Source organism: Delftia sp. BGA-UO-ETr-SB1 (genome assembly GCF_059567865.1).
This window is the reverse complement of sequence record NZ_JCAQOW010000004.1, coordinates 903,100-1,351,168: the sequence shown is the minus strand read 5'-3', so window position 1 is coordinate 1,351,168 and position 448,069 is coordinate 903,100. Positions and strand designations below refer to the sequence as shown.

At 64.0% G+C, this 448,069-nt stretch carries 435 protein-coding genes, 2 pseudogenes and 3 riboswitches (1 of these 440 cut by a window edge); of the genes and pseudogenes, 215 read left to right on the top strand and 222 right to left on the bottom strand.

Features of this window, described 5'->3' with window-relative positions:
• From AC57B5_RS06710 to AC57B5_RS06615, 20 genes are all read left to right on the top strand, one after another.
• Window positions 1-220 carry the 3' portion of a hypothetical protein gene (locus AC57B5_RS06710; protein ID WP_496399084.1) on the top strand. Its footprint begins 209 nt before the window's first position, so only the last 220 of its 429 coding nucleotides appear in the window; its start codon lies beyond the left edge, outside the window; the stop codon is at window positions 218-220.
• A gap of 14 nt (window positions 221-234) precedes the next feature.
• A complete protein-coding gene (locus tag AC57B5_RS06705; protein WP_496399083.1) occupies window positions 235-2,154 on the top strand; it encodes a hypothetical protein in 1,920 nt (639 codons plus the stop codon).
• A 291-nt stretch (window positions 2,155-2,445) separates the two neighbouring features.
• Window positions 2,446-2,811, top strand: a complete 366-nt coding sequence (locus AC57B5_RS06700) for a hypothetical protein (RefSeq protein ID WP_496399082.1) — start codon at window positions 2,446-2,448, stop codon at window positions 2,809-2,811.
• Between the two features lie 157 nt (window positions 2,812-2,968).
• A complete protein-coding gene (locus AC57B5_RS06695; protein WP_496399081.1) occupies window positions 2,969-4,117 on the top strand; it encodes a PFL_4669 family integrating conjugative element protein in 1,149 nt (382 codons plus the stop codon).
• Window positions 4,118-4,139: 22 nt separating this feature from the next.
• The gene (locus AC57B5_RS06690; RefSeq protein WP_160853048.1) at window positions 4,140-4,670 is read left to right on the top strand and encodes a hypothetical protein; all 531 of its coding nucleotides are present in this window, start codon (window positions 4,140-4,142) and stop codon (window positions 4,668-4,670) included.
• A 61-nt stretch (window positions 4,671-4,731) separates the two neighbouring features.
• On the top strand, window positions 4,732-5,154 hold the full coding sequence (locus AC57B5_RS06685; protein ID WP_496399080.1) for a single-stranded DNA-binding protein: 423 nt from the start codon (window positions 4,732-4,734) through the stop codon (window positions 5,152-5,154).
• Between the two features lie 41 nt (window positions 5,155-5,195).
• A complete protein-coding gene (locus AC57B5_RS06680) occupies window positions 5,196-5,525 on the top strand; it encodes a hypothetical protein (RefSeq protein WP_496399079.1) in 330 nt (109 codons plus the stop codon).
• 63 nt (window positions 5,526-5,588) lie between these two features.
• Entirely contained in the window at window positions 5,589-5,930 is a 342-nt protein-coding gene (locus tag AC57B5_RS06675; protein ID WP_496399078.1) for a hypothetical protein, read from the top strand.
• On the top strand, window positions 5,930-7,954 hold the full coding sequence (locus AC57B5_RS06670; protein ID WP_496399077.1) for a DEAD/DEAH box helicase: 2,025 nt from the start codon (window positions 5,930-5,932) through the stop codon (window positions 7,952-7,954). Before AC57B5_RS06675 ends, AC57B5_RS06670 begins: the two co-directional genes overlap by 1 nt.
• Window positions 7,955-8,305: 351 nt before the next feature.
• Entirely contained in the window at window positions 8,306-8,965 is a 660-nt protein-coding gene (locus AC57B5_RS06665; RefSeq protein WP_496399076.1) for a tyrosine-type recombinase/integrase, read from the top strand.
• Window positions 8,962-9,393, top strand: coding sequence for a hypothetical protein (locus tag AC57B5_RS06660; RefSeq protein WP_496399075.1), 432 nt, complete (start codon window positions 8,962-8,964; stop codon window positions 9,391-9,393). Before AC57B5_RS06665 ends, AC57B5_RS06660 begins: the two co-directional genes overlap by 4 nt.
• 8 nt (window positions 9,394-9,401) lie before the next feature.
• Entirely contained in the window at window positions 9,402-9,860 is a 459-nt protein-coding gene (locus AC57B5_RS06655; protein ID WP_496399074.1) for a hypothetical protein, read from the top strand.
• Between the two features lie 8 nt (window positions 9,861-9,868).
• Window positions 9,869-10,183, top strand: a complete 315-nt coding sequence (locus AC57B5_RS06650) for a hypothetical protein (protein WP_496399073.1) — start codon at window positions 9,869-9,871, stop codon at window positions 10,181-10,183.
• Between the two features lie 7 nt (window positions 10,184-10,190).
• On the top strand, window positions 10,191-10,406 hold the full coding sequence (locus tag AC57B5_RS06645; protein ID WP_496399072.1) for a hypothetical protein: 216 nt from the start codon (window positions 10,191-10,193) through the stop codon (window positions 10,404-10,406).
• A gap of 11 nt (window positions 10,407-10,417) precedes the next feature.
• Complete coding sequence (locus AC57B5_RS06640) at window positions 10,418-10,756, top strand: hypothetical protein (RefSeq protein WP_496399071.1); 339 nt, start codon at window positions 10,418-10,420, stop codon at window positions 10,754-10,756.
• Between the two features lie 9 nt (window positions 10,757-10,765).
• A complete protein-coding gene (locus tag AC57B5_RS06635) occupies window positions 10,766-10,987 on the top strand; it encodes a hypothetical protein (RefSeq protein WP_496399070.1) in 222 nt (73 codons plus the stop codon).
• 291 nt (window positions 10,988-11,278) lie between these two features.
• On the top strand, window positions 11,279-11,638 hold the full coding sequence (locus tag AC57B5_RS06630; RefSeq protein WP_496399069.1) for a hypothetical protein: 360 nt from the start codon (window positions 11,279-11,281) through the stop codon (window positions 11,636-11,638).
• Window positions 11,639-11,704: 66 nt separating this feature from the next.
• Window positions 11,705-12,802 carry an AAA family ATPase gene (locus AC57B5_RS06625; protein WP_496399068.1) on the top strand — a complete coding sequence of 366 codons (1,098 nt, stop codon included), beginning with the start codon at window positions 11,705-11,707 and terminating at the stop codon, window positions 12,800-12,802.
• Window positions 12,799-13,617, top strand: a complete 819-nt coding sequence (locus AC57B5_RS06620) for a hypothetical protein (RefSeq protein WP_496399067.1) — start codon at window positions 12,799-12,801, stop codon at window positions 13,615-13,617. Before AC57B5_RS06625 ends, AC57B5_RS06620 begins: the two co-directional genes overlap by 4 nt.
• A gap of 73 nt (window positions 13,618-13,690) precedes the next feature.
• Window positions 13,691-13,888 (top strand): hypothetical protein, encoded by a 198-nt coding sequence (locus AC57B5_RS06615; protein WP_496399066.1) that lies wholly within the window; start codon window positions 13,691-13,693, stop codon window positions 13,886-13,888.
• A gap of 160 nt (window positions 13,889-14,048) precedes the next feature.
• Here the strand turns inward: AC57B5_RS06615 and AC57B5_RS06610 are convergent, their stop codons facing one another.
• Complete coding sequence (locus AC57B5_RS06610; RefSeq protein WP_496399065.1) at window positions 14,049-14,333, bottom strand: H-NS histone family protein; 285 nt, start codon at window positions 14,331-14,333, stop codon at window positions 14,049-14,051.
• 291 nt (window positions 14,334-14,624) lie between these two features.
• Between AC57B5_RS06610 and AC57B5_RS06605 the strand changes: the two genes are divergently transcribed.
• The 19 genes from AC57B5_RS06605 (at window position 14,625) to AC57B5_RS06515 (ending at window position 28,136) form a co-directional block, all read left to right on the top strand.
• On the top strand, window positions 14,625-15,083 hold the full coding sequence (locus AC57B5_RS06605; RefSeq protein WP_496399064.1) for a hypothetical protein: 459 nt from the start codon (window positions 14,625-14,627) through the stop codon (window positions 15,081-15,083).
• Between the two features lie 92 nt (window positions 15,084-15,175).
• The gene (locus AC57B5_RS06600) at window positions 15,176-15,397 is read left to right on the top strand and encodes a hypothetical protein (protein WP_496399063.1); all 222 of its coding nucleotides are present in this window, start codon (window positions 15,176-15,178) and stop codon (window positions 15,395-15,397) included.
• Window positions 15,398-15,443: 46 nt separating this feature from the next.
• Window positions 15,444-15,776 carry a hypothetical protein gene (locus AC57B5_RS06595; protein ID WP_496399062.1) on the top strand — a complete coding sequence of 111 codons (333 nt, stop codon included), beginning with the start codon at window positions 15,444-15,446 and terminating at the stop codon, window positions 15,774-15,776.
• Between the two features lie 210 nt (window positions 15,777-15,986).
• Window positions 15,987-16,742, top strand: a complete 756-nt coding sequence (locus AC57B5_RS06590) for a DUF3577 domain-containing protein (protein WP_496399061.1) — start codon at window positions 15,987-15,989, stop codon at window positions 16,740-16,742.
• A gap of 369 nt (window positions 16,743-17,111) precedes the next feature.
• A complete protein-coding gene (locus AC57B5_RS06585) occupies window positions 17,112-17,801 on the top strand; it encodes a DUF3275 family protein (protein WP_496399060.1) in 690 nt (229 codons plus the stop codon).
• Window positions 17,802-18,255: 454 nt separating this feature from the next.
• Complete coding sequence (locus tag AC57B5_RS06580) at window positions 18,256-18,573, top strand: hypothetical protein (protein ID WP_319073961.1); 318 nt, start codon at window positions 18,256-18,258, stop codon at window positions 18,571-18,573.
• 72 nt (window positions 18,574-18,645) lie between these two features.
• Complete coding sequence (locus tag AC57B5_RS06575) at window positions 18,646-18,930, top strand: hypothetical protein (protein WP_319073963.1); 285 nt, start codon at window positions 18,646-18,648, stop codon at window positions 18,928-18,930.
• A 197-nt stretch (window positions 18,931-19,127) separates the two neighbouring features.
• Complete coding sequence (locus AC57B5_RS06570) at window positions 19,128-19,370, top strand: hypothetical protein (RefSeq protein WP_496399059.1); 243 nt, start codon at window positions 19,128-19,130, stop codon at window positions 19,368-19,370.
• 121 nt (window positions 19,371-19,491) lie between these two features.
• On the top strand, window positions 19,492-19,722 hold the full coding sequence (locus AC57B5_RS06565; RefSeq protein ID WP_160853027.1) for a hypothetical protein: 231 nt from the start codon (window positions 19,492-19,494) through the stop codon (window positions 19,720-19,722).
• Between the two features lie 91 nt (window positions 19,723-19,813).
• Complete coding sequence (locus tag AC57B5_RS06560; protein WP_496399058.1) at window positions 19,814-20,941, top strand: DUF6094 domain-containing protein; 1,128 nt, start codon at window positions 19,814-19,816, stop codon at window positions 20,939-20,941.
• A gap of 64 nt (window positions 20,942-21,005) precedes the next feature.
• Window positions 21,006-21,263 carry a hypothetical protein gene (locus AC57B5_RS06555; RefSeq protein ID WP_496399057.1) on the top strand — a complete coding sequence of 86 codons (258 nt, stop codon included), beginning with the start codon at window positions 21,006-21,008 and terminating at the stop codon, window positions 21,261-21,263.
• Window positions 21,264-21,392: 129 nt separating this feature from the next.
• On the top strand, window positions 21,393-21,710 hold the full coding sequence (locus AC57B5_RS06550) for a type I restriction endonuclease subunit M (protein WP_496399056.1): 318 nt from the start codon (window positions 21,393-21,395) through the stop codon (window positions 21,708-21,710).
• A gap of 2 nt (window positions 21,711-21,712) precedes the next feature.
• The gene (locus tag AC57B5_RS06545) at window positions 21,713-22,000 is read left to right on the top strand and encodes a hypothetical protein (protein ID WP_496399055.1); all 288 of its coding nucleotides are present in this window, start codon (window positions 21,713-21,715) and stop codon (window positions 21,998-22,000) included.
• A 69-nt stretch (window positions 22,001-22,069) separates the two neighbouring features.
• Window positions 22,070-23,014, top strand: coding sequence for a hypothetical protein (locus AC57B5_RS06540; protein WP_496399054.1), 945 nt, complete (start codon window positions 22,070-22,072; stop codon window positions 23,012-23,014).
• Window positions 23,015-23,100: 86 nt separating this feature from the next.
• A complete protein-coding gene (locus tag AC57B5_RS06535) occupies window positions 23,101-23,592 on the top strand; it encodes a hypothetical protein (protein WP_496399053.1) in 492 nt (163 codons plus the stop codon).
• Complete coding sequence (locus AC57B5_RS06530) at window positions 23,585-23,839, top strand: hypothetical protein (RefSeq protein WP_496399052.1); 255 nt, start codon at window positions 23,585-23,587, stop codon at window positions 23,837-23,839. Before AC57B5_RS06535 ends, AC57B5_RS06530 begins: the two co-directional genes overlap by 8 nt.
• 65 nt (window positions 23,840-23,904) lie before the next feature.
• Complete coding sequence (locus AC57B5_RS06525) at window positions 23,905-24,507, top strand: hypothetical protein (protein WP_496399051.1); 603 nt, start codon at window positions 23,905-23,907, stop codon at window positions 24,505-24,507.
• 116 nt (window positions 24,508-24,623) lie between these two features.
• Entirely contained in the window at window positions 24,624-27,011 is a 2,388-nt protein-coding gene (locus AC57B5_RS06520; RefSeq protein ID WP_496399050.1) for a DEAD/DEAH box helicase family protein, read from the top strand.
• Between the two features lie 228 nt (window positions 27,012-27,239).
• Window positions 27,240-28,136 (top strand): hypothetical protein, encoded by an 897-nt coding sequence (locus AC57B5_RS06515; protein WP_496399049.1) that lies wholly within the window; start codon window positions 27,240-27,242, stop codon window positions 28,134-28,136.
• 102 nt (window positions 28,137-28,238) lie between these two features.
• Here AC57B5_RS06515 and AC57B5_RS06510 read toward each other — a convergent pair whose 3' ends face one another.
• The 16 genes from AC57B5_RS06510 to AC57B5_RS06435 form a co-directional block, all read right to left on the bottom strand.
• On the bottom strand, window positions 28,239-29,480 hold the full coding sequence (locus AC57B5_RS06510; protein WP_496399048.1) for a type IV pilus twitching motility protein PilT: 1,242 nt from the start codon (window positions 29,478-29,480) through the stop codon (window positions 28,239-28,241).
• 8 nt (window positions 29,481-29,488) lie between these two features.
• A complete protein-coding gene (locus tag AC57B5_RS06505; RefSeq protein WP_082254774.1) occupies window positions 29,489-30,196 on the bottom strand; it encodes a hypothetical protein in 708 nt (235 codons plus the stop codon).
• Window positions 30,197-30,206: 10 nt separating this feature from the next.
• Window positions 30,207-30,644 (bottom strand): hypothetical protein, encoded by a 438-nt coding sequence (locus AC57B5_RS06500; protein WP_043792099.1) that lies wholly within the window; start codon window positions 30,642-30,644, stop codon window positions 30,207-30,209.
• Window positions 30,645-30,657: 13 nt separating this feature from the next.
• Window positions 30,658-31,668 (bottom strand): ATPase, T2SS/T4P/T4SS family, encoded by a 1,011-nt coding sequence (locus AC57B5_RS06495; RefSeq protein ID WP_496399047.1) that lies wholly within the window; start codon window positions 31,666-31,668, stop codon window positions 30,658-30,660.
• A gap of 1 nt (window position 31,669) precedes the next feature.
• Entirely contained in the window at window positions 31,670-32,800 is a 1,131-nt protein-coding gene (locus tag AC57B5_RS06490) for a hypothetical protein (RefSeq protein WP_496399046.1), read from the bottom strand.
• Between the two features lie 115 nt (window positions 32,801-32,915).
• Window positions 32,916-33,503 (bottom strand): type IV pilus modification PilV family protein, encoded by a 588-nt coding sequence (locus AC57B5_RS06485; RefSeq protein WP_496399045.1) that lies wholly within the window; start codon window positions 33,501-33,503, stop codon window positions 32,916-32,918.
• An 18-nt stretch (window positions 33,504-33,521) separates the two neighbouring features.
• Complete coding sequence (locus AC57B5_RS06480; protein ID WP_496399044.1) at window positions 33,522-34,607, bottom strand: type II secretion system F family protein; 1,086 nt, start codon at window positions 34,605-34,607, stop codon at window positions 33,522-33,524.
• Window positions 34,607-36,415, bottom strand: coding sequence for a GspE/PulE family protein (locus tag AC57B5_RS06475; protein ID WP_496399043.1), 1,809 nt, complete (start codon window positions 36,413-36,415; stop codon window positions 34,607-34,609). The genes AC57B5_RS06480 and AC57B5_RS06475 overlap by 1 nt, the downstream gene beginning before the upstream one ends.
• A gap of 8 nt (window positions 36,416-36,423) precedes the next feature.
• A complete protein-coding gene (locus tag AC57B5_RS06470; protein WP_496399042.1) occupies window positions 36,424-37,893 on the bottom strand; it encodes a hypothetical protein in 1,470 nt (489 codons plus the stop codon).
• A complete protein-coding gene (locus AC57B5_RS06465) occupies window positions 37,829-38,461 on the bottom strand; it encodes a hypothetical protein (protein ID WP_496399041.1) in 633 nt (210 codons plus the stop codon). The genes AC57B5_RS06470 and AC57B5_RS06465 overlap by 65 nt, the downstream gene beginning before the upstream one ends.
• Window positions 38,454-40,187, bottom strand: coding sequence for a secretin GspD/PilQ domain-containing protein (locus tag AC57B5_RS06460; RefSeq protein WP_496399040.1), 1,734 nt, complete (start codon window positions 40,185-40,187; stop codon window positions 38,454-38,456). The genes AC57B5_RS06465 and AC57B5_RS06460 overlap by 8 nt, the downstream gene beginning before the upstream one ends.
• The gene (locus tag AC57B5_RS06455; RefSeq protein WP_496399039.1) at window positions 40,177-40,992 is read right to left on the bottom strand and encodes a TcpQ domain-containing protein; all 816 of its coding nucleotides are present in this window, start codon (window positions 40,990-40,992) and stop codon (window positions 40,177-40,179) included. Before AC57B5_RS06455 ends, AC57B5_RS06460 begins: the two co-directional genes overlap by 11 nt.
• A gap of 11 nt (window positions 40,993-41,003) precedes the next feature.
• Complete coding sequence (locus AC57B5_RS06450) at window positions 41,004-41,219, bottom strand: hypothetical protein (RefSeq protein ID WP_338500762.1); 216 nt, start codon at window positions 41,217-41,219, stop codon at window positions 41,004-41,006.
• Between the two features lie 14 nt (window positions 41,220-41,233).
• The gene (locus AC57B5_RS06445; protein ID WP_496399038.1) at window positions 41,234-41,770 is read right to left on the bottom strand and encodes a lytic transglycosylase domain-containing protein; all 537 of its coding nucleotides are present in this window, start codon (window positions 41,768-41,770) and stop codon (window positions 41,234-41,236) included.
• 11 nt (window positions 41,771-41,781) lie between these two features.
• Complete coding sequence (locus AC57B5_RS06440; protein ID WP_496399037.1) at window positions 41,782-42,660, bottom strand: hypothetical protein; 879 nt, start codon at window positions 42,658-42,660, stop codon at window positions 41,782-41,784.
• The gene (locus tag AC57B5_RS06435; protein WP_496399036.1) at window positions 42,657-43,445 is read right to left on the bottom strand and encodes a DsbC family protein; all 789 of its coding nucleotides are present in this window, start codon (window positions 43,443-43,445) and stop codon (window positions 42,657-42,659) included. The genes AC57B5_RS06440 and AC57B5_RS06435 overlap by 4 nt, the downstream gene beginning before the upstream one ends.
• A 181-nt stretch (window positions 43,446-43,626) precedes the next feature.
• On the opposite strand from AC57B5_RS06435, the gene AC57B5_RS06430 reads away from it, so the two are divergent.
• Window positions 43,627-44,625 carry a tyrosine-type recombinase/integrase gene (locus AC57B5_RS06430; protein ID WP_237426823.1) on the top strand — a complete coding sequence of 333 codons (999 nt, stop codon included), beginning with the start codon at window positions 43,627-43,629 and terminating at the stop codon, window positions 44,623-44,625.
• Here the strand turns inward: AC57B5_RS06430 and AC57B5_RS06425 are convergent.
• Complete coding sequence (locus tag AC57B5_RS06425; protein ID WP_496399035.1) at window positions 44,622-45,452, bottom strand: SprT-like domain-containing protein; 831 nt, start codon at window positions 45,450-45,452, stop codon at window positions 44,622-44,624. The two genes, AC57B5_RS06430 and AC57B5_RS06425, sit on opposite strands and share 4 nt — an antisense overlap.
• A gap of 125 nt (window positions 45,453-45,577) precedes the next feature.
• On the opposite strand from AC57B5_RS06425, the gene AC57B5_RS06420 reads away from it, so the two are divergent.
• Window positions 45,578-46,024 carry a LexA family protein gene (locus AC57B5_RS06420; RefSeq protein WP_160853748.1) on the top strand — a complete coding sequence of 149 codons (447 nt, stop codon included), beginning with the start codon at window positions 45,578-45,580 and terminating at the stop codon, window positions 46,022-46,024.
• A gap of 15 nt (window positions 46,025-46,039) precedes the next feature.
• Window positions 46,040-46,168, top strand: a pseudogene (locus AC57B5_RS06415) (Y-family DNA polymerase); the annotation flags it as partial.
• 432 nt (window positions 46,169-46,600) lie between these two features.
• Here the strand turns inward: AC57B5_RS06415 and AC57B5_RS06410 are convergent.
• Genes AC57B5_RS06410 through AC57B5_RS06365 form a run of 10 tightly spaced genes read right to left on the bottom strand, consistent with a single transcriptional unit; the run spans window position 46,601 to window position 54,225 of the window.
• On the bottom strand, window positions 46,601-47,644 hold the full coding sequence (locus AC57B5_RS06410) for a flavin-containing monooxygenase (RefSeq protein WP_496399034.1): 1,044 nt from the start codon (window positions 47,642-47,644) through the stop codon (window positions 46,601-46,603).
• Window positions 47,645-47,679: 35 nt separating this feature from the next.
• Window positions 47,680-48,030, bottom strand: coding sequence for an ArsR/SmtB family transcription factor (locus AC57B5_RS06405; RefSeq protein ID WP_046986829.1), 351 nt, complete (start codon window positions 48,028-48,030; stop codon window positions 47,680-47,682).
• A 56-nt stretch (window positions 48,031-48,086) separates the two neighbouring features.
• Window positions 48,087-49,151, bottom strand: a complete 1,065-nt coding sequence (locus AC57B5_RS06400) for an ArsO family NAD(P)H-dependent flavin-containing monooxygenase (protein WP_496399441.1) — start codon at window positions 49,149-49,151, stop codon at window positions 48,087-48,089.
• A gap of 20 nt (window positions 49,152-49,171) precedes the next feature.
• A complete protein-coding gene (locus AC57B5_RS06395) occupies window positions 49,172-50,368 on the bottom strand; it encodes an MFS transporter (RefSeq protein ID WP_496399033.1) in 1,197 nt (398 codons plus the stop codon).
• A 12-nt stretch (window positions 50,369-50,380) separates the two neighbouring features.
• Complete coding sequence (gene arsH / locus AC57B5_RS06390; RefSeq protein ID WP_279214307.1) at window positions 50,381-51,097, bottom strand: arsenical resistance protein ArsH; 717 nt, start codon at window positions 51,095-51,097, stop codon at window positions 50,381-50,383.
• Window positions 51,084-51,515: an arsenate reductase (glutaredoxin) gene (gene arsC / locus AC57B5_RS06385; protein ID WP_496399032.1), complete on the bottom strand. Its 432-nt coding sequence runs from the start codon at window positions 51,513-51,515 to the stop codon at window positions 51,084-51,086. Before arsC ends, arsH begins: the two co-directional genes overlap by 14 nt.
• A 26-nt stretch (window positions 51,516-51,541) precedes the next feature.
• Window positions 51,542-52,831 (bottom strand): arsenic transporter, encoded by a 1,290-nt coding sequence (locus AC57B5_RS06380; protein ID WP_496399031.1) that lies wholly within the window; start codon window positions 52,829-52,831, stop codon window positions 51,542-51,544.
• Between the two features lie 51 nt (window positions 52,832-52,882).
• Window positions 52,883-53,389, bottom strand: coding sequence for an arsenate reductase ArsC (locus AC57B5_RS06375; protein WP_088167094.1), 507 nt, complete (start codon window positions 53,387-53,389; stop codon window positions 52,883-52,885).
• Between the two features lie 6 nt (window positions 53,390-53,395).
• Entirely contained in the window at window positions 53,396-53,890 is a 495-nt protein-coding gene (locus AC57B5_RS06370; protein ID WP_088167095.1) for an ArsI/CadI family heavy metal resistance metalloenzyme, read from the bottom strand.
• 11 nt (window positions 53,891-53,901) lie between these two features.
• Complete coding sequence (locus tag AC57B5_RS06365; RefSeq protein ID WP_496399440.1) at window positions 53,902-54,225, bottom strand: ArsR/SmtB family transcription factor; 324 nt, start codon at window positions 54,223-54,225, stop codon at window positions 53,902-53,904.
• A gap of 213 nt (window positions 54,226-54,438) precedes the next feature.
• On the opposite strand from AC57B5_RS06365, the gene AC57B5_RS06360 reads away from it, so the two are divergent.
• The 5 genes from AC57B5_RS06360 to AC57B5_RS06340 all read left to right on the top strand — a co-directional run bounded on the left by AC57B5_RS06360 (window position 54,439) and on the right by AC57B5_RS06340 (window position 57,658).
• Complete coding sequence (locus AC57B5_RS06360; protein ID WP_496399030.1) at window positions 54,439-54,987, top strand: tyrosine-type recombinase/integrase; 549 nt, start codon at window positions 54,439-54,441, stop codon at window positions 54,985-54,987.
• Window positions 54,988-55,079: 92 nt separating this feature from the next.
• On the top strand, window positions 55,080-56,123 hold the full coding sequence (locus AC57B5_RS06355) for an NAD(P)/FAD-dependent oxidoreductase (RefSeq protein WP_496399029.1): 1,044 nt from the start codon (window positions 55,080-55,082) through the stop codon (window positions 56,121-56,123).
• A gap of 80 nt (window positions 56,124-56,203) precedes the next feature.
• Window positions 56,204-56,677 carry a GNAT family N-acetyltransferase gene (locus AC57B5_RS06350; RefSeq protein ID WP_496399028.1) on the top strand — a complete coding sequence of 158 codons (474 nt, stop codon included), beginning with the start codon at window positions 56,204-56,206 and terminating at the stop codon, window positions 56,675-56,677.
• Between the two features lie 84 nt (window positions 56,678-56,761).
• On the top strand, window positions 56,762-57,142 hold the full coding sequence (locus tag AC57B5_RS06345; RefSeq protein WP_496399027.1) for a GFA family protein: 381 nt from the start codon (window positions 56,762-56,764) through the stop codon (window positions 57,140-57,142).
• A gap of 159 nt (window positions 57,143-57,301) precedes the next feature.
• The gene (locus tag AC57B5_RS06340; RefSeq protein WP_496399026.1) at window positions 57,302-57,658 is read left to right on the top strand and encodes a GNAT family N-acetyltransferase; all 357 of its coding nucleotides are present in this window, start codon (window positions 57,302-57,304) and stop codon (window positions 57,656-57,658) included.
• A 315-nt stretch (window positions 57,659-57,973) separates the two neighbouring features.
• Here AC57B5_RS06340 and AC57B5_RS06335 read toward each other — a convergent pair whose 3' ends face one another.
• Both AC57B5_RS06335 and AC57B5_RS06330 read right to left on the bottom strand, forming a co-directional pair.
• Window positions 57,974-60,241 carry a tyrosine-type recombinase/integrase gene (locus AC57B5_RS06335; RefSeq protein ID WP_496399025.1) on the bottom strand — a complete coding sequence of 756 codons (2,268 nt, stop codon included), beginning with the start codon at window positions 60,239-60,241 and terminating at the stop codon, window positions 57,974-57,976.
• Window positions 60,238-61,278 carry a tyrosine-type recombinase/integrase gene (locus AC57B5_RS06330; protein WP_034393654.1) on the bottom strand — a complete coding sequence of 347 codons (1,041 nt, stop codon included), beginning with the start codon at window positions 61,276-61,278 and terminating at the stop codon, window positions 60,238-60,240. The genes AC57B5_RS06335 and AC57B5_RS06330 overlap by 4 nt, the downstream gene beginning before the upstream one ends.
• Window positions 61,279-61,365: 87 nt before the next feature.
• Here AC57B5_RS06330 and AC57B5_RS06325 point away from each other — a divergent pair, with 87 nt between their 5' ends.
• Window positions 61,366-62,523 carry a Y-family DNA polymerase gene (locus AC57B5_RS06325; protein WP_496399439.1) on the top strand — a complete coding sequence of 386 codons (1,158 nt, stop codon included), beginning with the start codon at window positions 61,366-61,368 and terminating at the stop codon, window positions 62,521-62,523.
• Between the two features lie 4 nt (window positions 62,524-62,527).
• Here the strand turns inward: AC57B5_RS06325 and AC57B5_RS06320 are convergent, their stop codons facing one another.
• A complete protein-coding gene (locus AC57B5_RS06320) occupies window positions 62,528-63,091 on the bottom strand; it encodes a hypothetical protein (protein ID WP_496399024.1) in 564 nt (187 codons plus the stop codon).
• Between the two features lie 217 nt (window positions 63,092-63,308).
• Here AC57B5_RS06320 and AC57B5_RS06315 point away from each other — a divergent pair, with 217 nt between their 5' ends.
• Window positions 63,309-63,578, top strand: coding sequence for a hypothetical protein (locus AC57B5_RS06315; protein WP_496399023.1), 270 nt, complete (start codon window positions 63,309-63,311; stop codon window positions 63,576-63,578).
• 4 nt (window positions 63,579-63,582) lie between these two features.
• Here the strand turns inward: AC57B5_RS06315 and AC57B5_RS06310 are convergent, their stop codons facing one another.
• The 20 genes from AC57B5_RS06310 to pilL2 all read right to left on the bottom strand — a co-directional run bounded on the left by AC57B5_RS06310 (window position 63,583) and on the right by pilL2 (window position 82,804).
• Window positions 63,583-65,226 (bottom strand): conjugal transfer protein TraG N-terminal domain-containing protein, encoded by a 1,644-nt coding sequence (locus AC57B5_RS06310; protein ID WP_496399022.1) that lies wholly within the window; start codon window positions 65,224-65,226, stop codon window positions 63,583-63,585.
• Between the two features lie 14 nt (window positions 65,227-65,240).
• Window positions 65,241-65,669, bottom strand: a complete 429-nt coding sequence (locus AC57B5_RS06305; RefSeq protein WP_496399021.1) for a hypothetical protein — start codon at window positions 65,667-65,669, stop codon at window positions 65,241-65,243.
• Window positions 65,666-67,048, bottom strand: coding sequence for an integrating conjugative element protein (locus AC57B5_RS06300; RefSeq protein WP_496399020.1), 1,383 nt, complete (start codon window positions 67,046-67,048; stop codon window positions 65,666-65,668). The genes AC57B5_RS06305 and AC57B5_RS06300 overlap by 4 nt, the downstream gene beginning before the upstream one ends.
• A gap of 10 nt (window positions 67,049-67,058) precedes the next feature.
• Window positions 67,059-68,288, bottom strand: a complete 1,230-nt coding sequence (locus AC57B5_RS06295; protein ID WP_034393646.1) for a TraU family protein — start codon at window positions 68,286-68,288, stop codon at window positions 67,059-67,061.
• Between the two features lie 71 nt (window positions 68,289-68,359).
• The gene (locus tag AC57B5_RS06290) at window positions 68,360-68,788 is read right to left on the bottom strand and encodes a TIGR03757 family integrating conjugative element protein (protein ID WP_160853740.1); all 429 of its coding nucleotides are present in this window, start codon (window positions 68,786-68,788) and stop codon (window positions 68,360-68,362) included.
• Window positions 68,785-71,730: a conjugative transfer ATPase gene (locus tag AC57B5_RS06285; protein ID WP_496399019.1), complete on the bottom strand. Its 2,946-nt coding sequence runs from the start codon at window positions 71,728-71,730 to the stop codon at window positions 68,785-68,787. The genes AC57B5_RS06290 and AC57B5_RS06285 overlap by 4 nt, the downstream gene beginning before the upstream one ends.
• Window positions 71,730-72,257 (bottom strand): TIGR03751 family conjugal transfer lipoprotein, encoded by a 528-nt coding sequence (locus AC57B5_RS06280; RefSeq protein WP_496399018.1) that lies wholly within the window; start codon window positions 72,255-72,257, stop codon window positions 71,730-71,732. The genes AC57B5_RS06285 and AC57B5_RS06280 overlap by 1 nt, the downstream gene beginning before the upstream one ends.
• Entirely contained in the window at window positions 72,244-73,689 is a 1,446-nt protein-coding gene (locus AC57B5_RS06275; RefSeq protein ID WP_496399017.1) for a TIGR03752 family integrating conjugative element protein, read from the bottom strand. Before AC57B5_RS06275 ends, AC57B5_RS06280 begins: the two co-directional genes overlap by 14 nt.
• Before the next feature lie 9 nt (window positions 73,690-73,698).
• Window positions 73,699-74,766: a TIGR03749 family integrating conjugative element protein gene (locus tag AC57B5_RS06270; protein ID WP_496399016.1), complete on the bottom strand. Its 1,068-nt coding sequence runs from the start codon at window positions 74,764-74,766 to the stop codon at window positions 73,699-73,701.
• Window positions 74,767-74,768: 2 nt separating this feature from the next.
• Window positions 74,769-75,509 carry a PFL_4703 family integrating conjugative element protein gene (locus AC57B5_RS06265; RefSeq protein WP_016446100.1) on the bottom strand — a complete coding sequence of 247 codons (741 nt, stop codon included), beginning with the start codon at window positions 75,507-75,509 and terminating at the stop codon, window positions 74,769-74,771.
• Window positions 75,506-75,919, bottom strand: coding sequence for a TIGR03750 family conjugal transfer protein (locus tag AC57B5_RS06260; RefSeq protein WP_231890476.1), 414 nt, complete (start codon window positions 75,917-75,919; stop codon window positions 75,506-75,508). Before AC57B5_RS06260 ends, AC57B5_RS06265 begins: the two co-directional genes overlap by 4 nt.
• 7 nt (window positions 75,920-75,926) lie before the next feature.
• Window positions 75,927-76,298, bottom strand: a complete 372-nt coding sequence (locus AC57B5_RS06255) for a TIGR03745 family integrating conjugative element membrane protein (protein ID WP_063326125.1) — start codon at window positions 76,296-76,298, stop codon at window positions 75,927-75,929.
• Between the two features lie 33 nt (window positions 76,299-76,331).
• On the bottom strand, window positions 76,332-76,568 hold the full coding sequence (locus tag AC57B5_RS06250; protein WP_496399015.1) for a DUF3262 family protein: 237 nt from the start codon (window positions 76,566-76,568) through the stop codon (window positions 76,332-76,334).
• Between the two features lie 15 nt (window positions 76,569-76,583).
• A complete protein-coding gene (locus tag AC57B5_RS06245; protein WP_063326127.1) occupies window positions 76,584-76,895 on the bottom strand; it encodes an integrative conjugative element protein, RAQPRD family in 312 nt (103 codons plus the stop codon).
• Between the two features lie 20 nt (window positions 76,896-76,915).
• Window positions 76,916-77,668, bottom strand: a complete 753-nt coding sequence (locus AC57B5_RS06240; RefSeq protein ID WP_016446094.1) for a TIGR03747 family integrating conjugative element membrane protein — start codon at window positions 77,666-77,668, stop codon at window positions 76,916-76,918.
• The gene (gene traD, locus AC57B5_RS06235; protein ID WP_496399438.1) at window positions 77,668-79,929 is read right to left on the bottom strand and encodes a type IV conjugative transfer system coupling protein TraD; all 2,262 of its coding nucleotides are present in this window, start codon (window positions 79,927-79,929) and stop codon (window positions 77,668-77,670) included. The genes AC57B5_RS06240 and traD overlap by 1 nt, the downstream gene beginning before the upstream one ends.
• A 73-nt stretch (window positions 79,930-80,002) precedes the next feature.
• Window positions 80,003-80,482, bottom strand: coding sequence for a PFL_4695 family integrating conjugative element protein (locus AC57B5_RS06230; protein ID WP_227468533.1), 480 nt, complete (start codon window positions 80,480-80,482; stop codon window positions 80,003-80,005).
• A 92-nt stretch (window positions 80,483-80,574) separates the two neighbouring features.
• Window positions 80,575-81,132 carry an integrating conjugative element protein gene (locus tag AC57B5_RS06225; protein ID WP_496399014.1) on the bottom strand — a complete coding sequence of 186 codons (558 nt, stop codon included), beginning with the start codon at window positions 81,130-81,132 and terminating at the stop codon, window positions 80,575-80,577.
• A 2-nt stretch (window positions 81,133-81,134) separates the two neighbouring features.
• Window positions 81,135-82,256 (bottom strand): hypothetical protein, encoded by a 1,122-nt coding sequence (locus AC57B5_RS06220; RefSeq protein WP_496399013.1) that lies wholly within the window; start codon window positions 82,254-82,256, stop codon window positions 81,135-81,137.
• Window positions 82,257-82,300: 44 nt separating this feature from the next.
• Window positions 82,301-82,804: a PFGI-1 class ICE element type IV pilus protein PilL2 gene (gene pilL2, locus AC57B5_RS06215; RefSeq protein WP_496399012.1), complete on the bottom strand. Its 504-nt coding sequence runs from the start codon at window positions 82,802-82,804 to the stop codon at window positions 82,301-82,303.
• 580 nt (window positions 82,805-83,384) lie between these two features.
• On the opposite strand from pilL2, the gene AC57B5_RS06210 reads away from it, so the two are divergent.
• Window positions 83,385-83,888, top strand: coding sequence for a hypothetical protein (locus AC57B5_RS06210; protein ID WP_496399011.1), 504 nt, complete (start codon window positions 83,385-83,387; stop codon window positions 83,886-83,888).
• A gap of 51 nt (window positions 83,889-83,939) precedes the next feature.
• Here the strand turns inward: AC57B5_RS06210 and AC57B5_RS06205 are convergent, their stop codons facing one another.
• Both AC57B5_RS06205 and AC57B5_RS06200 read right to left on the bottom strand, forming a co-directional pair.
• Window positions 83,940-84,926 carry a hypothetical protein gene (locus AC57B5_RS06205; RefSeq protein WP_496399010.1) on the bottom strand — a complete coding sequence of 329 codons (987 nt, stop codon included), beginning with the start codon at window positions 84,924-84,926 and terminating at the stop codon, window positions 83,940-83,942.
• 287 nt (window positions 84,927-85,213) lie between these two features.
• Window positions 85,214-86,251 carry a DUF2806 domain-containing protein gene (locus AC57B5_RS06200; RefSeq protein ID WP_496399009.1) on the bottom strand — a complete coding sequence of 346 codons (1,038 nt, stop codon included), beginning with the start codon at window positions 86,249-86,251 and terminating at the stop codon, window positions 85,214-85,216.
• Window positions 86,252-86,608: 357 nt separating this feature from the next.
• Here AC57B5_RS06200 and mobH point away from each other — a divergent pair, with 357 nt between their 5' ends.
• A complete protein-coding gene (gene mobH / locus AC57B5_RS06195; protein WP_496399008.1) occupies window positions 86,609-89,239 on the top strand; it encodes a MobH family relaxase in 2,631 nt (876 codons plus the stop codon).
• Window positions 89,145-90,671 (top strand): hypothetical protein, encoded by a 1,527-nt coding sequence (locus AC57B5_RS06190; RefSeq protein ID WP_496399007.1) that lies wholly within the window; start codon window positions 89,145-89,147, stop codon window positions 90,669-90,671. The genes mobH and AC57B5_RS06190 overlap by 95 nt, the downstream gene beginning before the upstream one ends.
• A 700-nt stretch (window positions 90,672-91,371) precedes the next feature.
• Here the strand turns inward: AC57B5_RS06190 and AC57B5_RS06185 are convergent.
• The 3 genes from AC57B5_RS06185 to AC57B5_RS06175 form a co-directional block, all read right to left on the bottom strand.
• Window positions 91,372-93,570, bottom strand: coding sequence for an AAA family ATPase (locus AC57B5_RS06185; protein WP_496399006.1), 2,199 nt, complete (start codon window positions 93,568-93,570; stop codon window positions 91,372-91,374).
• Entirely contained in the window at window positions 93,567-94,817 is a 1,251-nt protein-coding gene (locus AC57B5_RS06180; RefSeq protein WP_043822406.1) for a hypothetical protein, read from the bottom strand. The genes AC57B5_RS06185 and AC57B5_RS06180 overlap by 4 nt, the downstream gene beginning before the upstream one ends.
• A gap of 147 nt (window positions 94,818-94,964) precedes the next feature.
• Window positions 94,965-95,786, bottom strand: coding sequence for a hypothetical protein (locus tag AC57B5_RS06175; RefSeq protein ID WP_088164739.1), 822 nt, complete (start codon window positions 95,784-95,786; stop codon window positions 94,965-94,967).
• 223 nt (window positions 95,787-96,009) lie between these two features.
• Here AC57B5_RS06175 and AC57B5_RS06170 point away from each other — a divergent pair, with 223 nt between their 5' ends.
• The 8 genes from AC57B5_RS06170 to AC57B5_RS06135 all read left to right on the top strand — a co-directional run bounded on the left by AC57B5_RS06170 (window position 96,010) and on the right by AC57B5_RS06135 (window position 104,389).
• Window positions 96,010-96,741 (top strand): 2OG-Fe(II) oxygenase, encoded by a 732-nt coding sequence (locus AC57B5_RS06170; protein WP_496399005.1) that lies wholly within the window; start codon window positions 96,010-96,012, stop codon window positions 96,739-96,741.
• 12 nt (window positions 96,742-96,753) lie between these two features.
• The gene (gene alkB / locus AC57B5_RS06165; protein WP_496399004.1) at window positions 96,754-97,404 is read left to right on the top strand and encodes a DNA oxidative demethylase AlkB; all 651 of its coding nucleotides are present in this window, start codon (window positions 96,754-96,756) and stop codon (window positions 97,402-97,404) included.
• A gap of 18 nt (window positions 97,405-97,422) precedes the next feature.
• Window positions 97,423-98,106: a 2OG-Fe(II) oxygenase gene (locus AC57B5_RS06160; protein WP_496399003.1), complete on the top strand. Its 684-nt coding sequence runs from the start codon at window positions 97,423-97,425 to the stop codon at window positions 98,104-98,106.
• A gap of 18 nt (window positions 98,107-98,124) precedes the next feature.
• A riboswitch (cobalamin riboswitch) is annotated at window positions 98,125-98,442 on the top strand.
• A 121-nt stretch (window positions 98,443-98,563) separates the two neighbouring features.
• Entirely contained in the window at window positions 98,564-100,720 is a 2,157-nt protein-coding gene (locus AC57B5_RS06155; protein WP_496399002.1) for a TonB-dependent receptor, read from the top strand.
• On the top strand, window positions 100,720-101,763 hold the full coding sequence (locus AC57B5_RS06150) for an ABC transporter substrate-binding protein (protein ID WP_047218674.1): 1,044 nt from the start codon (window positions 100,720-100,722) through the stop codon (window positions 101,761-101,763). The genes AC57B5_RS06155 and AC57B5_RS06150 overlap by 1 nt, the downstream gene beginning before the upstream one ends.
• Window positions 101,750-102,835, top strand: a complete 1,086-nt coding sequence (locus AC57B5_RS06145) for a FecCD family ABC transporter permease (protein ID WP_013802411.1) — start codon at window positions 101,750-101,752, stop codon at window positions 102,833-102,835. The genes AC57B5_RS06150 and AC57B5_RS06145 overlap by 14 nt, the downstream gene beginning before the upstream one ends.
• The gene (locus AC57B5_RS06140; RefSeq protein ID WP_486641922.1) at window positions 102,832-103,620 is read left to right on the top strand and encodes an ABC transporter ATP-binding protein; all 789 of its coding nucleotides are present in this window, start codon (window positions 102,832-102,834) and stop codon (window positions 103,618-103,620) included. The genes AC57B5_RS06145 and AC57B5_RS06140 overlap by 4 nt, the downstream gene beginning before the upstream one ends.
• Complete coding sequence (locus AC57B5_RS06135) at window positions 103,607-104,389, top strand: CbiX/SirB N-terminal domain-containing protein (protein WP_496399001.1); 783 nt, start codon at window positions 103,607-103,609, stop codon at window positions 104,387-104,389. The genes AC57B5_RS06140 and AC57B5_RS06135 overlap by 14 nt, the downstream gene beginning before the upstream one ends.
• Before the next feature lie 4 nt (window positions 104,390-104,393).
• On the opposite strand, the gene AC57B5_RS06130 is transcribed toward AC57B5_RS06135, so the two are convergent.
• Window positions 104,394-105,320, bottom strand: coding sequence for a LysR family transcriptional regulator (locus AC57B5_RS06130; RefSeq protein ID WP_496399000.1), 927 nt, complete (start codon window positions 105,318-105,320; stop codon window positions 104,394-104,396).
• Between the two features lie 166 nt (window positions 105,321-105,486).
• Here AC57B5_RS06130 and AC57B5_RS06125 point away from each other — a divergent pair, with 166 nt between their 5' ends.
• Window positions 105,487-106,812 (top strand): serine hydrolase domain-containing protein, encoded by a 1,326-nt coding sequence (locus AC57B5_RS06125; RefSeq protein WP_016453419.1) that lies wholly within the window; start codon window positions 105,487-105,489, stop codon window positions 106,810-106,812.
• Window positions 106,813-106,930: 118 nt separating this feature from the next.
• Window positions 106,931-108,763 carry a methyl-accepting chemotaxis protein gene (locus tag AC57B5_RS06120; protein ID WP_013802416.1) on the top strand — a complete coding sequence of 611 codons (1,833 nt, stop codon included), beginning with the start codon at window positions 106,931-106,933 and terminating at the stop codon, window positions 108,761-108,763.
• A 68-nt stretch (window positions 108,764-108,831) separates the two neighbouring features.
• Here the strand turns inward: AC57B5_RS06120 and AC57B5_RS06115 are convergent, their stop codons facing one another.
• The gene (locus AC57B5_RS06115; protein ID WP_043783529.1) at window positions 108,832-109,824 is read right to left on the bottom strand and encodes a Bug family tripartite tricarboxylate transporter substrate binding protein; all 993 of its coding nucleotides are present in this window, start codon (window positions 109,822-109,824) and stop codon (window positions 108,832-108,834) included.
• A gap of 268 nt (window positions 109,825-110,092) precedes the next feature.
• Here AC57B5_RS06115 and AC57B5_RS06110 point away from each other — a divergent pair, with 268 nt between their 5' ends.
• A complete protein-coding gene (locus AC57B5_RS06110; RefSeq protein ID WP_012205610.1) occupies window positions 110,093-110,761 on the top strand; it encodes a GntR family transcriptional regulator in 669 nt (222 codons plus the stop codon).
• 72 nt (window positions 110,762-110,833) lie between these two features.
• Here the strand turns inward: AC57B5_RS06110 and AC57B5_RS06105 are convergent, their stop codons facing one another.
• Complete coding sequence (locus AC57B5_RS06105; RefSeq protein ID WP_496398999.1) at window positions 110,834-112,435, bottom strand: gamma-glutamyltransferase family protein; 1,602 nt, start codon at window positions 112,433-112,435, stop codon at window positions 110,834-110,836.
• A 282-nt stretch (window positions 112,436-112,717) separates the two neighbouring features.
• On the opposite strand from AC57B5_RS06105, the gene AC57B5_RS06100 reads away from it, so the two are divergent.
• The gene (locus AC57B5_RS06100) at window positions 112,718-113,419 is read left to right on the top strand and encodes a GntR family transcriptional regulator (protein WP_099733628.1); all 702 of its coding nucleotides are present in this window, start codon (window positions 112,718-112,720) and stop codon (window positions 113,417-113,419) included.
• A gap of 21 nt (window positions 113,420-113,440) precedes the next feature.
• Here AC57B5_RS06100 and AC57B5_RS06095 read toward each other — a convergent pair whose 3' ends face one another.
• Entirely contained in the window at window positions 113,441-114,424 is a 984-nt protein-coding gene (locus AC57B5_RS06095; protein WP_013802420.1) for a DNA-binding protein, read from the bottom strand.
• Window positions 114,425-114,696: 272 nt separating this feature from the next.
• Between AC57B5_RS06095 and AC57B5_RS06090 the strand changes: the two genes are divergently transcribed.
• On the top strand, window positions 114,697-115,848 hold the full coding sequence (locus tag AC57B5_RS06090) for a site-specific integrase (protein ID WP_496399437.1): 1,152 nt from the start codon (window positions 114,697-114,699) through the stop codon (window positions 115,846-115,848).
• Between the two features lie 26 nt (window positions 115,849-115,874).
• Here the strand turns inward: AC57B5_RS06090 and bioB are convergent, their stop codons facing one another.
• Complete coding sequence (gene bioB, locus AC57B5_RS06085) at window positions 115,875-116,936, bottom strand: biotin synthase BioB (RefSeq protein WP_392407188.1); 1,062 nt, start codon at window positions 116,934-116,936, stop codon at window positions 115,875-115,877.
• 403 nt (window positions 116,937-117,339) lie between these two features.
• Here bioB and AC57B5_RS06080 point away from each other — a divergent pair, with 403 nt between their 5' ends.
• Window positions 117,340-119,319 (top strand): UvrD-helicase domain-containing protein, encoded by a 1,980-nt coding sequence (locus AC57B5_RS06080; RefSeq protein ID WP_496398998.1) that lies wholly within the window; start codon window positions 117,340-117,342, stop codon window positions 119,317-119,319.
• 7 nt (window positions 119,320-119,326) lie between these two features.
• Here the strand turns inward: AC57B5_RS06080 and AC57B5_RS06075 are convergent, their stop codons facing one another.
• From AC57B5_RS06075 to AC57B5_RS06000, 16 genes are all read right to left on the bottom strand, one after another.
• Entirely contained in the window at window positions 119,327-119,797 is a 471-nt protein-coding gene (locus AC57B5_RS06075; RefSeq protein ID WP_034393560.1) for a VOC family protein, read from the bottom strand.
• A gap of 76 nt (window positions 119,798-119,873) precedes the next feature.
• On the bottom strand, window positions 119,874-120,716 hold the full coding sequence (locus AC57B5_RS06070; protein WP_496399436.1) for a YdcF family protein: 843 nt from the start codon (window positions 120,714-120,716) through the stop codon (window positions 119,874-119,876).
• A gap of 9 nt (window positions 120,717-120,725) precedes the next feature.
• Entirely contained in the window at window positions 120,726-121,553 is an 828-nt protein-coding gene (locus AC57B5_RS06065) for a lectin (protein WP_239971351.1), read from the bottom strand.
• A gap of 156 nt (window positions 121,554-121,709) precedes the next feature.
• A complete protein-coding gene (locus AC57B5_RS06060) occupies window positions 121,710-122,474 on the bottom strand; it encodes an enoyl-CoA hydratase (RefSeq protein WP_496398997.1) in 765 nt (254 codons plus the stop codon).
• The gene (locus AC57B5_RS06055) at window positions 122,471-123,658 is read right to left on the bottom strand and encodes a CaiB/BaiF CoA transferase family protein (protein ID WP_496398996.1); all 1,188 of its coding nucleotides are present in this window, start codon (window positions 123,656-123,658) and stop codon (window positions 122,471-122,473) included. Before AC57B5_RS06055 ends, AC57B5_RS06060 begins: the two co-directional genes overlap by 4 nt.
• A 9-nt stretch (window positions 123,659-123,667) precedes the next feature.
• Window positions 123,668-124,651: a Bug family tripartite tricarboxylate transporter substrate binding protein gene (locus AC57B5_RS06050; RefSeq protein ID WP_496398995.1), complete on the bottom strand. Its 984-nt coding sequence runs from the start codon at window positions 124,649-124,651 to the stop codon at window positions 123,668-123,670.
• A gap of 108 nt (window positions 124,652-124,759) precedes the next feature.
• Window positions 124,760-125,659, bottom strand: a complete 900-nt coding sequence (locus AC57B5_RS06045) for a LysR family transcriptional regulator (protein ID WP_496398994.1) — start codon at window positions 125,657-125,659, stop codon at window positions 124,760-124,762.
• A 70-nt stretch (window positions 125,660-125,729) separates the two neighbouring features.
• Window positions 125,730-126,737, bottom strand: coding sequence for a putative bifunctional diguanylate cyclase/phosphodiesterase (locus AC57B5_RS06040; protein WP_496398993.1), 1,008 nt, complete (start codon window positions 126,735-126,737; stop codon window positions 125,730-125,732).
• On the bottom strand, window positions 126,706-128,028 hold the full coding sequence (locus AC57B5_RS06035; protein WP_496398992.1) for a sensor domain-containing diguanylate cyclase: 1,323 nt from the start codon (window positions 128,026-128,028) through the stop codon (window positions 126,706-126,708). Before AC57B5_RS06035 ends, AC57B5_RS06040 begins: the two co-directional genes overlap by 32 nt.
• Window positions 128,029-128,137: 109 nt before the next feature.
• Window positions 128,138-129,772: a methyl-accepting chemotaxis protein gene (locus tag AC57B5_RS06030; protein ID WP_496398991.1), complete on the bottom strand. Its 1,635-nt coding sequence runs from the start codon at window positions 129,770-129,772 to the stop codon at window positions 128,138-128,140.
• 671 nt (window positions 129,773-130,443) lie between these two features.
• Complete coding sequence (eda, locus tag AC57B5_RS06025) at window positions 130,444-131,082, bottom strand: bifunctional 4-hydroxy-2-oxoglutarate aldolase/2-dehydro-3-deoxy-phosphogluconate aldolase (RefSeq protein WP_034393529.1); 639 nt, start codon at window positions 131,080-131,082, stop codon at window positions 130,444-130,446.
• The gene (gene edd / locus AC57B5_RS06020; RefSeq protein ID WP_088164756.1) at window positions 131,067-132,893 is read right to left on the bottom strand and encodes a phosphogluconate dehydratase; all 1,827 of its coding nucleotides are present in this window, start codon (window positions 132,891-132,893) and stop codon (window positions 131,067-131,069) included. Before edd ends, eda begins: the two co-directional genes overlap by 16 nt.
• Window positions 132,894-133,003: 110 nt before the next feature.
• Window positions 133,004-134,023, bottom strand: coding sequence for a TRAP transporter substrate-binding protein (locus AC57B5_RS06015; protein WP_012205590.1), 1,020 nt, complete (start codon window positions 134,021-134,023; stop codon window positions 133,004-133,006).
• Between the two features lie 28 nt (window positions 134,024-134,051).
• Entirely contained in the window at window positions 134,052-135,332 is a 1,281-nt protein-coding gene (locus AC57B5_RS06010) for a TRAP transporter large permease (RefSeq protein WP_013802434.1), read from the bottom strand.
• A gap of 12 nt (window positions 135,333-135,344) precedes the next feature.
• Window positions 135,345-135,851 (bottom strand): TRAP transporter small permease, encoded by a 507-nt coding sequence (locus tag AC57B5_RS06005; protein WP_496398990.1) that lies wholly within the window; start codon window positions 135,849-135,851, stop codon window positions 135,345-135,347.
• 18 nt (window positions 135,852-135,869) lie between these two features.
• On the bottom strand, window positions 135,870-136,388 hold the full coding sequence (locus AC57B5_RS06000; RefSeq protein ID WP_065345834.1) for a gluconokinase: 519 nt from the start codon (window positions 136,386-136,388) through the stop codon (window positions 135,870-135,872).
• A 225-nt stretch (window positions 136,389-136,613) separates the two neighbouring features.
• On the opposite strand from AC57B5_RS06000, the gene gntR reads away from it, so the two are divergent.
• The gene (gene gntR, locus AC57B5_RS05995) at window positions 136,614-137,708 is read left to right on the top strand and encodes an HTH-type transcriptional regulator GntR (protein ID WP_012205586.1); all 1,095 of its coding nucleotides are present in this window, start codon (window positions 136,614-136,616) and stop codon (window positions 137,706-137,708) included.
• Between the two features lie 36 nt (window positions 137,709-137,744).
• Here the strand turns inward: gntR and AC57B5_RS05990 are convergent, their stop codons facing one another.
• Window positions 137,745-138,716 (bottom strand): chemotaxis protein, encoded by a 972-nt coding sequence (locus AC57B5_RS05990; protein WP_012205585.1) that lies wholly within the window; start codon window positions 138,714-138,716, stop codon window positions 137,745-137,747.
• 240 nt (window positions 138,717-138,956) lie between these two features.
• Between AC57B5_RS05990 and AC57B5_RS05985 the strand changes: the two genes are divergently transcribed.
• Together AC57B5_RS05985 and AC57B5_RS05980 are read left to right on the top strand one after the other, a co-directional pair.
• Window positions 138,957-139,223: an antitoxin gene (locus AC57B5_RS05985; protein WP_496398989.1), complete on the top strand. Its 267-nt coding sequence runs from the start codon at window positions 138,957-138,959 to the stop codon at window positions 139,221-139,223.
• Window positions 139,220-139,531, top strand: a pseudogene (locus AC57B5_RS05980) (PIN domain-containing protein); the annotation flags it as partial. The gene AC57B5_RS05985 and the pseudogene AC57B5_RS05980, both read left to right, overlap by 4 nt.
• 131 nt (window positions 139,532-139,662) lie before the next feature.
• Here the strand turns inward: AC57B5_RS05980 and accC are convergent.
• From accC to scpA, 4 genes are read right to left on the bottom strand one after another with little or no spacing between them, the layout of a single operon-like run.
• Complete coding sequence (gene accC / locus AC57B5_RS05975) at window positions 139,663-141,711, bottom strand: acetyl-CoA carboxylase biotin carboxylase subunit (protein ID WP_099750875.1); 2,049 nt, start codon at window positions 141,709-141,711, stop codon at window positions 139,663-139,665.
• 48 nt (window positions 141,712-141,759) lie between these two features.
• Window positions 141,760-143,292, bottom strand: coding sequence for an acyl-CoA carboxylase subunit beta (locus tag AC57B5_RS05970; RefSeq protein ID WP_496398988.1), 1,533 nt, complete (start codon window positions 143,290-143,292; stop codon window positions 141,760-141,762).
• Between the two features lie 56 nt (window positions 143,293-143,348).
• On the bottom strand, window positions 143,349-144,371 hold the full coding sequence (meaB, locus tag AC57B5_RS05965) for a methylmalonyl Co-A mutase-associated GTPase MeaB (RefSeq protein WP_496398987.1): 1,023 nt from the start codon (window positions 144,369-144,371) through the stop codon (window positions 143,349-143,351).
• A gap of 25 nt (window positions 144,372-144,396) precedes the next feature.
• Entirely contained in the window at window positions 144,397-146,574 is a 2,178-nt protein-coding gene (gene scpA / locus AC57B5_RS05960) for a methylmalonyl-CoA mutase (RefSeq protein ID WP_013802440.1), read from the bottom strand.
• 114 nt (window positions 146,575-146,688) lie between these two features.
• Here scpA and AC57B5_RS05955 point away from each other — a divergent pair, with 114 nt between their 5' ends.
• A complete protein-coding gene (locus tag AC57B5_RS05955) occupies window positions 146,689-147,324 on the top strand; it encodes a GntR family transcriptional regulator (RefSeq protein WP_012205578.1) in 636 nt (211 codons plus the stop codon).
• A 276-nt stretch (window positions 147,325-147,600) separates the two neighbouring features.
• Window positions 147,601-149,544, top strand: coding sequence for an AMP-dependent synthetase/ligase (locus AC57B5_RS05950; RefSeq protein ID WP_496398986.1), 1,944 nt, complete (start codon window positions 147,601-147,603; stop codon window positions 149,542-149,544).
• Between the two features lie 138 nt (window positions 149,545-149,682).
• Here the strand turns inward: AC57B5_RS05950 and AC57B5_RS05945 are convergent, their stop codons facing one another.
• The 4 genes from AC57B5_RS05945 to AC57B5_RS05930 all read right to left on the bottom strand — a co-directional run bounded on the left by AC57B5_RS05945 (window position 149,683) and on the right by AC57B5_RS05930 (window position 153,011).
• Entirely contained in the window at window positions 149,683-151,284 is a 1,602-nt protein-coding gene (locus AC57B5_RS05945; RefSeq protein ID WP_496398985.1) for a methyl-accepting chemotaxis protein, read from the bottom strand.
• Window positions 151,285-151,565: 281 nt separating this feature from the next.
• Window positions 151,566-151,910, bottom strand: coding sequence for a FlxA-like family protein (locus AC57B5_RS05940; protein WP_071955876.1), 345 nt, complete (start codon window positions 151,908-151,910; stop codon window positions 151,566-151,568).
• 63 nt (window positions 151,911-151,973) lie between these two features.
• Complete coding sequence (locus AC57B5_RS05935) at window positions 151,974-152,270, bottom strand: AzlD family protein (protein WP_012205574.1); 297 nt, start codon at window positions 152,268-152,270, stop codon at window positions 151,974-151,976.
• Between the two features lie 3 nt (window positions 152,271-152,273).
• The gene (locus AC57B5_RS05930; protein ID WP_013802443.1) at window positions 152,274-153,011 is read right to left on the bottom strand and encodes an AzlC family ABC transporter permease; all 738 of its coding nucleotides are present in this window, start codon (window positions 153,009-153,011) and stop codon (window positions 152,274-152,276) included.
• Between the two features lie 320 nt (window positions 153,012-153,331).
• Between AC57B5_RS05930 and AC57B5_RS05925 the strand changes: the two genes are divergently transcribed.
• The 9 genes from AC57B5_RS05925 (at window position 153,332) to AC57B5_RS05885 (ending at window position 164,861) form a co-directional block, all read left to right on the top strand.
• Entirely contained in the window at window positions 153,332-153,646 is a 315-nt protein-coding gene (locus AC57B5_RS05925; protein ID WP_197943400.1) for a DUF4148 domain-containing protein, read from the top strand.
• A gap of 164 nt (window positions 153,647-153,810) precedes the next feature.
• Window positions 153,811-154,338, top strand: coding sequence for a MarR family winged helix-turn-helix transcriptional regulator (locus AC57B5_RS05920; RefSeq protein ID WP_496398984.1), 528 nt, complete (start codon window positions 153,811-153,813; stop codon window positions 154,336-154,338).
• 70 nt (window positions 154,339-154,408) lie between these two features.
• Window positions 154,409-155,884 (top strand): efflux transporter outer membrane subunit, encoded by a 1,476-nt coding sequence (locus tag AC57B5_RS05915; RefSeq protein ID WP_496398983.1) that lies wholly within the window; start codon window positions 154,409-154,411, stop codon window positions 155,882-155,884.
• 132 nt (window positions 155,885-156,016) lie between these two features.
• Entirely contained in the window at window positions 156,017-157,378 is a 1,362-nt protein-coding gene (locus tag AC57B5_RS05910; protein ID WP_013802447.1) for an HlyD family secretion protein, read from the top strand.
• A 45-nt stretch (window positions 157,379-157,423) separates the two neighbouring features.
• A complete protein-coding gene (locus AC57B5_RS05905; protein ID WP_013802448.1) occupies window positions 157,424-159,058 on the top strand; it encodes a DHA2 family efflux MFS transporter permease subunit in 1,635 nt (544 codons plus the stop codon).
• A 168-nt stretch (window positions 159,059-159,226) separates the two neighbouring features.
• On the top strand, window positions 159,227-160,318 hold the full coding sequence (locus AC57B5_RS05900) for an MBL fold metallo-hydrolase (protein WP_496398982.1): 1,092 nt from the start codon (window positions 159,227-159,229) through the stop codon (window positions 160,316-160,318).
• Window positions 160,319-160,400: 82 nt separating this feature from the next.
• Window positions 160,401-160,811 carry a polyhydroxyalkanoate granule-associated phasin gene (locus AC57B5_RS05895; protein ID WP_013802450.1) on the top strand — a complete coding sequence of 137 codons (411 nt, stop codon included), beginning with the start codon at window positions 160,401-160,403 and terminating at the stop codon, window positions 160,809-160,811.
• Between the two features lie 258 nt (window positions 160,812-161,069).
• Window positions 161,070-162,518, top strand: coding sequence for a D-serine/D-alanine/glycine transporter (gene cycA, locus AC57B5_RS05890; RefSeq protein WP_496398981.1), 1,449 nt, complete (start codon window positions 161,070-161,072; stop codon window positions 162,516-162,518).
• A gap of 345 nt (window positions 162,519-162,863) precedes the next feature.
• Complete coding sequence (locus tag AC57B5_RS05885; RefSeq protein WP_034393479.1) at window positions 162,864-164,861, top strand: TonB-dependent receptor domain-containing protein; 1,998 nt, start codon at window positions 162,864-162,866, stop codon at window positions 164,859-164,861.
• A gap of 81 nt (window positions 164,862-164,942) precedes the next feature.
• Here AC57B5_RS05885 and AC57B5_RS05880 read toward each other — a convergent pair whose 3' ends face one another.
• Together AC57B5_RS05880 and AC57B5_RS05875 are read right to left on the bottom strand one after the other, a co-directional pair.
• Window positions 164,943-165,428, bottom strand: coding sequence for a rod shape-determining protein (locus AC57B5_RS05880; protein ID WP_445608010.1), 486 nt, complete (start codon window positions 165,426-165,428; stop codon window positions 164,943-164,945).
• A 9-nt stretch (window positions 165,429-165,437) separates the two neighbouring features.
• On the bottom strand, window positions 165,438-165,887 hold the full coding sequence (locus AC57B5_RS05875) for a winged helix-turn-helix transcriptional regulator (protein ID WP_088164775.1): 450 nt from the start codon (window positions 165,885-165,887) through the stop codon (window positions 165,438-165,440).
• A gap of 76 nt (window positions 165,888-165,963) precedes the next feature.
• On the opposite strand from AC57B5_RS05875, the gene AC57B5_RS05870 reads away from it, so the two are divergent.
• Window positions 165,964-167,175, top strand: a complete 1,212-nt coding sequence (locus AC57B5_RS05870) for an MFS transporter (protein ID WP_496398980.1) — start codon at window positions 165,964-165,966, stop codon at window positions 167,173-167,175.
• Here AC57B5_RS05870 and AC57B5_RS05865 read toward each other — a convergent pair.
• Window positions 167,172-167,939: an AraC family transcriptional regulator gene (locus AC57B5_RS05865; RefSeq protein ID WP_013802455.1), complete on the bottom strand. Its 768-nt coding sequence runs from the start codon at window positions 167,937-167,939 to the stop codon at window positions 167,172-167,174. The genes AC57B5_RS05870 and AC57B5_RS05865 overlap by 4 nt on opposite strands.
• Window positions 167,940-168,067: 128 nt before the next feature.
• Here AC57B5_RS05865 and AC57B5_RS05860 point away from each other — a divergent pair, with 128 nt between their 5' ends.
• Entirely contained in the window at window positions 168,068-168,874 is an 807-nt protein-coding gene (locus tag AC57B5_RS05860; protein WP_496398979.1) for a sulfite exporter TauE/SafE family protein, read from the top strand.
• 9 nt (window positions 168,875-168,883) lie between these two features.
• On the opposite strand, the gene AC57B5_RS05855 is transcribed toward AC57B5_RS05860, so the two are convergent.
• Together AC57B5_RS05855 and AC57B5_RS05850 are read right to left on the bottom strand one after the other, a co-directional pair.
• Window positions 168,884-169,075 (bottom strand): helix-turn-helix transcriptional regulator, encoded by a 192-nt coding sequence (locus tag AC57B5_RS05855; protein WP_012205558.1) that lies wholly within the window; start codon window positions 169,073-169,075, stop codon window positions 168,884-168,886.
• Window positions 169,076-169,100: 25 nt separating this feature from the next.
• The gene (locus AC57B5_RS05850; protein WP_012205557.1) at window positions 169,101-169,490 is read right to left on the bottom strand and encodes a hypothetical protein; all 390 of its coding nucleotides are present in this window, start codon (window positions 169,488-169,490) and stop codon (window positions 169,101-169,103) included.
• A 96-nt stretch (window positions 169,491-169,586) separates the two neighbouring features.
• A riboswitch (cobalamin riboswitch) is annotated at window positions 169,587-169,812 on the top strand.
• A 70-nt stretch (window positions 169,813-169,882) separates the two neighbouring features.
• On the opposite strand from AC57B5_RS05850, the gene AC57B5_RS05845 reads away from it, so the two are divergent.
• A complete protein-coding gene (locus AC57B5_RS05845; protein WP_238003515.1) occupies window positions 169,883-171,796 on the top strand; it encodes a TonB-dependent receptor domain-containing protein in 1,914 nt (637 codons plus the stop codon).
• Between the two features lie 5 nt (window positions 171,797-171,801).
• Window positions 171,802-172,746: an ABC transporter substrate-binding protein gene (locus AC57B5_RS05840; RefSeq protein ID WP_238003514.1), complete on the top strand. Its 945-nt coding sequence runs from the start codon at window positions 171,802-171,804 to the stop codon at window positions 172,744-172,746.
• Between the two features lie 42 nt (window positions 172,747-172,788).
• On the opposite strand, the gene AC57B5_RS05835 is transcribed toward AC57B5_RS05840, so the two are convergent.
• The gene (locus AC57B5_RS05835; RefSeq protein ID WP_012205554.1) at window positions 172,789-173,109 is read right to left on the bottom strand and encodes a heavy metal-binding domain-containing protein; all 321 of its coding nucleotides are present in this window, start codon (window positions 173,107-173,109) and stop codon (window positions 172,789-172,791) included.
• A gap of 329 nt (window positions 173,110-173,438) precedes the next feature.
• Between AC57B5_RS05835 and AC57B5_RS05830 the strand changes: the two genes are divergently transcribed.
• Window positions 173,439-173,909, top strand: a complete 471-nt coding sequence (locus AC57B5_RS05830) for a hypothetical protein (RefSeq protein ID WP_496398978.1) — start codon at window positions 173,439-173,441, stop codon at window positions 173,907-173,909.
• Between the two features lie 241 nt (window positions 173,910-174,150).
• The gene (locus AC57B5_RS05825; protein WP_013802462.1) at window positions 174,151-174,492 is read left to right on the top strand and encodes an H-NS histone family protein; all 342 of its coding nucleotides are present in this window, start codon (window positions 174,151-174,153) and stop codon (window positions 174,490-174,492) included.
• Window positions 174,493-174,736: 244 nt separating this feature from the next.
• On the opposite strand, the gene AC57B5_RS05820 is transcribed toward AC57B5_RS05825, so the two are convergent.
• From AC57B5_RS05820 to AC57B5_RS05800, 5 genes are all read right to left on the bottom strand, one after another.
• Window positions 174,737-175,435, bottom strand: coding sequence for a hypothetical protein (locus AC57B5_RS05820; protein ID WP_192367580.1), 699 nt, complete (start codon window positions 175,433-175,435; stop codon window positions 174,737-174,739).
• A 366-nt stretch (window positions 175,436-175,801) separates the two neighbouring features.
• Window positions 175,802-176,170: an antibiotic biosynthesis monooxygenase family protein gene (locus AC57B5_RS05815; RefSeq protein ID WP_012205544.1), complete on the bottom strand. Its 369-nt coding sequence runs from the start codon at window positions 176,168-176,170 to the stop codon at window positions 175,802-175,804.
• A 94-nt stretch (window positions 176,171-176,264) separates the two neighbouring features.
• The gene (locus tag AC57B5_RS05810; RefSeq protein ID WP_496398977.1) at window positions 176,265-176,969 is read right to left on the bottom strand and encodes a glutamine amidotransferase; all 705 of its coding nucleotides are present in this window, start codon (window positions 176,967-176,969) and stop codon (window positions 176,265-176,267) included.
• Between the two features lie 51 nt (window positions 176,970-177,020).
• Window positions 177,021-178,100 carry a 2Fe-2S iron-sulfur cluster-binding protein gene (locus AC57B5_RS05805; RefSeq protein ID WP_496398976.1) on the bottom strand — a complete coding sequence of 360 codons (1,080 nt, stop codon included), beginning with the start codon at window positions 178,098-178,100 and terminating at the stop codon, window positions 177,021-177,023.
• Complete coding sequence (locus AC57B5_RS05800) at window positions 178,097-179,059, bottom strand: AurF N-oxygenase family protein (protein ID WP_012205541.1); 963 nt, start codon at window positions 179,057-179,059, stop codon at window positions 178,097-178,099. Before AC57B5_RS05800 ends, AC57B5_RS05805 begins: the two co-directional genes overlap by 4 nt.
• 495 nt (window positions 179,060-179,554) lie before the next feature.
• Here AC57B5_RS05800 and AC57B5_RS05795 point away from each other — a divergent pair, with 495 nt between their 5' ends.
• A complete protein-coding gene (locus AC57B5_RS05795; protein ID WP_170962038.1) occupies window positions 179,555-180,835 on the top strand; it encodes a serine hydroxymethyltransferase in 1,281 nt (426 codons plus the stop codon).
• A 30-nt stretch (window positions 180,836-180,865) separates the two neighbouring features.
• Here AC57B5_RS05795 and pdxR read toward each other — a convergent pair whose 3' ends face one another.
• On the bottom strand, window positions 180,866-182,380 hold the full coding sequence (gene pdxR / locus AC57B5_RS05790; RefSeq protein WP_013802466.1) for a MocR-like pyridoxine biosynthesis transcription factor PdxR: 1,515 nt from the start codon (window positions 182,378-182,380) through the stop codon (window positions 180,866-180,868).
• 191 nt (window positions 182,381-182,571) lie between these two features.
• On the opposite strand from pdxR, the gene AC57B5_RS05785 reads away from it, so the two are divergent.
• From AC57B5_RS05785 to glyA, 4 genes are read left to right on the top strand one after another with little or no spacing between them, the layout of a single operon-like run.
• Window positions 182,572-183,828, top strand: a complete 1,257-nt coding sequence (locus AC57B5_RS05785; protein ID WP_496398975.1) for a benzoate/H(+) symporter BenE family transporter — start codon at window positions 182,572-182,574, stop codon at window positions 183,826-183,828.
• A gap of 4 nt (window positions 183,829-183,832) precedes the next feature.
• A complete protein-coding gene (locus tag AC57B5_RS05780) occupies window positions 183,833-184,684 on the top strand; it encodes a YggS family pyridoxal phosphate-dependent enzyme (protein WP_065345855.1) in 852 nt (283 codons plus the stop codon).
• A 57-nt stretch (window positions 184,685-184,741) separates the two neighbouring features.
• Window positions 184,742-185,980, top strand: a complete 1,239-nt coding sequence (locus AC57B5_RS05775) for an aspartate aminotransferase family protein (RefSeq protein ID WP_496398974.1) — start codon at window positions 184,742-184,744, stop codon at window positions 185,978-185,980.
• A gap of 46 nt (window positions 185,981-186,026) precedes the next feature.
• Entirely contained in the window at window positions 186,027-187,301 is a 1,275-nt protein-coding gene (gene glyA, locus AC57B5_RS05770; protein ID WP_496398973.1) for a serine hydroxymethyltransferase, read from the top strand.
• A gap of 21 nt (window positions 187,302-187,322) precedes the next feature.
• On the opposite strand, the gene AC57B5_RS05765 is transcribed toward glyA, so the two are convergent.
• The 5 genes from AC57B5_RS05765 to AC57B5_RS05745 form a co-directional block, all read right to left on the bottom strand.
• Entirely contained in the window at window positions 187,323-188,381 is a 1,059-nt protein-coding gene (locus tag AC57B5_RS05765) for a patatin-like phospholipase family protein (protein WP_099751755.1), read from the bottom strand.
• 115 nt (window positions 188,382-188,496) lie between these two features.
• Entirely contained in the window at window positions 188,497-188,799 is a 303-nt protein-coding gene (locus AC57B5_RS05760; RefSeq protein ID WP_043791964.1) for a HigA family addiction module antitoxin, read from the bottom strand.
• Between the two features lie 12 nt (window positions 188,800-188,811).
• The gene (locus AC57B5_RS05755; RefSeq protein WP_013802475.1) at window positions 188,812-189,090 is read right to left on the bottom strand and encodes a type II toxin-antitoxin system RelE/ParE family toxin; all 279 of its coding nucleotides are present in this window, start codon (window positions 189,088-189,090) and stop codon (window positions 188,812-188,814) included.
• 65 nt (window positions 189,091-189,155) lie between these two features.
• Window positions 189,156-190,058: a LysR family transcriptional regulator gene (locus AC57B5_RS05750; RefSeq protein WP_013802476.1), complete on the bottom strand. Its 903-nt coding sequence runs from the start codon at window positions 190,056-190,058 to the stop codon at window positions 189,156-189,158.
• A 14-nt stretch (window positions 190,059-190,072) separates the two neighbouring features.
• Complete coding sequence (locus AC57B5_RS05745; RefSeq protein WP_012205532.1) at window positions 190,073-190,609, bottom strand: MarR family winged helix-turn-helix transcriptional regulator; 537 nt, start codon at window positions 190,607-190,609, stop codon at window positions 190,073-190,075.
• Between the two features lie 204 nt (window positions 190,610-190,813).
• Here AC57B5_RS05745 and AC57B5_RS05740 point away from each other — a divergent pair, with 204 nt between their 5' ends.
• The 5 genes from AC57B5_RS05740 to AC57B5_RS05720 all read left to right on the top strand — a co-directional run bounded on the left by AC57B5_RS05740 (window position 190,814) and on the right by AC57B5_RS05720 (window position 195,637).
• On the top strand, window positions 190,814-192,022 hold the full coding sequence (locus tag AC57B5_RS05740; RefSeq protein ID WP_496398972.1) for a 3-hydroxybenzoate 6-monooxygenase: 1,209 nt from the start codon (window positions 190,814-190,816) through the stop codon (window positions 192,020-192,022).
• A 16-nt stretch (window positions 192,023-192,038) separates the two neighbouring features.
• Window positions 192,039-193,076, top strand: coding sequence for a cupin domain-containing protein (locus tag AC57B5_RS05735; protein ID WP_099751748.1), 1,038 nt, complete (start codon window positions 192,039-192,041; stop codon window positions 193,074-193,076).
• A gap of 38 nt (window positions 193,077-193,114) precedes the next feature.
• Window positions 193,115-193,822, top strand: coding sequence for a fumarylacetoacetate hydrolase family protein (locus AC57B5_RS05730; RefSeq protein WP_034393430.1), 708 nt, complete (start codon window positions 193,115-193,117; stop codon window positions 193,820-193,822).
• Between the two features lie 19 nt (window positions 193,823-193,841).
• On the top strand, window positions 193,842-194,483 hold the full coding sequence (gene maiA / locus AC57B5_RS05725) for a maleylacetoacetate isomerase (RefSeq protein ID WP_239971311.1): 642 nt from the start codon (window positions 193,842-193,844) through the stop codon (window positions 194,481-194,483).
• A 116-nt stretch (window positions 194,484-194,599) separates the two neighbouring features.
• Window positions 194,600-195,637 (top strand): Bug family tripartite tricarboxylate transporter substrate binding protein, encoded by a 1,038-nt coding sequence (locus AC57B5_RS05720; protein ID WP_496398971.1) that lies wholly within the window; start codon window positions 194,600-194,602, stop codon window positions 195,635-195,637.
• Window positions 195,638-195,651: 14 nt separating this feature from the next.
• Here AC57B5_RS05720 and AC57B5_RS05715 read toward each other — a convergent pair whose 3' ends face one another.
• Entirely contained in the window at window positions 195,652-196,890 is a 1,239-nt protein-coding gene (locus AC57B5_RS05715) for a flavin-dependent oxidoreductase (RefSeq protein ID WP_065345864.1), read from the bottom strand.
• 50 nt (window positions 196,891-196,940) lie between these two features.
• Entirely contained in the window at window positions 196,941-197,921 is a 981-nt protein-coding gene (locus tag AC57B5_RS05710) for a tripartite tricarboxylate transporter substrate binding protein (RefSeq protein WP_496398970.1), read from the bottom strand.
• A 122-nt stretch (window positions 197,922-198,043) separates the two neighbouring features.
• On the opposite strand from AC57B5_RS05710, the gene AC57B5_RS05705 reads away from it, so the two are divergent.
• From AC57B5_RS05705 to AC57B5_RS05665, 9 genes are all read left to right on the top strand, one after another.
• Window positions 198,044-198,583 (top strand): MarR family winged helix-turn-helix transcriptional regulator, encoded by a 540-nt coding sequence (locus AC57B5_RS05705; RefSeq protein WP_225614156.1) that lies wholly within the window; start codon window positions 198,044-198,046, stop codon window positions 198,581-198,583.
• A gap of 190 nt (window positions 198,584-198,773) precedes the next feature.
• A complete protein-coding gene (locus AC57B5_RS05700; protein WP_012205523.1) occupies window positions 198,774-200,297 on the top strand; it encodes a CoA-acylating methylmalonate-semialdehyde dehydrogenase in 1,524 nt (507 codons plus the stop codon).
• A 61-nt stretch (window positions 200,298-200,358) separates the two neighbouring features.
• On the top strand, window positions 200,359-200,760 hold the full coding sequence (locus tag AC57B5_RS05695; RefSeq protein WP_052151730.1) for a lysozyme inhibitor LprI family protein: 402 nt from the start codon (window positions 200,359-200,361) through the stop codon (window positions 200,758-200,760).
• A gap of 82 nt (window positions 200,761-200,842) precedes the next feature.
• On the top strand, window positions 200,843-202,009 hold the full coding sequence (locus AC57B5_RS05690; RefSeq protein ID WP_016446004.1) for an acyl-CoA dehydrogenase family protein: 1,167 nt from the start codon (window positions 200,843-200,845) through the stop codon (window positions 202,007-202,009).
• Between the two features lie 23 nt (window positions 202,010-202,032).
• On the top strand, window positions 202,033-202,497 hold the full coding sequence (locus tag AC57B5_RS05685; protein WP_012205520.1) for a TfoX/Sxy family protein: 465 nt from the start codon (window positions 202,033-202,035) through the stop codon (window positions 202,495-202,497).
• 22 nt (window positions 202,498-202,519) lie between these two features.
• Window positions 202,520-203,014, top strand: a complete 495-nt coding sequence (locus AC57B5_RS05680; protein ID WP_496398969.1) for a DUF488 domain-containing protein — start codon at window positions 202,520-202,522, stop codon at window positions 203,012-203,014.
• Window positions 203,015-203,051: 37 nt separating this feature from the next.
• Window positions 203,052-203,948, top strand: a complete 897-nt coding sequence (gene mmsB, locus AC57B5_RS05675; RefSeq protein ID WP_392444225.1) for a 3-hydroxyisobutyrate dehydrogenase — start codon at window positions 203,052-203,054, stop codon at window positions 203,946-203,948.
• Window positions 203,949-204,398: 450 nt separating this feature from the next.
• Entirely contained in the window at window positions 204,399-205,610 is a 1,212-nt protein-coding gene (gene trpB, locus AC57B5_RS05670) for a tryptophan synthase subunit beta (RefSeq protein ID WP_047219003.1), read from the top strand.
• A 142-nt stretch (window positions 205,611-205,752) separates the two neighbouring features.
• Window positions 205,753-206,298 carry a PepSY domain-containing protein gene (locus tag AC57B5_RS05665; RefSeq protein WP_016445999.1) on the top strand — a complete coding sequence of 182 codons (546 nt, stop codon included), beginning with the start codon at window positions 205,753-205,755 and terminating at the stop codon, window positions 206,296-206,298.
• Between the two features lie 109 nt (window positions 206,299-206,407).
• Here the strand turns inward: AC57B5_RS05665 and AC57B5_RS05660 are convergent, their stop codons facing one another.
• Window positions 206,408-206,785, bottom strand: coding sequence for a hypothetical protein (locus AC57B5_RS05660; RefSeq protein ID WP_496398968.1), 378 nt, complete (start codon window positions 206,783-206,785; stop codon window positions 206,408-206,410).
• Between the two features lie 680 nt (window positions 206,786-207,465).
• Between AC57B5_RS05660 and AC57B5_RS05655 the strand changes: the two genes are divergently transcribed.
• Entirely contained in the window at window positions 207,466-211,077 is a 3,612-nt protein-coding gene (locus AC57B5_RS05655; RefSeq protein WP_496398967.1) for a YobI family P-loop NTPase, read from the top strand.
• Window positions 211,078-211,335: 258 nt separating this feature from the next.
• On the opposite strand, the gene AC57B5_RS05650 is transcribed toward AC57B5_RS05655, so the two are convergent.
• Both AC57B5_RS05650 and AC57B5_RS05645 read right to left on the bottom strand, forming a co-directional pair.
• Window positions 211,336-211,521, bottom strand: coding sequence for a hypothetical protein (locus AC57B5_RS05650; RefSeq protein ID WP_496398966.1), 186 nt, complete (start codon window positions 211,519-211,521; stop codon window positions 211,336-211,338).
• Window positions 211,522-211,543: 22 nt separating this feature from the next.
• The gene (locus AC57B5_RS05645; RefSeq protein ID WP_496398965.1) at window positions 211,544-211,888 is read right to left on the bottom strand and encodes a hypothetical protein; all 345 of its coding nucleotides are present in this window, start codon (window positions 211,886-211,888) and stop codon (window positions 211,544-211,546) included.
• Between the two features lie 426 nt (window positions 211,889-212,314).
• Here AC57B5_RS05645 and AC57B5_RS05640 point away from each other — a divergent pair, with 426 nt between their 5' ends.
• Window positions 212,315-212,749, top strand: a complete 435-nt coding sequence (locus tag AC57B5_RS05640; protein WP_496398964.1) for a sel1 repeat family protein — start codon at window positions 212,315-212,317, stop codon at window positions 212,747-212,749.
• A 116-nt stretch (window positions 212,750-212,865) separates the two neighbouring features.
• Here AC57B5_RS05640 and AC57B5_RS05635 read toward each other — a convergent pair whose 3' ends face one another.
• The 3 genes from AC57B5_RS05635 to AC57B5_RS05625 form a co-directional block, all read right to left on the bottom strand.
• Entirely contained in the window at window positions 212,866-214,629 is a 1,764-nt protein-coding gene (locus AC57B5_RS05635) for a DEAD/DEAH box helicase (protein ID WP_496399435.1), read from the bottom strand.
• 523 nt (window positions 214,630-215,152) lie between these two features.
• Window positions 215,153-216,733: an esterase-like activity of phytase family protein gene (locus AC57B5_RS05630; RefSeq protein WP_496398963.1), complete on the bottom strand. Its 1,581-nt coding sequence runs from the start codon at window positions 216,731-216,733 to the stop codon at window positions 215,153-215,155.
• Window positions 216,734-216,871: 138 nt separating this feature from the next.
• The gene (locus AC57B5_RS05625; RefSeq protein WP_496399434.1) at window positions 216,872-217,972 is read right to left on the bottom strand and encodes a porin; all 1,101 of its coding nucleotides are present in this window, start codon (window positions 217,970-217,972) and stop codon (window positions 216,872-216,874) included.
• A gap of 598 nt (window positions 217,973-218,570) precedes the next feature.
• On the opposite strand from AC57B5_RS05625, the gene AC57B5_RS05620 reads away from it, so the two are divergent.
• The 3 genes from AC57B5_RS05620 to AC57B5_RS05610 all read left to right on the top strand — a co-directional run bounded on the left by AC57B5_RS05620 (window position 218,571) and on the right by AC57B5_RS05610 (window position 222,732).
• Window positions 218,571-221,063, top strand: a complete 2,493-nt coding sequence (locus tag AC57B5_RS05620; RefSeq protein ID WP_496398962.1) for a hybrid sensor histidine kinase/response regulator — start codon at window positions 218,571-218,573, stop codon at window positions 221,061-221,063.
• A gap of 420 nt (window positions 221,064-221,483) precedes the next feature.
• The gene (locus AC57B5_RS05615) at window positions 221,484-222,215 is read left to right on the top strand and encodes a hypothetical protein (RefSeq protein WP_496398961.1); all 732 of its coding nucleotides are present in this window, start codon (window positions 221,484-221,486) and stop codon (window positions 222,213-222,215) included.
• A 196-nt stretch (window positions 222,216-222,411) separates the two neighbouring features.
• Window positions 222,412-222,732, top strand: a complete 321-nt coding sequence (locus AC57B5_RS05610) for a hypothetical protein (protein ID WP_496398960.1) — start codon at window positions 222,412-222,414, stop codon at window positions 222,730-222,732.
• On the opposite strand, the gene AC57B5_RS05605 is transcribed toward AC57B5_RS05610, so the two are convergent.
• The 5 genes from AC57B5_RS05605 to AC57B5_RS05585 all read right to left on the bottom strand — a co-directional run bounded on the left by AC57B5_RS05605 (window position 222,713) and on the right by AC57B5_RS05585 (window position 227,731).
• Window positions 222,713-223,666: a LysR family transcriptional regulator gene (locus AC57B5_RS05605; RefSeq protein WP_416819860.1), complete on the bottom strand. Its 954-nt coding sequence runs from the start codon at window positions 223,664-223,666 to the stop codon at window positions 222,713-222,715. The two genes, AC57B5_RS05610 and AC57B5_RS05605, sit on opposite strands and share 20 nt — an antisense overlap.
• 167 nt (window positions 223,667-223,833) lie before the next feature.
• Window positions 223,834-224,997: an acyl-CoA dehydrogenase family protein gene (locus AC57B5_RS05600; protein ID WP_012205503.1), complete on the bottom strand. Its 1,164-nt coding sequence runs from the start codon at window positions 224,995-224,997 to the stop codon at window positions 223,834-223,836.
• Window positions 224,998-225,054: 57 nt separating this feature from the next.
• The gene (locus tag AC57B5_RS05595; RefSeq protein ID WP_012205502.1) at window positions 225,055-225,450 is read right to left on the bottom strand and encodes a cupin domain-containing protein; all 396 of its coding nucleotides are present in this window, start codon (window positions 225,448-225,450) and stop codon (window positions 225,055-225,057) included.
• Entirely contained in the window at window positions 225,435-226,736 is a 1,302-nt protein-coding gene (locus tag AC57B5_RS05590; RefSeq protein WP_496398959.1) for a CaiB/BaiF CoA transferase family protein, read from the bottom strand. Before AC57B5_RS05590 ends, AC57B5_RS05595 begins: the two co-directional genes overlap by 16 nt.
• A gap of 11 nt (window positions 226,737-226,747) precedes the next feature.
• Window positions 226,748-227,731: a Bug family tripartite tricarboxylate transporter substrate binding protein gene (locus AC57B5_RS05585; protein WP_088164821.1), complete on the bottom strand. Its 984-nt coding sequence runs from the start codon at window positions 227,729-227,731 to the stop codon at window positions 226,748-226,750.
• Window positions 227,732-227,964: 233 nt separating this feature from the next.
• On the opposite strand from AC57B5_RS05585, the gene AC57B5_RS05580 reads away from it, so the two are divergent.
• The 5 genes from AC57B5_RS05580 to AC57B5_RS05560 all read left to right on the top strand — a co-directional run bounded on the left by AC57B5_RS05580 (window position 227,965) and on the right by AC57B5_RS05560 (window position 233,194).
• Window positions 227,965-228,417, top strand: coding sequence for an SRPBCC family protein (locus AC57B5_RS05580; RefSeq protein WP_012205499.1), 453 nt, complete (start codon window positions 227,965-227,967; stop codon window positions 228,415-228,417).
• A gap of 100 nt (window positions 228,418-228,517) precedes the next feature.
• Window positions 228,518-228,847, top strand: coding sequence for a cupin domain-containing protein (locus AC57B5_RS05575; protein ID WP_013802496.1), 330 nt, complete (start codon window positions 228,518-228,520; stop codon window positions 228,845-228,847).
• A 200-nt stretch (window positions 228,848-229,047) separates the two neighbouring features.
• On the top strand, window positions 229,048-229,578 hold the full coding sequence (locus AC57B5_RS05570; RefSeq protein WP_496398958.1) for a sigma-70 family RNA polymerase sigma factor: 531 nt from the start codon (window positions 229,048-229,050) through the stop codon (window positions 229,576-229,578).
• A complete protein-coding gene (locus AC57B5_RS05565; protein ID WP_496398957.1) occupies window positions 229,575-230,567 on the top strand; it encodes a FecR domain-containing protein in 993 nt (330 codons plus the stop codon). The genes AC57B5_RS05570 and AC57B5_RS05565 overlap by 4 nt, the downstream gene beginning before the upstream one ends.
• Before the next feature lie 191 nt (window positions 230,568-230,758).
• On the top strand, window positions 230,759-233,194 hold the full coding sequence (locus AC57B5_RS05560) for a TonB-dependent siderophore receptor (protein ID WP_496398956.1): 2,436 nt from the start codon (window positions 230,759-230,761) through the stop codon (window positions 233,192-233,194).
• A gap of 9 nt (window positions 233,195-233,203) precedes the next feature.
• Here AC57B5_RS05560 and AC57B5_RS05555 read toward each other — a convergent pair whose 3' ends face one another.
• Together AC57B5_RS05555 and AC57B5_RS05550 are read right to left on the bottom strand one after the other, a co-directional pair.
• Window positions 233,204-234,001, bottom strand: a complete 798-nt coding sequence (locus tag AC57B5_RS05555) for a hypothetical protein (protein ID WP_496398955.1) — start codon at window positions 233,999-234,001, stop codon at window positions 233,204-233,206.
• A 112-nt stretch (window positions 234,002-234,113) separates the two neighbouring features.
• On the bottom strand, window positions 234,114-235,643 hold the full coding sequence (locus AC57B5_RS05550; protein ID WP_496398954.1) for an aminotransferase-like domain-containing protein: 1,530 nt from the start codon (window positions 235,641-235,643) through the stop codon (window positions 234,114-234,116).
• A 126-nt stretch (window positions 235,644-235,769) separates the two neighbouring features.
• Between AC57B5_RS05550 and AC57B5_RS05545 the strand changes: the two genes are divergently transcribed.
• A complete protein-coding gene (locus AC57B5_RS05545) occupies window positions 235,770-236,405 on the top strand; it encodes a LysE family translocator (protein WP_013802502.1) in 636 nt (211 codons plus the stop codon).
• 27 nt (window positions 236,406-236,432) lie between these two features.
• On the opposite strand, the gene mnmH is transcribed toward AC57B5_RS05545, so the two are convergent.
• The 3 genes from mnmH to AC57B5_RS05530 form a co-directional block, all read right to left on the bottom strand.
• Window positions 236,433-237,497 (bottom strand): tRNA 2-selenouridine(34) synthase MnmH, encoded by a 1,065-nt coding sequence (mnmH, locus tag AC57B5_RS05540; RefSeq protein WP_313234219.1) that lies wholly within the window; start codon window positions 237,495-237,497, stop codon window positions 236,433-236,435.
• Between the two features lie 226 nt (window positions 237,498-237,723).
• Entirely contained in the window at window positions 237,724-238,854 is a 1,131-nt protein-coding gene (locus tag AC57B5_RS05535; protein WP_496398953.1) for a serine hydrolase domain-containing protein, read from the bottom strand.
• Window positions 238,855-238,891: 37 nt separating this feature from the next.
• On the bottom strand, window positions 238,892-239,479 hold the full coding sequence (locus AC57B5_RS05530; RefSeq protein ID WP_496398952.1) for a retropepsin-like aspartic protease family protein: 588 nt from the start codon (window positions 239,477-239,479) through the stop codon (window positions 238,892-238,894).
• Window positions 239,480-239,616: 137 nt separating this feature from the next.
• Between AC57B5_RS05530 and AC57B5_RS05525 the strand changes: the two genes are divergently transcribed.
• On the top strand, window positions 239,617-240,384 hold the full coding sequence (locus tag AC57B5_RS05525; RefSeq protein ID WP_123693178.1) for a DsbA family protein: 768 nt from the start codon (window positions 239,617-239,619) through the stop codon (window positions 240,382-240,384).
• A 66-nt stretch (window positions 240,385-240,450) separates the two neighbouring features.
• Here the strand turns inward: AC57B5_RS05525 and icd are convergent, their stop codons facing one another.
• Complete coding sequence (icd, locus tag AC57B5_RS05520; protein WP_013802507.1) at window positions 240,451-241,713, bottom strand: NADP-dependent isocitrate dehydrogenase; 1,263 nt, start codon at window positions 241,711-241,713, stop codon at window positions 240,451-240,453.
• 209 nt (window positions 241,714-241,922) lie between these two features.
• Between icd and AC57B5_RS05515 the strand changes: the two genes are divergently transcribed.
• From AC57B5_RS05515 to AC57B5_RS05485, 7 genes are all read left to right on the top strand, one after another.
• On the top strand, window positions 241,923-242,144 hold the full coding sequence (locus AC57B5_RS05515; protein ID WP_012205488.1) for a hypothetical protein: 222 nt from the start codon (window positions 241,923-241,925) through the stop codon (window positions 242,142-242,144).
• 214 nt (window positions 242,145-242,358) lie between these two features.
• Entirely contained in the window at window positions 242,359-242,811 is a 453-nt protein-coding gene (locus tag AC57B5_RS05510) for a DUF192 domain-containing protein (protein ID WP_043796166.1), read from the top strand.
• Window positions 242,812-242,820: 9 nt separating this feature from the next.
• Window positions 242,821-243,192 (top strand): DUF2946 family protein, encoded by a 372-nt coding sequence (locus tag AC57B5_RS05505; protein WP_496398951.1) that lies wholly within the window; start codon window positions 242,821-242,823, stop codon window positions 243,190-243,192.
• Between the two features lie 122 nt (window positions 243,193-243,314).
• On the top strand, window positions 243,315-245,522 hold the full coding sequence (locus AC57B5_RS05500; protein WP_496399433.1) for a TonB-dependent receptor: 2,208 nt from the start codon (window positions 243,315-243,317) through the stop codon (window positions 245,520-245,522).
• 14 nt (window positions 245,523-245,536) lie between these two features.
• A complete protein-coding gene (locus tag AC57B5_RS05495; RefSeq protein WP_496398950.1) occupies window positions 245,537-247,069 on the top strand; it encodes a PepSY domain-containing protein in 1,533 nt (510 codons plus the stop codon).
• Window positions 247,070-247,092: 23 nt separating this feature from the next.
• Window positions 247,093-247,584 (top strand): MarR family winged helix-turn-helix transcriptional regulator, encoded by a 492-nt coding sequence (locus tag AC57B5_RS05490; RefSeq protein WP_012205483.1) that lies wholly within the window; start codon window positions 247,093-247,095, stop codon window positions 247,582-247,584.
• Window positions 247,581-248,366: a DNA alkylation repair protein gene (locus tag AC57B5_RS05485; protein WP_123693169.1), complete on the top strand. Its 786-nt coding sequence runs from the start codon at window positions 247,581-247,583 to the stop codon at window positions 248,364-248,366. Before AC57B5_RS05490 ends, AC57B5_RS05485 begins: the two co-directional genes overlap by 4 nt.
• Here AC57B5_RS05485 and fur read toward each other — a convergent pair.
• From fur to AC57B5_RS05455, 6 genes are all read right to left on the bottom strand, one after another.
• Window positions 248,353-248,802 carry a ferric iron uptake transcriptional regulator gene (fur, locus tag AC57B5_RS05480; RefSeq protein WP_013802513.1) on the bottom strand — a complete coding sequence of 150 codons (450 nt, stop codon included), beginning with the start codon at window positions 248,800-248,802 and terminating at the stop codon, window positions 248,353-248,355. The genes AC57B5_RS05485 and fur overlap by 14 nt on opposite strands.
• A 17-nt stretch (window positions 248,803-248,819) precedes the next feature.
• Window positions 248,820-249,380, bottom strand: a complete 561-nt coding sequence (locus AC57B5_RS05475) for a gamma carbonic anhydrase family protein (RefSeq protein ID WP_013802514.1) — start codon at window positions 249,378-249,380, stop codon at window positions 248,820-248,822.
• Window positions 249,377-249,526: a type B 50S ribosomal protein L36 gene (gene ykgO / locus AC57B5_RS05470; protein ID WP_013802515.1), complete on the bottom strand. Its 150-nt coding sequence runs from the start codon at window positions 249,524-249,526 to the stop codon at window positions 249,377-249,379. Before ykgO ends, AC57B5_RS05475 begins: the two co-directional genes overlap by 4 nt.
• Window positions 249,527-249,570: 44 nt before the next feature.
• Entirely contained in the window at window positions 249,571-250,461 is an 891-nt protein-coding gene (gene folE2, locus AC57B5_RS05465) for a GTP cyclohydrolase FolE2 (RefSeq protein ID WP_013802516.1), read from the bottom strand.
• A 46-nt stretch (window positions 250,462-250,507) separates the two neighbouring features.
• Window positions 250,508-251,728, bottom strand: coding sequence for a zinc metallochaperone GTPase ZigA (zigA, locus tag AC57B5_RS05460; RefSeq protein WP_034393333.1), 1,221 nt, complete (start codon window positions 251,726-251,728; stop codon window positions 250,508-250,510).
• Window positions 251,729-251,794: 66 nt separating this feature from the next.
• Complete coding sequence (locus tag AC57B5_RS05455) at window positions 251,795-252,193, bottom strand: Fur family transcriptional regulator (RefSeq protein WP_013802518.1); 399 nt, start codon at window positions 252,191-252,193, stop codon at window positions 251,795-251,797.
• Between the two features lie 353 nt (window positions 252,194-252,546).
• On the opposite strand from AC57B5_RS05455, the gene AC57B5_RS05450 reads away from it, so the two are divergent.
• Entirely contained in the window at window positions 252,547-252,756 is a 210-nt protein-coding gene (locus tag AC57B5_RS05450) for a hypothetical protein (RefSeq protein WP_012205475.1), read from the top strand.
• A gap of 109 nt (window positions 252,757-252,865) precedes the next feature.
• Window positions 252,866-253,213 (top strand): RNA-binding regulator, encoded by a 348-nt coding sequence (gene rbp / locus AC57B5_RS05445; protein WP_012205474.1) that lies wholly within the window; start codon window positions 252,866-252,868, stop codon window positions 253,211-253,213.
• Between the two features lie 154 nt (window positions 253,214-253,367).
• Here the strand turns inward: rbp and AC57B5_RS05440 are convergent, their stop codons facing one another.
• Window positions 253,368-255,602 (bottom strand): NADP-dependent isocitrate dehydrogenase, encoded by a 2,235-nt coding sequence (locus AC57B5_RS05440; protein ID WP_496398949.1) that lies wholly within the window; start codon window positions 255,600-255,602, stop codon window positions 253,368-253,370.
• Window positions 255,603-255,940: 338 nt separating this feature from the next.
• Window positions 255,941-256,885, bottom strand: a complete 945-nt coding sequence (locus AC57B5_RS05435) for a helix-turn-helix domain-containing protein (RefSeq protein WP_496398948.1) — start codon at window positions 256,883-256,885, stop codon at window positions 255,941-255,943.
• 102 nt (window positions 256,886-256,987) lie between these two features.
• On the opposite strand from AC57B5_RS05435, the gene AC57B5_RS05430 reads away from it, so the two are divergent.
• The 7 genes from AC57B5_RS05430 to AC57B5_RS05400 all read left to right on the top strand — a co-directional run bounded on the left by AC57B5_RS05430 (window position 256,988) and on the right by AC57B5_RS05400 (window position 265,946).
• Window positions 256,988-258,478 (top strand): cytochrome P450, encoded by a 1,491-nt coding sequence (locus tag AC57B5_RS05430; protein ID WP_496398947.1) that lies wholly within the window; start codon window positions 256,988-256,990, stop codon window positions 258,476-258,478.
• 112 nt (window positions 258,479-258,590) lie between these two features.
• Window positions 258,591-260,000, top strand: coding sequence for a GntP family permease (locus AC57B5_RS05425; protein WP_034393326.1), 1,410 nt, complete (start codon window positions 258,591-258,593; stop codon window positions 259,998-260,000).
• 305 nt (window positions 260,001-260,305) lie between these two features.
• A complete protein-coding gene (locus AC57B5_RS05420; protein ID WP_012205469.1) occupies window positions 260,306-261,343 on the top strand; it encodes an aliphatic amidase in 1,038 nt (345 codons plus the stop codon).
• A 72-nt stretch (window positions 261,344-261,415) separates the two neighbouring features.
• Window positions 261,416-262,273, top strand: coding sequence for a CbbQ/NirQ/NorQ/GpvN family protein (locus AC57B5_RS05415; RefSeq protein ID WP_496398946.1), 858 nt, complete (start codon window positions 261,416-261,418; stop codon window positions 262,271-262,273).
• 12 nt (window positions 262,274-262,285) lie between these two features.
• Window positions 262,286-264,022: a nitric oxide reductase activation protein NorD gene (locus tag AC57B5_RS05410; RefSeq protein WP_496398945.1), complete on the top strand. Its 1,737-nt coding sequence runs from the start codon at window positions 262,286-262,288 to the stop codon at window positions 264,020-264,022.
• 83 nt (window positions 264,023-264,105) lie between these two features.
• Window positions 264,106-265,254: a transporter substrate-binding domain-containing protein gene (locus tag AC57B5_RS05405; RefSeq protein ID WP_428144469.1), complete on the top strand. Its 1,149-nt coding sequence runs from the start codon at window positions 264,106-264,108 to the stop codon at window positions 265,252-265,254.
• A gap of 2 nt (window positions 265,255-265,256) precedes the next feature.
• Window positions 265,257-265,946, top strand: a complete 690-nt coding sequence (locus AC57B5_RS05400) for an ANTAR domain-containing response regulator (RefSeq protein ID WP_496398944.1) — start codon at window positions 265,257-265,259, stop codon at window positions 265,944-265,946.
• A 625-nt stretch (window positions 265,947-266,571) separates the two neighbouring features.
• On the opposite strand, the gene AC57B5_RS05395 is transcribed toward AC57B5_RS05400, so the two are convergent.
• A complete protein-coding gene (locus tag AC57B5_RS05395; protein WP_496398943.1) occupies window positions 266,572-267,879 on the bottom strand; it encodes a response regulator in 1,308 nt (435 codons plus the stop codon).
• 196 nt (window positions 267,880-268,075) lie between these two features.
• On the opposite strand from AC57B5_RS05395, the gene AC57B5_RS05390 reads away from it, so the two are divergent.
• Window positions 268,076-268,360, top strand: coding sequence for an H-NS histone family protein (locus AC57B5_RS05390; RefSeq protein ID WP_496398942.1), 285 nt, complete (start codon window positions 268,076-268,078; stop codon window positions 268,358-268,360).
• Window positions 268,361-269,144: 784 nt separating this feature from the next.
• On the opposite strand, the gene AC57B5_RS05385 is transcribed toward AC57B5_RS05390, so the two are convergent.
• From AC57B5_RS05385 to AC57B5_RS05350, 8 genes are all read right to left on the bottom strand, one after another.
• Window positions 269,145-270,071, bottom strand: a complete 927-nt coding sequence (locus AC57B5_RS05385; protein WP_269447112.1) for a BclA C-terminal domain-containing protein — start codon at window positions 270,069-270,071, stop codon at window positions 269,145-269,147.
• Window positions 270,072-270,098: 27 nt separating this feature from the next.
• On the bottom strand, window positions 270,099-270,788 hold the full coding sequence (locus tag AC57B5_RS05380; RefSeq protein ID WP_043821787.1) for an IPTL-CTERM sorting domain-containing protein: 690 nt from the start codon (window positions 270,786-270,788) through the stop codon (window positions 270,099-270,101).
• A gap of 134 nt (window positions 270,789-270,922) precedes the next feature.
• Entirely contained in the window at window positions 270,923-271,387 is a 465-nt protein-coding gene (locus tag AC57B5_RS05375; protein WP_043821785.1) for a phage terminase large subunit, read from the bottom strand.
• Window positions 271,384-272,052, bottom strand: a complete 669-nt coding sequence (locus tag AC57B5_RS05370; protein ID WP_496398941.1) for a hypothetical protein — start codon at window positions 272,050-272,052, stop codon at window positions 271,384-271,386. Before AC57B5_RS05370 ends, AC57B5_RS05375 begins: the two co-directional genes overlap by 4 nt.
• A 1,447-nt stretch (window positions 272,053-273,499) precedes the next feature.
• Window positions 273,500-274,228: an IPTL-CTERM sorting domain-containing protein gene (locus tag AC57B5_RS05365; protein WP_235264194.1), complete on the bottom strand. Its 729-nt coding sequence runs from the start codon at window positions 274,226-274,228 to the stop codon at window positions 273,500-273,502.
• A gap of 212 nt (window positions 274,229-274,440) precedes the next feature.
• Window positions 274,441-274,746 carry a hypothetical protein gene (locus AC57B5_RS05360; RefSeq protein WP_496398940.1) on the bottom strand — a complete coding sequence of 102 codons (306 nt, stop codon included), beginning with the start codon at window positions 274,744-274,746 and terminating at the stop codon, window positions 274,441-274,443.
• An 82-nt stretch (window positions 274,747-274,828) separates the two neighbouring features.
• Window positions 274,829-274,960: a hypothetical protein gene (locus AC57B5_RS05355; RefSeq protein WP_269196565.1), complete on the bottom strand. Its 132-nt coding sequence runs from the start codon at window positions 274,958-274,960 to the stop codon at window positions 274,829-274,831.
• A gap of 382 nt (window positions 274,961-275,342) precedes the next feature.
• Window positions 275,343-275,663 (bottom strand): hypothetical protein, encoded by a 321-nt coding sequence (locus AC57B5_RS05350; RefSeq protein WP_496398939.1) that lies wholly within the window; start codon window positions 275,661-275,663, stop codon window positions 275,343-275,345.
• Between the two features lie 148 nt (window positions 275,664-275,811).
• Here AC57B5_RS05350 and dusA point away from each other — a divergent pair, with 148 nt between their 5' ends.
• The 3 genes from dusA to rsxB all read left to right on the top strand — a co-directional run bounded on the left by dusA (window position 275,812) and on the right by rsxB (window position 279,104).
• Window positions 275,812-276,822, top strand: coding sequence for a tRNA dihydrouridine(20/20a) synthase DusA (dusA, locus tag AC57B5_RS05345; protein ID WP_315531659.1), 1,011 nt, complete (start codon window positions 275,812-275,814; stop codon window positions 276,820-276,822).
• A gap of 168 nt (window positions 276,823-276,990) precedes the next feature.
• The gene (locus tag AC57B5_RS05340) at window positions 276,991-278,364 is read left to right on the top strand and encodes a polyhydroxyalkanoate depolymerase (protein ID WP_034393218.1); all 1,374 of its coding nucleotides are present in this window, start codon (window positions 276,991-276,993) and stop codon (window positions 278,362-278,364) included.
• A gap of 23 nt (window positions 278,365-278,387) precedes the next feature.
• A complete protein-coding gene (gene rsxB / locus AC57B5_RS05335; RefSeq protein WP_496398938.1) occupies window positions 278,388-279,104 on the top strand; it encodes an electron transport complex subunit RsxB in 717 nt (238 codons plus the stop codon).
• Between the two features lie 110 nt (window positions 279,105-279,214).
• Here the strand turns inward: rsxB and AC57B5_RS05330 are convergent, their stop codons facing one another.
• On the bottom strand, window positions 279,215-280,753 hold the full coding sequence (locus tag AC57B5_RS05330; protein ID WP_349613475.1) for a methyl-accepting chemotaxis protein: 1,539 nt from the start codon (window positions 280,751-280,753) through the stop codon (window positions 279,215-279,217).
• A 188-nt stretch (window positions 280,754-280,941) separates the two neighbouring features.
• Here AC57B5_RS05330 and dapC point away from each other — a divergent pair, with 188 nt between their 5' ends.
• The 15 genes from dapC (at window position 280,942) to AC57B5_RS05255 (ending at window position 299,198) form a co-directional block, all read left to right on the top strand.
• Window positions 280,942-282,147, top strand: a complete 1,206-nt coding sequence (dapC, locus tag AC57B5_RS05325) for a succinyldiaminopimelate transaminase (RefSeq protein WP_013802542.1) — start codon at window positions 280,942-280,944, stop codon at window positions 282,145-282,147.
• A gap of 51 nt (window positions 282,148-282,198) precedes the next feature.
• Window positions 282,199-283,023 (top strand): 2,3,4,5-tetrahydropyridine-2,6-dicarboxylate N-succinyltransferase, encoded by an 825-nt coding sequence (gene dapD, locus AC57B5_RS05320; protein WP_012205450.1) that lies wholly within the window; start codon window positions 282,199-282,201, stop codon window positions 283,021-283,023.
• A gap of 180 nt (window positions 283,024-283,203) precedes the next feature.
• Window positions 283,204-284,373, top strand: a complete 1,170-nt coding sequence (locus AC57B5_RS05315; protein ID WP_012205449.1) for a PilT/PilU family type 4a pilus ATPase — start codon at window positions 283,204-283,206, stop codon at window positions 284,371-284,373.
• A gap of 86 nt (window positions 284,374-284,459) precedes the next feature.
• Complete coding sequence (gene dapE / locus AC57B5_RS05310; protein ID WP_496398937.1) at window positions 284,460-285,620, top strand: succinyl-diaminopimelate desuccinylase; 1,161 nt, start codon at window positions 284,460-284,462, stop codon at window positions 285,618-285,620.
• A 20-nt stretch (window positions 285,621-285,640) separates the two neighbouring features.
• On the top strand, window positions 285,641-286,618 hold the full coding sequence (prmB, locus tag AC57B5_RS05305) for a 50S ribosomal protein L3 N(5)-glutamine methyltransferase (protein ID WP_496398936.1): 978 nt from the start codon (window positions 285,641-285,643) through the stop codon (window positions 286,616-286,618).
• Window position 286,619: 1 nt separating this feature from the next.
• The gene (locus AC57B5_RS05300; RefSeq protein ID WP_012205446.1) at window positions 286,620-287,618 is read left to right on the top strand and encodes a LysR family transcriptional regulator; all 999 of its coding nucleotides are present in this window, start codon (window positions 286,620-286,622) and stop codon (window positions 287,616-287,618) included.
• A 176-nt stretch (window positions 287,619-287,794) separates the two neighbouring features.
• A complete protein-coding gene (locus AC57B5_RS05295; protein ID WP_496398935.1) occupies window positions 287,795-289,393 on the top strand; it encodes an AMP-binding protein in 1,599 nt (532 codons plus the stop codon).
• 1 nt (window position 289,394) lies between these two features.
• Entirely contained in the window at window positions 289,395-290,618 is a 1,224-nt protein-coding gene (locus AC57B5_RS05290; protein ID WP_496398934.1) for an acyl-CoA dehydrogenase family protein, read from the top strand.
• A 41-nt stretch (window positions 290,619-290,659) separates the two neighbouring features.
• Window positions 290,660-291,679 (top strand): tripartite tricarboxylate transporter substrate binding protein, encoded by a 1,020-nt coding sequence (locus tag AC57B5_RS05285; RefSeq protein WP_012205443.1) that lies wholly within the window; start codon window positions 290,660-290,662, stop codon window positions 291,677-291,679.
• 94 nt (window positions 291,680-291,773) lie between these two features.
• Window positions 291,774-293,837, top strand: coding sequence for an ABC-F family ATP-binding cassette domain-containing protein (locus AC57B5_RS05280; protein WP_496398933.1), 2,064 nt, complete (start codon window positions 291,774-291,776; stop codon window positions 293,835-293,837).
• Between the two features lie 247 nt (window positions 293,838-294,084).
• Entirely contained in the window at window positions 294,085-295,023 is a 939-nt protein-coding gene (locus AC57B5_RS05275) for a MurR/RpiR family transcriptional regulator (RefSeq protein ID WP_486302108.1), read from the top strand.
• On the top strand, window positions 295,020-296,057 hold the full coding sequence (locus AC57B5_RS05270; protein WP_496398932.1) for an amino acid ABC transporter substrate-binding protein: 1,038 nt from the start codon (window positions 295,020-295,022) through the stop codon (window positions 296,055-296,057). Before AC57B5_RS05275 ends, AC57B5_RS05270 begins: the two co-directional genes overlap by 4 nt.
• A gap of 20 nt (window positions 296,058-296,077) precedes the next feature.
• Window positions 296,078-297,127 (top strand): amino acid ABC transporter permease, encoded by a 1,050-nt coding sequence (locus AC57B5_RS05265; RefSeq protein WP_496398931.1) that lies wholly within the window; start codon window positions 296,078-296,080, stop codon window positions 297,125-297,127.
• Window positions 297,128-297,144: 17 nt separating this feature from the next.
• The gene (locus AC57B5_RS05260; RefSeq protein ID WP_063326242.1) at window positions 297,145-298,227 is read left to right on the top strand and encodes an amino acid ABC transporter permease; all 1,083 of its coding nucleotides are present in this window, start codon (window positions 297,145-297,147) and stop codon (window positions 298,225-298,227) included.
• Window positions 298,224-299,198, top strand: coding sequence for an isoaspartyl peptidase/L-asparaginase family protein (locus AC57B5_RS05255; protein ID WP_333906721.1), 975 nt, complete (start codon window positions 298,224-298,226; stop codon window positions 299,196-299,198). The genes AC57B5_RS05260 and AC57B5_RS05255 overlap by 4 nt, the downstream gene beginning before the upstream one ends.
• A 718-nt stretch (window positions 299,199-299,916) precedes the next feature.
• On the opposite strand, the gene phbB is transcribed toward AC57B5_RS05255, so the two are convergent.
• The 3 genes from phbB to AC57B5_RS05240 all read right to left on the bottom strand — a co-directional run bounded on the left by phbB (window position 299,917) and on the right by AC57B5_RS05240 (window position 304,064).
• Window positions 299,917-300,654 carry an acetoacetyl-CoA reductase gene (phbB, locus tag AC57B5_RS05250; RefSeq protein ID WP_012205436.1) on the bottom strand — a complete coding sequence of 246 codons (738 nt, stop codon included), beginning with the start codon at window positions 300,652-300,654 and terminating at the stop codon, window positions 299,917-299,919.
• Between the two features lie 212 nt (window positions 300,655-300,866).
• Entirely contained in the window at window positions 300,867-302,048 is a 1,182-nt protein-coding gene (locus tag AC57B5_RS05245; RefSeq protein WP_013802555.1) for an acetyl-CoA C-acetyltransferase, read from the bottom strand.
• 123 nt (window positions 302,049-302,171) lie between these two features.
• Window positions 302,172-304,064: a PHA/PHB synthase family protein gene (locus AC57B5_RS05240; RefSeq protein WP_486639828.1), complete on the bottom strand. Its 1,893-nt coding sequence runs from the start codon at window positions 304,062-304,064 to the stop codon at window positions 302,172-302,174.
• A 141-nt stretch (window positions 304,065-304,205) separates the two neighbouring features.
• Between AC57B5_RS05240 and AC57B5_RS05235 the strand changes: the two genes are divergently transcribed.
• Complete coding sequence (locus AC57B5_RS05235; protein ID WP_013802557.1) at window positions 304,206-304,541, top strand: hypothetical protein; 336 nt, start codon at window positions 304,206-304,208, stop codon at window positions 304,539-304,541.
• Here the strand turns inward: AC57B5_RS05235 and pgeF are convergent.
• Together pgeF and maiA (AC57B5_RS05225) are read right to left on the bottom strand one after the other, a co-directional pair.
• Entirely contained in the window at window positions 304,461-305,318 is an 858-nt protein-coding gene (gene pgeF / locus AC57B5_RS05230) for a peptidoglycan editing factor PgeF (protein WP_496398930.1), read from the bottom strand. The genes AC57B5_RS05235 and pgeF overlap by 81 nt on opposite strands.
• Window positions 305,315-305,980 carry a maleylacetoacetate isomerase gene (maiA, locus tag AC57B5_RS05225; protein WP_013802559.1) on the bottom strand — a complete coding sequence of 222 codons (666 nt, stop codon included), beginning with the start codon at window positions 305,978-305,980 and terminating at the stop codon, window positions 305,315-305,317. Before maiA (AC57B5_RS05225) ends, pgeF begins: the two co-directional genes overlap by 4 nt.
• Before the next feature lie 133 nt (window positions 305,981-306,113).
• Here maiA (AC57B5_RS05225) and AC57B5_RS05220 point away from each other — a divergent pair, with 133 nt between their 5' ends.
• The 3 genes from AC57B5_RS05220 to AC57B5_RS05210 all read left to right on the top strand — a co-directional run bounded on the left by AC57B5_RS05220 (window position 306,114) and on the right by AC57B5_RS05210 (window position 310,634).
• The gene (locus AC57B5_RS05220) at window positions 306,114-306,809 is read left to right on the top strand and encodes a fumarylacetoacetate hydrolase family protein (protein WP_034393172.1); all 696 of its coding nucleotides are present in this window, start codon (window positions 306,114-306,116) and stop codon (window positions 306,807-306,809) included.
• Window positions 306,810-306,956: 147 nt separating this feature from the next.
• A complete protein-coding gene (locus tag AC57B5_RS05215; RefSeq protein ID WP_496398929.1) occupies window positions 306,957-307,520 on the top strand; it encodes an NUDIX hydrolase in 564 nt (187 codons plus the stop codon).
• Window positions 307,521-307,772: 252 nt separating this feature from the next.
• On the top strand, window positions 307,773-310,634 hold the full coding sequence (locus AC57B5_RS05210) for a chemotaxis protein CheW (RefSeq protein WP_496398928.1): 2,862 nt from the start codon (window positions 307,773-307,775) through the stop codon (window positions 310,632-310,634).
• A gap of 70 nt (window positions 310,635-310,704) precedes the next feature.
• Here the strand turns inward: AC57B5_RS05210 and AC57B5_RS05205 are convergent, their stop codons facing one another.
• The 5 genes from AC57B5_RS05205 to AC57B5_RS05185 form a co-directional block, all read right to left on the bottom strand.
• The gene (locus AC57B5_RS05205; protein WP_012205427.1) at window positions 310,705-311,712 is read right to left on the bottom strand and encodes a patatin-like phospholipase family protein; all 1,008 of its coding nucleotides are present in this window, start codon (window positions 311,710-311,712) and stop codon (window positions 310,705-310,707) included.
• Complete coding sequence (ligA, locus tag AC57B5_RS05200) at window positions 311,712-313,823, bottom strand: NAD-dependent DNA ligase LigA (protein WP_496398927.1); 2,112 nt, start codon at window positions 313,821-313,823, stop codon at window positions 311,712-311,714. The genes AC57B5_RS05205 and ligA overlap by 1 nt, the downstream gene beginning before the upstream one ends.
• 47 nt (window positions 313,824-313,870) lie before the next feature.
• Entirely contained in the window at window positions 313,871-315,217 is a 1,347-nt protein-coding gene (locus AC57B5_RS05195) for a cell division protein ZipA C-terminal FtsZ-binding domain-containing protein (protein ID WP_097202467.1), read from the bottom strand.
• A gap of 57 nt (window positions 315,218-315,274) precedes the next feature.
• Window positions 315,275-318,802: a chromosome segregation protein SMC gene (gene smc / locus AC57B5_RS05190; protein ID WP_486703221.1), complete on the bottom strand. Its 3,528-nt coding sequence runs from the start codon at window positions 318,800-318,802 to the stop codon at window positions 315,275-315,277.
• 133 nt (window positions 318,803-318,935) lie between these two features.
• Complete coding sequence (locus AC57B5_RS05185) at window positions 318,936-322,214, bottom strand: bifunctional diguanylate cyclase/phosphodiesterase (protein ID WP_496398926.1); 3,279 nt, start codon at window positions 322,212-322,214, stop codon at window positions 318,936-318,938.
• A gap of 540 nt (window positions 322,215-322,754) precedes the next feature.
• Here AC57B5_RS05185 and AC57B5_RS05180 point away from each other — a divergent pair.
• From AC57B5_RS05180 to prpF, 3 genes are all read left to right on the top strand, one after another.
• Window positions 322,755-323,735 (top strand): tripartite tricarboxylate transporter substrate binding protein, encoded by a 981-nt coding sequence (locus AC57B5_RS05180; RefSeq protein ID WP_013802568.1) that lies wholly within the window; start codon window positions 322,755-322,757, stop codon window positions 323,733-323,735.
• A gap of 63 nt (window positions 323,736-323,798) precedes the next feature.
• Window positions 323,799-326,426, top strand: coding sequence for a Fe/S-dependent 2-methylisocitrate dehydratase AcnD (gene acnD, locus AC57B5_RS05175; RefSeq protein WP_496398925.1), 2,628 nt, complete (start codon window positions 323,799-323,801; stop codon window positions 326,424-326,426).
• Window positions 326,426-327,622 (top strand): 2-methylaconitate cis-trans isomerase PrpF, encoded by a 1,197-nt coding sequence (gene prpF / locus AC57B5_RS05170; protein ID WP_496398924.1) that lies wholly within the window; start codon window positions 326,426-326,428, stop codon window positions 327,620-327,622. The genes acnD and prpF overlap by 1 nt, the downstream gene beginning before the upstream one ends.
• Before the next feature lie 34 nt (window positions 327,623-327,656).
• Here the strand turns inward: prpF and AC57B5_RS05165 are convergent, their stop codons facing one another.
• The gene (locus AC57B5_RS05165) at window positions 327,657-328,589 is read right to left on the bottom strand and encodes a pyridoxal-phosphate dependent enzyme (RefSeq protein WP_202758449.1); all 933 of its coding nucleotides are present in this window, start codon (window positions 328,587-328,589) and stop codon (window positions 327,657-327,659) included.
• A 67-nt stretch (window positions 328,590-328,656) separates the two neighbouring features.
• Between AC57B5_RS05165 and AC57B5_RS05160 the strand changes: the two genes are divergently transcribed.
• On the top strand, window positions 328,657-329,625 hold the full coding sequence (locus tag AC57B5_RS05160) for a LysR family transcriptional regulator (RefSeq protein ID WP_486301539.1): 969 nt from the start codon (window positions 328,657-328,659) through the stop codon (window positions 329,623-329,625).
• An 87-nt stretch (window positions 329,626-329,712) separates the two neighbouring features.
• The gene (locus tag AC57B5_RS05155) at window positions 329,713-330,216 is read left to right on the top strand and encodes a GNAT family N-acetyltransferase (protein ID WP_486301538.1); all 504 of its coding nucleotides are present in this window, start codon (window positions 329,713-329,715) and stop codon (window positions 330,214-330,216) included.
• A gap of 34 nt (window positions 330,217-330,250) precedes the next feature.
• On the opposite strand, the gene AC57B5_RS05150 is transcribed toward AC57B5_RS05155, so the two are convergent.
• Window positions 330,251-331,279 (bottom strand): hypothetical protein, encoded by a 1,029-nt coding sequence (locus AC57B5_RS05150; RefSeq protein WP_496398923.1) that lies wholly within the window; start codon window positions 331,277-331,279, stop codon window positions 330,251-330,253.
• A 331-nt stretch (window positions 331,280-331,610) separates the two neighbouring features.
• On the opposite strand from AC57B5_RS05150, the gene AC57B5_RS05145 reads away from it, so the two are divergent.
• On the top strand, window positions 331,611-332,465 hold the full coding sequence (locus AC57B5_RS05145) for a hypothetical protein (RefSeq protein WP_496398922.1): 855 nt from the start codon (window positions 331,611-331,613) through the stop codon (window positions 332,463-332,465).
• A 21-nt stretch (window positions 332,466-332,486) separates the two neighbouring features.
• On the opposite strand, the gene prpR is transcribed toward AC57B5_RS05145, so the two are convergent.
• Entirely contained in the window at window positions 332,487-334,529 is a 2,043-nt protein-coding gene (gene prpR, locus AC57B5_RS05140; protein WP_496398921.1) for a propionate catabolism operon regulatory protein PrpR, read from the bottom strand.
• Between the two features lie 176 nt (window positions 334,530-334,705).
• On the opposite strand from prpR, the gene AC57B5_RS05135 reads away from it, so the two are divergent.
• From AC57B5_RS05135 to AC57B5_RS05125, 3 genes are read left to right on the top strand one after another with little or no spacing between them, the layout of a single operon-like run.
• On the top strand, window positions 334,706-335,701 hold the full coding sequence (locus AC57B5_RS05135; protein WP_012205415.1) for a Bug family tripartite tricarboxylate transporter substrate binding protein: 996 nt from the start codon (window positions 334,706-334,708) through the stop codon (window positions 335,699-335,701).
• Between the two features lie 44 nt (window positions 335,702-335,745).
• Window positions 335,746-336,756: a Bug family tripartite tricarboxylate transporter substrate binding protein gene (locus tag AC57B5_RS05130; protein WP_496398920.1), complete on the top strand. Its 1,011-nt coding sequence runs from the start codon at window positions 335,746-335,748 to the stop codon at window positions 336,754-336,756.
• 44 nt (window positions 336,757-336,800) lie between these two features.
• Complete coding sequence (locus AC57B5_RS05125) at window positions 336,801-337,661, top strand: isocitrate lyase/PEP mutase family protein (RefSeq protein ID WP_496398919.1); 861 nt, start codon at window positions 336,801-336,803, stop codon at window positions 337,659-337,661.
• 52 nt (window positions 337,662-337,713) lie between these two features.
• Here AC57B5_RS05125 and AC57B5_RS05120 read toward each other — a convergent pair whose 3' ends face one another.
• Window positions 337,714-338,310: a TetR/AcrR family transcriptional regulator gene (locus AC57B5_RS05120; RefSeq protein ID WP_012205412.1), complete on the bottom strand. Its 597-nt coding sequence runs from the start codon at window positions 338,308-338,310 to the stop codon at window positions 337,714-337,716.
• 122 nt (window positions 338,311-338,432) lie between these two features.
• On the opposite strand from AC57B5_RS05120, the gene AC57B5_RS05115 reads away from it, so the two are divergent.
• Window positions 338,433-339,653 carry an MFS transporter gene (locus tag AC57B5_RS05115; protein WP_496398918.1) on the top strand — a complete coding sequence of 407 codons (1,221 nt, stop codon included), beginning with the start codon at window positions 338,433-338,435 and terminating at the stop codon, window positions 339,651-339,653.
• A gap of 34 nt (window positions 339,654-339,687) precedes the next feature.
• Here AC57B5_RS05115 and AC57B5_RS05110 read toward each other — a convergent pair whose 3' ends face one another.
• Window positions 339,688-340,569, bottom strand: a complete 882-nt coding sequence (locus AC57B5_RS05110; RefSeq protein WP_496398917.1) for a LysR family transcriptional regulator — start codon at window positions 340,567-340,569, stop codon at window positions 339,688-339,690.
• Between the two features lie 114 nt (window positions 340,570-340,683).
• Between AC57B5_RS05110 and AC57B5_RS05105 the strand changes: the two genes are divergently transcribed.
• Window positions 340,684-342,222 carry an MFS transporter gene (locus AC57B5_RS05105; RefSeq protein ID WP_097202479.1) on the top strand — a complete coding sequence of 513 codons (1,539 nt, stop codon included), beginning with the start codon at window positions 340,684-340,686 and terminating at the stop codon, window positions 342,220-342,222.
• Window positions 342,223-342,325: 103 nt separating this feature from the next.
• Here AC57B5_RS05105 and AC57B5_RS05100 read toward each other — a convergent pair whose 3' ends face one another.
• From AC57B5_RS05100 to AC57B5_RS05090, 3 genes are all read right to left on the bottom strand, one after another.
• The gene (locus tag AC57B5_RS05100; protein ID WP_012205408.1) at window positions 342,326-342,907 is read right to left on the bottom strand and encodes a Fe-Mn family superoxide dismutase; all 582 of its coding nucleotides are present in this window, start codon (window positions 342,905-342,907) and stop codon (window positions 342,326-342,328) included.
• Window positions 342,908-343,225: 318 nt separating this feature from the next.
• Window positions 343,226-344,563, bottom strand: coding sequence for an exodeoxyribonuclease VII large subunit (gene xseA / locus AC57B5_RS05095; protein ID WP_496398916.1), 1,338 nt, complete (start codon window positions 344,561-344,563; stop codon window positions 343,226-343,228).
• On the bottom strand, window positions 344,560-344,811 hold the full coding sequence (locus AC57B5_RS05090; protein ID WP_157158280.1) for a hypothetical protein: 252 nt from the start codon (window positions 344,809-344,811) through the stop codon (window positions 344,560-344,562). The genes xseA and AC57B5_RS05090 overlap by 4 nt, the downstream gene beginning before the upstream one ends.
• A 147-nt stretch (window positions 344,812-344,958) precedes the next feature.
• Here AC57B5_RS05090 and AC57B5_RS05085 point away from each other — a divergent pair, with 147 nt between their 5' ends.
• The 6 genes from AC57B5_RS05085 (at window position 344,959) to adk (ending at window position 349,105) form a co-directional block, all read left to right on the top strand.
• Window positions 344,959-345,591 (top strand): MotA/TolQ/ExbB proton channel family protein, encoded by a 633-nt coding sequence (locus AC57B5_RS05085; protein ID WP_012205406.1) that lies wholly within the window; start codon window positions 344,959-344,961, stop codon window positions 345,589-345,591.
• Window positions 345,592-345,622: 31 nt separating this feature from the next.
• A complete protein-coding gene (locus AC57B5_RS05080; protein ID WP_099752433.1) occupies window positions 345,623-346,048 on the top strand; it encodes an ExbD/TolR family protein in 426 nt (141 codons plus the stop codon).
• Window positions 346,049-346,061: 13 nt separating this feature from the next.
• Window positions 346,062-347,078, top strand: coding sequence for a tetraacyldisaccharide 4'-kinase (gene lpxK / locus AC57B5_RS05075; RefSeq protein WP_496398915.1), 1,017 nt, complete (start codon window positions 346,062-346,064; stop codon window positions 347,076-347,078).
• A gap of 64 nt (window positions 347,079-347,142) precedes the next feature.
• Window positions 347,143-347,325: a Trm112 family protein gene (locus AC57B5_RS05070; protein ID WP_012205403.1), complete on the top strand. Its 183-nt coding sequence runs from the start codon at window positions 347,143-347,145 to the stop codon at window positions 347,323-347,325.
• A gap of 67 nt (window positions 347,326-347,392) precedes the next feature.
• On the top strand, window positions 347,393-348,184 hold the full coding sequence (kdsB, locus tag AC57B5_RS05065) for a 3-deoxy-manno-octulosonate cytidylyltransferase (RefSeq protein ID WP_496398914.1): 792 nt from the start codon (window positions 347,393-347,395) through the stop codon (window positions 348,182-348,184).
• 264 nt (window positions 348,185-348,448) lie between these two features.
• Window positions 348,449-349,105, top strand: a complete 657-nt coding sequence (adk, locus tag AC57B5_RS05060) for an adenylate kinase (protein ID WP_496398913.1) — start codon at window positions 348,449-348,451, stop codon at window positions 349,103-349,105.
• A gap of 92 nt (window positions 349,106-349,197) precedes the next feature.
• Here the strand turns inward: adk and AC57B5_RS05055 are convergent, their stop codons facing one another.
• Window positions 349,198-350,169 carry an asparaginase gene (locus AC57B5_RS05055; RefSeq protein WP_496398912.1) on the bottom strand — a complete coding sequence of 324 codons (972 nt, stop codon included), beginning with the start codon at window positions 350,167-350,169 and terminating at the stop codon, window positions 349,198-349,200.
• Window positions 350,170-350,267: 98 nt separating this feature from the next.
• Here AC57B5_RS05055 and lexA point away from each other — a divergent pair, with 98 nt between their 5' ends.
• From lexA to AC57B5_RS05035, 4 genes are all read left to right on the top strand, one after another.
• Entirely contained in the window at window positions 350,268-350,942 is a 675-nt protein-coding gene (lexA, locus tag AC57B5_RS05050; protein ID WP_012205399.1) for a transcriptional repressor LexA, read from the top strand.
• A 162-nt stretch (window positions 350,943-351,104) separates the two neighbouring features.
• The gene (locus AC57B5_RS05045; protein WP_013802588.1) at window positions 351,105-351,527 is read left to right on the top strand and encodes a hypothetical protein; all 423 of its coding nucleotides are present in this window, start codon (window positions 351,105-351,107) and stop codon (window positions 351,525-351,527) included.
• A gap of 256 nt (window positions 351,528-351,783) precedes the next feature.
• A complete protein-coding gene (locus AC57B5_RS05040; protein WP_043781909.1) occupies window positions 351,784-352,260 on the top strand; it encodes a sigma-70 family RNA polymerase sigma factor in 477 nt (158 codons plus the stop codon).
• 4 nt (window positions 352,261-352,264) lie between these two features.
• A complete protein-coding gene (locus AC57B5_RS05035) occupies window positions 352,265-353,236 on the top strand; it encodes a FecR domain-containing protein (RefSeq protein ID WP_496398911.1) in 972 nt (323 codons plus the stop codon).
• Window positions 353,237-353,283: 47 nt separating this feature from the next.
• On the opposite strand, the gene AC57B5_RS05030 is transcribed toward AC57B5_RS05035, so the two are convergent.
• Window positions 353,284-353,841: a P-loop nucleotide/nucleoside kinase family protein gene (locus AC57B5_RS05030; protein WP_496399432.1), complete on the bottom strand. Its 558-nt coding sequence runs from the start codon at window positions 353,839-353,841 to the stop codon at window positions 353,284-353,286.
• 178 nt (window positions 353,842-354,019) lie between these two features.
• Entirely contained in the window at window positions 354,020-354,406 is a 387-nt protein-coding gene (gene crcB / locus AC57B5_RS05025; RefSeq protein WP_034393102.1) for a fluoride efflux transporter CrcB, read from the bottom strand.
• An 81-nt stretch (window positions 354,407-354,487) separates the two neighbouring features.
• A riboswitch (Fluoride riboswitch) is annotated at window positions 354,488-354,551 on the bottom strand.
• Between the two features lie 113 nt (window positions 354,552-354,664).
• Here crcB and AC57B5_RS05020 point away from each other — a divergent pair.
• The 4 genes from AC57B5_RS05020 to AC57B5_RS05005 all read left to right on the top strand — a co-directional run bounded on the left by AC57B5_RS05020 (window position 354,665) and on the right by AC57B5_RS05005 (window position 356,571).
• Window positions 354,665-354,868, top strand: coding sequence for a hypothetical protein (locus AC57B5_RS05020; RefSeq protein ID WP_496398910.1), 204 nt, complete (start codon window positions 354,665-354,667; stop codon window positions 354,866-354,868).
• Between the two features lie 107 nt (window positions 354,869-354,975).
• Entirely contained in the window at window positions 354,976-355,506 is a 531-nt protein-coding gene (locus AC57B5_RS05015; RefSeq protein WP_496398909.1) for a DUF4124 domain-containing protein, read from the top strand.
• 442 nt (window positions 355,507-355,948) lie between these two features.
• Window positions 355,949-356,179 carry a hypothetical protein gene (locus tag AC57B5_RS05010; RefSeq protein WP_496398908.1) on the top strand — a complete coding sequence of 77 codons (231 nt, stop codon included), beginning with the start codon at window positions 355,949-355,951 and terminating at the stop codon, window positions 356,177-356,179.
• A 185-nt stretch (window positions 356,180-356,364) separates the two neighbouring features.
• Window positions 356,365-356,571 (top strand): hypothetical protein, encoded by a 207-nt coding sequence (locus AC57B5_RS05005; RefSeq protein WP_239971220.1) that lies wholly within the window; start codon window positions 356,365-356,367, stop codon window positions 356,569-356,571.
• Window positions 356,572-356,580: 9 nt separating this feature from the next.
• Here the strand turns inward: AC57B5_RS05005 and AC57B5_RS05000 are convergent, their stop codons facing one another.
• From AC57B5_RS05000 to AC57B5_RS04920, 17 genes are all read right to left on the bottom strand, one after another.
• Window positions 356,581-357,042, bottom strand: coding sequence for a DUF421 domain-containing protein (locus tag AC57B5_RS05000; RefSeq protein ID WP_239971219.1), 462 nt, complete (start codon window positions 357,040-357,042; stop codon window positions 356,581-356,583).
• A 12-nt stretch (window positions 357,043-357,054) separates the two neighbouring features.
• Entirely contained in the window at window positions 357,055-357,648 is a 594-nt protein-coding gene (locus tag AC57B5_RS04995) for a cysteine hydrolase family protein (RefSeq protein ID WP_496398907.1), read from the bottom strand.
• The gene (locus AC57B5_RS04990; protein ID WP_239971217.1) at window positions 357,648-358,256 is read right to left on the bottom strand and encodes a hypothetical protein; all 609 of its coding nucleotides are present in this window, start codon (window positions 358,254-358,256) and stop codon (window positions 357,648-357,650) included. The genes AC57B5_RS04995 and AC57B5_RS04990 overlap by 1 nt, the downstream gene beginning before the upstream one ends.
• 998 nt (window positions 358,257-359,254) lie before the next feature.
• On the bottom strand, window positions 359,255-359,515 hold the full coding sequence (locus AC57B5_RS04985; protein ID WP_416046446.1) for a hypothetical protein: 261 nt from the start codon (window positions 359,513-359,515) through the stop codon (window positions 359,255-359,257).
• 32 nt (window positions 359,516-359,547) lie between these two features.
• Window positions 359,548-359,937, bottom strand: a complete 390-nt coding sequence (locus AC57B5_RS04980; RefSeq protein WP_496398906.1) for a hypothetical protein — start codon at window positions 359,935-359,937, stop codon at window positions 359,548-359,550.
• A 46-nt stretch (window positions 359,938-359,983) separates the two neighbouring features.
• On the bottom strand, window positions 359,984-360,568 hold the full coding sequence (locus AC57B5_RS04975) for a glycoside hydrolase family protein (protein WP_496398905.1): 585 nt from the start codon (window positions 360,566-360,568) through the stop codon (window positions 359,984-359,986).
• On the bottom strand, window positions 360,565-360,876 hold the full coding sequence (locus AC57B5_RS04970; RefSeq protein ID WP_043821068.1) for a phage holin family protein: 312 nt from the start codon (window positions 360,874-360,876) through the stop codon (window positions 360,565-360,567). The genes AC57B5_RS04975 and AC57B5_RS04970 overlap by 4 nt, the downstream gene beginning before the upstream one ends.
• A gap of 39 nt (window positions 360,877-360,915) precedes the next feature.
• Window positions 360,916-361,461 carry an HI_1402-related protein gene (locus AC57B5_RS04965; protein ID WP_496398904.1) on the bottom strand — a complete coding sequence of 182 codons (546 nt, stop codon included), beginning with the start codon at window positions 361,459-361,461 and terminating at the stop codon, window positions 360,916-360,918.
• Window positions 361,458-362,288 (bottom strand): hypothetical protein, encoded by an 831-nt coding sequence (locus AC57B5_RS04960; protein ID WP_496398903.1) that lies wholly within the window; start codon window positions 362,286-362,288, stop codon window positions 361,458-361,460. Before AC57B5_RS04960 ends, AC57B5_RS04965 begins: the two co-directional genes overlap by 4 nt.
• Before the next feature lies 1 nt (window position 362,289).
• Window positions 362,290-362,799 carry a hypothetical protein gene (locus AC57B5_RS04955; protein WP_496398902.1) on the bottom strand — a complete coding sequence of 170 codons (510 nt, stop codon included), beginning with the start codon at window positions 362,797-362,799 and terminating at the stop codon, window positions 362,290-362,292.
• Between the two features lie 9 nt (window positions 362,800-362,808).
• On the bottom strand, window positions 362,809-363,339 hold the full coding sequence (locus AC57B5_RS04950; protein WP_496398901.1) for a hypothetical protein: 531 nt from the start codon (window positions 363,337-363,339) through the stop codon (window positions 362,809-362,811).
• Window positions 363,336-363,773 (bottom strand): hypothetical protein, encoded by a 438-nt coding sequence (locus AC57B5_RS04945; RefSeq protein WP_496398900.1) that lies wholly within the window; start codon window positions 363,771-363,773, stop codon window positions 363,336-363,338. Before AC57B5_RS04945 ends, AC57B5_RS04950 begins: the two co-directional genes overlap by 4 nt.
• A gap of 53 nt (window positions 363,774-363,826) precedes the next feature.
• A complete protein-coding gene (locus AC57B5_RS04940; protein ID WP_496398899.1) occupies window positions 363,827-365,725 on the bottom strand; it encodes a hypothetical protein in 1,899 nt (632 codons plus the stop codon).
• Between the two features lie 2 nt (window positions 365,726-365,727).
• Complete coding sequence (locus tag AC57B5_RS04935; protein WP_496398898.1) at window positions 365,728-367,392, bottom strand: hypothetical protein; 1,665 nt, start codon at window positions 367,390-367,392, stop codon at window positions 365,728-365,730.
• An 8-nt stretch (window positions 367,393-367,400) separates the two neighbouring features.
• The gene (locus AC57B5_RS04930) at window positions 367,401-369,329 is read right to left on the bottom strand and encodes a hypothetical protein (RefSeq protein ID WP_496398897.1); all 1,929 of its coding nucleotides are present in this window, start codon (window positions 369,327-369,329) and stop codon (window positions 367,401-367,403) included.
• A gap of 19 nt (window positions 369,330-369,348) precedes the next feature.
• On the bottom strand, window positions 369,349-369,810 hold the full coding sequence (locus AC57B5_RS04925) for a hypothetical protein (protein WP_428145876.1): 462 nt from the start codon (window positions 369,808-369,810) through the stop codon (window positions 369,349-369,351).
• Entirely contained in the window at window positions 369,807-370,985 is a 1,179-nt protein-coding gene (locus AC57B5_RS04920; RefSeq protein ID WP_496398896.1) for a hypothetical protein, read from the bottom strand. The genes AC57B5_RS04925 and AC57B5_RS04920 overlap by 4 nt, the downstream gene beginning before the upstream one ends.
• Before the next feature lie 233 nt (window positions 370,986-371,218).
• Here AC57B5_RS04920 and AC57B5_RS04915 point away from each other — a divergent pair, with 233 nt between their 5' ends.
• Window positions 371,219-371,947, top strand: coding sequence for a discoidin domain-containing protein (locus AC57B5_RS04915; protein WP_496398895.1), 729 nt, complete (start codon window positions 371,219-371,221; stop codon window positions 371,945-371,947).
• A gap of 158 nt (window positions 371,948-372,105) precedes the next feature.
• Here AC57B5_RS04915 and AC57B5_RS04910 read toward each other — a convergent pair whose 3' ends face one another.
• Window positions 372,106-380,148 carry a PLxRFG domain-containing protein gene (locus AC57B5_RS04910; RefSeq protein WP_496398894.1) on the bottom strand — a complete coding sequence of 2,681 codons (8,043 nt, stop codon included), beginning with the start codon at window positions 380,146-380,148 and terminating at the stop codon, window positions 372,106-372,108.
• 109 nt (window positions 380,149-380,257) lie between these two features.
• Here AC57B5_RS04910 and AC57B5_RS04905 point away from each other — a divergent pair, with 109 nt between their 5' ends.
• Complete coding sequence (locus AC57B5_RS04905) at window positions 380,258-380,683, top strand: hypothetical protein (RefSeq protein WP_496398893.1); 426 nt, start codon at window positions 380,258-380,260, stop codon at window positions 380,681-380,683.
• Between the two features lie 184 nt (window positions 380,684-380,867).
• Here AC57B5_RS04905 and AC57B5_RS04900 read toward each other — a convergent pair whose 3' ends face one another.
• A complete protein-coding gene (locus AC57B5_RS04900; protein ID WP_496398892.1) occupies window positions 380,868-381,068 on the bottom strand; it encodes a hypothetical protein in 201 nt (66 codons plus the stop codon).
• 940 nt (window positions 381,069-382,008) lie between these two features.
• Window positions 382,009-382,224 carry a hypothetical protein gene (locus AC57B5_RS04895; RefSeq protein ID WP_496398891.1) on the bottom strand — a complete coding sequence of 72 codons (216 nt, stop codon included), beginning with the start codon at window positions 382,222-382,224 and terminating at the stop codon, window positions 382,009-382,011.
• Between the two features lie 218 nt (window positions 382,225-382,442).
• Here AC57B5_RS04895 and AC57B5_RS04890 point away from each other — a divergent pair, with 218 nt between their 5' ends.
• On the top strand, window positions 382,443-382,685 hold the full coding sequence (locus AC57B5_RS04890; protein WP_496398890.1) for a KTSC domain-containing protein: 243 nt from the start codon (window positions 382,443-382,445) through the stop codon (window positions 382,683-382,685).
• Window positions 382,686-383,370: 685 nt separating this feature from the next.
• The gene (locus AC57B5_RS04885) at window positions 383,371-383,508 is read left to right on the top strand and encodes a hypothetical protein (protein ID WP_496398889.1); all 138 of its coding nucleotides are present in this window, start codon (window positions 383,371-383,373) and stop codon (window positions 383,506-383,508) included.
• A gap of 47 nt (window positions 383,509-383,555) precedes the next feature.
• Here the strand turns inward: AC57B5_RS04885 and AC57B5_RS04880 are convergent, their stop codons facing one another.
• Together AC57B5_RS04880 and AC57B5_RS04875 are read right to left on the bottom strand one after the other, a co-directional pair.
• Window positions 383,556-383,783 carry a hypothetical protein gene (locus AC57B5_RS04880; protein ID WP_496398888.1) on the bottom strand — a complete coding sequence of 76 codons (228 nt, stop codon included), beginning with the start codon at window positions 383,781-383,783 and terminating at the stop codon, window positions 383,556-383,558.
• The gene (locus tag AC57B5_RS04875) at window positions 383,780-385,084 is read right to left on the bottom strand and encodes a hypothetical protein (RefSeq protein ID WP_496398887.1); all 1,305 of its coding nucleotides are present in this window, start codon (window positions 385,082-385,084) and stop codon (window positions 383,780-383,782) included. The genes AC57B5_RS04880 and AC57B5_RS04875 overlap by 4 nt, the downstream gene beginning before the upstream one ends.
• Window positions 385,085-385,232: 148 nt before the next feature.
• Between AC57B5_RS04875 and AC57B5_RS04870 the strand changes: the two genes are divergently transcribed.
• The gene (locus AC57B5_RS04870; protein WP_496398886.1) at window positions 385,233-385,856 is read left to right on the top strand and encodes a hypothetical protein; all 624 of its coding nucleotides are present in this window, start codon (window positions 385,233-385,235) and stop codon (window positions 385,854-385,856) included.
• On the opposite strand, the gene AC57B5_RS04865 is transcribed toward AC57B5_RS04870, so the two are convergent.
• The 9 genes from AC57B5_RS04865 to AC57B5_RS04825 all read right to left on the bottom strand — a co-directional run bounded on the left by AC57B5_RS04865 (window position 385,853) and on the right by AC57B5_RS04825 (window position 396,410).
• Window positions 385,853-387,481, bottom strand: coding sequence for a hypothetical protein (locus AC57B5_RS04865; protein WP_496398885.1), 1,629 nt, complete (start codon window positions 387,479-387,481; stop codon window positions 385,853-385,855). The two genes, AC57B5_RS04870 and AC57B5_RS04865, sit on opposite strands and share 4 nt — an antisense overlap.
• A gap of 18 nt (window positions 387,482-387,499) precedes the next feature.
• Window positions 387,500-388,171, bottom strand: coding sequence for a phage adaptor protein (locus AC57B5_RS04860; RefSeq protein WP_496398884.1), 672 nt, complete (start codon window positions 388,169-388,171; stop codon window positions 387,500-387,502).
• The gene (locus AC57B5_RS04855) at window positions 388,168-388,620 is read right to left on the bottom strand and encodes a hypothetical protein (protein WP_496398883.1); all 453 of its coding nucleotides are present in this window, start codon (window positions 388,618-388,620) and stop codon (window positions 388,168-388,170) included. The genes AC57B5_RS04860 and AC57B5_RS04855 overlap by 4 nt, the downstream gene beginning before the upstream one ends.
• A 64-nt stretch (window positions 388,621-388,684) precedes the next feature.
• Window positions 388,685-389,164, bottom strand: coding sequence for a hypothetical protein (locus tag AC57B5_RS04850; RefSeq protein WP_496398882.1), 480 nt, complete (start codon window positions 389,162-389,164; stop codon window positions 388,685-388,687).
• Between the two features lie 60 nt (window positions 389,165-389,224).
• A complete protein-coding gene (locus AC57B5_RS04845) occupies window positions 389,225-390,511 on the bottom strand; it encodes a phage capsid family protein (protein WP_496398881.1) in 1,287 nt (428 codons plus the stop codon).
• Window positions 390,512-390,528: 17 nt separating this feature from the next.
• Window positions 390,529-391,593: a hypothetical protein gene (locus AC57B5_RS04840; RefSeq protein WP_496398880.1), complete on the bottom strand. Its 1,065-nt coding sequence runs from the start codon at window positions 391,591-391,593 to the stop codon at window positions 390,529-390,531.
• Between the two features lie 232 nt (window positions 391,594-391,825).
• Window positions 391,826-394,159, bottom strand: a complete 2,334-nt coding sequence (locus AC57B5_RS04835; protein WP_496398879.1) for a portal protein — start codon at window positions 394,157-394,159, stop codon at window positions 391,826-391,828.
• Window positions 394,156-395,703: a terminase gene (locus AC57B5_RS04830; RefSeq protein WP_496398878.1), complete on the bottom strand. Its 1,548-nt coding sequence runs from the start codon at window positions 395,701-395,703 to the stop codon at window positions 394,156-394,158. The genes AC57B5_RS04835 and AC57B5_RS04830 overlap by 4 nt, the downstream gene beginning before the upstream one ends.
• Window positions 395,700-396,410 carry a hypothetical protein gene (locus tag AC57B5_RS04825; protein WP_496398877.1) on the bottom strand — a complete coding sequence of 237 codons (711 nt, stop codon included), beginning with the start codon at window positions 396,408-396,410 and terminating at the stop codon, window positions 395,700-395,702. The genes AC57B5_RS04830 and AC57B5_RS04825 overlap by 4 nt, the downstream gene beginning before the upstream one ends.
• 279 nt (window positions 396,411-396,689) lie before the next feature.
• Between AC57B5_RS04825 and AC57B5_RS04820 the strand changes: the two genes are divergently transcribed.
• Complete coding sequence (locus AC57B5_RS04820; protein WP_496398876.1) at window positions 396,690-398,030, top strand: hypothetical protein; 1,341 nt, start codon at window positions 396,690-396,692, stop codon at window positions 398,028-398,030.
• 24 nt (window positions 398,031-398,054) lie between these two features.
• On the opposite strand, the gene AC57B5_RS04815 is transcribed toward AC57B5_RS04820, so the two are convergent.
• The 11 genes from AC57B5_RS04815 to AC57B5_RS04765 are packed head-to-tail and all read right to left on the bottom strand — an operon-like array spanning window position 398,055 to window position 403,738.
• Window positions 398,055-398,597: a hypothetical protein gene (locus tag AC57B5_RS04815; RefSeq protein WP_496398875.1), complete on the bottom strand. Its 543-nt coding sequence runs from the start codon at window positions 398,595-398,597 to the stop codon at window positions 398,055-398,057.
• Window positions 398,594-399,121, bottom strand: coding sequence for a hypothetical protein (locus AC57B5_RS04810; RefSeq protein ID WP_496398874.1), 528 nt, complete (start codon window positions 399,119-399,121; stop codon window positions 398,594-398,596). Before AC57B5_RS04810 ends, AC57B5_RS04815 begins: the two co-directional genes overlap by 4 nt.
• Window positions 399,118-399,375, bottom strand: coding sequence for a hypothetical protein (locus AC57B5_RS04805; protein ID WP_496398873.1), 258 nt, complete (start codon window positions 399,373-399,375; stop codon window positions 399,118-399,120). Before AC57B5_RS04805 ends, AC57B5_RS04810 begins: the two co-directional genes overlap by 4 nt.
• Complete coding sequence (locus tag AC57B5_RS04800; protein WP_496398872.1) at window positions 399,368-399,688, bottom strand: DUF4406 domain-containing protein; 321 nt, start codon at window positions 399,686-399,688, stop codon at window positions 399,368-399,370. Before AC57B5_RS04800 ends, AC57B5_RS04805 begins: the two co-directional genes overlap by 8 nt.
• The gene (locus AC57B5_RS04795; RefSeq protein ID WP_496398871.1) at window positions 399,685-400,107 is read right to left on the bottom strand and encodes a hypothetical protein; all 423 of its coding nucleotides are present in this window, start codon (window positions 400,105-400,107) and stop codon (window positions 399,685-399,687) included. Before AC57B5_RS04795 ends, AC57B5_RS04800 begins: the two co-directional genes overlap by 4 nt.
• A gap of 41 nt (window positions 400,108-400,148) precedes the next feature.
• Window positions 400,149-400,313: a hypothetical protein gene (locus AC57B5_RS04790; protein WP_180319365.1), complete on the bottom strand. Its 165-nt coding sequence runs from the start codon at window positions 400,311-400,313 to the stop codon at window positions 400,149-400,151.
• 43 nt (window positions 400,314-400,356) lie between these two features.
• Entirely contained in the window at window positions 400,357-400,863 is a 507-nt protein-coding gene (locus AC57B5_RS04785) for a hypothetical protein (RefSeq protein ID WP_496398870.1), read from the bottom strand.
• Window positions 400,860-401,642, bottom strand: coding sequence for a hypothetical protein (locus tag AC57B5_RS04780; protein WP_496398869.1), 783 nt, complete (start codon window positions 401,640-401,642; stop codon window positions 400,860-400,862). Before AC57B5_RS04780 ends, AC57B5_RS04785 begins: the two co-directional genes overlap by 4 nt.
• Window positions 401,635-402,591 carry a helix-turn-helix domain-containing protein gene (locus AC57B5_RS04775; RefSeq protein WP_496398868.1) on the bottom strand — a complete coding sequence of 319 codons (957 nt, stop codon included), beginning with the start codon at window positions 402,589-402,591 and terminating at the stop codon, window positions 401,635-401,637. The genes AC57B5_RS04780 and AC57B5_RS04775 overlap by 8 nt, the downstream gene beginning before the upstream one ends.
• Entirely contained in the window at window positions 402,588-403,313 is a 726-nt protein-coding gene (locus AC57B5_RS04770) for a phage antirepressor KilAC domain-containing protein (RefSeq protein WP_496398867.1), read from the bottom strand. The genes AC57B5_RS04775 and AC57B5_RS04770 overlap by 4 nt, the downstream gene beginning before the upstream one ends.
• Window positions 403,310-403,738 carry a hypothetical protein gene (locus tag AC57B5_RS04765; RefSeq protein ID WP_496398866.1) on the bottom strand — a complete coding sequence of 143 codons (429 nt, stop codon included), beginning with the start codon at window positions 403,736-403,738 and terminating at the stop codon, window positions 403,310-403,312. The genes AC57B5_RS04770 and AC57B5_RS04765 overlap by 4 nt, the downstream gene beginning before the upstream one ends.
• Window positions 403,739-403,826: 88 nt before the next feature.
• Between AC57B5_RS04765 and AC57B5_RS04760 the strand changes: the two genes are divergently transcribed.
• Window positions 403,827-404,021, top strand: a complete 195-nt coding sequence (locus AC57B5_RS04760; protein WP_496398865.1) for a hypothetical protein — start codon at window positions 403,827-403,829, stop codon at window positions 404,019-404,021.
• Window positions 404,022-404,204: 183 nt separating this feature from the next.
• On the top strand, window positions 404,205-404,417 hold the full coding sequence (locus AC57B5_RS04755; RefSeq protein WP_063325497.1) for a hypothetical protein: 213 nt from the start codon (window positions 404,205-404,207) through the stop codon (window positions 404,415-404,417).
• 130 nt (window positions 404,418-404,547) lie between these two features.
• Here AC57B5_RS04755 and AC57B5_RS04750 read toward each other — a convergent pair whose 3' ends face one another.
• Window positions 404,548-404,763 (bottom strand): hypothetical protein, encoded by a 216-nt coding sequence (locus AC57B5_RS04750; RefSeq protein WP_081816154.1) that lies wholly within the window; start codon window positions 404,761-404,763, stop codon window positions 404,548-404,550.
• A 14-nt stretch (window positions 404,764-404,777) separates the two neighbouring features.
• Between AC57B5_RS04750 and AC57B5_RS04745 the strand changes: the two genes are divergently transcribed.
• The 14 genes from AC57B5_RS04745 (at window position 404,778) to AC57B5_RS04680 (ending at window position 412,332) form a co-directional block, all read left to right on the top strand.
• A complete protein-coding gene (locus tag AC57B5_RS04745) occupies window positions 404,778-405,236 on the top strand; it encodes a hypothetical protein (RefSeq protein ID WP_319077130.1) in 459 nt (152 codons plus the stop codon).
• Between the two features lie 1,120 nt (window positions 405,237-406,356).
• A complete protein-coding gene (locus AC57B5_RS04740; RefSeq protein WP_496398864.1) occupies window positions 406,357-406,845 on the top strand; it encodes a hypothetical protein in 489 nt (162 codons plus the stop codon).
• Between the two features lie 55 nt (window positions 406,846-406,900).
• On the top strand, window positions 406,901-407,446 hold the full coding sequence (locus AC57B5_RS04735) for a hypothetical protein (protein WP_496398863.1): 546 nt from the start codon (window positions 406,901-406,903) through the stop codon (window positions 407,444-407,446).
• 291 nt (window positions 407,447-407,737) lie between these two features.
• Complete coding sequence (locus AC57B5_RS04730) at window positions 407,738-408,034, top strand: excalibur calcium-binding domain-containing protein (protein ID WP_239971157.1); 297 nt, start codon at window positions 407,738-407,740, stop codon at window positions 408,032-408,034.
• A gap of 258 nt (window positions 408,035-408,292) precedes the next feature.
• Window positions 408,293-408,490: a hypothetical protein gene (locus AC57B5_RS04725; RefSeq protein WP_496398862.1), complete on the top strand. Its 198-nt coding sequence runs from the start codon at window positions 408,293-408,295 to the stop codon at window positions 408,488-408,490.
• Complete coding sequence (locus tag AC57B5_RS04720; protein ID WP_496398861.1) at window positions 408,478-408,783, top strand: hypothetical protein; 306 nt, start codon at window positions 408,478-408,480, stop codon at window positions 408,781-408,783. Before AC57B5_RS04725 ends, AC57B5_RS04720 begins: the two co-directional genes overlap by 13 nt.
• Before the next feature lie 105 nt (window positions 408,784-408,888).
• The gene (locus tag AC57B5_RS04715; RefSeq protein ID WP_496398860.1) at window positions 408,889-409,185 is read left to right on the top strand and encodes a hypothetical protein; all 297 of its coding nucleotides are present in this window, start codon (window positions 408,889-408,891) and stop codon (window positions 409,183-409,185) included.
• A 5-nt stretch (window positions 409,186-409,190) separates the two neighbouring features.
• On the top strand, window positions 409,191-409,478 hold the full coding sequence (locus AC57B5_RS04710) for a hypothetical protein (RefSeq protein ID WP_496398859.1): 288 nt from the start codon (window positions 409,191-409,193) through the stop codon (window positions 409,476-409,478).
• A 76-nt stretch (window positions 409,479-409,554) separates the two neighbouring features.
• Complete coding sequence (locus AC57B5_RS04705) at window positions 409,555-409,971, top strand: YfdP family phage-associated protein (protein WP_496398858.1); 417 nt, start codon at window positions 409,555-409,557, stop codon at window positions 409,969-409,971.
• 38 nt (window positions 409,972-410,009) lie between these two features.
• On the top strand, window positions 410,010-410,861 hold the full coding sequence (locus AC57B5_RS04700) for a YfdQ family protein (protein ID WP_496398857.1): 852 nt from the start codon (window positions 410,010-410,012) through the stop codon (window positions 410,859-410,861).
• A 45-nt stretch (window positions 410,862-410,906) separates the two neighbouring features.
• The gene (locus AC57B5_RS04695; protein ID WP_496398856.1) at window positions 410,907-411,140 is read left to right on the top strand and encodes a hypothetical protein; all 234 of its coding nucleotides are present in this window, start codon (window positions 410,907-410,909) and stop codon (window positions 411,138-411,140) included.
• Window positions 411,137-411,319 carry a hypothetical protein gene (locus AC57B5_RS04690; protein WP_310636845.1) on the top strand — a complete coding sequence of 61 codons (183 nt, stop codon included), beginning with the start codon at window positions 411,137-411,139 and terminating at the stop codon, window positions 411,317-411,319. The genes AC57B5_RS04695 and AC57B5_RS04690 overlap by 4 nt, the downstream gene beginning before the upstream one ends.
• Window positions 411,320-411,653: 334 nt before the next feature.
• Complete coding sequence (locus AC57B5_RS04685; RefSeq protein WP_496398855.1) at window positions 411,654-411,950, top strand: H-NS histone family protein; 297 nt, start codon at window positions 411,654-411,656, stop codon at window positions 411,948-411,950.
• Between the two features lie 169 nt (window positions 411,951-412,119).
• Window positions 412,120-412,332 carry a hypothetical protein gene (locus AC57B5_RS04680; protein WP_239971149.1) on the top strand — a complete coding sequence of 71 codons (213 nt, stop codon included), beginning with the start codon at window positions 412,120-412,122 and terminating at the stop codon, window positions 412,330-412,332.
• Between the two features lie 452 nt (window positions 412,333-412,784).
• Here the strand turns inward: AC57B5_RS04680 and AC57B5_RS04675 are convergent, their stop codons facing one another.
• On the bottom strand, window positions 412,785-413,636 hold the full coding sequence (locus tag AC57B5_RS04675) for a hypothetical protein (RefSeq protein ID WP_496398854.1): 852 nt from the start codon (window positions 413,634-413,636) through the stop codon (window positions 412,785-412,787).
• Between the two features lie 209 nt (window positions 413,637-413,845).
• On the opposite strand from AC57B5_RS04675, the gene AC57B5_RS04670 reads away from it, so the two are divergent.
• Together AC57B5_RS04670 and AC57B5_RS04665 are read left to right on the top strand one after the other, a co-directional pair.
• Window positions 413,846-415,684 (top strand): DNA cytosine methyltransferase, encoded by a 1,839-nt coding sequence (locus AC57B5_RS04670; protein WP_496398853.1) that lies wholly within the window; start codon window positions 413,846-413,848, stop codon window positions 415,682-415,684.
• A 194-nt stretch (window positions 415,685-415,878) separates the two neighbouring features.
• Window positions 415,879-416,124 (top strand): helix-turn-helix transcriptional regulator, encoded by a 246-nt coding sequence (locus AC57B5_RS04665; protein ID WP_012205378.1) that lies wholly within the window; start codon window positions 415,879-415,881, stop codon window positions 416,122-416,124.
• On the opposite strand, the gene AC57B5_RS04660 is transcribed toward AC57B5_RS04665, so the two are convergent.
• Complete coding sequence (locus AC57B5_RS04660; protein ID WP_496398852.1) at window positions 416,111-417,385, bottom strand: tyrosine-type recombinase/integrase; 1,275 nt, start codon at window positions 417,383-417,385, stop codon at window positions 416,111-416,113. The genes AC57B5_RS04665 and AC57B5_RS04660 overlap by 14 nt on opposite strands.
• A 188-nt stretch (window positions 417,386-417,573) precedes the next feature.
• Here AC57B5_RS04660 and AC57B5_RS04655 point away from each other — a divergent pair, with 188 nt between their 5' ends.
• Window positions 417,574-418,590 carry a D-2-hydroxyacid dehydrogenase family protein gene (locus AC57B5_RS04655; protein ID WP_013802619.1) on the top strand — a complete coding sequence of 339 codons (1,017 nt, stop codon included), beginning with the start codon at window positions 417,574-417,576 and terminating at the stop codon, window positions 418,588-418,590.
• Window positions 418,591-418,636: 46 nt separating this feature from the next.
• Here the strand turns inward: AC57B5_RS04655 and AC57B5_RS04650 are convergent, their stop codons facing one another.
• From AC57B5_RS04650 to AC57B5_RS04640, 3 genes are read right to left on the bottom strand one after another with little or no spacing between them, the layout of a single operon-like run.
• On the bottom strand, window positions 418,637-419,470 hold the full coding sequence (locus tag AC57B5_RS04650) for a hypothetical protein (RefSeq protein ID WP_496398851.1): 834 nt from the start codon (window positions 419,468-419,470) through the stop codon (window positions 418,637-418,639).
• A 3-nt stretch (window positions 419,471-419,473) separates the two neighbouring features.
• Window positions 419,474-419,905: a DNA polymerase III subunit chi gene (locus AC57B5_RS04645; RefSeq protein WP_012205376.1), complete on the bottom strand. Its 432-nt coding sequence runs from the start codon at window positions 419,903-419,905 to the stop codon at window positions 419,474-419,476.
• A gap of 45 nt (window positions 419,906-419,950) precedes the next feature.
• Window positions 419,951-421,528 (bottom strand): leucyl aminopeptidase, encoded by a 1,578-nt coding sequence (locus tag AC57B5_RS04640; RefSeq protein WP_043820987.1) that lies wholly within the window; start codon window positions 421,526-421,528, stop codon window positions 419,951-419,953.
• A gap of 23 nt (window positions 421,529-421,551) precedes the next feature.
• Here AC57B5_RS04640 and lptF point away from each other — a divergent pair, with 23 nt between their 5' ends.
• The 8 genes from lptF to fauA all read left to right on the top strand — a co-directional run bounded on the left by lptF (window position 421,552) and on the right by fauA (window position 431,613).
• Window positions 421,552-422,679 (top strand): LPS export ABC transporter permease LptF, encoded by a 1,128-nt coding sequence (gene lptF / locus AC57B5_RS04635; RefSeq protein WP_013802622.1) that lies wholly within the window; start codon window positions 421,552-421,554, stop codon window positions 422,677-422,679.
• Window positions 422,679-423,788 carry an LPS export ABC transporter permease LptG gene (lptG, locus tag AC57B5_RS04630; protein ID WP_486303002.1) on the top strand — a complete coding sequence of 370 codons (1,110 nt, stop codon included), beginning with the start codon at window positions 422,679-422,681 and terminating at the stop codon, window positions 423,786-423,788. Before lptF ends, lptG begins: the two co-directional genes overlap by 1 nt.
• 10 nt (window positions 423,789-423,798) lie before the next feature.
• Window positions 423,799-424,212 carry a sirohydrochlorin chelatase gene (locus AC57B5_RS04625; RefSeq protein WP_496398850.1) on the top strand — a complete coding sequence of 138 codons (414 nt, stop codon included), beginning with the start codon at window positions 423,799-423,801 and terminating at the stop codon, window positions 424,210-424,212.
• A 64-nt stretch (window positions 424,213-424,276) separates the two neighbouring features.
• Complete coding sequence (locus tag AC57B5_RS04620) at window positions 424,277-425,218, top strand: CysB family HTH-type transcriptional regulator (RefSeq protein ID WP_034398475.1); 942 nt, start codon at window positions 424,277-424,279, stop codon at window positions 425,216-425,218.
• 58 nt (window positions 425,219-425,276) lie between these two features.
• Entirely contained in the window at window positions 425,277-426,443 is a 1,167-nt protein-coding gene (locus tag AC57B5_RS04615) for a pyridoxal phosphate-dependent aminotransferase (RefSeq protein WP_496398849.1), read from the top strand.
• Between the two features lie 105 nt (window positions 426,444-426,548).
• Window positions 426,549-428,243, top strand: coding sequence for a tannase/feruloyl esterase family alpha/beta hydrolase (locus AC57B5_RS04610; RefSeq protein WP_492385133.1), 1,695 nt, complete (start codon window positions 426,549-426,551; stop codon window positions 428,241-428,243).
• 110 nt (window positions 428,244-428,353) lie between these two features.
• On the top strand, window positions 428,354-429,316 hold the full coding sequence (locus tag AC57B5_RS04605; protein WP_496398848.1) for a helix-turn-helix transcriptional regulator: 963 nt from the start codon (window positions 428,354-428,356) through the stop codon (window positions 429,314-429,316).
• Between the two features lie 77 nt (window positions 429,317-429,393).
• Window positions 429,394-431,613, top strand: coding sequence for a TonB-dependent alcaligin siderophore receptor FauA (gene fauA / locus AC57B5_RS04600; RefSeq protein ID WP_496398847.1), 2,220 nt, complete (start codon window positions 429,394-429,396; stop codon window positions 431,611-431,613).
• On the opposite strand, the gene AC57B5_RS04595 is transcribed toward fauA, so the two are convergent.
• The 4 genes from AC57B5_RS04595 to AC57B5_RS04580 form a co-directional block, all read right to left on the bottom strand.
• The gene (locus AC57B5_RS04595; RefSeq protein WP_496399431.1) at window positions 431,610-432,881 is read right to left on the bottom strand and encodes a RhtX/FptX family siderophore transporter; all 1,272 of its coding nucleotides are present in this window, start codon (window positions 432,879-432,881) and stop codon (window positions 431,610-431,612) included. The genes fauA and AC57B5_RS04595 overlap by 4 nt on opposite strands.
• A 35-nt stretch (window positions 432,882-432,916) precedes the next feature.
• Entirely contained in the window at window positions 432,917-433,327 is a 411-nt protein-coding gene (locus AC57B5_RS04590; protein WP_496398846.1) for a cupin domain-containing protein, read from the bottom strand.
• A 30-nt stretch (window positions 433,328-433,357) separates the two neighbouring features.
• A complete protein-coding gene (locus AC57B5_RS04585) occupies window positions 433,358-435,526 on the bottom strand; it encodes a TonB-dependent siderophore receptor (protein WP_496398845.1) in 2,169 nt (722 codons plus the stop codon).
• A gap of 172 nt (window positions 435,527-435,698) precedes the next feature.
• Window positions 435,699-436,586, bottom strand: a complete 888-nt coding sequence (locus AC57B5_RS04580; RefSeq protein WP_445608112.1) for a helix-turn-helix domain-containing protein — start codon at window positions 436,584-436,586, stop codon at window positions 435,699-435,701.
• Between the two features lie 235 nt (window positions 436,587-436,821).
• On the opposite strand from AC57B5_RS04580, the gene AC57B5_RS04575 reads away from it, so the two are divergent.
• Complete coding sequence (locus tag AC57B5_RS04575; RefSeq protein WP_065345722.1) at window positions 436,822-437,814, top strand: Bug family tripartite tricarboxylate transporter substrate binding protein; 993 nt, start codon at window positions 436,822-436,824, stop codon at window positions 437,812-437,814.
• On the opposite strand, the gene AC57B5_RS04570 is transcribed toward AC57B5_RS04575, so the two are convergent.
• The 9 genes from AC57B5_RS04570 to AC57B5_RS04530 all read right to left on the bottom strand — a co-directional run bounded on the left by AC57B5_RS04570 (window position 437,750) and on the right by AC57B5_RS04530 (window position 448,052).
• On the bottom strand, window positions 437,750-438,997 hold the full coding sequence (locus AC57B5_RS04570; protein ID WP_496398844.1) for an FAD-dependent monooxygenase: 1,248 nt from the start codon (window positions 438,995-438,997) through the stop codon (window positions 437,750-437,752). The two genes, AC57B5_RS04575 and AC57B5_RS04570, sit on opposite strands and share 65 nt — an antisense overlap.
• A gap of 9 nt (window positions 438,998-439,006) precedes the next feature.
• A complete protein-coding gene (locus AC57B5_RS04565; protein WP_496398843.1) occupies window positions 439,007-440,908 on the bottom strand; it encodes a LodA/GoxA family CTQ-dependent oxidase in 1,902 nt (633 codons plus the stop codon).
• A 220-nt stretch (window positions 440,909-441,128) separates the two neighbouring features.
• A complete protein-coding gene (gene rng, locus AC57B5_RS04560; protein WP_013802635.1) occupies window positions 441,129-442,616 on the bottom strand; it encodes a ribonuclease G in 1,488 nt (495 codons plus the stop codon).
• A gap of 161 nt (window positions 442,617-442,777) precedes the next feature.
• Window positions 442,778-443,392, bottom strand: coding sequence for a Maf family protein (locus AC57B5_RS04555; protein ID WP_043820971.1), 615 nt, complete (start codon window positions 443,390-443,392; stop codon window positions 442,778-442,780).
• 127 nt (window positions 443,393-443,519) lie between these two features.
• Window positions 443,520-443,987 carry a 23S rRNA (pseudouridine(1915)-N(3))-methyltransferase RlmH gene (rlmH, locus tag AC57B5_RS04550; protein ID WP_012205361.1) on the bottom strand — a complete coding sequence of 156 codons (468 nt, stop codon included), beginning with the start codon at window positions 443,985-443,987 and terminating at the stop codon, window positions 443,520-443,522.
• Between the two features lie 21 nt (window positions 443,988-444,008).
• Window positions 444,009-444,809, bottom strand: a complete 801-nt coding sequence (rsfS, locus tag AC57B5_RS04545) for a ribosome silencing factor (protein ID WP_428144336.1) — start codon at window positions 444,807-444,809, stop codon at window positions 444,009-444,011.
• Window positions 444,810-445,058: 249 nt separating this feature from the next.
• On the bottom strand, window positions 445,059-446,048 hold the full coding sequence (gene hemF / locus AC57B5_RS04540) for an oxygen-dependent coproporphyrinogen oxidase (RefSeq protein ID WP_496398842.1): 990 nt from the start codon (window positions 446,046-446,048) through the stop codon (window positions 445,059-445,061).
• A 4-nt stretch (window positions 446,049-446,052) separates the two neighbouring features.
• Complete coding sequence (gene purD / locus AC57B5_RS04535) at window positions 446,053-447,336, bottom strand: phosphoribosylamine--glycine ligase (protein WP_012205358.1); 1,284 nt, start codon at window positions 447,334-447,336, stop codon at window positions 446,053-446,055.
• Entirely contained in the window at window positions 447,333-448,052 is a 720-nt protein-coding gene (locus AC57B5_RS04530) for a YebC/PmpR family DNA-binding transcriptional regulator (RefSeq protein WP_012205357.1), read from the bottom strand. Before AC57B5_RS04530 ends, purD begins: the two co-directional genes overlap by 4 nt.
• Between the last annotated feature and the right edge of the window lie 17 nt (window positions 448,053-448,069).

Genomic DNA, 448,069 nt, shown 5'->3' with positions numbered 1-448,069 from the left:
CATAACGCGTGCTCAGCAGCAGACATGCCGCCGCACCCTGGCCGCAATGGGTCTGCTGACCGAAGAGGGCGGCAAGGGCCGCACGCTGATGTATCGCGTGCATCTCGATCGGCTCATGGAACAGCTGCAGAAGCAGGCACAGCCCCTTGCTGCCGCCATGGCCAAATGTGATCTGGGGATTGAGCTTGCGGCAGCCGATAGGCCTGCAAGCCCGGACTGAGCAGGAGTCACTCAGTGCGTCTTCAACCACTGCTTGCTGAGCATGCACCCGTGGCGGGTGGCAATGACTCCGGTGCAGTCGAAAGCTCCGGGCCTATTGCCCAACAGATCATCCTTCATCTTGAAGATCGCGGCTTCGTACCTTTCCACCCCGCACTGTCGGAGCGGTTTGGGCACAAGGCAGCCATCTTTGTTGGCATGGCTTTGTATTGGACACGCCATAGCCTGCGCAACCATCCACAGCGCGGTGGATGGTTTCACATGTCCATCGCCCAATGGCAAACCGCAATCGGTCTGACCAGGACTGAGCAAGCCACTGTGCGAACAGAGTTGATGGGTGCCGGGGTTCTCGAAGAACTACTGATCGGCCGCCCCAGCGTGATGAACTACCGCATCAACGTCAAGGCGCTCACCGCGGCCCTGGGTACCACAAAGCACGGACCATCAAAGCCCAGCCTGGAGGCGGTCGCATCCTGGATGCGAAGCTGCCGGGTCTACTACAAGCCCCTGGCCGACATTGCCAGCAACATCGCTGCAGGCCTCTACCTCTCATACCTTCTTCAATGCCATCGCGATCAGTTGAGGGCTGGCCAGCTGGACAACGGCTGTATCTCTGCCTCTCAACTCGACATCAGCGAATCCCTTGCACTCGGAACGAAGGTGCAGCGAAACGCCAGAGACCGCCTGAAAAAAGCCGGTCTCATCCAGGAGTGCGGCGCTGGCGGCTCGCTTGTCCGACTCAACTTTGAAGCCATCCTGCTGTGCTTGCGTGGTCAGGCCATTAAGCCGTTGAAGAAATCGGCACGTAGCACGGACTTGGGTGTTGGTGCCATCACAGCCAAGGCCAGCGAGGCCCACGTCGCCCCCACCGCGTTGCCTGAGCGTCCAGCTGCGTCTGGGCGTGGTCTGGACTTGTCTGGCCTCGGAATCGGGCTGCAGCAACTCACGCTGACTCTGGAAGGCGTCACAGCGACTCGCCCGCCTGAGCCGAAGCGTTCTCGGGATTTGCTCCTCCACTTCCTGGAGGACAGCTTTCCAGCACCTGTCGGAAATCGACAGGTTGGCAAGGCGACCTGTGGCGCCCAAAAGTCACTGGAGTCAGCCGTAAAACGCAATAGCGACAGTGACTTACGTGAATTTCCGAACCCCCTTGAACGAGCCCAAGCACCAAGACAGAAAAATGCCGTTTCCTGCATCCTTGGGTCCTCGGAATCTGCCGTTTCCTGCAACGAACCTCTCCAAACTTCTGCCGAATCCTGCAGGCTAGATTTGCCGTTTCCTGCAACCTATATACAAGACGATTTTTCAATAACTACTACTACATCAGAGGTTGCTCAAGAACTTGAAGGTAGTAGTAGTGGTCTTGAGCTTGCTCCGGAAGAAGGAGAGGTCGGTCTACAGGAGGAAAAAGCCCAGCTTGTCTACCCTATCGCTCTGTCAGCCTCTCACCGCGAAGCTGTTGAGCGGGTCATTAACGGACTGGCTTTTCATGACCAGCAAGAACTGCTGGATGAGTTGCAAGGGCAAATGGCGCGCGGCAAAGAGATTCGCAGCCCAGCCGGATGGCTTCATGGAATCGTCACGAAAAAGGCTCAAGGGCAACCCGTGGCGCTGGTCTATGCAGCCGAAGTTGCGCAAGCTCGCATCGACACCATGACACGCGAGAAATTTGACGAGCTTGGGGAGAGGTTTGGGCAGCCAGCAGAGCCGAATCAGCGGTTTGTGCAGAACATCGAGATGAACGAGGTGTTTTCAAAACTGACGCCGGGCGTGGTTTACGTCATTCGCTCTACGGGTTCGCTCGTTCAGATAGACGGCTCCACAAATGTTTTGCGTGTGAAAAGGTCAGATCAGCAAGCCTGGTTTGTGATGTTGAACGCTGGCCCTCTGGTACGAGCCTTGCGAACAAACGATCTTTTCCCAGCCGAGGAATGATTCGATGAATTCGATTTCAATTCAAGTCAAGGATTTAAAGGCTTACTCTGCAACTTTTCATTTTTCCGCGTACACCGAATCGACGTACCGCGCACGGCGTGCCGCGTACACCGAATCGATGCACCGCGCACGGCATGCCGCGTACACCGAATCGACGCACCGCGCACGGCGTGCCGCGTACACCGAATCGACGTACCGCGCGACATTCCATGCGTCTGGACGAGAAATGCTTTTTATGGCTAGGCGCAGCTAATCTTTTAGTTATGGTATTTGGTGATAAGGAAATTTGTAATGAATGCTAATTCTTTGTTTGTCCAGTTGGTCCAGCGGTTGCATGACTATCCAGAAGCTTCCGTTCTTTGGGTCTTGTTGAAAGAAGAGGCTGATGTCAAAGAATATTCTATGACTGCCGGAAAAATGGCGACCGAGCATCTCTGTGAAACTTTATCTGCTGCGACTGTTCGTCGTTCAATTGAGCGTCTGGCGGGAAAGGGATTTATAAGTGTGCGTGTTCACAAAAACACAAAAACACTAGTCACAGTTAACCGGGATGCTGTGCTGAATCTTCTCCGGAAGCGCCTGCCCTCACGGCTTCCGGCAGTTAGTAAGAAGGAATTCGATTTTTTAAATGCTTGGGCGGCAGACGAGGCAGCGTAGGTTAATGATGAATGTGGAGATATTTTTTTTGGAGCTTATGTTTAGCTGCGCTACTGCTTCTGGAGTTCCTGATCGTCAAGGGACTTATGGCTTATGTGGACTTGCTACCCTGACCGAGGGGTCAATTTTTTAGATCAACACTGACTGGGAGAAGAAGATGGCAACAAACCAAGGTAAACAAGAAACAAAGCGCGTCGGTGGCATTGATGCCATTGACCTGCAGAGCATATTGGGCCCTGCAAGAATGAATTTCGAGAAGGAAGAGGGCTCGCCTTTCTCCGATGGTTATTCCATTCGTGGTGAAGAATTTGCGTTGGCGGACTACATCGAATCCGGCGCATCTGAGAGTGATCATCGCTTTGATCGGTATGTCGAACTCCTCGACCGCCGTGAACGCTTGTCTCAAATGAAAGCCGAGCACCGCGAGCGCAGGGGAGTTGATCCGCTGGTGCCAATCTCGGATACCCAAGCGATAGATGATCTGGGGATGCTGGTCGATGACGGTGTTGATCAGATGACGATCCATACCATCGAAGCACTGCGGATGTTTTATGGCCGTGCCCGTGAACCTGGCTCGAAAGTGGCCCCCATCATCGGTGGCCGGCGGATCGCGGCTTCACTTCGGAACTTGTGGCTGCTGACTGCCAACAACAATCCATACGCTGACTGGGCACTGGTTCGGTACGAGCGTGGTCTGCAGGAGGTGCAAGAACACCTGCGCGGGGCCATCCAGCACTGCGAAGAGCGCCTCGATCAACAGCGCAAGTTGGGGCTCAACTACACGGTTGCCGCCTCTTCGAATCCCGTCAATGTGAACCTTGGCTTCAAGAGTCCATATGGCTACGACATCTCGACTCTGATCGTTCAATACGACTACTTCGTCCGCCTGCAAAAGACGCTCAACCGCAAGAGCCTGCAAAGCGATTCGCAAATGCGGGAGTCCCTGAGCATTGCCTCCCGGGCAATCCTGAAAGTGTTCTATGACACGGCGCGCTTTTCACGGTGGTTGTCTCGCAGTGAGATGGCTGATCTCAACCGCGCAGACTGGGTCGGTGCTGACGAGCAAGCACGTAAGCGCATTGAGTTTGCGATGCAAGTCTTCGGTCCTGTTCCAGCAGTGATTTACAAGGTCGAAGTTGCACCTTCGCATTCACGTCGTCGCTATTCGCTTACGGATGCTGAGCGAACGGTCCTGCAGCAGGTGGGCGCGCAGCTTGAGGCCGAGGAGCAGGCTCAGCGCCTTGCTGAGGCTGATGCGTCTATTGAAGCTCCAGCCGAGCCGACGAATAGCACAGAAACTGTGTGATTTAAATCACGGGGGTATTGGTATGAAAGGGGATGGTGTGAAAGGGCAGGTGTTGAAAGGGCAATCCCAGCATGCCGGCGATGAACGCATCGTCAATCATGTGGTTTGGGCAAGGCATACCGCAGTGAATCAAGACTGTCAAAATCAGGTTGACGTAAAGGCCCTTACGGGTAGGGGTGGGCTCGCCGCCCTGCGCCAAGGTGTTGCCAGTCTTGATGCGGTGGCTGAGAAGATGCGGCATCTCTCGGAGCAGTCCAAATCTGTCAAGGGCGTGGGTGCATATCTGGTGGTGCACCAGCGCAGTTCGCGCGGCTCCGTGTTTCTGCGCTGGCGTCAGCGGCTTGGCGCAAACCGGCATCTGAGCTGGGATGAGCTCGAAGAGATTGCCTCAATGCTGCCTGGTGATCTTCGCGCCTGGTGTCTGCGCGCATCCAGGGAGGCCCAGCTACTCAATGAAGAACACCTTCAACTGCGCTCAAAGATCAAGATTGCGCGCAGGTCGTTGGAGCTCTCCGAGCCTCACCTATACCCTCGTTCTAGCTTTTCTTCTTAATCGAGTTGCCTGGCAGTGGTGCAGCCGGGCAATTCTTTATCACGCACTATCGGAGCCATATATGCAAAACATTTTTATCGGTAAAGGTAATCTCGGTCAGTCGCCCGATCTGCGCGTCATTGCCGGAGCCAACGGCGACTTCGAAGTAGCGAGCATGCGCATCATGTTTGGCCGCTACGCCCGCAACAAAACGACAGGTGATGTCGAGCAGGTTGGAGGCTTCTGGAGGGAAGTGGAAATCTATGGTCAGAAAGCCCGGGATGCTGCCCGCCTACTGCGCAAGGGCAGCCGCGTCCTGGTGTATGGAGAGGAGCGGGACTTCATGGCCAAGGATGCGGCAACGGGCGCTGAGGTGCAGGTCATCAAGATCGTCGCTGAAGACATCGCCCTCCAGTTGTCGCGTGTGAAGAGCATCGAATTCGAGTCGGCTCGACGCCAAGCACCAGAGCCCGTAGGTGAGCAAGAAATGTCGTCCGCCGCTTGAGCAGCTGGTTTAGGCCTTAGTAGCAACTGAAGGAGAGAGCTTTGAAAAGTACGAGTCAACCAGCAAGCTACGAAGAGCTGTGCGTCCTGGACGACGGTCAGTTCTATGTAGTTGTCGTCAAGAGTGCAGGCCAGCGTGAAGAGGACGCTTCTGCATTTTTGCTGATGCGCGAGACTGGCGCCGCCAAAGATCCATGCGTTGGCAGCGCGATACAAGAGCTCGATGGCGCCTGGAATACTCGAATAACTGTCACATACGATGAGGTCTCTGAGACGGATTCCATTCATGTCGGCGATTTCGATAGCCGTGTTGAGGCCATTGTTTTGATGTGGCGCCGACGGCATGAGTCAAGCTATTTCCCGGCGCAATAATTAATTTCTCCTAGTGACGCATTTGCGACCGCCAGCCTATATAAGCTGTCACAGGAGTGGGTGGTGAATTCAAGTTGTTGCAACGAGTTAAATCGTAGACCATTGATTCAAGATGGCCGTTTGGTTGAGTCCAACTGGGACGATTTCTGCAATGCCATATTCGAGAGAAATATCATTGAGTATGGCGCATCATTTGATCAATTTATTCTGATGGCCTGCGAAGAGTTTGATGCCGCGATAGCTCTTCTCCCTGTGCCAGTCCATCCGCAAGCAATAAAAATAGCCAGGAACTGGGGTTATGAATCTCCTGAGATGCGGCGTTTGAGAATAGATGAATTGAAGGAGCGTGGGCATTACCCCATTGAGAAGCGACCTAATATAGACAAAGTGGAGTGGGTGATCTGATGGCTGATCGTCAGAGCAAACCTATGCATATCGGTCCAGTTACCATCACGCCCCCGGACCTGCTTTTGCAGGCTGCCTTTGACGGGCTCAGGGTTGGCTTGCAGCTCACGCACGTGCCAGGTCTGAAGCGGCCCTTGGCTGCCTACGATGCCTGGTGGTGTGCAGCACGGCGCATGTGGATGCTTGATGTCAATGATCCGGCGCGCGTCGAGCAGATCCTGCAGCATGCATACGCCGGTCAGTTCGTGGACTTGGAGCGCCTCGATGTGACGCTCCGGGCCGCAATGGCAGCCCCGCAGCAGGACTACTTCAAGCAACTGCTCGACGTACAGGTCTTCCCGCTTGCGAAGGGTGATCTCAGCCGTGGCCGGCATGCCGTCAGCTTCACATACGACCCGCTGTGCGTGCGCGCCATGCGTGCCCTGGGCGGCTACTTCCACAAGCATGCATCCGCCTGGCAGGTCAGGGCCACACCGCAGGAGATCCAAGAGCGCCTGAAATCGATTGCTGGGGTGGAGCCCGAGTTCGTGTTTGTGCACGAGCAGCCTGTCGTCATTGAGGAACTGGCGAGCACTGGCAACCAAGGCTCGCCCATCAGCGTACCGTCCGCGCCACCCCCCAGCGGTGGTGGGTCTGGCACAAGCGAGGAGGAGGGCAGTGGCTTCCTCTCGACGGAGCGCGGCCATGTCGCTGATTTGCCCTATGACGCTGTGGCCCTGGCCAGCATGGTCGCGTGCGGCACGCTGCGCGACTACCAGGCCGAGGGCGTGGTCCACATGTTGCGCCAGTCCGGCGCTTGCATGGGCGACGACATGGGCCTGGGCAAAAGCCGGCAGACCGTGGTTGCCTCGCGCATGGCCGCTGGCAGCGGCCGTGTGCTGATCGTGTGCCCTGCGTCGCTGCGGCTGAACTGGGAGCGCGAGATCCGAATGGTCTACCCGGACGCCCGAATCGGCATGGTGGGCGAGGATCGCATGGCCACGCTGCAGGGCTGCGATTGGGTGATCGGCAACTATGAGCGCATGGGCGGCCTGGTGCGCGAAACAGGGCTGGATTTCGCGGTGATGGCTGTTGACGAGGCCCACTACCTCAAGGAGTACCAAAGCGGGCGCACGCGCAACGTCTTCCTACTGGGCGCGCGTATCGAGCGCTGCTATGTGGTCACGGGAACGCCGCTGTTGAACCGGGAAGTCGAGATGCACACGCTGCTGCGCATCACTGGCCACGAGCTGGGACACCTGACGTTGGCGGATTTCCGCAAGCGCTTCGCCGGTGCGCCCGAGAAGCGTGCGGCCCTGGCCGAGGCGATCAAGGGCTGGATGATCCGCCGCAGCAAGTCGGTGCTCAAAGACCTGGGCAGCAAGGAGCGGCAGATGCGCTACCTGTCGCCGGCGGAAGGCTTGGATGTCTACAAAGAGATCTACGGCGACATGAGCCTGCAGGCGATGCCCAAGATCGTGCGTCTGCGCAAGGCGCTGGAGACGCTCAAGATCCCGTTCCTGCTCGAGACCGCAGAGGCGCTGGGCGAGGACGACAAGCTCATCATCTTCTGCGAGTACATGAGCACCGTGGAGGCGCTGAAACAGGCCCTGGAAGCGATGAGCATGCGCAGCGTCAGCCTGGTAGGCGCAGACAGCGCCAAGCGCCGCCAGGCTGCTGTGGATGCCTTCCAGACCGATGCTGGGATCAAGGTGTTCATCGGCACCACCATGGCAGCCGGCGTGGGCATCACGCTGACGGCCGCGAACATCGTGGCCTTCGCGTCCATGCCATGGACCCCAGCCCTAATGCGCCAGGCGGAAGATCGGGCGTACCGACTTGGGCAGAAGAGAGATGTCCTGGTGCTGGTGCCCGTGATTCCGGGAACCATCGACGAAGGAGTTCAGGCGTTGCAGGAGAACAAGCGCACGACCGAGGAGGAGGTCATCGAAGCTGCCAAGACAGCGCTTCCCACGGCACAGCGGCAGATGCTTGTGGTGGTGCCACCTGAAGTGGTTGAGGAGCAGGCGGCGCTGTTGGTGTGAGGTCATGCTGCAACGTCCACCTGGCTGTAAAGATCGGCCAGCGTGGACGCGTCCCCCCCGCCCCCTTGAGGGGTGCAACTTCCAGCAGTACAGATGGCTTGACCAGAGTGAGGCAAATTAACGGAGAAGCGGCGATGACGGCTTCAGCGCCTGCAGCTGCGGAGAACACCAGGGCGATGCAGTGGGTCAAGAGGCATGCGCAGACAAAAGAGTCTGCCATTGGCATAGCACCGGTTTTTATCCATGCCGCCACTTTCCTTGATGTGGTGCCAGGTCTCGCTCAGCAGGTAGCCAGGATACCGCTGGACGGCTAAACTCAATGTAATTCGTTCATAACAAACAATTGCAAGAGTGGCAAAACCCCCAGTAATCGAGGATAAGCAGATCGAGCATCTGCTCAAAGCGACGGCGGCATACAGCCGCGTTCCGCTGCGCGACACCGCATTGCTCCTTACGCTCTACGGCACGGCCATGTCGGTCACGGAACTGGCCACCATCACTGTTGGCGACTACCTGGATGCCAAAGGCAACGTGCGCGTCACAAGCGCAGTGCGCGTCGAGGTGGCCCACAACGGCGAAGAGCGCCCGCTTTTCTGGTCGAACAAGCGTGTGGTGTCAGCACTTGATGCCTATCTCACCTGGCGCGTAGAACGCAATCACGGCGTCACGGTGAAGAAGGGTGCCTACCGGGGGCTCGATTCAGAAAGCGCGTTGTTCCTGACCGAAGACGGTGGAGCCTATGCGCTCACCAAACGAAAACTCCCTTCTGGCGTCTGGAGCTATTCCTGCAACACCTTGGGGGCCTACATCTCGCGCCTGCATGCGAATGCTGGGATCGAGGGCGGGAGCGCCCAGTCCGCTCGCCGCACCTTCGCCGTGAAGCAGCATCGCCAGGGCCGCGACCTTGTGCATATTGCTGCCATTCTTGGGCACAAGAGCGTCAGCACCACGAAACGGCTGGTGGAGGGTGACCCGGTGCGATTGGCGGACATTGTTGCGAGGGCCGTATGACCACCCAGCAGCAATACCTGCGTGACGCGGCGTCCCTACTTGGGTTGACCCAAAAGGGCCTTGCTGAGCGCATGGGAGTTCCATGGTCAACCTTCGAGAAATGGCTTGCTCCCGAAGCATCTAAGAGCTTCCGGGAGATGCCTCAAATGGCGTGGCGACTAGTTCGAACCGTCATTGAGAAGGATGTCCTTGCCAAGCGTCTTGAGTCGTTGACAAGCCCCCCAATGGGGGGTAGTATCCGTCCTATCCCATCAGACGAGGACTACGACATGGACGATGATGAGTTTGCAACTTCAAAGCGCGACATTTTGATTTCTGAGTACCTGCAAGCTCGGGGTATTTACGGCATCGAAGACGCCCCCGACGACATGTTGGAAGCGGCCCATGCAGAGGCCGATCAAGTGCTCGGCAAAGGCCTGGACAACTAGGAAAGAGGATGACCCAAATGACCGGGCTGAAGAGATCAATCACCCGAATGGAATTTGAGCGCGAGCTGGGCCCGGAGACGCTTTCCGTTATGGACGCGATCGCTTTGCTTATCTTCGCAAGCCAAACCCTCCTGAGCACCGTTCCGACGTTTAAGGGAAGCGGCAACCCAGATCTGGACTTTCGGGCGGCGAAGCGTCGGGCCGATCCGATACTGAAGGCGTGCCGGGAGACTGCAGGTGCCCTTCAGACGACGCTCTTCCTTAAGGTGAAGGTTCGAGGTCCAAGGCTCGCGGCTGCACGCGAAAAATTCCTCCCAGAACTTGAGAAGGTGCTGCTCGATGCACGATGGCTAGAGGAGCAGGCGCGTGAGCACTCGTCTAACGACGTGATCGAGAAAACGGTGGTGCCAGCGCTGGAAAGCGTCATTGCGGCCTGGAAGGGCGGCGAGCTTACGCATGTAGCCTAGGAAAGCAGATGAATCTCAAGCAGCTGCACGAATGGGTCGGAAAGCTTCTCGACGCTGGAGTTGATCCGCAACTCGCCGTGACGTGCCTGGTGGACGGATGGCCCTGTGAAGTGTCGGATGCGGCCTTGGCAACTGGAGAGTTCAAGGGAGATCCGTCGCCGCAGATGGTAGCCTTCAGCCAGTCATCAGGGCACACGCTGTTACTGGTGCCCATCGGTCAAGACCAGGCCGAGCTATTCAACCAGGGCGAAGCGGGGCTCCCCCCGAGCCATCTCGAATGCGAACTCCCGGTCGAGTTCCCGACCTATGACAGCACCAACTGAGCACGTCTTGCGCAGCATCGCCCGAGTTGCAGCCAGGAACGCTTTTCGACAGGCGCAAACCGCTGATGCGCAGCTGCTGGATGAAGCCAGGATGACGGACCGTTTCAGCTGCACTGATGCCGAAATGCTTGTGCTGCTGCGTGCCGAGCTGGCCCGCATTCAAGGCCAAAGTCGCGGTGGTCATGTGACTGCAGTACGTCGCAGATTCACCAAGAGCTTATGAAGGAAAGCATCATGGCGCAAACAGCAGGCCTTTGGCCCTTCACCCAGCTAATTTTGGAGCAAATAGAGCTTCTTGGGGGCAAGGTGCTCAAGATCGAAGCTCATGACGAAGACGACCAAGAGGGATCAGATCTTCTTTGGGGTTCATTGACTCCCGAGCTCCAGTTGTCGGAAGGCGAATATCTACAAGTCTCGATGGAGTTTGAGCGGGGCTATTCAGCGTTTGGCATGCGAGGCTGCAGTGGCGGTGACTCAACTTGGAGTGATCGAAATCACATGTTCTTAACTGCAGAGAATGCGGCACTTGTTGCAGGCGACTACATGCATCAATTTTCGCGCAACATCATCTAGGAAAGCAACATGAGCAGGACTCTCGACGCGATTCGGAAGCTGGCCTGGGTGTCGGCAGTAGATGACGAGCGCGATGACGGCAGCTCAATCATCGTGACCCTGCGCATGGACTACGAGTTCTGCAGCGAAGATCCTGGCTGCGGCGTCAAGGGTTTCAACACGGTTGCAGAGTGCCGTGCCGGTACTGCTCGCCGTGATGTTCAACTCAGCTCGCCTGTAGGCGTGAAGTGATCGGAAAGCAGAAAGTCAATCTTATGAGAACAAAGCTCAAGCGAGATCCAGAAACTCAAACTGTGGTGATTACTCCAGTTTTCACCTGCAGCATCTCCCCAGGCCACCACACAGCGCAAGGTGGAGTTGGCGAACATATCTATCAGATTCTGGGACGTTGGACTGCCACTAATTTTCCTGACCGCTCAGTGTTGAGGGTTCAACAAACTTCAATGACGACTTGGATGGCTGTACTGGACGGCAACAGCACAGTTGAATTCACCATCATCATCTAGGTCGAGGAAAGCCGACATGAAGATCATCTCTCTCCATCACGACCACATTACATCGGCTGAAAGCGACGATGGGCTTGTGACAGCTCTCGCTACTGCGACGACGCGTTTGTATGGCAATGACACACTGCGCTGCAACACATCCGGGAAGTTGATGTGGCGGGGTGAGTATCTCGATGCCAGCGGCAAAGTGGACGGCACGAAAGTGCCTGCACATATCTGGGCATCTGCTGTGGACCTGATGCACGAGATTGATGCACATAACGGTGCAGCAGAGGACGCTGCGGCAAAGCGGGCGCACCAAATCCAAGAGTCCCGCGTCACAGCCACCAGCGAGCGCATCGCGGCAGACATGAATCGTGCGGATAGCGATCTGTAAGAGGAAGAGCTGGGCATGCATAAAGTGCTTTGCGACGAAGGTTGGAAAGGCTAAGCGTTTTGGTTGTTGCGATTGATCAAGGCAGCAATCAAGTTGAAAGGTTTCAGGATGAAAATTAGAGCTTTGTATTTTGAAGATGTCGGTCCGTTGGGCTCGCAGAGCATCGATTTTCTCAATGATTGGGATGACCGAATTGAATCGCGCACGTTGTTGTCCGGTCCCAACGGCTGCGGAAAATCTACGGTGCTGCGTACCGTAGCAATGCTGTGGGAAGCGTTGGGCTATTGGCTGGACCACCGCAAGGCGCTACCCAAAAGCAGCATCCCGCGTGAGTGGCTGCAGCGTTGGGGCGGATGTGCTGTGGTGCTGACGGATGTGCCCGCTCCCGGCGAAGTGGTGGGCCTAATATTTGGTGATTCAACCTGGTGCGAAAGTATGCGCGCCAAGCATGCTGATGTTGCGTGGTTGGGTGAGAGTGTTGCTCGAACTGGTAAACCAGGTAACCCCAAGCGCGAAGTTTTCATGCCTTCAGAAGACTGGGTCATGGCATGGTCTGAAGCGCGCAAAAGAATGATTCTGTCGTTTGACAAAGTCGAAATACCCAATGTCGTATTTTTGGATGCAGAAGAGCGGCGGTGGGTCGCTGCGCGCCGTAATGTGGGCGAGCATTCTGCGGAGTTGCCTGGCCGTAGGTGGTTGCCCAAATACCAAGCTAGTGAGGACTGGAAAGACCAGCTAGAAGCTTCTCTCATTACGCTCAAAACGACACAACTGCGTAAATACCATGAAGTCATTCGGCTGTTGAACACCTTCTTGTCGGGCAAGGAGATCGACCCGAACATTCAGCTAGGTGACAGTCGCTTGCGGGTGAAGCTAAGTGGAAGACGTGGGCAATCACACGGTCTTGATGATCTGAGTGCCGGTGAGCATCAGGTGCTCATATTGCTGTACTTGTTGGCCCGGTGGGCGGAGCCTGGGGCTGTGATATTGATAGATGAGCCGGATCTGTATTTGCATCCGTCTTTGGTAAATGGCTTGTTGTCCAGCCTGGAGAAGTTGGTGACGGACATTGGTGGGCAGCTCATTATTACATCCCATCAACCCGACATCTGGCAGCGTTATGAGGCCTCAGGCATGCGCATTGAGCTGGGGAAAGCCCTATGAGCACTGTGCAAGAGCGTATCGACGAGATCAAAACCCAGTTCATTGGGGTTACAGGGCGGCGCGTGCTGCTGGTGGAGGGCGCAGATGATGTTGATGCCTTCCGGATCTTCTTGAGCCGCAAGTTTCCTACGTGGGATATTAAATGGCATCTCGCCTCAGCAGGGAGCAAGGCGGATGTTGTCAAGATGCTCAAGAAGGAGGCTGGATGGCTAGGCTTGGTCGACCGTGATGAGTGGACCAATCATGAAATTCAGGAGAAGCAGGCGGAATGTAATAATCTGACTGTGTTGCCACGCTTTTGCCTAGAGAGTTATCTCATTGATCCTGCCGAGCTTTGGGCTGCTTTCCCAGAAAAGCAGAAGGTGAAAATAACGGGTGGAGAGAATGAATTTCGTACCAACATACTTGAGACTCTGAACGACTGGGTTCGACATGCAGCGCTGTGGCATGGGGTGCGTCCGCTATGGCGTCAGCTTCGCCAACACGGCTTTCCTGATTCGGTTTTGGCCAATCCGCCGATGCCGGATGATGCCGCTTTGCGGGCAAAATTCGCCCAGTGGCATGCCACGTTGGATGCAGATACAGTTTTAACTGGTGTGCATGACTTGGAGACCAGTCTTAAAGCTGAAGAACTCAGTACCCTTTTCGCCCAATGGATACACGCAAAGATGTTCTATACGGAGGTTGTGCATAAAACATTGAATGATCTACTGGGCCAAAAGGATGCCAAAGATCGGCGTGTTGCGATTCTTCGCACCCGCGCGGTTCCAGCTGATCTAGATGTGCTTTGGCGGGCAATGGGTTTGCTGCCATGAGTCAACAACGTTGAGAACGTCACCGAGAATAGTATTTGTAGATGTACGCTCGCTCAATTAAAGGTTAAAAGAGATGAAAAATGCGATTCCGAAGGATAGCCGCGAAGTGGTCGAGATGGCTGATGTTCTCAAGCAGCGCGTGATCAAAGGCCAGCCATTGGTGGTGACGGGCAAGGTGGATGAATCCGTGGCCAAGTTGCATGCAGAGACGGTCGATGGTTTGCTGACTAGCACTGGGCGATCAGTCACCGTCGTGCACATCTCCAACTGAGAGGAGGCCAATGCTACTAGCCCTTTTGAAAAGCTCGGTAGTCGTCACCTTGCGATGAACATCACAGTTTGTATCGTGGTGCTGATTATTTATCACTGGCTTGCTGCACTTTTGAACTATCAGAACATTTAATAAAAAAGGCTACCGAAGTAGCCTTTATTTATGCGATAGCAAACTGCGTGCGATCCTTGTCCTTGATCCAGTCCGGAGGTTTTCCGCGTCCTGTCCAGGTCTTGCCGGTGGCGGGATCTCGAAACTTTGGCTCGCCGGTAGAAGTCTTGTATGTGCGCTTTGCAGTGAAGATATCTTCTGCAGTGAGGCCGTAGTCCGCCACAAGGCTCCGAACCTTCGCAACTACATCACTGACTTCCTGTTTGCGAGCGGCTTGAATCTGGGCTTCCAGTGCTTCCCGCTGGGCGAGAAGTTCTTTGTATGTGGTGCTCACGGTGTTCGCCTTCAAAGTTAATGAAGCCTAAATGATAACTAAATTTCAGATGGGTTGTTGATATTAAGTTTGTTGTGGTTATTACGTATTGGTGGCTCCTATATCTTAAGCTTTCGCTAGTAGTTCAGAGTTGCTACAATTAGTCCGTGACCGCTCGTCGAGCACCACGCAGCGTCTGAGCCCTTGTGAGACGCGCGCCTGCAGCTGCAGGCAGGGCACACCTCTTCATCTTCCCACCGGGACCAACGAGTCCCAGCTGGGGGTCGTTGTCCTTCACTCGAAAGCAACGACATGTCCTCATCCCCCCGCAAACCCCAACAAGCCGCATCCGCCTTTGTCAGCGCCTCCCAGTGGGACGCCAAACATCTGGCAGATATGGTTTCACGGGTTCAAGATCCCCTGGTCGCTGATATTTTGATCGGGTTGCTCGAAGAGCATCCCGATCTGAAGATGCAGTACCTGGGTGTCTACACCAAGGCCTGGGAAACTCTGCGACGAGCAGAGCAGATCCGGGAACGAGCTTACGAAGCAGGTCAGAAGTACGTAGAGCGGCGCCACAAGGTCGCCAAGTGCGTGACCTGGTCAGTGGGACTCTTGCGTGATTTCTATCGCCTTGTGCGACAAGAAATCCAAAAAGCTCGTGCTGAAACAACTGTGAAACAAGCTGAAAAACCTGCACCACTTAAGCCGCAAGGCGATAACGTGATCTGCCTTCCAATGGCTCAACGGCCAACTGGAACGGACTGCTAAGCCTTTTGGCTTCAAACGAATCCCATCATCGAGCATACGCTCGTTGGTGGGATTTTTACTGTGTAGTTTCCTTTGTATATTGGAGATTGAAAATGATTAAAGCTGAAGAATTGGCCAAGGGATTGATATCAAAGAATAGTAACGCCAGGAAGACTCAAGCAACTACCATCATGCGTTTGATCGGTGGGCTGCGAAATTTTAAGAATGGCGAGCTTGAGTTGGATGCCAAAGAGTCCCTTGCTATCGTGGAGGCAATCTCTATACTGGAAAAAGGCGCTCAAATCCTGAAAAAAAACAGCAAAACTCAGGCTTGAAGATGAACAGCGTAGAGCGAAGCGACGTGCAGAAGTAGAGAAAGCTGTGAATGCTAGCCTCTTTGCTAAGCTGAATACAGTTGGCGAGCATGTGGCACTTTTAAGTATTATGGACTTCCATAAAATCGCCTGGTTCAATGACGACAGGTTAGGCGTTTTGTATTTATATCGTGATTGCCATAAAGACTGTCTGAAATCTATGGTTGATAGCATTGCTTATAGGACTGAGCCAGTTGCCGAACAGTTGGATAGAGCCTGGAGCAATTTTCAAGAAAAACTTCCCACTCTTAAGCAGAAGCATTCAGCTTTGATCTTGCGGATCACGGACTTGCTGGAGCAGGACAAGGCTGGGCTGCAGGAAACTGTCAACCGCATTTGACTTGTTGAAAACGGTCTGTTAGCCTTCTTTTCGTGAACCGCCGCAAGGCACACAGTGACTGAGCTCTTTCTAGTCACAGCATGGTCTCCCAAGGACCATGTAGAGCATTTTTTGTAACCCGGATGGGGACCAGCTGCCCCATCCAGACCTCGCGGTCCGGTGCGTGCATCTGCGCTCCCTTTCCACATTCTGGAAACTTTGGAGATCACCATGCAAGCATCGAACGCACAACGCGAGTATTTCAACCTGCACACCAACGGCGTCGGCTATTTGAGCCGTGTCCGCTGGGTTACGCCGCAAGGCCGTGGCCGCAAGTCTGAGCCTTTCCTCGCATGCGCCATCAGTGCGTTGCGTGGGAGCTCTGATTCTTCCGACACGACCTACTTCGACCTCCGCGTGAGCGGTGCCGAAGCGATCGGCTTGATCGAGAGCATGAAGCAAAGTGTGGACGAACGTCGCAAGGTCACTGTGACCTTCCGCATCGCCGACACCTACCCTCATGTCTACGAGCGCGATGTGCGCGACCAGGAAACCGGACGCCCCACGGGGCATAAGGAAATGGCCGCGCTCATCAAGGGCCGCCTGATTCTCATCTATTCGATTTCGGTCGATGGGGAGTCGGTGTACAAGCGCAGCGCAGATGGTGCTGAGCCTGCAGGTGAAGATGCTCCTCGTGAGCATGAACCGCAGGGTGAAGGCTTCTACCAGGACGAGTCCTGGCTTGAAGACCAGCAACAGCAGCAGCCGCGCCAAGCTCCACAGCATGCGCCGCAGCATGAGGCCCCCCGGGGCGCTCAGCAGCAGCGTCCTGAAAATGTCCAACGGGCGGGCAGCGCCTCCCAGGGCTATGCTCAGCCGCGTCAAGCAGCCGCTCCGGCCGCTCGTGGCCATGGCCCCTCGGCATATGCTCGTCGTCCAGCACCGCATAGCGGAGCTGGCTACCGAGAGCCTGCCGGTCAGCGATAAGCTGAACTAGCGCCAACCAGCCCCTGTCCTGCATCGCAGGGCAGGGGTTGTTTTTTGGCCCAGATTTACAAGTTTTGCGCTATGCTCAAGGCTTCCAAGCGTTTGCAGGTATCGCTCAAACCTGTGGCCACTCTGTGGCAAGGCATGTGAGCTCCTGAGACATGCACGCCCTCGGGTTGGAGCACTTTGATTTTGCGCACCATCTCGTTGACGCACACACTTCGCCGGTGTGCGAGATCACACAGCCGGCTGACTGGAAATCTCCCGGAACATCCAACCAGCACTCCATGCGTTCGCGTGTGGAGTGTTTTTTTTCACCCATGGGGCCTTGCCCATGGGCTCAGGCTCCGTCTTTTGGAGCAAGAGCACATGATCAAGCTCTCCGGCGTCACGCTGAGAGTCAAAAAAATCCGCGGTGGTCGCAACGGCGACTTTTGCGTGGGAGAGTTGTTCACCGACATCGGTGAATTCCGCGTCTTCGACCAACTGCTCGACCAGTTCGATGACGGCGTCTACAAAGGCACGGCTTGGGTTGAGCGCATCTTTTTGAAGCAGTACATCCACTTCAACAAGTCCATCACTGAGATCCGCGCCGTGCTGCACGATCTTCAGATCGATGACATGGAAGAGAGGCCTGCAGAACCCCATCTTGTCGAGGCTGACCCAGCGGATGAAGAGCCGCGAGCCGTTCCGCAACCGCCACCTCGGGCGGTACCAGTCAGCACCGCATCGACGCCTCCACCTGGTTCGAGCCCGGCCCAGTCCAGAGCGAATGTGGAAGAGCTGAAAAAGCGCATCCAAAAGCGGCTGGCGAGAGGGGACCAGGCTTCGACAGCAGTGTCGGCTTCTGACCCCGTACCTGCTGAAGATCCGCAGTCCGCGCAAGAGGCGCAGCTGCAGGAGCTTTTCGGGGAGCTTTGGCCGCAAGTGCACAGCCGGGACGCTGTGAAGCTCGATCCGACCGTGGATCGTCTTCGCCTGCGTCAGCAAGTGGCAGCCCTCAAGGACTTGGGCTACAGGATGGCAGACATTCAGAGCCAGACCTGGCATCCGATCTGACCTGACACATCAGCCCGCGTCGCGGGTTGTCTCTTGCGCATCTGGCGGTGCTCAATAGACAGCCTGCAGGACCCGACAGGGTAGGGGGCTCTCCAATTGGGGTGGCTGCGACCTGATGCGCAGCGGCTTTGCGATAGTGCAGCCACGGTGAAAGCCAAGCCGTGCCTGTGACCGCGCCTTTCATTGGTCGCCTGAGCTCCACCTGGTGACCGGCCTGCCTCTGGCGGCCAGGAGCATTGTGAAATCTGTGGAATCCGATGGGTTCCCTCAGCAGCTGCAGCTGCGGCTGCTGAGGGAAACCATCCAACCAATCAGTATGGTTTCGAGCACATTGAGCCCCGCAAATGTGCAAAGCAGTTCGCTGCTTGGGCATTGCCATCATCACCACCCTTTCGCGGGCACAAGAGCCCGTCAGGGAAGGCGTGCCCGCTCTTTTTTCGGGAGGAGTAGACTCATGGGCATGCCCATCAAACTGAGCGTCTTTGAAGCACTGACCGAGGCTGGCGTCACGCCAGACAAGGCCCGTGCTGTGGAGCGTGAGCTTGAAAATGCCATTCAGTCCGGCCAGGATGCTGTGCGTGCAGAGATGCGCGACCAGATCATGACCAAATCTGATGGAGCCGAGCTGAAATCTCAGATCGCCAACGTGCGAACTGAAATCTCGGCATCTGAGACTCGTCTCAATGCCCGTCTCAATGACCAGCTGCGCTGGATCATCACCACTCAGATTACGGTTGTCGGGCTCGCCATCGCGGCGGTCAAACTTCTGTAGTTCACCTTCTCATCCACCCTCGGGGACCATCGTCCCCCAGGGCCGGTTGTCCTCATTTCTTTAGAGACAACCATGACCAACCCTCAAGTTCTTCCTGTCTGGACGGCCGAGCAGCGCGCGCGCACGCATCAAGCGTTCAATCGCTGGCTGCTGGCCTGTACGGAGCAGGAGTATCAGAAGCTGATGGATCTGCGCGAGCAGGTCGCGCCAGGTGAAGTGTGTTCGATCGTCAAGCTGGTCCAGTCGTGCTACGCACGTCCGGAGTTGCTTGCTGGTCTGCCTGCCAGCCTGGTTCAACTGATGCGAGAACGGAATTTGCCGCAGCCTTTTGCTGTCGCATCCGCTGCCGCAGGATAGGAAGCGCATCACGCGCATCGAGCTCCTCGAAGAGGTGGACCAGGTCCAAATCTTCGACGGGGCTTCCTTCAATCACTCTCAATGTGTGGCGCGTTTCGGTCATCCGAAAAGTGTCGCACGAATTCAACCTTCCCCCTCCCGGATGGGCCGTGTCCCGTCCGGGCGCGCTCGTCCATTTCTACATCAGGAGAAATGTCATGACGCAAGTCGAAATCCCAAGCGCAGCCAAGGCGGACAGAACTGTTCAATTTGGTGCTCTTGCCCGCGCTAGCGGGAGGGAGTATCCGATTGAAATTCTGCGGAGTGCTGCGGGCTTCTACCTCGGAACCTGTTCCGACAGTGGTCCCTTCACCCGCGAATCTATGCAGTATTGGCCGACCCGTGAGAAGGCCAAGAAGGCATGGGATGAAGGGCGCTGGACACAGCGCACCTATCTCTGACCACCCACCCAGTTCACAGGTCCTCCTGTGGCTGGGACTTTCTATACCTCAACTCAACTTCAACCCGGATGGGCCGTCCCGTCCGGGGGCGCTCGTCCATTTCCCCTCAAGGAGAAATGACATGTCGCAAGTTCAATTCGCAACGTCCGCAATTTCTGCAATCGCGCCCTTCGGCCTGCTCGCAGCCCAACGCGGAGAGTTCCTGCAGCTGCAGGTGCTGTCCAGCGATGGAGACTTCTACCTCGGTACGAGGTCTGAGCATGGTCCGTTCACGCGGGAGTCTGATGAGTCCTGGAAGAGCGAGCGTCAGGCCATCTCGGCCTGGAACTCCGGAATGTGGACCCAGCTGTGATCTACCTGGCAAAGCTTGCTTTGCCATCTACCAACCAGCCAGCACCAGGGAACTTCCCTGGGCTGGCTTTCTTCTTTGAGGAGAGCAGGCCATGGCCCTGATCTTCGCGCGCCTGGCGCGCAACTACATCAAGGCCGGGTACTACCCGACCGATGAAGAATCGATTGCCCGCATCTCAAATCTGCTGCGCATGCCCGATCAGGGGAACGTGCGCATGTTGGACCCCTGCTGCGGCGAGGGCACGGCGCTGGCCGATGTGCGCCAACTGCTGACCGTCGCTCGCGGTGGGGCCGCCGGCGCCGAGGCCTTCGGCATCGAGCTGGACCGCGACCGTGCGCGGCACGCCAAGCAGATCCTCGATCGCGTGTTGCAAGCCGATGTGCACGATGTCATCGTGAAGCCACGCAGCATGGGTCTTCTGTTTCTCAACCCGCCATACGGCTACGGTGTCTCTGACCAAGCCGCGCAGCGATCCCTGATCGACGGCCCGGACAAGGCCGAGCGCTTGGAGCGAACGTTCCTGCGCAAGACCGTGCCCTATCTTGCTTACGGCGGTGTGATGGTCTACATCATTCCGCACTACGCCCTTGACGACGAGATCCGCGGCTACCTGGTGCGCAACTTTCAGAACCTGCGCGTCTTCATGGCACCCGAGCAACGCTTTCGGCAGTGCATCGTGGTCGGCACCCGCTGCCGGCCGACGCATGCCACCAAGGCCGCATTGCAGCCGCTGGTGGACGCGCAGGCCTCGGAGGAGGGCGTGCCCTTGTTACCGGACTCGTGGGAGCTGGAGCCCTATGTGATCCCTGCGCTGCAGGGGGATCTGGAGCTCGACTTCCATGCCGTGCAGATCGATGAGGAGCAACTGGCCGATGAGCTGGCTAAGTTCTCTCACAGCCTACTGTGGGAGGGCCTGCAGGGGCACTTCGCCCAAGCAACCGGCGCATGCCGACCGCCCCTTCGTGACCTGACACCTTGGCACCTGGCCTTGGCCTTGGCCGCTGGCCAGGTCACGGGAAAGATCACAGCCGGCAACGGCCGCACCTTTCTGATCAAGGGCGACACCTACAAGCGCAAGGAGCGCAAGGTCAGCATCGACGTGGACGAGAAGGGCAATGCCTCGCAGTCCACCGTGCTGCTGGACCGTTTCGTACCCGTCATCAACGCCATCGAGCTCACGCCCGATGAGCGCCTTGGGCAGATCGTCAAGATCGCCTAATTTTTTAACCCCCTGGGGCACCGAGCCCCACGGGCCGGCCGCCTCGACAACCAAGGAGGTGGCCATGCCACGTCAGCAACAAACCAATGTGGAGTTCCTCACCGAGCTCATGGAGTTCTCGAAGTTCGGGCCAATGGTTCAGGGCTTCGTGATTCAGGCCTTGCACGAGAAGGCGGACGAGATCGCAAACGATCCCCATCCGGAGCGCTATGACTGCGGGCTTTTTGACGGCACGTACTGGCAAGCGATTGCCCAGGATGTGGCCCGGCAAATGGCCGAGAAATATGGCGACTACAACCGCAACCAGCCTGCGATTGACTGACCTACAAATTTGCTGAGGCCCCCGCCTGGCCTGGCGTTGAGCAAGGCAAGTCAGGGCAGAACTTCTTTTCTTTTCACCCAATGGGGACAGCCCCATTGGGGGGCCGTCCCTGCACCACAGGAGATGACCATGGAAATTGATGACCTGGTGCGGCCGGCCGCCACCATTCCACAGACCACACCCTTTTTTCACGCGGGCCGCTGGGCGACAACGCTCGGCGTGGACGATCTCATCTGCAAAGGTGAAGTCGATCTGCACGAGCTGCTGCGCCGGCACCAAAGCGGGGATTGGGGGGAGATCCACACGCTCGATCGCGCGCTCAACCAGCACTCGCTGGTCGATCGCGCCATGGTGATGTCCGTCTACAAGGTGGGCGATCACACGATCTGGGTCATCACCGATGCGGGGTGGCAGACAACCACGTTGTTGCTGCCCTACGAGTATTGATGATGTCCGCGATCAAGACCCTCAAGCAGATTGCAGCGTTGGATCGCCATGGCCTTACGGCCCTGGATGAATCGATGCTGGATCTGCTTGCAACGCTGCCGGCACTGGTGCCGGACATCCTGAAAACCTTGGACCTGGCCAGCGATGCGCAAGCATCGTTGGAGAACGTCCTCTGCCATCTTGGCAACCGCATGACCGCCGCCGATCTTCGTGCGCGCGACCTTGTGGCCACCGAGCTCCTGCAGTCCCTGCAGGTCCTCTCGGGGCAGCCTGGCAGCAGGCTGCACTGACACCTTTCATCCACCCACCCGGGGCAGCAGCCCTCGGGGGAGGCTGTCCCATTTTCTATGGAGATAGCCATGAACCAAACTACACATCTGCCTGCTCCCGGAGCGGTTTTGTCGTTCCAGCAATGGGAAACATCCGTGATCGAGCTTCTTGTGAAGCAGCCCAAAGGCTGTGCCCTGAAGTTGGATCAGTACGGTGCGATCTTGCTGGTACTGGGGGAGCTTATTTACCTTGAGACAGGAGACGATGTAAGGGATGGCGGCAGCTGCGATTCATCGGCCTGGGACGAAGAAAACGCTGTGTCTTGCACGCAGGCTCTGTATGCCCGAGAGCTCTTTCAGCGTTGCACTCCCGACCAGGTGGAGTCGCATGAGCTGGAGATCCTCAACTTCTTCCTGCAGCGGCAGCCACATCGAGATCCAACCTACACAGACTTCGCCCGTCTCGTTCGTGCGGTGCTCATCCGGCATCCCGCCGGCACTGCCTTGCAAGTGCCTGGGCACCTCGACTACATCCTGGTCGGCGGTCTGGTCAGCTGCATCGAGAGCCAGTCCAGCATCGACGGCATTTGCTTGCGAGATGCCAGCGACTGGTCCTCGATGGAGGCTGATCTGAAGGCACTCATTGCGCCAAAGTTCATTCAGCGGTTCAGCGCCGAAGAGTTGGAGGCATACCTGCAGGAAGAGCCATCGACGTGCAGCAAGTTCGCACTTTCGGCGTCAGTGGATACCACTCGCATGAGTGCACTGGAGTACGAATGCGCGGTGATGGAGCTGCTGGTCGGACATCCAAAAGGCACGGGCCTCAAGGATGCGCGTGGAGCGATCTTCATCATCGATGGCGAGCTCATGCACGTCGCGGAGGGCAAGGAGCTCGATGATGCAACCGACTGCGATCCCGAGGCCTGGGGCGACACAGATCCAACACCGGATCTCGAAGCCCTGGCGCGCGCTGAGCTCGTGCAGGTCTTCTCTACTGCGGACGTGATCGCCTTCGAGCGCACACGGTCGTCTTGACCACCTTTCAGCGCTGCTGAATTCAACCAAAACCGGCTACAGCCGGTTTTCCAGAGCTTGCCAAGGGGTGCGCTGCGGAAAACCGTTTGAACCACTCAAAAACGGTTATAGGCGCGCTGAGCCTTGAAAGCGCGCCGGTCGCAAGACCAGGCATTTTTCCAACCACCCCTGCGGGCATCGTCCCGCAAGGGCGGCGCTCGCTCTCTCAATCCAATTTGAAGGAGCATCTCATGCGTACTCACCACAACCACTCCACACGCGATGGCCACAGATTTGTCACGATCGTTGACCTGGGCGGCGCCCGGGAGCTCGACATCTGCACCCTCAAGGGACTCGGCGGCGCTTTGGAGTCCCGTGCCTCGGTCCACCTTTGCTCCGGAAACTCTCGCCGCCACGTGATTGGTTTCAACGGCGATGGCGACTTCAATCGCCTCTTCCTTTCGACCAGCCCCAAGCGTGTCACCGAGAAGGTGGCCCGGGAACAGCACACGCTGATCCTGGCCCAACTCGAATCCATCAAGCTGGCCGTGGAAATGCACTATGCGGCGCAGGAACGAAAGGAGACCGCACATGCATGACATGGAAGTTGCTGCGCGCGGCGTCGTTGACACCTGGGAGCAGGGCAACTTGGCCCAGGCCGTCTGCGCCCTGGACAGATCCCTGCAGGACCAGAACCAATGGCGATTGGACTGCGCAGTGGCCATCGCTCGGGCGCGTGAGATCTATTGTTCTGAGACCTGCCTGATTGACACGCTTCCGCTTGTGGCGCCCTCGCAAGAGGGCACCTTTGTCGCGGCGTGGCTGTGGGTGCCAAACGCTCACTGATCCAACCTTCAACCCATGTGGGGCACGCCCCGCATGGGGCTGCTCCGTCTTCTTTGGAGCATCTTTTGACACCTCATCGCAGCCTCTACCGTATCGAAGGCTACGCGGATCTCTGGGTTGACGCGTGCCTGCGCAACGACGAAGGCGAGCTCATGTTCCTGTCTTTCTACGGCCGCGATGCCTCTGCCATGCAGTTCATCGCGGCCGCCGAGCTCGGCAGCCAGGCTGAAGCCGGCATCAGCCGCTTCAGCCTGGTCGGCGCCGGCGGCAAGCGTCAGCTGGTGGACCTCGGGCCTACCGACCGCCTGGCCAAGTTCAGCGGCCGGTTGCCACGCCAGAACCTGTTCGGGCCGCTGAGCCACCTGTGGCTCTACGACAAACGCCTGCGTGCGCTGGACAAGGCAAATCGCATCGGCTGGGTGCTGGCCACCACTGGTGACATCGAGGCGCGTGTGTGGAGCCTTGTCAAGGAACTGGCGCCCATCGCCTTGCTCGACGCCTGGCAGCAGCCGCTGCTGGCATGGTGTCAAGACAAAGGCGCTGTGCACGAGCTCGGCCAAGGTCTCTATCCCCGCATTGGTGAACTGCGAGCGCTGCGCGTGAGCATCACCGACCACTTCATCCGGCACGTCAGTGCCGGCGTCCGCGAGCGTCTGCTCGTCGCCTGAACCATCCTTGTGAGCCCTACCTGGCATCGCGCCAGGCCTCGGGCCCGCCTTCTCAACCACCTACCAGGGCGCACCGCTGTTCTTCAGCGGCGCGCCCTTATTTTTTGGAGCAAATCATGGAAGTTTCCACACCCCCCACACCCGTCCTGGAGCAGGACACAACTACCGTTGCACCTGTTGCAGCATCGGATGCTACGGGCGAATTCGGCCAGATCGAGGGCGAGGACTTCCTGGCCGAAGTGATCAGCGAGACCATCCCGCTGGGCGATTTCATCCGCGAGTTTGGCCAGGGCCTGCTTGACCAAGTGCGGGCCCAGCACCCGCCTGTCTACATGCCTGAGCGAGACAGCCAAACAAGCGTCTGGCAGGAACGCCAGCAGATCCTGCAGGGGCTCAAACGCAAGCCGTTCGCCGCGCAGTCGGAGGCCGTGCAGGCCATCGTCAAGCTGTTGGCCGACCGGGGTGAGCCCGCGGCCGTGCTGAACGCAGAGATGGGCACGGGCAAGACCATGATGGCCATCTGCACCGCCGTGCTGCTGCAGCGCCTGCAGCAGCGCAATCCTCGGACACTGATCATCTCGCCGCCCCACCTGGTCTACAAGTGGCGGCGTGAGATCCTGGAGACCGTGCCTGGTGCGCGCGTGTGGGTGCTCAACGGCCCGGACACGCTGCGCAAGCTGCTGGCCCTGCGTTCGCGCCTGGGCCTGGAATCCAGCCAGCCGGAGTTCTTCGTCCTGGGTCGCGTGCGCATGCGCATGGGTTTTCATTGGCGGCCGGCGTTCGTCGAACGCAAGCTGCTGATTGAGGGCCAGGTGTTCTCTGCGGCGTGCTGTCCCAACTGCATGCGGCCGCTCGAATCCAAAGGCGAGGAGGGCGAGACGCTGCCGCTGTCGGCCCCCCTGGCCAAGCAGCTGCTGAGCGAGCGCCGGCGAAAGTGCGACAGCTGCAGCTCCACGCTGTGGACGCTCATCCGTAGCGGGAAGCCCATCCAGTCCATGTACGACCTGGTGCTCGACGCGCTGCAGCAGCTGCCGACCATCGGGCCGGTAGCGGCCAAGCGTCTGCTCAAGACCTTCGGCGAGAAGACTTTGGCGGCCATGCTTGAGGACAACGTCTACGAGTTCGTGAACTTGATGGACGAGAACGGCGACCTGGTGTTTTCCGACCGACAGGCAAAGCGCATGGAGCGCCGGCTTGCCAACTTCGAGTTCTCGATAGGGCAGGGGGGCTATCAGCCCACCGAGTTCATCAAGCGCTATCTGCCCAAGGACTACTTTGGGCTGCTGGTGGTAGATGAGGGCCATGAGTACAAGAACGAGGGCTCGGCCCAGGGGCAGGCCATGGGTGTGCTGGCCAGCCAGTGCTCGAAAGTGCTTCTGCTGACAGGAACGCTCATGGGCGGCTATGCAGACGACCTCTTCCATCTCCTGTGGCGGATCAACCCCGCCGCGCTGATCGAGGACGGATTCAAACCGTCCAAGAATGGCTCCATGGCTGCGGCGACGATGGGTTTCATGCGAACGCACGGCGTGCTCAAGGACGTGTACAAGGAGTCGGCATCGACCTCCCACCGCACGGCCAAGGGCAAGCAACTCACGGTGCGCACATCCAAGGCCCCGGGCTTCGGCCCGGTGGGCATCATGCGATATGTGCTGCCCATCACGGTCTTCCTGAAGCTGCGCGACATCGGCCAGAAGGTGCTCCCGGGCTATGCCGAGTCCTTCATCGACGTGCAGATGCAGGAGGACCAGGCCGAGGCCTACCAGGCTATGGCGCTCAACCTCGTGCAGATGCTCAAACAGGCCCTGGCCATGAAAGACAGCACGCTGCTGGGCGTGGTCATGAACGTGCTGCTGGCATGGCCAGAATGCTGCTTCAGGACCGAGACCGTCAGGCATCCCAGGACCAAGGCACTGCTTCACCTGCAGGCGCCGGTCTTCTCGGAAACCGAGTGCACACCCAAAGAGCAAAAGCTGATCGAGCTGTGTTTGGAAGAGAAAGCACAGGGCCGCAAGGTGCTGGTCTATTCCATCTACACGGGCACACGCGACACTACCGCCAGGCTGCGCATGCACCTGGAAGCCCGAGGCTTCAAGGTCGCTGTGCTGCGCGCCAGCGTGGACGCATCGAAGCGAGAGGACTGGGTGGCTGACCAGGTCGATCGCGGCGTCGATGTGGTCATCACCAACCCTGAGCTCGTGAAGACTGGCCTGGATCTCCTGGAATTTCCGACCATCGTTTTCATGCAGTCCGGCTTCAATGTCTACACGATGATGCAGGCGGCCAGGCGCTCATGGCGCATCGGCCAAAAGCTCGACGTGCGCGTGATCTTCCTGGGCTATGCCGGCACGAGCCAGATGGATTGCCTGCGGCTCATGGCCAAGAAGATCACAGTGTCTCAGTCCACCTCGGGCGACATGCCCGAGTGTGGCTTGGACGTGCTCAATGACAATGAGGGCGAGAGCATCGAAGTGGCCCTAGCCAGAGAGTTGCTCTCAACCTAGCAATAGCCAAAGCCCCATCAGGTTGGATCTGATGGGGCTTTGTATCATTGTATTAGTATAATATTGTTGCCAATTGCTTTATTTTATATGTCAACATTAATTCGAATTATCACACCCTCGCTCAATTTGAAGCCGTCTACGGCACGGTTAATTTCGAGATCATTAGCAATCCTTTTGTTTCTTGCATTTGTCCTGGAAATAGCGCCGTTTATTACTAGAGATGACACGGTGCATCAAGCCCTCTCATCAGCGAATTATAAATCTGCTAAAGAAAGGGCTATGAATATAGTTTCATATACTAAAGATTCTAAAAAAGACATTTATGAGTACCAAGCTAGTAAGTTTGTTAGTGTCTTGGTGCCTATGGAAATAGGCTACAATAACATAACGGACGAGCCGTGGATAGATGAATCCAAGCCAATCTTAAGAATTAAATACGATATAGTTATACTGTGGCTAGGTTTGGTCTTGGCTGCATATGCGGGAATTAGAACTCTTTTTCTTGAGGGTAATAATAATGTATCCGATATAACTGCAGAAAATTCAAAAAATCAGCCCGAGAGAGATTTGGGGAATCTTTCGCCTGTTGTACAGTTTGAAAAAGAAGTACAAGCTGCGCGGAAAAGTGCAGACGAAATATTTTCCAGAGCAACATTCCTAGTTTTTGTTGGTGTCATACTTGCTTTTGTTGGCGTGGCTATTTTCTATATAACTCTGCCAGAGACGAAAAGCGATGAAAATCTAAACGTTTATTTGGCAAAAGTTTTGCGCCCCACGGGTGTGCTGATATTTGTGGAAGCAATTGCATGGTTTCTGTTGAGACAATATAGGTCTCTTGTGGAAGATTATAAATGGTTTTATAGTCTTTATTTGAAGCGCTCTAATTTTCTTGCGGCAATTCGAATCCTAGACAAAGAAGCAGTCAGAGCAGAAGATATTTTTATAGCAGCATCACTGGTTCAAGAAGATTTTTCTGGCAAACTAAAAACAGGCGAGACAACGGAGTCGCTTGAGAAGCTAAAAATCTCTGAAGATAGTCCTGTTACAGAATTAATCAAGGTGTTTTCAGCACTACAGATGAATCAAGGTAAAGGTGTCGTCGGAAACACAAATCAAGATAAATAATGCACATTAAATTTATATGATGTGGTTGTTTAATGAATTACTTGAATGTTAAAGGTGCTTTGCAATTTATATTTACACTGACTATAATATGGATATAATGACTCATTCAGAATGGTTGTGAATATCTCTCAACTCCTTTATGCTTGCCGCATCATGAACTAGGGAAAGTGCACTGGATATATCAATCTTTTTGTGCTTCATAAGATATTTCAAACTCTGCGCAAACGGAGAGCTGCCAACACCTATTCTTCTTTGCTGACTAAGAAAATCTTTTTCAAAGCTTTGAAGTTCTGTGCCATCACTTTGAGGCGACAGCATTTTCTCAACTGTTTCCGCCAGCAAAGTGACACCATTCTGTTTTGCTGTGAAATCCATGATTTCAAAAGCCAACGATTTCGCGTGCGAGTTTGTCGTTGGCAGTAAAGCTTGTGCCAGAACTCCCACTACATTGGTCGCAAAAGACAGCTTTTCGCCCTGCGTATCGAGAAAGCCCAGCGCTTTTCGGATTGCGCCCATGGCATTGGCGGCGTGGATAGTGCCGAACACCAGGTGACCCGATTCACCGGCGCGCACGGCAGCCTTCATAGTCTCTGCGTCGCGGATCTCACCGATGCTCAGAACGTCCGGAACATACCGTAGCGCTTGTTCAACTGCGTTGGCATAACTGTCTACATCGTTTCCTACCTCTCGGTAGGTAAACCGCGACATCCGAGCCTTGTAGATAAATTCAATGGGCTCTTCAATGATGACGATGTTGGATGAGCGTTGCTTGTTAATCTGGTTGAGCATTGCTGCAATGCTCGTGCTCTTTCCTGCACCAGTGCGGCCAGTTACCAGAACCAGGCCACTGCGTGCATTGCATATACTGGAGAGTGTCTCCGGAAGACCCAGTTCGCTCAACGTCTCCGCTACCGGACGCAGACACCGCAGCATCAAACCGATTCCCCCCATATCTTGCTGTTGCAGCGTGCACCTAACGCGAAATGGTATTACCTCGCCTTCGGTTTTTCCTGGAGCATCCAGGGTAATCATCGGATGAAGACATCCGTTGTTCTTCTCAAGCAGATCATTCCATTTCCCCCCTGATTGCGGAGTCTGTTCCCTTTTGGAGAAGAGATTGGTGATCAGTTTGTTGAGATCGCCGGCGGTGTAGACGAGCTTTCGAGGTGCTGCACCATCGCTGCTTATTTCAAAGTCAGCCCATTGATTGCTGGTAATTCTCAATCTGACAGGCTGTTCGGGCTGAATATACACATCAGTGTACAGGGCCGAGTCATTGGTATTGAAAATCTTGTTTATCAGATCCGTGAAGTTATCAAGCTCAACAAATGAATTTTCTTGCATATTTCCGCCTATTTGCTCAACCGATTTGCAAATGCCTGGACCTCAGCTGATGTAAGGAAGTCAGGCAAATTGATTTTCCAACCCGCGCCACAAGATTCATATCGATTCTGTGCACGCGATGCGATACAGGTTGACCGATCTGCATCTGGGACGACTCCACCATTTCCTTGCGTGTATCCTGATGCTGTCAAGGCGCTGTCATACAGCTTGGGATCAGCCAGGACGATAGGGGCAGATCCATCGACTGTCGCAGAGACGATAAAGCTTTCCACCCCACCTGTGGGTTTAGGAGGATCGTCACGGTCATATACGAGTTTGAATATAGCAACCCACCGCTCTCTGTACGGATTGAGATCACTTGCCGTCGCTGGCAAGGCAGCATGGTATTTAAGCATGCTGCTATCCACAGCGCATCTGTGCAAAGTCGGGTCATATGTGATGGTTCCACCTTCTCCGGTCACACTGTTCACATTGACCTTGCATAGCTTGTCCGCATCTGTTCCGTCCGTCATGGCTGCTATGTAAGCCGTTCTGTTGGAGTTGAAATGTGCATCAGCAGCTATTGCGAATTGCGTCCAGTCGCTCGATATGGACTTTGCCTTAGTTACTTCGTTGCCCTTTGATAATAAGCTAAAACTTGCCAGCAGAATGATTGAAAGCAGCGTCAATCCAACAGCTATCTCGATCAGCGCTACACCTCTGTGTTGGTTTTTCATTTTGTCTTTCCTACATACTGCACAGTAAAGTGGCGGACTCTGCGATTTCTTGATCTCCGACGGCATAGTAATTCTCTCTTTTCTGAATCTTCGGTCCTGATTCTGCGTCGGGAAACAGTTGAGCAATGTTTGCCAGGGCTTCCTCGCTGATGTCAGTACAAGCAGACCACGCACCGTCTTCGCCTTTGATTACATACCAGGAAGAGCGCATATCAGCTGTGTTCATGCCAGAAGGGGCGCTCACCTTGATGTCTCGCCAGTAAAGTCTCTTCAGAGCGATTCTGTCACTATCAGAAAAATAATGATCAGCAGCGGTCATGAATGCTTTGTACTGCTTTATTTCTTCACTCGCGCTTATCTTTATTTCTGTGGCGCCGGAATCACCCTGCGAGGACGCATAGCTGAATATTGCAGCCAAAAAGAATGCAATGTATACGAAGATCCACATTCATCACTCGCAGTCAAGGTAAACGAAAACCGCCGATGGAGCCAGTGACTGTTCTACCGCCTGAAACTGCTGCAATCGTTGGAGGTGTAGACGCATACAGTCGCGCATTCGCCTGTCGTTGCGCCTCTTCATTAATTCCTGAGTAGTTGCCCTGAGAAATACGCTGCTGTACGACCAATGTTTTCTCTAAGAGCTGAACTTGGAGAAGTTTGTTTTCCAGGCGCTGAAACAGCAAGCCGCGTAGCAACTGAGAGAACATCTCTATTTGTCCCTTCTCAATTCTGTCGCTAAAGCTTTGGACGGCTGTGGCTACATCAGAGGCAAAGCTGGTCGTTATGACGAGAAAACCGTTTCCTGCTGCGCGCAAGGCCTCTCTTGCTGCTCCGTCTTCACGAATCTCGCCAATAAATAGCATGGATGGAGTGCCAACGGCTTGCGATCGCAAAACACCCTGAAGTGCCTTTTCCCAGCAGCCGCTTCCGTTCTCTTTAACTTGGGTTTGAGTGCAATATCCTAGTCCATGCCAACCATTGAGCGGGTGTTCTACTGGCTCTTCAACTGTGTGAGCATATCCACTGAATTCAATCAGTCTGGATACGACAGTGGCGGCAGCGGTAGTGCTTTTACCGCTGCCTGTCGGCCCACAGATGAGTATGAGCCCCCCTGATGAATGTCGTTGATCAAGAAGGAATCGCTGTGACGCTTCAGAGAGCTTGGTGGGCAAGCTCTCCAGTGTGGGCGCACTTGATTGCATTTTTCTGAAGCGAATCCAAGTTCCGTCCACAACACTTGAGTCCAAGTGACCACGCCAATTATTGCCCTGGAACGAAACAGTGCCGTCTTCAAGGTTCAGCTCCTTGAAACACTTTGCGAGACTGATAGCGTAGTCTCGAAGCAATGGATCGAGTTGCAGGGGGCCCGGAAATTGAATGCTTTTCTCAGGTGCAGTGAGGCATACGCCAAGGTCGGAAATGCCTCCTATGAGGCTGCTCAGGTCTGGTGCGGTGACGGCGTCAATGTTCATTTTATTTCAGGAGACTGCACTCTACGGCGCTATACATAAAAACGACTTGTCCGGGCAAATTGGATTTTTCTTCGTAGTCACTCCCGTACTCATACGATCTGAGAGTCGGCTTTCGAGTCAGTTGAAATTCTGTTGGGTCACCATAATTTCCCACATGCGAGAGTTGGTAGTAGTTCGTTACGAAAGAGCAGTTGTAGCCGCCACATTTTGGTACTGTCAGCTGGTCGTTGGATGCTTGTACCGCTATGCTATTTAGCCTTTCTTCATAGCCCCAGCTGCCGCCCCAAGTGGTGCGTGGGGCAGGAGATCCAGCACGTCCCCAAGCACCTCCAAAGCCAGGAACCATGCTGTCATTGGCCTCAGCATTCATATCCAAAGGAAATGACAATCCATTGGAGCCCGAGCGTGTAGGTGTTGCTGGAATCCGTGCATCCAGATACATCCACCACTTTGCAGGGCGCATTGATTCCGGCGTGCTTTCTGCCCATTGATGAATAGGCCGTTGCCAAAATGCCGGGCTGCGCGTCGTATCTCCAATAGGTGCGCTGTTTCCATCAGGATATGTGCTGACCCCGCCGTTGTGGCCGCTGCCGGAAGTGCCAGGATTTGCGCCGCCTCCGCCTGCACCTGGCATCGCGCTGCCGCCTTGGCCAGGGGCATAGCTGGAGCCCGCTCCACCGCCGCGCCAGCCAGCACCACCACCGCCACCTGAAACTCCCGGCCATCCCGAGCCGCCACCGCCCCCAGTGACGATGCGCACGCTGTCACCGGGCGCCACCTGGAAGTCTCCCTTCGTCACCGGAGCTTCCTGGCCACCGTTGCCCCCTGGGGCGATGACCGCCGTGCTGCCATTCAGAATGATGGCGGTGGAACCGCCACCGCCTCCGTTCGTCCCTGTGCCGCCATTGCCGCCAGCCGCTTTGTAGTAGAGCCGGATGTGCTCCAGCCCGTAGAACTCCGGGGCCTGCAGCGTGAAGCTCACATCCGGCGATTTGATGGCCACGTAGCACTTCTGCAGTGTCTCCACGCGGCCGCTGGCATTGCCGGAGCCGCTTCCACCGCCTGCCTTAACTGGTGGATAGTAGGTGTAGCCCGACAGAGAGCCCGGTGTCACAAAGACAGCATCTGCCAAGGCATAGCTGGTACTGAGGCCCAGGGTCGCGGTAGCGCAGGCCTGGGCGACCAGGTGGAGCAGGGCTCTGGGGGGTGTCGTCCTCATTTGCATCGTGCTTCTCTGTCGTAGGTGCTCAGCGGGCCTGGATGGCGATCTTGGTTCCTGCCTCGGCGCAACCCGTCGTCAGGCCCGTTTGATCCAAGGTGGCTCCGTTCTTGTAGAGGTTGCCCCCCGAGATGACGCCGGCGTTTGCCGCTGCAGAAGCGCCCACGCGGATGGACATGGCCACCGGCTCCAAGCGGGCCACCAGGTTCGCGCAGTCGTCCTTGTCCATGGGCGCTGCGGTACCACCCAACGTCATTGCGAACGTGATGCGCGAACCGTTGAGGGCCATCTGATTGCCGTAGCCGTCGTACAGCTGACCAGCGTCGAACTTGATGGGGTTTTTGACAATGCCGAGCTTGTCCACTTCTGCGGCCGTGACACTGGAGTAGTCGTTCGCCCGATGCCAGTGCTTTTGAATATCCATTGCCAGATAGAGCGCCTTCTCGCCCATGTTGCCGGCATTGATGCCCCCCTTGAGCACGCCCAGTGAATTGAGCACGATGGCGGCCACGATACCCGCCAAAAGTGTCCATGCTGCCATTTCGATCATGGACATGCCGCGTTGGTGCTTTGCTTGAAAGGCGCGCGGTTTGAAAGTGGTGCTGTGAATGGTCATATATGTTGCCTGTGAAATTTATTTGAGAGTGCCGACGATGCCGTACATGGTCACGGCGATCCACAAGATTGATCCTGCAATAGCAAGTGTTCCCAAGATGTCCGCCACCATGGCGGTTGTTTTGGCTTTTTCGATCGAGATTTCAGAGAACTCGTTGGCGATGTGATCCAGGGATTGCCCGAAATCGCTAGTTCTTCCATAAAGACTAATAATCCATGCGTTCTCCTCTGGAAATAAGTTGCATGAGGTCAATGAAACGTGAGGCGGCTTTCCTTGCTGCGTGAGTCGCTTGATATGATCCAGCTTGCTCACCATGTATCTGTCTGCGCCCTCGGAGATCGAATTCACGGCTGTTCTAAACGGAACACCCGTTCTGAGAAATCCGCTCAGGCTTCCCAATGTCGCAGATGAATTCAGCAAACGAACTGTGGTAAATGGCCAGATGTTTCTATCCAAGAAATTGCGCACGGGGCCGGTCAAATTTTTCTTGAGATAGTTGAACGCCCAATAAATGAAAGCAATAAATAAAAAGAAGCCAATAATGAAAGCAATGATGTGATCTGCCACAAATCCAAAACTCTGTGCGGCCTGTGTCCATCGATGCCTTGGAGCGGCCTGCTCCATTTGCGGGATAATCTCAAGAGAGAAATAGTAATAAATGACGGACATCATGAGCGCATACCACAGCACGCGCGACACTCCAGACCGAATGATTTTGATGATCTCGGACTGACTGCGCGCATACTTTGCAGCTTGAAGCAAACCCAAGGAGATATTTCCCTGTTCTTCGCCACTGCGAATAATCATGGCCTCATTATTCGGGACCAATCCCAATAACACGTCTCCGAGCTTCAGGGTTTGAGTCTCTCTCCCTTCAAGAGAGACTCTTTTGCTTCCGCCGCCCTTCATCCTTCGCATCACTTCCTGAAGCAACGGATGGAGAAAATGTTTTTGCTTGCGGTACTCTGCTTCCATCTCTGAGAGCGCTGCGCCGAGGGGTATTCCACCGGCAGGCCCTGTCATGGAAGCGAGCGCGCCGTATAGCTTGGCCCTGATATCCGTGGTGAGGCGGATTTGGAACAGAATTCTTTTGATATTCTTCATCAGAATCCGTCCCTTCTGAGCATCCCAATACTGTGCTCAACATCGCGCGGATCTACGAGGCCCTGCCGCATTTTTTGAATCGCGTGAGAAAGTGCAGAAACTCCGAGGCCATATTCCACTTTTTCACCCAGCGTGGTGAGCCAGTAATCACGCGCTCCTGCTTCATCCTTTTTCTTGATGAAGCCTAAGAGCTTCTCATCGGGAATTATTATTTCTGCAATGGGTGTTCTTCCGAGGATACCTGTGCCATTGCATGTTTCACATTTGCATCCTGTATCTAACTTGTTCTCTGCGTTGATAAAATATCTGCCTTCGTTGATGAAGCGAATATTGTGTTTATCGTCACTTACTGAGGTCAAGCGATTAAAAAGACCTTCATTGATCATGCCGGTCGCACGAGCAAGATCAAGTGGCAATGAACATTCGGGGCAAACAATGGGCAATAGCCTTTGATATACGAAACCGGAAACGAATCCAGGCATAGTCATCAGGTCAATATCCACACCCAGCTGCTCAAGACGAGAGAATGCAGCCATCGCCGAGTAACCGTGGATGGAAGACAGAATCTTGTGGCCTGCCAGCACCAGATTCTTGACGGTCTTTGCAGCCTGACTCTCCCGGATTTCTCCGACCATGACCACGTCGGGGTCCTGCCGTAATGTGGCTTCCAAAAGTTCGTTGAACGTATCCTTCGTTGCGGGCATCTGGCATGCGTTAGGAATCTCGTACTCCACCGGAGATTCAATCGTGCATACCTTGATATTTGGTCCACGGTTCTCGTAGAGCTGCTGGATGCAGCTCTGCAGTGAGGATGACTTCCCCGAGTTAGTCGGTCCGACAAATACGACCAGGCCCGAGCCACCGATCAGCATTCTTTCGACCTGCTCGCGCTGAGCGTCGGAGTACCCAACTTCGCTTAGCCTCTTGAAGCCGCCCTCCACGTTGGCAGGTCTGAGCAGACGCAAAACCAACTGGAATTTATCTGGATGGATGGCAGTTGAGTGGAACCGCACTGTCAATAGGCGCTTGTTTTTCTTTGTAGGGTCATCCCACACGTCAAAATTGGTGTCCTTGATTTCTCGCTTGGTCCAAGATCCTTTTCGGGCGATGTCTGTAGATTCAAAATTGAAGAGCACCGAACCATAGTCTTCAGCAGTAGCCAAAGAGATGTCTCCCATTTTGTAGCGACGACCATCAATACGGAGCAAGACTTCGGCCTTGTTCTCGCGTGCTTCGATATGAATATCTGATGCGCCTGATTTTGCAGCGTCTAATAGCATTTGCCGCACGCGCGTCTGTGTTGACGTTTGTTCGGAATCCGAGCTGCTGATTTCGCGTGCGTTGTTGTGGTGTACCGCCCGTATGATTTCCCAAGTGGAGATCAATGGATAGATATTTAGATAGTTGTCTGCCTTCAGACGCTGGGCAACGTCCAACATGCCCCTGCTTTGCAGATACATGTCAGGAGTCATCAGCAAATAGGTACGATGGCTTTTAGCGCTCTTGGAGTCTGCGAGTGGCTGATTGAGGGCGAAGCCGACAATTTTCTGCTCGAAAAGCATGTCGCTCTGGATGGCCGCGAAGTGCTCCAGATGCTGTTCACCCAGGGGGTGAGTGAGTTTATGAAGATTGATATACTCACCATCAGGAACTGCCGCTACGTCAGAAACAGCGTATCTCTCAAGCACTGCACGCTTTTCGTTGTGGTCCTTCAATTTCTGCTGGAGCGCTTCCTTGGCTTTCGCATGCTGATCTTGATGTTTCTCGCCCCGTCGCCCGGGCATTCTCAATGTGATACCGAGTTCCATTTTTTGACCTATTCCAGGATATAGAGCGTTGTGAAGGCGCTAACCTGCGCGCCCACCGCTGTGGGATTGCTCCAAATCACTCGTTCGAAATTAATGGGATATTTATTCAGGATTTCCACGGCCCAATGCATGCTCAAGAGATCGCTGCTACTGGCAGTGTTCAGCTGCAGCTGGATTTTTCTTCCTAACCTGTATTCGCTAACGCCGGCCAGGCCTTTGATTTCAGAAGGCGGGCGCAAGGTGACTTCTTCTTCCTGCGAGAATTTGAGATTCTTGAGATTATGGGATGCCCAATCCAGAATCTCCATCTTCACGACTCTTGGATCTACTTTCTGGGCCGGATTCCCGTGTACTGCACTTCTGCCAATCGGAAAATCCGAGACGATAGGGCCTTCAGTGTTCAGTGGATCAAGGATTCCTGGGAGCTTTGTGCGGTCCGCAATGCGTGTATGGGAATTTGCGGGGGACCATTCAATGGTTGCTTTCTTCGCTTGGAAATCGCATTTCAGAATCGCCGGCTTGTAGCCCATCGAAGTGTATGGCAGCGACTTTCGTACTTGCTCGCACTCATGCCATTGCGACAGTGCGACTTCTTGCAGACCGAAGTTTCGTTGCTCTGATGCAATTTTTTCTTGGTATTGTTGAATCAGATTGGCTATTCGTTGCTCCTGGGCTCGCTTTTCTTGTTGACTTTGGAGCAACGCTTTCAGAGCGGCCATTCGACGCTCTTCATTGCGCAGGTTCTCTCGCTGGGTCGCTATGAAATACGAGCCTGCGGCAGCGACTGTCAGAAGGATGGTCGCTGCAAAAATCTTTCTTATATCCAGACCATTTTTCCGCAGTCGACATTGCTGCAATTCCTCAGATTTGAGGTCTTTTGCGGCCTCTATGATCTTTTGGATGGTATATCTGGCGTTGATTGTATCTCCGACAATCACTCCATCGTGTGGAATGTATTCGGCTGCAGTCGAGTACGCCTGCTTTGCCTCTTCGGCGTCATAGACGATACGATCGAACGTAGGCTGAGGTACACCGTCCTTGATCAGGCATATCCAGAATGTCTCTTCTGCAATTTTCTGAAAGACAAGGGCATTGTCCAAAAGCTTGGCCACAAGCGCTGCTCCCGCATAGCAGCCTGCCATCTGCGAAGTGCCTTTGGCCACGTTCAGCTGACCACTGACACTCAAAGTCAAATAGGCATTGTTTTTTCCAACAAAGCGTTTTGCCGTTTTCAGACTATCTGCCTCGGTCCAAGTTAAACCGAGAGCCAACCTGTAGCCATCGATTTTCCATATCTGAGTTGAGCTCTGATCAAAGCCAGAAGGCGAGCCGGAATCCTGTGCAATATCACTTGCGGAAAGAGTTGGCTCAGTCCTGGCTTTTTTGAACGCGCGCTTTAGCATCTGTGGCGCCTCACTGATTGCTTTGTGCAGGCGCCTGGCCGGCGTGTGCAGGCATTTGATTGGGCGTTGGGCCATTCCAGATGGCCGATCCTGGTGAGGGCAGGGCGGGCTGCGCCTGGACCAGTCCTGCAGGCATGGCCAGCGGCGCCGCCGGCATGCCGGCCGCTGCTCCTTGGCCTGGCCATGACATTCCTGGCGCAGCCGCGCCGCCCGGCGAACTGGCGGCCTTGAACGCCAGCGTCATGGGCACTGGCTTCTTGCTCTTGGCGTTGGGCAGGGGCTCAATCCGGACCTGGACCTTGCGCGGTGCGACGCTGGCCAGCGTCATGCGCTCCGCTATCTCGTCCCCCTCGGTGAACGTCAGCACTGCGCCGTTGGCCAGGGCCAGGCGGGCAGTCCTCTTTCCATCGAGAATGATCACCGACACGACCGTCGGGAGGCTGCCCACGATCGGGTCCGTGCCCAGCATGTCGCGGATCTGCCGCTGCTGCTGAAGCAGCTGCAGCTGCACTTCGTTCTCGGCCGCCATGTCGGCCGGCGTTTTCTCCTGGGCCAGGCCGGCGCCTGCGAGGACGACCAGTGCAGTGGCCAGAAGGCCTGCGACGATGAACTTGCCCTTGGGGGCATTGCGTTGCTTAGCCATTTTTCTGACCTCCATACACCTGCATCACGATCACCGACATCGTTCGATCGCCGCGGCCGCGCTTGCTCGCGCCCGCGATCGACAGTTGGTCGTTGACTTCCTCGCTGCCGCTGTCGAACCCGAACAGCACCAGGGCGTCGCCGTCCTTGACGAAGGCCTGCTGCTGCATGCTCTGCCGTGCCACATCCGGTGAATACGTGGTCACGCCGTTAACCACTTCAGGGTTCATGTTTGTGACTGACGAAAGCTCGAATTGGTACTGCAGCAGGATGCGGTTGTCACCCAGGATCAGCGGCACCACGTTGGCCGTCAGGCCCGTGGTGATACGGCTTTTTTGCTCGGTGGTCTGGGCGCCAACGTTTGCAGTTAGAGAGGTCTGGCGCGTGGCGGTAAAGATCCTGTCTTGAACGACCTGGAAGGGAGACGGCTGGCCGTTGATGGCCAGGAATTGGCCCTTCTTGAACAGCGCCACGCTGCCGACCGTATTGAGTGCCTCGGCAATGATCTTGGTCCCGTTGAGCCGGGAATTGGCGTCGGCGAAGCTGACCGTGAATCGCCCGGGCTGCCCGGTGGACGGCTGGATCGGGCTCGTCCCGCCGAGGCTCACGCCATTGCCATTGAGCTGCTTGTAGACCATGTCCATCGACAGGCCTGCGGCCTGCTCCTTGGCCAGCGTGACGTTGTAGACGGTGAGGTCGATCATCACGTTGCGTGCGTAGCGCGCGTTGATCGAATTCAGTAGGGTGCTGATGCGCTGCAAGCTGTGCGGCCTCGCTGTGACCGTCACGATCCCGAGCTCCGGTGTAGCTGCGGCAAAACCGTCCTGGCCAGCCACGGCCAGCCTGGAGTTCGATGATCCGGCACTGGACCCTGCTGAACCGCCAATTCCGCCAGCTGAGCCGCTGGCTGCCGAAGCACCTGCACTGCTATTCGCGCCGCGCGACTGAGATGCAGTTCCTGGCTGGATTCCCAGGATGGCCTGAACCGAGCTCATGATCGATGTCCAAGGGTCAATCAGCTGGTTCTGTGTGACCGACACCGTGCCGCTGTTGCCTCCGGCACTGCCCGAGCTACCACCGGTGCCACTGTCTCCACCGCTTGAACTCGAGCCGGTGGCAGACAGGCTGATCGATGCCGCCAGCGCCTTGGCGCCGCCAGGGATGTTCATGTCATACGTGCGGGTCTCGAAGCGGAAAAACTCGATCACGTTGCGCGAGCTCGCGTAGCGCCACGATGCTTGGTTGCGCTGGGCCAGGTCGTTGAGCAAGGCCTTCACCGATCCGTTGTGCTCGACCTGCGTGAAGCCATTGATGCCCCGGGTGCCGGCAGACTGGGCCTGCCCCTGCTGGCCCAGGTCTGCACCCGGCGCGCCTACGATTTCAGTTGCTGCGATCGGGATGCCGATGCGCGTGCCGAGCTCTTCCAGAACCTCGCTGAGCTTTTGCGAGCCATGTGTGGCGTAGGCGATTTCGCTCTCGAAAACTGCCGGCAACGACTGGCTCTTGTGCAGCCGGATTTCCTTGCCTGCGATGCGCGGTACTGCTAGGCGCGTGACGCCTGCAGGAGCGGCGATCTGGGTGCGTTCTGTCAACAGTCGGCGGGCCTGGTCGTTGGCCGCTTTCGTGTTCTTCTCGGCTTCCTGGATCGTCGTGCAGCCGTGCAGAAGCAGCACGCTGATCGCCGTGGCGAGACATGTCAGGCGCTGGGGGAGGTGCTTATTCTTCATTGCCGTCTTTGCTTTCTGCAGTGATGTCCGTGGACGTGACTTCCATGACCTGGTTGGCGGCCGCCACCGTCAGCAGGACCTGCTTGCCCTCGGCCCGAAGGATCGTGACCACGGCCTCTACAGCTGCAGCGACATCGAGGTCGTCGCTGAAGGCCGAGCTCGAAATGACTTGCCACGACACGCGCGGATACCAGATGAGCTTCCAGCCTGCGGCCTGGGCCCAGCCCTGCAGCTGCTCGTGCACTGGCTGACCTTCGCGCAGCACGTAGCGCTGCGTGGCCACCTGTGCGCCAGCTGCAGAGGAAGTGATCTGGACCGAGGCGGCAGCACGGCTCTGGCGCGCGGCCAGTTCCTGGGCACCGGCCTGATCGCAACCGGCGGTGCTTGACGGCGCAGCTGCGCCGGCGCCGGCCCATGGCGACGAGGTCGGGCTCAGAGGGCTCGTCCTGGCGAGCTCAAGCCGCAGGCCTGCCGCGGTGCTGGCCAGCTCCAGTACCTGGCCAGGCTGCAGCTGCAGGTTCACCGTGCGCAGGGCATCGCTGATGCTCGCTGTGTCGCCCTGTTCGACATGCACCAATTGCTGCGGATCGGTGGGACAGATTTCGAGATATGGCACGCCCATGCGCTGTGCGATCAGCTGGCCGAACTCGGACACCCGGGCGCGCCATGAAATAGCCACCTGGGCTTGCAGCAGCGCTTCGCGCGAGTCGTTGCCGCCAGCTGGGCCGTTGGCCAGCACAGGCCAAGAAACGGACATGGCCACGGCCGTGGCGCATGCACCGAGCATGTGTTTTTTCATCTTCATTCCTGGTTGCCTCAGCGCTGCGCAAGCACACGGGCCTGGGCCAAGTGCCACATGGCCACGGCGTGGAAGGTTGTGCCGCGCATGCTGTTGCCGTTGAAAAAGCCACCGCTTTTGAGCAGCCGCTTTGCTGCTCGACGGTGCTGTCGCTTGCGCTGACGCGCGTCATCGGCGAAGCCCATTCGCTGGACTTCGCTCTTGGTGAGGGGGCGTGTGCTGCCTTTGAACATCTTTTTTCCAACGTTCAGCGGATTGCTGCTTCTGCAAGGGCGAACTCGCGGTACAGCGCGAGCACCTTTGGCACGTACTGCTGTGTTTCCCGATAGGGCGGGATGCCCTTGTGCTTGCGCACGGCGCCAGGGCCGGCGTTGTATGCAGCCAGGGCCAGGGGCCAGTCCCTAAACTCGAACCACATCTTTCGTAGGTACGCGGCCCCGGCGGCAAGGCCCAGCACGGGGCTGTAGAGGTTGCTCTCGGCGTCCTGCAGCCCAACACCTCGCGCGGTGTCAGGCAGGACCTGCGCCAGGCCTCGGGCATTGGCTGGGGAGCGTGCCTGGGCGTTGTATTTGCTCTCGACGGCGACGAGTGCCTTGAGCAACGCGGGCTCCAGACCGTAGTGGATCGCTACGGCGGTGATAGCGCGTTCGTGCTGCCAGTAGTTCTCGAGCATCCGCCGGCAATCGGCGTTGGTCTTGTTGCCTCGCAGGCAGTCGAGCGTGCTTGCATGCGCCGCTGAGCCGACCAGGGTGGCGACCCCGATTGCTGCTGCCAGCTTGATCATTCGGAGCCGGCTCATGCGACGGTCATCGCAATCGCGATGAATGCAAGGAGGAGCCCGGCTTGCAAAGCATGGCGTGAAAACTGGTCGACGGCCAAGCCACCCTTCGCGTAGCGGCGCCATATTCCCAGCAAGGCCGAGCCCACAATCAGCGCAGTTGCACCGATGCCGATTGTGAGGATGGTCTTGCGGACGTTGCCCATGCTCTGGCCCGAGGCCTGGCGAAACCCTTCTTCCATGCTCGGGGCGACCGGCACTTCAGTGATGGGCTTCCAACCACCACCGCTTCCACCAGTTCCAGGTTTGATACCGCCCCCGCTACCACCAGGCGATGGCCCTGTACCGCCGGCCATCCGGTCAGCCATGCCACAGATCGTGGTCCCGTTGCTGTCTGCGAATCCAGAGCAACGGCCTGACGTGATCATCCTTCGGCAGTTGCCAATACCAAGCTGTACGCAGGCCAGCACCAGGTTTCCATCCACGGGTCGGCCATCGAACGTACCCAGAGCCAGTAGATCTCTAACGACACTGGACTTCATGGCTTCTGTTGTCAGAGCCGACCACGCATCAATCTGTTGCTGAAGGCTTTGTTGCCGGTATTTTTCAGGAGGCACACGCGCATATTTGGCAATGTTTTCCTGATTCATCTGCAGGACGCCATAGCAGCAACTGCCGTTGTATGCGTTGGTATCTCCGCGGCTTTCGACGTTGATCGCGAGATTGGCGACCGCCTGGGCGTTCTGCTTCAGCCATGGGCTCGCATTCGGCGAGTTCTGAATCGCTGTGACGATGTCAGCCGCACTGACGATGGCCGCAAGCGCTACTACCGGGGCTAGGGCGAGCGTGAGCGGAGACCGTTTGCGCCAGTCCGCGACAAATCTCAACAGCTTCATTTGCGCCCCCCAACACGTCCGCCTTTTTCGAGCTCTTCCAGGAATTGCTCGGGAGGGGTGGCGCCAACAAGCCGCTTGCCGCTGGCAAGGACCACGGTGGGGGTGTTGTTGATCTGGTAGCGCTCCCCAGTTCGGAGGATTTCGACCAGGCCATCGACATTGCATGCCTCGGGCAATTTGGGCCTGGCGCCGTCCATCATCGCCTTCCAAACCCCGGCACGGTCAGGAGAGCACCAGGCCATGCGCGCGAGACTCTGACTTTGCGGGCTGATGACCGGGAGCATGAACCTGTAGACCGTCACGTCATCGATCTGGTCTACGAACTTCGTGAACACCCTGCAGATTGGGCAGTTTGGATCTTCAAAAACTGCCATCGACCGGCTGCCATTGCCATGTACTTCCTTGATCGCATGTTTGAACGGCAGCTGATCGAACGGTATGGCCATCCGCTTGTCCTGGACCCGTGCGGTGAGGTCCACGCGCTGCTTCAAATCCATCAGTGATCCTCCTATGAAACTGTAACGACCTGTTTCATCGGCGTAAAATACTTCCCCCTCCGAAAGCACCTCGTAGATGCCTTTAATTGGCGTGGGGCTGATCTCGTCAACTCGGACCGAGTTGCCGGTATTGGCAGAAATCGCTGCCCTCAACTGTCCTGCTACTTTTTCTGAGACACCCTCAGCGAAAGACGTTGTGCAGACTGTGAGGAAGGCCGCTGCAACAGCAGCGGGCAGGGCCGTGCGTACCAGACTTGCGCACGAAAAACGAGGGGGGTGGGTAGGCATGGGCGCACTGTATGCAGCCCTCCTCGGACACTCCAGCGTAAAACGTTCGATACATACCGCACGTTTTACGCTTGACTTTTTATGTTTTATTTGATCTAGAATTTGGCGCGTCGAGGTGTGCGTCTCGCCAGCGGGGACGGCTCTCTACGCCATCCGTGCTGGCCCGCCACTTGAGGACAGCATGGATAGAAAAGATCCCTGGATGCACCAGGGCGAGCCCTCTCGTTTTCACGAGGGCTGGGATTCCCGTTTCGAAGATTTTCTGACTGATCTCTTCTTGGTTGAAGGCATGGCTGATTCCACGAGAAGAACACTTCAGGTTGAGATCTGCGCGTTCAACAAGTGGTCAATCCAAGAGACAGGGCGCACATGGGAGGCCCTTTCGGGCTCGGTCCTGCAGTCCTATTTACAGGGAGCTAAAGCCGCCGTATCAGCCGCCACTTTTCGCAAAAAGCAATGGTGCCTGCGCAGGTTGTACGAGTGGGGCTTGTCCGAGTCGATCGTGGACATGGATATCAATCCATACCTACTGCCAGTACGCGTGTTCTCGCGGCCGCAGCATGAAGTGCCCAGCGCTTCGCAGATCCAGAGTGTTCTTGAGCAACCGGACGTGAAGACGCCAGAGGGCGTACGCGACCGTGCAGTCCTTGAGCTTCTCTACGGCGCGGGCCTTCGCGCTGCAGAGCTACTAGAGTTGCCACAAGACATGTATCTCCAGGGCCGCTGCCTGCCGATCATGGGGAAAGGGAGGAGGGAGCGTCTTGTTGTGCTGGGAGAGCCTGCGCTGTATTGGATTGCACAATACAAAAGGGTCCGCAACGATATCCTGCGTGCCGGTGGACATGTTGCTCGATCGACAAGACGATTCTTTGTGTCCAGCGGACACTATCCCGACTACCGATATCTCCAGTTATGGCGCATGGTGCGCCGGTACTCCGGCATGTGTGGTCTGGATCTATCCCCACACAGCTTCCGGCATGCATTTGCCACACACCTCTATCAAGGTAGGGCCCCGCTCGACACCATCAAGCTGCTGCTGGGCCACGCGCAACTGGAGACCACGGCGATCTACGTGTCCAGGCACGGTCTGGATGACAGAGAGCTGCTCTGTCGGCATCACCCTCGTGGCGAAACATACAAGCCATTCCTCCGCTGGGACAGCGCAAACCAACACGGCTAGTGATCTACAAATGCAGCTTGGCATTCGCCGCAGATGAGCTTGAGCCCTGGCTTGCCCCAAACGCTGATCTGGTCAGTACAGCCTGTGCAGCTGTACTTGATGCGGTTCGATTTGTTCAACGGCTGTACCGAGTCTGGTCCGCCGGCGGCTGTGGGCACCGTGTGGGCCACTGGCCGCACTGCCTGCGCCAAAGCGGGTACGGACGCCATTGGGGGCGTGGTGCCGGCCATGCCCTGCAGCTGCGTGGCCATGCTCCACTGGCCGCTGAGCACGTGCTCGATCGCAGGAAAACGGTCGTACCAACTGATCTGGAAGCTGTCCGTCAGCAACTGCTCGCATGCCCCGAGGAAGGGCCCTCCTGCGATGGCGTAGTCGGCCATCATGTCGCCCGTACGCTTCCCTCCGGGCCGGCCGGTAGATGACGGCATCAAGCCTATCGCTTCCATCTTTCCGGCCCACTCCTCGTTGTGGTAGCGCCCCCGCCCCGGCTTGCCGAAGTGGTGCTGCCATAGATGGGCCATCTCGTGCACCAGCGTCTGCAGCGTCTCGATGATCGGCACGGCCGCGAAATAGGCGGGGTTCAGGGCGATCTCGTCCGTGGTGCTGCCGTCCAGCGACGCAAAGCGCGCGGCCGAGAAGTACCCGCAGGTACGTTTTTCTCGCTGTAGCGTGATCAGGCAATGGGGCAGAGCATCGTCGAACAGGCGCTGGTTGAAATGCTCGTACGCCTGCTGCAACTCGGAGTAGGCCGCACGAGTGGGCGTGGCGCGCAGGGGCAGTGCAGATGCTGGCAGAACGATGTGTGTGGCGGGATTGGCGACAAGCATGTTTTGTATTGTGCAATACAAACGGGGCTTGACCCAGCCGTCCAGGAACTGCTGCCATGGGGAAGTTCGTCTAAATCCTGGCATAGCGCCGTATACTGTATATAACCACAGTATCGATAAAACCCATGACCAACGCTCACCTGCTCCCCCCAGAGCCGCCCGTCCAGCTCAGTGAGGCTGCTTGCTACGTTATCGCCGGCGATGCTTGCATCCGAGCGGGGTTTCCGTCGCCGGCGGCCGACTTCGGTGGCAAGCGAATTGACCTCACAAGCACGCTCATCACGCATCCCCAGGCGACCTTTCTGCTGCGGGTTGCCGGGAGCTCCATGTGCGAGGACGGCATCGATGACGGAGATCTGATCCTTGTAGACCGAGCGATCAAACCTCAGCATCGCCACATCGTTGTTGGGGTGGTGGACAATGATTTCACGGTCAAAAGGCTCCACTGCGCGGGGGGCAACATCCGCCTGCAGGCGGCGAACGCGACCTACCCTGACATCGTGCCTAGGGAGGGTCAAACCTTGGTGATTTGGGGCGTGGTCACCGCATGCATCAAGCGCTTCCGGGCATAACCTGAAGGCTGTCCAATGTTCGCGCTCATCGATGGCAACAATTTTTACGTCTCGTGCGAGAGGGTGTTCCGGCCCTCGCTGGCGGGCCTGCCAGTGGCAGTGCTCTCGAACAATGATGGATGCGCGATCGCCAGGTCAAATGATTATGTGGAATGCCGTCAGCCGTCAACAGCATAGCCTTTCACCATCATCGCTATCAGCAAGGCATGCTGCCGAAGTTGGCTTGAAGTCCATCAATACGTCCTGACCTGCTGCCGGGTTCGAAGACATTTGGTGAGTTGGCAGATCAAAACGGTAGCAGTCCGTTGGGCCAAGTAGACGTGGCGGTCGTTTCCGGCCAGAAGCTGCCGTCCGGGCCGTAGCCGTAAACGGCAGGTCTAGGCTGATCTGAGCCATTCACGGTGCAGTGCACGAGTGACCGCAACGATCAACACCGGTCGTTGAGCGGTTCCGGTCATGGACGACCGCTCCAACCTTGGAAGCTGCCAGCCGATTGCTCGATTCGTCCTGCATCGGTTTGAAGGATCGACTTCGCGCAGCGCGGTTGAATCCACCACCCAAAGCAGTCATTCTGAATCAGCGCAATTGAGCTATCAGTCTTTTAGCTATGTACTGAGCATCTGGCCCCACACCTCGCAATGTGGCCGATGCAAAGCTGCGCTGCTTGGGCAACCCTACGAAGTACAGGCCCGGCACCGTAGTCGAGACACCGCTTTTATGAGCTACCCGATCTTGTTGATCGAACACTGGCAGCTGACCGAGTGCTCCCAGGTTCGGGCGAAATCCTGTGGCAAAGATGATGCTTTCAACCGGCTCATATGTCCCGTCTTGCCAGACCACACCATCACGCGTCACTTGATGGAACATGTCTTTGTGCCGAATCAGCCCAGAGTGCAGCGCACGTCGATAGGTCCCACGATCGAGCACAGGGGTGCTTTGGTCGTTGAGCCATCTGGTCTTCTCTAAACCAGTCCATTTCAGCCAAGCGTGGAAGTCGATGCCAAAAGGCCGCTGGGGAAAGAAGCGCACAGGTTCTCGGGTCGCTAACGTCACATTCGCCAGTTGGGCCAGCTCATGCGCTATCTGTACCGCAGAGTTTGCAGCGCCCACCACGATGACACGCTCTCCAGAGTACTCTTGGGCTCTTCCAAAACTTGCGCTGTGGAGCACGCGGCCCTCAAAGTCCTGCAGGCCTGCTATTTCGGGGATGTAGGGGTGGCTGAATGCCCCCGTGGCCACCACGACGGCCTTGGAAAAAAAGATCTGTTCATCTGCTGTTGCGACGCGAAAGCCTGTCCCCTCTCGCTCCACCAGGACAACCTGCGCTTTTTGTTTGATGGGCAACTGGAAGAGCTCACTGTATTGCTCCAAGTACCCAACCACCTCATCGCGCAGGGGGTAGCGACCTGGATCTCCCGGAAATGCCATGCCAGGCAACCCCGAGTACCGTGCCGGCGAAAACAGCGTGAGGCTGTCGTAGTAGTTGCGCCAATTTCCCCCAGGCCTGTCTAGCGCATCCAGGATTACAAAGTCACGCCCTTGGCGTTGTAGGTGCCACCCGCACGCCATGCCAGCCTGGCCGCCACCGATCACGATCACTTCGAAGTTATTTATGTTCATTTGTGCGCACATATACACATATAGGATGAAAAAAACTACCGCTGATTGCCAGGGCAGCAGTGAGCTGCAATGCCTTTGGTGTGTGAAAGCATGTCCTCCAGCCGCTGGATGATTGAGGGACCGTCCACCTCATAGAACATCTGTCGGCCTGACTTCTGCGCGCGCACGATGCCAGCCTCAGACAGTATCTGCAGATGGCGAGAAACCACAGAGCGCTCCTGGGGCAACTCGGCAGCGATCTCCGTTACATCAGCGCTCCCAAGTTGCATCACGCGCTTGAGCACTGCAATCCGGGCAGGCTCGCAAAGCGCCTTGAAAAAGCTGCTTTCCAAGGACCCGATGGCGGCGTCAATAGCATGCGTACGGTTGAGAGGCGAGGTAGTCATGTGCCGAATAATACGTGCATTTACATGCACATGTAAACCGACGCACCAAGCGGTGCCTACGCTGGCACTTGGGCAGCAAGGTACTGGTCAATCTCGGTTGCAGTGGAGCGCGCGGTGCGCATGACACCTATGAGAGTGGCCGATGCGGGCCCGGTCCACTCGCCGTAGCCGACCAGCCAGAGGCCTGTCACATCGCGCGCACGTGTTCCGTCTACGGTGACTTTGCTATCGGCCACCACGCCAAGAGACTCCAGATGCTGGAGTGCGGGCTTAAACCCGGTGCACCACAAGATGGCATCAAACGTGCGGCTGGTGCCGTCCGCCCACTGGGCGCCTTCAGCTGTCAGCCTCTCAAATGCTCCTACGGCATGAAGCACGCCACGTGCGCGGGCATCCACGACAGGGGGCACCATGACGACATCACCAAATCCCCCTGGCAAGTCTGTCGGGTCACGGCCTTCTTGGATTGCCAGCCACCGTGCAGTTGCGCGTTCAAAGAGCACTCTTCCATCCACATCGTCTGCCAGAAAGGCAGGCGGGCTCAAAGTGGCCCAGGTAGTGGACGCAGCAACCTGCGTAACCTCGGCCAAGATCTGCGCACCCGAGTTGCCACCGCCGACCACCATGACGCGCAGTCCTTGAAATGCGCTGGGCGATACGTAATGTGCGGAGTGAACCTGGAGACCGCCAAACGCGGACCGACCTTCGAGTTCCGGAATAAACGGGTTGCGCCAAGTCCCTGTGGCACTCACTACCACGCGCGCATCCCACGACCGGTCACCTGCCGTTACGGCAAAACCGTGGTCTCTACGCTCCACCGCCGTCACCAGCACGGGCCGCTGTACCGAGAGGTTGTAGCGGGCTTCGTACTGCCGCAGGTAGCTAACAACCTGGTCGCGGCTTGGGTACTGCTCCCCGGAGCTAGGCATGGGCCAGCCAGCAATGGAGCTCCAATTTGCAGGAGAGAACAGGCGCAGAGAGTCCCAGCCATGCTGCCAGGCTCCTCCACCTGCATCCTCGGCGTCCAAGATCAGCACTGAGCGGTTTGTGCGCCTCAGGAAGTAGGCAACGGACAGTGCTGCCTGGCCTCCTCCAACAATGATCACGTCATACAGTGTCACGCTCACATCGACCTCCAAATTTATTGCGCACTTGCAGCGCGGGGCTGAATGCGCATGGCCCACAGCGCAAAGAACGCGGTGATGCCGAGCATTGAGGAAAGCCACAATGCTCCCAGCGCCCAATGGGATACAGCCATTCCGAAGAGAAACGGGGACCCCGCTTGCACGATGCGCGCGGGCACCATCAACCAGCCTTGCCGCTGTCCATAGCCCTGTGCACCAAACACTTTGAGCGGCAACGTGCCCACGGCAATCGTCAAAATTCCGTTCCCAAGCCCGTGCAAGACTGCAAACAGACTCACTGCAGGCGCTCCAATCAGATACAGACACAGTGCTGCAGCGGGATGCGCCAAGATGGCCAGCTTGGCAGACAGCAGAGGGTGGGCGTTTTTCAGGAACCCGTATTCCACCAACCGCCCCGCCACCTGCGAGGGCCCCACCAGCGCAGCGGCTCCGATGGCAACGCCAATTGCTGCTCCAGTCGTCTGCAGAAGCTGCGGCAGGTGCGCCGCCATCGCCGTGCTGATGAACCACGAAACCGCAAACACATAGGCCATCAGATAGGCTGTGGATCTGTGCGGCTTGCCAGCTGCGCTTGAATGCTCGTGGGGGCTGGCCGCAGGTTGTTTTTCACCTGGTTCCGGTTCAGCTACTGCAGCAGCTGCGCGCGGCAGCAGCAGGTTGAGCGGAAGTCCCAAAAGAAGGTGCAGCAGTGCCCACGCCAGACATGCCTCACGCCAGCCAAACTCATGCGCGAGATAGCTGGAAAGCGGCCAGCCTACGGTACTGGCGAAGCCGGCAAACAACGTGATGCCAGTGATGGCACGCCTAGCGTCCTGGCCATACAGGCGAACGACAGTGGCAAAGGCGGCTTCGTACAGGCCGCTGCCCATGGCTATGCCCATGACGGCCCAGGCCAGGAACACATGGCTGGCCTGCGTGGCTAGACTAAGGATCACCAGTCCAGCAGCGAACACCAGGTTGCTGGCGACCAATACTGGACGGCCACCGAAGCGGTCAATGAACCGTCCTGCAATGGGTCCCATGGCAGCGGAAACCAAAAGCGCCACCGAGAAGGCCGCGAATACCGTGGAGTACGCCATGCCGACCGCGCTGCTGATCGGCTCTGCTAAAACAGCAGGAAGGTAGTACGACGAAGCCCACGACAGCGTTTGGGCCACGCCCAGCATGGCAGTGATCCGGGTGCGGCGTTGCATCGTCTCGGCGCTTTAGATGCTTCGCTGATTAACGCGTTGCGAGAGTGCTTGTGCAGACTCACGTCGCTCGCTGTAGCGGTCCACAAGGTAATCTGCACTGTCGCGGGTCAGCAGCGTGAACTTGACCAGCTCCTCCATCACATCGACCACCCGCTCATAGTAGGCAGAGTGCTTCATGCGACCGACTTCATCGAACTCCAAGAATGCCTTGGCCACCGACGACTGGTTGGGGATGGTGATCAGACGCATCCAGCGTCCCAGCACGCGCATCTGGTTGAGTGCGTTGAATGACTGCGAACCCCCACTGACCTGCATCACCGCCAGGGTCTTGCCTTGGGTCGGCCGCACAGCGCCCACGGCGAGCGGAATCCAGTCAATCTGGGCTTTGAGGATGCTGGTCATTGCGCCATGGCGCTCGGGTGAAGTCCACACCATGCCTTCGGACCACTGCACCAGATCGCGCAGTTCCTGGACCTTGGGATGGCTCTCCGGCGCATCGTCTGGCAGCGGCAGCCCACGTGGATCGAAGATCCGAGGCTCTGCCCCTAGTTTGCGAAGCAGCCGAGCAGCTTCCTCCGTCAGCAGTCGGCTGTAGGAGCGCTCACGGGCCGATCCATAAAGCAGCAAGATGCGAGGTGCATGCGTTGCGCGCTGGGCAGGCAGCAACCGAGTCAGGTCCGCAGTCTCGAAGGAGTGTTCGTCGAGGTTGGGTAAATCAGTGCTGTGCAACACGTTGTCCTTTCGCGTCGATGACGGCCTCTCCGTCTTCTTTGGTGAATGCGCCCAACTGAGGGCGGGGCAAAATGTCCAGCACGGCCTCAGACGGCCGGCACAGACGAGTACCCAGCGGCGTCACCACGATGGGTCGATTGATCAGAATTGGATGCTCAAGCATGAAGTCGATCAGCTGCTGGTCGGTCCACTTGGGATCGCTCAGACCGAGTTCATCGAACGGCGTGCCTTTTTGCCGCAGGACCTCGCGCACCGGCACGCCCATTTCGGCCAGCAAGCGCTCCAAGATGGGCCGATCAGGAGGCGTCTTGAGGTATTCGATGACCGTGGGCTCTTCGCCGCTGTTGCGGATCAAGGCCAGTACGTTGCGGGAGGTGCCGCAGGCGGGGTTGTGATAGATGGTGATAGTGCTCATACCGGCTCCAGGACAGAGGGGTGTGTTCAGGCAAAGATGCTCAGGCGCAATGCCAGGGCAGCCAAAGTGGCAAGCAGTACGGGTACGGTCAGCACCGAGCCAACCTTGAAGTAGTAGCCCCAGCTGATCGTGGTGCCCTTCTTTGCCAGCACATGCAGCCACAGCAGCGTGGCCAAGCTACCGATGGGGGTGATCTTGGGACCCAGGTCACAACCGATTACGTTGGCATAGACCATCGCCTCTTTAACGATGCCGCTGACACTGGAGGCGTCGATGGACAAAGCGCCCACCAGCACTGTCGGCATGTTGTTCATTACGGATGACAGCAAGGCAGACAGCAGTCCCGTGCCAATGGCTGCGCCCCATACACCGCCATGTGCAAAACGCTCCAGCATCGCAGCCAGATAGTCCGTCAGGCCTGCATTGCGCAGCCCGTAGACCACCAGATACATGCCCAGCGAGAAGATCACGATCTGCCAGGGGGCACCATGCAGCACCTTCTTGGTACTGATGACCGACCCACGGCCTGCCACGGCCAGCAAGATGACCGCGCCCGCTGCCGCTACGGCGCTCACAGGCACTCCCAATGGCTCCAGGCCAAAGAAGCCAATCAGCAGCAACGCAAGTACTACCCAGCCAGCGCGGAATGTAGCTGGGTCTTTGATGGCATCGGCTGGGCGCTTGAGCTGGCCAAGGTCGTAGGAGGCTGGAATATCCCGGCGAAAGAACAGCATCAGCATGGCCAAGCTGGCGAGCACCGAGACCATATTGACTGGCACCATGACAGAGGCGTACTCGTTGAAGCCGATCTTGAAGAAGTCGGCAGAGACGATGTTGACCAAGTTGGAGACGATCAGCGGCAGGCTGGCCGTGTCCGCAATGAAGCCTGCCGCCATCACAAAAGCCAAGGTCGTTGCCGGCGAAAAGCCCAGCGCCACGAGCATGGCCATGACGATGGGAGTGAGGATCAGCGCGGCCCCATCGTTGGCGAACAGTGCCGACACGGCGGCGCCCAGCAGCACGATAAAGGCAAACAGCTTGGAGCCTTTGCCGCCGCCCCAACGCGCGAAGTGCAGCGCTGCCCACTCGAAGAACCCGGCCTCATCCAGCAGCAAGCTGATGATGATCACCGCGACAAAGGTTGCGGTGGCGTTCCAGACGATGTGCCATACCACGGGAATGTCGGCCAGATGCACCACCCCCAGCAGCAAAGCGATACCGGCCCCCAAAGAGGCACTCCATCCAATACCCAGGCCTCGTGGTTGCCAGATGACCAAAACCAGGGTGAAAAAAAAGATCAGTACAGCCGAAAGCATCGTGATGGAGACCGTGGGTAAGTGATGGGTGTGCGTTGGCGAGGCAGTGGATCAGTGCGCGATCAGTTCGCGGGCTGAGCCCTGCAGTCGTGCCTTCTCCAGCTTGTCTGCGGGCAGATTCACCAGCAGCTCCAGACGGCGGCGAATCATGTGCATGGTCTGGCGGAAAGCTTCGAGCTTGGCGTCGTCATCAGCATCGCTTTCAGAAGGATCGGGGTAGCCCCAGTGCGCAGTAGCGGGGTGTCCGGGCCAGATGGGGCAGACTTCGCCTGCGGCGTTGTCGCAGACGGTGATGATCAGATCCATCTTCGGCGCATCGGCCACGGCAAACTCGTCCCAGCTCTTGCTGCGCAGGCCCTCTACGGACACGCCTGCGCGTTGCAGCACTTGCAAGCCCAGCGGGTTGGGCTGCTGGTTGGCTCGTGGGCTGCTTCCAGCCGAATAGGCCTTAAAGCGCCCCTGGCCCATATCGTTGAGCAAGGCTTCCGCCAGGATGCTGCGCGCCGAGTTGTGGGTGCACAGAAACAGAACATTCAAGGGTGTTGTAGTGTTGGTCATAAAGCCTCAGCAGCAAGACTTGGAGTGGGAAGTTTGGGGGTGGGGTGCACAGCATGAAGACGCAGTGGTTGTCGCCGCTGCGGCAGGACTGCAGCAGGCGCTGGCCTTGGGCGCCGACTGCGCCGCTTCATTGAACACAGGGATGTTTTCAAGGGAATGAAAGTGCTCCCAGGCGATGCCTTGGGGGTCGGTGATCCAGTGCTTGTCGCTGCGGGCGTAGCAGCAGGTGGTAGTGCCCTCATCCAGCAGTGCCATGTCCGCAGACTCGGCGCGCGCCTTGAGCTCTGCCAGCTCCACTGCTTCATCCACCTGGAAGCCAAGATGGTCCAGCCCAGGCTTGTTGCCCCGGGTCGAGATGGCGAAGTTCACCCGAGGTTCATCGAGCATCCACTTGGCGTAATCGGTTTCCACCCGGACAGGTTCTGCGCCAAAGAGCTGGGAGTAGAAGGTGATGTTCTTGGCCAGATCATCGACATGCATGTGGACGTGGAAGCGTTTCATCGTGTGCTCCGTTAGCAGTTGCAGGAAGAGGCATCTGCCGAAGTGCACACAGCGCCCTGGCAGCAGTTTTCGGTGAGGTAGGCCAAGAGGTCGTTCATCGCAGGGAACGCAGCCCGGTACAGCACGTTGCGTCCCTGACGTTCCTGGCTGACCAGCTCAGCATGGGACAACTCTTTGAGGTGGAAGGACAGTGCATTGGGAGCGATGCCCAACTGCTCGGCCAAGACACTGGGTGTCAGCCCTTCGGGGCCTGCGACCACCAGGGCGCGAAAAACGCGCAGGCGGGCTTCATGGGCCAGGGCGGAGAGAGAGCGGATGACTTGGGCTTCTTGCATCTGACAATAATACATCAAATGTTGAATAGTTGAATGAAGTTGAGAGAGTGACATCCGTGAAGGACTTCATTGCCGAGACTGACATTTCATAAGCACGCAAGTCAGCCGACGTCGATAATTCCCGCGTAGCCGGCGTGGAGCACCGGCAACGCGGCGACTTCGGTCAGTTGAGAAGTGCATTCTGTAGTCCCCTTTACTCGATGGGAGACCATCATGGGAACCACAGGCAACTTCATACATCGCGAGCCATGGAACAAGGGCAAGCTCGTCGGCCAAAAGGTGCCCTTCAAACTCAAGGAAATTTGGGCGCTGCGCGTTCGGCTCCAGATGGACGGCAGGGTTCGTGAACTCGCCCTGTTCAACCTCGGTATCGACAGCAAGCTGCGCGGCTGTGACCTCGTCGCACTCAAGGTTCGGGACGTGTGCCATGGCGATCAGGTGGCGACGCGCGCCATCGTCATGCAGCAGAAGACACGGCGACCGGTCCAGTTCGAGATCACCCAGGTAACGCGAGACGTATTACAGGTCTGGATCAAGCAGGCCCGCCTGAAGTCCGAGGACTTCCTGTTCCCCAGCCGGCTGCACGAGTCGCCTCATTTGGGCACCCGACAGTACGCTCGGATCCTCGGGCACTGGGTAGAGGAGCTCGGCCTGGACGGGGCAGAGTACGGCACGCACTCTGTGCGCAGAACAAAGGCAACGCTGATTTACCGGCGCACCAAAAATCTCAGGGCGGTTCAACTGCAAGGCCGACCCCGGTAACCCCCAATGAACGCCCGCCACCCAAAGCAAGGAGATGCGAGCGACCCGCAAGGGTCTGGGTACATTAGGGCGGTTATGGGAAGAGGTGGGAGATGTCTGTGAGAACGCTACGGGTCGTTGTGGTGGGTGGGGGCGTCATTGGGGCTGCGGTGGCGTGGTACTTGGTACGCGCCGGTGCACGGGTCACATTGTTCGAGCGGGGAGCAGTGCCCGCATGTGGAGCAACCCGCTGGTCCTATGGATGGGTGGGCACTGGCAGCACCTTACCTTCGGAGAATCCTGCGCGCTTCGCTCTGGTGCAAGCGGCCTTGCCCGAATTTTCGACGTTGCAAAAAGCACTGGGACCGTTGCCAGTGGCGGCGCGTGGCGCGCTGGTATGGCTGGAGTCGGAGACCGAAACGACTGCATTTGTCGCGGAGCAGCGGGCCGCGGGCGTCCGTATTGAGGAGATCGGGCGCGCTGCGGTGGAGGCCATGGAGCCTGGCCTGGCAAAGCCACCTGCGCTTGCGGCCTGGATGCCGGACGACTTCGCCGTGGAGCCCATCGAGCTGACGGCACAACTGCTTTCGGCAGCCCAGGCGCTGGGCGCCTGCGTACGGTATGGATGCCAGGTCGAGTCGGTGGAAACGCGGAACGGCCGCTGCACAGGGGTTCACACGCCGGCAGGCGCGGTGCCCGCCGACGTGGTCGTACTGGCCAACGCAGCGTCTGCGGGACAGTTGGCGGCGACAGCGGGAGTCAGACTGCAGATTGTGGAGAAGCCTGCCGTATTGCTGCAGTTCGCGAGCTCGCCATGCCCGATCAAACATATGCTCTATGGTCAGGGATTGGAACTTCGTCCATCACGCTCGGGAGGGTTGGTGTCTGCAGCAGAACTGCCGGATACCGGCAAAAACGGCCTCCCCGAGCTTGAGGCCCGGACAGCTTCGGCTATTGCTGAACTGATCAAGCCCCCACTGCAGCTGGCAACCGTCTCCGTGCGGTCAGCGATGAGGGCCATGACGCTCGATGGCGCGCCGCTGAGAGGGTTCGTGGACAGTGTTCCGAGTCTGTATGCGGTGGTTGCGCATCCTGGCGTGATCCTTGCGCCCCAGCTCGGGAGGCTTGCGGCGGGAGATATTCTCGCTAGCAGCTAGGAACGGCCAGGTGCGGACGTTCGCGTCTCGGGCTAGATGTGACAGACTCGTGGTTAGTTTTATGGCGTATTGAGGACTTCATGGAGATTCGTCGGTTCAGGCATGGTGATGAAGCTGCGTTGTTCCGTGTGTACTTCACGGCCATTCATGAGGTCGCCTCTCGCAACTACTCACCTGAGCAAGTAAAGGCATGGGCGCCGGCGGACCTCGACATGGACCTATGGGCGAACAAAGTTCAAGGAATCCGACCCTTCGTGGTCGAGCTCGACGGTGAAATCGTCGGCTATGCGGACGTTCAGCCGGACGGCTACGTCGACCACTTCTTCGTGTCAGGCACCCATCCGCGACAGGGAATTGGCACACTTCTGATGGCTCGTATCCATGAAGAGGCCAAGTCGCTTGGTCTGAGCGAGCTGACGTCGGACGTGAGCACGACTGCCGAGCCGTTCTTTGCTCTCCACGGGTTCAAGGTCGTCGAGCGACGACTACCAGTGCTTCGGGGTGTGACCGTCCAGAATTCCTTGATGCGCAAGGAGCTTCAGCGTGGCGGATGAGCGTCGGCTCGAGCAGTCCTGTGACCGGCAGAACGCTGGCCCGGAGCGGTCCTTCAGACACGGCTCTAGGAGAGAATTCGGTCCATGAAAACCTACGAAGGCTCATGTCACTGCGGCGCGTGTCGCTTCGAGGTTGAGCTTGATCTCGACCACGTGCGAAGTTGCAATTGTTCTGTGTGCACACGCCGAGGTGCACTGATTCACCGGGTTCCCAAAAAAGCGCTACGAATGCTGAGCTGCTTGGATAGTCTGAGCGTGTATGAATGGGGTACAAGGACGGGCAAGGACTACTTCTGTCCAAGTTGCGGAATCATGCCTTTTCGTGTCCCAAGCAACCCAACGGAAGACGAACTGGCTGAGGGCAAGCTTCCATTCGAGGGATGGGCCGTGAATGTACGTTGTCTACAGGCCGTAGATCTCACCGAGATACCGGTGGTTCTCATAGATGGTGCGAACCTCAATTGAAAAAGCGCCTCACGGGTTTCAATGCGCTCGCTTTCGGCCGCAACAGACGGTCGCCGCTACCATTTCCTCATGAAAACTTGTCCTTCAAGAATTCGACCTGCGTCTGTCACAGACGTGAGTGCAATGTTCAAAGTCAGAGCATCGGTTGGAGAAAACACGATGACTGTCGACGAGCTTTCAGCGATAGGCATCACGCCGGAAGCCATCGCCCTGGCCATCGAAAGCGGACCTTGCGCTTGGGTTTCGACCATCGAGGAGGAGGTTGTTGGCTTTGCGATGGTCGGCTTGGACGACGCGTGCCTGTTCGCACTGTTTGTGTTGCCTGAACATGAGGGGCGCGGTATAGGTACACGCCTGACCCAGACATGTGAAGCCGCATTGTTTGAGCGGCACCATGCCGCATGGCTCGAAACCGCCGCCTGCAGCCGCGCTGCGCGACTCTATCGTCACCTAGGATGGGGTAGTGAGGTAGATATTGGTGGCGGAGACATCCGACTGGAGAAACGACGACCATGACCGCTTTGGGTCGCAAGCTCCTGTTCGCCCGACGTAACAGCGGACATCTAACGCCCAATCCGCATGAACTCGAGGATAGCTGTCCGATGCACAACTGAAACCCGGCATTGGGTAGCCACCTGCGTCGATGCGCGGATGGCCGGTATGGGACGGTGACCGTGAGGAAGCGTTGCGGCTACGGGCGTTGGCAAGCGCAACGAAGCCGACACCGGCAGGTCCAGGAGGAACGACCGCGACGGGTCGCCAGCCGACTGCTTGCCGATAGAGGCCATCGTAGCGTGCGGCAGTTATGAGTTCAAATGCAACGCTCATAAATCACCGCAATGCATTCGTTGCCGCCCCGACAGAAGCGAGTTCCCCAGGTGTTCGCCCGTCAGGTGTGGGGGTATTGCGCAGGCTGTTCGCCAGCTTGGTCATGGCCTCAATGCCATCCTCCACTGCTGCCCGCTCGCCGTCCTGCAACGGGATCTCTTGAAGCATGCGGGATAGGTTGGCACTCGCCTCCAGCGCTTGAGCTTTGAACGATTCTTTGGGCAAGTAAAACGAGCACTTGGCGCAGGCCATGCGGTGCGGGCATTGGTCGAAGAAATCGTAGGTGCACAGCCCATGCCCAAGGTCGTAGTAGCGCCAGGGCTCTCCGCGTGCAGCACTCCCGTTGCACACCGCGTCCTTGTCGACGAGCACGGCAATGGTCCGCATATTGCGTGCGAAGTAGCCAGCCCGCTCGATCGCACCGGCCAGCTTCGTCGGCGTCACGGTGACGTAGTGACGGGTCGATTCAACTGATCGGTGCCCAAGCCATGCCTGAAGCTCGAAGAGGCTCAGTGGCTCCCTGGCGTTGTACAACTGGCTGGCGATCGTCGCACGGGCGCGATGACTGGTGATACGACCACGTGAGTCCTGGAGCGGCACGCCGGCTTTCCTGCACAGGAGCGGAATGACGGTCTGATTAAGATAGGCCAGCCCTACACGTCGGCCGCGGTGAACAAACAGGTAATCAACCAGGCCTCCAGTCTTGGTATCGGGCATACCTGGGTGCGGCAGACGTTGCTGTTCCCAAGCTTCGACCGCCAGTCCGACCACAGCGTCAACAGGTTTGGTGAAAGCGGTCGATGTCTTGTTGACCGGCACATCGAGCATACAGGTCGGTGCTGCGACAACGTCGCCCGTATGCTGTCGCCACCGGATGCAGCCCACCGGCAACCGCAAGAGTTCGTCGCGACGCAACCCAGCGAACAGCCAAAGCATTGCGACGGCCCGGACCATCGCAAGGGGGTAACGTGGCGGTTGCTTGGTACAGCCCTCATGACCAAGCGCAGGTTGCAGATCCTCGTCAGCCAGGTTGAGGCCGGCCCAAACCAGCTTCGCCCAAGCGTCGTCGGCAACCACCCGGGCGTTAGGACCAATGCTCGCGCCAATAGTGCGAGGCAATCCAAATGCCCGCACTGGATCGAAGCGCAGCGGAATCCACTCCCACTCCTGCACGTCACGGAAGAAGCTGCGAATGCTGCGCAAGTGTGCCGCCTTGGCGGCAGGCTTGAGAGAACAGCCCTGTTTGCCCAGGTACATACCTCCGGGATGCGACCACTGGCCAATCGTCATGCGGGCAACGGTCGCAACGTATTCGAGCGCCGTCGCACGGCTCCAGTCCGCGGGACTCTCGATTTCGGGATGCATCATCGCCAGCCATCGGCCGCACTTCAGGAGCGCGTAGTAGCTTGTGGCGATCGATGATGGGGCGCCCACCGAGGTCGCTCTCCAGCGCTCGCACCAGTCCAGCCAATGCGCAGAAACGTCACCGATCGCCCGATACTCACCCGCAGGGCGGCGACGGCCGTGACGGCGGTGATCGAGAGCATGATCGAGCAAGCCCATCCGCACCAGCGCGCCTGACAAGGTCGCTGCCCCGCCGCGAACGTATGCCGTTCCATTGACGGCAACGTGCTGCAGCGTGTTCAGGGTCAGATCTTCGAGACGCGCGCTGCGCTGCATTAGCAGCGCCATGCAGAGCGCATTCGAGACATCGGATCGATCGGTGAGACTGAAACCGACCTTTGTCATGTCGTCGAAAACGACGCTGAGTGCATGGTACACGGCCTCACGGCCGAACACCTTGATGGCCAACCGGTACTGAAAGTAGCGACCGATCTCCGCGAGTCGATCAAAGCCGCACAAGACATAAGCCACCGCAATGACGTACTGCCGGCAGTTGCCGCTGCCGCCATACCGCTCCTTGAAAGCGCCCTCGCTGCCGCACAGTACTTCGAGCCACTGATCGCTCGACCATCCCCAGTAGGCAAGGCTGAGACGGTCCATCTCGGCAACGACGATGTGAACGACCGCGTTGCGGGGTACATGGGCCGCATGCATCCAGTCGAGCATGGTGCAGAGAGGCGTTATCAAACGGTTCAGCGCCACACGGGATCCGGCTGGCCACTGGCGCTGATGAGTGGAAAAGCGCGTGCCCAGGATTTGGAGCGTTGCATACTCGATTGCGGAAAGGTCAGGCGTGCGATCCCACTCCGGAAAAGGTTCAAGCGGTATGGCATTCGCCGGTGCGGCGGTATGGGCCACCATGCTCATGACGCACTTCCTCGAAGCTGATGCAATCGTTCTTCGTGGACAGCCGCCATGCTGCGAGCGAACTTGTCCGCGAGATCCTGGGCACTCAAATGGATGTAGAGCAGCGTCGACTGAATGCTGCGATGACCGGCGAAGCTCGCGATCTCTTCGATGTCCCACCCGGTGCGGGCCAGATCGGTGAGGCACAGATGGCGAAAGCTGTGCGTCGTCAGCGTGGGTACCCCTGCGCACAACGCCAGCCTTCGGACGACCTTCGACCAGGTCCACTTGCTCATCGGTGCTGCGCGATTGCGAGTGGACTCCGACAGGAAAAGGGGCCCGCGCGAACTGCCCAAACGACGGCGCTCAGCGAGGTAGGCGAAGTAGAGATCGGCGCTCACTACCGAGTAGGGTACGACACGCTCCCGTTTGGTCTTGGTCGTCTCTGCGCGCACTCGAAGCAGGCGTCGTGCTGGATCGATGTCGCCGGTGGCCAGCGAACACAGTTCTTCCCGGCGCAACGCACAGTCGTATGCAAAAGCAAGCATCAAACGGTTGCGCACGGACTCGCTGGAGGCTGCGCTCAACAATGCGCGCCACTGCGTATCGTCCGGAATCCAGGGCAGCCTGCGTTGCACGGGGATCAGCCCTCGCTCTCCGACACCTCGACCGCCAACAACCGCACCGCGACGGCCACGGGCCACCGGATTCGTCGTCCTAACACCCTCTTCGATCAGATAGTCGTAGAACAACCGGACGATGGTGAGTCGATGACGTATTGAGGCGTTTGACAGACCTGTGACTAAGCCGGTGGTGCCTGCAGCGCTGGATTGTGGCTGAACCAACGCACGTGTGTAACTGGCAATCTGCGCCCGATCGGCGCTCGTCGCAGCGATGCCACTGCGACAGCAAAAACCGAGATAGTGGTCGAGGCCTCGGGCGTAGGCATTGACGGTGTTCGGAGCAAGCAACAGGTCGGCCTGCAATGACACCCATGCACGCGCGTGGGGGTCATTGCGGATGTTGCTCAGCGCGTGCCACGGTGGTACTGAAAGCATCGTGCGTTTCCTGTCCGAGATACACACGCTACTCCGATCAAACGCTGCCGTTAGCGGTGCATTCCACATAACTGATAAGCCCGTGCCATCGGGGTAAGCATGGGCCAGCCATGGTTCGAGTTCCGACATCTCCAGCACACCCATGGGCTCGTTGCGCTCTCCGCGAACTTCGCGCTTTATGGAGACATGAGCGACCGGATGATGAGCATCGCTGCAGGCTTAGGTCCCACGCAGGAGATCTACTCGATCGACGAGTCCTTCATCGGTGGGCTGGAGGGGATACGCGACTTGAGCCTTCGGGCCGCAGCCGTGCGGGAGCGCATCCTGCAGTGGGTGGGCATCCCATGCTGTGTGGGCATCGGCCCTACAAAAACGCTGGCGAAACTGGCAAACCAAATCGCCAAGGCTGCGGAGCGCAAGCCAGGCAGCTATCCCGGCGACCTGGCCAGGATCTGCAACCTTGCAGAACAGTCTCCGGAACGCCGGCAGCAGTTGTTGCGTGCGACCGCTGCAGCCGACGTGTGGGGGGTGGGCAGACGCATTGCTGCTGACCTGGCCGATGTCGGCGTGCTCTCGGCCTGGGATCTTGCGCAGCTTGACTTGGCCATGATCCGTCGACGCTGGAGCGTTACGTTGGAACGCACTGTGCGCGAGTTGCGAGGTCAAGCCTGCATTGAACTGGACCTAGCGCCGGCGCCCAAACAGACGATCGCTTGCACACGATCTTTCGGCCGGCCGGTGAGCGAGTTGCAGCCTTTGCTTGAGGCTGTGAGTGAGTATGCAACCCGCGCAGCTGAGAAGTTGCGAATGCAGGATGGTCTGGCCAGCCAGCTTCAGGTTTTCGCGCACACTTCGCCGCACCGGCCTGGGCCGCGCTTTAACCGTTCCATGGTAGTCCCGCTGCGACCCACAGCCGACACTCGACAACTCGTCTCGGCGGCCGTATGTGGTGCGCGCGCTATATTTGAGCCAGGCTATGACTTGGTTAAAGCCGGCGTAATTCTTCTTGACATCACTGGACCCGACGCAGTGCAACACGAACTACCGATTGAGGAAGCACCTTGTCGAGATCAAAGCAAATTGATGGGTGCAATTGATGCAATCAATAGCCGCTTTGGTAAGGGGACCGTGCATGTCGCAAGCACGGGCCAACAGCAACCAAATAAATCTTGGGATATGCGTCAAGAACGCCGCACTCCAAGATATACAACTGAAATTTCTGAAATCCCGTTGGTGCGTGCTTGATTATTCAACCAAGTTTTAAGGTTTTATTGCATTCTTCCACAATTTTTCCGTACTGAATGGTGCGAAAGTGAATGGCTTGATGCGAGGCATCGTAAAGATATTCTATTCTATTTTTTGCTTTATCTGCACTAGATATTTTACAATATCCGTTGAGTACTGCAGCAGTCCCAGAAGGAGTTGGCCAAGGTAAAACCTTCATCTTGCATCGAACATAGATATCATGCGCACTCGCGCCGTTTTCAGCATCTGTACATAGATCACTTCCTGCCGTATCGAACATGGAAAAGACGATTCTTTTACTTCCATTTCTTACATCACCAACTAACACAAAGGCAGGAAAGACTCCGCTTGCATCTCGTCTTACGGCGGCAAGTTCTTTGCTCCAAATTTTTGATAGTATTTCACGGTCTTCCTGGGTGGCTGTGGACTGAAACTCAACACTGTTGAAAACCGCCAATCGCATAGGCGCCCACTCAGCACTGCCAGCTGCAGCGCGCGCCGAAGGGGTGGAGCACATGGCAGAGACGGCTATAAGGGTTGCGAGTCTAAGAAACTTGTTGCTGGACATGAAATTTTTGGACGTTGTGACAAGAGTAGACCAAATTCGAGACTTTACAAGACCAAGCTCTAACGTTACGATGTGTCAACCGTTGGCATCAACAACGGACTTGGAGGCTAAGGTTCTCCTTAGCAGTGGAGCTATAGCTTCATGAAGTATACGTTCTGGGCTTTGTGCCGCACGGTTGCTTCCATATGATCACACTACGTTCTAGCTTGAGGAACCGATGCTTACGTACACCTACCGATTTTTTGCAGCCACACTTAAATTCTCTTGGAAAATTTTCATCATTATTGGTGGTTTGGTTTTTTCTTCCATAGGTAACGCGTTTACTGCTTTTATCTCGGATTCGCACGATGGTTTTGGTGACGAGACAGAGCCGGAACATCAAAAGCCGACTATCGTTGATAGAAACAGCGCAATGCAAGCATTTGGTTCCGGTGAATGTGGCGCAGCCGAAGTGGCTCAATACTGGAATTTTGAAGATAAACGCTGAAAGATCATCGACCAATCTTTCTGGCAATTTTTCCTCCACCGGCTTTTGAGCTTTGTGCCGCGCTGTTGGCCATGTGGCTACCACCTTTTATATCGTCTATGCCTGCGGTGATATTATAACCAATCCAGGTCATCATACTCGTCCAAATCACTGGGAGACCTATAAAGAGAAGTAGCAAGAGTATATTTAATATCATCCGCTTATATAGTTGTGGTTGCCCGGAACTAAATACTTGGGTGATTTCTTGCATGATGGCAGAACCTGAAAATCCAGGGTACATGGCCTCTATAAGCCGCGCATCAATCCATCGCGCAATAAACCACATCACAGCCCAGAATTTCACGGTAAAAATTGCCATCGCTCCGATGAGCATCATTTTTAGGTCGTAGCCGCTGAGAAAAACGATCAACGGCAGAAACGTATAAAGCGCCATTAATACCAAGGCCTGCACCATGGGCAGCGCGTTGAGCAGAGGAATCATGGCTAGAGAGGCATCCAGCGCTTTATTTGCCACGCCGAATGTGCTCGCCGCCCCGACGATGGACCTGCCGATATTGGTTGCAGTACCGTAGTCGTCTCCCATGATCCGATCTGGTGATACGAATGTGGGATTGGCCTTCTCAAACCCCAGCCGCGCAACGCTGTCCTTTGCTTCGTCCGCATTGGCGAAGGTCAGCGTGTTCTGAACCTTTTGGGTCAGGTTTTTCCAGGTGCTGGTGTTGTTGATCAGGCGATCGCGCAGGCCGGTCGACGCGGACTCCCACCATTGCGTGCATGTTGGTCGCCCCCAATCTGGGTTGACGTAGCCATGCTCTGGCGTGCCTTCAGGTGCCGGCGTCTGGATGTACTCCACGTCACGCGAGAAATCGATCGCCCAGCCTGGCACCGGGTTGTAGGAGCGCATGTTCGGATAGAAGCCTGCCTCGGTGCGGAAGAACTGGCTGCCGACCCAGTCCACGTCGGTCGGCCCGTAGCCGCTGCCCTCAGCCAGCAGGGCTTTGCCGGTCGGAGAAATCTTGCTCTTGTCCATGGCCAGGTACTGGCTGCGTGCGGGGATGAAGCACTCCGAGTAGAAGCGCTGCAGGTCATAGAGCAGGCCTGGATCTTCGATCGTCGCCATCCTGGCCATATCCTCGATCATGCGGAGGTCGCGGCCCGCGTTGCTCAAGCCAGCCCGGAAAGCGCCGTTGACCCCGGCGCTGATGGCCATGGTGGAGTACCACCACAGCGGCACATACGACAGGTTGCCGGCCTTGCTGAATGAGCCGTTGACGGCATCCGCCATGGCCGTGTCGTAACCCGACCTGGTGCCGCCCTTGAGCGAAACTGGCTGTGGTTCCGACCCATCGAAGCTACGAGCGGGCACATAGGTCATGTTGACGTTGTGCAGCGACGTGATGGGTGTGGTGGCAAAGCACATGGACATCACGAACAGGGCCGTGATGATCCGGGTCTGGACGGACTCCAGCAGAGACCTCACGCCTTCAAAGCCTTGGCCGCGGTCCTTGGCTTCATGCCATGTCCTAAAGACGATCAGCGCGAAGGGCAGGGCCACCAGGCCGGTGCCGACGATGATCTCGCCGATCAGGTTGGCGAACGCCCAACCGTACATGGTCGTAAAAAGCTCCAGATAGCTATCGAGCTGCATGATTCGCTCCGGGATCAGTTGAACCAGCCGAGCACTGCCCGGCCAAGGTTGCCAGGCCCGATGGGCAGGGCGATGAGATAGAGGGCCAGGAAGCCGGCCGCGCGCCAGCGCATCAGGAGGATCTCGCGGTGCTCTGCCTTGCTGACGAAGCCACGGCGCCGGCCGTAGGCCACCAGGCGACGCCAGTGAGCGATGATCCACACGCACAGGAGGACCTGCGCAAGGGCGCCCAGGCGGGACGCGTTGCGAAACCAGGCCATGAGCTCCAGCACCTGGGCGGGAGCCAGGCGGATCAGCACGCTGGCCACCAGCGTTGCGATGGCCAGCAAGCCTATCGCGCACAGGAGCCAGGGAATCCAGCCGCGCAGCCACCAAGGCGAATGGTGAGCGCTCGGGGCGGGCGGTTCATGCACGTCGATGTCGCTGCGAAATTCCTCGTTCATCGCTGAGCTCCCACATGGCCATCGACCAGTGGTGCGCGGTCTGCACGCCCGCCGCCGGCGGCGCCTGCTGCAGCCGAGCCAGCTGCCAGCTGGTTTTGCATGATCGCCAGCGCTGTGTCGCCGGTCATTTCCTTGCGAATCCTGAACTCAAACATCATGTCGTCGATGTACTGCGTCAGCCGGTCGATGCGCTGCTGCACTTCGTTGTTCACCTGCTTTGCGGCCGTGGCCTGGGGCAGACTCATGCCCGAGATCAGCGCGTTGCGCGCGATCAGCGCCTTGTCGATGACCTTGTGCATGGCGATCTCCTGGGACAGGCGATTCACGGCAACCGAGCGCATGTCCGTGGGCAGCTTGCGCACGGCATCCATGAGTTGGGGGCTCACCGCCATGCCCGGCGCGCTGACCTTGGCCAGGTCAGCCTGGCTGGCAGTCTCTGCCAAGGAGAGCGTCCGCATAGTAGGCAGCACGCCTTCGAGCTCCTGCTCGTACTTCGGCGCCAGGCCTGTGGCGGTGACGGTCGCTGTGGGGTTCGGGCAGCTGGCGTCCTGGGTGCAGAGATAGATCTTCTGGTCGCCCAGCACCTCGGTGCTCCACTTGGCCAGATCCTCGGGAGCCTTGAAGGCCTGGACCAGGCGCGTTGAGGACAGCGAGGAACTGCCGTAGTTGGCCGTGGCGATGGTGCTGGCCGACTTGTTGATCGTCACGTTGTAGCCGGCCACGGCCAGGTCACGGATGGGCTGGATCGGTGCTGTGCCGATGCCACCAGCCCTGGAGCCAAACACCCAGTCCAGGCCCCGCTTCTGCGCTTCCTCGTTCTTGTTGATGTCCACCTTGGCCTGCACCACGTCGCCGGACAGCGAGGCTTTGATCTTCCACGCGTCGCCCTTCGCCAGGGCGATGTAGTCCTCGTAGGGGTCCTTGCCGGACTTGATCATCGACTCCATCTCTTCGCAGCTTTTGAGTGAGGAGGCGACCAGCAGATCCGCCTTCTGGCTGAAGTTCTGAAAGAGCTGATACAGGCCCGGTTGGGCGCGCTGCAGGAAGTACAGAGGCAGGGCGGCGATGCCGGCCTGCACAGCCCCGGCGACCGTGGCACCGAGGTTCTGGATGCTGTTCATCAGCGTGGACCAGGACATGCCGATGTCGAACTTGCCGCAGGAATAGTTGGCCCGCACGCCAGCGCTGAGCTGGGTGGACAGGGAGCCCCGGTTGGGCGCCATGCCGCTGGGCGAGCCGCCGCCCATGCGGTAGTACAGGCTGGAGGACGAAACGGGCTGTGCTTGCGCGGGCACGCTGAGGGCGGTCAGCGCGCAGGCCAAGGCGACACACGAGATGGCCTGCAGCGCCTTGGGCTGCCGGCGAGATGAAGCAGTCATCGGTGATCCTTCAGGGAACGGAGAAGAGAAAAATGCCGCGGCGCTGGCAGCAGATGTAGTGCTGCCAGAGATTCCAGGCGTAGCCATCGGCTGGATCTGTCTGGCCATCACCGAAGGTTGTCAGCGACAGGGAGTCGTTACCGCCAAACGTCAGGCAGGAGGAGGCCGGCCTGGGATGCAACATCTGCCACTGGTGGCCACGTCCGCCAAAGTAGACATGGCTGCCGCTGGGTGGCTCCACCTTTGTGTAGATGTGGGGCTGGGCCGACTTGTAGATGATCGAAGCGATCCGCTCAGCCAGCACCGCCGAGGCCTTCACGGGGTGCGACTGGATGATCTCGCCGGTACGCGGGTAGGTCGGCCCCCAGGTCTGGGTGTAGCCGCTTCCGACTTCTCCGAGGCCAGGCACCCACGACTGCGGATACAGCATTTCCAGCGGAAGCACGCCGCGCCAGAAAGGGGCATCGATCTCCGTCTGGATGTGCAGTCCGAAAAGCGTGGCGCCGCCAGGGCAAAAAAGCATGGACCCGCCCGTTGCGCCGGACACCATGCTGCCCAGCTGCTGGAAGCCTTCCAGCCCGCCCTGGATCTGCTGCACGGTTTCGGCGATCTTGATGACCTGGCCAATGCCCTGGATGGACTTCATGATGGTCTGCAGGCTCTCCAGCATCTGGGCGGGTGCCTCCAGCATCTTCTTGGCGTCCGAGGCGACGGTGTTCGCGATGTCCTTGGGCACTGATGCCCACTGCCGGCCGATATTGGGCAACTCCTGCGTGGGGAATTTGGCCAGCTCGGTGACGGACGGAATGGTGAGCGTGGTGGGCATGGAAACGCTGCCGCCGGCGACCATGGCAGCCAGCGCACCGGCTGGGTTGCCGATGGCATCGGCGCTCTTGTAATTGGTCATGGCGGAAGGCGTGTCCAGGCCTCCAGCGGACGAATCAAGGGTCCGGCCGATGATGGAAGAGCCTGCGGCCGTCAGCGTGGTGGCCACCAGCGTCCCGAGATCGGCCCAGGGGTGCATCAACGGGTCGTTGTAGGTGCTGACAACCACGTCTGGCACGTAGTGGCTGATCTTGATACTGGTCTCGATCCAGCAGAAGGTGAGCTTGCAGCGCAGGAAGAAGCAAACGCCTTCCACCATGTACGACACGCACGAGGGCGCGGCCGCAGCGGTGTAGCCGACGACGCCGGGCGTCGTTATGGCTTTGGCGGGAGCAGGGGCCAGCGCCAGGGTCATCGATGTCACCGCTGCAGCGATCGACGTGAGGAGGGTGCGACGACCACGCTGACTTGTGGGACGTGTGGTGCTCATCGACGGCCTTTCGACTGCAGGTACAGGCCCACGGCGTGGTCCACGTCTGCCACGCCATAGATCACCGAGTTGCGGTTGATGACGATCGCAGGCAGGCGGTCCAGGCGATAGTGGATGGCCAGGGACATGCCGTTGGCAGCATTGACGATCTGGTCCTTGTAGCGGGCACGGATGTTGGCCTCCTGCTGCAGCATGTAGGCCTTGGCCTGGGCCTCATCCATAGGCAGGCGGATGCTCATCTGCTGGCTGATCTGGGCCATAGCATCGAGCCGGAAAACGCGCAGCGCGTAGGGCGAGTTCTGCTGGGCCCGGACATGGGTAGCGGAGTTCGCGAACACCTCGACGGACGTGACGGTGGCAGCACTTTGGGCAGCGGCGCCGACGGCGGCCATGCTGAGCAGGGCTGTGGCAAGGATCTGCTTCATGCCCGTGCCTCCGCCAGCTGCTCGGCCACCTTGTATGCGGCCTCGACCATGGTGCAGCCATGCTCTTCCATGATCCGGCGCCGCTGGGCTTTTTCATGGCCTTCGGTCATGGCCAGGGCGATAGGCAGAGCCGGTGGCACATTGCGGAACAGCCATTGGCCCAACGCGCTTATCAGCACGCCCTCGGTGTACTTGGGCGGCTCCTTCTTGGCGGACTCCATCATGGCCCGCTGCTCCGGGGTGAGGTTTCGGAAGCGCGCCACTTCCTGGATCTCCGACTTGTCCATCGTCAGCAGCATCCAGAACTCGCACATGGAGAGCACGCGTTCCATGGAGTCAGGGAAGTCGCGCAGGTTCTGGGTGGCGAGCCAGAACCAGATGGAGAGCTTGCGCCACATCTTCGTGGCCTTGGCCAGCTTGGGGCCGAGCAACTCATTCGTGGTGATCAAGTGGCCCTCGTCGGTCAGCTTGACCAGGGGCCGGCCCTCGGCCTGGTACTTCTCGCCGCGCGACTGCACCGAGTCGATCAGGCTGGAATACGCCAGGGCCAGGGCATCGCCGTAGCCATCCTTGGTGAGCGTGCCCATTTCCACGAGCGTCACATCGGCATCAGGCCAGTCGCCGCCATAGGAGTTGAAAAGCGTGCCGCGCAGGCCCATGGTGAAGGACATCATGGCCTGGCCCATGTCCTCGGCGCGGCTCTGCCGTTGCGAGGACAACGAGGGGTCGCGTTGCATGCCCATGAGCTCCAGGGCCACATCCTGAGTCAAGGGGTGCTTGCGTTGCTCCTCCTTGGCCCGGACAGCGGCCCGAATGATGGCGCGCGATACCAGGTAGCGGTCAGCACGCGACATTCGATCGACTTCTGCTTTCTCGCCACCCGTGATCATGAGGATGGCCGAGATCAGCATCTCGCCCATGAAGTCGCGCTTTTCGTCTTCCTCATCCTCCTCGGTCTCTGCGGCTGCCGCAGACGCCGGATGGGCAGGCGCCAGGGCAGGGGTGCTCAGCGCATTCTCGACGGAGGCCATCAAGGGAGTCCCATCTGCAGCCTCATCGACCTGGACGCCGGCCGAGGCACGGGCGCGCTCCTCGGCGGCATGGTAGGAACCCATGATGTCCTGGTCTTCCAGCAGCTTGAAGCCATGCACGAATGGCGGCAGAGACTCCTGGCAGTCAGGCGAGAGAGTCACGCGGTGCACGCTCAGGCCCTTGGCCGCCATGTCGGCCACCAGCAGGTCGAAGGATTCGCCGGCATCGACGATCACCATTCGTGGGCGGTGGATGGCCATGGTCATCATGGCCAAGTAGTTCAGCGTGGCGGACTTGCCCGCGCCGGTCGGCCCGAGCGTGAGCATGTGGGCGTTCTTCTTGCGGTCGCGCTTGTTCAGGGGATCGATCCACAGCGGCTCGCCGCCACGGTTCCAGAACCAGAAGCCCGGGTGGGGCGTGCCGCGTGAGCGGCCGTAGACCGGCATCAGCGCTGCGATGTGGCTGGCGAATGTCAGGCGAGAACGGCTCAGGTACTTCTTGTCGAAGTCCACATCGAAATTGAAGGGCAGAGCCCGCATGAACGTGTCCAGCGGCACCAGGTCCTGGCGGGGATCGATGAAGCGCAGGCCCGAGGGCCCGAGCAGGGCGTTGGCTTCGGTGACAGCCTTGTCCAGCTCGCCTTTGTCGCGGCCAGTGAGGTACAGCGTCATCATCATCGGGAAAAGCTTGTCCCGATTGCCGATCATGTGATGCAGCACACGCTCGCACTCGGCGTGTGTCTCCATGGCCTGGGGCGTGTGGGCGCGCGACTTGTCGCGGATGCGCGTGATCTGCTGCTCGACCTGGTCCTGCCGGGAGATCACCACGGTCATCGACAACATGGAGCCGGCCGGCAGGCGGTCGAACCTGGCGAAGGACTCCTTGCCCGTCTGTGTTTCTGCCGAGAAATGCCCGATGGAGGGCTCGCTGCGCATGTTCTGGAGCGTCAGCGCCTTCACAGGCACGCCGTCGAACTCGAAGTAGCCGCCGGCATGGTCCGTGCGTGGCTGGGACAGGGACAGGGATTCGGCCAGGTCCCAGTCGAACATCGTGGCGGGCTTGGGACCGGGGTATGGGTAGGTCTTGATCAGTTCGCCCGGGGTCGGGGCCCACGGCACATCACGGTTGAAGAAGGGCAGCAGCCATTCGTAGAAGTCCTTGCCGTCGCAGCGCCTGGCGGCGATGCCCGCCTCGTTGAAGGTGGCCATGAGGGTCGTGGCCACGGATTCCATCTGCTGCTGGGGTGTGCCTGGCTCGGATGCTGCGCTGGTGAACTTGCGGTAGATACAGCAGCGCACGCGCCGCTGCTGGCCCCGCCAGACCTGTCCCGTGACCTGCGTATCCGTGAACAGGCCCTGGGGCCGGGAGGCCTGCTCCAGGTGCTTGCGGAACTCCTGCAGCACCGACTGGGTGTATTCGGAATTGATCACATCCTGGCCCCGCGCCGGGTTGTCCTTGTGCTGGCTCAGCACGTAGTCATGAAGGTGCTGTTGCAGCTGCTCGATGTTGCGGTCGTCATTGACAAACCACTGCACGATCCAGGGCGTGGTGTCGGATTCGGGCAGGGCCGTGATCGCCTCGCGCACCTTGTCGCAGCGCTCTTGCAGGTAGCTCAGCGGCTGGGCCTCGGTAGCCACCGGATCGAGCTCGAACATGGCGCCCCAGGTCGCGCCGTCGCGCATCACGAAAACTTGCTCGCCAGGCGAGTAGGTCACATAGGGGAGCATCTCGGTGAAGGAGGGCGGGCGCTGCGCCATGCGCTGGCGGTCCCCCACGGTCATCGGTCGCTCAGCTGCAGGGGCGGACACATCACGTGCAGCTTGGCCAGCCGAGGGCGCCGAGGTGGACGGATTCGACGGAGTGGACGAAGTCTTGGCCTTGCCACCCAAAATCAGATCGAGGATGTTCATCAGCGGGCCTCCCCGCCGCCGGCGCGGCCACTGAAGGCGGCGCGGCCGCGCTGCAGATCCTCGGTGGACTCGCCGGGCATGGCGTACTCGGTGGACTCGTACATGGGGAAGACCGTCACGTAGCCCGGCACCGGGTATTTGCCCCGGGCCAGGTGCGGGTAGACGACCATGACCAGGTCAGGATTGGCGACACGCGCGAAGCGCTGCTGCATGGGCTCCAATGCCGACCAATAGCGGGCCGTGCCGCCGTCGCCGTGGGCGATGGGGCGGGCCTGGGAATCGCGTTCCAGCCGGTCGCGCGCGGTCTCCTTGGCCGAGGCCTGCCTGGACCCCTGCTCGGCCCCCTGGGCGAGTGCCTGGCCGGGCAAGCTCTTGCCACGGTAGATGTCCAGCAGTGTCGGGCTGTCCTTGGTGACATCCTTGAGCGGCGATTCGCGCGGGCCGGTGACAGAACAACCGACGAGGTTGCCCGCCGCCAGGGCACATGCCAGGAGTCGGGTGATGGGAAAAAGCTTATTCGAGGCCATAGCGGGCTCCTGACAGGGCATTGGTGGCTTGCGTGCGGTGCACGACCTTGCGTGGATTGACGGGCTTGTCGATCTGGATCTCGCGGTCCAGGTGGACGACCAGCTGGGCGCCGGAAGGCGTCACGACCGCGTCGAAGCTGCTCTTGAGGCGCTCGGTGAGCCAGCGGGTCAGTTCTTCGGTGGCGGCAGATCCCATGCGGCCCAGGGCGAAGCTGCCGGCGTTGCCGGTGACCGATGCCGAGGTCGAGTCGCCGCGGTTGAGCGTGGTGGTCTGGGCCTGTGCCAGTGCCTCAGCAGCCACACCCAGGCCCTTGGCGCCGATGATGTCGGTGAGGTAGGTGGGCGCATTGGTCACGAACTTGCCCTGGATGCAGGGGTTGCCGTGCAAATCGCTGATGAAGCCGAGATCGGCATTCGATGCCGAGGACAGCCCCCCGCTGGTCGATGAGCCGCTGCGGCGTGCCGACACCGTGCGAATGGCGCCGTCGTTGAATACGAAAGTCATGCTGCGCACCTTGCCCTCGGTGCAGGACAGGGCCATATCCCCGATGGCCACGCCGGTGATGATCATTCCGGCCAGGTCCTCGGGCAGCTCCCAGCCGTTGGCCGCCAGGTTGTCGCGGCCCACCATGGCTTTGAACTGCATGGGATCGGTCACGCGCCCGTTCACAGGCACACGGCCGATGAGGCTGGTCATGGCAGTCACGCCAGCCAGCGTCGAGTTCTCGGGAAGGGTGTAGTAGGGCTCGGGTTCGGGCTTGATGGCAGCTGCAGCCTGCGCTGCGCGCGTTGCAGAGCCACCCTGGCCCGAAGGGCCGGGAGCCACTTCAGCTGCTCCCGGTGCACGCACGTAGCGCGTGGTGGACTTGCCATTGGCCGTACTGGTCTGCTTGGTGTAGCCCATGGGCGCGAGCACCTCGTAGCCCGACCCGGAGCCCATGTCGAACGCGGACCCGGCGCCCGTGCCATACGAGCCTTGAAGGGGCGGCTGCGAGGCACCTGCAGGGCGTGGACCGCCGATGTTGCCGAAGGCATCGGAGGCGTTGCCCCACGCATTGGCGATCACATCGACGGGGCCAGCCCCAGGCTGGCCGAAACCTGTGGATGTGGCAGGCGAAGGCGAGGAACTTGCTGCTGCAGGAGCTCCATTCATCGTCATGCGCTGCTGCATTTCACGGTTCTCCCGGGCAAGCTGCTCGTTGGCCTGGATCACCTTCTGGATATCCGTGCGGAGCTCTCGATTGCTTGCTGCCACCGTGGCCAGGGTCTCGGCTGCCGTGTCTTCGTCCGCGCCGGCCGTGGCCGGCAAGGGCACAGCAGCCATCGGTGCTGCGGCTGGTGGCGCGCTGCGACCCATGAAGAAAATGCTGACCACGCCCGCCAGCGTGAGCGCCCCGAGAAGGGGGATGAGTTTGTTTCTTGGAACAGCCATGTGTCTCCCCTACAGGCAGGACTCGAAAGAACGCTCGCAGACCAGGTAGATGGCCGTGGTGTCGGTGTCGCTGCCGGCGGGGCCGAGCCGGCCGTGCTGGGCAGTCGCCGCGATCCAGCGGCCGCGCACGCTTTCCAGCGGCACTTCCAGGGCAAAGCGAGATTTGTTGGTGACGCGCACGGCCGTGACATACAGCGCGCCGCCCTTCCACTGGCCCACCGGCGCTGCATCGACATTGGCGCCACGCAGCAGGGCCGGCAGGGGGTCCGAGCTCACCGCCACTTGCATGACACCAGGTGCAGCGTTGGCGAGCCGGCGCGGGGCATAGAGCTGGCGTGCTGCGTGGCGCGTCAGCTGCACCATGTCGATGCCCGCGCCTGCAGCTGCAGACGTGACCTCATCGGCAGAGCGCGCTGAGGGGTTGGGCACGCTGCCGGGCTCGATGACGGACACCTGCAGCTCGCCTTTGGAGGAAGTCGCGCGTGCTGGCTTGTCCACGACTGCCACCAGATCCATGGGGATCTGCTGGCCGCTGTCCACGAGCTCGGCCACGATGCGGATGGGCACAAAGGGCACCAGCGCGGTGACGTAGATCGTGCCGCCGATCGACTCGATGCGCGCCACGGCCGAAATGTCGCTGGGCACATGCAGCAAGGCGTCCGAGGGCAACGTGACCAGGCGCTCCTGGCCCACGGTCAGGTTCACGCGCACGGGCTCCCGGGCGAACACTGTGCGCTCGGCAGGGCCAGACGCAGTGCCGCTGAGCGGGGCAGGGCCTACGCGGCGCAGCGTGGCCTGGGCCGCTGCGCTACGCGCGATCGAGCCGCGCGCTGCAGCTGCCAAGGGCGCCGGCACGCTCATGCCGGCGACGGTGCTGCCTGCGCTAGAGGAGGCAGCCTGGCCCAGATCGATGTTCTCGGCAGTTTGGCCAGCCTGGACATTTGGCTTGTCGTTGGTGAATTCAGGAGGCGGACCTGAAACACTCAGGGGTTCGACTTGCTGGGCGAAAGCGCCCTGCAGGGGCTGGAACAGCAGCAGGCCAGCCAGGCCGCATGCAAGGATTTTGCGGTGTTGCATGGTCAATCGACAGAGGTGTCGCGGGGCAAACTGGACGGAGAAATCACGCTTGGCAGGCGCGGCGCCGCAAGGGTGGCCTGCACCGGGTTGCCGGCCTTGAGCTCAGCAGGATTCAGGCGCGCGGGCCGGTTGGCGCCAAAGCAGTCCAGTGCCAGGCGCCAGGGGTTGCGTTCCCGGTCCACGTCGAAGCGCACCACGCGCAGCGGATAGCGGATGAACACGTCCTTCACACCCTGGCCACCGAAGGTTTCTGTGACCTGCATGTCCAGCAGCACGGTCCAGGCGTCGGGGCCTTCGCTCAGCACACGGTTCTCGGAATAGGGGAAGCCTGGGATTTCAGTGATCTGGCGCGTGCGTTTGCGCAGCTCGCCCTTGCCCTGGCGGGTTTCCATATCTGCTTGCAATTGCGCCTGGCAGCGAGGCGTCAGGTAATACTGCATATTGAAAATTTGCTGGCCGTAATCCTTGACACCATCGGTTTGCCAGCGATTGATCTGCTGCCAGATGTAGTAGGCAAATCCGTACACATTGGGCTTGGGCACAGGGGAATGCCCCCCCGTGACATGCACCGTGTCGCCGGCACGCACATCAGGTGCGAGATGCACGTCAACGCTTTTGGGCTGCCGCCAGGCAAACCAGACGGCGAATATGGCCAATACGAGCAGCGCAAACTGGCTGGCCATTTGCCTACGGCTGTGCCTCCGCTCCATTTCCAGAGCGTTCATATATTTTTCACTGCTCATACTTGATCTTTGCTTTTTTGGCTGAATGGATCGGAATTGATTCTCCGGCCCAGTTCCATATAGCCATCGTGAGTGATGTACCGGCTTTTGACGATGCCTTTGCGGGCAAGGTAGATGCGAAATGCCTGGACATACCAGCGTTCAGGCTTTGAGCGTTTGATGCTCTGCAGGTAAAAGGACGAATACCAGATGGTCACCATCGGCAGAGCGATGCCCAGCACGAAGATGAAATGCCAGTAACCTGTCAAAGAAAACAGGACGAGCCCGAGCACGACGCTGACCGCGAAGGACGCTGCGCCGATGTACGTTGCCTCCGTTGCCGACATACCATTGATGATCGCAGGCTCCGCATTGACGCGATCGGTCAACGGTGCGCCTCGCCGATCCTGGGGGTGCTGTTCGTCCGCCATGCTTTTTTCAGGCGAGCACCGAGAGCGCGTAGTTGGCCATCATCACGATAAACACAATCAAAATGACGCCCACAATGAAGAATTCCTTGAGATCCGCGAATTCGGCCTGGCCGCGCGAGTATTCATTCCATTTTCGCAAGCCACCACCCATCACTTTGATGAATGACAGGCCAGCAAGAACCAGGGCAAGAATGCTGATGCCTGCCTTGAAATAGGCTCCCATCTGGCCCATCCAGTCACCATCCTGGACCTGGGCACCACCGATGCCGCCGCCTTGAGGCGTCGGGATGTTGGGAAGTGCAGCGAACACGCTTTCATGCACCATCACGGACAGCAGAAGGGCGACCTGAGAGAACTTGGAAAATGCCGAATTTTTCATAAAACTAATCCTTAAAGCGGTAAATCAGAATACCTAAAGCCAAGCAACGAATGCAAATATCAAGCTGACAATCACAATCACAGTAATGATCGAATCAATCGCATCAGACTGTTCAATCTCACCGTCTGAATAAGCCTCCATAATCATTTTTCCGAACCACGCGGCAATAACCAGAATCACGCCAAAAACCAGCGTGACGACAACGACCTTCATTCGCGCTGGATCAACGCCCGAGGCGTCCATGAATCCCGCTTTCATATCGCCGAACATGGTTACGCTCCTGGGTTACTGGCGGTAGTCGCCGCGCAGCGGTGTCACGGGGCGAGGTTGGCGGGGAGCATCGATGTGGGTGGTGATGCCCTGGCGCAGCATTTCCAGATCACGCTGCAGCCAGTCGTACCGGAACTTCACGCGCTGGCCCGTGGGAGAGCTTTGCTCGGCCTGGCCAACCATGACCTGGACCTGCTCAATCTCGGCCGCGATGCGCGCCAGGCGCTCACGCTCCAGATCGTCGTCGGACACCGTGGCCCAGGCCGATGCCGTGGTGGCCAGGATGCCGATCACGAGGATGGCGAAAAGCGGGCGGGGGGATTTCATCAATTTCTCCTTCGGAAAAGTCATGCGTATTTCTTGAATGCGCCCACGGTGGTGGACAGCGATGCGGCCACCAGGACAGTGAAGATCAGCACCATGTAGGCGGGGTTGAAACCGGGGAAGGGCCATGCGAGATACAGGCTGAATCCGCCCGTGAGGGCCCAGTGCGTGTATCTCTTGGAGTGGTGGTAGACAAACGAGGATTCGCGCCCGCCGATCCAGCGGCGACGGTCACGGCGCACCAGACCGTCAATCACGCCCATCAGGCACGCAAGCACGAACGCGGGCATGGCATAGGCCGCGATGCTCAGGCGCAGCACCACGTCCTGGGCCACGAGCATGCTGATCACGGCCCATTCAGCAGCGATCTTGGAGACAACGCGCGTTGTTGCGCCCACGGCCTGCAGTGGGGCAGACAGCTTGGCCATGGCCTGCATGGGCTCGTCGGTGAGCGATCGCTGATACCAGCGCAGAATGCCGAGCCTCTCGTAGGGCCAGCGCACATATCCGAGCAGCTGCAGAGAAAAGCCCACGGTGTCTGGCACCAGCACGCTGCGCGGCGCCGCCGCAATGTATTGCAGGTCTTGCTGGAGGACCGACTGGGCGTGCGGGATGCCCTGGCCCTTCCAGAAGAACATGCTGCCGCCGATCTCGATGACCATGCCGACGAGCCAGCTGGTCAGTGTGATGCTGACCAGACCGAAGGCGATCTTGGCCACCAAGTCCACAGGGCCGACTGTGGGGGCCTTGGAGGGTGCGCGCTGTGCTGTAGCCATCAGTGGTGCCCTCCCACAATGGAGTCAATCACACCGGTACTGCGCAGGGCACTGCCATGGGCGCCAGACACGGCCGTGTACTCGGAGTCGCTCTTGGCTGCGCTGTGCGCCAAGTCGATTCCGATGAGCTCGTGGCCACCGGAGCCCAGATGGTTGTGGCCCATCCAGTCGGTGTCGGCTGCCCAGGTCTCGCTGGTGCGGTAGCGCCGCTTCATGTCCTCGGCAACGGCCCTGAGGGACTTGGGCACAAATGGATCGTTCGTTGTGTCGGCCAGCGGGATGCGGATCTTGAAAGGACGGTTGCCTTCCAGCAGCGCAAAGGCCTGGCCCTGGGGCAGTTCAAGGATGTCCGAGGGCTCGATCAGCGGTGCCTTCGTTGTGGTGGCAATGTCATCGTTGCGGCTGGTGAAGTCCACGCCGTTGCCTGTGGCAGCGGTGTCCGAGACACCGGACACCGGCGTCAGGTGCGTCACGTTGACCTGGGGCACCTGGTCGGTCAGCAGGCTGGCCGTCGCGGCCGAGCGCACGCGCAGCATGCACAGGTGGTTGAAGTTGTCCAGGATCTGGCCGGCCTTGGCTTTGTCGCCCACGCGGGCCTCGATGTCGAATACGGACTGCGTGTATGCCGTGATCTGGAAACCTGAGCCACCGAGCTTGTTGACCATGGGCACGAACTCTGGACCGGCGATCTCATTGACTTCATCGAAATGGGCGCAGACCTTGGGCAGCTTGAGCTTTCCGTCAGTGGCATGCGGATCGAGGCCGGTCTTGTAGAGGCGCCCGCCCACGCTCACCAGGTCGGACAGCATGGAGTTGCCCACGGCAGAGGAGACCACCGAGTCGGACAATGCGTCCAGGCCGGCGTAGACGATGCCGCCCTGGCGGAAGACCGTCATCCAGTCGAAGATGGGCCGCTGGTCGTTCGGGTCGAAGTAGTCCGGGGAGATGAGCTTGCCCACGGCGCCGGAGGTCAGCTTCTCCAGGAACGGGCCGAGCGAAGCGATGATCTTTTCGTAGAAGGAGCGCTCGTAGCTGACGGCAGCGGCCAGGCCCAGGAGCACCTTGTCATCGGGCTGGCACTCCTTGATCCAGACGAACATGGCCACGATCTCGGGAGGACGGTCTTGCATGCTGCGAGACACCGGAATCTGGTTTTTGATACCGAGCAGTTTTTGGATTTCTGCGAGTCGCTCCTGGTAGTTCTTGTACCGGCCCTGGGCGGCCTGGGCGCGAAAGAACATCGCGGCATAGTCCATGAACAGAGGATCAATGCCCGTCACGTCCTTCAGGAGGGATTCGTAGGTTGGAATTCGGCCCAGTGCCACCTGCGCCTGGGCAACGATGTTCGTGAAGCGCCACGAGAACTCCTTGAACGCCGCGCTGTTTCCGGAAGAGGGCAGGGCATTGGTGGCGCGACTGGCGACTTCGGTGATGCGCGCAAAATTGCCTATGCCGTTGTAACGGGCGCTGATGTCCGGGTAGCCCAGGTGGAACAGGTAGAAGCTCTTCTCGCGGCCGGCGCGCCGCGCTTCGGCATGCATGCGCAGCATCAGTTCAGCGTCACCCTTCGGATCGATCACGATCGTGACGTGGCCGGCGTGGATGTCCTGGGTGCACAGCAATTCCAGCAGGCGCGTTTTGCCCACACGCGTCGTGCCCAAGACAAGCATGTGTCCGTTTCGGGAGCCCTGGCGGAGCAGCACAGGCTTCTCATCCTGAACGCCGACACCGTGCAATATGGGCGAACCGCCCAAATCCACGCCCGAGGCAAATGGATTCGCTGGTCCACCGATATCCACTGCACGCCGAACGAGCTTGCAAAGCAGGCTATCCGTCTTGGTCTCGGCCCATTTGCGAACCTGCTCGCCGGCATTGGCCAGGCGCATCTCTGCAGGAGAGGGCTTGACATACTCACGGACCTTGACAGCCTGGGTGTCCAGCTTGCGCTGTGTATGCAGCTGGGTCCAGGCGAAGCCTTCGCCGAGATACAGGTGGTCCTTGGTTCCAGGCAACTGGTGGGGCGCCACGCGGGTCATCTTCGTGAACTTCAGCCCACGCTGGTAGGCATACACGGAATAGGCCTCGCGGGCGCGCTTGCAGCCAAAGCCTGCAGCAATGGCTGCGGACACGGCACCCAGAGAGTGCGGCATCATCAGCGCCCACGGCGCAGCTGCAGCCACGCCAGCAATCCCGAAAGCTGTGGCAGCGCTCCATGCTTCCACAGGCGGCCGCAGCAGGCCTTCCATCACGCCCTCGCTCATGCCCAGCCTCCCGTGGCCAAGCTGGAACAGGCTGCGGCCCAACGCGCACCAGAAATGTTCCAAGCGCGTGTCGTCATTGCGGAGACTCCGCGGTTTGCTGGAACATTTCCTGGCCCAGGATCTGGTACGCACGTCCGTTGGAATGCACCAGCACCGGGTAGGCATTGGCGCCTGTGGCAACCAGCTGCTCGGAGAGCCAGCTACCCGTTTCCGGTGCCAAGCGAAGCGGCATGGCCAGGCGCTGCAGAGACTTGAAGGCCAGAGGACTGCCGGCCTGCACCACGATGCCAACAGCCTGCAGCTGCACCAGCTTGTCCTTGTTGAACGAGAGCCAGCGCATGGAAAGCTCATCGGCGGCCAGGACAAACATCGGCTGTGTCATCCAGGCACCGTCAAAGACCTTGAGCCCCTCCTGTGCCAACACGCCGGTACGCAAGAGGCGCGCGCCAAAGGGGAAGCGCAGCCCGTCGAGCACTCCAGGATCGTCCGCATCGCCCACCAGCTGGGCGACATAGGGAGCGAACGGCACACTGCGGCCGCTGTCGTGCAGCACCTGCAGCTTCTGGGTCTCGGGCAGTGGCTGCCCGGCGACTGCAGGAGCGGCTGCAACTGAGCACAGGGCCAGGGCACAGAGGAGGCGGAGATTCATCGGCGAAGCGCTCCTCGCGCGGGGGCCGGCGTGCCGGCAGCGGGTTGCGGCTCGATGATCTGCGTGCGGGGCACGCCCAGCATGTCGGCGGCGCCGACCGAGCTATGCACCTTGGGCATGCCGTCGAAGCTGATCATGGGATCGTTCGGGAACAGCCGGGCCATGGCCGCTTGCATTTCGCGCTCCCATGCAATGGAGCGCTCAACATCCGCGCGGAAGATCCGCGCCATGCGTTCGGCATACTGCCGGCGCTCCGCTTCGGAACGAGCGTGGATACCGAGGATCTCGAGCGGTGAGAGCTTCTCGACCGAGAAGTTCGCACGCGGCCCCATGGCCAGCACCTTGGCCCGGCGCATTTCTTCGGCGTTGAGCCCCCACATCTGCTGGACCTGGCGGTCGGTTTCGTCAGCTTGGCTGCGCGAATGGGCCGTGTTGGCGGCTGTGGAGCTTCCTTCGGTGGTCTGAGTGGTGCGGACCTGGGCGATAGCCAAATCAGGCATGCACGCCACCGGGGCCAGCAGAAAACCTGCACTGAGACAAATAGCGGCTCGCATGTTTAGCCTCCCTGGCTCACGGAGAGCGTCAGGCCAGGGCTGCCCGGGGCCACAAAGGTCGCTGTGCGGGACACAGGATCGGCGGACTTGAGCGCCATGCCATTGACCACGTCACCCGGGCGCAGCACGCGCATGCGGCGGTCACCAGGGATGCCCGAGGCCACCACGACCGAGGGCTCGCCGTTCCACATATCGACGGCGATCAGCTGGCCGGAGAGCGCAGGCGCCGCTGGTTTTTCGGCGGGCACTGCTTTGGAGGTGGTGGCTTTCTTATTGACTGCAGGCCGCGAAGTAGCGGCCCTGACTGGCTGGGCCTTGACCAACACGCGCGGTGTTGCTGCAGGGGGCCTGGCAGCACTGGGCTCGGGAGCGGTCGGAGCGGGCGCAGGCGCTGAGGAGTGAGCCGGAGCGACTGCAGCTGCAGTCGCGGGCGCAGCCTGGACAACGGCCGGTGCGGCGGCTCGCGCTTTGACATCCTCCTCTCGCATGTGCGCCAGCTGCTGGCTGAGCTCGATCATCATCGCTTCCATGCGCTGCATGCGCGCTGCCAGTTCCGGATCAGCGGCAGTAGAGGAAGCGGCTGGAGCTTGCACAGGGGCGGCCACGAGAACATTGGCTTCGAGCTCGGCCTGGATCTCTTGTGGCTGGGCCAAAGAAGGCTGTGCAGGTTTGGCAGAAGTGCCCAACTCCGAAATGCCCAGCTGATCCAAGCCCCCGAGCCGTGGATCAATCGGTGCCCGGAGCTCGTCCGGGCCGCTGGGCTCGATCGTGCCCATGGTCGGCAGATTTGTCCCAAGAAGGTCGGGAACCTGGCGGATGGATGGGCCGTACTGGAGATAGCCCAGCAGCGCGATCCCTGCCAGGGACACAGCCATCAAACTGCGCCTTCCCGTGGAAGAATTTAGAAGGGCTGTTTTGCCCGTCTTGGCTGGAGCCTGTGCGGTCGCCTGATGCGCTGAAAATCTTTCGAAAGCAGGTGCATACGCTTGGGCCGATGTGGCAGCAGCTGAAGGATCTGTGCCTGCGGCTTTGCCGGGTTGATCATGCTCTGAGGGGACTTGGTCCTGCCGCGTTTCCATGTCCTGCATCCACTCCAGCCCGCCGATGTGGGGGGTGAAATCCATGCCTGGCACAACGGGATGGCCGGACGTATGAAATGACGGCCCGCTCATTGGTCTTTGCCCGATTTGGAAGGAGACACGATGGGCTGGAGCCGGCGCGGCGGCTGTGCGCTGCCGGCATTGCCCAGGACGAACCACACGCGGCGCGTCACATGGTCTGTTTGCCACGTCCAGGCCTTGCCCACCAGCACAGCCAGCATGTCCTGGACGGAGTAGGGACCGAGGGTGCGATGTGCTTCAGGCAATGGAAGCCCGAGAAAGCGGCGGGCTTCGGGAGACAGCGCCGTCAAGTCGGTCAAGGCGTAGCCGGTGCGCAGCAGGGTGTAGTCGATGGCCTCGCCAATCGTCGTGACTTGTTCGCGGGGAAAGGTGATTTGCGCAACGAGCGCCAAAGGTTCGCTCAGCCCCAGTTGAGGCTGCGCTTCAGCGGTCGTGTAGCGACCGAGTTGTAGGCGCTTATTGCCATCCACCAGGGGCGTGTTGGCGTGGCAAACGCCGGCCGCCAGCCATGCCATGCCAGCGATGAGATATCGGTGCGAGTGCCGGGACATGCGGGAGAAACTCCAGAAGAAAAATCCCGGGCCGCATGACGAAGAGGAGGAGAAGACATGCAGCCCGGGGAAAGGACACATTCGCGTCCGCCGGTCGGCATATTCGGATTTGGAGCATTTGCTCTCAAGCGTAAAACGTGCGGTGCATACCGAACGTTTTACGCTTGACATACAAGTAAAAAAAAGGCAGGTGTTGAAATGGCTTAGCAGCCTGCAAGCAGAGGGCTGCTTGCTACGGGAAAAACGGCTCTTACCGGCTTACAGGCCCTACTCAAAGGGCGCGGCTGCTCCTCAAAATTGAGGAGCAGCCGCAAAGGATTTACGGGTACTGGTAGAGGGCTTTGACGGGCTACGGGCCGGATTGCTGCCCCCGGGGCGGGGTAGCAATCCACAAACGGCCGGCGTCATGACGCAGAAAATCCATGTCACAACTGAGCCGGCGTTACACGCCCTAACATAAACGAATCGGGATTTCAAGCGTAAATCGTGCGGTGCGAAGTGCTCGATTTACGGCTGACCGCATCGACGCATCCCTGTACCGTGCGCGGCCATGGATACACCGTCGTTTCGCAGCCAGCACATGCCAGTTCGCCCTTCCCAGGAGCACCCGTTCTTAGGGCGTGATCCGCTGGACCATGGCTGTGCGATCTTCACCGTCATAGAGTCCCTGCAGCAGCTTGGTTTGGAAAGCTGGACGGCGCGGCTGCTGAGCTGGCTGGGCAGGTTTGAAGGGCTGGAGCGCCATTTGGAAGAGGACTGCGATCCGGTGCTGTGTGTGCGCCAGATTCTCCTGCGGCATGTAGCTGATCAGCCGAGAGGCGCCGGCAAACAGAAAGGCCTTGCAGATGTGACCTGGCACAGCATCGTCCACACCATCGTGGCCCAGCCCTTCGTGCAAGTGTGCTGCGACTGGAGCATGGACGGATTGCGGCCGCGCATTCGCTGGGACCCCATTGAACACACCTTTCTGCAGTTTGTGGCTCTTGGTCAGGCAGAGGAAGAGCTGTCCGTCTGGACTCCTGCCGCAGGCATGCCCTGCAGGGTGAGGAAATGCGCAAGTTTACTTCAACGGAAGCCGAGATAACAAACTTGCTTAAATGTAAGGCTCTTTCACGAACAGTTTGTTTTGAAAAAACTAAAGTCCAAACATAGCTCTGATTTCAGCATCAATAGTTTCCCGTTCTGCTTTCAGGTCCGTGTAATCAGGTACTATGATTTTAAATTCTTGAACCTGCTTAAGTGCTTTCCAAGCGGCATAGTTATGAAATGGATTGAGGCCCATCACGTTACCGAGGTCAGTATCAGACGATCCAGCCCTGGCAGCAATTATGGAGAAATCTTTCAAGGCGAGTTCAACTTCCCAATCACGAACGAACAACAAAAGGGCAGAGAAAGCAAGCGCACTACTCACAAAATTCCCTTTTGGCTTTGAGTCCTTCAATGGAGTGTAATTATTCGCTATGAATTCTGATAATTCACAGGTCTTATTGTACTCTGCTTCCAGCGAAGATGGGTCGAATGCTGAACGACCTTGGTATCGACGACATATCGAGGCTATTTGCTCTATAACGCCAAAAAAATTAAATCGCCGCTTATCGAATTCATGCATGAATTCCTGGTAGCTAGGGTGACGGAGAATTTGTTGACGCGCTACTTCTGCTCTTAATGAAAAACCATGTAATGCAGCGATTTCAGCAGTGAGCGGCACGCCTTGGGGCAGACCTTGCTTAGCTTTGTATGCTTCATAATTGAGATCATTTATCCAATATGGGAAGCGGGCATCCAAAGAGACGAGGAACATAGACTGGACTTTTTTTCTGAAGAACCACTCTCTCATATCTCGGATTGACCGCTGACTGAAAATTCCCAACCCAATCCCGGTACACACAAGTTCACGAATAGCTCTTGTCACCTTCGTCTTCGAATCATTGAACAATATCAGATTTTCCGGTTCAGAATTGGAAAAATCCGAACTATCAAAATCACAGTACTCTCTGTGTCTTGGATTGCTGAAGCGGAAAAAAGCTTGGCGAAGGGGCTTCTTGCTTTTACTCGACACTGCCTCTCTAACTATTTCAGCCCCCGTCACGAAGCAACTAGGGCACTGAAGATCTTGACGCATGAACTCTCGCCAGTGATCAGGCACCTTATCAATACTAGTGACCTGTTCACCAAACTGGGCCGAGAGGCGCCTAAGCACCTGCTCGACGTCACACTCTATTTCCGAGAATTTTGAGTAAGCTGTTAATGGCATAAATTTCCTTATCCAAGGATATTGGCATTGCCTGCATGTTTAGCCGCCACAGATTAATTAGAATACGAAAAGTCAAGCGTCATAGAGTAGCTGTTTCCAGATATAGAAACACAGCCGACCAAGAACCTAATGATTCCAAATTGAACAAGTTGCAGTCAGCGCTCTATAAGAGTGGCATGATTTTTTGCCAAGGCAGTGCGAAATTTTTCCAAAGTCTCTGGATTCTCGTCAATACTAATAATTGGCAATAATTCAAGACCAGTTTTTGTTAAAGTCAATCCCATCAACGAGGGGGCGTCATCTGTGTAGAAAATATTATTTTTGGGAGCTTCCAATTTAACCTTAATCCCCCAGCGTTGATTTTGAAATGAAATCTCAAAATCATCTTCTTCGATTCTTGCTGATTCATCTAAATCGCGAATTCGATGAATATATTTCCACAAATCTGTTCCATCGGGCAATATTCTGAACAAACCAGTTTCAACCAAATCATTGTACCTTAAGGGCTGGGGGGATTTATCATTATCCAAATCAATAAAAAATGTCGATTCTACATTATTGGTTCGGCCTATAACTTTAATGACTGTGCTACAGCAACGTGCAAAAAATTCTGCCGATTCTTGATCCATTTCGGAAACTGTCCTTAAAGTCTTTATTGAAAAACTTCGAGGTTTGCATATTTCGCCAGCAAGAATTTTTCCAAAAAGTTCCTGCATATATTCACTGCTCATTTTCTCGGCTTCAGATGCGAATGAATTTAGCCAGTCAAGTGTTATTGTGCTCTCTGGCTCAGGAGTAACAGCGGCTTGATTTGCAACCCTGCTTAGCTCAGAAACTGCATTTGAAGTGACATTGAGTAGATTTAAATCTTTACCAAGTGCTCTGGCTGTGTATATTTGTGTTGCTTCATCGATAGTCTCAGAACTTGGGGTGGCAAGCCTATCTGCAACATTTTTGGAAGCAGCCATAAGCAGTGCGACTTGTGATGCCGTGGTTGCACGTTCCAATGCAGGAGCGCGTTCTGCTCTCGCGACATGTGCATCAATTTTGAGTGCAAACCAGTGGCTCAAAACTTTGAACAAGCCTTCAGCCGCTTTTGGAGCAAGAGTCGCTGCAACCTGAACTGCCTGAGTTGCAATCGGCCCAGTAAAATCGGCCCCTTGAATCATCGCCTGCAAATCCGTTGACTCCATCTCTACTCCTCAATCAAAGTATAAAAGAGCTGGCAATTAACTTCAGTCGCCAGCTAGCCAGAAAGCAATACTCGCTCAACATGCAGCACGTCATGCAATCGGACCGCACGGCCTAGAGGCTAACAGCTTTCTCTAACATTAAAAAATGCGAAAAGTCAAGCGTAAAAGCTGCGGTGTTTGCCGAACGTTTTAAGCATGACTTGGGCTAGCGTCGTCCGTATGGTGCTGGCCCATGGCAATCGAACGTCTCCAACTGCGTACTTCGTGCCCCGAGGGGCATTTCAAGCCGCAAGGGTCTTTATCTACATCTCAGGGCTTACAAGTCCGTCCATCCCCGAAGAAGCGCAACTGCGAACCATGTTCGAGGGCAAGATGAAGGGCTTTGCTGCACAACTCTTGGCTATGTTGACCTGGCCTAGACGCAGCAGTTTGCTGCATCATGCAGAGGACAAGCAAGGGCCCGTCGAAGTCCCCGCGCCAGCCTCCGCCCAGGTGCCGACTGTAGCGGGCACCGAACCAGGCTGGCTTAGGGTGCTGACCTCGGACCAGCTTCTTGCTGTTGTGCGCGCAGAAAAGGCTGTGGATGCCATGTGGCGCCAGTCGCACCAGAGCCGTGAAGTCTGGGAGCGAGATCTGCTGCCGGCCATCCATCGGTATGCAGCGTTCGTGCAATTGATGCCCGCGTCAGAGGCGCACCACCATGCCCACGCCGGCGGGCTGCTCTCTCACACCATCGAGATGGTTCTGGCAGCCTTGACCTGGCGCAACGCCATGCTGTTGCCGGGCGGCTCCCAGATCGAGGAGATCGATGCGCAACGTGACCAGTGGAGCTACGTGGTGTTCTTCGCCGCGCTGCTGCACGACATCGCCAAGCCCATGACCGATCTGCGGATCCAGTGGCGTTGTGATGGCATGGCCGATTCGATTCGCTGGACACCTGCAGGCGGCAGCTTGGTCCAGATCACGGCCCGGCGTGCTGCCGCCGAGTACCTGGTCGATTTCACGCCCAAGAGCCAGCGCGACTACAGCGCCCACGGCAAACTGGCGCAGCTGCTGCTGTCGCGCATTGCGCCAGAGTCGGCACTCGTGTTCCTGGCCCAGACGCCTGCAGCCATGGACGCCCTGGAGCAGTATCTCAGCGGCCAGGACCGCGACAGCTTGGTGGCCCAGCTGGTGCGCCGAGCCGACCAGGCCTCGACGCAGCGCGCTCTGCTGTCGGGTCACAAAGGCCGCTTCCCGACCTCGAAGTCCAAGCCGTTGATCGACTTGCTGATGCAGGCCATCACCAGCATGCTGCAGGCCGGCACCGAACTGCCGCTGAACCGCTCAGGTGGCGCGGCCTGGGTGTTTGAGGGAGCCATCTGGTTCGTGGCCAAGCGCTTGGCGGATTCGGTGCGCGAATGGATCAAGCGCAATGAGCCCGATGAGGCTGTACCAGGGGACTCGAAGAACGATCGGCTATTCGACACCTGGCAGGACTATGGCGTCATCGACCTGAACCCTGCCACCGGGCAGGCTATCTGGCATGTGACCGTGCAGGGAGAGGCCTCCGAAGCTGCGGCAGATCGAGGAGGTTATGAGCACGACCTGGCCATGCTGCGATTTCCCTTGGCCAAGGTCTTTTCGCACGAGAGCAAGTATCCGGCGCCGATGCAAGGCAGATTGGTGCTGCGGCAAAAACGCAAGGATGAGACGGGGGAGGGTGGGGCCTCGGCGCAGGCCGTGCAGCTGCAGATTCCTGCGGCAGGTTCTGGTGGTAAGGAGGATGCGGCAGGACATGCACCCGAAGCTGCAGCACTACCAGCCACTGCTCGCGCGCCTGCAGCTGCAGTTGCGCCCAAGGCTCCCAGCAAGCAGGAATTGAAGCTTGCGGCAGTCATGCGTGAACCTGCGTTCAGAGCACCATCTGTTGCGGCAAAGTCACCTGCGGTGAAATCCGAAGCTGGCACAGCACATCAGGCACGAAAGAATGATGCAACGCCAGTGAGCCCCCGCGAAACGCCTGCACCCGGACGGCCCCCTGCAACGGCTCCAGCAGAAGCTGGCCCAGCAACCAAGGCAGAACCAGTACCTGGTCCAGCTCGGCAACCTGAAAATGCGGCAGTACCAGCGCCGCCGCCGGCGGCGGGATCTTCAATCGATTTTGATCCAGGCGAGGCAGCCTACCTACTCGACCAGAGTGACTTCCTCGACGAAGCTGAAACTGCAGCAGCGATGCGACCACAGAAAGGCCCGCGGCCGCCGAAGCCGGCGCGGGCGAGGGAGCAGGGCGGGGCGGTGCGCGAGCAATCATCTGAAACTGCCGCAGGCCTGGACGCGGCCCAGGCTACGCCAGAGCCTCCAGTACCACCCACCGCCCAGATCCTTTCATCTGAAACTGCAGCAGTGCCTGCGCCCAGCGAGACGCCCCCACCGCCTGTGCCGCCCACTCGGCGCGCCGCGAGTGTTGCTTCGGAATTTCGGAGCCTGAGCGACGAGCTCGATGACTTGCCCACGGTCGTGGTGCGGGCCAAGCCCGAGCCACAGGCCCACCGTGCAGACGAGCCCCAGCCTGTGTTGCTCTTGCAGCAGCTGCCCAGGATCGAAGGGCAGGAAAGGCCAGCACACGAGCCCAGCGAGCTGGCAATGGACTTCATGCGATGGGTACAGCAGGGCTTGGTCGATCGTGAGATCAAGTTCAACGAAACGGGGGCAGCTGTGCATTTTGTCGAGCAAGGCATGGCCTTGGTGTCGCCGCTGATCTTCAAAAAATTCGCACAGGAGCATGCCGACCTGGCAGAAAGCCCGACCGAGCTGGCCACGAAGGTGCAGCGGGAGGTCATCAAGTGCGGCTGGCACTTGCCTGCAGCCAATCGCACCAACATCGTCGCGTTCGAGATTTACTCGCGTGGTGATGTCAAAGGCCGGCTCTCGTGCGTGGTCCTGGTGGAGCCAGGACGATGGGTTCAGCCAGTTCCACCGAGCAATTCTGCGCTCAAGATGGTTTAGAGAATTTTCAACCCGCTATCTTCGAAGGAGAAAACATGCAATTTTCCATTCAGCCATTCAGCCATTCAGCCATTCAGCCATTCAGCCATTCAGCCATTCAGCCATTCAGCCATTCAGCCATTCAGCCATTCAGCCATTCAGCCATTCAGCCATTCAGCCATTCAGCCATTATATACCATTTCGCAGGGCTGTATTGTGCATTCCAATTATAATTGCATTTATTTTGCCGAATAATTCATTTGCTGAAAAAATATTTGTGACTCCTGGTTCATTGGCTGGCTATGTTTATTACCCTCCAATTAAAAATGGAGCGACAGGTAGTGGTGAAGGTGGTGAGGACTCTTCGACATTGCAGCGCTGTACATTTAGTCCAAGTTTGGGTGATCAAACCGTAACTGTTAACCCAGAGAAATTGTACGAGTATACAAAGCCGATACAGCTTCAATACACGATTGCTGGGGGTGATGGTGGAGGTGGGCTAGCAGGAGGCGGCGGTGGATCGTCGGCCATTCTTTTAAATGGTGCTGTTGTAGTGGTTGCACCAGGTGGCGATGGAGGTGAAGGTGCACGCGAGGTCAGAGGGCGTATTACGTTAAAAGCAAATGACAGAATTCGATTTGTGTCGGGTGGGGGTGGAGGGGGAGGCATGGCCTTTGCAGATTCAATGGGCGGTCAGGCCACTGTAGGAGGTGGCGGCGGGGCTGGGTGGAGGGGGGGCGGTGCCGGTGGCTCACACCCTAGTCGGAGCATTGACTTCTCCGAGAGCAAACCTGCTGCTGGCAGAGGTGGCTCGGGTACGCCAGGGCAGGGGGGAACTGTAGAAGGCGGCACAGCAGGTACTTCGGGCAGTGGATCACAAGGGGGCGTTTCTACATTTCCAGATGGTAGTAGTTTAAGTCAGGGTTTTGATAATGGTGGCGTATATAAAAACACTGGAAGTGTATCCGGTGATTATGTGAGTACGTTCAAACTCGTAGAACCTCAAGTATATCGACTGCCTGCTACTGAAAATCGTCCAGGTTCGATGGCTAAGTATTTTTTGAGAACGTACCATCGGAATTATCCAAATCCAACGGCAATAATTAATGGTACGACGAACAATTTACTTAATTGGTATTCGAATTTCTTAATTGTTTATGGTGGTGGCGGCGGCTCGCTGGGGCGTTCTGGATTCCCCGCTTTTATGGTTCACCACGGTGGTGATGGTCTCTGGTATGGATCTGGGTACGAATTTCAGTACATCTTTAACAGCAATGTAAACGTCATGAATAACCGAATTGGACCAGTTAAGGTTGGAGAAACAATTAGGAGTTTACCTGCTCACAGTTACGATTTGAACCTGACTAGGCCTGTGGCCGACGACAGTAAGGGCGCTAACCCTGGACAGATCGTTACCAGCTATCAAGCCCCTATTTGTGGATTGCTTGAATAGTGGTGCCTTACGAGTCAGGGGCGCTGGGTTCAGTCGGTTCTGCCCAGGACGCACGTAGTTGAGCATCGACTCTGCAGGAATTTCGAAAAGACAATATCAATCAACAACTTATGACATTCAGCGCTTTTTTTAAAAACCAAGAACCGAAGGTGGATCTGGATGCGGACCAGCGCCTTGCTCTGTGGAGGTCTAGACCTTGGCAGCACCGGGCGCTGTATCGGTGGAACGTCTTCTTGGCCTATGCCGGCGGGCTGGTCAAGGCCAGACATGTCTGGGATGCCTTGCGCCATCCTCACCAGGTGATCATGTTGCCGTTGCGGTCGCCGAAGCGCGGGATGATTTTTGTGTGTCCTGCGGCCGTGCGTGAGTACACGGAGATGTGTGAGGCGAACAACTCAGCCGCGGACTCTAAAAGCGTAGCGCTGGAGGCGCCTGAGCAGCCATCCAGCGCTCGGGTAAAAGTTCAAACGGTTGACAGTTTGGAGCGCAGCCCATAGAGTCCGAATCGTGCGTCAACGAGGTGGAGAGTAACTCTCAAAAGCATTAAGTTAGTGACCGCTACGACTGTGAGCCGCTTCAAAGCTCACTTTTTTTGGCAAAAGTCTACTAGACACGATGTATATTATGTTAAATAACAAACGCAGATAAAGGCCTGAAAACCAAGGCAAGGCACTCCTCCAGTGCCTTGCCTGCTTCGTTTTCAGCTGTTCAGGACGGTTTCCACGCCTTCAAGCTCCTGCTTCAGCAAAAGCGCGGTTTCCTGTGGCTCGAACTGGCGCTGCAGCAGCGGGATGGTGAAGACGTAGCTTGCATCGTGCACGCCGTGGGTTTCATCGCGGCGCAGGACGTAGGCCAGTTGCAGGCGCGCCAGGGACCGGCGCAAGGCCTGGGCCTGGCCGGTGGCGCCGTGGGACTGGACCAGGGCGTCGAGTGCGGTCAGGCTGGTCTGTCCTTGCTGGGCCGTGTGATAGACGGCGATGCGGTCCAGGCGGCAGGCCTGTTCGTCGGTGCTCAGGCGGCCCCATCCCACCAGCGCGTCCTGCACAGGCTGGGATGCCATGGCCTGGCGCAGGTGGCGTTCTTCGATGACGCGTTCGTCGGGTCCCAGGGCTTCCAGGCATTCCTGGCAGAGGATGGCGACCAGGTTGGCGCGCCTGCCGCTGGCCTCTATCAGCCGCTCGGCCAGAGCGTCGTTGGCAAAGCCCAGGCGCAGCCTGCGCAGCGGTTCGGTGGCCAGGGCTTGGCATGCCGCTGGCTCCAATCCCCCAATGGCCAGGATTTCGCCGAAGTTGCGCAGCGGCGACTGGTAGTCGAGCAGCGCTGCCGCGTACAGATCCCAGAATCCCGCCAGCATGAACCAGCAACGGCCCTCCTCGCTCAGCGCGCGCAAGGCGCTGAGCTGGGGGTAGCCATTGCGGGCTTCGTCGCGGAAGAACAGGTCGGCCTCGTCGATCAGCAGGTACAGCCGCCTGCCCTGCGACTGCTTTTGCAGGTGTTCAATGATAGCCTCCAGCGGTGTTTCCACGGGAAGGCCGAACTGCGTGGCCAGACGCGGCGTGAGGCGGTGGTCGCGCAGCGAGATGTAGTGGCAGGCGATGGCCGGATGCTCCTGCAGCCGCCGCTGCACGGCCTTGAGCAGGCTGCTTTTGCCGAGCTGGCGTCCTCCCACGACCAGGTAGTTGGCCGGTTCGCGGTTGAGCACGCGGGCCAGCAGGCGCTCGCGGCCAAAGAAAACGTCCTCGCGCGTCACGCCGCCGCGCGTCTGGTAGGGCGATATGCGCGTGACCTGCAACTGCGTGGCCAGCAGCCGCAGCAGCACTTGGTCTGGAGCGCCGCCCAGCAGCCATTCGGTCTGCCCCGGGCTGTCCAGCAGCACGTGCAGGTTGGCGCGGTCCTGGGCATGGCGCTGCAGCAACGGCATGGGCGACTGGGGATGGTGCGGGCTCACGATGAGCACCACATCGCCGCCGGTTTGCAGCAGGCGCAGCTGGCGCACGAGTTCGCCCTCTTCCAGCTCCGCTGGGGGCGCATAGACCAGGCAGCGGCCCAGGGCGATGGGCAGCTCGGGTGGCAGCGTCCACTCGAACATGTCGCCGGGCACGGGCCATTCGCCTTGCGCCGGTTTGCAGACGGCGGACAGGCGTTCGGCCAGGGCCCGCACGCGGGCGCCTGGGCTTGCGCCGGCAAGGCGCAGGGCGCGCTGCCAGTCCGGCAGGCGTATGCCTGCAGCGCGCAGGACGGCGGAACGGCGGCCTGTGAGCCGCAGCAGCCGGTCCAGCTGGGGCAGATGCTGGTAGGGCTTGCGGCGCAGGCGCTCGGGCTTGAGCTGTGCCGGGCCTATCAGCGGATGGCGCACCAGCCACAGCAGGGCCAGGCAGCCAAAGACCAGTGCGCTGGTCCAGATGACGCTGCGCAGCCATCCAAAGGGTTCATGCTCGGGCTGGCCCGGCGAGGGGCTGCAGTTCAGCGGCAGGTAGCGCGGCGGAGTCGGAGGCAGGCCGCCCTGGCAGCTCCAGTCCCAGCGTTGCCTGTCCAGTTGCAGCAGGACCTGGGTTCCGGCGAGCACGCCCATCTGGCTGTCGCGCACCACGTCCGCCTGCAGCACGAAGGGCCTGGGCGAGCTCATGCGCACGCGCGGTTCGGCAATGTCCGGCGCCAAGCTGGCCAGGTCCTGCGGCCAGCTTTCATGCTGGCGCACATAGTCCATCAGGGCCAGGCGCCACAGGATGATTTCGTTCCAGACCCGGCCCGAGCTTTCCGCGCCCTGCAGGCTGCTGCGGGTGACGGGGTTGTAGCGGGGCAGCAGGATGGCCGTGCCGACGAACAGCGTGACCAAGGCGAGCAGCGCGGCGCGCCACCAGGATCTGGGCAGTTGCACAAGCCGGCCCAGGCCGCTCATGCCTGCAGCACCGCCACGGCGGCTTCGCGGGCGATGTCGCAGCGCCAGTGCAGATGGGCGCCCTCACCTGCTCCGCGCACCTGCAGCAGATTGCCCCAGAACAGGCGCCGCAGCACGGCATCCTGCAGATAGGGGCGTGCACGGCCCAGCGATGCCGCATCCACCAGCCCGCGCAGTTGCTCGCGAGTGGCAGGTTCCTGCGCCAGGGGCAGCAAGGTCTGCCACAGGCGCGCGCTGGCCACCAGATGGGCGCGCAGCAGGGGCGAGTGCACGGAAGCGACGCCCACGCCCTGCTCCACCAGCCATTGCAGCGCTTCCTCGAAAAGCGCGGGATGCCCGCCCGTCAGCGCCTGCAATGCCTCGATGACCTCGGCCGGCCAGGCCGTGCCGGGCCAGCGCTGGCGCGCCATCAGGGCCAGGTCTTCCAGCGTGGGATCGGGCCAGTGGGCCACCTGGCCGATGTTGAGCAGCGACAGGTCACCGCTGCGGTACTTGAGGTCGGCCAGGGCCTCGCTGCCGCACAGCAGCAAGTGCAGGCGGCCGCTGTGCATTTCGCTGAGGCTGCGCAGAATGCCGGCCAGTGTCTCGCGCAGCTGCGCCGTGCCCTGCTCGAAGCGGCTGACCAGGCAGAACAGCCGGCCGCCGGCCAGCAGGCGCTTTTCCAGCAGGGCCTCGAATTCGTAGTCCGAGCCCACTTCGCCCAGCCCGCATTGCCGGCCCAGGGCCGCAAAATAGTCGGCCGCAGCCGTGCTCACGCTGTAGGGCGGCTGGATGTGCAACACCGCCTCGGCGCCATACTGGGCGCGGGCGCGCAGCAGCAGTTCCTGGCGAAACGGAGGCTGCCCCCAGTGCGCGGGCGACAGCAGCATGGTGATGGCATAGGGCCGGGCCTGGGCCAGCTGGGCGAAAAGCCGGTCCATGAAGCCTGCAAAAGGCTGGGCGCCAGCGGCGGCGGCCTGCAGCGGAAACTCCGTGGCAAAGCCAGCGGCGGAGAACAGGCGATTGGTCTCCGCCTCCGTCAGGCGCAGGTACTGGGCGCAGGCGGCCAGCCGGTCGCGCGAGCGTGGATTGGGCAGGGAAACCCCATTCCTCCAGTTGTTGACGGCTTCCCGGCTCAGCCCGATCTCGGTGGCCACGCCCGAGGCGCTGGCGCGGATGCGGCGCATGTACAGGCCCAGCAAATGGCCGAAATCCTCGTGAACGCCTGGTGCCACGGCAGCACCCTGTTCAATGGCGGTGGGCTGCATCAGCGACGGCTCCGCTCAGGAAAACAGCGCCTGCTGGCGCAGATCCATCCTGCCGGGGCCATGGTCCGTATCCTCATCTTGTTCACCCTCTCCTGGGATTCAGCTGGTCTTGTGCAATTTGTTTCATTTTGCCAAGCGCGGATTGTCTCAGGATGCGGCATCGCCGCCACCCTGCCCCGCAAACTCCCGTCGCGCGCCGGCCATGCGGTACAGAGGCAGCACCACCGCCAGCACCAATCCCAAAGCCAGCCAGAGCCACAGTCCCTTGCCTCTGAAGGCCAGGGCCGCAATGACGGTGAAGGCCACGGCCTCGCACAGCCCGCGAAAGCCGGCCCGCAGCATGAACAGCCCCACGATGCCCTGCACGGGCGACACGCCGCTTTTGCGCAGGCTGGCCATGGTGTCCAGCAGGGCCTGCACGGATTCCTGGGCCTGGCGGTCACGCTCCTGGTCCCGCTCGCGCAGCCGGGTGATGGTCATGGGCTGGGCCGGATTGGTGAGGGCGGTGCCGTCGGCGCCCTCTTCCTGGCCGGGCTGCGGATAGACCTCGCCATTCGTATCGACCAGCACCTGGCGCTCCGGGTAACGGGACAGCCAGGCGTGGTGGCTGACCCATTGGCCGGCATCGAAGTGGTAGCGCTCGCTCTCGCCCACCTGGTCGTAGAAGACATGCAGCACCGCCGCCTGCAGCCCGTGCTGGAACAGCGTCTCCAGCAATCGCCAGGGCATGCCGGCCGTGGTGCGGGTGTCAAAGCCCAGCTCCAGGTGCTGGGGATGGCCCAGGGCGCTGGCATTGGCCCAGTCGTCATCCCACAGCGCGGACCGGTCCAGGGCGGGGTCCAGCTCATGGATCCAGCGCTCGGCCTGCTCCCAGGACTGCCGGGCCAGGTACTGGCAGATCAGCTGCACGCGGCGCAGCTGCAGGGGCGTATCGAAGAAAAGATAGAGGTGATGGACGTTGCTGGACATGGCGGGCCTGAGGCGTTTGCAGGAATGCCGCGATTGTTCAATTGCAGCCGCCAGCCGACCCTCCCAAGCCTGTCCAGCACGCGGCTGGCAGGCGCTCCCACCGGTTGACATTCTGTCCACTGCAAGAAGCGGGATGCAGGCGCTGCGGCGGCGCCCTAGACTGCGGCAATTGCCCACAGCGCCCATATTGCCAACCGCGCCCATACCGCCAACCCAGCCCGCCATGCACAACCTCGGTCTTTTCGACAACGAAGCTTGCGAATCCGCCCCGCCCTGCCACTGGACGCAGATGGAGCACCAGCTCAATGAGCAAGGCTGCGCGCGCCTGCCCGGCCTGCTGGATGCGCAGCAGTGCCGCGACCTGTCCGCTCTTTACGCAAGGGGGGACGGCTTTCGCTCCCGCATCGTCATGGCACGCCACGGTTTCGGGCGCGGCGAGTATCAATATTTCGACTACCCCTTGCCACCGCTGCTGCAGCGCCTGCGCGAGCAGCTGTATCTGCGCCTGGCGCCGGTGGCCAATGTCTGGAACCAGCGCATGGGGCTGGAGGTGCGCTATCCGGACCGGCTGCAGGACTTCCTGGCGCGCTGCCACGCGCAGGGCCAGTTGCGGCCCACGCCGCTCATCCTTCAATACGGTGCGGGCGACTACAACTGCCTGCACCAGGATGTCTATGGAGAGCATGTGTTTCCGCTGCAGGTGGTGCTGCTGCTGTCGCGGCCCGGGCGGGACTTCACGGGTGGCGAGTTCGTCATCACCCAGGCCGATGGCGACCGGCAGCGGGCCGATGTGATGGCAATGGACCAGGGCGATGCGCTGGTCCTGGCCGTGCGCCACCGGCCCGTGCCCGGGCGGCGCACCGGCTACCGCCGCGTGGCCATGCGCCATGGGGTCAGCCGCATCCACAGCGGCCATCGCCATACCGTGGGGCTGATCTTTCATGACGCACTTTGATGGATGGCCGGTATGAGCACGCTGGATCTTTTCGCCGATGAACAGCCCACCGGGGCCGAATCCATAGGCCCCCAGTCCGTGGTGCTGCGCGGCCATGCCCTGCCCCATGCCGCGCAGTTGCTGGAGGCGGTCGAAGGCATTGCGGCGCGGGCGCCGCTGCGCCATCTGGTCACGCCGGGCGGCTTCACCATGTCGGTGGCCATGACCAACTGCGGCGCGCTGGGCTGGACCAGCGACAGGCGCGGCTACCGCTACAGCGCCATCGACCCACTCAGCGGCCAGCCCTGGCCGGCCATGCCGGCCGTTTTTGTCCGGCTGGCGGGCGAGGCGGCCGCTGCGGCGGGGTTCGAAGGCTTTGTGCCCGATGCCTGCCTCATCAACCAGTACCTGCCCGGCACCCGGCTTTCCCTGCACCAGGACCGCGACGAACGCGACCTGGGCGCGCCCATTGTCTCGGTCTCCCTGGGCATGCCGGCCACGTTTCTGTTTGGAGGACTGGCGCGCGCGGACAGCACGGCCAGGGTGCCGCTGCAGCATGGCGACGTGGTGGTCTGGGGCGGCGTGGATCGGCTGCGCCACCACGGCGTATTGCCGCTCAAGGACCAGCCTCACCCGCTGCTGGGCGGGCGGCGCATCAATCTCACTTTTCGCAAGGCGGGCTGAATGGTTGGACGGTCTGAAATGGACAGGCTCAACAGCCAGGATCGCTTCGCCCGCCTGGATTGGGCGCGGATTGCCGCTGAGCTCGATGCCGAAGGCCATGCCCTGCTGCCGCAGCTGCTGACTGCGGATGAAAGCCGCGCCTTGGCCCGCGAGGCGGCCGCCGCGTCTGGCCTGCCGCCCTGCGTGCAGGCATGGCGCCCGGTGCTGTATGGGCATCTGCTGGCCCTGGCCAACCGCTGGCGCGAACACATGGGCTTGCAGCCTGGGTTGCCAGGCTGCTTCGAGGATTTCATGCGTCAGGGCCGGCAAGCAGGCCAAACGCAGCCGCAGCCACAGCCACATCTGCTGCGCGTGCCGCAAGCGGGCCATGCCCCGCTGCGCTCGTACGGCGAAGGTGCGCAGGTCTTTCCGCTGCAGCTGGTGGTGCTGCTGTCCCGGCCGGGCCAGGATTTCGAGGGCGGCGAATTCGTGATGACCGAGCAGCGCCCGCGCATGCAATCGCGCCCCATGGTGCTGCCGCTGGGCCTGGGGGATGCGGCCATCATCGCCACGGGGCCGCGCCCGGTGCGCGGTGCGGCAGGCTTTTACCGTGTGCACCTGCGGCATGCCATCAGCCGCGTTCACCGTGGCGAGTGGCTGGGTCTGGAGCTGCTTTTGCACGACGTGCCCCAGGCGCCCAAGGCTCTGCAAACAGAGCGCTAGCTATAATGCCGCGCCTGCAAAGGCATCCGTGCAACAGGTGTCCACATGCCAGCCATGGGGATGAAACGGGAACAAGGTGACTGCCAGCAAATGCTTTTTGCGCTGCCGGCACAGGCCTTGGCTGCCCCCGCAACGGTAAACAAGTCAAGGCGCTCCATGCCTGTCCCGCCAGTCTCCGCAACCCTGCGGGGGGCGATGACAGGCTGTCACTGGTTCATGGCGTGGTCTGCAACATGCAGCTTTTCGCGGGTGGATTGGGAAGACGGGGCGCTGGGCGCAAGGCATGTCCTTGCGCCGCTTGTGAGCCCGGAGACCGGCCTGCTGCGTTTCGCGCCTGCTGTGCAGGCGTTTTCTTGACTGTCTGCGGGGTGCGGATGGCAACGTCCTGCGCCCTTTCCTCCCACGCTGGCTGGAGAGGTGGCAGTGCCTTGCTTTCGCATCAGACGGTCGAAGACCGATGTTCGAAATGCATTCTTCCTTTTCCAGGGTTTCCAGCGCTCGCGCTGCCCAGTCCCTTTCCGTGCGGCTGAGCCCGCTGGCCCTGGCCTGTGCCTTCATCTGCCTGCCGGCGCAGGCTCAAACCCAAACGCCCACGCCAACGCCCCCATCAACCGCCCTGCCCGAGGTCCAGGTCACCGGGCAGGCCGAACGCATCGGCCAGCAACTGGCCCAGCCTGCGCGCTCTGCCAGCCATACCGGCGTCTCCAACCAAGAAGTGCCGGCCAGCGTGGATGGTGTTTCTGCCGAGCAGATGCAGGAGCGCGGCGACTACGCCCTGGTGGACGCCGTCACGCGCACCGTGGGCCTGACCTCCAGCAGCACGCCGGGCAATGGCGGCCTGTCCTTCAGCAGCCGCGGCTTTGCGGGCGTGAACTCCGTGGGCGTGGCCGAAGACGGCATGGTGCTGGGCGTGGCCGCCGGCACCACGGCCTATCCGGGTGACAGCTGGGGCTACGAGCGCATCGACGTGCTGCGCGGCCCGGCCTCGCTGATGTACGGCAGCGGCACCATGGGCGCCACGGTCAACGCCATCCGCAAGCAGCCCAGCCGCACGAGCTCGGCCGAGGTGCTGATGGGCGCGGGCACGGACGACACGCTGCGCCTGGGCCTGGGCGTGACCGGCGCCCTGGGCGCCTATGCCAGCTACCGCATCGACAGCTACACCGCCCGAAGCGCAGGCGAGCGCGATCTGGACCAGTCGCGCAACGGCAAGTTCATGAGCACGCTGCGCTTGGAGCCCACGAGCGACCTGCAGATCGACCTGATTGCCGACCGCAGCGTGCAAAAGCCCAGCCGCTACTGGGGCACGCCGGGCCTGGACGGCAAGGTGGTGGAGTCGCTGCGCGACCGCAACTACAACGCCGAAGACAGCGTGCTGCGCTATGCCGACGAGCGCCTGCGCGCCAAGGTGCAATGGAAGGCCAATGACTGGCTGACGGTGCGCAACGAGCTGTATCACGTGAAGTCCGACCGCCACTGGCGCAACATCGAGGCCTACGCGCTCAACCCCGCCACCTGGACCGTGGGCCGCTCCGACTACCTGGAAATCCTGCACGACCTGGAGCAGACCGGCAACCGCCTGGGCCTGAACGTGGACCGGGGCTCGCACAAGATCGCCATGGGCTGGGAGGCCGCGCGCATCAACCTGCGGCTGTCCAACAATTCGCCCTATGGCGGCTCGTCCACGGTCTCGGCCTGGGATCCCGTGCATGGCAGCTGGGCCAGCCCCGATCTCACCGCCGCCAAGACAGAAACCGGCGTGACCCAGCATGCCCTGTACCTGGAAGATGCCTGGCGCATCAGCAACCGCTGGCTGGCCATGGCCGGCCTGCGCCGCGATGTCTACGACTTTGCCAGCCACTCGCTGGTGGGCGGCACGGATTTCAACAAGACGCTGGCCGCCACCTCCTGGCGCCTGGGCCTGACCTATGAGCTGGCCCGCAACACCCATGTCTATGGGCAGATCAGCTCGGGACACGATCCCGTCAACAGCCTGGTGTCGCTGAACCTGGCCAACACGGCCTACAAGCTGAGCAAGGGCCGCCAGGCCGAGATCGGCATCAAGCAGCAGGTGGCTGGCGGGCGCGGCGAATGGACGCTGGCCGTGTTCGACATCAAGAAGGACGACATCATCACGCGCGACCCGGACCGGCCGGCCATCTCCATCCAGGGCGGCAGCCAGTCCTCGCGCGGGGCGGAAGCCACTGCCGCCTTCCAGGCCACGCCCGCGCTGCGCCTGGAGGGCAATCTGTCGTACGTGGACGCCCAGTTCGACAAGCTCATCGAGGCTGGCGGCAACCGCGCAGGCAACCGTCCGCAGAACGTGGCCAAGACCACGGCCAACCTCTGGGGCCACTACCGCGTGGGCGCCTGGCAAGCCTCGCTGGGCCTGCGCTACGTGGGTGACCGCTTTGGCAACAACGCCAATACCGTGAACCTGCCCGCCTACACCGTGGCCGACGCCGCGCTGAGCTGGCAGGTGGACCCGCGCACCACCCTGAGCCTGATCGGCCGCAACCTGGCCGACAGGGTCTATGTGGGATCGAGCTACGGCAGCCAGTTCCTGGTCGGGCAAGGCCGCCGCTTCGAGATCGCGGCCCATATCCGGTTCTGATGGCCATGGCGCGCTCCAAAAGCCTCCACGGCCTGTGCGCTGGCGCCCTGGCGGCCACCCTGCTGCTGGCCGGCTGCTCGCGCAGCGATTCCGGCACCACCAGTGAACTGCCGGCACCGGCTGCCGCACCGCAGGCGGCCGTGACCGTCAATGTCTGCGGCAGCCCCGTGACCTACGCCAACGCACCGCTGCGCGCCGTGACCCATGACGTGAACATCACCGAGATGTTTCTCTTCCTGGGCCTGGGCGACCGGCTGGTGGGCTACAGCGGTATCACGCAGGCCAAGCAGATCGACCCGGCCTTCCAGGCCCAGCTGGCCCGCGTGCCGCGGCTGGCGGAGCGCGAGATGAACCTGGAGGCCATCCTGGGCGCCTCGGCAGATTTCGTCTTCGGAGGCTGGAGCTACGGTTTTCGCCAGGGCCAGGTCACGCCCGAGGTGCTGCAGCGCCACGGCATTGCCTCGTATGTGCTGTCCGAATCCTGCATCCGCGTGGGGCCGCGCAGCCAGGTGGCGCTGGAAGACGGCCTGACCGACCTGCGCAACCTGGGCCGCATTTTCCGCATCGACGCCCATGCCGAGCAACTGGCGCAGGGGCTGGAGCGCGACCTGAAGGACCTGCGCGAGCGCATGCAGGGCGTGCGGCAGCGGCCTTCGGTCTTCGTCTACGACAGCGGCCAGGACATCCCCGTGACCGTGGGCCGCTACGGCATGCCGCAGGCCATGATCGAGGAAGCGGGTGGGCGCAACATCTTCGACGACATTCCCAGCAACTGGCCTGCAGGCAACTGGGAGGACGTGGTGCAGCGCAACCCGCAGTGGATCGTCATCATCGACTACGGCCAGCCCCATGCCCAGGGCAAGATCGACTTCCTGCTGGCCAAGCCCGAGCTGGCCGGCGTCGATGCCATTCGCGAAAAGCGGTTTTTCGTCATGACCTATGCCGAGGCCACGCCCGGCCCGCGCAATATTGCGCGGACCCGCGCCCTGGCGCAGGCCCTGCACCCCGACCGCATGCCGGCGCCCAGCCATGCGGCCAACTGACTCCCGCTGGCCCAGGCGCCCGGGCGCCGCCCGCCTCTGGTGCCTGCTGCTGTTCGCGGCCCTGTTGCTGGTGATGACGCTGGCCATCACCTGGGGGCCAGTGGACATGCCGGCGGGCACGGTCTGGCGCATTGCCTGGAGCCGGCTGCTGCAGGTGCTGGGCATGCAGCCGCCACCACTGGAGGGCATCACGCCGCAGCACCAGCAGATCGTCTGGCTGATCCGCATGCCGCGCGTGCTGCTGGCGGCCTTGGTGGGCGCGGGGCTTGCCGTGGTGGGCACCATCATGCAGGCCATGGTGCGCAATCCGCTGGCCGATCCCTATCTGCTGGGCGTGTCCTCGGGCGCGTCGGTGGGCGCCGTGGCTGTGCTGGCCTTCGGTGCGCTGGCCTCGGCCGGCATGTACGCCCTCACGGCCGGGGCCTTTGCCGGGGCGCTGGCGGCCACCGTCGCCGTCTACCTGCTGGCGCGCTCCCAGGGCCGCATTCATGCCACGCGGCTGATCCTGGGTGGTGTGGCCATCGGCTATGTGCTGGCAGGCGTGACCAGCCTGATCACCCTGTCATCGGGCCAACGCGACCTGGCCAATGCCCTGCTGACCTGGACGCTGGGCAGCCTGGCCGGCACGCAGTGGGAGGAACTGGGCATTCCCGCCGCCGTGCTGGCTGCGGGAATGCTCTGGCTGGGGCTGCAGACGCGCCCGCTCAATGCCCTGCTGGCCGGTGACGAGGCCGCCGCCACGCTGGGCGTGGACACGGCACGGCTGCGGCGCGCACTGTTCCTGGCAGTATCGTTGCTCACGGGCACCATGGTGGCGGTCAGCGGCGCCATCGGCTTTGTGGGGCTGATCGTGCCGCACGCCGCGCGCATGCTGGTGGGCACGGACCACCGGCGCGTGCTGCCCGTGGCCGCCCTGGCCGGCGCCCTGCTGCTGGTGCTGGTGGATCTTGTCGCGCGCACGGCCTTTGCGCCCATGGAACTGCCCGTGGGCGTGATCACCTCGCTGATCGGCGGACCCTTCTTCGTCTGGATGCTGGTGCGCCAGCCGGTGCAGGGAGGGCGCGGCCCATGAAGCTGCAAGCCCAGGACCTGTGCTGGAGCGCTGATGCCCGGCGTGCCGACGCCCGGCGCATCGTGGACCAGGCCAGCCTTGCCCTGCACAGCGGCGAATGCGTGGGGCTCATCGGCCCCAACGGCAGCGGCAAATCCACCCTGCTGCGCATGCTCTACCGCGTGCTGCGCCCCGACGCGGGCTGCGTGCTGCTGGACCAGCGCGACATCCGGGACATGACGGCGCGCGAGTTCGCGGCCCAGGTCTCGGTCCTCGCGCAGGAGGCGCCGCAGAGCTTTGACTTCACCGTGCGCGAGGCGGTGATGATGGGCCGCATCCCCCATCAGTCCCCCTGGGCGGGCGACAGCGCCGAGGACCTCGCCTGCATGCGGCAGGCGCTGGCCCAGGTGAATGCCCTGGCGCTGGAGGAGCGGCGTTTCTCCAGCCTGTCCGGCGGCGAGAAGCAGCGCGTGCTCGTGGCCCGCGCGCTGGCCCAGCAGCCACGGCTGATGCTGCTGGACGAGCCCACCAACCACCTGGACATACGCCATCAGCTGGAATTGATGTCACTGGTCAGGCGCCTGCAGATCAGCAGCATCGTCGCCCTGCACGATCTCAACATCGCCGCCCACTACTGCGACCGTCTCTATCTCATGGAACAAGGCCGCATCGTTGCCCATGGCACACCGGCCCAGGTGCTTACCCCGGCCACCATCGGCCAGGTCTACGGCGTGGCTGCCGAGGTGGACATCCATGCCACCACCGGCCGGCTGCGCATCAGCTTCATTCCCGATGAACTCCTCTGAAACATCCATCCCGCCCGGGCCCGACGCCGTGATCGTGCTGGGCCGCGGCGGCACGGGCGCCGCCTCGCGCCAAAGCCTGATCGAACTGGCCGATGCCTTGCGCCAGACGCTGGAGCCGGCCTGCAAGGTCGTCACATCCTTCGTGGACAAGGCCGCACCCTCGCTGCCCGAGGCGCTGCAGCAATGCCTGCCGGCGCGCTCCATCGTCGTGCTGCCCCTTTTCTCGCCCGACGAGCCTGCCCTGCTGCGCTGGCTGCACAAGCTGGCCATGCGCTGGCGCTCGCAGTTGCCGGACCAGGGCGTGCAGGTGCGGTTTGCCGACCATCTGCTGGGCGCTGCGGCCATGCCCGCGCTGCTGCTGCCGAAGATCAGGCAAGCCCTGCAGAACCCGGACGTGGCCGAAGCCGCTGGCGACCAATGGCAGCACGATCCCCAGGCCTGGTCCCAGGTGCCAGATCACCAGCACCACGCCCTGGTCTGCACGGGGCCCCGCTGCACGGCCCTGGGCGCCGTGGCCGTCTGGCAAAGCCTGGGCGAGGCCGTGCAGGCCAGCAGCGAACTGCGTGCCAGGCTGCGCCTGCTGCAGACCAGTTGCCAGTACCCCTGCAACCATGGCCCGCTGGCCATCGTCTATCCGGACGGCGTCTGGTACGGGCGGCTGGCAGCCGGGAATGCGGCCCAGGTGGTGGAGGCCCATGTGCTCTCGCGGCAGGTCTGCGCGGAGCACCACGTGCACGGGCCTGTGGAGCTGGGGACGCGGGATTCGTGAAGTCTCAGGGCTGTGCCGCCTCCAGCTCCGCCAGCCTCACCGCCACAAAATCCCGCAACGCACGCACCAGCGGCGTGAACTGCCTGCGGCTGGGGGCGACCAGGAACAGCGGAACGCACTCGGTCGTCCAGTCGGTGCACAGCGCAAGAAGGCGGCCCCGGGCCAGGTCCTCGGCCACGTCGAAATACGATTTGTAGGCAATCCCCCGCCCGGCCACGGCCCAGCGCCGCACGGCATCTCCGTCATTGGCCACATTGCGGCCGCGCACCCGGACATGGACGGGCTCAGGTACGGCAGCCCCCTGCCCTGCCGGCCAGAAGCTCCAGCGGTCGTGCACTTCCTCGCCCAGCATGAAGCACAGGCAGTCATGGCCGGTCAGGTCGTGGGGGGTGGCGGGTGCGCCGCGTTCCTGCAGATACGAAGGCGCGGCGCAGAGCACGCGGCGGTGCGTGTCCGACAGCGGCAAGGCCACCAGGCTGGAATCCTGCGGCCTGCCGTAGCGAAAAGCCGCATCCACAGGCTCGCTGTAGACATTGGCAGCGCGGTCGGACAGGTGCAGGCGCAGATCCACGCCTGCGTGCTGGCTCTGGAATTCGTCCAGCCAGGGCATGAGCACGTTGCGGCCCAGGTCGGAGGGGGCGGCCAGTTGCAGCGTGCCGCGCAAAGCGGCCTGGCCGCCAGCCAACTGGTCGCGCACCTGGCGCAGGCCGGCCAGCGCGGGGCGGCAGTGCTCCAGAAACAGCTCGCCCTCCTGCGTGAGCCGCAGGCTGCGCGTGGAGCGCACGAACAGGGTCACGCCCAGCTCTGCCTCCAGCCGCTTGAGCGCTGCGCTGGCCGCAGCCGGGGTCAGGTCCAGGGCACGCGCCGTGGCCGAGAGGCTGCCGCTGTCTGCGGTGCGCACGAAGATATCCAGGTCTTGCAGGCTTTTCATGGGCATTCGCCAGGCTTTGATTTTCAAAAACTATTTGAAGCTTAGTCCAACGAGAAACCCATTTGTCGTGCTTGCGCCAACTGGGCGCACGGCCTGGGATGGAAGCCGGCTTCCATCCTTTGGCAGCGGATCTTGGCGCCGGGGCAACCGTAGTATGGTTGCCGCCATGCAGCTCAAACATTTCGCCGGTGCCTTGGCTGGCAGCCTTGTGTTCGCCACAGCCACGGCAGGGGTCACCGCAGCCAAGACCCCCTCCTATCCCGATGCCGATGCCAGCGACCCCGCAAAGCTGGGCTGGATGGTGGGCTCGCCGCCACCGCCGGACCGCACGCTGCGCTTCGACGACGGCTCCTATTTCCAGTTTCCCGCCATGCGCTGGAGCGTCTCGCACTTTCGCCAGCTCATGCCCACGGTGAATGTGTCGCGCGGCCTGGCGCCTGCGGCGCCGCTGGCCCAGGCGCTGCGCGACGACATCGACGAGTTGCGCTTCACGCCATTGGGTGCCAGCCAGCCCATGACCTGGCGCGATTCGCTCAAGGCCAACTACACCGACGGCATCGTGGTGCTGCACAAGGGCCGCGTGGTCTATGAGCGCTACTTCGGCGTGCTCAAGCCCGAAGGCCAGCACGGCGCCATGTCGGTGACCAAGTCCTTCGTCGGCACGCTGGCGGCCATGCTGGCTGCCGAGGGGCAGCTCGACCCCTCGCGCCGCGTGTCGGAATACGTGCCCGAGCTGGCGGCCTCGGCCTTCGGCAATGCCACGGTGCGCCAACTCATGGACATGACCACGGGCATACGCTTCAGCGAAGACTATGCGGACCCCCAGGCCGAGGTCTGGGCGCACGCGGCAGCGGGCAACCCGCTGCCCAAGGCCAAGGACTACACCGGGCCGCGCAGCTACTACGAATTCCTGCAGACCGTGAAGCCCGAAGGCGTGCACGGCAAGGCCTTCGGCTACCGCACGGCCAACACCGATGCGCTGGGCTGGGTGCTGGCGCGCGTGAGCGGCCAATCGGTGGCCGATCTGCTGTCCGAGCGCATCTGGAGCCGCCTGGGCGCCGAGCAGGATGCCTACATGTCGGTGGACTCCACGGGCACGCCCTTTGCAGGCGGCGGCCTGAACCTGGGCCTGCGGGACCTGGCGCGCTTTGGCGAGATGCTGCGCAACCGGGGGCAGTTCAATGGCCAGCAGATCGTTCCCGCAGCCGCCGTGGACGATATCCGCCGGGGCGGCGATGCGGCGGCCTTTGCCAAGGCCGGCTACAAGCTGCTGCCGGGCTGGACCTACCGCAACATGTGGTGGGTCACGCACAACGCCCATGGCGCCTTCGCGGCGCGCGGCGTGCATGGCCAGACCGTCTACATCGATCCCAAGGCACAGATGGTGATTGCGCGCTTCGCCTCCCACCCGGTGGCTGGCAATGCGGCCAATGACCCGACCTCGCTGCCCGCCTACGAGGCGCTGGGCAGGCTGCTGGCTGGGGAGCGCTGAAGGGGCGCGAATTTCCCGCATAGGCTTCGGCGGCCAGGGGGCACCGCCTGCAAGAATGCGTATTGTCAAGAAAATTTGCTAACGTATGTAGCATCTTCTTGCAATAAGTAATTCTTCTATGTTCCAGTCCCTGCGTGCGCGACTCATCGCGCTCAGCGTGGCCATCGTCACCGTGGCCATGCTGGCCCTGGCCATTGCCAACTTCCTCACGGTGCAGCGCCATGTGCTGTCCACCCTCGACGACCAGAGCCGCCAACTGGTGAACGCCCAGGCCCAGGTGCTGGGCGAATGGGTGGCGACCAAGCGCCTGCTGACCCATACCCTGGCGCAGGCGGTCGATACGCCGGACCCGCGTGCCGTGGTCCAGGCGCTGCGCGACGGCGGCGGCTTCTCGGATGCCTACTTCGGCTACACCGACAAGCGCATGTTCTTCCTCAACGAGATGGCTGCCGACTACGACGTGACGGCCCGCCCCTGGTTCAGGCAGGCGCTGAAGGAAGGCCGCCCCATCGTGACGGCGCCCTATCTGTTTGTCTCTCCACCCGAAGTGGGCGTGACCTTTGCCGAGCCCGTGGGCCCGGCCGGCAATCCCGTCGCCGTGGTCGGCACCGACGTGCTGCTGACCACGGTGGTGCGCACCGTGGGCGCCATCCGGCCCACGCCGGGCAGCTTTGCCTTCTTGGTGGATGAGGCCGGTGCCATCGTCACCCACCCCGATCCGGCACTCACGCTCAAGCCCGTCTCCGCGCTCTCGCCCCAGTTGCGTGCCGACGCCATCCAGGCCCTGCCCAAGGAGGACACCGGCATGCGCACGGCCGTCGGCGGCAAGGACTTCCTGCTCTACGGCCAGGGCGTGCCCGGCACGAACTGGCAACTGGTGGTGGCCGTGCAGCGCGACGAGGCGCTGTCCGCGCTGGGTTCGCTGCTCAAGGTGTCGGGCGCCATCGTTGCCATTTCGCTGATCCTGGCGATTGCGCTGCTGGGCGCCGTCATTGCCCGCGTCACGCGCCGGCTGGCCGTGGTGCGCGATGCGCTGGAAGACATCGCCTCGGGTGACGGCGATCTCACGCGCCGCCTGTCTGTGCAAGGCAATGACGAACTGACGCAGATCGCACGCGCGTTCAACCACTTCACCGACAAGATCGCCTCGGTGCTGGTGCGCATCCGGGAATCGTCCGAGACCGTGCGCCATGCCTCCACCGAAATCGCCAGCGGCAACCAGGACCTGTCGGCACGCACCGAGCAGCAGGCCAGCTCGCTGGAGGAAACGGCTGCCGCCATGGAGCAGCTCACGGCCACCGTGCAGCACAACGCCGAGAATGCGCGCCAGGCGCGCCAACTGGCCAGCAGCGCCTCGGACATCGCCACGCATGGCGGCACCGTGGTGGACCAGGTGGTGCGCACCATGGGCGGCATCGAGCAGTCCTCGCACCGCATTGCCGACATCATCGGCGTGATCGACTCCATTGCCTTCCAGACCAACATCCTGGCGCTGAACGCCGCCGTGGAAGCGGCCCGCGCCGGCGAACAGGGCCGCGGCTTTGCCGTGGTGGCCTCCGAAGTGCGCACGCTGGCCCAGCGCAGCGCCACGGCCGCCAAGGAAATCAAGGCGCTGATCGACGACTCCGTGGGCCAAGTCGATGCCGGCAGCCGCCTGGTGCAGGACGCGGGCGCCACCATGGGCAAGGTGGTGGAAAGCGTGCAGCGCGTGACCGCCATCGTCACCGAGATCAGCAATGCCAGCCAGGAACAGAGCACGGGCATTGCCGAAATCGGCACGGCCGTCAGCCAGATGGACCAGTCCACCCAGCAGAACGCGGCCCTGGTCGAAGAGGCCACGGCCGCCGCCCAGTCGCTGCAGCAGCAGGCCGCGCAACTGGCGGACGTGGTGGCAGGCTTTCGGCTGGACAGCGAATCATCCCGGTCCAGAAGCATCGCCCTGCATAGGTGAAATCGGCGCCGCACGGCAGGCAACCCACCGCCGTGCCCCACCGCCCTGCCCCGGCGGCGCCGGTCCGGTTACTGCAGCGCGATTGCGGCCTGCCGTACCAGCTTCTCCGTGCGGGGGACCTCGGTTTTGACGAAGGCCTCGAAGTCGGCAACGCTGCCGCCACGGGCTTCGGCGCCGGTGGCCACCAGGCGCTCGCGGAACTCAGGGGTGTTCAGCAGCTTGTTGATCTCGGTGTTGAGCCGGGAGACCACGGCCGGCGGCGTGCCGTGGCTGGCCACGATGCCGTACCACGGGGCGATGTCAAAGCCTGGATAGCCTTGTTCGGCAATCGTCGGGATGTCCGGGGCCATGGCGGCGCGGCTTGCAGTCGATACGCCCAGGGCGCGCAGCTTGCCGGCCTTCACCTGGGGCAAGGCGGTCATGATGGTGTCGAAGTACAGGGAGACCTGGCCCGATATCAAGGCCGGGATGGCCTCTGCCGCACCCTTGTAGGGCACATGCACTATGTCGATGCCGGCGGCCTGGCGCAGGAACTCGCCAGCCATGTGCGAGGTCGTGCCGGCCCCGAACGAGGCATAGGTCAGCTTGCCGGGGTTTGCCTTGGCATAGGCCACCATCTCAGCCAGCGTACTGAACGGCAGGGACGGGTTCGCCAGCAGCACATTGGGCGTGACCGCCACGATGGCCACCTTCTCGAAGGCGTCCGGGTTGTAGCTCAGCTTCTTGTACAGAAAACGGTTGGTGACCATGGAGGCCGGCCCGCTCATCAGCAGGGTGTAGCCGTCGCCCGGGGCCCGGGCCGCGGTGTCGCTGCCGATCATGGCGGCGGCACCCGGCTTGTTTTCCACCAGCACGGGCTGGCCCAACGAAGTGCTCAGCCCGGCCCCCACTTGCCGGCTCAAAAGATCCGTGGCGGACCCGGCCTGAAAGGGGACGACGATGCGAATGGGCTTGCTGGGCCAGGCGCCGGCCCCCTGGGCAGAGGCTTGAGCGGATGCGACAAGGGCCAGGGCAGACAGCAGGGCCGTGGCCAGGGGAGTGCGGAGCGTTTGGAGAGGCATGGTCTTCATCAGGTTGGAGAGCAGGCATGGCGAAGGAACAGGTTCCGGTTGCCATGGGGAAAATGCATAGATATTTAGATATTTGTATCCAATCATGCGGAAGACTAGCAAGCAATAATCGAACCAGCTCTAGGGAAAACCGCCTCTTGCCATCACCTGCACAGGCATGGCTGCGTGGAAACCGGCACAAACGGGGTCCCGGGAGGCGCAGGCAGGTCCCCGTAGAATCGGCGGGCCCCTGCCCTGGGCGAAAGACACCGGATAAACCATGCTGACCGACCGACGCGCCTCGTTTGACACTGTCCATGCCACGGCACAGGAAGAGGCCTACCAACACATCAAGCGCGGCATACGCACGGGCGAACTGCGCCCGGGCATGCGGCTGGCACCGGATGACATCGCGGCCGAAATTGGCACCAGCCGCATGCCCGTGCGCGAGGCGCTGAACCGCCTTGCCACGGAGGGGCTGATCGTCAACCGTCCCAACCGTGGCTCGGTGGTCCGGGTGCTGACGGAAAAAGAGGTGCGCGAGGTGTTCGCCATGCGTTCGGTGCTGGAGGGCCTGGCGGCCACCCTGGCGGCCGAGAACGTGACCACCAATGACATCCACGATCTGGAGCAATTGCTGCAGCGCATGCACCGCAGCGGCCTGAATGCATCGGAATGGATCACGGCGCACCGCCAGTTCCACGAGCGCCTGTGCACCATTGCCGACGCTCCCCAGCTGATGCGGCAGATCGCGTCCCTGCACTCGGTCTCCGAGCCCCTGATGCGGGTGTGGCTGGAGGGCAAGCCATCGACGGACTACGTGCACGACAGGCACGAAGAACTCATAGGCGCATTGAAGGCCAGGGATGGCGCAAAGGTGGAAGCCCTGATGCGCGCCCACATCCTGCGCACGCTTCCAGGCATCCTCCAGGCGAACCAGGCCGACTGAATCCGCACTGAAAGCCGCGCCGGCCCCTTCGCTGTCACGACAGCCTGGAGCCAGCGCGCAGGCTGCCGTCCGTCAGGAGCGGTTGGCGCCCATGGCGCAGCCGTCCTTTCGATGGTCGGATGCGCCGTGCAGTACGCCGTTGTCCCAATCCACCCGAATGGCCTGGGCGCCGCCGATGGCAGGATAGCCGGGCGCCACCAACTGGTAGCCCTGCTGCTCCAACGCCAGCGCGACATGCTGCGGCAAGGTGTTTTCGACCTCCACCTTGTCGGTGCCGGGAATGGGGAACAGCCGTGGCAGATCGCTGGCGGCCTGGATATCGCAGCCGTAGTCGATCACCTTGGACAGAAAGTGCGCATGGCCCATGGCCTGGTAGTGGCCGCCCATCACGCCGAACACCAGCTCCACGCGGCCATCCTTCGTGGTCATGCCGGGGATGATGGTGTGCAGGGGCCGCTTGCCGGGCCCGATGCAATTGGGGTGGCCCTCAGCCAGTTCAAAGCTCTGGCCCCGGTTGTGCAGCAGCACGCCTGATTTGGGCGCCATCAGGCCGGAGCCGAAGGGGTGGAAGATCGAGTTGATGAAGCTGGCGCAGTTGCGATCCTTGTCCACCACCGAGATGTAGACCGTGTCCTTGTGCTCCGCTGCCGCATTGGTCGCCTGGGTCTTGAAATGCTCCGGGAACTCGCCGTTGCGCAGCTGGGCGGCCAGCTCCTGCGACAGCAGATAGTCGATGTCCACATCGGCAAAGCGCGGATCGGCCAGCAGCGCATCCCGCACGCGGTAGGCCATGCGCGTGGCATCGATCTCGGCCTTCAGCCGCTCTGCCGAGAGAGGGTCCGCACCCGGCTCCAGTCCCTGCAGAATGTTCAGCAGCAGCAGGGCAATGATGCCCTGCCCCGGTGGGGGGCACTCGTGCACCACATGGTCTCGGAACCTGCTCTTGACCGGCTGCACGAACTCGCCACGATAGGTGGAGAAGTCCTCAAGCGTGTGCACGCCACCGAGGCCGCGCAGATAGGAGACGATGTCTTGCGCGACCTCCCCCTCGTAGAAGCCGGCGCGGCCCTGCTCGGCGATTTTGCGCAAGGTGGCGCCCAACTGCGGCTGGCGGTGAACCGATCCGATGGCCGGTGCCCGGCCATCGACCAGCATGATGTCGCGCGCAGTGGTCGCGGCCAGCAGTTGCGTGTGCATGGCCCAGTCGGTGCCGGCACGCGGCGCCACGGCATAGCCCTGCTCGGCGAAGCGGATGGCATCTTCCAGAAGGCGGCCCATGGGCAGCCGGCCGAACCGGTCCGTCAGGGCGACCCAGGCGTCCACGGCGCCAGGCACCGTGACCACGTAGGGCGACTGGCGGCGCAATTGCTTTTCCTCGCCCGAGGCAAGAACGGCCTTCAGGGAGGTGGCCTGGGGTGCCCAGCCGGCGCCGTTGTAGGCCGTGATCTGGTCGGAGCCCTTCTCGCTGTACAGCGCAAAGCAGTCTCCTCCAATGCCGGTGGAGCCAGGCTCCACCACGCACTGGACCGCACAGGCCGCGACGGCGGCATCCATGGCGGTGCCGCCGGCCTCCAGGATGCGAACAGCGGCCTGGGTGGCGGCCGGGTGCGAGGTTGCCGCCATGCCGTGCGTGGACATGACGACGGAACGGCCAGGATTCTGGAAATTACGCATAACGGTTCTTCTTCCTTGTGTTGCTGGGACTTGGATTTCGGGCAATGAATGGGGGGCCGGGGCTGCCAACGCTGCTTGCAGCGAACCGCCATCGACGCAGGGCGCGATGGCAGCCTCGAGATTACCGTATCCTGATATCTTTGTATCCAATTTTTCCAAAGATACCCAAGCAACCACCATGCCTGGATTGGCCGTACACAATGCACCATCAGGGTGCGCCCTGGACCCTGACAGCCAAACCTAGAATGACGACCGGGCTCCGCCCACCCCAGAACCATCACCATGCCGCCACTTGCCACCCCCTCGCCCGATGCGGCACAGACCAGTGCCCACGAAGAGGCCTACCAACACCTCTCTCATGGCATCCGCATGGGGCTGCTGAAGCCGGGCGACAGGCTGGTGGCCGATGACATTGCCAACTCCATCGGCATGAGCCGCATGCCGGTCCGCGAGGCCTTGCGCCGGCTGACTGCGGAAGGCCTGTTGGTCATGCCGCCGAACCGGGGCGCGATCGTGCGGGAGCTTTCCGAGAGCGAGGTCATCGAGGTTTTCGAGATGCGTGCCGTGCTCGAAGGCCTGGCCGCAGCCATGGCCGCCAGGCGCTGCACCCAGGCGGACGTGGACGACCTGCAGGACCTGCTCTCGAAAATGAAGCGTTGCGAGAGTGACCAGTCGGAATGGATCACGGTGCACCGGCGCTTTCACGAGCGCTTTTGCCGCATCAGCGCAGCCCCGCGCCTGTGCGAGCAGATCTCGGCCCTGCATTCGGTGGTCGAGCCGCTGATGCGGATCTGGCTGGAAAACAACGAACCCTCGCCTAGGTTGCAGGAGCACCACCAGCAACTGGTGGCCAGCCTGCAGGCCGGTGACCCGGATCGCATGGAGCGCGAAGTGCGCGCGCATGTGCGTGGAACGGTAGACAGCATCACGCAGGCCATGCGCAGACATCGGCCGCCCCAAGGCAAATCGCGCGCCAAGGCCTGACCTTGGCCTGGGCGATACGCCCTAGCCTCTCCTGTCCTTGAGGCGCGTCATGGAGCGGCGCGCCGCGGACAGGCTGCCGCGCCGGCCCAGCGAAAGCCCCGCGCCGGCATCCGGCAAGGCACCGCCAGCGGCCAACCGCTGCTGCGCCTCCAGCAGGCTGCGCAGGTCCGCCGCACGCTCCTGCGCCAGGGCGGCCGCATTCTGGGCGGTCTGCAGCTGGGAGTGCAGGCTCAGCTGCTCCTCCTCACTCTTTTCATAGCGGCCTTGCAGCTCTGCAAGGCGGGTCGCTGCCTTGCGCTCCTGCTCGGTGGCTGTCTTGCGCGCAGCCGCCAGTTCCTGGCGTGCACGGTCCACTTCGTTGAGCATGTGGCGCTCATTGCCCGCGTATTGCTCGGCCATGCGCTGGCGCTCCAGCGCGGCGGACTGCATTTCCTCGCCATGCTTTTGCTGCAGCGCCTCGCGCTGGCGGGCCGCTTCGGCCAGCGCATCGCGCATTTCCTCCAGGCGCTCGTCGCGGTCCTGCAGCTGCTGCTGCATTTCATCCAGCCGGCGCGACAAGTCCTGCGACTGGGCCTGGGCCACTTGCAGGGCCTGGTCCATGGCCTCTTTCTGCGCCTGCATGGACGCCTCGCGCCGTGCCATTTGCTCTTGCTGCTCCTGCAGCTCGGCCTGCGTGGCCTGCGCCGCTTCCTCGCGCGATTGCAGCGCGGCGCGGGCGGCCTCCATGGCGGCTTCCTGGGCAGCGTCCCAAAGCTGCTGCGCCAAGCGCTGAACGGGATCGGGCACGGACGAGGGCAGCAGCTCGCCCTGCCCTGCCGCCACGCCCAGGCGCTGGCCCAGGGTGGCAAACCAGGTCTCCAGCATCGGGCTGACGGTATTTGGCGAGCCTCGGCCGATTTGCTGGCGCACGCGCTCGATGGTCGGCCGCAGGCCCTGGGCGATCAAGGCGTCTGCCGCGGCCCAGACATCGGCTTCCTGCACGCCGCGGGTGGATGTTTTCTGCATATCGTGAACTATTTTCCAGATTACCAACGATAAGTGATTGTTATCGTGAGTTATTTTAATAATACGTAATACATCATATGTGTCATGTATTAAATATTACATATGAAATTTTCATACAGTATGGATACGCACATTACACGGCTTTGCTCAGGCAAAAAGCCGCTGCAGCCTCTGGAAAGCCTGGAAACTGAACTTTGCATGGCCTGCATTGGCCCTGCACGGCCGCAGGCTCCGTGGCGGGCGGTCCTGCTGCGTCGGGCGACAATCCACGGATGCGCAACGGCCCCTTTTCGCTGATTCCCCAAGACCAGCCTCCGGAAGAAACAAAGCAAGGCAGCACCCTGCCCTCTGCGGGGCTGGAGCCTGCCGCCCAGCAGGCTGTTCGCGAGTTGCTGCGCGAGGGCGAATCCACCAACACCAGAAACAGCTACCAGAGTGCGATGCGTTACTGGGCCGCCTGGCATGCGCTGCGTTTTGAGCGGCAGATGCAGCTGCCGCTGGATGTGGCCTGTGTGCTGCAGTTCATCATTGACCACGCCCAGCGGCAGACGGGCGCGGGCCTGGCCAGTGAAATGCCGGCGCACATGGACCGCGCCCTGGTCGAGGCCGGATACAAGGCCCGCGAAGGCCCCCTGTCGCACAACACGCTGGTGCACCGCATGGCGGTGCTGTCCAAGGCCCATCAAGTACACGGTTTGGCCAACCCCTGCCAGGACGGCGCGGTGCGCGAGCTGATGTCGCGCACGCGCAAGGCCTATGCGCGGCGCGGCGAGCAGCCCGCCAAAAAGGATGCGCTGACGCGCGACTTGCTGGAGCAATTGCTGCAGACCTGCGATGACAGCCTGCGCGGCCGCCGTGACCGCGCCCTGCTGCTGTTCGCCTGGTCCAGCGGCGGGCGCCGCCGCTCGGAGGTGGCCGGGGCCGACATGCGCCACCTGCGCGCCGTGGGGCCGCAGGAATTCATCTACACGCTGGCGCACTCCAAGACCAACCAGTCCGGGCGGGATGTGCCCGAGAACCACAAGCCCGTGACCGGGCGCGCGGCCCAGGCGCTGGCCGATTGGCTGCGTGCCGCAGCCATACAGGAAGGGCCGATCTTCCGGCGCATCCGCAAAGGCGGCCATGTGGGCGAGCCCCTGTCGCCAGCGGCCGTGCGCGACATCGTGAAGCAGCGCTGTGCGCTGGCGGGCGTGGAGGGGGATTTCTCGGCGCATTCCCTGCGCTCGGGCTTTGTGACCGAGGCCGGGCGCCAGAACGTGCCCCTGCCCGACACCATGGCGCTGACGGGGCACAGCAGCGTCAATACGGTGCTGGGCTATTTCCGTGCGGATTCCGCGTTGAGCAACCGTGCGGCCCGGCTGCTCGATGCCGGCGACGACGATGCGGCCGCCGCCGCGCAAGGCAGCGGCGGACCGCAGCCCTGAGCTCGGAGCTCAAACTCTCAAAAAGCTCACTCCTGTACCGAGGTCCGCGTGCCGCTCAAGCCCAGCTTGCGCAGCAGCGTGGTGTCGGCTTCCACATCGGGGTTGCCGGTGACCAGCAGCTTGTCCCCGTAGAAGATGGAATTGGCGCCGGCCATGAAGCACAGGGCCTGCACGGCGTCGCCCAGCTGCTGCCGGCCTGCCGACAGGCGCACGCGCGCCGTGGGCATGGTGATGCGCGCCACCGCGATCACGCGCACGAAGTCCAGCGGATCGACAGGCTCGCTGTCCGCCAGCGGCGTGCCGGGAACGCGCACCAGGCTGTTGATGGGCACGGATTCGGGATGGGGGTTGAGATTGGCCAGCTGGGCGATCAGGCCCGCGCGGTGCACAGGCGCCTCGCCCATGCCGATGATGCCGCCGCAGCACACGCTGATGCCTGCGCCGCGCACGGCCTTGAGCGTGTCCAGGCGGTCCTGGTACTGGCGCGTGCTGACCACGTCCTGGTAGTACTCGGGCGCGGTGTCCAGGTTGTGGTTGTAGTAGTCCAGGCCCGCTTCGCGCAGCGACTGCGCCTGGTGTGGCTGGAGCATGCCCAGCGTGGCGCATGTCTGCATGCCCAGACCCTTCACGGCGCCGATCAGCTCGTTCATCTTCTCGATGTCGCGGTCCTTGGGCGCGCGCCAGGCCGCGCCCATGCAAAAGCGCGTGGCGCCCGCGTCCTTGGCGGCCTGGGCGGCCCGCGTGACTTCGTCCACGCTCATGAGCTTTTCCGCCTTGACGCCGGTATCGAACTCTGCCGCCTGCGGGCAGTAGCCGCAGTTCTCCGGGCATCCGCCCGTCTTGACCGATAGCAGCGTGGCCAGCTCGATGTCGCCCGCAGGCCAGTGCTCGCGGTGCACGCTCTGGGCCTGGAACATCAGTTCCATGAACGGCTTGTCCAGCAGTTCCTGGATGGCCTGCACGCTCCAGGCGCCTTCAAACGGCAGCGTGTCGCTTTTGGAGGGGCGTGCGTGCCATTGCAATGGGCTGCCGGCCGCAGGCTGTGCGGAGGTGGCGGAAGTCGTCGGGGTGGTGCTGCAGGCGGTCATCAAAAACTCCTCTGTGGGTCTGCTTTTTTCATTCTGATGAGCAAAAAAAGCCTTGGGAATGAAAAAGCCGGCTCCTTGGCAAAAATAGTTGCCCCATTTTCATGGCCCGCAAAAAGAGCGAACTTCGCTCATTTTTGAGCGATGTTCGCTGCGTTTTGGCAGAAGTTTTTCTGCATGCATGCTTCATGCTGCAAGCACGCAGCCATTGGCGGCCAACATCGCTCAATTGTCCGATGCAGGCCGAAAAAGATGTGCAAGCGGGCGCAGGCCTTGATTCCCAATACCTGCCAGATGCCTCTCCAAAACGACCACAATGGGTGCCCGCCGTCGTCGCCACGGCGGTTTTCATTGCCACGGCCCGTGCTTCCACCCGCTTTCCACCACTTTCCCCCGATTCGCTCCGATGTCCCTGCGCTCCCTGGAATTTCCCACCGATCACGGCCAACCGCTGCTGCTGTCGCGCGAGCAGCAAGCCATCCTGGCGCATGAGGGACGTTCGGCCATCGTGGCGGCGCTGGCAGGCGTGGGCAAGACGACCACGCTGGCCTGCAAGGTGGTTCAGGCCTGCCGCAGCGGCCAGGCCCAGCGCATCCTGGTGCTGGCCTATTCGCGCTCCGGCGTGGCGGCCTTTCACCACCGGCTCAAGCAACTGGTGCGCGAAGTGCCGCCCCAGGTACAGATCACCACGGTGGAGCGCTGGGCGGCCCAGCAGATCCGCCGCCGCGACCCTGCGGCCCGCTTTCTGGCCGACCGCGTGGCACTGCAGGCCCGTGTGCGCGAGGCACATGCCGCGCGGTGCGAGCGGCTGGCCTGGCAGCCCGACCCTTTGTTCGATCAGCCCGGCGATCTGGATCTGGACGCCTTCTGGGACTTCAACCTCAGCGCCAAGAAGTCGTTGCTGCCCCAGCGCCTGGCCGAGGAAGGCATGGGACTGGCGAGTTTCTGCGAGGAGTATTTGCTCGACTACCGCATGGCCGGCCTGTTCTTCGAGTACGAGCGCCGCCGCATCGACCACTGCGGCGACCCGCTGTACTACGCCGAAGGCGACTGCAGCCATGCACTGGCCAGCGACGCCCTGCAGGGCCAGGCGCTGGACCTGCCGCGCTACGACCTGGTGGTGTTCGACGAGATGCATGACCTGGACCCGGCCTCGCTGCAACTGCTGCGCGCCCTGGTCGGAACCAGCGGCTGCGCCTTTCTGGGCGCAGGCGACTTCAACCAGCACATCGAGGCACAGGCCTGGTCCGTGTTCCGCGACAAGCTCCACCAGCTCGATGACTTCCTGCCCCAGGCCACGGCCACGCTGGCGCTGACCCAGTCGCGGCGCTTTGGCCCGCAGATCGCCAAGGCGGTCAATGCGCTGTTCAACGTTGGCCTGACTGCGGCGCCCACGCGCTTCAGCACCGTGCAGCAGCTGCAGCACGCCGATGACAGCCAGTGCATTGACCAGCTGCTGCAGATCCAGGCCGGTCTGGCCCGCGGCACGCCAACGGCGGCGCCGGGTGAGCCCCCGTCGCCCGGCGCGCGCAATCCCTCGCTGACCGTGATCCTGCGCCATGAGCAGGATGCCTGCGCGCTGGAATGGGCCATCCACCGCGCCGGCAAGTCCGCCAGCTTCTACGGCTTCAAGCGCTTTTACCTGCAGCGCGAGATTGCCCTGCTGCTGGGCCTTTGCTACGCACATGGCATGCAGGCGCTGTCATGGAAAGCCGAGGTCAGCGTGCTGGGCAGCGAGATCCTGGCGGCCTTTGTGGAAGGTGCGCTTTTCTACGGCAAGGGCAGCGTGGATGGCGCCGACATGGCCGATCCGTCAAGCCGCCATACGCTGGCCCAGCGCATGGCGGGCGAGATGCTGCACAACCCGCAGATCATCTGGCGATTCCTGGGCAACCAGTCCAGCCTGCAGGGCGGGCAACGCAACTTCCAGGCCTTTGGCAGCTTTTTGCAGCTGCCCTTGGCGCTTCAGTCAGACGCACGCAGCCTGCTGGAGCAGGCCGATGTCTGGGGCCTTTTTGCGGGCGTGGCCCTGTCGCAGGCCCAGACTGAGGCCTTGCGTCAGCGCGTGAAGGCCTTCATGGATTCGGTGGCGGGCATGGCCGTGCCCGACATGCTGGCCCAGGTGGCCGCCATGGCCACGCGCTTTGAACGAACCGTGCGGGCCGAGCGCGGCTTCGATTTTCATCTGAGCACCATCGAGGAAGCCAAGGGCAAGGAATACGAGCATGTCGCCCTGCCCTTCATGGAGCCTGGCCGCTTTCCGGCCTCGGCCCCGCACGCGCTGGCCTTTCTGGAGCGCAACCGCCTGTACGTGGCCATGACGCGCGCCCGAAAAAGGCTGTGGCTGCTGGAGCATGCCGAGCGGCGCGTCCAGCCTTTCGCCTGAAGGCATCTCAGCCCAGGGCGGCGATCACCTCGGCCGGCGCCTGCACCAGCTCGATCAGCACGCCCTCGCCAGCGATCGGAAACTCGTCATTGCTCTTGGGGTGCAGAAAGCAGATGTCGTAGCCGGCCGCGCCCTTGCGGATGCCGCCGGGCGCAAAGCGCACGCCCTGCGCCGTCAGCCACTGCACGGCCAGCGGCAGGTCGTCGATCCACAGGCCGATATGGTTCAGCGGCGTGGTGTGGACGGCGGGCTTCTTGTCGATGTCCAGCGGCTGCATGATGTCCACCTCGACCTTGTGCGCGCCCTGGCCCATGGCCAGGATGTCTTCGTCCACGTTCTCGCGCTCGCTCTGGAATGTGCCGGTCTGGGTCAGGCCCAGCATGTCCACCCACAGGCGCTTCATGCGCTGCTTGTCGGTGCCGCCGATGGCCACCTGCTGTATGCCCAGAACCCGGAAAGGACGCTGTTCGCTTGCCACTGTCTCACTCCTGTTGATTTATGAAGAATCACATTGTGGAGCCAATCCGCAAGGCCGCAGCCCATCGCACAGCGGCTCAGAACTCCCCCAGCACCCAGCCGCTGATCACCGCAAAGTACTCGCGCAGCCAGGCGTTGGCGCGGATCGTCACGGGCGTGGGCGCTCCCACGGTGAAAGCCTGGCCGTAGCCGCTGCGCTCGGCTATCCAGCCGGCGCGCAGGGTGTGGAAGTCGCTGGTGACGATGGCGATTGCCGCCTGCGGCTCCACCCCGCGCGCCTGCAGCAGGGGCAGGCTCCAGGCCAGGTTCAGCGCCGTGCTGGTGCTGCGCTCCTCCATCAGCAGGCGCTCGGGCGGCAGGCCGTGGCGCTGCTGCAGATAGCGCGCCATGATGGCGCCTTCGCTCTCGCTTTCCCCAAAGTCCACCCCGCCGCTGGTGAGTACCAGCGCCTTGGGCTGGCGGGCGGCCAGCTCGGCAGCGCGGTCCAGCCGCTGGGCCAGCGTGAGCGACGGCTGGCCGTCACGCGTGGCACTGCCCAGCACCACGATGGCCTGCACCGGCTGGTCCGGTGGCAACCCGGACGAGGCGGACAGCAGGTGCGCCCAGAACACCAGCAGGCTGACCAGCCACATCGCCAACGACGCCCAGCCCAGCCACCAGGCGCGCCGCAGCCAGGCACTGGCGCGCAGCCTGCGCGCAATGGCCGGGCGCCAGAAGCTGCAGGCCATGAACAGCAGGCCCAGCACCGCTGGCAGCGTCACGCCCAGATTGAACATGCCGCGCGCCATCAGCACCACGGCATCGCCCAGCAGTACGGCGCCAGTGATCAGGCCCAGCCACTGCAAGGGCCCCAGCCGCCGTAAGCCCGAGACGGCGTTGCGTCCAGGCACTGGCCCGGGCGCGGGAGAGAGCTTGTGCAACAAGCGCCCTCAGTTCCAGCGTTGGTTCGGGCCGCCGGCGCAGGACCACACGATCACGGGCTGGCCCGGCCGGGCATTGCCGCCTTCGATGTCCAGGCACTTGTTGGCAAAGCGGCTGCGGATCTGGCCACGGCTCCAGTCCCATTTCTGGTTGGGCTGGTTGCGGCATTGCCAGGCAATCACCCGCGCACCATTGCGGGTGTTGCCATCGGCCACGTCCAGGCACAGGTCGCCCACGCGCATCTCGCCATCACGCGTCAACGTGAAACGCTGATTCTCACCGCCGCTGCAGTGGTAGACGATGAGCCCATTGCCTGGGCGAAGCCCCCCGGATATATCCAGGCACAGGCCGTTCTGGCCCCGCACCTCCCGTCCACCCCACGAGGGATAGCCGGGCTGCTGGCCCGGATAGCGGTCATCGTTCCATTGCTCGTCGCGGTCACGTTCGCGGTCCTTGTCGCGCTTGTTCGCCAAAATGGCGGCGCCGGCAATGGCTGCCACGGCGGCACCGGCGATCCATGCGCCCGTGTTGTCGCTCCCGCCTTCCTGGCCCTGCGCGCCCTGGGGCAGGCCGCTCAGGATGCGGAAACGCCCGCCGCAGCCGCCCTTGACCCACATCTCCCGGCGGCCCAGGTCATAGCCCCAGTTCTGGTTGTAGCTGCAGTTGCCAGCCAAGGTCTCAACGAGTTGCACCTGCTGCGCATCGTCGGGCAGGCTGTAGGTCTGGTAGCGGCCATTGGACATGAGTTGCACCGTCTCTTCGCCTGCATGCGCAGGCAGAACCGGCAGGATGAAGCTGCTGGCCAGCAGGACGGAAATGCATTTCTTGATTTGCATGGGATTTCTCGGGCTGCGTTGATCTGAGGGGCGGCTACGCGCAGCAACCAGCCTTTTCTTTCAGGCCAAGAATGCAGCCACCGCCTCTTTCCAGGCTGTGGAGTTTAGCCAAGCAATTTGTAGGATTGCGCCAGATTCTGGCAAGGCTGGCTCAAATCATTGCCTGTTGAATCCCGCCACCCCCGCCCGAAACTCCCCACTCCCATAAACCGCCGACACCAGATCCTCATCATCCAGCCGCTGCTCCACGACGATGCGCCTCAGGCTTTCCTTGACCGCTGACTGGGTGGTTGCCGACAAGGCCATGAGCTGCTCGGCCAGCGCCTGTGCCTGGGCTTGCAATTGATCTGCCGGCACCACCGCATGCACGAACCCGCAGGCCTCGGCCTGCCCGGCTGACAGGTAGTCCGCCAGCAGCAGCATGCGCTTGACGCGTGGCACGCCCAGGCTGGCCACCAGGCGCGCGATGTTGCGTGACGACAGCGTGTTGGACAGCGTCTTGGCAATCGGCGCACCGAAGCGCGAGCTGGTGCTGCAGATGCGAAAGTCGCAGGCCGTGGCCAGGGCCAGGCCGCCGCCGACGGCCCAGCCATCGATGACGGCGATGGTGGGCACGGCGATGCGCTCCACGGCGTCGATCACGCGCTCCACGAAGGCTTCGTAGGCAATGCCTTGCTGGCCGTCATGGAAGTCCTTGAAGTAGGCGATGTCCGTGCCCGAGATGAAGGATTTGCCGCCCGCACCGCGCAGCATCACGCAGCGGATGGCCGGGTCGGCCTGGCAGCGTTCCAAGGCCGTGAGCAATGCCTCGTACATGGGCAGTGTCATGGCGTTGTGGCGTTCGGGGCGGTCGATGAGGATCTCGGCCGCTCCCCCGGCGTGAACGGTCAGCGCCACGGATTCATGCAGGGCCGTGCTCATGCGGCGGCCTTCAGTGCCTGGAGCTCGGCCATGATTTCTGCGTTGTGCTCGCCCAGCAGCGGCGGATGGCGGCGCACCTGCTGGGGCGTGCCGAGCATCTTGACGGGAAAGCCGATGTTCTTGACCTTGCCTTCGATGGGATGGTCGATCTCCATGCACATGCCGCGGTGCTGGCCGTGTTCGCCCTCGAAGGCCTGCGGATAGGTGAGCAGCGGGCCTGCGGGAATACCTGCCTCCAGCATGCGGTCCACCCAGTCGGCGCTGTCGTGATGGGCAAACTCCGCTTCCAGTGCCTCTATCAATGCCTCACGGTGCTTGAGGCGCAGCGCCACGGTGGCGTAGTCGGCATGCTCGACCAGATCCGGGCGTTCGATCAGCGCGCACAGCCTGGCCCAGAGTTTCTGATTGGTGGCGCCCATGACGAAGTAGCCATCGCGCGCCTTCACGGCCTGGTAGGGGGCGCTCATCTTGTTGCTGGTGCCCAGCGGCGCGGGCGGCACGCCGGTGCCCCAGTATTCGGACATGTCCCAGATCGAGAAAGCCATGGCCGAGTCGAACAGCGAGGCGTCTATGTGCTGGCCCTGCCCTGTCTTCTGCGCGCCGATGTAGGCGGCCAGCAGTCCGTAGGTGGCGAACAGTGCGCAACCGATGTCGGCCACGGGCACGCCGGCCTTGACGGGTTTCTCTCCCTTGTAGCCGGTGACACTCATCACGCCCGACATGGCCTGGGCCATGAGGTCGAACCCCGGCCGCTGGGCCCAGGGCCCGCTCTGGCCGAAGCCCGAGATGCTGACATAGACGATGCGCGGATTGATGCGGCGAATGCTTTCATAGTCGATCTTCAGGCGCTGGACCACGCCTGGCCGGTAGTTCTCGACGATGACATCGGCTGTCGTGGCCAGCTGGTAGAAGGCCTCACGCCCCTCCTCGCTCTTGAGGTCCAGCGTCAGCGACCGCTTGTTGCGGTTCATGTTCAGAAAGCCCATGCTGTCCGGGCCCTTCATCTTGAAGCCCATGGCGCCGCGCGTCTGGTCGCCGGTGCCCGGAGGCTCGACCTTGATGACATCGGCGCCCAGGTCAGCCAGCAGCATGCAGGCAAATGGGCCGGCCATGACCTGGCTGACGTCGAGCACGCGGATGCCTTGCAGGGGCAGTTGAAGCGGGTTGGATTGGGGATTGCTCATGCCGGGTCCTCAGCTTTCTTCGGTGATTTTTGCAGCGCGCACCACGTCGCCCCACTTCTTGTATTCGGCAGCCATGAAGGCCGCGAACTTGTCCACGGAGCCGCCACCGTCCTCCACGCCGTATCCGTCGAAGCGGCTGACCACGTCGGGCATGGCCAGCACGCGGTTGATGTCGGCATTGATGCGCTGGGCCAGTTCCCTGGACATGTCGCGCGGGCCGACGACGCCGTACCAGCTCGATGCGTCAAAGCCCTTGAAGCCCTGCTCGTCCATGGTGGGCATGGCCGGGAATCCCTTGGCACGGTTTACGCGGGTCTGGGCGATGCCCAGCATTTTTCCTGCGCGGACCTGGGCAGTGGCGGCCGTCATGGTGTCGAAGCTGAAGTCGATCTGTCCTCCGATCAGGTCGGTCTGCATGGGGCCGGACCCTTTGTAGGGAACGTGGATGCTCTTGACACCTGCCGCCATGTTGAACATCTCGGCCGCAAGGTGCTGCACCGAACCTGTGCCAGAAGAGCCGAAGCTGACCTTGCCGGGGCTTTTGCGGCACAGCTCCACCACTTCCTGCACCGAGGCATGGCCGTTCCTGCTGCTGGTCACCAGGATGTGGGGCGTTGCGCCGATCAGGGCGATGGGCGCGTAGTCCTTGAGCGGGTCATAGGTGATGGATTTGAAGATCTGCGGCGAGATGGCGTGCGTGTTCACATGGGCCATCAGCAGGTTGATGCCTTCTGTGAAGCGGGTCTTGGCAAAGTATTCGGCCGCCAGCGAGCCCGTGGCGCCGGGCTTGTTCTCCACGATCACGGGCCGGCCCCAGACCTCGGACAGCTTCTGGCCCACGATGCGCGCGAACACGTCGGTGCCGCCGCCCGGCGCCCAGCCCACCAGGATCTTGGCGGACCCCTTGGGCAGTTCGGAGGCCGGGGGCGCGGCCCCTGCCCAGGGTGCGGCCAGCGCGGTGGCGCCGGCCGCGATGAAGTCGCGGCGTTTCATGTCTGTCTCCTGCACATCGTTGTTGTGCAGTCACTGTCGCCGGGCGCCGATATCGCGGCAAGCCTGTGTGCCGCATGCCTGGTTTCGCAATCTGCGAAACCAGAAGGGTCAGTTCGCGCGTTCGCCCTGCAGCAGGGCGGCGACGACGTTGCGCAGCGCCTGTTCCTGGGCCTGTCCTTCGATGAAGGACAGCACGTAGCTGCGCTCGTGCCAGTCGCCTTCCAGGGTGGCCCAACCCAGGTCGGGCTCAGGGTGGAAGCTGCGCAGCACGCCGGGTGGCATCAGCCCCACGCCCAATCCTTCGCGCACCAGGGCCAGCATGGTGTCGAAGCCGCTGACGGCGAAATCGTTGCGAAACACCCTGCCCCGGCTGCGGTGGGCGCGTCGCAAAGCGGCCAGGATTGCCGAGCCCCGGCCCAGGCTGACGATGGGGCAGTCCAGCAACTGGTCCAGTACCACTGGCTCGACGGCAAAGCTGAAATGCCTGCGGCTGTAGACCAGCACCAGGCTGTCCTTGCGGTAGTCGGAGCGTGGCAGATCCACGAAGCCGCTGGTCTTCTCGAAGATACCGATGTCGATGACCTTGTCGCGCAGCAGTTGCTGGACGATGCGGCTGTTCTCCTCCATCACCTGCAGCGTGATGTGGGGATAGCGCCGCTGGGTGACGGCGATGTCGGCGGCCAGGAACTGCAGGATGGCGGATTTGGGGGCGCCGATGATGATGCGGCCGTCGCGCCCGCGGCCCAGGGCCTGGGCGTCGGCTTCCAGCCGCTCCACCAGGTTGCCTATCTGACGGATATGGGCCAGCAGCTTGAGGCCAGGCTCGGTGGCGCGCACTCCATGGGGCTGCCGCTTGAACAGCCTGGCGCCCAGTTGCTGCTCCAGGTCACTGAGCCGCCGCGAGGCCGCTGCCACCGCCAGTTGCAGCCTGTCGGCCGCGCGCGAAATGCTGCCCTCCTCGGCAATCGCAAGCACAAGCTGCACGGTGGTGGAGTCGATCTTCATCATGGCGGCAAGGCCCTCTTGCGCAGGCGGCGTCTGCTGAGGGCGCGATTGTGCCCCAGTGCCGCAACCGTGCTCAGGCCTGTGCGGGACACTCCAGCACGTCGCTGAGCCTAAAGCTCTCCAGGAACGGCAGGACATGCTCCTCGTTCATCGGGCGGGCGATCAGAAATCCCTGGACGTACGTGCACCCGAGCTGCTGCAGGTGCAGAAACTGCTCCGTGGTTTCCACGCCTTCCGCGACGACTTCAAGGCCCAATCTGCGGCTCAGTGCCAGCGTGGCCTCGACAATCGCGGCAGCCCCGGCGTCCTTGTCCATGGCCTGTATGAAGCTGCGATCGATCTTGATCAGGTTGAAGGGAAAGCGGTGCAGGTAGGAAAGGCTGGCATGGCCGGAGCCGAAGTCATCGATGGCGAGATTCACGCCCAGCGCCTTCACTTGCCGCATGACGGACAGTACCTGCTCATCATCTTGAAGCAGGGCCGATTCCGTCACCTCGATGTAGCAGCGCTCGGGGGTCAGGCCGGCGCGGTCCAGATGTTCCTTCAATTGCACCGCCATGCCTGGATCGAGAAATTCAAAGGCCGGGCAGTTGATGGACACCGAGATATCGGACGGCCATCCGTTGGCAACCAGCAGCGGGGAGCGCTCCACCATTTGGTCGATGGGAAGCAGCAGGCCGCGCCTCTCTGCCATGGGAATGAAGACGCCTGGCGGGACAGACCCTCTGGCCGGGCTGTTCCAGCGCATCAGCGACTCGAACCCCGATATTTTTCCCGTGGCCACATGGCAGATCGGCTGGTACGCCATGAACAACTGGCTTGTTCCGATGGCGGACCGGAAATCCTGCTCCAGCAGCAGTTGCTCCTGCATGGGGCCATCGGCGGAAGGCTCGAATTTCACGAATCGCCCACGTCCCTGGGATCGCGCCCGCTCCATTGCCGCGCGCCCGTCGCGCAGCAGCTGATTCCAGTCCTCGTTGTTTTTGCAGGCCGCCGTCCCTACGCAGACAGACAGCAAAATGCTGCGCTCACCCAGCATGTAGCGCTTTTCACCCAGTCGGATGGAGAGTGTCTCCGCCATGGAATCGGGGGTCTCCTTCATATTGGGCGACACAGAACTCCTCGATGGCAAGGCGGGCGGCGACGTCATTCTGTCCAATACAGGAGCGCAATTGTTTTGCCAGTTGCGAGATCAGTGGGTTGTCCATTCCAGGAACCAGCGTATCTGCCAGCACTTGCAAATGCTCAATACCGATGACATGGATGGCAACAGGACGCCGCTGTGCTTGCGTTCTGCTCAGCAGTTGCTCAAATCCGGTTGAATTGAGCAATTCGGAAGCAGGATCATGGAAAAGATGGTGCCTCAGCTGTGAATGCACCTGCACCAGATCCCTCGCCTCGAAATAGGATCTTCTGCGCTCACGCATCCACAATTGCGCCAGTAATAAAAAAGAAGCCAGGCTGATGGCCGCCCATGCCATGATGGTTTTTCGAAACCTCCACCATGGAGCCGCGAGCTTTGCCTTGGCGGCCAGCGTGGCATAGGCGAGATCCATGCCGCCTTGGCTGGAGTGGTGCATGGCGACGATCCAGCCGTGTCCAAAGCCATCGTCAGCGTCCAATATGCCCTCGCCTGCAGCCATCATTTTTGCAAGCCCCGAATCCATCCCGTCCAGAATGTGCGGATGCTCCTGGGGAATTCTGACCAGATCTTTGCCGTTTGGCAGGCTGACCATGACCTGATGGCCATCCAGCAGCAGTGAACCGAATGCCTGGCGAATGGAATCCACGTTAATGAAGGCCACCACAATGCCAGTCAGCGCCCCACTGGAGTCACGTACCGGACGCCCCAGCACCAGGGACGGTATATCGAAGACCGGCGATTTGCTTGCATCCAGCAAGAAGAAGCCGCCACGCTTTGTCTGCAGAGCTGCATTCCAGATGGGGCGCTCGGGGTTGTCGGGAGACAGCGGCAGCTTGCTGAAACGTGAGGAAATGGACCATTTCCCATGTCGATCAAGCACGCTCATGCTGATGACGCCGGGCAGCGCCGCCACCTCCTGGATCAAGGCATTGCGGATATCGGTGCTGGCATCAGGGTCTGCCGTGATTTCGCCTTGGCGGCCTGGTGTCAGCAAAAGTTGCTCTGTTCTCTCTACCGCCAAAGAGGTGGCAAGAATGATCTTGTTGGTTTCAGCGGCAGAGGCAGACAGCGCATGCAGGAGATTCGACTTCTCTTCTTGGAGCAATGTCTCGTAGCTGGAGATCAGAGAAACGCCCGCAACGCCAATGAGCACCAAACATACGATGAAAATACAGGCATACCAGCGCCTGGGCTGCCAGCTTGGAGGTCTTCTCTCTGCATGCATCATTCAACGGTCATCTGGTCAAAATACGAGCGAACAGGCGCCGTTCTCCTGGCAGGCAAGCCTGCCAGGAGAAACGCTTCCCGTTGGCTTGACGCACTGGTCTGAATTTCCGTCAGGACGCGGAAAGGCTCAGCGGCCTCATGGGTGAGGGGATTTTCCTCAAGACAGGGACCTCCTTTTCCGCGGGGTCCAGCTTGAAAATGGAAACTGCCGAAACCAGGGCCTGAGCCTGCTGGCTGAGACTTCCGGCCGCCGCTGCCGACTCCTCCACCAGAGCGGCATTTTGCTGGGTGACCTGGTCCAGCTGGATGATCGCATCATTGATCTGATCGATGCCCTGGCTTTGCTCCCTGGTGGCCCCACTGATCTCTTCGATCATGCTGGATACCTTCTGTACCTGGGTGACGATATCTTCAATGCTGCTGCCCGCAGCCTGGGCAAGCTGGTGGCCATTGCCGACCTTGGAAACACTGTCCTCGATGAGAGACTTGATCTCTTTTGCGGCCTCTGCGCTTTTCACTGCAAGGCTGCGAACTTCGGCGGCAACCACCGCAAAACCACGGCCCTGCTCTCCGGCGCGGGCTGCTTCGACAGCAGCATTCAAAGCAAGAATATTGGTTTGAAACGCGATTGAATCAATGACGTTGATGATGTCCTCGATTTTCTTGGAGGACGTGTTTATTTCATTCATCACGTCCACCATCTGTCGGGCCATGCCCCCGCCGTGCGCTGCGGCATCGCGCGCTGACTGGGCGAGCATGGTGGCAGTGATCGCCGCATCGGAATTGCTTTTCACCGTGCTGGCCAGTTCCTCCATGGAGGCGGCAGTCTCTTCAAGATTGCTGGCCTGCTCTTCCGTTCGGCTCGACAGGTTGGCATTGCCTGCATCAATCTGCGTGGCGCCTGTGGCAATGCTGTCGCTGCTGCTGCGCACGGTGCCCACGACGCGTTGCAGCGATACCTGCATTTCCTGCATGGCCGTGATCACACTGCCAGGGCGTGCCCTGGACAGGTCGATCCTGGAGGTCAGGTCCCCTCTTGAGATGTTTTCGGCAATGTGCGCCACATCTGCCGGCTCTCCGCCCAGCTGGCGTGTGATGGAAATTGTGATGATCACACCAATGGCCACCCCCACAATCACGCCGGAGATGGTCAGGAGGGTGAGCATCAGCCGGATCTTTTCGTAGATCCTGTCGGTCTCGTCATTGAGCCAGCTGGCATTCTTCTTCTTGATATTGACAACCTCCGTCATCAGGCTGTCGATCTTGTCGGACTCCATCCGGAATCTGTTGATCAGATCAATCGATTCCCTGGATTCCGAAAGATGCTCTGACTTGATTCTTTCAATCGTCTGCAGCAGACCCTTTTCATAGATGACGAGGGTTTCATCAATGGACTTGAGCTTTTCCTTGCCATCGCCCTCGGCAAAAAGCCTCCTGCTGTTGTTCAGTGCCTCTTTCAGCAGTTGCAGCCTTTGCAGCACGGCGTCCGTGTGCCGGTTTCTGCTTTCATCATCGTTTGCAAGCACGGCATTTCTGATGGCCCGGCCCGCCGCGATCAGCTGGACATTGGCCTCGGATATTTGTGACAGGCCCAGCAGTTCCTTCTCGTACATCTGCGTTGCGAGATCATTGATTTCCCCTGCCTTCAGTATTCCATTGATACCGATGAATGCACCAATGCATGAGACCACAAGAAAGCCCATGGTCAGTTTGGTGATCACTTTTGATTTTTTGAAGCTCAACATCTTGATTGCCGAATGAATAATTTTCAACGATGAAATATTTGCCGTGACACCAGGATTCTTCGGCCGTAGAAAATCGGGAACTTGAAAAAAAATAATCCACATCTTCTAAAAAAGACGTGGATTATTCTCGAAAATGATATATTGATGTTATAATTGCTCGATGCTCGATGCTCGATGCTCGATGCTCGATGCTCGATGCTCGATGCTCGATGCTCGATGCTCGATGCTCGATGCTCGATGCTCGATGCTCGATGCTCGATGCTCGATGCTCGATGCTCGATGCTCGATCAATAAAAATTGGCACTGGCGCCGCGAGGCGCCAGTGCCAATTTTTATTTTCAGGCCCTGCAACGGCAATTGCATTTTTCTTGGTAGGTAAAGAATGATTGCGGCGGAAACTTCAGGTGGCAATTATTCTTGTGCATATGCGAATGTTTCAAGACAGCCTATTGATATCGTCTTGTCAAAGGGCTGTTTGAAGGATAAGCAATGATTGTAACGTTGTGTTATGAAATCAATCCCTCCTTTCCTCGTACCTTGACTTTGCATTTTGCGCAAACATTGCCGCAATACGCATAATTTTCAATGGATTCAAGTCCCCATCCCCAATCGATGGCCCAGACAAACAAAAGCGGCCCCTTGGGGGCCGCTGGTTCTGGGGCAATGGCGACTCAGGCGCTGCGTAGGCTTTTGGCTGCGCCGGCCAGTGCGGTGATCCGCTTCCAGTCACCCTGCTCCAGCGCATCGGCAGGCACCAGCCAGGAGCCACCCACGCAGACCACGTTGGACAGCGCCAGGAATTGCGCCGCATTGTCCGCCGACACGCCGCCCGTGGGGCAGAACCGCACATCGCCGAACGGGCCTTGCCAGGCCTTGAGCATGGCCGTGCCGCCCGCCTGTACGGCGGGGAAGAATTTCAGCTCGTTGAAGCCGTCGTCCTGGGCAGCCATGATTTCGCCGCTGGTGGCCACGCCGGGCAGCAGCGGCAGCTGCAGGGCCTGGCAGGCCTGGCCCAGTGCGCTGGTGTAGCCGGGGCTCACGGCAAAGCGCGCACCGGCGCTGGCGGCGGCACGGGCATCGGCAGCGCTGCGCACGGTGCCGGCACCCACGATGGCCTCGGGCACGGCACGTGCAATGGCTTCGATGCTGGCCAGGCCCTCGGGCGTGCGCAGCGTGACTTCCAGTACGCGGATGCCGCCCGCGACCAGGGCCTGGGCCATGGGTACGGCATGTGCGACGTTGTTCAGGACGATGACCGGGATGACCGGCGCGTCCTGCATGATGGCCAGTGCCGTCAGTCGTTGATCCATGTGCAAGCTCCCTCTTCTGCGCTGAGCGCGTGGCGCCGGAATCCGGCAAACAGTTCACGGCCAAAACCCCGGCCATTGGCCTGGCGCAGTGCCTGCGGCATGGTGGCCAGGGGCCGCTGCTGCCATTCGGTGTCATCGACCAGCACGGCCAGGGTGCCAGCCACGGCGTCCAGGCGTACCAGGTCGCCGTCTTGCAGGCGCGCCAGCGGCCCGCCCACGCAGGCCTCGGGCGAGACATGGATGGCGGCGGGCACCTTGCCCGAGGCGCCGCTCATGCGGCCGTCCGTGACCAGGGCCACCTTGTAGCCCTTGCCCTGCAGCACGGCCAGCGGTGGGGTGAGCTTGTGCAGCTCGGGCATGCCGTTGGCGCGCGGACCCTGCCAGCGCACCACGCAGACGACATCGCGGTCCAGTTCGCCGGCCTTGAAGGCCTGCTGCAGCGCTTCCTGCGAGTCGAAGACGCGCGCAGGCGCCTCGACCACATGGCGGTCCTCGGGCACGGCGCTGACCTTGATCACGCTGCGCCCCAGGTTGCCGGACAGCAGCTTGAGCCCGCCCGTGGCGCTGAAAGGCGCATCGGCTGGGCGCAGCACGGACAGGTCGCCGGAGACTTCGGCCTCGTGCCAGACGAGATGGCCGTCGTCCACGGCGGGAATGCGCGCAAATTCCTGCAGGCCCTCGGGCCGCACGGTGAGCACATCGCCATGCATGAGGCCGGCCTTCAGCAGCTGGCCGATCACATAGCCCGGCCCGCCTGCCGCCTGGAACTGGTTCACGTCGGCGCTGCCGTTGGGATAGACGCGGGCCAGCAGCGGCACCACGCCCGAGAGTTCCGAAAAATCATTCCAGTCGATGACGATGCCCGCCGCACGCGCCACGGCCACCCAATGGATCAGGTGGTTGGTCGATCCGCCCGTGGCCAGCAGGGCCACCATGGCGTTGACGATGCAGCGCTCGTCCACCACATGGCCAATGGGCGCGAAGCGGCGGTTCTTGGTGATGGCCAGCGCACTGCGCATGGCCTCGCGCGTGAGCAGTTCGCGTTCGCCTTCGGCCGGGTTGATGAAGGCCGTGCCCGGCACATGCAATCCCATGGCCTCCAGCAGCATCTGGTTGCTGTTGGCCGTGCCGTAGAAGGTGCAGGTGCCTTCGCCGTGGTAGGCAGCCGTTTCGGCGGCCAGCAGTTCCTTGCGGCCCACCAGGCCCTGCGCGGCCTGCTCGCGCACCTTGGCCTTGTCGCCATTGGACAGGCCCGAGGTCATGGGGCCGGCCGGCACGAACACCGTGGGCAGATGGCCGAAATGCAGGGCGCCGATCAGCAGGCCCGGCACGATCTTGTCGCAAATGCCCAGCATCAGCGCGGCGTCGAACACGTCGTGCGACAGCGCGATGGCCGTGCCCATGGCAATGGCGTCCCGGCTGAACAGGCTCAGTTCCATGCCGGGCGCGCCCTGGGTCACGCCGTCGCACATGGCCGGCACGCCGCCGGCGACCTGCGCCGTGGCGCCGAGCTTGCGCGCCTCGTCCTTGAGGATGTCGGGATAGCGTGCCAGCGGCGCATGGGCCGAGAGCACGTCGTTGTATGCGGTGACGATGGCGACGTTGGGCGCCTTCTCTTCCACAATGCGTATGCGGTCGCCGCCTGGAATGCCCGCAAAGGCATGGGCCACATTGGCACAGCCCATGGACTGGGCGCCGGGCGGGCGTGCGGCCATGGCGTCCACCTGCTCCAGGTAGGCGGCGCGTGATTGGGCACTGCGCTCGCGGATGCGGCGCGTGACCTGCTCGACGATGGGGTGGATGGTGCTCATGCGGGGTTCCTGCGGATGCGCTGGTGCGCGTTTTCTCTCTGTCGCGTTGTCTTTATGGGAAATGTCGGCCGGGGCATCCCTCCCAGGTGCGTCCGGCCCTGCACCGAAGCTTACTTCACTGCGCGCGCCTGCTTGACGGCGGCCTGCACCTCGTCCCACGTGCCCTGACCCACGGTCTTGGCAATGCCGGCATTCACCGCCGCGAGCTTGTCGCGCATGCGGCTGGCTTCTGCGGCGGGCAGCTCGTTGACCTGCATGCCCTTGGCCTTGATGTCGGCCAGGGCCTTGGCGGCTTCCTCGCGCGTGTCCTTGCGTTCGAACTCACGGCTCTTGACGGCGGCATCCTGCAGCACCTTCTTCTCGGCCGGGCTCAGCGTGTCCCACCACTTCTTGCTGACGGTGACGATCCAGGGGCTGTAGACGTGGTTGGACACCGTGAGGTACTTCTGCACTTCATAGAACTTGCTGGACAGCACGGTGTTGAAAGGGTTTTCCTGGCCATCGACGGCACGGGTCTCCAGCGCCGTGAACAGCTCGGAGAACGGCAGCGGCACGGCATTGGCGCCCAGGGCCTTGAAACTGTCCAGGAAGACGTTGTTCTGCATCACGCGCAGCTTCACGTCGGCCAGGTCTTCCATCTTGGCGATGGGGCGCTTGTTGTTGGTGAGGTTGCGGAAGCCGTTTTCCCAATAGACCAGGCCCACCATGCCCTTGGGCTCCAGCGTGGCCTTGACCTTCTCGCCCACGGGGCCGTCCAGCACGGCGTCGGCTTCCTTGACATTGCTGAACAGGAAGGGCGTGTCCCAGACGGCCATCTCGGGCGACAGGCCCACCAGGGTGGCGGTGGAGCCGACCATCATCTCCTGTGCGCCGCCGATCAACGCCTGCTGCATCTGCGTGTCCGAGCCCAGCGAGGCATTGCCGATGGCACGCACCTTCATCTTGCCGCCCGTGGCCTTCTCGACCTCCTTGGCAAAGAAGCGCGCCGCGCGGCCCTGGTTGGACTCATCGACCAGGCCATAGCCGAAGCGCACGATGCGCGGCTTGAAGTCCTGGGCCATGGCCTGGCCCGTGGCGGCCAACGTGGTGACGGCGGCCATCAGGCCGGCGAGTGCAAAGGGAATACGCATGTTCATCTCCTTGGGTTGTAGTGAGGGATCAATGCATCCAGCGCAGAGGGGCCAGGATGATTTGCGGAAAAATCACGAAAAGCACGGCAAGCAGCACATAGACCATCAGGAACGGGTTCGTGCCCTTGATCACGGTCTCCATGCGAAGCCGGCCCACGCCGGCGACCACGTTCTGCACCGTTCCCACGGGCGGCGTGATCAGGCCGATGCAGCCCACATAGATGAACATGAAGCCGAAGTAGATGGGATCGATGCCGGCCTTGACGGCCAGCGGCGCGCACACGGGGCCGAAGATCAGGATGGTTGGCGTCAGGTCCATGGCCGTGCCCACCACCAGCAGGAACAGCATCATCGTGGCCATGAACAGCACGGGACTGCCCAGCAGGCCCGAGAAGCTGTCGGCCAGCATGTTGGGCAGGTCGGCCAGGGTGATCATGTAGGCCGTCACCGTGGCGGCGCCGCACAGGAACATGACCACGGCCGTGGTCTTGGCGGCGGCCAGGAACACGGCGTAAAGCCGGGTCCATGTCATCTCGCGGTAGATCACCATGGACACGAACAGCGCATAGACGGCTGCGACCACGGCCGCCTCGGTGGGCGTGAACACGCCGCCCTTGAGGCCGCCCAGGATGATGACCGGCATCATCATGGCCCAGAAGCTCTTGGCCAGCGCCTTCAGACGTGGGCCCCAGGCCATGCGCTCGCCGCGCGACAGGTCGTACTTGCGAGCGATGGACCACCAGGCAAAGATCAGGAACACGCCCATGATCAGGCCCGGCACCACGCCCGACAGGAACAGCTTGCTGATCGAGGTGTTGGTCGTCACGCCGTAGATCACGAAGGGCATGGACGGCGGAATGATGGGCGCAATGATGCCGCCCGAGGCCAGCAGGCCCGCGCTGTAGCTGTCGGGATACTTCTGGTCGCGCATCATGGGCAGCAGGATGGTGGCCAGGGCGGCGGTATCGGCAATGGCCGAGCCGCTCATGGACGCCAGCAGCACCGCCGCGCCAATGGCCACATAGCCCAGGCCGCCACGGATATGGCCCACATAGGCACGTGCCAGGTCGATGATGCGGCGCGACAGGCCACCCGCGTTCATCAGCTCGCCGGCCAGGATGAAGAAGGGCACGGCCAGCAGCGGGAAGTTGTCGAAGCCGGCCTGCAGGTTCTGCGCAAGCAGCTGCGAGTCGAAGAAGTCCAGGTGCCACATCAGCGCCACGCCGGTCAGCACCAGCGCCTGGGCGATGGGCATGCCGATCACCATGCCGCCAATCAGCACGGCCAGAAAGATCAGGGTCACAACCATGGTGCGTACTCCTTACTCGACCGCCGTTTCGGCATGGTTTTCTGCCGGCGCGCCACGGCGCAGGTCGCGCAGCGTCACCACCAGCAAGCCCACGGCCAGCACCAGGGTGGCCGCGGCGCCCAGGGCCAGCGGGTAGCCCAGCACCGTGCTGTAGCTGTTCAGCCCGGCCTCCACCTGGGCCCAGGAGCCCCACAGCAGCAGGCCCATGCAGACCAGGACCAGCGCCTGCGACACCCAGAACAGCGCCTTGCGCACGCCAGGCCCCACGCGGGATGTCACGAGGTCGAAGCCCAGGTGGCTGCCCTCGAAAGCGGCGACGATGGCGCCAATGGCCACCAGCCAGACGAAGAGCAGGCGCGAGATTTCCTCATAGGAAACGATGCTGGTGTGGAACACATAGCGCAGCACCACGTTGACGAACACGGCAATGACCATGCCGGCCAGGGCCAGCACCATCAGCACCTCGGCAAAGTGCTGCAGGCGCGGCTTGGGCCGGACTGCGGGGGAATCGGATTGCATGGGGCTTGTCTCCTGGCGTTATGGGTTTTGGGAGAAGGTGTCGGCCTGCGCCGCGGGCAGGACCTGCCAGCTTTGGGCGCGGAGCACGATGTCGGTCAGCGGCAGCGTGGCGTCCACGGACAGCACGGCGCACTCGCCATCAGGGCGTTCCAGCGTGGCGAACTGGTTGGCCACCAGCTCGGGCGAGAAGAAGTGGCCGGCGCGCTCCTGCACGCGCTGCAGCGCCGTGTCGTAGTTCAGGTCCAGGAACACGAAGCCCACGGCACCGGCCGGGCCGGCGGCACGCAGCCGGTCGCGGTACTTGCGCTTGAGGGCCGAGCAGGTCAGCACCACGCCCTGCCCCGGCATGGCCTGGGCCAGCAGCTGGGCCAGCCGGTCCAGCCAGCCGCTGCGGTCGTCATCGGTCAGGGGGATGCCGGCCTGCATCTTGCGGATGCTTTCCTCGGCATGGTGGGCATCGCCCTCGTGCAGGGTCCAGCCCAGGGCATCGGCCAGGGCCTGCCCCACGCTGGACTTGCCGCAGCCGGAAACGCCCATGACGACCAGCGCCCGTGGGCGGGTGTCTGCGGGGGCGGTCGCGGTGATTGTTGGGATAGCGCTATCCATGTTCTTGCAAAAATTGGCAGACCAGGGTCTGCCTTGGATTTCGTTGTGCTTCAGAGGCCTTCGTCCGGGTTTACACGCAGGAGCAAGGGCCTTCGAATGATTGGGATAGCGCTATCATAATCTTCAACACTCCCGCCCCCGACCTAGGACAATCCCTTGGCCCGTCAGATTCCGCCTGCCTCCCCAGAATCGCCCTCCGCCGATGTTTCCGGCCCGGCCCTGCCCGCCACGGGGCGCGCACGCTCCTCGCGGGCCAGCGGGCGCATCACGCTCAGCGATGTGGCACAGGCCGCTGGCGTCAGCCCCATGACGGTCTCGCGCGCCCTGCGCGGCGAGCGCCGCGTGGACCCGGCCCTGGTCGAGAAAATCCGCACGGCCGCCGCACAGATGGGCTACGTGCCCGACCCCGCCGCACGCGCCCTGGCCTCGCAGAAAAGCGCCCAGGTGCTGGTGCTGGTGCCCATGCTGTCCAACACCCTGTTCGTGGACCTGATCGAGGCGGTCCACAAGGTGCTGTTCTCCGCGGGCTACCACGCGCTGATCGGCGTGACCCACTACGACCGGGCCGAAGAAGAACAGCTGCTGCGCACCTACCTGCCCATGCGCCCGGCCGGTCTGCTGCTCACGGGTTTTGACCGCAGCCCCGCTGCGCGTGAACTGGTACAGGCCAGCAAGGTCCCCTGCGTGCACCTGATGGAACTGGGCGGCGAGCCTGGTGCGCCCAGCGTGGGCTTTTCGCAGGCCGAGGCCGGAGCCGCCATCACGCGGCACTTGATGGAGCGCGGACACAGGCGCATTGCCTTTTGCGCAGGCCAGCTCGATGCCCGCGTGATGCAGCGCGCCGCGGGCTACCGCCATGCCCTGCAGGCGGCGGGCCTGCATGACCCCGCCCTGGAACTGCTCTGGCCCCGCCCCACGTCGATGGCGCTGGGCGCCGAGCTGCTGGACGCGGCCCTGCGCCTGGACCCTGCTGTCGATGCCCTGTTCTTCTGCAACGACGACATCGCCCAGGGGGCACTGCTGGAGGCTCTGCGCCGGGGGATACGCGTGCCCGAGCAGATCGCCATCGCAGGCTTCAACGACCTGCCCGGCAGCGACCAGATGGTGCCGCCGCTGACCACCATCCGCACGCCGCGCGGCCATATCGGCACCGAAGGTGCGCGCATGCTGCTGCAGCTGATGCGGGGCGAGGCCGTGGAGCCGCCCAGCGTGGATCTGGGCTACGAACTGGTGGTCCGGCAGAGCAGTTGAAGCGAAGAGGGCTTTGGGCGCCCTCCTCCGTGGCCATCAGCCCGGCAGCAGGCGGCGCAGGGTCTCGGCCAGATCCTCTGCCGCGAACTTGGCCACGTAGCCATCCGCGCCAACGCTGCGCACATGGTCTTCGTTGGCCGATCCGGACAGCGAGGAATGGATGAGCACGGGAATGGAATGGAAGCGCGCGTCCTGCTTGATGTGGCGGGTGAGCGTGAAGCCGTCCATCTCGGGCATCTCCAGGTCGGTCAGCACCAGGGCGACCTTGTCGGCCACCGTCAGACCCTCTGCCTGGGCGCTGTCGGCGATGGCGTTGAGGCGGTCCCAGGCCTCCTTGCCGGACTTGAGCATTTCATACGGTGCCTGCAGGACCTTGAGCTCCTTCTCGATCAGCGAGCGCGCCACGAAGGAATCATCGGCGGCCAGCACGATGGCGCCGGGCTTGAGCTTGAGCCTGGCGCCCACTTTTTCCGGCGTGATTTCCTGGGCGTCGGTGGGAGACACCAATTGCAGGATGGCCTCCACATCCAGCACCTGGGCCAGGCGTGAGTTGTCGGTGTCGCCATCCAGGCGGGCGATGCTGGTGACCAGCTTGCCGCCGGTGCCGCTGGCCTCGGCCGACAGCACCTGCTTCCAATCCAGGCGCACGATGTCCTCGACGGACTCCACCGCGAATGCCTGGGTGGTGCGCGCATATTCGGTGACCAGCATGATGTTCAGGCCGGTCTGGGGCTTGCAGCCCATGATGGCGGGAAGATTCAGCACCGGGATCACCTGCCCGCGCAGGTTTGCCACACCCAGCGAATGGGCCGTGCCCCCCGCGATGGGCGTGATGTGCGGCATGGCCACGATTTCGCGGACCTTGAACACATTGATCCCGAACAGCTCGGACTGGCCCAGGCCGGAGTCGCTGCCCAGCCGGAACAGCAGCAGCTCGAACTTGTTGTTGCTGGTGAGGTTGGTGCGCTCGTCGATCTCTCTTTGAGCTGCCTTGGAATTGAGGTTCATGCCGGTCCTGGAGAGTGACACATCTTTTTACAAATTCTAAAGCGAGCGCCTCGGATTTAGCAAAAATTTATTGCGCAACGCAGCTTGCCTGTGGCGCCAACAACGCAGCAGCGCTGGGTCAAGGTATGGGCAGGCCGTGCGACAGCGCCGTCGGGTTCAAGGCCGGATCTGAACAGACAGGTCCGTATCCGGTCAATATAGGAAGATGGATCTTTCCGCCAGCACCATGAGGAGCGCGCCATGCCACCCGTTACCGCCCAACTTTTCGCCACCGATGGCGTTCAAGCCGTAAAGCTGCCTGCCGAGTTTCGCTTCGAAGATCGAGCCGAGGTGTATATCCGCCGCGATGAAAACACCGGAGACGTCATTCTTTCGACCATTCCTCGCGCGGACTGGAGTGAATTCATGCGGCTGCGCCAACAGCTGGGGCATGCGGCCGAGTCGGCCCTCCCCGTGCGCCAACAGGGCAGCGAGCAACGCGATCCCTTCCAAGGTTGGGAGGAATGATGCTGTACATGCTGGACACCAATGCCGCCAGCGAAGCCATCCGGGGCAATCCCTTGTTTGATGCGCGCTTACAAGCCCTCGCACCAGGGCAGTGGTGCGTTAGTGCAGTGACCTGTTCCGAGCTGCGCTATGGAATTGCCCGGCGGCCCGAGGCGGTACGGCTGGCACGGATCGTGGAGGCGTTCCTGCACATCACCGCCATCCTGCCCTGGGACGCCAAGGCGGCCAACCAGCATGGTCAGCTGCGCGCTTATCTGCGTGCCCAGGGCTTGCCGATTGGAGACTTCGACGAAATGATCGCCGCCCATGCGCTGGCCCTGGACGCGATCCTGGTCACAGACAATGTGCGGCATTTCGAACGCATTCCCGGGCTCAGGATCGAAACTGGCTGCGCCAGGGGCATTGATCCCGGCGCCGGGAAAGAGGTCACGCGCAGGAATCACTCGAATTCCAGGATCACATCGTCCACCGCGAGCGAATCGCCCTTGGCTGCACTGATCTTGCCGACCACGCCGTCCTGCGAAGCGAACAGGATGTTCTCCATCTTCATCGCCTCGATCACCGCCAGCTTCTCGCCCGCCTGCACCTTCTGGCCCGGCTGCACGGCCACGTCCACCAGCAGGCCCGGCATGGGCGACAGCAGGAACCTGGACAGGTCCGGCGGCGCCTTGTAGGGCATGAGGCGGTGCAGTTCGCCGCCGCGCGGCGAGAGCACCAGGGCGTCGATCTGCGTGCCGTTGTGGATGACGCGCAGGGCCAGCGGGTTTCGGGCCGTGCCGCGCTCGACCTGGGCCGTGAAGGGCTTGCCGTTGCAGCTGCCCTGCACGCACATGGCACGCATGGGGGTTTCGCTGCGGAAGGTATAGGGCTTGCCATCCACCGTGACGGTGCTGGCGCGGCTTTCGGCATCGAAGTCCGAGACCTGCACGGCGCGGTACTGGTGCTGGCCTTCGGCGCCCAGCACGACCACGCAGTAGTCGGCCGAGACCTTGAGCTCGTGCCCCCGCATCTGGCCGCTGATGGTGGCGGCGCGCGCGCGGTAGCGGCGGTTCATGTGGCCGGCCAGGGCGACCAGGAAGTCCGGATCGCCGTGGGGCACGTCCTCGGCGTGGAAGCCGTGGGAGTAGTGCTCGGCGATGAAGCCGGTGTTGAAGTCGCCGCTCTTGAACTTGGGATGGGCCAGCAGCGCGGCCTGGAACGGGATGTTGGAGCTGATGCCCCGGATCACGAAGGCATTGAGCGCCTCGCGCATCTTGGCGATGGCGTCGTTGCGGTCGCTGCCGTGCACGATGAGCTTGGCGATCATCGAGTCGTAGAACATGGGGATCTCGCCGCCCTCATAGACGCCCGTATCCACGCGCACGCCGTGCAGGTGGCCGGTGTCGGCCTGCCACATGGTCTGCTCGGGCGGCGCAAAGCGCACCAGGCGGCCCGTGGAGGGCAGGAAGTTGCGGAACGGGTCCTCGGCGTTGATGCGGCACTCGATGGCCCAGCCATTGCGCTTGACGTCTTCCTGCGCGATGGCCAGCTTCTCGCCAGCGGCCACGCGGATCATCTGCTCGACCAGGTCCAGGCCGGTGATGCACTCGGTCACCGGGTGCTCCACCTGCAGGCGGGTGTTCATTTCCAGGAAGTAGAAATCCTGGTCCTTGCCGACCACGAATTCCACCGTGCCCGCGCTCTGGTAGCCCACGGCCTTGGCCAGGGCCACGGCCTGCTCTCCCATGGCGCGGCGCGTGGCGTCGCTGATGAAGGGGGACGGCGCCTCTTCGATCACCTTCTGGTGCCGGCGCTGGATGGAGCATTCGCGCTCGTTCAGATAGATCACGTTGCCGTGGCCGTCGCCCAGCACCTGGATCTCGATGTGGCGCGGCTCCTGCACGAACTTCTCGATGAAGATGCGGTCGTCGCCAAAGCTGTTGCGTGCCTCGTTCTGGCAGCTGGCAAAGCCCTCGAAGGCTTCCTTGTCGTTGTAGGCCACGCGCAGGCCCTTGCCGCCGCCGCCGGCGCTGGCCTTGATCATCACAGGGTAGCCGATGCCCTTGGCGATCTCCACGGCGGCCTCGGGGCCGGCGATGGGATCGTTGTAGCCGGGGATGGTGCTCACGCCGGCCTTGTCGGCCAGCTTCTTGGAGGCGATCTTGTCGCCCATGGCCGCAATGGCCGCGTGCTTGGGGCCGATGAAGGTGATGCCCTCTTCCTCCACGCGCCGGGCGAAGGCCTCGTTCTCGGACAGGAAGCCGTAGCCCGGGTGCACGGCCTGGGCGCCGGTCTGCTTGCAGGCGGCAATGATGCGGTCGGCCTGCAGGTAGGACTCGCGGCTGGGCGCGGCGCCAATGTGCACGGCCTCGTCGGCCAGCTTGACGTGGCGTGCCTCGCGGTCCGCATCGGAGTACACCGCCACGGTCTGTATGCCCATCTTGCGGGCGGTGGCGATGACGCGGCAGGCAATCTCGCCGCGGTTGGCAATCAGGATCTTCTTGAACATCTTCGCAGCCTGTTTTTTCTGGATTCGATCTTTGATATCAGGGCCTGGTCACAGAGGGATGTTTCCATGCTTGCGCCACGGATTTTCCAGCTGCTTGTTCTTGAGCATCTGCAGCGAGCGGCAGATGCGCTTGCGCGTCTCATGCGGCTGGATCACATCGTCGATGAAGCCGCGCGCGCCTGCCACGAAGGGGTTGGCGAAGCGGGCCTTGTACTCGGCCTCGCGCGCGGCCAGCTTGGCAGGGTCGTTCTTGTCCTCGCGGAAGATGATCTCCACGGCGCCCTTGGCGCCCATCACGGCGATCTCGGCATGGGGCCAGGCCAGGTTGACGTCACCGCGCAGGTGCTTGGAGGCCATCACGTCATAGGCGCCGCCGTAGGCCTTGCGCGTGATGACGGTGATTTTCGGCACCGTGGCCTCGGCATAGGCGTACAGCAGCTTGGCGCCGTGCTTGATGATGCCGCCGTACTCCTGGCTGGTGCCGGGCATGAAGCCGGGCACGTCCACGAAGGTGACCACGGGGATGTTGAAGGCATCGCAGAAACGCACGAAGCGCGCGGCCTTGATGGAGCTCTTGATGTCCAGGCAGCCGGCCAGCACCAGGGGCTGGTTGGCGACGATGCCCACGGTCTGGCCGTCCATGCGCGCAAAGCCGGTGATGATGTTCTTGGCGTAGTCGGGCTGCAGCTCGAAGAAGTCGCCGTCGTCCACGGTCTTGAGGATCAGCTCCTTCATGTCGTAGGGCTTGTTGGCGTTGTCGGGCACCAGGGTGTCCAGCGACTTGTCGGCGCGGTCCACGGGGTCCGAGGTGTAGCGCGCGGGCGCCTTCTCGCGGTTGTTCAGCGGCAGGTAGTTGTAGAGGCGGCGCAGCATCATCAGCGCCTCCACGTCGTTGTCGAAGGCCATGTCGGCCACGCCGCTGCGCGTGGTGTGGGTGATGGCACCGCCCAGCTCCTCGGCCGTGACCTCCTCGTGCGTCACGGTCTTCACCACTTCGGGGCCGGTGACGAACATGTAGCTGCTGTCCTTGACCATGAAGATGAAGTCCGTCATGGCCGGCGAATACACGGCGCCGCCCGCGCAGGGGCCCATGATCATGGAGATCTGCGGCACCACGCCGCTGGCCAGCACGTTCTTCTGGAACACGTCGGCATAGCCGCCCAGGGAGGCCACGCCTTCCTGGATGCGGGCGCCGCCCGAGTCGTTGAGGCCGATCACGGGGGCGCCGACCTTCATGGCCTGGTCCATGATCTTGCAGATTTTCTCGGCATGGGTCTCTGACAGCGCGCCGCCGAAGACGGTGAAGTCCTGGCTGAAGACGAAGACCAGGCGGCCGTTGATCATGCCGTAGCCGGTGACCACGCCGTCGCCGGGGATCTTGCTGTTTTCCATGCCGAAGTCGGTGCAGCGGTGCTCGACGAACATGTCCCATTCCTCGAAGGTGCCGTCGTCCAGCAGCAGCTCGATGCGCTCTCGCGCCGTGAGCTTGCCCTTCTTGTGCTGTGCGTCTATGCGCTTTTGGCCGCCACCCAGGCGGGCCTGTTCGCGCTTTGTCTCCAGTTGATCCAGGATGTCTTGCATGCTGCGATTCCTCTAACGTCTAACGGTACGGGTTGCTGGTGTTGTCTTGTCTGCGGTCACTGCGGCGCTGCGGCGGGTGCCATTGCAGGCACGGCCTGCGCCTGCAGCAGATTTCTGGCGGCCGTGCTGGCCGCGATCCGCCCTGCTGCCACGTCGGCCTGCAGTTGGGGCAGCAGCGCCCGCACCTGCGGATGCTGCCGGAAGGCCTGCTTGAGGCCGGAGTCGATGCGCTCCCACATCCAGGACAGGGCCTGGCGTTCGCGGCGCAGCGCCAGGCGGCCGTTGGCCTGCTGCAGGCGGCGGAATTCCTCCACCGCGCTCCAGAAGCCGTCAACGCCCTCTTGCTTGAGCGCGCTGATGGTGATGACCCTGGGCTGCCACAGGCGCTCGTCGTGGTGGGCGTGCTCGGGGTTGCCGTGCATGCCCAGCAGGCGCAGGCTGGAGGTGATCTGGGCCTGCGCGCGCGTGGCGGCATGGGGATCGATGTCGGCCTTGTTGATGACGACCAGGTCGGCCAGCTCCATCACGCCCTTCTTGATGGCCTGCAGGTCATCGCCCGCATTGGGCAGTTGCAGCAGGCAGAACATGTCGCACATGCCCTGAACGGCGATCTCGCTCTGGCCCACGCCCACGGTCTCGACGATGACCACATCGTAGCCAGCCGCCTCGCAGACCAGCATGGCCTCGCGGGTTTTCTCGGCCACGCCGCCCAGGGTGCCGCTGCTGGGGCTGGGGCGGATGTAGGCGTCCAGGTGAACGGACAACTGCTCCATGCGCGTCTTGTCGCCAAGAATGGAGCCGCCCGACACGGTGGATGAGGGGTCGATGGCCAGCACCGCCACCCGCAGGCCGCGTGCGATGAGGAACAGGCCCAGCGTTTCGATGAAGGTGCTCTTGCCCACGCCCGGCACGCCGCTGATGCCCAGGCGGAAAGACCCGCCCGTATGCGGCAGCAGGGCCGTGAGCAGCACATCGGCCGCCGCACGGTGGTCGGCGCGCGTGGATTCCAGCAGGGTGATGGCCTTGGCCATGGCCCGGCGCTGAACGGCGGGGTTGCCGTTCAGGATGCCGTCTTGCATTTGCTCGGGAGTCACTGCGGCGGGCTCAGAGGCTGTTGGCCTGGCGGATCTGTTCGAGCACATCCTTGGCGCTGGCCGGTATGGGGGTGCCCGGGCCGTAGACGCCCTTGACGCCGGCGTTGTAGAGGAAGTCGTAGTCCTGCGCGGGAATCACGCCGCCCACGAAGACGATGATATCGTCCGCGCCCTGGCGGCGCAGCTCCTCGATGATGGCCGGCACCAGGGTCTTGTGGCCAGCCGCCAGCGTGGACACGCCCACGGCGTGCACGTCGTTCTCGATGGCCTGGCGCGCACATTCCTCGGGCGTCTGGAACAGCGGGCCCATGTCCACGTCGAAGCCCAGGTCGGCAAAGGCCGTGGCCACTACCTTGGCGCCGCGGTCATGGCCGTCCTGGCCGAGCTTGGCGATCATCACACGCGGGCGTCGGCCCAGCTGCTCAGACGATGCGTCAATCTCGCCCTTGAGCTTTTCCCAGCCCTCGGCCGAGTCGTAGGCTGCTGCATACACGCCGGTCACCTTCTGCGTATCGGCGCGGTGGCGCCCGAAAACCTTCTCCAGTGCATCCGAGACCTCACCCACCGTGGCGCGCAGGCGCACGGCCTGGATGGCCAGGTCCAGCAGGTTGCCCTCGCCGCTTTCGGCGGCCTGGGTCAGCGCCTGCAGGGCGGCCTCGACCTTGGCCGCATCGCGGCTGGCCTTGATCTGGTTCAGGCGTGCGATCTGGCTGTCGCGTACCTTGACGTTGTCCACCTCGAGGATGTCGATGGGATCTTCCTTGGCCAGCTTGTACTTGTTGACGCCGACGATGACATCCTTGCCCGAGTCGATGCGCGCCTGTTTCTCGGCGGCGGCGGCCTCGATCTTGAGCTTGGCCCAGCCCGAATCCACGGCGGCGGTCATGCCGCCCATGGCCTCGACCTCCTCGATGATCTTCCAGGCGGCGTCGGCCATGTCCTGGGTCAGCTTCTCCATCATGTAGCTGCCGGCCCAGGGGTCGATCACATTGGTGATGTGGGTCTCTTCCTGAATGATCAGCTGCGTGTTGCGCGCAATGCGGGCCGAGAACTCGGTGGGCAGCGCGATGGCTTCGTCAAAGCTGTTGGTGTGCAGGCTCTGCGTGCCGCCGAATACGGCGGCCATGGCCTCGATGGTGGTGCGCACCACGTTGTTGTAGGGGTCCTGCTCGGTCAGCGACCAGCCCGAAGTCTGGCAGTGCGTGCGCAGCATCAGGCTCTTGGCCTTCTTGGCGCCGAAGCCCTTCATGATGCGGCACCACAGCAGGCGGGCCGCGCGCATCTTGGCGATTTCCAGGTAGAAATTCATGCCGATGGCCCAGAAGAAGGACAGCCGGCCTGCGAAATCGTCCACATCCATGCCCTTGGCCGTGGCGGTCTTCACGTACTCCTTGCCGTCGGCCAGCGTGAAGGCCAGTTCCAGCGCCTGGTTGGCGCCCGCCTCCTGCATGTGGTAGCCCGAGATCGAGATCGAGTTGAACTTGGGCATGTTCCTGCTCGTGTACTCGATGATGTCGCCGATGATGCGCATCGACGGCTGGGGCGGGTAGATATAGGTGTTGCGGACCATGAACTCCTTGAGGATGTCGTTCTGTATGGTCCCCGACAGCTGGTCCTGGGCCACGCCCTGCTCCTCGGCCGCCACCACGTAGCCGGCCAGCACGGGCAGCACGGCGCCGTTCATGGTCATGGACACGCTGATCTTGTCCAGCGGGATCTGGTCGAACAGCACCTTCATGTCCTCGACCGAATCGATGGCCACGCCGGCCTTGCCCACGTCGCCCGTCACACGCGGATGGTCGCTGTCGTAGCCGCGGTGCGTGGCCAGGTCGAAGGCCACCGACACGCCCTGCCCGCCGGCGGCCAGCGCCTTGCGGTAGAAGGCGTTGGACTCCTCGGCCGTGGAAAAGCCCGCGTACTGGCGAATGGTCCAGGGCCGGCCCGCGTACATGGTGGCCTGCGGGCCGCGGATGTAGGGCTCGAAGCCTGGCAGGCTATCCGTATGGGGCAGGTTGGCCGTGTCTGCCGCGGTGTACAGCGGCTTGACGTCGATGCCGTCGGGCGTGGTCCAGTGCAGTGCCTGGATGTCGCCCCCGGGAGCGGCCTTGGCGGCCGCCTGGGCCCATTTCTGCAGGTCGGCAGTTGCGAATTCCTGGCCGTTCTGCGCTGTCGGATGGTCTTGTCTCATGTTCTCAGGCTCGTGAATGACAGGTGCCCTTGAGGGCATGCCCCAGAGCTGCCGCAGTTTACATCATTCATAATTATTCATTCAAAATATCTTTGCCGATACAATCCGGGCCACATGTCGACAAACACCCTCACTCCCCGCGCTCTCTACGAACAGGTTGCAGAGAAGCTGCGCCTGCGCATCTTCGAGCACGAGCTGGCGCCCGGTGACTGGATCGACGAACTGAAGATTGCCGAGGAATACGGCATCAGCCGCACCCCGCTGCGCGAGGCCCTGAAGGTGCTGGCCGCCGAGGGCCTGGTCACCATGAAGGTGCGCCGTGGCGCCTATGTGACCGAGGTGTCTTCCAAGGACATTGCCGATGTCTATCACCTGCTGAGCCTGCTGGAATCCGATGCCGTCCAGGTGGTGGCCGAATCGGGCAGCGACGAAGAGCTTGCCGCCCTGCAGCAGACCCACGAGGAACTCAAGGCGCAGACGCGCGATGCAGACCGCTTCTTCGAACTCAACGAGAGCTTTCACATGCAGCTGCTGCAGATTGCCGACAACCGCTGGCGCAACCAGCTGGTGGCCGATCTGCGCAAGGTGATGAAGCTCAACCGCCACAAGTCGCTGTTCAAGCAGGGCCGCATCGAGGATTCGCTGGCCGAGCACGAGACCGTCATGCAGGCCCTGCTGCGCCGCGATGGCGCTGCAGCGGCCCAGGCCATGCGTCAGCATTTCCAGAACGGCCTGGCTGCGGCGTCCTGAAGCCTGCCGTTCGGCGCTCTTGCACAGCCGGCACCATCTGGCGCGGCCATAACGCGCAGGCGGCCGCCCCGTCTGGAATCGGGCCTGGTGTGCAACGGTGGCGACGTAGGCAGACATGCGGCTCCTGGTTGGTTTCAGAGTGGACACACGAAAACGCTGCAGTGCAGCATAAACGCGTGCGCCGCACCCACTCATGTCCGAAGCTGACGCCAGGACCTGCGGAAAGCCCCGGCTATCATCAGCGGCTACATACACTTCGGCCCGCACCCTTCTCGCATGAGCATCCAAGACCCAGCCCGCGCCCCTTCCCTGGCCATGAGCCTGCCAGCCGATGCCAGCATGGCCACGGCCTCCACCCTGGTGGAAATGCTGGCCCTGCGCGTGCAGCAGACGCCCGCAGGCGAGGCCTACCGGGCCTATGACGAGGATGCGCGCAGCTGGAAGACGCTGAACTGGGCACAGGCCGGCGAGCGTGTGGCCCTCTGGGCGCAGGCGCTGGCCGCGCAGGAGCTGCCGGCAGGGTCGCGCATCGCCATCCTGCTGCCCAACGGTCTGGACGCCATGTCCATCGACCTGGCCAGCCTGCGCTGCGGCCATGTGCCCGTGCCGCTGCACGCCATAGACAACGCGGGCAGCATTGCCTACATCCTGGCCAACGCCCAGGTGTCCATGCTGTTCGTGGCACAGCAATCCACCTGGGACAAGATCTGCGCCACGGGCCAGGCCCTGCCTGCGCTGCGCAAGGTGGTCGTGGCATCGTCCAAGCCGGCTTCCCGGGCCGCAGAGCCTGAAACCGAAGGCGATGCCGCCGCACTGGAGGCCCTGCGCCAGATCCCCGTGCAGCCGCTGGCCCAATGGCTGGCTGAAGGCGGCGCAGTCCCCTTGCCCCCGCCTCCCTCTGCCGAGGACCTGGCCGCCGTGGTCTACACCTCGGGCACCACGGGCAAGCCCAAGGGCGTGATGCTCACGCACCGCAACGTGGTCTCCAACGTGCAGGCGGTGATGCAACGGCTGCAGCCGCGCAGCGATGATGTTTTCCTCTCCTTCCTGCCGCTGTCGCACACCTTCGAGCGCACGGCTGGCTACTACCTGGCGCTGGCCGTGGGCGCCTGCGTGGCCTATGCGCGATCGGTGGCCCAGATGGCCGAGGATCTCAAGACCCAGCGCCCCACGGTGCTGGTGTCCGTGCCACGCATTTACGAGCGCGTGCACGCCAAGGTCATGGAGACGCTGGCCCGTGCACCGCTCAAGGCCCAGCTGTTCGAGCTGGCCCAGGCCAGGGGCTGGCAGCGCTTTTGTGAAACACAAGGCATTGCCGATGCGCAAGCGCCCCAGCCCGAAGTGCCGGGCTGGATGCAATGGCTGCCCTGGCCGGTGCTCAACCACCTGGTGGCCGAGCCGCTGCTGGCCCAGTTCGGTGGCCGCGTGCGCGTGGCCGTCAGTGGCGGCGCGCCGCTGTCGCCGACGATTGCGCGCTGTTTTCTGGGCTTGGGACTGCCGCTGATCCAGGGCTATGGAATGACGGAAACCTCGCCCGTGGTCTGCGCCAACACGCTGGAGGACAACCACCCCGCCACCGTGGGCCACGCCCTGCCCGGCGTGGAGGTGCGGATTGGCGAGAACCGGGAACTGCAGGTGCGTGGCCCCTGCGTGATGCGCGGCTATTGGGAGCGCCCCGAAGACACCGCCAAGACTTTCACCGACGACGGCTGGCTGCGCACGGGCGACCAGGCGGTGATCGAGGACGGGCGCGTGCGCATACAGGGACGCATCAAGGAAATCATCGTCACCTCCACCGGCGAAAAGATTCCACCGGCCGACCTGGAGCTTGCCATTACCGGCGACCCGTTCTTCACCCAGGTCTTTGTCGTGGGCGAAGACCGCCCTTTCATCGCCGCCGTGGCCGTCATCGAGCGCGGCGAATGGCAGGCCATGGCCCAGCGCCTGGGCCTGGATCCCGAAGACCCCAAGAGCCTGAACCACTCCGCCGCCGAACGCGAGGCACTGGCACGCATCGAAAAGCAGGTAGCCAGCTTTGCCCGCTATGCCGTGCCACGCGCCGTGCATCTGGAGCTGGAGCCCTGGACCATAGAAAACGGGCTGATGACGCCTACCCTCAAGCTCAAGCGCAACAACCTCATGGCGCGGTTCGAGTCGCAGATCGCCGCCATGTACAGCAAGCCTGCCGAGCGCTGGCAAGGCCGCAACAGCGCGGGTTGACCCCCTGTTCCTGACAAGAAGCCGCCGCTCAAAACGGCGGCTTCTTCTATTTTTGATATGGATTCAATTTATGTAAGTTACATTGAATTGATCAAAAGAAAGGAAGAGCGCACTGCGCACGCTCTTCCTGGGTCTGCGTCAAGCAGCTGCCAATGTCAGGCCGGGGCTCGCCATGCCGATCTCCTTCGCCGAGCTGATCTGGAACGTGGCCACCGCCTGTGCCAGCACCCGCGCCTGCCGTTCCAGGCTGGCTGCAGCGGCTGCCGACTCTTCCACCAAGGCGGCATTCTGTTGCGTGACCTGGTCCATCTGGGAGACGGCCTGGGTGATCTGCCCCAGGCCACCGCTTTGCTCCACGCTGGAGGCAGAGATGGCCTCGATCAGCGACGCCACCTCGCTCACCTGGGCTTCAATGGCATCCATGGCCTTGCCTGCTTCCCGGACCTGGTTGCCGCCCGTTCGCACCTTGTCGGTGGATGCCGTGATCAGTGCCTTGATCTCCCGCGCCGCTGCGGCGCTGCGCTGGGCCAGGGAGCGCACTTCCCCGGCCACCACGGCAAAGCCCCTGCCCTGCTCGCCTGCCCGCGCGGCCTCCACCGCTGCATTGAGCGCCAGGATATTGGTCTGGAAGGCAATGGAGTCGATCACGCCCGTGATCTCGGCAATCTTTCCACTGCTGGCCGAGATTTCGTCCATGGTGCCGATGACCCTGGCGACCGCGCCGCCGCCCACGCCGGCCACCTCCTTGGCACGCACGGCCAGGGCGCTGGCCTGCCGCGCGTTCTCGGAACTCTGGCCCACGTTGCCGGCCAGCTGCTCCATCGACGCCGCCGTCTCCTGCAGGCTGGAGGCCTGGTGCTCAGTGCGGCTGCTCAAATCCTGGTTGCCGGCAGCGATCTGGCTGGAGGCCGTGGTCACCGACTCCACCCCGCGCCGCACATCGCCAACGATGCTTGCCAGCGACTCGCGCATGGCGCTCATGGAGCGCAGCAGGTCGCCGACCTCGTCACGCCCAGTGGCCTGGATTTCCGAAGCCAGGTCGCCCTGCTCGATGTGCCGGGCCACTTCCACGGCCGACTTCAAGGGCACCGTGATGGAGCGCGTGACCATGTAGCCCAGGGCCACGGCCAGGATGACGGCCGCCGCCACAAAACCGTAGATCAGCATCTGCGACCGTGCAAAAACCTCCCTGGAGTCCCCATAGACATCCTCCGACGTCTTGAGCTGCAGCTCGACCAGCTCGCCGATCTTGGCGCTGATGGGGTCGATGCTGGCATACAGCGCGCCGTCGAACTCATCCAGGCTGCCGGCCTTCTTGCCGTCCAGCTGCTTGAGGCGCTGCAGCAGTTTGTCGATGCTCTGGTTGGCCGGCGCGAACAGTGCCTGGGCCTGTTTGGCCAGCACGGCCTCCTGCGCTGTGAGCTGGGTGGACGAGTAGCTGCGCCAGGCGGCCTCGATCGCGGGCAGCGTGCCCGAGATGCTGGCCGATGCCTCCTGCGCCGTGATCAGGCCCGCATTGGCTTTATTGACCGTGTCTATGACGTTGACGGCATAGGCATCCGCAATCTGCTTGAGCTGCTTGAGTGGAACCACACGGTCCTGGTACAGGGTCTCCGTGCCCGAAAACACATGGCCCAGCGCCCTTGCGCCGACGCCCCCTACGGCCATCAGGCAGACCAGCAGGACAAGAAAGACGGCTGTAAGCCGGGTACCGATACGCACATCGCTGAGTTTTTTCATCGCAGAACCTCTGGCCCAGTGCTGCCGTCGGTATAGGCCATCGCTATCGCATCCAGGCAGTCACATTAGCTGCCTTATCGGTAGCGGTGGCCGATTTCTTGAGAGACAAAACTCAATAAGTTCCGCGAGATGTGTAAAGACACCCGCCACAGTGCGGATGCCCCGCCCCTGCCCTCAACCCCGTTGCCAGGCCAACCCATCTCAGGCACGGCCAATCCATTCATGTAAGTTACATTAATATCATCAAAAAAATGGCCCATGAAAGCACGAGCCATTTCCATTCAGACGTAAACGTCAACCACGCCACCCAGTCCGGGCGCCTTGTTGCTCTTCGGCTGGGACGGCGACTTGGCTTCGGCCGCCTGCTGCTGCTCGCGCTGCTTGTCGATCTGGGCCTGCTGCCTGGCGCGCATGAGCGCCTCGATCTGGCTTTGCACCATCATGATCTGCGACTGCAGCAGCTTGGCCTTCGTCTGCTTGGCCTTGGCGTCAATGTTCTCGGAAGACACTTCCTTGAGCGCCTGCTGCAGCTCCTTGAGCTTGCGCTGCAACGCAGCGATGTCATTGCCGCCGGAGGATGAAGCGGCTCCCGAGGCGGAAGCCGATGTGGAGGATGAGACTTGCATGCCCCGTACATCGACCACCGGCGCACGAACTGAAGGCCAAAAACACCGCTGTCCCGCCCGCAATCACCCCAGCCAATGCCGCAGCGCTCCCGCAGATGCAATGCCGATCAGCACCGTCGGCAGAATGGGCAGCCGGCTGGCCGCCACCAGCGTCACCACCAGGGCCAGCAGATCGGCCGGCCGCTCGGACACAAACGCCGGGGCAATCACCGAGATCAGCACGCAGCCCGGCAGGCTTTCCATCACGTACTGCATTCGCGGGCTCAGCGTGCGCCCGCGCAGCAGCAGGTAGCCGATCACCCGCGTGAAATACGTGCTGCACGCCATGAGCACCAGCGTCAGCAAGGTTGTGGCTTCCATCGCTCAGCTCCTGGGCGCCAGCAAGGCAGCGCAGACCAGGCCCGAAACGGCGCCGGCCGCCACATACCAGGCGCCAGGCACCAGCTTGTAGACCAGGGCCGCCGTCAGCAGGCTCACCAGCCAGGGCCGGCAAGGCCTGACGCCCTTCCACATGCCGCGCAGCAGCACCAGAAACACGGCGGTGAACGCCATGTCGAAGCCGTACTGCTCCAGGTCGCCAATGCGCGGTCCCAGAAAGGCACCGGCCGCCGTGCACGACACCCAGGCCATGTACAGGCCTGCCGACACGCCCATGTAGTAAGGCAGGCTCACGCGCCGGGCGGCACTGCGCTGCGCGTCTGCCAGGGCCAGCGCCCAGCTTTCGTCGCACATGAAGAACAGTGCCGGCAGCGCACGGCGCCTGGGCAGATGGCGCAGATACGGCGCCAGCGCCGCACCCATCAGGATGTGCCGGCAATTGACCAGGAAGGACATGGCGACGATCAGCAGCACATGCGGCGGCGACGTCCACAGCCGTATGGCCGTGAACTCCGAGCCGCCACCGAAGTTCATCCCGGTCATGAGAGGAACTTCCAGAGGTGCCAGCCCCTTTTGCACGGCCTGGGCGCCCAGCACCAGGGCAAAGGGCACGAAGCCCAGCATCACGGGAATCGCATCCCTGAAGCCGCGAAAGGCCTCGGAACTGCGGGAGACGGAATCTGCCGAAACGGCAGCGGGGGAAAGTGGAATGGATGAAGACATGGAGAGCGGCGATTGTCGGCCTGTGCCGCTGGAATTTGCTGCCGATTCATGCTTCCACCAGTCATTTCACAGCTGTTCATGCCGATTTATTCGATTAACTTGAAATTATCTGCTGCACAAGCGCTGCACAAGCGCCGCTCAACCCATTTCCATGGCTGGCGGCGCTCCTCGGATGGCCGCGCCTGCCCTCCTGACATTTCACGAAACCCAACAGCCATTGGCTCCCGCCATGCTGCAGTGCGTCGCAAACGGCTGTGCCGGCCAGGGCGGCGGCGGGACCATGAAGCCCTCATCACTTCGCTTCACCTGAAAGGTTCCCCATGCGCACTTCCGACTTCACCCGCTTCGTCGCCCTGGCCGCCCTCAGCCTGGGCCTGGCCGGCACCACCCTAGCCCAGGACGCAGCGCCCTCCTCCACTGCTGCCCCCACCGACCTCAGCCGAGCCCAGGTGCTGGCCGACCTGGAAATGTGGCACCGCGCCGGACTCACCTATCTCTCCGACCGCGAGATCGATGTCCGCTCCACCGAATACCAGCGCGGCCTGGAGCGCTACCAGCAACTGCGCGCCAGCCCCGCCTACCGCGAGGCGGTAGCAAGGCTGGAGAAGGGACATGCGGTGGCCCAGGACAAGTGAGCTTGAAGGCGCCCGGTGGCGGATCTGGGGAGCTGAAAGCCACCGGCGGGTCTGGATAACCCTGATACCGTCCCCGGCACCCTCGCGTCACACGGTCAAACGGTGTTTCTGCAATAATTGCCGCAACAATCATTGCGCAGTCAATTATTTCACCCGCAGACACCATGACCCAGCCTCCCCTGCCCAGCGGCCTGCAGCCCTCGGACTTCTACAGCCCAGGCAGCTACACGCCCTTCGAGAGCGTGGGGTTCCTCATGCGCAAGGTGCTCAGCTCCATCCTCCAGCAGGCTGATGCGCAGTTGGCCGAGCATGAGCTGACCTATGTGCAGTGGCTGCCGCTGTACAAGCTGCTGCTGTGCAGCGACGCCACCAATGCCGGCATGGCGCGTGACCTGGGGCTGGATCCGGCCTCCATCACGCGGGCGCTGGACCGGCTCGAATCCAAGGGCATGCTGCGGCGCGAGCGCTCCACGGTGGACCGGCGCGTGGTCAAGCTGGTGCTGACCGATGAAGGCCGCGCCATGGCGGCCAAGGTGCCGCAGGTGCTGTCCAGCGTGATGAATGCCCACATGGCCGGCTTCAGCCATGAAGAGTCCCGCCAGCTGCTGGACATGCTGCGCCGCCTGCTGGCCAACGGCGATGCGATGCGCGCGCCGGAGGCTGCGCCCCCGGGCACAGCGCCCGCGGCCTGACAGCGCCAGCCCCCTTTTTCCGCCCCGGTTTCCGATTTCCTGATTCTTGACCCCCAACAGGCAGACCACCATGCCCAAATCCTTTGTTTCCGTGTCCGCCGCGCCCCGCCGCGTGGCCGCCGCAGCGGCCACCCTGTGCGCCGCGCTGGCCCTGGCCGGTTGTGCTTCCCAGGGCCCGGCCCATGAGCCGCTGGCCCGGCTGGGCGCCGCCGACCTGGGGCTGACGACCCAGTCCGAGACAGGCGCCAATACCAGCCTGCCCGCCGCCGATTGGTGGAAGTCCCTGGGCGATGCCCAGCTAGATTCGCTGATCGCCCAGGCGCTGCAGGGCAGCCCCAGCCTGGCCATGAGCCGCGCCCGCTTCGACAAGGCCGCCGCCCTGGCCACGGCCACCAGCACGGCCACCGATGTGCGCGGCACGCTCGGCGTCGACGCCACGCGCCAGCACTACAGCGCCAACGGCCTGGTGCCCGCACCCATTGCCGGCCATACCTACAACACCGGCAACCTGCAGGCCGGCCTGAGCTGGACGCCGGATTTCTTTGGCCGCCATGCCGCCGACCTGCAGGCCGCCCTGGGCCAGGCCCGTGCCGCCCAGGCCGACAGCGCCGCCGCCGCCAACCAGTTGGCGGCCCAGGTGGCGCGCAGCTATGTGGCGCTGGCTCGCCTGATTGCCCAAAAGGATGTGGCTGGCCGCACGCTGACCCAGCGCCAGTCGCTTCTGGACCTGAGCCAGCAGCGCACGCGCGCCGGGCTGGACAGCCAGGTGGAGCTGACCCAGGCCCAGGCCGGCCTGCCCGATGCCGGCACCCAGATCGAAATGCTGGACGAGCAGATCACGCTGGCGCGCCGCACCATCGCCGTGCTCTGCGGGCAGGCGCCCGAGGCGCAGCTGCAGCTGGCGCCCCGTCTGGCCGCGCTGCAGATCCAGGCCGTGCCCGGCCAGTTGGGTGCCGATCTGCTGGGCCGCCGCCCCGATGTGGTGGCCGCGCGCTGGCGCGTGGAGTCCGCAACGCAGGGCATAGAGAGCGCGCGGGCGGATTTCTATCCCGATATCAATCTCACGGCCTTCATCGGCCTCAATGCCATCGGTCTGGACAACCTGTTCAAGGGCAGCTCGCGCCAGATGGGCATCACGCCCGCGCTGCGCCTGCCCCTGTTCGACGGCAAGCGCCTGCGCGCCCAGTTGCGCGGCACGCAGGCCGACCTGGACACCGCCATCGCCCAGTACAACGGCGTGGTGCTCGATGCGGTCAAGGAAGCGGGCGACGCCATCACTTCCGTGCAATCGCTGGTGCGCCAACAGCAGCTGCAGGCCGAGTCGCTGGAGAAGGCCGAACGCGCCTACGACTTTGCCGTGCAGCGCTACAAGGCCGGCCTGGCCAGCCAAGTGACGGTGCTGAACACCGAAACCCAGGTGATCACCCAGCGCCGCCTGGACGTGGACCTGCGCGCCCGTGCGCTGGACACGCGCGTGTCGCTGATGAAGGCGCTGGGCGGCGGCTGGACCGATGGCACGGCTGCCGTGCAGGTCAGCCAGCACTGAGATCGCAACCCGCACAGGAATCCACCGCACTCTTGACCCTCCACCGGGCAGACCGCCAGCCAGCGTGACAGACCGCCAGCTCCCTGCCCCGGCCGCACAACCACATTCACAGATAACAAAGCGCCGTACACCATGACCGACACCAACAAGCAAGCACCCAGCCCTGCCGCCGCACCGGCCGCAGCCTCGCCCGTAGCCAATCCGCAGGGCCGCCGCAAGGGCCTGACCCTCATCGCCGCTGCCGTCGCGGTGGCCGCCGTCGCCTGGGGCGGCTGGCACTGGATGGTGGCCCGCAACTACCAGACCACGGACAACGCCTATGTGGCGGGCAACGTGGTGCAGATCACGCCGCAGATCGGCGGCACGGTGATCAGCATCGGCGCCGACGACACCGACTACGTCAAGCCCGGCCAGCTGCTGGTGCAGCTGGACTCGGCCGATGCCTTGGTCGCCCTGTCCCAGGCGGAGTCGCAACTGGCCCAGACCGTGCGCCAGGTGCGCACGCTGTATGCCAACAACGCGCCCCTGGTGGCACAGGTGGCCCAGCGCGAGGCCGACCTGGCCCGCCTGCAGGCAGATGCCGCCCGCGCCCGCGAGGACGTGGACCGCCGCCGCCCGCTGCTGGCCACGGGCGCCGTGGGCAAGGAAGAGTTCGACCACGCCCAGTCCCTGGCCCGCACGGCAGGCAATGCCGCCTCGGCAGCAGAAGCCGCCGTGCGCGCCGCCAAGGCGCAGCTGACCGCTGCCGAAGCCCAGACCAAGGGCAGCAGCGCCGAAGAGCACCCCAGCGTGATCGCCGCTTCTGCCAAGGTGCGCGAGGCCTATCTGGCGCTGCAGCGCACGCGCCTGGTCTCTCCCGTGGAAGGCTATGTGGCCAAGCGCGGCGTGCAACTGGGCCAGCGCGTGGCCTCGGGCGCGCCGCTGATGACGGTGGTGGGCCTGCACAACCTCTGGGTGGATGCCAACTTCAAGGAAAGCCAGCTGGCCCAGCTGCGCATAGGCCAGAAGACCGAACTGACGGCCGATGTCTACGGCGACAAGATCAGCTACCACGGCACCGTGGTGGGCATGGGTGCAGGAACCGGCGCGGCCTTCTCGCTGCTGCCCGCGCAGAACGCCACCGGCAACTGGATCAAGGTGGTGCAGCGCGTGCCCGTGCGCATTGCCCTGTCGCCGGAAGACCTGGCCCAGCACCCGCTGCGCGTGGGCCTGTCCATGGAGGCCAAGGTGGACGTGCGCGACCAGCAGGGTGAAGTGCTGGCAACCGCCACGCGCAATGCCCCCGTGGCCCAGACCTCCATCTACGACATGGCATTGCCCCAGGCCGAGGAGCGCATCGCCCACATCGTGGCAGGCCAGAACGTGGCGCCGCTCAAGCAGTTGCCCGAGCTGCCACCCGTCGCCATGGCCGATGCGCAAGACAGGGCACAGGGCAAGGCGCCAGCCGCAGTGGCCTCCGCGCCGGTTGACGCGCAGGCCACGCAGTCCAAGTAAGCAGGCATCGCTTCCCCGCCTTCCCAGAACCTACGCGGACTGCCTATGACTTCCTCTACCACCGCCGTGCCGGAGCCGGCGCAGCCGGGTGGGCCGACCGTGCCGCCTGCCGCGCCACCCTCGGCACCGCCTGCCATGCCCGCACGGCCCGCACCGCTCAAGGGCGCCCAGCTGGCCCTGGGCACGCTGGCCCTGTCGCTGGCCACCTTCATGAACGTGCTGGACTCGTCCATTGCCAACGTCGCCATTCCGGCGATCTCGGGCGACGTGGGCGTCAGCCCCAGCCAGGGCACCTGGGTGATCACCAGCTTTGGCGTGGCCAACGCCATCTCGGTGCCGCTCACGGGCTGGCTCACGCAGCGCTTCGGCGCAGTGCGCCTGTTCACCATGAGCGTGCTGCTGTTCGTGCTGACCTCCTGGCTGTGCGGCTTTGCCTCGTCGCTGGAGATGCTGGTGCTGTTCCGCGTGCTCCAGGGGCTGGTCGCCGGGCCAATGATCCCGCTGTCGCAGACACTGCTGCTGTCCAGCTACCCGCCGGCCAAGGCCGGGGTGGCGCTGGCGCTGTGGGGGATGACCACCCTGGTGGCGCCCGTGGTCGGGCCGCTGCTGGGGGGCTGGATCACGGACAACATCTCCTGGCCCTGGATCTTCTACATCAACGTGCCCGTGGGCCTGCTGTCGGCCCTGATGACCTGGAGCATCTACCGCAGCCGCGAGACCCCCACGCGCAAGCTGCCCATCGACTCCGTGGGCCTGGCCCTGCTGGTGCTGTGGGTGGGCGCGCTGCAGCTGATGCTGGACAAGGGCAAGGAGCTGGACTGGTTCGCCTCGGGCGAGATCGTCACGCTGTGCGTGCTGGCCATCGTGAGCTTCGTGGTCTTCCTGGTCTGGGAGCTGACGGATGCGCACCCGGTGGTGGACCTGCGCCTGTTCATGCGCCGCAATTTCGCGGCGGGCTCGGTGGCGCTGTCGATTGCCTACGGCCTGTTCTTCGGCAACGTGGTGCTGCTGCCGCTGTGGCTGCAGCAGTGGATGGGCTATACCTCCACCACGGCCGGCATGGCGCTGGCGCCGGTGGGCATCTTCGCCATCATCCTGACGCCGCTGGTGGGCCGCAAGGTCACGCAGTGGGACCCGCGCAAGATGGCCACGGGCGCCTTCGTGGTGTTCGCCCTGGTGCTGTGGATGCGCTCGCGCTTCACGGTGGAGACGGACTTCATGCACATCCTGGTGCCCACGCTGATCCAGGGCGGGGCCATGGCGTTCTTCTTCATCCCGCTGACGACGATCACGCTGTCGGGCATCTCGCCGGACCGTATCCCGGCCGCCGCCGGCCTGAGCAACTTCGTGCGCATCACGGCGGGGGCCATGGGCACCTCCATCGCCACCACGCTCTGGGAAAACCGCGCCGCGCTGCACCATGCCCATCTGACCGAAGGGCTGATCCAGGGCCAAGGCGTGTTCGGCGTCACCCTGCAGGGGCTGCAGGCTGCGGGTCTCAGCCAAGCGCAGGCGCTGGCCCAGATCAACCGCCTCATCGACCAGCAGGCCTATACGCGGGCGGCGGACGACATCTTCCTGGCGTCGTCCGTGCTGTTCCTGGTGCTGATCGTGCTGATCTGGATGACCAGGCGCCCTGCGGGCCATGCCGGTGGTGCCGAGGCGGCCGGCGCCCATTGAGGCCCAGCTTGCGGCCATCACGACAAGGAGCTGCCTGCAGGGGCAGCTCCTTTTTTGTTTACATGACGACACGCAAGGCGCCTTGAATCGGGCCGCCAAGACCACCATCTCGACAGGGCTGCGCCACCGGTTCCATGATGGCGGCGGCCTGAACACCGACGGAGCACCGTGAAAACACCCCGCATCTTCCGCGCCCCGATTGCCGACTACACCCAATCACCCCAGTCGGTGGGCGGGCGCTTTCGCAACGTCCATCCCCGCCCCGCCAACGCGCCCCAGCCCGACGCCAAGGTGATGTGGGACTTCTTCTTCAACAAGCCCAAAGACACCGAGCCTGCGGCGCCCCTGCCCGTGCAGCGGCTCACCCCGGCCGACCTGGCCGCCGCGCCCGAGCGCAGCCTGTACCGCCTGGGCCACTCCACGCTGCTGATGAAGCTGCGCGGCGGCTGGTGGATCACCGACCCGGTGTTTGCCGAGCGCGCCTCGCCCTTTTCCTTCATCGGCCCCAAGCGCTTTCATGCGCCGCCCATCGCCCTGCATGAACTGCCCGCGCTGCGCGGCGTGGTGCTCTCGCACGACCACTACGACCATCTGGACCGTGCCACCATCCGCGCCCTGGCGCCCCGGGTCGACTTCTTCCTGTGCACGCTGGGCGTGGGCGACCGGCTCATGGACTGGGGCGTGGCCCCCGAGAAGGTGCGCCAGTTCGACTGGTGGCAGGACGTGCAGGTGGACGGCCTGCGCTTCACGGCCACGCCGGCCCAGCATTTCTCGGGCCGGGGCCTGCGCGACGGCAACCGCACGCTGTGGGCGTCCTGGGTCATCGAAGACCTGGAAAGCGCCGACACGCTGCGTGTCTTCTTCAGCGGCGACGGCGGCTATTTCGACGGCTTTGCGCAAATCGGCCGGCGCTTCGGCCCCTTCGACCTCACGCTGATGGAAACCGGCGCCTACGACCCGCACTGGCCTTATGTGCACATGCACCCTGCCCAGACCGTGCAGGCCCACCGCGACCTGGGCGGACGCTGGCTGCTGCCCATTCACAACGGCACCTTCAGCCTGGCCATGCATGCCTGGTGGGACCCCTTCGAGCGCGTGCTGGCCCTGGGTGCCGAGCACGGCATTGCCGTGGCCACCCCCATGATGGGCGAGCGCGTGGACCTGGATGCCCCCCATGCAGGCGAGCGCTGGTGGCGTGCCCTGGTATCCCCTGCCGTGCAGGACGCAGCCGCGTCAGCGCCACAGGCCCAGCCGCGATAAATCCGTTTTTGCTGCATTGCGTCATCGGCCTACGCGGGCCGGCATCCATCTGGATAAAGTGAACCCAGCTTCAGGAGTGCACATGGCAAATCGCAAAAATCCCCGGGCCGCCCTGGTCGCCCGCCAGGCCACCGACCTGGCCGTCGCAGCGCCCCAGGTCGTGGCCCATCGCCTCACCCGCATGGCCATGGCAGGCGCCAATCCCTCCGCGCGGGACCGGCGTGAATTCACACGCATGGTGTCCGAGAAACAGACAGCCTTCCAGCAATCCTGGGCGGCGATGGGCATGCAGTCCATGGTTGCCAGCCAGGCCTTGATGCAGGCCTGGATGCGCATGTGCTGGACACCCTGGAGCACCGCCACCTGGAACGGCGGAGCCCTGGCATCGCAGGCCTCGCAATGGCAAAACGCCATGTGGGGCGTGGTGGGCAAGGGCCTGGCCCCCGTGCACCGCACGGCGGTGGCCAATGCCAAGCGCCTGGCGCGCGGCTGAGCGCGGCCAAGCACGGTTAAGTGCGACTGATCGCTGCTCAACGCGGCTGATCCACCCATATCAAGCCCGCTCCATTCACCGGAGCGCGGCAGTGCCGATGCGAGGGCGAGGTTCGGGTATCCTCGCGGCCTTCGTTCCGTTTTGCTGCGCTGCCGCATTTCCAGGCATGGACTCCATGCAGAGACTGAAAACACAGCCGCGGCAGGCGGATTTCCCCCTTTCTGCCATCGCTTTGCCAGTCTTCCCCGGAGTTCTCTGATGACACACAAGGCCCCGCCAACCGGCCAGGGCCTGCACGGTCAAGACGACCTGCAGCGCAATCTCACCAACCGCCATATCCAGCTCATCGCCATCGGCGGGGCCATAGGCACGGGCCTGTTCATGGGCTCGGGCAAGACCATCAGCCTAGCCGGCCCGTCCATCATCTTTGTCTACACCATCATCGGCGTGATGCTGTTCTTCGTGATGCGGGCCATGGGCGAGCTGCTGCTGTCCAACCTGCAGTACCGCTCCTTCATCGACTTCTCGTCCGACCTACTCGGCCCCTGGGCCGGCTTCTTCACGGGCTGGACCTATTGGTTCTGCTGGATCGTCACGGGCATTGCCGATGTGATTGCCATATCGGCCTACTCCCAATTCTGGTTCCCGGACCTGCCGCAGTGGGCACCGGCCATCGCCTGCGTGGGCCTGCTGCTGAGCCTGAACCTGCTGACGGTGAAGCTGTTCGGCGAGATCGAGTTCTGGTTCGCCATGATCAAGATCGTGGCCATCGTGGCCCTGGTGGGCACGGGGCTGTACATGGTGGGTGCTGCCTTCGTCTCGCCTGCGGGCCGCACGGCCAGCCTGTCCAACCTCTGGAATGACGGCGGCATGTTCCCCAACGGGATGATGGGCTTCTTCGCGGGCTTCCAGATCGCGGTGTTCGCCTTCGTGGGTATCGAGCTGGTGGGCACCACGGCGGCCGAGGCCAAGGACCCCGAGCGCACGCTGCCGCGCGCCATCAATTCGATTCCCGTGCGCATCATCGTGTTCTACGTGCTGGCCCTGATCGCCATCATGGCCGTCACCCCCTGGCGCGACGTGGTGCCCGGCAAGAGCCCGTTCGTGGAGCTGTTCGTGCTCGCAGGCCTGCCGGCCGCCGCAGGCGTGATCAATTTCGTGGTGCTGACCTCGGCCGCCTCGTCGGCCAACAGCGGTGTGTTCTCCACCAGCCGCATGCTCTACGGCCTGGCGCTCAAGGGCGATGCGCCCCGGGCGTTCCACCGGCTGTCGCGCAGCAGCGTGCCCTCGCGCGGGCTGCTGTTTTCCTGCACCTGCCTGCTGGCCGGCGCGTTTCTGATGTGGGTGGTGCCCGATCTGGTGGAAGCCTTCACGCTGGTGACCACGGTATCGGCCATCCTGTTCATGTTCGTGTGGTCGCTGATCCTGCTGTCCTATGTCGCCTACCGGCGCCAGCGCGCGGCCCTGCATGAGGCTTCGCGCTACAAGATGCCCGGCGGCGTGGCCATGTGCTGGGCCTGCCTGGTGTTCTTTGCCGCCATCCTGGGCCTGCTCACCCTGCAGGCCGACACGCGCCAGGCGCTGGTGGTGACGCCGGCCTGGTTTGCCCTGCTGGCCATCGCCTACCAGTTCGTGCGCCGCCAGGCATCGCGCCAGTCGGCGGAGCGTTCCACCGCCCTTGCAAGCACGGCAGCCGAACCGCGCTGACCCTCTTCCGGCCGCCCCCCTGCGCATGGGGGCGGCCATTGCAGGGGGCCTTTGGCGCCCGCGTTCCCTCTGCGGCCCCCCTTCAGCGCCTCCCTCAGCGCCTCCCTCAGCGCCTCCGCTGCCCCTCTTGCTGCGCACCAAACTTGTGCACAGCATCTTTGGCCTGTCCAGCAGTTAGATAACGAGTGAACAAAAAAACAACTGTCTTTACGCCGACAAAAAGATGTGGATACAAATCGTTATCATTCGCACCTTGATTTTTAACCAAACCGGAACTTTACAAAGATGGTCAGAATCTCGGTGCTCCGCCCGCTTCCTCTTTGCGCCGCCCTGGCATGCACAGCCATGGCCCATGCCCAGTCAGCCGACAACAAGGCCGACACGTCCCTGTCCACCGTGGTGGTGACCGCCTCGGGCACGGCCGTGGACATCAAGGAAGCGCCGGCCAGCATCAGCGTGATCACCCGCGAGGACATCGAGCGCAAGCCCGTCACCAGCATCGGCGAGCTGCTGTCCACCATTCCCGGCGTGACCGGCGGCCTTTCTGGCACGGGCGCCCAGTCCAAGATCAAGCTGCGCGGCCTGCCCGAGAAGTACACGCTGATCCTGGTGGACGGCAAGCGCCAGGGCAACTCGGCCGGCATCAACTACCGCGACGACCTGGGCTCGCAGGATCTGGACTGGATCTCGCCCGAGATGATCGAGCGCATCGAGGTAGTGCGCGGCCCCATGTCCTCGCTGTACGGCTCGGACGCCATGGGCGGCGTGATCAACATCATCACGCGCAAGATCGGCAAGCGCTGGAGCGGCTCGACCACGCTGAACTACAGCAAGCCCTCCGACGGCGACCGCGGCGACACGCGCCAGCTGGGCTTCAACATCAGCGGCCCGCTGTCCGACAAGTTCGGCCTGCGCCTGGGCGGCAACTACACGGACCGCGCTGCCGACGAGAGCACGGGCGGCTTCCCGGGCACCTACCAGTCCACGGCCGGCTCGCGCAAGCAAAACCTCAACGCCCTGCTCAACTGGCAGCTCACGCCCGACCAGGTGATCGGCATCGAGGCCGCGCAAGGCATCCAGCGCGCCACGGGCTCCGACGCGCGCACGGCGTCGGGCGACCAGGTGGTCTATCCCTGGGGCCTGAGCAAGCTGGAGCAGACCAAGTTCGGCCTCAGCCATGACGGCCGCTGGGGCGACCTGACCTCCAAGCTCAACCTCGTGCACAACAAGTACGAGGACAAGGGCGACACCATCGGCAACAACTCCAAGGAAACCACGCTGGACGGCCGCATCGACAAGCCGTTGAAGCTGTGGGGCCTGGACCAGGCCATGACGCTGGGCATGCAGTGGCGCCGCGAGTCGCTGGACAACCGCGACACCATCGGCCTGGCGCCCATCGACTATGCGGGGCACCCGGTCTCGGGCTCGGGCCTGAGCGCCACCACCTGGGCGCTGTTCGGCGAGGACCAGATCTTCCTGCGCGAGAACCTGGCGCTGACGCTGGGCCTGCGCATGGACCACCATCAGAAGTACGGCAACAACTGGAGCCCGCGCGCCTACCTGGTCTACCACCCGGCCTCGGAGTGGACGGTTCGCGGCGGCGTCTCGCGCGGCTTCCGTGCGCCCAACCTGAAGGAAAACTCGGCCAGCGCCGCCACGCAATCCGGGGGCAACGGCTGCCGCAGCCTGGCCGGCATGGGCTGGACCAACACCAGCGTCAACGCCGACGGCACGCGCGGCTGCTACATGGCCGGCAACCCCGACCTGCAGCCCGAGACCAGCACCAACTTCGAGCTGGGCACCAGCTGGGACCGCAATGGCTGGGCGCTGGGTGCCACCTACTTCCACACCAACTTCAAGAACAAGATCGACTACCAGCCGCTGGGCTTCTACAACGGCTTCTGGTGGACCCGCATGGCCAACGCCCAGCGTGCCCGCACGCGCGGCCTGGAAGGCTTCGTGAACGTTCCGCTGGCCAAGGGCCTGACCTGGAACACCAACATCACCAAGATGTTCGAGTCCAAGAACCTGAGCACGGGCGCCTCGCTGCTGGCCGTGCCGGAGCTGTCCATCTACTCGTCGCTGCAGTGGCAGATCCGCCAGGGCTGGTCCGCCATGTTCAGCGCCCGCCACGTGGGCAAGGAAGTCGTGACCACGGGCACGGCCACCACCTTCGCCAAGGCCTATACGACCTTTGACGTGTCCATGAACTACAACGTGACCGACACCCTGACCCTGCGCGCCGGCATCATCAACCTGGCAGACAAGGAAACCCGCACCATCGGCGCCAACTATGACAACGGCGGCCGTACCTACTTCGTGGGGATGACGGCGCGGTTCTGATGGCCCGTTGCCGGCCCTTGCGCTGACCCAGACAAAGCGCCCGTTGTGACGGGCGCTTTTTTCATGGCGAGGAGCAAAGCCTCACTCCCAGACACCGCCCTGCGCAGGGGGCTTGCGCGTCAGCAATTCCTCGTCGGTCAAGGGCCGGCCTGTCCAGACATTCACCTTCGAGGCCCCGGCCGCGCTGCCCAGCTCGCGCAAGGCCCTCAATTCCACCTGGGTGAATCCGCCCTCGGGGTCGCCGAGCGGATGGATGACGATGTGCGGGGAGGCCGCCAGCCAGGCACGCCGATGCATGCGCCTGAGCTGGTACTTCAGAAGCTGCTCGGCCAGGATGAAGTCCGATATCAGCGAACGCGGGTGGGCGAAGGGATTGACGACTTCGGCAGGCTCCGATGCAGCCGCGAGCCTGGCCTGCGGGCCGGCCGCGAGAATCCGGCGCCGGGGCGGCGGACTCAGGGCCAGCTCGGGAACCTCCGACAGGGTCTGCCCGGTCTTCGGATCCTTCAGCGTCAGGCGCTCGGGAGAAATCTGTACGTAGATGAGTGATATGAAGGCAGAGAGCATGGATATCCATCAATCGATTTTCTGAACCACGGTCTGGCCCGGCAGCAAGGCCCGGCCATCACCACCGCGCGGCAGCATGGGCGCGACAGGCAGGCCGGTCTGGCGATCCAGCAGCAGCGAATGCGCCTCACCCGGCGCGAACAGATGGCCTTCGCCCCACTGCCGCAACGCCACGATCACCGGGAACAGCTCAAGGCCCTGGGCCGTGAGCACGTATTCCAGGTAGGCCGAACCTTCTGCGGCCGGGCGGGTTTCGAGGATGCCGGCCTCCACCAGCCGGCGCAGCCGGTCGGCCAGGATATTGCGGGCCGCGCCCAGGCTGCGCTGGAAATCGCCAAAGCGGCTGATGCCGTCAAAGGCATCGCGCACGATGAGCAGCGACCAGCGGTCGCCGATCACATCCAGGGAGCGGGCCACCGGACAGGGCTGCGGTGTGTCAGGACGGGTGTCTTCTTTCATGACGTCATTGTGGTTGCATTTCAAAACTGGTTCAACTAGCATCCAACCAGTTTTGTTTTGCAACCGGATTCAACCCATGAACGCCTTCCCTGCTCCGGACACGGTCCGCATGCCGCGCAGCCTGGTGCTGCTGTTCGCCGCTGCCAGCGGCCTGAGCGTGGCCAATGTCTACTACGCCCAGCCGCTGCTGGAGGCGCTGGCGGCCGACTTCGGCATCAGCCATGCAGCCGTGGGCGGGGTGGTCACGGCCACGCAGGCCGGCTGCGCGCTGGCACTGCTGCTGCTGGTGCCGCTGGGCGACCGGCTGGAGCGGCGGCGGCTCATGCTTTTGCAGTTGCTGGGCCTGGTGCTGGCCCTGGCGGCCGTCAGCACCGCGCGTTCGGCCGTTCTGCTGCTGGCGGGCATGCTGGCCGTGGGCCTGCTGGGCACGGCCATGACGCAGGGGCTGATCGCCTATGCGGCCAGCGCCAGCCAGGCGCATGAGCGCGGGCGCGTGGTGGGCGCAGCCCAGGGCGGGGTTTTCATCGGCCTGCTTTTGGCGCGCGTGTTTGCCGGCGCCGTGGGTGACCTGGCTGGCTGGCGTGGCGTCTATGCCTGCTCGGCCCTGCTGATGCTGGCCCTGGCCTTGCCCCTGTGGCGGCAACTGCCCCGGCTGGCGGTGCCCTTGCATGCACCCAGCTACACGCAGCTGCTCGCCTCCATGCTCCAGCTGCTGCGCCAGGACCGCATGCTGCGCACACGCGGCATGCTGGCCCTGCTGATGTTTGCCACCTTCAACATCTTCTGGAGCGCCCTGGTCCTGCCGCTGAGCGCGCCGCCCTACAGCCTGTCGCTCACGGCCATCGGCGCCTTTGGCCTGGCCGGCGTGGTGGGCGCACTGGCAGCAGCCCGTGCCGGGCACTGGGCCGACCAGGGGTTCGCGCAGCGCACCAGCCTGGGAGCGCTGGTGATCCTGCTGCTGGCCTGGGTGCCGATTGCGCTGCTGGAGCAATCGCTGTGGGCGCTGGTAGTCGGCATCGTGCTGCTGGACCTGGGCGGCCAGGCCCTGCATGTGACCAACCAGAGCCTGATCTTTCGCAGCAACCCGCAGGCGCACAGCCGGCTGGTGGGCCTGTACATGCAGTTCTATGCCGTGGGCAGCGGGCTAGGGGCGCTGATTTCCACCAACGCCTACTCGCGGTTTGGCTGGCACGGCGTCTGCGTTGCGGGGGCGGCGTTCAGCCTGGCGGCCCTGGTGTTCTGGGCCATGACGCGGGAAACGGCTGCCCAGGCCAGCGTTCCCGCCTAGACCCGGCTCACCAGCTCCGAAGGCACCCGGCCCAGCGCCTTGCGGAACATGGTGGAAAACGCGCTGGGGCTGTCATAGCCCAGGTCCAGGGCCACCTGCGTGACCGATGCGCCCGCAGACAACCGCGACACCGCCGCCAGCAGGCAGGCCTGCTGGCGCCAGGCGCCAAAGGCCATGCCTGTGTGCTGCTGGAAAAACCGGCTGAAGGTGCGCAGGCTCTTGTTCAGCGCCTGTGCCCAGTCCTGCGGCGTGGCGCGGATGCTGGGCTGGGCCAGGAACTGCTTGCACAGGGCGGCCAGCTTTTCGTCGCGGGGAATGGGCGCGAACAGCGGCAGGCTGCGGGCCGAGGCCAGCTCGTGCAGCACCAGCGTGACCAGGGCGCCGTCGCGGCCCGCTTCGTCGTACAGCGCCGGCAGGTCGGCGCAGGACAGCAGCAGCTGGTGCAGCAGCGGGGTGACGACCAGGGCCTCGCAGTGCACACCCGGGCGGGGCGCAGCAGCCGGTTCGATGTACAGGCTGCGCGTGCTCACGCCCTGCATGCGCACGCTGTGCGGCTTGCTGGCCGGAATCCACACGCCGCTATAGGGCGGGATGGTCCAGGCGCCGTCGTCGGTTTCCACTTCCATCAGCCCGCTCATCCCGTAGAGAAACTGGGCACGCCGGTGGCTGTGCGTGGGCAGCAGCGTGCCAGGCGTGTAGTCGGTGCCGATGGCCAGCACATCACGCGCCACGGCGTCCACGGAATGCAGCGGGATGTTGAGCATGGGAATGTCCGGAAAACAGCCAACAGGCTTTGGCAGGAATTCGAGGATTATTGACCCATCCGCGAAAGCAGGCCAAACCGCGGCATCCTAAGGTTCAGTCCTTGCTCGTTTTTTCCAAAGGACTGTCTGTGTTCCCTCTCCTGCTGCTGGCTTTCGGTGTGCTTGCCGGCGTGACCACCGTGCTCTTCGGCTTTGGCGGCGGCTTCGTGGCCGTTCCGCTGCTTTATGCGCTGCTGACCTCCATCCACGGCGCGGACTCCGCCGTTGGCCAGGCTGCCATGCACATTGCCGTGGCCACCTCCACCTGCGTGATGATTTTTGGCGCCTCCATGGCCACGCTGCGCCAGCACCGCGCGGGCGCCCTGCCCTGGGATCAGGTGCGACCGCTGGCCGGCTTCATCGCGGCCGGTGCCGTGGCGGGCGCGGCGGCCGCCACCTGTATCAGCGGGGAATGGGTGCGCTGGGCCTTCATCGCCTACCTGGCCCTGACCATCGCCGACGCGCTGCTGCGCCCGGGCTTCGTGCACGGCACCGCCGCCCAATTGCAGCCCATGGGCCGCAGGCCCGCCGCCATCGCAGGCTTGGCGATTGGCGCGATTGCAGCCTTCCTGGGTGTGGGCGGCAGCGTGATGACCGTGCCGCTGATGCGCCGGCGTGGCGCGAGCATGGCGGCGGCCACGGCCATGGCCAGCCCGCTGTCCCTGCCCATGGCCGTGGCGGGCACCGCTGCCTACATGCTGGCATCGCAGAGCGCGGGGCTGAGCCCCTGGCATGTGGGCTATGTGGACCTGCAGGCCTTTGCGCTGCTGACGGCCGGATCGTGGACGGGCATCAGGCTGGCAGCCCCGCTGATCGGCCGCATTCCCGATGCCCTGCATGCCAAGGCCTACCTGGCCCTGCTGGGCCTGGTGCTGCTGGTCATGATCGTGGCCTGAGCGTTGCGCTCAACCCTCCTGGAAGATCGCCTCGATCCGGGTCTCGAACACTCGGGCAATGGCAAAGGCCAGCGGCAGGCTGGGGTCGTAGCGGCCTGTCTCGATCGCGTTCACGGTCTGGCGCGACACGCCCAGCAGGTCCGCCAGCGCAGCCTGGCTCCAGCCGCGCTGGGCGCGCAGTTCACGGATGGTGTTTTTCATGGGAGGGGCACTTTGGCGGAACAGCTCATCGGCTGCGCAGCCAGTGGGCCACCGAGGCAGCCACCCAGAGCGCACCCATCAAGGGCCACACCATGAACATGCTGAGCTTGGGAAAACCTGCCATTTCCAGGAATCCGTAGGTGAAGGTGATGCCGGCCGTGCCCGCCGCCGCAATCGCCAGCTGCTCCAGCATGGACTTGCGCAGGAATTCGTCGGTATCGCGCACCAGCCGCACGATGGCCCGCACGGCCAGCGCAAACGCCAGCATGGGGCTGAGCAGCAGGGCCGTGCGCAGGGCCCCGGCCTGCATGTCGGCGCTGAGCAAAAGCGCCCCCACAAGCAGCGCCATGTAGAGCAGCAGCGCAAATCCAAGTTCCTTCTGGTAGCGGCGGTTGGTGACCGTTGTTTGATTCATGGAAGTCTCTCGCAATGTGTAAAGGATGCTTGACATTGTGCGATGCCACCGGTGGGTATGTCAAGCAAGCTTTACATCGGTACTGAACGCCCCGCCGTACAATCGCCGCCGTTGGTGCCAGCAGCCCCAGGGGCTGCGGTTAAACGGGAAACATGGGGCGGCCAGATAAAGCCGCCCGCATGTACTGCCCCCGCAACAGTGAGTGAAACGCCGCGTGCATTGCACCGGCCCCCGCCAAACCCGTGCCACTGGGCCCTGAGCCCGGGAAGGCCTTGGCGAGTGCGTCACCAGTCTGGATACCGGCCAACAGGCGGCCGGCCGCGCATGCAGCGCAGCCGGTCTTTTTGGTTTCCGTGCCGGCGGGGTCGCTGGCGCGCAACTGGCTCGCATCCATGCACACCCTCGCCCTCGCGCGCGCCCCTGGCGCCGCTCTTCGCTCGCCCTCGGCGTTTCCCGTACTGCGCACGTTGTCCGCCCTGGCTGCGGCCTCGCTGCTGGCCTGCCAGGCCCAAGCACAGGCACAACAGGCACAACAGGCGCAGCGCGCACAGACCTCCCAGCTCGATACCGTGGTCGTCACCGCCTCGCGCAGCGAGCAGTCCCTGCGCACCGTCACGGCCGACATGACCGTGATCGACGCCGAGACCATTGCCCGCAGCGGCGCCACCGGCGTGGCCGACCTGCTGGTGCAGGTGCCGGGCGTGCAGATCAACCGCAATGGCGGGCCGGGCCAGGTCACCTCGGTCTACCTGCGCGGCACCAGCAACCAGCACACTGCCGTATTCATCGACGGCGTGCGCTACAGCTCGCAGGAGCTGCAGGGCGGCGCGGTCTGGTCCACCCTGCCACTGGCGCAGATCGAGCGCATCGAGGTGCTGCGCGGCCCGGCCGCCGCCATCTATGGCTCAGACGCCATGGGCGGCGTGATCCAGATCTTCACCAAGCGGGCGGACGGCCAGACCCGCGCCTATGCCGAGGCCGGCATAGGCAACCAGGGCACCAGCAAGCTGGCCACGGGATTTCAGGGCGGAGCCAACGGCTTCACCTATGGGCTGAACCTGGCTGACGAGCGCAGCGACGGCTTCGACGTCTACCCCGGCAACACCTTCTCGCCCAACCCGGACAAGGATGGCTACAGCAACACCTCGCTGGGCCTGAACGCGGGCTACAAAACGGGCATCCACCAGATCGACGCCAGCCTGCTGCACAGCCGCCTGCGCACCCACTACGACCAGAGCCCGCCACCGTTCGACGACTACGACGTGGTCAAGAACACCACCGGCAGCCTGCGCTGGCAGGCCGGCTGGAACGCCCTCTACAAGAGCGTGGTCCAGATCTCCCATACCGACAGCCAAAGCGACCGCCACACCCAGTCGCCCGAAAGCGCCAAGGGCCGCTCCACCAACTACCTGCTGCAGAACCTGTTCACGCTGGGCCAGCACCGTTTCAACATCGACCTGGAGCGCCGCGAGGACAAGCTGGACACGCAATACGCCTGGACGCAGAACACCGACAGCCGGCGCGTGCAGAACTCCCTGTCGGCCGGCTGGCGCCTGACGGAGGGACGCCACCAGTTCGACGCCAACCTGCGCCACGACCAGGTGCGCGACCAGCAGAACAAAACCACGGGCGGCCTGGGCTACGGCCTGCAGATCGACGAGCGCTGGCGCTGGGTGGCATCGGCCGGCACGGCCTTCCGCACGCCCACGCTGTACGAACGCTTCACGGGCCAGGCGGCGGCCGACCTCAAACCCGAAAGCAGCACCAACGTGGAAACCGGCCTGCACTATGCGGCCGGTGCCAACCGCCTCTCGGCCGTGGTCTACCGCAACAAGTTCAAGAACCTCATCACCTACGACTGGAACAGCGCCCTTCCCTGCAACTGCTACCGCAACTGGCAGAGCGTGGAAATCACCGGCCTGACGCTGTCTGGCGGCACGCGCCTGGGCAGCGCCAACCTGGGCGCCTCGCTGGACTTCATGAACCCCGAGAACCTGGAGACCGGCAAGCTGCTGCCCTACCGCTCCAAGCGCATGCTCAAGCTCAACGCCGACACCCAGGCGGCCGGCTGGACGCTGGGCGGCGAAGCGCAGCTGTACAGCGGCCGCTACGCAGACGAGGCGAACACCCTGCAACTGGGCGGTTACGGCGTGGTCAACCTCTACGCCCAGCGCCAGCTGACCAGGCAATGGACGCTGCTGGCCCGCGTCAACAACATCGCCGACCGCGACTACGCCCCCACGCGCGGCTACGCCAACGCAGGCCGCACCGTGTTCGTCAGCGTGCGCTGGACTCCCCTGCCCTGACCCCCATGCATCTGCTTTTGCGCCTGCCCCGCCTTCTGCTGCTGATCGCCGCGCTGGCCTGCGCGGGCGGCGCCAGCAACGCCCATGCGCAAAAGACGGGAGACGCGAGCCAAGGCAGCACAAGCACAGCCACTCCCTACACCATTACCGACATGCGCGGGCGCCAGGTGCGCCTGGAGCGCGTGCCGCAGCGCATCGTCTCGCTGCTGCCCTCGCTGACCGAATCGCTGTGCGCGCTGGACGCCTGCGAGCGCATCGTGGGCGTGGACGAGTTCTCCAACCACCCGGCCCGTGTGGCCGCCCTGCCCAAGCTGGGCCACACTTTTGCCCCGCTGGTCGAGGCCACCGTGCGGCTCAGGCCCGACGTGGTGCTGATGGCGTATTCCGCACCCGTCATCGCGCAGCTGGAGCGCTTCGGCATTCCGGTGCTGGCGCTGGACGCCAACGACATGGCGCAGCTGGAGCAGGTGCTGCACAAGCTCGACCAGCTGCTGCAGGCGCAGCGCGCCAACGCCTTGCTGGCGCGCATGCAGGCCGAGGTGGACCAGCAGGCCAAGGCGCTGGCGGCGCTCACGCCCGCCGGGCAGAAGGTGTATTTCGAAGTGGACGCCACGCCTTACGCGGCAGGGCCGGACTCCTTCATAGGCCAGCTGCTGCAGCGCCTGGGCGCGCGCAATGTGCTGCCGCAGAACCTGGGGCCCTTCCCCCGCATCACGCCCGAATACGTGCTGCGCCAGCAGCCAGAACTCATCATCCACACGCCGCAGACGCCATCGGCCAGCTTTGCCACCCGCCCCGGCTGGAGCCGCATGCCCGCCGTGCGCTCGGGCCGCATCTGCGCGCTGGACCTGGTCGAAACAGACGTGGTCTCCCGCCCCGGCCCGCGCCTGGGCGAGGCGGCGCGGGCGCTGGCCCGCTGCCTGGAGCTGCCGGGCGCAGCGCCGCGTTGACTTCGCTGGCCAGAGCTTGACCCGCTTGGCCGATAGCCTTGCCTACTCCAGCACCACGGCCGTGCCGCTGGCAGACACCATCAACATGCCGTTGCCCTGGCCCAGCACTTCGTAATCCAGGTCCACCCCCACAACGGCATTAGCGCCCAGTTCCTGGGCACGTTCCTCCAGCTCCTTGAGCGCAATCTCGCGCGCCCGCTGCAGCTCGCGCTCATAGGTGGCCGACCGCCCGCCCACGATGTCGCGCAGTCCGGCAAACAAATCCTTGAACACATTGGCGCCCAAAATCGCCTCGCCCGCGACCACGCCACAGTAGCGGGTGATGCGGCGGCCTTCGATCTGGGGGGTGGTTGTGATGATCATGAGAAATCCTCGGTGGTGAATGACGGAGATGGGCCTTGATCGCCAAACCGGCCGGCGATCGGTTCAAGGAAGAACTGAACCAGGGCAGTCTGCCATAGGCCTGGAGTATCATCTCGCGCAAAGTGCTGAACACACTTCTTGCTAGCCGGTAAGCCGCTCCCGAAAGCAGTGTTGGAAAAATGCTTGGAGGCCTTATGGCTATTTTCTTTGCGGGCGTTTCAAAGCCCTTCCCCATCTCAATTTCCACTGCGCCACAGCTCTCTGATCTGTACATCGCTTCTTACCCTTTCTCCGCGCCCGGCTCCAAGCCATTTCGCTAAGGAGTCGCCATGTTGTACTTTCAGATGTCGGAAGATGAGTTCAACCAACTGAACCGTGTGCGAGAACAATGGGGACTCATCTCCAGCTTGCTGATTGGCGCTTACCCCAGCAATCCCATGGAGGTTGTCGAGTCCAATGAGCTGCTTGCCTTTATCAATGCGCAGATTGAGGCGATGGAGGCAGTTGTGGGGGCGATAAGGCAAAGGGGCGTGATGAAACAGCTGACTGAGGAGAAAATCCTGGCGAAAGCCGTATCCGAGATCCGTCTTCTCCTGAGCGGATATCTGGGAAGCAACGTGGATGCGGATCCGAGCGTACGGATCGCAGCGCACCTGGCCTATGCCCTGCACAACGACGCATTGGCCGTGCTGGCGGGAAATGGCTTCAGCGCCGACGAAGCGCTGAAGCGGGTGGCGGCCGTGGACTCTCTTCTAGGAGTCGAGGTGGGGAGCGAATTCGTTCGCAGCTTGGAAGCTTAGGGCTGCCTTGCCAGGCCGGTGTAACGCGGGATATTCCATCTGGCGTGATCGCTGCGGCCGTGCGGGGTAGTACGCGCGACCACAGATGAGGGCAAGACCGGCTTTCCTGCCCGGGCCTGCGGTCACCCGGCTCGGCAGCAGGTTCAGGCGGGTGACCTTCCTTTCATCGGCCTGCATGATCCGGACACCACGCGGCTGCCCGAACAGCCCCATAATCTGGCTTCAAAATTTCACGACACCAATGACACAGTCCCTCAAAGAACTCCTTGCGGCCAAGGCCGCGCTGGACATGGAAATTGCCAAGGCCCGCACCTCGGCGGCCGACGCTGCCCTGTCCAAGGTCCAGAAGCTGGTGACCGATTTCGGATTCACCCAGCAGCAAGTGTTCCCCTACATCCCTGAAAAAACCAGTGCGCCGGCGAAGTATCGCGATCCGGCCACGGGAGCGACGTGGACAGGTCGAGGCAAGCCTCCGAACTGGATCAAGGACCAGGATCGCGAAGACTTCCTCATCGAAAGCAAACCCGAAGCGGCCCAAGGCCCGTTCCTCGCCGAAATGGCGGCAGCGGCAGCTCGCAACTGAAGGCACTGCACACGGCGGAACGCAGGATGCCGTGCGGTGCGGTGGAGTTCCGATGCGAAGGAATCTGTGCCTTCCGAAAAAAAGCCCTCTGAGCATTCAGCGGGCTTTTTTTCCGGCCTGGCGCCGGCAATGTGGCTGCCCTGTGCATCTTTGCAGGGCGTCCATGGCGGTCGTGCAAGAGGGAACCAGCAAGGCCTGCGCTGCAGGGTGGTGCCCATCGGGATTTCTGTAGCAGATCCCGTTTTCAGAGCTTGGGCTTCACAGCCTTGGCACGTTCCGCGTCGAGGGCGTTCTTCTTTGCCGAGTCGGCCGCGTCCTGCTGCTGCTTTAGCGCGTCATAGACGTGCTGCGTCTCCACGATGGTGACCTGAAGCTGCTCCACCAGCTTTTCCGGATTCATGAAGTTCCACTGTGCCTGCACAAACGAGCCGCAGCGCTCGCCGAATTTTTCCGGGGTTGAACCACGGTTGCGGGTACCTGGGCATGGGGCCTGTCCACGCGCGCCTTTGTAGATCTTGCCAGCGCGATCGAATTGCCATGAAGCCAGTCCACGCAGGACATCCACGTCAGTGAAAGAAGGCTCGCCGTATTTTTCCTTCAAGGCTGCCAAGGTGGCTTCCTTGGTTGGACGCGAGCCGGTTTCATAACGCTGCTCCCGGTACACGAACCAGGTGGCATTTCGCTCGTCGAAAATGACCTTGAGCAGATCGGGCGGAAACACCTTGCGCGGATCATCCTTGGCCTCGAAACCTGCGACTTTCTCCTCTCCGGCGCGCCGCAGATCGGAAAAAACATATTTCGGATTGGCGGCCGCAGCGGCAGCACGGGCCTGATCTGGCGTGGCGCCCAAGCGTATGCCGCTGATATTCAAACTGGACTCTGCATGTGCTGGAAGAACAAGAGCAAGAACGGCAGCCCCAGTAAGAAACGCGGAAAACTTCACAAAAACCCCTTTTTAAAATAAATGAATAATCAAGCAGGAATATAGGAAATATTCTTGATATTTGATTATCAAATTCCAGAAAGCACCCATCCACGGCCTGAACAAGCCAATGAACAATGCAGATGGTGTTTCTGTAGTCTAGCCTCTCGAGACTGGGGAAAATCCGAACACCCTGGATTCCTTACACTTGAATACAAGTGCACCAGCCTGACGATTGCCTGAAATTGTTATTTTTCTATTATTTCTTCATTCTTCATTTGTTTTTCTTATTCAACCGGCAGCGTCATGCCGGCCCGGGCAGACACAGCAGACGCCCTCCCGCGCCTGCCTTTTCTGCTTTTTTTGCTTTGATGCCCGGCCTGCCCCTCAGGCGTGGCTGACCGGGCAGCTGCCTGCCTTGCCCATGATGCTGTCCGCAGGCGCCTGCGCGCGGTCGTTCAGGCCATAGTCGCGCAGTACCTGGGTGACGCGCACGCGGTAGTCCTTGAAGATCTTGTCGCGGCCGGCGCGCTGGGCGCTGAGGTGGGCTTCCACGTTGCGCCACTGGACGACAGCTTCCTCGTCGCGCCAGGTGGTGACGGACATGACTTTCTCGGGGTTGAGCGTGCTCTGGAAGCACTCCACGGAGATGAACCCCTCCATGGGCTTGAGCATGGGGGTGAGCTTGTTGACCAGGTCCACATAGGTCTGGTTCTGGCCGGGCAAGGCCTGCAGTTCGAACAGTACGACAACCATCTTCAACTCTCCTTTTTTCGGGAACAGAGATTCCGGCGCCGCGCAGCGGCGGCTCCGGCGTGGGGGAAATGGGTGAATGGGCGGCGCCGCAGGTTCAGCGGCTGCGCTCCAGGTTGGTCAGCCAGGCGGCCAGCACATCGCGCGCGGCCAGCGCCAGCAGGCCGCCGTATTTCTGGGCATCGGCGCGCAGCGTGCGCGGGTCCACTTGGGCGACGCCCAGTTCGCAGGCATGGCCGACCAGCCAGCGCTCCAGCCGGGCCGCATCGGCCTCCAGATGGAATTGCAGGCCCAGCACCTGCGTGCCGACGGCGAAGGCCTGGTTGGCGCCGATGGCGGTACCGGCCAGGTGCACGGCGCCTTCGGGAATGTCGAACTGGTCACCATGCCAATGGAGCACGGGCACGCCGTCCAGTTTGGCGAGGGGCGAGGCCAGGCCGGCGTCGGTGAGCGTGAGCGGCGAAAAGCCGATTTCCTTGACGCCCAGCGGGTAGACCCTGGCGCCCAGCGCGCGCGCGATGAGCTGCGCGCCCAGGCAGATGCCCAGCAGCGGCTTGCCGCTGTCCAGCCAGCGGCGCACGGCCGCCAGCTCCTGGGCGACGAAGGGATAAAGCGCCTCGTCATAGGCACCTATGGGGCCGCCCAGCACGACCAGCAGGTCGGCACGGCCCAGGTCCAGGGTGTCAAGGTCGCCGATGCTGGGATCGACGTACTGCACTTCGTAGCCGCGGCTGGCGAACTCGGCATGCAGGGTGCCCAGGTCTTCGAAGTGGATGTGGCGCAGCGCGATGGTTTTTTTCATGGGAGGAACTCAGGTGGATACAGGAGGGTGGCTTGGAACGTGCGGAGCCCGTCAGGCGCCGGGTTTGAGGTCGACGTGGATATGGCCTGCCGAGGGGAAGGTGCAGCAGGCCAAGGCATAGCCGGCTTCCTTTTCCCTGTCGCTGAGGCAAAAGTCCGCCTCCAGCCGTGAACTGCCTCCCGTGATGCGGATGCGGCAACTGCCGCAGATGCCGGCCCGGCACTGGCTGCGGATGGCAATGCCCACGCCCTCCAGGATTTCCAGCAGGCTTTTGCCGGACGCGGCTTCGACAATCTGCCCGCTGTGCGCGATCTGCAGCTGGCATGCCTGCGCGGTCTCGCCTGGCTGGGCGGTGGATGCGGCAGGCGGCGTGAAGGCCTCGATGTGCTGTATGGCACCGGGAAAGCAGGCCCGCGCATGCTCGCGAAAGGTCTGCGCAAAGGCGTGGCCACCGCAGATGACCACCGCCTGGGGCTGGCCCAGCGCCAGCAGGGACTGCGGCGAGGGGCGGCCCGGCACGAAGGGCCCGTGGGCGGCGATGTCTTCGCGCGTGATGTGGATACGCAGGTCGAACCAGGGTGCCGTTTCGCACAGCTGCTGCAGCTCCTGCAGGAACGGAATGTCGGCCATGCGCGCAAAGCACAGCAGCAGCGTGGTGCGTGGCACGCGCTGGCCCTGCTGCTGCAGCCGCGCCAGTTCGCGCAGCAGCGCCAGCGGCAGGGTCAGGCCGATGCCGCCGGCCAGCATGACCAGGGAGTCCAGGCCCAGCACCAGGTCGGCCGTGATGTCACCGGCCACGTGGCCGAGCGGCAGCGTGGAGCCTGCGCGCAGCACCGCATGCATGTGGTCGGAGACGCTGCCCCGGCCCGAGCTTTTGACGGCAATGTCGAACTGGCCGGCGCCGTCGTGCTCGCTGCAGGGCTCGTAGCGGGTGATGGAGTACAGCCGCTGCTGCACGGCGCCACTGGCGTCGGCATGCTCGACGGCCACATGCCGGCCGGGCCGCAGGCCGCCAAGGAATTGCGCCGAGGCGCCCTGCACGCGCAGGGTGTAGACCATGACGCCGCCCGCCTCTGCCCGTGCCGCGGCGCAGCGCGCCAGCGTGCTGCCTGCCTGGAGGGCGGCGCTCATGCCTGCATCTCCTCGAGGACCGAGGACACCAGCGCCACGCTGCCGCCCAGGTTGCGGCCTGCCAGGCCGATGCGGTCGATCAGGCTTTGCACCGAGTCGGTGTAGACGCCGATCTCGTTGCTGTCGCCCACGTCGTGCAGGATGTCGCGCGCATGCGGCATGCCGACCATGGTGAAGACGGTGGACCAGGCGCCCAGCTCGTTGTTGGCGAACATCTGCACGGTCTTGAGGATGATGGAGCGCAGGTAGCTGCGCTCGCGGTTGCTCAGGCCCTGGACGATGTCGGTGGCCACCGAGCTGAAGACGCTGGAGTGGCTCCATTCGTCCACGGCGTGGGTGCGGGTGACCTCGTGGCAGATGGGCTGGATGGAGCGGTCCTCGGCCATGGTCTTGAGGTAGTCGGTGATCAGGGTCTCGCTGGCGCAGGCAATGGCGAAGCGGGCCAGGCGGCGCTCCCATTCCGCGCCGCACTGCGCCAGCACGCCGTTGCGCCAGCCGACGAGGTTGAAGTCCGCGTAGTCCAGCGGCGCCAGGCCGCGCATCTCGTAGATGTAGTTGCAGGCCATGATGGACATGCGGGTGTGCAGGGCCTCGTCCAGCAGGGCCTGGGACATGACGTCCTGCAGCAGCGCACGGTTGGCGCTGGGCGGCGGGGTCTTGATGATGTCCTCGCAGGCCGGCGTGACCACGTTGCACTCGATGTAGATGGTCTTGAGGTTGTAGATGCCCCAGGCGTAGGACAGGCATTGGTCGCGCAGGTGCTGGGGTGCCTCCACCCATGCCTGGTGATCGCGAAACGGCAGCAGCGAGGCGGTGAAGTCCTGCCGGGCGGGGTCGAACGCCAAGCCGCAGTAATCAGGCAGGTCCTGATTCACGGCCGCTCTTGACTTCCAGAGCAGGGACAGCTTTTTGAGCGCATCGCGCACGGCGTCATCTGTCCGAGAGATATCGAGATTCATTTTTCAACTCCGTGTGATTGAACTTGATTGATCTGAGTCAAATCGCCTATTCCCTCCCCCCGCTTTCTCCATCTGCCGCAATCACCAATGGCGCCGCAAATGGCACTGCAATTGACGCTGCAGATGGCAGATACGTTGTCATGGATTTCTTCACTCTGTCATATTCCGCCTTGAATCAATCTGCCCGACTGCAGATTGCGGATGATTCGTGGCGGTATTGGATCTCATGACTTTCAACGTCTGGCGGCGAATTCTATGGAGAGAGCATGGATTCAAACAGACCTATTTTCGTCAATGAACCAGACCGCTTTTTTCAACGGTTTACATTGGCATGCCACCTTAATTGGTCTGCCCACCCGCTGAAACATGGTCGGAATCAAGGCAGCTGCACTTTGTAGACTGCCCATTACCGATGCGCCCTGGTTTCCAAATGCTTCCATAACCCGGGCGCTGCCGATTCCCGTGCTTCAGCGCCTCCAAGACAGCCAATGCGACATGGACGATTTATCGCTCCCCAAAATCAATTCACTGGATCTTCAACAGGCAGACAGCGAGGCCTGGGATGCCATCGCGGCCGAGCGGATTCGCCAGTCGCGCTCGATTGAATTGATTGCCTCCGAAAACTTCGTGAGCCGCGCGGTGATGGAGGCGCAGGGCTCGGTGCTGACCAACAAATACGCAGAGGGCTACCCGGGCGTGCGCTACTACGGCGGCTGCGCCAATGCCGATGCCGTGGAGAACCTGGCCATTGCGCGTGCCAAGGCGCTGTTCGGCTGCGCGCACGCCAACGTGCAGCCGCACTCGGGCAGCCAGGCCAACCAGGGCGTGTACCTGGCGTTCCTGGAGCCCGGCGACAAGATCATGGGGCTGGACCTGCGCTCGGGCGGGCACCTGACGCATGGCTCCCGCGTGAGCGTGTCGGGCAAGTGGTTCCAGTCCATCAGCTACGAGGTGGACGCCCGCTCCCAGCGCATCGACATGGACCAGGTGCGGCGCATTGCGCTGAAGGAGCGGCCCAGGCTCATCATTGCCGGTGGCTCGGCCTATTCACGGCAGATGGACTGGGCCGAGTTCCGGCGCATTGCCGACCGGGTGGGCGCCATCTTCATGGCCGACATCGCGCACGTGGCGGGGCTGGTGGCCGCGGGCGTGTTCCCCTCGCCCGTGGAGCACGCCCATGTGACCACGACCACCACGCACAAGACGCTGCGCGGGCCGCGCGGCGGCATGATCCTCTCGGCCGACGCCGAGATCGCCAGGCGCATAGACGCCGCCGTGTTTCCGGGCCTGCAGTCCGGCCCGCTGATGCATGTGGTGGCGGCCAAGGCGGTGGCGCTGGGCGAGGCGCTCAAGCCCGCCTTTCGCACCTATGCGCGGGCCGTGGTGGACAACGCCCGCGTGCTGTGCGACCGGCTGTCGCAGGGCGGACTGTCCGTGGTGTCCGCAGGCACGGACTGCCATCTGGGCGTGATCGACCTGCGCCCCTGGGAGCTGACGGGCAAGGCCGCCGAAACGGCGCTGGAGCAGATCGGCATCACGGTCAACAAGAACGCCGTGCCCGGCGACGGCGCGCGGCCGCTGGTGACCTCGGGCATCCGCGTGGGCAGCGCGGCCTGCACCACGCGCGGCATGGGCGCCGACGAGTTCCGCGAGATCGGCGACATGATTCTTGCCACGCTGGGCGGCATACGCAGCGGCACCATGAACGCGCGCACGCTCAAGTCCATCCACGAAGGCGTGTCCGACCTGACCGGGCGCTTTCCCCTGCCCTATTGAGGCATGCAGCGTCCGGCGTCTCCCAACCTGTCAGGGTTTTCGCAGCGCGTTGGCCAGGCGCAGCACGGCGGCCTCGATCTCGTAGGCCGTGAGCGAGGCATAGCCCAGCAGCCAGCCCGGTTGCCGCTGCTCGCCCGCGTACAGGCGGCTGAGCCCCTGCAGCAGCACGCCGGCCGCGGCGGCGCGGCGGATGGTGTCCTCCTCGGACCAGCCGGGCTCCAGCAGGCAGGGCACCTGCATGCCGCCCTGGGGCCGTGGCGCGGTGACGATGCCGGCCAGGTGCCTGCCTATGGATTCGAGGATGACCTCGCGCCGCCCCGCGTACAGCTTGCGCATGGCCCGCACGTGGGAGTTGTAGTGGCCGTCTTCCATGAAGCGCGCCAGCGTCAGCTGCTGGATCTGGGGCGTGTGCCCGTCCATGATGCTGCGCGCCTGGACAAAGGCGCGCACCAGCTCCTGCGGCAAGGCCATGTAGCCCATGCGCAGGCCCGGGTACAGGGTCTTGCCGAAGGTGCCGATGTAGATGGTGCGCGCGTGCTTGTCCAGGCCTTGCACGCAGGCGGTGGGCATGCCGTCGTAGTGGAATTCGCTGTCGTAGTCGTCCTCGATGATCCAGCGCCCGCTCTCGAACGCCCAACGGATCAGGTCCAGCCGCCGCTCCAGCTGCATGGTGACGCCCGTGGGGTACTGGTGCGACGGCGTGACATAGACGCAGGTGGCGCCGCTGCGGTCGGCATGCAGCAGGTCGGTGCGTATGCCTTGCGCGTCCACGTCGATGGGCAGGACCTTGGCCTCGGCCGACTCGAAGGCCTTGCGGGCGCCGAAGTAGCCCGGGTTCTCCAGCAGGATGGGCCGGCCCGCATCCACCAGCAGCTGCGCGCACAGGAACAGCGCCTGCCGCGTGCTGCTGAGCACCACGATCTGCCCGGCGTCCACCTTGGCGCCGCGCTCCAGGTTGAGGTAGGTGGCAATGGCCTTGCGCAGCGGCTCGGCGCCCTGCGGGTCGCCGTGCAGCAGGACGCTGGCACGGTAGTCCTTGAGCGCCTGGCGCTGCAGCCGCTCCCAGACATCGGTGGGAAAGGTGCGCGTCTCGGGCAGGCCGGTGGCAAAGGCCCGAATGGTCTGCTGGTCGGCGATGCCTCCGCCGTCAACAATGGCCTGGCCGCGCCGGCTCAGGCCGGCACCGGCCCTGCCCGCTGCGGCCACCTGGGCGCTGCGCTCGTGCTCGGGCGACCGGCCGCGCCGCGCCGCCCGGCCCCGCAGCTCGGTGCCGATGGTCTCGGAGACATAGCTGCCCGATCCCTGGCGCCGCACGATGAAGCCGTCGCGGTGCAGCTGGGTGTAGGCGTTCTCCACCGTGTCGCGGGCAATGCCCAGCGAGTCGGCCAGCGAGCGCGTGGCCGGCAGCTTCAGGCCCGGCAGCAGCGCCCCATCCAGGATCAGCGCACGCATGGCGCGCTGCACCCGCTGGTGCAGGTCCAGCTGGCGCAGGTCGGCATCTCCCATGCGGATCTTCAGGGTCTCAAGCTCGAAGGTCTTGCTCATGCGGTCTGCTGCCTTTCAACTCATTGCACCTCTTGGGCAGGCCATTGTACTGACGCAAACGCTGCGCGCCCATTGCAAAGTGGTCTGCAACAAGAGAGCGAAGTGTATGGATCATTCAGTCCACTTCAGCGCTCAAATACCCTTTTCCCCAGACAGCCAGGAATCCAATCCCCAAGGAAAACGAGAAGACCATGCCTTCATCAGACACACACTCACCCCTTCGCTTCAGCGACCTCATCCACCCCGTTGTGGCCGGGCTGATCTCGGTCATCGTCAACTACGGCGGCACCTTCATCCTGGTGTTCCAGGCAGCCAAGGTGGCCGGCCTGAGCCCGGAACTCACGGCTTCGTGGGTGTGGTCGATTTCGATTGGCGTGGGCGTCACCGGGCTGGTGCTGAGCTGGCTCTCGCGCGAGCCCATCATCACGGCCTGGTCCACGCCGGCCGCCGCCTTCCTGGTGACGGCACTGGCCACCACGCCGTATGCCGAGGCCGTGGGCGCCTATGTGGTGTCGGCCGCGGCCTTCGTGGTGCTGGGACTGTCGGGCTGGTTCGAGCGCGTGATCCGGCTGATTCCGCCCGGCGTGGCCTCGGGCCTGCTGGCGGGCATCCTGCTGCAGTTCGGCATCAAGGCCTTTGGCGGCATGAGCGTGGACCCGGTGCTGGCCGGCCTGCTGATCGTGGCCTACGTTCTGCTCAAGCGGCTGACGGCGCGCTATGCGGTGGTCGGCATCCTGGCGCTGGGCCTGGCGTTCCTGCTGGCGCAAGACCGTGTGGACCTGTCCGGGCTGCAGCTGCGCTTTGCCGCGCCCATGTTCACGCGGCCGGAATTCACGCTCAACGCCCTGCTCAGCGTGGCCCTGCCGCTGTTCCTGATCACGCTGACCGGCCAGTACATGCCCGGCATGCTGGTGCTGCGCAACGACGGCTTCAAGACCAGCGCCAACCCCATCGTCACGCTGACGGGCCTGGGCTCGCTGCTGATGGCGCCGTTCGGCTCGCACGCCTTCAACATCGCCGCCATCACGGCCGCCATCTGCACGGGCAAGGAGGCGCATGAAGAGCCGTCCAGGCGCTGGATCGCGGGCATCGCTGCGGGCGTGTTCTACATCCTGGTGGGCGTGTTCGGCGTCACGCTGGCGGCCGTGTTCATGGCGTTCCCGGCCACCTTCATCACCACGCTGGCGGGCCTGGCGCTGCTGGGCACCATCGGCGGCAGCCTGGCCAATGCGCTGGCCGACGCCAAAACCCGCGAGGCCTCGCTGATCACCTTCCTGGCCGCTGCAGCCAACATTTCCATGCTGGGCATAGGCGGCGCCTTCTGGGGCCTGGTCATCGGCCTGGTGGCCCATGCCGTGCTCAACGGCCAGTGGCCGCGCCGGGCCGTCCGCAGCGAGGCGGGCACCGGCAACGTGCCCTCCGCCGATGCCGCCATCAAAAGGAGCTGAAACCATGTTTGCGACACAAGACACCACCGGTGGCACCGCCCAAGCCGCCGACACCCTGACCCGCCACGACCAGCACGGCCGCTACCCCCAGGCCGAGACGGTGGACGATTTCCGGCACAACCTGGCCACCGTGCAGGCGCGCATGGCCGCTGCCTGCCGCCGCGCGGGGCGCGACCCGGCCAGCGTGCGCCTGCTGCCCGTGAGCAAGACCAAGCCCGAGTCCAGCCTGCGCCTGGCCCACGCGGCGGGCTGCCGCATGCTGGGCGAGAACAAGGTGCAGGAAGCCTTCGGCAAGTGGGAGGCCATGCAGGACCTGGCCGATCTGCAGTGGTCCGTCATCGGCCACCTGCAGACCAACAAGGCCAGGCTGGTGGCGCGCTTTGCCAGCGAGTTCCAGGCGCTGGACAACCTGCGCGTGGCCGAGGCGCTGGACCGCCGCCTGCAGGCCGAAGGCCGGGCGCTGGACGTGTTCGTGCAGGTCAACACCTCGGGCGAGGCCAGCAAGTACGGCCTGCCGCCCGACGAGGTGCAGGGATTTGTCCAGGCCCTGCCCGCCTTCAGTGCGCTGCGCGTGCGCGGCCTGATGACGCTGGCCCTGTTCTCCAGCGAGGCCGAGCGCGTGCGCCAGTGCTTCGTGCTGCTGCGCAGCCTGCGCGACCAGCTGCGCCAGAGCGCGCCGGCGGGCATCTCGCTGGATGAACTGTCCATGGGCATGTCCGGCGACTTCGAGATCGCCATCGAGGAAGGCGCCACCGTGGTGCGCGTGGGCCAGGCCATCTTCGGCGCCCGCGCCCAGCCGGACAGCTTCTACTGGCCCGCAGGCGGCCCCGATCCTGCCGCCCAGGCACTGCCATGAACGCGCCCCCTCGCCCCCCTTTTCGATTCAACCCTGACCCCGCTTGAGGACCTTGACATGCAAAAAGCCATGCAACCCCTTGATTCCCGCCTGATGAAGGCCTATGCCCGCCAGCCCGTGTCCTTCGTTCGTGGCCGTGGGGCCCGGCTGTGGGACGAGCACGGCACCGAATACCTGGACGCCATTGCCGGCGTGGCCGTGACCGCCCTGGGCCACGCGCACCCGGAGATCGCCGCCGTGATCGCCGAGCAGGCCGGCCTGCTGCTGCACACCTCCAACGTGTTCCGCATCGACTGGCAGGAACGCCTGGGCCAGCGCCTGTGCGCCCTGGCCGGCATGGAGACGGCCTTCTTCTGCAACTCCGGCGCCGAGGCCAATGAGGCCGCGCTCAAGCTGGCGCGCCTGCACGGCCACCGCAGGCAGGTGGCGCGGCCGCAGATCCTGGTGATGGACAACGGCTTTCACGGCCGCACACTGGCCACGCTGTCGGCCACGGGCAACCCGGCCAAGCAGCGCGGCTTCGAGCCGCTGATGCCGGGCTTCGTGCGCGTGCCCTATGACGACATCGCGGCCGTGCACCACGCCGCCGCCCAGCATGGCGACATCGTGGCCGTGCTGATCGAGCCCGTGCAGGGCGAAGGCGGCATCCGCCTGGCAAGCCCCGACTACCTGCGCCAGCTGCGCAGCCTGTGCGACCGGCACGGCTGGCTGCTGATGCTGGACGAGATCCAGACCGGCCTGGGACGCACCGGCGCCTGGTTCGGCCACCAGCATGCGGGCATCGCCCCCGATGTGATGACCCTGGCCAAGGCCCTGGGCAACGGCATTCCTATCGGCGCCTGCCTGGCGCGCGGGCCTGCGGCCGACCTGATCTCGCCCGGCCAGCATGGCTCCACCTTTGGCGGCAACCCCCTGGCCTGCCGCGTGGGCTGCACGGTGCTGGACATCATGGAGAGCGAGGACATCCCCGGCCGCGCCACGCAACTGGGCCGGCGCCTGCTCAACGGCCTGCAGCAGGCGCTGCACGGCCACCCCGACGTGCTGGCCGTGCGCGGCCAGGGCCTGATGGTGGGCATCGAGCTGAACCGCAACTGCCAGGAACTGGTGGGCCGCGCGCTGGCCCAGCAGCGCCTGCTGATCACGGTGACGCGCGAATCCACCATCCGCCTGCTGCCGCCGCTGATCTGCGACGAGCGCCAGATCGACGACATCGTCGCCCGCCTGGCCTGCCTGCTGGAGTCGGCCAGCGCCGCGCAGGCAGGCGCGCCCGCCGCAGGCCAGCTGGCAGCTGCATGACCATCGACTCTCCCAGCCCTTGCCCCGACACAGGAACCACTCACCCATGTACGACGCATCCCTGACCCTGGCCGACTTCGACCTGCAGCTGGCCAAGGCCATCCAGAGCGAGAAACGCCGCCAGGAAGACCATGTGGAACTCATCGCCTCCGAAAACTACGCCAGCCCGCTGGTGATGGCGGTACAGAACTCGGTCTTCACCAACAAGTACGCCGAGGGCTACCCCGGCAAGCGCTACTACAGCGGCTGCGAGAACGTGGACGTGGCCGAGCGCCTGGCCGTGGAACGCGCCATGGCGCTGTTCGACTGCGACTACGCCAACGTGCAGCCCCATGCCGGCGCCCAGGCCAATGCCGCCGTGTTCCTGGCGCTGGCCCAGCCCGGCGACACCGTCATGGGCATGAACCTGGCCCAGGGCGGCCACCTGACGCATGGCAACCCGTCCAACTTCTCGGGCCGCCACTACCGCATCGTCCCCTACGGCCTGGACCCCGCCACGGGCCTGATCGACTACGACGAGATGGAGCGCATCGCCGTGGAGCACCGGCCCCGCATGCTCATCGGCGGCTTCTCTGCCTACTCGCGCCACAAGGACTGGGCCCGCATGCGCGCCATTGCCGACAAGGTGGGCGCCGTGTTCTGGGTGGACATGGCCCATGTCGCAGGTCTGGTGGCTGCAGGCGAATACCCCAGCCCACTGCCCCACGCGCATGTGGTCACCAGCACCACGCACAAGACGCTACGCGGCCCGCGCGGCGGCCTGATCCTGTCCAAGGGACAGGACGAAACCTTCAACCGCCGCCTGAGCTCGGCCGTGTTCCCCGGCGTGCAGGGCGGGCCGCTCATGCATGTGATCGCCGCCAAGGCCGTCGCCTTCAAGGAGGCGCTGCAGCCCGGGTTCAAGGCCTATCAGCGCCAGGTGCTGGCCAACGCCCGCGCCATGGCCGCCGTGATCCAGCAGCGCGGCTACCGCATCGTCTCGGGCGGCACGGACAACCACCTGATGCTGATCGACCTGTCCGACCGCAGCTACACCGGCAAGGATGCCGACGCCGCGCTCAGCGAGGCGCACATCACCACCAACAAGAACACCGTGCCCAACGACCCGCGCTCGCCCTTCGTGACCTCGGGCCTGCGCATAGGCACGCCCGCCGTCACCACACGCGGCTTCGGCCAGGCGCAGTGCGAGCAGCTGGCCGGCTGGCTGTGCGATGTGCTCGATGCGCTGGACGCGCAGGAAGGCGCCCGCTTTGCCAAGGTGGCGGCGCAGGTCAGGGAGCAGGTGACGGGGCTGTGCGCCCGCTATCCGGTGTACGGATAGCCCGCGCGCAGCCGTGGTGGATCAGGGGTTGGCGTTGAGGTTGGGGTTGGCGCAGGCGCCATCCATCCCCGCCATCTCCGCCAGCTTCTGCATGCGCGAGCGCTGGTCCAGGCAGGCCTGGTGCTGGGCTTCGGCCGCCTTTTGCTGGGCCAGCTTCGCGGCCTTGGCGCGCTCGGCCTGCAGCTGGGCGATGCGCTCGCGGATCTGGGGCATGGCGGCCACGGCGGCCTTTTCGCCTTCAAGAATGGCGCTGGCGCGCTGGGTGAAGTCGGCCGGGCCGATGTCCAGCACCTTGGGGCGGATGGTGATGTCGGCGCGGGCCAGTTCGGCCTGGCCCAGCTTCTGGCCCATGATGGCAATGGACTGGCCCAGGGCGCCCAGCATGTTCTCGGGCGCCTTGCCACGGGCCTTGTTGGAGATGTCCACGGCAATCACCAGATCGGCGCCCAGCTGGCGCGCGGCGTCCACGGGCACGGGGCTGGTGATGCCGCCATCGACGAAGTGGAACTTGCCGATGGCCACGGGCTGGAACACACCCGGAATGCTGCTGGAGGCACGCACCGCCTGCCCCGTATTGCCGCGCGCGAACACGGTGCGCTCGCCGTCTTCCAGCCGCGTGGACACCGCCACGAAGGGCTTGGCCAGCTGCTCCAGCGGCTTGCGGCCCACCTGTTCGTTCACATAGTCTTCCAACTTCTGGCCCACCAGCAGGCCGCCCGAGGACAGCTGGAGGTCGCGGATTTTGGTCTCATCCAGCGCCACGGCCTTTTCCTGCAGCTCGAAGGCGTTCATGCCGCTCGCATACAGCGCCCCCACCACGCTGCCCGCGCTGGTGCCGGACACCACCGCAGGCGCAAGGCCATTGGCTTCCAGCATCTTGATGACGCCGATATGGGCAAAGCCCTTCACGGCCCCGCCGCCCAGGGCCAGACCGATCCTGATGGGCGCCACGGGCGTGCCCGGCGCGGTGGGCGTGGACTCGGGCGTGGCCGCCGAGGGGCTGGGCGGGTTGCTGCCGCAAGCGGCCAGTCCCGCCAGGCTCAGGTACACCAGTGGACGCAAAAGGGCTTGGAGGCGCATGCCGGAAGATCCTGCTGTCGGATGACGAGATTCGGGGCGGGCAGTATAGCGGCAGGGGCAAACCACCGCCGGCGACGCATCATGCTGCGGGCGGCAGAGGGCATCCTGAAGTCGCTCAGGGATGCGTGGGCTCAAACCGCTGGATTCGCGCCAGCACGTCCGCCATGGCATCGCGGGCTTCGGCAAGGTCGTAGTCGGACTGCAGGTTGAGCCAGCTTTGCGCGTCCGTGCCAAAGAAGACCGCAAGGCGCAGCGCCGTATCCGCCGTGATGCCGCGCATGCCCTTCACGATCTCGTTGATGCGCCGGGGCGGCACATCGATGGCCTTTGCCAACGCGTACTGGCTCAGGCCCATGGGTTCGAGCCACTCCTGCATCAGGATTTCTCCTGGGTGCGGCCATTTGACTTCGCGGGTCATGTTGTAGTCCTTTCAGTGGTAATCCACGATCTCGACCTGGCTGGCATGGCCATCTGCCCAGACGAAGCAAAGGCGCCATTGCTCATTGATCCGAATGCTGTACTGGCCCCTGCGGCTTCCTTGAAGAGCCTCCAGTCTGTTGCCTGGCGGAATGCGCAGGAACTCCAGGGAGGTCGCGGCGTTCAGCTGCACAAGCTTGCGCATGGCAGCAGCCTCCAGGTTGGCGAACCGCGCAACGCGCTTGCCAAGCATCAATGCCTGGGTGTCTGCACATCTGAAATCGAGGATCATGGATCAATAATAACGACTCCCGTTATTAGCGGATGCTTACCCCGCCTGCAGTAGGCCCTCTTGCATCAACTCCGGGGACTGAGCAACTCCCGCATCCCCTGCACAGCCTCCCGCAAAAACCCCCAGACCGCCTCGATGCGCTGAACCTGCCGGGCATCCGAGGGCATGCTCATCCAGAAGGTGCGGGTGAAGCAGGCCTCGGCGGGCAGCACGCGGCTGAGCACGGGGTCGCGGTCGGCGATGAAGGCGGGCAGCACGGCCAGGCCGGCGCCGGCGCGCACGGCCTCGTACTGGGCGGTGATGCTGGTGCTGCGAAAGGCAAAGCGCTCGGGCTGGAACAGGGTGGACAGCAGCTGCAGCTCGCGCGTGAACAGCAGGTCGTCCACATAGTGGATGAAGCTGTGGTGGCGCAGGTCCTCGGTGCGCGCCACCAGGGGGCGGCGCGCAAGGTATTCGCGCTGGCCGTAGAGGAACAGCCGGTAGTCGGTGAGCTTGGTGACCACGGCCGAGCCGCGCGTGGGGCGCTCCAGCGAGATGACGATGTCGGCCTCGCGCCGCGACAGGTGCAGCAGGCGCGGCAGGGCCAGCAGGTCGATGCTCAGCAGCGGATGGCGCTGCGTCAGCGCGGCCAGTTGCGGGGCCAGCAGCTGGGTGCCGAAGCCCTCTGTGGCGCCCACACGCACCAGGCCCGACGGACCCTGGCTGGTGGATTCGGCCGCCAGCGGCATGCGCTCCAGCCCGGCGGCGGCGCGCTGCATGGCGTCTGCCACGCCCAGCAACTGTCGGCCGGCCTCCGTGGGCCGCCATTGGCCCGCTTCGCGCTCGAAGAGCACGGCCCCCAGCTGCTTTTCCAGGGCCTGGATGCGGCGCGACACCGTGGTGTGCTCCACGCCCAGTTGCCGCGCAGCGGCGGCCATGCTGCCGCTGCGCGCCAGCTCGCCAAAGAATCTCAGGTGGTCCCAGTCCATGGGTCGAGGCCGCCTCAGTCGGCTGCGGCGCGGCGCGCGGCTAGCGTGCTGGGCGCACGCGCCAGCTCGTCGTTTTGCCGCACCAGGACGGCCATCATGTCCATGAACAGGCCCCGCTGCTCCTGCGGCAGCGGCTCCAGCATGCGCTGCTGGGCCCGCAGCACCGAGGGCTCGGCAGCGGCCAGCAGCGCGGCGCCTTCCGCGGTGACCGACAGCAGGCGCACGCGCCGGTCGGCCGGGCTGGTGTTGCGCACCATGAGGCCGCGCGCCTCCAGCCGGTCGATGACGCTGCCAATGGTCGAGGTATCGAAGCCGATCATCCGCGCCAGCGTGCGCTGGTCCACGCCGGGCTGGCGCAGCACGGCCGACAGCGCCGCGTACTGCACGGGGGTCACGCCGAACTCCTGGGTCTCCTCCATGAAGACGGCCACCGCGATCTGCTGCAGGCGGCGGATGTGGTAGCCGGGGTAGTTTTCTAGTTCTGCGGGTTGGTAGTCCATGGCCATTGCGCTCTTTTCCGGGTCCCTGCGGGCAAGCGCAGATGTTCGCATGAACCGCGCCCTCCGTTGGCCTTGGCTGGCAGACAGGTGATTCAACTGAACACGCAGTCCATCACCGTTTTGCCTGCACCCAGGGAAACCCCAGGCTGGCCTGACGCAAATCAACACTACACTTATCGTCAGCATACTGTTTAATTATTCTCGACGCAGCTGGCCCGCAGGCTGCCGACACGCACCACGAAGCACAGGACATCCATGAGCACCAGCATTTCTTCCCGGGCGCTGCCCGTTCTTGTGGCAGGCGGCGGCATTGGCGGCGTGGCGGCCGCGCTGGCCCTGGCGCGCCAGGGATTCGCCGTCAAGGTGCTGGAGCAGGCGCCGCAGCTGGGCGAGATCGGCGCCGGCATACAGCTGGGGCCCAACGCATTCGCGGGCTTCGACGCGCTGGGCATTGGCGAGCTGGCCCGTGGCCGCGCGGTCTATACCGACGAGATGGTGATGCACGACGCGCTCGATGAGCGGCTGGTCGGCCGCATTCCCACGGGCGAGGCGTTTCGTGCCCGCTTCGGCAACCCGTATGCGGTGATCCACCGCGCCGACATCCACACCTCGCTGCTTGAAGGCGCGCGCGCCCACGGCCATATCGAGACGCTGACAGGCACCCGCATCGAAGCCGTGCAGCAGGAGGGCGACACCGTCACCGTGCGCGACCAGCACGGCCAGGTCCATGTGGGCCAGGCGCTGATCGGCGCCGATGGGGTGAAGTCCGTGGTGCGCCAGCAGTATGTGGGCGATGCGGCGCGTGTCTCCGGCCACGTGGTGTACCGCGCCGTGGTGGAGAAGAACGACTTCCCCGAGGACCTGCGCTGGAATGCGGCCAGCATCTGGGTCGGCCCCAACTACCACCTGGTGCACTACCCGCTGCGCGGCGGCGAGCAATACAACGTGGTCGTCACCTTCCACAGCCGCGAGCAGGAGGAATGGGGCGTGCGCGAAGGCAGCCGCCAAGAGGTGCAAAGCTACTACAGCGACTGCTGCCCGCGCGCGCGCCAGCTCATAGACCTGCCCAAAAGCTGGAAGCGCTGGGCCACGGCCGACCGCGAGCCCATTGGCCAGTGGAGCTTCGGCCGCGCCACGCTGCTGGGCGATGCGGCACACCCTACCCTGCAGTACATCGCCCAGGGCGCCTGCATGGCGCTGGAAGACGCGGTGACGCTGGGCCAGGCGCTCAAGCGCTGCGGCAACGACTGGCCGCAGGCGCTGCGGCTGTACGAGCGATCGCGCATTGCCCGCACGGCGCGCGTGGTGCTGTCCGCGCGCGAGATGGGCCGCATCTTCCACGCCAGCGGCGTGGAGCGCCTGGTGCGCAACGACCTCTGGAAGGGCCGCACGCCCCAGCGTTTCTACGACGCCATGGAATGGCTGTACGGCTGGAAGGCCGAAACCTGCCTCGCCGAAGACTGAACACAAGGAGACCGCCATGCAAGAACTTGGCCGCCTGGAAGACCTGCCCCAGGACTACCGCGACGAACTCACGCGCAACAACCTGGTGCCGCTGTGGCCCAGCCTGCGCAACGTGATGCCGCCGCACACGCCGCGCCCGCGCACCCAGCCCATCGCCTGGCCCTACCAGTCCATCCGCCCGCTGCTCATGCAGGCCGGCGAGCTGACGCCCATCGAAAAGGCCGAGCGCCGCGTGCTGGTGCTGGCCAACCCCGGCCATGGGCTGGAGAAGATGCAGGCCAGCTCCTCCATCTACCTGGGCATGCAGCTGCTGCTGCCCGGCGAGTGGGCGCCCTCGCACCGCCACACGCCCAATGCCGTGCGCATGGTGGTGGAAGGCCAGGGCGCATGGAGCCTGGTCGATGGCGAGAAATGCCCCATGGAGCGCGGCGACCTGATCCTCACACCCACGGGCCTGTGGCACGAGCATGGCCATGACGGCGACGAGCCCGTGGTCTGGCTCGATGTGCTGGACCTGCCCCTGGCCTACTACCTGGAAGTCACCTACCACGTGGACGGCCCGCGCCAGCCCGCCCTGCCCGGCCGTGGCGACCGGGCGTATGCGCGCGGCGGCCTGGCACCCACGCAGGTGTTCGCCCGCAGCGCCAAGGCCTACCCCATGCTGCGCTACCCCTGGAAGGACGCGCGCGCCGCGCTGCTGGAGCTGGCCGCCGACCGGCCGGACCTGGACTGCGTGCAGCTGGCCTACACCAACCCCGAGACCGGGGCCGACTGCGAAAACATCCTGGGCTTCTACGCGCTGATGCTGCGCCCGGGCCAGACGCTGCAGCTGCCCGCGCGCTCGCCGGCCTGCGTGTTCCATGTCATCGAGGGCGGCGCCAGCGTGGCCGCCGTGGACCGCCATTTCGACCTGGCCCCGGCCGACACCTGCTGCGTGCCCGGCTGGGCGCCCGCCACGCTGGCCAATGCCAGCGCCAGCGAGCCCGCCTTCCTCTTCCTGGCCGACGAGGCGCCTTTGCACCGAAAGCTGGGCCTCTACGAAGTCCGGCCTTGAATCCTCCGATTTCTCTTTACTCCCTCATCGCCAATACCATGACCGCCCCTCAATACCTCTGGACCCCGCCCCCCGTCCAATCCCTGCCCGTGCGCGGCAGCACGCAGCGCCTGCCCGTGAACCGCCTGTTCTTCGTGGGCCGCAACTACCACGCCCATGCCGTCGAGATGGGCCGCCCGGTGGACAAGAGCGTGGAGCGCCCCTTCTACTTCACCAAGGCCCCCTCCACCCTGACCGAATCAGGCGCCACCGTGGCCTACCCGCCCGAGACGAACAACTACCACTTCGAGATGGAACTGGTGGTGGCCATCGGCAAGGCGGGCTTTCGCATTGCGGCGGACCAGGCGCATGAACACATCTACGGCTACGCCTGCGGCCTGGACATGACGCGCCGCGACCTGCAGCTGGTGGCGCGCGACAAGGGCCGGCCCTGGGACCTGGGCAAGGATGTGGAGCAGTCCTCGGTGGCCAGCGAGATCGTGCCCATGCCGGGCCAGGTGATCGAATCCGGCGCCATTGCACTGGCCGTCAATGGCGAGACCAGGCAGCAGTCCGACGTGGACAAGCTGATCTGGAACATCCGCGAAATCATTGCCGACCTCTCGCTGTTCTATCACCTGCAGCCCGGCGACCTCATCTACACGGGCACGCCCGAAGGCGTGGGCGCCGTGCTGCCGGGCGACCGCATCACCGGCCATGTGCAGGGCGTGGGCGAGATCGCGCTCACCGTGGGCCAGCCCGAATAAGACCGGGGAGACCACCACCATGAAGCTCTACAGCTTTTTCCGCAGCGGCACCTCGCACCGCCTGCGCATCGCGCTCAACCTCAAGGGCCTGCGCCCTGACTACTTCCCCGTGGACCTGCGCGTGGACGAGCAGGCCCAGGCGCCGTTCAAGCAGGTCAACCCGCAGGGCCTGGTGCCGGCGCTGACGCTGGACGATGGCCGCACGCTGATCCAGTCGCCGGCCATCATCGAATGGCTGGAAGAGCGCCACCCCGAGCCGCCGCTGCTGCCCGCCGACCCCGAGGACCGCGCCCAGGTGCGCGCGCTGGCCGCCATTGTGGGCTGCGACGTGCATCCCATCAACAACCGCCGCATCCTGCAGACCCTGCGTCGCCAGTTCGGTGCGGACGAGGCCGCCATCAACGCCTGGTGCGCCACCTGGATTGCCGACGGCTTCGACGCCATCGAGGCCCTGCTGGCACGCGACACGCAGCGCGGCGACTTCTGCTTCGGCCACGCACCCACGCTGGCCGATGTCTACCTGGTGCCCCAGATCGAAAGCGCACGCCGCTTTGGCGTGGACCTGGACCGCTGGCCGCTGATCAGCGCTGTGGACAGGGCCTGCGCGGCCCTGCCCGCCTTTGCACAGGCCGCGCCCCTGGCCCAGCCTGACGCCGGCTGAACCTCGCCTGAACCCCGCCGCGCCTTTGCCGGCAGCCCTACCTCGCCCCGAGTCCTCGCCAGAAGGACCGGGGCATTGCAAGCAGTGAAAAAAGCAGATCCAACAGGAGACAGACTGTGAAAGCATCCCCATCCAACCGCCTCGGCGCCGCCCCCTCCCGCCGCAAGGCCCTTGCAGGCGCCGCCCTGCTGCTGGCTTCCATCGCCCCGCTGCATTGCGCCTGGGCACAGGCAGGCTCCAGCAGCACCGCCAGCTTTCCCACGCGCCCCGTCACCGTGATCACGGCCTTTGCCGTGGGCAGCGGCCCTGACGCCGTGCTGCGCATCGTGGGAGAAAAACTGGCCGCGCGCTGGAAGCAGGGCGTGACCGTGGACAACCGCCCAGGCGGCGGCGGCTTTGTCGCCATCGAAGCCGCACGCCGCGCCAAGCCCGACGGCTACACCCTGCTGCAGCTCGACAGCGAACACATCTCCGCCCTGCCCTACCTCTACAAGCAGCGCAACTTCCATCCGCTGCAGCATTTCGACCCGGTGGCGCCCCTGTTCCTCACGCCCTTCTTCGTGGCCGTGCCCACGAACTCGCCCTGGAAAAGCATGGGCGACCTGATCAAGACGGCCAAGTCCGAGCCCGGCAAGGTCAGCTACGGCTCCTGGGGCGTGGGCAGCCCCGGCCACCTGGGCGGTGAATGGCTGGACTTCCTGACCGGCAGCAAGATGACCCATGTGCCCTACCGCGAGGTCAGCCAGCTCTACACCTCGGTGGCCAATGGCGATCCGGCCTGGAGCTTTGCCAGCATTCCCTCCAGCCAGGGCATCTACAAATCCGGCAAGATCCGCTACCTGGCCGTGGCCGCGCCCCAGCGCATCGCCCAGATGCCCGACGTGCCCACCGTGGCCGAATCGGGCGGCCCCGCCGACCTGATCGTGAACTCCTTCGTCTCCCTGCTGGCGCCCAAGGGCGTGGACGCCGCCCTGCGCGACAGGATCCATGCCGACGTGGTCGCCGTGCTGCAGGACCCGCAGGTGCGCGAGAAATTCGCCACCTTCGCCTTCCAGCCCATCACCTGGGAGGTGCCGGAGATGGAGAAATTCGCAAGGACCAAGGCGGACCAGTACAAGCTGCTGATCCAGAAGGCGAATATCAGCCTGGATTGAGCCCGCCGCCTGCCTCAACCCTGGGACTGCGGATTCGCAAACCCCGCCACCTGCTCGTAATGGCGGGCAATGGCACGCAGCTCGTCCTGGCTGATCAGCTCGTCGATATGGCCGAAGGGCTGGCCGCCGCTGAGTTCGTCCGCCTTCATGATGATGAAGTCGGGCGGCGTGGAGCGGTTGGTCAGCACCACCTGGCTGGTGGCGGGCAGGCGGCTGGCCTCATAGGCGGCCAGCAGCGCCAGCGGGTCGCCTTGCGGGTCGGCGGCCAGCAGGTCGGCCAGCACCCGCGCATCGCGCATGGCCTGGGCCGAGCCGTTAGAGCCGCGCGGATACATGGGGTGGGCGGCATCGCCCAGCAGGGTCACGCGGCCGAAGCTCCACTGGTCCACGGGGTCCTTGTCCACCATGGGGTACTCGAAGATGGTCTCGGCCGAGCGGATCAGGGCCGGCACATCCAGCCAGTCGAAGCTCCAGCCGCCAAAAATCTCCAGCACATCCTCCATGCGCCCGGCGCGATTCCAGTCGTTCATGCGCATCTGCGGGTCGCGGATCTCGGCCACCCAGTTGATGCGCTGCATGCCCTGGCCGTCGACGTTGTCCTCGATGGGATAGATCACCATCTTGCCGGTATCGACCGAGCCGATGCGCAGATAGCTCTTGCCCGTCAGGATGGGCTTGAAGCGCGAGACGCCGCGCCAGGTGTTGATGCCGCCGAAGGCCAGCTCCTCCTGCGGATAGAACTGGCGCCGCACGGCGGAGTTGACGCCATCGCAGGCCACGACGATGTCGGCCGTGGCGGACGGCGGCACATGGCCCTGCGCATCCGGCGCGAAATGCACGGTGGCGCCATGGGCCGACTGGTCCACGCGCACGCAGCGGTGGCCCGTGTGCACGGCACCCGGGCCCAGGCGCTGCACGGCTGCCTCGAAGAGAACGCGGTGCAGGCGGCCACGGTGGATGCCCAGCTCCGGCAGCTCGTAGCCCGCATGGCGGCCGCGCGGCTCGCGGTAGACGAACTGGCCATAGCGGTTGAAGAACACGCTTTCCAGGTTCTCGATCGCCTGGGCCTCCAGCTGCGGCTGCAGGCCCAGGTCGCTGAGTTCGCGCATGGCATGCGGCAGCAGGGTAATGCCCGCGCCGATCTCGCGGACCTCGGGCACGGCCTCGAAGACTTCGCAGGCAATGCCTCTTTGATGCAGGGCCAATGCCAGGCACAGGCCTCCGATGCCGCCCCCCACGATCGCTACTTTCATCCGCTGACTCTCCATGCTTTCTCCAGGGGCGCCTTGGGCGCCCGTCCCGCCTACTCGGCGGTAATCCCCCGCGCCTTGACCAGATCGGCCCAGCGCCGGGCGTCCTTTTGCACCAGGGCCTTGAACTCGGCCGGCGTGCTGCCGGCCGGATCCATGCCCTGGGGCGCGAAGGCATGCCGGACTTCCTCCGACGCCAAAATCACGCGGATCTCGCGATTGAGGGCATCGACCTGGTCCGCCGGCATGCCGGCCGGCGCAAACACGCCGTACCACATATCCACGTTCACATCGCCCGCCTTGGCCTCCTTGAGCGTGGGCACATCGGGCAGCAGCGGGTGGCGCCGCTGGCTGCCAATGCCCAGCGCGCGCAGCTTGCCGGCCTTCACATGCGTCAAGGCCACATGAATGGGCAGGAACATGCATTCCACCTGGCCGCCCAGCAGGTCCGTCAGCGCCGGCCCTGTTCCGCGATACGGGATGTGCGTGATCGACACCCCGGCCGTGCTCTTGAAAAGCTCCATCGCCATATGGTGCGGAGTGCCCACTCCCGGCGACGCGTAATTGATGCGGCCCGGCGAGGCCTTGGCGGCCTTCACCAGATCGGCCGCCGTCTGATAGGCCGAGGCCGTGGGCGTCACCAAAATCAACTGCCCCCAACTGGTCAGCGTCACGGGTTCGAGGTCTGTCAGCGGATTGAATGGCAATTTGGGATACAGCGATGCATTCATCACCAGGGTATTCACTGTCACCAAAAGCGTCTGGCCATTGGCGGGCGAGCGCACAACGGCCTCGGTGCCGATATTTCCAGAGGCGCCCGGCTTGTTCTCCACCACCACGGGCCGGCCCTGGCGCTTGGCCAGCAAAGGTCCGATGGTTCGCGCTATCGTGTCGATTCCAGTCCCCGGAGTGAAAGGCACAATCAATTTCAGAGGCACACTCTCGGTACTGGCGATGGCACCTGCTACGGGTAAACCCAATACTCCCAATCCGCTCGTCTTCAAAAATTGCCGTCTGCCAACAAAATTTCGCATGTAGACCTCTTTTGTAGTTAGCATGCAAACGCATGGTAATCATGCACCAAAATGGGCACAATTGGTGGAAATCGAATGAATACTGGACACTTCTGCAAGAATACTAGACGCATATGGACACGATGACGCCTGCACCACTGCCGCTATATCAGCGCCCTGGCTTTTTGCTGCGGCGCGCCCACCAGATTTCGGTCGGCATTTTTGAAGAGCAATGCCGCCCCCTGGGACTGACGCCGCCACAGTACGGCGCCCTGGTCCTGATCGACGCCTCCCCCGGCTCCGACCAAAGCTCCCTGGCGCGCGCCATGGGCTTTGACAAGGTGACCACGCTGCGCCTGGTGCGCGGGCTGGAAGAGCGCGAATACGTGCACCGCGCCCTGAGCACGCGCGACCGCCGCCAGCACGAACTGACGCTGACCGACAAGGGCCGCGCCCTCCTTGCCGCCAGCGTGCCGCTGGTGGACCAGGCCTACCACCGCTTGGTGTCCCCGCTGGAAGACGGCGAGCTGCAGGAGCTGCTGCGCCTGCTGGCCAAGCTGGAGTCCGGCCTGGGCGCCAATGCCCGCGTGAAGCTGGAGCCGCTGCGCAAGCCCGGCGCCCGCGCCGTTCAGCCTCCTGCTCCTGCCGACGACGCCCGCCTGCCGGCCACCGGCACGGACTGAGCCGCTGACCGCCTGAACCAGCATGGCCTGCGCCTGCCGCAGGCCATGCTCTTTTTTGCGCCAGCCTGTGCAAAAACGCACATGAATACTGCATATATCTCCATTGCTTGCGAAAAACCGCACAGCTACCATGCGATGAACGCCCGGCGCACGCATGCCGGGCTGACACCACCGCAACAGGAGACAAGCCATGAATGCATCCACGTCCGCCAAGGTTTTGGCGCCCACGGTCAAGCTGCTGATCAACGGCAAGCTGGTCGAATCCCAAAGCACCCAATGGCGCGATGTGGTCAACCCGGCCACGCAGGAAGTGCTGGCCCGTGTGCCCTTTGCCACGCCCGACGAGGTCAACGCCGCCGTCGCCAACGCCAAGGAAGCCTTCAAGACCTGGCGCAAGACCCCCATTGGCCAGCGCGCCCGCATCTTCCTGAAGCTGCAGCAGCTGATCCGCGAGAACATGAAGGAGCTGGCCGCCCTGCTGACCGCCGAACAGGGCAAGACCCTGCCTGACGCGGAGGGCGATGTCTTCCGCGGCCTGGAAGTGGTGGAGCATGCGGCCAACATCGGCTCGCTGCAGTTGGGCGAGCTGGCCAACAACGTGGCCAACGGCGTGGACACCTATTCCGTGCTGCAGCCGCTGGGCGTGTGCGCGGGCATCACCCCCTTCAACTTCCCGGCCATGATTCCGCTGTGGATGTTCCCCATGGCCATTGCCACGGGCAACACCTTCGTGCTCAAGCCGTCCGAGCAGGACCCCATGGTCACCATGCGCCTGTGCGAGCTGGCCCTGGAAGCCGGCATTCCGCCCGGCGTGCTGAACGTGGTGCACGGCGGCGAGGACGTGGTCAACGCCATCTGCGACCACCCCGATATCAAGGCCATCAGCTTCGTGGGCTCCACCAAGGTCGGTACCCATGTCTACAACCGCGCCAGCCTGGCCGGCAAGCGCGTGCAATGCATGATGGGCGCCAAGAACCACGCCATCGTCATGCCCGACGCCAACAAGGAGCAAACGCTCAACGCCCTGCTGGGCGCAGCCTTCGGCGCGGCAGGCCAGCGCTGCATGGCGCTGTCGGTGGCCGTGCTGGTGGGCGATGCACAGAAGTGGATTCCCGAGCTGGTGGAAAAGTCCAAGACCCTGAAGGTCAGCGGCGGCACCGAGCCCGGCACCGACGTGGGCCCGCTGGTGTCCTGCGCCGCGCTGTCCCGCGTGGAAAGCCTGATTGAACGCGGCCTGGCCGACGGCGCCAAGCTGGAGCTGGACGGCCGCAAGCCCCAGGTGGCCGGCTACGACAAGGGCAACTTCGTCGGCCCCACCGTGTTCAGCGGCGTCAAGCCCGGCATGAGCGTGTATGACCAGGAAATCTTCGGCCCCGTGCTCTGCCTGGCGGCTGCCGACAGCCTGGACGAGGCCATCGAGTTCATCAACGCCAACCCCAACGGCAACGGCACGGCCATCTTCACGCAGTCGGGCGCTGCGGCGCGCAAGTTCCAGGAAGACATCGACGTGGGCCAGGTCGGCATCAACGTGCCGATTCCCGTGCCGGTTCCGCTGTTCTCCTTCACGGGCAGCCGCGCCTCCAAGCTGGGCGACCTGGGCCCCTACGGCAAGCAGGTCGTGCTGTTCTACACGCAGACCAAGACCGTCACGGCGCGCTGGTTCGACGACAGCACCACCAGCCAGGGCGTGAACACCACCATCAGCCTGCGCTGATGCATGGGTGGGCGGGCCTGGATTGATCCGGGGCAGGCCCCGGCTCTGGGATGATGGCGGCATGCGTTTTCCAATGACCGCCTCCCTCTCCCGGGGCCTGGGTGCCGCCTTGCTCACCGCCCTGGCCGCCCTGCCCCTGACCCTTCACGCGCAGGCCGGTGCAGCCTGCGACCCGGCCTCCACCGCCGCCGCCAGCCGCAATGCCTGCGCGGTCCAGGCCTTCCAGGAGGCCGACACCGCGCTCAACATCCGCTACCTGGACGTCATGCAGCAGCTGCCCCAGGGCAAGCGCACGGGCCTGCGCCACGACCAGAACGGCTGGATCAAGGGCCGCACGGCGCGCTGCAAGGCCGCCACGCGCGACAGCGAAACCCAGCCCGAAGGCCCGCGCCTGTACCACGAATGCCTCACGGCCGCGACACAGGAGCGCATGCAGGCGCTGGAGCGCTGGCTGCAGCACTGACCGCCGCACGCACCGACAGGCACCGAAAGCCCCCCCCAGAACAACAAGGGCCCCAGAGCCCAACGCAGGAGACAAGCCAGCCATGGACTTCGAACTCAACGACGACCAGCGCGCCTTTGCCGAATCGGCCCGCGCCTTTGCCCAGGCCGAACTCGCGCCCCATGCCGCGCACTGGGACCGTGAATCCATCTTCCCGCGCGAGGCCATCGCCAAGGCGGGCGAACTGGGCTTTTGCGGCCTGTACGCGCCCGAGAACGCTGGCGGCCTGCAACTGCCGCGCCTGGACGCCACCATGGTCTTCGAGGAACTGGCCGCCGTCGATCCCTCCACCACCGCCTTCATCACCATCCACAACATGGCCACCTGGATGCTGGGCACCTGGGCCACCGACGCCGTGCGCGCCGAATGGGGCGAGGCCCTGACCAGCGGCCGCAAGCTGGCCAGCTACTGCCTGACCGAGCCCGGCGCAGGCTCGGACGCCGGCTCGCTCAAGACCCGGGCCGAACTGGCGGGCCATGAATACATCATCAACGGCGCCAAGGCCTTCATCAGCGGCGCGGGCAGCACCGACATGCTGGTGCTGATGGCCAGAACGGGCGACGCAGGCTCGGGCGCCAGCGGCATCTCCGCCTTTGCCGTGCCTGCCGACCTGCCCGGCATCAGCTACGGCAAGAAAGAAGAGAAGATGGGCTGGAACAGCCAGCCCACGCGCGTCATCAGCTTCGACAACGTGCGCATCCCCGCCCAGAACCTGCTGGGCCGTGAGGGAGAAGGCTTCAAGATCGCCATGAAGGGCCTGGACGGCGGACGCATCAACATCGCCACCTGCTCCGTGGGCGCCGCCCAGGGCGCGCTGACCCAGGCCCAGCAATACATGCACGAGCGCAAGCAGTTCGGCAAGCCCATTGCCAGCTTCCAGGCCCTGCAGTTCAAGCTGGCCGACATGGCCACCGAACTCGTGGCAGCGCGCCAGATGGTGCGCCTGGCCGCCTCCAAGCTCGATGCCGGTGCGCGCGACGCCTCCACCTACTGCGCCATGGCCAAGCGCTTTGCCACCGATGCCGGCTTCATGGTCTGCAACGAAGCCCTGCAACTGCACGGCGGCTACGGCTACATCCGCGAATACCCGCTGGAGCGCCTCATGCGCGATGCCCGCGTGCACCAGATCCTCGAAGGCACGAACGAAATCATGCGCGTCATCATCGCGCGGCGCATGCTGGAAGGCGATGCGCCCGACATGATCCGCTGACTCATCCACATCCAGCCCACGCCATGCCCGCCCGCCCGCTCTCCGACACCACGCTGCACCTCATAGACGCCGTGCGCGAAGCCCTGGCCGGCTGCGACGACGTGCAGGAAAAGCGCATGTTCGGCTGCCATGTCTTCATGGTCAACGGCAAGCTGTGCCTGGGCGTGGAAGACGACGAACTGCTGGTGCGCCTGCCGCCCTCGCAGCACGCGGCCGTGGCCGAGACGCCGGGCCTGCGCCCGCTCTCGTCCAAGGGCCAGATGGACGGCTACTTCTTCATCGGCCCCGCCGCCTACGCCACGCGCCAGCAGTGGCAGCACTGGATTGCCCAGGCCCTGGCCTTCAACCCCCACGCCAAGGCCACGCCGCCGAAAAAGCGCAAGCCCCAGGCCAGCGAACCCGCGCCCGCCGACGCAAAGACCCCGCCAGCGCCGCCCGCCCCGGCCGGGCGCCGCACACGCAAGCACCCCATCTTCGGCGACGAATAAGGCGCCTTTGCAGGAGAGCCCCATGCCCATCCGCATCGTCCAGCTAGGCAGCCCCCGCCACGCCGATGAAGGCCTGCGCATAGGCACCGTGCGCCGCCCGCCGCGCGGCGTGCCCAAGGCCGAATTCGCCAGCCGCGACTACTACGACGTCTGGTACCCCGAACTCTCGCCCCAGCCCGACACCATGCACACCGCGCTCGAATCGCACCGGCTGCAGGACCACGGCCAGCAGGCCGAGGCAGACAAGCTCTGGCAGCAATTCGTGCGCAAATTCCGCAAGGAAATGGCCGAACCCGCCGCCAGCCGCACCCTGGACCTGCTGGCCGCCCTCTCGCAGCACAGCGCCTTCGCCATCGGCTGCTACTGCGAGCAGGAGGCGCGCTGCCATCGCGGCATCCTGCGCTCCCTGCTCAAGGAACGCGGCGCCGACATTGCGAACGGCGGCATTGCGGACGGCGACATGGACACCGGCGACATGAACCCCGGCGAAAAGTACACCGACGACACGGTCCACTGAGACACACCACAAGCTTCACAACACAGGAGACAAGCACATGCAGATCGCATTCATCGGACTCGGCAACATGGGCGGCCCCATGGCCATCAACCTGCACAAGGCCGGCCACACGGTCAAGGCCTTCGACCTCTCCAAAGACGCCTGCGCCAAGGTCGCTGCAGAGGGCGTGAGCATTGCCGCCAGCGCCGAAGACGCCGTGCAGGGCGCCGAAGCCGTGGTCTCCATGCTGCCCGCCAGCCAGCACGTGGAAGGCCTCTTCCTCGGCCGTGACGGCGCGGCCGGCCTGCTGCAGCGCATTGCCAAGGGCGCGCTCATCATCGACAGCTCCACCATCGCCGCCGCCACCAGCCAGAAAGTCGCCAAGGCCGCACAGGCCGCAGGCATCGCCTTCATCGACGCCCCCGTCTCCGGCGGCACGGGCGGCGCCATTGCAGGCACCCTCACCTTCATGGTGGGCGGCAGCGACGCCGACCTCGAACGCGCCCGCCCCCTGCTCGAAAAAATGGGCGCCAACATCTTCCACGCCGGCGCCGTGGGCGCGGGCCAGACCGCCAAGATCTGCAACAACATGCTGCTGGGCATCCTCATGATCGGCACCAGCGAAGCCATCGCCCTGGGCGTGGCCAACGGCCTGGACCCCAAGGTCCTCAGCGAAATCATGCGCCGCAGCTCGGGCGGCAACTGGGCCCTGGAAAAATACAACCCCTTCCCCGGCGTCCACGAAAACGCCCCCGCCTCCAAGAGCTACGCAGGCGGCTTTGGCACCGACCTCATGCTCAAGGACCTGGGCCTCGCCCAGGAAAACGCCATGGCCGTCAAGGCCTCCACGCCCCTGGGCGGCATGGCCCGCGCCATGTACGCCATGCACTCCATCGCCGGCAACGGCGCCCTGGACTTCTCCAGCGTCATCCGCTCCCTGCAAAAGAACGGCTGACCGCCAGGCTCAGGCCAGCGGCCAATGCCCCTGCACCCGCGCCCGCCTCCCCAATCCCGTATGCCCGCGCCTGCGTCGGGCCGCATGCGGGGTTGCAGTCCTGCCGCAGGACAGGACTGCCTCGTCAACTGACTCGCCGCAGTTGTCTGAACGGAGCGCGTAGCGCGCAGTGAGTTCTGCGGCGAACCCCGCAGGCGGCCCGACGCAGGTTGCCCCGCAGCGCAGCGAAGGGGTCGCGGGCATTCGGGCGCGTTTCTTTGCCGACTTTCTTGCCGCGCGGCAAGAAAGTCGGTCGGCCGCCGGGCCGAAACCCGGCCTCGAAAAACAACCACCCGGCAGGGTCAAAAACCAGAAACCCCGACCGGGGTTTTCTCTCTTCAGACCCATGGCAGCCCTACGTAAGCTGCCACCGCCACCATCCGCCATTCCACAGAACACCCGCCAGCAACCATGACCACTACACCCCCCACCTTCTCCCCCATGCCCACCGAGGAAGGCTACTTCGGCCCCTACGGCGGCCAGTTGGTCCCGCCCCACCTCAAGCAGGCCATGGACGACATCAACACCGCCTACGCCGAAATCACCAAACGCCAAGACTTCCAGCAGGAACTGGCCCAGCTCTTCGCCGACTACGTGGGCCGCCCCAGCCCCATCTTCCACGCGCGGCGCCTGTCGGAGCAGCTCGGCGGCGCACAGATCCACCTCAAGCGCGAAGACCTCAACCACACCGGCGCCCACAAGATCAACCACTGCCTGGGCGAGGCGCTGCTGGCCAAGTTCATGGGCAAGAAAAAGGTCATCGCAGAAACCGGCGCCGGCCAGCACGGCGTGGCCCTGGCCACGGCCTGCGCGCTGGTGGGCATTCCCTGCGAGATCCACATGGGCCAGGTGGACATCGAGAAGGAACACCCCAACGTCACCAAGATGCGCATCCTGGGCTGCAAGCTCGTGCCCGTCACGCGCGGCGCGGCCACGCTCAAGGAGGCCGTGGACAGCGCCTTCGAGGAATACCTCACCAACCCCACCGACTACATCTACGCCATCGGCTCAGTGGTCGGCCCCCACCCGTTCCCGATGATGGTGCGCGACTTCCAGAGCATCATCGGCCGCGAGGCGCGCGAGCAATTCCAGGCAAAACACGGCAAGCTGCCCGACCACGTGGCCGCCTGCGTGGGCGGCGGATCCAACGCCATGGGCATCTTCACGGCCTTCCTGGGCGATGCCTCGGTCAAGCTCGTCGGCGTGGAGCCCTCGGGTGAAGGCACGGACAAGCCCGGCCGCCACGCAGCCACCCTCAGCATGGGCAAGCCCGGGGAAATCCACGGCATGAAGTGCTACGTGCTGGAAAACGCAGACGGCACGCCGGCTGCCGTGCACAGCATTGCCTCGGGCCTGGACTATCCGGGCGTGGGCCCGCAGCACAGCTACCTCAAGGACCTGGGCCGCGTGCAGTACGAATCCGTCACCGACAAGGAATGCCTGGACGCCTTCATGCAGCTGTCGCGCGTGGAAGGCATCATCCCCGCGCTGGAAAGCGCCCACGCCGTGGCCTGGGCCATGCGCGTGGCGCCCGGCCTGCCCAAGGACCAGCACATCCTCATCAACCTCTCGGGCCGGGGCGACAAGGACGCCGACTACGTGGCCAAGGTGCTGGGCCTCTGAACGCAGAGCTTGCGCTGGATCAAACCGCAGCACACCGGAGGGGGCAAAGGGCGCCCTCTCCGACAACCGCTCTCCGGGACGGTGGAGACAATGGCCCCGACCGTTGTCTTGTCCAACCCCATTCCCGGAAGGAGCCACACCCATGAAGCCTGCCCCGTTCGCACGCACTGCCGCCCTCTCCATCGCCCTGGCCCTGACCTGCGCCACCGCCGCCCTGCCCGCCGCCGCCAAATCGGTGGCCGAATGGCAGACCATCACCAGCCAGGCCAAGATCCCGCTGGAGCAGGCCATCACCCGCGCCACCCAGGCCGTGCCCGGCAAGGCCATCGAAGCCCAGCTGGACGACGGCGACGGCATGGGCCCGCGCTACGAAATCGAAGTCATCACCCCGGCCGGCGACAGCGTGGAAGTCTGGGTCAACGCCATCACCGGCCAGGCCGCCCAGCACAAGAACGACGGCGCCGCCAAGCGCAAGGACCGCCAGCGCCTGGAAAAGGCCAAATCCACCATAGAGCAAGCCATCCAGGCCGCCACCCGCCACACCCCCGGCACGCCCGTCAGCGCGGAACTGGACTCCCACTGGGGCCAGACCAGCTACCAGGTCGAAGTGCTGCAGGCCAACGGCACGCTCATGGAAGTCAAGATCGACGCCGTGGGCGGCGAAGTCATCCGGGCCAAGAAGGACTGAGTCTCGACCCCAACCCGGCAGCGCGCTTCAGCATGGGGCGCGCTTTTTTTCGCCCATTTTTTGCGTCGTTCCCGCCATATCCGCAGGCCATCCGCGCCTGCAGCACTCCTCAGGCCAACGCTACCGACACCCCCTCATCCGCAAACCGCTTCGCAGCCCTGAGCAGATAGCTCACGGCATAAAGAATGGGGTCGTCGGCCTCATCGCCATTGAGATGCTCCACCACCTCAATGGCATAGCCCAGGTTCACCGCCGTGTCGTGCAGCAGGCCCACCAACTCCTTGTCCTCCGGCTCCAGCGACTGCGCCTGATCGGCCTTCACGTAATAGATGCGCAGCAGATCCCGGCACACGCAATTGATGGCCGTGACCTTGTGGCGAGCGTGCAGGTCCAGCACATCCAGCGCAGCGCCCATGTGCAGGACGGCGTCTATGGCGAAGTCTTCGAGTTTGGGTGAGGGTGTGGTGGCGGGGGTTGGCTGGGGCATTGGAGTCCTGTCGAGAGGGTCCCGGTCCCAGAGCCACTGCACGCAGTGGAAGCGAGAGAACCGGACAGCAAAGCTTCCGGCTTTGCCAAGTCTCTGTCTGCCACCTGTAGTTGGAATTTTGTAAAGAGGCAGGGAAGGCTCTTCACAGAAGGTGATACGAGGCCAAGCCTTCGGTCTGCCTTCAAGCTGTGCAAGATGTTGGGGTTGCGCCGGGGGATGTAATGGGTGAGGTGGATAGGCGAGTAGAAAGGTGTGGCGGTGACGCTTTGTCAAGGAGTGCTGCCAGCCAAAGGCTACCAATGGCAATGCCCGCTTGGCCGACTCCTTCAGGCTGGTCGCTGTCGGTCCGCGGAAGTGTTCAGGGAGCGGACGCCGCTCAATCCGCCATCCGAGCATTGACGTTGGCGACTGTCTAACGACAGGTAGCGAGTGAGTTGCAGCACAATGGCTGTCAGTTGTTGGTGGATGCTCTCTACAACCTCGTACGGACAGGCGCTTGCGACAAAAAGCAATCTTTCGATCCTCGTAGGAAACCGCCATAAAGTGAGCACGATAGTGTTCTGCCCTGATCAAGCGCATTAAAAATGCTCAATGATAGGAGCCAGGTTATCCTCAGATAGATTTAAAAATTAAGGGAGAAATGCAATGCTATTTTTGAAAATTGGATGGATGAGCTTTTTATGAAGAAAAATCTTCTCTCTCTAATCCGCATGCTTGCAAACAGCCTCAATAGTGTATTGTCTTGGTTGGAAGCTAAAGATGGCTCCACCGACACCCACACCAAGTTCTTGGATCTCGCGCCAACTGATAAGGCGGACAACGCTGGCGTTTATTCCGAGGCGATTCTGTTTGCAACAAACAATTCGAAGGTTTCCAATATTGCCCTAACTGGCCCCTACGGCTCGGGAAAGAGCAGCATTATTCAATCTTTTTTGAAAAATTATCGACGGCCTGCTCTTCATATCTCTCTTGCGACGTTTGTCCCCGAGACCAATTCGGGTGAGGAGAAGGTAAGCCGCCAAGAAATTGAGAGAAGTATTCTGCAGCAGATGCTTTATGGGGCTGACGCTAACAAGCTCCCGCTATCACGGTTTAAAAGAATCCAGTCGCCTAGTTTTTGGTCCATCTTTAAATCTCTATATATAACACTGGGAATTCTCGCTCTTTTTTTCGTGTTTAGTAAAAGACTGGACATTATTAGCGGAAAATTTTTCACCCCGCTCGCATTTAGCAATGGATTCAATCTGGGGATCGGTACATTCGCAATAATGTTCTTATGGATGACGCTGCATCATTTTTATGTTGCCAGCTTCGGCTTATCTCTTAAAAGCGTTTCATTGAAGGACGTTGAGATACGGCCTGCGCACGATGACCAAACATCAATACTAAACCGTCACTTGGATGAAATCCTATACTTCTTTCAGTCAACCGATTACGATCTCGTAATTATCGAGGATCTGGATCGATTCAATGATAGCGAAATTTTCGTAACATTACGCGAAATAAATAGCCTCGTAAATGAGAATGCGGGTATAAACCGGACCGTCAGATTTCTCTACGCCTTGCGCGACGACATGTTTGTTAATACCGATCGAACCAAGTTTTTTGAATTTATTATTCCAGTAATTCCAATTATCAACACGTCAAATTCGATCGACATGGTTTTGAAGCAAGGGAGAAGACTTGCACTTGACGAACGTCTCGATCGACAATTTCTGCGAGAGGTCTCACGCTACCTAAACGACCTGAGGTTGATTAACAATATATTTAATGAGTACACTATTTATGCTGCCAATTTGGAAACCGACGGAGATAACCTGCTCGATGCCAACAAGCTTCTGGCGATACTGATCTATAAAAATGTCTATCCAAGGGATTTTGAGCGACTGCACCGCGATGAGGGAAATCTCGCTGAAATATTGAAGCATCAGCATAAACTCATTAGACAAGGTGAAACCAGATATAGGAAAGAGATCGAGGAGCTCGAAAGAATAATTGAAATTAGCGAGCGGCAAACGCCTTTAGATTTGCGAGAGTTGCGCCAGGTCTATGCCATGGTTCTTATTGAGAAGCTTCCGGCAGGCGTTGCCAATGTTGGCATTGATCGGAACACATTGATTTCGCTGACTCAATTAGTAAGTAGCGACGCGTTCGAACAACTGATTGTGGCACCACGCATATATTGGCACATTCCCAATAATCACTCGTCTTGGATTGACAACCCCAATCTGCAAGCCGAAGTGGATTCTCAAAAATCCTACTTTCAGCGCAAGGAAGAGATCGAAAATAAGGAGTCTGATAAAAAAAATAGGATTCTGAAAAAAATTCACGATCTCAGATCAAAAATCCCACAACTCCGAGTGGCAAAGCTAAATGAGCTGTTGCGCTTGAATACCGACTACATAGACGAGCTATTCAAATGCTTTGAAGAGAACGGGGAACTCGCTCGTTTTTTGATTTTAGAAGGCCATCTCGATGACACTTACTATCAATACACTTCGCTTTTTCACTCAGGCCGCCTGTCACCCAATGACAACAGGTTTTTAATTCAAATAAGGGCATTCGTCGCGCCTGACCCAAACTTTCCGCTTGACAATCCCAAAGAGGTCATTGCGGCAATGCGAGATGAAGATTTTCGGCAGCGCTATGTCTTGAATGTTAGGCTTGTCGATAACCTTCTAAGCGACCAGAGTATTAACCTTACTCAAGCACAGAAATTTTTTTATTTTCTCTCATCAAATTTCGAGAGCTGCGAAGAATTTCTCAGCGCTTATTACGCCAGCGGCGTTAACGTTTCTGTGCTTCTACAGGAATTGGCCGACGCTTGGAAAAATCTTATACCAAATCTAATTGCCAGCCCTAACAATATTTCTCACGTGAGCCAACTGATCGCAAATATACCGATAAAATCACTAAAAACACTCGCAAATGATTTTAGCGATCTATCGAAATTTGTTGCTGCGAATCTTCCCAAAATTCTGGCAAATATTCCAGATCTAGAACCCGACCGCTTTGATTTTCTAGATTTTGAGGTGAGCAATCTAACTGACATCAAGGATTATCCTGAAATTGTACGCTTCATGTTCGATGAAGGAAGATACGAGCTCACGATAACGAATCTTGAATATATCTATCAAGAAATCTTGATACAGAGCGACCTGAAGCCAATGCGCGTAAGGAATTTCACCACCATTCGTTCGATGAACAACATAGCCTTGATAAATAGGGTGGAGCGAAATTTTAATAGTTACCTGAACAATATTCTTTTAGAGTTACAAGAAAATTCAGATGAGGATGTCCCTGCGATTCTAGCCATTCTTAATCAAGATTCACTTGATCACAGCACTCTTCAAAAATTTCTTGAAATGCAGAGAGCCCAGCTGCCGACTCTAGAGGGTGTTCCCGTGAAATTGCTGGCGACACTTTTCCAGCTAAATTCGATAGAAGCAACTTGGACCAACTGCCTCGAATTCATAGAATCTGCTGGGTTTGAGGCAAATAGTCTAATTGATTTTCTTGATTTAGAAGTTGTACGTGAGGCTATCCTGCAACATCCCATACCAAGCGATGCGGATTTATCAAGGCTGCATCAGTTCCTTCTTGATGCAGATTCGCTGTCTGATTCTGCCTATAAAGCTTATATCCAAGCCCTGCCGAAGCCGATCCAAAATCTGCCTCAAGGACTTAAACCAGCCAAGCTTCAAATTCTGATATCTGAAGAAAAAATCACATTCACAAAAGAAAATTTTGATGCAATAGCTGATATTGAGGATTTGGATGCCATTTTTCTCAAGAACAACATCGACATTTATCTTAATGACCACAACAGCTTTTCACTTGACGACGATTTACATGAGAAGCTTCTACGATCTGATATTCATAGTTCAGCTAAGCTCCAAATAGTCGCATTGATGAACTTGGAAGCGCTAGAACAATTTCCAGAACGATCGGCACTTATCGGTCAGCTTATTGTCAATACGGGCGGAAATATATCAAAAATTGATAGCAGCATTGCTCAGTCGTTGATAGTTCATTCTCGCCCTGTAACAGCGCAAATCTCACTGCTTAACAAATATCATTCTCTTATGTCTGTTGGAGAAGTTCGTCATATTTTGGCCATTTTGCCGCATCCATTCTCTGAGATTAAACCAGGCTATGCTACGCCGAGGCTTAAAAATAGCCCTGAGAATCTAGATCTTGTAAAATGGCTTCACTCAAGAAAATTTATTTCATCCTGGGGTGAAGATCGTTTATTTACAGATAATATAAAAATTAATCTTCATAGACGTTAAAAGCGGCTTTTAAAATATGCACCGCCTCGGCATCGCTTATACCTCACCATAAGCGGCCGTATGACGTATTAACAGTTTTTGCCCTTCGGCAGTCGTGGAAACCTCTTCCGTGATGGGCAGCAGCCGCTGCTACGGCGGGCCTTGACCGAAGTCATGGAACGACCGCAAAGGGTCGACTTCCGACAGCCAGCAATCGGCATAGTCTCGTGGCCATGGATTACCTTGGCCCATATTAGTCACTCCATTCACCTCAGCTTCTCAGAAAGCGCCGCCAAAGCCGCGCGAGGTCATGATATTGAACCAGCGGCGAGCGAGCGAGGCGCTGCGTGCCAGCCCTTGCAGCAACCTGAAGCTTATCCAGTGGCATTGCGCTACAACAACGGCGCTACTGATCGGCATCAGCGCCTCTAGGAATCGCCCTTCGTTTGCGCGGTAGCCAAGCATTCCTGACGCATAGAATTTCACTCTAATTCTTGTGTGTGGCTGACGCTGCAATTGGCACCAGAACACGCCAACCCTTTTTTTCGTGCGATGTCGATTTGCAGACAACTTGAACCCTTTTTCCTAAAACTCCACTGTCTGAAGATGCCCAGTCCGATTCAAGTGGAACAGCGCACTGTTCGACTATTATTTTTGAATTGATTCGAACAGCAGTGAATTGCGTTCTCTTCTGCCTGTTTTCCTTTATCAAGAATTCATGTGCAGATCTCTTTATTTCTTTTAAATCTTGGATTGGTGATGAATTTTTCTCACCAGCAGACGTGGTGCCAGAAATCATGATCCCCACCAACATAAAGAAGATTTTCATCATTGCCTTTGCACAGTTGATCTACGGTGGTGTCAAATATGAAGCGCAACACCTGAACCTCAGGTAACTTGCACGGATGACTTCACCCTACACACACCGGCAACCAAAAGATTGCCTGGCCTTGGCATCACTAGTGTGTCTGAGCCGGGGTGCAGCGTTCAGGAGCCTTGCCATGCGAACGCCAGGCGACAGATACCGCTCGGCAACGCTGCTCCGTGCAAACGCACAGCTGCCGCACATCGGCAACTTCGGCGGCTCGGCGTATCCCATCGATCTGGGGTTCATGGGCTTAAACCGTGCGCGCCGGGCCTGCACGGCCGATTCGAGTCAGCCTCTGGGTGGCCCTGAGGGTGCCTTTGAAAATTCCGAATTTTCAGGGATGGGGATTGCTAAGACGATGGACCCACTCAGTTCAAGTGGAGACAAAAAATGCGATTCGAATTCCGTCCAATTGCCACGCTGGCCCGGCATGCACGCCATGGCTTGTTCATCGCAGCGGCCCTGTCCGGCGCGCTGGCGCTGGCGGCACCGTTGCCGTTTGACACGGCCACCACGTCCGAGCAGCGGTTTCAACTGGCCCTGGAGGCCCAGACTGCGGGTGACTACGCCTCCATGCTCGCGTTGCTGCGCCAGGCGGCCCGAGATGGCGAGCCACAAGCCCAGGAAACACTGGCATGGATTCTTCTGGCTGGCCCAACGCTGTACGGCACCGCGGTGAAAGCGGATCGCTGCGAAGCAGTGCACTGGCTGCGGCAAGCCGTGGCAAAAGGGAATCAAACGGCCAAAAGCCAGTTGGATTTCCTGAACCGCCTTCGACATGCACCGAGTGGCAAGATGGCATGCGCATCCGAGTGGGAAGGGTGACATGCGCAAAATCCTTTTCGGATCGCAGCGCCATCCTCAAGAATGCGCTGCGGGCACAACGCTACTGGGACCACGCCTGGAGCACTGACCACCTCACGACGGACTTGTGCCCGTCCTCACCCCGCATCCACCAGCGCCTTCGCAAACGCCCCTTCTCCCGCCACAGTCAACACCAGTTTTTGTGTCGCCCGCGTCGCAGCCACATAGAACAGTTTGGCCTCGTCCGCCGCATCTTCGCCTTCACGCGGCATCTGCCCCACTCCTGCGACGGCCACGACCGGGAACTCCAATCCCTTGCTGGCGTGCATTGTCATCACTTTGATGGTGTCGGCCAGCGGATCGAAGTCACCTGAGCGATGTCGCACGCGATGCGGCAGTTTTCGGCGGCCAAGTGCCATGGCGCACTGGTTCATGGAGTCGTGATCGCGGCACAGGATGGCCATGTCACCCCAGGCGTGGCCTTCCTGATGCGCCGCAGCCAGCAGCTCGGCGATCTTGGCGGGTTCGTCCCGCAAGCTCGGCAGGCGCACGATCAGCGGCTCCTGCCCTTCGCGGCCGCAGCTGATGGGTTGCACCAGCGGAACACCGTCATCATCCTGGGCATTGGGTTGCAGGAAGTCGGCGGCGACGCGGTTGGCGATTTGCAGAATCTGCCTGGTGTTGCGGTAGTTGATCTTGAGAATGGTTGTGCGCCCAGAGGCCTGGATTCCCACGCTCTTGAAGCTGAACCCACGCGCCTTGCTCTTGCCATAGATGTTCTGGGCGCTGTCGTACAGGATCAACAGGCTGTTGGTCTCAGGGTCCACCATCTGGGTGACGAGCTTGAGCCATTCAGGCTGAAAGTCGTGCCCCTCGTCGACCATCACGGCCTGGTACTGCCCGGACGGAATCTGTTGCCGGTCCACGCCGCGAATCACAAACTCCACCATCTGATCAAACATGCCTGGGCCCTGAGCGGGTAGCGTCTGACCATAGGCCACCAACTGCTGGCGACACCACTTGTGGAAGTTGCGGGCGTGCACCCGATCGGCCAGGCCCTTGGCCGCAAACCAGGCATTGAGCTTCACTGCCAAGGGCTCGTTGTAGCAGAGCACGAGGATGGGCTTGGTCGAAGCGGTCTTGGCCAGGTGTTCCGCACGATAGCCAAGAATCATGGTCTTGCCTGAGCCGGCAACTCCGTGGATCACGCGATGCCCATCGCCCAGGCTGCGCGCGAGTTGCTCCTGCTGCAAGTCCATGACGCGCATGATGTCCGGCAGCTCGTCCGCGTCTTCCGGCAGAAGGCTGCCTTGCACCGGAACACGCACCTGCGGGAACATGATCCACCGCATGCGCTCGAGCTGCGGCACCGACATGGCTTTGCCGAAAGCGTGGGGGAACATGTTCCACAGGCGTTGCTGAAAAGCCTCCGCATCAACGGATTCCAGCATCTCGTCCTTGCAGATAACGAGATGCGCATCAATCGTCTGGTCCAGTGCAGACTCTTCAAACTGCTTGCGCGTGATGTTGGTGAACACCACGCCGCTGCCCCAGGGAAATGCCAGCTTTCCCTGATGAGGGCCTTCGCCGTGAATGAGTTGCTGATCTCGCTCCAGTGCATTGACCACTTGAATGGCGCAGTGTCGCGCCTGAGCTGCCGGATTGATGACGACCTTGGGCCTTCCATCCACGATGAGCGTCCAGGCCTGTTTGGTCGCCTCTTGAACCGTCTCGAGCCGCCAATCCTTGGTCTCAAGAATCAGAACGCCCCTGCGTGGGTGAATGACGACAAAGTCAGGATGCGTCTGCTTGGGACCGATGGGCACGTCATACCAGAGCATGTAATCGTCTTCGAGCTTTTGCTCCAAACGCTCGGCCAAGCGTCGCTCGCCAGGCGTCATGCGCCCAACGCACGCCCCCATCGCAGGAATCAGTACCGCCACTTTCTTCTCCTCCACAGAGCGGCTGAGGATACCGCACGCGCTGTCTCTTCAGGAATTCGATGACTGGCCAATCCCAAGCCATCGGAAATCCGAGAGGGATTCTGAACGGGACACTGCTCACTGTTGAATTTCCTCGATTCACGGGGAAACCAGTATGGAATCCGAGGGCGCTTTTGAAATGACCAAGCAGAGGGGGATTTGATTGTGAAAGTGCTTGGCTCGGACGTATGCCTGTCATCTACGCACTCAACGACTACCGCTTTGGGCAATGCCGGAACACTGCCGAAGGTCGAAAGGACCAGTCATTGCGGCAAGCCCACACTTGCGCCGCAACGGCGGCGCCGCTCCGTGCAGATGCCAGAGGGGGCGACATCAGCGTTGCGGCCCGTCGCAGCGCCTTCGCGCTGGACGAACCGCCCTGGACCGCCGTGGCCCCGTTGTCTTGCCTATGCCATGCAGTCGCAGTCGCAGTCCCAGTCGTTCAGGGAGCGCCGTATTCGCTCAGCTTCTTGCTGAACCCAAAGGTCCACAGTCGCTGCGTGCGATCGTTGACGTCATTGGTGGTAAAGCGCAGGCTCGCCGCGCCCTTGGCGCATTGGCCGTCGTTCACGATCTTGCCTTCGGCGTCCACCATGCATTTGGTGACGTCCGAGCCTTCGATTTCCTTGCCGCTGGCGTCCAGCACGGCCAGCGAAACACCGAAGTCGGTGTCGTTGGTCAGCGCCAGCGTGTAGTCATCGACCAGTGCCAGGCCTTCGGCCTTCTCGGCCACCCAGCCGGTGGCGTTCAGGTTGAAGAGCCGGGTCTTCTTGAGCGTCACGACCTTGGAATAGTCCGAGCCATTGACCGGCTTGCCAGTCAGGCTGCTCTTTTCCAGGTCGGAGCCCAGCGCGGTGATGTCGGTGGCGTTGGCCGGAAACTCGATCAGAACCAGGTCGTTGAAGACTTTTTTGTCCTTGCCCGTGCCTTGCTCGATGGCGATGAATTTCCCCTTGCCCAGTGAGACCACATCACCCAGCTTGGCATTGCCGGTCTTGCCTTGGTTGTACCAGCGGCTGTCCACGGGCAAGGCAAACAGGCGGGTTTTCTCGGTGGTCGGGTCAAATTCCACCCAGCGCACAAAGCGAGCGTAGTCGCGCACGTTCTCCGACTTGCCTGTGGCGTCGGCAACGGCAGCGGTGGTGTAGTCGGCCTTGCCGTCGTCCAGGGGGCTTTGCAGGAAACCGTGCAGCTTGCCGCTGGCCACATCAATGCTCAGCCCCTCCATGCCACGGTTGGCGCGGCGCTTGGCGAGAATGGCCGGCAGATCGGCCGCGCCGGTGCCGGGCCCGTATTTCTTCTGGATGATGCCGGTCGCCGGGTCGATCTTCACGATGAAGGGTCCGTATTCGTCGGACACCCACAGCACATTGCGTGCGGCATCCACCACCACGGATTCTGTGTCCAGGCCGAATTCGCTGTAGCCCTTGGCCTTGCCGGGATAGGTGAAGGAGTCGTCCAGGACTTGCTCGCCCGTGTTGCCTGTGATGCCCCGTGGCTGCACGCGGCCGTTGGCGTTCTGTGTGGCGCTGAATCTGAGCGGCAGGGTGGAGACGAGCCTGGCTCCGTCCTTTCCGAGGGCGATCACGCCGATGGACGGAGTGAAGTTGGGCGAGGGAAACACCGTGGAACTGGCAAAGCCCGCGGGATTGGAGCCGTCGGTGATCTGCGTGACCGGGCCGGTGGTCGCGTTCGGGCCACGATCGGTGATGGCGTAGAACTCCAGCGTGCCGTCGGCACGCCTGCCCTTCAAGGCCAGGCCCGAACCGTAGGCTGGCAGAAAGCCCTTGGGGAAATCGGCCTTGGTGGCGGGGTGTTGGCCTTCGTAGGGGAAATAGAACCTGTCGTCGAACTGGACGTCCTGGCGCGTGACGATGGCGCGGATGCTGCCGACGCCGGTGGTCTGCGTCACCGTCTCGGAGCCGGCGACCTGGAGCGGGCGGGTGTCGGCGCAGGCGCTCAGCAAGGCAGCCGCGGCGGCGATCACTGCCATCAGGCAGGAAGAAGAAGTGGGGGGTCGCATGGCGAGTAGGTCTTGAGAAGAAGAGGCAAGCCTGATAGGCAGATCGGCAGATAGGCAGATAGGCAGATCGGCAGGCCCTGCGTGGCAAGGGCCTGCCCCATCTTGAAGGCTTCGTTTCTGAAAAAGGCGCTGTGCCGTTCAGAACGAGTGGCTGATGCCCAGATCCACACCGGTCGAGCCGGCGTTGGCCACACCCGCAGGGCCACCGATCAGGCCGACGCTGGCGCCGTTCTTGTTGTTGACACGCGCCAGCCCGGCGTACAGAGAGGTGCGCTTGGAGAAGTCGTAGACATATCCGATCGAATACTTGTCGGCCTTGCCGCCGCTGCGCGTGAGGGCTGAGGCGTTGCCGCTGAACTTGGCGCTGGCGTACTTGATGCGCAAGCTGCCTTGCCCCATGGGGATGGTTGCGCCCAGGTAGAAACCGTCCACCTTTCCGGAGGTTGCGCCGTTGACGGGTTCCCACTTCAGGCTGTTGTATCCGCCATTGAGCAGGAAACTGCCGAAGTTGTACGAGGCGCCCAGCACCAGGTCTTCCAGATCGCTGGTTGCGGCGATGGCGCTGGGCGAAGCCACGGCCGCGGTGCCGTCGATCCTGCCGTAGCCGATACCCACGTTCAGCGGGCCAGAGCGATAGCCCAGGTTGCCGCCTATGTACCTGCGGGCCTTGCTTGCGCCAGAGCCGGAGGCGTTCTCGTCGCCAAAGGAAACCGAGAACTGGCCATAGACACCGCCCAAGTCGCTCGGCAGGAAGTAGCCCACGGCGTTGCTGATGCGCGTGCGGTCGACCACGCCGCTTTGGCTGGCGGCGTTATAGGCAGTCTGGCGGATCGTCTGGAACAGATTGGCCTGCACACCGGTGGTGGTGTCGGGGCCCGCGAAAGCGGTGAAGATGTTGTAGCTGGGGGTGTAGTCGCGACCCAGCCGGATTTCACCCCAGGATTTGTTGCTCAGCCCGATCGTGGAGCGGCGCTCGAAGCCAAGGGAGCCGCTGCTGCCGCCAGTGCCGACATCGGGGTTGAGGCCGCCTTCAAGCCAGAGCTGAGCTCTGTTGCCGCCGCCGAGGTCCTCCGTGCCGCGCAAGCCAAGCAAGCTGGTCTTGCCTTGGCTGGAGTTCAGTGCATTGAGCCTGTTGCTGCCGGACTTGGCAATGGTGACACCGACGTCCACCACACCAAAAATGGTGACGGAAGATTGTGCCAAGGCCAAGCTGGAAGAAGAGGCGAAGAATGTGCCCATCGCGAGTCCCAGAATGCGCGAGCACGTTTTTTGATTTTTCATTGGCGAGATACGAACTGAACTTATTAATGAGAATGACGGTGGCCTCCTGCCACCGCTGCGGGAACTCTAGGTAACACATAAGTATTCTTCGTGACAGCTGTGCTGTGTGACATGAAAGTCACAGCAGCAGCGGTGCCTGCGGCACGTTTCCTGCAGGGAAGCCCTCTCGCCGCCACCCTTCAGCCATGGCCTGCACGACGGGGCAGATCATTCATTGCCGATTTGTTTGATTCATATTCGGGAAATTGGCGGAAATATGCATTCTTTTGCCATTTTCTCAATAAGTTTCTCGACTTCCATATTTTCAATGGCACATTTCGAGCGTTCGTCGACCGATTCATCGGTCATTGGGGACCCAAATTCAGCCCATTGCACGGCCAGTTCAACCCAATAGTCCCTGGGAGGGCGAAGTCCCACAAGAATTGCCGCACCGAGGACTGCAGCCTCAACATCGGTCGCACCAGCAGTCACAGCTATGATCCCCAGGCAGCATCGCCGTCCCCGCCTGCGGCGAGCTGCCCCCTCTCCTCCACCCAACGCCCCGCTCCATCCCCCCATGATCCAAGAGTCCGAAGAGATTGCCCTGCTTCGCGAGGAAAACGCCCGGCTGCGGGCGCAACTGGCGATTGCCGCGGCGGGCCATGCCAGCGCCGTACAGGGCGCGGGCGCCAGCGATCAGGACCCCTTCGATGCACAGGTGGCGGACCAAAAGACACTGTTTTCGGATTTCATCGAGCATCTGCCTATAGGCCTGTGCCTGGTGGGCAAGGGTGGCAAGGTGCTGATGTCCAACCCGGCCTACCGCCATTTCCTGCCGGACACCCCCATCCCTTCGCTGCTGTCTGCCGAAGAAGACCGCGGGCGCTGGCGCAGTTGGGACAAGGATGGCAAGCCCGTCCCCCGCGACCAGTTTGTGGCTGCCCGCGCGTTCCGCGGGGAGCTGGTGGTGCCGGGTGTTGACTGCGTCTATGACACGCCCCAGGGGCTTGAGGTATGGACGCGCGTGTTCGGGGTGCCGCTGCGCAATGCGGACAAGGAAGTCGTGGCCACGGCCATCGCCATTTTGGACATCGATGCGGAACGGCGGGCGCTGGACATGTTGCGCCAGAGCGAGGAACGGCTGGATGCGCTGGTGCGGTCCTCGTCGGAAGTGCGCTACTCCATCAGTGCGGACTGGAGCGAGCTGCACCAGCTGGCAGGCGGCGGGTTCATCCCCGACACGCAGGCGTCCAACACGAACTGGCTGGAAGACTACATCCCCCCGGAGGACCGCGACCTTGTGCGCGCGGAGATCGCGCGGGCCATCCGCACGAAGACGGACTACGTGATCGAGCACCGGGTGAACCGGGTCGATGGCAGCGTGGGCTGGGCGTTCTCGCGCGCCGTGCCGCTGTTCGATGCCGCAGGCGCCATCACCGGCTGGCTGGGAGCGGCCTCCGACATCACCGAGCGCAAGCAGGCCCAGGCCGCGCTGGAGCGCTTGAATGCCACGCTGGAGGAACAGGTGGCAGAGCGCACGGCCGACCGCAACGCGCTGTGGCAGCTGTCTTCCGACATCATGATGCGCTGCACGTTCGAGGGCATCATCACTGCGGTCAACCCGGCCTGGACCGAGGTATTGGGCTGGCGTGAAGACGAGCTGCTGGGCACGACGCTTTTTCATCTCATCCATCCGGAGGATCTGGCGCGCACCATCCAGGACACGCAGGAGCTGGCCACAGGCATGGCGCATGCCCGGTTTGACAACCGGTATCGCCATCGGGACGGTAGCTACCGCTGGATCTCCTGGTCCACGCGTTCGGCGGCAGGCCGCATCAACGCCGTGGGCCGCGACATCACCTCCGAAATGGCCAAGGCCGAAGCACTGGCCAAGGCGCAGGAGCAACTGCGCCAGTCTCAGAAGATGGAGGCCGTGGGCCAGTTGACGGGCGGCCTTGCGCACGACTTCAACAACCTGCTGGCGGCCGTCATGGGCAATCTGGAGCTGCTGCAGCGGATGCTGGCGCGCGGCCAGGTGGACAACCTCACGCGCTTCATCCATGGAGCGCAGGGGGCGGTGCGGCGCGCCGCCACGCTCACGCAGCGGCTGCTTGCGTTCTCGCGCCGGCAGATCCTGGACTCCAAGCCCACCGATATGGCCGCGCTCCTGGCCGATTGGGAGGACCTGCTGCGAAGGACGGTGGGCGCCAGCGTGGATATCGACATCGTGCCGGCAGCCCATCTGTGGCATGTGCAAATCGATGGAACGCAGCTGGAGAACGCCATCCTGAACCTGTGCATCAACGCCCGCGATGCCATGCCCGAAGGCGGCCGGCTGACCATCAGGACAGCCAATATCGAGCTTGAAGAGGCGGCAGCCCAGGAGTGGGATCTTCCGCCGGGCGGCTATGTGTCGCTGTGCGTCACCGACACGGGTACCGGCATGTCGGAGCAGACCATTGCGCGCGCCTTCGAGCCGTTCTACACCACCAAGCCGGTGGGCCATGGAACGGGGTTGGGGCTGTCGATGATCTACGGCTTCGCGCGGCAATCGGGAGGAGCGGTCAGGATCTTCTCCCAGCGGGGCCAGGGCACCACGGTCTGCCTGTATCTGCCCAGGTGCGACGCCGCGCCCGTTGCAGAACGCGCGGTCGATGCGGCAAGGCAGGTGGTGGTGCCTGCCCAAAGGACCTTGCTGGTCGTGGATGACGAAGCCCCGATCCGCCATCTCATCGACGAGGCGCTTGTCGATCTGGGCTACACGGTGCTTGCCGTGGCCGATGCAGCTGCCGCACTGCAGGTACTGCGCGCCGGAACCCGGGTGGACATGCTGATCACGGACATGAGGCTTCGCGGCGGAATGAACGGCAAGCAGCTTGCCGACGAGGCACGCCTGGCCCGTTCCGACCTGCCGGTGCTCTTCATCACCGGGTTCACCGAGGCATCTCCGCTCAGCCAGGAAAACCTGCACCCCGGGACGCAGCTTCTGACCAAGCCGTTCACATTGGATGCGCTGGCGCTCAAGGTGGCGGAGATTCTGGGCAGTACCGACGCTGTGCCATCGGACTGAGTTGCGCGGCTGGCGCCGTGGTGACCCGCAGATTCCGGGCGCCTGTCTCGCAGCTCAAACCCTGACATATCGCATCTCCCTCGGCCCTCGTAGTGGCTATGTGGGCAGACTCGATTGCCGACGACAAAGGGGCACTGCCAAAGCGGCAAGAGCACTCGGATGCACGGCACCAGGAACTTACGGATTCATCAAGCCTGCGAATCAGCGCAAGCCTTGCTCATCAGGCCATCCGAATGCGTGTGTTTAGACCGTTTATCGTCAATTCACGTCAATTCCTAGGAAGTATCTTATTTTTTAGAACAAACAGAAAACGACAGCAGTCTGCACTTGATCTGAAAATGCTAAAGAACTTAGACTAATAGCGCCACTCACTGAGATGTGGCAGCAAAGGCTTATTAACATTTCAGCACAGAGGGAACTATGCTAAGTAAAATTCTCACCGGATCCATACTTGTTCTCGGTTCAATATCTGCAATGGCCCAAGATTTTTTGATAGGAAATGAGGAAATTGAAAAGAACGGCATGCCAATGGTCGCCAGAAGTATTTCTGGCAGCATGGCTGGAATGAATGGTACTGTGACCATAAATCTAGTCAAGCTATCAAATGGATCTTATCTCTACGAAACCACCAATCAAAATGATGAAGCAATTGAATTCAACAAGAGGTTGTGTGAAATGTACGGAGACAAAAATCCAGAATCTCCTGGAAAAATGGTAATTGGTAGCGATGAAAGGAATATACCCCTTCATTGTGAACCGGCTTCCCTTCAAAAGGAAATGTCATTTAATCAACATTCCAACTACTATTACATGCCTGGTGGCCAATGGGACTACAGACCTGTTCTATCTCTAAGCTACGACCCTTACCCACGTGCTGGTTCATATACAAGAGTATCTGCAAGTGCAGGAGTTGACTTTTCTGTCGCGAGAGGTGGCGATCTTTCACTCGCCGTTGGAGTTCGAGGAATTCCAAATTGCTATAACAATGGTTTCACCATGGCTGGTAGCATTCCAGTAGCAAATTTGCAAGTCGCAGTTCTGTGCTACATGTACCCCCATTTGGCCGGCACAGGGGGAAAGGCCGTTTCTGCTCGAGCAGTTTCGGAAAGCAAATACTCGGCCAGTGAGAATGGGATAATGGAAATCTATTGAAGCAATAATAAACCAAGTGTATGACACCAGGAAGCCATGGTGCCTTCTTCAGCCTAAAACAGAAGAAAGTACCATGGCAACCCGTCTTTGATGATGGTGCCCGCACAACGCCGCACATCCGCGCATAAATCCAGCCAGTATCCGGCCATCAACGGCCTTGGCCAATTACTTCACAGGCCGCTGATATGAAAAAACCATGTCAAGATACAGTTTTTTTCGCAGTTTGTTGGCTGGTGCAGCCTTGCTGATCACCGCATGCGGGGACGCAAAAAACGCAACCGCTTGCGATAACCATGACCTTAATCTGGTTCGGACGAATGTACTGAAAAAACTGAAAGAGAAGTTTCCTCAGTACGCATTCGATATCACCAAGGTGACGTTTTCTCCGGGAGAAAAATTGCCTTTTTGGTACGTGGAGGCCATCACCCAATCGAATGGTAAGGAGCTGGTGGTTTTCGCCATGCACTACTGCGAAGGGTCTGTAGAGGTGACAGCCCTCAACCCCTACCACCCTTGACGGCGGTGGATGCCATCGCCCTCACCCTCTCAATGAAAGCCTGCAGCACCGCCGCAGGCTGGTCCGCCCGCCAGGCCATGACAGCGGGCGTCATGGCCTGCTGCGGCCCGCGCAGGGGCACGAACACCACGCCGTTCATGCCCACGCGCTGCATGCAGCTGGGCACCAGGGCCACGCCCTGCTCTGCCGAGACCAGGGCCATGACGGTGAGCCACTGGCGCGCCGCGTGGCGGGTGTGGGGGTGGATGCCGGCCTGTTGCAGGCAGGCGATGACGTTGTCGTAGTTGGCCGGGGCCACTTCGCGGGCGAACATGACGAAGGTGTCGCGGGCCAGTTCGCGCAGGTCGATGTCGGGCTGCCGGGCCAGCGCGTGCGTGGCGGGCAGGCAGCAGACAAAGGGTTCCTCGCCAATCGACAGGGTCTGCAGGCCGTCTGGCGGGGTGCCTATGTTGAGAAAGCCGCAGTCGATCTGGCCGCTGGCAATGGCCTGCAGTTGCTCGCGCGTGGACATTTCGTGCAGGCAGACTTCGACCAGGGGGCGCTCGGCGCGGAAGGCGCGGCAGAAGTCCGGCACCTGGCGGTAGACCATGGAGCCGGTGATGCCCACGTCCAGCCGGCCCTGCATGCCTTCGGCCACGCCACGCACCACGTCGGCCGCGTGCTGCAGTTGGGCGAGCACCTTGCGTGCCTCGACCAGGAAAGCCTCGCCCGCAGGGGTGAGGCGCACGTTCTTGGCGTCGCGGTCCATGAGGCTGGCGCCCAGGTCCTGCTCCAGGGTCTTGAGCGCCATGCTCAGCGGCGGCTGGGTGATGCACAGGCGCTGGGCCGCGCGGCCGAAGTGGCGTTCCTCGGCCAGGGCGACGAAATAGCGCAGCAGGTGGGTCTTCATGAGAGGCGGCGGATGGGGAGCAAGCGAGATGGCATCTTGCACCATGGCTACCTCTGAAATACAGATTGATAAATCATGGGACTTCAGATGGTTCGCAGCCACAAAACCCGCGCACCTCAACTTTGAGACACCGAGGAAGGGCCGCCCCGCACCGAGGGTGTCGTCCCCCTCCGCGCAGCGAGAAGGGGGAAGGCGCGAAGCGACTCAGGGGGTCAATACGATTTAGGCAAGCCCAATACCTTTTCGGCGATGAAGCACATGATGAGCTGCGGGCTGACGGGCGCCAGGCGCGGGATCCAGGATTCGCGCATGTAGCGCTCCACGTGGTATTCCTTGGCGTAACCCATGCCGCCGTGCGTGAAGATGGCGGTTTCGCAGGCCTTGGCGCAGGCTTCGGCCGCCAGGTACTTGGCGGCGTTGGCCTCGGCGCCGCAGGGCAGCCCCCTGTCGTAGAGGAAGGCGGCCTTTTGCACCATGAGGTGGGCCGCCTCAAGCCCCATCCAGGCCTGGGCCAGCGGGTGCTGTATGCCCTGGTTCTGGCCGATGGGGCGGTCGAAGACTACGCGCTCCTTGGCGTACTGGGTGGCGCGCGCCAGAGCGGCGCGGCCCAGGCCCACGGCCTCGGCGGCGATGAGGATGCGTTCGGGGTTGAGGCCGTGCAGGATGTACGAGAAGCCCTTGCCCTCTTCGCCGATGCGGTCCTCGGCGGGGATGCGCAGGCCGTCGATGAACAGCTGGTTGGTGTCCACGCATTTGCGGCCCAGCTTGTCGATCTCGCGCACCTCGATGCGTTCGCGGTCCAGGTCGGTGTAGAACAGGCTCAGGCCTTCCGTGCCCTTGCACTCTTCCACGGGCTTGGTGCGCACCAGCAGCAGGATCTTGTTGGCGACCTGGGCGGTGGAGATGAAGACTTTCTGGCCATGGACCACGTAGACGTCGCCATCGCGCACGGCGCGTGTCTGCAGCTTGAGGGTGTTGAGGCCGGCATTGGGCTCGGTCACGCCGAAGCAGGCCTTGTCCGTGCCCGCGATCAGCGGGGGCAGCCAGCGGCGCTTTTGCTCGTCCGTGCCGAAGACGACGACGGGGTGCAGACCGAAGATGTTCATGTGCACGGCCGAGGCGCCCGACAGGCCTGCGCCCGTGGCCGAGATGGTGTGCATCATCAGCGCCGCCTCGCTGATGCCCAGGCCCGCGCCGCCGAATTCTTCGGGCATTGCAATGCCCAGCCAGCCCGCGTCGGCCAGGGCCTTGTGGAAGTCGTGCGGGAAGCCGCCTTCGTGGTCCTTGCGCAGCCAGTAGTCGGCGTCAAAGGGGGCGCAGGCGCGTTCGACGGCGTCGCGTATCTGTTCCTGTTCTTCGTTCCACAGAAAGTCCATGGTGTGTTCTCCGTTGCTTGATGCTGTTCGCTTGTCGTGTCTGTGGGGTGACGGCGCTCAGGCTGCCGGCCGGCGCACGCGCTCGGGGTTCTCGCCGTACGGCGGGCTGTAGAAGACCAGCAGGCGCACGGGCTCGGCGCTGGTCACGCGGAAGATGTGCATGCAGTCCTCGGGGAAGAAGCAGGTGTCGCCGGGCTGCATGGCAAAGCGTTCCTTGCCGTCCGGGGTGTCGATTTCCACCTCGGCCGTGCCGGCCAGCAGGTAGCAGGCCTGCTCCATGCCGGGGTGGGCATGGGGCAGCGCGCCGCCGCCCTGCTCCAGCGTGCCCAGCACCAGCTCCATGTGGCGCGCGCCCACGTTGGCGGCGCTGACCAGGCGCCGGTTGACGGTGCCGTGGTGGTTGGCGGGGCTGTAGCCGGGCACGTCTTGTTCACGGATCAGATAGCGGGGCATGGGCGGTTTCCTTCTGTTTGTGCTTGTGCTTGCGCTTGTGTTTGTGGTGGGGCGTCTTGCAGCGCGGCAGCCTGGCTGCAGGCGCGGCTGGCCTGCAGGGCGGCCAGCTCGGCCTCGGTCAGGCCCGCGTCGCGCAGCACCTGCAGGGTGTGTTCGCCCAGGCGTGGCGCGGGGGCGGCGCGTTCTGCGGGTGGCGTGGCGCTCCAGCGCGTGGGGCTGGCCGTGGTGCGCAGCCGGCCTTCGCTGGGGTGGTCTATCTCGTGCACGAAGCCGGTGGCCTGGTGCTGGGGATCGGCGATCAGATCCTCGGGCGAGGCCATGGGCATGTTGGGCACATCGGCCGCGTCCAGCAGCGTGCGCCATTCGGCGGTGGTGCGCCCTGCCATCAGCCGCGAGACTTCGGCATAGACGGCATTGATGTGCAGGGCGCGCTGGCTGTGGGTGGCGAAGATGGGCTCGGCCATGCGCTCGGGCTGGCCTATGGCGTTGAAGAAGCTGTGCCAGTGCTTGTCGTTGTAGATGAGAACGCACAGGTGGCCGTCGCTGGTGCGATAGGGCCTGCGGTGGGCCGTGAGCAGGCGCGCATAGCCGGGGCCGCCCAGCTGCGGCTCGAACGACAGGCCCGCCATGTGGTCGCCCAGGATGAACTGGGTCATGGCCTCGAACATGGGCACGACCACGGCCTGGCCCTTGCCGGTCTTCTCGCGCGCATAGAGGGCGGCCGTGACGGCGTAGACCGCGTGCAGGCCGGTGACGCGGTCGCCCAGGGTCATGGGGGCATAGGCCGGCTCGCCACCGCCGTATTGCTGCGCCAGCCAGGGCACGCCGGTGGCGCCCTGGATGAGGTCGTCATAGGCGGGCCGGGCCGCGTAGGGGCCGCGCTGGTCGAAGCCGCAGCAGCTCACGTGGATGATGCGCGGGTTGCGCGCCGCCACGTCCTCGTAGGCCAGGCCCAGGCGCGCCATGGCCTGGGGCCGCACGTTGCTGACCAGCACGTCGCAGCCTTCGGCCAGGCGCAGCAGGGCCTCGCGCGCGGCGCCCTGCTTGAGATCCAGCACCACGGAGCGCTTGCCCTGGTTGGCCTGCAGGAAGATGTGGCCCATGGCGGGGTTGCGCATGGGGCCGACGTGGCGCATGTTGTCGCCCTCGGGCGATTCGACCTTGATCACCTCGGCCCCCAGGCCCGCAAGGATCTGGGTGGCAAAGGGGCCCATGACCACCGAGGTCATGTCCAGCACCTTCACCCCTGCAAGAGGGCCTTGCTGCCCTTGCTGCGCTTGTTCCATGCGGCTCTCCTTCACTGCGCCTCGATGCCCGCCTGCTTGACCAGTTGCCCCCAGCGGGCCATCTGGTCCTTCACATAGGTGGCGAACTCGGCGGGCGTGGCCGTGGGCCAGACCTCGAAGCCGACCTGGGCCAGCTGCTCCTGCACGGCCTTGTCCTTGAGGATGGCCTGCAGCTCGGTGTTCAGCCGCTCGGTGATCTCGGCCGGCATGCCGGCCGGGCCGAAGATGCCGTTCCAGGAAGTGATGTCGAAGCCCGGCAGCGTCTTGCCGATGGCCGGCACATTGGGCAGGAGGGTGGAGCCCTTGGCCGCCGTCACGGCCAGGGTGCGCACGCGGTCGGTCTTGATCGTGCCCCAGGCGGAGCCCAGGTCGGCCACATAGACCTGGATCTGGTTGCCCATGAGGTCGGTCAGCGCCTGCGGGCTGGACTTGTAGGGCACGGAGGTGATCTGGGCGTGCGTGACGTACTTGAAGGTCTCCGAGGCCACCAGCGAGGTGCTGTTGGGCGTGCCGTAGGACAGGCGGTCGGGATTGGCCTTGGCGTAGTCGATGAGTTCCTGCACGGTCTTGGCAGGAACGGAGGGGTGGACCAGCAGCGCAAACGGCAGCTCGCCCACGCGCGCCACGGGCGTGAAATCCTTGACGGGGTCGTACTTCAGGCCTTTGACCAGCCAGGGGTTGGCCGAGTGGGAGGTGTTCGTGGTCATGAACAGCGTGTAGCCGTCCGGCTTGGCCTTGGCCACATGGTTGGCGGCGATCTGGGCATTGGCACCAGCCTTGTTGTCCACGATCACGGGCTGCTTGAGCCGCTCGCCCAGCCGGGTAGCCACCAGGCGCGCCACGGCGTCCGTGCCGCTGCCGGCCGCGAACGGCACGACCAGGGTGATGGGATTGGAGGGGTAACCACCCTGCGCCGACACGGAGGGCGCGGCCACGGCCGCAATGGTGCTGATAGCGCCAAGGGCCAGGGCCCTGCGCAACGGGGAATGCTTCATTTGCTTGTCTCCTGTTTTCTATCCTGTTTCCTATGGAAAGCGGCGCTGTGTGTCCAGCGCTCGCCGCCATGGTGCGGATGTCAATGATTCAAGTCCAATTCTTTAAAACCAATCAAGGATTCGATTTATGAATCATTGAATCCTGCGCCAGGCTCCATGTCCCGCCTCTTGCGCAAGGACTGCATCGGTGCGAGGCTGGCAGCCTTGCACGACACCACGCCAAGGAGTTCCGCATGTCACACACCGTCCACACCATCCGGCTGCACCGCGTCCTCAAGGCGCCGCCGCAGCGCGTGTACCAAGCCTTCACCACGGCCGCTGCCCTGGCCAAATGGCTGCCGCCCCACGGCTACATCTGCGAGGTGCCCGAGTTCGACGCCCGGGTCGGCGGACGCTACCGCATGGCCTTCGTCAATCTGTCCACGGGCGGGCGCAGCGGCTTCGGCGGGGAGTTCCTGGACCTGGAGCCTGGCCGGCTGGTACGCCATACCGACCGCTTCGACGACCCGCAACTGCCTGGCGAGATGATCACCACCATCACGCTGCGCGAGGTGTTCTGCGGCACTGAAATGGATGTGACCCAGGAAGGCGTGCCCGCCGTCATTCCCGCCGAGGCCTGTCACCTGGGCTGGCAGGAGTCTCTGCAGTTGCTGACCCTGCTGGTGGAGGCCAGCGTGCCGGGCTGAGACCCTGCACAAGCCCCTGCTGTCACACAGCTGCGGTTGATGGATTGCCGTGCTTCGGAGGACAATGGCAGTATTGCCCGCCAACGCCCGGAGGTCCGCCATGGCCACCCCCTTTGCACTGACCGCTCAAGCCATCGATGTCCTGCCGTTTGGTGCGCGGCTGGCGGGCGCCCGGACCTGCGCCCTGTTCAAGTCCCAGGACATGGAAGTCATCCGCGTGGTGCTGCGCGCCAGCCAGTCGCTGCCGCCGCACAAGGTGCCGGGCAGCGTCAGCCTGCACTGCCTGGAAGGCGAGCTGGAGGTGATGCTCGGCGAAAGCCGCCAGTCCCTGCAGGCCGGCCAGCTGATGCACCTGCCGGCCAACATGGCGCATGCGGTACGCGCCATCGAAGACACCTCCGCTCTGGTCACCATCGTTCTGTGCAGCTGAACGGCTGACGCGGATCATGCTGCCTCGCGCGCGGCCTGCCCGCGTGCGAATGGTTGTGCCTGCGCCTCATTTGCGATTCATTCTCATTAGCAAATCTATAATCACGCCTTTCTCGTTAGCTCACGCCATGGACGCAGCCGCCGCCAGCCCTTCGCAATGCATGACGAGCCCCGTGATTGCATTCGTTGAATGGACGCTCCATGGACGCGCAGATTTCCCAGGCCGCCAAGGCGGCAACCAGCGTGGAAAGCCTGTACCACAGCCACCAGAGCTGGCTGCAGGGCTGGTTGCGGCGCCGGTTGGACGACTCCTTCGACGCGGCCGACATGGCGCAGGACGTGTTCATGCGCCTGCTCACCCGCCAACCCGGCCCTGACGCAACCGGCCTGCGCCAGCCCCGTGCCTACCTGAGCACCATTGCCCATGGCCTGCTGGTGGACCACTGGCGCCGCCGCGAGCTGGAGCGCGCCTGGCTGGAGACCCTGGCCCTCATGCCCGAGGCGCAGGCCCCCTCGCCGGAAAGCCGGCTGATCTTCCTGGAAACCCTGGTCGCCATAGACCGCATGCTGGATGCCTTGAAGCCCCGCGTGCGCAGCGCCTTTCTGTGGGCGCAACTGGAAGGACTCACCTGCCCGCAGATCGCCGAACGACTGGGCGTGTCCCTGGCCACGGCCGAGCGCTACATCGCCACGGCCCTGCGCCACTGCTACGCACTGCGCTTCGGGGCATGAGCAGCGATCTTTCGCCCGGCCTGATCGACGAAGCCATCCAGTGGTCCGTACGGCTGGACTTCAACACGCCCAGCCCCGCCACACGGCAGGCCTTCGAGCAATGGCTGCATGCGCAGCCCGCCCACGCCCTGGCCTGGGATCGGGTGCAATCACTGAGGACCGACTTTGGCCGCATACCGCAACGCCTGGCACTGGACACGCTGGATGCAGCGCAGCGCCTGCGCCAGTCCCGCAGCGTCTCGCGCCGCCGCGCCCTCAAGCTGCTGTCCTTGTCCGGAATCGCCACGGCAACGGGCTGGATGGCGTACAGCCACACGCCTTGGCAGCGCCTGCTGGCCAGCGCCAGCACCTCGGTGGGCGAGCAGCGCACCGTCAGGCTGGACGATGGCAGCACCATCGTGCTCAACACGGACACGGCCATCCGCACGGAGCTGGACTCGCAGCAGCGCCTGGTGGTGCTCAGCCGTGGGGAAATCCTGGTGACCACGGGCGCTGACGAGACTGCACCCGGCCACCGGCCCTTCAGGGTGCGCACGCCGTTTGGCGATCTGCAGGCTCTGGGCACGCGCTTCGTGGTCAGGCTGCACAAGCATCGGGCCCTTGTCAGCGTGCAGGAAGGCGCCGTACGGCTGACGCCTGCAAAGGACGCAGACAGCGCCGCACCGCAAACGGCGATGCCCGGCTCGCCGTGGTGGCTGTCGGCCGATGCCAGTACCCCGGCACCTCCCCCGGACTTTGGTGCGGACGACTGGGCAGATGGCGTGATGGCAGGCCGGGCCATCCGCCTGGGTGACCTTCTGGCGGAACTGGGGCGCTACCGCCATGGGCACATCAGTTGCGACGAGCGCGTGGCAGGCCTGCGCCTGTCAGGCACCTTCCATGTGCGCCAGACCGAGCAGGTGCTGCAGCTCATCGCGCAGACGCAGCCCGTGAGCATCAGCCGGCGCACGCGCTGGTGGGTTCATGTGGGGCCGACATCCGGCCAGTGATTTCCACTTTTTTTCAGAAAAAGTGAGGGGATCCGGATTTTCGTACGGCCTGGGAATGAGTCCTTCAATCCTTTCCCGTATTCCATCCAGGAGAACCCAGCATGTCCCGTCATCACCCGCCCAGGCCCGGTAGCCAACCGCAGTGGCGTCCCCGGCCGCTTGTCACCCTTGTGCAAGCAGCCGTCATCGGCATGGCGATGTCGACCCTCGCGCCTTCAGGCGCAGCATGGGCGCAGACGGCCACAGGCCAGGCCGGAGGGCTCACGCGCGATTTCAGCATTGCAGCAGGTCCGCTCGATGCGGCACTAGATCGCTTCTCGCGCGCAGCGGGCGTCAGCCTGTCCTATGACCCGGCCCTGGTGGCGGGCCTGCGCACGGGCGGGCTGACCGGCAGCCACGGCGTGTCGGCCGGGTTGCAGCAACTGCTGGCGGGCAGCGGCGTGGCAGCCGTGCAGCAGCCTGGCGGAGGCTTTTCACTGAAGGCTGCCGCGCCCTTGCCTGCTGCGGCAGGCCCGACCCCACCGTCTTCCGCCAGCACGCTGCAGACCGTCAATGTGACGGCCGATGCGGAGCGCAGCAGCGCCACGGAAGGCACGGGCTCATACACCACGCCCAGCATGGCCAGCGCCACGGGGCTGAACCTGTCGCAGCGCCAGACGCCGCAGTCCGTGAGTGTGGTGACGCGCCAGCAAATGGATGACTTCCACCTGAGCACCCTGCAGGACATTGCCAAGGTCACGCCCGGGCTGTACGCCAAGAACCCGGCCGTGTCCGATTCGGAGTCCACCTTCTACGCGCGCGGCTTTGCGCTGGAGCATGTGAATGTGGACGGCCTGCCGCTGGACGTGACGGGCTTCAATTCGCGCAATGTCTCGGCCGACCTGCTGATGTATGACCGCGTGGAGGTGGTGCGCGGCGCCACGGGCCTGATGGATGGCGTGGGCGCGCCTTCGGGCTCGGTCAACCTGGTGCGCAAGCGCCCTACGGCCCAGCCGCTGCTCAATGCCACGCTGGGCCTGGGCAGCTGGAACAACCGCCAGGCCTCGCTGGACGCAAGCCGTGCGCTCAATGCCAGCGGCAGCGTGCGCGCTCGCGTGGTGGGCGGCTGGCGCGACAGCGACAGCTTTGTCGATGTCACCAACACCCGCAATGCCAGCCTGTACGGCATCGTGGAAGCGGACCTCACGCCCGACACCACGCTGGGCCTGGGCGCCTACCGCCAGCGCACGCGCACCAAGGGCGTGTTCACGGGCCTGCCCACCCTGCCCGATGGCGGCCATATGGACCTGCCGCGCTCCACCTTCCTCAACAACGCCGAGTCTTTCCAGAACCGCGACAACGATGGCGTGTTCGTTGATCTGGAGCAGCGCCTGCGCAACGGCTGGACGGTCAAGCTGGGCATCAACCATGTCGAGGCCGACTCCGATATCCGAAACACCACCAACAGCCGCGTCGCGGGATCGACCACACAGCTGGAGCAGTCCGAGACGGGCTGGCGCTACGGCACACGCCAGACCGTGGCCGACCTGCGAGCCCGGGGCCCGGTCGAGTGGTTCGGGCGCGCGCACGAGATCGCCGTGGGCGCCAGCTACCGCAATGACAGCTCCCGTGCGGCCGAGACCTGGGGGTCGTCGGCCTCGCGCATCGTCGACATTGCGAACTGGAATCCCTACTCCGCGCCCTGGACCGGCTCGGCGCCTGCCAATGGCGACCTGTGGGGCCGCAAGACGCGCGAAAAAGCCATCTACGCCAGCGGCAACTTCAGCCTGGCCGATCCGCTGCACCTGATTCTGGGCGGGCGTCTGGGCTGGTACGAGCAGGACACGACGGGCTGGTACACCGGCACGCCCAACTGGAAGCGCAGCCTGGACGAGAGCGCCAGGTTCGTTCCCTATGCGGGCCTGGTCTATGACGTGGATGACAGGCATTCGGTCTATGCCAGCCTGACACAGAGCTACCAGCCCCAAAGCTCGATGGACGTGCGGGGCAACACCCTGGACCCGATGACAGGCACCAACTACGAGCTGGGCGCCAAGGGCGAGTACTTTGACGGGCGACTCCATGCCAGCGCCTCGGTGTTCCGCATCACGCAGCGCAACCGTGCCGTGCGTGACGATGCCAATTGCCCCACCAGCGGCGCCATCAGTTGCTTTCGCGCGGCCGGCGAGATCCAAAGCGATGGCCTGGAGTTGCAGCTGTCCGGACTGCTGCAGCCCGGCTGGCAGGTTTCGGCCGGCTACACCTATGTGCGGGCGCGCTACACCAAGGACCGGATTGCCACCAACATCGGCCAGCGCGTGAGCACCGACGAGCCCCAGCACCTGCTCAAGCTCTACACCAGCTATCGCCTGCCCGGCGAGTACGGGCGCTGGAGCCTGTACGGATCGCTGCATGCGCAAAGCAAGATGTTCCGCCGCGAAACCGGCTTCGAGACCACGCAGCGCAGCTACGCCCTGCTGGGCCTGGGCGTGGGCTACCAGGTCAATGCCAATGCCCATGTGCAGCTGAGCGTGGACAACCTGCTGGACCGCCGCTACTACCAGGATCTTGGCTATTCATGGTCGGGGGGCCTGGCGCGCTACGGGGCACCGCGCTCGGTGGCCGTGACGCTCAGCTACAGGCTCTGAGGCCGCGCCTCAACGCACGGGCAGGAACTGCATGAACGGCCCCGCCACCAGTCCCTGCCCGTAGCCGATGAAGGAGCGCCTGTAGCGCTCGGTGGTGTAGTTGGCGATCAGGTCCAGCCGGCCGATGATCTTGCCCATCTCGCGCTCGAAGCTCAGGTTGCGCGCGTCGTCGCCCAGGTGGTTGGACAGCAGCAGCGGCCCGCCTGCGGCATTGCGCCTTGAGTTGAGTATCCAGTTGGCCACTTCCACGTTGCGTGCGGCGTTGTAGATCAGCTGCGGGTCCAGCCCATGGACCAGGGTGAAGCTGGTGCGCCCGCCGTGGGCGGTGATGATGGTGTCGGCCAGCGCATGGACGAAGGCGGCCACGCGGTCGCCCTTGAAGTCGGGCTGCAGCGCCAGCGAGAGCGCGGCCACGTCCTGGGCGCCGCGCAGGTCGGCCCAGGGCTGGCGCTCATTGATGGCGATGCGCACGTAGGCGGATGCGGCCTCGCGGCTTTCGGCGGTTTTCTTCCACTCGGAGGGGTTGCGCAGGTAGAGCTTGTCCATGATGCGCATCAGGCTGTCCAGGTTCTCCTTCATGGCCAGGGTGGCCATGCGGTTGCTGTCGGACTGCACGATTTCGCTGGGCTCGAACGAGGCGCCCTCCACCTTGCCGCGCGGCGCGGGCGTGTCGGCACAGCCCGCTGTCAGCAGCAGCGCCAGCACCGGCGCCAGGCGGCGCGCCGCGCCGCCTCCCGGTCGGGGCTGGCTGTCGTTCACCCCGGCTCTGCGGCCGGCCTCCCCTGGCAAGACAAGCTCAATAGTCATCCCGGAACGATAGCAGCGCACTACCGGGGCGCCGAGGCCCGATGCTCTGTCTTACATGCCCTGGCGCCGGCAGCGTCAACCTCCCGTCAGGCAGTGTTGCTGCACCATCCGGTCATCCACCACCGCCCCGGTGCTGCGCCAGCAGGTGGCCGAGGATCTTCCAGGTCTGGGGCTGTTCCACCATGGGCACGGGAATGCGCAGCATGCTGCCCGCGGCCTGCCTGGGCGAAAACAGCAGGCCCGGCGCCAGCAGCAGGCCCTGCGGCGCGGCATGGCGGGCCAGCACCTCCGAGTCCACGCCGCAATCCACCCAGGCGAACATGCCGGCCTGCGGTTCGTGCGGCGCGCGGCAGTCCAGGGCTTCGAGCATGCGCAGGCAGCGGTTGCGCGCGCGGTCCACGCGCTCGCGCAGGCGGTCCACATGCTTGCGGTACTGGCCATCGGCCAGCACGCGGTGCACCACCTGCTCGCCCGGCAGCGCCGTGGTCAGCCCGCCCAGCAGCTTGAGGTCGGTCAGCCGCCGTATCAGGTCGGTGTGCGCCGCAACATAGCCCACGCGCAGGCTGCCGGCGAGGGTCTTGGAGTAGCCGCCGACCAGGAGCACGCGCTGCAGCCGGTCCATGGCGGCCAGGCGCACTGGCACGCCGGGCAGGAAGTCGGAGTAGGTGTCGTCCTCGGCCAGGTAGAAGTCATGGCGCTCGGCAATGCGCAGCACCTCGTGGGCCACGCCGGCCGACAGGGTCTGGCCCGTGGGGTTGTGCACGGCCGTGTTCAGGATGAAAAGCCGGGGCTGGTGCTGGCGGGCCAGCCGCTCCAGCGCCTCCACGTCGGGGCCGCCGGGCAGGCGGGGCACGCCGACCACGTTCACGCCCAGGGCGTTGAGCCGGCCGAAGATGAGGAACCAGCCCGGGTCTTCCACCAGCACCGTATCGCCGGGCCGCACCAGGCTGCGCACGATCAGGTCCAGGCCCTGGGTGACGCCGGCCACGGTCATCAGGTGGGCCTCGGGATGGGCGGGCACGTCCTGGGCCTGCAGCACCGAGGCGATCTGCTGGCGCAGCGGCAGATAGCCCTGGGGCACGCCGTAGGTCAGCAGGCTCGGCCCCGTGCTGCGGCCCACGGCGCGCAGGGCCGAGGCCAGCATCTCCTGGTCCAGCCATTCCGGCGGCAGCATGCCCGCGCCCCCCGAATGCTCCATGCCCTCGCGGAACATGCTGCGCAGCAAAAAGGCGGTATCGAAGGCCGCGCCCTGCTCCAGCGTAGGCAGGGCATCGCTGGCGCGGGGCGCCGCCTGGGCCGCACGCCGGGCGCTGACGAAGACGCCCGAGCCGCGCCGCGAATGCACCAGGCCCTGGGCGGCCAGCCGGTCATAGGCCTGCACCACGGTGTCGCGGCTCACGGCCGCCTCTTGCGCCAGGGCACGCACGGAAGGCAGGCGCGAGCCCGCGCGCAGGCCGTGGTGGCGGATCAGGCCGCCGTAGTGGTCCACCAGCTGGTCCACCAGCGAGAGGTCGGAAGACCGCAGCGGGCGCCAGGGCGCAGCGGCCTGGAAAGCCGTATCTGAGGATGCGCGCGGTGCCTGCGGTGTCTGCTGTGCCTGCGCTTCCTTCGGCGTGGCTGCGGGATCAAGTGTCAGGGTCATGTGAGCAGGCCAGTTGGCAAATTGTTCTGGCAAAGTGTACTGCTACTGTACCGAACACTGCCATTAGCATGGCCTGACGGCGCCGCGGCCTGCGGCATGCGCAGACAGGGCGCCGGATTCCCTGCCATGCCTGTTGCCACCATGCCCTTCGATACCGCCCACACCTCGTTCCTGCTGCCGCTGGCCATGTTCTCCTTCGTCAGCTCCGTCACGCCCGGCCCCAACAATGTGATGCTGACGGCCTCGGGCGCCAGCTTCGGCTACCGCCGCACGGTGCCCCACATGCTGGGCATCACCCTGGGCGTGGTGGTCATGGTGCTGCTGGTGGGCGCGGGCCTGGGCGCGGTGTTCCAGCGGCTGCCGGTGATCTACACCGCGCTCAAGTACCTGGGCGCGGCCTACCTGGTCTGGCTGGCCTGGAAGATCGCGGGCAGCGGCGGCATCGACGGCGGCAACGCGGGTGCCCGGCCCTTCGGGTTCTGGCAGGCGGCGGCCTTCCAGTGGGTCAATCCCAAGGCCTGGATCATGGCCATCGGCGTGATTGCCACCTACACGCCGCGCGAGGATTTCTTCATCAACCTGGTGCTGGCGGCGCTGGTGCTGGGCATCGTGAACTATCCCAGCGTCAGCGTCTGGACGCTGTTCGGCAGCGCCGTGGGGCGCGCGCTGCGCTCACCGCAGGCACTGCGCCGCTTCAACTGGGGCATGGCCGCCCTGCTGCTGCTGTCGCTGTACCCGGTGCTGGCAGATTCACACGCCTGATTCAAACGCCTGATCCACGCGGCTGCTTCATGCGGCCGATGCCGCATCCAGCGCCAGTATCTGCTGCGCCAGCGCGGCGATGCCGGCCTCGCTGAGGTCGTCGGCCTGCACCCTGCGGCGCGTGCGCCACTGCGTGAAATGCCGCTCCTGCGAACGCTCGTAGTGCGGGTCGTAGTGCTGGGCCATGAGCTCGGAGAACAGCGGCGAGAGGCTGCGCTCATGCGCCCAGGCCTGCCAGCGCGAGATGGTCTCCTTGCCCTGCAGCTCCTTGAGCCAGCCCAGCTTGTCGGCCAGCATCTGCGGATCGTCGCCCAGGTAGGCGTAGTCGCGCAGCAGGTAGGCCAGGCGTGCCTCGGGCGTGGCATCGAGCGCAATCACGGGCGACTGGCGCATGTGCTCGACCAGCACCAGCGGCAGGGACACGCGGCCGATCTTGGCGCTCTCGCCTTCCACGTACACGGTGCGCGACGGATCGAAACTCTCCAACTGCTGGGCCAGCAGCGTCTCGAAGTATTTCTGGCTGGGCTGCTCCACGCCGGGCAGGTTGCCCAGCAAGGAGCCCTTGTGGCTGGCATAACCCTCCAGGTCCAGCACCTGCTCGCCGGCCTCGGCCAGGGCGTGCAGCACGCGGGTCTTGGCGCTGCCGGTGGCGCCGCACAGCACCTGCAGGCGCAGCTGGGGCACCAGGCGGTCGATCAGCTCGATCACATGGCCGCGATAGGACTTGTAGCCGTTGGCCAGTTGCTGGGCATCCCAGCCGACCAGGCGCAGCCAGGTGACCATGGAGCCGCTGCGCAGGCCGCCGCGCCAACAGTAGACCAGCGGCTTCCAGTTGGCGGGCTTGTCGGCGAAGGTTTCCTGCAGATGGCGCGCCAGGTTGGCCGAGACCATGGCCGCACCCAGGCGCTTGGCCTCGAAGGGGCTGACCTGCTTGTAGATGGTGCCGATCCGGGCGCGCTCCTCGTTGTCGAGCACGGGGCAGTTGATGGCACCGGGAATGTGGTCCTGCGCGAATTCGGCAGGCGAGCGGGCGTCGATCAGGGTGTCGAACTGGTGGCGGTCGGCGATGCGGATGGGCTGGCGGTGGGACACGGGCAAACGGTGATCTGGCGATCATGCGGGAGGCAGAAACAACCGGCGCCATGGCCTCAGGGGCTCATGGGCCGGCACCGGAACCAGGAAAGTGGATCGAGCCTCGACACGCACCGGCCCGCCCCGCTTCGCGCCCTGCTTGCGCGAGCCGGGCATGCGGCCGACCTTGGAAGGCGGGATTCTCGCACGCCCGCCGTGCCCGCGCACGGCTGTCAGGGCAAGGCAGTCAACGCAAGGCAGCGGCGATCAGGCCCTGCACGGCAGCCACGCGCTGCACCTGCTGGGGGCTGTCGTAGTTGCCCATGAAGACGGCATACACCAGCGAATGCTGGGGCACGACCACCAGCCGCTGGCCGCCCAGGCCGATGGCCATGTAGTACGCCAGGCCGGCGCGGGTCTGCCCCACGTACCAGTGGTGGCCGTAGCGCAGGCCGGGCCAGGCGTCCACGCGCGGCTGAATGGATTGCACAATCCAATGCCGGGGTACCAGCGCCCGGCCCTGCCATTCGCCCTGCTGCAGCACCAGCTGGCCGATGCGGGCCAAGTCCCGCGCCCGCAGGCGCAGGCCGGAGGCGGCGGCCGCCTCGCCGTTGGTGCCAGGCGTCCACTCGGCCTTGTCGATGCCCAGCGGAGCAAACAGCCTGTGCCGCGCATAGTCCAGCAGGGGCATGCCGCTGCCCTGCGCGATCAGATGGCCCAGCAGGGCCGTGGCCCCGCCGCTGTAGCACCAGCGTTCGCCAGGCGGGGCGACGATGGGCTGCTCCAGCACGTAGCGGTAGCGGTCGCTGCTGCGCTCCATGGCGATTTCGCTGTTGCGCGGGTCGGAATACGGAAGGTCCTCGTCCCATTGCAGGCCCATGGTCATGCCCAGGGCATGGGAGACCAGGATGGCGCGCCGGCCCTCATCGGCCGCCAGATCGCTGTAGGCGGGAAAGGCCTGGACCAGGGGCGTGTCCAGCGCGGGCACCTTGCCGTCGGCCAAGGCCATGCCGTAGAGCAGGCCGACGACGCTCTTGCTGACCGAGCGCACATCGTGCAGGGAGTCGGCGTTGAAGGCCACCTTGCCCAGCGGCTCGCCCCAGCGCTCGTCCTCGCCCTCGAAATAGCGCTCCAGCGCCAGCCGGCCGTGGCGCATCACGACGACGGCGTGCAGGTTCGCCAGTTCTCCGCGCTGCACGCCCTGGTCCAGGCGTTCGCCCAGGTCCTCGGCCAGGCCGGTGCCGGTGCCGGTGCCGGTGCCGGTGGAAAAGGCACCGCCCTGCCCCACGCTGGCACAGGCCGTGCAGCCCAGCGCCGCCAGGGCTGCGCCCGTCTGCAGCCATCTGCGCCTGTCGGTGCGAAAGCCGTTGCTTGTCATGTCCCTCTCCCTTAACTTAATTAGTTGCCTTACGTACTTACCGCTTGGGCGAAGACCCGCTGCCGCGCGGATGGATCAGCATGCGGTCGCCGCGTATTTCCACATCGAACTGGCGCAGGAAGTTCTGGCCCAGCAGCGCATCCCTGTCCGTGCTGCCGGTATAGCCCGTGCCCACGCGCAGGCCGCTGACCACCAGGGAGGCCACGCGCACCTGCTCGGCCACCACCATGCGGCCGTCGCGCTCGCCATTGGCGGTGCGAAAGCGAACCGGCTCGCCGCCGTCCAGGCCTGCGCGCTCGGCCAGCGGCTCGGTCACGCCGACCATGCTGGCTCCCGTGTCCACCAGGAACATGACGGGCTGCCCGTTGACGGCCCCTTCCACGCGGAAATGCCCGTCGCGGTCACGCGCAATGGCCACCGTGCCATCGGCCTGGACCTTGACGCCGGCCGGCTTCAGGTACATCTGCATGGCCCAGTACAGCACGCCCATGACCAGCAGCCAGAACAGCAGAAAACCCAGCATGCCGCGCCGGGCGACGGACTGGACGCTGGGCTCGGCGGCCGGGGCGGAGGAAGCGGACGGATCGGACGGATCGGGCGGAGGCGGCGTGGATTTGAGGCGCATGGCAATGCAGACGGGATCGACGATGGCAGCACGGTGGCTGCACGGCGGCAGTCGCCCATTCTGCCTGCGGCCCTGCCCCGTCACGGGCAAGCCAATAGCCGCTACAGTGGGCGCCTTCATCACAGCCCGCTCCTGCCATGACCACGACCGCGCAGCCGCCCTTTGTCCTCCACTACATCTTCGACCCGCTGTGCGGCTGGTGCTATGCCGCCGCGCCCCTGGTCAAGGCCGCGCGCAGCGTGCCCGGCGTCACGCTGCAATGGCATGGCGGCGGCATGCTCACGGGCGCCCATACCCGCACCATTACGGCCGACTGGCGCGGCCACGTGATGCCGCACGACCAGCGCATTGCCGAGATGACGGGCCAGCCCTTCGGCACGGCCTACTTCGACGGCCTGCTCAACGACCTGGGCGCCGTGCTGGACTCCGAACCGCCCACCACGGCGCTGCTGGCCGCCGAGGAACTGGCGGGCCGGGGCCTGGACATGCTGGCGCGCCAGCAGCAGGCCCACTACGTGGAAGGCCGGCGCATCAGCGATCCGGCCGTGCTGCTGGAACTGGCCCGGGACCTGGGCCTGGACGTGGCGGCCTTCACCGACGCCTTCCAGCGCCTTTCGGGCGCCGCCACCCAGGCCCATATCGCCCAGGCGCGCGAATGGCTGGAGCTGGCCCAGGGCCAGGGTTTCCCGACCTTCGCGCTGGAGTTCGACCACCCCGAGGCAGAGCAGCCGGGCCAGCGCGCCATACAGCGCATCGACATCGGACCCTGGCTGGGAGATGCACAGGGCTGGGCAACGCAGCTGGGCGAGTGGGTGCAGCAGGTTGCGGCCATCACCGCCGGCGAGCAGACCGCGCCCCAAGGCGAGGATTGCGGGCCCGATGGCTGTGCGCTGCCCAAGAGCTGACCCGTCAACGACCACCAAAGAAAAACCGCGCCCTGGCGCGGTTTTTTCATGGAGCGCGGGCGCCCGTCAATCCATCTTGGAGATCATCACCTCGCCAAAGCCGGAGCACGACACCTGGGTGGCGCCGTCCATCAGGCGGGCGAAGTCGTAGGTCACCTGCTTGCTCTGGATGGCCTTTTCCAGCGCGCTGATGACCAGGTCGGCCGCCTCGCGCCAGCCCATGTGGCGCAGCATCATCTCGGCCGAGAGGATTTCGGAGCCCGGGTTCACATAGTCCTTGCCCGCGTACTTGGGGGCCGTGCCGTGCGTGGCCTCGAAGCAGGCCACGGAGTCGGACATGTTGGCACCGGGCGCAATGCCGATGCCGCCGACCTGGGCCGCCAGCGCGTCCGAGATGTAGTCGCCGTTGAGGTTGAGCGTGGCCACCACCGAGTACTCGGCCGGGCGCAGCAGGATCTGCTGCAGGAAGGCGTCGGCAATGGAGTCCTTGATGACGATGTCGCGGCCCGTGCGCGGGTTCTTGAACTTGAGCCAGGGTCCGCCGTCGATGGGCTGGGCGCCGAACTCGCGCGCGGCCAGCGCGTAGCCCCAGTCGCGGAAGCCCCCTTCGGTGAACTTCATGATGTTGCCCTTGTGGACCAGGGTCACGCTGGGCTTGTCATTGTCGATGGCGTACTGGATGGCCTTGCGCACTAGGCGCTCCGTGCCCTCGATGGACACGGGCTTGACGCCGATGCCCGAGGTCTCGGGGAAGCGGATCTTCTTGACGCCCATTTCCTTGACCAGGAAGTCGATGAGCTTCTTGGCGTTGTCGCTGCGCGCCTCGTACTCGATGCCCGCGTAGATGTCCTCGGAGTTCTCGCGGAAGATGACCATGTTGGTCTTCTCGGGCTCCTTCAGCGGCGAGGGCACGCCCTTGAAGTACTGCACGGGGCGCAGGCAGACGTAGAGGTCCAGCTCCTGGCGCAGCGCCACGTTCAGCGAGCGGATGCCGCCGCCCACGGGCGTGGTCAGCGGGCCCTTGATGGAGACCACGTACTCGCGCAGGGCCTGCATGGTTTCCTCGGGCAGCCAGACATCGGGGCCGTAGATGCGCGTGGATTTCTCGCCCGCGAAGACCTCCATCCACTGGATCTTGCGCTTGCCGCCATAGGCCTTGGCCACGGCGGCATCCACCACCTTGATCATCACGGGCGTGATGTCCACGCCGGTGCCGTCGCCTTCAATGAAAGGAATGATGGGCTGGTCTGGCACGTTCAACGACATGTCGGCGTTGACAGTGATCTTCTGGCCCTCGGCCGGCACCTGGATGTGCTGGAAGCGGTTCATGGGGACGGGTCTCCGTTGGCTGGTGCACGAGGCAAGAGTGAATGCCCGGATCGGGCACGAATTTGGTGCAGAAAATTCTAACGACAATCGGGCCGCCCTCCTGTCAACGGCGATACAGTAAACGCGTTGAGCATGTGCGGTGCATCAAGAATTTCGCACCGTTGTCTGATTCAACTTGGCTTCTACCGCTTTTCTAGGAAATGGCATATATGAAAAAACTCCTCGCTGTCCTGATCGCCGGTTCGTTTGCCGCAGGCGCCTTCGCACAGGCCGCCGCAGCACCCGAAGCGCCGATGTCGGCTCCCACGGCCGCTTCCGCAGCTGCTCCCGCTCACACAGCCAAGAAGGCCAAGGTCGCCAAGAGCGGCAAGCACTCCGGCAAGAAGCACGCCAAGCGCTCCACGAAGAAGGCACACAAGGCCGTGGCCTGATCCATGCCAAGGGATGCCAGCAGGCATCCCCTCAAAAAAGCCCGCAAGTCAGCAATGCACTGCGGGCTTTTTGCCGCCCGCCCGGCCATGATGGCCCGGCCAGGCCGATTTTTGCGTCCGGCCACGCGCCCCCTGCGACAGAATGTGCAAGATGACGAAGCCTTCGACACCCCTCCACACATCCCTTTCCCGCCGCGCGCTGCAGCGGTTGCTCATGGCCGCCTGCCTGGCTGGCGCCGCCGTATCGGCAGGCGCACAGCCCCAGGGCAACCCCCAGATGAATCTGCGCCGCGTGGAGTTGACGGCCGGAATCCACCGCATCGATGCCCAGGTGGCCGCCTCGGACCGCGAGCGCGCCATCGGCCTGATGTTCCGCCAGGAGATGCCCCAGCAGGAGGGCATGATCTTCGTCTTCGAGGTGCCCGCCGTGCAGTGCTTCTGGATGCGCAACACCTTGCTGCCGCTGACCGCCGCCTTCGTGGCCGATGACGGCACCATCGTGAACCTGGCCGACATGAAGCCCATGACCGAGGACTCGCACTGCTCGGCCAAGCCCGTGCGCTATGTGCTGGAGATGAACCAGGGCTGGTTCGCCAAGCGCGGCCTGAAGGCTGGCGTCAAGCTGGGCGGCAGTCTGTTCACACCGACGCCAGCCCCCAAGCCATAATCACGCCCCATGCAAGCGCTTCGCTCCTCGTTCTGGCTCACCCGGCTGATATTGGCCTGGTTTGCCGTGACGCTGGGCGTTGCCGTGGCCTCACCCCTGGTCCATCCCCAGGGATTCGAGCTGGTCTGCACGGCCAGCGGCGACGTCAAGCTGGTGGCGCTGGGCGACAGCGCGGCCCCTGGCATGGGCCACCACCAGCTTGACTGCCCCATGTGCCTGCCCGCTGGCGCACCGCCGCCGGCCCTGCCGGCGATGGCCGTGCCCCACGAGCAGCCGCTGGCCCACGCGCTGCTGCCACTGGTGGCGGCGCACATTGCCTCCGTCACACGCGCGCCGCTGCCGGCGCGCGGCCCTCCCCCGCTGACTGCCGTGTTCTCTTGAATCGCCGCCGGGCCTGCTGATGCGCGCCCGGCCCGCCTGTGCCGCACCTGTGGCCCAGGACTGCGCCGCATGCGCGGTGCAAGACCCGGAGTCAGTTCGTGAATTCTTCCCCTTTCCCCGCGATGGCGGCGCCGGTGCGCGCATCCACGCACGCCTTTCGTCTCCATCCCCTGGCCACGGCGCTGTGCTGCGCGCTGGGCGCCGCATGGGCACCTGCCGCGCACGCGCAGGCCCTGGCCGAGGCGGCACTGCCCGCCGTCGAAGTCTCCGACCAGGCCACGGCCGACGCCAACGGTCTGCTGCCGCTGAACAAGACCGTGGGCACGGCCAGCCGCCTGGGCCTGACGGCGCGCGAGACACCGGCCTCGGTGCACATCGTGGACCGCGCCGCCATCGAGGCGCGCGGCGCCCAGGACACGCAGGAGATCCTGCGCTCCATTCCGGGCGTCACGGCCTACAGCCCGCCCGGCAACATCGGCATCAGCTACCGGGGCTTCGGCACGGGGTCGGTCAGCCAGCTGTTCAACGGCATCAATCTGCAGTACTCCATTGCGGCCCGGCCCGTGGACAGCTGGATCTACGACCGGGTGGAGGCCATTGGCGGCGCTTCCGGCTTTCTCTACGGCGCAGGCGGCGTGGGCGGCACGCTGAACTACATCACCAAGCTGGCCCAGCGCGACAGCTTCACCGAAGGCCAGCTGCGCCTGGGCAGCTATGGGCTCAAGGAAGCCTCCGTCGGGCTGAACCGCCGCCTGGGCGATGCCGGCGAAGGCCAGGGCACCACCCATTACCTGCGCCTGGACCTCAACCACCGCGACGCCGGCAGCTGGGTGGGCGGCACGCAGTCGCGCTCCACGCAGCTGGCGGCCTCGCTGCTGTCCGACCTGGGTGGCGGCCTGACGCACACCCTGGCCTACGAAGCCCAGCATGAGCGCGTGGACCGCCCCTACTGGGGCACGCCGCTGCTCAACCCGCTGCGCGGCCAGGCGCGCATTGACGAGGCCACCCTCGGCAAGAACTACAACAGCGCCGACGGTCTGTATGCCCAGCGCGTGCAGTGGCTGCGCTCCATCACCGAATGGCGGGCCAGCGACCGGCTCAAGCTGAGCAACACCTTCTACGCCTATGACGCGCTGCGCGACTACCGCAACGTGGAGACCTACCGCTTCACGCCCGACAACAGCGCGGTGGTGCGCTCGGCCGCGCTGCTGCAGCGCCATGACCAGCGCATGGTGGGCGACCGCATCGAAGGCAGCTACCTGGGCGAGTTGGCCGGCCGGCGCAGCGAATGGGCCTTTGGCCTGGATGTGAGCGTGAACCGGCAGACACGCTTTCCGAACAGCCTGTCGGGCACGGTGAGCACGGTCAATCCCTACGATTTCACGACAGAGAACTTCTACGACATTCCCGGCATGGCGCCCGGCTTCAGGCCCGACCGCGACAACAAGGTCACAACCACCGCGCTGTACCTGGAAAACCGCACGGCCCTCACCCCGGCCCTGCACCTGCTGACCGCCCTGCGCCATGAACGCATCGACGTGGACCTGACCAACCGGCGCGATGTAACGCCCGCGCTGCCCGCCAGCTACAGCCGCAGCTATAGCCCGACGACCGGGCGCGTGGGCCTGGTCTGGGATGCCACGCCCGAGGCCAATCTCTACGCCCAGTTCTCCACGGCGGCCGATCCGCCGTCGGGCATGCTGATGGGCGCCTCGTTTGCCGACGCCATCAACAACACCAGGCTGACCACGGGCCGCCAGGTGGAAGCCGGCAGCAAGCTGTCGTTCTGGCAGGGCAAGGGAACGGCGGCGCTGGCGGTCTATCACATCACGCGCCGCAACATCTCCACCCAGGACCCGCAGGACAGCACGCGCACGGTGCTGGTGGGCCAGCAGTCCTCGCGCGGGGTGGAGCTGTCCATGGGCCTGGCGCCCACGCCGCGCTGGTCGGTCCAGGGCAACTGGAGCCATGTGGACGCGCGCTATGACAACTACCAGCAAGGCGGCGTGTCCCTGGCCGGCAAGCGGCCCACGAATACGCCCGCCAGCGTGCTCAACCTCTGGACCAGCTACCGCATCACGCCGGCGCTGGAGGTCAATGCCGGGCTGCGCCGCGTGGGAGGCATCTATGCCGATGCGGCCAATACCCTGTCCTGGCCCGCCTACACGCTGCTGGACCTGGGCCTGAGCTACCGGATCGACCCGCGCATGACCGTGGTTGCACGGCTGCGCAATGCCACGGACCGCGTCTACGCCGCCAGCCTGACCAGCACCATGGCCTACCTGGGGGCGCCGCGCACGGCCGATATCACGCTGCGCGTGGCGTTCTGAGAGAGGGCCGCGCCATGCGCCTTCACCTCAAACGCTGGCTGTTCCTGCTGCACCGCTGGCTGGGCATTGCCGTGTGCCTGTTCTTTGCGCTGTGGTTTGTCTCGGGCATGGTGATGATGTACGTGGGCTACCCCAAGCTCACCGAGGCCGAACGGCTGCGCCACCTGCCCCCGCTCGATGGCAACGCCGCCCTGCTCGCGCCCGCCGAGGCGCTGCGCGCGGCCGGCATCGAGGGCCCGCTCAAGGACCTGCGCCTGCATGCCGGCAGCGCCGGCCGTGCCAGCTACCTGGCCACGCCCGAGGGGCGGCGCCAGCCCGTGGCCATTGATGCGGCCAGCGGCCAGGTGCTGCCCGCCACCAGCGAGGCGCAGGCCCTGGCCAGCGCCCGCGCCTTCGCGGGGGACGGCACGGGCCTGCACTACCTGGGCACGGTGGATGAGGATGCCTTCAGCCACTCGCGCGCGCTGGACATCCACCGCCCCCTGCACCGCGTTCAACTGGATGATGCCCAGGGCACGCTGCTCTACATCTCCGGCCGCACGGCCGAGGTGGTGCGCGATGCCACGCGCACCGAGCGCGGCTGGAACTACCTGGGCGCCTGGCTGCACTGGCTGTACATGTTCCGGGGCAATGCCTTTGATGGCGCCTGGGCCGACATCGTCAACGTGCTGTCGCTGGTCGGCATTGCCGTGGCCATCACCGGCACCGTGGTCGGGGTGATGCGCTGGCGGTTCAGGCAGCCCTACCGCAGCGGCCGGCGCACGCCCTACCCGGGCCTCGCCATGCGCTGGCACCATGTGGCGGGCCTGCTGTTTGCGCTGACCACGCTGGCCTGGATCTTCAGCGGCCTGATGTCCATGAACCCCTGGCGCCTGTTCGACACGGGCACGCCACCACTGCACATGGCCCGGTGGCAGCAGGGCCCGCTGCGCCTGACCGGGGACGACGCCACGCCGCAGTCGCTGATCGCCGCAGCGCGCGGCCCCGTGCGCGAACTGCGCTGGCTGCGCACCGCAGGCCGCACCGAGGTGCTGGCCCAGCCCGCAGCCGGTACGCCCCTGGTGCTGGACAGCGCCAGCGCCGCGCCCGTGGCCCATTCGCGCGAGGCCCTGCTGGACCGCGCGGCCGTGCTGATCGACGCCCCCGTGCTGCGCAGCGAATGGTTGACCGCGCACGACCTGTACTGGTACGAGCGCGCCGAGCACACCATGATGGGCGGCCATGACAAGCCCCTGCCCGTGCTGCGCGTGGTCTTTGGCGATGCCGCGGCCAGCTGGGTGCACATCGACCCGCACACGGGCCAGGTGCTGGGCCGGCTGGATGGCACCCAGCGCCTCAAGCGCTGGCTGTTCGCCATGCTGCACAGCTGGGACTGGCTGCCGCTGCTGCAGCGCCGGCCGCTGTGGGATGGGCTGCTGCTGGCCTTCAGCCTGGGCGGCCTGCTGATGAGCGCCACGGGCGTGCTCATAGGCGTGCGAAGGCTGCGCCGCAGGCGCAGCCTTCGCGCACAGGCCACTGCTTGCCTGGAGGCGCAGCCACATGGTTAGCCACCATACTGTATGCTTGCCGCATGCAACTCGAACAGAAATACCAGGCCCTGCTGGCCGAGGCCGAGCGCCGCAAGCTGGACGACGTGGACAGCATGCGGCTGTGCTTCCAGACCCTGTCCCTGGCTGCGCGCATCGACCGTGACTGCGCCGCGCTGCTGGCGCCCCATGGCCTGTCCGAAGGGCGCTTCGTGCTGCTGTTCCTGCTGGAATCCGCCAGCGAAGGGCTGGCGCCCAACCACCTGGCCGAGCAGGCCGGCATCACCCGCGCCACCGTGACCGGCCTGCTGGACGGCCTGGAACGCGAGGCCCTGGCCGAGCGCCTGCCCGACCCGGCCGACCGCCGAGCGCTGCGCGTGCAGCTCACCGCCAAGGGCCGCCAGCTGGCGCGCAAGCTGTTTGCCCGGCACAGCCAATGGATCGCCGGCCTGTTTTCCAACCTGTCGCCCGCCGAACGCGGCCAGTTGGGAAAGCTGCTGGCCAAGGCCGCCGCAGGCGTGGAGGCCAGCGCATGACGGCGCCCGCCCCCCGGCGCAAGGGCGCCAACCGCACGGCCGATATAACTCCCGAACTGCTGCAGGCCCTGTCCCTTGGCGAGATAGAGACCGCCACGCTGACCGAAAGCCTGGCCGTGGACCAGGCCCGGCTGCTGCAGGCCGTCTTTCCCGACGCGTGGCCGCAACTGGAGGACACGGCGCAGGCGCTGGGCCAGCTGGGCATTCTCAAGCGCATGGAGTGCATTGGCGGCCTGCTGTGGCAGGCGCTGGGCCAGGCCGGCTGGCAGCGCTGCCTCACGCACCGCTCTGACACGGTGCGCGGCTGGGCCTGCTTCATGGCCGGTGCGCAGCCGGGCCTGACCCTGAGCCAGCGCCTGGAACTGCTGCAGCCGCTGGCCGATGACTCGCATTTCGGCGTGCGCGAATGGTCGTGGATGGGCGTGCGCCCGCATCTGGCCAGCGATCTGCCGCAGGCCGTGGCCGAGTTGTCCCGGTGGACAAGGCGGCCCTCCGACCGCCTGCGCCGTTTCGCCAGCGAGGCCCTGCGGCCGCGCGGCGTCTGGTGCAGCCATATCGCGGCGCTCAAGCAGCAGCCGGAGATCGCCCTGCCCCTTTTGCAGCGGCTGCGCGCCGATGCCTCGCCCTATGTGCAGGACTCGGTGGCCAACTGGCTCAACGACGCGGCCAAGAGCCGGCCCGACTGGGTGCGCGCCCTGTGCGCGCAATGGCTCGAGGAATCGCCCGTGCCCGCCACGCGCCGCATCTGCGAGCGTGCGCAGCGCAGCCTCAAGGAGAGCTAGCCTCCTGCCGGCCCGCCAGCCGTTCGCAGTCGGGCTTGATGCAGCGCCCGTAGAGGATGTGGGAGTGCTCCACGATGGCAAAGCCATGCGAGCGCGCCAGCAGCTTCTGGCGCTGCTCGATCACGGCATCGTGGAACTCCTGCACCAGGCCGCAGCGCGTGCAGATCAGGTGGTCATGGTGCTCGCCGTCGTCGAGTTCATAGACCGCCTTGCCCGCCGCAAAGCGCTGCTGGCGCAGCATGCCGGCCTGCTCCAGCTGCGCCAGCACGCGGTAGACCGTGGCCAGGCTGGTGCCCCGGCCCTGGTCATGCAGCTGGCGGTAGACCTCCTCCGCCGCCAGATGCCGCTGGTCCCCGTGGCGAAAGATGTCCAGTACCCACAGCCGCGCCAGCGTGGCCTTCAGCCCCAGGTTCTTGAGGTCAGCGGAATCGGACATGCAGCCCTCCCGGCCGGTCAGAACTCATTGTGGATGGCCTTGTAGCCGCGCACCAATTCGTTGTTGGTGCGGACCACGTCCTCGGAGAAATCGCTGGCGTCGGCGGGCACCTGGGCCAGCGTGGACAGGTCGGTCTCCGGGCCTATGCGCGCAGTGGACGGCACATAAAAGCCTGGCGGCAGGTGGCATCCATCGACCACGGCGTTGTAGCGCACCACGCAGCCGTCATCGACCACGCAGTTGAACAGCACGCTGTTGAAGCCGATGAACACGCCATTGCCCACGGTGCAGGGCCCGTGGACGATGGCGCGATGGGCGATCGAGGTGTGCTGCCCCACGCTGACGCGCGCGCCGGACTTGGAGTGGATCACCACCCCGTCCTGGATGTTGGAGTGCGCACCGATCACGATGGGGTCGATGTGGCCGTCCGCATCCATCTCGTCGGCACGGATCACCGCATAGGGGCCGATGAAGACGTTCTCTTCCACGACCACCAGTCCGCACAGGATGGCGGTGGGGTCCACGAAGGCGCTGGCATGGATGCGCGGCAGGTCGCCGCGCGGGTTCTTGCGGATCATCCCTTGCGCCTGTTCTTTGCGCCGCCCTGGCGGGCCTTGAAGCGCGGGTTGCTCTTGCAGATGACGTAGATGCGGCCGCGGCGGCGCACCACCTGGCAGTCTCGATGGCGCAGCTTGGCTTCCTTGAGTGACGAGAGAACTTGCATGGAAAACTCCTTGGGTTGTAGAGAAACGGGTGCCGGCTCGCCGGTCATGCCCAGGCCACGGCATCGTGCGGATGCAGGCTCTCCATGTGGCGCACATGCACGCGCGGCCGGGCGTAGATGCCTTCCAGTGCGGCCTGTATGCGGCGCGCCGCATCCTCGACAAACATCAGGTTGCGGCCGTTGAGCGCGGCAAAGGCCTGCTCGTCGGCGCGCTTGACCGCGGTCTGCACGGGCGTGCCCAGCGCCTGCTCCACGCGGGCGATCAGGGGCAGGATGCCGAGGTCCGGCCCATCACAGGCCAGGTCCACGCTGACCTGGGCCTCGCTGCGCTGGCTGTGTGCCGTGGCCAGCGTGCCATGCCGGCGCAGCCAGGAAGCCACCTGGTCCGGCTCCACCAGGGGCTCGCCCGCAAAGGCCTGCAAAAAGCCATGCTCCAGCAACTGGCGCGACAGTGCCGCCGAGCAGGGGCAGGTCGAGGAATAGCCCACGCTCACCTGCAGCCGCAGCTGGAACACGCCCTGCGCCAGCGTGGCGTCCAGGCGCACGGGATAGGACTTCCAGCCCGACAGATCGTGGGTGACCAGGGCGGGCCGCTGGGCCAGCAGGTCCAGCGACAGGCGCATCCGGGCGCTGCGGCTTTGGCAGTCGAGGTGGCTGTCGATCATGGCCTGCAGCGCATGGCGCAGCGCCAGGGCAGACAGCGCGGATTCCTCGGCCAGGCTGTCCAGTTGCCGGTACAGCCGGGACATGTGTATGCCCTTGACATGGGCCGCAGGAAGATCGACCTGCACATCGGCACGCGCATGCAGCTCGCGCCAGTAGCCGGGCTCGGCCACGGTCACGGGCAGGTCTATGCCCTGCATGCCCACCCATTGCAGCGGGCTGAGGCTGGGCGCGGGATCGGTCAGGGAAACATCGGGAAGAGGTGCAGGCATTCGGGGCTCCAGTGGCCGCGCCGACCCAGGCCGGCGCGGTATTCGTTCAATTCCAGTCGGGAAACGGGTTGTCCCATTGCGCCCAGGCCTGCGGGCCCAGGGCCATTTCTGCATCGGTCAGCAGGCACTCGTCCAGGCGGGCGCGCAGCGCGTCCTCGTCCATGCCCATGCCGATCAGCACCAGTTCCTGGCGCGCGTCGCCCACGCCATCGACCCATTTGTCCAGGATGCGCTCCACGCTTTCGGGGTCGCGCGGCCAGCGCTCGGCCTCCACGGCGGCCCACCAGTGGCCGGCCGGCCCATGGCGGGCCACGGCGCCGGCCTGCGACCAGGAACCGGCCAGCGCCGGATGGCTGGCCAGCCAGAAAAATCCCTTGGAGCGCACCACTCCCGGCCATTCGCTTTGCACCAGGCCGAAGAAGCGCCGGGGATGAAAGGGGCGGCGGGCGCGGTAGACAAAGCTGGCAACGCCATAGGCCTCGGTCTCGGGCTGGTGCGTGCCACGCAACTGCTGCAGCCAGCCCGGCGCCCTGGAGGCCTCCTCGAAATCGAACAGCCCGGTATCGAGCACGCGGTCCAGCGGCAACTGGCCGAAGGAGGCGATCTCCAGCCTGGCACGCGGGTTGAGCCCGCGCAGGATGGCCATCAGCCGCGTGCAGTCCTCCTCGGTGACCAGGTCGATCTTGTTGAGCACGATCACATCGCAGAACTCCACCTGCTCGATCAGCAGATCGACCACGGTGCGGCGGTCCTCCTCGCCCAGCGATTCACCGCGCGAGCGCAGGCTGTCACGCGAGCCATAGTCGTGCAGGAAGTTGAAGGCATCGACCACGGTCACCATGGTGTCCAGCCGCGCCACATCGCCCAGGCTGCGTCCGTCCTCGCCCGCGAAGGTGAAGGTCTCGGCCACCGGCAGCGGCTCGGAGATGCCCGTGGACTCGATGACCAGCTGGTCGAAACGGCCCTCGCCCGCCAGCCGCGCCACCTCCAGCAGCAGGTCCTCGCGCAGCGTGCAGCAGATGCAGCCGTTGCTCATCTCCACCAGCTTTTCGTCGGTGCGCGACAGGTCGGCCCCGCCATCGCGCACCAGGGCCGCGTCGATGTTGACCTCGGACATGTCATTGACGATGACGGCCACGCGCCGCCCTTCGCGGTTGTGCAGGATGTGGTTGAGCAAGGTGGTCTTGCCCGCGCCCAGAAAACCCGACAGCACGGTCACAGGCAATCGGGCATGCGGCGGCTGAACCGGCGCTACGGTATGCATCATGGAATCTCTCGAACAGGGACAGGGATCGCGCGGCGGGCACTGCGGCCGCATGCGCAGGGAGGGGTCTCAGGCGGGGAGCGCGGTGCAGGCGGAGCACTTGCCATGCAGCTCGATGTTCGAATGGGCCAGCGCAAACGCATGGCCATGCGCCCAGCTGCCCAGGCAGCGGTTGAGCGCGTCGTCCACGAACTCATCGACCTGGCCGCAGCTGTCGCAGATCGCAAAGGCCGAGAAATCATGGCTGCCCTCGTCCGGATGCGAGCAGCAGACATAGGCATTCAGCGACTCCAGGCGATGGACCACGCCCTGCTCGGCCAGCTTGTCCAGCGCGCGGTAGACCTGGGTAGGGGCCGTCAAACCGTGGTCCCGCAACTGGTCGAGCAGCGCGTAGGCCGTCAGCGGCGCGCCGGCCTGGCGCAGCGTGTCGAGCACGCGTTGTTGCTTGGTGGTCAGGGAGTGGGACATGGTGGTTTCCTGGTCAAAAAGGGCGGGCGGCGTCCTTGCCCTGCATCAAAACAGTTACGTTATAACATAACAAAATCGGCGTCCACGCACTGTTTTACAATTAAAAAGAATATTAAGTTGCGCTTAAATACACAACAGGTTATAGTCAGCTCCGTTGTTGAGGCCAAGCGCTTAAGCCGCCCACTTCCCCTCCCTGCACAACGGCTGTCCGCCGCTCCCCGCAGGATGTCTCTTGCGACCTTTGTCGCACAGTTGGTCTGTAGAGCTGCAGCCAACCGAGTTCCCAGATGCTCACGCAGGCCTGTTCAAGGCTGCGAACCTGACTGAACCACATTTCAAACACCGGCATTCCCATGGGCAAGTACGTCGTCTCGCCCTCGACACACCCGACCGACTGCGGCCGCTTCCGCGCCTCCTTCGCGGTCCATCGCTCCCAAGGCAACGGCAGCTACTGCCGCGTATTCCGTTTCGACAAGGCGTTCGCCTCCCGCGAAGCAGCACGGCTGTTTGCCGTCACCCAGGGCTGGCTTCAGACCTGCATGCAGCACCCGCCTGCCTGCTGACGGCCCGGCTGCCGCCCTCCCACCCATTCACCGCCGCGGATTGCACAGTCCGCCGCATGCATGCCAACGGTGCGCCCTTTTGCGCACATCCAATCGAAGAGGTTTTCCTATGACCACCAAAATCTACGTGGGCAATCTGCCCTACTCCGTGACCGACTCCAGCCTGGAAAGCAACTTTGCCGAGTTCGGCAACGTGGCCTCCGCCAAGGTCATGATGGACCGCGAAACCGGCCGCTCCAAGGGCTTCGGCTTTGTGGAAATGGCTTCTGCCGAAGTGGCCCAGGCCGCCATCACCGGCCTGCACGGCATGTCCGTGGACGGACGCTCGATCGTCGTGAACCTGGCCCGTCCCCGTGAAGAAGGCCGCAGCTCCGGTGGCTACAGCCCGCAGGGTTACGCCGGCAAGCGTTCGGACGTCGGCTATGGCAATGGCGGCCACGGCGGCGGTCGCTACTGATCACGGCGCAGCTTCCAAAAACCGGCTCTCTGGGCCGGTTTTTTTTCGCCTGCGGTTTTCTTTCCTGCCGTTGCAGGCATGAAAAAACCGGCCGCCCTTGCGGGTCGGCCGGTCATGGCTGAAGCCTGTCGGGGCCAGGCCCCGGCACAGCGGCTTACAGCAGCGCGTCGATGGCTGCGTTGAACGTGGCGCTGGGGCGCATCACGGCATCCATCTTGGCCACGTCGGGCATGTAGTAGCCACCGATGTCCACGGCCTTGCCCTGCACGGCGCGCAGCTCTTCGATGATCTTGGACTCGTTGTCGGCCAGTTGCTTGGCCAGCGAAGCGAACTTGGAGGCCAGTTCGGCATCTTCCGTCTGCGCCGCCAGGGCCTGTGCCCAGTACAGGGCGATGTAGAACTGGCTGCCACGGTTGTCCAGCTCGCCGGTGCGGCGCGAAGGCGACTTGTCTTCGTCCAGCAGCTTGCCCGTGGCTTCATCCAGGGTCTTGGCCAGCAGCTTGGCGCGGGCGTTGCCGTTCTTGATGCCCAGGTCTTCCAGCGACACGGCCAGTGCCAGGAACTCGCCCAGCGAATCCCAGCGCAGGTGGTTTTCCTCCACCAGCTGCTGCACGTGCTTGGGAGCCGAGCCGCCAGCACCCGTTTCGTACATGCCGCCGCCGGCCATCAGGGGCACGATGGACAGCATCTTGGCCGAGGTGCCCAGTTCCATGATGGGGAACAGGTCGGTCAGGTAGTCGCGCAGGATGTTGCCGGTCACCGAGATGGTGTCCAGGCCGCGGGCCACGCGCTCCAGCGTGTAGCGCATGGCGCGGACCTGAGACAGGATGTGGATTTCCAAGCCCGTGGTGTCGTAGTCCTTGAGGTAGGTGTTGACCTTCTTGATCAGCTCGGCCTCGTGCGGACGATAGGGGTCCAGCCAGAACACGGCAGGCATGCCGGAGTTGCGGGCACGCGTGACGGCCAGCTTGACCCAGTCGCGGATGGGAGCGTCCTTGACCTGGCACATGCGCCAGATGTCGCCCTGCTCCACGTTCTGGCTCATCAGCACTTCGCCGGTGGCCAGATCGACGATGTTGGCAACGCCGTCTTCCTCGATCTCGAAGGTCTTGTCGTGCGAGCCGTACTCTTCGGCCTTTTGCGCCATCAGGCCCACGTTGGGCACGGTGCCCATGGTCTTGGGGTCGAAGTTGCCGTGCCACTTGCAGAAGTTGATCATCTCCTGGTAGATGCGGGCAAAGGTGGACTCAGGCATCACGGCCTTGCAGTCATAGGGCTTGCCGTCGGCGCCCCACATCTTGCCGCCCTGGCGGATCATGGCGGGCATGGACGCGTCAACGATCACGTCGTTGGGCGAGTGGAAGTTGGTGATGCCCTTGGCCGAGTCCACCATGGCCAGCGCGGGACGGTGTTCCTGGCAGGCGTGCAGGTCACGGATGATCTCTTCGCGCAGCGAGGCGGGCAGCGTCTCGATCTTCTCGTACAGCGTGGACATGCCGTTGTTGACGTTCACGCCCAGCTCGTCGAACAGCTTGCCGTGCTTCTCGAAGGCTTCCTTGTAGTAGATCCTCACGCAGTGGCCGAACACGATGGGGTGCGAGACCTTCATCATCGTGGCCTTGACGTGCAGCGAGAACAGGATGCCGGCGTCGCGGCAGTCGTCCAGTTCCTTTTCATAGAAGTCGCACAGCGCCTTCTTGCTCATGAACATGGAGTCGATGATCTCGCCAGCCTTCAAGGCCACCTTGGACTTGAGCACCACGGTCTTGCCGCTCTTGGTGGTCAGCTCCATCTTGACGTCGCGTGCGGCGTCCAGCGTGATCGACTTTTCGCCGTGGTAGAAGTCGCCGTGCTCCATGTGCGAGACATGGGTTTGCGACCACTGCTTCCACTCGCCCATGGAGTGGGGGTGCTTCTTGGCGTAGTTCTTGACGGCGGCAGGAGCGCGGCGGTCGGAGTTGCCCTCGCGCAGCACGGGGTTCACGGCCGAGCCCAGGCACTTGCCGTAGCGTGCCTTGATGTCCTTTTCCTGGTCGTTGGTCGGATTCTCGGGATAGTCGGGCAGTGCGTAGCCCTTGCCCTGCAGCTCCTTGATGGCAGCCGTCAGCTGGGCCACCGAGGCGCTGATGTTGGGCAGCTTGATGATGTTGACATCGGGCTCCAGCGTCTTCTTGCCGAGCTCGGACAAGGTGTGGGCCACGCGCTGGTCTTCGGCCAGGAATTCGGAGAACTCACCCAGGATGCGGTGGGCCACGGAGATGTCGGCGGTCTCGACATTCACGCCGACGGGTGCGGCAAAGGCGCGCACCACAGGCAGGAAGGCACTGGTGGCAAGGCGCGGAGCCTCATCGGTCAGGGTGTAGATGATGGTGGGTTGCTGCGTGCTCATCTCTTGTCTCAGGTAGTGAAAAGGTAGGGGTCGCGCCGCAGGCCGTCGAACCGGGCATCCGCTAGGGGAAACGGGGCCGGTGCAGCCTGAGGCAGTAGGACCGTCACGCAATGCCCCGTCGCGCCAGCATGCTGCCCCGGCGTTTTCTGCAATGCGATCCCACAATACAAAATTCTAAGCGGAACCCGCCATATTTTTTAAGTCTTGTAGAAGACTTAGGGTTTTACAGCGGCATTCAGGACCTGTTTTCACAGGGAAACGGCTTGCAGCCCCCGCGTTTTCTACCATGCAAAAAATGCTGTAGCGTGACGGACACGCAAGCGGAGCAGACCCCCGGGTCAAACCCAGAGCCGATACATCCAGAACGATTCATCGTGCTCGAAGCGCCGCGCAAACTCCCCCGGCGAAAACCCCGTGATCTGGCGCACGGCGCGGCACATATGGGCCTGGTCGGAGAAGCCCTCGTCCAGCGCCAGCGCGGCCCAGTCCAGCGCCTGTCCCTGTTCATGGTGGCGCCGCGCCGCATGGAACAGGCTTTCCGTGCGCACCATGCCCTGCCACTGCCGCAGGGAGCGGCCGCTGAACTGCTTGATGCGCCGCTCCACCTGGCGCGCGCCCAGCGTTCTTTGCCATTGCAGCGCCTGCATCCCCAGCCAGGCCACCCAGTGGCGCCCATGCTCGCGCAATGAGGGCAGCACCTGCAGGGCGCTCCCCCGGACCTCGCGCCAGCGCGGCGCCAAGTGGCGCTGCAACGCGTCCAGGGTGCCGGCATCGTCCTGCGCATGCAGCAGGGCCTGGCACAGCGCGGACCAGGACGGCCCCAGCACCCCGGATGCCGCGACAAAGCCATCCTGCGCCTCCAGCACGCCAGGGCCGAACAGCTGCAGCGCGGCATCCAGGTGCAGGCAGACCATGCCGCCACGGCCCGGCCCGCTGGCCCAGCTGGCCGTGGGCGCGGTCTGGCTGCCCGAGAGCATGACGGATGCCTCAAAGGGCTCGCAGCCGTGCACGCCCACCAGGCCTGCGGCCATGTCCTGGTACCAGGACAGGCAGACCATGGGGGTGGCGGGAAAATGCGACAGCCGCTGCGCATCGTCCAGGACCACGCCCCGCGTATCGCGGCAGACGACGGCCACCACCGCACCATGCAGCCCCGCTGGCGCGGGATACAGCATGGAGTGCGGCTGCCGCCCCTGGCCTGCCCAGCGCGCGGCCCTGGCATGCGGGGGCGGACAGGCAGCAAAGGCACTGGGCGTACGGGCTTCGATTGCGGCTTCGGGCATCACGACGGCATCCATGGAGGCGCAGTGTAGGCCTTGCCGCCCGCCGATCCCGTGACGCTTTCGTTCAAGACCAGGGGCGGCGTGACCAGCGAGCATGGGAACATGAACCGCCCGAATCCCACGCAAGATACCTGCACACCGGCGCCGTCGAACGCGGCCTCCTGCCCCTTCGCCACGCAACCCGCGCAACCGGCGCAACCCGAGCAACCCGAGCAGACGGCCTCCACGGCCTGGCCACCCGGCCCGGCACCGGGGCTCATGGGCTGGGGCCTGCTGCGCCGCATGTCGCGCGACCTGCTGGGTACGCTGGCGCAATGGCGCGGCGAGCACGGCGATGCCATCCATCTGCGCATCTGGCCAGAGCACCAGGTCGTCGTCACGGATCCCGAACTGGTGCGCGAGCTGCTGGTCGGCCAGCACGACGCGCTGGTGCGCTGGGAGCACGGCATCTCGGTCTTTGCCCAACTGCACGGCCACAGCGTGCTGGTCAGCGAAGGCCAGCCCTGGCGCAGCAAGCGGCAGGCCCTGTTGCCGGCCTTCTCCCCCAAGGCCGTGCAGGCCCAGATACCGGCCCTGGCCGCAGCCGCGCAGGCCGCGCTCCAGGCCTGGCCGCAGCAGTCCGAGGACTTTCCCATGGAACAGGCGCTGACCGCCCTGGCCATGGATGTGATCATGCGGCTGATGTTCTCCGGCGCCATCGGCGAGGATGCGCGCTCCGCGGAGCAGGCCATCCGCGAAGTCAGCCATGCCGCCAACAGTGAGTTCTACTGGCCCCTGCGCTGGCCCGATGCCATGCCCTGGAAGCGCCGCAAGCGCCGGGCGCTTGCCTGGCTGCGCGGCTTCATCGACCGGCAGGTCCGGCTCCGGCTGGCGCAGGCCGATGCAGACTGGCCCGAGGATCTGCTCAGCCGCCTGCTGCGCCTGCACCGGGGCGACGCCCAGGCCTGGACACTGCAGGCCGTGCGCGATGAGTGCATGACGGCCTTTCTGGCAGGTCACGAAACCGTGGCCAGCAGCCTGACCTGGTGGTCCTGGTGCATGGCCACCCATCCCGAGGCGCAGCAGCAGGTGGCCGACGAGATCCAGGAACAGCTGCAGGGCCGCACGCCCACGGCGCAGGACCTGCCGGCGCTGCGCCAGTTGGGCTGGAGCCTTCAGGAAGCCATGCGCCTGTACCCGGCCGCGCCCGTGCTCATCAGCCGGCGTTGCACACTGCCTGTGCAGCTGGGCCCGTGGCGCCTGCCCACGCGAACCCTGTTCATGATTGCGCCCGGCCTTATGCAACGCGATGCGCGCTGGTTCCCGCAACCCGATGCCTTTCAGCCGCAGCGTTTCGCCGATGCCGACAGGGACGGAGCCCCTGCCGCACCGCGCGGCAGCTGGATGCCCTTTGGCACCGGCCCGCGCGTATGCCTGGGCCAGCACCTGGCCAGCACGGAGATGACGGTGGTGGCAGCCATGGTGCTGCAGCGCCTGCGGCTGAGCGTGCCCGAAGGCGCCGGCGCGCCCCGCCCTGTGCTGCAGGTCACGCTGCGGCCATCCACGCCCCTGAGACTGCGGCTGCAATCGCGCAGCGGTGCACAGGCCGGGTAAACGTGGCGATATATTGCGCCAAATCATCTACAAAGCACGCCAATTACGCCAAATTGTCACCCATCCGCATTTATTCTGTCTTTTTGACTAGAACTACTGGACTGGAGACGATTTGAGTACCCTGGCAATCGTGATTTCACTGGCGGGACTGATGTTCCTGGCCTACCGAGGCATCTCCGTGCTGCTGCTGGCCCCCCTGATGGCCGCCGTGGCCGTGCTGCTGTCCGGCGACCTGGGCCACATGCTGCCGCTGTACACCAGCACCTTCATGGGCGCCCTGGGCAACTACATGCTGCAGTTCTTCCCCGTGTTCCTGCTGGGCGCGCTGTTCGGCCAGTTGATGGCGGACTCGGGCGCGGCCACCGCGATATCGCACTGGATCATGCGCGTGCTGGGCGAGAAGCACGCCATCCTCACGGTGGTGCTGGCCTGCGCCGTGCTCACCTATGGCGGCGTGTCGCTGTTCGTGGTGGCCTTTGCCATCTACCCGATTGCCAAGTCTCTGTTCCGCGCGGCCCATGTGCCCAAGCGGCTGATACCGCCCACCATCGCGCTGGGCTCGTTCACCTTCACCATGACGGCGCTACCGGGCACGCCGTCCATCCAGAACGCCATTCCCATTCCCTACTACGGCACCAATGTGTTTGCGGCGCCGGGCCTGGGCATCATCGGCGGCATGACCATGCTGGCCCTGGGCCTGTGGTGGCTGCAGTCGCGCGCGGCCAAGGCACGTGTGGCCGGCGAAGGCTACGGCGACCATGACGATGCCGTCGAGCAGGGCCTGCATGAAGAAAGCGATCCCGCCCTGCACAGCCGCCGGGACCTGCCGCTGCTGCTGGCCCTGCTGCCGCTGGTGCTGGTGATCGCGGTCAATGCGCTGCTCACCTACGGCGTGTTCCCGCAGATGGATTTCGGCTTTCTGAAGGAACGCTTTCCTGCCGTGGACCCGGCCAAGCAGACGGGCCTGTGGGCGCTGATCATGGCCCTGGCCGTGGCCTGCGCCGCACTGGTGCTGCTGGGCCTGGGCCGCTGGCGCAATCTCAAGGAGTCGGTGAACAAGGGCGTGCTGGGCTCCATGCTGCCCATCTTCAACACCGCCTCGGAAGTGGGCTACGGCGCGGTCATCGCAGGGCTGGCGGGCTTTGCCATCATCCGCGAGGCCGTGCTCAACGTCGCACCCCACAACCCGCTGATCTCCGAGGCCGTGGCCATGAACGTGCTGGCCGGCATCACAGGGTCGTCGTCGGGCGGCCTGTCGATTGCACTGTCCACGCTGGGCAAGGACTACCTGGCCATGGCTGCCCAGCTGGGCATCAGCCCCGAGCTGCTGCACCGCGTGGCCGTGATGGCGGCCGGCTGCTTCGACACCCTGCCGCACAGCGGCGCCATCATCACGCTGCTGTCCATCTGCGGCCTCACGCACCGCCAGTCGTACGGCAACATCGCCATCATGACCATTGGCGCGCCACTGCTGGCCCTGGTGCTGGTGATCACGCTCGGCACCATGTTCGGATCCTTCTGAGGGACCAGGGCGCAGAGCGCGCGCGGGAAATACCACGGCATCGCGCCCGCCACAACCGGCATATGACGTATATGCGCGGGGCGGGTGCATGGCAACAATGCATGCACGGCGATAAGGCATCGCCCCGATTCATTCCCCCATTACCGACAAGACGACATCCGCTGCCAAAGCTGCCAGCGCAGATGTCGGGCAACAAGGCCCGAACCGCTCCCTGACCCGGAGCGGTTCGGGCCTTTTTTTGTTGGCCGGGAATCGAAGGGGGCGATGCCGCACGCCGCCCCCTCAACCCCTTCAGGAGCAGCAGCATGAGACACGGAGATATTTCCAGCAGCAACGATTGCGTCGGCGTGGCAGTGGTCAACTACAAGATGCCACGCCTGCACACCAAGGCCGAGGTGCTGGACAACTGCCGCAAGATCGCCGACATGCTGGTGGGCATGAAGCGCGGCCTGCCGGGCATGGACCTGGTAATCTTCCCCGAGTACTCCACGCACGGCATCATGTACGACGCCAAGGAGATGTACGACACGGCCAGCGCCATCCCGGGGGAAGAGACCGAGATCTTCGCCGACGCCTGCCGCAGGGCCAACGTCTGGGGCGTGTTCTCGCTGACGGGCGAGCGCCATGAGGAGCACCCCAACAAGGCGCCCTACAACACCCTGATCCTCATGAACAACCAGGGCGAGATCGTGCAGAAGTACCGCAAGATCATGCCCTGGGTGCCCATCGAGGGCTGGTACCCGGGCGACTGCACCTATGTGAGCGAAGGCCCCAAGGGCCTGAAGATCAGCCTCATCATCTGCGACGACGGCAACTACCCCGAGATCTGGCGCGACTGCGCCATGCGCGGCGCCGAGCTCGTCGTGCGCTGCCAGGGCTACATGTACCCGGCCAAGGAGCAGCAGATCATGGTCTCCAAGGCCATGGCCTTCATGAACAACTGCTACGTGGCCGTGGCCAATGCGGCGGGCTTCGACGGCGTGTACTCGTACTTCGGGCACTCGGCCATCATCGGCTTCGACGGCCGCACCCTGGGCGAGACCGGCGAGGAGGAAATGGGCATCCAGTACGCCGAGTTGTCCAAGCACCTGATCCGCGATGCGCGCAAGAACGGCCAGTCGCAGAACCATCTGTTCAAGCTGGTGCACCGCGGCTACACCGGCACCATCAACTCCGGCGACGGGGACAAGGGCGTGGCCGCCTGCCCCTACAACTTCTACAGCCAGTGGGTCAACGATCCCGAGGGCACGCGCGAGATGGTGGAGTCCTTCACACGCACCACCGTGGGCACGCCCGAATGCCCCATCGAAGGCATTCCGCACGAGGCGCCCAAGCACCGCTGACAGCGTCCTGCCTCCGAGCCTGCAGGCCTGGGGGCAGGCCCGCCCATGAATACGGAAAGGTGAAGAGTGAAGATGAGCACGACAACAACCACAGGCCCGCTGCACGCTCCTGCCAACCAGGCCGCCGACCCGCTGGCGGCCTACCGCATCGAGGAAGAGCCCTTCTACCGACCCTCGGGCCGCGAAGTGCAGCTCTACCGCCAGGCCTACCAGCACCGCATGCCGCTCGTCCTCAAGGGCCCCACGGGCTGCGGCAAGACGCGCTTTGTGGAGTACATGGCGTGGGCGCTCAAGCGCCCCCTGGTCACGCTGGCCTGCAACGAGGACATGACGGCCTCCGACCTGGTGGGCCGCTACCTGCTGGATGCCGACGGCACGGCCTGGCACGACGGCCCGCTGACCCTGGCCGTGCGCCATGGCGGCATCTGCTACCTGGACGAAGTGGTGGAGGCCCGCCAGGACACCACCGTCGTCATCCACCCGCTGACCGACGCGCGCCGCGCCCTGCCGCTGGACAAGAAGGGCGAGGTGGTCCACGCGCACCCCGACTTCCAACTGGTGGTTTCCTACAACCCCGGCTACCAGAGCAGCGCCAAGGACATGAAGCCATCGACCCGCCAGCGCTTCGCGGCGCTGGACTTCGACTACCCGGCGCCCGAGATCGAGGCGGACATCGTGGCCCACGAGACCGGCATTGCCCTGGCCACCGCTCGCAGCCTGGTCAGCCTGGCGCGCAGCACGCGCGAACTGCGCCACCGGGGCCTGGACGAAGGCGCCTCCACCCGCATGCTGATCTACGCAGGCCTGCTGATGCGCGACGGCGTCTCGGTGCACGACAGCTGCGACATGACCATCACCAGCGCCCTGACCGACGACCCCGACACTGCCGCCGCGCTGCGCCAGCTGGTCGAGGCCGAGTTCGGCGCCTGAGGGCCGCACGCCATGGCCATCGTCTCCGTTGCCTTGCCCGAAGAGTCCCGCCTGCTGCACACGCTGGGTCTGCTGGCCAGCGGCCTGGCGCGCCAGCCTGTCGCCGTGCAGGCGCTGGCCAGGGTGCCGGCCAGTGCCCCGGCGCCGGGCCAGGCCCACGCCCTGCCGCCGCGCGCCGTGCTGATCAGCCAGCCTGCCCGGCTGCTGATTCCCGCCAACTTGCCCATTCAGGCACACCTGCACGCAGCAACGATGGCCCATGCCGCAGCCCATCTGCGCTTTTCACCCGCCCGCCAGGACAGCAGCGCCCTCAAGCCCATGGGCCAGGCCGTGGTGGCCGCGCTGGAAGATGCGCGCGTGGAGCGGCTGCTGTGCCTGCAGCACCCCGGCGTGCGCCGCTGGTTCGAGGCCTGCATCGCGCCCGAGCCCGACCCATCCGACCTGGGCTTTGCCGCCTTCATGGCCCGGCTGGACCGCATGCTGCTGTGGCCAGAGCGCATGGACGGCAACCACTGGATCCACAAGGCCCGCGACCTGTTCGAGGACACCGCCACGCGCCACGGGCTGGAGGACTACGCCGCATTCCGGGCCATTGCCTCCATCCTGGCCAACGACCTGGGACAGATGCGCGTGCGCATGGACCCGCAGCACCATGCCGTGCCCAGCATCTACCGTGATGACAACAGCTATCTCTGGCAGCATCCGGAGTCGCCTCAGGGCGAGGAAGACACACTCGCGCTGCAGCAGACCGCTGCGCGCTCGGCTCCGCCTCCATCGGCCGGCGCAGGACAGCAGTCCGATGCCCAGGAAGGCCAGTCGCTGGAGCTGAACCCAGGGCTGGAGCTGTCGCGCCACAGCTATCCCGAATGGGACCGCAGGTCGGAGCGCCTGAAGACGGACTGGTGCACCGTCATCGACACCCTGCCCGCATGGCAGGCCGAGGCTTTGGCCGGGAAAGGCTCCCAGGCCGGCAGACAGACACTGCCGCCCCTGCCGCTGCCGCCCGCACGCCAGCTGGACCGGCGCCAGCGCCTGCGCCGCCAGTGGGAAGGAGATGACCTGGACTTCAATGCCGCCATCGAGGTCCAGGTGGACCGCCGCCTGAACCTGCGACCGGAACCTCGCCTTTTCATGCGGGCCGGCAAAGGCCCGCGCCCCACCAGCGTGCTCGTGCTGATGGACGCTTCCGAATCGGTCAACACGCCCGGCCCCCACGGCGCCAGCCTGCTGGAGCTGGAGAAACAGGCGGCCCTCATGCTGGCCGAATCGCGCGCAGGCCACAGGACCGGCGTGGACCGCCTGGCCATCCACGCCTTCTCGTCCAACACGCGCGCCGAAGTCCGCTACCTGCGCCTGCTGGACTTCGGCCAACCCTTTGCCGCAGCAGCGGCCACCCGGTTGCAGGCACTGCAGGGCCGCCATTCCACCCGCCTGGGCGCAGCCCTGCGCCACGCCAGCAGCCTGCTGGCTGCCGAGCCTGCTGGCCAGCGCCATCTGCTGGTGATCACCGACGGAGCACCCGCCGACATCGACGTGCATGACGATCGCTACCTGATCGAAGACGCGCGCCATGCCGTGCAGCAGGCCCGCGCCGCAGGCATACGCATCAGTTGCCTGGCCGTGGACAGCCAGGCAGACGGCTATGTGCGCCATATCTTTGGCGGGCGCAACTACGGCATTGCCGACGACGCGCGGCATCTGCCAAGGCGGCTGTCCCAGATGGGCGCAAGGCTCGCAGCCGGCCGCTGACCACGGCCACCGACCACGCCAATCTCGATTAACCTGAAGCGCATGCAAAGAACGCAAGCCAGTACCTGGCACAGAAGGAACCCATGAACGACCCCGTCAGAGTCGGCATTCTTTACTCGGCCACCGGCACCACATCGACCATAGGCCAGTCCCAGCTGCAGGGCGCGCAGCTGGCCATCGACGAAATCAACGAGGCGGGCGGCCTGCTGGGGCGTGAACTGGTCGCCGTGCGCTACGACCCGGCTTCCACGCCGGCCCGCTATGCGGCCCTGGCCGAGCAACTCATCGTGCGCGACGGCATCAACGTCATCTTCGGCTGCTACATGTCCAGCAGCCGCAAGGCCGTCATCCCCATCGTCGAGAAATGGAACAAGCTGCTGTTCTATCCCACGCTCTACGAGGGCTTCGAGTTCTCGGGCAATGTCATCTACACGGGCGCCGCGCCCAACCAGAACAGCGTGCAACTGGCCGACTACATGACCAGCAGCTTCGGCGCGCGGGTCTACCTCATCGGCTCTGACTACATCTACCCCTACGAGTCCAACCGCATCATGGGCGAGCTGGTCATGCAGCACCCGGGCAGCGACAAGCTCGGTGAACACTACCTGCCTCTGGACGCCACCGAGCGCGACTACGCGGCCATCATGCAGGACATCCGCGCCAGGCAGCCGGACTTCATCTTCTCCACCGTGGTCGGCGATTCCACGGCCAGCCTCTACCGCGCCTATGCCGATGCGGGCTTCAATCCGCAGACCATGCCGATTGCCAGCCTCACCACCTCCGAGGCCGAGATTGCCCAGATGGGCGCCGACGTGGCCAGCGGACATTTCACGGCCGCGCCCTACTTCCAGTCCATCGATTCACCGGCCAACGCGCGCTGCCTGGCCCGGCTGCGCCAGCGCCTGGGCGACGACTGCCGGCCCAACCTGTGCTGGGAGGCCGCCTACTTTCAGATGCACCTGTTCGCCAACGCCTTCCGCCAGGCCGGCAGTGACCGCATAGGCGAGCTGCTGCCCCATCTGCTGGGCAGCGAATTCGACGCGCCCCAGGGCCGTATCAGGCTGGACCCCGACAACCACCACACCTGGCTGCACCCGCGCGTGGGCCGCGCCAATGCGCAGGGCGGCTTCACCATCGTGCGCCAGGCCACCCGGGCCGTCTCGCCCGACCCCTATCTGGTCACCCACTCCCTGGGCGACTGGACCGCCAGCCTCGGTGCCCTGGAGACCTGAGCGTGGATGCCGCTCCGAACAAGGACACCGGCAGCGCTGCCACAGGCCGGCAGCTGCTGGAAAGAAAACCGCTGCTGCGTGCCACCTCGCCCCAACTGAAGGAACTGCGCCAGCTGCGCATTGCCGTCGTCCACCCCGACGACGCGGACGGCCGCCTGCTGGCCCAGCAACTGCAGCGCATAGGCTGCCAGGTCCAGGCCATCTGGCCGCCCCAGCCCAGCCTGCCCGAGGGCACGGACGTGGTCTTCCTGGCAGTGCGCCCCGATCACCTGCAGTTGAACCACGCCTGGACCCAGGGCGAGGGAGAGAGCCCGCCCACCGCCATCGCCGTGGTCAACTACGAGAACCCCACCATCGTCTCCGCCGTGCTGGAGCTGCAGGTGCAAGCCATCCTGCCCTCGCCCATCCGCTCCTTCGGCCTGCTGTCCACATTGGTGCTGGCGCGCAGAAACCACAAGGAATCACGCCAGCAGCAGCAGCGCATCGCCAAGCTCCAGGCCAAGCTGCTGGGCCAGCGCCGCGTGGCCGAAGCCAAGGCCATCCTCATGCAAACCCACCAGATCAACGAAGACCAGGCCTACGAAATGATCCGCGCCCAGGCCATGAGCCGGCGAAGCTCGGTGGAGGAGATTGCCCAGGCCATCGTCCATGCGAGCGAAATACTGTCGCTGGGCAAGGGCGTGGGCGGGTAAATCACGCAGGACTCCCTGCCGCCAGCAGCCATGGCTTGACCCGGGGAACCAGGGTCCTCTTTTTTTGAACGCACGCAGCGTGTGAAGAAAAAAATGGCTCCCGATGCGGAGCACGCAGGGCTTGTGAATACTTTGATCAATAGTTACCCACCAAACCGCTCACATATGTGAATGTCACTCTCGTTCGATGAGAATCTGATAATGGATTATCAAAATCAATTACTTTGTCAAATTTTGCATCGATTGCAAAATCGGACGACTCTCAGATTAGCATTTCACCCTTAAGCATTGACGTGTTGGGCGTCAACAATAAACCATAGTATCGCGAGGCATAAAATGATAGAAGGCGGATGGTGGAAAGCCTATACCAAAAATGGCCGGTATATAGGACTGATTGAAGGAGATGAATTCATAGTCGGAGACAAGAGAATTTTATACAGAATAAGCAACAGCAAGCTATATTCCACAGAAGTACCGCCTTCACATATAGCTGACATATCAGAAAAACAAGCGATTACATCCAACGGTGAAATTCTGCTGAAGTTCTTCAAGACAAGCAGAGAGCAAAAACCATTAACAACTTGATCAAACCCATACCAAAACAATTACAAAATCTCAAAAATCATCAAACAGCCGAGGCCATGGCACGAATCGGCAACTTCCGGCCAAGATCAACACGCAATTGCATTCTGCGTATCAAGTCTGTCGTCAAAACTCGACCTGCCGTAAGCAATACCAACCCTTCCCTCGATACGAAGTCTTGAGCCAAAATCATTCCTGGCCGGAGCTCCGAACAGGGAACATAAAGTGGGGCTGGGTCGGCAACGGGGGTTGCCTGTATCAAAATCTGCAAGAAAGCATCGACAACCTCTGGATCAAATTGTGTTCCTCTGCCATGCGAAATGAGGGTTCTTGCCTCTGCACAATTTAGGGGCTTGCTGCTTAAATGCCCTATCATCAGGTCATCGTAAAAATCAGCAACCGCTATTATCCGAGCTCCTATTGGAATATCCTTCCCTTTCAGGCCATCAGGGAAACCTGCCCCGTCGAATCGCTCATGGTGGGACCTGACGAGAGTAGCGACCGGGTGCGCATCGTCTATCGGCAGAAGCAACTGTTCTCCCAAGCTGCTGTGATTCCTATATTTTTCCAGCTCTTCATGACTCAAGCTTGGGACGGGCTTGTTCAACATCCCATCGGCAAGAGTAATATGGGCAATATCATGAATGAGCGCAGCAACAAAAGAATTCTGCTGATCTTCTTCGCTTAGCTGCATGATATTTGCGGTTCGACGGGTCAGGTCCGCAACGCGTCTAGAGTGCCCTGCAAGCAGCCCGCCCCGCCACTCAAGAAGATTGGAAAACATCCGAATAGCTGCAACGAAATTCTTCTTAAGCTTCCTATGCGCCTCCAACAGTTCGTCGTCATGCTCATGGGCAGTAAGCTCAACAGTTGCATTTAATTCTGCCAGCTCCTTCGTCAGCGCTTTATTTTTCTGATCCAGACGAATATTCTCATGGCGTGTGATTTTCTGATCGTTTAATTGATCAATAGCATCCAAAAATTGCTCACTATTCCAAGGTTTTACTATGTGACGGTACAAACCCATCAAACGACCAATGCCTTTCGGAATCACAGTTCTGCCGTATTCCGAAAGAAAAATCACAAACAGGTCAGGGAACTGTCCAACAATGCTCTCCAACCACTGTCCGCCATCCTTGTCAAGTACATGCGTATTGCATATCAACAAGTCGATCCGTCCACCAGAAAACTCCGCTAATGCTTCTGGCGAGCTTGCTGCCATCCGCAGATCATATCCAGCCTGACCAAGCAACAGGTTTAACCCTGCAACGTCCTCTACCTCCGGGTCAATCAACAATGCCTGCAACCGCGATTGCCGTGCAAATGATTCTTGTTTCTCTTCAGCATTCATTTGGCATGCCTCCAATTGCATTATTCGATGCATCGATCAATGAGTCTCAAGAATATGACATCGAAAGGCATTGGTGAAGATAGTAATTATTTACTAGCATCACGCAATTGAAGATCAAATTCATTTGAATCTTCTCATCCATTTACACACAGTTACAACAACCAGCCTCGCCCAATAGATGATTTTTGCGTCAGTGATGCCACTCGCTTGGAAGGCCGAGCCGGATGCACGCATCGCGGAAACGATGAAAACAGAAAAAGCCGGTTCGGTGGAAGAGGTTCGCGCCCTGGTTCAGGAATGCCAGTTGACCGAGCAGAACGTGTTCCCTGCCAGCGGCTCCAAGGCGAAGAGCTTCGTGGCGATGCCCAGATTCCGCGCCCCCCCCGAGACAGGTGCTACCCGGATCGGCCGCAGCAAGCCGCCGAACTGGATCAACGGCAAGAACGACAGGCAATTCCTGATCGAAAAGGCCAAAAGTTAGGCGGCGTGCAGCCGATACACCAAGCAAGGAGGTGCGCGCCAAGTCTAGGCGGCGCCTCAAGCCCCCGGGGTGCGTGCGCGCCAGGGGCTTTTTCTTTGGAGATTGACCTTCCGAACTGGACCGTGGGCTTGGAGGCCTGGCGGTCAGCCAGCGAGCCGCCTGCCCGCTTGTGTGCGGTGACCATTCCCATTGAGTGCTCAGAGTTGAACAAAAAGGAAAACGGGGTTGGATGGCGAAGAATCAGGCAACGACGCCAGAGCAAAAAACCCAATCAGATCAATGACAAATGTAGAAAATCAAGCACCGGCCAGCATGTGGCGCATGTCCGTGGTGCCCATGATGGACTGGATTGATTCTTGAAGAAAATCATTATCTGACAGTAACTTAGATGTATGCCCGTGACCCTCCGTAGCAACTTTGCAGCATCGCTGGCTCAGTTGCGCTTCTAATGGTGCGTAGATCCGGGTGTCTGCATGTACCGACCGATAAGGGGGACCAACCAAGCCCGGAAGCCTTTGAAAAGAAAGGAGCATAGACCCGCCTGGAAATACAACCTGCTCATGGAGCCGCAACCAACGGATTAAAAGTCCGACCCACCGAAATAGGCACAAAAGAAAAATCCTTTCCAATCAAACACTTGCAACGATAGCCACGCGTCTGGTGTTTTCGAAATCATTTCTTTTCACCATACTTCAGCCTACTCTGGACAGATTTTGGGCATAGAAGGCGCCTGGACGCAAAAAAGCGAACCCGAAAATTCGCTTTCATGAGAAATTTCAATACTCTAATCGCTCAACTTCTCGGCAATTAAAGTAGCTCCGGCACCAGATTGCAGAGTAACGGCTCCGAGCATTCCAAAGAACTGGAGGCTCATGGTATCTCCAGCAGCCATGTTCAATATTGATTCTCCATCAAATTTGGAAACACCAGCATTATTAATTTCAGTGAGAGAGGAAACCTGCGCCCCGTTAACTATTACTCTCGCAGAGAGAGGCAAACTATTTGTTATTTTAATAGAATATTTTATTCTATATCTGCCACTGGACAAAATTGTAAATACCGTGTTAGTGCCATCAGAATTAAAACTCGAAATGCTTTGTTCATTTGGCAAGGGGATATTAGTTCCGCCGAGAATGACAGCAATTACGGGAGCGGAGGTATTGTGAGCAGCCATTGAGGTGGCAGTAGTTCCTCCAGCCCCTGCTGGTCCGGTGGGACCTGTGGGACCAGGCAAGCCAATATCACCCGTGGCTCCTGTCGGGCCTTGCAGGCCCGTGGCACCAATGGGGCCTTGGGCGCCTGTCTGACCTGTCGGCCCTGCAAGGCCGATCGGACCGGTCGGCCCCGTCGGACCGGCTTGTCCAGTAGCGCCGGTCGCTCCTGTGACGCCGGCTGGTCCTGTGGCTCCTGTTGCTCCTGTCGGACCAGGACTTCCCACAATCGCACCTGCTGCGCATTTGCCAAGTCGCCCCGTCGCGTCGTCATAGCAGGCCACGCTGCCAGCTTCCGTTGTATTGGGCAGGTTGGGCAGGTACACATCGCCGGTTTCCATGACCCGGAAACGCTCTGCATTGCCCGCATTGTTCTTGATGACGAATCCACCATTGGCCGGCGGTGTGATGGTGATGTCGGCGCCGCCAGGAGCCGCCATTGCAGCGCCGCTCAAGACGATGGCCGCAGCGAAAGAGACAGAGCGCAGCGTGAATTTCATGGTTTTCATGGTCTGTATGTGGAGTGATTAACGTTGTGCAGCGCGGCGCTGACGCCAGAGCGCCAGTGCCATGAGCAGAGAAAGGAGCATCAACCCGTACTCGCTCAGCGTGGGAATCGCTGCAGCAGACACGCTGGGACCAGCACCGATCTGCACGGTGGACGGAACCGTCGCATTGGTACGCACCACCGTTGCGCCAGGACCCAGGTTGATGACCGCTGTGCCACTGGCAGCCTGGAGCACCACGGGCTGACCAGGCACACCCTCGACGGTAAGCGTACCGAGCACGGTGATATTTGCCCCGACAGGCAGCACAAAGGTGCGGCCCGTACTGCTCTTGATGGTCAGGTTCTGCACGACCAAGGTGCCGCTTAGCTGGCTGGTGTTGCCCGGATCGCAGCCGTCGCGCAGCTCGATCGTGTTGTTGCCGGCATTCAGCGATCCGTTGATCTGCAGGTCACCACCCACCGACAGCGTTCCACCACTGTTGGTTATGGCGGCGGTACTTGCGAACGTAGCCGAAGAATCGACGGTCAGCGCGCCGCCCAGATCCAAGGTTCCCTGCATGTCCAGCGCAGAGCAGGACAGGTCTACGGCGCCCCCGGGCGGGACAACCAGAGAGCTGCCCGGTGGATAGGACCACTGGGCAGCGGCGTTGGAGGACAGCAGAAAAGCCAAGCCAACCCCGGCCAGCCATCGCGAAAGTGAAAAAGTCATCAAACAAGCTCCGCTGGGCATCAAGACCGCACGGCACAGTCACAGTAATGCGCCAAAAGTGTCAAGTATTGTCAACTGAAACAATATGCAACGCATTGAAATCTTCGATCAAGAACTCGTTCGCGTTTTTGTTGTCATGGGCGCTGGGTTTTCGCTTTTTCCAGCGTTAGGTGCACCTCCTGATTCAACAGATGCATGGAAACCTCAATCTCCTGACTGATCGCCTTGACCTGATCGCGCTTGTTCGGTGCGTCGCTAGCCTGCACGCTGCGGCAGAACTTGCGGAGGTCCAACGCCGCGATCTGGTCGGACAGCAGGCGGTGCACCGAGTCCCGCATGGACTTCTGGATCTCGCGCGCGCACAGGATACGCAGGGGGCGGTTGCTGCCCATCACCAGCAGGGCCATGGCCACGGACCAGGACTTGGCGCCGCCGCGCCCGCCGTACATGACCTTGAAGCGCTTGGGCTGGAACAGGCCGCGCAGCTTCGAGGGGAACTCGACCCGAACGCGCGAGCGGTCTACCTCGTAGTCCTCTGCGAAGTCCGGCTCCTCATCGGCCAAGTGCGCGGCCTGCAGGCTTGCGGACAGCAGACTCATGCCCCCTCCCCGTCTCGCGGATCGTTCTCCCGTGCCGGCGCATCCACGAAGTGCAGCTCGAAGTGGCCCACGTTGCCGCCGCCGTTCGGCCCCTTGCCCGCGTCCTTGTCGTTCATGCCGAAGGCCTGGCGCTCCATGTCCACCACGATGCGCAAGCTCTCGGCCAGCACCTTCATGGTCTTGGAGCGCTCCGGCAGGCTGATGACCTTCTGGTAGAGGTCGTTCAGCTTATCCATGCCGTTGTCGTCGGGCGAACGCAACATCTCGCCCAGCTCCTGCAGGTAGCCCACCGTGTCCGCGTCCGCCATCTGCTCAATCTCATCCAGCAGCGCATTGGTGATCTTGCGCGCCCTCTGGATGTCCCGCCTGTGCGCCAGCCGGATGGTGGCCACAGCCTGCGCGTTCGCGTCCACCACCTCACGTTCGGACGCACTGCGTTCCGCGCGTACCTCGCTGCGTACCGCCTCCTTGCGTACCAGCTGCTCCGCCTTGTCCTGGATGCGCTCCGACAGGTCCCGGCTCCAGTCGTCACGCTTCGCGCGCTTGCGGATCGCTCCCTCGCTGATGCCCTGCTCTCCTGCGATCTGCCGAAGGCTCTTGATGCCTGCCCGGTAGTCCAGCTCGATGCGCTCCCACTGGGGAGCGTGCTTCTGTTCCTTGCTCATCCTCCCGAAGCTGACAGGCTTGGGACGGCATAACGCAACGCAACCCTGAGGAAGATGCTCTGTCGCAGGGCATGCAGGCGTACTAGCAAAACAATCGCCCTGAACGCCGGCCCTGTGCCGATCCACACATGAAGTCCTGGCGATGCGCAAAAAACAAAGCCCGCATTTGCGGGCCCTGCTTCCATCACAGACTAGCTTTTGCGCCTACTGCAGCCTCAAGGGCGCAACGATCGGCGAGGGAAGGCCAATCTGAGCTGCCGTAACGGGCTGCAGCAGCCAGCCGTACTGGCCCCCGGTAGAGGTTCCGCAACTCGAATTGTCAAACCCTGTGATACCTGTCGGCATAACGGCCAGGACCGTTCCGTTGGACTGAGGTGTCGCCGAGGTCACCATGAATGAGCCCAGCGAAAGCGACCATACAACCGTCTTGGCGTAGATGGAGCTTGCCGTCGTGGGACTGCCTGAATTCAAGTAACCTTCACCTGAGCAGTTGCCAGGGCCCGTGCCTTTGTAATAGATCTGAGAGTTGGGAAGCGTCCCATCCCAAGACATCACCATCAGGTGGCCCGTGCTGGTCACAAGGCTGATGTTATTCCGCGCCGCGCTCACCACCTTACCCAGGGTCACATTGTTGGCATCAACCAAGGTCACGCCGCCGCCGGCAGGACCAGCAGGCCCGGTCGCGCCCGTGGCCCCCGTATCGCCTTGAACGCCCTGGATACCTTGTGGCCCTGTCGCTCCCAAACCTCCTGATGCTCCCGTCATGCCGGTAACACCTTGCACACCCTGAATGCCCTGAGGACCCTGCGGGCCCGTCGCACCAGTGCTGCCCGTAGGGCCGGTGGCACCAGTAGCGCCAGTCACCCCTGTCGGACCTGTCGCACCTGTCACGCCTGTGGTACCCGTCTGACCCGTGGCTCCCGTCACACCCGTGGCGCCTGTAGGACCTGTTACGCCTGTCGATCCAGTAACACCTGTCGAGCCCGTGGCTCCCGTCACCCCGGCGCCTGTCGGACCTACGGGACCGACAGCCCCTGTGGCGCCCGTGGGTCCTGTTGCCCCCGTCGCACCCGTGGCTCCTGCGCCAATGCCTGGAGCGCAATGCACCAGTTGTCCCGTCACGCCATCGACACACAGCAGCTGACTGCCAGTGGCCGTATCGGCCGGCAAAGCCGGAACCACCACTTCACCTGTGTTCTGTACACGCAGGCGCTCGGCCCCCGCCGAATTTTTGATAATGAAATTGCCGCCTGGAGGCATGGTGATGCTGACATCAGCAGCGTGCGCTACAGGCGCGAGGAAGCCAGCGCTCAGACACAAAGCAAAAATCAGGCGAGAAGGTATGGTGGTTTCTTTACGGAACATGGTTCAACTGCGGTTGGGATAAAAGCACTTGAGCACCCTGTACCAAACCTGTGGCCCAGGATGCCGGGAAGGGATGAACAATTCAGGAGGATGTGCGGCCGCGGCGTTGGCGAAGAAGAGCCAAGCCACCAAGCATCAAGCTCATCAACATCAGCCCATAGGTACTGAGCGTGGGAATGCTTGCCGGAGAAGTCACCACCGGTGCCCCGATCTGCACATTTCCAGGTACGGCGCTACCGCTGGGATTCGACAGCGTGGCGCCAGGCCCCATCGTGACGACGGCAGTGCCAGGGCCAGACGAAGTCAGCACGACCGGCCGACCAGGAGTTCCCAGGGTCAGCGTTCCAAGAACCGTCAGGTTGGTGCCCGCCGGCAGGACGACGGTGGGCGGGGTGGCTGTGGTGCTGATCAGCGTGAGATCTTTCACGACGATGTTGCCACTCAGCTGAAGGACAGAACCGGGCGCACAGCTGTCCGACAGGACTACGCTGCTGGCCCCAAGATTCAAGGGGACGGTGCTCGTAAGGTCTCCACTGACGTTCAATTGCCCCCCCGTCCCAGTAACCGTGGCCCCTGAGTCGAAAGCGAACGAGCCGGTGTCAAAACTCCCCGTACCCAAAGTCAACTCGCCCTGCATGATGACCGCCGTGCAAGGAAGCTGGAAAGAGCCTCCAGCAAGATCAATGCTGCTCCCCGGCGGCATGACCATCTGCCCCCATGCCGATCCACACACCGCTACGCTCAGAACCAGCGAAGCAACGCTACGCTTACCAAGTCCTACCATTTGATGATCTCCGCGACGGGGCGTCATGCCCCTAAGTTTTCAAGCGAGCATGCAACCCCCTGTGCACACCCAAGCGGCATGATCATCAGATACAAAATAGGGATAAGTTAACAAAAATTAACAAATGATAGTTTTGTTTCATTTGTTGAAAACTATCAACTTTTAGCGTACTACCTAACTGGCGGCCTCCCAGCATGCGTAGATGTCGCCCGCCTGGGGCTGGCGTTCCGTTGTCGTGGTCATGTTGTCGATCCTTCTCTCTGTCTGTAGCGATGCACTGGCTTGCGCGCCGGCAGCTCCGTGAGCCGGCTTTCCACCTGGCACTCGCGCACCAGGTACTGCAGCGCCCAATCGATCTCCCCCTTGCTGCGGCCCAGGGCCAGGACCAGCTCGGAATGGAAAAACCAGCGCCCGGGTGCCTGGCGTAGAAACCGCAGCAGCACGTCGGTGCCACTGCCCAGGCGGATGACGCCCGCGGGGCGCGGGTTGTTGTGTCGCGCCCCCTCCTCGTGCCAGCCCTCCAGCTGGCCAGCCAGCCAGTCCATGCAGCTCAAGCGGTGCCACCTTCTTCTTTTGCGTGTCGTCGCGGTTCGTGTGCGCGGCCTTGGTTTCCAAGATGGTCCTCTTTCAAAAATCCAGAATCGGCGTGGCGTTGAACAGGCCCAGCGCCCACAGCACAGCGGCTCGGTCGCGGGCATCGATGTTCGGGGCGTAGGCCAGCGCGCGCCATGCCAGGACCTGGCGCAGATGCGCGGCCATGAACGTGGCTTCCTTGCGTGCGGCGGGCGCAGGCCCTTGGTCCAGCCAGGAATGGCAGGCGGCGCAGCCCCAGGCGCTGTAGTGGTCGTCGGCCTTCCTGCGCTCCCCCTTCCCGTGGATGATGCCCGGCCGTCGCGGCTGGCGAAGTGCTCCAACAGCCTGGCCTCTTCCTCGGACAGCAGCCGGCGCGAGCGCTGAGCCGGCTTGGCGATCACCCGCGTGCGCAGCAGTTCGGACTTGGCACGGTGCAGCACCTGCAGCGGCGCATCGACGCCGCGCGCGGCCGAAGCATGCAGGATGACCTGGCGCGGCCACACCATGTCATTGAGCGCGGTGGCGGGGCCGGCCTCGCCTTCCGTGCGCCGCTTCTTGGTGTAGCCCATCAGATCCTGCACCGTGAGCTTGGTGACCTGTAGGCGGCACGACCAGAGGCCTGCAGGCGCGCGATGTCGGCCTTTTTGCTACGGCCCCACTCAGTCACGTTTTCGGCCGCACTGACATAATCCCGCAGTGGCTCCCCCACTGAAATTTTCTTGTGCACAGCCTGGCAGGAAGCGTGCCCCTGGTCCATTTCGTACTCGCGCCTGAGCAGCCACTCGTTGGCCAGCACTTTCCGACGGTAGGTCTGGCTTTCGCGGTGGACGAACGTGCCGTTCTCCATCAGCCGGATCTGTGCAGTGCAGGCAAGCGAGCGAGCAAGCAAGCCGTGTGCACGCTTGCGTGAAGTGATGCTCCCATCTGTTTTGCTACAGGTGAAGGATGTAGCAAAGCCAGCGAGAAAATCAGCAAAAACGGGGTTGAATGGCGAAGAATCCGGCAACGACGCCAGAGCAAAAAACCCAATCAGATCAATGACAAACGTAGAAAATCAAGCACCTGCCAGCATGTGGCGCATGTCCGTTGCGCCCATGATGGACTGGACCGACAAACACTGCCGCTACCTGCACCGACTTCTGAGCCGCCACACCTTGCTCTACACAGAGATGGTGACGACGGGCGCTCTGCTGCATGGGGATGTGCCGCGGCATCTGCGTTTCGAGGCCGAGGAACACCCGGTGGCGCTACAGCTCGGCGGCAGCGAGCCTTCCGATCTGGCGCAGGCCGCGCGGCTGGGGGCGCGGTGGGGGTATGACGAGATCAACCTCAATTGCGGCTGCCCCAGCGAGCGGGTGCAGCGCGGCGCGTTTGGCGCCTGCCTGATGAACGAGGCGCCGTTGGTGGCCGATTGCGTGAAGGCGATGGTGGATGTGGTGGATGTGCCCGTCACGGTGAAGCACCGCATCGGCATCGACAAGGACGAGAGCTACGAGTTCGTGCGCGATTTCGTGGGCACGGTGGCGGATGCGGGCTGCCGCGTGTTCATCGTGCATGCCCGCAATGCCTGGCTCAAGGGTCTGTCGCCCAAGGAAAACCGCGAGATCCCGCCGCTGCGCTACGAGATCGTGGCCCGGCTCAAGCAGGATTTTCCGGAACTGACCATTGCCATCAACGGCGGCATCAAGGCCGATGCCACGGTGCAGGAACTGCTGCAGCAGGTCGATGGCGTGATGGTGGGCCGCGAGGCCTATCACAACCCCTGGTGGCTGGCCTCGTGGGATGCGCTGTACTACGGCGATGCGAGCGTGGAGCACACACGGGAGTCCATCGAGGAGCAGATGGTGGCGTATATGGAGCGCGAGGCGCGCACGCATGGCACGCACTGGTACTCCATCGCGCGGCATATGTTGGGGTTGCGCAACGGGCTGGCGGGGGCGCGCCGCTGGCGCCAGGTGTGGAGCAATCACCAACTCAAGCAATTGCCGCCTTCAGAGGTGATGCGGCTTGCGCGCACCAAACCGGCCGAGGCGGCGCTTGCTGCCTAGCGCGGGGGACTGCATTGCAGGATGGCCAGGGCTGAGGCGGCCGCTCGCCCAGGCCTATCGGTAAAAACTATCACTTACGCGACAGCATCAAAGGGGTTTTACTACCAATTTTCTTAGCTTGCTGCTGATATATTGCACTGCAACATATCCAAACAACCCCTTGTATCCATGCTCTATCAGCTCTACGAAATCCAGCGCGCCATGGTCGAGCCCTTTGCCGATTTCGCGCAAGCTGCAGCCAAGCTCTACAGCAACCCCCACTCGTTGCTGAGCCAAGGTCCGATGTCCCAGCGCATGGCCGCCGGGTTCGATCTGTTCTACCGCCTTGGCAAGGATTACGAGAAGCCCGAATTCAACCTGCACAGTGTGGATGTGGGCGGCGTTGACGTGACCATCCGCGAGCGCGTCGAAGTGGACAAGCCGTTTTGCGAGCTGCGCCGCTTCAAGCGCTTCTCCGACGACACCGATACGCTGCAGACCATGCTGAGCCAGCCCGTGGTGCTGATCGTGGCGCCGCTGTCGGGCCACTACGCCACGCTGCTGCGCGATACGGTGCAAAGCATGCTGGGCGGCCACAAGGTCTACATCACCGACTGGAAGAACGCCCGCCTGGTGCCCCTGGCCGATGGCGAGTTCCACCTCGACGACTACGTGAACTATGTGCAGGAGTTCATCCGCTACCTGCAGGGCAAGTACGGCCAGTGCCACGTGGTCAGCGTGTGCCAGCCCACGGTGCCGGTGCTGGCTGCCGTGTCGCTGATGGCCAGCCGTGGCGAGACGCCCCCGCTGTCCATGACCATGATGGGCGGCCCCATCGACGCGCGCCGCTCGCCGACCTCGGTGAACAACCTGGCGCAGAACCGCAGCTTCGAGTGGTTCGAGAACAACGTGATCTACCGCGTGCCCGAAGGCTATCCGGGCGTAGGCCGCCGCGTGTACCCGGGCTTCCTGCAGTACTCGGGCTTCGTGGCCATGAATCCGGACCGCCACGCCAATAGCCACTACGACTACTTCAAGGACCTGATCAAGGGTGACGACGCCAGCGCCGAGCATCACCGCAAGTTCTATGACGAGTACAACGCCGTGCTCGACATGGATGCCGACTACTACCTCGAGACCATCGCCACGGTGTTCCAGGACTACAAGCTGGTCCATGGCACCTGGGAAGTGCGTTCGCCCGAAGGCCAGGCCGAGCTGGTGCGCCCGCAGGACATCAAGGGCAGCGCCCTGCTGACCGTCGAAGGCGAGCTGGACGACATCTCCGGCTCGGGCCAGACGCGCGCAGCGCACGATCTGTGCACGGGCATCGCGGCCGATCAGCGCAAGCACCTTGAAGTGCCGGGCGCCGGCCACTACGGGATTTTCAGCGGCAGGCGCTGGAGAGAGATCGTCTACCCGCAGGTGCGCGAGTTCATCAGTGCCCACCAGCCCGAAAGCGCCACGGCCGCCAGCGCGGCAGGTCACACCAGCAGCCTGAGCGATGACGCGCCCTCGGCCACCGAGCAGCCGCGCAAGCGCGGTGCCAAGGTGCAGGCAGGCTGAGCACCGAGCAAGCCCGGCACGCCATGTCCGCCTTCGCAATCCTTGCCCGCGACGATCTGGCAGCACGCATAGACGCGGCGCTGCCGCAGACGCAGTGCACGCGTTGCGGCTACCCCGACTGCGCCAGCTATGCCCAGGCCGTGGCCTCGGGCGAGGCCGGCATCAACCAGTGCCCCCCCGGGGGCGCTGCGGGAGTGGAGAGGCTGGCTGCACTGACGGGCCGGCCCGCTGTCCCACTGAGCGCCGAGCACGGCACGGAAGCCCCGCGCACCGTGGCCGTGATCGACGAGGCATGGTGCATCGGTTGCACCCTGTGCATCAAGGCCTGCCCCACGGATGCCATCCTGGGCGCCAACAAGTTCATGCATACGGTGATCGCCGCCCACTGCACGGGCTGCGAACTGTGCATTCCCGTGTGTCCGGTCGATTGCATCGAACTGCACAATGCCAGCGGCCCCGCCACAGGCTGGTCTGCCTGGAGCCCCCAGCAGGCCGAGCATGCGCGCCAGCGCTATGTGCTGCGCCGAGAGCGTGAACAGGAGCGCGAGCGCCTGGGTGCCGCCCGGACGCAGATGCCTCTTGCATTGGGGGAGCAGGAAATGGCCGACGACGCCAGCCCTTCCACGCCCTGCCCGGCACCCCCGCTGGCGACCGACAGCAAGCAAGCCACCATCGCAGCCATCCTGGCCCGCGCACGCGCCCAGCGTGCGGGTGGCGCCTCAACGCCCAACGGGCATTGAGTGGATGCGGGCGGGCAGCGAGACCCGCCTACGCCCGCCAGTACAAGCCTATGGATGCCCATAGATGGGGTCATAGACCGCCATAGGCACCGACGCAGGCCGTGGCAGGCCTACGCAGCCAGCGCCAGGCTCTTGTAGACCCCGCAACCCCAGTACAGCCCGCCATGCTTGCAGACGAAGGACATCTTGGTCTGTACCTGTTGCGTGGCAGGGTTTCTGAAGTCGTACTCCACCCAGCCTGGGCCGCGCTCGGCCTGGGCAATGATGTCGGCCAGCAGCTGCTCACCCCGCACGCCTGGCAGCTCCTGCACGCGCACGCCCACACGCGCAGGGTTGCCGCCGAAGGCGCGGTAGCTGCCGTCGGCGGCCAGGGCGAACACGTACATATCGCGGTCATGGAAGGGCTGGCCGGGGTCGTTCACGGCGGCCAGCAGTGCCTCGGTGGCCACGCCGCGCCGCGCCAGGCCCAGGGCCGACTCGACCAGGGCCACGGCTTCCTCCGCCGTGCCCTGCTGCAGCCGAAAGCGCGACACCGCCCCTGACAGCATCTGCGCGCGCTGCTGCAGTGCGCGTGCCTGGTCCAGCGCGTGGCCCACCATCTGCGCGTTGTGCTGGGTGATCTCGTCGATCTGGTGCACGGCGCGGCTGATCTCGGCCAGTCCCGTGCTCTGGCTGCCGGTCGATTGCGAGAGCTCGCCCATGTGCTCGGCCACCTGGCGGATGCCTTCGGTCACGCGCTCCATGCCACGCCCGGCCGTGCGGATCAACTCGGTGCTGTGCTCCACCTGGGTCAGCGCATCGCCAATCAGGTGGCGAATCTCGCGCGCCGCCTCCGCCGAGCGGCCGGCCAGGGAGCGCACCTCGCTGGCCACCACGGCAAAGCCCCGGCCCTGCTCGCCAGCCCGTGCGGCCTCCACGGCGGCATTGAGCGCGAGGATATTGGTCTGGAAAGCGATGCCGTCGATCACGCCGATGATCTCCCGCATGCGCCCGGCGCTGTTCTCAATGGTCTCCACCGACTCCACGGCGCGGCCCATGGCCACCACGCCTTCATCGGCGGCGCCGCGCACGGCGCTGGCCTGGTGGTGGACCACGCCCACCACATCGGCGTTGTGCTGCACGGCGCTGCTCAACTGCTCCACGCTGACCACGGTCTGGGCCAGGTTGGTGGCCTGCAGCTCGGTGCGATCGGACAGCGCCTGGTGCTCGTTCACCAATTGCTGCCCGGCCTGCGCCACCAGCGCCGCATTGCTGCGCACATCGGCCACCATGCCCGACAGAGAGGTGACCATGCCTCCCAGCAGCGCCTTGGGCGTCTGGACAGCACCAGCGCCCTCCTGCGAGGCGGCAGCCTCCACGGTCACGCGCTGGCTCAGGTCGCCCTGGGCGATGCCCTGCATGGCCTGCTGCAGCAATTCGCGCTCGCCGATCACCCGCGACCAGAGCCTGTGCATGCCGCCCAGCAGCAGTCCGGCCCACAGCAGCAAGGCACCCCAAACCCAGGGCCCCAAGCCCGCCGAACCGGCCACCAACGCCAGCGGCGGCCCCGCCAATGCCCACACGGCGCATACAAGGAAGCCGGCCCCGGGGCCGGATGTATGCTTACGATGCCTGTTCCCCACTTTTTCCATGCCAGCGCCTGCCTGCATAGCTGATTGCCTCTCTAGTCATTGGTATCTGGAATTCACCGTTCACGAGGCCCCGCCACACGAGATGGCATGGCCCCAGTCGAGACCATGCCAGAATAGGTAACAGAATGCAAAAAATCCAGCGTGCAGACCCGCAGTCACCTGTGACAACGGCATGCCGAAAGCGCATCAATCCATAATGCGAGCCCATGAATCCCCTGCTCTCCCGACTCCAGCCCTACCCGTTTGAGCGTCTTCGCAAACTGTTCGCCGGGGTCCAGCCACCGGCGGGCGTGCGCCCCATCAGCCTTGGCATCGGAGAGCCCCGCCATGCCACGCCGGCGTTCATCGAACAGGCGCTGAGCGCCGACCTCGGCGGCCTGGCCAAGTACCCTGCCACGGCCGGCGAGCCCGCGCTGCGCGAGGCCTGCGCCCAATGGGCACGCCAGCGCTATGGCATTGCCCTGGACGCCGCCACCCAGGTGCTGCCCGTCAACGGCTCGCGCGAGGCACTGTTTGCCTTCACCCAGGTGGTGGTGGATGCCAGCCAGGACGGCGCGCGCGTGATCTGCCCCAACCCGTTCTATCAGATCTACGAAGGCGCCACCCTGCTGGCCGGCGCCCAGCCGTACTACGCGCCCAGCGACGCCGCGCGCAACTTCGCGGTGGACTGGGACAGCGTGCCCGCCGACGTGTGGGAAAAGACCCAGCTGATCTTCGTGTGCTCGCCCGGCAACCCCACGGGCGCGGTGATGCCGCTGGCCGAATGGGAGAAGCTGTTTGCGCTGTCCGACCGCTACGGCTTCGTGATCGCCAGCGACGAGTGCTACAGCGAGATCTATTTCGACGGCACCGCCCCCCTGGGTGGTCTGGAAGCCGCACAGCGCCTGGGCCGCACGGACTACAAAAACCTGCTGATGTTCACCAGCCTGTCCAAGCGCAGCAATGTGCCGGGCCTGCGCAGCGGTTTCGTGGCGGGCGATGCGGCCCTGATCAAGGCCTTTTTGCTGTACCGCACCTACCACGGCGGTGCCATGAGCCCCGTGGTGCAGACGGCCAGCATGGCGGCCTGGGCCGACGAGGCCCATGTCGAGGAAAACCGCCGCCTTTACCGCGAGAAGTTCAACCAGGTCACGCCCGTGCTGGCGCGCGTGATGGATGTTCGCCTGCCCGACGCAAGCTTCTACCTGTGGGCCGGCATTCCCGAATCGCTGGGCCTGGACGACGCCGACTTTGCACGCGAGCTGTATGCCGCCACCGGCGTGACCGTGCTGCCCGGCAGCTACCTGGCGCGCGAGGCCAATGGCCGCAACCCCGGCGCCGGGCGCGTGCGCATGGCCCTGGTGGCCGAGACCGCAGAATGCCTGGAAGCCGCCCAGCGCATTGCACAGTTCATAGAATCGCGCCAGCGCTGAGACAGCCCTGCGCTCCCCTTTCCTCACAAACCCTTTGATCACCAAAGCCATATGACGCAACAGCTGCAATCCATCATCGACACCGCCTGGGACAACCGTGCCAGCCTCTCCCCCGCTGCCGCCCCCAAGGAAGTGACCGAGGCAGTGGACCACGTGATCGAAGCACTGAACAACGGCCAGCTGCGCGTGGCCACGCGCGAAGGCGTGGGCCAGTGGACCGTGCACCAGTGGATCAAGAAGGCCGTGCTGCTGTCCTTCCGCCTCAAGGACAACGTGCTGATGCAGTCCGGCGACCTGAACTTCTTCGACAAGGTCCCCACCAAGTTCGCCGGCATGACCGAGGCCGAGATCGCCGCCACCGGCGTGCGCGTGGTGCCCCCGGCCGTGGCCCGCCGCGGCAGCTTCGTTGCCAAGGGCGCGATCCTGATGCCTTCCTACGTGAACATCGGCGCCTATGTGGACGAAGGCACCATGGTCGACACCTGGGCCACCGTGGGCTCCTGCGCCCAGGTCGGCAAGAACGTGCACCTGTCCGGCGGCGTGGGCCTGGGCGGCGTGCTGGAGCCGCTGCAGGCCAACCCGACCATCATCGAGGACAACTGCTTCATCGGCGCGCGTTCCGAGATCGTCGAAGGCGTGATCGTGGAAGAGAACTCCGTGATCTCCATGGGCGTGTACATCGGCCAGTCCACCCCCATCTATGACCGTGCGACCGGCGAGACCAGCTATGGCCGCGTGCCTGCCGGCTCGGTGGTGGTGTCGGGCAACCTGCCCAAGGACAACGGCCGCTACAGCATGTACGCCGCCATCATCGTCAAGAAGGTCGATGCCAAGACACGCTCCACCACGAGCCTGAACGACCTGCTGCGCGATTGATCCGCATCCGCACCGCGCCAAAGGCGTGGTTGCGGCGCCAAAACATCCCCTGTTCAGGGGATGGAGCAAGGCATACTCTCGAGGGCGTCCCCGGCCACCAGGCAGCGGACGCCCGTTTCACGTCACAAGAGCGTGCAGACGATCCAAGAACAGCGGCAGTACACGAATTTGGGGGAAAACATGGGCACGATGGAGAGGATTTTGCGCCTGATGGGCGAGAAGCAGGCGTCCGACGTCTACCTGGCGGTCAACGCGCCGGCGCTGATCAAGATCAACGGCGAATGCGTGCCCATCAACAACCAGCTGCTGCCGCCCGACGCGCCGCGCAGCCTGCTGGCCGAGATCGTGCCGGCCGAACGCCTGCAGGAGCTTGACGAAACGGGTGAGCTCAACATGGGCGTGCCGCTGCGCGGCGTGGGGCGTTTTCGCGTCAGCGCCATGCACCAGCGCGGCAGCTGCGCCGTGGTGATCCGCTTCATCGCCCAGCACATTCCGGCCATGGACACGCTGAACCTGCCGCCCGTGCTGGGCGAGCTGATCATGCAAAAGCGCGGCCTGCTGCTGGTCGTGGGCTCCACGGGCTCGGGCAAGAGCACGACGCTGGCCTCGATGATCGATGCGCGCAACGAAAAGCTCACGGGCCACATCCTCACCATCGAGGACCCCATCGAATACCAGTTCCGCAACAAGCGCTCCATCGTCAACCAGCGCGAAGTGGGCTCGGACACGGCATCGCTGCAGATCGCGCTCAAGAATGCACTGCGGCAGGCCCCTGACGTGATCCTGATCGGCGAAATCCGCGACCGCGAGACCATGTCCTCGGCCATGGGCTTTGCGCAGTCGGGCCACCTGTGCCTGGCCACGCTGCACGCCAACAACAGCTACCACGCGCTCAACCGCATCCTGTCCTTCTTCCCCGAGGAAATCCGCCCCACCATGCTGGGCGAGCTGTCGGCAGCGCTCAAGGGCGTGATCTCCCAGCGCCTGGTGCGCACCGTGGACGGCGGCCGCATGCCGGCCGTCGAGGTCATGCTCAACACCAAGCTGATCGCCGACCTCATCGAGCGCGGCAACTTCTCGGGCGTCAAGGAGGCCATGGAAAAATCCATGGCCGAAGGCTCGCAGACCTTTGAAGAGGCGCTGGCGCAGCTGGTCCGCTCCGGCCGCATCGACCGCGCCGAAGCCCTGGCCTTCGCCGATTCGCCCACTAACCTGATGTGGCGCCTGGAAAACGACGTGGTCAAGGCCAGCCATGCCGCGCCGTCCAGCCAGTTCGCCGAACTGGCCACGCCCGGCGAGGACGACATGCCCTCGTTCACGGAAATCATGCTGGAAGTCAAGCCGAACTGATCGGCCAGCCCCGCAGCGTTCACAATGTCGGAGCACGCTGGCGGCAGCCGGCCCTCCGACTTTTTTGTTTTTTGATTCCACCCACCATGTCCCGCACCCTGCAACTGACCGAGCAGCTGATCAGCCTGCCCTCCGTCACTCCCGAAGACGCCGGCTGCCTTGAACTCCTGGCCGATGCCCTGCAGCCCATGGGCTTTGCCTGCGAGCGCATCGACAGCGGCCCCGACAGCTTTCGCGTGCGCAACCTCTGGGCCCGGCGCTCCGGGACAGGCACCGACCGGCCCGTGCTGGTCTTTGCCGGCCACACCGACGTGGTGCCCACCGGCCCGCTGGAGCAGTGGAGCAGCCCGCCCTTCGTGCCCACGCACCGCGACGGCAAGCTGTACGGCCGCGGCGCCAGCGACATGAAGACCTCCATCGCCGCCTTCGTCGTGGCGCTGGAGGAATTCCTGGCCGAGACACCGGCTCCCTCCTTCGACATTGCCCTGCTGCTGACCAGCGACGAGGAAGGCCCTTCGGTGGACGGCACCAAGGTCGTGGTCGAGCTGCTGCGCGAGCGCGGCGAGCGCCTGGACTGGTGCATCGTCGGCGAGCCCACCTCGGTGGAGCGCACGGGCGACATGATCAAGAACGGCCGCCGGGGCACCATGAGCGGGCGCCTCACGGTCAAGGGCATCCAGGGCCACATCGCCTACCCGCAGCTGGCGCGCAACCCCATCCACCAGGCCCTGCCGGCCCTGGCTGAACTGGCCGCCACGCGCTGGGACGAGGGCAATGCCTTCTTCCCGCCCACCAGCTGGCAGATCAGCAACATGCATGGCGGCACGGGCGCGTCCAACGTCATTCCCGGCCATGTGACCATCGACTTCAACTTCCGCTTCTGCACCGAGTCCACGGCCGAATCGCTGCAGCAGCGCGTGCACGCCGTGCTGGACCGTCACGGGCTGGAGTACGAGCTGGCCTGGACCATTGGCGGCCAGCCCTTCCTGACCACGCCGGGCACGCTGGTGAACGCCGTGCAGGCGGCCATCCGCGCCGAGACCGGCCTGGAGACCGAGCTGTCCACCACGGGCGGCACCAGCGACGGCCGCTTCATCGCCCAGATCTGCAGCCAGGTCGTGGAGGTGGGCCCGCCCAACGCCAGCATCCACAAGATCGACGAGCACATCGTGGTGGCCGACATCGAGCCCATCAAGAACATTTACCGCCGCACGCTCCAGGAGCTGCAGCGCCAGCAGGCCATCTGAACGCGACCAAGGAGCCGACGATGACATCCGCCCCCACCCCTGACAATATTCCCGCCATCTCGGGCAGCACCATCGCCGACCTCGTAGCCTCGGGCGCCGCAGCGCTCACGGCGGCCGGCGTGGCCTTTGGCCACGGCACGGCCACGGCCGAAGACGAAGCGGCCTGGCTCACGCTGTGGAAACTGGGCCTGCCGCTGGACAGCGAACTGGCGCCTGGCGCGCCCGAATCCCTGGCTGACCAGACCGTCAGCGCCCAGCAGCAGGCCGAAGTGGCCGAGCTGTTCGCAGAGCGCATCCGAACGCGCAAGCCCGCCGCCTACCTCACGCGCGAGGCCTGGCTGCAGGGCGTGCCCTTCTACGTGGACGAGCGCGCCATCGTGCCGCGCAGCTTCATTGCCGAGCTGCTGGCCGACGGCAGCATCGACGGCTGGCTGTCCGACCGCACGCGCCGCGTGCTGGACCTGTGCACCGGCAACGGCAGCCTGGCCTGCCTGGCCGCCATGGCCTGGCCCGAGGTCGAGGTCACGGGCGCCGACATCTCGGCCGACGCACTGGCCGTGGCCCGCATCAACGTGGACCGCCATGAACTCGCCGAGCGCGTGCAGCTGCTGGAAAGCGACGGACTGGCCGCCCTGCCCGGCCCCTGGGACCTGGTGCTGTGCAACCCGCCCTATGTGAATGCCGACAGCATGTCGCGCCTGCCCGCCGAATACCAGGCCGAGCCCGAACTGGCGCTGGCCGGCGGCGCCGACGGCATGGACTTCATCCGCCGCCTGCTGCTGGACCTGCCGTCGCGTCTGGCCAAGGAAGGCGTGGTCGTGCTGGAAATCGGCAATGAAAAGGATTTCTTCGAAGCCGCCTTCCCCGACCTGCCCGTGTTCTGGCTGGACACCAGCTCGGGCGACGAGCAGGTGCTGCTGATCACCCAGGAGGCACTGCGCGCCTGGACCGAAGGCGACATCGAGGCCCTGCGCCCCACCTACCGCCCCCTGGGCTGAGATGGACCTGCGGGCGCTGCGCTACTTCATCGCGGTGCTGGAGGCGGGCAGCCTCTCGCGCGCCGCGCACTCGCTGTACGTGGCCCAGCCCGCGCTCACGGCGCAGATCAAGAAGCTGGAAGGCGAGCTGGGCGCCCAGTTGCTGGAGCGCAGCCACGCCGGCGTGACCCCCACGCCGGCCGGCGCCCAGCTGTACGAGGACGCACGCCGCCTGCTGTCCGACGCCGATGCCATGCGCGAGCGCATACAGCGCCTGCCGCAGGGCCCCGAAGGCTCGGTCACCATCGCCCTGCCCTTTTTGCTGACCAGCCTGCTGGCCGGCCCCGTGATCGCCAGCCTGCGCAACAGCCACCCTCGCATACGCATCTTCGTGCTCGACGACCTCAGCCTCATGGTGCAAAAGGCCATGCTGGACCGGCGCGCCGACCTGGCCATCCTCGTGGACACAGCCAGCCTGCACGATATGCAGGTGCAGCCCATGGCCGAGGAATCCATCTACGTCTGCGGCCAGGATGTCGATGGCAGCGTGGCCCCGCTGCTGCGCCCCGCGCCGGACGGCGGCCTGCCGCACATGGACTTTGCCCACGCCTGCCAGCTGCCGCTGGTGCTGCAATCACGCCGCTTTTCCATCCGCCAGACCGTGGAGGCCGCGGCCGATGCGCGCGACCTGCGGCTGAACATCGTCCACGAACACGATTCCGCCCGCGTCATCCGCTCGCTCTACCACTGCGGCGCGGGCTTCACCTTCACGCCCGCCTGCTCGCTGAGCGATGCGCCCGCCTGGCTGCGCGAGGAAGCCAAGGCTGCGCCCACGGCCATCCAGCACGGCTGGATCGTGGCCCAGGTCACGGCGCCCGAACTGCTGCGCCGCTACTTCCTGGCCGTGCAGGCCAACCGCAGCAGCGACCCGGCGCTGCAGGTGGTCCAGCAGGCGCTGATGGCACAGGCTCGGCAACTCATCACGGCCGGCATCTGGCAGGCACGCTGGCAGCAGGCATGACGGCATGACCGCAGGGGTCTGGGCACGGGGTCATCAGCAAATACCGCAAGGGTTGATCTGGACATCAATTTTTCTGATGCGCCTGAATCACTAAACGGTATTTCCCCGCTCCAGGCCTCTTCTGGAACAGTGCATGGCACGCCGCGCAAAACGCGCGGCTTCAGCCAAGGAATGCCATGCACGAGACATCCCGGCCCACCGCAGGCCACACCCATTCCCACTCCCTTCCCATCCCCAATGTCGGCGAACTGGTCGCGCGCAGTTGCAGGGCCCACGGCGCGCAGCCGGCCGTGACCAGCGCCGCGCGCAGCATCAGCTACGCCGAGCTGGAACAGCGCTCCAACCGGCTGGCCAATGCGCTGGCGGCGCTTGGCCTGTCCCATGGCGACCGCGTGGGCATCTACCTGCCCAACTGCGTGGAAATCGTGGAGATCGAGATCGCCTGCTACAAGGCCGGGCTCATCAAGGCGCCCTTCAACGCACGCCTTTCGCCACGCGAAGTGGGCGATATCGCGGCCAACAGCGATGCCGCCGTCATCGTGACCACCGCAGCGCGCGCCGAGGCCTTCAAGCCGCACCTGCAGTCTTCCGACGTGCGCCTGCTGCTGCTGGACGGCCCCGCCGGCGAAAGCTACGAGGCCCTGCTCGCCCGCGCCAGCGACCGCTTTCAGCCCGTGGCCGTGCACGAGCACGAGGTGGCCGTGCTGCACTACACCTCGGGCTCCTCGGGCGTGCTCAAGGCCGCCATGCAGACCTTCGGCAACCGCCTGGCCCAGCTGCGCAAATTCCTGATGCGCGGCGAGGGCATGCAGGCCGGCCACGTGCTGGGACTGGTCGGTCCGGTCACGCACGCCTCGGGCATGCAGATGGTGCCGGCGCTGTGCACGGGCGCCACCATCCACCTGTTCTCGGGCTTCGAGCCTGGCGCCTTCATGGCCGAGATGCAGGCGCGGCGCGTGACCCATACCTTCATGGTGCCCACCATGATCAACATGCTGCTGGCCGAGATCGGCGGCCGCTACCGCCCCCTGCCCGACCTGCTGCGCCTGGGTTACGGCGCAGCGCCCATGGCGCCCGCACGCATCCTGCAGGCCATGGACGTGTTCGGCCCCATCCTGTCCCAGGGCTACGGCGCGGGCGAGACCACCTCCGGCGTCTGCGGCCTGACGGTGCAGGACCACCTGCAGGCGCGCGCGTCGCGCCCCGAGCGGCTGGCTTCCTGCGGCCGGCCATTCCTCGAATCCCTGGTCGAAGTGCTGGACGACGAGGGCCGCCCGGTGCCCGAGGGCGAGATCGGCGAGATCGTGGTCAGCGGCGCCGATGTCTTTGCAGGCTATTGGCGCGCGCCCGAGCTGACGGCCGAGGTGCTCAAGAACGGCCGCTACCACACGGGCGACCTGGCCCGCATGGACGAGCAGGGCTTTGTCTACATCGTGGACCGCAAGAAGGACATGGTCATCAGCGGCGGCTTCAACGTCTATCCGTCCGAGGTGGAGTCCGTGCTCTACGAACATGCCTCGGTGGCCGATGCCTGCGTGTTCGCCATTCCCGACGACAAATGGGGCGAGGCCGTGGCCGCCCACATCGTGCTCAAGCCCGGCCTGGCCGGCGACAGCGCCGCGCTGGACCGCTTTTGCGCCGAGCGCCTGGGCGGCTTCAAGCGCCCGCGCCACATCGAATTCGTGCAGCAGCTGCCCAAGAACCCCAACGGCAAGGTCATGCGCCGCGCCGTGCAGGCGCCCTACTGGGCCAACCACGCCCGCAAGGTGAACTGAGATGAACGCCAAAGACACTCTCCCCGCCGCCAACGCTGCCCTGCTGGAAATGCCCTTTGAAGGCTCCGAGCGCGCGGCCGGCCTGATCGACGCGCTCAACGCCTTCATCCACGGTGAACTGGCCGACCTCGCCCGCGCGCATGGCGTGGACCATGAAAACAGCGCCTCCACCGAGCTGCTGCGCCAGGTCTGGAAGCTGTCGCATGCGCGCGGCTTCTACGGCATGACCCTGCCCGAGGCCATGGGCGGCGCCGGCCTGTCCGTGCTCGACCAGGTGCTGGTCAAGGAGGCCATCTACGCCACGGGCTCGCCCTTCGCGCCCCATGTACTGGGCGAACTCAGCGGCCCGCCGCGCATAGGTGCGCTGATCCGCAAGGCCACGCCGCTGCAGATGGAGCAGTTCATCCTGCCCGTGGCGCGCGCCGAGAAATCCATCTGCTTTGCGCTGACCGAGGCAGCGGCCGGCTCGGACGCGGGCGCGCTGGAGACGCGCGCCGTGCTCGAAGGCGACCACTACGTGCTGCACGGCCGCAAGCGCTTCATCTCGGGCTCGCCGTTTGCCGACTTCGCCGTGCTCATGGCCTCGACCGCGCCCGAGGGCAGCCCGCAGCGCGAGATCAGCGCCTTTTTCGTGGACCTGCATGCCCCGGGCGTGCAGGTGGTCAGCGGCTACAAGACCATGGCCGGTCAATCGAGCACGGGCGACATCGTGCTCGACGGCTGCCGCGTGCCCGCTGCCCAGTTGATCGGCGAGTCGGGCCGGGGCCTGGCCCTGGCGCTGGGCCGCATCACCGTCAACCGCCTGCTGCACTGCCCGGCCATGCTGGGGCTGGCCCAGGTGGCGCTGCGCGATGCGCGCGACTATGCGCTGGGGCGCCAGCAATTCGGCCGCAGCATTGCCCAGTTCCAATCCATACAGCACATGCTGGCCGACATGGCCACCGAATGGATGGCGGCGCGCGCACTGATGGTGCAGACGGCCCGCGCCATCGACGCCGGCATCGATGCGCGGGCCCAGGCCTCGATGAGCAAGCTGTTCTGCTCGGAGACGGCGTTCCGCATTGCCGACCGCGCCGTGCAGATCCATGGCGGCGAAGGCATCGTCCAGGGCCGGCGCGTGGAATTCCTGTTCCGCATGCTGCGCATGTACCGCGTGCTCACGGGCACCAGCGAGATACAGCGCAACACCATCGCCAAGGAACTGCTGGAGCGGGCCGGCGCCTGAGGCTGGCCGGCATGAAAGCGAAAAGACAAGGAGACAACGCCATGCAAGACAATCCATCCCAAAGGCCGGACCGACGCCGATTCCTGCGCGCTGCGGGCGCCGCATCGCTTGCCGCAGGCCTGCCCTGGGCCACCACAGCCGCCACAGCCACCACACACGACAGCGCCTGGCCCACGCGCCCCATCAAATGGGTGGTGCCCTACCTGGCCGGCACCAGCCCCGACACGGCCGCGCGCATCGTGGCCGAGGCGCTGTCCGCCCAGCTGGGCCAGCCCGTGGTGATAGACAACCGCGCCGGCGCAGGCGGCAACATCGGAGCACGCCAGGTGGCCAAGGCGCCGGCGGACGGCTACACCCTGCTGTACTCGGGCTCGCCCATGGCCGCCGCCATGCGCATGTACAAAAGCCCGGGCTACGACGTGTTCAAGGACTTCCGCCATGTGCTGGGCATGTCGCGCTCGGACATCCTGGTCGTCGTGCATGCCGACTCTGGCATGCGCACGCTGGACGACCTGGCCGCGCGCGCCAAGGCCAGGCCGGGGGCGCTGGACTATGCCTCGGGCGGCGTGGGCACGCCGTCGCACCTGGGCGTGGAGATGCTGGCCTCCAGCATGGGCCTGCAGGTCAACCATGTGCCCTACAAGGGCGCGTCCGAGCTGGTCAATGCCGTGCTGGGCCAGCAGGTGGCCTTCGGCGCCCCGCTGTTTTCCGTGGCCTATCCCCAGGTGCTGGCCGGCAAGCTGGTGCCACTGGCCATTGCCGGCCCGCAGCGCAACGCCAAGCTGCCCCAGGTGCAGACCCTGGCCGAGCTGGGCGTGCCCAACGTCAACCTCACGTCCTGGGGCGGCGTGTCCGTGCCGGCCGCCACGCCCGAGCCCATCGTCCAGCGGCTGCGCACGGCGCTGGAGGAGGTGCTCAGGCAGCCCAGGGTCATCGCCTTGCTGGAGCAGGAAGGCGGCAAGGTCGCCATCACCAGCGCCGACGCCTATGCCAAGGGCTTCGAGCGCGAGATCCAGTTCACCCAGTCCATGATGCAGCGCGTGGGCATACAGCCGATCTAGGGCCAGGTACCAGGGCTTTGCACCGTGGCCGGGCACGGGCATGGCGGGCGGCAATCCTGTCCTGGCGCAATCGCTGGGATAATCCTGCCCATTCATGATCAGCCTTCGCAACATTACCCTGCGCCGCGGCACCCGCGTGCTGCTGGACAGCACCTCCGTCTCCATCAACCCCGGTGAAAAAGTCGGCCTTGTCGGACGCAATGGCGCCGGCAAGTCCAGCCTGTTCGCCCTGCTCAACGGCAGCCTGGCCGAGGACGGTGGAGAGTTCTCCATCCCTTCGCAATGGCGCCTGGGCCAGGTCGCGCAGAACATGCCCGAGACCTCGGAGACGGCCACCCAGTTCGTGCTGGACGGCGACACCCGCCTGAGCGAGCTCAACGCCCAGCTCGCGGCCGCCGAGGCCAGCGAGGACGGCATGGCCATTGCCCACGCCCACGTGGACCTGGCCGACGCCGGCGCGCACGACGCCGTGCCGCGCGCCCAGGCCCTGATCCTGGGCCTGGGCTTCAAGGTCTCCGAGCTGGAGCACCCCGTCAACAGCTTCTCCGGCGGCTGGCGTATGCGCCTGCAGCTGGCGCGCGCGCTGATGTGCCCCTCCGACCTGCTGCTGCTGGACGAGCCCACCAACCACTTGGACCTGGACGCCCTGGTCTGGCTGGAAGCCTGGCTCAAGCGCTACCCCGGCACCCTGGTCGTGATCAGCCATGACCGCGAATTCCTGGACGCCATCACCAACACCACGCTGCACATCGAAAACGCGCAGGTCACGCGCTATGGCGGCAACTACAGCAAGTTCGAGGAACTGCGCGCCCAGCAGATCCTGCTGCAGCAGGCCTCGTTCGAGCGCCAGCAGGACAAGATCGCCCACCTGCAGAAGTTCATCGACCGCTTCAAGGCCAAGGCCTCCAAGGCCAAGCAGGCGCAAAGCCGCGTCAAGCAGATCGAGCGCATGGAAAAGGTCGCACCCATGCTGGCCAGCGCCGATTTCACCTTCGAGTTCAAGCCGCCGGCCAACCTGCCCAACCCCATGCTGGCGATCACGGACGCCGCATTCGGCTACCTGGACGACGAAGGCCAGGCGACCACCATCCTGCGCGGCGTCAACCGCTCGGTGCTGGCGGGCCAGCGCATCGGCATCCTGGGCGCCAACGGCCAGGGCAAGTCCACCCTGGTCAAGACCATTGCGCGCGAGATGAAGGCACTGGCCGGCACCGTGACCGAAGGCAAGGGCCTGAACATCGGCTACTTCGCCCAGCAGGAACTGGACGTGCTGCGCCCCGGCGAGAACCCCATGGAGCACATGATCCGCCTGGCACGGGACACCGGCGCCACCGGCCCGCAGGCGCGCGAGCAGGACCTGCGCAGCTACCTGGGCACGTTCAATTTCAGCGGCGACATGGTCAAGCAGGCCGTGGGCAGCATGAGCGGCGGCGAAAAGGCCCGCCTGGTGCTGGCCATGATCGTCTGGCAGCGCCCCAACCTGCTGCTGCTGGACGAGCCCACCAACCACCTGGACCTGGCCACGCGCGAGGCCCTGGCCATGGCGATCAACGACTTCGACGGCACCGTCATGCTGGTCAGCCACGACCGCGCGCTGCTGCGCTCGGTCTGCGAGGACTTCTGGCTGGTCGGCCGTGGCGTGGTCGGCCCCTTCGACGGCGACCTGGACGACTACCAGCGCTACCTGCTGGAAGAATCCCGCCGCCTGCGCGAAGAGGCCCGCAAGGCCGAACAGGCGGCTGCGGCCACCAGCAAGGCGGCAGCGCAGGTGGAGCCCGCAGCAGTTGCAGCACCTGCAGTGCAGGCCCCCGTTGCTGCTGCGCTGGCCCCGGCTCCCGCTGCCCCGCCCACGCCGCCGGCCGCCAGTGCCGGAGACCAGCGCGAGCAACGGCGCCTGGCGGCCCTGGCCCGCCAGCAGATGGCCGAGAAGACCCGGCCGTTCAAGAAGGAACTGGAACAGCTGGACAAGCGCCTGCCCCAGCTGCAGGCCGAGCGCACGCGGCTCGAAGGCCTGCTGAGCCAGCCCATCTCGCCCGCCGACATGGCCGAGACGGGCCGCAGCCTCAAGGCCTGCAACGACGAGATCGACAGCCTGGAAGAGCGCTGGCTGGAACTGAGCGAGCAGATCGAGCAGCTGTCGGCCGCGATGTCCGACTGATTCCAGTCGTTCTCAAAAATCAGGCGGTCCCATTGGACCGCCTGCCACAAGCGTCGTCCCGCGTGAAGACGGCGCCCCACTTCGGCCCAGCCGAAGTGCGCCCCTGAGGCCCCGCCCTCCCCCCACTCCCCTCACGCCCCCGCAGCCAGCGGAACGCATGGATCGTTCGGTTCAGGGTTTCTCCTGAATGAAAGATTTCATTCTTAAAAAATAATGATTGAAAGAGACCATTCACTTTCATTCATTCATGGAACTCCACCCCCACCCCGCCGTACAGGAACTGCTGCGCGCCAGCGTCGATGGCTCGCCCGCCGTCGCCCGGGTCGGCCGCTGGATGGCCGCGCATCCGGTGCTGGCCGTCACGTTGAGCGCCGAGGAAGTGGCCAATGCCTGCGGCGGCTCCCTGGCCGCCGTCAATCGCTTCGCCAAGCATGCCGGCTACGAAGGCTTTGCCGATTTGCGCCTGCACCTGGGCCGCCAGCTGCAGCAGGCCCTGGAGCCCGTGAACAAGCTGCGCGCGGCGCATGGGCCCGAGGCCGCCACGGCTGGCACCATGGGCGAGCAGGCTTTCGGGCACACGCAGCGCAACCTGCAGGCGGCTGCGCAGGCCTGCGACCCCGGCCTGCTCGACCAACTGGCCCAGCGCATCTGCCGCGCACGCCGTGTGCTCTTCATGGGGTTCGGCAGCTCCCACCATGTGGCGGCCTTTGGCGCCGACGTGCTGCAACCCTATCTGCAGCAGGTGGTGGAAGTGACCTCCGCAGGCGGATCGGAACAGGCGGTACGCCGCATGACAGGGCTGACGGAGCAGGACGTGCTGATCGCCATTTCCCTGCCGCGCTACTCGCGCGAAGCCGTCGCGCTGACGGCGCACGCACGCCAGCGGGGCGCCCTGACCATCGCCATCACCGACGAGGCCACGAGTCCGCTGGCCCGCGAGGCCGACTACACGCTGCTGGCGCCCGCCTCGCATCCCCTGCTGCCTTCATCGCCAATGGCGGCCATGGCCATGGTCGAGGCACTGGCCACCCAGGTCATCCGCGCCACGCCCCAGGCCGTGCGCAGTCTGGTCGAACTGTCCGAGTCGGTGCTTCCCTACCTGACTCCGGACGCCGATACCGCTTCGCCGGCGGCAAGCAAGCCGCAACCCCAGGCCCCCCATCCCGCTGGAAAGGATTCACCATGAACGCCCCTGCCCGTCTGCGCCTTGCGCTTGCATCGATGGCCGCCCTCTTCACACTCGCTGCCGCGCCGGCCCACGCGGGCAAGACGCTGGACGGCATCAAGCAGCGCGGCGCCGTGGCCTGCGGCGTGCACACGGGGCGCGCAGGCTTTGCGCTCGCCGACGGCAGCGGCAACTGGTCCGGACTGGACGTGGATCTGTGCCGTGCCGTGGCTGCCGCCACCCTGGGCGACGCCGGCAAGGTCAAGTTCATTCCCACCAGCGGCCAGACACGCATCACGGCGCTGCAGTCCGGCGAGATCGATCTGCTGGCACGCAACACCACCTGGACCTTCACACGCGACAACGGCCTGGGCCTGATGTGGGCGGGCATCAATTTCCACGACGGCCAGGGCTTCATGGCCAGGAAGAAACCCGGCCTGAGCAGCGTCAAGCAGCTCTCTGGCGCCACCATCTGCCTGATCAGCGGATCCACCACGGAAAAAACCCTGTCCGAGTACTTTCGCGCCCACAAGCTCAACTACAAGGCGGTGGTGTTCGACAACCCCGAAGCCGCCCTGCAGGCCTTCAGCAGCGGACGCTGCCAGGCCTATACAGGCGACCTCGGCGCCTTGGCCGTGCTGCGCGGCAAGGAGCTGGCCAACCCCGACGACTACGTGATCCTGCCCGAAGTCATCTCCAAGGAGCCGGCCGGCCCGGCCGTGCGCCGCGGTGACGACGAATGGTTCGCCGTCGTGCGCTGGACACTCAACGCCATGATCGAGGCCGAGGAACTGGGCATCACTCAGGCCAATGCCGACGAGCTCAAGACCCGCTCCGACAGCATCCAGGTCAAGCGTTTCCTGGGCCAGAGCGACGACCTGGGCAAGCAGCTGGGGCTGGACAAGGAATGGGCGCTGCGCATCGTCAAGGCCGTGGGCAACTATGGCGAGAGCTATGAACGCAACCTGGGCGCCAAGTCCGGATTGAACGTGCCGCGCGGCAAGAACGCGCTGTTCACCAAGGGCGGCCTGATGATGTCGCCGCCGATGAACTGACGCGCCGAGGGCACCCTGCCATGAATGCCGCGAACGCTGTGGATGCTGTGAAAGCCGTGAATGCCATCGACGCCGGGGCACGGCAGCCGCCGGCCCCCACCCGGCCACGCTGGGGCAGGCTGGCCTTGCAGCTCGCCATCGGCTGGCTGCTGATATTGCTGCTGGGCTGGCTGGCGCACAACGCCAGCCGCAACATGGCCGCGCGCGGCATTGCCGGGGGCTTCGGCTTTCTGGAGCAGACGGCCGGCTTTTCCATCTCCGAAGGGCTGCTGCCCTACGAGCCCGGCGACAGCTACCTGCGTGCGGTCGCGGCCGGCGTGGCCAACACGGTTCGCGCCGCCGTGCCCGCGCTCGTGCTGGCCACCGTGCTGGGCCTGCTGCTGGGCGTGGCCGCCGTGGCAAGGCATCCGCTGCTGCGCGGCGCCGTGCGCCTCTATGTCGATGTGGCGCGCAACATCCCGCTGCTGGTGCAGGTGCTGCTGTGGTATTTCGCGCTGACTTCGCTGCTGCCCGACGTGGACCGCCCTCTGGCCATCGGCCCCCTGGGCTTTCTGAGCAAGGCGGGGCTGGCCCTGCCCGGCCCGGTATACGATAGCGCGGCGGGCTGGCACTGGAGCTCGCCGCAGCCGGGCATGTTCGGCATCGACGGAGGACTGGCGCTGACGCCGGAATTCCTGGCCCTGGTGAGCGCCCTGGGCCTGTATGCCGCCGCCTATTGCGCGGAAATCGTGCGCGCCGGTCTGCAGGCCGTGCCGCGCGGGCAATGGAATGCTGCCTCGGCCCTGGGCATGCGCCGCAGCCAGCAGTTGCGCTTGGTCGTGCTGCCGCAGGCCCTGCGGGTGATCATTCCCCCCTATACCAACCTGGCGCTCAGCACCATCAAGAACTCCTCGCTGGCCGTGGCCATCGGCTACCCCGACATGGTGATGGTCGCCAACACCGCCATGAGCCAGACCGGCCAGGCCATCGAATGCGTGACCATCATCGCGGTGGTCTACCTGGCCATCAACCTGCTGACCTCGCTGGCTTTGAATGCCTTCAACCAGCGCAGTGCCTTCATCACACGCTAGCCGGGAAAGACCTGCCCATGAGTGCCGTACTCCGCGCACCGGCCCTGCCGGTGGCCCCGCCCCGGGTTCCGCTGGCGCAGCGCCTGCGCGCCAGCCTGTTTCCGGATGCGCTCTCCGGGCTCATCACCGCCACGCTGCTGCTGGCCGCGCTGTGGGCAGGCTGGAAGTTGCTGGCCTGGGGCCTGCTCGACGCCGAAACCGCAGCCAACCCCGACACATGCCGCGCTGCGGCCGGCGCCTGCTGGGGCGTGGTGCGCGACAAGTACCGTCTGGTGTTCCTGGGGCGCTACCCCATGGCCGAACAGTGGCGCCCCGTCGCCGCCAGCCTGCTGCTGCTGGGCAGCGTGGGGGTGGCGGCACTGCCGCGCTTCTTCGGCCGCGCCGGCATGGCAATGCTGCTGGCCGGGTTGACCGGCTTTGGCGTGCTGATGGCGGGCGGTGTGGCCGGCCTGGCACCCGTGCCCAGCGATCTGTGGGGCGGCCTGCCGCTGACCCTGTTCCTTGCCGTGATCGCCTGCCTGGCCGGTGTTCCGCTGGGCATTCTGCTGGCGCTGGGCCGGCGCTCCAGCTTGCCCTTGATCCGCATCCTGTGCACGGGCTTCATCGAGGCCGTGCGCGGCGTGCCCCTGATCACGCTGCTGTTCTTCGGGGCCTTCGTGCTGCCCATGCTGGTGCCCGCGCAATGGCGGGTGGACCCCATGGTCCGCATCGCCGTCTGCCTGGCGGCCTTCAGCGCCGCCTATCTTGCCGAGGTGTTTCGCGGCGGGCTGCAGGCCGTGCCCCAGGGCCAGGTCATGGCGGCCCAGGCCATGGGCTTCACCAGGGTGCAGGTGCTGCGCCACGTGGTCCTGCCGCAGGCGCTGCGCGTGACCATCGCGCCCACGGTGAGCAACTTCATCGGCGCGGTGAAGGACACCTCCCTGGTGGCGATCGTGAATATCTACGACATCACCGGCTCCCTGAAGATGGCCATGAGCGACCCCCACTGGATTGCGTACTTCGTGGAGATGTACATGGTGGTCTGCGCCGTCTACCTGCTGATCGGCCTGGGCATCGCCCGCTATGGCCGCTTCCTGGAATCGCGCTACGCGCTCCAATGAACATGTCCCAGAACTCCCGCAAATTTTCCATTGCCGTGCACGGCGGCGCAGGCACCGTCATCCAGGGCCAGGCCGACGAGGCCCCCTACCACGCCGCGCTGGCCCAGGCGCTGGAAGCAGGCGCCGCCCTGCTGCGGCGCGGCGCCAGCGCGCTGGACGCCGTCCAGGCCGCGTGCCAGTCCCTGGAAGACTGCCCGCTGTTCAATGCCGGGCGCGGCTCCGTCTACACGCGTGACGCACGCCACGAGATGGACGCCGGCCTGATGGACGGCAGCAACCTGCGGGCCGGCGCAGTCGCCTCCGTCAGCCAGGTGCGCAATCCGATTGCGCTGGCGCGGCATGTTCTTGACGACGGCCAGTGCGTGCTCCTGGTCGGCGAAGGGGCGCAGCGGTTTGCCGATGAGCGCGGGCTGGCGCGGATGGATGCCGGCTACTTCGACTCTGCCGAGCGCCTGGCACAGCTGCGCCGGGTGCAGGCGCAATCCGGCCAGACCGCGCTGCTGGACCACGACGCCAGCGGACTGGCGGCGCACCCTGCTCCGCTGAACGAGAACGGCAAGATGGGCACGGTCGGCGCCGTGGCGCGCGATGTGCATGGCAACCTGGCCGCCGCGGCATCCACCGGCGGGCTGACCAACAAGCGCCCCGGGCGCGTGGGCGACACGCCCGTGGTGGGCGCAGGTTTCTACGCCGACAGCACCACCTGCGCCGTGGCGGCCACCGGAACCGGCGAGCATTTCCTGCGCGCAGCCATCGCGCACGACATCCATGCGCGCATGCGCTACCTGGGGCAAAGCCTGGAACTCGCAGCCGATGCCGCAGTGCGGGGCACGCTGACACACATCGGTGGCCAGGGCGGCGTGGTGGCCGTCGACAGCCAGGGACGCGTGCACTGCCCCTTCAACAGCGCCGGCATGTACCGCGGCTACATCGTGGACGACGCGCCTGCCGTGACCCTGATTTTTGCCTGATGGGGCGTTTTCGCCCCGGGTTGACCTGTGCCCACGCATTGCGGGCAACGAGGCGTAACAGCATCCACCTTGGCTCGTCATTCCCGTAACCCTCTGTCAGGAAACGGATTTTTTCTTACCGCGCCAGAAATCTGTCTTCAAACTGACAGATCACCACCTCCAGGCTTGCAATTGCTTGCGTCCTGGGGCAATCCCTGAGTCAACCTGCAGCCACTTGCCCGCGTTGAACACGCAACAAAGGAGTGATTGCACATGACCGACATCTTTTCCCACACCGCCCTGCAGACCCGCTTTGCAGCCGCTGCGCTGGCCCAAGCTGTCTGGCCATGGGATGACCGTGACCGCAAGCGCGGCCCCCGCAACGCCTGAAAACCGGGTCACAAAAAAGTTTCGACTTCCTTCGAAAATTTTTTGAAAACCTGTCAACCAGCTGAATCTGGCCCGCGTTAAGAGAGCAATACAGGAGAAAGTTTCCATGCAAACGACTGCCATCATGTCCATCTGGCCCGAAGACGAACGCGATCGCAAGCGCTGAGGCGCTGGCTGGCGCACACGGTGCCCCAGTCTCTGACACCACCGGTCTGACGGCCTTCCGTGCAGACCCCCTCTTCCACAGAACCCGCTTCAGCGGGTTTTGTCATTTCTGGGCCATTTGCAGCGGGGCTGCCCAACAAAAAAGGAGCCCGGAGGCTCCTTTGCAGCGCGAACCCTTGCAGGTTCAATGCATGTGCAGGCCACCGTTGACCGAAAAATCGGCGCCGGTGGAATAGCCGCCTTCCTCCGAGGCCAGCCAGGCGATGATCGATGCGATCTCGCTGGGCTCGCCCAGGCGCTTGACGGGGATAGTGCCCACGATCTTCTCCAGCACGTCGGGACGGATGGCCTTGACCATGTCGGTGCCGATGTAGCCAGGGCTCACGGTGTTCACGGTCACGCCCTTGGTGGCCATCTCCTGCGCCAGCGCCATGGTGAAGCCGTGCATGCCCGCCTTGGCGGCCGAGTAATTGGTCTGCCCGGCCTGGCCCTTGGCGCCATTGACCGAGCTGATGTTGATGATGCGGCCCCAGCCCTTTTCCACCATGTCGCCCACGACCTGCTTGGTCACGTTGAACATGGAGTTGAGGTTGGTCTCGATGACGGCCTGCCAGTCTTCCGGCGTCATCTTGATGAACATGCGGTCACGCGTGATGCCGGCATTGTTGACCAGCACATCGATGCTGCCGTGCTCGGCCTTGGTCTTGCTGAAGGCCTCGACGGTGGAAGCCCAGTCGCCCACATTGCCGACCGATGCATGGAAGTTGTATCCCAGCGCCTTTTGCTCGTCCAGCCACTTCTGGAAGTCGCGCGACGGACCGCAACCTGCGATGACCTTGAAGCCTTCCTTGTGCAGACGCTGGCAGATAGCCGTTCCGATGCCTCCCATTCCCCCTGTGACATACGCTACTTTTTGAGCCATTCTTCTCTCCTGTCAATCAATGGTTGCTTCAGATCAATCTATCCACGACAACCGGGGCATTGACTCCGGTTATCACCAAGGGTGCCTGAACCTCTGGGTCCGGCACCCCCGTATGGCTAGTATGCAGCGCGTGCGCTGCGCCTCTCTTCGGGCAGGCCCTAGGCAGGCCTAGGATCTACCCTGAAAGCTTGCTAACGTTTTCCCGGAGTCTTTCAGACGCGCTCCACCGCCATGGCCACGCCCATGCCGCCGCCGATGCACAGGCCGGCCAGGCCCTTCTTGGCGCCGCTGCGCTGCATCTCGTGCAGCAGGGTCACCAGGATGCGGGCGCCCGATGCGCCGATGGGGTGGCCGATGGCAATGGCGCCGCCGTTGACGTTGACCTTGGCCGGGTCGATGCCCAGCTCCTGATTCACCGCACAGGCCTGGGCCGCAAAGGCTTCGTTCAGCTCGAACAGGTCCACGTCCTGCGCGGTCCAGCCCGCACGCTCCAGCGCCTTGCGCGAGGCGAACACCGGGCCCAGGCCCATGGTGGCGGGGTCCAGGCCGCTGGTGGCGTAGGAGACGATGCGCGCCAGCGGCGTCAGGCCCAGGGCCTTGGCCTTGGAGGCGCTCATCACCACCACGGCGGCCGCGCCGTCGTTCAGGCCCGAGGCGTTGCCGGCCGTCACCGAGCCGGCCTTGTCGAAGGCCGGGCGCAGGCCTGCCAGGGCGTCGGCATTGGTCTTGCGGTTGATGTACTCATCGGCCGCGAACACCACGGGATCGCCCTTGCGCTGGGGAATGCTGACGGGAACGATTTCGTCCACGAACTTGCCTGCGTCCTGTGCGGCCGTGGCCTTTTGCTGGCTGGCCAGGGCCAGGGCATCCTGCTGCTCGCGGCTGACGCTCTTTTCCTTGGCCACGTTCTCGGCCGTGATGCCCATGTGGTACTGGTTGTAGACGTCCCACAGGCCGTCCACGATCATGGTGTCGGCCATCTTCCAGTCGCCCATGCGCTGGCCGTCGCGCGAGCCCGGCAGCACGTGGGGCGACAGGCTCATGTTCTCCTGGCCGCCGGCCACGACGATCTCGCTGTCGCCCGTGGCCACGGCCTGGGCTGCCAGCATCACGGCCTTCAGGCCCGAGCCGCAGACGGCGTTGATGGTGAGGGCCGGGGTTTCCTTGGCAACGCCGGCCTTCATCATGGCCTGGCGTGCGGGGTTCTGGCCTGCGCCAGCAGCCAGCACCTGGCCCATGATGACTTCACCGACCTGGTCAGTGCCGACCTTGGCGCGGTTCAGTGCCTCGCGGATCACGATGGAGCCCAGTTCGGTGGCGGGGATCTTTGCAAGGGTGCCGCCAAACTTGCCAACGGCAGTACGGACAGCGGAAACGATGACGATGTCTTCCATGATGACGGACCTTTCTTTGGACTCTTGAAGGGATGCCCGGGCGCACATTGCCGCGGTCGCGGCAACGGCACCCTGCATTCAAGCCGCAGCGTTATTGCACTGCAGCATCGAAACGATTGTGCCTCAGGCCTTGACCAGTACGTAGCGGCCCGGGGCCGGCTCGATGGCCGTGTATTCCCTGCCTTTGCCGTACTGCTTGGGCGCTGCGACCAGCTTGCCGCCGTGCTCGGCCAGCCAGGGGCTCCAGTCGGCCCACCAGCTGCCCGGGTACTCGTCGGCGCCGGCCTGCCATTCCTTGAGCGTGGGCGGCAACTGGCCGTCCTCGCGCAGCCAGTAGCTGCGCTTTTTCTTGGCAGGCGGATTGATCACGCCCGCGATGTGGCCCGATGCACCCATCACAAAACGCTTGTCGCCGCCCAGCACCTGGGTGGACGCATAGGAGCCGCCCACGGGCACGATGTGGTCCTCGCGCGAGCCGTAGATATAGGCCGGCAGGCGTAGCTGGTGCATGTCGATGCGCTCGCCGCAGACGGTCAGCGCGCCGGGCTGGGCCAGCTTGTTTTCCAGGTAGAGGTTGCGCAGATACCAGGCGTAGTACGGGCCGGGCAGGTTGGTGGAGTCGCTGTTCCAGTACAGCAGGTCGAACGGCGGGGGCGTCTCGCCCTTGAGGTAGTTGCCCACCACGTAGTTCCAGACCAGGTCGTTGGGCCGCAGAAAGCTGAAGGTGGACGCCAGGTCCTGGCCCTTCATGAGACCGCCCTCGCCCATCTGCATCTCACGGAAGCGCACCACGGATTCGTCGATGAAGACATCGAGGATGCCGGTGTCGCTGAAGTCGATGAAGGTGGTCAGCAGCGTGACGCTGGCCACGGGAAACGGCACGCCGGCCGGCGCCGTGGCGCGGGCTGTGGATGTGCGGGCGGCGCTGCGGCTGCCAGCCGCGCGTTTGGTCGCAGGCGCCTTGGCCGCCGGAGCGGCAACTGCGCCATGCTCGCGGTCGTGGCGTGCCTGCAGCACGGCCAGCGCGGTGGACAGCATGGTGCCGCCCACGCAAAAGCCCAGCACATTGATCTGCTCGGCTCCCGCGATCTCGCGCGCCACGCGGATGCCGGTGAGCACGCCGTCCTCGATGTAGTTGTCCCAGGTCTTGCGCGCCAGGCTTTCGTCGGGGTTGCGCCAGCTCATCACGAAGGTGCGATGTCCCTGGCTGACGGCGTAGCGGATCAGCGAGTTGTCGGGCTGCAGGTCCAGGATGTAGAACTTGTTGATGCAGGGCGGCACCATGAGGAAGGGCCGCTCGTGCACCTTGTCCGTCAGCGGCTTGTATTCGATGAGCTGGAACAGCTCGTTCTCGAACACCACGGCGCCTTCGGTGGTGGCGACGTTCTTGCCCACGGTGAACAGGCTCTCGTCGGTCATGGACACATGGCCCTGGCGCATGTCGGCCAGCAGGTTGGCCACGCCCTGGGCCAGGCTCTCGCCCTGGGTTTCGATGGCTTTCTTCTGGGCCTCGGCATTGAGTGCCAGGAAGTTGCTGGGCGCCATGGCCGCCAGCCATTGCTCGATGGCGAAGCGCACGCGGTTGCGCGTCTTGTCATCGGCCTGCACGGCATCGGCCAAGCCCATGAGCATGCGGCTGTTGAGCAGATAGGTCGCAGCCGTGGCCGCCGTCAGCGGATTGCCGGCCCACGATTCAGTGTTGAAGCGCTTGTCCTTGGCCAGCAGTGCCTGGGCGCCGCCCTGTTCGGCCATGGCCTTGGCACCATCCAGGTACTGGCGCTGCAGCTCCAGCAGCTTTTCGGGGTCCAGCGACAGCGCGTTCTCGGGCAGGGCGCCGGGTTCGGGGACGGCCGCTTTCCAGGCCTGGGCCATGTCCGGCATGCCTGGCATGCCCTGGGTTCCCGGAAGGCCTGGTTGCCCCAGCTGCTGCAGTGTCTGCAGCGTGCGGCTCCATTGCTCGTTCCAGAATTGCTGGACGGATTGGCCTGACAGGCCAGCGAGTGGGTCAAAATTCATGCTGCATCCTTGTTCGTGGATGCCATGCAATAGCCTGGGGCTTGCGGGGCATCCGTTTTGATTGTGACCCAGGCGAGCCCCGCCTTGCCCGGCACAGACCTCCACGAAAACCCGTGCCTCGCTCGATTTTTTGGTTCGACCATGTATCTCGTTGTTATCGCCTGGCTCTATGTCACTCTGATGATGGCAGTGGCCGAGGCCGCCAGCCCCACGGGCAGCATACTCGGCGCCGTGATCACGTTCGCACTCTATGGACTGCTGCCTCTGTCCATCGTGATCTACATCATGGGCACGCCCGCGCGCAAGCGAAAACGCCATGCACGCGAATTGGCCGAGCGCGAGGCCTGGCTGGCGCAGCAGCAGGCCTCGCAGAGCGGCCCCGGCACGCAGGCGCGCTCAGTCCTTCCAGATGCAGGCGGCGAACCGCCCGCTGCTGCCCAGGCGGGCAGCGTCGCGCCGGTGCGAAAAGAACCGTGAGCCGTTGAGCACCGTGCACCATGCGTCGCCGCCGTCATTGCCGTAGATGGCGGTGATGCCCAGCGCCGCCAGGCGCTGGCGCGCAAGCCCGGCCAGGTTGGCCAGGTACTTGGGTGCGCCCCCGCCCCCTTGCGGCACGGCGGTGAAATGCGCCCCGGCCGCCGCGTCATGCGCGATGAAGGCCGCGCGCACCTCGGCGCCCACTTCGAAGGAGCGCGGACCGATGCAGGGTCCGAGCCAGGCCAGGGTCTGCTGCGCCACCTGCCCGGGCGGTGTCTGGATCTGGCCAGCAAAGCGCTCGAACAGCGTCTCCAGCACCCCGCCCGCCAGCCCGCGCCAGCCCGCATGGGCCGCGCCCACCACGGCACCGCTGCGATGGGCCAGCAGCACGGGCAGGCAGTCGGCCACCATGATGGTGCAGACCACGCCCGAGGCGCTGGTCACGCAGGCATCGAAGGCCTGGCCCTGCGCGCTGCCTGCATCCAGGGCCACGACATCCACGCCATGCACCTGCTGCAGGAACACCGCGCAGGCGCCCGGCGTATGGGCTCGCACGATCGCCTGCAGCCGCTGGCGGTTGGTGCGGACGGCCTGCGGGTCATCGCCCACATGGTCGCCCAGGTTCAGGCTGCCCCAGGGCGCCGTGCTGACGCCGCCTTCGCGCGAGGTGCACAGCGCGTGCACGCCGGGCGGCGCGGGCCACTCGGGCACCAGCCAGGACGCGGGAATGGTGCCGGGGAGGTTGCCGGGGATGGAGTCAGGCAGGGCCGCGCTCATTCCGCGTCGGGGCAGGCCGAGGGATGGGCCTTCTGGAAGGCCGGCAGCGCCTCGCAGCGATCGACGATGGCCGCCAGGCGTGGCAGGCCGTCCAGGCTCACGTTGAAGCGGCGGCCGTTGAAGATCTGCGGCACCAGGCAGCAGTCGGCCAGCGTGGGCGTGTCGCCCCAGCAAAACAGCGAAGGCGCCAGGCCTGCGGCCTCGCGCTCGGCGGCCAGCAGGTCCAGCTGGCGCTCGAAGGCTTCCAGGCCGGAGCGCACCCAATGCACGTACCAGCCGCTCTTGGCCTCGTCGGAGACACCCAGGTTGCGCACCAGGTACTTGAGCACGCGCAGGTTGTTGAGCGGATGGATCTCGCAGGCCACCATCTGGGCCAGCGCGCGCACATGGGCACGGCCCAGGGCGTCGCGCGGCAGCAGCGGTATTTCGGCATGGGTCTCATCGAGATATTCGATGATGGCCATGGACTGGGTCAGCCAGTGGCCGTCCTCGGTTTCCAGCGCCGGCACCAGCGCATCGCCGACATGCTGGGCATAGGCCGGCGCCCTGTGGTCGCCGCGCAGCAGGTGCACGGGTACGGATTCATAGTCCAGGCCCTTGATCTGCAGCGCAATGCGCACGCGGTAGGAGGCCGACGAGCGGAAGTAGGTGTGGAGCTTCATAGACCGCAAAGCATACCGTGCGGCCCGGGGTCTGTTCCGGCTCATCCGGCCATCGCGTTGCCCCGCTGCGGGGCCACAGGCATGGCACACTTGCGGCGGCGCCCACGAGACAAGGCGCCAGAGGAACACCGACATGAGCTACGTTTTCAACCCGCCCGCCGTGGCCAGCGTACCCGTCCTGGGCCGCCCCGAGCGTTTTCCCGTGCACCGCATCTACTGCGTGGGCCGCAACTACGAAGAGCACGCCAAGGAGATGGGCTTCACCGGCCGCGAGCCGCCCTTCTTCTTCCTCAAGCCTGCCGACGCCATCGTGCCCGTCGAGGCCGGCACCACGGGCACCATGCCCTACCCCACGCTGACCTCCAACCTGCACCACGAGATCGAGCTCGTCGTGGCCATCGGCAAGGCGGGCAAGAACATCCTGGCCGCCGACGCGCTGGACTACATCTGGGGCTACGCCGTGGGCCTGGACATGACGCGCCGCGACCTGCAAAACGACATGAAGAAGCAGGGCCGCCCCTGGTGCATCGGCAAGGCCTTCGAACATGCCGCGCCCATCGGTCCCATCACCCCGGCAGCCGAGGCCGGCGACATCGCCAAGGCCACGATCTCGCTGCAGGTCAATGGCGCCGACCGCCAGCGCAGCGACATCGGCAAGCTGATCTGGAACATTGCCGAGACCATCGAGCATCTGTCGGCCGCCTGGGAACTGCAGCCCGGCGACCTGATCATGACGGGCACGCCCGAAGGCGTGGCCGCCGTGGTGCGCGGTGATCTGCTGGAAGGCCGCATCGATGGCCTGAGCCCCTTGAGCGTCAAGATCGCCTGAGATCCCTGTGCCTGGCGACAGGCCGGCAAGGCAGCGGGGAGCACGCTCCCCGGCCTGCCGGCCTTCGTTTTTCTGAACCCACAGTCCGCCGCACGGAATGCCTTCCTGCCTTCCGTCTGGCGGCGCTTTCACTTCCATGGTGTCGGCATGATTTTTCGCAGCCCCATCAAGTTCTGCCGAGCCTGCGGCACGGCCGTGGTCTACCGCATTCCCGACGATGGCGACACGCGCGAACGCGCCGTGTGCCCGCACTGCCACACCATCCACTACGAGAATCCACTGAACGTGGTCGGCACCATCCCCGTCACCGACGACGGCCGCGTGCTGCTGTGCAAGCGCAACATCGAGCCGCGCCGGGGCCTGTGGACCCTGCCTGCCGGCTTCATGGAACTGGCCGAGACCACGGCGCGCGGCGCCCAGCGCGAGACCGATGAGGAAGCCGGTGCCGACATCGAGATGGGGCCGCTGTTTTCCATCGTTGACGTGCCCAAGGTCAGCCAGGTCCACCTGTTCTACCGCGCCCGCCTGCGCAGCGAGCAGTTCTATCCAGGCCCCGAGACCATGGAGGCCTGCCTCTTTGCCAAGGCCGAGATTCCCTGGGAGGAACTGGCCTTTCGCACCGTGCGCGTGACGTTGGAGCGCTACTTCGAGGACCGTGCGGCGGGCCTGCTTGACGCGCACCGCGTGCACTCCATCGACCTGAGCCTGTAGGCGCAAGCACCGCCGTCCGGCACCACCGTGCTGCACGGCAGTGCCGGCCGCACCCCGGTGACGCCAGGCCATGCCCCGGCGTGGCGCCGATGGGGCTGCGGGTGGGGCTGTGGATGGGGGGCTGTCATCCCTGCGTCACCTTGCAGACACATTTAGTCACAAGCTGGCCTCCTTCTTGCTCGTTGCATCAGGCTTTTCCCTGATCGGGGAAAGCGGGTTTCACCCAGCCTGAACCTGACTGCGGAGCGCTCCATGGCCACATCCCTGCCAACCGACCTGATTCTTCCCCACCTGCGGGAACTCAACCGCAACGCCGCCGACCTGCGCGAAATACGGCTCATGTGGCGGCTCATCGAAGCCTCGGCCCGCATGCAGGCCTCGCAGCAGGGGCAGGCCCTGGTGTCCATGCTCACCGACACGCGCCAGGGACTGGAGCAGCTGGAGCAAGGCCTGCTGCAGTCGCAGCTGGCGCAGTCCGCGCAGGAGGCCATGGCCCAGCTGGGCATGCAGTCCGCCCATGCCATCGACCTGCTGGTGCGAAGCCTGTACGAGCGCACGGCCGATGTCGGCTTTCTCGCCGCCGATACCGTGCTGTGCGAGGCCATGGCACGGCTTGGCGATGGCGATGATGACTGTGGCCTACCCGACATGGCGGCCGGCGGTCTGCGCGCATGGCAGGCACCGCTGCAGGCGCACTTGCAGGCCCACCTCCAGAGCTACCGAGCCAAGTACACGGTGTATGACGACATCCTGCTGCTGGACACGCAGGGCCAGGTCTGCGCACGTGCCCAGGCGCAGGCAGGCCGCAAGCCGCCACCGCCCTGTGCCGAGGCCTGGTTCCAGCAGTCCCTGCAGCAGGCCGGCCATGTCAGCCATTTCGGCGCCAGTTGCGTGCTGCCAGGCGCTGACCGCCTGATCTACGCGCAGCGCCTGCTGCACCCACGCACCATGGCGGTGCTCGGCGTGCTGTGCCTGAGCTTCGACTTCGCCGCCGAGATGCAGGCCATCTTTGCCTCGGGCGGGCCGCGCGCCCAGGTGGGACTGCTGCTGGACGAGGGCGGACTGGTCATCGCCAGCAGCGACGCCCACTGGATAGCCCCCGGCAGCCGCGTGCCCATGCACCATGGTGATGCCGTGCAGCCGCTGATCCATGCAGGCCGCACCTACCTGGTGCGCACGGCGCGCGCCCTGCCCTACCAGGGCTATGCGGGACCGCAGGGCTGGCAGACCCAGGTGATGGCACCGCTGGACCTGGCCTTCGCCGCGCAGCAAAGACCGCAGGTCCTGCAGGCGCTGGAGCCGGACATTGCCGAGGGGCTGATGGCCCAGGCGCGCGGCTTTTGCCCGCCGCTGCACGCCATGGCCCGCGCGGCCGACGACATACGCCGCGTGGTCTGGAATGGCCAGGTGCTGGCTGCCAGCCAGGCGCCGGAGTCCCCCGTGCAGGGCACGGCCCACCCGGACCCGCTGCAGGCCGTGCTGGAGCAGATGGGCGAGACCGGCGACCTGACCCATGCCGTGTTCACACGCGCCATTCACGGCCTGCACGAGACCGCGCTGTCCACCCGGCTGCAGGAGCACAGCACGCTGAACCGGCTGCTGATGGATCTGCTGGAGCGCAATCTCTATGAACGTGCCAACGACTGCCGCTGGTGGGCCCTGACGCCCGGCCTGCAAAAGGTGCTGGAGGACAACAGCGGCTGCCTGGCCCTGTCGGTACAGGCCCACGACAGCGCGCAGCGGCTGCTGGAGCAGCTCAATGCGCTGTACACCGTCTATGCGCGCATTGCGCTGTATGACGCCCAGGGCCTGGTGCTGGCCTGCAGCCATGAGGACGAGGCCGGCCTACCCCTGGCTCCCGGCACGCGCGTGCAGGCATCGGCCCTGCAGGCCACTGTGCTGCTGCGCGATGCCCAGGCCTACCACGTGCAGGAGATGGACGATGGAGGCCTGCCCGTCCATGTCTACCATGCCGCGCTGCGCGCGCCATCGCCTGGGAGTGAACAGGCGCACGGACATGCACACGGCGGCGATCAGGGCCCCGTCATCGGCGGCATCGCCCTGCTGTTCCACACGCGGCGGGAGCTGCAGGCCATGCTGCAGGCCGCAGCGCCAGAGCAGGCAGCAACGGCAGAGCACGCTGCAGCCACCGATCCCGAAGACAGCGGCCTGCCGCGCCTGCCGATGGAAGCCTTCTACGTGGCGCGTGACGGGCGCATCGTCGCCGCCAGCCATGGTGGGCGCCCGCTGGGCAGCTGCATCGCAGGCGTGGCCGGCCTGGCATCGCTGGCCGATGGCGAAGTGCGCAGCAGCATCGAGGAGATCGAAGGCCACTACTGCATCGTCGGCATGGCCGCCGGGCGCGGCTACCGCGAGTTCCGTCTGGACCAGGGCGCGGCACGCGATGCAAAAGAAAGCGCAACGGACGACACACTGGCCGGCCTCGTCAGCCTGAGCCTGCAGCGGCTGGGACCCGTGCATGCCGATGCGCGCAACCGCGCGCTGCGCCTGGCGTCGGCCACCCGGCTGGATGGCGCCCGGCCCGCTACGCAGGGGCACGGGCACGGGCACGGGCGCCCCGCGCATGGCAGCGGCGACGCGCCTGTGGAACTGGCCAGCTTCTACGTGGGCGCCAGCCTGCTGGCCCTGCGCGCGGTTGATGTCTGCGAGGCCCTGCCCGCCAGCGCCATCTCGCCCGTGGCGGCAGGACGGCTGCCGTTTTGCGTGGGCGCGCTGGCACGGCGCAGCCAGGGCAGCGTCAGCGGCTATGTCTGGGTATTCGACCTGGCCGCGCTGCTGCAGGGCCAGCCCGGCGTGGTCACCGAGCAGTCACAGGTCATCGTGGTCCAGCATGGCGGCCTGCGCGTGGGCCTGCTGGTCAGCGCGCTGCAGGGCGTGCACCGGCTGCCAGCCAGCGCGCTGGTGGATTCGCCCATGCTGAACGCGGCCGACACCGCGACGGCCCTGGTGCGCAAGCTGGTGCATGCCGACTCGGGCCTGCCGCTGATCCAGTGCCTGGACCCCGCCGCGCTGATGCGCAGGCTGCAGCCTTCGCGCGTTGCCGCGGCCAATGCCGACCGCAATGCGGTCAGCGTGGAAAGAGAGGCGGCGTAGCCCGGGCCGGTCGGGCCTATGGGCATATCGGGCGCGCTGGGCCTGTCGGGTGTGCCGCGCCTTTAGCGCCTCAAAGGCCCCAGTGGCGCAGGCCCGGCAACGCAGCCTGCGCTGCCTCGTAGCCTTCGTCGATGGCCTCGCGGGCGCGGTGGAAGTCCAGCAGGCCCAGGTGGGACAGGCGCGGCGCGATCACCAGCTCGGGCGGGTCACCCGCCATGCGGCTGCGCGTGATGCGCATCTGCATGATGTTGACGCTGGTCATCACCACGTCCAGCAACGAGGGGGGCCGCGGCGGCGGCTCGGTCTCGCGGCCTGCCTCGTCGCGATGGTGGCCGGGCATCCACCCCATCACGCCGCGCTGCAGCCTGCGCACCCAGGCCGTGCCGGCCACGGCGCTGGCCTGGCCGGCCAGGTCTTCGGGCGCCACGCCCTGCTCCACGGCGGGCGGGGCTTCCTCCAGTGGCGGCGCGGCAGCCATGGCGGCCGAGGGAACCAGCGGCCGCATGTGGCGCCGCATGATGTCGGCATTGAGATCGACCGCGATCACGATGTCCGCGCCCATGGCGCGCGCCAGCGAGGCGGGCACGGGGTTGACGATGCCGCCATCGACCAGCAGCCGCCCCTCGCGCTGCACGGGCGTGAACAGGCCGGGCAGCGCGATGGAGGCACGCACGGCATCGGCGATGGAGCCCTTGCGCAGCCAGACCTCCGCGCCCGAATGCAGGTCGGTGGCCACGGCGCCGAAGGGAATCTTCAGGTCCTCGATGGCCGAGTCCACGAAGTGCTCGCGCCAGAACGCGATCAGCTTCTCGCCCTTGAGCATGCCGCCCGTGATGTTGAAGTCCATGAAACCGAACACCTTGCGCATGCCCAGTCCCAGCACCCATTCCTCGAAGCGCTGCATCTCGCCAGCCGCATAGGAGGCACCGACCAGGGCGCCGATGGACGAGCCGCAGATGATGTCGGGCCTCAGGCCCGCATCCTCCAGCGCGCGCAGCACGCCGAAATGCGCCCAGCCACGCGCCGACCCGCTGCCCAGCGCCAGGCCGACCACGGGTTTGCGCGGACTCAGCGCCATCAGCGGTCCCCGCCTGCCAGCAGCGCCAGCATGCCGGCCTCGTCCAGCACGGTCACGCCCAGTTCCTCGGCCTTGGCCAGCTTGCTGCCGGCCTCGGCACCGGCCACCACATAGCTGGTCTTCTTGCTGACCGAGCCGGAGACCTTGGCGCCCGCGGCCTCCAGCATCTCCTTGGCCTGGTCGCGGCCCAGCGTGGGCAGCGTTCCCGTGAGCACCACGGTCATGCCGGCCAGCGGCTGGGCGGTCTGCTCGCGCGCCGCGCCTTCCTCCCAGTGCACGCCACAGGCACGCAGTTGCTCGACCACCTCGCGGTTGTGGGGCTGGGCGAAGAAGGTGTGGATGCTCTCGGCCACGATGGGCCCCACGTCGCGCACCTGCAGCAGTTGCTCGACGCTGGCGTCCATGATGGCATCCAGCTGGCCGAAGTGGCGGGCCAGGTCCTTGGCCGTGGACTCGCCTACCTGGCGGATGCCCAGGCCGAAGAGAAAGCGCGCCAGCGTGGTCTTCTTGGATTTTTCCAGCGCGTCCAGCACGTTCCGGGCTGACTTCTCGGCCATGCGGTCCAGCGATGCCAGGGCCACCAGGCCCAGGCGGTAGAGGTCGGGCAGCGTGCGCACCACGTGGCCGTCCACCAACTGGTCCACCAGCTTGTCGCCCAGGCCCTCGATGTCCATGGCGCGCCGCGCGGCAAAGTGCAGGATGGCCTCCTTGCGCTGCGCCGGGCAGAACAGGCCGCCCGTGCAGCGGTGGTTGGCCTCGCCCTTGGGCCGCGCCACGGCGCTGCCGCAGATGGGGCATGCAGCGGGCATGCGGAAGTTGGGCACATAGGCCGGCCGGTCGCCGGGCACGCGACCCACGACCTCGGGGATCACGTCACCGGCGCGGCGCACGACCACGGTGTCGCCCGTGCGCACGCGCTTTTTGCGGATCTCGAACAGGTTGTGCAGCGTGGCATTGGTGACGATGACGCCGCCCACCGCCACGGGGGCCAGGCGCGCCACGGGGGTGAGCTTGCCCGTGCGGCCGACCTGTATGTCGATGCCTTCCATGCGCGTGGGCATTTCCTCGGCCGGGTACTTGTGGGCCACGGCCCAGCGCGGCTCGCGCGAGACAAAGCCCAGCTGGCGCTGCTGAGCCAGGCTGTTGACCTTGTAGACCACGCCGTCGATCTCGTAGGGCAGCGTGGCGCGCTCGGCGCCCATGCGCTGGTGGAAGGCCACCAGCTCGGCTGCACCCTTGGCGATGCAGACCTGGGGCGCCACCGGAAAGCCCCAGTCGCGCAGCGTCTGCAGCATGGCGTAGTGGGTGACGAAGTCGGGGCCGCCCTGGGCAGCCGGCGTGATCTCGCCCAGGCCATAGGCGAAGAAGGACAGCGGGCGCTGGGCCGCAATGCCCGAGTCCAGCTGGCGCACCGAGCCTGCCGCCGCATTGCGCGGATTGGCAAAGCTCTTGCCGCCGGCGGCCTGCTGGCGCTCATTGAGCTTGACGAAGTCGGCGCGGCCCATGTAGACCTCGCCGCGCACCTCGACCACGGGCGGCACGCCCTTGCCTTCGGGCAGTGACAGCGGAATCTTGCGGATGGTGCGGATGTTGTGGGTGACGTCCTCGCCCACCTCGCCGTCGCCGCGCGTGGTGGCCTGCACCAGACGGCCGTTCTCGTAGCGCAGGTTCATGGCCAGGCCGTCGAACTTGGGCTCGGCCACGTACTCCACGGGCGGCGCGCCTTCGGCCAGTTCCAGCTCCTTGCGGATGCGTGCGTCGAAGGCCTCGGCACCCGTGGCCTCGTTGTCGGTCTCGGTGCGGATGCTGAGCATGGGCACGGCATGGCGCACGGGCATCAGGCCGTCGAGCACGGCGCCGATCACGCGCTGCGTGGGCGAGTCCGGGGTGACCAGTTCGGGGTAGGCACCTTCCAGCGCCTGCAGTTGCTGGAAGACGCGGTCGTACTCGCCGTCGGGCACGGTGGGCGTGTCCAGCACGTAGTACTCATGCGCCCATTGGTTGAGCTGGGCGCGCAGCGCCTGCACCTTGGCCAGCACCTTGTCGGGGGCGGCCCCGGACTCCGGCGCCGCGGGGGCTGCACCGGAGAAAAGATCCAGATTGTCATTCATGGGGTTGAGGCCAGGAGCCTGTTGTGCACCAGGGGCACCGCGCCGCGTCAGCTGAACAGTCGCCGCGCCAGCATGGAGCCCGCCGACAGCTCGCGGCTGTCGAGCTTGTCATAGAGATGTTCCAGGTCGTGCTGGATGGGGTCCAGCGCCATGGCCGGCAGCAGGTAGCCGTTCTGGTCGCAGAGCACGCCGTCCATGGTCTGGCACAGGCGCTCGGCCACCTGGCGCAACTGCACGAAGGCCTGCTCGCCGCGCGGCACCTGGGGCACGTCCAGGCTCAGCAGAAACTCGCGCACCACCGAGGTGTCCAGGTCGTCGGCCATCGCCGCCTGCGGGTCGTAGTTGAGCACCAGCACCGGCGGCATGCCGGGCGTGGGCGAAGGCAGGGCCATGCGCCCGGGCATGGAGCCCGGCAGAAAGCCCTGGCGCGATGCGTTCTGCTGCACGTAGCCCGCGCTCCAGGAGGCCTGGCGTGCGCGCAGCATGAAGGTGAGCTGGGCGTCGTGCTCGCTGGCGAACTGGTCGAGCTCGCGCGCACGCGCCACTTCCTGCAGCATGTCGGGCACGTCGGGCGTGGCGCCCAGCGCGTCGGCAAAGCGCTGCACCTTGGCAACGAACTCGGAGAACTCGATCTCGTTGAGCGCACCCGTGCGGTTGGCCAGCTGCACGCCGGCCTGGAAGCCCAGGTAGCGCTGGCCGGGCTGCAGCGGCTCCCACTGGTGGGTGGACTGGTTCATGCCCTCGATCGCAAAGGGCTTGTTGCCCGCGCGCCGCGTGGCGGGCTGGGCCTGCAGCGCCAGTTCGCCAGGCACGGCCTGGCCGACCTGCACGGGGGCAATGGCGTCGATCAGCGCATCCAGACCCGGACGGCTGGCGGCCGCGCTGGTCAGGGCCGCGTCGTTGAGGGAAGGCTCGATGGACTGCGGTGCCGACGGGGACGCCGCAGGCGCGGACACAGATTCAGATGCGGGTGCCGATGCGCTGGCGTCTTCGCCCGCCTGCAGGGCATGGGCGGCCTGCGCGGACTGCACTGCCTGGGCGGCCTTGGCCGCCAGCGCAGCCTGGGCCGCGGCCTGGCGCTGCTGCTCTTCGAGCTGGACCAGATGGGCCAGCTCGGCATCGGTTTCGGCAAAGCGGTCTGCGGAGGCAGGGCTCTGGCCCGGCGCGGCGGTGCCGAAGTCGCCCAGCACGGGCTCGCGCAGGCTGTGCGTCAGGTCCGGGCCGTGGCCCACGGTGTCCATGCCGGGCTCATGGCGCGAGGGATCGCGCTGCGCTTCATCGACGGGGTCGGCGCGCTTGGGTGCATTGCGGCGCGCGGACCAGCTGTTGTAGGCAATGATCAGGGCCAGCACCACAAAGCCCAAGACGGCCAGACTGATTTGCAGGTTACTCATGGAATGAAGGAATGAAACGTCGTTCCAGCAAAGGGGTTTGAAAGGTTGCGGACATGCTCAGGATAGCTCAGCCATGGACAGCGCGGACTCCATGTCCACGGCCACGATGCGGGACACGCCCTGCTCCTGCATGGTCACGCCGATGAGCTGCTGGGCCATTTCCATGGCGATCTTGTTGTGGCTGATGAACAGGAACTGCGTGCTCTTGCTCATGCTGGCCACCAGCTTGGCATAGCGCTCGGTGTTGGCATCGTCCAGCGGCGCATCCACCTCGTCCAGCAGACAGAACGGGGCCGGGTTGAGCTGGAAGATGGCGAAGACCAGGGCAATCGCCGTCAGCGCCTTCTCGCCACCGGACAGCAGGTGAATCGTCTGGTTCTTCTTGCCGGGCGGCTGCGCGATCACCTGCACGCCCGAGTCCAGGATTTCATCGCCCGTGATGACCAGCTTGGCCTGCCCGCCGCCGAACAGCTCGGGGAACATGCGCCCGAAGTGCCCGTTCACGGTCTCGAAGGTGCCCGACAGCAGCTCGCGCGTCTCGGCGTCGATCTTGCGGATGGCATCTTCCAGCGTGTTCATGGCCTGGGTCAGGTCCTCGGTCTGCGCGTCGAGGAAGGTCTTGCGCTCGCGCGCCAGCTTCAGCTCGTCCAGCGCCGCCAGGTTGACCGCGCCCAGGGCCGCGATCTCGCGGTGCAGGCGGTCGATCTCGCCCTGCAGGCCGTGCATGCGCACATTGGCCTCGGCAATGGACTGGGAGACGGCGGCCAGGTCGGCGCCCGCCTCTTCCAGCAAGGTGGAGTACTGCTCCAGGCCCAGGCGCGCGGCCTGCTCCTTGAGCTGGAATTCGGTGATGCGCTGGCGCAGCGGGTCCAGCGCCTTTTCCAGTTGCTGGCGACGTTCGTCGCTGGCGCGCAGCTTGTTGGTCAGGTCGTCATATTCGCTGCGGCGCGCGGCCACGGCCTGCTCGCGCTGCATCTTCAAATCCAGCGCATCCTGCAGGCCGCCCTGGGCCGCGGCATCGGTCAGGCGCGTGAGCTCGTCCTGCGCGCGCTGCTGCTCGTCGGCCAGGGAGCGGGCCTGCTGGCTGGCCGTCTCTATGGTGCGGCTCAGTTCGCCCCGGCGCGCTTCCAGACTGCGGCGCGAGAACGTGGCCTCCTGGGCCTGGCGTTCCAGCGTGCGCAGCTGCTCGCGCGATTCGTTCAGGCGCCGCTCGGACTCCAGCACCTTGTCGCCGAGCTGGGCATGGCGCTCCTGGCTGTCGGCCAGTTGCATGTCCAGTTCCTCGAAGCGGGCTTCGGCCGCCACGCGGCGCTCCTCGATGTCGGACAGCTGGGCCTCGACCTCGGCCAGGTCGGCGCTGATCTGGGCATTGCGTGCACGGGCCTGCTCGGCCAGCTGCGACAGGCGCAGGGTTTCGACCTGCAGCTCATGGGCGCGGCTTTGCGATTCGCTGGCCTCGCGCCGGGCGCCGACCAGGCGCTGCGAGGCCTCGGCATAGGCGCTTTCGGCACGCACCAGGGCCGTGCGCGATTCGTCGGAGATCAGCGCCTGGGCGCGCACTTCCTTTTCAAGGTGCTCTATTTCCTGGGCGCGTGCCAGCAGGCCGGATTGCTCCGAGTCCTGCGCATAAAAGCTCACGCTGTGGCTGCTGACGGCATGGCCCGTGGGCACGTAGACGGTTTCACCGGGCCGCAGTTCGCCGCGGCGCGACAGCGCCTCTTCCAGCGTGGGCGCCGTGTAGCAGTCCTGCAGCCAGTCGCCGAGCACGGCGCGCAGGCCGGCATCGTTCACGCGCAGCAGGTCCGAAAGGTGCTGCCAGCGGCCAGCGGCCGGCGCGGGTGCGCCTTGCGGGGGGCTGAAGAAGGCCAGGCGCGCGGGCGGCGCATCGTGCCCGCCTGAGCCCAGAAAGCCACGCACCATGTCGAGCCGGCCCACTTCCAGCGCGCCCAGGCGCTCGCGCAGCGCGGCCTCCAGCGCGTTTTCCCAGCCGGGCTCGATGGCAATGCGGCTCCACAGGCCCTGCATGCCGTCCAGGCCGTGCTTGGCCAGCCAGGGCTGGAGCTTGCCGTCTGTCTTGACCTTTTCCTGCAGGGCCTTGAGCGCTTCCAGCCGCGCCGACAGGTCCGCGTGGCGCGCGGCCTCGGCGTTGACGGCCTGCTGGCGCGTGCGGCGGTCCTCGTCGAGCTGGGGCACAGAGTCCTGCAGCTCGTTGAGCACGGCATCGGCCATTTCGGCCAGTTCGCGCGCCTCTTCCAGCTGGGACTGCAGATTGTTCAGGCGGGCCTCGTCGGGCGTCTCCAGCGCGTTGCGGTCGGCGCGCAGGCGCTCGAAGCGGGTCTCGAACTGGCGGCGCTGCTCGTCCAGGCTGCGCTGCTCGGCGGCCAGCACCTGGATCTGCTGCTGCACCTGGACCACGCTGGCGCGCTGGTCGGTGTCGGCCTTCTGGGCATTGCGCAGGGCGTCCTCCAGGTCGGGCAGGCGCATGCTTTGCTCCTCGACCTGGGCGGCCAGCATCTCGGCCTGTTCCTCGGCGTCCATGCCGGCGCCTTCGAGGTTCTCGATCTCGGCTTCGGCTTCCTCGCGGCGGCTGTTCCACAGCAGCACCTGCTCGGACAGCTGCTGAAGCCGCTGCTGCACGCGCTGGCGGCCTTCGAGCACGTAGCGGATCTCGGCCTCCAGCTTGCCGACCTCGGCCGTGGATTCGTAGAGCTTGGCCTGGGCCTGGTTGACCTGGTCGCTGGCGTCGTAGTGGGCCTGGCGCAGGGTTTCGAGTCCGCTTTCGTTGTTGCGGATGTCGGCCATGCGCTCTTCGAGCTCGTTGACGGCCTGCAGGCCCTCCACGCGCACGCGGTCCTGCTCGGCCTCGGCCTCGGCGCGCTTGAGGAACCACAGCTGCTGCTGCTTGAGCGTGACCTGGGACTGCAGCGCGTTGTACTGGGCCGCCACCTCGGCCTGCTTTTCCAGCCGGTCGAGGTTGTTGTTGAGCTCGCGCAGGATGTCTTCCACGCGCGTGAGGTTCTCGGTGGTGGCCGAGAGCCGGTTCTCGGTCTCGCGCCGGCGCTCCTTGTACTTGGACACGCCTGCGGCCTCTTCGAGGAACAGGCGCAGTTCCTCGGGGCGCGACTCGATGATGCGGCTGATCGTGCCCTGGCCGATGATGGCGTAGGCGCGCGGGCCCAGGCCCGTGCCCAGGAACACGTCCTGCACATCGCGGCGGCGCACGGCCTGGTTGTTGATGAAGTAGCTGCTGTTGCCCTCGCGCGTGAGCACGCGCTTGACGGCGATCTCGCCGAACTGGCCCCACTGGCCGCCCGCGCGGTGGTCACTGTTGTCGAACACCAGCTCCACGCTGGAGCGGCTGGCCGGCTTGCGGTGCGTGGTGCCGTTGAAGATCACGTCCTGCATGGACTCGCCGCGCAGCTCGCTGGCCTTGCTCTCGCCCAGCACCCAGCGCACCGCATCCATGATGTTGGACTTGCCGCAGCCGTTGGGGCCCACCACGCCCACCAGTTGCCCCGGCAGCATGAAGTTGGTGGGCTCGGCGAAGGACTTGAAGCCGGACAGCTTGATGGAATTCAGGCGCACGATGCAGGCAGATGGCGGTCCGCGGCGAACGGACGAATGAGGACGTGGGGGAACAACAGGGAAGCTCGGAATGATACCGCGCGCCACCCCTGCTCAAGAATGGAAAGCGGCCCGCGCGGGGCCGTGTCGAATGTCAAGAATGGTTTGAGGGGGCGTCCGGCACCCCGCTGCCATCCGTGCACTCCACCACCTGGGGCCGGTCCTGCGCCTCCTGCGGCAGGTTCGCCGGGCTCAGGGCCGGAGGACGCGACACGATGGCCTGGCGCACCAGTGCCTCGAAGCTGCGCACGGGCACGGGCGGACTGAGCAGGTAGCCCTGCCAGGCATGGCAGTGCTGGTCTTCGAGGAATTGGCGCTGCGCCTCGGTCTCCACACCCTCGGCGATGACCTGCAGGCCCAGGCTGGTACCCAGGGCGACGATGGTGCGCGCAATGGCCGCGTCGTTGGGGTCGCTGAGCACGTCGCGCACGAAGCTGCGGTCGATCTTGAGCTGGTCCAGCGGCAGGCGCTTGAGATAGGCCAGCGAGGAGTAGCCGGTGCCGAAGTCGTCCAGCGAGAACCCCACGCCGTGTGCCTTGAGCGTGGCCATCTTGGCCGCCGTGTCGTCCACGTCGGCCAGCAGCAGGCTTTCGGTCAGCTCCAGCTTGAGCAGGCGCGGATTGGCACCGTGCTCCTTGAGCGCCTGCAGCACCTGCTCCACGAAGCGCGCCTGGTGGAACTGGCGCGGGCTGACGTTGACGGCCAGCATCAGGCAGGCCATGTCCGGCTCCGCCGCCCATTGCGCCAGTTGCCGGCAGGCCTCGCCCAGCACCCATTCGCCCAGTTGCTGGATCAGGCCCGTTTCCTCGGCCAGCGAGACGAAGAGCGACGGCGGCACCAGCCCTTCGCGCGGGTGGTTCCAGCGCAGCAGGCCCTCGGCGCCGACGATGCGCCCGTTCGCCACCTGCGGCTGGTAGTACAGGACGAATTGCGAGCGCACCAGGCCCTCGCGCATTTCCTGCTCCATGGCCGTGCGCGATCTGAGCACGGCCTGCAGTTGCGGATCGAAGAACTGCAGCGTGTTGCGCCCCATGCCCTTGGCCTGGTACATGGCCATCTCGGCACGGCGCAGAACCTCGTCGGCACTGAGTTCCTGCTCGCCGAACAGGCTGGCGCCAATGCTCAGCGTGATGTGGCAGGACTGGCCACTCAGTTGCAACGGTTGCAGCAGCAGCGAACGCATGCGCTGGACCTCGCCTTCGAGCTTGGAGGCGGCGTGCATGGAGTCCTTGCCCAGGTCCTCCAGCAGCACGACGAAGTCATCGCCGCTGTGGCGGGCCAGCGTGGCCTCGCGGCCCAGGGACTGGGCCAGTCGCTCGGCAATCATGCGCAGCAGCACGTCGCCCAGTTCCAGCCCCAGGCTGTCGTTGAAGGCCTTGAAGTTGTCCACGTCCAGCAGCATGACGGCGCCACAGCGCCCGCGGCGGCGGCTGGAGGCCAGCGCCTGCTGCAGCCGGTCCACCAGCAGGCGGCGGTTGGGCAGGCCGGTAAGCGCATCGTAGAAGGCCAGGCGGCGAATTTCTTCTTCGGCGGTCTTGCGCTGGCTCTGGTCCTGCAGGATCAGCAGGCAGCCTTCGTCCAGCAGCATGCCGCCGATGGATACGGAGCGCGCGCAGCCGTCGCTGCCTATGAGCTGGTACTCCTCGGAGTTGAGGGTGCCGCAGCTGTCGGACTCGCTGCCATGGGGGCTTTGGGCAACGCGCGCCCGCGCCTGCGCAGCTTCGAAGCGGCGCTGCATGCGCTGGCGGCGGGCTTCATCCGGGCACATGTTGCGCCACCAGCCGTCGCCATCCATGCCGGCCGTGGCGCCATGGCCTGCCAGGCGCATGAATTCCTCGTTCCAGTAGGCGAAGCGGCCATCCTCCTGCAGCATCGCCAGGCCCAGGGGCAGGCGCTGGATGACCATGCGCAGGTGCCGCGATCCGTCGCGCTGCATTTGCTGCAAGTGGCGGCGCGCGCTGATGTCCTGCACCAGGGCCATCAGGCGCAGCGATGGGCCGTGGCCCAGCGCGGAGATGTGCAGTTCCACCCAGACCAGGCTGCCGTCGCTGCGCCGCAGCTGCCGCTCGATCTGCAGGGCGCGGCGCTGGCCCGCAGCCAGCTCCTGCAGCAGCAGCCTGTCGCCCTCCACCGTTTCGGCGGCCACCAGGGCCAGCAGGGGGCGCTGGCACAGCTGCTGTGCCTCGTGGCCGGTGATGTCGCAATACCTGCGGTTCACATGCAGGACATTGCCGTTGGCCGCGTCGATCTGCACCACGCCCACGGCGGCCTGCTCGAACAGTGCCTGAAAGCGGGCATCGCTCTCGCGCATGCTGCGGGAAGAGGCACGCAGCTGCGCCCAGCTGGACGGATGGCGCCGCCACCAGGCTGCCGCCAGCGAGGCCAGCAGGACTGACACCAGCATGCCCAGCGCAAACAACACCAGGGGCTGGGCACGCTCGGTCCAGGACAGGGCCGTGCTCACGGGAATGAAGTTCAGCCGCCACAGCCGGTCCTGGGCCTGCAGTGTCTGCTCCAGCACCACCTGGCCGGTATCGCCCAGGCCTACCGCATCCTGCCCGCGCTCGGGCCAGGCAGCACCCAGATACAGCGGCAGCGGCGATACGCCGGCCGGCGGCAGGGGCGAGACCGGGCCTGCGTCATGCATGGCCAGCGCAAGCCGGCCCAGGAAGCCGCGCTCATGCAGGTCCTGCACCAGATCGTGCACACGAATGCTGACGTCGGCCGTTCCCAGGAACAGCGGATGCGCGGCCGTGCCATCCGGAGACTGGTGGTCCGCCAGCGCAAAGACGGGCGCGCGCACCAGCACGGCGGTGGCATGCTCGCCGGGCTGCTTCATGGCAAACGGCGCCGAGACCACGGCGGCCGCGCTGTCCCGGCTGCGCAGCATGCTGGCCATGAGGCTGGGGCGGTCGTGCATGTCCAGGCCGGCGATGGATTCATTGCCTTCCACCGGCCAGAGATAGTCGATGAAGAAATAGTGGGGATCGGGCCTGAACGAGGCCGACGGATCCTGGCTGGCCTGACCGTGGTCCGTTGCGGCCCGCGTAAAGGTCAGCGCCTGCATGCCGGGCTGTATCTGTATGCGCAGCGCCTGCGCAATGCGCGCGAAGGCCTGCTGCCCCATCTCGGGAGAGGCGGCCAGCTGGTTGGCCACATGCTGGACCATGACGGCATAGGCATCCAGGCGCATCTCCAGCGCCTGGCGGGCAGACTGGGCCTGTTGCGTATGGCGCTGCAGGTCGATGCGCTCCAGCGCCCGCTGCTGCTGCAAGGCGAGCGCGGCGCTCAGGCACATGCCCACCGCCATGACGGTGGCGGCTGGCCAGGCGGTCCGGATGGCTACAAGCGTGCGCTGGGCAAAAGCTGACATGGAGCGGCTAAGGCTGAATAGGCAGTCACGGGGGAATCGGTCCAGGAGCACGGAACCACTCGTTGCCAGCCCCATGGCCAGCCACCCGAAAAGGCCGGGCAGGCCATGTGGAGCAGAGAGCGAGGATAAATGGATTTCGGCACCCGGCAGGCAAATCATATGTAAGACAAATCCTACAAACGCCTTTGCTCTATCGTCGGAATGCGCTCTTGCTGAAGACCTCCACGGGCAAACCCTAGACTGCAGGCAGCAAGGTGCTTGCACCCGGCCCCCTGTGCCCGAGCCCGCCGGGCCTGCCGGGCCTTGCCGGGCACAAGGGGTGGAGGGCGAGGCATTGCACAAGCCTCATCCATGAAATCAGAGGCGGCAGTTTTGAAACATCAATGAAACGGATGGCGCGGCAGCAGGTGGCGCTGCAGCCCTTCAGCCTCTGGCAGCAGGCTGCGGGGCTTGCACGGGTTTCCCCTTGAGTCGGATGGCATGCCGCTTGCAACAAGCCTGGTGCACTGCCAACCATAACTCTGCAGGAGACACCAACCCATGAGCATCAACCGCCGCCGCTTTTGCGCCGCCCTGCCCGCCCCGCTGGCCGGCCTTGCGCTGCCGCACCAGGGCCTGGCCCAGGAGGCCTTTCCCAGCAAGTCGCTGAAGATCGTCTGCCCCTTCGCACCCGGCGGCGGTTCGGACTTCATTGCGCGCGTGGCCTCCAACGTGCTCAACGACAGGCTGGGCCAGCCCGTGGTGGTGGAGAACCGGCCGGGCGCCGGGGGCACGCTGGGCACCGAGTATGCGCTGCGCTCGGCGGCCGATGGCTACACGCTGCTGCTGGTGGCGGGCAGCTATACGGTCAACCCTTCGCTGTACAAGCTGCGCTTCGACCCCGTGGCCGACATGACGCCCGTGATCCAGCTGTCCAAAGGCGCCTACGTGGTCTGCGTGAGCCCCCGCGTGCCCGCCAGAAACCTGCAGGAACTGCTGACCTATGCGCGTGAGAACCCGGGCAAGCTGACCTTTGCCTCGGCCGGCAATGGCAGCCATCTTCACATCGTCACCGAGTACCTGTTCGGCATGGCCAAGGTCAAGGCCACGCATGTGCCCTATCGCGGCACGGGCCCGGCCGTGACCGATCTGCTGTCAGGCAACGTGGACATGCTGGTGGCAGGCACCGAGGCGCTGATGCAGCACGTCAAGAGCGGCAAGCTGCACGCCCTGGCCGTGACCACGGCCCAGCGCCTGCCCGCCTATCCCGAGATTCCGTCGGTGGCCGAAAGCGGCCTGCCGGACTATGACGTGGTGGCCTGGCACGGCCTGCTCGCGCCCAAGGGCCTGCCGCCCGCCGTGCTGTCGCGCATCAATGCGGCGTTGGACACCGGCCTCAAGGCGCCGGCACTGCTGGCCCAGCTGGAGCCCACGGGCGTGTCCCCGGCAGGCGGCACACCGGCCCAGTTCGGCGCCCTGATCCAGTCCGAGATTCCCCGCTACGCCAAGGTGGTGAAAGACAACGAAATCCGCGCACAGTAATCGGCGCACAGTAATCGGCGCACAGCAATCGGCCCACGCAGGCCCGAGAATCCATCCGCCCCCATGACCTCCCGCTACAAGAAACCCCTGCCCGGCACCACGCTGCACTACATCGACGCCCGCGCCGCCGTCGATGCCCTCTCGCCCGGCGCCTGGGCACGCCTGCCCTACACCGCCCGCGTCCATGCCGAGAACCTCGTGCGCCGCGCCGATCCCGCGCAGCTGGACAGCTACCTGCTGCAGCTCATCGAACGCCGCCGCGACATCGACTTTCCCTGGTACCCCGTGCGCGTGGTCTGCCACGACATCCTGGGCCAGACCGCCCTGGTGGACCTGGCCGGCCTGCGCGACGCCATCGCGGCCGAAGGCGGCGACCCGGCCCAGGTCAATCCCGTCGTGCCCGTGCAGCTCATCGTGGACCACTCGCTGGCCGTGGAGTGCGGCGGCTTCGATCCCGATGCCTTTGCGAAGAACCGCGCCATCGAGGACCGCCGCAACGAGGACCGTTTCCACTTCATCGAGTGGACAAAAAAAGCCTTTGCCAACGTGGATGTGATCCCTGCGGGGAACGGGATCATGCACCAGATCAATCTGGAAAAAATGTCCCCCGTGGTCACCGTGCAGGATGGCCTGGCCTTCCCGGACACCTGTGTCGGCACCGACTCGCACACGCCCCATGTCGATGCGCTGGGCGTGATCGCCGTGGGCGTGGGCGGGCTGGAGGCCGAGAACGTCATGCTGGGCCGCGCCTGCTGGATGCGCCTGCCCGAGATCGTGGGCGTGCGCCTCACGGGCCGGCGCCAGGGCGGCATCACCGCCACCGACATCGTGCTGGCCCTGACCGAATTCCTGCGCCAGCAAAAAGTCGTCGGGGCCTATGTGGAATTCTTTGGCGAGGGCGCCGACAGCCTGAGCATTGGCGACCGCGCCACCATCTCCAACATGTGCCCCGAGTACGGCGCCACGGCGGCCATGTTCTCCATTGACGACCAGACCCTGGCCTACCTGCGCCTGACCGGCCGCGACGAGGCCCAGGTGCGCCTGGTCGAAGCCTATGCGCGCACCGCAGGTTTCTGGAGCGACAGCCTGGCCGATGCCCAGTACGAGCGCCTGCTGCAGTTCGACCTGTCCACCGTGGTGCGCAACATGGCCGGCCCCTCGAATCCGCACCGGCGCCTGCCCACCTCGGCCCTGGCCGAGCGCGGCATTGCCGATGCCGCAAAACTGCAGGCCGCCCGCGCCCAGGAGGCGCAAGGCCTGATGCCCGATGGGGCCGTCATCATTGCCGCCATCACCAGCTGCACCAACACCAGCAACCCGCGCAACGTCATCGCCGCGGCGCTGCTGGCGCGCAATGCCAACCGCCTGGGTCTCACGCGCAAGCCCTGGGTCAAATCCTCGCTGGCGCCGGGCTCCAAGGCCGTGGAGCTGTACCTGAAGGAGGCCGGGCTGCTCAGCGAGCTGCAGCAGCTGGGCTTTGGCATCGTCGCCTTTGCCTGCACCACCTGCAACGGCATGAGCGGCGCGCTGGACCCCAGGATCCAGCAGGAAATCGTCGAGCGCGACCTCTACGCCACGGCCGTGCTCTCGGGCAACCGCAACTTCGACGGGCGCATCCATCCCCAGGCCAAACAGGCCTTCCTGGCCTCGCCGCCGCTGGTCGTGGCCTATGCGCTGGCGGGCACGGTGCGCTTTGACATCGAGCAGGACGTGCTGGGCGTGGTGGACGGCCGCGAGATCCGCCTCAAGGACCTGTGGCCCGCCGACGAGGAGATCGACGCCATCGTCGAGCAAGCGGTCAAACCTGCGCAATTCCGCGCCGTCTACGAACCCATGTTCGCCATCCGCAAGGACGATGGCGACAAAGCCTCGCCCCAGTACGACTGGCGCCCCCAGTCCACCTACATCCGCCGCCCGCCGTACTGGGATACCGAAGGCGTGGGCGCGCTGGCGGCCTTCCCGCGCACGCTGCGCAACATGCGGCCACTGGCGCTGCTGCCCGACAACATCACCACCGACCACCTGTCGCCCTCCAACGCCATCCTGGCCGACAGCGCGGCGGGCGAATACCTGGCGCGCATGGGCCTGCCCGAGGAAGACTTCAACTCCTACGCCACCCACCGCGGCGACCACCTGACGGCCATGCGCGCCACCTTCGCCAACCCGCAGCTGGTCAACGAGATGGCCGTCATCGACGGCGTGCAGCACAAGGGCTCGCTGGCGCGCATCGAGCCCGAAGGCCGCGTGGTGCGCATGTGGGAGGCCATGGAAACCTACCTGAACCGCCGCCAGCCGCTGATCATCATCGCGGGCGCCGACTACGGCCAGGGCAGCTCACGCGACTGGGCGGCCAAGGGAGTGCGCCTGGCCGGAGTCGAGGTCGTGGTGGCCGAAGGCTTCGAGCGCATCCACCGCACCAACCTCATCGGCATGGGCGTGCTGCCGCTGCAGTTCCTGCCGGGCACCGACCGCAAGACCCTGGCGCTGGACGGAACGGAGATCTATGGCGTGGAAGGCGAGCGCACGCCGGGCACCCAACTCACTCTGGTGATTGAACGAAGAAGCGGCCAGACGCTGCGCGTGGCCGTGACCTGCCGGCTGGACACGGCCGAGGAGGTGTCGGTCTACGAAGCGGGCGGCGTGCTGCAGCGCTTTGCCCAGGACTTTCTTGCACAGACACAGGACGCTTGATGAACACCACACCCCAGATCCGCATTCCCGCCACCTACCTGCGCGGAGGCACCAGCAAGGGCGTGTTCTTTCGCCTGCAAGACCTTCCGGAGGCTGCGCAACAGCCGGGCCCCGTGCGCGACGCCATCCTGCTGCGCGCCCTGGGCAGCCCCGACCCTTACGGCAAGCAGATCGACGGCATGGGCAATGCATCGTCGAGCACCAGCAAGGCCGTGATCCTCTCGGCCAGCACGCGCGAAGGCCATGACGTGGACTACCTGTTCGGCCAGGTCTCCATCGACCGGCCCTTCGTGGACTGGAGCGGCAACTGCGGCAATCTCTCGGCCGCCGTGGGGCCCTGCGCCATCCACATGGGATTGATAGCCCCTGCGCGCATTCCACGCAACGGCACGGCCACCCTCCGCATCTGGCAGGCCAATATCGGCAAGACCATCGTGGCCCATGTGCCCATCACGGACGGCCAGGTGCAGGAGACGGGCGACTTCGAGCTCGATGGCGTGACCTTTCCTGCGGCCGAGGTGGCGTTGGAGTTCCTGGACCCTGCCGATGAGGGAGAGGATGGGGGCGCCATGTTCCCCACGGGCCACCTCGTGGACCGGCTGGATGTTCCCGGAGTCGGCAGCTTTGCAGCCACGCTGATCAATGCGGGCATTCCGACCATCTTCCTGAACGCAAAGGACCTGGGCTACACGGGCTGTGAGCTGCAGGACGCCATCAACGGCGATGCCGAGGCTCTGGCGCGCTTCGAGGCCATACGCGCCCACGGCGCCCTGCAGATGGGCCTGATCCAGGAACTGTCCGAAGCCGCCAGGCGCCAGCACACGCCAAAAATCGCCTTTGTGGCACCGCCAGCGCCCTACACGGCCTCCAGCGGCAAACGCATCGAGGCAGACGATGTGGACCTGCTGGTGCGCGCCCTGTCCATGGGCAAGCTGCACCACGCCATGATGGGCACGGCGGCGGTGGCCATCGGCACGGCGGCAGCGGTGCCGGGCACGCTGGTGAATCTGGCGGCGGGCGGCGGCGAACGCGGCGCCGTTCGCTTCGGCCATCCCTCCGGCACGCTGCGCGTGGGCGCCGAGGCCCGGTTGTTGAATGGCCAGTGGCAGGTGACCAAGGCCTTGATGAGCCGCAGCGCGCGCATCCTGATGGAAGGCTGGATCAGGGTGCCTGGCGAGGTGTTGAACGCCGCGTGAATGCGCAGGGTCCGGCTTCAGGCCTGGGCCGTGCTCACGCCTGGCCGGTCAGCGCCGCTGCGTGCCACGTCTGCAGTTGCTCCAGCGTGTTCGTCGTGCCGCCGCAGGCCACCACCAGCACGCGCTTGAAGCCCTGCAGCGCAGGTGCGCCTGCGTAGGCCAGGGCCAGCGCGGCACCGCAGGCGGGCTCCACATGCAGGCGATGGTCATCAATGAAGCGCAGGCAGGCGTCCAGCGCCTGCGCATCCGTCACCACGGCGCTGCGCACGGGGTGCACCTGCGCCAGATCGAAGGCCCGCTGGCAGACCTGGCGCGCGCCCAGCGAAGTGGCAACGCTGGTGATGCGGTCCAGCAGCACGCGGCGGCCCTGGGCCAGCGACTGCGCCAGGGAGTCCGCGCCGGCCGTCTCCGCAGCAATCACGGGCACATCGGTCCAGCCGTGGCGCTCCAGGCCCTGCACCACGCCGGCCAGCAGGCCGCCGCCGCCCACGGCCAGCACCACGGCGTCGGGCTTGAAGTCGGCAGCAGCCAGCTCATCGACCAGGGTGGAATGCCCTGCCCACAGCAGCGGGTCGTCAAAAGGATGGACAAAGGCATCTTCGGCGCCCAACAGGGACTGGGCCAGGGCATTGGCCTCGTCCCAGACGGCGCCATGCACGATCAGCTCGGCGCCCTGGGCACGGATCAGTGCCCGCGCATGCTCGGTCGTGGTTTGGGGCACGACCACGGTGACGGGCATGGACAGCTGCCGACCGGCATAGGCCACGGCAATGCCGGCATTGCCGCCCGATGAGGCCACAAAGCGCTTCTTGCCCTGGCGCGCCAGGGTCTCGCAGGCATGGCCTATGCCGCGCAGCTTGAATGATCCGCAGGGTTGCAGCGCATCCAGCTTGAGCCAGATTTCAGGACCACCGGCGTGGCTCAGGGCATGGGACGGGATAAGGGGAGTGAAGGTGTGCAAAGGCATGGGGTGGCAGTGTAGGACTGGCGTTCAGCCGCGATAATCCCTTGGCTTTTCAAATATTCTTTGCGCCATGAGCACAAATCAAGCCCTGCCCCTGTTCGGAGAAATGGCCATCTTCGTCAAGGTGGTGGACACGGGCAGCTTCTCCGAGGCCGCACGCCAGCTGGGCAGCACGCCATCGGCCACCAGCCGGGGCGTGGCGCGGCTGGAAAGGGCTCTGGGCCTGCGCCTGCTGGAACGCACCACGCGCAAGCTGCGCCTGAGCGAGGCTGGCCGCGAGGTCCATGCGCGCTGCCTGGACATGGTGGGCGCCGCCCAGGCCGTCATGGCCGCGTCCCTGCTGCAGGACGCGCAGCCGCGCGGCCTGGTGCGCATCAGCGTGCCCAAGGCCGTGGGCCGTACCGTGGTCCATCCCCACATGCCCGACTTCCTGGCCCTGTATCCCGAGGTCGACGTGCAGATGCGGCTGGAAGACCGCTACATGGACCTGATCGACGACCCGGTGGACCTGGCCATACGCATCACCAACCACCCGCCACCGGGCCTCATGGGTCGCCACCTGATGGACATCGACCATCTGCTGTGCGCCTCGCCCCAGTACCTGGCCCGGCACGGCACGCCCGTGCATCCGCTGGAGCTCAAGGCCCACAGCTGCATCTACCTGGGCGAGGAGCCCGGCGACGCGCACTGGAAGCTGCGCGGCCATGGCAAGACCGTCACCGTGGCCGTGCGCGGGCGCTATGCCGCCAACCACACCGGTGTGCGGCTGGACGCCGTGCTGCAGCACATCGGCATCGCCAGCCTGCCCCGCTTCACAGCACGCGAGGCCCTGGCGGACGGGCGCATAGTGCAGGTGCTGCCGGACTGGAACTTTCTGCCCAACTACAGCGGCCAGCTGTGGATTCTTCACCCGCCCACGCGCCACCTGCCGCTCAAGCTGCGCGTGCTGATGGATTTCCTGGCCGAGCGGCTGGGTGGCTGGGCGGGGTTGGTGGGCCACCGGTCCAGCGTGGCTAGCACCACAGCGGCAAGCGCTTGACAAACCTGTGGGGTGGCCGCGAGGCGTTGACCGGCGGTGCACGCACCTGCGTCGATACACTTTCGGCTTCACATCTGAGGGACGGTCATGGACACGAACATCTATGTTTCGGAGCTGACAGCGGATCTGGAAACGGAGTTCATCAAAGGTGCCAGCCAAAGCCGCAAACTGCACGCGCCATGGGTGTCGCCCCCCAGCACGCCGCAGGAATTTCAGAGCTACCTGGCACGCGTGCAGGAGCCGGCTGGGGCCGCCTTTGTGATCTGGGAGTGGCACAGCGACGGTTTTGCCGGAATCGTGCAGATCACGAACATCGTGATGGACCCGTTCCGCTGTGGCCTGATCGATTTCTATGCGTTCTCGGGCTTTGAGGGAAAGGGCCTGATGAAGGAAGGCCTCGCGCATGTCGTGAAACAGGCTTTCAGGACACTGAAGCTGCATCGGCTGGAAGCCAACATCCAGCCTGAGAACAAGGCAGCCATTGCACTGGCCAAGTCATGCGGCTTCAAGCTGGAGGGCTTCTCGCCGGCGTTCATGAAGGTTGGAACCCGCTGGCGAGACCATGAGCGCTGGGCGAAGCTGGCCGCTTAGGTTGTGCCGCGCGATCTTGGTCGCTTGTGGAATGTCAGCGGGGCAAGCTGCGAGATCTCAGTTTTGGCTCGTCGCTCCAGGGGTTTCGCACGGCAATGCCATCGTTTTTGGCCAGTTTGACCAAGGCTTGGAAGGACTCCGAGAATTGTCTCTCTGTCAACAATGCCCGCATCCGCCGCACAAAGCGCGTGCGCGGACTTTCGTCGGGCTCGTTGTCAAGGTCGAACTGGAAGATCCGGTACAGACCAATCAGCACAGGCTCCAGCCACTTCCCCTCGGGGGCCGCTGACTTGGCAACATCCTGGTACCAGAGATCCAGGGGCCTCTCGTACTGAAAGATCATGTCGTTGTAGCCCTTGCTGGATGTGGCAGGAAATGCCAGCCATTGGCCCATGGTCCATAGGTCATACAGTGCAAAACGGAAGGCTCTCAACGGGAGCTCTTCGTGGTCCCACGGAAAGTATCTGGGTGCTCTGCTGACGTAAGTGTCTCGGGTCACTGGCAGCTGCACAGTGTCTTGAGACAGGTCTGGAAGCATCAGGTTGAACAGCCGTTCGTTGTGCCCGTTGGTATGTATGTCCACAATTTTGCAATGTGCATAGGGCGCAGGGGCGTCAGGAAGCTGAGACACAGCGAGGGGCAACTCTTTTTCCAACTCTGACGTGCTGACCAGGCGCGTGCCTCCGGAAGATGCATGGCCCTGCCCGATGCTGAAGAGCAAAGTGAAACCTCCGAGGCGATCTCCCGGCAGCGCCTGAGGGTGCTCCATGAACTGGTCTCGCAATGAGCGCAGCACCGTCTCGTCCTGGCAAGGGTGCAGGTACAGGAACAGCAGCAGATTCAAATGGCGCACCGTGGAATCACGGTCCCAGTCGTGGAGCTTTTTCCAATGGGGAAGGGAGCCTTTGAGGAAGTACCTCTTGACGATCCCCCGGCCCTTCTTGGTCATTTCCAGCGCATAGAGCATTTGCTCGATCTCCGGCCACTGCTTCTCGCGCTCCTTCATCCAAGACTTGTCGTCGGTTTTCCAGTGACTGGTGTCGAAATTCTCCAGGGGATTCAAGGAACTCACTCTATTTCACTCCCAATGCTTCATGCTTGTTGGGGGCGATGATAGACAGCCCGCAGCGATCGGTACTGGACATTTTGACCAGTGAAGAGGAGCCCTGGAAGGCGAGCGGCACCGCGAAGCAGGAACGGCTGCATCACGCAGCTCGTGCGCTCCTGCCTGCGTGCTGGCACCGGGCATGGCACATCTGCCGACCCTCATACGAAAATCGCATTCAACCTGAAAAAGGTCAAATGCCTCCGGTGTGACGGGTCGCTCAATATGCCCTAGTGAATCGCGGTTAAAGTCGGCTTCCATTCGATTCACCCCTCACAACGGAGCAAGCATGTCAAAGCGACTGAATGGCCTCATGGCCGCGGCCCTTGCCGCCTTGATTTCCACACCCGCGCTGGCCATTCTTCCGGATTCGGGCATGTGGAGCATTGGCGCGGAACTCAATGGCAAGCCCGGGCGCGGCATTCAGATCGACAGGCAGGGTGGCTCCACGCTGATCCTGACCTATTTCGGTTATCGCGCGGACGGATCGTCACTGTTCCTGCAGGCCGCAGGCACGCTGAAGGACGGCAAGCAGTTTGACGGCGTGCTCACGGAATACCGCAATGGCCGCGCACTGGGTGGCCAGGCCCGCGATGGAGAGCTTGCACAGGAGGCTGGCCCGGTCAGGATCGTCTTCGATTCCTCCACCACGGCGACGATCACCCTGCCCGGCGAGGCTCCGCAGCGCCTTCAGCGCTTCCAGTTCGAGGATCTGAAGCGCCGACTCAACTTCACATTCGTCCACACCGTCGCCTATGAGTTCTCCAATATCACACCGGGCACGATCACCATCAAGGCCGATGGCAATACGCTCACCATGTCCCAAAAAACGGGCGGCTCAGGTAGCTGTGAATACGTGGGCGATTTGAAGTATGCGGGCGATGGCTTCCACTCAAAGGGAACGGCCGAATGCGACTGGGGTACAAACATCAGTCACTTCATTTATGAGGCCAAGCACCTGAAAGTGGATGAATTCGGCACACTCAGTGCCCGCATCTATATGGGCCCTGTCGACAAGCCCGGAACCTATAGCCACAGACAGTTCATCAGCGGCATTTGCCAAAATGATCAACCCACGATGCTGGGCACGCCCCGTTGTAATCCCGAGGCCATGCAGGTGGACCCTGCCCTGCAGCGGGAATAGCCGCAGGACGCAAGCGCGCGATCAACGGCTGTCGCGCAACCTGCGCCACAGCGTGGCCCGGCTGATGCCCAGGATCTCGCAGGCGCGGCGCTGGTCGCCCTGCACCTGCTCCAGCACTTCGCGCATGCGCTGGCACTCGGCATCGCGCCGGGCCTCGCGCAGTTGCAGTTGCCGCTGCTGCGCTGGCAGGGCCTGAACGGTACCCTGCCCAGCCCCGTCGCATTCAGGAAACAGCTCCCGCAGCCGGCCCATGTCCACGCGGCCCGCGCTGTCACGCAGGTCGTGGCGGCAGGCCAGCAGGCGTTCCACCCAGTTGTCCAGCTCTCGCGCATTGCCGGGCCAGCGGTGCGCGGTGGCCAAATCCAACAGGGCTTCCAGCAAGGGCTCCAGTGAAGAGGCCTCGGCCTGCAGCGACTGCGTGCGCAAACGTCGCGCAAGCATGGTGCGGGCCAGGGCCTGGACATCGCCCTGTCCGCGTTCGTGCAGTCCGGGCATGGCCAGGCGCAGCACGGCCAGGCGGTAGAACAGGTCGCGCCTGAATTCACCGCGCTCGACCAGGGCCGACAGATCGGCATGCGTGGCGGCGATGACGCGCAGGTCCACGGGCACGGACGTGGTGGAGCCCACGCGCAGCACTTCGCGCTCCTGCAGCACGCGCAGCAGGCGGGACTGCAGGGCCAGCGGCATGTCCCCGATCTCGTCCAGGAACAAGGTGCCCGTATGGGCCGCCTCGATCAGCCCGGTCTTGCCGCCGCGCCGCGCGCCGGTGAAAGCGCCTTCGTCGTAGCCGAAGAGTTCGCTCTCCAGCAGGCTTTCCCCCAGGGCCGCGCAGTTGACGGCCAGAAAGGGCTGGGCCGCGCGCCGGCTGGCGCGGTGCATGCCCTGGGCCAGCAACTCCTTGCCCGTGCCACTGTCGCCCTGGATGAGCACGGTGGCATCGCTGGCCGCGAACTGGCGCGCCAGGCGGCGCACGCGCTGGGCGGGTTCGCTGTCGCCCGCGTAGTCTTCGATGCGCCAGCGCACGCCCGCGCCGCGCAGGCTGCGGTTGGCGCGCAGGTGGCGGTCGGCGCGCTGGATGGTGGCGGGGTCGCGGCAGACCAGCAAGGCGCCCGTGAGCTGGCCGTTTTCCACGATGGGCGCGCGCCGTACCACCAGGGTGCGCATGGCCAGCTGGACCACGTCTTCACTGCCTTCGGGCTCCAGGGACTGCGACTGCAGCGCCTGTGCCAGCGCCAGCGCGGGTGCCACCTCGTCCAGCAGCCGGCCATGCAGCGCCTTGGCAGGCGCTCCCAGCAGGGCCGCCATGGTGGGGTTCAGTGCCTGGATGCAGCCTTGGGTGTCCACGGCGACCACGCCGTCCTGCAACTGGCCAAGCACGGTTTCCAGCCGCTGGTGGCGGGCGCGCTCGGCATGGCGGTGGCGGGCCAGCAGCAACGCGTCGCGCAGCGCCTGCAGCACGGCGCCGTCGGAGTACAGCAGCACGCTGGGAATGCCGGCCTGCTCGGCCAGATCGGCAACCAGCCCAGGCGCGACCACGGCACCCACGCCTGCGGCCTGCAGCGCACGCACGCAGGCCTGGGCATCCTCGGGCCCGTGGTAGCTGAACTGGGCAATGCCGGCGCCGAACAGCGCGTCGAACTGGGCCAGGTGCGGCGAGGGATGGTCGAACGACACCAGCCCGATGCGCGGCGTGCCGCCCGCCTGCGCCAATTCCCGCGCGCTGGCCAGCGCCTGCAGCAGATCGAAGCCGCGCACCTCGATCATGACCACGGGAATGTCGACATGCTCGCGCACCCAGGCACCACTGGCGCCGGCGGCCACCAGGGCGTCTATGGGCTCGACCACCTGCAGCGCGCGCACGGCCTGCACAGCGTCGTCAAAGGCCGCGCTGACATGCTCCACACGCACCTGGTCGCCCACCGCCAGGGACATGCGCTCCAGCACGCGGCCGATGCGATGGCGGCCTATGGTGACGACACGGGGCCATGCCGCGCGGGGGCCGGACGGGGTTCCAGGGACAGGGGGCACGACTGATTCATTCATGCAACCGATTATTTCATTCATGCAACATCGCGCTGCATGAATCCAGCAGCAGGTTCCGCGCCATCCTCTTGTGAACTGAAAAATGCATTCAGATCAATGGCTTGCAATAACCAGGGTTTACCCTTTATTGCCATGGCATGCAGCTTGCAAACAAGGCCGGCGTTTCAATCATTTCAAGTATTTCCAGGAGACTCCCCATGCATCAGCCATCCCGCCTGCCCCGCCGCACCGCCCTGGCCGCCCTGCTTGCCACCGTGCTGCCGCTGGCCGGCGTGTCGTTTGCCGCGCCTGCCGCCGATGCCTGGCCCACCCGCCCCATCCGCCTGGTGGTGCCATTCTCTGCAGGCGGCGCCAACGACCTGATGGCCCGCTCGGCCGCCGAAGGTGCGTCCAAAATCCTGGGCCAGCCCGTGGTCATCGACAACCGGCCCGGCGCAGGCGGCACCGTGGGCGCCGACATCGTGGCCAAGGCCCAGCCCGATGGCTACACCCTGCTGGTAAGCGCGGCCGGCGTGATCTCCAACAGCATGATCAAGAAGACCATGCCGTTCAAGGACGATGCGCTGGTGCCCGTGGCCATGATCGGACTGGCGCCTTCGGTGATCGTGGTTCCCAAGAACGCGCCCTACCAGAACCTGCGAGATTTCGTCGAGGCATCGAAGAAGGGCCAGGGCTTCAATTTCGCCACGGCCGGCACGGGCAGCACGCCGCATTTCGTGGCCGAGATGCTGAACGTGAAGTACGGCGCACAGCTGCAGCCCGTGCCCTACAAGAGCGGATCGGAAAGCACGACGGCCGTGCTGGGCGGCCAGGTGGAGGGCACGTCGGAGGCCAGCATCATCGCCCTACCCCACATCCTCAATGAGGGCAAATTCAAGGCCCTGGCCACCACCTGGACGCAGCGCATCTCCGCCTATCCGCAACTGTCCACCGCCGTGGAGCAGGGCTTTGCCGAGCTGCAGATCGCGCACTGGGCCGGCATCCATGCACCCAAGGGCACGCCGCCCGCCATCCTGGACAAGCTGGCCGCCGCCGTGGACCAGGCCATGAAGGAGCCGGCCACCGTGGAGAAGCTCAAGGGCCTGGGCATCGAGCCCATCGGCGGCACGCGCGCCGAGTTCGTGAAATTCACCGATGCCGAGCGCAAGCGCCTGGGCGAGATCGTCAAGGCCGCGAAGATGCAGGAAAAGTGAGCCGCTCCCGCCACAACCACGGATCCCAACCGAGACAAGACACCATGAATACCCGCCGCAATACCCTCCACCTGAGCTTGGGGCTGGCCCTGAGCGCCACCGCCGCTGCTGCGGCCCTGCTCGCCGCCCCCGCCACCGCCGTTGCCCAGGGCGCAGATGCCTGGCCCTCCCGCCCCATCAAGCTCATCGTGCCCTATGCGGCCGGCGGCTTTGCCGATACGCGGGCCCGCAAGATCGCCGACAAGATAGGCCAGAGCCTGGGCCAGCCCATCGTGATCGACAACCGCGGCGGCGCGGGCGGCGTGACGGGCACGGATGCCATCGCCAAGGCCACGGACGGCCACACTTTCGGCTTCGGCTCGCCAGGCCCGCTGGTGACCAATCCCATGCTGATGAAAAAGCTGCCCTACAACGCCGCACGCGACCTGCAGCCCATCATCCTGATCGAAGAGGCGCCGCTGATCCTGACCACGGCGCCCAACCAGCCGTTCAAGACCGTGGCCGAGCTGGTGGCTGCAGCCAAGGCCAAGCCGGGCACGCTGACCTATGGATCGTCGGGCGTGGGCGGCGCCCACCACCTGTCGGGCGAGCTGCTGGCCTTCCAGACGCGCACGGACATGGTCCATGTGCCCTACAAGGGCGGCGCGCTGGCAGCCACCGACCTGATGGGCGGGCACCTGGCCTTCATGTTCGAGATGGGCTATGCGGCCCTGCCCGCCATCCAGGGCGACAAGGTCAAGGCGCTGGCCGTGTCCAGCAAGCAGCGACTGAAGGTGCTGCCCAGCGTGCCCACGCTGGATGAGGCGGGCATCAAGGGCTTCGAGTCGTACAACTGGCTGGGCATGATCGCTCCGGCCAGCACGCCGCCGGCCGTGATCGAGCGCCTGAACAAGGCCGTGAACGAGGCACTCAACGACGCCGAGGTGCGCGCCATGATCGAGAACACGGGAGGCATGGTCATGGGCGGCACGCCCCAGGCCTACGGCAAGTTCATCGAGGCCGAGCGCGCCAAGTGGGGCCCGGTGATCAAGAACGCCAACATCACGCTGGACTGAGCGCCAGCCCGCGCATCGCTTTTTCCCATTCGACAGAACCATCCATGAACACCAAGCAACAACTCAAGGCCCTGGCCGAAGCGCGCCGCGGCGTACTCGTGCCCGGCGCATTCAACGCGCTGTCCGCACGCGTCGTGGCCGATCTCGGCTTCGAGGCCATCTATGTGACCGGTGCCGGCGTGACCAACATGTGGTTCGGCCTGCCCGACCAGGCCTTCATGGGCCTGACCGACATCGCCGACCACACGGCCCGCATCCGTGACGCGGTGGATCTGCCGCTGCTCGTCGATGCCGACACCGGCTTTGGCAACGCGCTCAACACCTACCACGCCGTGCGCACGCTGGAGCGCGCGGGCGCCGACTGCATCCAGATCGAGGACCAGATCAGCCCCAAGCGCTGCGGCCATTTCAATGGCAAGGAAGTGATTTCCACCGTGGAAATGCTGGGCAAGATCAAGGCCGCCGTGGACGCGCGCCGCGACCAGGGCACGCTGATCATGGCGCGCACCGATGCCTGCGCCACGCAGGGCTTCGAGGCCGCCGTCGAGCGCGCCCAGCGCTTTGCCGAGGCGGGAGCCGACATCCTGTTCGTGGAGGCCGTGACCCAGGCCGATGAGATCCGCGCCCTGCCCCAACGGCTGGCCAAGCCCCAGCTGATGAACATGGTGATCGGAGGCAAGACGCCCATCACCGACGCGGGCGAGCTGGCAGACCTGGGCTATGGCCTCGTGCTGTATGCCAACGCGGCGCTGCAAGGCGCCGTGGCCGGCATGCAAAAGGCGCTGGGCCAGCTGCGCAACGAGCGCAGGGTGGACGAGGACCCCGCTGTGGTCGCCCCCTTTGCCGAGCGCCAGCGCCTGGTCAACAAGCCGTTCTGGGACGCGCTGGAAAAGAAGTACGAGTGAAGCGCGAGTGAAGTTCGAGCGAGGGCGGGCTGGCGCAGCGCCGCTCAGCCGCTCAGCCCCTCGCAGGCGCCTTCCACCCCTTGAGCGTCAACTCCAGCGCCTGCAGCGCCTGCTGCAGGCGTTCGGGGGGCGCCCCTTCCTCGGCAATCCAGAACGCGGATTCCACCAGGCAGCCATTGAGCAGGCGCGACATGGCCAGAGGATTGGCACGCACGATCACGCCGCGCTCCATGAGCTGCTCCAGGTAGCCGGCCACGAAGGCGATGCAGGCGCGGTGCTGCTCGCCCTGGTCCGTGCCCGTGAGCACGGCGCGCGCATCCTGCAGCACGATGCGGCGTATCTCGCCCTCCTGCGCCATGGCCAGGTAGGCGCGGCAGTAGGCCAGGAACCCCTCCCAGGGGTCGGCATGGTCGGCCAGCACCTGCTCCAGGCGTGCGTCCATCTCGGCATCCATCTGCGCCACCACGGCGGCCAGCAGGCCCGGCTTGCCACCGAAATGGTGGTACAGCGCGCCACGCGTCAGCCCGGCCTTGGCCGTCAATTCGTCCATGGAGGCCTGGGAATAGCCCTGGCTGCCAAAGGCCTCGCGCGCAGCCTCGATGAGCTTGGCGCGTGTCTCCTCGATCATGCTGGCCCGGCTTTTGCGCATGGCGCACTCCATTCACATACAAAACGTATGCCAATGATACGGTGCGTCATGGGCAGCCCGTAGAATCGCTGACATACGCCGCGTATGTGATTGCAGCGGCCTGTCCGTTTTCCGAGGTTTCCATGTTCCACGCCTACCGCCAGCTGTTCACCCGGCCCGGCACGGCCGCCTTTGTGCTGGCCGGTCTCCTGGCCCGCCTGCCCCTGTCGATGACGGGCATCGGCCTGATCACCATGCTGTCCCAGCAGCGCGGCGCCTACACGCTGGCCGGCGCGGTCGCAGCCTGCTTTGCGCTGTCCATTGCGGTGCTGGCGCCGCGCATCTCGGCCCTGGTGGACCGCCATGGCCAGCGCAAGGTCCTGCCCTGGGCAGCGGCCGTGAGTGCTGCCGCCATGTTCGCGCTGCTGGCCTGCGCGCATTGGCAGGGGCCGGATTGGCTGCTGCTGGTGCTGGCAGCGCTGGTGGGTGCCCTGCCCAGCATGCCGGCCATGGTGCGTGCGCGCTGGACCGTGCTGCTGCGCGGTACGCCCCAGCTGCAGACGGCCTATGCGCTGGAGGCCGTGCTGGACGATGTCTGCTTCATCGTCGGCCCGCCGCTGTCGGTGGGTCTGAGCATGGTGCTGTTCCCCGAGGCCGGGCCGCTGGCCGCCTCCTTGCTGCTGCTGGTGGGCGTGGCGCTGTTCGTGGCCCAGCGCCGCACAGAGCCGCCCGTGGACACATCGCAGCAGCGCACGCGCCAGCAGTCGCTGGCCCGCCATCCCGTGGTGCGCACGCTGGCGCTGTTCATGCTGGCCCAGGGCATCATCGTGGGCACCATCGACGTGGCCAGCGTGGCCTTTGCCACGCAGCAGGGCCAGCCAGTGGCGGCCAGCATCGTGCTGTCGTTCTACGCGCTGGGGTCCTGCGTGATGGGACTGGTCTTCGGCACGCTGCGCCTGAAGGCGCCGCTGCACCGCCAGATTGCCTGGGTGGGCGCCTCGGTGTGCATCACCGCCGTGCCCCTGCTGCTGGCCACCAATGTGTTCACGCTGACCCTGGCCGTGTTGCTGGCCGGCATTACCTTCGGACCGACCATCACCGTGGCCATGGGCCTGGTGGAGCAGCAGGTGCCGCACCAGCGCCTGACCGAAGGCATGACCTGGCTGCTGACCGGCATTGCCATGGGCGTGGCCCTGGGCGCGGCCGCCGCAGGCTGGGCCACCGACCTGTGGGGCGCGCGCATTTCCTTCGTGGTGGCGCTGCTGGCCGGTGTCGCCATGTGGGCCCTGGGCGTGCTGGCCGCACGCCAGGCACGAGCGAAAGAGAGCCCGCCTGCCGAAGACGCAGCCGCTGCCTGCACCTGAACACGGCCGCAACGCCCGCGCCAGCCCAGACCGCTCAGGCCGTGGCCATCAAGGCCAGCAGCTCGGCCAGGCGCTGGCGCATCCACAGCGCTTCGGCCCCGGGCGTCAGCCCTTCCAGCCACAGCATGCGCACGGTCAGCGGCGGCAGCGCCAGCCCCTCGCAGGCGCGTTGCCGCAGATGCGGGCGCAGGTCGCCGAACTCGGCAATGTTGACCGGCAGGATGGCCCAGCCCAGGCCGTCGGCCACCATGTCGGCAATCACATAGAAGCTGTTGGAGCGCCAGACGGCGGGACTGAGCACGGTGTCCTCCACGCCCTCGATGTGCATCAGCAACTGGCGGTGCGCGGCCAGCTGCCTGCGCGTGAGGGCCGCCGTGCCATCGAGCACATGGCCCTTGGCCACGCAAATGGTCTGCGGCACGCTGCCGATATGGCGCTGGGCGCAGGTGGCCGGCGCAGGCGCTCGGTCGAACTGGAAGGCAATCTGGGCACGCTGCGCCGCCACATGCCCGGCCACTTCGGAGGCCGTGCCGTTCAGCACGGTCAGCTCCATGGCCGGAAAGCGCGCCGCCAGCTCCTTGAACAGCTGGGCCAGCGGCACATAGGGCAGCGCCTCGTCCAGCGCAACGGCCAGGCGTGCCTGCCCGCCTGTGGCCAGGGCGCGGGCGCGGTGGTCCATGGCCTGGGCCTGGTGCAGCAGGGACCGGGCCTCCAGCAGCATCACCTCCCCTGCCGCCGTCAACTGCACGCGGCGCCCCACGCGGTCGAAGAGCTCCAGCCCCAGGTCTGCTTCCAGCAGGCCGATGGCCGTGCTCACGGCCGACTGCGCACGCCCCAGGCGACGGGCGGCCTCGGTCATGGTGCCGGCTTCGGCCACCGCCACAAAATGCTTCAGCCTGTCGAGTGTCCATTCCATCCATCAATTTTATGGATGGAATCAAACTTTGATGAATCATTTCATTGATGGAAACTGTGGTTTTCATCAAGAAGGAAGCCCTGGCCCACAAGGCCCGGGGCAAACAGGTGCTTTATGGCGTTCACAACGCAAACCCAGAACCCCGTTTCGGGGCATCTTCCAAAATCCCAGGCGGCCGATCCGCGCCGCTGGCTGGTGCTGGCCATCGTCTCGGTGGCGCTGCTGCTCATCGTCATCGACATGACGGTGCTCTACACGGCGCTTCCGCGCCTGACACATGACCTGGCGGCCACGGCCTCGGCCAAGCTGTGGATCGTCAACATCTACGCCCTGGTGGTCTCCGGCCTGCTGCTGGGCATGGGCACGCTGGGCGACAGGCTCGGCCACAAGCGGCTGTTCATGGCCGGGCTGTGCGTGTTCGGCGTGGCATCGCTGTGCGCGGCCTTTGCGCCCTCGCCTGCCTTGCTGATTGCAGCACGTGCGCTGCTGGGAGTGGGCGCGGCGATGATGATGCCGGCCACGCTGTCCCTGATCCGCCTGAGCTTTGCCGATGAGCGCGAGCGCGCGCTGGCCATCGGCATCTGGGCCTCGGTGGCCTCGGGCGGTGCGGCCTTCGGGCCGGTGGTGGGCGGGCTGCTGCTCGAATACTTCTGGTGGGGCTCGGTGTTTCTGATCAATGTGCCCATCGTGCTGCTCGCCCTGCCCCTGGCCGGCTGGCTGATTCCCGCAGGCACGGCCACCTCGCAGCGGCCCTGGGACTTCATCGGCTCATTGCAGGTCATGGCAGGCCTGGTGGGCAGCACCTACGCCATCAAGGAAGCCGGCAAACAATCGCCCGACTGGGCCCTGGCCGCCGCGACCCTGGTGCTGGGCCTGGGCTTTCTCGCGCTGTTCGTGCGGCGCCAGCGCCTCAGCAGCGACCCGCTGCTGGACTTTGCGCTGTTCCGCAACCCGGCGTTTACCACGGCCGTGGCCTCGGCCCTGGTGGCAGCGGCCGCGCTGATCGGCATGGAACTCGTGTTCAGCCAGCGCCTGCAACTGGTGCAGGGACTGTCGCCACTGCTGGCCGGCCTGGCCGTGCTGCCGCTGCCGCTGGCCGCCTTTGTGGCCGGCCCCGTGGCAGGCCACTGGCTGCCACGCCTGGGCGGCGCGCGCATGCTGCCGGCAGCGCTGCTGCTGTCGGGCCTGGGCATGGGCGGCTATCTGCTGGTCCACGACATGGGCTGGTGGCCGCAGGCGGCAGCGCTGGCCGTGCTGGGCCTGGGCATAGGCGCGGCCATGACCACGGCGTCGAGCACCATCATGCAAAGCGCTCCCGCGGACCGTGCCGGCATGGCGGCCTCGGTCGAGGAGGTGTCATACGAGCTGGGTGGCGCACTGGGCGTGACGCTGATGGGCAGCCTGCTGTCGGCCGTCTATGCAGGCTCACTGCGCCTGCCGGAGGGCCTGGCCCTGCCCGATTCCGTGCGCGACAGCCTGGACGAAGCCCTGCTGGCTGCCGATCAGCTGATGCCCCAGGCCGCGCACCAGTTGACCGAGCTGGCACGCACGGCCTTCGGCCAGGGTTTCAGCGCCGTGATCGCCAGCGCCACGCTGCTGCTGGTCTGCACGGCACTGTGGACGGGCTGGCGGCTGCGCGGTCAGCGCCGCTGAGCCGTCGCCTTCCTCTCAAAAAGCAAAAAGCCCCGTCCGGGGCTTTTTGCTTTGCGTGCACATGGTGTGCACATGGCGTGCACACGTCGTACCTGCGCTTCGATCAGGCGAAGTTCTGCTCGGCAAACTTCCAGTTCACCAGTTGGCCGAGGAAGGTCTCGACGAACTTGGGACGCAGGTTGCGGTAGTCGATGTAGTAGGCGTGTTCCCAGACGTCCACGGTCAGCAGGGCCTTGTCTTCCGTGGTCAGGGGCGTGCCGGCCGCGCCGGTGTTGACGATGTCCACCGAACCGTCGGCCTTCTTGACCAGCCAGGTCCAGCCAGAGCCGAAGTTGCCCACGGCCGACTTCACGAAGGCTTCCTTGAAGGCGGCGTAGCTGCCCCACTTCTTGTTGATGGCGTCAGCCAGTGCGCCGGTGGGCTCGCCGCCGCCGTTGGGGGCCATGCAGTTCCAGAAGAAGGTGTGGTTCCAGATCTGGGCTGCGTTGTTGTAGATGCCGCCGGAAGACTTCTTGACGATCTCTTCCAGGGTCATGTTTTCGAATTCGGTGCCCTTTTGCAGGTTGTTCAGGTTCACCACATAGGCGTTGTGGTGCTTGCCATGGTGGTACTCCAGCGTTTCCTGGCTGTAGTGGGGTGCCAGCGCGTCAATCGCATAGGGCAGAGGGGGCAAGGTATGTTCCATGGTGTTTCCTTCGTGGTTGAAATCTTTTAGGACGGGCCAGCACCTGTTGCGCAGAGCGCCTGCAGCGCCTGCCGTGACCGTCGCGCGGGGCCTGCACTGCGCGCATTGCTGCGAGCCCTGGCCCTCACGCACCCGAACGGGCATTGTAGGAACAACTTCGTGACCCTGCGGCGAAAGCGCGCGCCAAATGGCCCATCTTGGCCCGCTGCTGCGGGGGTGGATGTGAATTGACCTTGATCCGGCCAATCGGCCTACACGGATACCGCCTGCCGCCCGCCACTCGCTGCACGCCGAACGCTGCACACAGCGGGCCGCAGTTCAGAGCAGGCGCGGCTGCGTCACCACCAGGTCCAGGCTGCCGTCGGCCAGCTGTGCCTGCAAGGCCGTGCCCGGCGGCGCGCCGCGCGCCTCGGTCACGGGATGGCCCTCGGCATCGGTCAGCAGCGCATAGCCACGCTGCAGCACCAGGCGCGGGTCCAGCAGCTGCAGGCGAAGCTCCATGCGCGCCAGATGGTCCGCACGCCGGTCCAGGCCGCGACGCATGCCGGCAGGCAACTGCGCCTGCAGGCCCTGCCCCGCATGGTCCATGCGCTGCAACCGCAACTGCATGGCATGGCGCAATCGCTGGGCCTGGCGGCTGAGCTGCAGCCGGCTGCGGGCCAGTTGCTCGCTGGGCCGGCCCAGGCGCTGCGCTGCCAAGTCCAGGCGCTGCTGCTGGCGGTCCAGCAGCCGCTGCACGGAATCCTCCAGGCGGCCCTGCATGAGCTGCAGCGCACCCATCCAGACCTCGCGCGGCTGGCTCACCAGTTCGGCCGCCGCCGTGGGCGTGGGCGCGCGCAGGTCGGCGCAGAAGTCGGCAATGGTGAAATCGGTCTCGTGCCCCACGCCGCAGATCAGGGGCACCGGGCTTTGCACGATGGTGCGGGCCAGGCGCTCGTCATTGAAGGCCCAAAGGTCTTCAATGGAGCCGCCCCCGCGCACCAGCAAGATGGTGTCGATGGGCGGTGCGCCGGCCACCGAGCCATCAACCGAGCCCGCGCCTTCCCGCGCCAGGCCATAAAGCCTTTGCAGCGCATCGATCAGGGAGGCCGGCGCCTGCGCGCCCTGCACCAGGGCAGGCACCAGCACCACGGGGATATTGGGCACGCGGCGGCGCAGCGCCGTGATCACGTCGTGCAGCGCAGCAGCCCCGGGCGAAGTCACCACGCCAATGCCGCGCGGCAGCGGCGGCAGGCTGCGCTTTCGGGCCGCGTCGAAAAGGCCTTCGGCCTCCAGCTGCGCCTTCAGCCGCAGGAACTGCTCGAACAGGGCGCCCTGGCCTGCACGCTGCATGCTCTCGACGACCAGTTGCAGGTCGCCACGCTGCTCGTAGACGCCCAGCCGGCCCCGCAACTCGACCAGTTCGCCATCGCGCGGCGAAAAATCCATGAGCTGGGCCGCACGCCGGAACATGGCGCAGCGGATCTGCCCGCCCGCGTCCTTGATGCTGAAGTAGCAATGGCCGCTGGCCGCGCGCGAAAAGCCGCTGATCTCGCCGCGAACCGCCACCGGATTGAAGCGTGCCTGCAAGGCGTCGCTCACGGCGCGGCACAGCGCGCCGACTTCCCAGACCAGCGGCGCCGCTGCTGGGTTCATTGCGCCGAATGCACCACTCATGCGGCCTCCCGGCCTGCATGCAGTGCAACATTCTCCACAGGCAGGCGGATGCAGACCCGAGCAGGCACTTTGGCGGCAATTTGCAGAAGCACTCTCAAAAACACCTCGCAAGCAATTGATTCATAAAGATTTTTTTGCTGCAACAAAGAATTCACATTTGTCACAGTGTCCATTCGCCGCCGCAGCGGCGTTTGCGCAACCCGCTTGATAACAAAGTTATCCACAGAAATCTGTGCTATAGCGACCATCCAAAATCCCGAATATGGGGAGCCGCCCGTTGCCTGGATGCTGCGCCGGGTCACAGTTTTCAGCCGATCGCGGACACGAGACGCCTGGACCGGCCATATGGCTGGGCCATAATCGTCGGCTGCAGTTAAACGCGGGGGGAAAACAACTTGCTGTCGATCATACAAGCCGCAGGCTGGCCGATCTGGCCACTGATTGCCTGCTCCATCCTGGCTCTGGCCCTGGTCTTTGAACGTTTCGTGGCGCTGAAAACGGCCCGCGTGGCGCCGCCCGCCCTGCTGGGCGAGGCGATTTCCGTGTCCTCGCGCGGCCTGCCCAGCCAGGAAGTCGTGCAGCAGCTGTCCCAGAACTCCACGCTGGGTGAAGTCCTGGCCAGTGGACTGCGCGCCCTGCAGGCCCATCCGGACAGCAGCGAAGAAGAGCTTCGCGCCTCCATGGAAGGCGCCGGCCGCGCTGCCGCCCACACGCTGGAAAAGCACCTGAGTGCGCTGGCCACCATCGCCTCTGCCGCGCCTTTGCTGGGCCTGCTGGGCACGGTGATCGGCATGATCGAGATCTTCGGCTCGCAAGGCGGCGCATCGGCCACCGGCGGCGGCAACCCGGCACAGCTGGCGGCCGGCATCTCCATCGCCCTGTACAACACGGCCTTCGGCCTGATCGTCGCCATTCCGGCGCTGATCTTCTGGCGCTACTTCCGCGCCCGCGTCGATGGCTACCTGCTGGGCATGGAGCTGGCCTCCGAGCAGTTCGTGCGCCACCTGGTGCGCGTCGGCGGCAAGTGAACCCGCAGAACCCGCACGCGAGAGACCTGCCATGAACTTCCGTCCCCGCCGTCGTGACGAGCCCGAGATCAACCTGATCCCGTTCATCGATGTGCTGCTGGTGGTGCTGATCTTTCTGATGCTGTCCACCACCTACAGCAAGTTCACCGAGCTGCAGCTGACCCTTCCCGTGGCCGATGTCGAGCAGCAGCGCGACCGGCCCCGCGAAATCATCGTCGCCATCGCTGCCGACGGCCGCTACGCCATCAACAAGACCACCGTGGAAGACCGCAGCGTCACCGGCCTGACCCAGGCACTGGCCGCAGCGGCCGTTGCCGGCAAGGACAGCGTGGTCATCATCAGCGCCGACGCCACCGCGCCGCACCAGTCCGTGGTGTCGGTGATGGAGGCCTCGCGCCGCGCCGGACTGTCCCAGATCACCTTTGCCACGCAGACCTCGGCCAGCGCCGGGCGCTGAGGGCAAGGCCTCAATGCCCCGGAATGGCCCCGCCCCCGCAGCCCGGGGGCTTCGCGCGGCCTGGCGCCACCGCGGCCCGCTGGCCTGCGCGCTCCTTCCCCTGTCCCTGCTGTACCGCGCCCTGCTGGGCCTGCATCGGCTGCCCTATGCACTGGGTTTTAGGCGTGCAGGCCAGGCCGGCATTCCGGTCATCGTCGTCGGCAACGTGATTGCGGGCGGCGCCGGAAAGACCCCCGTCACGCTCGCCCTGGCCCGCCATCTGCGGGATGGCGGCTGGAATCCCGGCATCGTCTCGCGCGGCTATGGCCGCAGCACGGACGACTGCCGCGAAGCCCATCCCGACAGCGCCCCCGCCGATGTGGGCGACGAGCCCGCGCTGCTGGCGCGCGCCAGCGGCGTGCCGGTCTTCGTGGCCCGCAAGCGCATCGAGGCCGTCCAGGCCCTGCGCGCTCGCCATCCGCAGGTGGATGTGGTCATCAGCGACGACGGCTTGCAGCATCTGGCCCTGGCCCGCGACATTGAGCTGTGCGTCTTCAACGACGACGGCATCGGCAATGGCTGGCTGCTACCGGCAGGCCCGCTGCGCGAACCCTGGCCGCGCCCCGTCACCGCCGTGCTGCACGCGGGCACCTGCCCGCCAACGGATGCCCCCGCCTTTGCCATGCAGCGCCAACTGGCCGCTGAAGGCGTCAATGCGCACGGTGAGCGCATTGCCCTGGCGGCCCTGCGCGGACGGCCCGTGGAGGCCGTGGCCGCCGTGGCCCGGCCCGAGGCCTTTTTCTCCATGCTGGCCACTGAACAGGGCCTGGCGCTGGAGCACGCCCAGGCGCTGCCGGATCACTATAATTTTGAGAGCTTCCAGCGCCTGGGACGCAATGAAGACCCGCTGGTCTGCACCGAAAAGGATGCGGTCAAGCTGTGGCGAACCCATCCCCAGGCCTGGTCCGTTGCGCTGCAACTGCAGCTGCCGCCAGATTTCTGGGCGCTGCTGGATCAGCGGCTGCAGGCGCTGCGCAGGCCACGCGCCTGACTATCATCACCGTCTTGGCTGGCCGCCACGGCCCGCCCTCCCCCTCCAAAACACAGGATCCGCCATGGACGCCAAACTTCTCGAACTGCTGGTCTGCCCCGTCACCAAGGGCCCGCTGCGCTTTGACCGCGAGCACCAGGAACTGGTATCGCGCAGCGCGCGCCTGGCCTACCCCGTGCGCGACGGCATCCCGGTGCTGCTGGAGGCCGAAGCCCGCACGCTGGACGACGACGAGCTCGAGGACTGATCGCGCCGCAAGGCCCGATTTCCGACAACGCCCGCGCCCGCACTTTCGACCTTCTCCGCAACGCACCATGCCCACCGCGCCCTTCACGGTTCTGATTCCTGCCCGCCTTGCCTCCAGCCGCCTGCCAGGCAAGCCCCTCGCAGACATTGGAGGCCTTCCCATGGTCGTGCGCGTGGCACAGCGTGCCGGCCTCAGCGGCGCCACGCGCTGCGTGGTCGCGGCCGATGACGAAAGCATCGTCGCCGCCTGCGCCGCGCACGGCGTTGCAGCCGTGCTCACCCGCAGCGACCACGCCAGCGGCAGCGACCGCCTGGCCGAGGCCTGCGAACTGCTGGGCCTGGATGGCGACGACATCGTCGTCAACGTCCAGGGCGACGAACCGTTGATCGCTCCCGACCTCATCGATGCCGTGGCCGCCCTGCTGCCGCAGCAGCCCTCGGCCAGCATGGGCACGGCGGCACATGCCATCGACAGCCTGGCCGACTTCACCAATCCGAACGTGGTCAAGGTCGTCTGCGATGCCCAGGGCATGGCCCACTATTTCAGCCGCGCCCCCATCCCCTTTGCGCGTGAACATGCAGGCCAGGCATGGTGGGAGGCGGCATCTGCAGCGGCAGCGCCGGGCCACCCCGGCTTCGCACCACTGCGCCACATTGGCATCTACAGCTACCGTGCCGGTTTCCTGCGCAGCTTCCCGCAGCTTTCTCCCGCCCCTACCGAGGTGCTGGAGGCGCTGGAACAGTTGCGTGCGCTGTGGCACGGCCACCGCATCGCCGTCCACCTCACGCCCCATGCACCAGGCCCCGGCGTGGACACCCCCGAAGACCTGGAACGGGTGCGCGCCCGGTTGTCCGCCTGAATCCGATCCCGCATACACCAATACAGATGCGCCAATGGCGATGCCCGGCATCGCCATTCACAACACAACTGCACATGCGGTTTTGTCGGACAGCAAAACGCAGTTTTTGGAGATTGCACAGGCGACAGTTTTGCCCTCTGCGTGTAAGCCAGTGTTAGCCCTGTGCGTGCTATCCTTGCCCGCGACAAAAATATGACGCATGGACTGTCCGCCCCGGTGGGCCGATCCGGCAGACAAGAATTTCTACTCTCCTCAAGGACTTCCATGAAACTGATTTTGTTGGGCGCACCCGGCGCCGGCAAAGGCACGCAAGCCGCTTTCATCTGCCAGAAGTACGGCATCCCCCAGATTTCCACCGGTGACATGCTGCGTGCCGCCGTCAAGGCCGGAACGCCCCTGGGCCAGCAGGCCAAGGCCGTGATGGACGCCGGCCAACTGGTCAGCGACGACCTGATCATCAATCTGGTCAAGGAACGCATCGCCCAGGCCGATTGCGCCAACGGCTTCCTGTTTGATGGATTTCCCCGCACCATTCCCCAGGCAGACGCCATGAAGGCCGCTGGCGTGAAGCTGGACTACGTGCTGGAGATCGACGTGCCCTTCGACGCCATCATCGAGCGCATGAGCGGCCGCCGTTCCCACCCCGCCTCGGGCCGCACCTACCACGTCAAGTTCAATCCGCCCAAGGTCGAAGGCCAGGACGACGTGACCGGCGAGCCGCTGGTGCAGCGCGAAGACGACAAGGAAGAAACCGTCAAGAAGCGCCTGAACGTCTACAGCAGCCAGACCCGCCCCCTGGTGGACTACTACCGCGCATGGGCCGAAAAGGAAGCCGCAGCGGCCCCCAAGTACCGTGCCATCAGCGGCCTGGGCTCGGTCGAGGACATCACCCAACGCGCACTGGCTGCACTGGCTGAGTGATGCAGGCCATGTGCCGCAACGAAAAAAGCACCCGGCGGGTGCTTTTTTGTTGACCGCCGGCAACCGAAGAAATACCGGCGTCGCCGCCCGGCTCAATCGCGCGGCTGCGCTGCCAGCGCCAGCATCATCGCAATCCGGGCCTTTGCCACAGGCAGCTGCGCCAGATCGGCCTCTGCCGGGTTGGTCCCAAGGCCGGAGGCCACGGGCAGGCCTTCGGCACAGCGCGTGCCCCGCCAGATCCAGACACCCTTGTCGCGGGCACGCTGCAAGGCCGCTTCCATGCCTTCGTGAACCGTCGCATTGCCCGTGCCAGCCACGACGATGCCACGCACGCCTGCCGCCACCAGCGCATCTACACCGCTGGCACGCGCCAAGGCGCCGCTGAACACCACCTCGACCCAGGGCAGCTCATCCAGCGCCAGCAGACCTGATGACGTGAGCGCAGGCACCACGGCCCGCACGGACGGCGCATCGGGCACCAGCCAGCGCACACGCCCTTCCTCCACCAACGCCTGCGGCCCGCCTTCCACGGAGCGCATTGCCTGCAGCCGGTAGGGATGGACCTTCTGCACCTGGGCTGCCGCATGCACCTCGCCGCCTGCCACCACCCATACGCCGCTGCGCCCGCCGCTGGCAGCCACGGTCACGGCATCGCGCAGATTCTGCGGGCCGTCTGCTAACAGGGCCGTGGCCGGGCGCATGGCGCAGGTCAACACGATGGGTTTGGTGGCCGGCAGCAGGCTGTGCAGCAGCCAGGCCGTCTCTTCCAGCGTGTCCGTTCCATGCGTGATCACCACGGCACGTGTGTCCGCATCCTCCAGTGCCTGCATGCAGGCGCGCAGCAACGCGCGCCACACGGGCCAGTCTATATCCTTGCTGTCCACCTGCGCGATCTGCTGCGTCTGCACGGGTCCCAGCGCCTGCTGCTCCAGGTCCGGCACGGCCTCCAGCAGCGACTGCACCGTGATCTGCCCGGCCTTGTACCCCACGCCCTGCGACTGCGAATCCGCCCGGCCGGCGATGGTCCCGCCCGTGCCCAGAATCACCAACTTTGACTGCCCCACTTGCACCTCTTGGAAAACTGGTTAAAAATACAGATACTGTATAAATCATCAGATGGCCTCCCAGCCTGCCATCTGCCCTCAAGGACCGGACGCACGCCATGCTCGACCATCCCAAGCTCACCGCCCGCCAGCAACAGATCCTGGACCTGATCCAGGCCGCCATCTCCCGCACGGGCGCGCCTCCCACCCGCGCGGAAATCGCCAACACGCTGGGCTTCAAGTCCGCCAACGCTGCCGAGGAACACCTGCAGGCCCTGGCCCGCAAAGGCGTGATCGAACTGGTCAGCGGCACCTCGCGCGGCATTCGCCTGCGTACCGACACCGTGCGCAACATCAATGCCGCGCGCGGCACCAGCTTCGGACTGCCGCTGTCGGCCCTGGCACCGCTGATGCTGCCCCTGGTGGGCCGCGTTGCGGCGGGCTCACCCATTCTCGCGCAGGAACACATCGACCAAACCTATTCCGTCGAGCCCAGCCTGTTCCAGACGCGCCCCGACTATCTGCTGCGCGTGCGCGGCATGTCCATGCGCGACGCGGGCATCATGGACGGCGACCTGCTGGCCGTGCAGTCCGCACACGAAGCCCGCAACGGCCAGATCGTCGTGGCGCGCCTGGGTGACGAAGTCACCGTCAAGCGCCTGCGCCGCACCACGCAGGGCGTGGAACTTCTGCCGGAAAACCCCGATTACCCGGTGATTCGCGTCGCCCCCGAAGAGGCCTTTGCCATTGAAGGCCTGGCCGTGGGGCTGATCCGCAACAGCATGTCCATGTAAGCCGGACTGGCGGCCCTTCTCCGGCCGCCTCACCCCATTTCACGCACCGCCCAGGTGGTAGGCGCGAAGCCTTGGAGCTTCGCCCTGGGCGGAGCTTTGCCCGCAAACCGCAATCCTGCCTGTGTCCATGCCTCTTTGAAACACGCCAACAGGAGTCGTCACATGGGATTCGCTCTGCCAACACTGTCTTCTTTTTCCTTCCTGCGCCTGGCACATGGCATCCGCCTGACTGCGACCGCCATGGAGTCGGCCATGCCTCTTGCACAAGCCCCTGCGTGCCAGCCATTACCTGCCGCAGCACCCGAGCCCGCCAACGTGATCTCTTTCAGCAAGGCACGCCGGCGCAGCCAGCAGCGCCGCGGCAAGGCCGCACGCGCTGCAGACCATGGAGATGCCCAGCTGATCCTGCCATTGCTGCCGACGCAGCCCACCCTGCAATCCGCGCCTGAGCAGCCTTCAGGCCTGCGCATCATCCAGCGGTCGCCGCAGGAGCAGCCGGAATGCCTGTTCATCTCCGGGCGAATGGCGGATGTCTGCGCTGCGCTGGAGCGCATGGAGGCACACGGCGGATCAGCGTCCAACTGAGGCCCGATGCAAGGTGTGCGACACACCTTGCACGACACAAACCTGGGCGGCGCGGACCGCGTGCCGCACGAGGAATCGGCCTGCGCAAATCTGGTGCAGGCTGGCGGCCACCACTGCCCTGTAGCGCACATGCAACAAGTGGATGCCCTCTTTGCGGGAGGGGCGCCGGCCTGAAAGATAATTGATAAGCATTCTTATTATCTTTTGCAGCAGCGATTGCCACTGCGCGCCCGCCTCCTCCGCCCCAGCCTTCTCCGTGCACAGCCTCTACCAGAACCACCATCCCTGGCTGGAAAGCCTGCTGCGCAAACGCCTGGGCAACCGTGACGATGCCGCCGACCTGGCCCAGGACACCTTTGTGCGCCTGCTGCGCTCGCCCCTGCCGCAGCAGGACATCCGCGAACCCAGGCGCTACCTGGCCACCATCGCCCGGGGCCTGGTCGCCGACCTGTTTCGCCGCCGCACGCTGGAGCAGTCCTATCTGGACTATCTGGCCCAGTTGCCGCAATCGCTGGCGCCTTCGCCCGAAGAGCAGGCCATCGTCCAGCAGACCCTGCTGGATGTGGACCGCATGCTCCAGGGCCTTCCCCCCAAGGTTCGCGAAGCCTTCGTGCTGGCCCAGTTCGAGGAACTGAGCTACCCAGAGATCGCCCAGCGCCTGGGTGTATCGCTGCGCACCGTCAGCAACTACCTGACCCGGGCGATGGAGCATTGCTGCCTGGTCCTGGCATAGCCACATGGGCGAGAGACATCTGGAAGGCAACGACCGCCGCGCCTTGCATGAGGCCGCCGCCTGGCACGTGAAACTGCGCGGCGCCTCCGCCACAGCGGGCCTGCAACAGGACTGGCAAAAATGGCATGAGGCCGATCCCGCCCACCAGCGCGCCTGGCTGCGCGTGCAATCCGTCACCGTGCAGCTGTCGCATCTGCCCGCACCACTGGCGCGCCAGGCGCTGGGCCGTCGCGCCTCGCCCACCCGCCGCTCCGTGGTGCGTGGCGTGGCGCTGGGCCTGGGCAGCGGCGCCACGGCCTGGATGGCCTGGAAAGGCGCACCACTGGAAAGCTGGCAGGCCGGCCAGCGCACAGCCACAGGCGAGCGCCGGAATCTGACGCTGCCCGACGGCTCCCTGGTGGCCCTGGATACGGCCACCGCCTTGGACACCGTTTTCGACGAACGCCAGCGCCTGCTGCGCCTGCACCGTGGCCGCATCCTCGTCGCCACCGAGCCCGACGCGCTGGGCCGCCCCTTCAGCGTGCAGACCCCGCAAGGCCACGTACTGGCCCTGGGCACGCGCTTCACGGTCCATCTTGCGGACGATGGCCTGTGCCATGTCACCGTGCAGGAAAAGGCCGTGCGCCTGCAGCCTCTGGACAGCGATGCGCCCTCCGCGCAATTGCAGGCCGGACAGCAGGCCGCCTTCTCGTCCAGCGCCACCCAGCCGCCCACATCCGCAGACCCCTTTGCAGCCAGCTGGCATGAAGGCGGCCTGGTCGCGCTGGACATGCCGTTGGGCCAGCTGATTGACGCCCTTGCCCGCTACCGGCCCGGCTACCTGGGCTGCTCGGCCGAGGTCGCCGGGATGCTTGTCTCGGGCGCCTTTCCCGTGGATGACACGGATCGCGCCCTGGCCGCGCTCGTCAGCCGCTTTCCTCTGCAATTGCGCACGCGCACCCGCTATTGGGTGGAGGTGCAAGCGCGATCAAGCTGAGATGATGGGATGAGGCCGTGGCGAAGTCTCTCGTCCAGGCCGGCACTTCAGAGCGGCGCATACGGGTGATGCACCACGTCGAAGCCCTCCTCGTCGGAGGGCGCGACAAAGTAGCTCGTGATCAGGTCGAATTGCTCATCGCTGGCCTGAAACGGATGCTCGCCTGCCGCATTGCGCACACGCAAGCGCTGCTTGCAGACCTCGTCAGGCACATCCAGAAAATGCAGGCGGTGCGCGGCGCCCACTTTCTCGAACACGCTGCGCGCCCAGCCCCGCCCCTCCAGGGTATTGGCCGGAAAGTCCAGCACCACCGACACGCCAGCGTCCAGCAGTGCCTGTACATGCGCCCCCATCAACCCCTTGAGCCGCGTGCTGCAACGCACGTAATCGGCCACCGACTGCATCTCGCCGGGGTACAGGCCGGCCAGCCAGGAATCCTCGCTGACCAACACCGTTCCGGGCCCGGCCGCCAATTGCCGCGCCAGCGTTGACTTGCCCGAGCCGATCTTGCCGCAGACCATGTGCAGCGTGGCAAGCCGCGCGTTGGCGGCAAGGGCATCGGCATATTCTGCGCAACGGGGCCGGGACTGTTCGGAAACCTGCATATTCATCTCCTGAAAGGCTTGAGAAAACCCCGGAGACGGAATGAAAAAACCCGCCTCCTCTGGGCGGGTTGCATGGCGCTGAAGGCCGCTGGCTAACCCACCATCCAATGGATGGTGCGAATAATCTGCGTTGCGTTCAGGCGGGCCATGGCACACAGCATAGCGCAATCACGGTGTCTCAATGGGCCACCATGCGCACCAGCCCCAACCCCGCAAACAGCGCAGCCACGCCCAACACCAGCGAGCCCAGCGCATACAGCACGGAGGCCAGCCAGTCGCCACGCTCATACAGCATGCCGACCTCCAGCGCGTACGTCGAAAACGTGGTGAAGCCACCCAGAATGCCCGTGGTGATGAACAACCGCGCACTCTGCGGCAGCGATGTCTTGAGCGCAAACCACTCCACCACCACCCCCATCACGAAGGCACCCAGCACATTGATCGCCAACGTACCCAGTGGATACGCACTGCCCACCAGCCGCAGCGCGAGCAAGTTCGTGCCATGCCGGAGCGCAGACCCCAGGCCGCCTCCAACGAACACCAGAATGAAACCGTAGAACCCCATGACCGTCCTTTCATCGAATAACCGGGACGGGCGTGCCGGGCAGGATCAAGACATGGCCCCGCCACCGGCAGGACCCATCCCACCAAGGCAGGAGCCATCAGCCCTTCGCAGGGCGGTTTCGGGAAGCTCCATTCCCATCGTGCAGCGAGTGCTGGCTGCGGGGGCGAGTTTACTCTGGACCTGGCAAGCGGCAGAGGTGTGAGATTGCGTTGCAGGCGCTGGCCGTACCCTCCAAATGACCAGCGGCACAATGCAACAATGAAATTCATCGTGCTCCTGATCATTGCAGCGGCCTTGCTGTACGGCACAGCAAGGCTTTCCAACATTCACATCGGTGAGCGCGCCGCAGGCGGCCATGACGGCACATCGACTCCGGTACAAGAACGTTTCAGGCAAGCCGAGAAGGAGGCTCAGAAGACCGCTGAAGCAGCCCGCCGCGCTGCCCTGCGGGACGCCGAGTGAAGCGGGCCATTCGAACCAAGACGAAAGTTGCCAGGCATGCGGGTCAAAGGACTATTCTTCGTCTGTAATTCGATTCCGATCAGGCCCATCAATTCATCGATATGCATATGCGACTCTTGACCACAGCAATCTTTACAGCACTTTTCGCATTGCCTGCCGCAGCCCAGGTCTTTCAATGCAAGGATGCTTCTGGAAAGTCGACTTTCTCAGACAGTCCTTGCAGCAGCAATGACACTGGAGCTCTGATTCAGCGCAAAAAATCGGACGATGAGATCTCCCGTGAACGGGCTGATGCAGCACAGGCGAATGAACAAAAGTATCAGCGCCAGATGAACGAAATGCAGCAGCGCCAGATCGAGAGCCAGCAGCGTGTCATCGAGCAGCAAGCCCGCCAGACAACTGCTCCTGCGCCCGAGCAGTTCGGCGCGTCCCTTCAGTGCAAGCAGGCGCGCAAGGAGCTGGAATTCGTCTCCAGCATTCGCGCCATTTCCCAAGACGAAAAACGCATGCGGACCAATGCCGCTATCACGAGTGTCAATGCTGCATGCGGCTCAAATACGCCCCTGATGCAGGAGCCGCCGAAGGTGATTGGGACACCGCGAGTACCCCACTCCATTCAGCAACCAGTTTCTCAATGAGAACCAGGCACGGAACTGCCAGATATCGAGCGCAATCATGACTCCTCTCGCGCCACTCACCAGCGGGGGAACATATTCAGGCATTCTCCCAATGCCACACAGCCTCTTCAGACCGCCGCCAACCCGGTCTTCACCGACCTTGCCAACAGGCGGCCATCCACCAAGCCTTCTCAACATCGTCGTCGCCAATACGTTCCAGTGTGTAAGCCACTGATACGGTTGCGCGGAGCCGACCTTGTCCTGCCAGCCTGCGTTCGTTGGATAAGCCACGGGGCGAGCGGAGCAAGATGCAGCTTGCCATACGGAAGCAGCCTGTGCGGCTGGCATGGTGGGCCAACGGCCGCACTTCGCCGGCTTGAGCCTTTGCATCTGCGAGGCTTCTGTAACGACAGGTCCAAGATTTGGTACTGACCGAAGCCTCCAGCCTCAGGTAGGCACAAGCTTGAACGACAATGTGTTCGCCGGGCTTCAGGGCCTTGGCTGCGCGAGCCTCTTAGAACCTTCAAGCAGCCCAGCTCAGGCAAGTGCCGACGATGCCGAAGACAGAGCGCAACAACAGATTAAAGTGTTTGCCGACTACATCTTGCGCGGCAAACCGGAGATAAATCAAAGGCTTATGACAGATTCACAGGCAATGAACATCATCATTCTTGAAGAAGCCTTCTCCCTCTGATTATCAGAATATTCTCCAAAAGCTACACAAGAACCTACACTGCATTCAGCGGGGAGCGGGTTCTGCTTTTGCTAATTTCTCAGCCTTTAGAGCGAGCAGCTGCTCAGCTGGCAGCAGCGCCTCCTCTTCTGGCATTGGGTCGGCAAGGGAGCGGTGCAACTGGAGCAACTCGCTGGCTGAGCATCATGGACTCGTTGGCCTGGGGCGGCGCGCCCACGACGCCCGGCTGGTATGCGGTCATCGTGGACTATGGGCACCTACCCTTCCCTGCTGCACGGCGCTGGACCGGGGAGCTCTGGGACGATGAGCGCGGCATTCTTGCCTTCGACGGGCCGCACGCCGATGCCGAGGCGGCACTGGACTGGGCCATGGAGCGCTGCCCAGAGGATTGACAGGTTCGACTACTGCTTTTTCTGCACGCTAATGGATCCGTCGGCCTCCAGGAACATGCAGCGGATTTCTGATTCCTCGCAGTCTGCCTCGCGCAGCGCCTTCTCAATATCGTTGCGCGATACCCGGTGGCTTTTGCGCGCACCCTCGAAGATCGTTCCATCCCGCCCCAGCAGCACCGCCTCGCCCTCCAGTAGCTTTTCCGCCCCGCGCCAGCGTGCCGTCACGAAACCCACGGCCGTATTCAACGCAATGAGGATCACGCACACCAGCAGCCCGCCAGGAAGGGACTGATCAGACCCTGTCATGGAAGGCCCCGCTGCCTCGCTCACCAACATCACCACCAGCAGATCGAAAGGTGTGAACTGGCCCACGGTACGCCGCCCAGTCATGCGCATCATCAGCAGTAGCAAGACATAGACCGCCAGCGCGCGTACAGCCAACTCAAACGGATGGATGTCCAGGTTCCACATACCAACGCCCCTTCAATTCCGCCCCGCCCAGGGACTACGCGCTGAGGTGCGCACTGAACACTTGAAGGCCTGTCTCAATTGCCGCAATGCCTGCTGCCGTCGCGCAGGCGTCTCGGCCGCCGTGCAATCGCTGGGCACCCAGACCTCGTAGCCCGACATGCGTGCATCCGTAGCCGTGAGCATGACGCACATGTCCGCCGCAAACCCCACAATGACCAGCCTGCGCGCATTCATTCTGCCCAGCAGATGCAGCAGCGGCGTGGAATGAAAAGCCGAATGCTGGGGCTTGAGAATCACCAGATCCTCCGCATCGGGCGCAAGCAGTCGAGCGATCTCGCCACGCTCGCCAGCCAAACCCTGGCAGGCGGCAAGAATGTCGCTGAACTCGCTGTGCCAAGTGCCGTAGTTGTCGTTGGCGTAGATCGTAGCCACGCCCTTTTCACGAAGCCTGGCCTTGAGCCGGACAATGCGCCGGGCAGCCCGTACCGCTTCCTGCAGCAAAGGTCCGGCATTGGGAAATTGAAGCGGGTTGATGACATCCACCAGCAACAGCACCTCCGCGCTGTGAGGCACTTGCGTGGGTTCTAACCACCTCGGCCTAGGCATCACAGCATGGATTCGCGTTGCTGCTCCGCTCGAGATGCGCCGATGGCAGTTTCAACCTGCTTGACCTCTTCAGGGGGCGGCAGGACTGCTGGCATACCCAAGCTCTGGATCCACAGCTCGCGGCACCACCCCTTGGTGTGATACAGGTGATGGTCTTCGTCCTTTTCCACTCGAGCGTGGGCCTCCTTAAGGACCCTGCCCTTTTCACCTGTAGCCACCTCGGCGACCTTACCCAGAAGCTCCCAGTTGGCGTGGTCCTTGGTCTCAGCGTGGACCACGCACTCGCACGCCACGAGTTGCGCAGCGGCTGCATTACCACCTCTGAGAGCCAACTCCATCGCCTTCACCAGCGATGAGCCTATGTGCTTCACGACATCACGGGAAGGCGAAGCTTCGTCCGGATTGACCCCCAACAGTTCACATGTGGTGCGCACCACGTTCTGGTGGCTGAGCGTCTCTTCGAGATACTCTTCCCATTCCTTTTTAAGGTCATCGTTCAGGACACAGGTCAGAGCAGTTCTATACACCTGCTCACCTCCGAGTTCCGTTTCCATCATCTGCAGCAACAGATCTTTGAGCTGAGAATCGTCATAGCGTGGTTTAGCCATTTGCCTACTCCGGTTTACAGTTGCGGTCCGGCGATGGTCGGCCAACCTTGGCACTTTGCGCGTAAGCAGCAACTGAAGGGTATGTAGTGCTTCTCGAAAGTTACGTGTACGTCCAAGACCGTCAAATAATGGAGGGCGGACGGCACAATGGCTGTATGAGATTCATCGCGCTACTGATCATCGCTGCAGCCCTCTTCTACGGAGCGTCGCGGATTACCCACATACAGATCGGTGAGCGCGCCACAGGGGGCTACGACGACGCATCAATGACGCCGCGGCAACGCGTCATCCAGGCCGAAAAGGAAGCCCGACAGGCGGCAGAAGCAGCGCGAACCGCGGCGATGAGGCAAGCCGAGTAGCACCGACGTCGCAAGAACAAGGCGATGGGAATCTGAATCGACAACCCTTTATCTGTTACTTCTAATAACACAACAATGCGAGGAATTTCAGCAATAGAAGTCAAATTGCATGCATTAATCCATCCTATTTAAGCAATCAACAAATAGCTCCTAAAATAAGATCAGACTTCTTTCACAAGGAGTAAAAAAGTGCAATTCAAACATATCATTTCTGCCGCCGCAATAACTCTTATTACAGGGACGTCTCACGCATGGAATTTGGTTTACTCACATGACGCTAGCGGCACCCCTACGGCAGGTTCGCTGCAGACGCTGCGAACCGCCCTTAATAATGGCTCCAGCTTGAAGGTTCAACTCATATCTCCGAATGTGCAGACGTGGACTCTGTACTGCACTCAGCACGGCGTCAAGGCCGATGCGTCTCAAGCAGTTGTTTGCCTAAGCAATACCAATCTAGGTATGGATGTGCGAGTAGGCCCCAACTTCGGAGTGGTCGGTTTGCCTCCAAGCTCCACTAGCTATGCAGTTAATACGACTGGGCAGTTTGTTGAAACCAACATCAATCACAGCAACGGGGCAGTGGTCAATAGAGCCGTAAGCAATGTTTCAATGCAGTGGTTCGTTGACTAAAAGATGCGTCTATTGCTCGATCGGCCGCGTGCACACCATGAGCGCAGCCATCAGCTGGATCTCGTAGGCCTCGCGCCGCTCGATCTCGGCCAGGGCGGCCTGGGTGAACTGGTCCACCGTGGCGCCGGGGCGCAGCTGCTCGGTGGGCATGGCCGGTCGCTCAGGCACCGGCTCGTCGCATGCCACCGGCACGGGCACATTCACGCGCTGCAGCTCGACGCGCGTCGGCGCGGTCTGGCAGCCGGCCAGGGCCAGCAGGGAAGCCAGCACCGCGAATTGACGAATTGAGCAATTTGTTAATTTCACGGCTTCGCCCTCCCCTGCAGCCAGTTGTCCACCCGGTGCTGGGCGCTCGTGCAGGCATCGCCGGGCACGGCCGGCGGAGCGGCCAGGATCTGGTCGGCGCGCTGCTCGTGCGTCCGCGCCTGGACAGCGGCGCTGGTTCGCGCGGCCTCGCCCTCCTTCTTGCGCCGGTCGGCCAGCTCGCGCAGGTCATCGACTGCATCGCTGCAGGCGACGGCCAGGTCGCGGGCGCCGTCCCGCTGCTGGGTCATCTCGCCCACGCTGGCCCGCGCGGCTGTGGCGGCGTCGCGCTGGCCCAGGTAGGCCCTGGCCAGCAGCACGTTGCCGAGTAGGCTGGCCAGCAGCGCGAGGACAGCGGCCGCGAGCAGTTTCGGTGTGATCCCGGTCACCTCCCGCCCCTCCACCAGTACCACCACATTGCGATCCAAAGAGCGTTCATGGCTGGGCCTCCATACACGCGGCGTGCCGCGCCTGTTGACGGGTCCAGACGCCGCGGCAAACCTTGTTGCCGGGCGTGCTGCAGTCGTAGCGCCAGCGCTTCGGGCGGCCGGCCGCGTCCCATTGGTAAGGCTCCCAGCCCGATCCCTCGCGCTTCGGGCTGGTCATGAAGCGATAGCTGAGCAGAGCCTCGCATGCGGGCGCGAACTGCCCGGCCAGCAGCCGCGTGCGCATCGGGCTAGCGCGCCAGGCGCCGATGCCGTATTGGTAGGTGAAGTCCAGGTAGAGGTCGTATTCCGCCTGGTACAGGGCCACGCCAGGCAAGCTTGCTCGGAACATGGCCTCGTCCTTGGATGTGTGGCTGCGCACCAGCTGCAGCGCGCGCTCGCGCGTGATTGGCGGATCGGTCATCTGCACGGGCGTGCCGTCCTCGTAGACCGTGGAGCCGTGGCCGATGGTCGGGCGGTCACCCTGCGTCGGGATGTGCGGGTCAGGCCGGAAGCCTTCCAGGCCCAGCGTGGCCAGCAGCCCAGCCGCCGAGATGGTGAGCGCGGCGACGGCGGTACGCGGGGCCTTGCTCATGGCGCGCCCCAATCCGTTTCAGGCTCCGGCTTCAGCCCGGCCAGCCGCGCGAGGCGCTGCCGCTGCTGGGCGCGCTGATAGTCCTGTCGCCACTTCCAGATCAGGTAGCCGGCCTGCAGCACGATGAATGCCAGCGAAGCCACCACCAGCCATTCGCTGAGCGGCAGCCCCCAGACCTTGAACACCCCGGTGGCAGCAGCGCCTGGCGTGGCATGGACTGCGGCATTGGCCAGGTCCTGCCGCTGCTCGGCGCTCAGGTGCTGGTGGATGCCCATCAGCGCGAGCAGGGATACGAGGTATTTCTTCATGGCCCCGATGATTCCGGGGCCGGGCCGCGCTGGCGAACCCTACACGGGGGCCGCAGGCCAGCCGACCGCGACGTCGATCTGCGACAGCGCCAGGGCGTCGTCGGCCACAGCGTCGATCTGGTCCTCGATGCGCTGGCGCGTGCCCGTCAGCAGGCCGTGCACTTGGCGGTATGCGTCATCCTTGGCCCGGATGCGCTCGGCCAGCACCAGGCGGTCAAGCCCGCGCGCCAGCACTGCAGCGTCGATCCATGGCGTGGCCGCTGCTGGGTCAGCCTCAAGCGCCCTCGCCTCTTCCGTCTGCACAGGCCACGATTCGCGCTCGCTCAGCGGGTAGCCTGCGGCGATCACCTGGATGCGGCGCCGGTACTCGGCGGCCAAGGCTTGGCGCAGCCCGGCAGCGATCTCGGCTGTCGGCCGAAGTTCGGCAGGTAGTGGCACGCCGCCGCCCGCCAGCCAAGCCCGGTACTCGACGGCATCGGGATTAGGCGGTAGGCCCCGGACATCAATCAATGGGATGGTTGCTCGCACGCCGTCGTTCCAGCTGAATACGTGCCCCGTTTCGCTCGAAAGCTGGTAGCTGATCATGCGTATTCACCCCCGCTGGTCCGCGTGCCAGATGAATTTCCAGGAAGAAAACTTTCACCAGCGCCATTGACGTTGATCATCGAATTACCTGCTGTGATATACCTCGGCCCTGTGGCTGAGCCTGTGAATGTCGGCAAAACAATACGTGCATAACTTAGTGAGCCAGCATAAATGAATGCCGTGATAAAGGAGCGCGACCCAGTAAGCGTGAACGCCACAAGCGTGGTATCAAGAAATCCGTTGTCCAGGTTTGCAAACGATGGTGCATTGCCAACGATCTGGGCTGTGCCTGATATGACAACTTGCCCACGCACCGCAGCAGCAACGTGAGCATATCCACACGCCCCATAGATATTATCTGCACCAGTTATGAATCCGCCGCTTGTGCCAACCAAGGCGGATATTGATGACGATTGGAGTTGACATTTTGAAACCGTGACATCAGTGCCACTGCCAGACGATGCAATGCAACTGGCCGTAGTAGAAATCACCACGCTCCCGGGGTTTGATGCATTTCCCTGGATCAGCACTCGACCATTAAGTGTCCTCGTGAAAACTGCACCATCTGTGTATGTTCCATCTGCGATTTGCGCGGTGACTGTGAACCCTGCAAAATCAAGAGGCAAAACCACATCAGCAACCCGCTGTATTGTGCGAAACGCCCCGCCTGCCGTATTTGCCAGCCCCGTATTACTGTCGCTGCCGTCTGTTCGGACGTAGTAGGTGCGCGCGGCGGTGAGCAGCTCGCGCACGCCGGGCAGCGTGTCGCCCGTGGGCAGCTCGCGGATACTGCCGCTGACGTTGACCAGGGGACGCCGAGAAGCCATGTCAGGCCAGCACGATGGGAAGCTGCGACTGGAAGTTCACCGAGGTCGCGCTCGTGGCATAGCCGATGTTCTGGACCACGTTTCCAGTGGCAGAGGGAACCGTTGCGGCGCCCTTCCCGGCCGTCGTCTGCAGGAAGACAGGGCCCGGCGTCTGCGCGGTGACCTGGGTGTTGGGGCCCTCGAAATAGACCGTGGCTGCCGCAGCGCTGGCAACTGCGGCGAGCACGAATCCATGCGCCTCCTTGCCCGTGATGGTTGCGTCAGCCTTGCGCGCGGCAAAGGCGCCAGCGTTGCTCCAGATGTTGACGTAGTCGCCCGCGGCCAGGGCCTCGCTCGCGGTGATGGATGCTGTGTCGGCACCGATGCCCACGGGCATCATGCTCGTGTCCAGCCGGCCCGTGCTGTCCAGCGCGGGGATGTCGCCATCGTTGCTGGCCCCCGTGGAGACCACAACGCCGGAGACGCGGGTCAGGATGCCGTTGATGAGGCGAATGAAAGTCTTGGCAGCCATGGTGGCCTCCTATGCAAGGGTGATGGGTGGGTTGATGTCGATGAGGACGCGGGTGGCGGACAAGGCCTCCCCGATGACTTGGGAGAACAGCGCTCCGGGTGGCAAAGCCTGAGCCAGTTGGCCTGCCAGCCCGACCAGCACCGGGCCTGGCGCCCAGGACCAGCCGCTGTGCTCCAGCACAAAGCCGGTCTGCACCACAGCGTCGTCGCCGGGGCTGTATGCGTCGGCCACCACGCCCAGCACGGCGCCGCGATGGGAAGGGTCCGTTGCATCGGCCGCGATGAGCTCGCCCTGGGCGTTGCAGGCCACCACGCTGTGGCCGCTGATGGAGGACGGGCCGACCTTGACCGTGATGGCGTCGCCAGCCGGGCCAACAGGGCCGCGCTTACCCTCCGGCCCAGGGATGCCCCGCGTCACGACGACAGCGGGCGGCGCTGACTGCTGCACCACATGGGTCTTGCCACCCTCGCGCGTCACCACGACCGAGGTCTGCCGCTCGATGACGGCGGCCGATGGTTCGGAAGAGACGACTGTGGTCACCGGGTGCCCTCCGGGTACAGGGCGAAGCGCAGCTCGTACTGCAGCTCCACGTCACCGCTGGGGCGCGTGATCTCGATCTGGCCAATGCAGGAGGTCCAGCCGGGCGCAATGGGTCCGTACACAAAGGCAGCGGTCTGCTCTGCCGTCATCAGCAGGCGCAGCCATGCGCCGTCCAGCTCAATCCCGCCGTTGGCCGTGCTCAGCTCCAGCAACACCTCCGGGTCATCGATCTCGCGCCGCAGCTGCATGCGGGCCGTGCAGCCGGTGTAGTCCTCGGGCACCTTGTCGGTATCGGGCACCGGCTCGCCGCTGCAGGCCTTCACCACGTCATCGCATTCTTCGCGCACGGGATAAGCCACGCTGTAGCGCTCCAGGGCGGTGCGGAAGGTCGCGCCCTGGTAGATGGTGAAGTCGAGGCAGGCCGGGGTTGTCATGCCCCGCAGTGTTCCCGGCAGGGCCGCTGGAGGCGAACCCTAGCCGGGGGCGGTCAGCCGTCGCTGCTCTTGATCGCCACGGAGTTCAGCCCGGCCATGGCCTGGCCCGCAACCTGGCTGTGCGTGTTGGCGTTGGCGGCGGCAAGTTGCGTGATGGCGGCCTGCATGCTCTGCATGCTCGACTGCTGCACAGTTTGGGCACGCATGCGCGCATCGGCGTAGCTCACGTTCACATCCGCCTTGGAGCGGTAGAAGGTGGCTGCCATCTGCGCGTAGCTGACGGCCGCAGCGGTCTGGGCCTGGTAGGTCACGAGCTTCTGGCGCTCACCTTCGAGCTGCGTGCGCGCCAGCTCGCCACGTGCGGCCACGATCTGCCCGTACTCGCGCAGCGCCATTTCGTGCACGCGCGCCCGGGAGTCGTTGGTGATCGCGGCGGCCCGCACCATCTCGACCTTGGCGTCGATGCCGGCGCGATAGGTCTGGACGGCCTGGCCGTCTGCCCGAACCTGGGCGTCGTACACGCGCACCTGTAGCTCCTGGCCTTCCAGCGCGGCGCGGTAGCCGGTCCACTCGGTGGCCTTGGACTGGACCTCGGTGGCGCGCGTCTGCACCTGGGCCTGGAACAGTTCCAGCTTGAGCTTCTCCAGCCCCGCCCGGCTGACGATGGCGTCGATGCGCGCGCGGTAGACGTTCGCCAGGGACTGCAGCGACTCCATGCGGGCGCGGTAGACGTTGACCTTGGCCATGTCCACCTGGGTCAGGGCCTGCAGCGCATCGACCTCGGCCTTGTACAGGTCGATGGCCGCCATCGCGCCCTTGAGCCGCACCTCGTATAGCGCGACCTGGGCACGCCAGGCCTCCAACTTGGCGCCAAAGGCCTTGACCGCGATGTTGTAGGCCTCCACGGCCATGCCCACCACGGCCTTGGCGTGCTCGAGCGCCTGTCCGTTGATCTGCACCAGGTTGCCGTGATAGCTGAGCATGGCAGCGAGCACGGACTGGCGCAGGTTCATCGAGGTGCTAATCGCAAACTGCAGGTTGGTCTGCTCCATCTCGGCCTGCTTCACGACCAACTCCACATTGGCCCGAGCCAGGTTGTCGGCGGCCGCCTGGCGGGCCTTGGCAGCCGCGGAAAGCAGCGCGCCTGGTGGCAGCGTGTAGCCCCGGTCTGCAGCGTCGGCCCAGGCCGCATCGCGCACACGCCGGTACTCGCCCAGATGGCGATCCTTCGCCCGCTCGATCACCGCACGCTCGACATCGCCGCTGAACCCGGAGCCGCCGGCCATCAGCTGGGACAGGCGCAACTCCATCGTCTCCATGCTGGAGTGGTAGCGCGGACAGTACCTGGCCAGCATGGCGTCGAGCTGGCCGTCCAGCACCGACATCATCGCGGCGCTGGCTCCGCGCTGGGTGGTCTCCAACTGCGCGGCCAGATCCGTGGGCGCTTCGGCATCGAACACGGGCGCAGCAGAATCGAACACCGGCAGCACGATGGTGGGCTTGTCGGGTGCTGCCCGGTCCTGGATCTGCGGCTCGGCGATCAGGGGATTGATGAGCTGGTCGGGCGGATCGGGGAAGTCGTAGCTGGTGTTGATCGAGGGCGCGGAGATGGAGAAGTCCGCCAGCGGGGCCGGCGACGAAGGCATCGTGATGGTGGGCACCACCGCTGTGGCGACCGGCAGCCCGCTGATGTCGATGGGGCCGATGTCCTGGAACTGCGGCGCAGCGCCTGGAGCCTGGGGCAGCTGGAAGTCCACGCCGGCAAACTCGGGCACGGGCTGCAGCACCGGCGGCTCCAGCGGCTGGTCGATGGGGTCCAGCTGCGGGTCGGGCTGCAGGTAGCCGATGCCTGTGATCATGTTGCTCACGTCGCGCAGCGCCTGCTGCGAGTCCGACAGCACCTGGGCCGCAAAACCGCGCTGGTCGTCAATGATTTCTTCTACCGATGCCATGGTCAGATCCTCCGTGTCTTGTTCACGACCTCGGCCTCGAGGTCATCAATGGTCAAAGCGCCGCGGCCGGAGAGCTCCAGTGCGTAATAGCGCGCGTCCACTCCCTTGCCGAACTTTTGCCGGTAGTTCTGGGCGCTGGAGCCTCGCGGGGTGTCGTAGGGATAGCGCTCCTGGCACTTCTCGCCCACGGCGAGCACGAAGCGACTGCAGGGCGGCATGCGGCCACCGACATAACAGCTGATCCAGGCCTTGCGCTGCGCGCTGCCGAAGTCCGTGGTGCCGGTGTGCAGATGCCAGGCAATGGGCTGGCCGGCGTCAGTGTCGCCGCCGAGGAAGTACAAGCCATCTGCGGCCATGGCCACATAGCGGCCGCGCCAGCGCACGATTCGGCTGAACGGGAACGCCGTGTAGCGCGTGACCTCGTTGCCGCCGGTCTCCAGCTGCGTGCGCAGGTTGACGGCGTAGGCCTCGTGCACCACCGGCACCTCGGCCGTGGCCACCAGCAAGGCGCGCGCGGCCGGCGCCACCAGCACGATGTCGGCCCAGCCACCGGCAATCGCCGCGGGCGCTACCAGGTCAAAGCTGGCCGTGGCCTCGCCATAGGCCTCCAGTTGCACCACGGGTATCGGGCACACCAGATGGATCTGCGCCAGCCCCTCGGTGGAAGCCTCCAGGCTCACCACGGCAGCCGGTGCCACAAGCTCGATGCGCGCGCCACCCACGAATTCGGCACGCGCGGCAGGCGCCACGAGAGCAATCTGCGCCAGGCCCTCCACCGTCGCTTCGAGCAGCACCTGCGGCATGGGGCACACCAGCTCGATGCGCGCGATCTCGCTGACCGTGGCCTGCAGGCTCATGACGGGAGACGGTGCGACAAGCTGCACCTGGGCACCGCCCACCAGCGCTGCCACAGCGGCAGGCGCCACCAGCTCAATGCGGTTCGAGGCATCCGATCCTGTCAGCGCCACACGCGCGGCTGGGGCCACGAGTTCGATGCGCGCCCCGCCCAGCAGTTCCACCCGGGCAGCCGGCGCCGTCAACTGGATCTGCGCCAGTCCCTCGACCGTGGCCACCATCTCCAGCACGGGCGAAGGGCACACCAGTTCGATCTTGTTCAGGATTTCCTCGGCGTAGTCGGAGCCGAACGCGACACGGTGCCAGTCCTCGCTGAGCACCATGTCTTTCCAGAGCCCGGGCGCCTGCGGCAGCACGAAGGCCACACGGGCCGGCGATGGGAACGAGCCCCATTCGTCCGGCGCATCCCAGTGAGCCCACACCATGTACTCGGTGCCCGGGTCCACCGTGATGGTGCCCAGGTCGTACTCCGCAGGGCTGGCCGTCAGCGTGGCGCCAGAGGCGTTGCCCTTGTAGCGATAGGCGCGCACGCGCTCGGCCGGCAGCTTGATGTGTCGCAGCGCCGGTGGGTCAAGGTCGTAGTACCCCTCAAAGGCCGGGTTGTTGATGTCCGGCTCGGGCGGGTAGCCAAAGCGCAGCCCCAGCGAATCCTGGTCCGAGGCCTTGTACAGGGCCACGCCCAGGTAGACCGTCGATCCGTTGTCCAGGACCTCGTAGACATGCACCTGGGCCTGCCAGGTCTCTGGACTGCCTGGGGGCTGGTAGTAGCTCTCGGCGCGGCTGAAGTACGCGTATCCGGCAAGTTCGGCCATGGCGGTGCTCAAAGAAGGTGGACGGGATCAAGCCGGAACCCGGCCTCCTCGCCCAGCGTGAATTTGTCGGGGCCCGGCGTGATGGTCTTGTCCTTGCGCCGGATGACCAGCAGCGGATTGCGGTCCGGCGTGCCCGTCTCGGCCAGGCGGTCATAGAGGGCTGACATGGGCGGATGCTGGTGCGCGGCGCCCGCTGGCGAGAAGCAGATCACGAACTCCTTGGGTCGGCGCACGGCGATGCTGCGGTACCGCATCTGGTCCAGGCTCATGCCCAGGGGCGGCAGCAGTACCTGCCCGGCGAAGATCACGCGATCAAACTCCTGCCCCTGGCACTGGGCATGCAGGCGGACGGAATACGGCCGAAGTTCCGTGCCGTTGAAAGGCTGGTCGTACTCGCCCACCACGGCAGCAAGGGACCCCCATCGCCCATCGATATCGCGCAGGCTCAGCGTCTTGCGCCTCGTGGTCTCCGTCCTCGTCGTTGTGACGGTGGCTGGCGGCGCATCAGGTGGAGGAAACGCTTCGCTGTATGAATGAGCCCATTCCCGAACCTGCGTCACTTCCGACAGATCGCTGGCCAGCTCCAGGGCCATCAGCGGCTGGCCGTTGATAGTGATCGTCTCGGTGATCGAATTGGTCGCGCCCGAGCTGTACGAGTTGTAGTAAGAGCTGCTCCCAGTGAAATGCTCGATAACGGGGAAGACCTTGTCGTTGAGGTAGTGCGTGCTCTGGAACTGGGTTCGCTCGACCTCCTCGGCATAGCTGCGCGACTCCGAAAAGCGGATGCGCTCGATGAGCAGTTCGGTGCCATCAGGCGTCAGGTCCAGCCCGATGATCTGGACACTGCGCTCCGTCGTCGTTGTCCGCGAATAGCCCGAAGAGCCTGCGTTCAGGCGTGCGAACGTGGTGAAGTCGTCGATGCGATAGTTCTCTTGCTCCTCGAAATCTGGTGCCAGACTCCCCCGGTAGTAGTAGGGGTCCGCAGCGTTGTGCCGCTGCACGGTCACGCGCTCGAGGGGCTGGTCTGGAGTAGACACCAGCAGAGACAGGATGAACTCGGCGCCCAGGCTGCCGTCGCTGTTGCGGCTGACCGTGCCGCGCAGCGCATAGCGTGGAGCGCCCAGCCGAATCGACACGCCGCCGCCCACGGGCTCCCGGGTCACGGTCTCCAGCATCGTGATGCAGCGCTGTCCCTTGCCGTCGAAGAAGATCGGCTGCGTGATGGTCAGCTCAGGGCCAGCGGGCACGGCCCAGCGCGCGAACTCTTCCGAGCGCGACACACCGGCATCGTCCTTCTCCTTGGGATCCAAGCGATACAGCACTACTTGCTGGTCACCGTATGTCTCGCCGCCCCCCTCTTCATAGGAGGCATGCACCATGCTCTTGGCCGTGCCGCCCTGGGGCAGCGAGGCCTTGAAGATGGCGCAGCCGCTGACCTCGTGAGCCACCTTGATCCGCGCGCCGTTGCGGAATATCTCTGCCTTGGCGCCGCTGGTCGCACTCTGGGCACCCGAAATCGCGTACCGGAAGCCGTTGCCGTGGTCGTAGGTCAGCACGTCCTTGTGGTCGTCGCTGATCCAGTCGTGCGGCCCAGCCAGCAGATCCACGTTCTCCTTGCGGCGCAGGCCCTTGTCTGAGGCGTTGAGCGTCAGCGCGCACAGGGGCGAGATCTCCTCGCCCTGCTCGTTCTTGTCCACGCCCATGCCGTGCTCCAGGCTGGTGGGCCAGGTCAGGTACTCCCAGGCGCCGCCCTTGATCTCGATCCAGGCGTCGTCCTCGGCAATGGTCACGCGCACCAGCAGGCCCAGGATCTCGTAGCGCTGGGTGATGTGGCGAAACCCTGCAGCCCGCAGAGCGCGCACGCGGCCCCTCGCCCAGGGCAGCAGCTTGGCCTCTTCGGCGCCGCCCAGCAGCAGGTGCTCGCGATTCGTTCCCATGGCCTGCCCTACCCGCCACTCACTGCGCCGGGATCATGTAGGAGAACGAATCGATGGTGATGGGCTGGCCCACGGTCACCGTGAGCGTCGAGAACTTGCCCTCGCCCGAGCCCACCGCTGCAGCACCGTCCAGACGAGGCAGCACCACCGACAGCGAGCCGTCATCTGCTGCGTTGCCAACGAAACGAAACCAGCCGATGGTGCCCGCGGCCAGGCCAATGAACTTCCAGATCGCCGAGGCAGGCTTGAGCACGCCGCCGTTGGCCGGAGCATCGAGCACCAAGCCGTTCGTGGGCGAGCCGGCCACCCAGGGGTCTCCATTGAGCGTGGCCCGGCCCAACAGCACGCCCGTGGGCGCTGCATCCGCGGTAACGGGCTGGGGCCCGCTGTAGACCAGGATGCAGCCGCCATTGAGCGCGCCGGCCAGGCCGAGAGTGCCGGCCTGTGCATTGCGCACGCCGGTGGAGAGTTTGAAAGTCATGGCGATACCTCGCGTCGTTGGTTGAAGGGCGTGCCGCCCGCGTTCAGGCAGGCAAGGAAACGGACCTGGCCGTCCAGCTCGAGCACGGCCGCGCCAGCCTGCAGGCCGGGCGCCACACTCACGCGCGAGGCGGTCAGGTTGGTGAATTCGGGGAACTGGCACAGGCCGCGCTGCGACCAGATGAGCGTCCGCTTGTCATCCAGAGCCCAGGGCAGGCCTGGCACCGTGCCGTAGCTGGCCAGCAGGGCCAGGCCCTCGGGCGTGTAGGCATGCATGGCGCGGTCGGTGGCCACCAGCAGGCCGGCATCGTTCGGCGCCAGGGCGTGCACGCGGCCGGGCACCATGAAGAAGCCCTCGGAGAGATTCCAGAGGTGCGGCGCCAGGGGTTCGCTGCGCCAGACTGCGGTCTTGTCGTCCTCGGGCAAGTACTGGGCGGCATAGATGCGGCCGCGCCACTCGGCGATCACGTCCACGCCCTCGGGCAGCGGATCCAGCCCATCGGTCAGCAGCTCCTGGCCCAGGGCCTCGGGTGGCTGCGCCCAGACTGCGGCCTGGCCGGCATCGCCAAAGGCAAGCTGAAATGCGGTGCTGTCGGCCGGCGCCACATAGACACGCGTCACGCAGCCGGGCAGCTGCTCGATGCCGCTGATCTGCAGCGCAGCGGCCTGCTCCACCGTGATCTCGGCGGCTGTGCTGGCCGGTGTCTCCCGGCCGTCCGGCAGGATGAAGGTGGCGCAGACGCGGTACTGGCCCGCCGGAAGCTGTCCGCCCTCGCCCACCTGGACGCGCGGCTCGGCCGGCACAGGCAGACGCCAGGGCAGCGCCTCGCCCTCTGCGGTGATGATCCCGGCCGCGTCGCCGGCCACATACAGCGCCTGGTCGTTGATCTCGGCCCAGTACGCATCGCGGCCCAGGCCCTGCGCCAGTGGGCGCACGGTCATGTCATCCAAGACTTGGCGCAGCTCGCCGCCGTCGATCACATACAGGCGGGTCTCATCCTTGGTGGCGTAGATGCCCGTGGGCGTGCCAGCCTGGGCCAGCGCATATCCGGCACGCCGCTTCACGCCACCCGATTCCGTCACATCGACGTTGTCGGCACGCACGAACCACGACAGGCCGAGCCGCAGCGGGTCGGTGACGTTGTTTAGGCCTCGGAAGGAGCGGATTGCTGGCATGCCCGGACTTTGCCGAGCGGCTCTGAATGCGTCGAACCCTAGCCGGGGCAAGCGCTCAGCGAAAGTGGGCGACCGATTACATTGCCTGTCCTTAGATAGTTAGCAAAGTAATAGTTTGCTCAATAACGAATAAAACCATCACACATTCCTACTTCCAATAGATTGACTCTAAAAATCCATGAGCAAAACTCTATTAGTATGCATGGCTTCAAACACTGGAGGAGTAGTTGCAAATGAAATCATTCAAGATGGCAGCGGCGACAATTGGAGCGGCTGCCGCAATGCTCTCGGCAGGAGCATCCGCACAAAGTGGTGGCATTCTGCTGCCTATCACGATCACCAACGCATCTGGCAATGTGGTTGATATGGGTTTGGCTGCAGATGGGAATCCAAACACTACTTGGAACTCTGGTTCAACAGCTAAACAATGGATTGATATTGATCTCGGATCTGAGCGAATGTTTTCCAAGCTAAGAATGCTTACAGCTCAATACCCTGCCGGTCAAACCATACATAGAGTTTATGGCCGAACAGAAGCTGGAGTTACGCATGACTTTGGAACGATTTCACAATACACAACGGATCACGTCTGGCTCGAATTTTACAATCTTATAGCACAACCGGTAAGATACCTTATTATCCAGACAACCAAATCTCCATCCCATGTGGCCTGGAAGGAATTTCAGGTTTATGACGGAGGTGATTTGGCGACGGCGTGCAACATGTACACCTACAACTATGGCTGGGCTCTATATGCATCACAGAGTAATGGATGTGGATTTCAAACCACAAAATACTATTATAGAGATGTGCGCAATCTTCCCACCGGCGCACGAGTTGAAACATGCTATCTAGATAACTTGAATGGGAAGTACGGCTTAACGCTACTCGGTCCTCAAACAGTGCATGGGCAATGCGGTAGTTTTGGAGGAAACACGGTTTGGTTATTCGAAAAGCAATAGCTCGAATGCTTGGGAACGGCTGAAATATTAGTCTGCACGTCCTGAGTTGAGCGGATGCTCATTTCACGCCGAGTGCCACTAGATGATCGAGACCTACTGGCTGATCATCATCGGGCTCGGCGCCATGGGCTTCCTCTAGCAGTTCCTGAGCGCGAGGCTCAGCCCACACCAGCCGCCATTTCCCGCATCTGTTGCCGCAAAGCCTTTGGCGATGTGTCCGCGATCCGATCCGTGCGATCCTTGTTCATCTCGCGCACACGCTTCATCACATCGGGGATCTTGACCACGATGGGCTGCTCGGGGTTGTTCTTGTTCCAATCGGCCAGCCGGTCGCGCACGCGCTGCAGGCCGGCTTCATCCTTCTCGAAGACAGCCTGGGCCCATTGCGCCTTGATGTCCGAAGAGGTCTGGGTATAGAAACTCTTGGACCGCTGCATGAAGCTGTTCGCCTCCTGGACCTCGGCAACGCCCTTGGGCTGGAAGCCGATGGCCTTGGCCGCAGCTTCTGCCAGCGTGGTGTCGATCACCTTGTAGCCCTTCTGGTCGCGGTACATGCCGGTGGCGGCCATGTCCAGGCCCTTCGCCGCGTTGCGCACCGCCGTGGGCGACACCTCCAGGGCCGCGCCTGCCACGTCACCCGTCAGAACCTTGCGGCCGGCAGTGAAACCGCGCGCGACAAGGTCGCCTGCAGGGCCAACCACCTCCAGCAGATCGCGCTCGCGCGACTGCTTGGTCAGGAACAGTCCAGTGCCGGGGATCAGGTTGCCCATGCCCAGGCGCCCGGACACATCGATGGGCGCGCCCGGCAGGCCCGACAGGCCCTGCTCCATGAACTCGCCCAGCTCCTTGCCCACGATCCCCGCCAGCGCCTGCTTGCGCCATTGCTTGCTGCTGATGTTGTAGCCCATCAGCTGGCCCGCGCCGTCGATCAGGTCCTCCACATCCTCGGCGAAGGGCACGCCGCCGGCACCGCCCATCAGCAGCAGCATGGCCAGGGCCCAGCCCACGGCACGCTTTCCCTCGGGGCCGCCCTGCTTCCACATGCGCTGCATCAGCTCCAGGTAGCTCACGGAATAGGTCTTGAAGGTGAACAGCGTGCCGCCCACGGCGCCGCGGGCCCACTGGGGCTTATTGGCCTTCGAGTAGACAAACTGGGTCTCCAGCACCGCCTTGCGCGCGAAAGCGCCGGGATCGGGCATGCCCTGGGCCTTGGCGATCCGGAATGCAGCAATGAAGGTGGAGCGGCGGTTGAACTGCTCGGCCAACGCGAAGGGCTGGCCCCAAGCCACTTTGGTGCGCTCCCACGCATTGCTCGCCGCGGCGCGCGCATCGCCGGCTCGCGTGCCGTCGCCCGAGCGAAGGCCGCCAGCGCCGCGCGCCTGGGCCATCAGCTGATGCACTTCCTGTGGCGACACCACGCCATCGTCCTCGGCCGATTTCAGGGCATGGGCCAGGTCCGTCTCGTACTTCATGCCGCGCGTGCCCATGTCCTTGAGTGCCCGGGTCATCTGGCCGCTGGCCGCGCGAATGCCGCCGAACTGGCTGAGCCATGGCAGCGTGACCGCAAAGGGCTGGGTCATGTTCACGAAGGCCGAGGCAAGGGAGCCGCCCAGGTACTGAGCGAACAGCATGCCGCGCACAGCCTGGCCCTCCTCCTGCGGATCGCGGATGTAGCTGCGCAGACCCATGGCCAAGTCCTTCAGCTCGCCTTGGTCCTTCGGGATGTCGTTGATGGCTCGATCCATCGTGCCCGCGTTCAGGCCCGCCGCGCCCTGGCGTGCATTGCTGTAAACGAAGTTGGCCACCACGCGGCCCACGTCCTGGCTGTAGCCCTCGATGCCCTTGCGCTGGATCAGGCGCTTCAGCGCGCTGTGGTTGTTCTTGGTCAGCTTCAGGTACTCGTCGTAGACCTTGCGCGTGGCCGCGTCGGCCTCCTTGCCCACCACCATGTCCTTGAAGATCTCCAGGGTCTCTGGCGTGATGCCTGCGAACAGCTTGAAGGACTGCTGGCTCATCGTGCCCTGCGTGATGACGGCGCCAGGGAAGGCCTGGGCCATCTGGATCTTGGCCAGGTTGGCATCCTTCATGGTCTCGTACATGCCGAAGTACTGGCGGTTGCCATCCTGGTCAACCACGTCGAGCGTGTACCGGCCGAAGCGCGACAGCGGCGCATACCCGGCGTCCTGCAGGTCCTTGGCCGTGGCCGCACGGTCCACCACCAGGTTGTTCAGCTGCAGCAGCCGGTCGGCCAGCTCCGGCTTGGCCTTGGCGTCGTGCTGCAGCGTGGTGGTCAGCAGCTCCAGGGCGTCCGACAGCTTGGGGGCATCCAGCACCATGTCGCGCATCGGGGCGTACTCGTCGCCCAGGGCGCGCATCATGTCCGCCCGAGCCGTCATGTCGATGGAACGGTCAATGGCCGCGCGGGCCTCGCGGTAAAGCGCGATCTGGTTGGGCGTCGCGCTGAACATGGTCTGCAGTTCGGCATCGGTCCAGACCGTGCCGGCCTTCAGCATCTTGCTGTCGAAGCGGGAATTCACGTTGGCCTCGTACTGGGCCAGCGGCAGGCCACGCCAGGCGCCCAGCATGCGGTCATCTAGCCGCCCGGCGCGCAGCAGCAACTGGGCCTTGTCGTCTGCGGGCAGGTTGCCGTATTTCTTGGCCAGCTCGTCCACCAGCACTGCCTTGCCGTCCACATCCCGGCCCCACAGCAGCGTGCCTTCGAAGAGCGGCTTCGCCACGGCCTTGTTGTCGGCCGCCGATACGGGGGTCTTGCGGTTCTTGCCCACCAGGTCGCCGATGGTGTCCACGCGCGGCAGCAGGCGCGGCGCGCGGTCGGCCGCATCGTTGGCCAGCATGGACACGTCATCGATGTCCTGCTGCGCAGTCTCGTAGACCGGCTTGAAGGCAGGCGCTCGCTCGGCAAGGTGCCGCATGGTGCCGATGGTCTTGTCCCAAACAGAGATCTTGCCCGGGTGGGACATCGTCTTCTGGAGCTGGTCCAGAGCGCTGTCCTTGATCTCCGAAAGCCGCGAGCGGCTGAAGCTCAGGTCGTCGTCGGCATCGCCTTGGCGAGGATTGTCTTGATCTGCGCGCTCGCTTCCGCGTCGTCCTTCTTCAGCGATTCGATCTCGGAGTCGCTCAGCCGGTTCGAATCGCGCGAGGTATCGGGCTTCCGACTCAGTGAGCGCGTCGAAGCCGTAGCCTGTGGCTGCACGGAATTGGTCTTCGAGGTCACCATGTTTTTGCCGGAGAGTTGCGAGAATTTCAGGAGAGGGCTGGATTTTTGCACTGTACTGCTTGCCGGTCAACGCAACCACGCCCACCACGTTGCCACCGCCCTCGCGGATGTGGCTGGCCAGGGCCGCGAACGTGCCACCCTGGGTGAGAGTGTCATCCACCAGCAGGTAGTCGCCAGGCTCCACGGCGCCCGCGAAATCGACAGGTGCAAAGATGCGGTCCAGCCCATCCAGGCCGGTGCGACGCGCGCGGTTCGCCTGCACGATGCCTGTCGCCGTTTCCAGGCCCAGGCGCGATGCCAGAACTTCGGCCACGGCGCGCGGGATCTTGTTGCGCCCCGAGGCCTCTTCGGCCGCCACCGGCAACACGCGCGGGCGGGCGCCACCCAGTGCAGCAGCGACCTTCGCCACCATCTCGGGTGTGACGAGGTCCACAGCCAGCCGTGTGGCCGCTGCGACATCCCCACCCTTCGCCGCCGCGTAGTCCGGGTGCTTCGATGCGCTGCCCAGCGTGCTGCCAATGATTGCGTCAGGCGTGATGGACGGCGAGTCCGAGCGGCTGAACACCGGCTCGACGCGGTCGGACACGGCGCGCTGCCCGCGCTCCACGAAATCGCGTGCAGGCAGGATGTATCCCTGGATGATGTCGGCGTCCGACAGCTTGAGTCCCCTGAACCCGGGCACGTTGGCGCGCAGCCAGTTCCGGATCGCCGCCACGGCGCGGCGCACGAAATGCAACTGCGGCGTCTTCTCTGCCATCTCAGCCAGCACTTCCTCCGCCGCCGTGCGCCGGCCCAGCGCCACGCCGCGCAGGCCATAGTCCGCGACCTTGGCATCCACCTCATCTTTGCGCATGGTGGCCACCTGGTTGAGGATCTTGTTCAGCTCCGGACCGAACATGCCGCGCAGGCCGTGGTGTCCCAGCACCTCATGGTGCAGCACGCGGGCCGCGTCGGCGGGCGTGTTCAGCTTGCTGGCCAGCAGGTAGGCGCGGCCTTTCCAGTAGAAGCCCTCGGGCGCTCCGGAGGCCCCGCCACTGCGCTGGCGCAAATCCGCGCGCCGCGCTGCCTCGGGCACGGCCGGGTCGTTCATGTCGAAGGCCACCACCACCTCGGGCCCATTGCTCCAGCCCTTGCGGATGGCGTCCACCGTCTGACGCACCTGGCCCACGGCCTGGGCCCGCGCCGCATCGGAGAAGGCCGTCGGCTCCGGCCGCATGATGCGCAGCAGGTTGGCCATCTGGTCATCGGTCAGGCCCTGGCCCTCGGCCTCGCCGCGCCGGAATGGCAGATCCGCGGTGCGCTCCACTGGCCCGGCCTTCAATTCGCGCGCGCTGGGCGGCGTGGCATGGGTGCGTTCGCGCACGCCCGGCACATCCTCCCAGCCAGAGCCCTGTTTCTCCACCTGGCGCACCGTCACGCTCCACGCGCCATCGGCGTTGGCCGGCGTGTACGAGACCACGCGGACATTGCTATCCCCGTAGCCCTTCACGATGTTGCCCGGGGTGAAGTAGTCGGAGCGGTCGGCCTCTTCGGCCGCGGCCTTTTTAGCCAGGACCCCGCGAGGCCGCTTGGGCGTGACGTCAGCAGGCTCGCTGCCGTTCTGTCCACGCTCGGCACGCACCTTGTCCACCAGATCACGCACGCGCTGGCGCGATTCGGGCACGCTTTCACCTTTGCGGCGAAGCAACCCAGCCAAGTCGAACTTGTTGTCCACCAGGGGCGCGCCATCGGTGGGCTCCAGCATCACACTGCTGGGGTATCCCGCACGGTCTTTGTTCACGCCGACCAAGGTCGTGCCTTTGGAAAATTCCGAACGGTCGCCTTTTTTCCAATCCAGAACCCGACCCACCAGCGCAAGATCCTTGGCCAACCGTGCAGCGTCCTTTTCCTGGCGTGCAGTGGCGGCGGCCTCCCTCGCAGCCTGTACTTCAGCGGGCGTGCGGGCGGCCAGCGCCGCCTCGCGGGATCGGCCAGCTGCTGCAGACACCCAGGACGCAAAGCGTTCCATGGCCCGATCCAGGCTGTTGTTCCGGCTTCCGGCCTGCTTGGAGTTCAGGCCGCTGCGGCCTGCCACGAAGCCGCTGTACGTGCCGGCGCGCACGCCCATCAGCATGCGGTACTGCTGCAAATACTCCTGTCGCAGCTGCTGCATTTCGGATTCCACAGCCGCCCGCTGGGCTTCGGTCTTGGCCACGGACATGCCATCGTCGCGCTGGCTGTTCAGGAAGGTTTCGAAGGCCGCTCGGTCGCTTTTTGACCGGGTGTTGCCCTGATGCGAAATGCCAGAGTAGCTGGCGGCTGCCTCCTGCAGGGGGAATTCGTCGCCGGAAGCGGCTGACACAGAGGCGGCCTGGTCCTGCAGAGCAGGTGCTGCAGCAGCATCGAGCAAGGCAGCGGCCAGTTTCTCGCGCACCGTGGGCGCAAGATCAGCCCATGCCCGCGTGTGAGCGCCCGCCCGCGCCGGAGCGCTCAACCCCTTCGCTGCCTTGGCCACAGCCTGGCGCTCGGCCGCCGGCATACTGGTCCAGCGCTCGCTCGCGGCCAGCAGTTGCGCGCGCCGCGCGTCGTTCCCTTCCTTTGCCATGACCACGGCCTGCTGCTGGCCCGCCGTGGGCGCTGGCGCAGCAGCAGGGGCTACGCCGGCAGCCTGTTCGCTGGCGCCACTTCGGCCAGGTACAGCAGATTGCACGCCGGCAGCAGGCTGTCCGGCAACGCCACCTCGCGGCCCAGCAGGCTGCGCATCTGGCGCGCGTCCTGACGGCTCACCGCCCCCAGCCGCCGCAGCAGCCTCAGTGCCTGCTGCGCGTTCATCTGCCATCCGTACTGCAGGTGCGGGTGAATCATTGGTTGCTCCTTGCGGCGCAATGGCGTCCGCGATCTTGCGTTGCAGGTCCACATTCAGCCGCTCCCACGTGGCGCCGGGGAGCGCCTTGCGGATGACCGGCTTCAGGCCCTCAATCCTTCCTGCCAGGGCCTTGCGCTCTGCGGTGGGCATGCTGGCCCAGGCCGCGCGACCTGCGTCGATGCGCTCGGCAGGGGTTTGGGCCGGCGCTTGAGCCTGCGGGCCCGGCGCTGCACCTGCTTGCGCGCCATCGTGCTGAGACGAGGTGGTGCCATCGGTCAGCTCCTGCGCAGCTGCAGAACCTGCAACCGGCGCTCCTTGCGCTCCTGCTGCCGGCGAAGATTCCGCGCGCGGCGGCTGGGCTTGATCGGCTTGTGTGCCATCGATGCTTCCTTGCTGGAGGGTGGGTGTGGTTGCAGGTGCTGGCGCAGCAGCCTGTTGGTCGCGCTCGGCGCGGCGCCGCGCCAGCTCGCGCGCCAGCTGCAGGCGCACGTTCTTGGCCTGGGCAGATCGGAATCCGTTGGACAGGTCCTCATCCGTCCAGGTGGCCAGGGCCCCGCCTTCGATTTCCCCGGTGGCAGGGTCTGCGGTGACCTGGCGCTCGGAGGCCTTCTTCTTGGCTGGCGCACGGGCGGCAACTTCGGCGGCTTGCGCCAAGGCATCGGCCTGCTGGGTCTGGGCAGCCGCGCCGGAATCCACGGCCAAGGCAGCAGCTGCGGACAGAGAGCCGGCGGCAGGGTCCAGGCCCATGGCGCGCGAGGGCGGCATGGCTGCGCCCGTGGATTGCAGGATCTCGTCATCGGGCGATTGCACGGCCCGGTTCGCGGCCATCTCGGCATCGCGCAGGGCCTGCTCCTGGGCGCGCTGCTGGGCCAGCGCTGCCGCGCCATCGGGCGGCGTGCTCTGCGGCACCTGCGGCTCGCCGCCCTCTTCCTGCTGCAGCTGCGACATGCGGGCTTCAAACTCACGCCGCATGGTCTCCAGGCCGGCATTCGGTGGCGTGGCGTCGCCTTCGGCACTTGCGCCCTCGGCAGGACCAGCAGCACCAGGTGCGCCGGCCACGGCCTGCTCGGCCCCGGGCTGATCCGCTGCAGGAGCCTCGCCGGGCTGACCTGCAGGCACCCGCGGCTCGCGCGCTGCCCGATACCCCGCCGCGCCGCCGCCCATGGCCGCGCCCGACAGCGTGCCCAGCACCACAGCCGTATCCACGTCCTCGGACCAGTCCTTGCCCAGGGCCAGGTTCTGGAAGATCTGCTCGGCGACCGACTGCGGCAGCTCCTCGAGGAAACCTTCGGAAATCGCGCCCTGGATCACCTGCGTCGGAATGCTCTTGACCGCGCGCTGCTGCACCAGCGGATTGGTGGCCGCTGTGGCCGCGTCATCGGCAAACTGCTTGGCAATGCCCTTGTTGCCCTGGGCCAGCATGGTCTCGGCATCACCAATGCCCAGCCGCTGCGCCACGCGCCCGCCGGCATACCCCAGACCGGCCGTGGCCGCGCCCGTGGCTGCCGCTGCAGCTGTCTGGCCCGGCGAGAGCTGTCCATCTTCGGATTCCTGGCGGATCTGCTCGGCAGCCGAGCCCGCACCCACGATGCCCTCACCCAGCGCACCAGCTGCTGCAGCACCCTTTGCGCCGGCCTGGCCCAGCCGCGTGGCCGCACCCAGGCCGCGCGCCACCACGCCGCCCGCACCCATGGCCGGCAGCGATTCAACAACCGCGCCGACGATATTGGAAGGATTCTCGATGGCGGCCTGGAACTTGCCCCCCAGGCCCTCGGCCTCCTGGAATTTGCGCTGCGCTTCCTTGGTGGCGTCCGAGTGCCATTCATTGATGGCCTCGCGCGCCTGCTTGGGCCGGAAGCCCACAGCCCCACCCTCGTTCTCCAGGAGCTTGCCCGCGCGCCCGCCGGTGGCTATGTCAGCCAGACCGACAACAGCCTCGGGCACGGCCACGGCGCCCTTGGCTGCCCAGGCTGCCGCGTCGCGGACGTAGTCCGTGGCTGAGCGGCCGGGCGACTCTGGTTCGACAGGCTTCGCGCCCGCTTTCCACCAATCGCCGCCTGGTGAGGACGACTCAACCGGGCTCGCGCCCTGCTTCCACCATTCGTTGTCGTTTGCCATGCCCCCACTCTCAAGGAGAGGTGCGGGGGCGGTCGAACCCTAGGCGGGGGAGCAGCCAAGCTTAAATTTCGGGTGCTGTAATATCTTGTTGCAACCATTAGGAGGGCACATGAAGTCAATCATCGCGGCCATCGCATTTGGCGCAGCAGCTTTCAGCGCGCACGCCATTTGCACAGGTTCCGGGTCATCCCGCTACTGCACCGACAACAACGGGAACAGCTACACCGTACAGCAGTACGGGAACACCACATACACGCAAGGCAGCAATGCCCGAACCGGGAGTAACTGGAACCAGACCAGCAACACCTACGGCAACACCACTTATCACAACGGCATGGCGGCCAACGGAAATGCCTGGTCGGGCACCTCCAACGCATATGGGAACACGACGTACCACAATGGCACCGGAGCCAACGGGAACGCTTGGTCGGGCACCTCGAGCACCTATGGGAATACGACTTATCACAATGGCGTCAACAGCCGAGGCCGCTCGTACTCTGGCACCACGTACAACTACGGCGGAAACGACGATTGACTGGTCAGCTCAACGCGCACACCAGGCCCGCCGCGCGGGCCTTTTCTTTTTGGCAGATCAGCCTCAGCTACATCATCCTCACTGGGAACGTCGCGCCGCGCTGGGGCGCTTGGGAGCGAAGCGTAGCCGGGGAAGCAAAAAGCCCCGACATGCGGGGCTGATGGGTGAGGGATGCGTGCGTCTGCTACTCGGCCGGCAGTCCGGCCAGCGTGTCCTGCAGCGTCTTGATCAGCCGCTCGACATCTTCAGGAGGCATATCGACCCAGGTGGTTGCAATATCAAGCCCTGAGGCAGTCTTGGCCGTGTGCTTGAGGCCGATGAGCGTCTTCCCGTTGAAGACGCGAGTACGAACGTCGGTGAACTGAAGGAGGGGTGCAGGAATCATGGCGTGATGGTGGCACGGAAAGCCCGAGCTGGGACGATAGCCTCACTCGGGCCGCGTCCGCACCTCAGCCGTCCAGGCAGATTGCCCTCGGGGCTGCAACGAGCCCTGATCCGTTGCAGCGATGTGGAGATATTCGCCCTCTCCTAGGGCCCGCGCCAGTTGTGACAGCTCCTCGCGCACGTCATTGGATTCAGCGCGGAGCTTGCTGATCACCATCTTGTTCACCTTCAGCTCGCGACAACAGCGGCAGGAAAAGTGCATCCACTTTCCATAGTCTTCGAGGTAGGCAGTGCACTGGAGGTTGCATAAGGGGCACGGGGCGTGGATGGAATCTGGCATGGCTGCACCCTGAAGAAATACTGAGCGAAAGAAACTCTGAACCTGTTGTACCGCACCTGTGACGTCCAAAACGAGATGACGAGGTAGGGGTTGGCCTAGGCGTGGCGGGCATGCTGATTGCCGCCTGTACGGCCTCACAGCCTGGGAGAAGATACATATTGGTACAAGAACCAAAATAACATTAGCATGCGCTCACATTCAACCAATCGAAAGCGTAGTGACATGCGAGTATCAATAACTCCTGCCGTTGCCAATTCGGCAGAGGGTCCACATGGATGAGTGCAAGCCGGGCCAGGACAGCGACCAACAACCCCAGTGGTCGCCTGCGGGTGCACTGGCCCTGCTTATTTTGGGGACGCTTGCGATAGCTGCGGCGATTTGGCTCATGGCGAAGCAGCACCGCACCCTGCCTTGGCAACTGCGAGCCGCAGCCATTGCCGCACCGGCGACAGAAGCTTCGACATCAGCCGCAGCTGCCGAAATGCAATGCCCAAATCAGAACTGGACTGCAGGCGAACGTACGTGATGAGCTTCTGGCGCAGGGCTGGGTTCAGAGACGACGAAGCCCGCCGAAGCGGGCCCGTACAGAACTTGGCCAGACCTACTTGCGCCCGCCCACGTAGCGCCCACCCTTCCCGCTCTTGCCCGAGCCGCCGACACGTGTGCTGCCTTTGCGGCCTGCGGCCTCGAAGGACAGGGACGACGCAGCGGACTTGCCCGAGGCGAACGTAACGCCTGAACCTTGGCTTGGCAACAGGTCGCCGGCCTGCGCCGACGTAGCTGCTGCCAGGGCGATTGCGAGGAATGCGATTTTCATGGAGATGCCTTGTTGTGGTCGTGCCATGCTATCGCTGGGCCGGCGCGTTGCACGAGGGTCGCTTTCCCTACTTGCTTAGACGTGCATCACGCCGCGGCTTGGCCAAGTCACAAACGACAACACAGCGCGGGTAGTTCACTGTGGGCAACTGGAAGAAGAATGGACCTCTAGGTCTACGATGGGTGCTCCTACACAACCAGCCCGAAAGGGGCAAATCGATGGAGACTCATTCATTCGCTGGGTCGCGTACCCTGGTGAAGGGCTCCTACAGCCCCGAAACCCATCTCCTTCGCCTGTGGTTCACGAGCAGCCCGGATCGCGCGTATGACTATCCGAGGGTGCCGGAACATACTTGGACCGGGTTGAAAGCAGCTCGTTCGCCAGGCGGCTACTACAACGATCACATTCGTGACCAGTTCGGGGAGCCGCACGATCCAGCAAATCACTGGCTGCATCGATAGCCGCCCTCACCCTTGAGAAATCGACGGTCCAACTTGTGTCTGGCGAAAGGGGCAAGTCAGGCCGGTCGGTGCCCACGCAGCCGCCGTGGAAGTCGAACTCGCGGCGCGCGAGCAACAGCACGTCGCGCACATAGGCCAGGTCAGCGTCAGCAGGCCGCACGCCCGCTTCAACCCGCCGCGCCCCAGCCCTCGCACGATGCACTGCTCTCAGGGCTACGCAGACCAAGACAAGCGCCAGGAACAGCGCACCAGAGAGGATGAGGGTGGGGAGATGTGCCATGCCCCAGTCTCTTCACTGGGGCCGCCGCGAGCGAACCCTACGCGGAGCGCTGCGGGCGTTAGAGCGGCGCCGACAGCTTGTAGCGATCCGTGCTGCTCGACAGGTATGACTCGTCGGAGCCGTCCACGCGCAAGGTCTGCCCGGCGAGTTTGAACACCCTCCCACCTTCAGCCTCGTAGCCTCCGCCTTCAGAGTACGTGCCGTGAGTGATCTCTCGGAACACCTGGACGGTAACTGCTGCTCCGTCAGACTCGCGAGTTGCGTGGATGGTGCCAATGGGTCGAAGGCTGGTTCGTGTCATGGCGTGCTTGAGAGTTGAGGAAGACCCAGTCTACGATGGCACTGACTCGTGCAGGGGTGCCAGCCTGGGACGTGTCCATGTGCAGCCCGCTGGCACCAACACTAATGGGTTTCAAAGCGCGCTGCGCTGTTGCGGCGAACCAGCGCGCCGCGACCATGCTACTCGCGGCCCTGGCCATCGTGCTGCTGGCCGTGGTGCTGGGCGTGCTGACGCTGCTGGCGGGGGGGGTAGGCCACAAATGAAGTAGCCCGCGTGCTGCGGGCTACCTTGGTTTTAGCATGCAGTCCTGTCACGCAGGGATGCCAGCATTCCCCAACCAATGAGCGCGCGAAGCCTGATCGCGCTGGCGCTCCAAGGCTTCCCGCAGTTCCCGATAGCAATCAGTTTCGACGGACGTTGGCTCTGGAGGGGGCTGGTCAAAACCTATGCCCCCAGCAGCCTTCTCCTGTAGAAGAACATCAACCAGTGCCAGGATGTTCTCCTGGCCGCGAGGTGCCGAAGCGTAGTAGTTCGTCATTGCTCACTCCTGTGTTTTCTGTCGACGCGTGCTAGGTACCGATGGTTCAGAGAAGCATCAAAATACAGTTTTCTCTTTATCCACACAAGCCCATCAGATTTGGTGATGAGGGCCACATCGATGGGCCCTCCCACCGATTGTGTCCGGTAGGTGACCTTTTCCTTGAGGGACTCGAGCATTACCAGCGTGTCGGCCAACTCCCCGAGTTCTTCCAATGATAGCCCGCCCACGATGTCAAGCAAAGGCAAAAGATGAGCCATAGACACATCCTTGATCCACCCTTGCATGAATTTAGGCATCTGCTCCTGCACCACCTGCTCAATCAAATGCTCATCTGCTTTATTCCCAGTGTTTGAGTAAAAGGTTGTGCAAGCCTCTTTTGCTGATGCTAGAAAATGTCTTTGTACAAAACTGTAGACATTAGAGCTAGCTCCAAGCATAAATGTCTCCACCATGGACCTTGTCGCAAATGGAGTAATGAAGCAGCTTCTCCCAGTGTGCTCCATCTCAAAACCCTCGCCATCGGTGAACAACAATTTCTCGCCAATAAATCCGTAGACCTTAATACTTAAACAACTCGGCAAGTATTGATCTCTGCCATAACCCGCAAAAACCAGCCCTGTATATGCACTAGCCAAAACTTCGAAAGGCTTGTAGAACAGCGTCGCAAAAATCAGCTCGACGATTCTTTCATGATTTACCTGGCCGCTTAGATGCGAATTTTCTGCCTGTGCAAATCTTGCATCTACCGCTCCTTGGACTGTACCTCTATGCTTCTGCTTCACAGCCTCGAGCCCCTCGGAGGTGAGCTGCTCAGAGATAGCTCCGCTACCAGAATCCCTGTGGGCAAAGTCAATGGTCCTGTCTATCGCCTCAGCTATAGAAATGCCTTCTTTATCGTGCATTAACTTAACCGTACCAATCACTCTCTCCAGCACATAATTAGACGCAGAGATTAAAGCAGACACGGTACTTAACTCCCTCACCTGCACAGGAACTAGTCCTGCGGACCTCATACCTTCCACGTACTCCCTAAAATCATCACTATAATTCTTTATTGTGGCTAAAGGATCTTTTCGTTGAGCCCTGTAATCTTTAATTAGCAACTCCCACGGGATTCCGGCAAGAGTTGAGTTATTAAATATCATGCACCCCACTGGATCAAAATCAGCAAGCTGAAAAATCTTATTAGCCCCAGTGGCGTAGGTCCTAGCTCCAGTACCTGACTGCGTGAAGGTCGCTGCACTGTCCGCTGCCAGAGCGATTCCAAGTCTATTTGCCACTGCCACTTCACAAGTCACATGCGCCTCCTATGTTTGATTGCCAAGAGCATATCTCGATACAGATGGACACATGGACGAAAATTCAGACTAGACCACAGGGAATTCCCTGTGCCAACGACTCTGTCAGTCTCATCCCTTTGCTAGAGTCAAATCAATCGGAGGAGCTATGGGCACTATTGAAACGATGAAAAAATTGTGGGCCACAGCCTCGCTGGCTGTGCTCTGTATTCCCGCAGTGGCCGCCGACTACGCCACCTGCCTGCTGGACAAGCTCCCCGGCGTGAAGAACGCGCCAGCCCACGCAGCCGCGCTCAACCTGTGCGCCCAGCAGCACCCAGACAAGTTCTTCGAGGTCCGCCGCGGCTCGGGCCGTGGCCTGCTGGGCCCGAAGTCACCAGAGCAATGCACGCTGGACAAGGCGCGCGACACGTCCTGGCAGCCGGCGGCTGGGATGATCATGCGCGCGTGCGGGTGCCTGTACACGCCGAGCGCGGGCCCGACGGACATGTGCGAGCGGTATCCGCTGTCTGCGGAGATTCGCGCACAGCACCCGGCCGTCAAGACCGATGCAGACCTACTGAAGCTTGAGACGCACTACAGGAAGATCTACGCCGCGCACCCAGACGCCGATGCGCTGTTTGCCCGGAAGGACTTCTGGGCCTGGGTGGCGCAAGACAAGGCCCGGGAGCAGATCCTGACCAAAGGCTCCACAGCCGATGTGGTCAGGGTGCTGGAGGAATTCAAGGGACAGCTCGACTGGTGGAAGCGCGACGCCGTCCCTCTGAATTAAGCCTTCCGATACTGCTTGCCATCGGGGCCGACATACACCGCGCCCGAAGGGAGCGCGGCAAGGGCGCGGCGGCCCGCGTCGTCGTTCGTGATGGTCTTGGGCCCGCCCGCCATACCCGCATCCACCCGCTGCACATCCCCTGTCGCCTTGTTGATCCGGTAGACGCTGGATTCCGTGGTGGAGCCGTCGGCGTTCTTGGTTGCCGGGGTGACCTGCAGTGCCCACTGGGACGGATCCGCCTCCCCGTTGATCGCGCGCAGGGACTGCTGGGCCTGCTGACGCTGCTGGGGTGTGGCGTTGGGATCGAGGAAGGTATTGCGCAGCCGCTCCTCCTGCTGCTGAGCACGGCTCTTGAAACCGCGCGCCGTGATCTCCGAGTCCGCCAGGCGGCGCTCAGTGTCCAGCCGCTGCTGATCCACATTGAAGCCGCGGGCTGTGCGGAAGGTGTCGGCCGCGATGCGGTCGCGCTCCAGTTGCTGCTGGCCGGCGGCGAAGCCCAGGCGGGTGTCGTAGCGCTGGGCCTCCTGCAGGCGCGCCAGGTCGCCGCGATCTGATGCGCGAAGGTGGCTGGCACGGCGGAAGCCGCGCGCGTCCCCGGAGCCCATGATGGCCACGCGCTGGATGGGCGATGTGGGTGGCGGCGCCATGGCGGCCTGCACGCGCTGCATGGATTCGGCCTGCTGCTGGCCTGCGAGGTTGTTCGCCGCGTTCTGGTTCTGCCAGGAAGGAAGTCCGCGCGGCTGGTCGCCCAGGGCCGCAGCCTGCGCGCTGTCGGCGTAGCTGTTCCCGCGGCGGTATACGCCCGGCATCACTTCGGACGGGGCCGCGGCATCCGGCGGGCCCATGCTGGCACCAGAGCCGGCAAGCGCCGTGCCGCTGGAGGAATTGCTGCCCGGAGATGCCGCAGGGGTTGTGGAGCTGGTCGTGCGGAGAGATGGCAGGCCGCCTACGGGCCGGTCAGCATGATAGGCCGCGCCCAGGCCGACGGCCCCCGCAGCTGGCACGCCAAGGGGCGCCGCAGTGGACGAAGCCCGGCTCGCAAAACCTGCTGCACGGCCAGCACCCAGTGCAGCATTGGCTCCAATGCCCGCATCCACGGCGCGCGCCACAGCGCCAGACGCGCCGGCCGCACCACCGCCCAGGGCGTTGAGGGTGTTGGTCACATTGCGGCCCAGCTCCGAATTCATCGGGTTGTCCTGGGAGCCGTCGGCAGCAGGCGCCGCGCGCTGGCCGTCCAGCGGAATCTGGTCTTCAGGCCGGCCGCCATTGGCGAAGAACACCTTGGGCTTGAAGCCGCGCGGCACCCATGCCTCTTCGGCGGCGGGTGTGTGGGTGGCATCTACGGCGGCCTGCAGCGCGCCCGCGCCGCCCATGGCGTGCACGGTATCGGGAGGAAGGACGAACTCGCCCGGCTTGAACATGCCGGGGATGGAGTCTGGCGCCTGGTTCTGGGCCTGCGCCTTTCGTGCCTCCAATACCGATGTGGGGCCGAAGCCGAGGCCGGGCCCCGGTTGACTCTCCTCCTGCTGCCCACCGCTACCGCGCGGCCGGAACCCCAGGCGTGGCTGATTGGCCAGCGCATTTGCCCTGGCCTGCTTCATTTTTTCGGGATCGAATCCACGCATGCTTTTCTCCTCCTGTTCTCACAGGGAATGGACGACCGTGACCTGGGGTTCGTCGTGGCGCGTGCTGCGCCGCAGATCGGAATCGGGCCGCATGCCGAAGTACCGCTCGAACACGGCATAGGCCTGGGCCGCGCGCTGGGGGTCGAAGCCTTCGGAATCTGGCTGCCCGAAGCCGCGATACAGGGCCCAGTGCACGAGATAGGGGTGATGGGCCTCGTGGATCTCCGGCTCTTCCACGGAACTGATCAACGCAACCAGCGGAAGGCGGTAGGCCTCCAGCTTTAACGTGCCGGCCATGCGCGGGGCAGGCGCCAGGCGCAGCCGCTTCTCGGTCTGGATGGCGTATCGAGGCAGCCCGGCGGAGGCCTCGCGCCAGCGCGGTGCCTTCTGGTCCAGGTGCTCGCGCGTGACCAGCTCGAGGCATCGCACGTCCTCGCCCGTCGCAGGGACAAAGCGGATGTCGGCGATCTCGTAGACCTTCGGATGCAGCTGATAGCTGACCTGTCCAGCCACCACGGGAATCTCGCACAGGCCCGGCGTGAAGTCGTCCAACAGCAGCCGGCCACGCACCGCAGCCTCGGCCTGGGCCTCGTTGAGCCAGGAACGGATGTCGTCTTGGCTCCAGCGGAAGGGCTCCAAACGGTCGTCCGCATCGCTGCGGAACTGGGCGACCAGCTGCTTCAGGTTCATACCGGGCCGTACTCGTCAATGAAGGCGAAGACCTTGGCGCGCATGTTCTCCAGCGTCATGGTCTTGGGCACCACCTGGTTGTAGGTGTCCTTGGCGAACACCTGCAGCCCGTCCTTGTCCATGTTGGAGACCTGGTCCAGCAGCTCCTGCCGGCGCATGTCCTTGGCACGCTGCTCGTCCTGCAAGCGCTGTGCCTCGGCAAGCTGGGCAGCCGTGTCGTCCAACGACATGATGGTGGGCTGCTGCTCGCCCTGCCCCGTGCCCACGTCATCCGCCACCGCTGCGCGCTGGAACATGTCGCCATGGCGCAAGAACTTCTTGGCGATGGAGGCCGGAAGGCCGCGCACCTGCTCCGCATCAAACGAGAGGCCGGTGCCATACAGGCGGTCGGTGTACGAGGGGCGGCGCCCGATGTACTGGACCGCGACTTTGGGTTCATTGGTCATCATGAGCCTCTGCGGTTCATGCCAGCGCGGAAAGAGGCGTCTCCGCCCCTTTGGCCGCGCGGCGGGGTCAGTCGATGCCCAGGCCTTCGCCGTGGACGATGAGATCCAGGTAGCCGGCCTCGGCAACGGCGGCGCCCGTGATGGTCAGCAGCAGCGTCACTGCGGCGGGGAACTTGGCCAGCTTCTTGGTCAGGTTCAGGCGCAGGTTGGCCACGGTGGCCAGGTCGATGCCCGCGCCGAAGTAGTTTGCGGCCTGGGGCAGCTCGGGACGGTCCACGCCGTCCGTGTACTCGAAGCCCAGCGAGGCAGTGACGCCCGCGCCGAAGCCGTTGGACACGATCAGAGACACCGCCTCGACCAGGAAGCCCGGCTGCAGCGTGTTGATCTGGACGACATCGCTGACGGCCAGCGCCGCGACGGCGGTGGAGCGCACGGGAATGCCCGTGGCGCCCGTCTCCAGCACGCTGCGGATGGTGGTCACATTGCCATAGGGGCGCGCGCCGCCGAACTGATTACGGTCGGCGCCGAGGATTTTGATCTTTGCCATGATTGGCTCCTTTGGAGGTTCAGGAAGTGAGACAGGGAGCCGCGCTCCCTGTCCCAGGCCTTACAGGCGGCGGCCGAAGATCGGCACCACGGTGTCGATCACAGTGGCGCCGTGGTCGGTGAACTCGACCTGATCGCCCGTGTTCACGGCAAAGCGGATCTTGGAAGCGCCCAGAATGCCGCCGATCAGCGCTTCGAGCTTGTCGTCGAAGTCGTCGTCCTCTTCCTTCCAGAAGTACGGCATGCCGTTGTGGCGGCTCTTGGCGTAACCCTTGGCCAGGGCCTGGCCGCCCAGCAGGATGGAGCGATCCACTGCGTAGTTTTCGCCGAAGGACTGGGGCACGATCACGCCGGCCTCGGTCTCGCTGTCAAACTGCGTGCAGTACTTGATCTCATCGCCTGCGAAGAAGCGAATCGGCTTCGGCATCTTCACGATCAACACTCCACCCCAAAGAGCCACTTCGGGGTTGCGGAACAACGGGTGATCCTTGGCGTTGCGCGCGCGGGCCAGAGCCTGAGCCTGGTATTGGCGGAAGTTCGGATCGGTGGAGAACTTCTCGTACTGGGAGGCAGAGACCAGCAGCACGCGGAATGGACTGTCCTTGGCCATCTCGTCGCCATCGAACTCGACAGGCGGCGGAGGCAGCACCATCTGGTCCAGGAAACTGCGGACAGCGTCCACGTTGTCCATCTTCATGATGTCCGCAGTGCTCAGGTCCACCTCGCCGGCATTGACCTTGAAGCGCTGCACCGAATCCCCGTCCACGATGAAGTGGCGGTTCTTGGTCGGCGCCTTCACGCGGTTGACCACCACCTTGTTGAAGCGCGGATCCGCCGCGAGGGGGATACGCCAGGTGATGTCATCCTGGAAGCCCCGCGCGCCTGCCATGTGCACGAGGGACAGTTGGTCCTCGTAGTTGTCCATGGCGCTCTGCAGCAGGGGCTTTGCCAGACGGTAGATATCAACGGGGCTGCGCACCTCGTCCATCACACCGCCAAGGTCCAGCACGAAGCGGGCCTGGTTCACACGCAGGCGGTCTTCGGACAGGCTCACGCCCTCGCCGCGGCCGGCCGCGTACTCACTGCCCATGATGGGAATGCCGCCCACCGGGTTGACGAAGTTGAACTTCAACTCGTCGCCCTTGCCCTTGCCCAGGTCCATCGTCTGGACGATAGGCATCGTGTTGCTCGTCTGGTTGGCAATCGAGCTGGCGGCTGCGTCGATTTTGGGGAACTTGCCCGTCAGGCGGTTGATGTTGGAATGGCGCTTCTGCGTTGCAGTGAAAACGCCAACGGCTTGCTCGACCAGCTTTTTCTGGTCGCTCGCCGACATTTGGGTCTTGCTCATGTCAGTCCTCGCTCAGTTCAGGTTTTTCGATTGAGGAACCCTTCGCGCTGCTCCTCCGTGAGGTCGTTCATCGCGTTAAAGAGGTCCGCGCCTTGGAGCGAATCCAGCCGTTCGAACAGCGTCCCGCCGCCAGGACGGCCGCCCGGGATGTCCGAGAGGCTGTTGGGCACGGGCACTTCGAGGGCCGCCAGCTTTTCCTTGGCGGCCTTGGCCGGGTCGTTCGGGGGATCCTTTGGAGCGAGCGCTGCGGAAGCGGCAGTCGCGGCCTTGTAGTCCTTGAAGAGCTCGATCACCTGCTCGGTGCTTCCGCCGTCCAGCACGCCGCGAGCGGCGATTTGCGCGTAGCTGGGCATGGCCTTGAGCCACGCATCAAACTCCGCGCTCTGGGCGATGGAATCCACGTCGGGGTGTGCCGTGTAGATGGCGTTCGTGTGCACTTCATGGGCCGAGGCATGGCGGTGCTGACGCAGCGGAGCCAGCTCGCGCTCGACTTCTGCCTGCAGTTCCGCCTTCAGCTCTGCCTTCAGCTGCTCGCGGGTGGCCGCGTGCAACTTCAGCATCCCGGCGCGAAGCCCTTCTTCCGAGTAGTCGCCGAAGAGCTCCGGGTCCGCACCAGCCTCGATGGCCGCGCCTGCCTGCGCCGCCAGCTTGTCTGTCTCGGTCGGGGCTTTGCCGTCGGCAGCGCGTTGCCCCGCCTGCGCCTGCAGCTCGGCCAGGGCGGCCTCGGCTGCGGCGGCACGGGCGGTCTCGCGCTCGGCCTCAGACTTCCAGCGCTGTTCGCCCTGGCGTGCCTGTTCCAACTTCTCGTAGGGGATGGTGTGCTTGCCATCCTTGGCCAGCACCACGGCATTTGCCGGGTCTGGCTCGGCCGGCGCAGCATTGCCCCCGGGCTTCGCTACTGCTTCCACAGCGGGTGCAGCAGGAGTGTTTGCCGGATCAGTGGCGGTCGCTGGCGCGCCGCCGGGTTCCTCGGACACAGCCGAGGTATCGCCATGCAACCCAGCGTTGAGCATCTGCGTCAACTGATCGGCCGACAGTTCGCCGCCCGCGCTATCCAAAGAATCCTGTTGTGATGTCGTCATGCCTGTCCCGCCACATATCGCCGTGGCCGCATGGGCCAGCAATCCGGAGCAGCGCCTGGGCGCCGCGCCATCTGCTCTTGAATCCGCAGCGCCGAAGCGCCGCAGTCATCGCCACAGCGACATGCGCCGCGGCTTGGAAGCAGTGTCAAAAAGCGGGGGAGGAAAGACCAACCCTAGACAGAGCGGCAATGAAAACGCCGCCCGAAGGCGGCGCTGGCCGAAGCCAATGGGATCAGCTGCCCTGCGGCAGGTTGTCGTCGGGCGCGGTGGTCTCGATGCCCTGCATGCCGCGCGACGGCTCCTGCGGGATGGGCGGGAATGCAGGGCTGGTGTTCTCGCGCACCTGGCCGATTTCGCCGGCCGCGCCCGGGCCGCCCGACTGCGGAGCGGGGCCACCAGCAGCCACGCTGGGCACCGGAAAGTCCGGATCATCACCACCTGGATTCGGCTTCTGGTAGCCCGCGCCCTGCATGATGGCGTCCGCGATGGGGGCGATGGCAGGATTCATGGCGACCTGGGCGCCGCCCTGCATCGCAGAGAAGGCGGCCTGCACGCCCACCTGCACGGCATCGGCCATCACCTTCTTGATCTGAGCATCCGTCAGGCGCTCCTTCATCTCCAGCTCGCGCGCCTTGAGGTCGTGCCCGGCCTTGGACAGTGCGGCCTGCACCTCCTGCTGGATCCGCTGCTCGACCTGCTCCGGGCTCTCCTGGGAGCCGGCCGCGCGCAGGGCTTCGATGATCTCGCGCTTGTAGGGCGTGTCCATGAGCGCAACCATGTAGGGCATGGCGGCCTGCTGGAACTGCGGCGGCATGGTCTTGATGACCTCCTGCATGGCATACAGCTGCTGCGAGCGATAGCCGGGCGTGCTGGGCACGTCCTCGAGCTGGACCTTCAGCAGGGTCCGCTGCACGTCGTTGCTCAGGTAGGTGTAGCCGGCCGGATCGGTCTCGATCTTGTTGAGCACCACCGAACGGTCCTCGGTGACGGCATCGCCCTCGATGATCACCGTCTTTTCCTTAGCGCCAAGGTCCTGGATGATCATGGCCAGCAGCATCTCTCCCATCAGCGTGCGCGCGCGGCGGAAGTTGCCCATGATCTCGCCCAGCGCCTGGTTGGCCTGCTCCAGCTGCGTGCGCTCCTGCAGGCCGCTGGTGGCGTTTCCGCGCTGGCCCGTGAAGGCCGCCGGCGCCGCGGACAGCTGCTCGAAGACCGCGCGACAGTCGTTCATGAGCTGGTGCTGCTGCTCGGTGAGCTGTACATCCCGCTTCACCTCGAAGCGTGCGCCCGGCTTGGCCATGTGCTCCTGGTTCAGCACCACATGAGCGTTGCGGCGGCCGATGGTGCGCCGCAGGACCGCATCCGGCATATCCGTCGCGCCCTTGGTGTTCTCGACGCGGTGGGCGGACAGCCCCCAGCGCATGAGCGCCGTCCCGCTGTTCAGGCTGTCCTGTTGGTAGATCAGCCCGCGCACGTAGCCATAGGGCACGCGCGTGGAATCCTCGCGGAATCCCCAGAAGATCACGTATGGGAAATGGCTGTGCGGGTATGGCGTGGGGCTGTCGTGCAGCTTGTGCGGACCGAGCCAGTAGCTGCGGCGCACTTTCGCCACGATGGCCTTGAAAGCCTTGGTCATACCAGTAGCCAGGCCATAGTTGTGGGCTTGGTTGCCCGCGTCGTACTCGACCACCCGACCGTCAGGCGACTCGAGGAGCACTACCTCAACCCAGCGCCGATACCAAAGCTCGGTCAGGCACAGCTGCTTGTTTGTGCGGTCATACCAGCGAGCCTCTTCCACGGTCCAGCCGCGCGCGTCCTGGTCGGCATTGGTCAGGCCCGTGGAACTGCCGCCCTGGTTCGCCAGTCGCCCCGGGTAGCCCTGCTGCCACCAGGTCGCGCCATTTCGGCCACAGGACAGGATCAGTTCGCGCGCCTGCGGAAATGAGCGCGCGATGCGCTCGGGATGCAGCCATTTGTCCCGCTTGAAATACCGCGCGTCGCTGAGATCCGACTCTTCGGCTGTCCAGTCCCAGCGCACCTCGCTGCGACGCACGACCGCGCATTTGTAGCGATATTGGGTGGGGTCGCTCACGCGCTGAACGCCAACGCAGCCAAAGCCAACGGCGGACTGCGGGCGGAATGCACCGCTGCAGGCGTCATCGGCATGGGACTTCCGCTCTGCCTCGTTCAGCTCGACGTTGAGAGCGTCGGCCACATCCTTGCTGCCCGTCTGGCCGTTGGCTGTGACTCGCCAGTCCGTGCGCGTGCTCTCCTCGTAGCCCGTGAGTGCGCGCAACGTGGGCCCAATGCGGTCCTCAATGGCCGGCGGAATGCCCTGCTCTTTCATGGCATTCAGCAGCTCGGTGTCCAGCTGCTTGCCATCGGCATAGTCCATCTCCTTGTCGGCCGCGATGCGCCAGGGCGGCTCCTCGTCCATCTCGCGCAGCCATTCCGTGTATTCGTGGAGCGACACCTCGCCCTCACCCAGGTGCAGATCATCATCCCCGGCATCCAGAGGACCCTCGGATTCGGGCGAGTCCACGTCCATCGTGCTGGTGTTAATCAATTGAGCCTCCAATCGGTCTCTTCGGGTTCTTCGTATTCGTGGCGCTTGCTGCCGGGCTCAGGGATGCCTTGGACAAAGGTCATTGCCACCGCGTCGCCCTTGTCAGGGGAGCGGCCCAGCGCCTTGCGGATGTCGTCCTTGGACAGCATCTGGATTGCCGCGACCCGGCCCAGTGTCACGACCTTGTAGCGAACGGCTGTCAGGTCGGCCAGCAGCTCAGGGTCAGGGGGCAGCGCGATGGGGTTGGGGTTCGTCGGGTCCAGAGCCTCGCACAGCAGCCAGTACATTTCCGCGCGGCGGTTCCGGAAGCGCAGATTGCCGGCCTTGGTCATGGCGTTGGACGTCTCCGAGCCGTTGACCGCGAGCACCAGCAGGTTCAGACCCACGATGAAATCCAGGGCGCTGGAGCCGATGCCGATGCTGTCCACGCAGATGCACGCACCGTCGCGCACCAGGGGCGTGACAAAGCCAGCCGTGGTCGGGCCGTCCTTGGTGACCGCGCCCGGCACGGTGATCAGCTCATCGAACCATGCGCCATGGCGCCGCGCCGCCGAGGTCTTGTCGATGCCGCCGCGCGCAGGGTCCAAGCCCAGGGCCGTCATGCCGCCCTTGGCTTCGCGCGGCTTCCACCGGGCCTGTGCTGCCTTCACCCACTCGGTGGGAATCACCTGCCAGGCCGGGTCCGCGCTGCCCGCGTTGAAGTCGCCGTTCAGCATCTTGCTGCGCAGTGGCTCGGGCAGGGACTGCAGCGTGGCCTTGTAGCCCGTGGACAGCAAGAACAGGTTGTCGTTGACGCTTGAGGGAATGAACGTCCGGCTCTTGGGCGTCATCAGGTCCGGGCCCACCATCACGGGCTCAGGACCAGGCACCTCCTGATCCTCGCCCTTCTCGTTGGTCACGAACCAGCGCAGCTCTCCCGGCTTGGCTGGATTCGGGTGCGAAGGCTCCAGCCACGGCGCCCAGAAGCGCTTCACCCATTCGCCCTCAGGCTCAGTCGGCGGATTGCCCGCGCACACCACGCGCTGGCGGATGGTCGGGTCGTCGGTGCGCAGCCAGCCGATCAGGGAACGGAACTGCAACTCGGTGAAGTGGGTGATCTCATCGAAGCCCTTGAAGTCGTGCGCGCGCCCCTGGTACTTGATCCAGTCGCCCGGCTCCTTCACGCTGCCCAGCTCCAGGACCTTGCCCTGCGGCAGCCGCCAGATGCCGTCCTGGCTGTTGTAGCCATCGCGCGTGCCCAGAATCGAGGTCATGCGCTCTTCGATGCCGGTCAGCTGCACGGACTGGCGCCGGAAGATGATGCTGTGCTTTTGCTTGGTCAGCGGCAGGCCCAGCAGCAGGTCGGTCTTGCCGCCGCCGGCCGCGCCACCGTAGAACACGATATCGGCCTCGGATTCAAAGGCCACGGTCTGGGGCCCGGGCTGCGGCAACCAGATGGGCGCATCGCCAGACAGCAGCAGGGAGTCCAGCTCCGCGCGCGTGTCCGCATCCAGTCCCTTGAGCAGATCCAGGATATCGGCCGTGGTCAGCGCGAGCGTGGTCATTTCTCACCCCGCTTCGCCGCGAGCGTGGCCAACACCATAGCCGCGCCTGGGCCGCCGTTGAGCATGGCAGCGAGCCGCACCGCCCGCTCGGCATCGGTCATCTGCTTGAGCGCGCCAGGCTCATCGCCTTTCTCGGAAAGCTTGTCCATGCCGAACGCAGTGCGCTCCATGTCCACCAGCTTCTGGAGGCTCTCGGCAAGGGTCTTCATGGTCTTGGACCGCTCGGACAGGCTGATGACCTTGTGGTACAGGTCGTTGGGGCGATCCTGCCCGTTGTCGTCTGGCTGCCGCAGCATCTCACCCAGCTCGTTAAGGAGCAGCAAGGTATCCGGGTCCGTCTGTTTTTCCAGCTCGTCCAACAGGGTGTTGGTGATGCGCCGCGCCCTATGAATGTCCCGACGATGTGCCAGGCGAACGTCGGCTACGGCTTGGGCGTTGGCATCGATGACGGCCCGTTCCCGAACCTTGGTATCCGTGGATACCTCGCTGGATACCGCCGCCTTGGATACCAACGCATCAGCCTTCGCCTGGATCTTGACGCCCAGGTCACGCTCCCACCCATCACGCTTGGCGCGCTTGTTGATGGCGCCATGGGTGATGCCGTGCTCGTCGGCGATCTGGCGAAGGGTCTTGATGCCAGCCCGGTAATCCAGCTCGATACGCTCCCAGTCGGCCGAGATGCTGGGCGCCGCGCGGTTGGCAGGCAAGGAGCCGCCTGCAGTCTTTCTGTCGGCTACTGGCGACTTGGTGGGAGCTATCTTTGGAGGAGCGGGCTTGACGACTGAGTTTTGGGCCATGCGCTCAGTCTCGAATTGCTAGATCTATCTGTCGAACCCTAGCCGGGGCGCGTATTTCCAACTATGCTTCATTCTCATGCCAAATACACAGAATACTGAACATCATAAATAATCAATTTACTCAAAATAATTATATTCTCACAATAGAGATAACCATTTATACAAACCGCCAACATTTGAATTACCACAATGATCTCACATCTTGCAACGCCAGACCATGAAGCATACTTTGATTTTTGCTCAAATATAATTATTCTTAATAACTATACTGCAAAACATTACTCCTCTTTCGAAAAAGCCATTAACTGGGAACCAGGAAATCCTATAGACTGGCAGACTATGGAGTATCGAGCATTACTTAAACATGAAGCGACTCATTTTTTAGACGCAACCACTACAGCATGGGGCGGCCAGTTCAACAATAGAAAACTGCGGATGCTACGCACTAAGCTCTCGAATAGCGATGATGCTATGCAGGCTCAGGGAGTATTTGCTTTGGAGTCAGGAGAACTTGCAATCCACAGTGAACTTATTGAAATTGGAAATATACCCCCCGCCGATTGCGACACAGTTCAGCATCAATTAATTCACACCAAACAATTTGGTCAAGTCATACTAATACATTATCAAAAAAACGGGATATGTCATCACAAGGTGCCACTCAGCCTACTATCTTTATTGGAGGCTAATGCTACAGCAAGTGAATATCTATCGCTCATTCAAACATCAGAATCGGCTCCAGATATTGTTGAAAGCACATTGGCAAAAAGAGAAATTGATAGAAGATTTCAAAATCTCTTGAATGATAAAGACCGCCTTGAGTACTCTGTACTTATTCATTTAACAAATATCCACTTTCCTTCTCTTACTATATCAGAATTGTTCACATTAATTGCAGCGCTATCTCGCTTTGCACTGGACTTATCTAGCACGGCCATGGCCGCACTAGCGAACGTGATAGAAGAATCGTTTCGCAACAAATATCTCGGCCACTATATTGCAATGGAACTTCGCCGGGATTCTCATAGAGAACTAATATTCTTTAAGACAATTTTCTTAATGTACGGAACACTATTAGATCTCAACAGCGCTGATAGAGAGGCATATTTAAATTCTATTCGAACCAACCCCTCCGAAACAATTAGAAAATCTTGGTCTACATACTTCAATACAAGCGTTATTCATGATCAATCTATGAGAGATTTGATATCGGATATACAAAGCGAACTTATTCGAGATGAGGGAGTACTCATGGACGGAAAGATTTTTACCGACAGCAGCTTGGCCAATCGCCCTTTGCTCGAACAAAATTCAATTGGAAAAGTCAGCTTTAAGGAGATAAAACTACTAAATGCATTACTTGCGGATGATACAGAATTAGTTTTTCCAAATCGAATCGATATCCACACTAAGAACTACGCCGATGATAATATAGAAAATCTAATGCTACTGGACAAGATGTACAGAGAGATGAATCATAATCGCTTTCACATTATCCCTGGAACCCAATTTCGCCACACCGAATATTGATAACAATCGACTGGCTATTTTCAATCAATCCAAATCCAACAGATCTTTCTGCCCAATATCAGAGCGCTTTTTCATTTTCAATGCTCGTATCTCACGCTCGAGGACCCTTCGTCTTAGCACTTCATTCAAAAGTTGGTCCTGCAATTCTGTGACGCGCGCCAGTGCAGTGTGTTCGAGCGCAATCCCTGCATAAGCCTGACCGACCATTCCGCCCTCGGTTCTGTTGAAATGGACGACATGCTCTCCAATCTCTAGGATTGAGCGCCCATCGGTCAGGTGGGTAACCGTCACAGCACGCGCCGGCCCGTGCTGGTGCACCGGCCGGTAGCACTGCTTCACCGCCGAAATCATCCCCTCGCCGCGCAGCACCTTGATGCGGTCGTCCACCGTGGTGAGGTTCAGGCCCGTCATCTTGTGGATGCGGTCGCGCGTCGGTTCCTCGCCTGCCTCGTGCAGCTGGCGGATCGCCTCATAGACCTGCGTCAGTGTGGGCACGGCCTCGACCGCGCCTGTGTCCGGATTGCCGCCGGCTGTCTTGTGGATGGTGCTGGTGGTGGATTGGTTCATGCGGTTTCACTCCAGAGTGGCAGGCGTTGTGGCCATTGGCCAGATTCGAGGATGGTGTGGCGGGTGATGCGGCCCCACTCGAGGCCATAGTCCCGATGGGCTTCGCGGCCGCCGTCAACAAGGCGGTATTGGTCGTAAGCGACATGGCATCCCTCGATGTCGGGGCGCGTGCAGCACAGGGGGAAGCCCGTGCGGTCGTCGGTCTTGAGCGCGAAGCCCTTGCCGAGGTTGAGGTGTGCGTGCTGAGAGAAATCGCAGATGCCGCACCAGATGCAGGGCAGCGCGGCGACGGCGCGGCGGTAGGCCTCACATTCGAGAATCTCGGCCTTGGGTACGACCAAGCCTGTGCTGGCTGCGCCCATCACCACGATGCTGGTGCACGCCAAACCGGCAGTTGCGCGGGCACTGTCCATGGCCCGGGCCGCGCGCTGCGCCAGAAGGTCCTCGCGGTCCTCGACCTGGGCGGAGAATGGCTGCCGCCGGCCAAAGCTGCGGCGCGGCCAGGTGCTCCGGTTCTGGATCATCGGATGTCGCCCTCCACATCCACCTGCACCAGGAAGCCGTGGTCGTTCATCACACACACGCGGGTCGGGCCGTGCTGCTCCAGCCTGCAGCAGCGGTTTTCCGACCAGACGGAGAAGCGGTAGCGGCCCAGGGCGTCAGGACCGTCGATGCGCTCGCGCGTTGTGGCGCCACGCCACAGGGGCGGGTGCTGGGCTCCGGCACGCACGGGGCCGCGCTGGCTACGGCGCGGAAGGTCGGGGCGGAAATCAAGCATGGGCACCGCCCTCCCCTGCGCCGGCATCGAAGTCCTGCACCTCCATGCCCAGATCCAGGGCCAGGCCGTGTTCCACGCGCGCGCCCTTGGAGCCGCGCCAGCCGGGCAGCATGTAGACCGCATCGCAGGTGCACAGCTGCGGCAGCGCAAGGCGCATGTAGCCGGCCCAACTGCCGCACGCTGGCGCGGGGTTCTCGGCCGGGTTCTCTACGTGATGGCCCTGGGCGCGCAGCGTGGCGGCGGCGCGGTTGAAGGCCGGGTAGTTGAACTCGGGCATCCCGGACATCGGGCCGGCGATGTAGATGCGCTTCATGGCCGGGCCCTCCGGAAGGACCACGCGATCATTGCGGCGTCACGCTGGTGCTGATTGCTGCGGCCGGCCCAGCCGGTCAGGCGGCTGAAGGTGGCGGCATCGATCTTGGCGCCGTGGGCACCGCCGGCCTTCGCGCTGGGCGGCATGCCGAAGCAGCCAATGCCAAGGCTGGCGCACAGGGTCTCGATCAGCACGCACCATGCGTCGATCTCGCCCACGTTGCGCGCCATCTTGGCCCGCGCCGCGGCGCTGCCCTGGCCGGTCCAGGTCTTCCGGGCCTTGCGGCTGTCCTCGAAGATCACAAGCGTGGGCGCCCTACCCTGCAGCGTCTGCAGGATCTGCGCAGGCGCAATCTCCTCCAGGCCCTGCAGCTGGCCATCCACGATCCAGGCCAGGCCCGTGTGCTTGCCCGGGTCCATGCCCAGCATCGTGATCGGGCCCTGATGCCCAGCCGGCACCGTCACGCGCGGGGCGGCGGGCGCCAGGCGAGCGCCTGCAGCTGCTGCACCACCTGCTGCTCGATGTCCACGAACAGCCGGGACTCGTCCCTGTCCAGCTCCCTGGCCCTGGCCTTGACGTACTCCCACCACCCGGGTTGCTGGGCCAGCTTGACGAGGTGCGCCACGGCTTCCCCGCTGAGATTGATTTGGTGTTGCTGCCATTGGTGTTCAGACGACGATGAATTCATGGGTGTCGCTGCCGTGGCTGTTGACCAGCAGCTCGCGCAGACGGCGTTCGGTGGCGCGGTGCGCGCGGATGAAGGTGCGGGCAGGGATCACCTCCAGCACCTGGCCGTAGGCTTCGCCGAACTCGACCAGGTGGCCCAGCTGCACAGCGTTCAGGCGCATCTCCTGGCCGTGGCCGTGCTTGCGGCCCAGGTCCACGACGGCCGCCACTGCATCGGCAAACAGGCTCTGGGCCTCGGGCTCGGTGAAGACACCCATGCCGAGCAGCGTTTCGGACAGGTTCGCGGCGTCGGCCAGGTCGCGCCAGTGCTGCACTGTCGGCGCGGCGTAGCCCACGGCATGCACGGCGGCCTGGACTGCAGCGGCCAGGGGATCGCGCTTGCGCTGGTGCAGCGGCTGCCGCTCACTGGCCGGCAGCTCCTGTGCCAGCGTGTAGGTGTAGGGCAGCGTCAGGTAGTCGCGGCTCACGGAGGAATGGATGGCGCTCATAGCTGGCTCCCCTGCTGGTGCTGCGCCACGGCGGCGGCAGTGCGGCGCTTGGCTTGGCCCAGGCGCATCCGGTCTGCACGGGCCTGGACTTGAACGGGCGTGAAGCGCGAGGCCTTGAGCGCGAAGGCTTCACGCAGGGTGGCCAGTTGGGCCAGAACTTCGCGCCTCGGGCCGCTGGGCATGGACTCGGGCGCCGGCAGCGCCAGGGCTGCGCGCGGGGCCGGCAGCTGCAGCTGCTCGCGCAGGTCGTCGGTCAGGCCCTCCAGCCCGCCCGGCAGCCGGCCTGCCGTGATGGCTTCCTGCACCGCGCGCGTCCGGGCTTCGGGGTCGTGGCCCAGGCTGACCTGAACCACGGGGCGACGGCGCAGCGCGCGGGCCTCGCCAGTGATCCGGCCATAGGCCTCGATGAAGGCCTGCCGCGCACCGAACTTATCGCCAGCAGTGAGCAGCGGCGCAGCCACGGCCCAGGCCTGGGCGATCTCGTCGGTCCACACCACAGTGGCCTGCTGGTCTGCGCTGGTCAGCGCCAGGCCATAGGCTTCCGCGGGCAGCATGCGGCCCATGGCGTGGTCCACGTACTGCAGCACGGTGCCGGTGAGGATCGGGCCACGATGCTCAGCGCGGATGCGGGCCAGGGCCAGGCGCAGCACAGGCTTTTCGATGTGGGCCAGGTCTTCCGCCAGCAGCAGCAGTGCAGTAGGCCGGACCTGCTGGCCGCTCAGCTCCATCGTGGCGCCCAGCTCCTCCAGCAGCCAGTCGGTGTCGAGGTCGTCACGCATTGCCGCCCTCCCCGTTGCCCCGGCCGCCGCGCTGGCGCAGCAGCCGCTTGGCCTCCTCGATGGCATCGAAGTTGGCGCTCGTCTTGTCCGCTGCCTGCGCAGCCGTGCCGGTCACCGCCTGTCCACGGGCCCACTGTGTGCGGAAGCTCTCGGCCTGGTTCACCAGCACGCCGACGCCGTGGGAGTTCTTCACCACGAAAGCCTCGTTCACGCTGGACACGTACCAAGCCGCAACCAGCGGCGCTTCCTCGAAGCCCAGGCGCTTGACCAGCGTCTTCACGTTGGCGTTCACGACCTGGTTGCGCACCGGCTTGACGCCATATCGCTGCTCGTAGGCCAGGCTGTACGCCGCCCAGGTGAGCTTGCAGGCTGCCTGCAGGGCTGTCTCCCCGTCGTCTCGATCGCCGCCAGCCCCATCGGGGGCCGACGGCGCAGCCGGCGGGAATGATTCGTTGGCGGTTCCTTTACGGTTCCTATTACGGTTCAATGATGATTTGGGTGCGCCATCTGCACCCCTGGGGTGCGCCATCTGCGGGGGTTGAGGTGCGCCATTTGCACCCCCTGGTGCGCCATCTGCAGGAGGTGGTGCGCCGTCTGCACCCGGTGCGCCATTTGCGGGGGGTGCGCCATTTGCGCCCGGTGCGGCAGCTGCACCCGTGCCACGCTTGCGCTTCGCGGGCGCTGCAACCGGGTTGAAGTTGGCCGGCGTGATGGTGTAGCTGGTGCTCGAGTTGATGCGGTATTCCCGGAACACTACGCCCACCGTCTGCAGCCATGCGATGGCATCTTGTACGGCACGCTCGGACAGGCAGGTGCGCTTCGCAATCGTCGCAACGCCGGGCCAGCACACGCCGTCATCGTTGGCCTGGTCAGCCAGGGAAATCAGCACCGCCTTCTGCGCGGGGGACATTGCCAGCGGCCAGCAGGCCGCCATGATCATCGTGCTCATTGCTGCGCACCCTCCTGCGCCAGGCGGGCCTGGTGCTGGCCCCACAGGCCGGCAATCCACGTCACGCCCTTGCTGGTGAACTTGGCCTGGGTGAAGGCGTGGTCGCTGTGCTGGGCATGGCCTGCCTTCACCACGAAGCGGCCTGCGTCCATGTGCTGGGCCAGCGGAGTCAGCCGGCCCCCCAGGTGGTACATCACCTTGTTGTCCAGAAGGAACGCGCGGAAGCGCTCCTCGTTCGCGCGCAGCAGCTTGCAGACTTGGCGGAAGCCCATGGCGCCGGTCTCGGCCGCCACGAAGCGATCCACAAACTCTGCCTTGGGCGCGGCCAGGGCCAGCGCCTCGGCCGTGCGCAGCTCGGATTCCTTGGCATCTGCCCAGGCGCGTGCGGCGGCCACGGGATTGGAGAAATCCGGCAGCGCGGGGGCGGCCTGGGCCTCCAGTTCCTGCCAGCGCTTCACCACCTTCATGCGCGCCACGGCGTCGTAGCCCAGCAGCAGGGTCAGGCAGGTGTCGCGGTCCAGTTCGTACTGCGGGTAGCGCTGGCCGTTGGCGCCCGCGTAAGTCGTTGTTTCGCAAACAGGATTCAAATTTGAAGCCTGCAGGTCGTCCAGCATCGTACGGATGTCGCGCATCACGTTGCCGTGGTCGCGGCCCGTCAGCTCGGCGATTTCGCGGCTGCTCATGGTCAGCACGGCAGCAGAAATTGCAGTGATCGCGTTCATTGCCCGGCCCCCCAGAATTTCCGGGCCGGAAATGGGCCTGTCAAATGCTCCCGCAGGTCCATAGCATCAGCGTCATGCAACGCTTTTTCCGCAACCATCAACGTGTAAGTCTTCTCGTGGACCAGCAGGTAAATGCAGTCCCGCTGGCAGGCCGACGAGTTCTGTTTGCGCATGGCTGCACGACGCCTGAAAAGCTCCGCAGTGCCACTGTCAACCCACGTCTTCATGCAGGTGTCCAGAGCGCCATTGGGGCCGGCGATGCCACGGGCAAACATCACGTCGCCACCTTCAGCCTCGTCCAACCGGGCTTGGACATGGGCCAGCACACGCTCCGCTTCCTCGGGGGCCAGACCCTTCAGCGCCTTGATGATTCGATCCGCCGCGTCAATCTCCGCGCGGCTCAGTACTTGGGGGGTGCCACGCATTCGGGACTACTCCTTGAGATAAATGGCGGCCGTGGGCACGTTCCTAGAATGGGTGTTCCACCAACCATCCATCCGAAAGCCCCAGGCCATGAACGAAAAAATCAACGATTCCGATGTGTTAGCTGCCGTGAACCTCATCGCCGCCCGCGTTTATCACGATGTGCGAGCGGGGAACTTGATGCAGTTGCCGGAGGAGGTTGCGAAGGCATATGCGGCGATCCAGCGCGCTCGCGTGCTGATTGCAGAGCAGCAGGCTCTCCAAGGCCCAGACGAGCACCGGTAAGACGGAAGTACTCGGCTGCGTACAAGCGCTCCAGCCGGCGGTTCTTGAGCCTCTGTGCTGCTGGCGGGACATCGGCGCCCCAGCGGTATGGCATATGCATGGTCTTGATCCTTGGGAGGGGTGTCCGCCACCTCCCGGGGCAGAATGGGAGCTCCTACACAACCATTCCCGAGAGGGGCGGACATGAAACAAGAACTGATCGGGCCCACAGCAACTCTCGCTGGAGCAATGCTCTCGAAGATCGAGTTGGAGTACAGCGACTTCACGCGGGGCATCGTTGCCAAGACGTTCGAAGACGCTTACTACGCACTGCTGGAAGGCATTCAGCGCGTGGACACTGCAGAAGAAGCCCGGCGTGCGGGGCAGGCACAACACCCCACCCAAGACGGAAGCTGACGCGTACCGGCAACCTTCCCAGACGTGCGTCCTGCTGCGCAGCAGGGTCACAAAGAACGCCGACCCTCGGCACCAACGCTTCCCCGAAAACCTGTTGCTCGTCGGCTGGGCACCGCCCAGGCGGTACGGCTTAGGCATGGCCCTGCTCCTGGGTGGTGGGTTGTGCACGACGACGCCGTTTGCCCGGCTTTGACATTCGGCCAACAACACCCATCACGCGGTCCGCTGTGGCTTGCGGAAGCACATCGGGCCAGAGGTAGATGGTCTGAACTGCGCGGTACCCCATCGCTTCGGCGGCCTTCTTTGGGGTTCCACCCAACAGCTCGATAGCACGATCTTTCTTCATGCTTGATTGTAAACATGTTTACAGACAAGCGCGCAACCGAATTTACACACCAAGGATTAAGGTGCGTCATGCTTTACGGGGAACGTCTACTTCAAGCCATGCAGAAGCGATCGGAAACGCTTGGGCGTGAGATCGAGCGCAAGGACGTTGCCAACGCGGCTGGAACATCCGTCCAGAACATTGGCATGATCCTGACCAATGCCAAGGGGCGGGATCAAAAGCTGCGCACCGAAGCGCACGACAAAGTTGCCGCTTATCTGAAGGTGAATTCGAGGTGGCTGCTGACCGGGGAAGGTCAGATGGAGCAGGCACCTACGATCAGCGCACCATCAGAGCTAACGCCTGCAGCAGTTGAGCTGGGGGTGCTTTTTGACATGATCCCGCAGTCGGACAAGCTCAGTCGAGCAAAGGCATTCAACGCGGCGAGCACTGCCATCATGCAAGTGCTGCAAGACGTGTCCGCCAAGTCTTAAGCAGCTCCTCGCTCGGGAAGATCAAGGCTTTTACGCCCTGAGTCGTCAACTCGCGGATACACCCCTCAATCTCTGCGTCAGCTTCACACGCACTTCGCGCTCTGACGAGCGTGCGCCCTTCAGTCGCGTCCGAAAGTACTGTGTTTCCATACATGTAGCAATCATAGCTGCGACCAAAGATGCCCCACAAGCGGAATCTTCCGGACAAGTAAAAATGGCTTTTTGTAAACTCATCTACAAATAATTGAATGCAATCATGTAAACATGTTTACAATAAATTCCAGCGACCCGGCACCGCACATGCGGACAGGCAGGGAAGTTGGGCACCACGGCATCGACCGGGATGGCCCCGGTCTTTAACAAGAGAGCTTGAGTACAGATTGGTTGAGGCGGCCGCTGACGGCGCGTGAGAAGTTCAGCGGGAAGCGGGCTGGATCGCTCCAGCCCGCCCCACTCGGTCACAGCATCAAAAGGAATGCGACGAACGCCAGGATGACCCGAAGGCACTTGGCGACATCGACATTGATGCTCACACGCACAGAAGTCTTCATTTGGATTGCTCCGGTGAAGACCCGTGGCCACGGGTCAAGAACCCGCTTTGCACTTATTACGCGCCCTTGCTGGCGCGGCCAGTTGCTTACCGCGAATGGGCTTCTGGCATCGGCTTGGAGAACAGGGGCAATGCTCTTATCGCCGAGCAGGCGGGACATCCATCCCATACCACCCCAAGTCACCGCACCTGTAAGCGCCTTGCTAAGGCGCAGTGGGAGTTAGCGGCTCCCACGGCAAGTATCTCAGATGGCCGCCTCATCCAATCTGCACTCAGCTCTCGCACTGCACGCCGATGTTGCTTGCCCCACCTGAGGGGCATTCGTCCGGCGCAATGGCGCTCCTGGGCATGGGCCAGGTCAGCGCGCCGCGTCTCCGCGCGGTTGCCAGTCCGTCAAAGCACGGTTCACGGCATAGGGAAGGAACTGCGGGCGGCATGCCCTGTAGAGAGTAGGCGGGAGGCAATGAAGGGTGCGCGCCAGCGCATCTGGAGCCGACGATGGAACACCGCCCAGGCATTCCGGTGACGAACGCAGTGAGATGACACCACGGAGCAAATAAACGGTGCGGCATGTTGATGCCGCGCAGCTGCTACCAGATGCAGCACGCCCTCCCCGAGCGCATCGGGGCGAAACAAAAGCGGCTTCCCAGGGAGGCCGCTTTTGTTTCCGCCACCACAGGAGAGACCACCGTGAACCACCAGCCCATTGGCCGCGTGCCAGCCCTGGCAGGATTGCCTGGCGCCGCATTGCTTGAACCCGCTCGACTTGGGCAACTCGCACAAGCGTTGAACCCACAGACCACCAGCCCGACAGCAGCAGCCCTTTCCAAAGCCTCCGCACAAGCAGAGCAGTTGCGCGCCACGGCACAGCGCCTCATCAAGCGCATGGCCCCCGTCATGCTTCCAGCCACGGCTGAGTCAGGATCTGCGGCTGGCCAAGGCATTGGCAACCAAGCACGCAGCAGCGCGCCACTGGTTTCGCAAATCGACACGCTCACACACAGCATCGAGCTGGTTCATGCAGAACTGCTGTTGCTTGAGCAACGCTTGGCGCTGTAATACTGTACAAATTCTCAGTAGCTGTATATATTTACAGTTCAAAAAGGAGAGATGTATGCACTGCAAGCCCGGTGATCTGGCCATCGTGGTCAACGACTATGAGTACCCTGCGAACAACGGTGCGCTCATGCGCATCTGGAAGCCGGCCCCTCCCGGTGAGTTCGAGATCCCAGCGGACTGGATCGGTTTACCGCTGTCCACGTTCCGGTTCGGCGACCGCACCATCGAGCCTGGCGCCCGAGCCATCGTTGTCTACCGCGACGCGGAACTGAGGCCGCTACGCGACACCGATGAAGATGACGAGACCATCGCCTGGGCGGGCCCAAGGCCTGCTATTCCGCAGGAGCAGCTGCTAGCAGAGCGCGGAACTGCAGCGCAAATCTCTCGACTACGGGCGAAGGTTGAGCAGGTCGACCGGTTCGTAAGCGGAGACTGGAGCTTGGCCCTGGTCAGCGGCGAGCTCGGCTTCGAGGTTCGAGTCAAAGACACCGTGATGCCGGTTGGTGGTGTCAAGTCAGGCGACAGCATCCTCCTGGAATACAGGAAAGGTGGACATCCTTTCCTCGGCCCTTTCACCAAGGTCTGCGTCGAGCACACATGAAACTGCGCCTCGGCATAGCGCCGGGGCCATCAAGAAAGAGCGCGGCACTGAAAAACTGCAACCGGGCGTGGATGAAGGTAATCCGAGATGCCGCCACCGACAGACTGTCCGCCGGGTGATCCGCTCTTTTTCTTGATGGCCAATCGTGACAGGCATTTGCCCGCCTGCAAGCAGTGAGAGTCTTGCCACCGTCGAATTGAGAATAAGCCCGGGCGAACAGGGCTGGCCATCTTCATTTCTGACTGCGATACGATGCCCGCCGTACAAATCACAATAAGAGAGAGGCATTAAATGCTGAGACTCATTGTTTACGTGCTGCTCGCGGTGGCGGCCTGGAAAGCGTACACGGCATATCAAGCCAAGACTGGCGGCCTATCACCAACCCTGCTGCTCACCGAGCCACGCACGCGCAGTATCGATATCGGCAGCAGCACTTCAAGCACGCCCAAATACACATGCGACGGGCGCACGCACTGCTCGCAGATGACCTCCTGCGAGGAGGCCAAGTTCTTCTTGCGCAACTGCCCCAACACGAAGATGGACGGGGACAACGATGGCATCCCTTGCGAGCGTCAACTCTGCAACTGATGCCAACGATCTTTTACCTCCTGTACATGTTTTCCTGATCATGTCCGGGCCATACTGAGTCCAACAGTTTCACGCCGAGCCTGGGTTTCATCCTCCCTCCCTCTCTAATTCCCAGGCACGCCTTCAAGGCATCGGCACTTTCCACCAAGGCCCTGCAGCTCCCCCAGTTGCAGGGCCTTTTTTGTTTCGTGGGTCGCCCTGTGCGGCATTTGGCCTGCCCTGCAGCAATGTGGGGCGGGCGCTTTTTTGAGGTCCACCATGAGATCCAGATTCAACCGCCTGCGAGGCGAACGCGGCCGCGTCGCGTATGAGCCTCAGACCTATGCCGACTGGCGCGAAGAAGAGCGCCTCATTGCCGAGCAGGAGGCCCAGCGCCAACTGCAACGAGCAGCAACCAACCCAAATCCGCCTCCTGGCGGATTTGTCGTTTCAGGAGAGCCGAAATGCAGCGAGTGATCCCCACCGAACCTTTCAACCCCGACCCCGATGCACGCTTCCTCCGCGAGGCCTCGCGCCCTGGCCCTGTGGCCGAGCCGGCGTCCACGCCCGGCGGCTGGCTGCTGCTGTGCCTGGCTTTGCTGGTGACCCTGGTGCTCAGCACATGTGCACATGCTGGCGCGGCCCAGGAGCCCGCGGCCAGCGCAGCGGACGTGCAGCGCGCGCGCAGCGCCGCCCAGGCCTGTCCGCCCAGCCATGCCGTGGTCTGGAACGGCCCGAAGTCGATGGAATGCCTGCGCGAGCTGCCATGACCAAGCTTCTCGGATTTTTCCTCTGGTCGGCCATATCGGCTGCCGGCCTTGCTGCTGCGGTCGCCATTTCCGGAGCACCTCTTTTCTGACCTGGAGCACCAGCTCATGAGCCATTCCACAAGCCCCATCGAAGGCGCGCGCATCACCCGCGAAATCACGCCAAACCACCACGCCCATGCAATGACGCATGTGGCCGAGCCCATCATCGAAATTCTGAGCGCCTATGGCCAGCGCAACGGCAACGCGTTCGCCGTCTATGGCGGCCTGTATGCCATGGGCTGCGCCCTGGCCAGCATTGGCACGAGCCTTGAGCCCGGCGTGGATCTGCGGCAGCAGCTCGAACCGATGCTCGCCGGCTACGAGGCGATGCGCGAGTCCCAGGTCAAGGCACAGGCCCACTGATCGCCATGCCGAACCCCGAGAAGTTCAACCTGTCGCAGATCTGCGCCGCATTCGCGCCCGTGCTCCAGCTCAGCGCCGCCAACCTCGCTGCCCTGGGCGTGCCCTTCGAGAAGGACCGCAGCGCGGTGCTGATGAACGCCCGCGACCTGCCGCGCCTGGCCGATGCCCTGATCGACCAGCTCTATGCCAAGCGCGAGGAGTTCCTGGCCGGCATCGCGCCGCGCGCGCCAGCGATCTCCGCGCCCTTCATCCAGCACCTGCCGGCCGACGACACCGAGGGCGGCGCGATTTAGCTGGCCCTCCCCTGCTCTCCCTCAACGCCCACCACCTGGTGGGCATTTTTTCGCCTCAACCAGATAGGAGCATCCCGTGAGCAAGCTCATCAATCCCACCCTCAAGGCCAAGCGCCAAGCCTTCGCCGACTTCCTGGCCAACAGCGCGCCATTCCTGGGCGAGGAGGCCACCGAGGCACTGAACGACCTGGTGCACGCAACCACGGAAACGGGCAAAGCCGGTTCGCTGACTCTGACCATCAAGATGAAGCCGATCGGCGGCAAGGCCGGCCAGATGGAGCTGGACACCGATGTGAAGACAAAGCTGCCCGCGCCTACGAAGGGCCGAACCATCCTCTTCACCACCCCAGACAACAACCTGCAGCGCAGCGATCCCCGCCAGCAAACGCTGGATGGCGTGCGCGACGTGTCGCAGGAATCCATTGCCCAGAAGGAGCGGCGCCAAACCGCTGCAGCCCCTGAGCAGCAGCCCGGCCTGCGCGTCGTCGGCTGACTCCCATTCCCCCAACCCAGTCCCTCAAGGAGAACCCCGTGGACCTGCAAGACACCAAGACCGAAACCGCCAGCCGTGAAATCCAGGCTGCCAGCCATCAGCCCGTGCGCTTTGTTGGCGCCGGCGCGCCCATCGTGCTTCTGCCCGAGGGCTTCACCGCTGAAGACTTGAGCCACACGCTCGCGGCCCCGACCCGTAAGAAGGGCACGGTGCAGTTGAACGATGCCGAATCGTTCATCGCCGTGGTCAACGACCAGAAGGGTGAATCCACTCGCCTGTTCAGCACCATCGACCCGCCCACCTTCACTGCCGTGTTCAACCACATCGCGCTCGGCACTGGCTGGGGCGATCACCAAGCCCGCTACAACGCCCCGCTTGCACCCGAGTGGAAGGCCTGGACCGGCATGGATGGCAAGAAGGTCGGCCAGGTCGATCTGGCCCAATTCATCGAGAGCAACCTTGTTGATGTCGTGTTCATCGCTGCTGACCCAGCCTCGCGTGAACCCGGCAGTCCGGACGGTTCCACCCTGCTGGAGGTCTGCCGCACGCTGGAAGCCAAGAAGAAGGTGGACTTTAAGAGCAGCGTGCGCCTTTCGGACGGCTCGACCCAGTTCACCTACGACGAAGACGTGCAGGGCAGCGCGCGCCAGGGTCAGCTGCAGGTGCCCGAGCAGTTCAGCCTGGGCATTCCCGTCTTCGAGAACGGCGACAAGTGGCGTGTGGATGTGCGCTTCCGCTACCGCATCGACGGCGGCAACCTCGTCATGTGGTTGGAGCTGGTCCGTCCGCACAAGGTGATCGAGCAGGCCGTGAAGGACCTGCGCGAAAAGATCGCCGCCGCCACCGAGTTGCAGATCCTCAACGGCGCGCCGAACACCGCGCGCATTTGATCGCAGGGGCGTCCTGTTGGGGCGCCCTTTGCGAACGACACCGCCATGGCCACTACCTCCGAAAAGATCTGCATCAGCTGCGATGAGTCCTGGCCGGCCGACGTGGGCTTCTTCCGCGCCCTGGTCAAAAGCCCCGACGGGCTGGCCGACCAGTGCAACGCCTGCGTGTGTGACAAGTACCGCCGCTATCGCATCCGCAACCCCTCCCGCCCGCGCGTCACCGACACGCTCGCCAGCATCTGGATGCAGCGCCCGGTGGTCACGGCCTCGACAGCATGAACCAAGACACCGAACACCAGCCCACACGCGCCGAGCGCGATCTGCCGGCCGCGCGCCGCGCCGCCGAACGTGCCCGAGCACTGTGGTGGGACGAGCAGAAGCCCACTCACTGCTTCGGCTGCAGCGCCGAGCTGCCCGAAGACCATCACCGCGGCGATGCCCTGCCCTGTGGGCATTGAAGCTATACGTGCAAGCGCTCCAAGAACTTAGAGCGCACACGCACCTGAGTGCCTGCGTGCTCCGGCTCCTCCACTTCCACCAGCAGCATGTGAAACCGGGCTGCATCGTCATCCGACGGCGGTGGCCCTGGGGGAGCCAAAGCGCCGACTTCGTAGACGGAGACCCCTGGGTCTTCGCCCTCGCGCCTTACAAGAAGAACTCGCCGAACGAACTGAACATCGGCGAAATCGAGTTCCGCTTCGGTGATCCGAACATCCATAGCCCCCGCTCCTTCGTAGCTCCAGTGTTGATTGGTGGGAGCAAATTTACCTCAACAGCGCCACAGCGCAATCCATGACCATGACCTCCACATATCAGAACCTGCTGGCCCAGAAGGCCGAACTCGAAGCCCTGATCGCAGCTGCTCAGGCCGAACACAAAGCCGGGGGCATCGCCGCAGCCCGCGCGATGATCCAGGAGCACGGCTTGACCGCTGCCGATGTCTTCCCGGCCCAGGGCAAGAAGCCCAAGGGCAGCGTTGGCGCCCCGAAGTACCGCGACCCCGTCACTGGCGCAACGTGGACCGGCCGGGGCAAGCCGCCGAACTGGATCAATGGGAAGGTCCGGGAAAGTTTCCTGATCATTTCCTGAGGGTGTAAGCACAGGGCGCGAGAAGCGCTCCCTCCCGAGGCATTTCGCTGCCCTGATGCGCTTCTACATATAGGTAATTGTTGTTACCCAAACGGTTTTACTCAGCAAATCAGAGTAGTGTGAAAAAGTTGGTCATTTTCGGTCAACGCGCACAGGACCGGAGGTCCACATGAAATTCAAAGACACAAAGGATTCATTAAATCGTCGCCAAAAATCCTCTCTTCCAGATGTTGATAGTCATGCTGTATCTAACGATGACTATTTCCGCACGCCTGACCCGCCACGCAAAAAAATGCGCAGCGACTGGGACACGGAATCGCTGATAGATCTGGATGCTGGTGTACAGCAGGAAACACCTCCGCCCTACCTTAATGGGCGATGATTGGAGTTCAATATGCTTTCGCAACCTCGCACCCCTTGGGAAGTCTTCTGGGATTCTGTCAAGAGTATCTTTTCTCCAGGCGTCCAGATAGAAGCGATTGATAGCAAAAAGAAGAGTGATTCGTTATCCAGAGAGGACCGGAGGATTTATGAAGAAGAAAAGCAAATAAATCGAGATGCTTAACCAAGCAAATAAAATCTCCGTTAACCAAATCAAAGCCACTAAATAGTGGCTTTTTTTCGAGGTATGAGCACAGCGCATAGGTGCTGTTCTGATACCGCCCCTCTTCCGACGCCAGCCACCCAACTGGCTGCCGATACACCGCAAGGGGGTGCGCGCCAAGTCTAGGCGGTGCCTCAAGCCCCTGGGTGCGCGCCAGGGGCTTTTTCTTTTCATGCAGCCTTTAAACTGCATCTCGCTTGGAGGCATGGTTCCAAGGAATCGCCTTAATTCTACTTTGTGTAAAAGCTATTTCCGCTGTGGAGGCAAGGGCTGGGGCCCAGGAATTCCGCGATAAAACGACAGGCACCGACAACGCTTTCGGTGCCGCCCAGGGGCTTTCCTGTCGAGTCCCATCCGGTCCAGGTAAATCGTCCGGCCAGGATGCCATACTCGTCAACCCGGAGGTTCTCTATTTTGTAGGAGCTAATACCCGGGCGAGAAGATGGGGCATCGCAGGTAAGGCTACCCGCCGAATTTAGAGACTGCCCTGACATCTCAAAATTGCCTTCATAAAAGCATAGGCGACCGTTTTCAAACACCTCATTCATCCGGAAAATTCCATTTTTTGCATAGATGAAGATCGATCGTGGCTTCACCTTGTAGACCATCTCCCGGGTAGTCAAGTAGCTGAATCCATGTTCAGTGAGGCGGCTCAGATGGTCTTCGAAGCGAAATCTCTTCATGACTTGAGTGGCTTCGCCAGGGAGTGTGATGGACGCTGATGCCTCGGTGTCGAAGACGATGCGAACAGGGCCCACGACTTGGACAAATTCGCCGTTCTGCGCCGGCCCTCCCAGCACACGACCGCCCTGGTATTCGGTCAACTCCCCCTCGAAGATCTTTTCGTCCTTCAACTGGCCTGCCGCTTGCAGGAAGAGTGCCGACCCGTCCGTCCTATAGCCGTAGTAGGTGACGATGACATTCAACCCGCTTTGCCTGTCAATCTGAATTCCGCGCCCTGGCTTGCCGTTCAGCTCTCCATCAATCGCCCACATACCCGAATCAGGCAGCGCCGCCATTGCAGGAGCAGCCAGACAAGACGCGAAGGCAGAAAATACCAAACTACGAACAAAGCGATTCATCACAACTCCATTGATATTTGAGCTACACAAAGTCGCCTGACTATAGCTGGCAACCCACTCAATCCGATATCTGATTTCAAACACCTCAACGAATCGGATCTAAGCAACCTATCCGCCTGCCAACTCCGACAGAGCGAGTTAGGTCCTCCCCCGAAGCCCTCCCGGTCATGCCGCGAGGGCATTTTTTTGGTCCAAATTAGAGGAGCCGCATGCTCACCAATCAATTTCTCCTGCCCCTCGCGGCAAAGCTGGTGATCGACCTGTTTGCCGGCGGCGGCGGCGCATCGACAGGCATCGAGCAGGCCATCGGCCGACCCGTTGATGTCGCCATCAACCACGATGCTGACGCTATCGGCATGCACGAGGTCAACCATCCGCAGACCAGGCACTACCGTTCCGACATCCGAGAAGTGGACCCCCTCGCTGTGACACGCGGCGAGCTTGTGGGCCTGCTTCACGCATCGCCCGACTGCACGCACCACAGTCAGGCCCTGGGCGGCCAGCCCCGCAACGGGGAAATCCGGTCGCTCGCATGGATCGTCATCCGCTGGGCCGGCAAGACCCAGCCCGATGTCATCACACTGGAGAACGTCGAACAGATGATGCAGTGGTCCCCGCTGATTGCGAAGCGCGACCCCGCCACGGGCCGCGTCATCACGCTGGACCGCATCACGGACCCTGCCACGGGCAAAGCCACCTTCCGCGTAGCCGAACCCGGCGAGGTGGTGCCGCGCGGCAATCAGTTCCTGGTGCCAGACCCCAAGCACAAGGGCCGCAACTGGCGCCACTTCATCCAGGCGCTGCGCGACCTGGGCTACAAGGTGGAATGGCGGGTGATCTGCAACGCCACCCTGGGTTCTCGCAGCACCCGCACACGGCTGTACCTGATCGCCCGCCGCGACGGCCTGCCCATCGTGTGGCCAGCGCAGACGCACTGGAAGCATCCGAAGGCGGGCCAGAAGCCATTCCGCCAGGCAGCCGAGTGCATCGACTGGAGCATCCCCGGGCAAAGCATCTTCGGGCGCAAGAAGGAACTGGCGCCGGCCACCATGCGGCGGATCGCGCATGGCCTGGACAAGTTCGTGCTGAACAGCCCCCAGCCGTTCATCGTGAACATGGCCCATGGCGGGAAAATCGAAAAGCTCGACCGACCCATGAGCACCATCGCCACGGAGAAAGGCGGGTGCCGTGCCCTGGTGTCACCGACCCTCATCCAGATGGGCTACGGCGAGGCCAAGGGCCAAGCACCGCGCGTGCTGGATCTGTCCCAGCCGCTGGGCACGGCCGTGGCCGGCGGCATCAAGCACGCCATCAGCTCGGCCTACCTTGTGCAGGCCGGGCCCGGCGAGGGAAAGGAAGGCAGCAAGCGCTGGAGCCACGGCGCCAACGACATCCGGGGGCCGTTGGGCACGGTGACGGCCAGCGGCGGCGGGCAGAGCCTGGCATCCGCGTTCATGGTCCAGGCCAACGGCGGGTTCAACAGCACGCCGGCCCGCGACCTGCGCGAACCTGTATCGACCGTGACCACCAGCGGCAGCCAGCAGCAGCTGATCGCCGCCCACCTGTGCACGCTGCGCCGGAACAGCGTGGGCCGCGACATGCGCGAGCCCGTGCCCACGGTCACCGCCGGGGCCGAGCACCATGCCCTGATCCAGTACCACCTGTCGCCTGAGCAGGAGGCCGGAGCCCTGCGCTGCGCCGCCTTCCTGATGCGTTACCACGCCAATGGCGGCCAGTGGGCGGACCTGCGCGATCCGATGACCACCATCACCACGCACGACCGCCTTGCGCTCGTGACGGTCTGGCTCAAGGGCGAGCCCTGGGTGATCGTGGACATCACGCTGCGAATGCTGGTGCCGCGCGAGCTCTACAACGCCCAGGACTTCCCCCCGGGCTACGTCATCGACCGAACGGCCTCTGGCAAGCCCCTGACGAAAACCGCCCAGGTGCGGATGGTGGGCAACTCCGTGAGCCCCGTGCCCATGCAGCAGATCGTCTCGCTCAACTCGCCCGAGTCCACGGCCTGGCAAGTGCGCCGAGTCGCCTGACACCTCCAACCCGGCCCGCCACGCGCTGGCCGCCGCAATGACGCGGTTCTACGAGCGCACCCACGACATCAAGGAAACCTGACCATGGCCAGCAAGAAACCAAAGAACTGGCGCGACAAGCGCGCGCCGCTCCCCGACAACGACGAACCACCAACCTGGCCCGCACCCGCGGGCCTTTTTCATTGAGGACGAACATGTCCAAGAGCATCACTCTGAACTTTGCACCTGCCGTGCTCGGCCGCGAGCATGCCGCAGCCTACGTGGCGCTGAGCGTAAGTTCCTTCGAACAACTGGTGCGTGAGCGCCAGATACCCCAGCCCCGCCAGCTTTCTGCCAGGCGCGTTGGCTGGCTGCGCGCGGAGCTCGATGACTGGTCCGCCCGTCGGCCAGCGTCCGAGCTGCTGCCACCTGAGAACACCGGTGCCCCTAAGCCCCGATGAACTCCTCCAACTTCGCATCGAGCGCCGCCAGCCATTGGCTGCGCTCGGCGTCGTACCGGTAGAGGTTGTAGTCGCCCGCCACGCCAGGGAGGACGTGGCCAAGGATCGCCTCCCCAACCTCATGCGGACAGCCCATCGACGCCAGGATGGTGCGCCCCGTCCGCCGAAGATCATGCGGTGACCAATGCGTCACGGTCAGCCGCGCCCGCTTGTGCTCGGGCTTCGTCTTGCTGTAGGGCTGCAGATAGTGCACCTTGGTCTGCATGTAGGCCTGGGTCTGCCCTTTAAGCACACCATCGCGCCCGATGCTCGGGAACAGCCATTGCCCCTCATTCGCCAGCAGACGTCGCACGATCTGCTCGGCCCGACCGAACAAAGGCACACGCAGGTCATGTGCGACCTCAACGTGCCGAATCTTCATTGCCTCCTTGGGCACGGTCCACCAAAGCACACCCCCCTCCTCCGACAACTGCTTCTTCTGCATCTGGCAGATCTCCCCGCCGCGCGTGCATGTCCACAGCTGCAGCGTCAGGAAATCCTGAACCTGCTGGCTGAACATCGACAGCTCACCGCCGATCAGCGTCTTGATCTCCGCTCCGCTCAGCACGCGCTTGCTGGTGCCTTTGTGTTTTCCATCTCGCACTGCCCCTTTGCTGCGAAGCTTGTGGGACGTGCGTTCCGCCCACCAGTTGGGCATGCCGTCCGGAATTCGCCCTGACTCCAGCCCCACGCGCCATGCAGCTGCCATCTCCGTCTTCACGGACTTGGCCAAGACGGGGCGGTCGGCCAGACCTTCAATGACGTCGTAGACAAAAGAGCGCCCCACCTCGGCCACGGATGTCGACTCCCGTCCCGAGATCGCATTGCGCAGACGCTGCTCGATGTTGCGGGCGCCCTTGGCCTCTCGGTTGACCATGAGATACCGGGCGGCATAGTCGTCCACCAGCTTGGCCAATGTGTAAACCTGTGCAACCGGTTGCGCCAAAGCCTTGCGCGCCAGCTTTCGCTCGTCCGCTGGATCTCTTCCCTGCTCACGCAGGTCCCGTGCTGCCTGCCATTCGGCTGCAGCCTGGGCTGGCGACATGGCTGGCCATTGGCCGAGTTTGACCTGCTTGAGCTTTACCGAATCCGCCAAGCTTCTGTAACGATAGGTCCAAGATTTCGTGCTGGCCGTCGCTTCGAGCCTCAAGCCTGGGCAACCTTGTACGACAATGTGTTCGCCCTGCTTTAGGGTCTTGGCTGAACGTGCGTCAAAGAACATCTGAAGCTACACCTTGAATGCCGGAAAAACCTACACAAAACCTATACCGAGCGGTGAAGTGTAGACGAGTCCAGGCAAGCGCAGATGAAGCACAAAGGTAAGCGCAGGAATGGAATAAATCATTTGCCGACAACATCTTACGCGGCAAACCAGAGATAAATCAAAGGCTTATGACGGATTCACAGGCAATGAACATCATCATTCTTGACGACTACCAGGACGCCGTGCGCAAGCTGGACTGTGCTCGTCTGCTGGAGCCCTTCAACGCCAAGGTCTTCACCAATACCGTCAAGGGCGTTGGCCAGCTGTCGGTGCGGTTGCGCGATGCGGACATCATCGTGCTGACCCGCGAGCGCACGCAGATCAGCCGGCAGCTGCTGGAAAAGCTTCCGCGCCTGAAGCTGATCGCGCAGACCGGCAAGGCCGGCGCCCATATTGATGTGCAGGCCTGTACCGACCAGGGCGTTGCGATTGCCGAGGGCGTGGGCTCGCCCATTGCGCCGGCAGAGCTGACCTGGTCGCTGATCATGGCGGCCACGCGGCGACTGCCGCAGTACATCGCCAACCTCAAGCACGGCGCATGGCAGCAATCGGGCTTCAAGGCTGCGTCCATGCCTGCGAATTTCGGACTGGGCAGCGTGTTGCACGGGCGCACGCTGGGCATCTGGGGCTACGGCCGCATTGGACGGCTGGTCGCGCACTACGGCCATGCCTTCGGCATGCAGGTTCTGGTCTGGGGCAGCGAAAGCTCGCGCCAGAAGGCCCAGGCCGATGGCTTTGCGGCGGCGGAATCGCGCGAGGCTTTCTTTACCGAATCCGACGTGCTGTCCATGCATCTGCGACTGCATGAGGCCACACGCGGCATCGTCACGGCGCAGGATCTGGCACGCATGAAGCCGACCGCCCTGTTCGTGAACACCTCGCGCGCGGAGCTGGTGGAGGCCGATGCCCTGCTGGGTGCGCTCAACCGAGGCCGGCCGGGCCTGGCGGCCGTGGACGTGTTCGAGAGCGAGCCCATCCTCCAGGGCCATGCGCTGCTGCGGCTGGAGAACTGCATCTGCACGCCGCACATCGGCTACGTGGAGCAGGACAGCTACGAGCTGTACTTTCGCGCCGCCTTCGACAATGTGGTGAACTTCGTTGCGGGGCAGCCCAGCAACATCCTCAATCCCGAGGTGTTCTCAGGCCCGGCCCGCGCAGGCTGACGACCGGGTCAGGCGGGGGCTTGCGCCGCCCGCCCTTGCCCGGCACTCAACGGCTGCCCTGGCCGGAGTCGCCACGTGCGGCCGTGGCGCGAAAGGCCAGTTCATCGGCCACCGCCTCATAGACGGCCTGGCGCACGACGGATTCCACCTCCTCGCGCAGACGCACGACGATGGACCGTGTCTGCTGCTGAACCACGGTGGCAATGGCGTCGCGCAAGCGCTGGTCCAGCACCAGGTCCACACGCTGCATGAGGCGATGGACCAGATATTCCTCGGTGACCTGCTGCGCATGACTGTCCCATATGGACTCCATGGTGGGGGCTGCCGGCATGGCGGGGGAAGCCGGCGTCGGCCCGGCAGCCGCCTCTGCCACGACAGCCTGCACCACCGGGACCACCAGGTCGGCAGGGACCACTTCCCCGGCCGGTGCCACGTCGCCCGCTGAAGCCACATCTGCCGCACCTGCCACATCTGGCGCATCAGTCACATCAGCCATTTCGGCCAGACGGCTTTCCTGGGCCAATTGCATTTCCACGGACGGGGCGCTGGGCGGCTGATAGTCCGAGAGCACAGGCTGCATTGCAGGTGTCGGGATTTCCTCAGGTGCATCCTGCTCGGCGACCATGGGCCGCTGCGGTTCCAGGTCCTGCGGCAGCGGCGGCAGGGACGCAGGCAGGGTGACCACGCCACGCCGAGGCGCCAGCATGCCTTCGCTGGCCCAGGGCGTCGCTTCGTCCGTCAGCGGAAGTTCGGACACGGGGTGTGCCAGGGGTGCCGGGGGTTCGACCGTCTGAACCGGTGCCTGCACCGCATCCACCGCAACGACATCGGTGAGCGTGGGAACAAAGCGCGGTGGGGTTTTGGAGGGAGGAGCGCTCATGGCTTACTCCTTGAGGACCAGGTCATGGCGCTTGATTGAAATACCCTGGGCCGCATAGTGCTTCCAGCGCTGCCGGGCCAGGTGGCGGTCTTCCTCGTCGGTGGCGGAAACCACTTCGACGACACGCGCAAAGCGCTCGAACCCTTCGGGCACTTCGCCGCCCAGGTTGACCAGCATGTCGTGGTGCGGCGCGCCGTCCAGCCGCTCCAGCAAAACGATGGGCGAGAAGGCCATGATGTCTGCCCCATCGCCTTCTCCGGCATGGGCCAGGAAGTCGGTGGGCGAGACACTCCACAGCCTGGGCGACAAGGCCTTGAGCAGCGGCGGCGACCCCAGCACCACCAGTTGCGTGCGGTGCCTGAGCGCCTTGCGCGCCAGACGGCAGACATAGGCCAGCTTGTCGGGCGCGTTGAAATGGAAGGCCACTTCAGTCAAGCGATGCTCCCTTCAAACAGGCCCGGGCTGACGGGGACGATGCGCTCATGCCTGCTCCGGCTGAGCGGCAACTGCAGCCTTGCGGCGGCTGGCAGATCCTGCCTTGGGTGGCACCGGCTTCTTGGGTGCAGCAGCTTTATGGGGTGCCGCAGCCTTGGCCTGCGCCTTGCCAGCATCGATGCCGGCCAGCAGATAGTGCAGCAGCAGGCCCACGGGGCGGCCTGTACCGCCCTTGGCGGCGCCGCTCTTCCAGGCCGTGCCGGCGATGTCCAGGTGCGCCCAGGGAATGTCGCCCACAAAGCGCTGCAGGAACTTGGCTGCCGTGACCGCGCCACCCGCGCGGCCAGCCACATTGCCCATGTCGGCGAAATTGCTCTTGAGGCCTTCGCCGTACTCCTCGTCCAGCGGCATGCGCCAGCAGGGGTCCAGTGCCGCATCACCGGCCTGCTCCAGCGCGCGGGCCAGTTCGTCGCTGGGCGAGAACATGCCGCTGCGCAGCCCGCCCAGGGCGATGACGCAGGCGCCGGTCAGCGTGGCGATGTCCACCATGGCGCGGGGCTTGAAGCGGGCGGCGTAGGTCAGCGCATCGCAGAGCACGAGACGGCCTTCGGCATCGGTGTTGAGGATTTCTATGGTCTGACCGCTCATGCTGGTGACCACGTCGCCCGGCTTGACGGCAGCGCCGCCGGGCATGTTCTCGGACGCTGGAATGAGGCCGACGACATTGACGGCCGGCTGCAGCCGGGCCAGCGCATGGAACACGCCCAGCACGCTGGCGGCGCCGCCCATGTCGAACTTCATCTCGTCCATTTCAGCGGCAGGCTTGAGCGAGATGCCGCCGGTATCGAAAGTGATGCCCTTGCCGACCAGCACCACGGGCGCGGCACCCTTGGTGCCGCCGTTGTAGTGCAGTTCGATGAAGCGCAGCGGCTGCTCCGAACCCTGGGCCACGGCCATGAAAGCGCCCATGCCGAGCTTGGCGACTTCGGCGGGGCCGTGGATCTTGCAGCTGATGCCGGGCAGCTTGGCCAGGGCGCGGGCCGCGTCAGCCAGCAAGGTGGGCGTGGCGTGGTTGGCGGGGCGATTGGCCCATTCGCGTGCCAGGGTCATGCCTTCGGCCTGGGCCACGGCGGTCTTGAAAGCGTCGGCAACGCCATTCTTGTCGCCCGCCTTGACGGCTGCGGCAATCACCAGCTTCTTGAGCGCCACGGGCTTGGCCTGGGGCTTGGTGTGGGTATAGCTGTAGCAGGCATCGGCCGCCGCCAGAACGGCGGCAGCAACGGCAGGGCCTGCCGCATCGAAGCCAAAGCACAGCAAGGCCTTGCCAACACCGGTCGCCTTGAGCGCGGCACCTGCGCCGGCCACGGCCTGGCGCACTTCCCGTGCCGAGCCGTTGCCCGCGCCCAGCAGCACGACGCGGCGTGCAGCGACGGCTGGCAGGCCGTACAGTGCCAGCTGTTTGCCGGCTGCCGTTTCGAAATCTCCGGCCTTGACCGCGTGTGCGACCAGGGTGGACAGCGCGTCGCTGCCCGTGACCGTGGATTCGGTCACCAGCACCAACAACAGGTCACACTTTTCACGTACTGCTGCGGCAGTCGTCAACGGCTTCAGTTCAAAGTTCATAATCGGCGTTTTCCTTTCAGCCAATGTTATTCGATTCATCCATACGCAAAGAGCTGGCCCGCAGCTTCGGTGCCACGGTCGTGGTGCTGATCACGGTCGTCATGACCATGATGCTGATCCGCACGCTGGGCCAGGCTTACAAGGGCAATGTCAGCCCTTCCGACGTTCTGCTGGTCATGGGCTATACGGTGCTTGGCCAGTTGCCCACGATTTTGGGCCTGGGGCTTTTCGTGGCCGTGGTCGGCTCGCTGTCGCGCATGTACCGCGACAGCGAGATGGTGATCTGGTTCGCCGCAGGCCAGGGGCTGGCCAGCCTGCTGCGCCCGCTGCTGCGCTTTGCCTGGCCGGTGCTGGCCGTGATCGCCGTGCTGGGCCTGGGCATCCTGCCCTGGGCCAACCAGCAGATCGAGCAGATCAAGACCCAGTTCGAGCAGCGCAGCGATATCGACCGCATCGCCCCCGGCGAGTTCCAGGAGTCTGCCGGCGGCTCGCGCGTGTTCTTCATCGACAAGGACGTGCCCAGCGCCACCGCTGCCAACAATGTGTTCATCGTGGCCAATGAGCGCGGGCGCGAGTCCGTGACCTCGGCGCGCGGGGCACGGCTGGAAGTGGTCAAGGGCGAACGCATGGCCGTGCTGACCGACGGCCAGCGCATGGAAACGCAGACCAGCGACGGCTCGGTGAAGATCAGCGAGTTCAAGGAATACGGCACGCAGCTCGGCAGCGGCAGCAATCTGGCCGCCGCCGAGGAAATGGCCGCGCGCAGCACGTACACGCATGAGCTGCTGCCGCGCACCGAACCCATCTACCGCGCCGAGCTGGGCTGGCGCATCGGCCTGCCGCTGGCGGCGCTGAACTTCGTGATCCTGGGCCTGGCCGTGGCCAGCGTGAACCCGCGCGCTGGTGGCAGCGGCAGCCTCATGCTCGCGCTGTTCGCCTTCATCGTGTACTACAACCTGATGACGCTGGGCGAGAACTGGGTGGCCTCGGGCAAGCTGAGCATGCCCGCCATGACGGCCCTGCTGCACGGAGGAACATTGCTGCTGGCACTGCTGGTGCTGCTGGCACGGCACAAGCGCTGGTCGCCGCGCGACCTGTGGCGCAGGCCCTGCAAGCCGGCTGCCCTGGACGACGCAAAGGCGGTGCCCTGATGAGAGTTCTGAGAAACCTGCTGTACCGCGACATCATCGCGGCCGTCAGCTATGTGACGCTGGCCTTCCTGGCGCTGTTCTTCTTCTTCGATCTGGTCGATGAGCTGCGCTGGGTCGGGCGCGGCGGCGACAACGGCTACCAGATCACGCACGCCCTGCTCTTCGTGGTGCTGCGCATCCCCAGCCACCTGTACGAGCTGATGCCCATCACCGTGCTGATCGGCACCATCTACGTGATGGCGCGCTTTGCCCAGAGCTCGGAATTCACCATCATGCGCACCAGCGGCATGGGCCCCTGGCTGGCGCTGCGCACGCTGATGGTGCTGGGCCTGGGTTTTGTGCTGGCCACCTTCGGCACGGGCGACTACCTGGCGCCGGCGGCCGAGAACGCGGGCCAGAACATCCGCGCCATCCACCTGGCCCAGCTGTCGCGCGGCGCCACGGGTGCCTGGCTCAAGGAACGCCAGGGCGATCATTCCATCGCCATCAACGTGCGCGCCATCCGCGGGCCCGGCGATTTCTCCAATGTGCGCATCTTCGACTTTGACGGCCAGGGCCGCATCTCGGCCCAGATCCATGCGCAGGCGGCGCGGGTCAGCGAGGATGGCGAATCCTGGACGCTCCAGGGCGTTGAGGCCAGCCGCCTGAAAGCCAAGGCCGACGGAGGCATGGTGCTGCTGCGCGAGAAAGAGGACAGCCTGGTCTGGAAGACCGGCATCAGCGCCGAAATGGTCTCGGCCGCGCTGCTCAAGCCCGACCGCATGTCCACCATTTCGCTGTTCCAGTACGTGCGCCACCTGGAGGCCAACGGCCAGGCCGCGCAGAAGTACGAGATCGAGTTCTGGCGCAAGGTCTTCTACCCCATGAGTTGCCTGGTGATGGTGGTGCTGGCCCTGCCCTTTGCCTATCTGCATTTCCGCTCGGGCGGCATCGCGGCCTATGTGTTCGGCGGTGTGATGGCCGGCATCAGCTTCTTCCTGCTGAACAACGTGTTCGGCTACATCGGCACGCTGCAGACCTGGTCGCCCTGGCTGACCGCTGCGGCGCCGGGCCTGCTCTACAGCCTTCTTTCATTGACCGCCTTCACCTGGCTGGTGCTGCGCCGCTAGACCCGTTGCCATGCAAAACGACACAACAGCGGCCGGCATTGCCGGCCTGATCCTGCTGGCCCACGGCTCCCGCGACGCCCTGTGGCGCCAGCCCATCGAGGCCGTGCTCGGCGCCGTCCGGCAAACGCGGCCCCACGGCCTGGCTGCATGCGCCTACCTGGAAGCCTGTGCGCCCGACCTGCCCACCGCCGCGCGCGGGCTGGTCGAGGCGGGCGCCACGCGCATCACCGTGCTGCCCCTGTTCCTTGGCACGGGCAAGCATGCGCGTGAGGACATCCCGAAGCTGGTGCAGGAGATCCGCGACACCCATCCACAGGTGGCCGTGGAACTGGAGCCGGCCGTGGGCGAGCATCCACGTGTCACGGCCCTGCTGGCAGAGCTGGCGTTGGCGGCCATGGAGCCTTCCGGCAGTTCAGGAAGCTGAAATAACGAATCGCTTCTTTATATAAATGCAGCATAATGGCGCGCTGCACCCAGCTGTCACCGCCATGAACCTGCACCAATTCCGATTCGTCCAAGAAGCGGCGCGCCGCAACCTCAACCTCACCGAGGCGGCCAAGGCCCTGCACACCTCGCAGCCCGGCGTCTCCAAGGCCATCATCGAGCTGGAGGAGGAGCTGGGCATCGACATCTTCGCGCGCCACGGCAAGCGCCTCAAGCGCATCACCGAGCCCGGCCTGGAGGTGCTCAAGAGCATCGAACTCATCATGCGCGAGATCGGCAACCTCAAGCGCATCGGCGAGCAGTACAGCGCCCAGGACAGCGGCACGCTGTCGATTGCCACCACCCACACCCAGGCCCGCTACGTGCTGCCGCCCGCCGTGGCACGGCTGCGCGACCTGTATCCCAAGGTCACCATCAGCCTGCACCAGGCCACGCCGGCCGAGGTGGCGCGCATGGTCATCGACGAAATCGCCGACATCGGCATGGCCACCGAGTCCCTGGCCGACTACCCCGATCTCGTCACCCTGCCCTGCTACGAATGGCAGCACGTGCTGGTCATGCCCACAGGCCATCCGCTGGCACAGAAAGAGCGCATCACGCTGGACGACATCGCCCATGAGTCGCTGATCACCTACCACCCCTCGTTCACCGGGCGCGGCAAGATCGACCAGGCCTTCGCCACGCGCCGGCTGCGTCCGCGCATCGTGCTGGAGGCCATTGACTCCGACGTGATCAAGACCTATGTGCGCCTGGGCCTGGGCATCGGCATCGTGGCCGAGATGGCCATGCGCGACGATCCGGTCAACGACCTCGTGGTCCGCCCCATGGGCCATCTGTTCGGCCAGAGCGTGGCGCGCGTGGCCATCAAGCGCGGCGCCTATCTGCGCAACTTCGTCTACCGCTTCGCAGAACTGCTCAGCGACCGCCTGACGCGCGACCTGATCATGCGCGCCATGAGCGGCCACGTGCACGACTACGAACTCTGATCCTCCGCCCCACCGGGCCCGCAGTGCGGGCCCGTTCCCGTTTTCCGCTGCCTCCGCCATGACCTCTGCCACGCCCCGCACGCCCGCCTTCCCCAGCCGCCTGCCCCATGTGGGCACGACCATCTTCACCACCATGTCGGCGCTGGCCGCCGAACACCAGGCGGTGAACCTGGGCCAGGGCTTCCCCGACTTCGGCTGCGACCCCAGGCTGGTCGATGCCGTCACGGCCGCCATGCAGGCCGGCCACAACCAGTACCCGCCTATGCCCGGCCTGCCGCAGCTGCGCCAGGCCATGGCCGACAAGATGCAGGCGCTGTACGGCCGCCGCTACGACGCGGGCCCCGAGATCACGGTCACGGCCGGCGCCACGCAGGCCATCCTCACCGCCATCCTGGCCACCGTGCATGCGGGCGATGAGGTCATCGTGCTCGACCCCTGCTACGACAGCTACGTGCCCAATATCGAGCTGGCCGGCGGCGTGCCCGTGCGCGTGCCGCTGACGCCGGGCAGCTTCAAGCCCGACTTCGCCAAAATTGCCGCCGCCATCACGCCGCGCACACGGCTTTTGATCATCAACAGCCCGCACAACCCCAGCGCCACCATCTGGAGCGATGCCGAGATGCTGCAGCTGCAGGAGCTGCTGGCGCCCACCGACGTGCTGCTGATCAGCGACGAGGTCTACGAGCACATGGTCTACGACGGCCGCCAGCACCAGAGCGCCGCGCGCTTTGCCGGCCTGGCGGCGCGCGCCTTCATCGTCTCCAGCTTCGGCAAGACCTACCATGTCACGGGCTGGAAGGTGGGCACCGTCGCCGCGCCGGCCGCGCTCACGGCCGAGTTCCGCAAGGTCCACCAGTTCAACGTCTTCACCGTCAACACGCCCATGCAGGCGGGCCTGGCCAGCTACATGGCCGACCCTGCGCCCTACCTGCAGCTGCCCGCCTTCTACCAGGCCAAGCGCGACCTGTTCTGCCAGGGCCTGGAAGGCTCGCGCCTGCGCCTGCTGCCCACGGCGGGGACCTACTTCGTCTGCGCCGACATCTCGGCCGTGTCGGACCTGGACGAAGCCGCGTTCTGCCAGTGGCTGGTCCGGGAGCATGGCGTGGCGGCCATCCCGCTGTCGGCCTTCTATGGCGACGGCTTCGACCAGCGCGTGGTGCGCTTTTGCTTTGCCAAGCAAGACAGCACGCTGCGCGCGGCGTTGGAGCGGCTGCGCAAACTCTGAAGCCGGGCGCGGGGCAGCGCCCACGCCGGGTTGTCCCGTCATCCTCTGAGATGACATGGCCCCTCCGTCCCTGGTCTTACGCTCGGGCGACAGGAGACACAAGCCATGCGAACCGACCACGCCCCACGCGCCTTGCGGCGCGTTTTTCCATCCACGGCCGCCTTTGCCGCATCCCTGCTCATGGCGGGCTGCGGCGGTGGCAGCAGCCCCACTTTGGCCGATGCCACAACGCCGGCGGCCGCCTGCGCCGACCTGCCTGACAGGGCAGGCCTTGCGGCCACCCGGCTGTCCACCAGCTATGTGCCGCCCGACACCCGCAGGCCGGGCGGCGCCAGCACCGGCGCGCTGCTGCCCGGGCACTGCGTAGTCACCGGCGCCATCAACCCGCGCGTGGGCGTGGACGGCAAGAACTACGCTATCGGGTTCCAGCTCAGCCTGCCGGACCAATGGAACGGCCGGTTTCTCTTCATCGGCGGCGGTGGCAACGACGGCATCCTGCGCGACACCTCGCTGAGCTCCAGCATCTCTGGCGCAACGCCTTCGCCGCTGGGCCAGGGCTTTGCGGTGGTCTCCACCGACGCGGGCCACACCGGCACGACGGCCAGCTTCGGTGCCGACCCTCAGGCCCGGCTGGACCACGCCTACAACGCCTACGACAAGACCGCCGTGGCGGCCAAATCGCTGATCTCCACGCGCTACGGGCGCAAGCCTGAGCACTCCTATTTTTCGGGCTGCTCGGGCGGAGGACGCCAGGGCATGGTGTTCTCGCAGCGCTTTCCCGACTACTTCGACGCCATCACGGCCGGCGCCCCTGCCATGCGGGTATCGAGCGGCGCAACGGTGGCCGCGATGTGGAACACCATCGAGTTCGACGCCATCGCGCCGGCCGACAGCAGTGGCCGGCGCATCCTCTCCCGGGCCTTCAGCAACGAGGACCTTAACCTGGTGGCCAAGGCCGTGACCGCCTCCTGCGATGCGGCCGACGGCGTGGCCGATGGCATGGTGAACCACGTCAAGGCCTGCCATTTCGACCCCGGCGTGCTGCAGTGCGGCGGCGCCAAGACCGGCAGCTGCCTGAGCAGCGGACAGGTGAACGCGCTCAGAAACGTGTTTGCCGGGCCGCGCAACTCGGCAGGCCAGGCCCTGTATGCGGGCCAGCCGTGGGATCCGGGCCTGGCAGCGCCGGGCTGGCGCACCTGGACACTGGGCAGCTCCACCACCGCCACGCCGGATTCGCGCTACATCACGCTGATCGTGGATGCGCTGGTCAACGAATTCCTCACCCCGCCAGACCTGGGCTTCAACCCGCTGGCCTTCAACTTCGACACCGACCCGGCGCGCATGCAGGCCTACTCGGCCATCTATGACACCTACCGGGATGACCGGCTCACGGCCTTCCGGCAGCACGGCGGCAAGATGCTCTTCATCCACGGCATGTCCGACCCCATCTTCTCGGCGCTGGACACGCTGGACTACTACGAGCGCCTGGCCGCCAACAACGGCGGCATGCAGGCCACGCAGGACTTTGCGCGCACCTTCCTCGTGCCGGGCATGAACCATTGCTCGGGCGGCCCGGCCACGGACAGCTTCGACTCCATACAGGCCATGGTCGACTGGGTGGAGAAAGGCATCGCCCCGGACACCATCGCCGCCAGGGCCCTGCCGTCCAGCGCGGACTTTCCGCAGCGCACACGCCCGCTGTGCCCGTATCCGAAGATTGCCAGGTACAGGTTCGAGGGCGCAGCCGCCGGCACGGGCAATGTGGAGGATGCGGCCAGCTTTGTCTGCGCCCTGCCCTGAGCCTGCGCATCTGCGGGCTGGACGGCGCAGGGCCGGAGCAAGCCTGCAGCGATAATGAGAAGCGTTCACTGCAGCGAGCGCTTCCCGCCACCGCCTTTCCGCCTCCGCCCATGCCCGCCCCTTCCCAGCGCTACACCACGGCGCAGCTCGACGCAATGCGCCAGCGCCACGGTTTCAGCGTGCGCTTTCTCTCCACCGTCTCCGAAAACGATTGCATCTTCGAAGGCCAGGTACAGGAGCACCAACTGCCTTCGGGCCTGCAGCTGGTCAGCTCCGACATCCGCATCAACCATGGCTATGAATCCACGTCCGAGCATCCGCGGCGCTTCACCGCCGTGGTCCTGCTGAACGGCCAGGCCGAGCTGCAGCTGCCCGGCGCCCGCAAGGCCCTGAGCGTGACGCGCCATGCCGCAGCAGCATTCTCCTGCGGCGACACCGAGGTGCTCAAGGCCACCCATGCGGCAGGCCAGACGGTGCGCGGCTTCAACCTGTCCATCGAGGCACCTGAGGCCTGCGCCGATGCCGAACTGGCCGAGCTGCTGCACCATGCCCTGCGGCAGTCCGGCCCGCCGCTGCATGCCTGGTCGCTGCCCGAGCATCTGGCCGTCTCGCTGCGCCAGCTGCTCGATGGCGTCTGGAGCGGCAGCCTGGCCCGGCTGCACCGCGAAGGCATTGCGCTGCAGGTGCTGGCCTGCGCGCTGCAGGCACATGCGCAGCCACGGCCTGCGCCCTCGCCGCGCATCCATCCCAGGGACAGGCGCGGCCTGGAGCGCGTGCGCGAGTGCATGGATGCAGCGCCGGGCCAGGCGCACAGCCTGGACGACCTGGCGCGCCTGGCCTGCATGAGCCCGACCACGCTGCGCGAGAAATTCCAGGCCGCCTACGGCCAGACCGTGTTCGGCTGGCTGCGCGAGCGCCGCATGCAATTGGCGCGCGAGCGGCTGGCACAGGGCTGGAGCGTGCAGGAAGCGGCCGACTGCGTGGGCTTTCAGCACGCCAGCAATTTCGCCACGGCCTTTCGCCAGCGCTTCGGCCACGCGCCCAGCCAAGGCAGCCTGCGTCGCAAACCATAGGACTGGCGTCGCCGGGAACAGGCGGCGGCGGCGCACATTTCCCACAATCCGGGCTCACGCCCAGGACCATGGAAATGATGAGCATTCGCATTCAAAACCCCACCCCGCGACAACCCCAAGGCGCGCGGACCCCGCTGTCCCTGCTGATCTGTGCCCTTTGTGCAGCCCCTGCGCCAGCAGTCTGGGCCGCCGACGAGGACAGGCCCCCTGCCAGGAAAGGCGACACCGAACTGGGCACCGTCACGGTGCGCGCCGCCTCCGATGCCGGCGCCACCGAAGGCACGGCCCGCTATACCAGCAGCGCCACAGGCACGGCCACGGGCCTGCAGCTGTCCGCACGCGAGACACCGCAGTCGGTCAGCGTGATCACGCGCCAGCTCATGGACGATGCAGGCCAGCTCACGGTCTCGCAGACGCTGGAGGCCTCCGCGCCCGGCCTGTCGGTGAGCCGCAGCGACAGCAACCGCTATCAGTTCTCGTCGCGCGGATTTGGCGTCAGCAACTTCCAGTTCGACGGGCTGGCCTCGCCCATCAACAGCCTGTGGAACTTCGGCGCCACCGACATGGACACCGCCTTCTACGACCGCGTGGAAATCGTGCGCGGCGCCACGGGCCTGCTCAATGGCTCGGGCGATCCGTCGGCCACGGTGAACTTCGTGCGCAAGCAGCCGCGCGAGACGGCGGGCGGCCATGCCTCGCTGACGCTGGGCCGCTGGAACCTGCGCCGCGCCGAGGCCGATCTGTCCCTGCCGCTGGACCGCGAAGGCCGCGTGCATGGCCGCGTCGTGGCCGTGCAATCGGACAGCGACAGCTACGTCAGCCACTTCGGCCAGCGCAGGCAGGGCCTGTACGCCGTGGTCAGCGCGGCCCTGACGCCCGCCACCCGGCTCTTGACCAGCCTCGAATACCAGAAGAACGCCAGCCCCGGCATGGGCGCCGGCTTTCCGCTGTTCTATGCGGACGGCAGACGCACGGACTTCGACCGCTCGGTATCCAACAACACGCGCTGGTCGCATTTCGGCACGGAGAACACCACGGCCACGCTGGACCTGACGCACCGCCTGGACAACCGCTGGCTGCTGCGCGCCGCCTACAGCCGCAACGAAGGCAACTACGACATGCGCTACGTCTACCGGGGCGGCGCGCCGGACGCCAGCACCGGCCTGGGCATGGCCAACTCCTTCATCAAATACCGGGGCAACCGCTCGCGCGACAGCCTGCACCTCACGGCCAGCGGCCCGGTCGCGCTGTTCGAGCGCCAGCACGAGATTGCCGTGGGATGGAACCATGTGCGCGACGACATCGACATCCGCCGCTACGCACCGCTGGGCACACCGCCTGCCACGGACAACTTCCTCGACTGGCGCAACGGCAGTCTGGCCGAGCCGGGCTGGTCCGACGTCTCCAACGGCGGCGACGACAGCCGCATGCGCCAAAGCGGCGGCTATGCCGTGGGGCGTTTCTCGCTGGCCGATGGCTGGACGGCCGTGGCCGGCGCCCGCCTGAGCCGCTGGTCCACGCGCCAGAACTACTTCGGCAGCCTGCGCGACTACCGCTACAGCAACGAAATCACGCCCTACGCCGGCCTGCTGTGGGACATCGATGCCCGGCACACGGCCTACCTGAGCTACACGGAAATCTTCACGCCCCAGAACTACCGCGACAAGCAAGGCAGCATCCTGGACCCCGTCACCGGCCAGGCCTTCGAGCTGGGCCTCAAGGGCTCCTGGCTGCAGGACCGGCTGCAGGGTTCCGCCGCGCTGTTCCAGACCCGCCAGGACAACCTGGCGCAGGACACGGGCGAATTCATCGACGGCACCACGGACCAGAAGGCCTACCGGGGAGTCAAGGGCGCGCAGGTGCGCGGTATCGATCTGGAACTCAGCGGCGAGCCGGCCCGGGGCTGGCGCATGGGCGCCAGCTACACGCACTACACGGCGCGCAGCGCCAGCGGCGCCGCCTTCAACACCACGCACCCGCGCAGCCTGGTCAAGCTCACGGCCATGCGCAGCTTCGAGGGTGCGCTGCAAGGCCTGAGCCTGGGCGGCAACCTGCGCTGGCAAAGCCGCATCTGGCAGAACGTGACCAACCCGCTGCGCCAGAGCGTGCAGGTCGGCCAGGGCAGCTACCTGGTGGTCAACCTCTCGGCCCACTACCGCATAGACCCCACCTGGTCGGCCAGCGTGCAGCTCAACAACGTGCTGGACCGCCAGTACTACAGCCAGATCGGCTTCTACAACCAGGGCTGGTGGGGCGAGCCACGCAATCTGACGGTGAGCCTGAAGGCGGATTTCTAGGAGGACTTCGCCACCGGATCGGCGCTGGCATCGGCAACGATGCTTTGCGCTCCACCCTGGCGCCCCAGCATGCGCCAGCAGACGGCCAGCGTCACCGCCGCAGCCAGCAATCCAGCAGCAAAGCCACCGCCGTAGCCCACGGCCGCCGCCAGCGATGTCACCAGGGTGGAGGCCAGAATCTCCCCCGTGTCGCGGGCGCTTTGCACGGCTGTCATGTCGGTGCCAGCCTGCGGGCCGGCACCGGCAAAGCGCATGGCCAGCGTCATCACGGCCACCGAAGATGCACCCGTTCCAAACGCCCCCAGCGCCTGGGCCGCAAAGGCAGTGCCCATGTCCAGAGGCAGCAGGCCTGCGGCCAGGGCCATCCAGCCCAGCGCCGAGGCGGCGCAGGCCGCCAGCCCGCAGGCCAGCGCCGGCCTGGCGTCCAGCCGTGCCACCAGCCAGGCGCCCCCGCCACAGCCCAACAGCACGGTCACCGCACCGCCCGCCATGCCCACGCGCCCCACGGCCTCGACCGGCCAGCCTGCATCCACGAGAAACAGCTTGGCCAGGCCAAAGCCGCTGACGGCCGTGATGGACGACAGCACGGCTGCCGCCACCAGCGGCCAGGCGCCGGAGCGCTGCACAAAGGCCTTGAGACGGGCTGGCGACCGGCGAACGCCCGGCCGGCTGCGCAGGCCCTGCAGCGCAGCCGGCTCACGCCACAGCGCCACCAGCAGCAGGCTGAAGGCCACGGGCAGGCACAGGGCCGCCAGCGCCAGACGCTGTCCCAGCAAGCCCGCCAGCACCATGCTGCCGGCCCCGCCCACAAAGAAGCCCACCATGGTGCCGCCCACCTGCAGCGCATTGGCGCCAGCCAGACCACGGCCCCTGAAATGCTCGGCCACCAGCCCGTCCGTGGCAATGTCCTGCGTGGCACTGGCCAGGGAACCCAGGACCGCCAGCGCCACGATGGCCGGCGCCGTCTGCAGCGTGATGCCCAGCGCAGCCGATGCCGCCAGGCACAGCAGCACCAGGGCCTGCATGGGCAGGATCCAGCTGCGACGGCGCCCCAGGCGGGCCGACCACCGGTTGTCCACGCGTGTGGCCCACAGGAATTTCAGCACCCAAGGCAGGCCCACCAGGGGCAGGAAGGCCAACGCCCCCAGCTGGGCGCCCTCGCTGCGCAGCAGTGTGGGCACGGCGTCCATGGCCAGGCCCAGGGGCATGCCCTGGGTCAGGTACAGGCCGGCGACCATCAGCCAGGTGTGCAGGTCCGGCTGCGACATCGCAGGGGCGCTGTCCGCATCGTGCAGGGGCGGGCTCATGGCTGCACCTTCTCGTGCTCGCTGCCACGCGCGGGCGTGATGAACATCAGGCGGCCCGACTGCACCGCTTCCAGCCGGTGCCAGCAGCCGCGCGGCACCACCAGCATCTGGCCTGCCGAGAGCTCCAGAACCGGAGCCTCCTCCCCGCGCCGCTGCGGGCGCAGCAGCACACGCACTTCGCCGTCCAGCAGGCACAGCACTTCGTCGCCGACGGGATGGCGCTCCCAGTGCCCGTCATGCAGCGAGGCACCGTCGCTGAAAGGCTTGATGCCAATGATCCAGTCGCTGGCCGGGTCCAGCTTTTCGTGCGGGCCCAGCACGCGCACCTGCGAAGGGGCGCACAGGCCGATGAGGTGGCTGGCCTGCGCCAGCGGCCGGGCGATGAGGGAATGGGCGTTCTTGTCCATGGTGTGTTCCATCGATGGTGAAGCGGGTTCTCAGAACTCGGCGCGCAGGCTGAGCGTGGCGCTGCGCGGCTCGCCATAGCGGTTGTTCCAGCCCGTGCCGGACAGGCTCTGGTAGTAGCGGCGGTCCGTCAGGTTGTCCACCTGCAGGGCCGCCGTGAGCTGGCGGTTGATGCGCCAGCCCAGGCGCAGGCTGGCCAGCGCGTAGCCGCCCTGCCGCAGCGTCACGCCCTGCGCCTGGTTGTAGAAGTCGCTTTGCGCGCGCAGGCCCAGGCCGATGCTGAAGCGGCGCTCTGCCACCGGCACCTGGTAGCTGGCCCACAGGCGCAGGATGTGGCGCGGCGTGAAGCTGGCGAAGGGCAGGCCCTGGTTCTGCGCGTCCTGCAGGTACTGCGTGCGGTTCCAGGTGTAGGAGGCGCTCAGGCGCAAGTCGCGGTGGGGCTGGCCTTCGATCTCGGCCTCCAGCCCTCGGCTGCGCACCTCGCCGGTGGCGATGTACCAGCAGGCATTGCCCACGCAGGGATGGGCCGGATCGGCCTGGGCACGGTTCTTCTGCCGGATCTCGAACAGCGCCAGGCCCAGGTTCAGGCGGCCGCCCAGCAGTGCGCCCTTGATGCCGGCCTCCAGGTTGTTGCCCTGTACCGGGTCCAGCAGTTCACCGGCATAGGTGTAGCTGCTCTGCGGCTGGAGGATGCGCGCATGGCTGGCATAGGCGTTCCACTGCGGGCCGAGTGCGTACACCAGGCCTGCATAGGGGGTGAACTGCGTGCCCATGCGCGTGCGCACGCGGCTGGCGGCTCCGCCTGCGTCGCCCGTCTCTTGCTCCCAGCGCGTGAAGCGCCCGCCCAGCACCAGCTTCAAGGGGTCGGCCAGCTGCAGCCGCGCCATGCCGTAAAGGCCGCTTTGCCGCGTTTCGGTGGGGCCGCGCGTGGCGTAGCTGCCGACCAGGGGCAGCGGCACGCCGTGCGGATTCCAGTTCCAGACATCGACCGGGCTTTGCGGCAGATTGAGGATGGAGGCGGCCCATTGCGTGCTGCGCGTGCGCTGGTGGTTGAAGCCGGCCAGCAGCTCGTGCGTGCGGCCCCACAGCTGCACCGGGCCGCTGGCAAAGGCATCCACACTGGTCTGGCTGTCGTCGAAGCGGTAGGCCGCACCCGTGAGGCGCCCGCCCAGGCCCGTGGCGGGATTGACAGCGCCGTTGGCCCCGGCATAGAGCAGCTCGGAATCGCCGGAGAGGTGATTGAGGTTGAGCCTGGCCTGCCACCCGTTGCTCCAGACATGCTCGACGCCGGCAAAGCTGCGCGTGGTGTTCCAGTCGAAGCGGTCCCAGGCCGCGTCCAGATAGGTGCTGCGCGGCAGGCCCACATCGCGGCCGTCTGCATAGAAAGGCACGCCCGCCATGTTGGTGGTGGAGCGTATGCGCTGATGGTGCACCCCGGCGTGCACCGTGGTGCCGGGCGCCAGGTCCAGCTCGGCAATGGCGTAGAGATTGCCGGTGCGCTCGCCAGCCACGTCGTAGAAGAAGTCACGCTCCTCCTGCGTGGCCACCACGCGGGCACGCAGGCTGCCCGAGGCATTGAGCGGGCCGCCGACATCGGCCTCGGCGCGACGCCGGCCCCAGCTGCCCAGGGTCAGCCCCGCGCTGCCGGCAAACTCCCGCGTGGGCCGCTTGGGCACGAGGTTGACCGTGGCGGCAGGGTTGCCCGTGCCATGCAACAGGCCTGCGGCGCCGCGCACGATCTCCACGCGCTCGTACATGGCCATGTCCATGCGCGGGCTGGCCGTGTTGCCCATGAGAATGGGCACGCCGTCCTGCTGGAACGAATCGATCTTGAAGCCGCGCTGGTAGTAGCCCGTGGTCAGCAGCTGGAAGGGCTGCACGGTGACACCGGGGGCGTTCTGCATCACGTCGTCCAGGCTGTAGAGGTTTTGTTCGCGCATGCGCTCCTGCCCGATCACCGTGACCGACTGGGCGATTTCCTGCAGGCTCTGGCCCAGCTTGTCCACGCCCGTGCCGGTGACTGCGCTGGCGCGGACCGTGATCCCTGGCAGTGCGGCTGTTTCAGGCGCGCTGCCTGCATCAACCGCCTGCGTCTCGGCATGCAGCCGGGCCGATCCGCCCGTGGCAAAGGCCAGGCACAGGGCCAGCGGCAAGGGGCGCAACACCAGGGGCCGCGCCGCCTTCATTGACGATGAATCCATCACTCCTCCCGAATTTCAAATGAGAACCAATCTCATCCAAATTCTGAAAGACGTGGGCAGCGTCCATGCGCGATTGCGTCACGGCCTGCCGCGATCCCGGCACGATCACGGCAAAATCACGGCACGACTGCAGCGCTGCAAAGCGGCTGCGGAGCCTGACCTGGGATGGAGACTATCCGCGCCGCAAGGCGCTGGGCAGCACGCCATGGTGGCGCTGGAAGACCTTGCTGAAATGCGAGGGGCTGTAGCCGCTGAGCGCGGCCGCCTGGGCCACATCCATCCGCGCAGAGGCCAGCAGCTCGTAGGCGCGCGCCATGCGCTGGGCCAGCAGCCATTCGGCCACCGTGCAGCCAAAGCACTGGCGAAAGCCCTGGGTGAGCTTGTTCACGTTAAGCCCCACCTCACGCGCCAGAGCGCGCAGGCTCGGTGGATCATCCAGGCGCTCGCGCAGCAGCTGCGCCGCACGCTCCAGTTGCTGGCGTCCGCGCCCGGACAGGTCTTCTTCCCCGGGCCGGGGCATGCACAGGGCCAGCAGCTCCAGCCCCTTGCCCGCCAGATAGAGCTGGCGCGCCGCGCCCTGCAGCGGACAGTGCAGGATCTGCTGCGCCACCGCGCGCTGGGCGGCACTGGCCTGGGCATCGCGGATGAGCGAGCCGCAGGCGCCGGATGCACCCGAATCTCCAGGAGCGCCTGCCTCCATCGCATCGGCCAGCCCCTGCGGCGTCAGGCCCAGGCTGGACGCCAGGCCCGACATGGGCAGGCTGGCCGACACGTACTCCAGATCCGAGCCCTGCTCCATCCCATGCAGCACGTCATGGGGTGCATCGCGCAGGCGCAGGTGTACGGAGGGACCGCACAGCCGCACGGGCGCCGAGCGTTCCAGCTGGTAGCTGATGCTGCCGGACAGCACCAGCACGAGCTTGACCCCGGCCTGCTCGCTCTCGCTGAACCACTGCGTGCGGTCAAAGCGCAGCCGGCCTGCCGACAGGCTGAGCATGGGCGTGGGCATTTGAACGGCGCCGCCGGGGGAAGAAGCAGGAAGGGTGCGGTCCTTTTTCATGGGCGGGTCCGGGCAGCTTGCGCCGTGGTGGCAGGGATCATGAGGGGCGCATGTTAATGCAATCCATTCTCATTTGCCGAGTAAGGCCGAACAGGTCATTCGCCCGCCGCATGACGTCCTGCCAAAACATTGATTGACGTCAAGACAGCCACCACCCAGCATTGGCCCGCCTGAAAAATCCGCCGCCGGCCCCAGCCGCTGCGCCACCAAAAACACCGACAAGGAGACATCCCCCATGCCCCGTACCCTTTCACGCAAGCAATTCCTGCGCGCTGCCGCGCTGCTCGGCGCCACGCTGCTGCCCCTGCCCCAGGCCTGGGCGGATGCCTATCCCACCCGGCCCGTCAAGCTGGTCGTGCCCTTCGCCCCTGGCGGCAATACCGATGTGCTGGCGCGCATGGTGGCGCAGGGCCTGTCCGAGTCGCTGGGCCAGCCCGTGATCGTGGAAAACATCTCCGGCGCCAACGGCTCCATCGGCGCCAGCCGCGTGGCTTCGGCGGCCAATGATGGCTACACGCTGCTGTTCGGCACGGCCGGCACCCAGGCCATCAACCAGAGCCTGTACAAGAACCTGAGCGAGAAGAGCCTGGGCGATTTCGAGTACGTGGCCCTGGTGACCACCATTCCCAATGTGCTGGTCGTCAACGAGACGCGCACGCCCGCCAGGACGGTGAAGGACCTGGTGGCACGCGCCGCCGCGCAAAAAACCGGCATGAGCTATGGCTCGCCGGGCAGCGGCTCCACGGTCCACCTGTCGGGCGAGCTGTTCAAGAGCGCCACCCAGCTGGACATGGTGCATGTGCCCTACAAGGGCAGCGCGCCGGCCCTGACCGACCTGCTGGGCGGCCAGATCGATTTCATCTTCGAGAACGTGACGCCCGCCCTGCCCTTTGTGCAGTCCGGCAAGCTCAAGGCCCTGGCCGTGACCTCGGAGCAGCGCCTGCCCGCCCTGCCCGATGTGCCGACCATGAAGGAAAGCGGCTACCCCACCTTCGTGACCGGCACCTGGAACGGCGTGCTGGCACCCAAGGGCACGCCGGCCGCCATCGTCAAGCGCCTGGAAGAGGCCACGCTCAAGGTGGCGGGCCATGCCGACTTCAAGTCCAAGGTGACGGCGCTGGGCGGCGAAGTGCGCCTGCTGGACTCCAAAGCCTTCCGCGAATTCACGCGGGCCGAGTACCAGCGCTGGAATGCGATCGTGCAGACGGCGAAGCTGGAGCGGCAATAACGTCGGCTCCGGTCCCCGCCTCCGGCGCCCGCTGGCGGCGGGCCCAGAACGGCTCGGCCGCCCAGCGCTGCTCCAGCGCGTAGTAGTGCTGGTGATGGGTGCGGTACGCGGCGCGTATCGTGCCGATCCACGCATTCCAGGACGGCAGCGCATCGGCATCGCCCGCCAGGCTGCGGCGCACGGCCTGGGCGGCCTCGCTGCCCGTGACCAGGCTGTTGAGCAGGCCCTGCGATGCCAGGGGATCGAAGGACAGGCCTGCATCGCCCACGGCCAGCCAGTCCGGCCCGCTGGCTGCATCAAGCCATTGTTCGTGGGCGGCGGCCACGCGCAGCGGCTCCAGCAGCCGGCTGCCCCTGCTGCGCGCGCCCACCAGGGCCGTGTGATGCGCCATTTCCAACAGATCGGCCGTGCTGCGCAGGCGCCGGGCTTCAGGCAGATCGATGTCGGTCTGCCAGGCAATCACGCAACTGCCATCGGGCAGGTCGGCGCTGTACCACCAGCCTTCGGCGTCCGACTCGATCATGGTGGTGCCTGCATGCTCATGCGATGGCGGCTCCACCCAGGCGTGAAAGCAGACCAGGCGGCCACCACGGTGGACCTGGGCACCAGCCTGCCGGGCCACGCGGGCCGCGCGGCCCGTGGCATCGACCACGATGCGGCAGGACAGCTCCAACGGGCCGTGCGCCGGGTCGCCCTGCGCCCTATCGATCAGGCAGCGCCAGCGCATGGGTGCGCCCGGTGGCTGGCGCTGCAGGCTGCGCAGCGTGGCGGGCACCAGGCAGGGCACGCCACGGCTGCGCGCAGCCTCCAGCAGCATGGCGTCGAAGCGCTTGCGGTCCAGGTGCCAGCCCGCGCCATGCGGGTCGAACAGTGCGTCCTGAAAGATGACCTCCGGCCCTCCCCACAATGACCGCCGCGACCATGCCGGCCGGTGGCCCTGTGCCGTGAACGCATCCCATACGCCCAGGTCGGACAAAATCACCCGCGCTGCTGCGGGCAGGGTCTCGCCAATGGCACGCCCGGCAGGCCCGGCAGGACCCGCCTGCACGGCACGCCCTATCAGCGCCACGCGGCAGTACCCAGCCAGCTGCGCGGCAACGGCCGCGCCCGCCGGCCCTGCGCCCACGACGAGCACATCCAGTTCATCCGGCAGCGGCGCGGCGGCCATGGCGTGCGACGGCATGGCCGGCACTCAGCGCGGCAGCACCGGGCCGCGCTGCGTCAGAGCGCGCAGTTGCTCTTCGTTGTCTGCATCGAAGGGCTCGATGCGGGGAGGCGCTTCCTGCCCGGCCGGTTGCTGCGCAGTCTTGAGCATGTGCGACGGCGCCGGGGCGATGCGGTTTTCCACCTGCATCACCGGCGGGAAGTCCTTGTCGCCCCGCAGGCCGGGCCGACTCTCGATGACGCCCATGTCACCGAAGTGGCTGATCATGCGGTTGATCTCGCTCTCATAGCCTTCCTCGCCCAGTGTGCGGAACCACGACTCGCGCCGGTTGAAGGCGGCAACGCGCTGCTCGCGCGGCAGTTCGGTGTTGATGACCCTTTCATAGGCCTCCTGCGTCAGCACCTGGTTGGGCACGCGGGCCGGCCAGAACGTGGGCAGGTAGGGGTCGTAGCGTGGGCCATAGCCGGCGTAATAGCCGCTGCGGCAGCTGGCGGTGTCGGTCTGCCAGGGGACCGCCATCCAGCGCGTGAGGTCGCCGGCCACTTGTGCATACAGCGGCCCGCTCTCGGACAGTGCCACGGCGGGGGTGAGCCGCGAGCCGTAGAGCTGCAGCTCGGGCGGGTTCTCGGCCGCCTCGCGGATGCGAAATGGCGCCCGGTACATGCTGGCGTGGCGCATGGGCCAGGTGATCTCGCAACCCGGGTGAAAGGCATCGGCCAGGCAGTCGTCCATGGCGGCATGGTCGAGCATGGTGGGCTGCTCCTGCAGCGGCACATCGGACAGCTGGGCCGGATACTTCTGGCCGGACCTCCAATCGGAGAGAAAGTGGCCTGCGGCCCACAGGTCCAGCATCCTCAGCTGCGTGGCCGTCAGCGCCGCATGCTGGCGCGGCGTGTCGGCCGGCGGCACGGCCATGGCGTCGCCATACAGCCAGGGCCAGGGCTGGGGGGATGCGCCGTCCCGGTCAAAGCGCCGGAAGGCATTGGCCACCTGCTGGCGCAGCTCGGCCCAGGTCGTGCCCGGGCTGTTGAGCCTGGCGATCCACGCCTCGTCATCCGCACTGGCCGCCCCGCCCCAGCCGAACTGGGATGCAAAGCCCTTGTTCGCCCACTGCAGGCTGCTCTGGCGCTGGAGTATGGGCAGGATGTGCCGGCTGAAGGAGACGTGCAGCGGGAAGGCGGCCATGCCCGAGTGGATGTACACATCCTCCATCAGGTCCTTCATGGTACGCACCGACTTCATCTGCGGGCCGTAGTTGGGCGGCGCAACCGTGACCCATGCCGCATCCACCGGCACGGAAACGCCAGCCACGACGACCTTGGCACGCACGGGGCCGTCGGCCACATCGTCATGCCAGCCCTCGTTGTTCGCAAACGTAGTGGCCTTGGAGCCATCCACGGAGGCAGAGACGCCACGGCCTCCCAGCACGAGAAGCTGGCCCGTCTTTTCAATGCGCAATTCGCCCAGATAAACCGGCTTGCCGCAGAAACTGCCGCTGTCGAATGCCACCGGGGCCGAGCCTTTGGCAATTCGGCGGGCTCCCGGTCGAATGGCCAGGCTTTTCCGGTCCTTCACCGTGGCATTGCGCAAAATCGTGGGATCGGCCGCTGCGGCTTCAGGCACGTCCAGCGCCAATTGGAATTGATACCAGGCGGCCTTGGTATTGGCCAGTTCGACTTCCCATTCGATCTGGTCCTGGTCGGCCGTGAGTTCACGCACCACCTCGCCTGCGGCGTTGTAGCCGTAGATGCGAAAGCGCGCCGCCTGCCGCTTGAGCGCGCCCTGCGCATCACGCAGGCTGCCCGGCGCCATGGGCGGCACATGCATCAGCTCGGGGCCGACATAGTACTCATCCGGACTATTGCCAATACGCGCCACACCAATTCCCGGGTGTATGGCTGCACGCACAATGGTGGAGTCGATTCCCATTCGTCGCCCTTTCAGTTGCTGAGGCAATGATTGCAACAAACAGTATCAAAAAAGCCGAGACAAAGTTAATTATCGGGAATCAACAATCCATAGCAACGCAAGAATGAGTTCAATTGAACCCATTCATTCGCCAATAGATGGACTGCTATTGATAATGAATTAGCAGGATAAATAATAGATGGACTGCTATTGATAATGAATTAGCAGGATAAATATCGATTCACAGCAGCACGATGTCGTATTGCTCCTGTGCCATGGCTGTCTCGGCCTGCAGCGAGATGGGCTTCTTGATGAAGTCGGACAGGCCGGCCAGGTGCTGGCTTTCCTCGTCCAGGAACATCTCCACCACCTTGGGCGAGGCCACGATGCGGAACTCGCGCGGGTTGAACTGGCGCGCCTCGCGCAGGATTTCGCGCAGCACCTCGTAGCAGACGCTGCGCACGGTCTTCACATGGCCCTTGCCCTGGCAGACCGGGCAGGATTCGCACAGCATGTGGGCCAGCGATTCGCGCGTGCGCTTGCGCGTCATCTCCACCAGGCCCAACTGCGAGAAACCGCCCGCCATGGTCTTGACGCGGTCGCGCCCGAGCTGGCGCTTGAATTCGGACAGCACCTCGGCCTGGTGGTCGTCGCGCACCATGTCGATGAAGTCCACGATGATGATGCCGCCCAGGTTGCGCAGGCGCAGCTGGCGCGCGATCTGCTGGGCCGCTTCCAGGTTGGTCTTGAAGATGGTGTCGTCGAAGTTGCGCGCCCCCACGTAGCCGCCTGTGTTGACGTCCACCGTGGTCAGCGCCTCGGTCTGGTCCACGATCAGGTAGCCGCCGGACTTGAGGTCCACGCGGCGGCCCAGCGCGCGGGCGATTTCCTCGTCGATGGCGAACAGGTCGAAGATGGGCCGCTCGCCGCGGTAGTGCTGCAGCTTGGGCACGGCCGCCGGCATGTACTCCTGCCCGAAGGTCATGAGCAGGGCGAACTGCTCCTTGGAGTCGATGCGGATGCTCTGCGTGCCCTCGCCCACCAGATCGCGCAGCACGCGCTGCAGCAAGTTCAGGTCCTGGTGCAGCAGCGACATGGGCGGCAGGCGCACCGAGGCGTCCTTGATGCGGCTCCAGGTCTTGCGCAGGTAGCGGATGTCGTCGGCCAGCTCGGCGTCGCTGGAATCCTCGCCATTGGTGCGCAGGATGAAGCCGCCGCCCCCGCCGGTTTCCTTGGTGCCCACCAGGCCCTGCAGGCGGGCGCGCAGCGCGTCGCGCTCGCCCTGCGGGATTTTCTGCGAGATGCCGATATGGTCATCCTGGGGCAGCAGCACCAGCAATCGCCCCGCAATGCTGATCTGCGTGGACAGGCGCGCGCCCTTGGTGCCGATCGGGTCCTTGATGACCTGCACCATGATGGTCTGGCCTTCGAAAACCTGCTTTTCAATGGGCACGACAGGCATGTCCTTGCGCGCGAACATGGGGGCCTCGCCCCCTTCCTGACGCTGCCAGACATCGGCCACATGCAGGAAGGCCGCGCGCTCCAGGCCGATGTCGATGAAGGCCGACTGCATGCCCGGCAGCACGCGCGAGACCTTGCCCAGATAGACGTTGCCAACCAGGCCGCGCTCCAGCGGGCGCTCCATGTGCAGCTCCTGGACGGCGCCGTTCTCGATGATGGCCACGCGCGTTTCCTGTGGCGACCAATTGATCAGAATGTCTTGCTGCATGCTGTGCCTGTGGTGTGCTTTGTCGTTTGTATTTCTCGGCCATGGCGGCCCGGCAATCATTGAGCCGGTGGCCGCTTGCCACTATCTTGCCGCGCCATCCGCTGCCATCGGCGGTCTGCGCATGCCTGCACGCCCCTGCGGGCCCAGGTCGGGGAGCCGGCCTACAGTGCCCAGCCCAGCTCGCGCAGCAGCGCCGCCGTCTCGAACAGCGGCAGGCCCATGATGCCCGAGTAGCTGCCGTGCAGCCACTGCACATGGGCCGCCGCGCGGCCCTGTATGCCATAGGCGCCGGCCTTGCCCATGGGCTCGCCCGAGGCCACATACGCGTCGATCTGCTGCGCGCTCATGGCCGAGAAGCAGACCTGGGACACCGACAGCGCAGCCAGGCGCCGCGTGCCGTGCTGTATGGCGACGGCGGTCAGCACCTCGTGCTCGCGGCCCGCAAGCGCGGTCAGCATGCGGCGGGCATCGTCGGCATCGGCAGGCTTGCCAAGAATGCGGCCATCCAGCGCCACCGTGGTGTCCGAGCACAGCACGGGCGCCACAGCCAGGGCGCGGCGCGCATGGCGGGCCATGGCGGCATCGAGCTTGAGCGCGGTGACGCGCTGCACATAGTCACGCGCTGCCTCATCGGCCAGTTCGGCCTCTATGGCCTCGGCATCTTCGGCAATGTCGCCCTCAGCGTTGGGCAGCAAAAGCTCATGGGCCACACCCAGCTGCTCCAGCAGCTGGCGGCGGCGGGGGCTCTGGGAGGCAAGGTAGATGAATGGCGGCATGATAAGAATGAGAAATGCCTTCAGCCCTTTGTTGCAAAGCGCTGAAGGCTATCAAAATCATAGTATCACGAGATCCTCGGATCCGCGTGACAGGGCCGCTGGCAGAGCCTGGGAGCCGGGACAGGCCCTATTCCCGGTGGTAGGGATGGCCGGCGTTGACCGACCAGGCACGGTACAGCTGCTCGATGAGCAGCACCCGCACCATGGCATGCGGCAGGGTCAGGTCCGACAGGCGGATGCGCTCGTGCGCAGCCTGCCTGAAGGCGGGGTCCAGTCCGTCCGGGCCGCCGATGATCAGGGCCACGTCGTCGCCCTCCAGCTGCCAGCCCTGCAGGCGCTGGGCCAGTGCCTTGGTCGTCAGATTGGTGCCGCGCTCATCGAGCACGACGATGCGCGTGCCACGCGGAATGGCGGCTTCGATGCGCTTGCGCTCGGCCGCGTACAGGGTCTCGACCGTCTTGGAGCCGCGCGGCTCGGTCTTGACGGCCTTGAGCTCCACCTTGAGCTCCGGGGGAAAGCGCTTGGCATAGTCGTCGTAGGCCGTCTGTGCCCAGTCGGGCACATGCTGGCCCACGGCCACGATCAACAGCTTCATGCAGCGTCAGTCCCGAACCGTTCAGGCCTTGGCGCGGGGAGCGCGCTTGGCGGCCGGCTTGGCAGCGGCACCTGCCTTGGGCTTGGCGGGAGCACGGTTGACCACCACGGTCTTGATGGCCTTGGGCGCTGCCGTCTTGCGGGCCGGCGCCTTGGCGGCGGCAGACTTCACGGCGGCGGACTTGGGAGCGGCGGACTTGGGAGCGGCCGACTTTGCAGCAGCCGTACGGGATGCGGCCGGCTTGGCAGCTGCGGAACGGGGTGCAGCGGCCTTGGCAGGAGCTGCCTTCTTGGCAGCGGGCTTCTTGCCTGCAGCAGGTGCGGCGGCAGAAGCGGCCTTCTTGGCAGCAGGCTTGGCGGCCGTTGCAGCAGCCTTCTTGGAAGCGGCCTTCTTGGCCTTTTCCTCGGCCTTGTCGGTGGCGGCCGAGCGCGTGGGCTTGGGAGCACCCAGCTTCAGGCGCACAGGCGTCTCGCCCCAGATCTCTTCCAGGCGGTAGTACTGACGGATGGCTGGCTGCATCACATGGACCACGGCCTGGCCGCAGTCCACGATGATCCACTCGCCGTTTTCTTCGCCTTCCTGGCGTGGCACGGGAAAACCGGCCTGCTTGACGGCGTCGCGCACGCTGGAGGCCAGCGCCTTGGTCTGGCGGTTGGAGGTGCCCGCAGCCACGATCACGCGCTCGAACAGCGGCGAGAGCTTTTCGGTATTGAAGACCTGGATGTCTTGGGCCTTGACGTTTTCGAGGCCGTCAACAATGGCGCGTTGCAGCTTGGTCACGTCGCGCTTGGCTGCGGAATCCGATTTGGTGGAAGTGGTCATCAGGCGGTGATCAGTGGAATAGAAATGGGATCAATATAGCGCGAGCGCCGTGCGGCCCGTAGAGGGCTTGGCTGTAGCGGCGCTCCAAAATGCATGGAGTTCGCCCACAGATCGCCGGAAGATTTCGCGCCGAAGAAAGTGGAGAACGCAGCCAACGCTGCGCCTCAAGCTATTGAAATTATAGTTTTGCCGCCTATTCCCTTGCACGCGCGGATTTCGCCACGCGGCCGGAGATGGCGGCAATGGGACTCAAAGCCAGTCGCGGCGCACCAGGAATTGCTCCAGCAGCGCCCGCTCGGGCGTGCCGGGCGCGTCCTCGCGCTGGTAGCTCCAGCTCGCATGCGGGGGCATGGACAGCAAGATGGATTCCGTGCGCCCGCCGGACTGCAGGCCGAAGTGCGTGCCCCGGTCCCAGACCAGGTTGAACTCCACGTAGCGGCCGCGGCGGTAGCGCTGGAAATCGACCTGCTGCTGCCCGTAGTCCATGGCCTGGCGGCGCTCGACGATGGGCAGGTAGGACTCCAGAAAGGAATCTCCCACCGAACGCAGCATGTCGAAGCTGCGCGCCTGGCCCAGCTCAGAGAAGTCGTCGAAGAAGATGCCGCCGATGCCGCGCTGCTCGTTGCGGTGCTTCAGGCAGAAGTACTCGTCGCACCAGGTCTTGAAGCGCGGGTAGAGCGCGTCGCCAAAAGGCGCCAGCGCATCGCGGCAGACGCGGTGAAAGTGCTGTGCATCTTCCTCGAAGCCGTAGACCGGTGTCAGGTCCATGCCGCCGCCGAACCAGCAGGTGGGTTCGTTGCCCGGATGCCCTGCCGCACCTGAGCCTGCCGCACCTGAGCCGGCCGCACCTGAGCCGGCCGCAATCATTCGCACATTCATGTGTACCGTAGGCACAAAAGGATTGCGCGGATGGAAGACCAGGGACACGCCCATGGCCTCGAACGGCGCACCCGCCAGTTCAGGCCGGTGCTGCGTGGCCGAGGGCGGCAGCTGCGGCCCGCGCACATGCGAGAAGCCGCAGCCCGCGCGCTCGAACACGCGGCCGCCCTCCATGATGCGGGTGATGCCATCGCCCTGCAGGCGCTCGCCGGGGCCCTTGCTCCAGGTGTCGGACAGAAAGCGTGCACCGCCCTCGCCTTCCACCTGCTCCAGCGCCTGCGTGATGCGGGCCTGCAGGCCCGTCAGGTACTCGCGCACCTGGGCCACGGGCAGCGCCTGCCCGGTCGATTGCTCTGCCATGGACTCAGTTCTTCACAGCACGGAAGCCGATGTCGCGGCGGTACTGGGCACCATCGAAATGGATACCGCGCGCCACGTCATAGACCTTTTGCTGGGCCTGCTTGACGCTGTCGGCCAGCACGGTGACGCACAGCACGCGGCCACCGCTGGTGACGGGCACGCCGTCCTTGAGCTGGGTGCCGGCATGGAAGACCATGGCATCGGCGGCGTCCTGCGGCAGCCCGCTGATGGCATCCCCCTTGCGCGGGTCCTCGGGGTAGCCGGCCGCAGCCATAACCACGCCCAGCGCCGTGCGGCGGTCCCATTGCAGCTCGACCTGGTCGAGCTTGGCATCGGTGGCCGCCAGCATGACGTCCACCAGATCGCTCTTGAGGCGCATCATGATGGGCTGGGTCTCGGGGTCGCCCATGCGGCAGTTGAACTCCAGCGTCTTGGGATGGCCGGACGCGTCGATCATCAGGCCCGCATAGAGGAAGCCGGTGTAGGGAATGCCGTCCTTTTCCATGCCGCGGATGGTCGGCAGGATGATCTCGCGCATGGCGCGGGCATGCACGTCGGCCGTGACCACGGGCGCGGGCGAGTAGGCGCCCATGCCGCCCGTGTTCGGGCCCTGGTCGCCGTCCTTCAGGCGCTTGTGGTCCTGGCTGGTTGCCAGGGCCAGAACGTTCTTGCCGTCGCACAGCACGATGAAGCTGGCTTCCTCGCCGGCGAGGAATTCCTCGATCACCACGCGGGCGCCGCCGTCGTTGTGGGCCACGCCGTACTTGTTGTCCACGAGCATGAAGTCCACGGCGTCGTGGGCTTCCTGCAGCGTTGTCGCAACGACCACGCCCTTGCCTGCGGCCAGGCCGTCGGCCTTGACCACGATGGGCGCACCCAGGCGGTCCACGTAGGCATGGGCCGCCACCGGGTCGGTGAAGGTTTCATAGAGCGCCGTGGGGATGCCGTGGCGCGCCATGAAGTCCTTGGAGAAGGCCTTGGAGCTTTCCAGCTGGGCGGCCGCCTTGGAGGGGCCGAAGATGCGCAGGCCGTGGGCGCGGAACTCATCGACCACGCCGGCAGCCAGCGGAGCCTCGGGGCCGACCACGGTCAGCGCGACCTTCTCGGCCTGCGCCCACTCGCGCAGCGCCTGCGGGTCGGTGATGTTGAGGTTTTCCACCTTGCCGCCGGCCAGGCCCGTGCCACCGTTGCCGGGGGCCACATAGACCTTGGTCGATTTCGGCGATTCAGCCAGTTTCCACGCCAGGGCGTGCTCGCGGCCTCCGCCACCAATCACAAGAATTTTCATAGTTCAGCGTTGTGGTAGACGTCCTGTACGTCATCCAGGTCTTCGATCATGTCCAGCAGCTTTTGCATGCGGGCTGCGTCATCGCCTTGCAGGGCGATGGTGTTTTCCGGGCGCATGGTGACTTCAGCCACCTCCGGCGTCAGGCCCTTGGCCTGCAGCGCGTCGCGCACGGTTTCGAACTCTGCGGGTGCGGTCAGCACCTCGATGGCTCCCTCGTCATCGGTGATCACGTCCTCGGCGCCGGCCTCCAGAGCCACTTCCATGATCTGGTCCTCGTCGCTTCCGGGAGCGAAGATCAGTTGTCCGACATGCTTGAACTGGAAGGACACGGAACCCTCCGTGCCCATGTTGCCACCGTACTTGCTGAAGGCGTGACGCACATCCGCCACAGTGCGCACGCGATTGTCGGTCATGGTGTCCACGATGATGGCCGCGCCGCCAATGCCATAGCCTTCGTAGCGGATTTCCTCGTAGGTCACGCCTTCGAGGTTGCCCGTGGCCTTGTCGATGTTGCGCTTGATGTTGTCGGCCGGCATGTTGGCCGCCTTGGCCTTTTCCACCGCGAGGCGCAGGCGCGGGTTGGCGCTGAGATCGCCCCCTCCCGTGCGTGCCGCCACCATGATTTCACGGATGATGCGAGTCCAGACCTTGCCGCGCTTTTCGTCCTGGCGGCCTTTGCGGTGCTGGATATTGGCCCATTTACTGTGTCCTGCCACAGGCTGTCCTTTGATAT

What these genes read in the sequence shown, in the direction of transcription:
- AC57B5_RS05490 (WP_012205483.1), top strand. Translation starts at nt 247,093, where the DNA reads ATGCAACTCGAACAGAAATACCAGGCCCTGCTGGCCGAGGCCGAGCGC.
- AC57B5_RS05125 (WP_496398919.1), top strand. Translation starts at nt 336,801, where the DNA reads ATGAACACCAAGCAACAACTCAAGGCCCTGGCCGAAGCGCGCCGCGGC.
- AC57B5_RS06480 (WP_496399044.1), bottom strand. Translation starts at nt 34,607, where the DNA reads ATGAAGAATATCAAAAGAATTCTGTTCCAAATCCGCCTCACCACGGAT.
- purD (WP_012205358.1), bottom strand. Translation starts at nt 447,336, where the DNA reads ATGAAAATTCTTGTGATTGGTGGCGGAGGCCGCGAGCACGCCCTGGCG.
- AC57B5_RS06155 (WP_496399002.1), top strand. Translation starts at nt 98,564, where the DNA reads ATGTTCGAAATGCATTCTTCCTTTTCCAGGGTTTCCAGCGCTCGCGCT.
- AC57B5_RS05705 (WP_225614156.1), top strand. Translation starts at nt 198,044, where the DNA reads ATGACGCCTGCACCACTGCCGCTATATCAGCGCCCTGGCTTTTTGCTG.
- AC57B5_RS04650 (WP_496398851.1), bottom strand. Translation starts at nt 419,470, where the DNA reads ATGAGCGCTCCTCCCTCCAAAACCCCACCGCGCTTTGTTCCCACGCTC.
- AC57B5_RS06435 (WP_496399036.1), bottom strand. Translation starts at nt 43,445, where the DNA reads ATGCCTACCCACCCCCCTCGTTTTTCGTGCGCAAGTCTGGTACGCACG.
- AC57B5_RS05645 (WP_496398965.1), bottom strand. Translation starts at nt 211,888, where the DNA reads ATGATGAAAATCTTCTTTATGTTGGTGGGGATCATGATTTCTGGCACC.
- xseA (WP_496398916.1), bottom strand. Translation starts at nt 344,563, where the DNA reads ATGAGTGGTGCATTCGGCGCAATGAACCCAGCAGCGGCGCCGCTGGTC.
- AC57B5_RS06605 (WP_496399064.1), top strand. Translation starts at nt 14,625, where the DNA reads ATGTCCTCATCCCCCCGCAAACCCCAACAAGCCGCATCCGCCTTTGTC.
- AC57B5_RS05030 (WP_496399432.1), bottom strand. Translation starts at nt 353,841, where the DNA reads ATGCAGGTTTCCGAACAGTCCCGGCCCCGTTGCGCAGAATATGCCGAT.
- scpA (WP_013802440.1), bottom strand. Translation starts at nt 146,574, where the DNA reads ATGAGACAAGACCATCCGACAGCGCAGAACGGCCAGGAATTCGCAACT.
- AC57B5_RS04850 (WP_496398882.1), bottom strand. Translation starts at nt 389,164, where the DNA reads ATGGCAAAGATCAAAATCCTCGGCGCCGACCGTAATCAGTTCGGCGGC.
- AC57B5_RS05800 (WP_012205541.1), bottom strand. Translation starts at nt 179,059, where the DNA reads ATGAATCTCGATATCTCTCGGACAGATGACGCCGTGCGCGATGCGCTC.
- AC57B5_RS06580 (WP_319073961.1), top strand. Translation starts at nt 18,256, where the DNA reads ATGGGCATGCCCATCAAACTGAGCGTCTTTGAAGCACTGACCGAGGCT.
- AC57B5_RS04965 (WP_496398904.1), bottom strand. Translation starts at nt 361,461, where the DNA reads ATGATCAGCTACCAGCTTTCGAGCGAAACGGGGCACGTATTCAGCTGG.
- AC57B5_RS06355 (WP_496399029.1), top strand. Translation starts at nt 55,080, where the DNA reads ATGTCTGTGAGAACGCTACGGGTCGTTGTGGTGGGTGGGGGCGTCATT.
- AC57B5_RS06485 (WP_496399045.1), bottom strand. Translation starts at nt 33,503, where the DNA reads ATGACCATTCACAGCACCACTTTCAAACCGCGCGCCTTTCAAGCAAAG.
- AC57B5_RS06655 (WP_496399074.1), top strand. Translation starts at nt 9,402, where the DNA reads ATGACCCAAATGACCGGGCTGAAGAGATCAATCACCCGAATGGAATTT.
- AC57B5_RS06110 (WP_012205610.1), top strand. Translation starts at nt 110,093, where the DNA reads ATGCTGACCGACCGACGCGCCTCGTTTGACACTGTCCATGCCACGGCA.
- prmB (WP_496398936.1), top strand. Translation starts at nt 285,641, where the DNA reads ATGACATCCGCCCCCACCCCTGACAATATTCCCGCCATCTCGGGCAGC.
- AC57B5_RS06630 (WP_496399069.1), top strand. Translation starts at nt 11,279, where the DNA reads ATGAAGATCATCTCTCTCCATCACGACCACATTACATCGGCTGAAAGC.
- pgeF (WP_496398930.1), bottom strand. Translation starts at nt 305,318, where the DNA reads ATGAGCGCGGCCCTGCCTGACTCCATCCCCGGCAACCTCCCCGGCACC.
- AC57B5_RS04820 (WP_496398876.1), top strand. Translation starts at nt 396,690, where the DNA reads ATGATCTCACATCTTGCAACGCCAGACCATGAAGCATACTTTGATTTT.
- AC57B5_RS04670 (WP_496398853.1), top strand. Translation starts at nt 413,846, where the DNA reads ATGCTCACCAATCAATTTCTCCTGCCCCTCGCGGCAAAGCTGGTGATC.
- AC57B5_RS05795 (WP_170962038.1), top strand. Translation starts at nt 179,555, where the DNA reads ATGGACGATTTATCGCTCCCCAAAATCAATTCACTGGATCTTCAACAG.
- AC57B5_RS04770 (WP_496398867.1), bottom strand. Translation starts at nt 403,313, where the DNA reads ATGAACGCGATCACTGCAATTTCTGCTGCCGTGCTGACCATGAGCAGC.
- AC57B5_RS05270 (WP_496398932.1), top strand. Translation starts at nt 295,020, where the DNA reads ATGAACGCCCCTGCCCGTCTGCGCCTTGCGCTTGCATCGATGGCCGCC.
- AC57B5_RS05020 (WP_496398910.1), top strand. Translation starts at nt 354,665, where the DNA reads ATGAAATTCATCGTGCTCCTGATCATTGCAGCGGCCTTGCTGTACGGC.
- AC57B5_RS04760 (WP_496398865.1), top strand. Translation starts at nt 403,827, where the DNA reads ATGAACGAAAAAATCAACGATTCCGATGTGTTAGCTGCCGTGAACCTC.
- AC57B5_RS06130 (WP_496399000.1), bottom strand. Translation starts at nt 105,320, where the DNA reads ATGAAAAGCCTGCAAGACCTGGATATCTTCGTGCGCACCGCAGACAGC.
- mobH (WP_496399008.1), top strand. Translation starts at nt 86,609, where the DNA reads ATGTTCGAGGGCAAGATGAAGGGCTTTGCTGCACAACTCTTGGCTATG.
- AC57B5_RS05285 (WP_012205443.1), top strand. Translation starts at nt 290,660, where the DNA reads ATGCAAGACAATCCATCCCAAAGGCCGGACCGACGCCGATTCCTGCGC.
- AC57B5_RS05420 (WP_012205469.1), top strand. Translation starts at nt 260,306, where the DNA reads ATGAGACACGGAGATATTTCCAGCAGCAACGATTGCGTCGGCGTGGCA.
- AC57B5_RS05555 (WP_496398955.1), bottom strand. Translation starts at nt 234,001, where the DNA reads ATGACTATTGAGCTTGTCTTGCCAGGGGAGGCCGGCCGCAGAGCCGGG.
- AC57B5_RS04605 (WP_496398848.1), top strand. Translation starts at nt 428,354, where the DNA reads ATGCCCGCCCCTTCCCAGCGCTACACCACGGCGCAGCTCGACGCAATG.
- AC57B5_RS05550 (WP_496398954.1), bottom strand. Translation starts at nt 235,643, where the DNA reads ATGACCCTGACACTTGATCCCGCAGCCACGCCGAAGGAAGCGCAGGCA.
- AC57B5_RS05970 (WP_496398988.1), bottom strand. Translation starts at nt 143,292, where the DNA reads ATGCAAGACATCCTGGATCAACTGGAGACAAAGCGCGAACAGGCCCGC.
- AC57B5_RS05580 (WP_012205499.1), top strand. Translation starts at nt 227,965, where the DNA reads ATGTCACACACCGTCCACACCATCCGGCTGCACCGCGTCCTCAAGGCG.
- AC57B5_RS05005 (WP_239971220.1), top strand. Translation starts at nt 356,365, where the DNA reads ATGGACTCGTTGGCCTGGGGCGGCGCGCCCACGACGCCCGGCTGGTAT.
- AC57B5_RS05080 (WP_099752433.1), top strand. Translation starts at nt 345,623, where the DNA reads ATGAACTTCCGTCCCCGCCGTCGTGACGAGCCCGAGATCAACCTGATC.
- AC57B5_RS05610 (WP_496398960.1), top strand. Translation starts at nt 222,412, where the DNA reads ATGTCAAGATACAGTTTTTTTCGCAGTTTGTTGGCTGGTGCAGCCTTG.
- AC57B5_RS06685 (WP_496399080.1), top strand. Translation starts at nt 4,732, where the DNA reads ATGCAAAACATTTTTATCGGTAAAGGTAATCTCGGTCAGTCGCCCGAT.
- AC57B5_RS06425 (WP_496399035.1), bottom strand. Translation starts at nt 45,452, where the DNA reads ATGCTTGTCGCCAATCCCGCCACACACATCGTTCTGCCAGCATCTGCA.
- AC57B5_RS06460 (WP_496399040.1), bottom strand. Translation starts at nt 40,187, where the DNA reads ATGAAGAATAAGCACCTCCCCCAGCGCCTGACATGTCTCGCCACGGCG.
- AC57B5_RS05990 (WP_012205585.1), bottom strand. Translation starts at nt 138,716, where the DNA reads ATGAACCTCAATTCCAAGGCAGCTCAAAGAGAGATCGACGAGCGCACC.
- AC57B5_RS06115 (WP_043783529.1), bottom strand. Translation starts at nt 109,824, where the DNA reads ATGCCTCTCCAAACGCTCCGCACTCCCCTGGCCACGGCCCTGCTGTCT.
- AC57B5_RS06700 (WP_496399082.1), top strand. Translation starts at nt 2,446, where the DNA reads ATGAATGCTAATTCTTTGTTTGTCCAGTTGGTCCAGCGGTTGCATGAC.
- maiA (WP_013802559.1), bottom strand. Translation starts at nt 305,980, where the DNA reads ATGAAGCTCCACACCTACTTCCGCTCGTCGGCCTCCTACCGCGTGCGC.
- accC (WP_099750875.1), bottom strand. Translation starts at nt 141,711, where the DNA reads ATGTTCAAGAAGATCCTGATTGCCAACCGCGGCGAGATTGCCTGCCGC.
- AC57B5_RS05035 (WP_496398911.1), top strand. Translation starts at nt 352,265, where the DNA reads ATGGGCGAGAGACATCTGGAAGGCAACGACCGCCGCGCCTTGCATGAG.
- AC57B5_RS04570 (WP_496398844.1), bottom strand. Translation starts at nt 438,997, where the DNA reads ATGCCGTCGCACGCCATGGCCGCCGCGCCGCTGCCGGATGAACTGGAT.
- ykgO (WP_013802515.1), bottom strand. Translation starts at nt 249,526, where the DNA reads ATGCAAGTTCTCTCGTCACTCAAGGAAGCCAAGCTGCGCCATCGAGAC.
- AC57B5_RS06120 (WP_013802416.1), top strand. Translation starts at nt 106,931, where the DNA reads ATGTTCCAGTCCCTGCGTGCGCGACTCATCGCGCTCAGCGTGGCCATC.
- AC57B5_RS05695 (WP_052151730.1), top strand. Translation starts at nt 200,359, where the DNA reads ATGCGTTTTCCAATGACCGCCTCCCTCTCCCGGGGCCTGGGTGCCGCC.
- AC57B5_RS05525 (WP_123693178.1), top strand. Translation starts at nt 239,617, where the DNA reads ATGACCACGACCGCGCAGCCGCCCTTTGTCCTCCACTACATCTTCGAC.
- prpR (WP_496398921.1), bottom strand. Translation starts at nt 334,529, where the DNA reads ATGAATGAAATAATCGGTTGCATGAATGAATCAGTCGTGCCCCCTGTC.
- AC57B5_RS05155 (WP_486301538.1), top strand. Translation starts at nt 329,713, where the DNA reads ATGGACACGAACATCTATGTTTCGGAGCTGACAGCGGATCTGGAAACG.
- AC57B5_RS05615 (WP_496398961.1), top strand. Translation starts at nt 221,484, where the DNA reads ATGCTAAGTAAAATTCTCACCGGATCCATACTTGTTCTCGGTTCAATA.
- AC57B5_RS05715 (WP_065345864.1), bottom strand. Translation starts at nt 196,890, where the DNA reads ATGAAAGTAGCGATCGTGGGGGGCGGCATCGGAGGCCTGTGCCTGGCA.
- AC57B5_RS06495 (WP_496399047.1), bottom strand. Translation starts at nt 31,668, where the DNA reads ATGAACATTGACGCCGTCACCGCACCAGACCTGAGCAGCCTCATAGGA.
- AC57B5_RS04870 (WP_496398886.1), top strand. Translation starts at nt 385,233, where the DNA reads ATGGGCACTATTGAAACGATGAAAAAATTGTGGGCCACAGCCTCGCTG.
- AC57B5_RS05475 (WP_013802514.1), bottom strand. Translation starts at nt 249,380, where the DNA reads ATGATCCGCAAGAACCCGCGCGGCGACCTGCCGCGCATCCATGCCAGC.
- AC57B5_RS06045 (WP_496398994.1), bottom strand. Translation starts at nt 125,659, where the DNA reads ATGATGAAGATCGACTCCACCACCGTGCAGCTTGTGCTTGCGATTGCC.
- AC57B5_RS05940 (WP_071955876.1), bottom strand. Translation starts at nt 151,910, where the DNA reads ATGCAAGTCTCATCCTCCACATCGGCTTCCGCCTCGGGAGCCGCTTCA.
- AC57B5_RS05390 (WP_496398942.1), top strand. Translation starts at nt 268,076, where the DNA reads ATGCCACTCGCTTGGAAGGCCGAGCCGGATGCACGCATCGCGGAAACG.
- AC57B5_RS06080 (WP_496398998.1), top strand. Translation starts at nt 117,340, where the DNA reads ATGTCCCTGCGCTCCCTGGAATTTCCCACCGATCACGGCCAACCGCTG.
- zigA (WP_034393333.1), bottom strand. Translation starts at nt 251,728, where the DNA reads ATGATGCATACCGTAGCGCCGGTTCAGCCGCCGCATGCCCGATTGCCT.
- AC57B5_RS06200 (WP_496399009.1), bottom strand. Translation starts at nt 86,251, where the DNA reads ATGGAGTCAACGGATTTGCAGGCGATGATTCAAGGGGCCGATTTTACT.
- AC57B5_RS05700 (WP_012205523.1), top strand. Translation starts at nt 198,774, where the DNA reads ATGAATGCATCCACGTCCGCCAAGGTTTTGGCGCCCACGGTCAAGCTG.
- AC57B5_RS05000 (WP_239971219.1), bottom strand. Translation starts at nt 357,042, where the DNA reads ATGTGGAACCTGGACATCCATCCGTTTGAGTTGGCTGTACGCGCGCTG.
- AC57B5_RS05810 (WP_496398977.1), bottom strand. Translation starts at nt 176,969, where the DNA reads ATGAAAAAAACCATCGCGCTGCGCCACATCCACTTCGAAGACCTGGGC.
- AC57B5_RS04565 (WP_496398843.1), bottom strand. Translation starts at nt 440,908, where the DNA reads ATGGGAATCGACTCCACCATTGTGCGTGCAGCCATACACCCGGGAATT.
- AC57B5_RS04815 (WP_496398875.1), bottom strand. Translation starts at nt 398,597, where the DNA reads ATGAACCAATCCACCACCAGCACCATCCACAAGACAGCCGGCGGCAAT.
- AC57B5_RS06545 (WP_496399055.1), top strand. Translation starts at nt 21,713, where the DNA reads ATGTCCGCGATCAAGACCCTCAAGCAGATTGCAGCGTTGGATCGCCAT.
- AC57B5_RS05880 (WP_445608010.1), bottom strand. Translation starts at nt 165,428, where the DNA reads ATGCTCTCTGCCTTCATATCACTCATCTACGTACAGATTTCTCCCGAG.
- AC57B5_RS06340 (WP_496399026.1), top strand. Translation starts at nt 57,302, where the DNA reads ATGACTGTCGACGAGCTTTCAGCGATAGGCATCACGCCGGAAGCCATC.
- AC57B5_RS05835 (WP_012205554.1), bottom strand. Translation starts at nt 173,109, where the DNA reads ATGATCATCACAACCACCCCCCAGATCGAAGGCCGCCGCATCACCCGC.
- AC57B5_RS05765 (WP_099751755.1), bottom strand. Translation starts at nt 188,381, where the DNA reads ATGCGCCTCCAAGCCCTTTTGCGTCCACTGGTGTACCTGAGCCTGGCG.
- AC57B5_RS05195 (WP_097202467.1), bottom strand. Translation starts at nt 315,217, where the DNA reads ATGAGTAACCTGCAAATCAGTCTGGCCGTCTTGGGCTTTGTGGTGCTG.
- AC57B5_RS05570 (WP_496398958.1), top strand. Translation starts at nt 229,048, where the DNA reads ATGGACGCGCAGATTTCCCAGGCCGCCAAGGCGGCAACCAGCGTGGAA.
- AC57B5_RS06540 (WP_496399054.1), top strand. Translation starts at nt 22,070, where the DNA reads ATGAACCAAACTACACATCTGCCTGCTCCCGGAGCGGTTTTGTCGTTC.
- AC57B5_RS06140 (WP_486641922.1), top strand. Translation starts at nt 102,832, where the DNA reads ATGAAGCTGCAAGCCCAGGACCTGTGCTGGAGCGCTGATGCCCGGCGT.
- AC57B5_RS04555 (WP_043820971.1), bottom strand. Translation starts at nt 443,392, where the DNA reads ATGCCGCCATTCATCTACCTTGCCTCCCAGAGCCCCCGCCGCCGCCAG.
- AC57B5_RS04975 (WP_496398905.1), bottom strand. Translation starts at nt 360,568, where the DNA reads ATGAGCAAGGCCCCGCGTACCGCCGTCGCCGCGCTCACCATCTCGGCG.
- AC57B5_RS06055 (WP_496398996.1), bottom strand. Translation starts at nt 123,658, where the DNA reads ATGAGCAATCCCCAATCCAACCCGCTTCAACTGCCCCTGCAAGGCATC.
- AC57B5_RS05185 (WP_496398926.1), bottom strand. Translation starts at nt 322,214, where the DNA reads ATGTCAGCTTTTGCCCAGCGCACGCTTGTAGCCATCCGGACCGCCTGG.
- AC57B5_RS04845 (WP_496398881.1), bottom strand. Translation starts at nt 390,511, where the DNA reads ATGAGCAAGACCCAAATGTCGGCGAGCGACCAGAAAAAGCTGGTCGAG.
- AC57B5_RS06150 (WP_047218674.1), top strand. Translation starts at nt 100,720, where the DNA reads ATGGCCATGGCGCGCTCCAAAAGCCTCCACGGCCTGTGCGCTGGCGCC.
- AC57B5_RS05240 (WP_486639828.1), bottom strand. Translation starts at nt 304,064, where the DNA reads ATGAATTTTGACCCACTCGCTGGCCTGTCAGGCCAATCCGTCCAGCAA.
- AC57B5_RS05340 (WP_034393218.1), top strand. Translation starts at nt 276,991, where the DNA reads ATGCTCTATCAGCTCTACGAAATCCAGCGCGCCATGGTCGAGCCCTTT.
- rbp (WP_012205474.1), top strand. Translation starts at nt 252,866, where the DNA reads ATGACCACCAAAATCTACGTGGGCAATCTGCCCTACTCCGTGACCGAC.
- maiA (WP_239971311.1), top strand. Translation starts at nt 193,842, where the DNA reads ATGAAGCTCTACAGCTTTTTCCGCAGCGGCACCTCGCACCGCCTGCGC.
- AC57B5_RS06365 (WP_496399440.1), bottom strand. Translation starts at nt 54,225, where the DNA reads ATGCAAGAAGCCCAAGTCATCCGCTCTCTCTCCGCCCTGGCCCATGAA.
- AC57B5_RS05280 (WP_496398933.1), top strand. Translation starts at nt 291,774, where the DNA reads ATGATCAGCCTTCGCAACATTACCCTGCGCCGCGGCACCCGCGTGCTG.
- AC57B5_RS06620 (WP_496399067.1), top strand. Translation starts at nt 12,799, where the DNA reads ATGAGCACTGTGCAAGAGCGTATCGACGAGATCAAAACCCAGTTCATT.
- AC57B5_RS05945 (WP_496398985.1), bottom strand. Translation starts at nt 151,284, where the DNA reads ATGAAAAAACTCAGCGATGTGCGTATCGGTACCCGGCTTACAGCCGTC.
- AC57B5_RS05755 (WP_013802475.1), bottom strand. Translation starts at nt 189,090, where the DNA reads ATGATCCTCGATTTCAGATGTGCAGACACCCAGGCATTGATGCTTGGC.
- AC57B5_RS04625 (WP_496398850.1), top strand. Translation starts at nt 423,799, where the DNA reads ATGCAAAACGACACAACAGCGGCCGGCATTGCCGGCCTGATCCTGCTG.
- AC57B5_RS06600 (WP_496399063.1), top strand. Translation starts at nt 15,176, where the DNA reads ATGATTAAAGCTGAAGAATTGGCCAAGGGATTGATATCAAAGAATAGT.
- rng (WP_013802635.1), bottom strand. Translation starts at nt 442,616, where the DNA reads ATGCAGCAAGACATTCTGATCAATTGGTCGCCACAGGAAACGCGCGTG.
- AC57B5_RS05385 (WP_269447112.1), bottom strand. Translation starts at nt 270,071, where the DNA reads ATGAAATTCACGCTGCGCTCTGTCTCTTTCGCTGCGGCCATCGTCTTG.
- AC57B5_RS05545 (WP_013802502.1), top strand. Translation starts at nt 235,770, where the DNA reads ATGCCTGTTGCCACCATGCCCTTCGATACCGCCCACACCTCGTTCCTG.
- AC57B5_RS05515 (WP_012205488.1), top strand. Translation starts at nt 241,923, where the DNA reads ATGAAAAAACTCCTCGCTGTCCTGATCGCCGGTTCGTTTGCCGCAGGC.
- AC57B5_RS05405 (WP_428144469.1), top strand. Translation starts at nt 264,106, where the DNA reads ATGAACGACCCCGTCAGAGTCGGCATTCTTTACTCGGCCACCGGCACC.
- AC57B5_RS05905 (WP_013802448.1), top strand. Translation starts at nt 157,424, where the DNA reads ATGACTTCCTCTACCACCGCCGTGCCGGAGCCGGCGCAGCCGGGTGGG.
- AC57B5_RS06030 (WP_496398991.1), bottom strand. Translation starts at nt 129,772, where the DNA reads ATGTTGAGCTTCAAAAAATCAAAAGTGATCACCAAACTGACCATGGGC.
- AC57B5_RS04995 (WP_496398907.1), bottom strand. Translation starts at nt 357,648, where the DNA reads ATGCCTAGGCCGAGGTGGTTAGAACCCACGCAAGTGCCTCACAGCGCG.
- AC57B5_RS05485 (WP_123693169.1), top strand. Translation starts at nt 247,581, where the DNA reads ATGACGGCGCCCGCCCCCCGGCGCAAGGGCGCCAACCGCACGGCCGAT.
- AC57B5_RS06285 (WP_496399019.1), bottom strand. Translation starts at nt 71,730, where the DNA reads ATGAACATCCTCGATCTGATTTTGGGTGGCAAGGCCAAGACTTCGTCC.
- AC57B5_RS04765 (WP_496398866.1), bottom strand. Translation starts at nt 403,738, where the DNA reads ATGCGTGGCACCCCCCAAGTACTGAGCCGCGCGGAGATTGACGCGGCG.
- AC57B5_RS06660 (WP_496399075.1), top strand. Translation starts at nt 8,962, where the DNA reads ATGACCACCCAGCAGCAATACCTGCGTGACGCGGCGTCCCTACTTGGG.
- AC57B5_RS05235 (WP_013802557.1), top strand. Translation starts at nt 304,206, where the DNA reads ATGTATCTCGTTGTTATCGCCTGGCTCTATGTCACTCTGATGATGGCA.
- lptG (WP_486303002.1), top strand. Translation starts at nt 422,679, where the DNA reads ATGAGAGTTCTGAGAAACCTGCTGTACCGCGACATCATCGCGGCCGTC.
- AC57B5_RS06225 (WP_496399014.1), bottom strand. Translation starts at nt 81,132, where the DNA reads ATGCGAGCCGCTATTTGTCTCAGTGCAGGTTTTCTGCTGGCCCCGGTG.
- AC57B5_RS05840 (WP_238003514.1), top strand. Translation starts at nt 171,802, where the DNA reads ATGCATCTGCTTTTGCGCCTGCCCCGCCTTCTGCTGCTGATCGCCGCG.
- AC57B5_RS05205 (WP_012205427.1), bottom strand. Translation starts at nt 311,712, where the DNA reads ATGGCGCTGAGTCCGCGCAAACCCGTGGTCGGCCTGGCGCTGGGCAGC.
- AC57B5_RS06395 (WP_496399033.1), bottom strand. Translation starts at nt 50,368, where the DNA reads ATGCAACGCCGCACCCGGATCACTGCCATGCTGGGCGTGGCCCAAACG.
- AC57B5_RS05935 (WP_012205574.1), bottom strand. Translation starts at nt 152,270, where the DNA reads ATGGAAGCCACAACCTTGCTGACGCTGGTGCTCATGGCGTGCAGCACG.
- AC57B5_RS06065 (WP_239971351.1), bottom strand. Translation starts at nt 121,553, where the DNA reads ATGCAAATCAAGAAATGCATTTCCGTCCTGCTGGCCAGCAGCTTCATC.
- AC57B5_RS06550 (WP_496399056.1), top strand. Translation starts at nt 21,393, where the DNA reads ATGGAAATTGATGACCTGGTGCGGCCGGCCGCCACCATTCCACAGACC.
- AC57B5_RS06300 (WP_496399020.1), bottom strand. Translation starts at nt 67,048, where the DNA reads ATGACTGCTTCATCTCGCCGGCAGCCCAAGGCGCTGCAGGCCATCTCG.
- folE2 (WP_013802516.1), bottom strand. Translation starts at nt 250,461, where the DNA reads ATGCCTGCACCTCTTCCCGATGTTTCCCTGACCGATCCCGCGCCCAGC.
- AC57B5_RS06615 (WP_496399066.1), top strand. Translation starts at nt 13,691, where the DNA reads ATGAAAAATGCGATTCCGAAGGATAGCCGCGAAGTGGTCGAGATGGCT.
- AC57B5_RS04830 (WP_496398878.1), bottom strand. Translation starts at nt 395,703, where the DNA reads ATGACCACGCTCGCGCTGACCACGGCCGATATCCTGGATCTGCTCAAG.
- AC57B5_RS04685 (WP_496398855.1), top strand. Translation starts at nt 411,654, where the DNA reads ATGACCATGACCTCCACATATCAGAACCTGCTGGCCCAGAAGGCCGAA.
- AC57B5_RS04925 (WP_428145876.1), bottom strand. Translation starts at nt 369,810, where the DNA reads ATGACTTTCAAACTCTCCACCGGCGTGCGCAATGCACAGGCCGGCACT.
- AC57B5_RS06145 (WP_013802411.1), top strand. Translation starts at nt 101,750, where the DNA reads ATGCGGCCAACTGACTCCCGCTGGCCCAGGCGCCCGGGCGCCGCCCGC.
- AC57B5_RS04930 (WP_496398897.1), bottom strand. Translation starts at nt 369,329, where the DNA reads ATGGGAACGAATCGCGAGCACCTGCTGCTGGGCGGCGCCGAAGAGGCC.
- AC57B5_RS05070 (WP_012205403.1), top strand. Translation starts at nt 347,143, where the DNA reads ATGGACGCCAAACTTCTCGAACTGCTGGTCTGCCCCGTCACCAAGGGC.
- AC57B5_RS04895 (WP_496398891.1), bottom strand. Translation starts at nt 382,224, where the DNA reads ATGAAAATCGCATTCCTCGCAATCGCCCTGGCAGCAGCTACGTCGGCG.
- AC57B5_RS06260 (WP_231890476.1), bottom strand. Translation starts at nt 75,919, where the DNA reads ATGGCGGACGAACAGCACCCCCAGGATCGGCGAGGCGCACCGTTGACC.
- AC57B5_RS05160 (WP_486301539.1), top strand. Translation starts at nt 328,657, where the DNA reads ATGAGCACAAATCAAGCCCTGCCCCTGTTCGGAGAAATGGCCATCTTC.
- AC57B5_RS05950 (WP_496398986.1), top strand. Translation starts at nt 147,601, where the DNA reads ATGAGCATCCAAGACCCAGCCCGCGCCCCTTCCCTGGCCATGAGCCTG.
- fur (WP_013802513.1), bottom strand. Translation starts at nt 248,802, where the DNA reads ATGTCCGATTCCGCTGACCTCAAGAACCTGGGGCTGAAGGCCACGCTG.
- dapE (WP_496398937.1), top strand. Translation starts at nt 284,460, where the DNA reads ATGTCCCGCACCCTGCAACTGACCGAGCAGCTGATCAGCCTGCCCTCC.
- AC57B5_RS06280 (WP_496399018.1), bottom strand. Translation starts at nt 72,257, where the DNA reads ATGGCCTCGAATAAGCTTTTTCCCATCACCCGACTCCTGGCATGTGCC.
- AC57B5_RS05665 (WP_016445999.1), top strand. Translation starts at nt 205,753, where the DNA reads ATGAAGCCTGCCCCGTTCGCACGCACTGCCGCCCTCTCCATCGCCCTG.
- crcB (WP_034393102.1), bottom strand. Translation starts at nt 354,406, where the DNA reads ATGGGGTTCTACGGTTTCATTCTGGTGTTCGTTGGAGGCGGCCTGGGG.
- AC57B5_RS04680 (WP_239971149.1), top strand. Translation starts at nt 412,120, where the DNA reads ATGAAATTCAAAGACACAAAGGATTCATTAAATCGTCGCCAAAAATCC.
- AC57B5_RS04900 (WP_496398892.1), bottom strand. Translation starts at nt 381,068, where the DNA reads ATGATTCCTGCACCCCTCCTTCAGTTCACCGACGTTCGTACTCGCGTC.
- AC57B5_RS06190 (WP_496399007.1), top strand. Translation starts at nt 89,145, where the DNA reads ATGTCAAAGGCCGGCTCTCGTGCGTGGTCCTGGTGGAGCCAGGACGAT.
- AC57B5_RS06695 (WP_496399081.1), top strand. Translation starts at nt 2,969, where the DNA reads ATGGCAACAAACCAAGGTAAACAAGAAACAAAGCGCGTCGGTGGCATT.
- AC57B5_RS04735 (WP_496398863.1), top strand. Translation starts at nt 406,901, where the DNA reads ATGCACTGCAAGCCCGGTGATCTGGCCATCGTGGTCAACGACTATGAG.
- rlmH (WP_012205361.1), bottom strand. Translation starts at nt 443,987, where the DNA reads ATGAAGCTGTTGATCGTGGCCGTGGGCCAGCATGTGCCCGACTGGGCA.
- AC57B5_RS05100 (WP_012205408.1), bottom strand. Translation starts at nt 342,907, where the DNA reads ATGGAACATACCTTGCCCCCTCTGCCCTATGCGATTGACGCGCTGGCA.
- AC57B5_RS06635 (WP_496399070.1), top strand. Translation starts at nt 10,766, where the DNA reads ATGAGCAGGACTCTCGACGCGATTCGGAAGCTGGCCTGGGTGTCGGCA.
- AC57B5_RS05375 (WP_043821785.1), bottom strand. Translation starts at nt 271,387, where the DNA reads ATGAGTCTGCTGTCCGCAAGCCTGCAGGCCGCGCACTTGGCCGATGAG.
- AC57B5_RS04660 (WP_496398852.1), bottom strand. Translation starts at nt 417,385, where the DNA reads ATGTTCTTTGACGCACGTTCAGCCAAGACCCTAAAGCAGGGCGAACAC.
- AC57B5_RS05690 (WP_016446004.1), top strand. Translation starts at nt 200,843, where the DNA reads ATGGACTTCGAACTCAACGACGACCAGCGCGCCTTTGCCGAATCGGCC.
- AC57B5_RS05710 (WP_496398970.1), bottom strand. Translation starts at nt 197,921, where the DNA reads ATGCGAAATTTTGTTGGCAGACGGCAATTTTTGAAGACGAGCGGATTG.
- AC57B5_RS05295 (WP_496398935.1), top strand. Translation starts at nt 287,795, where the DNA reads ATGCACGAGACATCCCGGCCCACCGCAGGCCACACCCATTCCCACTCC.
- AC57B5_RS06520 (WP_496399050.1), top strand. Translation starts at nt 24,624, where the DNA reads ATGGAAGTTTCCACACCCCCCACACCCGTCCTGGAGCAGGACACAACT.
- AC57B5_RS06650 (WP_496399073.1), top strand. Translation starts at nt 9,869, where the DNA reads ATGAATCTCAAGCAGCTGCACGAATGGGTCGGAAAGCTTCTCGACGCT.
- AC57B5_RS05500 (WP_496399433.1), top strand. Translation starts at nt 243,315, where the DNA reads ATGGCGGCGCCGGTGCGCGCATCCACGCACGCCTTTCGTCTCCATCCC.
- AC57B5_RS06220 (WP_496399013.1), bottom strand. Translation starts at nt 82,256, where the DNA reads ATGGATTTCACCCCCCACATCGGCGGGCTGGAGTGGATGCAGGACATG.
- AC57B5_RS04785 (WP_496398870.1), bottom strand. Translation starts at nt 400,863, where the DNA reads ATGAGCGCCATCCATTCCTCCGTGAGCCGCGACTACCTGACGCTGCCC.
- AC57B5_RS05120 (WP_012205412.1), bottom strand. Translation starts at nt 338,310, where the DNA reads ATGCGCAAAAGCCGGGCCAGCATGATCGAGGAGACACGCGCCAAGCTC.
- AC57B5_RS06505 (WP_082254774.1), bottom strand. Translation starts at nt 30,196, where the DNA reads ATGAAAAACCAACACAGAGGTGTAGCGCTGATCGAGATAGCTGTTGGA.
- AC57B5_RS06210 (WP_496399011.1), top strand. Translation starts at nt 83,385, where the DNA reads ATGCCAGTTCGCCCTTCCCAGGAGCACCCGTTCTTAGGGCGTGATCCG.
- AC57B5_RS06470 (WP_496399042.1), bottom strand. Translation starts at nt 37,893, where the DNA reads ATGGCCCAACGCCCAATCAAATGCCTGCACACGCCGGCCAGGCGCCTG.
- alkB (WP_496399004.1), top strand. Translation starts at nt 96,754, where the DNA reads ATGAGCACGCTGGATCTTTTCGCCGATGAACAGCCCACCGGGGCCGAA.
- AC57B5_RS05680 (WP_496398969.1), top strand. Translation starts at nt 202,520, where the DNA reads ATGCCCATCCGCATCGTCCAGCTAGGCAGCCCCCGCCACGCCGATGAA.
- AC57B5_RS05450 (WP_012205475.1), top strand. Translation starts at nt 252,547, where the DNA reads ATGGGCAAGTACGTCGTCTCGCCCTCGACACACCCGACCGACTGCGGC.
- AC57B5_RS05750 (WP_013802476.1), bottom strand. Translation starts at nt 190,058, where the DNA reads ATGGACTGGGACCACCTGAGATTCTTTGGCGAGCTGGCGCGCAGCGGC.
- AC57B5_RS04715 (WP_496398860.1), top strand. Translation starts at nt 408,889, where the DNA reads ATGAGCCATTCCACAAGCCCCATCGAAGGCGCGCGCATCACCCGCGAA.
- AC57B5_RS04725 (WP_496398862.1), top strand. Translation starts at nt 408,293, where the DNA reads ATGAGATCCAGATTCAACCGCCTGCGAGGCGAACGCGGCCGCGTCGCG.
- AC57B5_RS04910 (WP_496398894.1), bottom strand. Translation starts at nt 380,148, where the DNA reads ATGGCAAACGACAACGAATGGTGGAAGCAGGGCGCGAGCCCGGTTGAG.
- AC57B5_RS06255 (WP_063326125.1), bottom strand. Translation starts at nt 76,298, where the DNA reads ATGAAAAATTCGGCATTTTCCAAGTTCTCTCAGGTCGCCCTTCTGCTG.
- AC57B5_RS04740 (WP_496398864.1), top strand. Translation starts at nt 406,357, where the DNA reads ATGTTGATGCCGCGCAGCTGCTACCAGATGCAGCACGCCCTCCCCGAG.
- AC57B5_RS04665 (WP_012205378.1), top strand. Translation starts at nt 415,879, where the DNA reads ATGTCCAAGAGCATCACTCTGAACTTTGCACCTGCCGTGCTCGGCCGC.
- AC57B5_RS06000 (WP_065345834.1), bottom strand. Translation starts at nt 136,388, where the DNA reads ATGGGCGTTTCCGGCTGCGGCAAGTCCAGCGTGGGGCAGGCCCTGGCC.
- AC57B5_RS04915 (WP_496398895.1), top strand. Translation starts at nt 371,219, where the DNA reads ATGAAATCATTCAAGATGGCAGCGGCGACAATTGGAGCGGCTGCCGCA.
- edd (WP_088164756.1), bottom strand. Translation starts at nt 132,893, where the DNA reads ATGAGCACCATCCACCCCATCGTCGAGCAGGTCACGCGCCGCATCCGC.
- traD (WP_496399438.1), bottom strand. Translation starts at nt 79,929, where the DNA reads ATGAGCGAGGGCGTGATGGAAGGCCTGCTGCGGCCGCCTGTGGAAGCA.
- AC57B5_RS05895 (WP_013802450.1), top strand. Translation starts at nt 160,401, where the DNA reads ATGGCAAATCGCAAAAATCCCCGGGCCGCCCTGGTCGCCCGCCAGGCC.
- bioB (WP_392407188.1), bottom strand. Translation starts at nt 116,936, where the DNA reads ATGACCGCCTGCAGCACCACCCCGACGACTTCCGCCACCTCCGCACAG.
- AC57B5_RS05850 (WP_012205557.1), bottom strand. Translation starts at nt 169,490, where the DNA reads ATGAATCAAACAACGGTCACCAACCGCCGCTACCAGAAGGAACTTGGA.
- AC57B5_RS06205 (WP_496399010.1), bottom strand. Translation starts at nt 84,926, where the DNA reads ATGCGTCAAGATCTTCAGTGCCCTAGTTGCTTCGTGACGGGGGCTGAA.
- AC57B5_RS04610 (WP_492385133.1), top strand. Translation starts at nt 426,549, where the DNA reads ATGCGAACCGACCACGCCCCACGCGCCTTGCGGCGCGTTTTTCCATCC.
- AC57B5_RS04690 (WP_310636845.1), top strand. Translation starts at nt 411,137, where the DNA reads ATGAACCAAGACACCGAACACCAGCCCACACGCGCCGAGCGCGATCTG.
- AC57B5_RS05110 (WP_496398917.1), bottom strand. Translation starts at nt 340,569, where the DNA reads ATGGAATGGACACTCGACAGGCTGAAGCATTTTGTGGCGGTGGCCGAA.
- AC57B5_RS04675 (WP_496398854.1), bottom strand. Translation starts at nt 413,636, where the DNA reads ATGAATCGCTTTGTTCGTAGTTTGGTATTTTCTGCCTTCGCGTCTTGT.
- AC57B5_RS05275 (WP_486302108.1), top strand. Translation starts at nt 294,085, where the DNA reads ATGGAACTCCACCCCCACCCCGCCGTACAGGAACTGCTGCGCGCCAGC.
- AC57B5_RS05955 (WP_012205578.1), top strand. Translation starts at nt 146,689, where the DNA reads ATGTCGACAAACACCCTCACTCCCCGCGCTCTCTACGAACAGGTTGCA.
- AC57B5_RS06250 (WP_496399015.1), bottom strand. Translation starts at nt 76,568, where the DNA reads ATGTTCGGCGATATGAAAGCGGGATTCATGGACGCCTCGGGCGTTGAT.
- AC57B5_RS05560 (WP_496398956.1), top strand. Translation starts at nt 230,759, where the DNA reads ATGGCGATGTCGACCCTCGCGCCTTCAGGCGCAGCATGGGCGCAGACG.
- AC57B5_RS04805 (WP_496398873.1), bottom strand. Translation starts at nt 399,375, where the DNA reads ATGCTTGATTTCCGCCCCGACCTTCCGCGCCGTAGCCAGCGCGGCCCC.
- AC57B5_RS04775 (WP_496398868.1), bottom strand. Translation starts at nt 402,591, where the DNA reads ATGAGCACGATGATCATGGCGGCCTGCTGGCCGCTGGCAATGTCCCCC.
- AC57B5_RS06105 (WP_496398999.1), bottom strand. Translation starts at nt 112,435, where the DNA reads ATGCGTAATTTCCAGAATCCTGGCCGTTCCGTCGTCATGTCCACGCAC.
- AC57B5_RS04695 (WP_496398856.1), top strand. Translation starts at nt 410,907, where the DNA reads ATGGCCACTACCTCCGAAAAGATCTGCATCAGCTGCGATGAGTCCTGG.
- phbB (WP_012205436.1), bottom strand. Translation starts at nt 300,654, where the DNA reads ATGGCTCAAAAAGTAGCGTATGTCACAGGGGGAATGGGAGGCATCGGA.
- AC57B5_RS05815 (WP_012205544.1), bottom strand. Translation starts at nt 176,170, where the DNA reads ATGGTTGTCGTACTGTTCGAACTGCAGGCCTTGCCCGGCCAGAACCAG.
- AC57B5_RS04620 (WP_034398475.1), top strand. Translation starts at nt 424,277, where the DNA reads ATGAACCTGCACCAATTCCGATTCGTCCAAGAAGCGGCGCGCCGCAAC.
- AC57B5_RS06575 (WP_319073963.1), top strand. Translation starts at nt 18,646, where the DNA reads ATGACCAACCCTCAAGTTCTTCCTGTCTGGACGGCCGAGCAGCGCGCG.
- AC57B5_RS05265 (WP_496398931.1), top strand. Translation starts at nt 296,078, where the DNA reads ATGAATGCCGCGAACGCTGTGGATGCTGTGAAAGCCGTGAATGCCATC.
- AC57B5_RS06100 (WP_099733628.1), top strand. Translation starts at nt 112,718, where the DNA reads ATGCCGCCACTTGCCACCCCCTCGCCCGATGCGGCACAGACCAGTGCC.
- AC57B5_RS04970 (WP_043821068.1), bottom strand. Translation starts at nt 360,876, where the DNA reads ATGAAGAAATACCTCGTATCCCTGCTCGCGCTGATGGGCATCCACCAG.
- AC57B5_RS04955 (WP_496398902.1), bottom strand. Translation starts at nt 362,799, where the DNA reads ATGGCTGCCAAGACTTTCATTCGCCTCATCAACGGCATCCTGACCCGC.
- AC57B5_RS05660 (WP_496398968.1), bottom strand. Translation starts at nt 206,785, where the DNA reads ATGCCCCAGCCAACCCCCGCCACCACACCCTCACCCAAACTCGAAGAC.
- dapC (WP_013802542.1), top strand. Translation starts at nt 280,942, where the DNA reads ATGAATCCCCTGCTCTCCCGACTCCAGCCCTACCCGTTTGAGCGTCTT.
- AC57B5_RS05495 (WP_496398950.1), top strand. Translation starts at nt 245,537, where the DNA reads ATGCGCCTTCACCTCAAACGCTGGCTGTTCCTGCTGCACCGCTGGCTG.
- lexA (WP_012205399.1), top strand. Translation starts at nt 350,268, where the DNA reads ATGCTCGACCATCCCAAGCTCACCGCCCGCCAGCAACAGATCCTGGAC.
- AC57B5_RS06240 (WP_016446094.1), bottom strand. Translation starts at nt 77,668, where the DNA reads ATGGCTACAGCACAGCGCGCACCCTCCAAGGCCCCCACAGTCGGCCCT.
- AC57B5_RS06180 (WP_043822406.1), bottom strand. Translation starts at nt 94,817, where the DNA reads ATGCAGCCCACCGCCATTGAACAGGGTGCTGCCGTGGCACCAGGCGTT.
- AC57B5_RS04800 (WP_496398872.1), bottom strand. Translation starts at nt 399,688, where the DNA reads ATGAAGCGCATCTACATCGCCGGCCCGATGTCCGGGATGCCCGAGTTC.
- AC57B5_RS06185 (WP_496399006.1), bottom strand. Translation starts at nt 93,570, where the DNA reads ATGAGCGGCCTGGGCCGGCTTGTGCAACTGCCCAGATCCTGGTGGCGC.
- AC57B5_RS05745 (WP_012205532.1), bottom strand. Translation starts at nt 190,609, where the DNA reads ATGCGAACATCTGCGCTTGCCCGCAGGGACCCGGAAAAGAGCGCAATG.
- AC57B5_RS06350 (WP_496399028.1), top strand. Translation starts at nt 56,204, where the DNA reads ATGGAGATTCGTCGGTTCAGGCATGGTGATGAAGCTGCGTTGTTCCGT.
- AC57B5_RS06125 (WP_016453419.1), top strand. Translation starts at nt 105,487, where the DNA reads ATGCAGCTCAAACATTTCGCCGGTGCCTTGGCTGGCAGCCTTGTGTTC.
- cycA (WP_496398981.1), top strand. Translation starts at nt 161,070, where the DNA reads ATGACACACAAGGCCCCGCCAACCGGCCAGGGCCTGCACGGTCAAGAC.
- AC57B5_RS05910 (WP_013802447.1), top strand. Translation starts at nt 156,017, where the DNA reads ATGACCGACACCAACAAGCAAGCACCCAGCCCTGCCGCCGCACCGGCC.
- AC57B5_RS05455 (WP_013802518.1), bottom strand. Translation starts at nt 252,193, where the DNA reads ATGTCCCACTCCCTGACCACCAAGCAACAACGCGTGCTCGACACGCTG.
- AC57B5_RS04720 (WP_496398861.1), top strand. Translation starts at nt 408,478, where the DNA reads ATGCAGCGAGTGATCCCCACCGAACCTTTCAACCCCGACCCCGATGCA.
- AC57B5_RS06500 (WP_043792099.1), bottom strand. Translation starts at nt 30,644, where the DNA reads ATGTGGATCTTCGTATACATTGCATTCTTTTTGGCTGCAATATTCAGC.
- AC57B5_RS05920 (WP_496398984.1), top strand. Translation starts at nt 153,811, where the DNA reads ATGACCCAGCCTCCCCTGCCCAGCGGCCTGCAGCCCTCGGACTTCTAC.
- AC57B5_RS04640 (WP_043820987.1), bottom strand. Translation starts at nt 421,528, where the DNA reads ATGAACTTTGAACTGAAGCCGTTGACGACTGCCGCAGCAGTACGTGAA.
- AC57B5_RS05290 (WP_496398934.1), top strand. Translation starts at nt 289,395, where the DNA reads ATGAACGCCAAAGACACTCTCCCCGCCGCCAACGCTGCCCTGCTGGAA.
- acnD (WP_496398925.1), top strand. Translation starts at nt 323,799, where the DNA reads ATGACCTCCCGCTACAAGAAACCCCTGCCCGGCACCACGCTGCACTAC.
- AC57B5_RS04745 (WP_319077130.1), top strand. Translation starts at nt 404,778, where the DNA reads ATGTTTACAGACAAGCGCGCAACCGAATTTACACACCAAGGATTAAGG.
- prpF (WP_496398924.1), top strand. Translation starts at nt 326,426, where the DNA reads ATGAACACCACACCCCAGATCCGCATTCCCGCCACCTACCTGCGCGGA.
- kdsB (WP_496398914.1), top strand. Translation starts at nt 347,393, where the DNA reads ATGCCCACCGCGCCCTTCACGGTTCTGATTCCTGCCCGCCTTGCCTCC.
- AC57B5_RS06290 (WP_160853740.1), bottom strand. Translation starts at nt 68,788, where the DNA reads ATGAAGCAGATCCTTGCCACAGCCCTGCTCAGCATGGCCGCCGTCGGC.
- AC57B5_RS06320 (WP_496399024.1), bottom strand. Translation starts at nt 63,091, where the DNA reads ATGTCCAGCAACAAGTTTCTTAGACTCGCAACCCTTATAGCCGTCTCT.
- lptF (WP_013802622.1), top strand. Translation starts at nt 421,552, where the DNA reads ATGTTATTCGATTCATCCATACGCAAAGAGCTGGCCCGCAGCTTCGGT.
- AC57B5_RS04655 (WP_013802619.1), top strand. Translation starts at nt 417,574, where the DNA reads ATGAACATCATCATTCTTGACGACTACCAGGACGCCGTGCGCAAGCTG.
- AC57B5_RS06335 (WP_496399025.1), bottom strand. Translation starts at nt 60,241, where the DNA reads ATGAGCATGGTGGCCCATACCGCCGCACCGGCGAATGCCATACCGCTT.
- glyA (WP_496398973.1), top strand. Translation starts at nt 186,027, where the DNA reads ATGTACGACGCATCCCTGACCCTGGCCGACTTCGACCTGCAGCTGGCC.
- AC57B5_RS04730 (WP_239971157.1), top strand. Translation starts at nt 407,738, where the DNA reads ATGCTGAGACTCATTGTTTACGTGCTGCTCGCGGTGGCGGCCTGGAAA.
- AC57B5_RS05115 (WP_496398918.1), top strand. Translation starts at nt 338,433, where the DNA reads ATGTTCCACGCCTACCGCCAGCTGTTCACCCGGCCCGGCACGGCCGCC.
- AC57B5_RS06095 (WP_013802420.1), bottom strand. Translation starts at nt 114,424, where the DNA reads ATGCAGAAAACATCCACCCGCGGCGTGCAGGAAGCCGATGTCTGGGCC.
- AC57B5_RS06445 (WP_496399038.1), bottom strand. Translation starts at nt 41,770, where the DNA reads ATGATCAAGCTGGCAGCAGCAATCGGGGTCGCCACCCTGGTCGGCTCA.
- AC57B5_RS06275 (WP_496399017.1), bottom strand. Translation starts at nt 73,689, where the DNA reads ATGGCTGTTCCAAGAAACAAACTCATCCCCCTTCTCGGGGCGCTCACG.
- AC57B5_RS05925 (WP_197943400.1), top strand. Translation starts at nt 153,332, where the DNA reads ATGCGCACTTCCGACTTCACCCGCTTCGTCGCCCTGGCCGCCCTCAGC.
- AC57B5_RS06015 (WP_012205590.1), bottom strand. Translation starts at nt 134,023, where the DNA reads ATGCGTATTCCCTTTGCACTCGCCGGCCTGATGGCCGCCGTCACCACG.
- AC57B5_RS05370 (WP_496398941.1), bottom strand. Translation starts at nt 272,052, where the DNA reads ATGAGCAAGGAACAGAAGCACGCTCCCCAGTGGGAGCGCATCGAGCTG.
- AC57B5_RS06010 (WP_013802434.1), bottom strand. Translation starts at nt 135,332, where the DNA reads ATGGTTGTGACCCTGATCTTTCTGGCCGTGCTGATTGGCGGCATGGTG.
- AC57B5_RS04940 (WP_496398899.1), bottom strand. Translation starts at nt 365,725, where the DNA reads ATGGCATCGGTAGAAGAAATCATTGACGACCAGCGCGGTTTTGCGGCC.
- AC57B5_RS04615 (WP_496398849.1), top strand. Translation starts at nt 425,277, where the DNA reads ATGACCTCTGCCACGCCCCGCACGCCCGCCTTCCCCAGCCGCCTGCCC.
- AC57B5_RS04865 (WP_496398885.1), bottom strand. Translation starts at nt 387,481, where the DNA reads ATGCGTGGATTCGATCCCGAAAAAATGAAGCAGGCCAGGGCAAATGCG.
- AC57B5_RS05590 (WP_496398959.1), bottom strand. Translation starts at nt 226,736, where the DNA reads ATGGAACAAGCGCAGCAAGGGCAGCAAGGCCCTCTTGCAGGGGTGAAG.
- eda (WP_034393529.1), bottom strand. Translation starts at nt 131,082, where the DNA reads ATGGATCAACGACTGACGGCACTGGCCATCATGCAGGACGCGCCGGTC.
- AC57B5_RS06135 (WP_496399001.1), top strand. Translation starts at nt 103,607, where the DNA reads ATGAACTCCTCTGAAACATCCATCCCGCCCGGGCCCGACGCCGTGATC.
- AC57B5_RS05635 (WP_496399435.1), bottom strand. Translation starts at nt 214,629, where the DNA reads ATGACGCCTGGCGAGCGACGCTTGGCCGAGCGTTTGGAGCAAAAGCTC.
- lpxK (WP_496398915.1), top strand. Translation starts at nt 346,062, where the DNA reads ATGCCCCGGAATGGCCCCGCCCCCGCAGCCCGGGGGCTTCGCGCGGCC.
- AC57B5_RS05165 (WP_202758449.1), bottom strand. Translation starts at nt 328,589, where the DNA reads ATGCCTTTGCACACCTTCACTCCCCTTATCCCGTCCCATGCCCTGAGC.
- AC57B5_RS04780 (WP_496398869.1), bottom strand. Translation starts at nt 401,642, where the DNA reads ATGCGTGACGACCTCGACACCGACTGGCTGCTGGAGGAGCTGGGCGCC.
- AC57B5_RS05830 (WP_496398978.1), top strand. Translation starts at nt 173,439, where the DNA reads ATGTTGTACTTTCAGATGTCGGAAGATGAGTTCAACCAACTGAACCGT.
- AC57B5_RS05875 (WP_088164775.1), bottom strand. Translation starts at nt 165,887, where the DNA reads ATGAAAGAAGACACCCGTCCTGACACACCGCAGCCCTGTCCGGTGGCC.
- AC57B5_RS06510 (WP_496399048.1), bottom strand. Translation starts at nt 29,480, where the DNA reads ATGCAAGAAAATTCATTTGTTGAGCTTGATAACTTCACGGATCTGATA.
- AC57B5_RS06315 (WP_496399023.1), top strand. Translation starts at nt 63,309, where the DNA reads ATGCTTACGTACACCTACCGATTTTTTGCAGCCACACTTAAATTCTCT.
- AC57B5_RS05180 (WP_013802568.1), top strand. Translation starts at nt 322,755, where the DNA reads ATGAGCATCAACCGCCGCCGCTTTTGCGCCGCCCTGCCCGCCCCGCTG.
- AC57B5_RS05300 (WP_012205446.1), top strand. Translation starts at nt 286,620, where the DNA reads ATGGACCTGCGGGCGCTGCGCTACTTCATCGCGGTGCTGGAGGCGGGC.
- AC57B5_RS05260 (WP_063326242.1), top strand. Translation starts at nt 297,145, where the DNA reads ATGAGTGCCGTACTCCGCGCACCGGCCCTGCCGGTGGCCCCGCCCCGG.
- AC57B5_RS05865 (WP_013802455.1), bottom strand. Translation starts at nt 167,939, where the DNA reads ATGCTCAACATCCCGCTGCATTCCGTGGACGCCGTGGCGCGTGATGTG.
- AC57B5_RS05825 (WP_013802462.1), top strand. Translation starts at nt 174,151, where the DNA reads ATGACACAGTCCCTCAAAGAACTCCTTGCGGCCAAGGCCGCGCTGGAC.
- AC57B5_RS06640 (WP_496399071.1), top strand. Translation starts at nt 10,418, where the DNA reads ATGGCGCAAACAGCAGGCCTTTGGCCCTTCACCCAGCTAATTTTGGAG.
- AC57B5_RS05585 (WP_088164821.1), bottom strand. Translation starts at nt 227,731, where the DNA reads ATGAAGCATTCCCCGTTGCGCAGGGCCCTGGCCCTTGGCGCTATCAGC.
- AC57B5_RS06670 (WP_496399077.1), top strand. Translation starts at nt 5,930, where the DNA reads ATGGCTGATCGTCAGAGCAAACCTATGCATATCGGTCCAGTTACCATC.
- AC57B5_RS05735 (WP_099751748.1), top strand. Translation starts at nt 192,039, where the DNA reads ATGCAAGAACTTGGCCGCCTGGAAGACCTGCCCCAGGACTACCGCGAC.
- AC57B5_RS05630 (WP_496398963.1), bottom strand. Translation starts at nt 216,733, where the DNA reads ATGCGACCCCCCACTTCTTCTTCCTGCCTGATGGCAGTGATCGCCGCC.
- AC57B5_RS06420 (WP_160853748.1), top strand. Translation starts at nt 45,578, where the DNA reads ATGACCAACGCTCACCTGCTCCCCCCAGAGCCGCCCGTCCAGCTCAGT.
- AC57B5_RS04575 (WP_065345722.1), top strand. Translation starts at nt 436,822, where the DNA reads ATGCCCCGTACCCTTTCACGCAAGCAATTCCTGCGCGCTGCCGCGCTG.
- AC57B5_RS05530 (WP_496398952.1), bottom strand. Translation starts at nt 239,479, where the DNA reads ATGCGCCTCAAATCCACGCCGCCTCCGCCCGATCCGTCCGATCCGTCC.
- AC57B5_RS06475 (WP_496399043.1), bottom strand. Translation starts at nt 36,415, where the DNA reads ATGGAACTCGGTATCACATTGAGAATGCCCGGGCGACGGGGCGAGAAA.
- AC57B5_RS05855 (WP_012205558.1), bottom strand. Translation starts at nt 169,075, where the DNA reads ATGAAAAACACCATCCGTGAACTGCGCGCCCAGCGCGGCTGGAGCCAG.
- AC57B5_RS05410 (WP_496398945.1), top strand. Translation starts at nt 262,286, where the DNA reads ATGGCCATCGTCTCCGTTGCCTTGCCCGAAGAGTCCCGCCTGCTGCAC.
- AC57B5_RS05535 (WP_496398953.1), bottom strand. Translation starts at nt 238,854, where the DNA reads ATGACAAGCAACGGCTTTCGCACCGACAGGCGCAGATGGCTGCAGACG.
- arsC (WP_496399032.1), bottom strand. Translation starts at nt 51,515, where the DNA reads ATGAGCACTATCACCATCTATCACAACCCCGCCTGCGGCACCTCCCGC.
- adk (WP_496398913.1), top strand. Translation starts at nt 348,449, where the DNA reads ATGAAACTGATTTTGTTGGGCGCACCCGGCGCCGGCAAAGGCACGCAA.
- AC57B5_RS05220 (WP_034393172.1), top strand. Translation starts at nt 306,114, where the DNA reads ATGAGCTACGTTTTCAACCCGCCCGCCGTGGCCAGCGTACCCGTCCTG.
- AC57B5_RS06175 (WP_088164739.1), bottom strand. Translation starts at nt 95,786, where the DNA reads ATGTCCAGCAACGTCCATCACCTCTATCTTTTCTTCGATACGCCCCTG.
- AC57B5_RS05620 (WP_496398962.1), top strand. Translation starts at nt 218,571, where the DNA reads ATGATCCAAGAGTCCGAAGAGATTGCCCTGCTTCGCGAGGAAAACGCC.
- AC57B5_RS05605 (WP_416819860.1), bottom strand. Translation starts at nt 223,666, where the DNA reads ATGGTGCAAGATGCCATCTCGCTTGCTCCCCATCCGCCGCCTCTCATG.
- rsxB (WP_496398938.1), top strand. Translation starts at nt 278,388, where the DNA reads ATGTCCGCCTTCGCAATCCTTGCCCGCGACGATCTGGCAGCACGCATA.
- AC57B5_RS06330 (WP_034393654.1), bottom strand. Translation starts at nt 61,278, where the DNA reads ATGCTTTCAGTACCACCGTGGCACGCGCTGAGCAACATCCGCAATGAC.
- icd (WP_013802507.1), bottom strand. Translation starts at nt 241,713, where the DNA reads ATGAACCGCTTCCAGCACATCCAGGTGCCGGCCGAGGGCCAGAAGATC.
- AC57B5_RS04750 (WP_081816154.1), bottom strand. Translation starts at nt 404,763, where the DNA reads ATGAAGAAAGATCGTGCTATCGAGCTGTTGGGTGGAACCCCAAAGAAG.
- AC57B5_RS05760 (WP_043791964.1), bottom strand. Translation starts at nt 188,799, where the DNA reads ATGACCCGCGAAGTCAAATGGCCGCACCCAGGAGAAATCCTGATGCAG.
- AC57B5_RS06450 (WP_338500762.1), bottom strand. Translation starts at nt 41,219, where the DNA reads ATGTTCAAAGGCAGCACACGCCCCCTCACCAAGAGCGAAGTCCAGCGA.
- AC57B5_RS05355 (WP_269196565.1), bottom strand. Translation starts at nt 274,960, where the DNA reads ATGGCCGCGCATCTGCGCCAGGTCCTGGCATGGCGCGCGCTGGCCTAC.
- AC57B5_RS05015 (WP_496398909.1), top strand. Translation starts at nt 354,976, where the DNA reads ATGCGACTCTTGACCACAGCAATCTTTACAGCACTTTTCGCATTGCCT.
- AC57B5_RS05930 (WP_013802443.1), bottom strand. Translation starts at nt 153,011, where the DNA reads ATGTCTTCATCCATTCCACTTTCCCCCGCTGCCGTTTCGGCAGATTCC.
- AC57B5_RS06245 (WP_063326127.1), bottom strand. Translation starts at nt 76,895, where the DNA reads ATGAAATCCCCCCGCCCGCTTTTCGCCATCCTCGTGATCGGCATCCTG.
- AC57B5_RS06555 (WP_496399057.1), top strand. Translation starts at nt 21,006, where the DNA reads ATGCCACGTCAGCAACAAACCAATGTGGAGTTCCTCACCGAGCTCATG.
- AC57B5_RS05730 (WP_034393430.1), top strand. Translation starts at nt 193,115, where the DNA reads ATGACCGCCCCTCAATACCTCTGGACCCCGCCCCCCGTCCAATCCCTG.
- AC57B5_RS05640 (WP_496398964.1), top strand. Translation starts at nt 212,315, where the DNA reads ATGCGATTCGAATTCCGTCCAATTGCCACGCTGGCCCGGCATGCACGC.
- pilL2 (WP_496399012.1), bottom strand. Translation starts at nt 82,804, where the DNA reads ATGTCCCGGCACTCGCACCGATATCTCATCGCTGGCATGGCATGGCTG.
- AC57B5_RS06590 (WP_496399061.1), top strand. Translation starts at nt 15,987, where the DNA reads ATGCAAGCATCGAACGCACAACGCGAGTATTTCAACCTGCACACCAAC.
- AC57B5_RS05870 (WP_496398980.1), top strand. Translation starts at nt 165,964, where the DNA reads ATGAACGCCTTCCCTGCTCCGGACACGGTCCGCATGCCGCGCAGCCTG.
- AC57B5_RS04795 (WP_496398871.1), bottom strand. Translation starts at nt 400,107, where the DNA reads ATGGACCCGGGCAAGCACACGGGCCTGGCCTGGATCGTGGATGGCCAG.
- AC57B5_RS06690 (WP_160853048.1), top strand. Translation starts at nt 4,140, where the DNA reads ATGAAAGGGGATGGTGTGAAAGGGCAGGTGTTGAAAGGGCAATCCCAG.
- AC57B5_RS05440 (WP_496398949.1), bottom strand. Translation starts at nt 255,602, where the DNA reads ATGAGCACGCAGCAACCCACCATCATCTACACCCTGACCGATGAGGCT.
- AC57B5_RS05775 (WP_496398974.1), top strand. Translation starts at nt 184,742, where the DNA reads ATGCAAAAAGCCATGCAACCCCTTGATTCCCGCCTGATGAAGGCCTAT.
- mmsB (WP_392444225.1), top strand. Translation starts at nt 203,052, where the DNA reads ATGCAGATCGCATTCATCGGACTCGGCAACATGGGCGGCCCCATGGCC.
- AC57B5_RS06440 (WP_496399037.1), bottom strand. Translation starts at nt 42,660, where the DNA reads ATGAAGCTGTTGAGATTTGTCGCGGACTGGCGCAAACGGTCTCCGCTC.
- AC57B5_RS06560 (WP_496399058.1), top strand. Translation starts at nt 19,814, where the DNA reads ATGGCCCTGATCTTCGCGCGCCTGGCGCGCAACTACATCAAGGCCGGG.
- fauA (WP_496398847.1), top strand. Translation starts at nt 429,394, where the DNA reads ATGAGCATTCGCATTCAAAACCCCACCCCGCGACAACCCCAAGGCGCG.
- ligA (WP_496398927.1), bottom strand. Translation starts at nt 313,823, where the DNA reads ATGAATGACAATCTGGATCTTTTCTCCGGTGCAGCCCCCGCGGCGCCG.
- AC57B5_RS06295 (WP_034393646.1), bottom strand. Translation starts at nt 68,288, where the DNA reads ATGACCCTGGCGCTGGCCCCTGCTCCCGCCAAAGCCATAACGACGCCC.
- AC57B5_RS04755 (WP_063325497.1), top strand. Translation starts at nt 404,205, where the DNA reads ATGAAACAAGAACTGATCGGGCCCACAGCAACTCTCGCTGGAGCAATG.
- AC57B5_RS05780 (WP_065345855.1), top strand. Translation starts at nt 183,833, where the DNA reads ATGTTTGCGACACAAGACACCACCGGTGGCACCGCCCAAGCCGCCGAC.
- AC57B5_RS04590 (WP_496398846.1), bottom strand. Translation starts at nt 433,327, where the DNA reads ATGGACAAGAACGCCCATTCCCTCATCGCCCGGCCGCTGGCGCAGGCC.
- AC57B5_RS05145 (WP_496398922.1), top strand. Translation starts at nt 331,611, where the DNA reads ATGTCAAAGCGACTGAATGGCCTCATGGCCGCGGCCCTTGCCGCCTTG.
- AC57B5_RS05845 (WP_238003515.1), top strand. Translation starts at nt 169,883, where the DNA reads ATGCACACCCTCGCCCTCGCGCGCGCCCCTGGCGCCGCTCTTCGCTCG.
- AC57B5_RS05685 (WP_012205520.1), top strand. Translation starts at nt 202,033, where the DNA reads ATGCCCGCCCGCCCGCTCTCCGACACCACGCTGCACCTCATAGACGCC.
- AC57B5_RS05655 (WP_496398967.1), top strand. Translation starts at nt 207,466, where the DNA reads ATGAAGAAAAATCTTCTCTCTCTAATCCGCATGCTTGCAAACAGCCTC.
- AC57B5_RS04890 (WP_496398890.1), top strand. Translation starts at nt 382,443, where the DNA reads ATGGAGACTCATTCATTCGCTGGGTCGCGTACCCTGGTGAAGGGCTCC.
- AC57B5_RS05365 (WP_235264194.1), bottom strand. Translation starts at nt 274,228, where the DNA reads ATGACGCCCCGTCGCGGAGATCATCAAATGGTAGGACTTGGTAAGCGT.
- AC57B5_RS04945 (WP_496398900.1), bottom strand. Translation starts at nt 363,773, where the DNA reads ATGACAACCCCGGCCTGCCTCGACTTCACCATCTACCAGGGCGCGACC.
- AC57B5_RS04810 (WP_496398874.1), bottom strand. Translation starts at nt 399,121, where the DNA reads ATGATCCAGAACCGGAGCACCTGGCCGCGCCGCAGCTTTGGCCGGCGG.
- AC57B5_RS06465 (WP_496399041.1), bottom strand. Translation starts at nt 38,461, where the DNA reads ATGGCTAAGCAACGCAATGCCCCCAAGGGCAAGTTCATCGTCGCAGGC.
- AC57B5_RS05740 (WP_496398972.1), top strand. Translation starts at nt 190,814, where the DNA reads ATGAGCACCAGCATTTCTTCCCGGGCGCTGCCCGTTCTTGTGGCAGGC.
- AC57B5_RS05885 (WP_034393479.1), top strand. Translation starts at nt 162,864, where the DNA reads ATGGCCCATGCCCAGTCAGCCGACAACAAGGCCGACACGTCCCTGTCC.
- AC57B5_RS06160 (WP_496399003.1), top strand. Translation starts at nt 97,423, where the DNA reads ATGGACAGGCTCAACAGCCAGGATCGCTTCGCCCGCCTGGATTGGGCG.
- AC57B5_RS06005 (WP_496398990.1), bottom strand. Translation starts at nt 135,851, where the DNA reads ATGCAATCCGATTCCCCCGCAGTCCGGCCCAAGCCGCGCCTGCAGCAC.
- AC57B5_RS05650 (WP_496398966.1), bottom strand. Translation starts at nt 211,521, where the DNA reads ATGCTTGGCTACCGCGCAAACGAAGGGCGATTCCTAGAGGCGCTGATG.
- AC57B5_RS05130 (WP_496398920.1), top strand. Translation starts at nt 335,746, where the DNA reads ATGAATACCCGCCGCAATACCCTCCACCTGAGCTTGGGGCTGGCCCTG.
- AC57B5_RS06455 (WP_496399039.1), bottom strand. Translation starts at nt 40,992, where the DNA reads ATGAAGATGAAAAAACACATGCTCGGTGCATGCGCCACGGCCGTGGCC.
- AC57B5_RS06270 (WP_496399016.1), bottom strand. Translation starts at nt 74,766, where the DNA reads ATGCAACACCGCAAAATCCTTGCATGCGGCCTGGCTGGCCTGCTGCTG.
- AC57B5_RS05805 (WP_496398976.1), bottom strand. Translation starts at nt 178,100, where the DNA reads ATGAGCGCCGCCCTCCAGGCAGGCAGCACGCTGGCGCGCTGCGCCGCG.
- AC57B5_RS04905 (WP_496398893.1), top strand. Translation starts at nt 380,258, where the DNA reads ATGAAGTCAATCATCGCGGCCATCGCATTTGGCGCAGCAGCTTTCAGC.
- AC57B5_RS05625 (WP_496399434.1), bottom strand. Translation starts at nt 217,972, where the DNA reads ATGGGCACATTCTTCGCCTCTTCTTCCAGCTTGGCCTTGGCACAATCT.
- AC57B5_RS06040 (WP_496398993.1), bottom strand. Translation starts at nt 126,737, where the DNA reads ATGGCGGAGACACTCTCCATCCGACTGGGTGAAAAGCGCTACATGCTG.
- AC57B5_RS04990 (WP_239971217.1), bottom strand. Translation starts at nt 358,256, where the DNA reads ATGGCTAAACCACGCTATGACGATTCTCAGCTCAAAGATCTGTTGCTG.
- AC57B5_RS06430 (WP_237426823.1), top strand. Translation starts at nt 43,627, where the DNA reads ATGGATAGAAAAGATCCCTGGATGCACCAGGGCGAGCCCTCTCGTTTT.
- AC57B5_RS06090 (WP_496399437.1), top strand. Translation starts at nt 114,697, where the DNA reads ATGCGCAACGGCCCCTTTTCGCTGATTCCCCAAGACCAGCCTCCGGAA.
- AC57B5_RS05255 (WP_333906721.1), top strand. Translation starts at nt 298,224, where the DNA reads ATGAACATGTCCCAGAACTCCCGCAAATTTTCCATTGCCGTGCACGGC.
- AC57B5_RS04880 (WP_496398888.1), bottom strand. Translation starts at nt 383,783, where the DNA reads ATGACGAACTACTACGCTTCGGCACCTCGCGGCCAGGAGAACATCCTG.
- AC57B5_RS05575 (WP_013802496.1), top strand. Translation starts at nt 228,518, where the DNA reads ATGGCCACCCCCTTTGCACTGACCGCTCAAGCCATCGATGTCCTGCCG.
- AC57B5_RS04855 (WP_496398883.1), bottom strand. Translation starts at nt 388,620, where the DNA reads ATGATGACCAATGAACCCAAAGTCGCGGTCCAGTACATCGGGCGCCGC.
- AC57B5_RS05435 (WP_496398948.1), bottom strand. Translation starts at nt 256,885, where the DNA reads ATGCCCGAAGCCGCAATCGAAGCCCGTACGCCCAGTGCCTTTGCTGCC.
- AC57B5_RS04580 (WP_445608112.1), bottom strand. Translation starts at nt 436,586, where the DNA reads ATGAAAAAGGACCGCACCCTTCCTGCTTCTTCCCCCGGCGGCGCCGTT.
- AC57B5_RS05360 (WP_496398940.1), bottom strand. Translation starts at nt 274,746, where the DNA reads ATGGACTGGCTGGCTGGCCAGCTGGAGGGCTGGCACGAGGAGGGGGCG.
- AC57B5_RS06360 (WP_496399030.1), top strand. Translation starts at nt 54,439, where the DNA reads ATGGGAACCACAGGCAACTTCATACATCGCGAGCCATGGAACAAGGGC.
- AC57B5_RS06050 (WP_496398995.1), bottom strand. Translation starts at nt 124,651, where the DNA reads ATGAAACGCCGCGACTTCATCGCGGCCGGCGCCACCGCGCTGGCCGCA.
- AC57B5_RS05045 (WP_013802588.1), top strand. Translation starts at nt 351,105, where the DNA reads ATGGGATTCGCTCTGCCAACACTGTCTTCTTTTTCCTTCCTGCGCCTG.
- AC57B5_RS06585 (WP_496399060.1), top strand. Translation starts at nt 17,112, where the DNA reads ATGATCAAGCTCTCCGGCGTCACGCTGAGAGTCAAAAAAATCCGCGGT.
- AC57B5_RS05380 (WP_043821787.1), bottom strand. Translation starts at nt 270,788, where the DNA reads ATGACTTTTTCACTTTCGCGATGGCTGGCCGGGGTTGGCTTGGCTTTT.
- AC57B5_RS05105 (WP_097202479.1), top strand. Translation starts at nt 340,684, where the DNA reads ATGGCGTTCACAACGCAAACCCAGAACCCCGTTTCGGGGCATCTTCCA.
- AC57B5_RS06310 (WP_496399022.1), bottom strand. Translation starts at nt 65,226, where the DNA reads ATGCAGCTCGATAGCTATCTGGAGCTTTTTACGACCATGTACGGTTGG.
- AC57B5_RS06265 (WP_016446100.1), bottom strand. Translation starts at nt 75,509, where the DNA reads ATGAGCAGTGAAAAATATATGAACGCTCTGGAAATGGAGCGGAGGCAC.
- AC57B5_RS05395 (WP_496398943.1), bottom strand. Translation starts at nt 267,879, where the DNA reads ATGAATGCTGAAGAGAAACAAGAATCATTTGCACGGCAATCGCGGTTG.
- AC57B5_RS06345 (WP_496399027.1), top strand. Translation starts at nt 56,762, where the DNA reads ATGAAAACCTACGAAGGCTCATGTCACTGCGGCGCGTGTCGCTTCGAG.
- AC57B5_RS04935 (WP_496398898.1), bottom strand. Translation starts at nt 367,392, where the DNA reads ATGGCCGAACTTGCCGGATACGCGTACTTCAGCCGCGCCGAGAGCTAC.
- AC57B5_RS06380 (WP_496399031.1), bottom strand. Translation starts at nt 52,831, where the DNA reads ATGCTTTCGGCTGTACTGATCTTTTTTTTCACCCTGGTTTTGGTCATC.
- AC57B5_RS06060 (WP_496398997.1), bottom strand. Translation starts at nt 122,474, where the DNA reads ATGAGCACGGCCCTGCATGAATCCGTGGCGCTGACCGTTCACGCCGGG.
- AC57B5_RS05915 (WP_496398983.1), top strand. Translation starts at nt 154,409, where the DNA reads ATGCCCAAATCCTTTGTTTCCGTGTCCGCCGCGCCCCGCCGCGTGGCC.
- AC57B5_RS06565 (WP_160853027.1), top strand. Translation starts at nt 19,492, where the DNA reads ATGTCGCAAGTTCAATTCGCAACGTCCGCAATTTCTGCAATCGCGCCC.
- rsfS (WP_428144336.1), bottom strand. Translation starts at nt 444,809, where the DNA reads ATGACCACTTCCACCAAATCGGATTCCGCAGCCAAGCGCGACGTGACC.
- AC57B5_RS06410 (WP_496399034.1), bottom strand. Translation starts at nt 47,644, where the DNA reads ATGAACATAAATAACTTCGAAGTGATCGTGATCGGTGGCGGCCAGGCT.
- AC57B5_RS06370 (WP_088167095.1), bottom strand. Translation starts at nt 53,890, where the DNA reads ATGAAACGCTTCCACGTCCACATGCATGTCGATGATCTGGCCAAGAAC.
- AC57B5_RS04860 (WP_496398884.1), bottom strand. Translation starts at nt 388,171, where the DNA reads ATGAACCTGAAGCAGCTGGTCGCCCAGTTCCGCAGCGATGCGGACGAC.
- AC57B5_RS04840 (WP_496398880.1), bottom strand. Translation starts at nt 391,593, where the DNA reads ATGACGACATCACAACAGGATTCTTTGGATAGCGCGGGCGGCGAACTG.
- AC57B5_RS06035 (WP_496398992.1), bottom strand. Translation starts at nt 128,028, where the DNA reads ATGATGCATGCAGAGAGAAGACCTCCAAGCTGGCAGCCCAGGCGCTGG.
- AC57B5_RS06305 (WP_496399021.1), bottom strand. Translation starts at nt 65,669, where the DNA reads ATGAACGAGGAATTTCGCAGCGACATCGACGTGCATGAACCGCCCGCC.
- AC57B5_RS05215 (WP_496398929.1), top strand. Translation starts at nt 306,957, where the DNA reads ATGATTTTTCGCAGCCCCATCAAGTTCTGCCGAGCCTGCGGCACGGCC.
- pdxR (WP_013802466.1), bottom strand. Translation starts at nt 182,380, where the DNA reads ATGAGCAAGACCTTCGAGCTTGAGACCCTGAAGATCCGCATGGGAGAT.
- AC57B5_RS05135 (WP_012205415.1), top strand. Translation starts at nt 334,706, where the DNA reads ATGCATCAGCCATCCCGCCTGCCCCGCCGCACCGCCCTGGCCGCCCTG.
- AC57B5_RS04595 (WP_496399431.1), bottom strand. Translation starts at nt 432,881, where the DNA reads ATGTCGCAGCCGGACCTGCACACCTGGCTGATGGTCGCCGGCCTGTAC.
- AC57B5_RS05595 (WP_012205502.1), bottom strand. Translation starts at nt 225,450, where the DNA reads ATGCCCCGCTATCTGATCCGTGAACAAGACGTGCCCGGCTACAGCCCC.
- AC57B5_RS06405 (WP_046986829.1), bottom strand. Translation starts at nt 48,030, where the DNA reads ATGACTACCTCGCCTCTCAACCGTACGCATGCTATTGACGCCGCCATC.
- AC57B5_RS04960 (WP_496398903.1), bottom strand. Translation starts at nt 362,288, where the DNA reads ATGGCTTCTCGGCGTCCCCTGGTCAACGTCAGCGGCAGTATCCGCGAG.
- AC57B5_RS05600 (WP_012205503.1), bottom strand. Translation starts at nt 224,997, where the DNA reads ATGGACTTTCTGTGGAACGAAGAACAGGAACAGATACGCGACGCCGTC.
- AC57B5_RS05505 (WP_496398951.1), top strand. Translation starts at nt 242,821, where the DNA reads ATGCAAGCGCTTCGCTCCTCGTTCTGGCTCACCCGGCTGATATTGGCC.
- AC57B5_RS06530 (WP_496399052.1), top strand. Translation starts at nt 23,585, where the DNA reads ATGCATGACATGGAAGTTGCTGCGCGCGGCGTCGTTGACACCTGGGAG.
- AC57B5_RS04585 (WP_496398845.1), bottom strand. Translation starts at nt 435,526, where the DNA reads ATGGATTCATCGTCAATGAAGGCGGCGCGGCCCCTGGTGTTGCGCCCC.
- AC57B5_RS05565 (WP_496398957.1), top strand. Translation starts at nt 229,575, where the DNA reads ATGAGCAGCGATCTTTCGCCCGGCCTGATCGACGAAGCCATCCAGTGG.
- AC57B5_RS05315 (WP_012205449.1), top strand. Translation starts at nt 283,204, where the DNA reads ATGGGCACGATGGAGAGGATTTTGCGCCTGATGGGCGAGAAGCAGGCG.
- AC57B5_RS05330 (WP_349613475.1), bottom strand. Translation starts at nt 280,753, where the DNA reads ATGCAGGCAGGCGCTGGCATGGAAAAAGTGGGGAACAGGCATCGTAAG.
- AC57B5_RS05430 (WP_496398947.1), top strand. Translation starts at nt 256,988, where the DNA reads ATGAACCGCCCGAATCCCACGCAAGATACCTGCACACCGGCGCCGTCG.
- trpB (WP_047219003.1), top strand. Translation starts at nt 204,399, where the DNA reads ATGACCACTACACCCCCCACCTTCTCCCCCATGCCCACCGAGGAAGGC.
- hemF (WP_496398842.1), bottom strand. Translation starts at nt 446,048, where the DNA reads ATGGCAGAGCAATCGACCGGGCAGGCGCTGCCCGTGGCCCAGGTGCGC.
- AC57B5_RS04885 (WP_496398889.1), top strand. Translation starts at nt 383,371, where the DNA reads ATGGGTTTCAAAGCGCGCTGCGCTGTTGCGGCGAACCAGCGCGCCGCG.
- meaB (WP_496398987.1), bottom strand. Translation starts at nt 144,371, where the DNA reads ATGCAAGACGGCATCCTGAACGGCAACCCCGCCGTTCAGCGCCGGGCC.
- AC57B5_RS05785 (WP_496398975.1), top strand. Translation starts at nt 182,572, where the DNA reads ATGCCTTCATCAGACACACACTCACCCCTTCGCTTCAGCGACCTCATC.
- AC57B5_RS05985 (WP_496398989.1), top strand. Translation starts at nt 138,957, where the DNA reads ATGCCACCCGTTACCGCCCAACTTTTCGCCACCGATGGCGTTCAAGCC.
- AC57B5_RS06570 (WP_496399059.1), top strand. Translation starts at nt 19,128, where the DNA reads ATGACGCAAGTCGAAATCCCAAGCGCAGCCAAGGCGGACAGAACTGTT.
- AC57B5_RS05090 (WP_157158280.1), bottom strand. Translation starts at nt 344,811, where the DNA reads ATGGTCGCTATAGCACAGATTTCTGTGGATAACTTTGTTATCAAGCGG.
- AC57B5_RS05415 (WP_496398946.1), top strand. Translation starts at nt 261,416, where the DNA reads ATGAGCACGACAACAACCACAGGCCCGCTGCACGCTCCTGCCAACCAG.
- AC57B5_RS04920 (WP_496398896.1), bottom strand. Translation starts at nt 370,985, where the DNA reads ATGCCAGCAATCCGCTCCTTCCGAGGCCTAAACAACGTCACCGACCCG.
- AC57B5_RS05510 (WP_043796166.1), top strand. Translation starts at nt 242,359, where the DNA reads ATGGCCGCCTGCCTGGCTGGCGCCGCCGTATCGGCAGGCGCACAGCCC.
- AC57B5_RS06375 (WP_088167094.1), bottom strand. Translation starts at nt 53,389, where the DNA reads ATGACCAACACTACAACACCCTTGAATGTTCTGTTTCTGTGCACCCAC.
- AC57B5_RS05245 (WP_013802555.1), bottom strand. Translation starts at nt 302,048, where the DNA reads ATGGAAGACATCGTCATCGTTTCCGCTGTCCGTACTGCCGTTGGCAAG.
- dusA (WP_315531659.1), top strand. Translation starts at nt 275,812, where the DNA reads ATGACAAACGTAGAAAATCAAGCACCTGCCAGCATGTGGCGCATGTCC.
- dapD (WP_012205450.1), top strand. Translation starts at nt 282,199, where the DNA reads ATGACGCAACAGCTGCAATCCATCATCGACACCGCCTGGGACAACCGT.
- AC57B5_RS06170 (WP_496399005.1), top strand. Translation starts at nt 96,010, where the DNA reads ATGCACAACCTCGGTCTTTTCGACAACGAAGCTTGCGAATCCGCCCCG.
- AC57B5_RS05210 (WP_496398928.1), top strand. Translation starts at nt 307,773, where the DNA reads ATGGCCACATCCCTGCCAACCGACCTGATTCTTCCCCACCTGCGGGAA.
- AC57B5_RS04710 (WP_496398859.1), top strand. Translation starts at nt 409,191, where the DNA reads ATGCCGAACCCCGAGAAGTTCAACCTGTCGCAGATCTGCGCCGCATTC.